The following is a 461,373-nucleotide window of genomic DNA, read 5'->3' on the forward strand; positions in this document are numbered from 1 at the left end:
ATCAAAAAGGGCATAGGAAGAGGTCTTTGCAACCACAGCCCTTGTCTTGGTGACAAAGGCTGGCATGGAGAAATAGGTGCTGTAACGGGTTCCGCCTGCATGGGCGGCAAGGTCGCAGGCAAGCTTGACTGCATTCGGTCCCCTACCCAGGCCCTGTTCCTGTACCCAGATGGGAATTTTCCGGTTTTTCAGGTCTACAAAGGAATACTGCTCCCCGCAACCATATATCGGTTCCTCTGCATTACAGCGGAAGCGGATAGAGAATCTGTTTATCTCATATTGTGTATCAGCTGTAAAAACTATGTTCACTGTACCCTTCTCGGCAGTGAGCACAAGCTTTCCATACCCTGCATACCGAAGGGTAATCTGCGTTTCTTCGATGTGTTCCACCACGGGGTCGCCCAAATCATACCAGAGCAATCCCTGTTCCCGTATGGTATAAGAACCATGATGGCCTGTAAACTCGCCATTTGCTTTTCCAAGCCGGAGCAAAGGTTTCTTCTCTTGGTTGGCTATGATGCAGGTTCCCCTGAAATATATCTCAAAGCCTTTTTTTGTATTCCTTAGTGCAAACATAGGATGCGATTTCTCCTTGTCCTAATTTACTTTCCTCTTGAAAGTAAACACTAAATAGTATCCCAAAGCAATACAATATACCTACTTTTCGGTTTCTCCCAATTGAACATGGACTTAGGATTTCCAAAAAAAAATATCGAAATGGGTATTCCCCAGTCCCAAAAGGTTTTCTTTACAACTGTATAGGGAAGGCGTATTATTTTCATTGAGAAAAAATACTACAGGTTATGTGAATAAGGAGAAAATCGGTATGGAAGCAAGGAAAGTAACGACAAAGACGCTTCTGTCCTATGGGTGCGGGGATATCTACGGGGGTGGATCATTCTTGATTATCAGTACCCTTTTTATTTTCTTTCTCTCCAACGTAGTCGGGCTTTCCCCGGCAATTGCCGGTTTCATCGTGTTTGCAGGAAAATTCTGGGATGCGATAAGCGACCCGCTCTTCGGCTGTATCAGCGACAGGACTAAAAGCCGGTTCGGGCGAAGAAGAGTATTCTTTCTCATCGGCATCGTTCCGGTTGCCGTGAGTTTCTTCCTACTCTGGTTGTCGGTCAGATTCGATAGCCAGATTCTGACAGCAGCCTATTATTTCTTTGCCTACCTGCTTTTCTGCACTGTATTTACCATGGTCATGGTGCCCTACAATGCCCTGGTAACAGAGATTACTACTGATTACAAGACGAGAACCAGGCTTTCAGGTGCAAAAATGCTCTTTTCCCAGTTCTCTGCCTTGCTTGCAGGGACAATCCCCGGGTTTATCGTAAACAACCTGTATAAGGATAACCAAGCAAAAGGGTTCTTTTTGGTAGGCCTGTTCTTCGGTATTTTCTATGCCATTCCCTGGATTTTCGTATACAAGGGGACCTGGGAATCTACAGACCTTCCTTTGGCCCATTCAAAGTCACTGGGGGAATCATTCAAGGACCTCTCGTCCTTGATGAAGAACAAAACGTACAAAATCCATATTGGCATGTACCTACTGGCTTATAGTGCCATGGATATCATGTCAGCCTGCTTCATCTATTTCGTCACGTATTATTTCGGACGACCCCAGATTTACATCGTATGCCTGGGCTCCATGCTCCTTTCCCAGATACTTTCCCTGCCACTCTACCTTTTTACCGCAAATAAGATTGGTAAAGGAAGAACCTACACCATAGGGGCAATCATTTTGAGCTTAGCGATGTGTTCATTCCTGTTCATCCCCTCAGATGTCTCCCTTGTCGGGCTAGTCGCGCTTTCCTGTATCATGGGAATAGGGTTCTCCGCAATCATCTCAATGCCCTGGGCAATGCTTCCCGAGTCGTCCGATGTCGATGAACTGCTCAACGGCAATGCGCGTTCTGGCGCAGTAGCGGGTATGTTCACCTTGATCCGCAAGTTGGTGCAGGCTTTCATACTCTGGCTGTTCGGGTCTTTGCTCTCGCTTATCGGCTTCAGTGCCGCCTTGAAGGCCCAGTCCCCCCAGACAATAGAGGGGATCAGGTTGATATTCTGCATCGTACCTTTGATCTGTATGTTCTTTGCAGTTTTGGTCTCCTTCAAATACCCGGTCAATCCCCATACCTTCAAGGTAGTCAGAAAGGAATTGGATAGGTTGCACGATGGGGGCAAGAAAGAAGATGCCGATGAAAAGACCAAGGCAGTCTGCGAGAAGATGACCGGGCATGCCTATAGATAGATTGATACTCTTTGCAACATATATAAATAAACTCCCGTATGGGAGTTTTTTATAGGGGGCAACAATACTGTATTTTCATCGTTGCCTTTGGAGCTTCCGCTTGATTTACCAGAATCTTAGGTATTCCTAAAAGAACTGCGAGGGGTCCAAAAAGATCCCCGATTGCTCGATGCTGAAGAACAACGTCGGCTTGTCGTAGTCGGTGCCACTGGTCCCGATACTGCCTATCGTCTCGCCTTTCGCTACCTTGGTGCCTATTTTAACCTCGACATTCTCCATGTGCGTATAAGTGGTACGATAGCCCCCTTCATGGCTTATGACAACGAAACGCCCTTTTCCTTTTGCCTCATAGCCCGCATCGACGACGTTTCCCGCAGCCGCTGCCACTACCGCAGTCCCTGGCTTTCCGCTTATAAGGATTCCCAGGGAGGACTCCATATTACCGTTAGCAGGATTCTGATAAGGTTGGCCAAACAAAAGCGTCACCACCCCGTTGGCTGGGCTCTGGAACTGGATGGTTGCCACATCGGCCATCTGCGAAAGAGCGGGAGTAGACACATCGGGAATGAAAATCTTTTGCCCGACAATAATATTCTCGCTGGAAAGCCCATTGAGTTCCTGAAGGGTTTTCCACCCCAGACCTGGGTTGTATTTGCGTGCAATGGTAGAGAGCATATCACCTTCGCGCACCGTATAGAGTTGGCCGTCGCGGTCAGGAACTCTCAATACCGTACCCTCTATGACTGCCTGGACGTTCCTAATCTGGTTTACGCTGATGAGCGTCTGGGTCTTCAGACTGTACAGGTCGGCAATGGAATTCAGGTCTTCGCCGGCACCGACGACATGTTCTTCGTATTGTACCGTCTTTGTATTTGCAATTTTCTTCTCAATGTCACCAAAGGCCTTCGCCTGGTTGTCGAGGACAATCGAATCAGGCGAACTTGGACCTACCGAGGTAGGGGTAATCACAGGTGCCAGGGACGTAGGCACATCTATGGCGGGAGCATCGGCGATTACCTCTACCTGGGTCTCCGTTGAAAACACATTCTCAGTTTGGACAGGGGGTGCAGATACCGTTACATCGTTTGGGAAAATCCTGTACCAAAGCACAATAACCACGACACAGATAGCTATACCCAAAGCTACGGTCCAAAGAATCCCTTTCGAGGGTTTACCGTCTGAATTTTCACTTCTCGACCTTTTTGAAGGTCGATCCGTCATATCATCATAGTTGTCTTTTACCATAACTCGACATTACCTTTCCTACATAGTATTATAAAACAATCATGCCTACCAGTCCAAATCGATCATACTACAAACTCTTCACAGGTGCCACTATTTTGGTCTTTGTACTTTTATTGGTACGCATCGCCTTTATTATACTCGGCGATGGGGCTTCCCTAAAAGTATATAACAACCCGGAAGTGGCAAAAACTGTAGTCCGAGGGACAATTTATGACCGCAATGGGAAAATATTGGCAATTCAGACTCCTTACTACGGACTCTATTTTCATCTTACCCAGATCAAGGATATACAGAAAGCCGCCGAGGTTGTCGCTCCCTATGTAGGCATGAATCCCGACCAGATCAGGCTGCAGGCTGCAAACTATACTACGTACGCCCAGATAAAGAAGCACATTGACGAAGACAAGGTGGAACCCCTTCGCAAAGCAATCGAGAAAGCAGGCATGTCTAGAGAGCTTTCCATTGAAAAAAGCCTGGGAAGGACCTATCCTGCACTATTTCATGCAGCGCAGACAATAGGGTTCACCAACACGGAAAACAAAGGGCTGGAGGGACTGGAATATTCACTGGAACGCTATCTCTCCCCTTACCCTGAAGTCGGGGAAAAAGAGGTAACCTATGGACAGGATATTACCCTTACCCTCGATATCGACATCCAATATCTTCTCGACTTGCAGATGCAAAGCATTGCAGACGTCCATAACCCCGACTATGCCATGGGAATCATTATGGATGCAAAAAACGGTGATATTTTGGCAATGTCCAGTTATCCCTGGTATAACACAAATGCAGTAAACCGCTCGAACGAAGAGGAGCGGCTCAACCATGCTGTCAATTATCTCTATGAGCCGGGTTCCGTTTTCAAGATTTTCAGCCTGGCAGCTGTCATGCAGGCAGGCCAGGCCGACCTGCTCACACCCTTTGAGTGTGATGGGTCGTACACTTTTGACAGCGGGAACGGAAATATGGTCACTATCAACTGCACGGAGAGCCATGGGACAGTCAATCCCAGGTCGATGATACAGAAATCCTGCAACGGTGCAATCTCAAGCTGGGCACGACAGACTAACAGCCTCGATTTCTTTACCCTACTCTGCAAATTCGGGTTCAACGGGAGTTATGATATCGACCTTCCCTCCAAATCGGAAGGAACCATCGCAGAACCTTCAAAATGGTCAGGGCGTTCCCAGGCTACCATTTCTTTCGGACAGGAACTCTCCACCACCGCACTGCACCTTGTCACTGCGGCAACTGCCTTTACCAACGGAGGTGACCTGCTTGTCCCCAACCTCATCCTTTCCAGAAGCGAGGGAAACCCCACAGGAGAGAAAGGAATGGTGCTCTACAAACGGGAACGGACTGTCCAGGATCATATCCTCGATGCATCCGTGGCCTCGGATATCCTCTCCTACATGCAAAGCGCTACAGAAAAAGGATCGACTGCTGTCAATGCCGCCCTGGAGGGTGTAGAGGTGGGAGCCAAGACTGGGACTGCACAGATTCTCAACAGCAAGACGAACAGCTATGCGGATGGGACTGTGCTTGCATCCACAATGGCCATCGTGCCGGTAGATGATCCTAAATACATTATTTATATTGCTGCCGGCAACCCCAAGGGAAACACCATCTGGGGAAGTAACATTGCGGCCCCTGCAATCGGGCAGATAATAAAAGCCCTGGTAAGCCAGGGCAAATTACTGAGCACAAAATCCATTCAATGGTAACATCACTGCATTGAGGTACTCTGAGGGGTCCCCATTGTCCTGAAATCGAGGGAAAAACCATCGAGGAAACTCAAGATCAATTCGTTGGAGGCCTTATGTAAATCTTGGGGAACCTTCTGCCCGTCGGTCATGAACAGCAAGGGAAGATTGTGGCTTTTACTGAAACTCAGGATATTGCCTACATTCTCTGTCTCATCTGTCTTGGTCACAACTATACTTGAGAGCGTATAGGATCCAAGGAGTTGAAAATAGCGGTCCATGTCACGCTGCTTGTGGGACGCACTCACCGCCAGGTAATAGGCAGTATCCTTTTTCGGCAACACAGAGAGCATTGTCTTGAGCTTGAGGGCGAGCTCCCCGTCTTTGGGGCTCTTACCCATGGTATCGACCAGAACAAGATCATAGGAATCGAGTTGCCCCAGCAGAAGGGAAAGGTCCCCTTCCCCGGCACAACGGAACAAGTCGATATGCAAATCGTTGCAAAAGGTCTCAATCTGTGCGAAGGCCCCTGCCCTGAAGGAATCAAGGGAGAGCACGGCAACCTTCAACTGGCATTCGGCAGGTACAATCTGGCTATAGAGCATGGCTATCTTCACCAAGGTGGTGGTTTTTCCCACCCCGGTAGGCCCCAAAAGTACGAAATATTTCGGAGGATGGGCAAAGGAGGCGTGGTCGATACTGATTGAGTCGATTATATATTCGAGAATTTTCATCTCGAAATCATCTTTGGAAAACAACGTATCCGTACTGAGGACAGCGCTCGCAGCCTCCTCGATGTAGGCATCTCCAAAATCATTTCCCTTGAGCAGATCCTCCAGAAGTGCCTTGCTTTGTGAGGGGACCACCATCTGGGGTAAAAAACCTGTCATTTCATGCAGGACCTTGCCCTGTGACGAAGAAACAAGAACAGGTTCCTCTTTCCCTTTGGGTTCCTCTACGCAAGGGTTTTCTTCGGTTTTCGGCTCTACCAGATAGAAAGAAATCTCACAGGCGCTCTTTTTCGTGAAGGAGGTACCCGTGAAAAAATCCTTTCTTGTCTGGATACGGACAGCAGGCCCGTATTCACTGCGGGCCTGCTTGAGAGCCGAATCATAATCACTTGCAACGATAGTAATGAAATCCACTGGTTTCCCTTTAGAGTATGAACTTGGAAAGATCCTGGTCCTGGATTACATCACTGAGCCGTTCATCGACATAATGGTCGGTAATGGTAATCTGCTGCCCCGAAAGCTCATCGGCACTGAAGGAAAGTTCCTCGAGCAACTTTTCCATAACCGTAAAGAGCCGCCTTGCCCCAATGTTATCATTGGTATTGTTCACCTCGTAGGCAATCTCGCTTATGCGTTTGATCGCCTCATCGCTAAATACGATATCAACTCCTTCGGTCTTTAGCAACTCCCTGTACTGCATCGTAATGGCATTTGCAGGCTCGGTGAGGATCCTGTAGAAGTCATCCGCTGTCAGTTCGTCAAGTTCTACACGGAGAGGGAAACGCCCCTGGAGCTCAGGGATCAGGTCGCTGGGCTTGGCAACATGGAAAGCCCCACTGGCAATAAAGAGGATATGGGTAGTATCGATGACACCCCATTTTGTATTCACGTTTGTTCCCTCGACAATAGGCAGGATATCCCTCTGGACCCCTTCGCGGGAAACATCGGGACCATTTCCCCCACCGCCTCCGGCACTTGCGACTTTGTCAATCTCATCAAGGAATACAATACCCATCTGTTCGACCCGTTCCTTTGCCTCATCGATGGCACGGTCGTTGTCTACAGCCTTCTCGGTCTCTTCCTCGGTGAAAATCTCACGGGCCCGTTTTACCGTCAACTTACGGTTATGGCCTTTGCTGTTGCCAAAGATGGAACCTAGGCTCTGCATTGCATCCTGCAGGTCATCCATATTGGCCTGCCCGAGCACTTCGATCCCAACCTGCTTGCGGCTCTGTACGTTGACTTCCACTTCCCTATCGTCAAATTTACCGTCGCGCAACATCTGGCGGAATTTTTCCCTGGTTGCATTCTCACTGTCGGTAAACGAGGTACCGGCAGGAATCACCGTTGTCGATTCTTCCTTCCTGACAGAAGGAAGCAACAGATCAAGCAGACGTTCCTCCACCCGTGCAGAGACAGCCTCGGTCTGGTTTTCGGCAAGCTCTGCCTTGACCTGCTGGACTGCGATGCTCATCAAATCACGTATAATCGATTCTACATCACGCCCGACATACCCGACCTCGGTGTATTTGGTAGCCTCGACCTTGATGAACGGGGCATTGGAAAGCTTGGCGATACGCCTTGCAATCTCAGTCTTGCCAACCCCGGTTGGTCCGATCATGATGATATTCTTTGGCGATACCTCGTCACGGATATCATCAGGCAGGCGCTTGCGTCTGGTCCTGTTCCTGATTGCAACGGCAATTGTCCGTTTGGCCTTGTTCTGGCCTATGATATACTTATCGAGTTCCTTCACAATCTGGGAGGGTTTCATCTCGTCAAGTTTTTTTGTGCTGATATATTCCATTTTTCTTAGAGTTCCTCAACGATGATCGAGTCATCGGTATATATGCAGAGCGTAGAAGCAATTAAAACACTCTTGACAGCTATCTCCTTTGCACTGAGCTCCGGAGCCGAATCCAAATAGGCAAGGGCACCGGCCAAGGCAAAATTACCGCCGCTCCCGATGCCGATAGCATCCCGTTCGGGATCCACGACATCCCCGGCCCCGTTGATAAGGAAAATCTTCTTGCCATCGCTGACAAGCATCATTGCCTCAAGCTGCCTGAGCTGTTTGTCGGTTCTCCACTGCTTGGCAAGTTCGACAGCCGAACGGGTAAGGTCCCCACCGTACTGTTTCAGTTTTTGCTCAAATAATTCAAACAAGGTGAAGGCATCGGCAGTCGTACCTGCAAAACCTGTTATGACCTTGCCATCGTACAGGGTTCTGACCTTGTGGGCATTACCCTTGAGGATCGTATCACCGGCGGTCACCTGACCATCTCCGGCTATGGCAACATGGCCATTCTTTCGGACTGCGACAATTGTCGTTCCCTTGAAACTACTCATTCTCTTTCCTTCCATGCGGATGGCAGGATACATAGACCCCAGCCAGCCTTTTTTGTGTTACATGTGCATAAATCTGAGTCGTGGAAATGCTCGAGTGACCAAGCAGTTCCTGGACCAGACGTATATCGGCACCGTTGTCCAGCATATGGGTGGCATAGCTATGCCGCAGGACATGCGGTGTAAAATCTTTCTGCCAACCAAGCTTTCGCTTATATGTATGAAAAATACTACCAACTGTGCTCATCGGCAACTGTTTTCCTGCATCGGAGCAGAACAGAATAGCCCTTTGTCTTGCATCAGTGACCTGTTGCCTATCCTGGCGCTCATGTTTGAGCGAAAGATAATAGGAGAGCAAGCGGGCCGTACGAGGGGTAAAGAACACATACCTCACCTTGTTACCTTTCCCTACAATGGGGATGCGCTGCCTCTGATAGTCAATATCCGCTTCGTTGATGGATAGGGCTTCGCTGATTCGGCATCCCGTGTCATACAGCAGCGTAAACAGCAGCTGGTTCCTCGTAGAGGTAAAGTCATCATATTCGAGGGAAAGCAACTGGACTACCTCCCCTACGGTCAGAACGGAAGGAAGATGATTCTGTGCCTTTCTCAAGGAGATGAGCCCAAAGGGATTTACCATGCATATCCTTGACTTCACTGCATGGGCGAAAAAGGAACGGGTTGCACTGATAATGCGATTGACCGTGGCTTCGCTGTAATCCTTGCCGATCAGAAAACGGACGAATTGCCTGGCATCGGGTTCTGCCATCTGAATGGGGGTAATACCAAGTCCCTTGCAGAAGGAACCCAACAAGGCCAAGTCCCCGCGATACGAGACCTGGGTATGGACACTGGCCATCTGCACATTGGTCAAAAAGTCAAGAAATCGTAGGATTTCAGGGTCTTCGATTTCATTCTGTTTCATGTTTGAGACTATAGCATGTGTTACCGTAGCGGTACAGCGCATTGCTTTCCTTGCAGGGAACCAGCGACCGATCTTGGCCAAATCCCATTTCCTTGGCAACGTCTGGATACCCCCCGATCGGGGGGCAACCTTCATTGGCAAGGCGAAGCGTTCCCTCGTTTACCTCAACTTTCCTCAATCCTGTCTCATGGACAAAGACCTCCCGCCCGATATCCAGGGCAAGGGAGGAACAGGCAAGGGCCCCACTCTTAGCGGGAGCCTGGAAGACAACCAGCGCAGGCGAGAAAGCACAGGTGAGGTAATTGCGGCTCAGGCAGCGCCAGCGGGAGGCCGTATCATCCGGTTCAAAGGGTGAGATGAGGTTGCAGCCTGCAAGGAGCCTGTTTTCCGTTATCCTTCTCGTCGAGAGACCACAGTCACAGCAGACATAGGCTGGTAAGCCGGATTCCCGCGCCCCATAAAGCGCTGCCTTGTCGATTCCCCTGCTATGGCTGGTAACCACATGGGTCATGTTAAGGCCTGCCTCCAAAGAGAAGGCGTAACTTGCCTCGGTTCCCAGAGTATCGGGGTACCGCGTCCCGCAGACCGAAACCAGGTTCTCCCCCTCGTTTGGCAGAAATCCTTGGTAACAGAGCCTGAAAGGCGGGTTGTCTTCCCCGCCCGGAAGCGAAGGATAGCCATCCATCCCTAAAAAAACAACTTTGGTATCGGAATGCGCAAGGAAAAGGCGGAACCTATCCACCCTGGAACGGAGGTTGAGGTTGGGATATTTGCTCTGCAAATCATTGAAATCGGGCCCCTGATAGGCCAATGCCAGCATTTCCCTGCTTTGCAGGGGAAGCATCGAAAGGGCAAGCAATACGGAAAGTTTCATATACAAGAGAAAGGCAAAGGAAGTGATCGTTCGCTTCAACCAATGCCGAGCATGCCAAAAACAACCTTCAGGAGCAGGAGGAAGAGAACGAACAGCATCACCGGCTTAACGACTTTCGCACCGCCTTTCAAGGCGAGGCCACTGCCGATATATCCTCCGATTATGGAACTGAGGGCACAAGGGATGGCAATTGCATAGTTGATATTCCCCCGTATGATAAAGGTAGCAAGGGCTGCGATATTGGAGGCAAGGTTCACTACCTTTGCCGTCCCACAGGACTTGAGCAGGTCAAGCCCAATGACCGAAGTGAAGATGAGTGTGAGGAACATCCCGGTCCCAGGCCCGAAAAACCCGTCATAGGTGCCGATGACCAGGCCACTGATCCCGCTGAGAATCAAGGCTACCTTGGCATTTCTCATCTTGGCCTGACCGAAATTGGGCTTTATCATCATGAATACCGCAATGGCAGGGACAAGGAAGACCAAAAGGTATTGCAGATATCTGTCTGCATAGAGGGCTGCAAGGTTTGATCCCAAAAATGAACCGGCCATGGACATTACCACGGCAAGCGTCCCCACTTTCCAGTCCACTTGATTCCCGCGGATATAGCGTATGCAGGCTATGGTGGTCCCGCTGGTAGAAGCAAACTTGTTGTTTCCCAACGCAATCTGGGGAGGCAACCCCACCGCGACATAGGCAGTTAGGGTTATCAGGCCACCACCCCCGGCTATAGAATCAATAATGGCTCCGATTGCAATAATCGGGCAAAGGATCCAGAGCACACTCATTCGGTTTCCTCTTTTGGATTCCCATGGAAGGTATCATATGCCTTCTTGAGATCATCTGTGTGTACATGTGTATAGATTTGTGTTGTCTTGATATCACTATGGCCAAGCAACTCTTGGACCGAACGGAGATCAGCCCCACCTTCCAGCAGATGCGTGGCAAAACTATGCCGTAACGTATGGACCTTGGCAACCAGGCCAATTGCGTCACAATACATCTCGAATCGTTTGAATACGGCCTGCCGGGTGAGTTTATGCCCATTTCTACCGACAAACAAGGCCTTTTCGCTGAGGTTTCCCTTCACCAGGGCCGGTCGGATATCGGCAAGGTAACAGTTTACATAGTCCTGGGCTATCTCGCCTACCGGGACGAGGCGCATCTTGTTCCGCTTGCCCAGGACCCGTAGCGAACGGATTGCATAATCGCCTACCGACAGGTCGCAGGCCTCGCTGACCCGTAGCCCACAGGAATAGATAAGCTCGAACAGGGTACGGTCACGGTATCCGAGATTGTTCGAACTATCGATGCTGTCCAAAAGACGGTCAACCTCAGAGACGGTTGCTACAGCAGGAAAACGGGTTCCGATTTTAGGGCTTCCCAGATGCAGGACCGGATTGTCTTTCCTGATTTTCCCTATCTGCAGGAATATGAAAAAAGAACGAAGGGAAGAAAGGTTTCTTGCCAGCGTCCTTGCTGACAGGTCCCTGTCTTGCCTGGAATGGGACAGGTACTTCTCGATTTCCAGTACAGGGACCGTTTCGACATCCAGTGAGGAGGCACGCAGATAGGCCAGAAAAAAGCCTATCTCCTGTGAGTAGACTGCAACGGTTGCCCGAGAGAGCCTCCGCTGCAACATAAGGTAATCACAGTAATCCTCTACCAGTTGGCTGTCAGCCTCGATAGACATGGCTATTTTTCTTCCGGGTTCCGCGAATATCGGAGAACGGCAGGAATGGTATAGTCGCTAGGTGTTCCCACAGGGGCTTTGCCGATCTGCTTTTGCAAATCCTGCCACCTGTTCACCTGGATTGAACCTACGTCGCTTTCACCCTCGCTCTTTCTCGATTTCTCACTCTCGTTAGCCTCGGGTCTCTCACTTGCGGAATTCGCATACCGTCTTCTTGCAGTACTGCTATCGGCCAGCTCGGCCCCGATGACCTCTTCCTTCCGGTCAAAACCCGTCGCCACGACCGTTACCTTTATCCTGTCCCCCAGCTCGGGGTTGAAAGCCTGCCCTGCAATGATAAGGGCATCCTCGGCACAGTTCTCGGTGATGATCTCGACTACATCCTGGTATTCCTGCAAGGTAAGGTTGTCGCTTCCAGAAAGGTTTACCAGTACGCTCTTGGCACCCTCGATGGTAGCATTCTCCAGAAGCGGGTTGCTGATGGCCTGGCGGGCTGCATCGACCGCCCTGTTGGCTCCCTCACCAAAGCCGATGCCCATCAAGGCATCGCCCTTGCCCTTCATGACAGTGCGTACGTCTGCAAAGTCGATATTTATCTCGCCGGGTTCGGTAATAAGCTCACTGACTCCCTGCACTCCCATGTACAGCACTTCGTCGGCCATGAGGAAAGCCTGCTTGATCGGGGTATTGTTCTCCACGACCTTCAACAGGTACTGGTTGGGAATGATGATGAGCGTATCGACCTGTTTGCGGAGTTTCTCGATACCTGCCTGGGCAAGCATCAGTTTCTTTTTCCCCTCAAAGGCGAACGGGGTGGTAACCACTGCCACGGTAAGCGCGTTGCAACTCTTTGCAATCTCGGCCACGACCGGGGCTGCCCCGGTACCGGTACCGCCGCCCATTCCTGCGGTGATGAATACCATATCGGCGTTTTCCAGCTCCCTGCGGATGTCGTCCTTGCTCTCCTGGGCGGCCTTCTCACCGACCTCGGGTACACCCCCTGCACCAAGACCACTGGTTAGTTCCTTGCCGATAGGAATCCTGATCTGGGCGTTGGAGCGTTGCAAAGCCTGCATATCCGTGTTCATTGCCACGAACTGGACTTTTTTCAGACCGCTTGCAATCATCCGGTTTACTGCATTTCCCCCGGCACCGCCCACGCCGAGGACTTTGATGACAGTTGCAGTCGCCTGCTCGTCCTGAACCATATCTTCTACTTCAAACATTCCGAAATCCATATCAAAATCCTTTGCCACCAGGCTTCAATTAAAACAAAGTCCTAAAAAATCGCTTTACCTTGGAAACCGGTCCATTTTCTTGCCTCCGGGGATTATCCCGGTGGGTTTTGCTGGAGGTTCCCCCTTCTTTCACTTTCCTCGCCTCACTTTTAAGCAAGCCAAGGACTGTCGTATAACAAGGGCTGATATAATTCCTGTCAAGTCCGCCGATAGCCTCGGGAAAACCCAATCGGGCCGGAAGACGGAAAATCTCGCTTGCCAATTCAGTCACCCCGCTAAGCAGAGCCCCTCCACCGACAAGGACGACCCCTCCCCCATACGATCCCTGCACATTGGCTTTTTCCAGATCATTCTGCAAACGGGAAAATATCTCAGCCATCCGCGGCTCGATAACCTTGCTCAGTTCCTTCTTGGGCATTCTGATCGAGGGCAACCCCCCGACCTGAGGAATGGTTACCATATCATCGCTTGATACAGAAGGTACATAACTGTGGCCTGATTCACATTTAATCTGTTCTGCCACTGCCCTGGTCTTGTTGAGAATATAGGCAATATCGGCAGTAACTGCCTCTCCCCCGAAATTGACACCGCTGGTAAATACCGGCGCTCCATGGGAATAGGCAATCATATTGGAAACGCCACTGCCGATATTGATCAGGATAGTTCCCATTTCCTTTTCCTCTGGACTGAGAACAACCTCGGAATCTGCAAGGCTCTGGAGTACCATACGCTGTACGGTAAGCCCTGAACGCTGGATACATTTGCGCTCGTTCTGGCAGATGGAGGAGCTTGCCGTAACAATGAGGACTCGGCTCTCGAGCCGGTGCCCAAGCATATCGATCGGGTCTTTTATCCCGACCTGTCCGTCAATCTGGAAATCCTGGACAAGCGTATGCAAAATCTCACGATCCTGGGGCAATTCGAAGGCCCTGGCTACCTCAAGGGAACGAAAAATATCCTCGCGCTTGATTTCCTGGTCCTTGCTGTTGATCCCAACCACACCCGTGCTGGGAATCCCTACGATGTTCTCACCCCCGATCCCGATAATAACTTCCGAGATTTCGGCCCCTGCCTGCAACTCCGCTTCATTTATCACCGATTGGATGGTTTTCAAAGTTTGCTCAATATTGACGATTGAACCGGCTCTGACACCTTCACTCGGACGTTCACAAATGCTATCGACCATCAACAGGCCTTCCCGGCTCACTGAACCGATCACGCATCGGGTCCGGCTTGTGCCAATATCAAGCCCCATCAACATTTTATCACCAGCCATTACAGCAACCTCCTCGCTGTTCGGTCTCAAAATCTACGCACCATTGCCCTCTCATACAGGTCATAGCGTAGAGGGCCTGTGCTGAGGAAGGAAAGAGAATTCGCCTGTTCTCCGATTACCAGGGAAACCGCTGAAGCGACACGCTCCGTGCTTACAGGTTCCCTTACCCAAATCTGGGCATTCAGGGATGAGAATTCCAACACCATCTTTCCAAAGCTGTTACTGCTATTATTATCGTATTTTATACGAGTTATCAAGGAGGAATCTGCATCGATGGAGGAAGCAAGTTCCATCACCTTCAAAAATGTCTCATCGGTTCCGTATTCCTGCAACATACTAGCATATCCTGAGGGAACTTCAACACATACCGGCCCATTTTTATACAAGGACCAGTCTTCCCGGTCCAAAGGAAGCAGAACGCCGTTTTTCACAAGGAACAAACCATCCTGGACTCCATTTTCATCAGTGGAACTGACAAGGGCCGTTGGCTGAGCCACCGAAAGATGTACGACAAGACTGGAGGGCAACACCCTTTTTATCGATATCTTTTTTACTACGGCAAGGGAGGCAAGTCTCTTTTCAAGCGAATACAGGTTAACGGCAAAGATACTCAGGCCACGAAGGGAAACCAGCTCCTTTTCCACTGCATGAGGAATTTTCTCCCCACCTTCCCCCACGGTTACCTTTACCGAGGAGATTTCAAAAGCAGGGATAGCCCTGAGGGAAAAGTAAAAGATTGCAGACAGGGAGCAAAGCAACAGGATACTAAGCTTAGCCCTCAAGGAAATCCTTTTCATGACAATTCCTTCCCCTGTGGAAAAACGAACTGCTGTTTTTGTTTCCTGCTTGACTTGCTTTTCTCTATCGGTTGCCTTCCACTGCTTATCAGAAGCACCCGGTAGAGCAAGGCACAGCTGCAAAGTATTACAAACAGGTTTGTCCCCCCCTGGCTGAAGAACGGAAGCGGGATACCGGTCGGGGGAAGGACCCCTGTCACGACAGAAATATTGACAATGGCCTGCAATACGACAAGAGTCGTGGTGCCAAAGGCAAGATAACTGAGAAAAAGATTTCGGGAACGCATCCTTGCATAGGCCTTGAAACCCAGGATGGCAAACATGATAAAAAGTATCACGATCAGGCAGGCTCCCAGAAACCCTGTCTCCTCACAGATAGAGGCAAAGATAAAATCACTCTGGACCTCGGGAATCAAGCCGAGCTTATATTGCCCGTTGCCAAGCCCCACCCCGAAAAGCCCCCCCTGCTGTATCGCCTTGAGCGAATTGGTAACCTGGTAGTTTATACCGTTCGGGTCGATATTCGAAAAGAGAAAGGAAGCTACCCGTTTCACCCGGTAGGGCTCCAGCAGCATGACACAGGTTCCCCCTGTCCCTAAAAAGGCAAGAAGCAGTAGCAGATGCGATACTTTCATCCCAGAGGCAATGAACATGGCAATACAAACCCCCAAAAAGAGGATGGTGGTCGAATAGTCCTTCTGGGCCAAGATCAAAAAAGCAAACAGGAACGTAATGAAAAGGGGAATGACCATTCTCAAAAATAGATTTTTCTTTGTCTTCTCACTGGCAAAATAGGCTGAAAGAAACAGGATCATGCACACTTTCACCAACTCCGAAGGCTGCAAAGAAGGCAATGGACCGATTTCAAGCCACCTACGGGACCCGAGCCTTTCCTGTCCAAAGGGGGAGAACAGCGTCATAAGCATGAGGACCAGGGAAATGGCAAGCAGAGGGTAGGATACGGTGCGGATCCACGAAACGGGAATAAACCGGATAATCAGGGAACAGACAAACGCCAACACCACGAACAGCAGCTGGCGCTTGAAATAATAGTCATTGGGAAGGTTATGTATGAGTGCCTCATTGTAGGAAGCACTATAGAGCATGGTCAGTCCCAGGGTAGTGAGAAAAACCAGGATGCACAGAAACGTAAAGGAACTGCCAGAGCCCCCCTCATCGAGAAGATTCTCAGCGTTCGGTTTCAGATTTTCACCCCAATCGTCGAATTGACTTCGTGTATCCATTTTCCCTACCTACCGCAGAGTAAACTGAAACAACAGGAAAGCCATTAAAGTACAAAGCCAGGAAGCTATGCAGTAACGGCCAACTATTGTTTTCTCAGCCATTCCTTTCAATTCAAATACATGATGCAAAGGTGCTATCAGAAACACCTTTTTTCCCCTACCCCGAATAGAAACAATCTGTATGAGGCTCGTGGCAAATTCCACCAGGAAAATCCCACTCGATACCAAGACGAACAACTCCACCTTGGAAAGCAATGCAGATACGGCAATAACCGATCCGATTGCCTGGCTTCCGCAGTCTCCCATGAAATATTTTGCAGGTTTGACATTGTACCATAAAAAAGCAAGCAAAGATCCGAGGAAGGCTGCCAGAAACAATGAAATCCCCCTGGCCAGACCACCTAGGAAAACAATTGACAGGACCAGAACCACCAAGGGAAGCGAAGAGCCGGCGGCAAGGCCATCCAAGCCATCGGAAATATTTACTGCATTGGAAAAAAACATAATATAGACAAATGCACAGACCGGATAGAAAATTCCCCAGTCAGTGGTTATCCCCACAACAGGAAGGAACACTTCCCCAGAGAGAAGCCCAAAAAAGTGCATGCACAGAAGCACAAGGGCCGAACATACCATCTGCAGGACAACCTTTAGCCTCGAACTAATCCCATCTCCGACAGGGCTTCGGGTTTTTGTGATATCGTCAAAAAACCCAATCAGGGCAAACAGAAACAGTGTCACCATCAGAACGATGGAATAGGAGTCGCCACCTTTCCACTGCAGACAGGCAATTGCCACGACTGTACCAAAGCAAAAGGCAAGGCCTCCCACAGTGGGTGTTCCCGTTTTACCGGCTTGGGTTTTTTCCAGTTCCGGTTTTATCGCGACATGCATTACCTGTTTTCCAAAAATCAGAAAACGTGAGAATACAAAAGTCACGACAAACCCGATTGAACCGGCCAATATTGGGATAACCATGCAGTACTGCCCCTACCGACCATCTCGGATAGATGGAATAATCCGTTCCATCGCAACGCTCCGGGAGGCTTTGACAAGATAGAGGTCACCGCTACGGGTATCTTTGGCAACCCTGTTTTCCAGTTCCGAAAAATCATCGGTGAAAAACACACCCCTGCCATAGCCTGATTTTTTCAGTAGGTCATAGGCGCCTTTCATCTCAGACCCATATAAAAAAGTACTGTCCAGGTGCGTTTTCATAAGATGCCTGGCAATGAGGCTGTGGGCCTGGACGCTTTTCGTACCAAGTTCTTTCATTGGGCCAAGCACTGCTTTCTTATACCCCTTCCACTGCAAGGACTGCAGATAATCGAGGATGGAGTTGGTTGAGTCAAGGCTGGCATTGTAATAATCCTCTATGATGGTGACATCACCGTTGATAATGGAACTTCTTCCTTTCATGGAGACGAACCCTTCAAGCCCTTGCGCTATCTGGGAAGGGTTTGCCCCGAGGGACTTCGCCACCTTGATCGCCCCGATTATGTCCAGCAGCAAATGTTTGCCAACACATTTTACGAAAAAAGTCTGCCCCTCATAATGGATTGCCCAGCCATCCAGCCCGAGATCAGTAAACGACAGGTCCTCATAGCCGAAATAGCGCATCTTACGCGGGGCCTTTTTTTCAAGGAAAGAACAATACCTGCAGGATTTGTTAAGAAAGCCTTCTTTGAGATCGGGGTGGAAGATTTTTCCTTTTTCGTCTGCGATTGTTTCCTGGGTACCGAATTTCTCAAGATGGGAGATACCGATATTGGTCAACAGGGCAAAGTCCGGTTTGACCATATCCACCATCCTGTCCATCTCCCCGACATGGTCGATCCCCATTTCGAAAATTCCATACTCGGTATCCTTGTTCACCTGTAAAAGGCTTAAGGGCAGACCGATCTCACTATTAAAGTTTCCAGGTGTCTTTACCGTTGGGCCCATTATCGTAGTGATGGCAGCCAGAGCTTCCTTTGTAGTGGTTTTCCCGCAGCTGCCGGTGATTCCCACATAGGAAACCCTCGGAAACTGGGAAATATAGTTTTTTGCAAGGAGCTGCAAAGAGCGCAGGGGATTTGCAACGGCGATAACGGCACACGGGGAAGAAGAGAGTCTCTGTTTAGCCTCATTTGCATTCGCAAGGGAAACGATAACGGCACTGCACCCTTTTGAGGCAGCGTCGCCGATGAAGGAAAAACCATCTTCCTTTTCTCCTGGGAGTGCAAAAAAAACCGTTCCCCTGGAACAGAGGCGGGAGTCAAATTGGACATCTTCGGCATCGAGGGCACCGTTTTTTACCAAGGTCCCCCCACAGAGGGAAGCTACCTGCCCAACCCTGTAATGCTGGGTGGAGAAACCATTACGTTGTTCCATCAGTTCCCCCTTGCGACCATCACCAGATGATCTGCTTCGATCTGTTTGAATGAGACATTCTTTTTCCAGGCTTCATCGACAAGCGATTCTGGCATGGAGAGAGATGCTATCTGGGAACGCAGGGTCCTGTGCTGTTCTTCCATTGCCTGCAATTGGGCACTTTCTGCTTCCAATTCAACGGCCAGAGACCTGTTTACAGCACTTTGCCAGACCGGGACAAACAGACTTGCCATCACGGCAAGAAGCATTGCCAGCACCCCGGCGTGTCTCAGCAATACAAGTTTTTGATTCTTTGGATTTGGAACTTGTTGAAGATCAGAGGTATACCAGTCACTTCCCATTTTCTTTCTCCTTAGAGCTTCTCTACAACCCTCAGCTTTGCACTACGGCTTGGAGGATTTTCGCTGCTTTCATTCTCTGTAGGGATAAGGGGTTTCTTTGTAAGTATCTTGATACTTGGGTTATCCCCTTCCCCGAGGCTCTTGAACAGCCATTTCACTTGCCTGTCTTCAAGTGAATGGAAACTTATGACAGCTACGCGACCGCCGGGGCGCAAAGCAGCAAGTGCACCCTTGATAGCTGGTTCGATTCTATCCAGTTCCCTGTTTACTTCGATCCTGATTGCCTGGAAGGAACGGGTTGCCGGATGGATACGCCCGTACCGATAGGCAGAGGGAACCGATTTGTAGATTATTGAAGCCAGTTCATCACTCTGGGTAATTCTGCCAAGCTTCCGCTTCTCGACAATCGCACGGGCAATCCTGCGCGAATAGCGTTCCTCGCCATATTTGTATATGACATCGGCCAGTCGTTCCTCTTGGTACCCGTTCACTACATCCTGGGCACTGATGGGAGCCGATTTGTCCAGCCTCATATCAAGTTCTTCACCCTTTTTGAAGGAAAAACCCCGTTCCGACTCCTCAAAGTGATAGGAGGAAATCCCAAGGTCAAACAGCACTAGGTCCAAGGCCGGCCCTTCATAGTCCTTAAAATATTCATCAAACCAAGTAAGGACCGGAGTGAACCGGTCTTTGAATTCAGCCATCCTGTTGATGGCTTTCTGTTGGATGCCGCTGTCCCGGTCCAAACCAGTCACATGGAGATTGGGGTATTTGGAGAGGAACATATAGGTATGCCCCCCTTCCCCACAGGTGCAGTCGACCATATACGCCGGCCTATCAGTCGGTGGCACCAGATACTGGAGCACCTCTTCTTTCATTACCGAATAGTGGACATATTCCATCAATGGTCCTCTCTTATCAAATCGCTCAATGACTGGGCCGCATCCTGGAATTCGCCCATTATTGCCTGCATGTAAGCTTCGTAGTCAGTTTTATTCCACAGTTCCAGATAATTTCCGGTACCTAGCAAGACTGATTCACCTTTCATGTCAAGATGAATGCTCTCTCGAAGGGACTGGGGTATGTGTATTCTCCCAACTTTATCAATCTCGCAAAGCTGGGCTGGTGCAAGCATACCCCGCTGGAGAATTCGCATTTTTCTGTCAAACATAGCACCGGGTCCGTTTACGATGGTATTCTTGAGTTTCTCAAAGTCGGTTGGGAGCATAAGCCACAGACACGTTTCCAATCCCTTGGTAACATACAGGGCTTCACCGTCAAGTGCGCTCCGGATGCGAGAAGGAATCAGAATTCGGCCTTTGTCGTCAATGGTGTTAAAGAACTCACCTGTCAACATGCCCAATCTCCTTTGGAAAATTGCAGACAAACTGGGAATTTTTCCCACTTTGCTCCATAAATGTACACTTCCTCCCACGAGAACACAAGGAAGATTAGCCATCAAAAAGTACCCCAGCTACAATAAAAGCCAAGCTACTACTTAACAGGCGTAGGTAAAAACCTGAAATAAGCACAAAAAAACCCCCTCGCACAAATCAGGAGGGGGTGAAAATCAGAGGAAAAGGAACTTATCGCTCTGGATTGAAAATATTATAGTCTATATCGGAAAAAATGATGTCACGCTTCTCGGCTTTCACCAGCCATTCGGTATTGACGGCGTTTTTGCACATATTGCCATAGACTACATTGAAATTCCGCAGATGGTCGCGCAAACGCTTCTCGGCATACTCGGTACTACTCTTGTTAAACAGGATGAAAGGCCAGTCGCTCGCCATGGAAAGCAACACTTCCCTTGCAGCCTGGTTGAGGAATCGTTGCTTCAAGCTGATCTGGTCCGGAAACCGGAGGGAAAGCTCTTCCATCCGTTCAATGGCTTTCTGTATATGACGATACGTCCAGGCATTTGACCCATCGAGCCATACGGAGCTGTATCCGCCTTGGCCCCAGGAAGAGAATGCCGGTCGTACTGTCTGCAAATTCTTCTCCTTGGCCAGGTAAGACGAAGGGGTGACCAGCTTTACCTCACTGGCGTCCCTAGAAGAAAGCCTGATAACCTGCTCTAGCCAGTCGATACCTTCAAACCACCAGTGCCCGAACAGCTCAGCATCGAAACCGAGGGTATAGAGAGGTTCCTTACCCATGGCATCAGAGAGGCTGGCTCCCTTCTTCTTGATGTTATACAGGAAATTGGCAGCATGTTCTGAGATTTTCTTCTTTGCCAGGGATGGGTTGTAAGGTACTTTCTGGTCGGTATTACCGGTGATAGCCCAATATTTGTACCCGGTGAATACCCTAACCTCAGGTTCATGTATATATTCCCTGATATAATCCAAAGGAAGGTCAAATCCGATATCCCGATAGAATTCACGGTACAGCTTATCACAGGGATAACCGGTACTGTTGGACCAGACCAAGCTTGTCGCCTCATAATCGCGGGGAAAGGCAGCCACGCCATTAGGGCAATCGACAGGTCGATAATCGCCACATTCAACCTTATCGGGTGAGAGCAGCATACTTTGGCTGGCTACCTGGAACCATGAAATACCATGGTACCGCAACGTATCCTCAAGACCTGGGTAATACCCACATTCAGGAAGCCAGAACCCCTTGGGCATATGGCCGAAATTCGAAAGGAATGACTGGACCCCCAACTCAACCTGTGCATTGATGGCAGTCGGATAGTCTTTATACAAGGGAAGATAGGCATGGGTAGCGGCAGTGGTGATCAGTTCAAGGTGGCCGCTTGCCTCAAGGTTGCGAAAACCTTCAAGGATGTTCCCATGGTAGACATCGTTAAAATCAAGAAGGTTCCGGTTGGCTTGGTCCAGGTAATGCCGGGCCATCTCCAAAAATTCCGGTTGTTCCAGCTGACAGCGTATCACCTCTTTCTCGCCAAGGCTTTTATTCAGCTCAAGGTAGTTGTTGTAACGGTTCTGAAGACTTGCATCGGTAAGCATGCAACAGAGCGTAGGGGAAAGGCTGATCGTAAATTTGAACGGGACCTTTTCGCTTTTGAGTTTGCTGAACATTCTCAGCAGGGGCAGATAGCTTTCTGAAATTGATTCGAAAAGCCAGTCCTCTTCAAGGAAGCGGGGATATTCCAGGTGCCGAACATACGGGAGATGCGCATTGAGGATAAATGCTATGGAATTCTGGGACATTAAAGCACCCCCTTGCTTAAGGTCTGTGCAATCTCATGCAGGATAGCATTATCCGCTACCTCGCCTTCCTTTGTTACGACCGAGGAAAAATGAATATTGAAGAGCCGCCTGTCCATGGCTATCTCGTCATAATGGTCAGCCCAGTAGGGGAAGAAAGTCTCTACGCTTTTGCTTTCGGCAAGGGAAGTGATTACACCCTTGCGGTCTTTGAAACAAAGCGCTACAGAATAGCTACAGCCCATGTCAGAAAGATTTATGTTCCATTGGCAATCGTCGATACTGATCCCGATATCAAAGGTTTTGGTTTCATTGCAGTTACAACGCGTTTTGGAAACCCTGAGAAAAAGCTCACCCTTCTGCGACTCATCCTCTCCAAAGAGAAGGGCCCTGTTGACAGGGGAGATCGACCAATAGGCATACGCCCATTCCGGGTCACGCAACAATAAATGGATGGAAGTCTCTGCATAGTTGTCAGGGAGGTCCTCCACACCGGGGAGACCACTCACATTCTGCTGGTTACCTCGATAATCAGTCAGGGCATTGCAGAAACGTTTGCGTACAACAGAGGCTTTGACCCCCGAGGCAAGGTGGTCATCTACTTGTTCGTCATAGGCATCTTCCAGTTCCTCGATAAGTTCAGAGCGGTCGAGGGACTGCCAGTTTTCAAACCCTTCTTGCTTGGCAATGTACTGCAGTTCGGTAGTAGACAAGGAATCAATATTGATGAGAATCATGCTTGCTCCCAGAAACGCATTCTACGCGATTTACTTCCCAATCATGGTAAAAGAAACACAAAAGTTAGTCAACAGCGTGCTAGCCGGTACAAAAAGTACTGGCATCACGCTTTGGGTAGGAAATTTGTATGTTCATTAGTCGAAAAAGGTCTCCAAGGCAAGGGTGACCATTTCATCGAAGGCAACCTGTCTTTCAAGCGGCGGAACCTGCTCCAGGGTCAGCAGAGAATCGCTTACGGTCAACAGGGACAGGGCCTTGACCTTCTTCAACGCGGCTAAGGTATAGAGCTCACAGGTTTCCATTTCAACGGCCAAGGCTCCCAGCGACTTCGCGATGGCGACTTTTTCCTCGATTTTCCCATCATAGAATTGGTCCGAGGTAAAGACATTCCCCACCACTGCGTCAAGTTTTTTTTCCATGGCAAGGTCCCAGGCCCTTTGCAACAGGGAGAAGGAGGCACAGGGGGCAAAACTATAGGAATCGAAGCGGGAACGATTCATCCCGCTGTCAGTATCGGCTGCCTGCGCGATGACAATCGACCTGAGCTTTGCACGTTCGCAAATAGTGCCGCAGGTACCTACCCTTATGAGTTTCTTGACCCCATAGCCTTCTATCAACTCATGGGCATAGATGGAGAAAGAGGGCATCCCCATCCCAGTCCCTTGGACGGAAACCCTATGGCCATTCCAGTACCCAGTATACCCATACATTCCCCTTATTTCGTTATAGCAGAAAGAATCGGAAAAGTATGTCTGTGCGATATGCTTGGCTCTCAGGGGATCACCGCTGAGCAGTACACATTCGGCGATGCTGCCATCTTTCGCTTCTATATGAATACCCATTATCCACCTCCTACCCTATCTTCATTCAGGTTACCTATTCTTGCAAGGATAAAAGCTGGTGATTAGCCAAAACTCTATCTACAGAAGCTTCGAATATGCTATACTTTCTTCCATATTATGAATACAGCGACAATTAAAAAAACAGATATCATTTTGCACGGACATTTTTACCAGCCACCGAGGGAGAATCCCCGAACCGGCATTATCGGCAAACAGCTTACCGCAAAACCCTACGAGAACTGGAATGAACGTGTATATGCGGATTGTTATAGTGCAAATGTGAATTCACGGTACCTCTCCGGTGTCAGAAGGATACTCTCAGTCACCAACAATTTCGAATATATCAGTTTCAACTTCGGAGCGACCCTTTTAAGTTGGATCCAAGAAAAACATCCTGACATGCTCGAACGTATTATCGACGCCGATAAAAAGAGTATGCTTCGCCTGGGCCATGGAAATGCCATTGCCCAGGGATTCAACCACTCGATCCTTCCCCTCTGTACCAGAGAGGATGCAAAGATCCAGATTGCCTGGGGCCTGGAGGACTTCAAACTGCGCTTCGGCCGTGATTCCGAGGGGCTTTGGCTCCCCGAGGCAGCAATCAACCCGATGGTAATCGACCTTCTCAGTGAGTTTGGCATCAAATTCGTAATTCTCTCCCCCTGGCAGTGCAAAGGCATTGAAAACCCCAACGGGAAAATACTCGACCTGAATGGCACTGCACCCCCTTACGGGAAACCCTTCATCCTCACCGGGGAAAAGGGAGGGACGGTCAGTGCATTCTTTTACAATCCTTCATTGGCCGAAGGGATAAGTTTCGGACACCTGCTCAGGGATGCAGACAACCTTTACCAGCAATTGCTCGGTATCAAGAAAAACGAACAGCAATCGCTTATACAAACGGCAACCGACGGGGAAATCTACGGTCATCACGAACCCTTCGGCGACATGGCCCTTGCGGCCCTCATCAGGAAGGTGAACGAACGGGATGATTTCTCCTTTACCAATTATGCATCATTTCTGGAGGCAAACCCTGCGATATTGCATGCGGAACTCCATGAGGGAGAAGGGAAAAAAGGCACAAGCTGGTCCTGTTCCCATGGGGTATCGAGGTGGTACCGCGACTGTGGCTGCCACACTGGCGGGGAAGAGGGATGGAACCAGAAATGGAGAACCCCGCTCAAAGATGGTCTCGACCATTTGGCACAAAACATTGACAGTATTTTCGCCCATGAGGTCGATAGGATTTTTGCAGGTTCCCTCTCAGCTGAGACATTGCTGATCAAATACGGGAAAGTGGTTTCCGAACCATCGAAGACTGGCGCTTTCCTTGACGAGCTGAAAATTGAGTATCCCTTTGCCCAGGAAGAACGTGAAAACCTTGCAAAACTCCTTGCCGGTATGAAAAACAAACACTTTTCATTCACGAGCTGCGGGTGGTTTTTCAATGATATCGGGGGGCTTGAACCCAGACAGAACATCACATACGCCTTGCGCGCTATCGATCTGTTCCAGGGATTCACCCAAACCGATCTCAGCACTCCGTTTCTATCAGAACTGGATAAGGCCAAGAGCAATAGGAAACAGGATGGCACAGGGAAAACAATTGCCCTTTCTGAATCCAGGGAACTCCCCGGAGAAGTCGAGGCTTCCCTGTTTTTCTTCCTCAACAGGAAAGTTGCCCTCAAACAGGACTATTGTAATACGTACGGATGGTACTTACTGGACAATGTCATCCAAGCCGACTATATGGCTTCATCGATGGAGATCTCAAATTCAGCATCCCTTTGCTCCTATCAGTGTTCGGTTGTAGAGGTGCCGCAGGATTCTGTCAAGATACCCCATGACTTCACGGTTACAATCTTGGAGACAAATACAGGAATACATAACGTATATTCGGTCAGTACTTCCAATATACCTGCCAAAATGCTCGACGAACTCTTCATGGAGATAGATAGGAGTATCTGTATCCTTTCCGAGCAGCAGATTGAAAAAATTATCCTGAATATCAAAAACTATTCGATCCTTGCCAAGACGAGTCCATATTTGCCCATGGGTACACTCTATCTGGAAACCATGGGTTCCTGTCTGAGTGTCATCAAATACCTTTTTAACTATGGAACCATGGAAATATGGGACAAATACAAACAGTCCTTTGCCCAGATGCTCGACTTCATGGTTAAACATGGGAAAACCCCGGAAATGGATCTGATCAGGTCTATCACCGAAAAGAAAATTGATATTGTCGCTGAAAAGATCAACAAAGAAGGACTGAGTGAAGAAGCCGTGCGATTTATCACGGAATTCTTGGAAATGATCCGAAATTTCAAATTCCAGCCAAATCTGACCAAAATCCAGAATGCATTATATCCGTACCTTGCCCACCACAAGCAACCCAAGGAAAAGACTGATATTACTATGGTAAATGCTTTGTCAAAGGTTTTGAATTTCGATCTCTCTCTCTAGGCTTCAATGTCCCCCCAAGAGCTCTTTGGCATGTACGAGGCTTACCTGGCTTTCGGCATCGCCACTGAGCATCCTGGCAATTTCGCCAACCCTTTCCTCATTTTCTACTGACACAATGTTGGTAAAACTCATCCCGCTCTCCACACGCTTGGAAACTACGAGCTGGGTATCGGCCTGCGAGGCAATCGAAGCAAGGTGGGTAATGGCAATCACCTGGTGGCTTTCACTGAGTTTCTTCAGCTGTTTTGCAACCGACACGGCTACACTCCCCCCGATTCCTGCATCGACTTCATCAAAGATCAAGGTTCCCACACTATCGTGCAACGAAAGTACAGTCTTGAGTGCCAGCATCACACGGGAGAGCTCCCCTCCGCTCGCAACCTCGCGTATACTTCTGCTATCGAGACCGGGGTTCGCACAGATCATGAAGGAAATGTCATCGGATCCGCTGGGATTAGGGGAAACTGGCCTGACTTCAATCAAGAAGGTTGCCTGGGGCATCCCAAGGGAACGAAGGGTCTGTTCAATCTCTTTTTGGAGTCGCAAGGCTCCTTTCTTTCGGTTCTGGGACAACAAAGAGGCTTTTTGCAGAAGCAACTGTTTTTCCCTGGCAAGCTTTTTCTCAAGGTCATTTAGCAATTCTTCGCCATTCTCACTCTGCATGAGTTTCGATTGGCATTCCTCCTTGAAAGCAAGCATATTTTCTATGGAATGGCCATATTTCTTCTTCAGCCGCTGCAGAAGGGCCTGACGTGCCTGCAACTCATCAAGTTGCTGCTCAGAGTAGGACATCCCGGCAAGGTAATCACGGATACTTTCAAAAATATCCTCGCATTCTATGCTAGCAGTCTCCATCCTGATACGAAACGGGTCAATCGAGACATCTCCCCGGGCGGCAAGGGCAAGCTGAGCTGCCGCCTGGTGTAGCGACCCAAGCACACTTGGACCATTCTCAGTGCCATGGAGCAACTCACCTGCAAGGGCAAGGGCATCGTGGATTTGCTCAAAAGCCCCTATGGTCTTTACTTGTTCGGAGATCCGTTCGTCTTCCCCTGGTTTCGGGTCAGCCTTCGTTATCTCGTCAACGGCAAATTTAAGGAACTCCGATTCCCGTGAGGAATTTTGGATAGCCAATGAAAGCTTTTCAATTTCGTTCTGCAGGTCCCCGCATATTGCAAATTGTTTCTGATATTCAATTTTATCTAGGAGACAGGAACCGAAGGCGTCAAGAACATCCCTCTGATGCGAAGGGGACAAAAGGCTCTGGTGGTCTCTCTGGGCGCTGATATCTATCAACTCTTCACTGATCGAGGCCAAGTCGGAACGGGTCATGACCCGCCCTTGGATGGAAATAGTCGAACGGCCATTGCTCTTGATGGTCCGGCTCAATACCAGCGTCCCTTCGTCAAGGTCCAAGTCTCTTTCAGCGAGCAGGGTGGAAAGCGAAGGGGAAACAGCAGCACCCAGAAAGAAACTGGCGCTTACTGTGGCACTCTCACATCCACTTCTGATCGATTGCACGTCTGTCTTCTCCCCCAGCAAGAGGGAGAGGGCCCCGAGGATAATCGATTTTCCGGCACCGGTTTCACCGGTAATGACAGTAAATCCTTCACAGAGATTGATGGTTACATCCTCTATCAAGGCATAATGGTGAATCTCAAGCCGTTCAAGCATGGAAGCCTCCTCCAGACCAGTTGAGTTTATCACGGATTACTTCTATATAGTTACGTCTTTCGCTTGTAACAAGAAGAGCTTTGCTCCTTGATTTCTCTACGATTACGCTATCTTCCTCACAAAGCTCGAAATTCTGTTGGCCATCGACAGACAGCATCAGTCCGGTTCGTTGCTTTTTCAGTACATGAACCGTTACCTTAGTCTCCCCGCTGATGACCAGAGGCCTGTTCGATAGGGTAAACGGACAGATGGGGGTTACGATCAGGCTCGAGAGGTCGACATCCAAAATGGGTCCCCCGGCAGCAAGACTATATCCGGTCGAACCGGTCGGAGTTGCGATAATCATGCCATCGGCACGAAAAAACCCTGCATCGGTCTGTCCTATGGAAAGCCCCAGGTTGACTACTTTACTGATTCCTGAGGAAGAGACTACCATTTCATTCAGGCCATGGCCGGTAAACACCTTTTCTCCGTCACGAAGCACTACGACCCTAATCATTAGGCGACGGCTTATACTATTAAGCCCTGCCAGGTAATGGTCGATCGATTCCTGCCATTCGTTTACCGATATCTCAGTGATATAGCCAAAGGTACCGAGGTTTATCGCAAGTATCGGGATTCCCAGATCCTGCAGGTATCTTGCACAGTACAAAACAGTGCCATCACCACCGAGACAGATTACCAAATCAATGCCTTTTTCGACAGATAATTCAGTGTTTTCAGCATTGGTCTTGAACACAGTGGAATCGATTCCCCGGTGACTCAGGTATTGCTGGATTTCACCAGACAACGTATGGGCGACTTCTTTTCTCCAGTTGGCAATTATCAGAACCTTTCGGACTATTCTTTTTTCCATGGATTCTCCTTACGGAAGGTGGGAAACAACTTTCATCAGCATTTCAATATCGCCCTGCTTCAAGAAAGGATACGTAGGGAACGACAGAGCGCGGAGCAAGGGTGCTATTGCATTGGGATAGAGGTCATACCTGTCTGAAAGCTTGCCTCCGACGCATTCCGAAAAGGTTTTTTCAGCAGGCACCTGATATTTGTTGGCAAATTTTATTGCATCTTCGGCTTTCGAGTCCAGTACAACACAAAACCCATACCCGTTCGGCTCAAAATCGATATTTCCAATTCCAAACGGTTTATGCGGTGTCTTGAGAAGGGACTTTCTCAAAAGAGCATAGATTTCCCTTCGTTTGGCGAGGTGATCATTGACTGTAGCTATCTGCATGGTTCCCAAAGCTGCGTTCATATCCGGCATCTCTTCAAACGGGCGGACCTGTCTGTATAGATTTTTTAGCGGTGTCAGGTATTGCTCCGAAAAAAAGGCAATTGCAGCCCCGCCCCCGGTAGAGACGATACCATCTTCTTCAAAGGAGCAGACAACGATATCGCCATACTGCCCTGCCATTTCTTCACCATACTGACTTCCAAGGCTTTGGCTTATGTCTTCGATTACCCGCATTCCCAGGCCTTTAAAGTCGCAGAGGTAGGGAATCTGACACATTGGCTCATGCAGCAACAGGACCTCGACACCCTCTTGCGCCATTCTTTTTGCTTCATCAAGGGAAAGGCAACCGGTATTTGCATCAATATCCCCAAGGATAAATCGGGAACCAAGGCTTTCCAGAGCGTAGGCATATATCGATGGGGAAAGGACACTCAGACCGACGACACTTCCTTCTTTTACCGAACAGAGTTTCAAGGCCGAAGTCAGGGCATCGACATAGCTTCTGAGGACTATGCCATGTTTTACGCCGATGAGATTACAGAATTGTTTGAGAAATTCGTTTTTCCGTTCGCCTGGCCCGATTTTTTCATCAACCATAGTCTGCAAAACAGCATCCATGTCTTTTCGGCGTAGCGTTGGTTTATAGAATCGGATCAGTGCCACATCATCCCCCTGAAGCAAGTATACTCGTAATCAAGATGCGTTTCCACAGATTTTAGGGAAATGGAATAAAGAAGGCATTGCCCAGAAACGACAAAAGCGCACCGAAGTGCGCTCCTGCAATATATGGACCTCACCCCACAGGGGGGAAAAGGGCAAAAAAAAGGCCCGGCGGCTACCTACTCTCCCACGGGCGAACCGCAGTACCATCGGCGTGAGAGTGCTTGACTTCCGTGTTCGGGATGGGAACGGGTATATCCACTCTGCTATGGCCACCGGGCCGGCCAACGCCTGGTAGCCTGAGCGGGGGGCTCGGGCGACCGGCCTTGGCGGTCCGAAAGGGACAAGGGACATATGCCGGGGGCGCAAACGCGCCCGGCAAAAGGGCAAAGAAAAGGCCCGGCGGCTACCTACTCTCCCACGGACGAACCGTAGTACCATCGGCGTGAGAGTGCTTGACTTCCGTGTTCGGGATGGGAACGGGTATATCCACTCTGCTATGGCCACCGGGCCGGCCAACGCCTGGTAGCCTGAGCATGGAGCTCGGGCGACCGGCCTTGGCGGTCCCGCGGGGGACTGGAACGATGATATGGTCAAGCCTCACGGATGATTAGTACCGGTCGGCTGAACGCATTGCTGCGCTTACACCTCCGGCCTATCGAACAGGTCATCTCCCTGTTTCCTTCAGCCCGCATCGAGTGCGGGGGGGATGTCTCATCTTGGGGAGGGCTTCCCGCTTAGATGCTTTCAGCGGTTATCCCTTCCGAACGTGGCTACCCAGCGGATGCCGTTGGCACGACAACTGGTACACCAGAGGTTCGTCCACTTCGGTCCTCTCGTACTAAAAGCAGAACCCCTCAGACATCCAACGCCCATGGCAGATAGGGACCGAACTGTCTCACGACGTTCTGAACCCAGCTCGCGTACCGCTTTAATTGGCGAACAGCCAAACCCTTGGGACCTGCTCCAGCCCCAGGATGCGATGAGCCGACATCGAGGTGCCAAACCTTGCCGTCGATATGAACTCTTGGGCAAGATCAGCCTGTTATCCCCGGAGTACCTTTTATCCGTTAAGTGACGGCGCTTCCACGCGCTACCGCCAGATCACTAAGACCTACTTTCGTACCTGCTCGGCTTGTTTGCCTCGCAGTCAAGCCACCTTGTGCCTTTACACTTGCCGGATGATTCCCAACCATCCTAAGGTGACCGTCGCGCGCCTCCGTTACTCTTTGGGAGGCGACCGCCCCAGTCAAACTTCCCGCCTGGCACTGTCCCCGGCCCGGATTACGGGTCGGGTTAGAAAATTGGAAAGGGAAGGGTGGTATTTCACCAGCGGCTCCGCACAGCCTGACGGCCATGCCTCGCGGCCTCCCACCTATCCTACACATCCCTGTCCAAGTCTCCATGCCAAGTTGAAGTAAAGGTTCACGGGGTCTTTCCGTCTAACCACGGGTACCAGGCATCTTCACCTGGACTTCAATTTCACCGGATTTCGCGTTGAGACAGCGCCCATATCGTTACACCATTCGTGCGGGTCGGAACTTACCCGACAAGGAATTTCGCTACCTTAGGACCGTTATAGTTACGGCCGCCGTTTACTGGGGCTTGGATTCGCTGCTTCGATCGCTCTGACAACTCCTCTTGACCTTCCAGCACCGGGCAGGTGTCAGTCCATATACTTCCCATTGCTGGTTCGCATGGACCTGTGTTTTTGGTAAACAGTCGCATGGGCCGTTTCACTGCAACCCCCTTACGGGGGCCATACTTATCCCGAAGTTACGTATGCATTTTGCCGAGTTCCTTAACGCGAATTCTTCCGTGCGCCTGCGCATTCTCAGCTCGCCCACCTGTGTCGGTTTATAGTACGGGCCCCCAGAGCCTAACCTTAGGGACTGTTTCTCGGCACGACGACTACGCGCACTTCGGCCTGCCTAGACAGGCCTCGCTCACGGCTCGCCTCGGCACCCGGATTTGCCTGGGTGCCTCGACGGCTCGCCGCTTCGACAGGGACTACCGTCGCCCTGCTGCGTTTCGCCCTATGCGTCGTCCCAATCGGAACTCTGGGAGGTGCTGGGATGTTGACCAGCTTCCCATCGACTACGGCTCTCGCCCTCGCCTTAGGGGCCGACTAACCCTTGGGTAGATTACCTTTACCCTGGAAACCTTAGGCTTTCGGCGGACGGGGATCTCACCCGTCTTTTCGTTACTCATGCCTGCATTCTCACTTCCGTCCCGTCCACGGGGGCTTCCGCCCCCGCTTCTTCCGTACACGGAATGCTCTCCTACCGACAGCATCTAGTGCTGTCCCGCGGCTTCGGTGGCGTGCTTAGCCCCGTTACATTATCGGCGCATGACTACTCGACCAGTGAGCTATTACGCACTCTTTGAAGGGGTTGCTGCTTCTGAGCCAACCTCCTGGCTGTCTGTGCAATCATACTTCCTTTCCCACTTGGCACGCCTTTGGGACCTTAGCCGGCGGTCTGGGCTGTTTCCCTCTTGACGACGGCCCTTATCAGTCGCCGTCTGACTGCTGCATATTGTATCGCGGTATTCGGAGTTTGGTTAAGCTCGGTACCCAGTGACGGGCCCTCACCTATCCAGTGCTCTACCTCCGCGACAGTCCGTGCAACGCTAGCCCTAAAGCTATTTCGGAGAGTACCAGCTATTTCCAAGTTTGTTTAGTCTTTCGCTCCGAGCCACAGCTCATCCCAACCCTTTTCAGCGGATTTAGGTTCGGCCCTCCACAGGATTTCACTCCTGCTTCAGCCTGGCCATGGCTAGATCACTTGGCTTCGGGTCTACCGCACGCGACTGAACGCCCTGTTCAGACTCGGTTTCCCTGCGGCTCCGGGACTCCTATCCCTTAACCTTGCCGCATACGGTAACTCGCAGGCTCATTCTACAAAAGGCACGCCATCACCCTTCCGGGCTTTGACCGCTTGTAGGTCCACGGTTTCAGGTTCTCTTTCACTCCCCTCCCGGGGTCCTTTTCACCTTTCCCTCACGGTACTATGCGCTATCGGTAGCTGCCGAGTATTTAGCCTTGGAGGGTGGTCCCCCCAGATTCCGGCAGGATTTCTCGTGTCCCGCCGTACTCAGGTTGCGCGGCCATGCAGCCGGAGGCGTTTCGCGTACGGGGCTTTCACCCGCTCTGGCCGGCCTTCCCAGGACCGTTCCGCTACGCTTCCGGTTTCTTACTGCACGGGGCAAAGCCCCCGCCGCACCCCTACAACCCCGCGCACCCGAAGGCACGCGGTTTGGGCTCCTCCCCGTTCGCTCGCCGCTACTGGGGGAATCTCGTTTGATTTCTACTCCCGCTGGTACTTAGATGGTTCACTCCCCAGCGTATACCGCGGACACGCTATTTTGTTCACGTGCCCGCGAATGTCATCAGGACATTCGGGTTACCCCATTCGGAAATCCGCGGATCAAAGGGTATTGGCCCCTCCCCGCGGCTTATCGCAGCTTATCGCGTCCTTCCTCGCCTGGCAGCTCCTAGGCATCCTCCGTGGACCCTAATTTCACTTGACCATATCATTCTTCCAATCCCTACGCTCAAACTGTCAATAATCGCTGTAAAACTCTCTGGAGGCAAGGGGATTCGAACCCCTGACCCTCGGCTTGCAAAGCCGATGCTCTAGCCAGCTGAGCTATGCCCCCGACGCACTTGGACAAAAGAGGGAGGGAAGGATTCGAAGATTTCGGCATGCGCACCCAAATGGGCGTCTTGTTCGCAGGATTTTCGCCTGCTGGCCAACGGCCTTGGATTGCGGTCCGCGGCTGTGAGGGCCTCGGACCTGCCTTTCTTTGCAGAAAGGAGGTGATCCAGCCGCACCTTCCGGTACGGCTACCTTGTTACGACTTCACCCCCCTCACCAGGCGTACCTTCGGAACCGCCCCCCCTTGCGGGTTGGGCTGGCGACTTCGGGTACCCCCGACTCGGATGGTGTGACGGGCGGTGTGTACAAGGCCCGGGAACGTATTCACCGCGCCATGCTGATGCGCGATTACTAGCGATTCCAACTTCATGGAGTCGAGTTGCAGACTCCAATCCGTACTGGGACCGGCTTTAAGCGATTCGCTCCGCCTCGCGGCCTCGCTGCGCTCTGTACCGGCCATTGTAGCACGTGTGTGGCCCAGGGCATAAGGGCCATGATGACTTGACGTCGTCCCCACCTTCCTCCGGTTTGTCACCGGCAGTTCCGCCTGAGTCCCCACCTTTACGTGGTGGTAACAGGCAGCAGGGGTTGCGCTCGTTGCGGGACTTAACCCAACACTTCACAGCACGAGCTGACGACAGCCATGCAGCACCTGTATACCGGCTGCAAGCAGCTATGCACTTTCAGGCATATTCCGGTATATGTCAAGCCCTGGTAAGGTTTCTCGCGTACCATCGAATTAAACCACATGCTCCACCGCTTGTGCGGGCCCCCGTCAATTCCTTTGAGTTTCACCCTTGCGAGCATACTCCCCAGGCGGTACACTTAATGCGTTAGCTTCGGTACCGAGGGTCAACCCCCCGCCACCTGGTGTACATCGTTTACTGTGCGGACTACCAGGGTATCTAAACCTGTTTGCTCCCCGCACCTTCGCGTCTCAGCGTCAATACATGGCCAGATGCCTGCCTTCGCCATTGGTGTTCTTCCAGATATCTACAGATTTCACCCCTACACCTGGAATTCCGGCATCCCCTCCTGTATTCAAGCCCTGCAGTTTCCAGCGCGTCTCCCCGGTTGAGCCGGGGCCTTTCACGCCAGACTGGCAGGGCCGCCTGCACGCCCTTTACGCCCAATGATTCCGAACAACGCTCGCCCCCTACGTGTTACCGCGGCTGCTGGCACGTAGTTAGCCGGGGCTTATTCCGGGATTCACGTCATCCCGCGGCCATTACCTGCCACGGTTATTCCCCCTCCCGAAAAGAACTTTACAACCTCACGGCCTTCATCGTTCACGCGGCGTCGCTCCGTCAGGCTTTCGCCCATTGCGGAAGATCCTTAGCTGCTGCCTCCCGTAGGAGTCTGGACCGTGTCTCAGTTCCAATGTGGCCGATCACCCTCTCAGGCCGGCTACCCATCGTCGCCACGGTGGGCCTTTACCCCGCCGTCTAGCTAATGGGCCGCGGACTCATCCCCCGGCGGCGCCGAAGCGCCTTTCCCCGGGGCCCCCTGCGGGGCCCCGCTCGTATCCGGTATTATCCCAGGTTTCCCAAGGCTATCCCGGACCGGGGGGCAGATTGTCCACGTGTTACTCACCCGTCCGCCGCTCTAGGGGCCCGAAGGCCCTTGCCGCTCGACTTGCATGCTTAAAACGCGCCGCCAGCGTTCGTTCTGAGCCAGGATCAAACTCTCCGTCATAGGAATACGGGGCCGAAGCCCCGCAGCTATTACTTCGATAGTCTGCCCTGTCTTTCCTCGCAAACGAACGTAGCTTCTTTCATCTACTGTTCATCATTTCGAATTGACTGGGAAGCCCACTTGTGGTGCTTCCGCTTCTATCTTCGTTTCCTTCCCTTCGCTCGTTGTTTCATAAATCGTTAGCATGCCCGGCTTTACCGGTGCCTCTTGCTGTGCCCCATCGCTGAGGCGCTCGGTTAACATACCAGATTTCCCACTTCCCAGTCAAGCCTTCCCAGGCTTTTTCTTTTCCGTGTTCCAACCGTTCCGTCTACCGCACAAGAAGGCACTATATACGGCATGGCACATCCTGTCCAGTGGGTTTGGTAATATTTTGAAACAAAATGAAAATTATCATTTCATATTGTTAAAACAGAGGGCCTTCGCTAGGATATGCCCCGGGGAGATCATCCATGGAACACGACATGAGCAGGGGAAACCCTGCCAAACTTATATTCTTTTTTATGCTTCCGATCCTTGCAGGAAACCTATTCCAGCAATTCTATAGTATGGTAGACACCTTTGTCGTAGGTAGGTTTGACGGAGTCCAGTCCTTGGCCGCAGTCGGGGCTACCGGGGGAATGGTTTTTCTCATACTCGGATTCGTCGGTGGGCTTACCGCAGGCTTCAGCGTAATAGTCAGCCAGAAATTCGGTGCAAAGGATATCTCCGGTATGAAAAAGGCAGTTGCAATGAGCTGCCTAGCTGCAGGAGTGCTTGCAATACTGGTTTCCTTCATAGCCATCCTCACAAGCAAACCCCTCTTGATACTGCTCAAAACCCCACAAAACATCATCGAGGCAGCCAATGCCTATATTACCATTATATATATAGGCATATTCGCAACCATTTACTATAACCTGCTCGCCTCTGTGTTGAGGGCCCTCGGGGACAGTAAGTCCCCCCTCTATTTTCTCATCATTGCCTCGGTTCTCAACGTAATCGGCGATTTCATCACCGTTGTGTACCTGCACCTGTCCGTACGGGGCGTTGCCTATGCAACGGTTGCCAGCCAGAGCATCTCTGCCTTGTGTTGCCTACTCTATATAATAAAGAAGTACCCCTCCCTCCATCTTAGCAAAAAAGACTGGAAGATCGACCTCCCGCTGATCACAAGACTGTTACGGATCGGGCTACCCAGTGCCCTGCAGTTTTCCGTCTGTGCCATAGGGGTGCTCATCGTACAGGCCAGCATCAACCAGATGGGGAGCAATACCGTAGCCGCCTATTCCGTAGGTGTGAAAATCGAACAGCTGGTAACCCAACCCTTGGTTACCCTTGGCATGGCAATGGCCACCTTTGCCGGACAAAACCTAGGGGCAGGACGATTGGACAGGGTTCAAAAAGGGGTAAAAAACGGAGTCTTGCTGACCATTGCCTTCAGCCTCATATCCTATGGCCTCCTGCTCGTCTTCGGAAAATTCCTTGCCAGACTGTTCATCGAAGGAGACCAAACCCAGGTAATCGAACAAGTGGTACTCTACCTGCAAGTCGTGGCAATCTTTTTTATTCCCCTTGGGTTGATCTTCATCTACCGTAATACCTGCCAAGGCCTCGGGTCCGGCTTGATACCGATGCTTTCGAGTATACAGGAACTCGTATTTCGCATATTAGTCGTACTCACCCTGCCTCGGTACTTCGGCTATCTAGGCATATGCCTTTCCAGCCCCATCGCCTGGCTTGCAGCAGCAATCCTGTTAGTCATTGCCTACCATAGAAAACTCAGGAATCTGGAGAAAGGTTTTCTATTGCACGCAATACGCAATAAGGAAAGCATAGCCATACCCATCGGGACAGATCCTTCAAGAGCGTGACAATCCCCCAACAGATTACCGGCAAAGTCCTTGGCCTAAGCTATAGGGTCCATCCATATTTCCCTTTGAGTTCCACGAAAACCACATCCCCGATTGACTCGCTATGCACCAAACCCTCTGCATCCCGGGTAATCAGTGTCAATTGCTGCCAGCCACTTGGGCCGATAGGCACAAGCATAACACCCCCAACCTTCAATTGGTCTACCAGATCAAGGGGAACCCTGCCTGCAGCCGCTGTTACAAGAATCCTGTCAAATGGTGCATATTCCTTCCATCCAAGGCTACCGTCACCGATTCGATAGAAAATATTAGAATAGCCTAATTCCCCAAGCCTTTCTCGGGCCTTTTTGGCAAGTTCAGGAATCCTCTCGATGGTGTATACCTCTTTGGAAAACTCCGCAAGAAATGCAGTCTGATACCCTGAGCCGGTACCGATTTCCAACACGCGGCAAGTCTTATCAAGTTCGAGACGCTCAGTCATCATATACACCAGACTGGGTTGCGAGATTGTCTGGCCATAACCTATAGGGAAGGCTGCATCAAGTGAGGCATAATCCCTACATGCATTGTCCATGAAGAAAGAACGGTCCAATGAGTTGAAAAAGTCTGCCAACTTCTGTTCCATACTGCTCCTCCAAAACCTGGCTGATACTTGCATCTTGCCAGTAGGATGAAACACAATCTGCCTATATATATGGTACAGGGGTATGCTTCTCCTGTACATAACACACACCTGTAAAAGGGAACCCAACCTGTCCCCTAACAAAATCTCAAGCAATGGGTCCTACTATGCTCCTTAAGGGTTATGAACATATTCGGCTATTACCAGAATGGTTTCCAAGGGGAAGCCATCCGCATACTCGTATCCCCTTGCCACACTTCCTTTGATATCCTTGGTCAAGGATCCTTGCAAACCAGGCAATTCAAGGAGAAGCTTGGCATCCTCTTGAAACAAATGGACCAAGGAAAACCTTCAGGGATCATACAATTGGAAAAGAAAGTCCCCCCGCAGGAAATTGAACTTGCAATTATCCTTTCCCTTCTCTTACAAAGAAACCACCTTCTCTCAAACTACGAAACCGACCTGCTTGTTATGGGAAAGGTTAATCTGGATGGAACGCTCACAGGGGAAGGGAGTCTGCTCGATGCCCCAGGCGTTGCAAAAACGAAAGGTTGTTCCCTGTTGATCGCCGCCGGGGCTCGCCATAGCAACATTCCTTCTTTGGCAATCGAGGCTCCCACAACCCTCGCCGAAGCATTCGCCCTGGCCTGCAGGTTTCTGCTACGGCATCAGGGGATGGGACCTACCCTACCACAGGAAAACCGTTCTTTGATGAGATCACCCTATGAAGTCGACCCATTCTGGGGGATAGTCGGAATGGAGGCGACAAGAAAAGCAATGGTTCTTTCTGCTGCCGGGCACCTCAATATCCTGCTCTTCGGTCCTCCAGGAGGTGGCAAAAGCATGATGCTCCACCGCCTTCCCTACTTGGTCCCCCCGCTCTGTGAAAGCGAACTACGGGAGACTGAGCGAATCGCCAGAACAGCGATACGCAAAATCCCTTCAATCGAGATTACTCCTGATATGGGAGAGAAAGACCTTATCCAAGGCGAACCTCCACTGGTAAGCCTTGCCCACAACGGAATACTGACCTTAGATGAAATAGCCTATCAGAAGCCCAATACCCTTGTATCCCTAAGGACTCTCATAGACCGCAGACAATGCAAAGGATTCCCCTGCAATTTTCTCGTTGCAGCAGCAATGAATGCCTGCCCCTGTGGAAATCTGGGACTGAGCGACGGTATATGCAGGTGTAACGAAAGGCAAATTGCAGCTTTCTGGAATAAAGTCGGTTCCCCCCTTCTCGACCGGTTCGACCTGATAGTTCCCGTGAAAAACGAAAACCTCATGGTCAGTAATCTTACGTCCAAAACAGAGGGCTTACAGCACACTATTGCAGAAGTCCGCAAACAGCATCTTGGTAGGGACGAGGAGGATTACCGAAAGTTACTTCCCCTATTAAATCGGTGCCGCCACTCAGAAAATTTAAGCCTCCGCTCTGCAATTTCTGTCTGTAGGACCGCTTACCTCATTGCAAATCTAAGAGGTAAAGATATTGTAATGAAAGAAGATATGTATGAATCCCTGCTCTACAAGACCTACAGTTTGGATAATCCGTACTGGTATCCACGGTGAAGGACCAACTTTTTTTACGCAAGTAGTTGACAGTCCTTATTCCTTCCTGTTATAGTCCATTACGTTGCACGGGCCGCTAGCTCAGTTGGTAGAGCAACGCCCTTTTAAGGCGTGGGTCACAGGTCCGAATCCTGTGCGGCTCAAAGTGTATATCAGGTTCTGATATGCGTGTAATGTCTCCTTCGTCTAGTGGTTAGGACAACGGGTTTTCATCCCGTCAACAGGGGTTCAATTCCCCTAGGAGATGTTTCTTTTAGAAAGGCTGTTACAGCAATGTGACAGCCTTTCTTCTATATCTGCCTTATTTTAATTGCTTTGTGTCTTCTTTTCGCTTCCAGGGGGCCATAACATGGACGCAAACCTTGCCGGTTTCCAGGACAAACCCGTTCTTGAAAATATTCGATATCGGCATCTTGACTTCTTGTAATTTCCATTATACAAATAAGATACAAGATGGTTTTCTGATAGCGTCATATCTCCCAATAGCTACCTACCATCTTGGTGATTTACCCTTCTTCCGGGCTGCAATCCGTTTGCCTTGTACCCACACCCGCAAGCCTTTGGATTGCAGCTCCTAGTATGCAAAGGTCCCTCTTTGCTTTTCTGTACTGTCAAACCAAAGGATCATGAAATCAAACTTTTCGCTCAAGGATCATGTAAGGAATTCTACAGAAAGACCCTATAAGCTTGCCTTGCAAAGAAAATAGGCCATATTTTCGTTATCTACCTCTTTCTATATAAAAATATCCCCAACTATTCTGTTTACCAGCGAAATTACCTGAAAATTAGGGTAAACCTATCAGAGACTAAGGCGTAGGGAATGGTAAATACTCTTTTAGTTTCTTTTGACAAAACTGTTTTAGAAATGCAATACTTGAGGTATTGTTTTTTGGGGGGAGTGGAACTATGAACGAAATCCAATTATGCTTGGCTGAACAGCGAGCTTTTTTCTTGTCAGGTGCGACTCAGGATATATCCTGGAGAAAGCAACAGCTGCATACACTCAGAAAAGCATTAGATGAAAATAGGGACAAGTTGCTTAACGCACTTTTTCTCGATCTCGGTAAAACCGAATTCGAAGGGTTTGCCACTGAGCTGGGAGGAATCTATTCCGAGATCAACCATCTGCTCAAAAACCTGGATTCCTGGAGCAAACCGCACCGGGTCAAAACCTCATTTCTGAATTTCCCTTCTCGCTCCTTCACCTTTTCGCAGCCTTTGGGCGTAGTATTGGTCATGAGCCCCTGGAATTATCCACTGCTACTTACCCTTTCTCCACTTGCTGGTGCAATGGCAGCAGGCAACTGCGTCATGGTAAAACCCTCACGTTACAGCGAGAACACTTCACGCCTGCTAGAATCCATCCTTGGAAAATACTTCCCTTCAAATTATATCGCCACCTTTCAGGGTGGCTCAGAAACCAACCAGGAATTATTGGCAAACCGGTTCGATCATATCTTTTTTACCGGAAGCACCACAGTGGGCAGGATAGTCATGCAGGCGGCATCACGCAATCTCACCCCGATTACCCTGGAGATGGGAGGGAAAAGCCCCGCGATAGTCGATGAGACAGCAAATATTAAACTTGCCGCAAAGCGAATCGCCTGGGGTAAATGTATCAATGCAGGACAAACCTGTGTTGCCCCCGACTATGTACTGGTAAAAAGGGAATTCCAATGTGAATTCATTGAAGCTTTGAAATCGGCAATGCAGGAAATGTATGGGACGGAACCGCTCTTCAACAAAGACCTGCCAAAAATCATAAACCAGAGGCACTTCACCAGACTTCTCGAGCTTTTGAGCCAAGGCACCCTGGCCTATGGCGGCCAGATTGACCCTGAATCGCAGAAGATTGCCCCAAGCATCCTCATAGACCCAAAAATGGACTCTACTTTGATGCAGGAGGAAATCTTTGGCCCAATCCTCCCGGTTATCGGCTTCGATTCCTTCGAGCAAGCCACAGCCTTTGTACAACAGAGGGAACACCCCCTTGCCCTCTACCTGTTCAGCAACGATAAGGCCAGGCAGAAGTGGGTGGTGCGCAACCTCATCTATGGGGGCGGCTGTATAAACGATACCGTGGCTCACCTTGCAAATCCGGATATGCCTTTCGGAGGTGTTGGATCGAGCGGGATGGGAAGCTACCATGCAAAGGAAAGCTTTACGACTTTCAGCCACACAAAGAGCATACTTAACAAGAGTACTTGGATCGATACCAGTATCAGGTATGCCCCCTACAAAGGAAAACTGTCACTTGCCCAACGATTGATGCGCTAAACCAAAACCAAGGAGCCCGTATGAAAGCCAAGTCAAGAATTACTTTTCTGCTCATTCTAGCAGGTATCGTTACCTCGGTGTTCGCTTCCGGTGACATCGCCCTTGCTGACTCTCTCTATGATTCCGAACAATTCGAGCAATGCAAGTCAGAACTGGTTTCCCAGCTGCAGGGGGAAACGGAGAGCTTACAGCAGGCGCAGATTCTCTGGAGACTTTCCCGCGTACAGGTTGCCTTGGGTGACGACCTAGACAAAGAGGATAAGGCAAAACGTTTCGAAGCCTATGAGCTGGGTGAGGAATATGCCAACCAATCCATCGAGAAACAGCCTTTGCCGCTGGCATTCCTTTGGCGATCCTCAAACCTCGGGCGCTGGGGACAGACCAAGGGCCCGCTCAATTCACTCTCGAAGGCAAAAGGCATGCTCGCCGACCTTACCCAAGTGGTGAACACTTTCAATACCCTCGATTCCTCCGAGACCTGGTATGTATTGTCAAGCCTCTACGACGAACTGCCAGGAGGACCGATATCGTTCGGTAATGGTATCTGGGCCGTTAGTTATATGCGCAAGGCCTTGGATACTATCCCTTCGAACCTCCTCTACCCTGGTCATTACAAGAAACTGGCAGAGGAACTGTACAGCCGAAACTGGGACAGCTCAAAAAGAAAGAAAGAAATTATAAAAATGCAGGCAAATTGGGAAAAGGATGCCACCAACCTTGAGAAATTCCGTTACTACGAAGGAAAAGACGGGAAAGCGGGCAAACCTTTCTACTCTTCCGTCACCCTTGAAAAAATGAGCGACCGGCAAGAAGCCGTTATGATCCTCAGGTATGCCCTTGCCAAATACAAGGTATTCTCCACACCAAAAACGAGTGACGAGAAAGACATCCGGGAAATTACCGCTCTGCTGGGAGAATGGACCTAGGGACTTTCACGTTTCCCTTGCAAACAAAGAAAAACATGCAGTTGCTTGTAAAAGGCAGCCGCATGTTTTTTATCCAGCATCCAAAGACACACCCTACAGTATATATCTCTTGTCTCTTTTTGCAGGTGCTTGCTTAGTCCTGGAAGGGATTCTCCCCCACATATGGCAGGTTTTTTCCCTGGTTATAGGAGATATCTTCAATCCCGAGATATCGGAAAAAGGAAAACAGATCCTTCCCGCAATGGCAAAAAGCGATAGCCGCATGATGCGGATACTGCTTCTCGATAAGTACATGCCGGTAGAACCTGCCCATCTCGGTAATAGCAAAAACCCCAATGCTCCCGAAACTCTCGGTAGGGACATCGAGCACTTCGCCCTGGGCAATATAGGCAACCAGTTTTCCTTTGGCAGTTGACTGAAGGCGGTATACGGTGACCGCCCCTGCCTTGATATCACCTTCCATCGTACCACGGGTAATATCGGGCTCGGGTAAATCAGGTTCAAGTCCCCGTTTCATAATCAGCTGGTATCCCATATGGGGATTGCTGAGCAAAGAACAAGCTGTATTGCCACAATGGAAACCCATGAAGGTATCACTCAGCAGATAGTCAGTCTTATCCTGTACATGCTTTTCAAACATCGAACGGGGAACCGTGTTGTTGATATCGAGCAAGGTAACTGGTTTTTCACTGATACAAAGCCCAATATATTCGCTCAAGGCACCATAGATATCCACTTCACAGGAAACGGGAATACCCCTTGCAGTCAGGCGGCTGTTCACATAACAGGGGACAAATTTGAACTCTTTCTCGAAGGCTGGCCAGCATTTGTTTGCAAACGCAACATACTTTCGCCCTCCCCTATGGCTCTCGGCCCAATCGAGCAAAGTTACTTCATACTGGGCAAGCCTTGGGAGAATTCCCTCATAGGGACTCGACCCTATCTCATTTGCCATATCGGCAACGACAGCATCAATGCGGGCATCCCCTGCATGTGCATTGAAAGAAGAAAGCAGGTCCAATTCACTGTTCTCCTCAATTTCAACGCCCAAATCGAACAAACCCTGGATGGGGGCATTGCAGGCAAGGAAATCTGACGGTCTCGGACCAAAGGAAATGATTTTCAATTCCCTGAGAGACAGATAGGCGCGGGCGACAGGAAGGAACGAACGAATCTGGGAGGCAACCTCCCCAGCCGTACCGATCGGATAGTCACTGATATAGGCTTTGACCGAACGAAGCCTTAGGTTATAGGAACAGTTGAGCATGCCGCAGAAGGCATCCCCCCTGCCATCGTACAGATCACCATCCCCCTCAGCGGCTGCAACGTACATCACAGGACCGGGAAAATACTTACCCAATAACGTCTCTGGCGTCTCGGGTCCGAAATTCCCCAGAAACACCACCAGGGCATTGACCCCATGGACCTGCAAGTCAGACAGGGCCATTGCAACATCGCTTTCCGACTCTACTGTTACCGGACATGCGTAGAGACCCTGGCCATAGGCCTCAACCACAGCTTCCCGCCGCCTTTTTGAAAGCCCGATGGGAAAACAATCCCTACTTACGGCAACAATACCAACATTCACTTGTGCAATATTTTCCATATAAATTCTCCAGTGAGTTTTTCGCAATACTAAGATTTTTGTCCGTAATAGGCATTCTTTCCATGCTTGCGCAGATAATGCTTATCCAGCAAAGCAGGTTGCATCGGATCGATACCCTCCTTGCAGAGTACCATGCCATGCCAGGCCATCATGGCAACTTCTTCAAGGACCACAGCGTTGTGCACCGCATCCAAAGGATCCTTCCCCCAGGCAAAGGGGCCATGGCTATGTACCAATACCGCGGGAACCTGTTGAGGATCACGAGAATGGAAGGTTTCAACGATAACCGTCCCTGTTTCCTTCTCATAGTCGCCGCCGATCTCTTCGTCGGTCATCATACGGGTGCAGGGGATGGTCCCATAGAAATAGTCGCCATGGGTAGTCCCCAAGGCAGGGATAGATTTACCCGTCTGGGCAAATATGGTCGCCCAGCGGCTATGCGTGTGCACGATGCCGCCAATGGAAGGGAAATTACGGTAAAGTTCCAAGTGTGTAGGGGTATCCGAGGAACTCTTAAGCGTTCCCTCGACGGTACGCCCTGAAACAAGATCTACAACTACCATATCCTCATAGCTCATCTGCTCATAGGAAACCCCGGAGGGTTTAATAACCACAAGGTTTTGCTCCCTGTCGATTCCTGATACATTTCCCCAGGTAAAAGTCACAAGGTTATACTTTGGCAATGCAAGGTTTGCCTCAAATACGGTTTTTTTCAAGGATTCCAACATAGGTTCCAACTCCTTATGAGTAGGGTGCGTTAACGTACACTCATATTTTACAACCTATTCTTTCATTGTAGAGTGGAGTTGTCAAGCAAAAGAACGAAGATTATATATCTGCCAAGGGAAAAACCCTGTATGAGCCTTCCTTTAAAAACATCCTCCCCATTGATGGATTGCCATCTTTGGGGAGGATGTTTTACTATCACCTGGTCCAATTTTCTAGGAGAGTCTCGATTTCTCCATGGTAAATCTGACGATACGCTTGATTGTAATGATGCCCAGGTTCTTATTTCCATCCTGGACAACAAGGATATCAGACTTACCCTTCTCCATTACCTCAAGGGCATCGGAGAGATTCGATTTACTCGGAATCGTGATCGGATGCCTAAAGACATAAGGACCGATAGTATCCGTGTCGGCCGCCTTCGCCTTGTAGAGTTCCTTATAGCTTATCGTGCCAAGAACGTTTTGTTCTGCGTCGATAACAGGGAGAACCCCGAGTTCATGTGTGTACATAACGGACAGGGTATCTTTGACAGTATCGCTTGGCTGGCAGGAAACAATACCCTTTTTCAAAATATCTGCAACACTGAGACCCTTGAACGTAGAGATTCTCTTGTCAAGCTGGATCTGTACACCCCGTCTGGTCAATTTCTTGGTATACATGGTATCGGAATACAAGAGCTTGGCAATAAAATGTGCAATAACCGCGGCAAGCATCACCGGAAGCATGATCTCATAGTTCCTGGTCATCTCGAAAAGCATGATAATCGAGGTAAGCACACCCCCTGTAACACCGGAGACCACAGCGGCCATCCCTACCATCGCATACGCGGCTACCGACCCGGTCGAACCGGGAAACGCTGCATTCACTACAATCCCGACAGCCCCACCAAGGGCTGCCCCCAAGAACAGCGAGGGGGCAAAGATACCCCCAGATCCACCGGAACCAAGGGTCAAAGTATTGGCCAAAACCTTCAACCCTATCAGCAGGAGCAACATGAAAAAGGAAGTGGCTTGGTTGGCAAGGACAAAATCCATGAACTCATACCCTACCCCAAAGATGTAGTACGCACCAAAAAAGGTAAGTGACAGATATCCTATGACTCCGATCAAAGTACCCCCTACCAAAGATTTCACCAAAGAGGGGACTTTGATTTTATCGATAGCGTCTTCGACCCTATACACTGCCTTGATAAATCCTACAGAAAGCAATCCAGCCAACAATCCAAGGAAAATATGGAAAATGAGCTCATAAGGGGAAACCATCGAGTACTGGGGAATTATGAAAGCAGGACTTGTCCCCAGAAAAATTGCCGCAAGATAGGTTGCTACAGTCGAAGAGACTACCAATGGCATAATGGTCATAATGCTGTATTCAGGAAGAATAAGCTCGAGGGCAAACATAACACCCCCGATCGGGGCATTGAAGGTCGCACTGATACCACCGGCTGCCCCTGCACCCACCAAAATGATGGTTTCACGCGAAGACAACTTGAACATCTGCCCCAGCGTTGAGCCGAAGCTGGAACCAATCTGGACGATAGGACCTTCACGGCCTACCGAACCTCCTGAACCTATAGTGATAGCTGAGGCAAAAGTCTTTACCAGGGCAACCACCGGCCTGATCTTTCCCTGATTCAAGGCAACGGCTGCCATAACCTCGGGAACCCCGTGCCCTTTCGCTTCCGGCGCCCATTTCTCCGTGATGAAATTAGCCAATGCAATACCGAACGCAGGTACCAAAATTACATATTTCCCCCACCTTGAAATGGCAGCGGTTGCATCCTTCCCTTCAAAGGAAAGGATGCCATGGAAGAACAAGTTGTAGAAAAAATCTATTAGATAGCGAAACCCAACGGCTCCGAATCCTGCTATGATCCCAACAAAGACACAAAGCAGGCTGATAAACATTGTTCTTTTGATTTGATTGTCTTGCGTTAAACGCACCTGTTCATACGAACTGGAACCGTGGTTATCTACGGTTTTTGGCATTGCTCATTTCTCCTTTTAAACCCTCACATCAGTACAGCACCAGAGTCAGAAGACAATGACACAAAACAATAACTATACAAGGGATACTCAATTGATTAATTCGGGTTTTGTCAGTGTAAATCAAATCATAGGCAATGTCCATGCGAGAAAAACCTTTCAACGCAAGGCATAATGCAATTACCCAGGGATAAAAATTCCTTCCCGAATTAATTTTTTTTATCAATGTGCTGCAAACGGGCTATACCCGATATACGAGGCTTTGAAAATTACCTATCATATCCCCATGAAAATTCCTGTTCCTGTAAAATCCGGAAGCATATTCCCTTGGATTATCCGTTCCCTGCTTTTGGGTTGTACCGTGGGGCCTGTCATCGCCCTCCTCACAAAAACGGTGGAGGCTGCTACGTTTTTGCGTATGGCCAACCCAAAGCTCCTTTTTGCCATACCCCTTGGAGCAATCACAACGGCTTTTCTGTATCAGAAGGTTGGCCCCTACCTCAAAGATGGCAGCAACCAGGTCATGTCGATGATCAACCAAGGGATTGTCGATATTGCCCACCCTACAAGCATCGCTTACCAGGGAGACTATGAGAACCATTCGAATAAAATCTCGACGAAGATGGCACCGCTGCTCCTGCTCAATACATTCATTACCCACCTTGTCGGCGCTTCCGGGGGAAAAGAAGGGGTGGGGGTACAACTGGGTGCCTCCCTCGGCAGTTACCTGGATTCGTTGGAAAACCTGCTGTTTCCCCAGAATAACACACAGCTGAAAACCAACAAGAAAGGGGTCTGGCTTATCAGTGGTGCCGGTTCTGCATTCGCAGCCTTGTTCAATGCACCGATCGCAGGAACCCTGTTCGGCCTCCAATTCTCCTCACCAAGGGTAAACCGTACCGATGCAATCTTACCTTGTTTCCTGTCATCCTGTACCGCTTGCTTCGTAAGCCAGGCATTGCATATCCATACTCTGACGCCCATCCAGGCAGAAAGTTTCCCTACCACCGTGAGGTCACTTGCCTGCCTTACCGTTTTATCCATAGCTGTGGGGCTTACCAGCAGGCTATTCTGTTTTTTGGTACACTTGGTCAAACAAGCCTTGAAAGCAATTTCGCCGAACCCAATCCTGCAGGCATTGATCTGTGGCACTCTTTTACTGTGCGCTTCGATAGGTATCTACCTGGCTACAGGCTCGGTTGCCTATAACGGTTTATCCTCCTCCCTGCTAACCGAGGCCTCCCTTGGGACCAGCAGCAAGGCAGCGCCATTACTCAAATTGCTTCTCACAACTCTAACGATCGGCAGCGGCTTTGTCGGCGGAGAAGTAATCCCCATCATGGTCATAGGTTCGACCACCGGTTCTCTCTTCGCCCATTACCTTTCCCTTCCCTTCTCTGCAATGGCTATGTTCGGGGCGATGGGGATGCTCAGCGGCGCAACGAAACTTCCCTTCGCCTGTTTCGTCCTTGGGCTCGAGTTGTTTGGATACGGTGATCCCTTGACCCTGTTTTTTGTGTGCTGTGTTGCGTACATAGCTTCAGGCAAACCTGGAATCTACGAAAACCAGATAGCGCCGGTATCTATCGATGAGTCGTGGGAAGTGTAGGGATTCCTTGACATAAATGACTGTTTTCTTTATATATGAATATATGCTCATATATTGATTAATATACAGGAGAGATTTCCATGCCCATCACGAAAACCTGGACCATCGATAATTTAGATTGCGCAGCCTGTGGTGCTAAAGTAGAAGACAGAATCGCAAAAGAAACAGGGGTGCAGGAAGCCCATCTCAATTTTATGGCGAAAAAACTCACAGTAACCTCAAAGACGGAGCAGGACGACCTGTTCTGGCAAGGTATAGAACAAACGGCGCGTTCTCAGCAACAGGATATTATCCTTCGCCCAGTACAGATTGCATCCACTTGCCAGAATCGGAAGTGGAAGCTCAAAGGCCTCGATTGTGCCGACTGTGCAGCAAACATTGAAAAAGCTGTCTCGCGCTTGGATTCCGTACAGAGTGCAAATCTCGACTTCATGCAGATGAAGCTTTCCGTTGAGACGCAAACCACCGTTGATGAACAGTTCTGGGACGAGGTCGAGCAGGTGGCCAAAAACATTGAAACCGGGCTTGAGATGAAAGTGATCCAGACAAATGCAGCCTGCCCCTACTGTGGCAAAGAACGCTGCGAATGCGACTCCATCAAGGGGAAAACAAACCTCTGGTTCAATATAAGCCTAATACAGATCATTATTTCGTTATCCCTATTCCTTGGAGGTTCGCTATTCCTCGATGGCATCCCCTCCTATCTGCTCATCCTATCAAGTTATCTAGTCTCGGGTTATAAGGTTCTCTTCAAGGCTGCACGGAATATCCTCAAAGGAAAAGTCTTTGATGAAAATTTCCTTATGGCTATAGCTTCCCTCGGGGCAATGGCAATCGGGCAATTCTCTGAAAGCGCGGCAGTCATGCTCTTTTACCAGGTAGGGGAATATTTCCAGGATGCAGCGGTAAACAGCAGCCGTCGTTCCATTGCCCGCGCCATGGATCTGAAAAGCGAATTCGCTCATGTCGTCAAGGGTAATGAAACCATTGACGTCGCCGTAGAAGAGGTACCGGCAGGTTCGATAATCCGAGTTAAGAACGGAGAAAAAATACCCTTGGATGGCATAGTGGTATCAGGCTCCTCTGCACTCGACACCAAGGCTCTCACCGGGGAATCCACACCTACGTTTGTACATCCCAATTCCCTGGTAAACAGCGGTTCATTCAATGAATCCTCAGTTTTGGACATCCAGGTAACAAAAGTCTATGCAGACAGTACAGTGAAGAAAATCATGACCCTGGTAGAGGGGGCCTCTGCGAACAAGGCTCCGAGCGAACAGTTTATAACCCGTTTTGCACGGTTGTATACCCCATTTGTTGTCATCGTCGCCCTCTTGCTTACCGTCATTCCTTCCCTGGTTTTTGGCAACTTCTCAACCTGGCTTTACCGGTCGCTTGTCTTTTTGGTAATCAGTTGCCCCTGTGCCTTGGTCATCTCGGTTCCCCTCTCCTTTTTTGCCGGCATAGGAAGAAGCGCCCGGATGGGAATCCTGGTTAAAGGGGGCAACTATCTGCAGACCCTCAGTGAAATCGATACCATGGTGTTTGATAAGACAGGGACCCTGACCAAGGGTACGTTTGCCCTGAGGTCGGTCAAAGTGGCTGAAGGCACGTCCTGGACTGAAAAGCAGATACGAGGCTTTGCCTCTGCCCTTGAGTCAAACAGCTCCCATCCGATTGCCAGAGCCTTTGATCTCTTTGCCGAAGGGCAACACAAGGTATCCTCGGTAACGGAAACCCCGGGGCAAGGCATGAGCGGTTTTGTAGACGGACACCAAGTTTTGGCCGGAAGCAGTTCGTTTTTATATCAGAAAGGTATTCTCGCGCCCTTAGGTGAAAGCGAAGACCTTACCCATGTGCAGATAGCTATAGACGGCAGGTATGCAGGAACTGCAGAAATTGAAGACGAGACGAAAGACCTGGCCAAAGGAAATCTCGACAGGCTCAGGAAACTCGGGATCAAGCATATCGTTATGCTCAGCGGTGACAATGAGGCTGTCGCCTTGCGTGTCGGGTCCAACCTCGGTATAGACGAAATCCATGGGGGTCTGCTTCCCCAGCAGAAAGTGGAAATCTTCCAATCACTGAAAAAAAAGGGTGGTAAAGTAGCCTTCGTAGGGGACGGGATCAACGATGCACCTGTGCTGGCTCTCTCCGATGTAGGGCTTGCCATGGGAGGTCTGGGAAGTGATGCCGCTATTGCGGCAGCCGATATTGTCATCCTCGATGACGACCTTGCAAAGATTGGGACAGTCGTTGCAATTGCAAGGAAAACAAGCAGGATTGTAAAGCAAAACATCACCTTTGCCCTTGTAATCAAAGCAGTTACGCTTTTACTAGGAGCAGTCGGTATCGCTACCATGTGGTGGGCTGTATTCGCTGATGTTGGGGTTGCTATGCTCGTTATCCTCAATTCCTTGAGACTATTAGCCTATAAAGCTTATCGTTGATTAATCGCTTGGTTGTGTGATACATTTACGCAGAAAGTAAGGAATTGAAAATGAATGAGAAACTGACACGAAATATCGGGATAATGGCACACATCGATGCGGGAAAGACTACTACTACTGAACGCATTTTGTTTTATACTGGGGAGAATCATCGTATCGGGGAAGTCGACAACGGTGAAGCAACCATGGATTTCATGGAACAGGAGCAGAACAGGGGCATAACCATTGCCAGCGCAGCAACTACCTGTTCCTGGAAAGGCCACCAGATCAATATAATCGATACCCCGGGACATGTTGATTTCACCGCTGAGGTTGAACGATCTTTGCGGGTTCTTGACGGGGCTGTGGTAGTGGTGTGCGCCGTAGGCGGCGTTGAGCCCCAGACTGAAACGGTGTGGAGACAGGCCGATACCTATAAAGTTCCCCGCATAGCCTTTGTCAATAAAATGGACCGGCTCGGTGCAAACTTCGAGGAAGCCATCGAGGAGATCCGCCTTAAACTGAATACAAACCCGATTCCCATCTTCATCCCTGTCGGAAGGGAGAATGACTTTAGTGGCATTATCAACCTTTTGACCATGAAATATTATACCTATGACAGTTCAGACCAGGGGAAAACCGTAATCGAGAATGAGATCCCTGCTGATTTACAGGACCTTGCAGATACCTGGCATGAAAAACTCATCGACAGTGCCTCCTCATTCAGCGATGAGATCACAGAGCTGTATTTCGATGGTGAAGAGATTCCAAACGAACTCATTATTGCAACATTGAAAAAGGCCACTATCGAGCGTATGGCCCTCCCTGTCTTTGTAGGCTCTTCCCTCAAAGATATCGGAGTCCAAGCGCTCCTAGACGGTGTCATAGACTTTTTGCCCTCCCCTAGCGAAGTTCCGGCCCTTACCGGGCTCAATTTGAAAACAGAGAAAGAAGTCTCGGTATCCTATGATGCAAACAAGCCCCCGCTCGCCTTGATTTTCAAAATCCAGGTTGACAGGGAAGCCGGCCCCATGTGTTTTGTCCGTGTCTACCAGGGTAAACTGAAAAAAGGTACGGCCATCATGAATATTTCCAAGAAAAAGCGTGAACGCATAAACAGGATTTTGCGTATGCACGCTGACCGCCCGGAAGATTTGACTGAGCTTGAGGCTGGCGATATCGGGGTAATCGTAGGATTCAAGGATGCCCGCACAGGCGACACCATCGGCAGCGAAGGCGTGCAAGTACTCTTGGAGAAAATGCATTTCCCAATCCCCGTTATTTCGGTCGCGATCGAGCCAAACACCCTCAGTGACCAGGACAAGCTTCGCTCTGCACTGGGTATCCTTGCACAGGAAGACCCGACCTTTACCTATCGCGATGACGAGGAAACCGGCCAGCTGGTAATCAGCGGGATGGGGGAACTCCACCTTGATGTCCTGGTAACCCGACTTACCCAGGAAATGAAAATCCAGGCCAGGGTCGGAAAACCCCAGGTAACCTACAGGGAATCGATCACGAAGGAAGCTTCCGGTGTTGAGAGTTTCTCAAAAATATTGGCAGGGAAGGAAAATGCAGCATCGATTGCCCTTACTGTCAGGCCGTTAAGCATCGGTGGCGGTACCAAATATCGCTGTACAGCAAAAACGAAAGGCATACCCGAGGAAATCCTGGAAGCCGTCGAACGGGGAATTACCAATTCCTTCAAGGGTGGAATTAAATTCGGCTATGATACGTGTGATATGGAAGCTGAGGTTACCGCAATTACTTACAATGAATTGACTGCCTCCCCTTTTGCATTTGAGGCGTGTTCCTCCATCTGTTTCGATAAAGTTGCCCAAATGGCAGCCCCGGTTTTGATGGAACCCATCATGAAGGTCACTGTTGCTGTACCTGCCCAGTTCGTCGGGGAAGCAATCTCCAGTCTCACGAGCCGCAATGGTTTAGTAAACAGCATTGAGAGCAGACCAAGTGCCGAATATATCCACGCTCAGGCTCCTCTAGCCCAACTATTTGGATATTCCACAATTTTACGCTCTGCAACACAGGGAAGAGGCACTTTTTCGATGGAATTTAACCATTATTCACAGAAGTTGCGTTAACAATGGGAGAATTCAAATAACTCTACAGAAATTCACGAAGCAAACCCTTGCATAATATCTGTTTCCATGCCTAAAATATGAGAGGATAGGAGTGCGATTATGATGCTATTGGTGGGTATCTAAACTTGTTTAGGTGCCTATTGAATAATTGAGAATTAGAGAAACTTCGGTTTCGTTATAGAGGAGTACAACATGGCTAGAACTTACAACTTGCAAGACATTTTTGCGCGGAACTTGAAAGAAAGAAGAAGGAAACTGGGACTTACACAGGCTCAGCTTGCCGAAAAGATTGGCGTTTCCACTTCTTTTGTTACTGAGATAGAGACCTCCCGAAAAGCTCCATCCTTTGCTACCATTGAAAAAATCAGCGCTGCTCTCGATGTACCTTGCTGGACCTTCTTCTGTGAAGATGGTGACAAATTGCCCAATGACGTTTCGGCCATGGACCAGTTTGCCTACAAGCTCAAGCAGGACATCAATCACTTGATTGATATCAATGTAAGCATGACAAAATAACTTTTAGTGTACAATTTTGCATAGCTGTTCCAGGTTCTGCCTTCACAAGGCAGGACCTGTTTTTTTCATCCCTTTGATTGGCTACGGCTCGAGATTCCTTGGATGCTATACAAGTGTCTGCATCATCTGCAGAAAATAATTCTTTTGACATATAGGGTTATGGGGATTACCATTGACACATGCGTTCTAGGACGTCGGAAATATACCATCCGACGACCAAAGGAGGAACTATGAGCGTTGTCAGCACAGACCTGAGGAATGTCGCAATCGTTGGCCACAACGATACCGGGAAAACCACTTTGCTTGAACAGATGTTGTTTTATGCAAATGTAATTTCCCGGGCCGAAACTGTTGCAAGCGGCAAGACTACCAGTGACTTCACAGAAGAGGAAATCGCCCACAAGATTTCTGTCCACGCCTCCCTGGCTACCATGCAGTGGGAAGGCAAAACCCTGAACATCCTTGATACTCCGGGAACAGCCGGATTCATCGGGGAGACAATTTGTGGATTTCGCTCATGCGAATCTGCATTGATGGTAATAGACGCCCGAGACGGTGCTCAGATCGAGACAATCAAACTTTGGCGCCACCTTGACGAAAGAAATAAACCGCGTGCGGTTTTCCTGAACAAAATGGACCGCGACCGCGCTGACTATACAAAGATTATCGATAGCCTGAAAGAGACATTCAAAGCTACTTTTGTACCGGTTTCTATCCCTATAGGGTCTGGAAAAGACTTCAAGGGTATTATCAACCTCATTGAGAACAAGGCGTACATGGTTACCGAAGGGGGCAAAGAGGTCGTTGCAGAGATTCCCGAGGAACTGAAGGAATATGAGGACAAATACCGTCTCGAGTTGATCGAGAATGCCGCCGAAGGCGCAGATGAACTCATCGAGAAGTATTTTGCCGATGGGACTCTCGATAGCGATGATATTCGCCGGGGGCTTCGTGAAGGCCTTGACCAGAACAGGGTCATACCCGTTTTCTGTGGTGCTGCCCAGCTTGGATCGGGAATCACCACCCTACTGAATTTTATCAGATATAATTTCCCCAAACCTATTGGAAAATTCGAACAGGTGATTGATGAAAAGGGAAATTCCGTTCCATTCCCGATCAAATCCGAAGGACCGGTAAGTGCCGTTGTCTTCAAGACGACCCTCGACCAGTTCAACGGAAAGTTAAGTTTCCTCAAAATCGTAACGGGTACGCTTAATCCAGACTCGGAACTCTTCAACCCAGAGATCGGGAAAAAGGAAAAACCCGGAAAACTGTATAGAATGATCGGTAAAAAGCTTATTGAGACGGACAGTCTTGCAGCCGGGGATATCGGACTTATTGCAAAAAGCAATATTGCGATGACCAATTCAACCTTGCTTGGCAGTTCGGACATGAAAATAAAATTCAAACCCCTCGCCTTCCCTAATCCGATCTATATGCTTGCCATCAATGCCGAGGACAAAAAAAGCGAGGTCAAGATGAACGAGGCCCTCCACAAGGTAACGGAAGAGGACCTTACCTTCAGGACCCGGTTCAACGAAGAGACAAAAGAAAGCATCGTAGCAGGAATGGGCGAACTGCATATCAACATGATTCTTGATAAAATCAGGGATAAGCAGAAAATCGTCATCAATACAAAGCTCCCGAGGGTAGCCTACCGTGAAACTATTACCAAAAAGAGCGGTATCGCAGAATATTCGCATAAAAAACAAAGCGGCGGACATGGACAGTATGCAAAGGTCCTCATAGAGATTGCGCCCATCGAACGGGGAGAATATTATTCGTTTACCAATGCAATCAAAGGTGGTTCGGTAAGCAAAGGTTATATTCCCGGCATCGAGAAAGGGCTGCATGAGCAGATGGAAGACGGATACCTTGCAGGCTACCCGATGGTAGATATCGGTATTACCCTGATTGACGGTAAGGAACACCCCGTCGACTCCAGTGAGATGGCCTTCAAACTAGCAGCCAAGGGAGCCTTGAAGGTAGCTTTGGAAAAAGCCGGCGTTGTCCTGCTTGAACCGATCGAGAAACTCTGGGTCTATATCGAGAATGAGTATCTTGGAGATATTCTCTCGGATTTATCCTCAAAACGGGGACGCGTTTTGGGTCAGGAGGATATCGGCAACCTACAGTTGGTAAAAGCTTTGGTACCCCAGTCTGAAATGTTGAACTATGCCATTGACCTGAAATCCATGACTAGTGGGACCGGAAGTTTTGAAATGGAATTCGACCATTATGAACCTCTGAACGGCAAACTCGCCGATGAGGTCATAAAACACTACCACGAAACCAGAAAAGAAGAGGAAGAGTAGGTTTCGGGGAACAATCAGAACTAATGCTTCGTATTCTGATTGCTTGAGAGTAAGTTTGTAATTGATTTTGGAAGGGAACATGCGGCGGCAGGTTCCCTTCCCCTTTTATTACGGCTATCCAGCTTATCTACCGGTTTTCTCTACCCAGACCTCATTGATGGGGTTGTCCTGGGCCAGACCCTTTTGCTCGAACTTCGTGGTAGGTCTCCATTTTCTAGGTGGGGCAAACCCTGCATAGGGGTTTACCAGTTCCTCTACCTGCGAAAAAACCTCAAGCATCTGGTAGGCATATTCCTCCCAGTCGGTGACACAGTAGATATAGCCGCCCTTCTGGAGTTTCTGTGCCATCAGGCGGGCAAGGGGAACTTGGATAAGCCGACGTTTCTGCTGGCGTTTCTTTGGCCAGGGGTCAGGGAAAAATACATGGAAGCCGGCGACTGACCCGTCTTCAATCATGCTGTTGAGCACTTGTACTGCATCGAAACGCATGAGCCGTACATTCTCAAGGCCCTGTTTTCCTACGCTATCCATAAGTTTGGAAAAGCCGGACAGGAAAACCTCGATACCCAGGTAGTTGTATTCGCTGCGTTCCCGGGCTATACGCTCTGTTGAGGTTCCCATCCCAAAGCCAATCTCGATGATTACCGGTTTGTCATTTCCGAAAACTTCTCTGAAAGAGATTTTTTTATCTTGGAAAGGCAACCCATAGGTATGGTAGTACTTCCTGATTGCTTCCAACTGAAAAGTCCTCAGATAGGAGGATCTCAACACATAGCTCTTTATTTCCCGCGGAGAACCTTCGGCCCTGTTTTCAACCCACTTGAGTTCGGGGATATCTGTAAAAATCGTATCTTGGTTTTCCTGCATTACAACTCCTATAGCAGCCGTTGCAGTTTTTCCATCAGGAACAGAGACTTATCCTTGAGGGAAACTGCATCGGTTTTCAAATACATGACATTCATTCGTTTCATATCGAGCCAGACTGTCTTACCGCTCTGGCCAATGAGAGCCATCACCTTGTTGACATTCAGGGCGGCTACCTTTCCAAACTCAACCGAAACGGTTCCTTTTCGTTCTGACAGATGGATGATGGACAATTTCCTGCAGATAATCTTGATCTCTGCAATATAAAGGAGGTTTGCCACCTCTTCGGGCAAAGGCCCGAACCGGTCGGCAAGTTCGGAGGACAAAGACTGCAATTGCTCTTCATTCGATATGGAGGATATCTTGCGGTAGATATCGAATTTTACCGATGGAGCGGTAATGTAGTTGTCAGGAATGAATCCTGTGTAGTCCAATTCCAAAAACACTTCTTTCTCGCGGTCGGCTTCCCCGGTTTGCTGCAGGTCGGAGATAGCCTCATCCAGGATGCGGATATACATATCCAGGCCGACAGAGGAGAGCTGGCCGCTCTGTTCGCGCCCGAGCAGATTGCCTGTGCCCCGGATTTCCATATCCTTCATGGCAACCTTGAACCCCGAGCCCAATTCTGTATGTTCGCTGATAATCTTGAGCCTTTTGACAGCAATCTCACTGAGGGCGCTGCCCTGGGGATAGAACAGATAGGCATAGGCCTGCCGGTCGTTTCTGCCTACCCTTCCGCGTAACTGGTAAAGCTGGCTCAACCCATAGCGGTCTGCCCTGTCGATAATGATGGTATTCACATTGGGGATATCGATGCCGTTCTCAATGATGGTCGTTGAGACCAGAACCTGGATGCCCTCATGCACAAACCTGCGCATGGTGTCTTCCAATGCACTACTATCCATCTGGCCATGGGCACTTTCTATGATGAGATCGGGAAGCCGGTTTGACAACTGCATGACGACTTCGTCAAGGCTTTCGATACGGTTATGGAGAAAGAAAACCTGGCCGCCACGGTCGACCTCGGCCCTGATTGCGCGAACTATCAGATTTTCGTCGTACTCACCGATATTCGTCTCGATAGGACGGCGTGCGATAGGAGGGGTTTTCAAAAGGGACATGTCCCTGATTTTCAGCAAGGACATATAAAGGGTTCTTGGTATGGGGGTTGCGCTGAGAGAAAGCGAATCGATGCTGGTACGCATAGTCTTTATCTTTTCCTTGTCCTTGACACCGAAACGCTGTTCCTCATCAACGACCAAGAGACCAAGATCCCGGTATAGCAGATCTTTCTGCAATATCCGGTGGGTACCGAACACAATGTCGATTTTTCCCTCTGCAAGCGAAAGCAGGATTTGTTTCTGTTCTTTCTTGGGAACAACGCGGGAAAGCTGGGCACACCTGACAGGGAAATCGGCGACACGCTTGATGAAGTTCTCATAATGCTGCTCGGCAAGGATGGTGGTAGGAGCCAAAAAAGCAACCTGTTTGCCTCCCATCACTGCCTTGAAGGCAGCACGGAAAGCAATTTCGGTCTTTCCGTACCCGACATCCCCACAGACAAGGCGGTCCATGACTATCGGCTTCTCCATGTCTTCCTTGATATCTTCGATACAGGTAAGCTGGTCCACCGTCTCGTCAAAGGGAAAGGCGGCTTCGAACTGCAATTGCCAGTCCGTATCCTTGGGAAAGGCAAAACCAATGCTATTCTGGCGTTTTGCATACAGGGCAATGAGGTGCTTGGCCAAGTCCTCAGCGTTCTTCCGCGCTTTCGCTTTCTTGTTTTCCCAGCCCTGGCCGCCAAGCTTATCCTTACGGGGTGTTCCCTGTTCACTTCCGATGTAGCGCTGAACCAGGTTGGCCTGTTCGATGGGCACATAAAGCATTTCCCCGTCTGCATAGGCTATCTTGATAAAGTCACGTTCCCGGTCAAAGCTCTTTACGCGGTCAATTTTGACAAACTGGCCTACCCCGTAGTTCACATGCACGACATAATCGCCTTCATTCAGGTCAACAAAGGAATCGAGCGGGGTTGACTGCGTATGCTGCAGGGTTTTCACGACCTGGCGGCGGCGTCCAAAAATTTCATGCTCACACAAGGCTATCGTCTTACAGGAAGGAATGGAGAAGCCACCGGAAATCTCCTGGTTTTCCCACTGGAGCGTGTTGAATGCACTGAGCATCTGCATGAGCCGTTGTTTCTGGAGGGGATTGTCGGTAAATACCGTCACTGCCCAACCCTCTTTTTCCAACACCTTCAGCTCATCACGCAGCAACGTAAAATTGCCAAAATAGGAACGGGGACCATCTATATCGAAAGAAAATGCCCCCTCCTTCTGGTTTGAAATATCCAAGACCGTAAGGCTACGGGGACACGATTCTTTGAAAGAAGGGAAATCAAAGAGAAGCTGATCGGGTTTCAGGCAGTTGCGGTCCTGTAAAAAAGCTTCCCGGTAAAGGGATTTTGCTTCCAGCTGGAGACTATGGAAACTGGTTGAGAGCCTCTGGTCCCCGATGAAGCAGAAAAAGTCATCTTTTTCGAAATATTGGTCCATTGTCGTAGTTCCCAGCGCGGAGCCGACTGTATCGACAAGGGAGATGGACAATCTGTCCACATTCTGGGACGACTCTTGGGTAATAGGATTGTATTCCCTGATTTTCCCGATCTTATCCCAGTCTGCATAGATGCGGTAAGGAATCTCGCTCTCATAGGGGAAGATATCCATGACTTCGCCGCGGACAGTGAATTCACCAGGTGTGGAGGTAGAGACCGTCCGGTCATAGCCAGCTTTGGCCAATTCTTCTGAAAGGGCTGCAGAATCGAAAGCACCCCCTACCCTCAACAGGACATTTGCATCCTGTAGTGTCTTGGGGGATACAACCTGGCTTACAAAGGGTCTCAGATGGGTGATGATTATCCCTTTTTTTCTCTCCAGGATAGAATTAAGTCGTTCCAGCTGGCTATATTCGATACTGTCCCCGGTAAAAGGTGTGTATAGTTTTCGGCCATGGCTTGGAAGATAGATGATGGAGACCTCCTCCTTACTAAGAGGTGTCTGCATAACTGATTTTGCACCGACAAGGAAACCGCAGTCCTTGAGCAACTGCAGGGCACTGTCCTCGGTAGGGCAGACTACCCAGAGACGTCCTCTCTCACGCCTGCTGAGCAACCTCAGCAAGACAGATAGAGGGTATCCTTCGATACCCTGAACATTCAGTGGGGAGACTCCCTGCACGTACGCCTTGTACGCAGGACTGCTTTTGATATACGATTGAACGGAAGTGGCGATTGGCATCTGCATAAGCGCCATTACCCTATCACGAGAGAGAAGGTTATGCAAGAGAATGGATTTGCAACTTGACCGAGAAAAACTTGACATCCTGGCAAATGAGGTTCGATCAGCAGGACAATATGCAAAGCAGCAGCAATCGTTGATACACCGGGATTATAAAAAAGACGGTACGGTAATTACCGAAACCGATCTGGCAATATCAAAAAGGATCCTTGCACTCGTCGGGAATCTTTTCCCAGAGGCAAATATCATCAGTGAGGAAACACTTACCCCGTTCGACGACAATGCCCCTTGTACCTTCGTACTCGACCCGATCGACGGGACGGATATGTATTCGCAGGGATTCCCGTCCTGGGCCGTGGCCCTCGCAATCCTGGACAAGGAAAGGAAACCCGTAGGAGCCTATATCAGTGCCCCGCGGTGGGGTATCGGCAAGGAAGAGTTGTTTGTAAGGCTTGACCCGTACGGACCGCTTCTGGTAAACGACGAAATCTTCACCGCCAGAGCAGCAAAGGACTTCCCCTACCAGATTACCATGGGTTCGAGTGGCCAGCGTCTGATGGATTTCTCCCATTTCCAGGGGAAAGTAAGGATTTACGGGAGCAGTATCATCCATATGCTCTGCCCTGTGCTCTATGACCACATCGAAGGCTGCGTAAACCAAAGCTGCTATATCTGGGATATTGCGGCAAGCCACGCGGTGATGCTCCACGAAGGAATGGATATCGAGTATATCAATGGGGCAAAGTTCATCTACGACGATGAATTCACCATACAGAGAAAACCATTTCCGCTTTCCCTGTATGGGGGGAACAAAGCCTGCATCGAGAACCTTAAAAAGGTGCTGCCCCCTAGAGGCTAGTATCGGAAATCTTACCTGCTTCAACCCAATGGCGGGCAAGGTAGATGAACGGCGTATCAAAAAGTGCAACCACCCACTTGAGCACATAGGTGCTTATCATAATCTGGATAAGCACTTCTTTGGGGAAAACCCCCCAGAAAGCAATAAGGGTGAAAAGCAACGTATCGATAGCCTGGCTGACGAACGTACTGAGATTGTTTCTGAGCCATAGGGTGTTGCGACCAGGTTTTTTCTCCTTCCAAAAGGAGAAAGCCCATATATCATGATAGTTGCTTATCACATAGGCAATCAGGGAACCGGCTGCGATGCGGGGCATCAAACCGAAAACCGTAGAGAGGGCCCCCTGGGCAATATCCGCGGGAGACGGTTCGAACAACAACGCCACCTGCATGAGAATGGTCATTGCAAGAAGGGAGAAGAACCCAATCCCCACGGCTTTTTTGGAAGCTTTCTTACCAAAGAATTCACTGAGGATATCGGTAGCCAAGAAACTGGTGGCGTAGACAATATTGCCAAGGGTAGCCTCGAGACCGAACAGCGAAATGGTCTTTGTTACCTGTATATTGGCAACTATTACACTGATAGGAATCCAGATATAGAGGCCAAGCTTACCCCACAGACGAAAAGCGACCATGATGGCCATAAAATTCAAAACAAGCAACAAAACCCAATATAGTTCATTCATTCCAAACAATTTATAGTTCCTTCCTCATGTAGGGATTTCCATTCTTGACACCGTACTAGCTCTATCATCGCATCGGTGAGTCCATATCGTTGCAGGATCTGGGGTAAAAACTGTGTTCTCACAGTAACAAGTACCACAAGGTCAGGGGTATCCAGAGCTAAGCGAAATGCCCTATCGAACCCAGACCCTGCAAGTTCAAAACGCCCGAGTTCATCGAAAACAACAAGATTCGCAGTCCCCAGATGCTTTTCGATGGTCTGGTTCGCCCAGAAAAACACTTCATCGTCAACAAAAAAACGACCCCAGCGACGTGCAGAGGGCAATTCCTTTTCACTCAGGGCTATTCGCTCATCCCCGCTCGACAAGTCTCTCAGTCTATAGCAGGTTTTTTCATTATTTGCAAGGGATATATATCCACAGATTTCACTGGCAAGACAAGAGGAACGGTATTTTGCAAGATAGGAGAGCAAGGTGGTTGTCTTGCCCCCGTTTATGTCACCGGTTATGACAATTACCTTACTTGCCACCGAGGAAACTCTGCAGTACATCAAAAGATTTCATGGAATCTTCACGCTTGATTACAAAGGTAAGCTCATTCATGGTCGAAACCAGTTCGATGACATTGATCTGTTCCCAGGCCAAGCGCCGGACTGCTTCATATACAATGCCCGGGGTCTGGAGAAAATCACCGGTAAAGACCAAAGAAAGGGCAACCAGGTCGTCCATCTGGTTAAGCACTTCCTCGTCCTTTGCCAATTCGCTGACAAGGGAACGGTACTTCTCGCTCACCGAGAGAGAAACCTCATGGCTACCGAGGGTTATATTGAGAAAATCACCTTTCTCCGTGGAAATCTGATCATAAAGGACTCCGAGCTTCGCAATGAAACTATCACGCCGGACAAGATTGAGGTCGAAAATATTGGTCTTCATCACAATCCCATACTCGACGTTGTTTGCCTTGCACCGTATATCACGGCTTTTCAGTTCCTCACCGTAACGTCTCAAAGCCATTACGATGGCAGAGCTCTTCACTTCCTTGCCATAGACTTTCTGGACTTCCGCCTGGATGGAATCTGCATAATTGCTGAATGACAGAATACCATTGATCAGCATATCGTGGATGAATGGAGATTTATCCACTACCCGCTTCACGCAACTGCTTACAGAATCTGCCATTTGATGCTCCTTTTTTCGCTGTGTTATAATAAACACATTTCAAGTTTTTTTGCAACATTTTTACTACATATATACAAAATTAACTACAAATTGCATATTTTTTACACAGAATGGTATCATGTAGAGATTTTCAACAGAAACCTATATTTAGTGTAAAACAACACAAAATTATTGCTAATATCAAAGATACTAACACTAGACACATTGTAAGGGGAATCATTTCGCAGTATTCTCTCCTACAAGAGGTGCGAAAATGCATTGTCCACACTGCGGAAATATGGATGACAAGGTACTGGAATCGAGGCAGAATGCCAGTGGCAGTTCGATTCGAAGAAGAAGGGAATGCCTCTCCTGCGGATATCGCTTCACCAGCTACGAACGAATCGAAGACAAACCCCTGATGGTAATAAAAAGGGACGGCAGGAGAGAACCCTTCGATATAAAGAAACTGGGAAGAGGCATCAGAAGCTGTACCGAAAAGCTGAAAATCAGTGAAAGCACGATAGAATCGCTGCTGCAACATATCGAGGATGAGATAATGCTCAAAGCCGGTTCGAAACGAGAAATCGCCTCCTCCGATATCGGGGATGCTGCACTTCAGGAGCTAAGTCATGTCGATATGGTTGCCTATGTTCGGTTTGCGGCAGTGTACAAGGCCTTCGATGGCCTAGGCCAGTTCATCCAGGAAATCGAGAAGCTTGGCAAGGAACAGCACTAACGGGCATCAAACCATTTTCCGGTCAGTGATTGCTCTATACTGTCATTGAGATGTTCAGGCTTGAGTATCTCATTTGCGCAGTCAAGGCAGAAATTGTCGCTCATCCCTGCCACATAGTCGTAGATCAACCGATTGAGAGAACCATCATGGTCGACATAGGGTTGTCTCATATCCACCAGGTGGTGGTAAAACCCCATCGCCAGCATATTTTTCTCCGAAGCATACCCCTTTTCGTCAAACCCATTGACCTCAAGGAGCATCTTCAGATAGTCGATGATCAGACGCAACAGGCGGGAGAAATACCGCTCATACCCCTCAAGCATCGGACTTTTATAAATATGCTCATAATTGAACCTGATCATAGCCTGCACTGAGGGGAACAGCTCATCACTGAAACTTATGCCCTTTTCGAAACTGGAATGGTCGATGACATCGTTTACCAGTGCATCGATTATCCCGGCATTGGAAAATCCCAGTTTCTCATTCACGATAGGGGGAAGCTGTTCGCTGCGCACAATATTAAGACGGGAGGCATCTTCGAAATCGCGGCCAAGGTAGGCAATGGAATCACTGAACCTGACAACCACCCCCTCGAAGGTGGAAGGGACCAAACCCTTCCGCTGTTTTAAAGCAGCAAGGTCCTTTACCTTGAATTCCGGTTTGAGGGTTTTCACCAAAGACTCCCCGTTATGGCACGCTATCCCATCGCGTACCGCATAGGTCAAATTCAACCCTTTTCCATGCTCACAGAGAAAATCGACTACCCGGAGACTATTAATTTCATGTTCAAAGGGGGCAAAACCATCCTCGACCATAAAGCCGGATAGGATTTTTTCTCCTGTATGCCCGAAAGGAGTATGCCCGAGGTCATGTCCCATACCAATGGCCCAGGCCAATTCGGTATCGAGTCCCAACCCCCGGCAAATGGTAGAGGCAATCGAGGCAACATGGAGACAGTGTTCCATCCTGGTACAGATATGGTCATTGCTCGGGGCAAAAAAGACCTGTGTCTTGTGCTTGAGCCTTCGAAATGGTGATGAGTGGATAATGGCAGTGGTATCGCGGTAATAAGCACCCCGAACATCGCTTTTGCGTTCCTGCAACCGTGATTTTAATTCCAAATCGGAGAGTTCATTTTGCATTTCCATGGTTATTCCCCAAATAGTGTACCTATGGTATCATAGGAAGAGATAGTTTGGATAGCGGAGGCGTCATGATAGAAAAATACGGGCTGGCTCTCCTTTGCCTGCTCCTCAATTTCCTTGCTTTTACGGCATGTCTGCGGTTTCTATTCTCCCGCCAGGGATTCTATTGGGTAGTACCGTTGCTGGTCACCCTCTTTTTGATCTGGCCAAATGCACAGACTCTTTATGCTATTGCCTCCCAGCCAAAGGGAATTGCCACTACCTTTAATCTAAAGGAATTCCAACCGGTTATGCTATCCCTGTTCTGGTACACGATGATAGTGACCTTTCATTATGCCCTCAAGAAAACCGTTACCAGCAATTACCACCGCGAACAGGTCAAAAAAAATCTCCATGAGGCCCGCTACCAGCAGAAAGTCGAAACAGCGACCTATGAGCGGAGAATCGCCCGCCAGAAAAACTACTACAGCAAGGCACCTGCCAGGGTTCCTGTAACAAATACGTACAGCCAGTACTGGACAGACCTGTTCGACCAATTCTGATGATGAAAGAATACCTCTTCTTCTGTGGAATAAAACATTGCGGCAAAACAACACTGGGAAAAATCATTGCAGACATGATGGGATGCAAATGCATAGACAATGACGACCTTGCCTATGCCCTCATGGAAGGCTATCCATCCATCCGTACATTTTTCCGGGAACAGGGAAAACAGGCTTTCATGGAGAAGGAAGTGGAAGGTTTGCGTTTGTTCCTCCAAGAAAACAAGGAACCTTGCATCGTCAGTCTCGGCGGGGGTGCCTGTGACAACGAACCTTTGATGGAGCTGATCAAATACTATGGCAAGAGCGTATACTTGAAGGTCAGTGAACAAGTCCTGTTGAAACGCATTCTCGTAGACGGGGTTCCTCCCTTCCTTGATGTTTCCGATCCGAAAGGTTCCTTCTCCCGCCTGTATGCCATTCGAAATGAATGCTATGGCAAAAAATGTGACATTGTGGTAAACTTGCCTGATTATCCTGATGTTCAGGACACGGCAAGGTACCTCTTTGCCAGATTATAGGTAGGAGTTTTTATGGGCCACAACAGTTTTGGTTCGGCACTCACTGTCACCACGTTCGGGGAATCCCATGGCGAAGGGCTCGGGGTGGTGATTGATGGCATTGAGGCGGGGATCAAGTTGGATTGCGGTGCAATCCAGACAGAAATGGATCGCCGGAGGCCCGGCTCAAACCCGCTTGGCACGAAACGTAATGAGAAAGATACCGTCACTATACTCTCTGGTCTTTACCAGGGATTGACTACAGGAACACCGCTTACCCTTGTATTATTTAACAATGACCAGCATTCCTCAGACTACGTTGAACTGGAAAAGGTTTACAGGCCTGGCCATGCAGATTGGACGTTCGAACAAAAATTCGGCATTCGTGACGTACGGGGCGGAGGCCGTTCCTCTGGCCGGGAAACAAGCGCCAGGGTTGCTGCTGGGGCAGTTGCCAGACAAGTACTGGAAAGCAAGGGGATTAAAATCTTTGCCGGAACCGTTCAAGTGGGTTCTGTAGTTGCTGAGCAGAGAAACTGGGAGGAATCCGACAATTTCCTTCGTTGCCCCGACCGTTCGGCTGCTGTGAAAATGGAAGCTCTGATAGAACAGGTCAGAAGTGAACAGGATAGCATCGGCGGGATTATCGAGTGTCGTGCACAAGGAGTACCTGCAGGACTAGGCGAACCTGTGTTTGATAAACTGGACGCCCTGCTTGCCCATGCGCTCATGAGTATAGGGGCGGTAAAAGGAGTTCAAATCGGAGACGGTTTTTCCTGCGCCTCAATGCGAGGAAGCCAGTGCAACGACCAGCGCGATCGCAATGGGTTTTTATCAAACCATGCCGGAGGAATCCTTGGCGGCATCTCCAGCGGGCAGGAAATCATCCTGCAGGCTGCAGTAAAACCCACCCCGTCGATTTCCCTCAAACAGAAAACAGTCGATACCGATAATTGCGAACGCATATTGGAGATAAAGGGCCGCCATGACCCCTGCATCTGCCCAAGGGCCGTGGTAGTCGTTGAATCTATGGTTGCCCTTACGCTTCTCGACCTATTCTATTGCGCATTCGGAAGGCAAAAATGAACGATAAACCACTCATAGTCCAAAGTGACAAAACAATGCTTTTGGACGTTCATCACAGTGAGGCTGAAGCCTGTAGGGCCGATTTGGTACGATTCTGTGAACTTATAAAAAGCCCGGAGCATGTCCACACCTATGCCTTGAGCGCCATTTCCCTCTGGAATGCTGCATCTAGCGGGGTAACAAGCGAGGAAATCTGCGAAAAACTCACGTTCTGGTCGCGATTCCCTATCAGTGAAAGCGTACTGTTCTATATCAATGACATAGCCTCCCGTTTTGGAAAGGTAGTACTTACCGAGAGCGAAGACCCTCAGTATTACCAGCTCGAGGTAAAAACCGAGAGAATCCGTAGCGAGATTATGGCCAGAAAAGCAATCGCGAAACTCATGATTGTAAAAAGCAACCGTTCTTTCCTCATTGAGAAATACAATCGGGGTGAGGTCAAACTCCAACTGATCAAGATGGGATATCCCGTTGACGACAGGATTGTCCTTGAGAAGGGAATCCCTGTTGAAATGGCAATGTGCGAAAAGACAAAGGGGGGAAAAACCTTCAGTGTTCGTCCATACCAGACCCAGGCAGCCCAGGCTCTGCTCGGGGACCAAGGGCCAGGTTGTGGCTATGGCACAATCGTCCTCCCCTGTGGTTCAGGGAAAACAGTAGTCGGCATGACCATCATGAGCCAGCTCAAGACCCGTACCCTCATTGTTACGACCAACGTTGCGGCTGTCCACCAGTGGATTTCTGAAATCCTCGACAAGATGACTTTGACACAACAACAGATCGGAGAATACACCGGGGAAAAGAAAGACCCCAGGGAAGTAACTGTCTGTACCTACCAGGTACTCACCTATCGCCCGGATAAGGATGGACCGTTCCCGCACCTCGAGCTTTTGACAAAAGGCCAATGGGGCCTGATTATCTACGACGAAGTACATATGCTCCCTGCCCCGGTATTCAAGATTACCGCGGAATTGCAGGCAGTGTACCGTGTCGGCCTAACAGCTACCCTTGTCCGTGAAGATGGCCGGGAAGACGAGGTATTCTCTCTGGTAGGGCCAAAACGATTTGATGTTCCCTGGAATGAATTGCAGCAGCAGGGTTTCATCGCAACAGCCTATTGCAGCGAGATCCGCCTGGATCTACCCACCGATATGGAAATCCCCTATGCAATAGCAAACAAACGGGAAAAATATCGCATTGCCAGCGAGAACCCCTTGAAACTGGATGTGGTAAAAGGATTGGTTGCACGGCATCCCGATGACTACATCCTGATTATCGGGCAATATATCAAGCAATTGGAAAGCATTGCCGCTGAGTTCAAGCTCCCCATTATTACCGGAAGCACTCCAAATGCAAAAAGGGAGGAACTGTACAGGGCTTTTAAAGAAGGGGAATCCCACATCCTGGTGGTAAGCAAGGTGGCGAACTTCGCCATTGACCTTCCTGACGCCTCCGTTGCCATTCAGGTTTCAGGGACCTTCGGATCCCGATCAGAGGAAGCCCAGCGCCTGGGGAGAATCCTCAGGCCTAAAAACCGTTCGAGTTTCTTCTACTCGGTAGTTACCCGCTATTCCACGGAAGAGGAATTTGCGGCAAATCGTCAAAAATTCCTTGCAGAGCAAGGCTATTCCTATGATATAGAGGTATGGGAAAATTGACAGACGTAGAAAAAGAATTATTTAAAAAGATTATCAGCAGGTATTCGGAAGATAACTATTTCTATCTTGCAAAGAATTATCTCGGCCTTATCCCTACCCCGTTCCATAAGCCGGCCTTGACCACGAAACTGTGCAATTTCTTTTCCCAGGCAGCCATACAGGACAAGATAATCGACTTGCTTGATGAACTTGATTGTTTTATCCTGAGCTACATCAAACTCGCCGGACCGGTCAAAGCCGAACAGGTCACCACGCTTCTCAAAGCAAAAGGAAGCTATGGCACCCTGCTGAGACGGGTAGCAAACCTGCAGGAGCGGATGATTCTGCTCAATGAAAACGGCAAATTGATTTTCAATCCCCTGCTTGAATCCAGACTGAACGAATTCTCCAGCCTCAAACCTCTTTTGGGAAATGTAAAGGGCAAAGCCCACAATGGGCCCTATTGCTCAGGTGAGTTTCTCCGGGCCTATCTTTCTTTGGTCGACAAAGAGGCCAAGGTTGGGTTCAAAGACGAATACGGGTCTTTTTTTCCAGCCTATAACCAAGAACAGCTGAAACAGATTTTTTCCCGTCTCGGGGAACTCTTTCTTGCTATGGGTGTCTTGGAAACAGGAAAAGAGAAAAGAATATCGATAGATTTTGAAAAAGCAGACAGACTGCTTGCTCTCAATGACCGGCAGCTCTTGTGCTTCCTCCTTGCCTGGGAATTGCCGGATAAGGCAAAAAGCAACGCAGTAGGTTTTGCAAACAACCTGATAGAAGTAATTTCCAGCATCGGCTCCTTTGATACCAGTTCATTGAAACTGCTGGTAAAGACCATGGCCCTCAAATATGGCATTGAATATGAATCATCCATCCTTGACTGTCTCAGCACCTGGGGAATCGTAACCCTGGATGGAGTCTGGCACGCCAATACCATAGCAGAGGAATTCGAGCGATCAACATTGGTAATGGATAGTGACCATACCGTTAGCTATAACGGTACCTGCCCCCCTGAAGACATTCTCTATCGCTTTTCAGACCTGTGTATCCTCGACCGGCAGACAAGTTATAAGGTATCGCCCCAGAGTTTCTGCCGTGCCTTGGATAATGGGCTTCCCTTCGATGCTATCAAAAACTACCTGTTGCAGAACAGTTATCCTTCCATGAGCCAATCGTTGGTGAAAATCCTCGAAATAACGTTCGAACGCTATAGTCAGGTTTCGATTTATGATGGCATTGTGCTGTGTACCTCAGGAAGGGTCGAGCGATTGATCGAGAGTCTGGAAAGCCTGCAGGAACATTGCCTGAAAAAACTTTCCGATGGCGTTTTTCTTATGAAGCGCTCAAGCGAGAACACCTGGAGGCAGATTCTGGTCTCATCAGGATCACTCGTTCCCGCAACCATTGCCAAAGAGCAGGTGGAATTAATCCAAAAGGAAGACCATCCCCTGTTCAACGAACTGATACAGCTCAGCCATATCGGCAAAGAAAAACTCACCATGCAGGTAGAGCGGCAGGAAAAACAGATGGATAGCGATACCTCAATCCGTGAGGTTATCGAAAACGCAAACCTTACCCCTTCCCAGCGGCAGGATCTTCTCCAAAGATATGACGCGAGGATGATCCTCAGCACAACGCAGATTATTGGCCAGATTGTAAATGGAGTCATAGAGGCCGGAGGATTCGACTACCAGGGAAAGGTCAGCCTGTGCAGGCAAGCTGCAGGAAAAGACAATATAGCACTCCAGTTGCAGCTGACAGACCAGGAATTGGTAGTTCAGGCTCTGGAAGTTGCCTATACCCCCCAAAAAGAAGCCCTGTTGAAAGCTGCAGTCATGCCTACCATGGAAGTGAAAATAATTCCGGTAAGCAAGATTTTCATGGTAAGGCAACTTCGCTACTATTTGTGCTGAGCCTATAGTTCGGGATGTATCCAATGGGGATAATGATACCCGGTAAAAGCCTCAAACTGCAGTTTCCCTTGTTCCATGAGCATGTCTCTCCCTTGGACAACAGTGCAACCTGCAGCGATTGCCCGCTTGAGAAATACGGTTTCACGGGGATGGTAAATGAGTTCATATACGAGTTCATTCCCTAAAAACCGCAAGGCTGGTACAGGGTCCTCTGTATCGTTGGGGGTCATGCCTACGCTGGTCGTCTGCACCACCAGGTCAACCTTACCGCTGTAACGCGAACAATTCTCCAAGGAATCATAGGAGCTCATCGTCTCGGAAGCGATTGATTTCGCATGGTCAAGGCTCCTGTTTATGACAGTCACTTTGACACCATGGTTGTGAAGGGCCCAGATTACCGCCCTGCTTGCCCCGCCAGCCCCGATAACCAGGGCGCTGTGGATGGTTCCCTTTGAGACTTCTTCTGCAATGGGGGCAAGAAACCCATAATAATCGGTATTGGTTCCCTTCCACATATTCTGGATTCTCGTAACTGTATTGCAGGCCCCTATCTGTTTCACCTCGCGTGTTATCCTCCCTAGATAGGGCTGTACATCACGCTTATGGGGAACGGTTACCGAAAACCCATGGATCTGGAGCATTTCGGCAAGTTTAAAGAATGCGCGCACGGAATCTACCAGAAACGGCACGTACACTGCATTGTAATGGATTGCCAAAAACCCAGGATTATGAATAAGGGGAGAAGACGTATGATATACCGGATTACCGATAATGCCATAGATATGCGTCCTGTCGTCAAGTTTATCGCTACGGTACAGCTCACTCATTGTCTGGGCGCTCAACTGACCGGGTGCAGGCACTTTTTCTGAACTGTCGGTACAGAAAGTCAGCATCGACCCGCATTTCTTATAAAGAATGCGGGTAGGAATCCCAAAATCCCCCATCCCGATGATGATTTTATCCTTGATCCCCTGCAGTTCCTGCTGGACCCTGAACAAAGATATTACATCAATCATACTTTTCGGGGTAACCGCAATCTTGGGGATATCCCCTTTTGCAGCGAGTTTGGAGATGTGCCCGTAGATATCGGCAGGCACTTTCTCGAAATCATGGTAAGACCTGATAATCTTGATATTTCTCATCCTGAGCGAGGACTCAAGGTCGACTTTGATTTCCGTTCCGCTTTCCTTGAATTTCAAATCACATTTTTTGATATCTTCTTCAATATCTACATAGGCAAAATCACCTTTTGCCGTATTGTAGAGCAACTGGAGGCGTTGCTTTTCACCAAGGGTACAGCGCCCCCCGTCACTTACCCGCCTGAGCGTGAGAATGACTGGAATGTCCACCATATTGGGAAAAACCGCGGCTTCCTCTTGTTCTTCAGGATTTAGGTAGTCCAAGCGCAATTCCGCAAGGGATATCCACTTTCGGTTTTTTACGACCAGGGCCCGGTCTTCTTCTAGGGTAGAACCGGTTAGCGTTAGGCAAAGCATCGTGGACCTCCTGAACTTGGGTGGATTGTCACCGAACACATGCATGTGTTAAAGTTATAATAACGTCAAATAACGGGCATATCAACACCCGTTTACATCAAAGGGGTCGTACAATGGCAACGTTGCAGGTACAGAACGTGCACCTGGCATTCGCAGATAGGGATATCCTCGATGATATTTCATTTACGCTTACCGAAAAAAGTAGAAGTGCCCTCTGCGGAGGAAACGGAAGCGGGAAAAGTACGCTTCTGAAAGTTATAGCCGGGCTCATGCAAGCCGATAGCATCTCCATCAGTTCTACGAAAGATCTGAGGATTGCGTATCTCCCACAGAGCGACATCGTTTTCGATGCCGGTACCGTATATAGTGAAGTTGAAAAAGGGTTTTCCCGTTTTTCCTTGTTGCTGGAAGAAAAAAGTGAATTGGAAAATCGTCTTGCCCTCTGCACCGAGGATGAAAATACCCAAAGGCTCTTGTTCAGGCTCCATGAAATAGATGAGGCATTGCTTGACGGGGGATTCTACGGGAGAAAGGAACAGATTGAACAAATCCTCGCAGGACTGGGATTCCCTTCTTCCGACTTTTCCCGACAGTGCCTTGAGTTTTCGGGTGGGTGGCAGATGCGCATTGCTCTTGCAAAAGTGTTGGTGGAACATCCAACAGTCATGTTCCTCGACGAACCAACCAACTATCTCGATATCGAGGCCCGGTACTGGTTGAAAAATTATCTCAAAGTGTACGATGGCGGGGTGATGATTGTATCGCATGACCAGAATTTCCTTGATGAGACCATCAATGAGGTTTTTGAGCTCTTTAACGGCAAACTTACCCGCTATAGCGGGAACTATAGCCAGTACCTGGTTCAGAGGGAGCAGGAGATAGCTCAATTAGAGGCTACCTTTCGCCAGCAACAGGAACAAATGGAAAAAACCGAGCAGTTTGTCGAACGGTTCCGGTACAAGGCCACCAAGAGCAAGCAGGTGCAGAGCAGGATCAAGCAAATGGAGAAAATCAAGGTTGTCGAGGTTCCCTCGCACCTCAAACAACTTTCCTTCTCCTTCCCCCCCTCCCCCCATAGTGGCAACGATGTCGTGATAGTAGAAAACCTGAACAAGCATTACGGGGAACAGACTATATTCAAAGATTTCTCGATGTTGGTCAAAAAAGGTGAAAGACTTGCAGTAACGGGACGAAACGGAGCAGGAAAAAGCACCCTTTTGCGAATGCTCTGCAATGCTGACAACCAATATGAAGGGGTCATCCGCCTTGGTAGCGGGGTATGTACCGGGTATTTTGCACAGGACACCGAAAAAACCCTCAATCCAGAACTCTCGGTTCTCGACGAAGTTTCCTCAATCGCGGCTACTGCCGATTTGCCCAAAATGCGCAACTACCTGGGTTCTTTCCTTTTCTCCGGGGATGATGTCTTCAAAAGCGTCTCGGTACTAAGCGGAGGGGAAAGGAGCCGCCTTGCCCTGCTGAAAATCCTGTTGCACCCAGCCAACCTCTTGATACTCGACGAACCGACAAACCATCTTGATATCAATGCCAAACAAATGTTGCTCGAGGCACTGAAAAAATATGATGGAACCATGATCTTTGTCAGTCACGATGCCTATTTCATCGAGCATATCGCTACAAGGATCCTCTATTTGACAAACGACAACCCGCCTGAGTTTTTTGATGGTGACTACTCATATTTTTCCTACAAGCTGGAACAAAAGGAAGCAGTCGAGGTAAAAAATCAGTCCTTTGGCAATACGACGGAAGAAATGGCTACGTCTGCCCTTTCTTACAAGGAAACCAATAAAAAACGGAACAGGCTCACGTCCCTGAAACGCCAGAGCGAGCAGATCCTGCTGGAAAATGAAAAAATAGAAGCTGTAATCGAACAACTTTCCGAACAAATGGGAATGATAGAGAATTACAGCGATGCAAAGAAAATAACCAGCCTCATCGAGAAAAAACAGGCACGACAGGAAGAACTGGAAGAAAGCGAGGAACGTTGGTTCCTCCTCTGCGATGAGATTGAGCTTTTGGAGGCTGAACTTGCCTGAACTTACAAAACTGCTCCCAAAAATTATTCTGGCATCACAATCCCCGGCCAGGAAGCGCCTGCTTGAAGACCTGGGAATCGCTGTAACCGTCATCCCTACCGATTGCGATGAAAGCTATGAAGAAAATTCCCCAGACAAGGTAGTAGCCATGCTAGCCTTGCGAAAGCTGGAAACCTTCCGGAAAAGACATCCCCGGTATACAGATCCTGTACTTTGCTGTGACACGATGGTCTTTTGCGGGGGAAAACTGATTGGCAAAGCCGAAAACAGGGAAGAGGCCTTTGCCCAGCTGGCTTCTTTCAGTGGAAAGACCCAGTCAGTCCATTCGGGATGGGCTCTCTGGTACAACGACCAGGTGCTTTCTGCCTCTGACACGGCCTATGTCACCTTCAAAGAACTCACTAGTGAAACCATTGAGTCCTACCTTTCCTGCAGGGAATGGGTCGGTGCAGCGGGCTCCTACAGGATACAAGAGCAGGGAAGCTCGCTTGTACGTAAGGTAGAGGGAGATTTTGCTACTGTTATAGGCTTGCCACTTTCCCAGATTTCTGAAATACTACTGCTGACTGTGCCCGTTAGTGATGGCGCAGAATTTCCGCCCCCGCGGGGGTGAGTAACAGATGAAGGGTGACGTCAACATATCTGCACAATGTGTGTGTGGGATTTGTCGTCAGACAGGAGGATTATGTCCGTAGTAACCATGAAAAGCCTGCTCGAATCAGGCGTGCATTTCGGCCACCAGACAAAAAGGTGGAATCCAAAAATGGCTCGTTTTATCTTCAGCCAGAGAAATGGTATCCATATCATTGACTTGCAGAAGACTTCCGCATGTATCGTAGAAGCTTATGATGCTGTTCGTGCTGTTGTAAAGCAGGGCAAATCCGTCCTCTTTGTCGGCACAAAGAAACAGGCACAACAGGCTATCGAGAACGAAGCAAAACGTTGTGGGATGCCCTATGTCAACAATCGTTGGCTCGGTGGTATGCTCACCAACTTCTCAACAATAAAGAAATCCGTCGCCACACTCAAGAAGATTGAGAAAATGGAAATCGACGGTACTTTCGAATCCCTTACAAAGAAAGAAGTCTCCCTGCTCACCAAGCAGAAGACCAAACTCGAGAAAAACCTTGGCGGTATCAAGGATATGAAGGACCTCCCCGGAGCTCTGTTCATCATCGATACCAAGAAGGAAGCAATTGCGGTTGAAGAAGCCAAGCGCCTCGGAATCCCTGTTATTGCTGTTGTCGATACGAACTGTGACCCCACTGACATCACCTACCCCATCCCTGGCAATGATGACGCTATCCGCGCTATCAGCCTGTTTGTCGAAATCATCGCCAACGCTGTCGTTGACGCCGATAACGAAGCAGGAATCCAGATCATCGAGACCCTCGGAAACGAAGAAGAGACTGCTGAAGAAGCAGCAGCTCCTGCAGTAGTTGAAGAAGCTGAGGAAGCTATTGTTTTCTCCACCGATGAATCCGCTGATTTTTCCAAGTTTGAAGAAACCAAGGAAGAAGCAGCAACCCCCGAAGAGGTTGTAACCGAGAAAAAAGGTATAGTCGTAGACGAAGAGACACTGTACAAGGACTAAGGAGTTTAAGCATGGCAATTACAGCTGAAGACGTAAAAAGACTGCGCGAGGTTACTGGCGCAGGCATGATGGACTGCAAGAAAGCGTTGATCAAGGCAGATGGCGATTTTGATGCAGCAGATAAGATTCTCAAGGAAATGGGTTTGGCAGCCGTTGCAAAGCGTGTAGACCGTGCAACGAACAATGGCCGCATTTTCGTCAAAGTCACCGCTGATAAGGCTGTTTTGGTTGAACTCTCCTGCGAGACTGACTTTGTTTCTGGCAATGAGGAATTCGCAAAACTCGGGAATAACATCTGTGACGTTATCGTAGAGAAAGGTTATACCGAAATCAATGACGAACTCGTTGCAATGGTTAATGAGCTGATTTCGATCATCAAGGAAAACATGGCTATTAAAAGAGTCTTGGTTCTTCCCCTTGATGCAAACAGCTTTGCTTCCAGCTATATCCATGGAGAAGGTTCTTTGGGTGTCATCGTGGTATTCAAATCAGACAAGCCTGAGATGTTTGCTACCGATGCAGTGAAGGAATTTGCAAACGACTGTGCCCTGCACGTCGCTGCTTTCACTCCTTCCTACCTCAAGGCTTCTTCTGTTGATGCATCTTACATTGAAGAACAGTCTGAGATTTTCAAGGCCCAGGCCGCTAACCTTGATAAGCCCGCAAAGGTTATCGAAGGGATCGTGAAAGGAAAGCTCAACAAGCACCTTAGCGAAATTTGTTTCCTGCAACAGCCGTTTGTCAAGGATGACTCGATGAGTGTCGAGAAGAAACTTGAACAGGTCGGTAAGGAAGCAGGTGGTAAACTTGAAATCGTAAGTTACACTTTCTTCAGGGCAGGCGCAGCTTCCTGTGCCAATTAAGGTAAATCGATTCTTATTCACCGCTCACAGTTTTGTGAGCGGTGGTTTTATTGGAGATTTTTATGCAACAGGTACTTGATAATTGTGAAAACAAGATGATGAAAAGCCTGGAGAGTCTTTCCAAGGATTTCTCCTCTTTGCGCACCGGACGTGCTTCCGCTTCGCTGCTCGACAAGATTCGGGTCGATTACTATGGTGACGAGACCCCGATCAATCAGGTAGCTACTATCAGTGTTCCCGAAGCCAGGATGATTGTAATTCAGCCCTGGGATAAAAGCCTGCTTCCTGCCATTGAGAAAGCAATTCTCAAGAGCGATCTGGGCTTACCCCCCAACAACGATGGAAAACTCCTTCGCTTGAACTTCCCCCCATTGAATGAAGACCGCCGCAAACAGTTGGTCAAATCTGCCAAAGCCAATGCAGAACAGGCCAGGGTTGCCATTCGCAATGTTCGCCGTGAGGCTATGGATGAGCTGAAAAAAATGCAGAAAAGCAGTGATATCAGCGAAGATGAGCAGAAGGAAGGTGAAGCTAAAATCCAGAAAATGACTGATTCCTATATCGCACAGGTGAGTTCCCTTGCCGACGAAAAGGAAAAGGAAATTATGGAGATTTAACATGGAAGAGAAACCCGTTGTCCCTACTCACCTTGGTATTATAATGGATGGAAATGGCAGGTGGGCACAAAAACGTTCACTCCCCAGGACCGCAGGACATTTACAAGGGCTTAAAGCCTTGAAAAAAGTTATCAAGGAAGCATCGGTACAAGGTATAGGGTTTGTCACCTTCTATGTTTTCTCTACTGAGAATTGGAAACGAAGCAACCAAGAGGTTTCTTACCTTATGGGGTTGCTCGTTTCCAAGCTCCATGGAGAACTATCCTTTTACAATCAATATAATATACGCATCTTGGTCAGAGGCGAACTGTCGAAACTGCCGCCTGATGTATCCAAGGTTATCCAAGACACTATTTTCGCCACTTCCGCCAACACGGGGATAACATGCATCCTTGCAATAAACTATGGCGGACAAGATGAAATTTGCCGGGCCGTAAACCGACTCCTTTCCGAAGGCACGGAAAAAACCATTACCTGTACTGACATTCGCAATCATTTGGACTTGCCCGAAATACCACCGGTCGATATGATAGTACGCAGTGCGAACGAGAGACGGCTGAGCAATTTCCTTCTTTGGGACAGTGCCTATGCCGAACTGGGATTTTACGAAAAACTTTGGCCTGACTGGGATAGTGAAGACGTGCAGAGAATTTGTGCTGATTTTTCTGCTAGGGTTAGGAAATTCGGGGGTGTGCAATGAGTTCATTTGGAAAGCGGGTTTTAACAACAGTAGTTGCTGTCCCGACGATTTTTTGCATCATTTTCTTTCTTCCCCAGAAGTCTTACCTTGCCTTGACTCTGCTGGTTATGGGAGCAGCAGTCATCAGTGCACGAGAATTGAAACAACTCTATACGAAAGCGGAAAATGCCGATCTTCATATCCATACCTGGATGGTAGCACTCCTACCGCTTGCAAAATGGTTGGAAATCGCCTATTTCCAGCAGTTTCCCCTTCTTGACCTTACGATCGTAGTGCTTGCAATCTTTGTGTATGCAACGGAATTATTTACCGGTCCCAATGATTCATTTTCAAAAACACTTTCCCGTATCGGCGGTTCAAGTCTCTTGATCATCTATCCTGGTCTTTTGATGACGTTCCTCATCCGCATAGCAGCATTTCCGCATGCGTCAGCTTATCTTATCCTGTTTTTTCTGTTGGTCTTTGGCAACGATGTATTTGCTTTTATCTTTGGTATGAGCTTTGGAAAAAACAATAAGGGGATTTTCAAGGTCAGTCCCAATAAAAGCATCGCAGGGTTTCTCGGCGGATTGGCCATGACAATAGTACTTTCCGTTATCTACTGCTATTTTATACCAGGGGTACGAGAAGAAATTTCCCTTTTGGAGGCAATCCTTCTTGGATTGGCTACCAATACCAGTGCCAATATCGGAGACCTTATAGAAAGTGCATTCAAGCGCGCTGCAAAGGTAAAAGACAGTGGCACCATCATCCCCGGACGCGGTGGTCTTCTCGACTCCATCGATTCAATCCTTGCAAGCGCACCGGTTTTCTGGGTGCTGCTCAGATTCTTCTGATATGAAACGGGCAATTCTCCTCGGATGTACCGGAAGTATAGGCACTACGGCCATTACTGCAATCCGCGATAAAAACCTTGACATTCAGGTGGTCGCGCTATCTGCACATACAAATGCCCCTAAGCTTTTTTCTCTGGCTGAAAGCCTATCTGTTGAAGCCGTTTGCCTGACAGGAGGGAATTGTCCTCCCTCTTCGCATTTTAAAACCTATAGTCACACAGAAGGCCTGAAGCAAATGCTTCGTACTTTTGAAGCAGATATAATTCTCAATGCCATCGCCGGTTTTGATGGGTTGGAGGCAACTATTGCCTGCATAGAATGCGGGAGAGACGTCGCTTTGGCCAATAAGGAAAGTGTCGTTTGCGGAGGGTCTTTCCTTTTTGACCTGGCAAAACAACATGGCGTGAACATCATTCCTGTCGATAGCGAACATAGTGCCTTATATGAATTGATGAAACATCGATCAAAGGATGACATAGAGAGCCTCATCATTACAGCGAGCGGAGGACCCTTCAGAGACTTGCCCTATGATGAATTCGATACCATAACCGTCGAACAGGCACTCAGACACCCTACTTGGAATATGGGCAGGAAGATTACCATCGACAGTGCAACCTTGGCTAACAAAGCCCTCGAAGTTATCGAGGCTTCCTATCTCTTTGGATTCCCTTCCGAAAAAATCGAAGTAGTCATCCACCCACAGAGTATTGTCCATTCTATGGTCAGACTCAAGGATGGGGCTGTCTATGCACAGCTCGGGACCCCTGATATGACCTTGCCAATCGTAAATGCACTCATAGATGGGTCAGAAAGGTTGGTAAAACCACTCTCCTTTTCCCATCTGCAACTTACCTTCGATGAGCCAGATTTCAAGAGATTTCCCCTTCTGTCCGAAGCTTTCTCCATCTTGAAACGAAGGGGTTCGACACCGATTGCTTTCAATGCAGCAGATGAAGTTGCCGTGCATGCTTTTCTAAACAAGCAATGCAGTTATGCAAAAATGGTTTCCTGCGTATTGAAAACAATGGATAACGACTGGGACCTGCATGTTTCCAATTTTGCAGAGACAGTCGAAATTGATAGAAAAGCGAGGGCCCTCGCAAGAAGTTTCCTATGACTGCCATCGTGAGCCTTGCCGGTAAATACCTGATTGGTTTGATCGGTATCGGCTTTGTTGTAATCATCCATGAACTAGGCCATCTAACCGTAGCACGGCTGAGCGGAATTTCTGTGGAAATTTTCTCTTTTGGTCTCGGTCCCCGCATATGGGGGATACAGTTCCATGCAACGGAGTTCAGGATAAGCCTGCTTCCTTTTGGCGGATATTGCCGTATGAAGGGGGCAGACGACCTTACCCGAGCCCTCGACCGGAATACAAAAACCTTCGAGCACACGGAAATCGGCTCCTTGTTTTCCGTACATCCCATCAAACGGTTTATCACCTATGCCGCAGGTCCCCTTACCAATATCCTTTTTGCCATCCTGCTGTACGCTATGCTTGCATCGGTCCCCTATTCGGTGCTCTCCACAAAAGCTGTCATAGCCACGGTAAACGACTATCCTGCCCTGTTTGGAGCAGTCTCAAGCCCAGGCTATGATGCGGGATTGCGCACAGGTGACCAAATACTCGAATATGACGGGCAACTGATAAGAGACTGGGAAGAATTGGAACTGCTGCTAGCCAATGGAAAACCAGGGCAACATACTTTCCTTTTGGAACGTGACAAAGAACGGCTTTTGTTCACTATCACACCCGAGAAATCCGATACTGGTATCCGCTTCGGCCTATCACGCAGCCAATTGCCGATCGTTGGTAGCGTAAGGCCCAACACTCCCGAAAAGAAAGCTGGACTGATGGCCGGGGACCTAATAGTCGCTTGCAATGGTCTGACTATCACAAATGACTTGGACCTAATGGTCGCGCTCTCATCAACCGGAGAAAAAACCTCATTGACGGTCCTTCGCAACGGGATCAAGCAGGAAATAAAATTCAAACCGAATACCGATGAGTCAGGAAACGGCGACTGGGCATTTTCACTCCATGCAGACACCAGACGAGTCGAAGGAAGCCCTTTCAGTCTCATGACAGGTATAAAAACCACCTATTGGATGACTTTCAATACGATTAAGGCACTTGCTATGATTCTTACTGGAAAGGCTGAAGATGTACGTCAAGAATTTACAGGGATGGTTAGGGCTGCACTGATGATCGGGGATATTACCTCACTGGGGCTCGAAAGCAACGTTTTCAGTGGGTTGCGTGCCCTACTCTATCTGCTCGGTATAGTCAGTATTTCCTTGGCTATTGGGAATATGATCCCCCTACCTGCTTTTGACGGGGGGCAGATGCTTATAGGGCTCTATGAAACGATCAGCAGAAAACGGGTACGTCCCCAACATTATTGGGTACTGCAATTAATCGGTTTCTTTGCAGTTATCCTGATTTTTGGCTTTATGACGTACGTGGACCTGCACCATCTCTACCTAATCAGGCATTAGGGTTGCTTCCGGCCACATATTTCCTGCTCAATTCCATTTCCTCGAACCGAACAATATTGCTGATAAACGCAAGGGAGAACACCCCTGTCTCACCGTTTCGGTTCTTAGCCATGATGACTTTTGTTTCCTGCACGTTATTCTTTTCCCGTTCCGCATCATCATCAGTCCGGTTCTTGCCTACATCACGATGCAAAAGTATAACTACGTCGGCATCCTGCTCGATAGATCCGCTGTCCCGGAGGTCTGCAAGTTTCGGTTCAACACCATCTGCTTGCCTGCCTACCTGGCTAAGGCAGATAACAGGAAGATCGAGCTCACGGGCAAGTTGTTTCAACGACCGTGAAATAATGGAAATCTGTTCATGACGGGGAATTCTGGCATCTGCCTCAGCATCAATAAGCCCGATATAGTCGATAAAAATAATCTGGATATCGTGCTCAAGCTTCATTCTCCTTGCCTGGGCACGCAACTCCATCAACTTCATATTCGGAGTATCCTGGATATAGAGTTCTGCATCATACAAAGCGCCAGAGGCATCGATAATAGAGTTCATCTCACTGTTTTTAAGCGTGGCCTTCCTTATATGGGAAAAGTCTACATGGCTTTGGCCGGTTATAAGGCGTTCCATCAAAGAGGAGGCACTCATTTCCAGTGAAAAGAATCCTACACGGTACTTCTTCTTAACGATCATATTCAAGGTAACGGAAAGGGCAAAAGCAGTCTTACCAATGGAGGGCCTTGCCCCAACAATGATAAACTCCTGTTTTTTAAAACCACCTGTGATAGAATCTAGGGGAGCATAGCAACTGTCAAAGCCGCTTTTCAACCCAGAGGTACTGCGTTCCTCGATTTCCGAGATTGTAGTGGTAATCAGGTCTTTGATACTGTAATAGTTATCGCTTCCTGCAGCTTCGTTATTGAGTTTGGAAAGGCTTTGTTCACCCTCATCAATGACTTTCTGGATATCCTGGGACTCATCGAATGCCGCATCCTTTATCTTTGATGAAAAAGTAAGCAGTTTTCTTCTCTGGGCAAGTGCCTTGAGAATCTTTGCATAATAGGCTGCATTCGTTGTAGTGGGGACATCACTTGTGAGGGTTGAAATATAGGAAAGACCACCACACTTGTCGACCAAGTCTTTCTTTTTGAGAAAGGAGCTTAAGGTGATTAGGTCGAGGGTTTCGGTACTATCCTGGCGAAATTGGATGATGGCATCGAATAGTTCTTGGTGTCCGACTTTATAAAAATCATCCTTGCTCAAAAAATCGGTTACTTCTACAAGAACCTTGTCATTGAGCAGGATTGCACCGAGAACAGCGCGCTCCGCCTCCTCATTATGGGGCGGAACACGACCGAGCATACTATTCGACGCCATTATTACTACTCTGTCTTTGCTTCAGCTTTTGCAGCAGCTTCAGCTTTTGCAGCTTCAGCTTTGGCAACAGCCTCTGCCTTGGCAGCAGCTTTTGCAGCTTCAGCAGCAGCTTTAGCGGCTTCAGCCTGACGAGCCTTGACCATGGAATCACTTTCAACAACAAGCTTTACTTCAGAACTCTCGTCTTCATAGAGACGGATTCTGACCGTGTAGGTTCCAACCATCTTGATAGTATGGGTTGCAACTTCAATTCGCTTGCGTTCGATTTCGATGCCTTTCTGGGCAAGTGCATCCTGAATCATGGAGGAAGTTACTGAACCAAACAATTTCCCGCTTTCACCGGCTGATACAACCAAGGTGATTACAGTGGCGTCGAGCTTTTCCTTCAAGGAAGCAGCAAGTGCACGCTTCTCGATCTTGCGCTTTTCAATGGCAGCCGTACGTGAAGCAAACAATGACATGTTTGCCTTGGAATACAATACAGCGGTACCGGTTGGCAACAAGTAGTTACGGGCATACCCGTCCTTTACAATTACAACGTCTCCCTCTTCTCCGAGGTTGGCGACATCCTGATTGAGAATGATTTTCATATGGAAAACTCCTTACTCGTTCTTTCTATACACAATCCAAGTCTCCGTGACTCCCAAAAGGGGTAACACGAAAACAACCAATATGTTCAGACCCGGAAGCAAAATCGCTATCAGAAACAAGAGCGAGAGCAACCTACCAAGGTTGACTGTCGGACTTTTACGGCGCATAAAATGCACCACAATTGCAATTCCCTGAATAGCATAGAGTACAGAACTTCCCAAAGCAATGTTCAAAGACAAAGCCCTAGGCAAATAGCCGGTCTTAAGCAAAACTGTCAGGAGGACCACTGTCCAGGAACCAAGAAACACCCATAGGGTAAGCTCTGGAACCCGCCACAGGGAAATACGCTTCCCAAAGGTACCTTCCCGTTTCAACATAATGCCCAAGGAAGCAAATGAAGCAAATCCACTCAGTCCCATACAAAAGGGAACAAGCACAGCCCCACTCAACTTCACAACCATCCGGTACAACCATTCGGTATCCTTTGAGGAGATAACCGCAGGGCTGAGCGAACTCTCTATGCCACTATTTTCCAATTGGCCAAAAAGTACCTGAAATGTCTTCAACATAGTTGCATCGACATCCAGGATGGTTTCTGAACCCATCGAAAACCAAATCACAAGAATCAAAGAAGCAACCACCCCAAACGAAGTAGAAGCCAGATAGCGAACCAATAACCGTTCCCTCTCCAAAAGAATCCAAATGGAACAGGAAACCAACAAAACAACCGGGATGAACAACCCAATGAGGAGAAGTGTCCTTCCGACTGGATTGCCAAGCGCTTCACGCGACTTGAACAATTCGGAAGCCAACAGTAGAAAAGCGACTGCACCGACAGGTACCAGGGCTTTTTCTCCTTTGGAAAACTTTGGAGCAAGAACCAAAAGGGGAACTGTAAATATAAAATTGCTGAATACCATCTGGGAAAGAAAGAAACTTATCCCTACAATAATAGCAGAATTTCTTAAAAATACCGTTTCACTCTGATTCATAACGCTCCCGAAAGGTTATTTCTTCTCGAAGGGCAGATATGCCAAAACACGAGCCCTCTTGATTTCTGCAGTCACAGCTCTCTGGTGTTTTGCACAGCAGCCAGTGATACGTGCAGGAAGGATCTTGCCGCGTTCTGTTATATAACGGCGAAGCAATTCGGGGTTTTTATAATCGGGGGTAGCGTTCTGCGTACAGAATTTGCAAACTTTTTTTCTGAAGCTAGGCTTACGTCCGCCCATTCTTCTTTCGCGTCCACCTTTGTTGTCATCATTGTTCATGGAATCATTATCGTCATCACGCATGAATTTTTCTCCTTACATCATCTTCTGCATAAAGCAGGTTTTAGAACGGGATCTGGTCATCATCAAATTGTTCCGGTCCACCCATGTCCATTGAAGGGGGGGCGTTTACCGGCGCACTTGAAGTCTGCCTTGGTGCATACGATCCCTGGTTTCTTGTTCCCGCGTCATTTCGACGGCTTTCGGAACGTTCACCATTCGGGCTGGAAAGGAGCTGTAACGAATTGACAGCAATCTCTACACGGGTGCGGGCCTGTCCATCCTGTTCCCAACGGCTCTGCCTCAATTCGCCCAAGATCGATACCTGCCTGCCTTTCTCCAGATACTGGTTGAGGGACTCGGCACTTTTACCGAACATTGTGCAATCGAAGAAGTTGGCCTCATCTTCCCACTTGTTGTCTCCCGTCCTCTTCCTACGGTTAACAGCGATGGAAAAACGACAGATAGCCATACCGCCGCTCGAGTAGCGAAGTTCGCTTTCCCGAGTCAAACGGCCCACCAGCGCGACCACATTCAAGTCATTTGCCATTCTTGTGCTCCAATACTCTTATTATTTTCTAGGGTTATTTTTCCGTGTTGACAAACAGGAACTTCAAAATCTGTCCAGAAAGCAAAAAGGTCTTCTCAAATCCAAGGATTGAGGTAGGATCTGCTTTCATTTCAAAATAGAAATAATGTCCTTTTTCCTGTTTCTTGATGTCATAGGCGAGGTATTTGACGCCCATATCGTCCTGCTTGGTGATTTCTACACCGGCAGCGGTGAATGCGCTGGTTACAATTTCGAGACCAGCTTGTGTTTTCTCTTCGTTTGCATCGAAGATGATGGTGAACTCATAATTTCTCATGGTTCCTCCTTACGGACTAGATGATCCGCCAAAAAAGCGGATAAAGAGGTTCCCATTACATTACCACAACTAAGGGAAGACAGTCAACAAAGGCCATGCCCATATCCTAAAATGCATTACTTTCTTGCAAGCAAAAGAGAAAAGAAAATGAGCAACTCAAAATAATCAGTCAAAAACACAATTACAGGGATGCTGCCAGCAGTTTTCCTTTTTCGCAGGAATGCCAAAGATATAGAAAACCGCCGGAGCGACCGGCGGTTTCTGCATTTGTGAACTGCATGTAGCAGTAAGATAAAATTGCAACAAAGAAGACTATTTCTTCTTATGCCTATTCATCCTGAGTTTTTTCTTTCTCTTATGAGTAGCAATTTTATGCTTTTTTCTTTTTCTTCCACAAGGCACTATAGAGCTCCTTATCAACCGGCTAAGTTATCAGCGCGTGCTGATTCCGATTGATTTTTGTAATTACCGTATCATTATGCAAAGTTGCACTGCAAGCGTCAAGTAGCTGATGAAAGAAATACGTGCGCCTTCAGGCCTGCAATAAAGGAAATAGTCGAAAATCGTAGTTTTTTTTCTGATGATTTATGTAACTCCGTATTGCCCCGATTGTCTAATCTTCACTACTATATTTCCTATATCACGGAGGGAAGGATGAAGGTTTTAATCTTCGGGCTTGGAATGCATGGGGGTGGTTTTTCAGCCGCTTCCTATTTCCTGGACCATGGAGACGAGGTCAGGGTAACAGATCTCAAAGGTGATTCTCAGCTTGGATCGGAAGTACAGACCCTTACCGAAAGAGGTGCCGTATGCATTACCGGAAACCACAGGGCCCAGGATTTTAGCTGGGCTGACATCGTCATCAAAAATCCTGCGATTCCTCCTGACAATCCCCTTCTGGCATCAGCCAGGATGGTGGTCAATGATTTTGCCTGGCTTTTCTCCTCTCCTTGGTGCGAACAGACAAAGATCATTGCAATCACGGGTACAAAAGGTAAAACCACAACCTCCGCGGCTGTTGCCCATGTCCTGGAAAAAATGGGATTCGAGGCTATGCAGTGTGGGAATATGGGAATCAGCGCTTTTTCTGTTCTGAAAGATTGGGAAACCAGGGTTGCCCAAGGGAAAAAGATGCCTGACTACCTTGTCTGTGAGTTCTCTTCCTGGTTAATCAGGGACACGTTCACGGCAATGCACGGGTTGCTCCCCCCTATGGAAATCTGTGCCCTTACCAATTTTTACCCAGACCACCTGAATGCCTACAAGTCAACAGACCAATACCTGGCAGAGAAACTGGAACTCTTCGGTCCACATACCAAAAAAGCCGTAGTACCCGATGCCCTGATAAAGGAAATACAAAAACTTACCGGTTTGGACCGTAAACATGTCAGTGGCATCGATAGATCCTGTGCAAAGGTGCTGGAAGAAATGCCCCACCTAAAGAGCGCCTATGCAATCCTTCTTGCTTTGGGATTCAAATGGAAGACAATCCTCAAAGCACTGCAGAGTTTCAGCGGGGTTCCCCATCGAATTGAGCAGGTTGGCAGGATCGGCAACATTATGCTGGTAAATGACAGCGCGGCGACCATACCCGAAGCGGTTCATTTTACGTGTGCAAAATTCCGTCTGATGCCAATACACCTCATCTGTGGGGGAACGGACAAGAACCTTGTGGCAGAATCGATGCTTGAGGAATTGCAAAATGCATCCAGTCTTTCCCTGCTTGATGGTTCCTTTACGAGAAACAAACTCATTCCCCTTATGAAGAGTAAAAACATACCGTATACAGGTCCTTATTCCAGTATGGAGAAGGCCCTGGGAAATGCCTGTAGCAAAGCGTTTGAAAAAGCAAAAAACCTACCGGAGCTTCCCCAGGTTGTCCTACTCTCCCCGGGGGCTGCCTCGTTTGAGTTGTTCGTCAATGAATATGACCGGGGGGACCAATTCAGGAACTTGGCAAATACCCTTCTTGATTCCAAGCCTGACGATTGAGCCTATAGCGGATATTTTCTGTAATCGAATAGATTTTCCAGACTACCAACCTAATGACATAATCGGTAGTGGGAGTCCTGTAGTAGGGTTGCCCACCAAAAGAAAGCTTGAATAATTCAAGCCCTTTCAAATGAAGCCCCCGTCCCATCGGCCCGGGAATCCCAAAGAAATCGTAATATTTACATCCATTCTCACAGGCAAGCGAAATAGCAAAATCCTGCAAAACGTGGGAACAGGTAATGTTATCCAGTCTGAGCGAGGCACCGAAAAGATAGACAGCCTCAGAAAAACCCATAAGGATTATGCATCCACCGATTATAATCCCTTCCCGCCAGGCAAGGATGAGCTTGCATTTCACATCACCGGCTACCTTGCCATCAAGGGCTAGCAGTGCTTTGAGATACTTGCTTGATCGGGCCGAAAACCCATCCCGTCGGGCTGTCTCGAGATATACGTTATACCAACGCTTGAAATCGTTGGTGTCGCCATTCCAAAGAGACACATCAACGACTTGGGAACTCTTTCTAAGCGCACGTTTGGCACGGTCCCTATATCCATAGGTTACCGCTTCATAGCCCCACTGCAAATCTAAGCGCACTGTACCATCCGGCTGAACGCTTTCCTTTGCGGTCCTAAATCTTTTTCCTTCAAGCTTCATCACATTGGGATCATTTACTTCATCCCAGGGAAGATCATACCTGATCGCAAACACGCTTTTGGGAAGCTGTCGCCTCAACTCCCTGGACAATTCTTTGATAAATTCGGAAATTCCAAGGGTGGGACAATTGAATACATCCGGGCCAAAGGGGATATACGCCAGGGAACAAAGAGGGAATAATTTCTTTACAAGGACTAGGACCTGGGAATGCCATCCTTCCACCTCTAGGGAAAAAGCATGGGCATTCCAACCCGAGGCATGCTTGATCGCACCCCAGAAACTACTTTGGAAAGGTGACCCCTGGCAAGGGAATTTTTTATAGTCTATTTTTGTAAGTACAACCACCTTTTTCCATCCTGATAAACAATATGCTATGACAAAGGGAGCCTGTTCGGCTCCCTTTTCCGATCCGCTACAAATTGGGAGATATTAACCGACAGGTCCGTTCAGGTATTTTTTGGAGGTAAGGAATACACCTTCAGATTGCAAGGCCTTTCCATCTACCTTTACTATTCCATTTTCTGCATATATTGGCATAGCAAAGAAATGATCTGCCTTCACATAGGTCATTACTCCCTCAGGCTGTGTAAATCCTTCTGGCTCCAAGACTGTCCCTGTCTCAAATTGAGGTGCAAACAGAACCTCACAGGTACTGTGCTCCTCGGCATCAGGGTCACTGGCAGCCAAAAGCATCCCATAGCTCTTCACTCCCCTGAAATTTGCTGGTTTGAGGTTGCTCACCAAGACGATATTCTGTCCCAGCAGCTCCTCTGCGGTATAATAGGGAACGATTGAACTGACAATCGTCCGGCTTTCCTCTTCCTTGCAATCAAGGGTAAGGATATAGAGTTTATCCCCTGCCGGGTGTTTTTCGACCTGGGTTATGGTAGCAACCTTAAGGAGTACCTTCCGGTTGAATTGTTCTGCGATTGTTTCCTCTGTAACTGTTTTGTTCTGATCCATTATATTCTCCGGTCCTTTCTTTACTTCTTTCGGGGAAGCTTTTTTCTGTTCTTTCTCTGCACGCTCTTCCTGCGACCCGGCAAAACGCTCCCGTAGATCGACAATCAGGTCGTCATCCAGTTTTGCAAAAAGCAACTCGGTCTCCCCTATCCCGGATATTCCAGAATAGTCTCCCAGAGATGACCAACGGGCATCGGTGCTGTTCAAGAACGAGAGCAATTTCTCACTGGTTGTAGGCATGAACGGTTCAATCATGATTCCAAGGTCCCTGATAAGGTAAACCAAGGTCCTGAGCAAGGAAGCCGCTTTTTTTGGATTCTCGTTACGCATCTTCCAAGGTTCGCCATCCTGGAACGCTTTGTTTCCGATGGAAGAGAGCGCAAGTATTCTCCTCAGGCTTTCCCGTTCCTCCGCACGCTCCATCAAAGAATCGATTTCCTTTTCTTTTTCCATGATTGCCGCGTACAGATCCATGTCAAGGTCGCCCTCGGGGATTTTCCCATCATAGAAACGACGCACGAAGGTAAGGGTCCGGTTCACAAGATTTGACAGATTCCCTATCAACTCACCGTTAACCTTCTCCTGGAAATCAGCCCAAGTAAACGTAACATCACTCTTTTCGGGCCTATTGTAATACATATAAAAACGCCATACATCCGCGGGAATCCCGGTCTGTTGCACATCATTGCCAAAAATCCCGACACCCAGGCTCTTACTGAATTTACCACCCTCGTAATTCAAATACTCGGTGCTGCTCATATGATGAAGCATCGTCCAGTTTTCACCCGAGGCGAGCTGGCAGGAAGGGAAAATAACCGTATGGAACGGGATGTTGTCTTTTCCGATAAACTGGAACAATTCCGTATTATCCGGGTCATGCCACCATTTCTCCCAGTCTTCGGTTGCATTGGCACTGATGGAAACATATCCGATAGGGGCATCGAACCAGACATAGAAGACTTTGCCTTCATACCCTTCTTTCGGTACAGGAATCCCCCATTTCAAGTCACGGGTGATACACCGTTCCTTCAAACCGTCACGAATCCAGGATTTTGTCACTTGAATCGCATTGTTTGCCCAAAAACCATCCACACTGGCTTTTTGCATCCAGGACTCAAGCAGGGGAAGAGCCTTGGGAAGGTCTATATAAAGATGTTTCGTCTTTTTGGGGATAGGTTTCGTACCACAGACACCGCACTTTGGCTCGATCAATTCAGTCGGGTCAAGCAGAGTCTGGCAGGAGTCACACTGGTCTCCCCTCGCACCGGTAGAACCGCAATGGGGACAGGTGCCCTCAACGAAACGGTCGGCAAGGAATCGCTCGCACTGGGGACAATACAGCTGTTCAAGTTCGTGCTCGCTGATATATCCTGCGGCATCGACCTCCTTGAAAATTTTCTGTACTATCTGCGTCTGTTCAGGGGTACTCGTTCTGCCGAAATAATCGAATGAAATAGAAAACCACGTATATATATCGCGATGGATTGCATGGTAGCGGTCGCAAAGTTCACGAGGGGAAACCCCTTCTTTCAATGCTCTCGTCTCAGTAGCTGTTCCATATTCGTCGGTACCGCAGACATACAGGGTCTCATACCCCTTGGAGCGGCAGAACCTGGCGAAAACGTCAGCAGAAAGCACCTGGGTCAAATTGCCTAGATGTGGAATATTGTTTACATAGGGTAATGCAGAGGTAACCAGTCTTTTTTTCATAGAGGTTATAATAGACCGCCTCCTTGTTAATTTCAATGGGAAACCGGGATTTGTGGGTGACTTTTCTTTTATTGACAAGCTTGACGATACGACAGGGAGAAAGTACATTGAAGATGTGCCTTCCTGGCACATTAAGGAGAGACCATGGATACCATGCAGCAGCCACCAAGGCCTGCGCGTAAGACGAACAGCATCAGCCCCAAACTGGTTGTCTGGATTATCGTCGCTATCGTGCTCGTCATGTTGGTTCTCAGCAGTTTCTTTGTGGTAGACCAGACCGAACAGTCCGTTGTATTGCGCTTAGGCAAATACAACCGTACCGTCGGGCCTGGACTTCAGACAAAAATCCCGTTGGGCATCGAATCAAGTTACAACGTTCCGACTCAAGTAGTGCAGACTATGACCTTCGGATATCGTGCAAATGCATCCAATACCCCATTATTCGGCAGTTCCGACTATCCGAATGAATCTTTGATGCTTACAGGTGATCTGAACATCATCGATGTAGAATGGATTGTACAGTACAAAATCGAAGACCCTGTAAAATGGATGTTTAATGTTGAATCGAGGGAAACCACAATCCGGGATATCAGCCAGAGTGTCATGAACCAGCTAGTCGGAGACCTTCCGATTCTTTCTGTCATGACAAGCGAGAGAACAAGTATCGAAGTAATCGCCCAGGAAAAAACCCAGACGATTTTCGACAACTACAATCTGGGCGTACGGGTAGTAACTGTAAAACTGCAGAACATCGTTCCCCCGGTCGGAGAAGTCCAGGATGCCTTTGAGGATGTAAACAAGGCAATACAGGACATGAACCGGCTTATCAACGAAGGGAAGCAGAATTACAACAAAGTAATTCCTTCGGCTACCGGTGAAGCCAACAAGCTTATCCAGATTGCCCAAGGATATGCTGCCGAACGTGTCAACCAAGCCTCCGGTGACGTAGCCCGTTTCAACAGTGTCCGCGAAGTCTATGAACAGAGCAAGGACATTACCCGAACACGACTCTACATCGAGGCTATGGAAGCAATCGTCAATCCAACGGAAGGCGGATCTGTCACCTTGGTTGATAAGAACTTGAAAAACTACCTGCCTTTGCAGATGCTGGGGGGTAATACGAAATGAGAAATGCAACCAATACAAAAAAACTAGTGACTACACTGGTAGTTATAGCGGTCATCCTGATTATATTCCTTCTGCTCGGACCCTTTTACATCCTGTATGAAGGCCAGCAGGCGGTTATCACCAGATTCGGTAAAATTGTTAACACGGAATCTGATGCAGGGCTTAAACTGAAAATGCCTTTGGTTGACAATGTAGTGATTTACCCAAAGAAAATTATTTCTTGGGACGGGGACGCCCAGCGTATACCGACCAAGGAAAACCAGTTTATCTGGGTTGACACCACTGCCCGTTGGGTAATCGAAGATGCTGCAAAGTTCTATGAAACCGTCAATACGGTTAATAATGGTCTTTCCAGGCTCAACGATGTCCTCGACTCCTCGATCAGGACCATCATCAGTGAGAACTACCTGAATGAAGCAGTAAGGAACACCAACCAGATCAATGACATCAAGGTTATTGAGCAGGTCCAGAATGTAGAGAGCAACGAAGATGCCGAGACATTGAGAAACCTGACCAAGACCCAGGCAAAGCAGGAAACGATCAGTATCGGTCGTGACGGGCTGAGCCAGATGATGTTCAATCAGGCAAAGAAGTTCACCGATGCCTACGGTATCAAGATGATCGACATTGTCGTAAGGCAGATCCGCTACAGCGATGACCTTACCGAGAGTGTCTACCAGAGGATGATCAAAGAACGTAACCAGATTGCAGAAGCCTACAGGTCCTATGGACGTGGCCAGGCTGCCCAGTGGCAAGGCAAGACGGAAAACGAAGAGAAGGTAATCCTCTCCGAGGCATATGCTAAGAGTGAGACGATCAAGGGTATCGCCGATGCCAAGGCAGCTACGATTTATTCTGAAGCCTATCAGGCAGACCCTGAGTTCTTCGAATTCTGGCGTACCTTGGAGTCGTACAAGAAAACGGTTCCATCCTTGAACAAGGTGTTGAGCACTGACATGCAGTATTTCAACATGCTTTATGGGATTAATAAGCAGAAATAGTTCATAACAGACTTGTTTTTCCGGGAAGGGATTATTCGTAATCCCTTCCTTTTTTTTATGTTGCAAGCTACACTCTGCCCATGGAAAAAGACACCCTTATCGCCTTCGACTTCGATGGTACGCTCTACCCTATCGATCCCTATGACAGTGAACAGTTGCTTATGCTTGCCTGTTCCGCCAAAAAGGGAACCTTGAACCGTAAACGGACAAAATTGGCTGTCAGGCAGGATCAAAAAGGAAATATGGACTGGGCCGCCTTTACTGCTTCCTATCGTCTCCATACTAAATCATGTAATGAAGACCTGATACAATCTGTCACAAAGGCTTTACTGGGAAAAGTACACCCAGCCGATTTTGAGGCGCTCAGGCAACTCTCGTCCCGATCAGACTTCGCCATTATCAGTTGCGGGACTGAAAACCTTGTAGAGGCATTTTTACAGGCACTGGGAATTTCCGATCTTTTTATCGGAATATGGGGGAAAAGGCTTCATTTCTCCGAGGACAGAAAAACCTCCATGGAAATCCATGTAAAGGGTCCCCAGGACAAAGCAAGGGTTCTTGATGCTTTGGGTAAGGATTATGCACGGACGATTGCAATCGGGGACGGTCCCACTGACATCCCCATGTTGCAATCTGCCGACCTCGGACTCATTGTTGACTGGAAGGGAAAAGGCAACAGCTACCCGTTTGAAACCTTCTCCTCCCTGGATGACGCCTGCAGGAAGGCAAATTTGTTTATCAACGGGGCTTAAGCGCCTCAGAGGCCTTCTTGATACTGAATTTTAGAGAAAGGGAAGCAAAGATACCGATGGCAAACAGGGCAAGGACAATGCCAAGGCCTTCTTTGAATCCCAAATAAAGCGGGGCTACCAGAAAAAGCGCTTCCAGGACAATAACCACCAGCGAAAAAACCATTGCGAACAACCCGTTCAGGTTGCTCTTCACGGCCTGGCGGGCAATCGTCCAGTCCAGCAGGGGATGCCCATAATCGAGGCCAAGCCCGAACGCTGCACAACAGAGGATGATTCCCAGCGAAAGAGGTGTCATCCACAGCAGGTTGAACATCGGCAAATCAAAATAGGCAAGCGAAACGATAAGGTATAAGATATTGGTACAAAAAACCAAGACCAAATGCAACAGGAGCTTTGATCGCACAATCTGACTCGCCTCTATAGGGTATGTCCGATCCATCTCAAACATTGCCCCTTGTCTGCTGACGCTTGTCGAAGACAGCATGCTTATATTGGAAAACAAGGAAATAATAAGAAAGAGAATATAGCGAAAATAAGGGGAAGATGAAAGTTGTACTGAAAGACTCTCCATTTCAGAGAGCACCCCGGATAAAGCATAGACCCCAAGCAGGATAACGGGAATAAACAACTCCCCGGCCAATTCAAAGGTGAAAGCGGAGGAGGAAAAAATACATTCCAGTTCCCTTCTCATCAGGGAAGCGGTAAGGCCTGTACTTTTTACGGGTTTCTGGGAAATTCTTTGCCGGTGCCGTATCTGGTTTCCCTGGGCAAAGGAAAAACACCGGTTGAACCCCTTTGCCACAAATATGACCAAGAGGCCGCCAATTGCAAGGCTTCCCAGAAGTATGGGGGCAATATATACAGGTTGGAATACCACCCTGCCCTGCCAGGCAAACAAAGGAAGTGCCTGGTAGATGCGTCTGAGGATCTCGGCTGAATTGGCAAGCATAGACTGGTAATCGATTGCAAAGGTGTCACCAGGAGAAAGATTGCGCGAAAAGCTCCCGGTCATTGCAAGCATCAAAGCTACAACCAGGGTGAGGGAAACAATCTGCTCGAAAAGCATATGCCGCTTTCCCCGGGTTATCCTGAGGGTGATACTGGAGATGAATATGCCCAGCGAAAGGGGAAGCAAGGGACCGGTTATCAGTAACAGGATCCCTCCCCCGACCAAGGCAGGAGTCACCCCTTTGACCAAAGAGGAAGCAACCAAGGCAGGGAAAATTACGAATGCATACGTTGCCACATTACCCAGGTAGGCAATAGCCAGCCTGCTGGCAACCATCTCCTTCTCCGTCACCGGAAAGGAAATAACCATAGGCTCATCCTTACCCCGGTATAAAATAGAGGTTACACTGGAAAAACTGAATACCATCAGAAACATAAAACCGGTAAAGCAGGCTACAAACATGCCGAGATCAGGGATATCGATCATCATCCCCATTACCTGATAGCTATAGAAATTAACGGCGAACATGCCTTCGAAAACCAAAAAACTGAACCCTAGCAGCAACATCAGGAAAATCTGGAGGATTTTTCCCCCAAGGTTGTCCCGCTTGTTCACAATCCTGGAGATATAGGTTGCTACCGGTTTCGTTCCCTGGAAAAACGCTTGGACCAGTGTCCAGACAATTGACCATCTCATAGGGAGGACGCTCCTTCGGTAAGTTCAAGGAACAGATGTTCCAAGGTTTTGTCCTGGTCACCCCGTTTTCCCTGCAGCTCCTTCACTGTTCCAAAAAAGAGCAGGGACCCCTGGGCTATGATTCCGATATTGTCGCACAGTTCCTGGGCAACCTCCATGACATGCGTGGAGAAGAAAACCATATTCCCCTCCCTGCAGTAGTCTCTCATGGTTTCCTTGAGCAGGAAGGAGGCTTTCGGGTCAAGCCCGACCATTGGCTCATCGAGAATCAGGATTTTTGGTCGATGGATCAAGGCAGCGATTACCCCAAGCTTTTGTTTCATACCATGCGAATAGGAAGATATTTCATCATCCAGGGCCTTCACCAGGCTGAACCGTGTTGCAAGGTCTGTAAGCCTTTCATCGCGTTCGCTATCCGAAACCCCATAGATATCACAAATAAATTGGATATGCCTTCGTCCCGTCATCTTTTCATAGAACCGGGGTTCATCGGGTACATACCCGATCATCCTCTTTGCCGCCAGACTCTCAGAGACAATATCCAGTTTGTCGAAAGTGATGGACCCTTGGTCGGGGGCAAGGATTCCTACCAGCATCTTGATCGTGGTGCTCTTTCCGGCCCCGTTTGGACCGAGAAAGCCGAAGATCTTCCCATCAGGTATAGTAAGCGTCAAATCCTGAACCGCAGGCTTGGTTCCCTTTGTGTAGGTTTTTGTAACATTCGTTATTTCTATCATGCGTTTCTCCGCTAGCAGTATACGGCAAAGAATCATAATCAGCAAGAACTATTTCGAATTCTATCTAACTAGAAATTATTTATCTTTTATGCATAAAAATTACTTAATAACAAACAATTTGCTAATATCAGCCTTTTTTAAGAATATTTATGCATAAATACTTGAATATTATTTATAGTTTATTTACACTCCATCCATACAACAAAAGCAAATACCCTGGAGGATTGAAGATATGGAAAAAGAGAAAGTTATTCTTGCATACAGTGGTGGCCTGGATACTTCGGTAATCCTTAAATGGCTTAGCAACAAAGGTTTTGATGTCATCGCCTATGTTGCAAACGTAGGCCAGAATGAAGACTTTGCGGCTATCGAGAAAAAGGCTTTTGCCACCGGTGCCTCCAAAGTGTATATCGAAGACCTTCGCAAAGAACTTGTCACTGATTATGTATTCCCTGCCATGAAGGCCAATACCATATATGAAGGGACCTACATGCTTGGCACTTCCCTTGCCCGCCCTATCATCGCCAAGAGGCAGATTGAGATAGCGAAAAAGGAAGGCACGGTCTATGTAGCACACGGGGCAACCGGCAAGGGCAATGACCAGGTCAGGTTTGAGTTCGGTTACTATATGAACATGCCTGAGGTCAAAATCATTTCCCCCTGGAAGGATCCTGAGTGGCTCAGCCAGTTCGAAGGCCGCTCTGACATGATTGCCTATGCTGAGAAATATGGCATTCCCATAAAAGCCTCAACCAAGAAACCCTATAGCGAAGATGAGAATCTGATCCATATCAGCCATGAGGCCGGTATCCTGGAAAACCCTGCCAACAGGTGCCCTGAGGATGTCTACAGCCTCACAGTCAGCCCCAAGAACGCTCCTGACGAAGAGACTTTGCTCACCTTTACCTTTAAAGATGGCATTCCCCTCTCGGTCAAGAACGAGAATGACGGGACTGAAGTCACCGATCCGCTGGAAATGATCCTCTACCTCAACAAAGTAGGGCATGACAATGCTATCGGACGGGTCGATATGGTTGAGAACCGGTTCATCGGCATCAAGAGCCGCGGTGTATACGAGACCCCGGGTTGCGAGATCCTCTGGAAAGCCCACCATAACCTGGAAGGCATCACCATGGACAAGGAGGTAATGCATCTTCGTGATGGCCTTACCCCCAAGTATGCAGAGCTGATCTATAACGGGTATTGGTTTGCCCCTGAGTTCAACATGCTCACCGCTGCCTTTGAGCAGAGCCAGAAACAGGTAACAGGAACCTCCAAAGTAGTATTGTACAAAGGCAACGTAACCTTTGCAGGGGTAACCAGCCCTTGTTCCCTCTACAATGAGGAACTCGGCTCCATGGATAAGGCCGGGGGCTATCAGCCAGTCGACTGTAAAGGATTCATCAATATCAATGCTATTCGCCTGATGGCTAGTTCCAGCCGGAACTAACCCCCTAGGGAATTGTCTGGGAACTGCCTTGGAAACGAGGCAGTTTTTCTTTGTCAATTCACAAAGGACCCATCTTATGGTAGTCTTAAAAATTGGGGGAAAACCTATGAAAACGAAAGAATTATTGATGAAAGCCGTAGAAACGGCAATGCAAACCATGGAACAGAATATCGGAGGACCCTTCGGGGCAGCGTTGGTAGACGGTGAAGGAAAAGTATACCTTGCATCCAACAGCGTCCTAGGCGGGCATGACCCCACTGCCCATGCGGAGATCAATGTCATCCGCAAAGCCTGCCAGGACAAACAAACCCATGACCTGACAGGATGTGTCGTCTACACGACCTGTTACCCTTGCCCCATGTGCCTTTCTGCATGCATCTGGGCAAATATCAAGGAAGTCTATTATGGCTGTACCCCCAAGGATGCCGCAGCTATAGGATTCAGGGACGATTTTATCTATTCCTTCATCAATGGAGGTTGCACCGATGCCTCGGTACTGCCAATACATGCAGCAGAACGAGAGATATGCCTGCCCCTTTTCGAGGCATATGCTAAAATGGACAAAGAAATCTATTGAACAATCCCTGATTTCCGGCTGTGATGCCTTACCCGCATCCGCTGGATTTTTTTTCTGAGCCCAGAATACCAGACAGGGGGATTCCAGAAAAGGCGGCTTGCCATTGAGACACCAGAAGGAAAGAGCTTTTTCGAACCTCCTTTGAGGTTTTTTCTGAACTGCTTCCAGTCAAGCAATCCGCTTTCCGTCCACAGGGCCTCTGAACCAGCAACCAAACGGGGGAACATATGTTTGTCCCGTTGTTTCCGGGTATAGACTTTTTCAGTCCAGAGCAGGAATTCCGACCCTGGAACCGTATATTTTTTCCCGGCTAGATTTTGGATCGAATGCCCATATTGGTAGGCATCATGGACAGTTACCATGGAATGGGGCAGATCCAAATAGGTATGGAAATAATCCGACATGATACATATACGACCTGCAAGGACCCCCTGACGGCCAAAATCGAGCGGAGACCAGATCTGGCAGGCTATTGACGGATCATAGGATTCCTGCACGGAATCATTCCACACAATCACCCGTTTGCCTTTTTCCCGGGCAGATACCGCCATCTGGTTGGTAAACCAGGATAACAAGCCCTCTTCTTGCTGCAATTGCAGTTCTTTGATTCTTTTCTGGCACTTGGGACAGGTTTTCCACCGGGTAAGGGGAATTTCATCTCCCCCTAGGTGGATATACGGCCCAGGAAACAAATCACATATTTCAGCGATTACCGTGCGGGCAAAGACAAGTGCCTCGTCATTACCCATACACAGCAATTCCGAAAAAATTCCGCCTCCCTTAGGTACTGAGAAAGGACCGCCCGTGCAGCTGAACTGGGGATACCCAACCAAGGCAGCCATGAAATGGCCAGGCATATCAATCTCCGGAACAATGGTAATATTCCTTTGGGAAGCATATGCCACTACCTGTTTAATCTGTTTTTTCGTATAGAAAGGAGCATCACTACTTGTCAGAAGCGGATAGGCACCTATAGCAATACGCCATCCCTGGTCATCGCTGAGGTGCCAATGGAACACGTTCAACTTCAAACGGGAAAGCAAATCCATCAGACGCAACAGCTCCGGGACCGGGCAAAAACTCCTGGTTGCATCGAGCATAAAGCCTCTCCAGAAAAAGGCAGGGTAATCATCGATCTCACAGCAGGGGAAAGAATGCGATGGACAATCTGCAAGTTGACGCAAGGTCTGGATTGCATAAAAGGCACCCCCAGGTGTCTTACAGGTAATCGAGCACCCACCTGGAAAAACCCTAAGGTGATAGGAATCAGTGGTTTGGGCATCATCTGAGACAATAAACTGGATTGCCGCGTTTTTTTTCCCAGTCCCTACCGAGCAAACGGTACCAAACGAAGAGCGAAGCAATGTAGCCAGTTGCGTGGCGGCAAAAAAATACTGCATTGACGGAATGAGAATATCCAGTTTGTCCGGTAACAAAAAAGTACCGTTGGTCAGAGAAACAGAGCCATTGGGTCGGGGAATGATCGAAAGAGTTTTTTTCATGGGGAGTAATACTTATTCCTTTGTAGATCCGGCAGCAAAGCCCTGTGCGATTTTGTCCCTGAAAATCAGGTAGAAGACCACCATGGGGACAGTGCCTATTGCGAGGGCAGAGAATTGGAGCCCGTAATCACGGGACATCCCCCCTGCAAAACTGTTTATTCCTACCGGTAACGACCGTATCGCAATATCACTGGTAAGCGTCTGCACCAGGATGAATTCATTCCAGTTACCCAAAAAGGTATAGATGAACATTGTCGATATAATTGGCGTCGAAACGGGAATGATTATCTTAAAGAAGACCTGGAGGAACGACGCACCTTCGATGATCGCCGACTCCTGCATTGCATCGGGAATACCCCTGATATAGGTCGTTGACAAAAAAATCTGAAAAGGGAGACCGAAGGCGATATACGGGAGGATTACCCCAAGCCGCGTATTGGCTATCCCCATCCTGGTCTCCATGATAAACAATGGCACGATGACAGAATGGACGGTAATCAGCAACCCAAGCGTATAGAACATCATGAGCACCTTGTTGAAACCATATCTGAATTTCGAGAAGGCGTACCCACTGCCCATTGCAAACACTACGGTAAAAAGCGTAGCTATCAAGGAATAGAGAAGGCTGTTGTAGAAGTAGACACCCAGATGTCCCTGGACCCAGGACAACACATAGTTCTGCAGGTACAGAAACATTGGGGGCAACAGGGGGTTTCGCACAATCAGGGCATGGGGTTTGAAGGAATTAAGTAACATCCAGACAAGGGGGACGACAGTCAACAATGTAAAAACTATCATGATAAGGTAGGCAATACCTTTCCAGAACGGCCTATGTTTCTTCATGGCTTTCTCCTTATTCGTATTTTTGCTCTATGCGGTTGCTCACCGCCTGCAAAACCAAGATCAAACCAACGCTGAGCAATACGATGATAATGGAGACAGCACTCCCAAACCCATATTTGTAATATTTGAACGTATTGGTATACATATAGAGAGCTATGACCTCGGTGAAATGGGCTGGTCCACCACCTGTCATTGCAAAAATCAGGTCAAAGGCTTTCAAGCTGCCTGAAATCGCAAAGATTGCGGTAGTCGCGATGGCCCCCACCATGCTGGGAAGAATAATCCTGGAGAACATCTGGCCTTCCGAAGCCCCATCGATCTGCGCCGCTTCCAAAATAGAGGGTGAAATTTTCTGGAGGTTTGCAAGGTAGATGATCATATAGGTTCCGGTATACATCCAAAGCAAAACGAACAGGATGGGAACTATGGCAAGGCTCCTGTTCTCAAAAATTTTCATCACGTACTGGGTGTTGCCTGTAATATTCCGAACGAGAGCTGTCAGCAAACCGGAAGAAGAGAAAATCTGGTTCCAGAGCAGTGCAACAACGACAGGCGATATCGTTATGGGAAGGAATATCATGGTTTGAAAAAACTGAGTTCCCTTCACCATTTTCCGATGCAACATAAAAGCCAGCAGAAAACCTAAAGGAATCTGGCCGAATACTGAAATTACAACAATGAGCAGATTGTTTCTGAGACCATGGAGAAAAACAGGGTCAACAAAAATGGTCCGGTAGTTCTCCAGGCCAGAAAATGCCGGGATTCCGTAGCCATTCCACTTAGTAAAGCTCAAAGAAAAACTGAACAGGACAGGAAACACGATAATTGCAGCAAAAAGGATTAATCCTGGCGCTACCAGAACCCAATAGCTTGCCATTTTTTGTTGTTTGAACGTCATTGGTATCTTACCTTCCAAAGGGTTGCTTCCGTTTTGAAACAGAAGCAACCCTGATTACAAAACTCGTTTATTTGTTTCCACGGTCGATTTTATCAACCATCGTTTCCAGGCTTTGACCAACCTGCAAGGGAGTCATGGTTCCAAACATCATGTTCTGCAAATTGACATTGAAGGTTCCGATCGGCTCTGCACCAAGGACAGAGTCCATGACGTAGCCCATGGGCACTTTCCCTGCATAGGCAATCAGTTTCTTTACCATAGGATCTGCATCGGAAGGCTCTGCCAGTTTATATGCGGGCAATCTTCCGAATCTCTGCCTGATGGCAGAACCTTCAGGACCCGAATAGAACCAGATCCATTTCCAGGCAGCCTCTGCCTGTTTGTCGGTAAGCTTTGCATTCATACCAAACCCTTGCCCTGCAGTGGCAGAGGTAGACTGGCTCTTGCCTATCTGGTTGGGAACATCGGGGAAAGACTCCAGCGTCATGTAAGTCTTCTGCTCGTCGGTAAGTTCTCCAACAAGGCTATTTACGGTCCAACCGCCATCAATGAAGTAAACAGCTCTTTCGTTTACAAAATCATCGAGACCCTGGCCATAGGCCAATTGGTTCGTACCAGGCGAAAGCATCTGCTTATCAGACAGTTGCTTGATGATATCCATGGCTGCAACGAACTGCGGGTCATCGAATTTTGCACCGGTACCTGCAATGGCACTGTCGAACCAAGGAAGGCCACAGGTTCTTTCAACGAGCATTCCTGCAACGCAGGACTGCATCGGCCAAGCATCCTTATTGGCAATGGAGATAGGTATCAAGCCAGCGGCTCTGATGGCAGGCCCCTGGGCGATCAATTCGTCAAGGGTTTTGGGCATCGTCAGGTTTAGTTCCTTGAGCAAACGGGTATTGGTATACATAATCGAGCAAATGCTGATATCCTCAGGCAGCTCCCAGATTTCACCATTATTCCCCTGCCCCTGCATTGCCATATCCGCAAACTCTGCCTCATGTCCTTTCAGCCACGGCCGAAGGTCCTTGACCAAACCGGCATTGGTTACCTGGGAGGTTCGTTTACCTGGGTAAAGCAGAATAATATCAGGTAACTGGCCGGATACGGCAAGAGTCTGCAGCTTGTCATGGAAAGACTCGCCGAAGCCATATTCAAATTGCAATTTGATGTCGGGATTTTCGCTTTCAAACTGTTTTACCAAAAAGGCAAAGTTCGGGGCCGTAGTTTTATCCGTCTGATCAAGATAATGGTAGACAGAGAGGGTTGTCACCCCATTGGCATCGGTCTTGTTCGGAGTCATTTCCTTTGTCCCTGCCGAAAAAAGCAATGGGGGGAACAGAAGGAGAGACACGAATAGCGTCAAGAGCATGTGTTTCGATTTCATCATTAGCCTCCAGAAATATATGTGAGATCCTAGAACCTAGGAGAGAGCTTTTCACGTATTTACAAAAAAAAGCGGAAAATGGGGAGAAAGTGCAGCATCCTCGAGAGGTTCCAGGTTCATCAAGACTTTATCCAGAACCAAGGCTGCCGCACCAAAGGAGACCGCCTGGTACCCGAGCGAAGAAAATTGAATCTGACAGCCATTGTCGTCCCCATCCAGAGAGTTCTGCATGAGTGCCAGCTTCAACATTTCCGGCATAAAGGAACGGAATTTTTCTATATCCCCACCGATAAAAACATTCCCAATATCGAGTGTGTTAACAAGAAAAGCGATGTTACCGCATACTTCCCTTATATAATCCTGTAGTGCATCAAGGTCATCGGCGAGCTGATAATTGGGACTTGTCCCTTTTTTCAGAACTATCTGGTGTTTATCCTGGGATTCACGGTTGAAAACACTTTTGAATTCTCCCGCCATCGAGTGGTTTCCCCGGTAGATTTTCCCATCGAATCCAAAGCCAATACCAACTGTCGGTTGCGCTGAGCCATCTATGTCGGAATAACATTTCCAGAATTCAATCAGTACGAACAAGAAATTTTTCAATCGCCGTTTTCTCTGGAAAACAACTTCTCCCCAGGCGCCGCAATTGGCATCGTTTTCCAAGATGACAGGAAAATCAAACCGGGAAGCCAGTTGTTTTGCAAAATCAAACGGTTGGGTAAAATCCAAGGATACAGAACGCGTGATTGTCTGGCTGTCACCATCGACAATGCCCGAAAACCCGATCCCGACACCCAAAAGAGGGCGTTCAAGCCATTTGAGCCTACCTACCAACCCATCAAGCAAGGCAGTAATATCCTCACAGAAGGATTTTGCAACAAATCCTTTTGGAAGGGTCTCCGAAAAGAGGATAGCCCCTTCAAGATCAACAGCAAGGGCAGTATAGGAATCTGAACGGATTTCAATGCCCAATACAAAGAAATGGTCTTTATTCAGTTGCAAGCCAGTAGCTTTCCGGCCGCCTTTCGGGCCTACCTGCTTTTCATCGCATTCGAGCAGGACCTGCTGTTCTATCAGGTCATTGACAATGCTTGACATCGACGACTTATTCAAGCCAAGCCGTTTTGCCAGCTCTGCCCTGCTAAGCTCTTCCTCGATCCAAAGCTGTCTGATAACCCGGGAGGAATTTATAATCCTTGTTCTTCTGGGAAGGGACATTTTCAGGCTCCTTCGGCTAGTTAGTATGTTTTTGTACTAACTAAAAGTAAACCCTTTCTTCTATTTTTGTCAAGAAAAATTTTTTTTATCTTCTTTATTGAATTGCAAATAAGAACATTTTCCCTTATTGCCAAGAGCAAAACTACTAATCAAACCCAGGCTTATACTAGGTAGGTTGGTTCATAACCATTCCAACAAGGACATAGCAGGGGCACCCTATATTATATATAGGGTGCCCCTGCTATATAGATCCAAGTTGGTTGGGTTTTCTATCTCAATTTGTAAACAACTCACTTTCCCTTCGATTTTGACAATTTGTTTCCAAACGCTGCACGGTACCTAAAAACCGTTCATCGACAAACGTTCTTGCCTGACGCGAACAGCTCTTCACACACGCACAACAATGGATGCAAAGAGCAGGATCCTTGGTTTTCAAAGCATCGGTGGGACATACAGCCAGGCAACGGTTACAATGGATACAGCAATCATTGGCTACGCTCATATAAGGAGGGTCTGGACAAACGATTCCCGTGCGATAGGGTCTGTTTCCCTTTAGAAGGACTTTTTCACTTAGATTGGGAGCCAAGGCAGCAAGCTTGTCGAGCACGTGGAAATCCTCGATATCAGGTCGCTTGAAGCCGACTTTATCAGTGAAGCTATGTTGGGTAACGATTGTTGCTGCCCCTAGCAGGGGAACGTCCTTGCCTGCGAGAATATCCTCGATTTCAACAAGTGCATCATCATAATCACGGTTACCGTAGGTTGCAATAGCCAAAGCCGAACAGTTCTGGCACGTAAGATGGCTTACAAGGTAGGATGCAAACAGAGCAGGTACCCTTCCTGCATATACGGGAAAGGCAATTATCAAGAGCGTTTCTTTGAAAACGAGAAAATCCTTCCGGTCTTTTACAAGGGTGACATCAAATAGGTCAAAGCCTTTTTTCATTGATTGTGCCACAGCAAGGGCACAGGTTTTACTATGGCCAGTAGGACTGAAACAGATACATGCAATGTTCAAAACAATTCCTCGTAGTGTTCCATACCCAATGCCAAAATGCTATGGATATGTTCATCATTGAGTCGATAGACTACGTTACGCCCCTCTTTTCGGAATCGGACCAAACGTCTTGCCCTCAACAATTTCAGTTGCTGGCTGATGGTACTCTGTTGCATCCCCAGGGACTCTGATATGGTATTTACCCCCAGCTCGCCTTTTTCAAGGAGAAACAATATCTTTAGACGGGTAGGATCCCCGAAAACCTTGAAAAACTCTGCAATATCGACAATTTCTTCCTCTAAAGGAATTAATAACTCTTGCATGGCTACCTCCCTTTTTCGAGTATACAGACACTGTAAGGAAAAGACCAGCATATCTAATTTTGGGAAATACAATCGGTACAAGATATATTCTCATTTTCTGTAAAATACAGTACAGTGATAGCATATAAATCTGGAGCATACATGGGCAAACCCTTAATTGGATGGATTGGCACTGGTGTAATGGGCCGTGGATGGCCCATCAAATCCTTGTTGTCAGCCACTGGGTAACCGTATATGACAGGACGCCATCGAAAACCGAACCTTTGCCCAAGAAAGTTGCAGCCTAGGCATCGAGCCAACGGAAGCAGAAAAAAAGGATATACTTTTTTCGATGGGAACGCACCCAAAGATGTCGGAGAGACCTCGGATGATCGAGACGATTGGCAAGGGCTCAGCGGATTGCTGGACTTTGGCAATCTCGCTCCAAAGATATTGAATGGTAATTTTCAACCAAGCCTCGCTGTCGACCATTTTGCCAGAGACAGTGGAATAGCTCTGGAAGAATCAGAAAACAGGGGATTATGCCTCCCTACCCTTGCATTGGCCTTGTAGCTTTTTATCGTTCCACAAGGCTCAGGAGAAGGAAAATCAGGCATATAAGCATTAGTATCGGCACTGGACAGATTGAGCCAGTCACATTGTTATACCAACCAGGAGGTTTGAGGTGAACATTCACAAAGAAGCTGCAAAACTTGTCCTAGAGGGCAAGGAAGTAAACCTTCCCGTAATTACTGACAATATGGGGGGCAAATCACTCGACATAACGAAACTACGCAAAGATACCGGTTACATAACCTATGACCCTGGTTTTGTAAACACAGGATCCTGCATGAGCTCCATATGTTATGTTGACGGAGAAAACGGAATCCTCCGTTACCGTGGATATGATATCGAGGACCTTGTAGAAACCTGTGACTTCGTTGAAGTCGCCTATCTCTTGATCAAAGGCGAATTGCCTGACCTGCCACAGCGGCATACCTATGCAGAGTTGCTAAACAAGCATTCACTCCTGCATGTCGATATGAGGAATTTCTTCCGTGACTACCCACAGGAAGCCCATCCCATGTCAATCCTTTCGGCAATGGTTGCTTCCCTTTCCGCCTTCTATCCGGAATTGGAAGACGTCGATCCAGAAGAGAATGTTGACTTGACCGTCACGCGTCTGCTTTCCAAAATGAGAACCATTGCAGCTTTCAGCTATCGACAGATGAACGGGCTCGATTTTGTGGAACCCACCTACAAATACTCCTATTGTGAAAACTTCTTGAACATGATGTTCAAGACCCCTGTCAACGCCTATGTACCAGATCCAGTGCATGTAAAGGCTCTCAACGAACTGTTGATCCTCCATGCCGACCATGAACAGAACTGTTCGACAAGTGCTGTCCGTCTGGTAGGAAGCAGTGAAGCCAACCTCTATGCCTCTGTTGCTGCAGGGTGCTGTGCACTGTGGGGAAGCAAACACGGGGGAGCAAACCAGGCCGTTCTGGAAATGCTGACAAAGATTTATAACGATGGCATGAGCATCGAGGAAGTAGTCAGCAAAGCCAAGGACAAGGATGATCCCTTCAGGCTCTCAGGATTCGGTCACCGGGTATACAAGACCTATGATCCAAGGGCGAAGATAGCGAAGAAAATCTGCACTGAGGTACTGGGTGTCGAAAGCCAGAATGATCCATTGCTCCAGATTGCCCTCGAGCTTGAAAAAGTTGCCCTCAGCGATCCTTATTTCATCGAAAGGAATCTCTACCCGAACGTAGACTTCTATACCGGTATAATTTTCCACTCGATGGGTATTCCCGAATCGATGTTTACGGTTCTGTTTGCACTCGGACGACTTCCCGGCTGGATTTCCCACTGGTTGGAATGGAGACATGACCCGTATCAGAAAATCGGTCGCCCACGTCAAGTCTATTCAGGCCCACAGGTCAGGAAGGTTGTTCCGCTTGAAGACCGGTAAAGCACTGATTTTCGATTTCAATGGCACGCTCTTCTGGGATACTTCCTATAACAGGGAAGCCTGGGGGGCGATTGCCAAAAAATATCGGAACAAACCATTTACTGACGAGGAAATGCACCTGCTCAACGGAAGGACAAACTACCAGACGGTAGCATACCTTCTAGGTTATAGTTGTGACCAAAAGACTGCCGATTCGATAGCCAGGGAAAAGGAAGCTCTGTACATACAGATATGCGAGGACCATCACCCCCTACACCTTGCGCCCGGAGCGGAATCCTTGCTGAAAAAAGCCAAACTGCTTGGCATCCCTATGGCTATTGCAACTAGTGCAGGAAAGGAAAACATGGACCACTACAAACAGTGGTTCTCCCTTGGCAGGTACTTTGACGAGCATCTCATTATTACCGATGACGGGAAACGCAGGGGGAAACCGGAACCTGACATCTACCTCGAGGCCTGCAAGGCACTTGGTTACTCCCCGTCTTCCTGTATCGTGTTTGAGGATACGAAAAGCGGTATCCAAAGCGCAATCAATGCGGGAATAACGGAAATCTACGCGATTGCAAGCAACGGGGCAGACATTGAGACAATAAAGGCCATGGAACATGTCCATGGCCTTCTCAGCGATTTCAATCAATTCAACCTATAGGTTTTCTATCAGAGTATCCCCGAATTCCTTTGTCCCCAACAGCACAGAAGGCATTTTTTCATTCTGGAGCAACCGGAAAAAGTCCTGCGTTACGTTACCGCTTGCAATGCTGCGTGCAACTGACGACCGTATCAGATCGGCAGCGGCATCCCATTGCAGGTACCGAAGCATCATTTCAGACGACAGTACCAGCGAGAGAGGATTAACCATGTTTTTTCCGGCTATATCGGGTGCTGTCCCGTGGGTTGCCTCGAAGATTGCAGCGCCGCTGTCATAGTTGATATTCGCACCAGGGGCAATCCCGATCCCCCCGACCTCGGCAGCCAGGGCATCGGAAACATAGTCCCCGTTGAGATTCATGGTGGCAATGACATCGTAGGCTTCAGGCTTCAATAAAATATTCTGAAGGAAGGCATCACAGATGCAGTCCTTGATCTCCAAGTCGGCAAGGCCTTCGCGTTTGATAAAATAGCGCCCGCTCTCGTCCCTGATGGCACCGAATTCCTTCTCGGCCAACTCATAACCCCACTTACGGAAGCCGCCTTCGGTAAATTTCATGATATTACCCTTATGGACAAGGGTAACATTCCTGCGTTTCTTTTCCAGCGCATAGAGGATAGCGGACCGTACCAGGCGCTGGGTCCCTTCCTTCGAAACAGGTTTGATGCCAATTGCGCTGGTTTGGGGAAACCGTATGGCACTCACCCCCATTTCATCACTCAAAAAAGCGATTACTTTCTGTACTGCCTCAGACCCTGCTTCCCATTCGATACCTGCATAGATATCTTCGGTGTTTTCCCTGAATACGACCATATCTACTTTCTCGGGGTGTCTAACTGGTGAAGGAACACCTGTAAAATATTCGACAGGGCGAAGGCATACGAACAGATCAAGTTTCTGGCGCAAGGTGACATTCAAGGAACGCATGCCTTTGCCGACAGGAGTGGTAAGCGGTCCCTTGATAGCAACCTTGTACGTAGAGATAGCCTCAAGGGTTTCATCGGGAAGGAAAGTTCCGACAGTGTCCAGGGCTTTTTGCCCGGCAAGGATTTCTTTCCATTCGATCTTTCGCTCATTGCCATAGGCTTTCATAACGGCGGCATCTACTACCGACTTCATAACAGATGTTATTTCTTTGCCTACTCCATCCCCTTCGATAAAGGGGATGACCGGATGGGAGGGAACGATGATTTTACCGTTTTCCATACTGATGTGTGTTTGCATTATTTCTCTCCCTTGAGGACATTGAGCAACCCACCGGCAAGCAGCATTTCCTTCTGGTCCTCGGTACAATGACAATCAAGCGAGAAGGCAAGGTTGGCGGTTTTATCAGTGAGCACGACCGTACCGGTCGAGATCTGGCTGACAATATCATCGATTACCAGCTCATCCCCTTCAGAAATCCTCAGATAGTCTTTTTCATCCTTGAAAGTCAAAGGTACAATGCCAAAGTTGCAGAGATTATTCTGGTGGATACGTTCGATGGAAATGGCAACAACAGCTTTTACGCCCAGAAACATCGGGCAAATGGCAGCATGCTCCCGGCTTGAACCCTGTCCATACGAAGCGCCTGCAACGATAACGTTGCCAACACCCGCATCCCTGTTCTTCGCCGCCCTCGCAGGAAAGAGCGGGTCGACAGGTTCAAAAACATATTTCGAATATTCGGGAATGTTCGAGCGATATTTCAGCCTGGCTCCGGCAGGCATAATATGGTCGGTGGTTATCTTGTCTCCCACCTTTATTGCCACTACCCCTTTGAGATTTTTTGCCAGCGGGGTGTTTATTGGCGGGTTGCCGATATTCGGTCCCCTGACAATTTCCACCTGAGACCCATCAAGGGGTGGGAATATGAACATACGGTCATCGATTATGAATTTTTCGGGCATCGAAACCTGCGGATAGGCTATCCCATGATTGCCAAGGGGGTCGACAAAGGTTCCCGCAATGGCACTGAGGGCTGCGCTTTCCGGGCTTACCAGATAGAGCTGACCGCTCTTCGTACCGCTCCTGCCTTCAAAATTACGGTTGCTGGTTCGCAGCGAAATCCCATTTGTATTGGGACTCTGGTGATTCCCGATGCAAAAACCACAGGCACTTTCGAGAATCCTGGCTCCGCTGGCAATCATCTTTGCAAGCGATCCGTCACTGGCAAGCATCAGCAAGACTTCCCTGCTTCCCGGCGCAATGCCAAGGCTTACATGCTCGCTGACAGTATGCCCGTCAAGAATATCGGCTACCTTTTTCATATCGGTATAGCTACTATTGGTACAGGACCCGATGAGCACCTGATCGATTTTTTTGCCTGCAAAGTCTTTCATCCTGGCGATGTTTCCAGGAGAATGGGGACAAGCGCAAAGTGGTTCCAACACCGAAAGATCCAATTCAAACAACTGGTCATACACGGCATCGCTGTCTGCCAAGAGAGGTACGTAATCCTGGGCTCTCCCTTGTGCCTGCAAGAAGGCAAGGGTATTCTCGTCAGAAGGAAACAAACTGGTGGTTACACCACATTCTGCACCCATATTGCAAATGGTTGCACGGTCTGTCACCTGAAGGGTCTTCACGCCCTCCCCTGTATATTCAAATACACAGTTCACGTTTCCCTTTACGGTAAAATGTTCGAGGACAGCAAGAATGACGTCCTTTGCAGACACCCAGGGACGAAGTTTGCCACTGAGGCGAATTTCAACCACCTTGGGGCTGATGATATGAAAAGGTCCCCCGGCCATGGCTACTGCGACATCGAGACCGCCTGCCCCTATGGCTATCATTGCCAGCCCACCACCGGTAGGTGTATGGCTGTCGCTGCCAAGGAGGGTTTTCCCTGGGGCTCCGAACCGTTCGAGGTGTACCTGGTGGCAAATCCCGTTTCCGGCACGGGAAAATACAATACCTTTGCTTGCTGCAACGCTCTGCAGGTAGCGATGGTCGTCTGCATTTTCAAAACCTACCTGTACGGTGTTATGGTCGACATAGCTGACTGCCAGTTCATTCTTGATTCGATCCAACCCCATTGATTCAAACTGCAGGTAGGCCATTGTACCGGTTGCATCCTGGGTCAAGGTCTGGTCGATATGGATCCCGATCGGTTTCCCCGCTTCAATACAGCCTTCCTCAAGATGGGACGAGAGGATTTTTTCGGTGAGTGTCTTACCCATAGGTGCTCCTGATATATGATTATCTTTCTATTGTATACGATTATATCGTTTTTTGCAAAACCCTGGTTTTAGGCTTGTTCAACACTTTGTTTTCGTTGCAAGACCAAGGCCACTGCCATTTCAAGGAACACCACAGAACCTGCGATTACCCCAAAGAGAAGCAGCACTGTCTGGAATGAGAACCGCTCATATATATAACCACCGAAAACGGCACCAAAGATAGTTCCTACGGTAAGCAGGACCTCGTGGACAATCATCCTCTCTGATCGATTGAGACATCCGCTTACCCCATGGAACATGCTCTGGTCATAGCCTGCCGCAAATACGATGCCAAAGAGAAAGAAGAAAACGGCATACCCACTGATAGATTCGATTTTGACTGCCGCCAGGCAAAGGATTGAAAAGAGAATCTGGGTCAGGAAAATATACCGTTTATGGAACTGCCAGAAACCGGTGAGTCCCAAAGCCATAAAACTGAAACACGTCGTAACCCCGCGAATGAGCAGCAGAAGGCCAGTCGTACTTTCGCTGATTTTCAGGACTTCCTTGGCATAGAGCGGAAATATGGTTAGGATGAGACTCATCCCTGAATATACTATTATCAAGCCGATCCAACAGTAGTACCGCAGAATCGTGCTGTTGTCCTTCAGTTGGCTCTGTTGCCTTTCGGTTTTCTCGCTTGCAACCGAGCGTATACCGGGAACCAGTACACTGCTGAGATAGATTACCAGAAACACGAAACCGAACAGGACAAGGGCTGTGTAGAACGGAAGTGTCGTGGAACGCTCAACCAGGATTCCTGCGACAAATGAAGAAAAGCCAACCCCGAACGACCAGGAAAAATTGAAAGCATTGGTAACATGATTCAGTTCCCTGCCTTCCTTTCCCCGAGAAAACCACCCCTCGATCTGGGGCCACAGAAGACTCATGAAGGCACCATAGAAGGCAAGGCTCACATAGGCAACGGCAAGGTTGGTAGCTGAGACGAAAACCGCTACCGAGACAGCCATCCCGGCAAGGGATATTTCAACGAGGTTCCTTGGCCGGAAATTGGTACAGTAAGAGGCCCCTGCGATACAGAATACCAGATAGGTAGCTGTACTGATCGACGTGGCAATACCGATTTTATCGGCGGTCAAACCGAAAAAAGCCTTCAGATGGTATACCATAGCCAAATTGACCATCGCAATGGTCAACTGGGCGATAAAGGATGAAATATTCAATACCCAAAACTGTATGGATGCAGTCTTTTCTTTTGTGAATTCCATGAAACTCTCCCGGTAGCAAAGGTATAGCAACTTTATACCCACTTGAGCAAGAAGTATCCTTGCGCAAGGGAAAAAAAGTAGGTAGTGTAAGATCATGAACAACGATATCCTGCATAACATACCTTTTATTGCGGCTGCCTTGGCCGTTATTATCGCACAGGCTTCGAAACCCTTCATAAACGCAATCGTTGACCACCGATTTGACTGGTCACTGCTCCATAGTACCGGCAGCATGCCTTCAAGCCATACAGCGGGAGTCATTGCCCTTTTGACCGGTATAGGAATGACCGAAGGGATCGGGACTGTAGATTTTGCCATTTCCATGACCTTTGCCGCGATTGTCATCCACGATGCCATGGGAGTGCGTAGGGAAGCTGGAAAACAGGCAGAGGTCATCAATGAATGGAGCCGCATCCTCAGTGATCTCCACAGGGAAGGCCAATTCACCCCGGAAAACCTCAAGACTATGCTGGGTCACTCATTCAGCCAGGTTGTCGGGGGGATTGTCGTAGGCCTTGTCGTAGGGTTCTCGATAACAGGATACATTCTCGCCCACTAAAGGTTTTCTTGACTTTTTGGCTAGGGAAAGGCATTATCCAGAAGGTTGCAGGAATTTACATAATTTCAGGAAGGAAGAAATAGCATGAAAAAAGCAGGTATGTTTTTGGCCATTGCATTGGTCAGTATTGGATGTTTGTTCGCAGGCGGGACAAAAGAAGCAAAGAATGGGTATGTTTTCGCCGCCGATGCCACCTGGCCTCCCCTCGAATTCGTCGACAATGGCACTCTGACCGGTTTTGAAGTTGAATTGATGCCTCTCATCGGCGAGAAAGTCGGTGTTCCCATGACCGTGAAAAACATCCCCTGGGATACTATTTTCGCAGGTCTTGCCAATGGGGCCTATGACGGAGTCTCTTCAGGCGTAACGGTTACCGAGGAACGCAAGAATTCCATGGACTTCTCTACCCCAATCCTCCAGGCAGGTCAGGTGGTAATCATCCGCACAACTGACAAATCGACAGTCAAGGGCATTGAAAACCTTACCGGGAAAAAGATCGGTGTCCAGATCGGAACTACCGGTGATTTTGCTTTGGAAAACTACCAGGTCACCAAGAAAGTCTATGATGACATCGGACTGGCCATCGAAGACCTGTTGAACGGCAATCTCGATGCTGCTGTATGTGATTCCCTCATTGCCAGTGATTTCGTGCTTGCCAATGCCAACTATAGCAGCAAACTGACGGTAGCCGGCGAACCCTTCACCCAGGAAGATATCGCCATTGCAGTGAAGAAAGGAAATACAGAATTGCTCAATCTGGTCAACAAAGGCCTGCAGATGATGAAAGACGATGGGTCTTTCGATGCCTTGAAGCAGAAATGGAATCTTCTGTAAGCCTTTCGCTACATCTTTTCCAGGGGGACTTCGGTCCCCTTTTTCTTTGCTGCAGGGCAGAAACAATATGAATTTTTATGCATATTTATTCCTATATACTTGACATATAATGTATGATTATGCAATATTTCGTATATCTCAAGGAGAAAACCAATATGAAAAAAATTGCAATTGTATTACTTGCTTTGTTGCTTTGCTGTACCTCAGTCGTATTTGCCCAAGGCCAGAAAGAGACCGGCGAGCAGAATTCCTATGTATTTGCTGCCAACTGTGCTTGGCCTCCCCTTGAATTCGTTGACGAGAACGGGGATGTCGTAGGATTTGAAATCGACCTGGTCAACGAAATTGCCAAGCTTACCGGCAAAACCATCACGATCAGAAACGTTGCCTGGGACGGCATATTTGCCGGGCTGGCCAACGGTGCCTATAATGCAGTTGCCTCAGGGGTATCCGTCACTGAGGAAAGAAAGCCTTCCATGGACTTCTCCACCCCGATCATGACCATCACCCAGGCTATCATTGCACCAAAGTCGGTTAATGACCTCATCGATGTCACCTCTTTGCATGGCAAAACCGTCGGCGTACAGCTTGGAACCACCGGCCATATCTACTTCGAGGATTACCTTAAGGCAAACCCGAAGGCAAATATCAACGTAATGGCCTATGATGAAATCGGATTCGGCGTAGAAGATCTTCTCAATGGCAATCTCGACTGTGTAGTTACGGACTCTGTCATCGCAAGTGACTATGTCCTTGCCAATGCAAACTATTCAGGCAAACTCCATGTCACGGGAACTGCCAGCAACGTTGGCGAACCGATTGCGATTGCAATCAAGAAAGGTGATGCAGCCCTCTTGAAACTGGTAAATGACAGTCTCGTAACCTTGGAAAAGAACGGGACCATGCAGAGTTTGAGAACCAAGTGGAATATTCTCTAGGCCAAACCCTGTTATTACACCACAGAAAGCCGCCTTCGGGCGGTTTTTATTTGTTACGAGTCAAATAATACAAAAAAGATTCTCTATCTGGAATCATCATATCCAATCATATATACTCTCACCCATGGAAACGAACACCCTCTGGCTTACCGATACAGGCTTTCAGGCACAAGGCACCGATACCTGGGAAACACAATTTTTGGACAATCCCATGGAAACACTGTTTTCCTACTGTGCAAAGGAAACTCCGGATATTCCCAGTCTCCGCTATCTTATCCAGATTGCAAACATCTTTTTGGAAACAGCCTCCAGCCAGAGCGACATTGAACTTACCAGGGCAAAGAAGGCAATCCCCCTGGACAATGCCGCACAGGAATCCCTGCTAGCTTCAGTTCCCTTGTGCGAAGGAACCGAACAGGTTACACCACAATGGCTTTCTTTGATGTGGGATGCCTGCAATGGGTATCTACGCAGCAAGCTGGAGAAGGAAGACTGTAGCGTTGAGGCTTGCATTGCACGATACCGTCCCGATCTCCATATTGCGGGAAGATTGTATTTTCACTTGGTTGAAAATCCCGAAACACCCTACCCTTTCGCATTTCTCTGTACCTACGCAACCAAGCTTGGCACCGAGATCCGCCACATGCCCCTCAAATATGCACTTGAGGAGTTCAAGGGAGACAATGAACGACTGCTCCACCTGATGGGATCACTATTCAAGGCATCCGGAGAAAGCAGTTTCATCTCTTCCCTCATGGAAAGCGGGGAACTCTTCAGCCCAATCAAGCTAACCAATGGAGAAGCCTATACCTTTCTCAAGGAAACCCCTATGTACCGGGAATGCGGCATAGGGTGCAGGATTCCCCAATGGTGGAAAAACAGGCATTTCACCAGCAAGACAAACCTCACCATAGGGACGAAGGCAAAATCCCTTCTCGGGCTCGACAGCCTCCTATCGTATGAGGTATCCCTACAACTCAATGGACAGGATATTTCGATAGAGGAATTGCAGCAATTGCTTTTAGAGCAGGATGGACTGCGTCTTTTCAAAGGGAAGTGGGTGGAAGTCGACCATGGGCAACTTGAGAAAACCCTCTTTCAGTATCTTGAATTGCAGTCGCGCCTCGGCGAAGGAATTACGCTCCGCCAATGGATGCAAATGCAACAAGGCAATGCAGAGGATGCCTTTCTCAAAAAAGTATTGGCCGAGGAATCGCTCGGGATCGAGATGGGCACCTGGCTGGATCAATTCGCCTCCCATTCCCTTGTCAATGCAGGCTCCATAGCCGTTGGCGAAGATTTCAAGGCAACCTTGCGCCCCTACCAGGGACAAGGACTAAGCTGGATACATTCCATGCTTTCCATGGGTTTCGGGGCTTGTCTGGCTGATGATATGGGACTGGGTAAGACAATCCAGGTGCTTGCGCTTCTCCAGCACGCCCTGAAACAGGGAACTTTAAAAAATGTTTTGCTGGTTGTACCTGCTTCACTAGTCGGCAACTGGCAGAAAGAAGCGGCCAAGTTTGCCCCTGAACTCAAGGTGATTACCCTGCATGCCTGTGAGGAAAAACTGGCAAGCACCGATTGCACGAAAGAAGCCCTGTATATCACCACCTACGCAATGGTTTCCAGTCGCAAAGCGATCAGTGACACATTCTGGGACATTCTGATACTCGACGAAGCCCAGGCAATCAAGAACCCCGGCACAAAACAGACAAAGGCCATCAAGGCCCTACCGTGCAGGAACCGCATTGCATTGACAGGCACCCCTGTTGAAAACAGCCTCTCAGACCTTTGGTCGCTGTTCGACTTCCTCAATCCGGGACTGCTTGGCACCAAAAAGCAATTTTCCATGATCAGCGACCGTTTGAAGGACCATCCACAACGGTATGCTTTGCTTCGATCAGCCATTGCCCCTTTCATTCTCCGCCGATGCAAGACTGACAGGAAAATCATAGCAGACCTTCCGCAAAAGATTGAGAGCGAAGTTTCAGTCCACCTTGCAGCCAGACAGATAGTCCTCTACAAGGATGTCATTGCAAATCTGGAAAAAGCCATTGCCGAGGTTGAGGGGATCAAGAAAAAAGGGTTGGTATTATCTACGATCCTCAAATGCAAACAGATTTGCAACCACCCCTCGCAATTTCTCGGGATTCCCGATTTCAAGGAGAATGCCAGCGGGAAATTCAATGTACTGAGACAGATTTCAGAGACTGTGGCCTCTCGACATGAAAAAATGCTGGTATTTACCCAGTTCCAGGAAATGACAGCCCCCCTGGCCGCATTTCTCGAAACGATCTTCAAAGTCCCCGGTGGAATAATCGACGGGAAGGTAGACCCAAAGAAACGGGGTGACCTGGTAGAGCAATTCAACAGTGAGCGTTACATCCCCTTCATGGTACTCTCCATCAAAGCGGGGGGAACCGGATTGAACCTGACAGGGGCAAACCATGTCATACATTTCGACCGCTGGTGGAACCCCGCGGTAGAGAACCAAGCGACAGACAGGGCTTTCAGGATCGGACAAAGAAAAAACGTCAATGTCTATAAATTTACCAGCCAGGGTACCGTCGAGGAAAAAATCTCAGCCTTGATCGAGAGCAAGAAGGCTCTTCAGGAAGAGGTGATCGGTTCCTCGGACGGAGAGAGCTGGATGGCCAAGCTGGATGACAGGGCAATCCTGGATTTATTCCGTCTAGAAAAGGAGCAGTACTGATGGGCAACTACCCCTATGACAATTCTTTTCCTTCCTACCACAGCACCTCAGCTGCCGAGGTCAAGGCAAATGCGAGAAAAACCCTTGCCAAGAGCAAGAAAACCCTTCATCCGGTAATCTTGGAAGGCCGCACAATAGCAAAGACCTGGTGGGGGAAAGCCTGGTGTAACAACCTTGAGCGATACAGCGATTATGCAAACCGCATAGGAAGGGGCCGGTCGTATGTCCGTAGCGGGGCTGTCTTGGATTTGCAGATGGAAAAAGGACTGATAAAGGCATTGGTGCAAGGTTCGCGTTCAAAACCCTACTCGGTAACGATAGGCATCGACGCGCTTTCCCCCATACGTTGGGACGCTATTACAAAAGCTTGCTCCCATCGCATTGCATCCATGGATGCCTTGCTGGAGGGGCAATTTCCCCATGAACTGGAAATGCTATTTACCGACCTATCCTATGGCCTTTTCCCGGCCCCCAAGGAAATCCATATCGACTGCAACTGCCCAGACTGGGCAATTCTCTGCAAGCATGCCGCAGCGGTGCTCTATGCGGTAGGAAGCCGTCTTGACGAGGATCCCTTACATTTTTTCACGCTCCGTTCCATGGATTTCTCTGTTTTGCTACAAAGGACCGTTGAAGAAAAAAGTTCTCTCATGTTGCAGAATGCAGGTAAACCAAGCGCTCGAACGCTTCCTGAGGAGGTTGCAAGGAACCTGTTTGGCATGTAAGGATACACTCGTTCCATCATGAATAAATATACATCCAACCTTGACAAAACATGTATAATTATGTAGTAATTGAAGTTGAATTTATTATTTTTACAGTGGGTTATAATGGACAGACAAACAGACGATTTAGCCGATGCAAAACGAGAAGTTGCCAAAAAACGGGTGGTCTCGATAGACCCTACGGCAGTTAAGAAAAAAAACTTTACCATCCAGATGACCGATGGTGTGCTTATACCACGCAAAGATGACGGCCATGTGCTCAATTCCTGGAGAATTACATTCTTCAGTGCTTTATTATTGCTTGCAGGCTTGGTTATTTTCAAACCAGATCCCTACCGTGATATTTTCATGGTCACTATCAAGGGGGCTCCGGTTACCTTTGAAGCTACGATCTTTGCAATATTAGGGGCAATTGTCATTGGAACCCTTACTGGGTTGGGCTCGGTCAGCAAACACCGTTGGGTCAATATGGTCAGCGGAGTGTACGTTGAACTTATCAGGGGAATCCCGCTACTGGTCCAATTGATATTCATCTACTATGCGATGGGAAGATTCTTCCACGTTGAAGGCATGGTTGCGGCAGTCATTGCCCTTTCGATTTGTTTCGGGGCCTATATGGGCGAAATTATCAGAGCCGGTATCCAGGCAATCCCAAAAGGACAGATGGAAGCGGCCATTGCCCTGGGCCTTACCCGAGGCCAGGCATTCCGGTATGTCATTCTTCCCCAGACGGTTAAAGTCGTCCTGCCTGCAATCGGAAACGAATTCATCTCCATGTTGAAAGACTCTTCGCTGGTATCGACGATTGCACTGAGTGATATTCTCCGCAAAGGCCGGGAATATATTTCCCGGACCTTCCTATCATTGGAGACCATGTTGATCGTTGCCTTGATCTATCTGGTAATTACCCTCTTACTTTCCCGCCTCGTAGGTCTGCTCGAGGAAAGGTTGCACAAGAATGGCTAGAATACGAATAGAAAACCTTACAAAAGACTATATGACAGAAAATGAGCCGGTACGGGCTGTAAAGGATGCTAACCTGCTGGTAGAAAACGGCGAGGTCGTCGTTATTATCGGACCTTCGGGAAGCGGGAAAAGCACGCTCCTCAGGACGGTGAACAAACTGGAAATCCCTACAAGCGGACATATTTTTATCGATGATGACGATGTCACAGACCCTGCGGTCGATTTAAGAAAGATCAGGGAAGAAGTCGGAATGGTATTCCAATCCTTCAATCTTTTTCCTCATCTCACTGCCTTGGAAAACATCACCCTTGCTCCGATCAAAGTCAAGAAAATCGGTAAAGCAGAGGCTGAGAAACAAGGAAGGGAATTACTCAAACTGGTTGGATTGGAAGAAAAGGCCGATGTATATCCAAACCAGCTGTCAGGAGGACAGCAACAGAGAGTTGCCATAGCCCGTTCCCTTGCCATGAAACCCAAGGTAATGCTTTTTGACGAACCCACCAGTGCCTTGGACCCTGAAATGATTAAGGAAGTCTTGGATGTCATGCTCAAACTGGCAAAGACCGGGATGACCATGCTTCTGGTCACCCATGAGATGGGGTTTGCAAGAGCTGCCGCGGACAAGGTGATTTTCATGGACGAAGGGGAAATCATTGAGTCAGGGACACCTGAGCAGATGTTCTCCAATCCAAAAAGCGAACGTACAAAACTCTTTCTCGATCATATTCTCTAGAAAACAAACCACAGGGCTTCGGCCCTGTTTTTTATTATTCCTTGCAACCAAAATCCTTATTTCCTTGGTAAAAACCTACTAGTTGAAATTATTTGCAAATACCTGTTGTCTTTAATCCCCAAGGGACTGTAAGGTTTTCCCTAAGGAGCACCCTAATGAAAACTGAAGAAAAATCATGGCTTGAACGCCATATTACCTTACATTCCTATGATGATGCGAAAGCTGAAAGAGCAAATGCAATGACTCACTTCGTTGGCACCCTTCTGGCGCTTGCCGCTTTGGTCATCATTTTTATAAGGTCTTCCCAGTTGCCAACGACTGCACTGAAAGCTGGCATGGTCATCTGGGGCCTCACCATGTTGTTGCTCTATAGTGCTTCAGCACTGTACCATTATCTTCCCCATGGGGATGCGAAACGCTTCTGCCGCATTCTCGACCACAGCAACATATATTTTCTGATAGCGGGTACCTACACCCCTATGATGATGTATATCGGTAGCCCAACTGCCTATAGGCTTCTTGCCTTGGTCTGGGGTATAGCTGTTTTGGGCATCATCTTCACCTTGGTTTTCTGGGGAAGACTCAGCGCCCTGCATGTAATGCTCTACCTGGCAATGGGCTGGCTTATCGTATTCTTCTGGAAAGATATCGCCCCTTTCATCCCTGAAGGTTTGATAACCTGGATTTTTGCCGCTGGTATCACCTACTCATTGGGGGTAATTTTCTACGCAAACAAGAAAATCCCCCATTACCATGCAATATGGCATCTTTTCTGCATCGGGGGCAGTGCCATTTTCTTCATTGGATATATGCTTCTACTCTATTAGGGAAGGATAGCCTCGATACTTTTGATCAAGACCTCTTCGCTCACCAACCCCAGATGACCGCTTACCACTGTCCCATCACTGGCAAAAAACACAGTGGTGGGAAGAGAGGTTGTCTGGAACATGTAGGCAAATATGCCGTCATCAAAATATACAGGGCCAGTGAAGGGGAAATCTTTGACAAAAGCTTTGATTGTGGCTTCTGTTTCCCTGCTTCCATCGAGGCTGTCAATAAAAATGAATGCAACCTGGTCCTTATATTTTTCATAGGCTTTCAAGAAATACGGCAACTCCTGCTTACAGGGTGGACACCAGGATGCAAAATAGTTGATAACTACAGGCTTTCCCTGGCGAACCGCGTCAAAAGAGGTTTTCGTCCCATCAAGACGAGTCAAAGGGATATCGGGCATCTTTGGCTCGGGGGCCGGCTCCGCCTGAGGTTCTGCTATATCCTGATCTGGGGCAGGCGCTGCAGCTGATACAGTCACCGCCTGAGGTTCAGGCGCAGGCACTGCTGGCAACTCGGGGACAGTTTCTGTCGTTTCGATTGTTACAGGAACTTTGAGCTCCGGTTTGTAGGCCACTTCTGCATTTCTATCCTTCAAACTATTGTAGGCAAGGGAAGCTGCAAGGATAAGGATGATAAATGCCAAAACGGAAATTATCAGATTGCGGATATTTTTTTTCATATTCTATTACTCCTATAAAAAAAGGGCGGCAGGGTTGAAACCCAAGACGAGTACTATTCCAAAAGCTAGTAAAAGCAGGCCGCTTACCAGGGAAATCACTTTCGAATGCTTCTTAATTGCCTGGAATACACCTTCAAGCTGCTCAAGAAGCAATGCTGCAAACAAAAACGGAACCCCAAGGCCAAGAGCATAGCAAAGCAGGGTTGCCATTCCTTTCCACAGAAGCGATGCATTGGCAGCCATCATCAAGGCAGAGCCAAGAAGCGGGCCTACACAGGGAGTCCAACCTACCGCAAAGACTATCCCAAAGAGAATCGACTTGCCCACCGTCATGTTTTTCATGCTCTTGAGCTGGAATTTATGGGTATCGTTGAAAGCAGGAATAAAAAACACCCCGAGGTTATTCAAGGCAAAGAGTATTACCAGAACCCCTCCGATTCTATTCAAGAGGGAGAGATGTTCGCTTAAAAATTGCCCGACAGCTGTGGAAGCCGCCCCGAGGGCTACGAACAACAGGGTAAAACCGGCCACAAAGGCCAGACTATTGCGAATCAAGACCCCCTTATGCTCTCCATCGGATACACCTCCTGCCAGATAGGAGAAATACAGGGGGAGAATTGGGAGAATGCAAGGGCTGATAAAACTGATGATTCCTTCCAAAAATGCTGTTAGGTATGCCATTGCTGAAGCATAGCATTTCAGTAAGTAGTTCACAAGGGCAATGAAATCAAGTACAGTGTTCCCATGGGAAAAAAACAAAAGGATAAGGGGGGTGATATCCTCTTTGAGTCCTATTACCGGCAAATATTTGAAGATCGTTGGCCTGCTTTGAAAGAAGCCCTCTTGGTTGACAGAAAACCGATAGCATACAAGGATGGCCTGGAAGCGGAATACTATCTTGATGAGGCCTCGGTAATTGCGGCTAAACTCCTTGATGTCCAGAGCAAGGATTCAGTGTTGGATATGTGTGCGGCTCCCGGGGGAAAGACCCTTGTCCTGGCATCCCTGCTCAAGGGCACAGGGTCCCTTACGGCAAACGACCGTTCCTCAGCCAGACGCTCGAGGCTTCGCAATGTTATCGATTCCCATGTCCCAGAGGTTTGGAAAGCTTCTATTTCCGTTACCGGCCACGATGCGTCCAAATGGGGTCTCTACGAGCAGGAAATGTATGACAGAATCCTCCTTGACGCTCCCTGCTCGAGTGAAAGGCATGTGCTTTGCGACCCTGCTGCGTTGAAGCAGTGGACCCCTTCCAGGCCGAAGCACCTAGCCATCCAGCAGTTTGCCATGCTGGCCGCTGCCCTTGAGGCGGTTAAAATCGGGGGATACATCCTCTACAGTACCTGTGCCCTCATCCCTTTGGAAGACGAACTGGTCATCGAAAAGCTCTTTTCAAAACGGGAAGGCCGGTTCGAGCTGGTTCCCATCGAAGCACCGTTCAGTGAAAAACGGACCTACGGGTCCATTATCCTTCCCGATACCTCCGGGGGCAAAGGGCCCCTCTATTTTTGTCTGATAAGGAGAATTGCATGAGTACTGTTTCCATTGTCAAATGTGATAGCTATGACCAGGATATTCTTGATGAGAAGGTAAAGGAAGCCTGTATTTCTGCATCCATGCCTAACGCATCAGGAAAAACGGTTCTCCTTAAACCCAATATTCTCTCCGATGCCAAGCAAGACAAATGCATCACCACGAACCCTGCAGTTGTAAGGGCAATGATCCATCTTCTCAAAGAACAAGGGGCAAAGGAAATCCTCGTTGGCGATTCCCCGGGTTTGCAGGGTCCTTCATTTTCTGCTAAAAACTGCGGGATAGCACAGCTTTGCAAAGACGAGCAGGTCAGATGGGTGGACTTCACCAAAAACCCCCAGACTCATATCATTCCCTTTACCCACGGAAGAAAGCTGCAACTGGCCTCAGTGCTGGAAACTGTCGATCTGGTTATCAGCCTTCCGAAATTCAAGACGCACCAGCTTATGTATACCACCGGGGCCACCAAGAACCTGTTCGGTCTGGTACCAGGCCTTTATAAAAGTCCCTGCCATGTACTCTACCCCACCCGGGAATCGTTTGCCTCGCTTATCGTGGGGATTCTCGCCACAGTCAAACCGGCATTTGCCCTCATGGATGGGATAATGGGAATGGAGGGGGCCGGGCCTGCCAACGGTATTCAGCGAAAGGTAGGGTATCTGTTGGCTTCAAAAGACCTCATCGCACTCGACTACAGCCAGGCCCAGATTATGGGCTATGACCCCATGACCATTCCCATCGTAAAGGAAGGGATAAAACGGGACTTGGGGAATTGCCCCCCTACCTATCCGCTTCTAGATGCCTCTGATCTGGTAATCAAGGATTTTTTAAGACTGGAACAACAAGAGAAGACCAAGTTCTTCGGTTCTTTGGTAGCCCCTTTCCTTCCGCGGAAATTCAAGAAGCAACAGGCTGTGCGGGACCGTCAGGCCCCTACGTTCCTACCCGATCCTTGTATTCAGTGCAAACGATGTGTAGAGATCTGCCCGGTAGAGGCTCTTTCGCTTGTTGATAAGCATATTGAGATAGACACTTCTTTGTGTGTACGTTGCTATTGCTGCCATGAAATCTGCCCTGCCAATGCAATTTCCATCGAACATGCCAAATAAACCGGAACCACAAAGGGATAAGGGAAAAATATAATGGATGCAAAGCACCTGCTCATCAGTATCTTGCTCTCGATTCTGCCTATCAGCGAATTGAGGGGAGGTATACCCTATGCCTTTTTCAATGGATTCAATCTGGCATATCTCGCTCCCCTGTGCATTTTTTTCAATGCGCTTGTTGCACCGATCTGCTATACCTTCCTTGCAACGTTCCATAAGATTTTCTATGCCCATTGGCCATGGTATATATCTTTCTTCGACCATTTCATTGCCAAGGCCCAGCACAAGATAGCCCCCAAGGTGGAGAAATACGGCTATTGGGGAATTATGCTGTTCGTTGCCATTCCCCTCCCGGTTACGGGGGCTTGGACAGGGACCCTCGGATCATGGATTCTAGGACTTGACAAGCGAAAGACCATGATGGCAGTATTCGGCGGTGTCATCGTGTCGGGTCTTATCGTAACTTCACTGGTTGCCCTGGGAGTTGGGCTGGACTCGGTTTTTATAAAGAAAATCTGAGGTAATATGCATTTCAATCTAGAAAAGGAACTCAATAAAGAGCAGTGCAAAGCTGCTTCGACCCTCTCTGGGCCGCTTTTAGTCATCGCGGGGGCAGGCAGTGGAAAAACACGCATGCTCACGTTTCGTATTGCCCATATGCTGGAAAGCGGAATAGACGAAAGCAATATCCTTGCCTTGACCTTTACAAACAAGGCTGCCAAGGAAATGGGGGAAAGAATCAAATCCTTGACTGGCCTTCCCCTTAAAAAAATGACTACCACTACGTTCCATTCCTTTGGCATGGGCATTCTCAAACAATATATTCAACACCTTGGGTTCAAGAACAATTTTACCGTCTATGATAGCAACGACCGGATGGCTTTGCTCAAGGAAGTCATTATCAACCTGGATTATGTCCCCGATACCTTCGATCTCTATGAGCTTTCCAACCTATTTTCCGATTTGAAGACAAAACGATCTGTTTTTGCTGCCGGGGCCTCTGATAAGATCAGGAACCTCTACAGCGAGTATGAGAAACACCTGAAAGCCTACAATGCCGTTGACTTCGACGACCTGATCATGAAGCCTTTGGATCTTTTCGAAAAAAAGCCTGAGGTCCTTGCGGCCCTGAGAAACAGGTATACCCATATCCTGGTGGATGAATTTCAGGATACTTCCCTTTCCCAATACCGTATTGTAGAGCTTTTAGCCCAGGAAAGCCGAAATCTCTGTGTGGTCGGCGACGATGACCAGAGCATCTATAGCTGGAGAGGGGCAAACTACGAGAACCTTGTGATGTTCGAGCGTGACTTCCCCGAAAGGCTGGAAATCAAACTGGAGCGGAACTACCGCTCCACCGGGACTATCCTTGAGGCTGCCAACAAGCTCATCGTACACAATCAACAACGAAAAGAGAAGAAACTCTGGACTGACAGCGGTAAGGGAAGTTCCATCAGTCTCATCCACCCCGCAAACGAGGACGATGAGTCCGCGGTCATTGCCGAACAGATTCTGATGGCCCATCGTAAGGAGAACCGCCCGTTCTCTGATTTCGGGGTACTTGTCCGTACCAATTCCCTTGTCCCTACGCTTGAGACACGTTTTATGGAAAAGGAAATCCCCACCCAGGTATCGGGTGGACAAAGTTTTTTCGACCGAAAGGAAATCCGTGATATTGTCAGCTATCTTAAAGTCCTGGCAAACCAAGATGATGACATCAATCTACTCAGGGTCATCAACACCCCAAGAAGAGGCATAGGCCGGGTAACGCTCGAAAAGATGCGCAAGGTAGCCGACGACCACAAGTGTTCGCTTTACTCTGCCCTCTCTTTGATGGCAATAGCTACAGATGGCCAGATCAAGGAAGGGATGCAGAAGACAATTAAGCGGTTTGTCACCATGATCGATGATTACCAGCAGCAGCTTTTTGAGGCGAAATCAAATAAGAATATGATTCTCAGAAGTCTGATCCACGAAATCGGTTACAAGGATTTCCTCGCTGAGGAACACCCGGACAATGAGAATATCGTCAATTTCAAAATGAAGGGAATCGGAATCCTCTGTGATATGTTTGCACGGTGGGAACGCAATCCTGACAACTATAATTCTTCAATATTCGATTACATAAACAGGATAAGCATCGCAGGTAAGGAAGACAGCGAAGGTGACAGGAAGGGAAAGGTTGCCCTGATGACTATGCATGCTTCCAAGGGGTTGGAATTCGATACGGTATTCCTTGCCGGTATCGAAGACCAATATGTTCCCCATGCCAGGGCGATTGAAGACAATCCGGCAAACATCGATGAGGAGCGAAGACTCTTCTATGTGGCCATCACCCGCGCCAGGAGGGTGCTGGTAATATCATCGTGTGAACGCAGGAAGCGTGGCCATGATGAGATTTTGAGTGTCCCCTCGCGCTTCCTTGAGGAAATACCGAAGGAACTTTTCGATGAGGAAGATCCAAGCAGGGAGCTCTCTGCAAATGAGGTAACGGACAAACTCCGGTTGTTCAGGGAGAAACTGGAGGCAAGGAAAAAATGATGTTGTCATCCAGGCATACTCAGTAGTGCCCTATACAGATTGACTTGCATGTTTAGGTTTTCACCAAAGAAACTATAATCTTGCCTAAAGTACATTTTTTTCTTTTACTTGTTTTCTAAGAATGGTATAAAAAAGGACAAGAGAGGGACAACATGCAAAAAAACCATACATCTAATTATTTTTCCAAGAGATTTATTGTTATATGTATGGTATCTCTTGTCACTATCCCTGTGTTTGCCCAGTTGGTCTATTCGACGGAATCTTCGATTGACATTAGCTATGGTTATGGTTATTACAGCTATTATAGTGGTTATGGCTCTCTCGGTTCATTGGTGGGGACTCTTAGCTACGATGGTAATGGCACAGAACCCAGTTCCCTCAATTTTTCAGGCTCTGCTCTAAACAACAACGGGGTAACATTTACCTTTCTCAAGAACGATGGTACTACCTACACACGTACGATCGATGCAGTATGCTATGTTACCTATACCAGAGACTTTGGGTCGCAACAAATTATTATGGCTTCCAGTTCGAGAACCTACAACTTGACAAGAATTAACTGGAATTACCCGGTAAAATTCTATCTTTTTTTCAACAATTCGGATTTAGAGAGAATATTCTACAATGCTCCTGGTAAGCTAGTATATGTTTCGACAAACACCTTTTTCAATCCACAGGAATACTATTCTCCTATTGAGACTATATCGAACCTTGGAACCACGACGCAACCGATTCCCTTGCTTGGAGGCGGTCTGCTGGGAGCAGGAGGCATAAATTCTCTACCAGCGACAGATCTTTACTACGATTTCTCAAGCACTGCTATTCCCGAATATTCCATCAGTTTCACCGCCAATGATGTTTCGATCAATGATCTTACCGATGCAATCGACAATCCGATCCATATTACGGACTTGAAACTGGAAATCCTCAATTATGATGACGTATATATGGGACAAACGAATATCCAGGTCAAGTTCTTCCAGAGTGGGCATGCATCTTTTGAGTTTATCAACAATGCAGGGAAGACCATACCGTTTACGTTATTGGCAAACGGAATCACCATTATTCCTAATATAAAATTCTTTCCCTGGGTAAAGCCCCTTATCGAGAATAACCTTGCAGCGATAGGTTTCTCTGTCACTCAAGCAGACTATGACCAGGCGGAAATGGGAGACTACAACGCTACCATTACCGTCGAACTGATTACCGGCGTATAATCCAGTACCTTTAAAATACATATTTTCTTTACTTATAACTATATAAAAACCTTGCACTCTCAGCTATTTATATCTATTCTAAGAATATGAAGAGACTTCCTGTTTTTTTCTTTATTCTTCTCATTATCTCATTTTCTTCTGCTTTCCTGGGGGCAGATATTACTGCGACCTATGAACCCGATCCTCATTTGGTTTTCACGACGGGAAACAGTCCATTCGATTCCTCTGATTTCATTGCACATCTGGGAACTTTAACGTTTCAATCGTCTGAGAATACATTTTTCTCCCCTTATCTGATTGACTTGAATATGAATAACCATTTTACAGTTATCGGCCCTACAACTTGGAATCCAGATAAGGAAGACCAGGATACCAGTGGGTGTATTGTTGCAGTCATTCAATATAACGGGATAAAGCAAATCACAAACATCTGGGGAAACGGCGGAAGGGATTACCAACCTTTACTGGAAACCAATGGAAACCTAAAGACGTCGAGGATTGTTTCAGATTTCTATTTGCTCAGTGATCAGCCTGCTTCAGTTTTCATACAAGGATCAAGCTACAGGCTCATTTCAGGCTCCTTGGGAACCTTTAATGCAGGAGCTACTACGAATAATGGCCAAAATATTACGAAATCCCTGTTTTACATCAAAATCAACTCACAGACGCTCCCCTCAAACGGAAGCGCACCCTATCCTGCCATACCGATAAATACCAACATCGCTGCACCCATTCCCTATCCGGGCAAGCCCGATCCAGTGGGCTACTTGTTTAGCATCATCAGCGAAGAATATTTCGACGTGGAAAATGCAATCGGTTTAAATCCCACCAAAGTCGGCACTGCTCGGTTGGTACTTTGCAATCCCTGCGCGAGTACCTCCTATGGGGTGGATGTCAAATTCACAGACAGTAACAACGGCACAGACTTCAGCCTTGGCCTGGATGGCAGTAAATCTGTCTATACCATTGGATATTCACTCAGATTCCAATCATCCGATGTTAAAGTAACAAACCCCATACCCTGGGATAATCTTCATGAAGGTATCAATGACCAGAATATCTATGTTACGGGAATCGATGCAACTAAGGCAGAACTGGCCCCTTCAGGAGACTATTCTGATACCATTACCGTTACGATAACCCCTAAGGATACGCATTGAATCCAATGCCTGGCATATACACTTCTTCTGGACAATAAATCGACTGACTGTACAAAAATAAGAGTATCGTTAATCCGGTTGCAGGTACGTATGCTGCCCTATCCATTCTTTCAAATCCTCCCTCCCCTCAATCTTGCGCTTTGCACAGAATATACTTATTATTGGTCTATGAGAAAAAAAAATCCTTTTTCCTTCATACTTTTACTCCTGTCAGTAACAATAGTTCCCCTAGGGGCAAGCATAACCGCGACCTATATACCTGATACCAATCTCTATTTCACCATCGGATCGTCCCCTTTCGCCCCCTCCGATTTTATTGCACACCTGGGAACACTGACATTTTACATTCCCGACAACCAGTTGTTCGCACCTTCACTTGTCGATATGACAGCTACGAATAATTTCAGTTTTACCGGTCCGGTGACTGAGTACAACGACTGGCAGACAGGACTTCCTGTCTACACAACCCAGACAAAGACAGGTAGAATCTGTGCGGTAACCACAGTCAAAGGGAAGACCACGTACAAGGAAATCTGGGGACAAGCGGGAACCCAACCGCTCACCGATACGAGTGGCAATATAAACACCTCAGTCTTCGTTGCAGAAATTTATCTGGTCGGTTATCAGACGGCAAGCCATTTCAAGCCAGGAGCCATATACTCCATTACGGGAGGAACCTTTGGGTCTTTCAATGTGGCAGTGGCGCAAAACAGCAATGGTATCTATAATAGCAAGGAATACATCTCAGTAAACGGGCAGGCAATCCCCTCAAACGGATCGCAACCGGCACCTCTGCAGCTAATCTCCAATGATGCGGTCCCCTTGCCCTACGTCGATCCAGACCATCCCTATTCCACAGTGGATTACTTATTCGGTATCATTGAGGAAGCAACATTCAACGTTGACAATGCAATCGGGACAAAGGCCACACTGGCAGCCAAAGCCCAGCTAACGCTTTCCAATTCTGATCCGGAAAAATCCTATGGGGTTGCTATCAAATTCGAAGACGGAAACCATGACGAAACATTCAGCCTTGGCCTCGATGGAAGCAAATCCATCTATACTATTGGGTATACACTCAGATTCCTTTCACAGAATGTCCTGGGAGGAGTTCCCATATCTTGGAATGGACTGAAGGAAGGAATAAACGAGCAAAATATCCTGATTACCGGCATCAATGCCACCGAGGCAGCACTGGCACCTTCAGGCGATTATTCCGATACCATTATCGTTTCGGTAACCCCCAAGGACACCTTGTAAGGTATCCGTTCCCCAGCTCACAGGCATACTAATTTACCAGTAATAAATCGTTTTGGCCTATCCAACCTTTTTTGCGCATGACATACCCAAAGGCAATGGTAAGGAGAGAGGGAAGGGTAAAATGCATGAGGGCTATCAAAGGCAGAGAGGAAGGCCCCATGACAGCGAGCGTATTCAACTGCCCGACCAACCCACTTGTACCCATACCTGCGCCTGCACTATTGTTCTGCATTTTAAAAACAAGGGTACTTACCGGCCCCAAAATTGCTGAGGAAAGGATCGGTGGAATCCAGATTTTCCAGTTCCTGCAGATATTGGGTATCTGCAGCATGCTTGTTCCCAAGCCCTGACTCATAAGCCCCCCTACCCTGTTCTCAGGAAAAGACATAACGGCAAAGCCCACCATCTGGCAACAGCAACCTACCGTTGCGGCACCTGCTGCCAAACCATTAATCCCGAGGCTTATGCAAATTGCCGCGCTGCTGATCGGAAGCGTCAAAACCATTCCCATTACCGTAGATACAAGGATGCCCATGGGCAAAGGATAGAGTTCTGTAAGGCTATTGATAAATGCACCGAGTGCAGTCATAAAAGCACTCATCGCAGGTGCGACAAAATGTCCGGCAAGGCCCCCTGCGATTATGGTAGAGATTGGGATCAAAAGAATGTCAATCTTGGTTTTTCCTGCAATTTTCTTTGCAATCTCTGCCCCGGCCAAAGAAGCAAGCATGGCTCCAACCGGTTCGCCAAACGCGAGTCTGACAATACCAAGGTTATCAGAAAGCACAAAAGTCCCTGCACCGATAGCTCCGGTTACTGCACTGCAGAGGATTCCCAGCGGGGGGGCCCCAACAGAGACAGCAACCCCTACCCCGATGGCAGGACCTGTCAGATACTGGGCAATCTGTCCAAATTGCTCGAGAAGTACCAGATGTGAATAATGTCCGATCTGTTTGATAATGAGACCAACGATCAAGGAAGCAAACAAGCCTTGGGCCATGCCATTGAGTACACGGATACTGTATGCACCCACCTGTTTGCCACGTGTTGAAGGAATAACTTCAGCCATAGTAGCTCCTGAGAAATGATTTGGGTGGATGACATGGCAGGTGCAGGGTCCATCGCCCGGCACAAGGCCTCCGTTAGCAGTCAATATACCAAGCCGAAAAAAGTATGTACAGCCCTTTTATGCTTGCACGGGAATTTTTCCTTCACAGAGAAACAGGGTTCCCTGGTAGGGTTTGAGAGAAAATTTTCCATCCCCTGAAGACAGAGAAGAGGTTGCAATTTGCGTTGAAAAGAGACTGGAATATTGGATAGTAGCATCCGGTTCTTCGAGCAATGTGACAGATTGGTTTTTCGAGGAAAAATTCAAAAGCACCAAGCGTTTTTCTTTTCCAAGCGTTCTCGTATAGGCAAGGATCTTTTGGTTGTCAGTCTTGCAAAACGTACAGAGCCCCTCTTGCAGAACATTATCTTGGGCGCGCAATCTGATCAGGTCTTTGTAAAACGCAAGCATGGAAAAGGGTTCGTTTTTCTGTTCCTCCACAGATAGCCCTTCACACTGACGGGCAAATGGCATCCAAGGCTTTCCGGTGGTAAACCCATGCTTCTCGCTCGCATCCCAGAGCATAGGGCCTCTCTCGCCATCACGGCCGACTTTGACCGGCCAGTACCTGAGCCCTACGGGATCATTCATTTCCTTGTGGCTTACTACAGAATTTAAAAGCCCTAATTCTTCGCCATAATAAAGAAAAACAGTCCCTCTCTGGGTAAGAAGAAAAAAGGTTGCAAGCTTTGCCTTCGCCGTATTGTTCCCATAGCGGGTGATCGACCGTTTGACATCATGGTTATTCAGAACCCAGGTAGGCCATCTTTGACGGCCGACTGCTTCATACCACCGCTGCGCAGCAGTCTGCCATTTCCTGGCATCAAAAGGAAGCTCGATGAGAGAAAAGTCGAAGGTAAGATTCAGCTCGTCTTTATTTTTCCCGAGATAGCTTGCTGCCATCTCTGGTTCGCCTGGCCGCTCAACCATGATTTCCCCGACAAGCATACGTTCGTCGTACGTATCGATACATTTTCTGAATTTGCGGAGTTTTTGATGACTTTCTGGCCTATTTCTGTCGAATATATGCCGTTGCATGTCATAGGGACGTAACCGAGACCCGACCATTGGCGGATTACTGCGGAAAGAATCATCTTTTATGATGCAATTGATAACATCGAGGCGGAATCCATCGACCCCTTCTTCCAACCAGAACCCTACCTCATCGAAGATTGCGAGCACTGTTTCCTCATTTCTCCAATTCAAATCAGGCTGTTCACGCAAAAAAGAATGAAAATAATACTGCCCTCGCACCGAATCGAAGGACCACCCTTTCCCTCCAAAGGCAGAATACCAATTGTTGGGGATGGTATCACTCCAGATATAGTAATCTTTCTTTTTGGAATCCTTGGAAGCCCTGCTTTCCTGAAACCAGGCATGCTGGTCAGAAGTGTGGTTCAATACCATATCGAAAAGCACTTTCAATCCCATTCTATGAGCTGTGGCAATTAATTCGCGAACATCTGCCAGTGTGCCGAAAATGGGGTCTATGCCCCGGTAATCAGAAATATCGTAGCCGAAATCTGCCATGGGAGAAGTAAAAATTGGGCTCAGCCATATTGCACCGACGCCCAGGTCCTGTATGTATTGAAGCCGGTTGATAATCCCACGGATGTCCCCAATACCATCGCCATTGCTATCTTGGAAGCTTCTCGGATAAATCTGATAAATGACAGTCTCTTCCCACCATGGATTCATCCGCTCACCCTCCAAAGCAAAGCATTTTACAAAACAACAGGACTATCAATAGCCAGGGGGTCTCTGATTTTTTCTTGAAATAGAAAGCATTCCCCTGGTACAACGCCAATGCATTATAGTTTTTACTATATGTTTTTAAAATCGTTTCTATTTGTTCTTATATACATTTAATATTTTTTTTATATCGTTCCCATTTTCTTCAATATGTTTCTTGATCTTTATTCCTCTCTGTTTTTATTAGTTTCTCATCATTTTTCATTGGATTATAGGTAGAAATAGTATAGCTAGGGTTAATCATCCAGAAAAGTATCGATAAAACATTCGAATAGAAATGACACGAAGAAATAGCGGAAACTTAATCCTCTGTATGTTTTTTAGAAAATTCCTTGAGCGAAAACCTGATTCCGGCGGCCCATCCCAACCCCATACTAGAAAAGAGTTCTTCAAGTTCACGCTTAAATGAGGGTTCGATTGAAAAGGTTGTAAGAATTTTCTTTTCCTTTTTCGGGGCAGAGGAAATTTCCTTTGAAAACAATTGCTTTGCTTTTTGCCCACTGAGGCTTTCATTCAATACTTCTGTCTCTGATTCCGAATTTCTCTTTAATGCCATACTTTATCTCCAAATTGCTAAATCCAATGCGGTAAATGATTCAATGGTGCTTGCTTTCAAACCTTTTCCATATTTTTTAAAAACCTGAGGGGCCATACCAGCTTCTTGGGCTTTGCGAAACAATGGGTCCACAGGAATCTTGAAAACTGAGAAAACTCCGGTACAGGCGGCAGAATATATATCTCGGTGTTGCTTTATCCTATTGTCAAAGGAATTAATAACAATCTTAGTATGTTTCACGTTGGAACGCAAATTCTTTTTTATCTTATCGAGTTCATCTATGAATATTTCCAACCCGTCCAAACTAAATACTTCCGGTGTCATCGGTGTTATTACTTCATCGCTGGCAATAAGCGCAGCGCGTTCAAGACGTCCCAACCCAGGTGACATATCCAAAATGATCCTATCATAGGCTCCGGACAATTCCGCGATTAAATCCTGAATGACAAAAGGTTCTTCTGCAAGCTTTGTCTCAGAGTAGTTTTTCAAATTACCGCCAATACCAAAGGTCGGCAATAAAAAAAGGTTTGGAATCTGCGGTATCTCTACAACAGCATCATTCCAAAAACATTTACCTTGTATTACATCAACGAGTTCGTATTTTGTAGCATTTTTCAGAAACCAGGAAGAAGCATTTCCCTGTGGATCGACATCTACTAACAATGTCTTAAAACCAGCCAAAGCTGATTGGCATGCAAGAGTTCCAGAGATAGTAGTCTTACCAACACCTCCTTTCTGAAGGTGAAATGCAACAGTTTTTATCATCCCTTATAACCTTAATGCATAGTATATACCCTGTCATTCCATAGTACAAGTATTATTGTGAAGTTTATCTAAACCACATTATTTACATATTATTTTTATATTGTTTCTATATTTATATTACTTAATATTTCGTTTTTTATATGTTTTCTTACATTTCCTATAGCGTTATAACATTATTATAATCTATTACTATATCTTTTCCATTTTTTTTCGATATAACTTTTTATTCATAAACTAGGACAAATTTTTTATAATCCTATCATCATTAAAAAATTTTTATCTACCTTAAAACGTCCTTTGAACTAACTTGATTCTCTTTAGCACGTATTTTATTTCTTTGCTGCTACTACGTATTGAATCGTTTTTAATGACTTACTTGGAAATATTTTGAGGAAAAACGATTGTTACGGCTGAACCTGCTTTTCCCTGTTTGGCTACCCCCACCCCAACAGTCTGGAGAACCTGGCAGTAAAGTAATAAATAGTATATTTTTATATATTTTACCTATCAGTATGATATTTTATCAATTTATTTTAATATTATTTTTTATTTATTTTATATTTTATCTTATGTTTACTATATAATTTTTATGTTTTTTTTATATTGTTATTATTGTTTTTTATAGCTTTGTTATAGGCTTTCAAATACTTTTGATAGCGTATCTTTTTATTTCTTACGCTTTACATATAACTTTACTAATTTTTTATATATAAGAGATTTTTTTCTTGTTTATTTTAATATAACTTTAATATCTGTGTCATACTTTTTCTTATATCTTTCAAAGCAATAGGTTATAGGAAATAGAAATAGACAAGGCTATTCGGCAATGAAAATGGGAATAGCCTTATTTGACATACACGTTAGAATTCGCAATATCCTGCGATAACATCCCTCATCAAGTAGGCGCTATCCTTGGGAATTCGTTGTTGGCTCGCATAATCGTCATAGACAATACCGAATCTTTTCGAATAGCCCCAGGCCCATTCGAAATTATCTATAAAAGACCATACAAAATAACCCTTGAGATTCACGCTTTCATCGATTGCCTGTTTGCATATCGCCAAATGTTTGTTGAGATATTGGCACCTGAACAGATCATGGACTCTTCCATTTTCAACCACATCATCCGAGGCACAGCCATTTTCAGTAATATACAACGCCATTCCGTTTGACACAGTATCGAAATAATGCAGGATCCTAAGCAACCCATAGGGGGTAACCGGCCATTCCATGTTCGTCACAGGCTGCCAAACCGGCTCGTTTTTATACTTCCTATCTGCAGTGTCATCATAGGACACCGCGCTTTCCTGGTAATAGTTTATCCCAAAAAAATCAATTTCTTGAGCGATGCAATCCATATCACCGTCAACAACAGGATAGGAAATACCCAGGTCTTTTGTTACCAGAGACGGGTATCCCTTGCCCAGTAAGGGTAGAAGAAACACATCAGTCTCAAAAGCCCTTGCATATTCACTTGCTTTTCGATCTTCGTCCCGTCTTGTAGCGGGTCTGGGAAGAATGGGATTCAAAGTGATACCGATTGGTTGCGACAGTCCTATTTTACGATATTCCGCAACAGCCAACCCATGGGCAAGATTCAGATGGTGAACTGCCTTGTTTGCCTGACCCAGGTCCTTGATGCCAGGCGCGTGAATTCCCTGCAGGTACCCAAGATAGGCGCTGCAATACGGTTCATTGAGCGTTATCCATTGGTCGACATATTCTCCGAGATAGGTGAAACAAGTCTTGGCATAGGCAGCAAACGCATAGGAGGTATCCCTATTTGCCCAACCGCCCTTGTCTTGCAGGCTCTGGGGCAAATCCCAGTGATAAAGGGTCGCCACGACCTTGATATTATTTAGTTTGAGTTCCTTACTAAGTTCGATATAGTACTGCAGGCCTGGAATATTGACTTCGCCTACTCCATCGGGGATAACCCGCGGCCAGGATATCGAAAACCTGTAGGCCTGAAATCCCAGTTTGGACATAAGTTTGACATCTTGTTTATACAGATGGTATTGGTCAGCTGCTACAGCCCCATCATCCCCGTTCAGTACGGCGCCCTCCTGTTTGGAGAAGGTATCCCAGATACTGGGCTTCCGGCCGTCCTCTTTGATTGCCCCTTCCACCTGATAACTTGCAGTAGCGCAACCCCAGAGAAAATCATCACAAAACGCAACCTGTTGCATAGTACTATCCTATTTATTTTATTTATCTACCGGGCAAGAAGAAAATCCAGTTCAGAAGGACCGCTTACAAACATTTTCAACCAAGAAGACGAGGCCTGGCTTGTATTCAATACCCTCCCGCCCCATGCAAGTTGACCATGTTTGCCAAGGAATCTCAAAATACCTGGTAAGATAGCAAATAGTAACACACTCCATTCCAGGCAAACAAGGTTATGATTTTTTTTTAACAAAGATAGCAAATCCTACCCCTGCTATAGTATTTTTTAATTTATCCAATACTTTTTCTTACGATTTCAACATTCTTTTTATAGTATTCCTATATCGTTTAAATGCTGTCGCAAGGCCACACTACCTGTAAAGACAAACGTCTCAACACCAAGGGCCTTTGCACTCGCGCAATTAAGAGGGCAGTCATCGGTAAAAAAAGCTTCTGAAGCAGGAACCTGTTCGGAAGAAAGTATTTTTTCAAAGAACTCTTTGTCAGGTTTTGCCTCATGGAGATCAACTGAGGAATAGACCTTATTAAAAACAGAATAGTCACCCCGGTTCTTATGAAACGCATAGTGCGCTGGTTCTGTATTGGTCGCACACACTACCCGTAATCCTTTCTCTTTCAATTCACGTATCAGCAAAAGCATTGCTGTATCCAGCTGGGGATGAAAAAACTTGCCCCATAGGCTTTCCTGGTAAAAAGGTACCTCTATCTTGGTAATATCGGTAAATTCCTTCCATAGCTCCTGTTCGGTACTATTCCCCTTACTGTGCTTCAGCATGACTGCCTCAAGTCTGGCGTCAATATCGAACAGGCGGTCATATCCTGTAATGCCCAGCTCTGAAAGTATTTCTTTTTCGATCAAGGAATCGGAATGCCTTGCAACGACTCCACCCATATCAAATAAACATATAGATATTTTTGTTTTCATAGAAATTGAGCATATCATAGGTATCTGATTGAAAACTAGTACTTTTATTAGTCGAAAAAATACGGTATCCTTAAAAAAACCCAAGGAGAAGATACACAATATGCCTTCATTCTTTCCCAAAGATTACCATCCTGCGATGGACAAGAAACAAACAGAAAAAGCAATCAAGTATGTCAAAGATACCTTTGAACGAGAACTGTCCGGGGAGTTGAAACTCAGCAGAGTCACTAGCCCACTCTTTGTGCCCAAAGGGTCAGGAATCAATGATGACCTGAACGGTATCGAACGGCCAGTCCGTTTCGAAATCGGGAACCTGGGAAACAAGGAAATGGAGATTGTCCAGTCGCTAGCCAAATGGAAACGTATGGCGCTTGCAGACCTCGACTTCCAAGCCGGTACTGGACTCTATACCGACATGAATGCTATCAGGCCTGATGATGATATCGATGCAATCCACTCGCTGTATGTAGACCAGTGGGACTGGGAACTGGTTATGGGTGAAAACTGCAGAAACCTTGATTTCCTCAAACAGACCGTAATGAAAATCTATTCGGCCATACGAAGAAGCGAATTTTTGGTCGGTGAAATGTTTGCGTCCTGTACACCGACACTTCCTGAGAACATCACGTTCATCCATGCAGAAGATGCCCAGAAAAGATATCCTGACCTTACACCACCCCAAAGGGAAAAGGTCCTAGCCAAGGAATATGGCGCAATTTTCCTTATCGGGATCGGTAGTCCGTTGGCAGATGGAGTCAGCCAAGGCGGACGCGCACCTGACTATGATGACTGGTCCACTGCAACAGATAAAGGACATGTAGGGCTGAACGGCGATATAATCGTATGGGATACTGTCAGGGAAGATTCCCTTGAACTTTCTTCCATGGGCATCCGCGTAGACAGGGAAACACTCCTTAGGCAGCTTGATATCAGATCCTGTCCTGAGCGCGCCGACCTGTACTGGCACAAAAGGCTTCTCAACGGGGAACTGCCCCAGACCATTGGTGGTGGTATCGGACAGAGTCGTCTCTGCATGTTCCTCCTCCACAAAGCACATATCGGGGAAGTACAGGCTTCAGTATGGCCCGAGGAAGTACTTTTGGAAGCAAAGAAAGAATCGATCTACCTAATGTAGGGGAACTGCCTGTGAAACTGATTAGCTGGAATGTGAATGGACTGAGGGCATGCCAGAAAAAAGGCTTTGAAGAATACCTTTCCCGTGCAGATGCCGATATTTTCTGCCTGCAGGAGACAAAACTTCAGGAAGACCAGATAGCTCTGGACAAACTTTCGTACCATACCTTTTGGAGCTTCGCGGAGAAAAAGGGTTACTCTGGTACTGCCTTGTTTTCAAAAATCCAACCCATTTCGGTTTCTCGGGAAATCGGGCACCCGCTTGACTCGGAAGGGCGTACGGTCACAGCAGAATTCGAAGATTATTTTGTTATCTGCTGCTATACGCCCAACAGTCAGGAAAAACTTGCACGCATTGAGCTTCGAATGGACTGGGACGCGGCATTCAGGAAGTATGTCTCTGATCTGGACAAAAAAAAGCCTGTGCTTATCTGTGGGGACCTTAACGTGGCCCATAATCCCATCGATTTGAAAAACCCAAAGCAAAACGAACAGAACGCAGGGTATTCAATCCAGGAAAGGCAGGGTTTCTCGACCCTGCTTGCATCTGGCTTTACCGACTCCTTCCGCTATCTATACCCGGATAAAACCGATGCCTATTCGTGGTGGTCCTATCGGTTCCATGCCCGGGAAAAAAATATCGGGTGGCGTATCGATTACTGGCTGGCAAGCAAACGATTCGAACAACACATCAAAGACAGCATCATAGAAGACCAAGTGCTTGGCAGCGACCATGCCCCGGTGGTTCTCGTACTGGAATAACTATTCCTTATCAACAGACTGACAACAAAAGCAACCCTAGGGTTGCTTTTGTTATCGGGAACTTCTCCTTACCAAGTCAGTAAAGGATTGTCTTGTTTTCTATTTGAGCAGGTAGGTAGGAATCTCCCCTCTGCTTTCAAAAATCTTCCTTTGCTGTCCATCAAGAATTTTCTTACACATTCTCACAGACTTAGGTGTTACCTCTACCAATTCATCATCCTTGATAAACTGGATAGCCTGTTCAAGCGAAAGCTTGGAAATAGGAGTGAGGGTAACTGCCTCGTCATGTCCTGACGAACGGAGGTTTGTCAGCTTCTTGGTCCTTGTAGGGTTCAAACAAAGATCTATCTCCCTGTTACGTTCGCCCACAATCTGACCTTCATAGACAGGATCGCCAGGAACCAAAAACAATTTACCTCGGTCCTCAAGCTGCCAAAGCGCAAATGCGACAGCCTCACCTGCACGGTCACAGATCAAGGAGCCACTGAAACGATCAGGGAAATCACCTTTATACGGTTCATAGCCTTTCAGGTAGCTGTTCATGATACCCAGACCCCTGGTGTCCGTAAGGAACTCATCATGGTAACCGATCAGACCGCGGGCAGGGATCTCGAACTTCATCTTGACCCTTCCGGTTCCTGTATAGGTTATATCACTCATCATTGCCTTACGCTTGGCAAGTTTGTCCATAACCGATCCACTCGATTCCTCTGGGCAGTCTACCATGAGATATTCTACGGGTTCAGTTTTTCTGCCCTGTTCGTCGGTATGATAAATCGTCCGGGGACGCCCGACACACAGCTCAAAACCTTCACGACGCATCTGTTCAACGATAATGGCCATCTGGAATTCACCACGACCTTTTACAGTAAACGTATCATCGGAGTTTTTCTCTACCCTGATGGAAACATTGCGAAGCGTTTCTTTCTGCAGTCTCTCCCAGATTTTAGCAGCAGCAACGATTTTACCTTCTTTTCCGGAAAGTGGGCTGATATTCTTGCTGAACAACATGGCTACCGTTGGTTCGTCTACGAAAATACGGGGAAGTGCCTTCGGATTGGCAGAAGTACAGATGGTGTCACCGATGGATACATTGTCAACACCGGCGAGAACGATGATATCACCGCTTTCTACGTCGACTGCATCATGGAAAGTCGGGCCATCGTACGATTGGAGTTTGGTTACCCTGAGCGGACGGCGGACATCGCCATCCTCGACACAGACCAACGAGTCATACATATTCGCCCTACCATTGATAATTCTCCCGATTGCCAGACGACCGAGGAAGTCGCTGTAGGACAGGTCGCTTACCAACATCTGGAAAGGTTCTGCATCGTCGAACTGGGGAGCAGGGATGAAATCCAGGATACAATCCATCAATTCATGGAGATTGTCATCCAGTTTATCAGGCCTTTTACCACACATGCCAGTCTTCCCTATTGCATAGAATACAGGGACTTCAAGCATCGTTTCATCATTGCTCAGTTCAAGCAACAGGTCATACACTTCATCCAGGACTTCCTCACTGCGGGCATCCTGACGGTCGACTTTATTAATTACGATAATCGGTGCCAGATGGAGTTTCAACGCTTTTTCCAAAACAAACCGTGTCTGGGGAAGCGGTCCTTCTGCGGCATCGACAAGTAAGACGACACCATCGACCATGGACAGGCCACGTTCAACCTCTCCACCGAAATCGGCATGTCCCGGGGTATCTATGATATTTATCTTTACACCATGCCATGTAATCGCACAGTTCTTTGCACTGATCGTGATTCCCCGTTCTCGTTCAAGGGCTCCGCTATCCATTATGCGGTCCTGTGTATCACGGGAGACAAGTCCACTCTGCTTGAACAAGGCATCTACGAGAGTAGTCTTACCATGGTCAACGTGTGCAATGATTGCGATGTTCCTAATATGTTCGTTCTTTTTTATCATCATCTTTCCTTATGGGTTACTGTATCATATATGGGAAAAGTACTTAAGCCGCCTGTACTACCTTGTCAGCCCTTCTTGATTGTACAAATTTCAATACAATCAGGGTCAACATGCAGCACAGTGAAATACTTATGGTGGCCAAGCCACCTGCAATGCCAGATCTATGGGCAACAAGGCCTACGATGATCGGCATTGCTATGGCCCCGAGCGTTGCAACTGCAATGCAAGTACCCGTAGCCAAGGTAGAACTATTGAATCTCCTGTCCATGGTAGACAACGTAGTGGGATACGTTCCACTCATTGCCAGACCAAAACCGAAGATACACAGATAGATCAGTACAACCGAATGAACACTGATCATCAAAATAAAGAAAATCACCTGGAAGGTTCCAAGGATTACCAATAGCAAATTCCTATCAACTCTCGTTGCAAGAGAAGCACAGAGCAGACGACCTGCAAGGATGCATAGCCAGAGAGCAGAGGAAGTCATCTGGGCCATGGCTGTATTCAATATTCCCGTATCGTTGAAATAGGTAACCAGCCAACCGATCACCGAGGCTTCTGAGCAAAGGTAAAAGAACAGGATGAAGGTATTCAACCAGTAGGAACCGCTTTTTGCAAAGCCAGCACCACAGTCGTTCTTCTTCTCCACTGGCTTCCCCGACAATGAGGAAAAACCTATTGCAAACAGGGCAACAATCTCAAAAGCAACCAGTATCCAGGCACTTAAGCGCCAGTGAACCCCGAACACAGTTGTACTCAGGATTGCCAGAAATGGGGCAACAAAGGCCCCCACGGCAAAAAAGGCATGTAGCAGATTCAAGGCAGAAGTCTTGTTTTCCGAAACCTCGCTAATCACCACATTGGTAATGTTGCTCAGCGAACCACGGCCAATTCCCGTAAAGGCAAAGGCTAGGAGCAACAGAACAGGGTTTGCTGTCAGGGTTGCCAGCATAAAACCGATCGCAATACCCATCGAGAGGACGAGTGTGCTTTTCTTTCGGCCTATCAGGGAGGGAAGAAACCCAGCAATCAGCAATGCACAGAAATTCCCAACCTGGTGTGCGGAGATGACAGCTCCGCTCAGTACATACCCCATTGCGTATTCGGTTTTCATAAATGGAAGCAATGCCCCGATAAGGGTACTCATCATCCCACTGGTAAAAAAGGCAAAATACATGGTATTCATCAGCGGGACATTTTCTTCTTTGACCCGTACTATGTTCGCTATCGATGGCATGGAAAAACTCCCCGATGGTATAACCAAAGAAAGACCGACCTGATATACCAGGCCGGTACTCCTATGTAATACCGTTATTTGCCAAGAATGTCCACTAGCTAGAGGCAAGTGCAAGAATTACCGTATCACAGCACCTGTATTTTGTCCTGAAACCTATACAGTAGCATCTGTTTCGTTTCTTCTCTTTTCCATCAGGAAGGTATCTTTCCAATTCCCATTTCGGTCACGGGCAATTTTCTCACGGCGGCCCACAAGACGAAAACCGCAACGGTCATGCAAGGCAATACTGGCTTTGTTCTCTGAGAGGATACTGGACTGTAAAGTCCAGATACCCTGCTTTTCCGATTCCTCGACCAGCAAGTGCAAAAGGGCCTTCCCCACTCCCCTGTTTCGCTCTTTTTCATCAATATAGACACTCACCTCAGCAACACCACGATATACATATCGAGAGGATATCGGGGACAGCACAGCCCAACCCACCACCGTTTGCTTTGATTCCGCTACAAACCGGCAGAAGGGAAGATGGGCTTTGTCAAACTCATCAAATGTCGGGCATACAGTCTGGAAGGTTGCCAGGTTGGTATCTATGCCTTGTTGGTAGATTCTTGAAACGGCAGCCCAGTCTTCTTTCACCATAGTACGATAGAGTATTTTCGATTCCATTGAAACATCCCTAGAGAATGATTCCGCCTTGCTCAATCCGTTGGGCAAGGGCAAGAATATTCTTTTCAATAGTAGCTATAATCTTCTGAAACTCAGCATCACTCTTACCACTGGGATCGTCTAAACCCCAGTCTTCACGGAAATGCGAGGGAAGCGTAGGACATTGCACGTTGCAGCCCATGGTAATGACAACATCAACTGCAGGTATGTCAGAGATAAGCTTTGAATGTTGGGTCTCTTCCATATCTATACCATACAGTTCCTTTATCAACCGAACGGCATCCTTGTTTATCCGTGGCTTCGTTTCAGTCCCCGCCGAATAACTGGCAAACACATCAGAAGCAAAATGCTTTCCCAATGCCTCTGCAATTTGGCTACGGCATGAATTGTGCACGCAAATAAATGCGACTTTCGGTTTTTGGACCATAGATTGCCTCCCCGTGAAATCCTTATTATTGCCTAGCTTTTTTGAGAAGCTCGACTACTTCACCCTTTGTCAGGACTTTTCCCATAGAAAGAACCTTTCCATCGACTACCAAAGCAGGGGTAGTCATCACTCCGAAAGAGGCAATCTTTGTAAAGTCCGTAACATGTTCGATGGTAGTATCCATTCCAAGTTCTTGCAACCCTTCCTTCACACTCTGTTCCAAGGAATTGCACTTTGCACAGCCTGAGCCCAAAACTTTGATTGCAGATTCAACTTCAACGGTTTCGTTTTTTTTGTCACTGTTACAAGAGCCTCCACAGCTGCAGGCCTCTTCCTTTTTCTTTTTTCCAAATCCAAAAATTCCCATAACATTTTCCTCCAAAAAACCAATAGAATTAATTTGGCACTAGGCCAAAATCAAACAAACAGATACCCGAAGGCATTGAAAGCATACCCGATAATAATAATTCCGACCGTAACAATACTTGCAAAGACAACCAGCAACCTAGGTTTCACCGCTTTTCGCAACATAACCATAGAAGGCAGGGACAAGGCAGTCACCCCCATCATAAAGGAGAGTATAGTCCCTACACCTACCCCCTTGGCAAACAAAGCCTCTGCTATGGGAATGGTTCCGAAGATATCCGCATACATTGGCACACCGACGAAGGTGGCGATCAACACCGAGAACGGGTTGTTCTCCCCGAGTACAGTGAGAATGACATTCGTCGGGATCCAGTTGTGGATTAATGCCCCGATACCTACCCCTACTATCACATACCAGAAAACTTTACTGACTGTAGATTTTACTTGGGTCTGCGCATAAGATACCCGTTCTCCTCTGGTCATTTTCACTTCTTCCTGCATTTCCACAGGCTTTATGTTTTTCACAAAGTCCTCTACATAACGCTCCATTCCAAGTTTTTCAATCAGGGTACCACCGATTACGGCCAGAACCAGACCGACTACTACATAGACAAGGGCAATCTTGACCCCGAAAATACTGGTCAATAATACCAAAGACCCCAAGTCTACCAGCGGAGAGGAAATCAAGAACGAGAAAGTCACGCCAACTGGCAGCCCAGCGCTGGAAAAACCGATAAACAGAGGAATCGAGGAACAGGAACAAAATGGTGTAATGGTACCTAGCAATGCAGCAAGGCTATTGGCTCCCAAGCCATGGAACCTTCCGAGAATTCTCTTTGTCCTTTCAGGAGGGAAATAACTCTGGATATAGGATATGATGAAGATCAAAACTGACAGAAGGATAAAAATCTTGATTACGTCATAGAAGAAAAACTGCAGGCTTCCCCCGAGTCTTTTGGAAAGATCCATACCGATCGCTTGCAACAAATTCCCAATCAATACATTGAGCCATTTCATGGACAGAATCTGGTTCTGTATGAACGACGTGATTACAGACATATGCCTTCTCCCTTATCTTCTACGTTGGCAATACTTCCAACAAATTGAACAAATGTATGAAACATTTCATGGTCAAGTGAATAATGTGACCACTTACCCGCTTTCCGCACGGAAACCAAACCACATGCAGTAAGGATCCTCATATGGTGGGATAACGTTGGTTGAGTGATCGAAAACTGCTCCAAAAGATTACAGGCGCACTCCTCGCCGGCAGAGAGCAATTTGACTATTGCCACCCGGTGAGGATCACCCAAGGCTTTGCAGATCGAGACAAAAGAATCGGTATTCATAAGAACAACCTCATATAGAGAGATGTCGATATAATGCCATTATATATAGATAAACGTCAATATGTTTTGGTAAAAAATTCCATTTTCCACCGATTTCTTTAAAAAAGAAGCATTCCCGGCCATTTCACAATCAAGACATGATGAAGAATAAATGCACTTTTTATTTTTTTTATCTCTCTTTATTTCATTTCTTTCATTCAATTCTATCCTGGCAAAACAGGGGATTATCAAGAATTTTCAAGACTGACTGGACTTGATCCACTTTTTCAAGATTCCATTCCGTACTGCAACTCTGATGCAAGAAGGCAACATCATGACTGACGCATATATAGGCTCCCTGATATCCTTTCAAGGCTTGTTCCAGGGCAAGTCTTGAAGGTAAATCAAGATGATTGGTCGGTTCATCCATTACCAGGAGGTTTGTCTCACTTTCCATAGCCAGTGCAAGCATGAGTTTTTTCATTTCCCCTGGACTGGAAATCCCTGAAGAAAGAAAGAGCCTGGAATCGCTGCCCAACTGAACTATTCGAGAAATCACCCTTCCCTTGGCAGTCTCATCCAGTTGAAGCATCCTTTCCATTGTTGCCTTGGATTCTTCCATCGAAATCTCTTGAGGAAGATAGGCAACCTGGACAGGAGTTTCCCCAAGAAGATTGATCATGTATTTCAGCAAAGTTGTCTTGCCTAATCCATTGTCCCCTGTAATACCTATGTGATCACTCGATTGTATTTCCAAGGGAGGAAAGCTCAAATACCGCAGAGGACCAAGAGAAAGGAAAGAGGCGGCACAACGGAACACCGTTACAGAATGATAACACGAACCTGATAGAGTAATTCCGGCTACCGGAGAATTCAAATCCAGAAGCCGTGCTTGATGCAACGCATCATATTGCTTGACATCACGCGATTGTGAACGCTCATATCGTTTTTCGAGTTGTTTCTTGAGTCTGCCAGCTTTTCCATCTGATCCTGAAATTCGAACTCCATCAATCTTGGCCTTTCTATCATGATCTTTAGGATCCAAGTTCCTTTTGGAACATAGCGAATCCTGTCGAGAAGCTTTTCTGCTTCGTTGTATGAGTTCACTTCTGAGCTTTCTAAGTTTGTCAGAACTGTCTTGGTAATTCTTGCTTGCTGCAGAATATTGCATATTCGACTGCTTGATAGCCTCTTCATAAGAACAATCGAAGGATTGTATATAAGGCGCATGCACTAAAACGGTTCGTCTTGCGAGCGCTTGCAAAAACGATCTGTCATGGCTGACCAATATCCCAATACCCTTATATTCCGATAAAGAATGAAGAATAAATGTCATGGCCTGTCTATCTAGATGGTTTGTCGGTTCATCGATGGCAAGCATTTCGCTTTCCTGCCATAGCGAATACGCAATCTGGGCGCGTTTCCGCTCGCCCTGGCTCAAAGCTTCCCAACGATACAACCAATCCCTTTCCAAAGCCAGTTTTCCAATAAGTCGACAGGCTGTACGGTCATATGAGGCAATGAATTCCTCGAATCCTGCAGGAATGACTTCTGTCTGTTGGGGAACATACAGGCAACGCCCTGAATGGAGTATGGTTCCTGAATCGGGGATCAGTACCCCTGAGGCAAGTTTCAACAAGGTAGTCTTGCCTCCTCCATTCGGACCGACACAAGCAGTCCAGCCAGGACCAAAGGTAAGATTTACTCCTTCAAACAAGGAAATTGACTGTTCTGGATATTGAAAAGAGACTGAATCGAATTCCATTGATTGCACCATATGGCACCTCCCTGCAGGGATAGCATCAAATCTGGGCAACCATAAGGATAGGAACATATAAAGCTATGATAATATTGGAGCCTAATTCCCGATAACCTGAAGACCTGATGACATATCCGGTATGATACTAGTATTCCGAATAAATTCTCTTGGGTTCTGGTCATCAATTCTTCATCGGCTGGAGGACTCCTTATAGATACCTAGTATCTACCATACAGGGACAAGGTTAGTCAATATCAGAACTTGATTCTTCGCGATACAGCAAGTACCGAGACATTCACGCAGTAATATAGCAAAGCTACAATTAGATAAAGGACTATTACCTGACTCGAATATTTGAATTTCCCCATTATAATTGTTGCATTCATCATAAGTTCGGAAATGCCAACCACTTGGCAAAACGACGTGTCCTTGAGACAGGTGACAAATTGGCCCATCATTGGAACAAGGATTTTTTTAATCGCCTGAGGAAGAATTATATGAACCATCGTCTGTGTGAAACCAAACCCTTGGCTTGCAGCGGCCTCCCACTGGCCCTTTGGAATGCTATTGAGTCCTCCTCTGAGAATTTCCGCTACCATGGCACTGGTGAAGACTGTCATTGCAAGGATTGCAGAAACCACAGGCTTGAAAGCAATTTTCATTCCGAACACATACGAGGGCAAAATCAAGCGAAAGCTAAGGATGAAGAGCAATAACGGAATGTTCCTCACTGAATCAATATAGATTGCAGCCAGTTTTCCGATGAGTTTTTTACTGGAAAATCTGGCAATTCCAAGCAAAGATCCGAAGAAGAAGCTCAAAATAATAGAAACCAAAGCGATCAGAAGGGTCATACCAAGACCCTTGGCAAGGAAAAGCAACACTTCCCCAGTTGAAAATGGAGTAAAAAAATCTATCATGGTTACCTCGCTTTCCTTTCCATTTTCTGGACAGTCTTGCTCAACGGAAGACAGATTGAAAGATAAAGCAGCCCGGTGACAATGAAGGTTGGACCATAGACTGACGTATCGCTTGACCAAGAGTCCGCCCGGTACATTAATTCACCTCCAGCGATCAAAGCCATTACAGAGGAGTTCTTGATCAAGTTGACTGCTTGGTTGGCCATAGGTGGCAACGCTATTTTCATGGCCTGCGGCAAAACGACAAGGACCATTGTCTGCAGATATCCGAATCCTTGGCTCAAGGAAGCTTCGGTCTGTTCATGGGGCACTGCCTTGATGGCTGCCTCGATGATAGCTGCCCCGAAGGCCCCGGTATAGAGTGACAAACCGATACATCCGACTTCAAAGGGATTGAGTACAAGATTGAAACGGGGAAGCACGTTGTACAGGAAAAAAATCTGGACGACCAAGGGGGTATTTTGGAAACCACTCATATAGCCTTTCGCAACTTTGCGTAAAGCTTTGTTATGGAAGCAGCGAACAAGCCCAACGGCAAAACTGATTACCAAGGTCAAAGCGAGGGCAATTAAGGAAACTCCTAATGTTATCCCAAAACCTTGTAGAAAAACAGGAAAATCAGCAAACAACTGTTTCCACATCCATACTTTGAACATCTACGCCCCTTTTACCAGACAGATAGCCCCTCCCCGGAATACCGGGGAAGAGCGCAAATCATCGTTTCTTATTTCAAGCCCCACTTCACGAGGAGGGAATCCAATTCACCACTTTTCGACAGTTCGTCAATCGTTCCGTTTACGGCATCAAGCAATGCAGTATTACCCTTCTTCACGGCCATACCATAATCTTGTTTCGCAAAACGCTCGTCCAAAAGCTTACATGAATCCTCGAGATATCCATTGAGGATTGCGAAATCAACACTAAAGGCGTCTACACGTCCACTATCGAGGGCAACCTTGATTTCAGGATACGTGGCATATTCACTATACTTGAGTGAAATTCCCGCTTCCTTTGCACCTGCATCCAAACTTTTCTTTGTTGTTGCACTCTGTGCTACCCCGATTGTTTTCCCATCAAGGGCTTTGAAAAGTGTAAAAGGGGAATCTTTCTTTACCATAATTGCAACAGCATCCACATAATAAATGGTCGAAAAATCCCAACTGTTCTTTCGCTCCTCGGTAACGGTAAACGTTGCAGCTACAAGGTCAAGCTCACCCGTATCGAGCAAGGGACCACGGGTCTTTGCAGTAACAGCAGTGAATTCAATAGCATTCTCATCGCCAAATATATGCTTTGCGACAGCCTTTGCAAGGTCGATTTCAAATCCTTCGATTTCCCCTGTGTTGATATTTTTATATCCGAAAGAAGGGACATCGACCTTACACCCTACACTAAGCTTTCCCTTGGCTTTCAATTTCGCCAATGGGTCATCCGAGTTTTCCTTTGAGCCATTTGCAAACAGAACAGCAACAGAACAGGCCAAAATCAAAGCCAAACCGGTAATTCTTTTCATTGAGCACTTCTTCATACGTATATCTCCCCTATTTCCCATCTCTGGGCAGTCTACAAGTCAACCTACATTGACTTAGAAATGCAATTCCATTTTCAAGCGCTCTTGAGAATCTTCGACAAGAACTGGCGGGTACGCTCATTCTTTGGAGAATTGAATACTTGCTGGGGTGTACCATCCTCGGTGATGTGGCCTGCATCGAGGAAAAGTACCCTGTCCGCAATGCTACTTGCAAATCCCATTTCATGGGTCACAACTACCATAGTTATACCTTCCTGATGAGCCACTTTCTGCATAATATCCAACACCTCGCTAATCATCTCAGGATCGAGGGCACTCGTTGGTTCATCAAATAGCAACACTTTCGGATTCATACAGAGCGCCCTGGCAATAGCCACCCTCTGCTGTTGCCCACCTGATAACTGTGAGGGATAACTGGTTGCTTTCTCACTCAACCCAACCTGGGACAGGTGCATCATTGCTAGTTTTTCTACATCTTTTCGCTTCTCTTTTTTTAAGTTAACCGGGGCAAGACAAAGATTATCCAAGACTGTCATATGTGGATAGAGATTAAATTGTTGGAATACCATTCCAATACCTTGGCGAATTTTACAAAGTTCCCTACGACTTTTCCCGGTCAGTTGCTGACCATCCACAAAGACAGTACCTTTCTGTGGCGTTTCGAATAAATTAATACATCTCAACAAAGTGCTTTTACCGCCCCCTGAAGGTCCGATGATGACAGTCTTTGAGCCTTCCGCCAGCGATAGATCGATGTGTTCGAGCACTTGTAAATCCCCAAAGCTCATGCATACATCCGTAAGTCTGATAATTGGCTCTGCCATATTCTATTCCCTCCAAAAATAAAAAACGGAGTCGAAGCAACGCATTTTGCGCTACTGACTCCGTTGTCATTATTTGATTCTTATACATAATATTGCAATTTTATGCAATAGGATTGCATAATCCCTAGATTATATTCCCAGTAGAATGTAGTAAAAGAGAATAAATCTCTGTCATATCGGCTCATCTGGTCATCAGGCTGTTACCTTTTCACACTATCTTTGAAAAATGTAACGATGCTTGGAAACCGAGATGAATACTTACACGTTAACCTGGGATCTGGTGTTACACGCTTGCGAGTAAACCTCCTACCATCATGTACATCCAATACAGCAGAGAGACAGAAAACAAGAAAATGAGGCATCGCATACCCAGATACCATGACAAGGAAAAAGTGACTGCCTTTTAACTTCGGTACGAATATTCATGCAAAGCAATATTTTCTGTATCGCTTTGCTGTCATACAAGAACCAGATGAAAGGGAAACTTAACAGAAACAGCCCTTTACAACAGGGGCCAACATTACTGTTATTGTGCATACCATTCATACTTTTTCAGGTTTTTCCTGGAATACGTGCTTTATCTGCCGGGAACCAATTATTTCTTTTTGAGTTCCTACTCAAAAAATATGCTCTCATCTAGAAAACCACCAGATGAGAGATAAAATTAGTTTTCCTTGTTATATGGGGTGCCGAGTTTTGCGGGTACATTGAACGATTTTCTACTTACTGTAAGGAATATTGTCAAAATATACGGAAGGGCAATAAACAACTCATTGGGCAAAAAGGTTCCACTGCTCGACTGCATATATATTGCCACAGCCTCAGCAAGACCAAATACCAAGGTTCCGACAAATGCTCCGATCGGGTTCCAGTTCCCCAAGAAACAGATTGCAAAGGCAATCCAACCACGTCCTCCAATAATGGAAGTAGTAAACATCCCAAGGTACCCTATCGAATAGAATGAGCCTGCAATGCCTCCCATGGCCCCAGAAAACAATACTGCCAAAAAACGAACCCTATTCACGTTTATACCAGCAACATCAACAGCCTCAGGATTCTCTCCGGCTGACCGTAACGTCAACCCCAAAGAAGTCCTATATAGCACAAAGAAAGAAAAAGGTACTATCAGGTACATCAGATATGTCAGAATATTCTGGGAGAAAAAGACAGGCCCAAGCACTGGAATCTTCGAGAGTAAGGGGAGTTTGATAATCTGGAGAGGCTGAACTGTAAGGGGAGTCAGCGGAACACCAAAGATAACCCTCTGCAGGAAAGAACACAGTCCAAGCACAAGAATATTGATAGCCGTACCGGTTACTATCTGGTGTTGTTTCAGTGTAACGGTAATCCAGCCGTATACGGCCGAGACCAATATCCCAGCTGCCATGGCCGCCAATAGTCCGAGAAAAAGACTCTTTGTAAGGAAGGCACAGACAAAACCTGCCCAAGCACCCATGAGAAAGATTCCTTCAATTGCCGTCACCATCATGCCTGTTCGTTCCGCGAACACCTCAGAGAGGGAACCATACAAAAGAGGTGTACTCATCATCAAAGCTCTGGCTAAAAGATTTATCATTGCTCACCCCCTTTCTGTAGCAAGCGTTTCTCACGCCGGATCTCCATCTCATTGCGCACAAAGAATGCAATGATTACAAAAACCATCACAAATCCCTGCATCAAGTTAATGATGCTCGAGGGAATGCCGGATCTCTGGCCCATTATGGTGCCGCCAACTTCAAGTGCGCCGAAAAGCACAGAGGCAAAAATAATACCTATCGGATTTGCATTTGCCAGGATAGCAATACCTATACCTACCGAGCCTATATCAGGATTGAACCCCTGCAAGAGCATATGTTGAACCCCGTTCACTTCAGTAAACCCAGCCAGAGCAGCCAAGGCTCCACTGATAAAGAAAGCAACAACATACAGCCTGTCGGGCTTTATACCGCTCATTCTGGCAGCTTCCGAATTGAACCCTACTACCCTGATCCTATAACCGAGTTCGGTTTTGTATAATAAAACCCAAATAGCAATGGCGACCAAAACAGCGAAAACAAAACCTGCATGAAGCCGGGTACCCTTCACAAGGACGGGAAGCCAAACAGCCTTTGCCAAAGAGTCAGTCTGAGGATATTCACCTTTGGCTTCTTTTAAAACAGTACGGAGCAAATAATTCATAATAGCAAGAGCTACATACGTAGACATCATACTTACCAAGAACTCATTTGCTTTTCTTTTGGCTTTTACCAGACCGATCAAGGAACCCCAAAGACCTCCTGCCAAAAATACGGCAAGGGCAACAACGGGAAGAGCCATTTTGGAAGGAAGGGCCAGAGATAACGCAACTGACACAATTGCACCGATATAGAATTGGCCCTGTGCCCCGATATTGAAAAGGTTCGCTTTATAGGTAAACGCGAAGGCAAGTGCCGTGAAAATAAGCGGGGTAGCCTTTACAAAAATGTCCCCGATCGTATAACGGTCCCGAAACATCGAGGTAAATAAAACCTGAAAGGCCGAAATAGGATTCTTTCCCAGCAGGAGTATCATAAAGGCGCTTGCTATGAGGCCGAATACAATTGCAAGCAAATTGGTAACGAGCAAATCTCGCAGTTTTGCATTCATTTTGTACCCTCCCCTATCGAATATCCTGCCATAAGGAATCCAATATCATGCGTCGTCAATTCGTTCCGCTTGTAAATTCCTTGGATTTTTCCTTTATATAAGACAGCTATCCTATCGGAAAGGGCAAAAATCTCAGATAATTCGGTAGAAATAAGCAAAATACCTTTCCCCTTTGCACGTTCTTTCATAATTGTCCTATGGACATGATTTATTGCGCCTAGGTCAAGTCCCCTGGTCGGTTGATCATAGATTACAAGTCTGCTCCCATTGTAAACCTCCCTTGCCACAATAACTTTCTGCTGGTTCCCGCCTGAAAGACTCTTGGCAAGGGCTTCTGGACCTGGAGCTTTTACAGCATACTCCTCTATCATTGCAGCGGTATATTGCTGCAATTTCTTTGAATCCAGGAACCCGTGGCGGCGCCATTTTTTATCATAGCTATCTTTGAGCATCATGTTTTCGGCTAAGGTCATATCCATGACCATACCGAATCTCTGGCGGTCGGAGGGTACATAGCCAATGCCCAGGTTGATCCTAGAACGGATATCCAAGTGCGTAATTTCCTCATCTCCCAGAAAAACGGCACCCGAATTCGGTATCTGGGTACCACATATCGATTCACAGAGCTCTTGCTGTCCATTACCGCTAACGCCGGCAATTCCGAGCACTTCCCCCTCACTCAACGTGAAGGAAATATCTTGAAGGCTCGCTACCTCGCCTTTTTTCTGCAATGTCAGGTGATCTATTCGAAGGCATACCTTGGAAGTCTCTGTTGGTGCATCCAAGGGAACTTCAGGTGCCACAATTTCCTTATCCATCATCAGATAGGACAGTTCCCGCTCATTAGTATCTGATTTTTTCAAATCACCTAACACTTTCCCTTCCCGCATGACAATGATACGGTCGGCAACCTCCATCACTTCTTTCAATTTATGGGTGATAAAGATGACTGAATTCCCTGCTTTGATGAAAGTCCTGACAAAAACCATCAGATTTTCTACTTCCTGGGGGGTAAGTACTGCAGTGGGCTCATCCATGATAAGAAGATTGGCCTGTAGGTACAACGCTTTGATTATCTCAACTTTTTGTTGTTCGCCTACTGAAATGTCCCTGATAAGAGCTTTTGGATTGATGGCAAACCCGTATTTGGCTGCCAAATCAGCGACCATCTCTTCTTGTTCTTTCCAGCGTATCTTTCCATGGATACTACCAAGGATGATATTCTCGGTAACTGTATGGGCGGGGACCAAGGAAAAGTGTTGCTGGATCATCGATATGTTCAGAGCCATGGCATCCTTGGGAGATGCTATATGCTGTTCGATACCCTCTTTCAGGATTTGTCCCTCATCGGCCTTGTAGAGTCCATAGAGGATTTTCATACAAGTACTTTTTCCTGCGCCATTCTCTCCCAGCAACGCAAGGACTTCCCCTTTGTTGATAGTGAAGGAAACCTCTTTGTTTGCAATGACCTTGGAGAAATACTTGGTTATATCACGTAATTCGAAGAAGGGTGTTTCCATTGCCTTACCTTTTTTCGTTCTCAAAAGAACTTGATCAATACACGATGGATAGAAAGAAGACCAAAATCAGGCAGGGGTTTTACGCCCTGCCTGGATTGGTTTTTCTCCGACATTATTTGGATGCAAACATGGAAGCGAAATCGACTTCACCGTTTTTAGCTTTCTCAATACCGGCAGCGACACGTTTCTGGATATCGGCACTTACATTTTTAGTGTATACAGGGTAGAAGATTCCTTCTGCAATACCTGCCATATGTACTTTATTACCTTCAAGGGTTCCAGCCATATACTGCTTGATAGCCCATGAATAGAAGGTCTCGAAATCAAATACAATCGAGGCTACTACCGTATCAGGGGCAATGGTGGTCTGGTCGCCTGAGAAACCGATGTAGGTAATTCCTTTTTCACGGGAAGCCTGGATTGATCCAAGGCCTACTTGGTTGGCATAAACAAACATGACATCAGCGCCATTATCAATCATTGTTTCAGCCATCTGCTTGCCCAAAGCGACATCATCCCAGGAATTGGCATAGGCACGGGTTGCCTTGGCACCTGTGATTCCGCGGTCCTTTGCAAGCTGTACAGCTACTTTTTCATAGACATCGAGAAGCTTTTCCATTGCATCATTTGGAAAACCTCCAATCGTGGCAAACTGGCCTTTCTTGGTCACTTCACCTGCAATGAGGGAGGCTATATAACTTGCTTCATATTCTTTTGGAAAAATCGGAGCTACATTTGCTCCCTTTGCCATCATTCCGTTTACAACACAGAAAGTTGTATTGGGATAACTTGCAGCTACTTTGTTCGCGGCATCATCGAACTGGGTTCCAGCAGCCATGATCAAGTCATAACCACGTTCGGCATAGTTACGGAAGGTAGACTCATAATCAGGAGCCTGTACATTCTCGACATATTCCATATTAGTCCCCAAAGTCGTATTACTCTTGACCAGGCCTGCATAGTTGGTTGCATTCCAACTTTGGTCATTGATAGGTCCAGGAAGAACAAGAACCATCTTGTAATCTGCAGGGCCTTTCACTTTATTGCCCGCACTTGCCTCTGTCTCTTTCGCTCCACCTGCGAATACACTTGTTGCAACCAATACAGAAATCAGCAGAACACTCAGTACTTTCTTCATGAATTTCTCCTTATGACCAAGGTTTATACAAACCACGGTTTTTTGTATGAATAAACAGTACCTTACATGAGTTGACAGGTCAAGAATATACATTATCATGCAAAATTTTAGTGCTTTCTGCATTTTTTTTGACATCATTTGCGTGTATACGCATTACAATAATTGTCAATTAAAATTCTCACCAACCAGTATATTTCCTAATTCCTTTTAATTTATATCTTTATTTTTTTTCTTAATATTTTTATGATTCATAGTCATCCAAAAAACAAAAACTGTGTTTGTATCTAGTATTTATTTTTTAAAAGTTTTTTTTAAAACATCACCTTGGGTACAGTAATACATGTAACGATATGCGATTTGCAATTTTTCCTTGTAAACATTTTTTAACTATGCAAAAACAATGCCTTTTTTTTACCGGAAAGCTAAACCATCTCCCCTATCACAATCCAGAGACCTGACGCTCCGACAAAAAGGTATACGATTTTCTTGAGCATGGCTTCCGGTATTTTGTTGAATGACTTCAACCCCAGTACTGTACCAACGAGAATGGCCATCCATCCAAGGAATATGAGAGGAACATCAGTAAGGACCAAAGCCCCGTTGAGTACCCTTATTATGATACTTTCCAGATTGCAAAAGAAAAAATATGCCTGGATGGTGGCAAGATACTGCGTCTTATCCTGTACGGATGGCAACAGATAGAGCGCAACGGGTGGCCCCCCAATGCCAAACAAGCCATTTCCAAAACCGGCAAGGGTACCCATGAGCAATCCGTTGCGAACCCTGCTCTCGATTACTATCTTTTTCGAGAATACTGCGAAGAACAGGGAGATTGCAACTAACGTCAACCCAAGGATTATTTTCAGGTTGCCTGGTTCTACCTGAAGGCTGAATACCGTAACAAAGCCTGCTATCAAAATAGAGGGTATCAAGAGGGGAAATAACGTCTTCCATTGGATTTGCTTCCAATAGAGTACTGTCAGGTACCCAGTACTGGCCATTGCAATGATCTGGCAAAGGGTAACCGCAGTTGAGAAAGGAAAAAAAGAAGGAAGGAAAACCATGACGATAATAGGAAATCCAAATCCAATATTTGCTTGTAAAAAAGCACCGGCAAAAATTATGAGAAATAAATAAATGGCAATATTCATACAACCTCGATTTTGGACATTGTATCATGGTTTGCCTTTGTACAAGGAATCAAAACTGCCCAGAAACGACAAAAGCGCACCGAAGTGCGCTCCTGCAATATATGGACCTCACCCCACAGGGGGGAAAAGGGCAAAAAAAAGGCCCGGCGGCTACCTACTCTCCCACGGGCGAACCGCAGTACCATCGGCGTGAGAGCGCTTGACTTCCGTGTTCGGGATGGGAACGGGTATAACCACTCTGCTATGGCCACCGGGCCGGCCAACGCCTGGTAGCCTGAGCGGGGGGCTCGGGCGACCGGCCTTGGCGGTCCGAAAGGGACAAGGGACATATGCCGGGGGCGCAAACGCGCCCGGCAAAAGGGCAAAGAAAAGGCCCGGCGGCTACCTACTCTCCCACGGACGAACCGTAGTACCATCGGCGTGAGAGTGCTTGACTTCCGTGTTCGGGATGGGAACGGGTATATCCACTCTGCTATGGCCACCGGGCCGGCCAACGCCTGGTAGCCTGAGCATGGAGCTCGGGCGACCGGCCTTGGCGGTCCCGCGGGGGACTGGAACGATGATATGGTCAAGCCTCACGGATGATTAGTACCGGTCGGCTGAACGCATTGCTGCGCTTACACCTCCGGCCTATCGAACAGGTCATCTCCCTGTTTCCTTCAGCCCGCATCGAGTGCGGGGGGGATGTCTCATCTTGGGGAGGGCTTCCCGCTTAGATGCTTTCAGCGGTTATCCCTTCCGAACGTGGCTACCCAGCGGATGCCGTTGGCACGACAACTGGTACACCAGAGGTTCGTCCACTTCGGTCCTCTCGTACTAAAAGCAGAACCCCTCAGACATCCAACGCCCATGGCAGATAGGGACCGAACTGTCTCACGACGTTCTGAACCCAGCTCGCGTACCGCTTTAATTGGCGAACAGCCAAACCCTTGGGACCTGCTCCAGCCCCAGGATGCGATGAGCCGACATCGAGGTGCCAAACCTTGCCGTCGATATGAACTCTTGGGCAAGATCAGCCTGTTATCCCCGGAGTACCTTTTATCCGTTAAGTGACGGCGCTTCCACGCGCTACCGCCAGATCACTAAGACCTACTTTCGTACCTGCTCGGCTTGTTTGCCTCGCAGTCAAGCCACCTTGTGCCTTTACACTTGCCGGATGATTCCCAACCATCCTAAGGTGACCGTCGCGCGCCTCCGTTACTCTTTGGGAGGCGACCGCCCCAGTCAAACTTCCCGCCTGGCACTGTCCCCGGCCCGGATTACGGGTCGGGTTAGAAAATTGGAAAGGGAAGGGTGGTATTTCACCAGCGGCTCCGCACAGCCTGACGGCCATGCCTCGCGGCCTCCCACCTATCCTACACATCCCTGTCCAAGTCTCCATGCCAAGTTGAAGTAAAGGTTCACGGGGTCTTTCCGTCTAACCACGGGTACCAGGCATCTTCACCTGGACTTCAATTTCACCGGATTTCGCGTTGAGACAGCGCCCATATCGTTACACCATTCGTGCGGGTCGGAACTTACCCGACAAGGAATTTCGCTACCTTAGGACCGTTATAGTTACGGCCGCCGTTTACTGGGGCTTGGATTCGCTGCTTCGATCGCTCTGACAACTCCTCTTGACCTTCCAGCACCGGGCAGGTGTCAGTCCATATACTTCCCATTGCTGGTTCGCATGGACCTGTGTTTTTGGTAAACAGTCGCATGGGCCGTTTCACTGCAACCCCCTTACGGGGGCCATACTTATCCCGAAGTTACGTATGCATTTTGCCGAGTTCCTTAACGCGAATTCTTCCGTGCGCCTGCGCATTCTCAGCTCGCCCACCTGTGTCGGTTTATAGTACGGGCCCCCAGAGCCTAACCTTAGGGACTGTTTCTCGGCACGACGACTACGCGCACTTCGGCCTGCCTAGACAGGCCTCGCTCACGGCTCGCCTCGGCACCCGGATTTGCCTGGGTGCCTCGACGGCTCGCCGCTTCGACAGGGACTACCGTCGCCCTGCTGCGTTTCGCCCTATGCGTCGTCCCAATCGGAACTCTGGGAGGTGCTGGGATGTTGACCAGCTTCCCATCGACTACGGCTCTCGCCCTCGCCTTAGGGGCCGACTAACCCTTGGGTAGATTACCTTTACCCTGGAAACCTTAGGCTTTCGGCGGACGGGGATCTCACCCGTCTTTTCGTTACTCATGCCTGCATTCTCACTTCCGTCCCGTCCACGGGGGCTTCCGCCCCCGCTTCTTCCGTACACGGAATGCTCTCCTACCGACAGCATCTAGTGCTGTCCCGCGGCTTCGGTGGCGTGCTTAGCCCCGTTACATTATCGGCGCATGACTACTCGACCAGTGAGCTATTACGCACTCTTTGAAGGGGTTGCTGCTTCTGAGCCAACCTCCTGGCTGTCTGTGCAATCATACTTCCTTTCCCACTTGGCACGCCTTTGGGACCTTAGCCGGCGGTCTGGGCTGTTTCCCTCTTGACGACGGCCCTTATCAGTCGCCGTCTGACTGCTGCATATTGTATCGCGGTATTCGGAGTTTGGTTAAGCTCGGTACCCAGTGACGGGCCCTCACCTATCCAGTGCTCTACCTCCGCGACAGTCCCTGCAACGCTAGCCCTAAAGCTATTTCGGAGAGTACCAGCTATTTCCAAGTTTGTTTAGTCTTTCGCTCCGAGCCACAGCTCATCCCAACCCTTTTCAGCGGATTTAGGTTCGGCCCTCCACAGGATTTCACTCCTGCTTCAGCCTGGCCATGGCTAGATCACTTGGCTTCGGGTCTACCGCACGCGACTGAACGCCCTGTTCAGACTCGGTTTCCCTGCGGCTCCGGGACTCCTATCCCTTAACCTTGCCGCATACGGTAACTCGCAGGCTCATTCTACAAAAGGCACGCCATCACCCTTCCGGGCTTTGACCGCTTGTAGGTCCACGGTTTCAGGTTCTCTTTCACTCCCCTCCCGGGGTCCTTTTCACCTTTCCCTCACGGTACTATGCGCTATCGGTAGCTGCCGAGTATTTAGCCTTGGAGGGTGGTCCCCCCAGATTCCGGCAGGATTTCTCGTGTCCCGCCGTACTCAGGTTGCGCGGCCATGCAGCCGGAGGCGTTTCGCGTACGGGGCTTTCACCCGCTCTGGCCGGCCTTCCCAGGACCGTTCCGCTACGCTTCCGGTTTCTTACTGCACGGGGCAAAGCCCCCGCCGCACCCCTACAACCCCGCGCACCCGAAGGCACGCGGTTTGGGCTCCTCCCCGTTCGCTCGCCGCTACTGGGGGAATCTCGTTTGATTTCTACTCCCGCTGGTACTTAGATGGTTCACTCCCCAGCGTATACCGCGGACACGCTATTTTGTTCACGTGCCCGCGAATGTCATCAGGACATTCGGGTTACCCCATTCGGAAATCCGCGGATCAAAGGGTATTGGCCCCTCCCCGCGGCTTATCGCAGCTTATCGCGTCCTTCCTCGCCTGGCAGCTCCTAGGCATCCTCCGTGGACCCTAATTTCACTTGACCATATCATTCTTCCAATCCCTACGCTCAAACTGTCAATAATCGCTGTAAAACTCTCTGGAGGCAAGGGGATTCGAACCCCTGACCCTCGGCTTGCAAAGCCGATGCTCTAGCCAGCTGAGCTATGCCCCCGACGCACTTGGACAAAAGAGGGAGGGAAGGATTCGAAGATTTCGGCATGCGCACCCAAATGGGCGTCTTGTTCGCAGGATTTTCGCCTGCTGGCCAACGGCCTTGGATTGCGGTCCGCGGCTGTGAGGGCCTCGGACCTGCCTTTCTTTGTAGAAAGGAGGTGATCCAGCCGCACCTTCCGGTACGGCTACCTTGTTACGACTTCACCCCCCTCACCAGGCGTACCTTCGGAACCGCCCCCCCTTGCGGGTTGGGCTGGCGACTTCGGGTACCCCCGACTCGGATGGTGTGACGGGCGGTGTGTACAAGGCCCGGGAACGTATTCACCGCGCCATGCTGATGCGCGATTACTAGCGATTCCAACTTCATGGAGTCGAGTTGCAGACTCCAATCCGTACTGGGACCGGCTTTAAGCGATTCGCTCCGCCTCGCGGCCTCGCTGCGCTCTGTACCGGCCATTGTAGCACGTGTGTGGCCCAGGGCATAAGGGCCATGATGACTTGACGTCGTCCCCACCTTCCTCCGGTTTGTCACCGGCAGTTCCGCCTGAGTCCCCACCTTTACGTGGTGGTAACAGGCAGCAGGGGTTGCGCTCGTTGCGGGACTTAACCCAACACTTCACAGCACGAGCTGACGACAGCCATGCAGCACCTGTATACCGGCTGCAAGCAGCTATGCCCTTTCAGGCATATTCCGGTATATGTCAAGCCCTGGTAAGGTTTCTCGCGTACCATCGAATTAAACCACATGCTCCACCGCTTGTGCGGGCCCCCGTCAATTCCTTTGAGTTTCACCCTTGCGAGCATACTCCCCAGGCGGTACACTTAATGCGTTAGCTTCGGTACCGAGGGTCAACCCCCCGCCACCTGGTGTACATCGTTTACTGTGCGGACTACCAGGGTATCTAAACCTGTTTGCTCCCCGCACCTTCGCGTCTCAGCGTCAATACATGGCCAGATGCCTGCCTTCGCCATTGGTGTTCTTCCAGATATCTACAGATTTCACCCCTACACCTGGAATTCCGGCATCCCCTCCTGTATTCAAGCCCTGCAGTTTCCAGCGCGTCTCCCCGGTTGAGCCGGGGCCTTTCACGCCAGACTGGCAGGGCCGCCTGCACGCCCTTTACGCCCAATGATTCCGAACAACGCTCGCCCCCTACGTGTTACCGCGGCTGCTGGCACGTAGTTAGCCGGGGCTTATTCCGGGATTCACGTCATCCCGCGGCCATTACCTGCCACGGTTATTCCCCCTCCCGAAAAGAACTTTACAACCTCACGGCCTTCATCGTTCACGCGGCGTCGCTCCGTCAGGCTTTCGCCCATTGCGGAAGATCCTTAGCTGCTGCCTCCCGTAGGAGTCTGGACCGTGTCTCAGTTCCAATGTGGCCGATCACCCTCTCAGGCCGGCTACCCATCGTCGCCACGGTGGGCCTTTACCCCGCCGTCTAGCTAATGGGCCGCGGACTCATCCCCCGGCGGCGCCGAAGCGCCTTTCCCCGGGGCCCCCTGCGGGGCCCCGCTCGTATCCGGTATTATCCCAGGTTTCCCAAGGCTATCCCGGACCGGGGGGCAGATTGTCCACGTGTTACTCACCCGTCCGCCGCTCTAGGGGCCCGAAGGCCCTTGCCGCTCGACTTGCATGCTTAAAACGCGCCGCCAGCGTTCGTTCTGAGCCAGGATCAAACTCTCCGTCATAGGAATACGGGGCCGAAGCCCCGCAGCTATTACTTCGATAGTCTGCCCTGTCTTTTCTCGCAAACGAACGTAGCTTCTTTCATCTACTGTTCATCATTTCGAATTGACTGGGAAGCCCACTTGTGGTGCTTCCGCTTCTATCTTCGTTTCCTTCCCTTCGCTCGTTGTTTCATAAATCGTTAGCATGCCCGGCTTTACCGGTGCCTCTTGCTGTGCCTCATCCCTGAGGCGCTCGACCATCTTACGCGATTCCAGCCATTTTAGTCAAGTCCCTTTTGGAACTTTCCATATTTAGTCGGTTTCTAGTAGTGTTGGCCAACGAGAAGGAAGTCTACACCCAAAGTTAAATTCTGTCCAGCACTTTTTATAAAAAAGTGCAAATCAGAAGCCCAGAACGCATTTTAAAAAATCTTTCTCTATATATGAGAAAAAGATAAAAAATAATTTTTCTATAACTTCTCGTTGTGAAACCATTCCTTCAGCGTTATTCTTAAAGCACACGCAGGAGCCCAAACAATGGAACATATACGAAAGGCAAACAATCAAGATTTACCCTATCTGTATGAGATAAGTCTTAAAACAGCCTTATCAGGTCTCGATGGCACAGATTTCTTTTTTGATCCATTTTGCGTTGGGCATTATTATGCTGCTCCCTATCTCTTCTTTGAGCCTGATTTATGCTTTGTCGCTTTGAATCAAATTGAACAACCCTGTGGTTATATTGTAGGGACAAGCAACACCGAAGCCTTTAACAAATGGATGCAGGAAACCTGGCTGCCCCCATTGAGGGCCCAATATAAAAACAGGACTCAGTTCAAATGCAAATCAGAGGAACAGATAATAAGCTTGATCTGCAAGGGTCCCGGGGAAGGAATCTGGGAACATGTCGGATACCCTGCCCACATGCATATCAACCTATTGCCAGACCTGCAGGGAAAGGGACTTGGAAAAGGCCTGATGCTTACCTTCTTTGATGTATTGAAAGAAAAGGGTGTCAGCGGGGTCCACCTGGGAGTGGACGGCCGCAACACCCATGCTATCGGATTCTATGAAAAAATGGGGATGACTATATTGAAAAACCTACAATGGGGAACCATTTTTGGCAAGCATCTCGACTAGTCTGCATCCGGCCCCCATTTGCTTCCCAGAAATTCCAAATCACTTGCAAGCCGCACAATGGCATTAGTCAACCGCAGAGCCTGTTTCTGTGTAATATCTTTCTTTGCACCTTCTTTCTTAAGCCGTTCGATAACACTCTGCAGCAGTTCCTCATTATGTTTGAGCAAAGCAACAGCTTCGCTAAGTTCACGCATACAAGGAAGAACAGAATCATCAACTGCAACGCAGGAAGGAAAAGTCTGCTCTGCAAGCAAATCAAAACGCTCCATAGGTTCAGGTGCATATGCTTTCAGCCCGAGCGTCCTTGTAATGAACTGCGCAAACCAGGGAGCAACCGCTTTGTCCCCATGATTGATAAAGGACATACGGGGCTCTTTCTTGAATGCGGTCAGCCATTTCACCAACCCTTCCTGGTCCGCATGGCCACTGATACCCTGCAACTCACAAATTTCGCATCTCACATCAATCTGCTCACCAAAAATGGTGACATGCCTCGCCCCATCCAGGATGTTCCTTCCCAATGTCCCCCCTGCCTGGTACCCACTGAAGAGAACAGTGCATTCAGACCTCCACAGATTATGCTTGAGATGGTGCTTGATACGGCCTGCTTCACACATTCCACTGGAACTGATGATTACGCAGCTTTCCTTTCTAAAGTTCAATGCTTTGGAATCTTCTGCATCGGTAATGGTTACGAGGGAGGGGAACACAATCGGGTTGACTCCCTTGTGCACCAATTCCATGGCTTCAGAATCCATATATCCGAAAATATTTCCTGAAAAAACATTGGTCGCCTTCACAGAAAGGGGACTATCGACAAAAACAGGGATTTTTTTACAAGATGGGCAGAGATTCTTCTCAATGACAACACGAAGCAAATAGAGTATTTCCTGTGTTCGGCCCACAGCAAAGGAAGGTATTATTACATTTCCCCCACGGTTGAATGTCCGTTCGATAATATCGGCAAGTTCCTGTGCACGAACGCTGGTAGGAACTGAATTCCCCATCGCATTCAACGGTTTTTTATGCATGCGATTACCGTAGGTAGATTCCATCACTACAAAGTCAGCACTGTCGATATATACAGGATCCTTTATCAAAGGCTGGTCGAAATTTCCGATATCCCCTGAAAATACAATTTTTCGTAGCTCTTTTCCTTCTGAAAGCCATACCTCGAGGGAAGAAGATCCCAGCAGATGTCCGGCATCGATGAATCGAACCTTACAGCCGCGCCCAAGGTCGATAATCTTTTCGTAATCGCACCCCTGGAACAGCATCATGGCTTTCTGTGCATCTTTGACCGTATAGAGCGGTTCTACCCCGGCTTGTCCTGCGCGTCTTTGCTTTCGGCTCTTCCACTCAGCCTCCATTTCCTGGATATGTCCGCTATCAGCAAGCATAATCTCACAGAGGTCAATCGTAGCAGGGGTCGTAAAAATCTTCCCCCTGAAACCATTCTTCACAAGCAACGGTATCCTTCCGCTATGATCTATATGCGCATGGGTAAGAAGCACGTAGTCAATCGATTCAGGGTTAAAAGGCAAATCCATTCCAGATTCCCTTTCGTCATTGCCTTGTGGAAGACCACAGTCAACGAGTATTTTCAAGCCGGCACTTTCGAGTAGCGTACAGCTTCCGGTAACCTGTTGTGCAGCACCAAGGAATGTAATATCCATAGTATCTCCTCTCTTCTAAAAATACATTCAAAACACGGCCCTTGCAACTTATATTAGAAATCCAATATTGCAGAGGTATTATCTGATAGGGTATCCTTATGGCAATGGAGAAAAATCAATGGACGCAAACAAACGCAAAAACAGGGAACAGCAGGTAGGCCGGACGCTCAAAGCGCTTGCATTGAACAATATCAAGGCAGCCTTTCTGCCTTCAATCAATGAAGTCATACCGATGGTTACTTCACTGATAGAAAAAGGTGAATCTGTTGCAGTCGGCGGATCGGTGACATTACAGGAAACGGGTATCCTTGAACTACTGAGAAACGGTGACTACATTTTTCATGACCGGTATAAAAAAGGGCTTACCCCCGAGCAAATACGGCAGGTTTTCCTTGAAAGCTTCAGTGTCGACACCTATCTTGCAAGTGCGAATGCAATTACCGAGCATGGTGAAATCTATTGTGTAGACGGAACGTCAAACCGGATTGCAGCGATGCTCTACGGGCCAAAACAAGTGGTGCTCATCGTGTCCTGGGATAAGATTGTCCCGGACCTTGCAAGCGCGATTGTGCGGGTTAAGGAAACTGCAGCCCCTGCAAATGCAGTGCGGCTCGACATCGACACCTATTGCAACAAGAAGGGAAAGTGTATCAATCCTACCTGCAATACCAACAATTTGATGGCACTCACAGCAGGTGCTTGTGAAAACACCATATGTTCCAATTACGCTGTCTTCTCACGCCAGCATTTCCCCGATAGAATCAAGGTTTTAATCGTAGGCGAGAGTCTGGGCTATTAGCAACAAACATGCAATACTGGCAAAATTAACATTGACCGTGTAAATATTTTATAGGAGTATCCGATGACAACAGATTTTACGTATTACACACCTACAAAGGTAATTTTCGGTAAAGGTGCAGAGCGACAAGTGGGTTCCCTCATCAAAGAGTTACATTGCAAAAAAGTGCTTGTGCATTACGGGTCTTCAAGTGCAAAGAAATCAGGGCTCCTCGACCGAATAACAGAATCACTTGCTGAAGCTGGGCTGGAATACGTAACCCTCGGGGGGGTAGTTCCAAATCCACGGCTCTCACTCGTTCATGAAGGCATCAGCCTTTGCAAGCGAGAAGGTGTAGATTTTCTGCTCGCCGTTGGCGGTGGTTCGGTTATCGATTCCTGCAAGGCAATCGGGTTCGGACTTTACCATGAAGGTGAAGTATGGGACTTTTATGACGAAAAACGAAAGATCAAGGGCTGTTACCCTATCGGTTCAGTATTGACTTTGGCAGCTGCCGGCAGTGAAATGAGCAGTTCCTCGGTTATAACCAATGAAGATGGCAATTTGAAACGTGGCATCAATTCTGATTCCAGCCGCTGTCGTTTTTCGATCATGAATCCAGAGCTTACCTACACGCTTCCCAGCTACCAGACCATGTGTGGGGCCGTAGACATCATGATGCACACCATGGAACGATACTTCCTCAAAGGCAACACCATGGACTTGACCGATGAACTTGCAGAAGCCCTATTGGTTACCGTGAAGAACAATGCATATGTCTTGAAGGACAACCCCCATGATTATGACGGGAGAGCAAACATGATGTGGGCCAGTAGCCTTTCGCACAATGGCCTTACCGGGGCCGGAAACAGTTCCCCTGGCGATTGGGCTCCCCATCAGCTGGAACACGAAATGGGAGGCATGTTCGATGTTGCCCATGGGGCAGGACTTGCCGCCATTTGGACTAGCTGGGCTCTGTATGTCTATAAGGAAAATCCCTCAAGATTCGCACGGTTTGGTAAAAACGTCTTCTCTCTGGAGCAGTCAGGAGATAGCGAAAAAGATGCCCTTGCCGCCATCAAGGCAACAACTGATTTCTTTTCAAGCATAGAGATGCCCACCAATTTCAAGGAACTGGGAATCGACCCAAGTCCGGCGCAAATCGAGGAGATGGCAGAAAAATGTACATTCTTCGGGAAACGCACGCTTGGGAATTTCATGAACCTTGAAAAAGAAGACCTCATTGCAATCTATAAGATGGCAGCAAAATAAACAAATCGCTTTAATCCAGGGAAGGGCCGCAGCCACTGTGTTGCGGCCCTTCCCTTTCAATAGCAGCAGTTCTTCACTATATGCTTTTACGCTTAGCCCCCTTTTTAACGATTACCTGCCCTATTACCTTTCTCAACCATATAACCGGTACTCTGGCCATAGCGACAAAGAGGTGTATCATTAACATGCAGGGAAATGGAAAATCCTCCAACCCATCGCATGGATTCATTTTCGGCCATTTCTTTGCAGATACTGCTTATAAAGCAATAAGGAGAGGAAGCATATGAAAAAAACAGTGGCATTTTTGGCTTGCATCCTGCTTCTCTGCATAGTACCGCTCGGTGCCGAAGTAATCGACTACACGCAGTCAACCCAATTGATTGTCCAGAAAATAATGGACAACCAAGGGGTAAGCACAATCAAGCAGATCGACCCCGACAAGGTTTCCGACGCACAGCTCGAACGTCTCGGAGATGCTGTTATGGGAATCCTTATCCCGGATGAACAGCAACATGCCTGGATGGACCAGATGATGGGAGGGGAAGGATCATTGCAATTGGCAGCCAAGCATAAATGGATTGCCTACTCCTATCTAAAAAATGACGGGAATTTGACTTCAGCCGGCTGGGGATCAGAAATGCTGGGGAGCGGTATGATGATGAGTGGATGGAACAACGCTTGGTATGGTATCAATGGGATGAGAGGATGGCCGCTTTGGAGCGGAATTCTTGTTTTTCTGCTTGTTGCAGGGATAATTTTTTTGGCAATAGTATTGTCGATCAGGTTTTTTACCCCTGGGGGATTTAGCAAAAGGGGGAAAAAAGCTTCAGAGACAGAAACACCGCTTTCCATACTAAAACAACGGTATGCAAAGGGTGAAATAACCAAAGAAGAATTTTTGGAGATGAAAGAGACCCTACTCAAATAATAGACGGGACAAAAACACATATTGTCCAACTCGAAAGAATTAATCCCAATAGGTTTTAACGTACCTTAACGGCACCAGACGCAACTTTGGGGGCATCGCTTCCGATCCCCCAGTACTGGCAATAAGTTTTTTCTATTCCATGAAAAGACGAACAACTTCGTCCCTGTTCTTCGATTGTTCCAACATCCTGCGGAAAATCTGGGATGTACAGGTACGTGCAATGGAAGCCAGCAACTCAACATGGGCTGAGGCTTCTTTTGAAGGGGCAAGCACCAAAAAGAAAATCTTGCTTTTCACCTCATCAGGGGATGAGAAATCAACAGGAATCCTGCTGATCCCAACAACCATGCTGACATGATCGACTGCATCTGTCTTTGCATGGGGAATTGCAATCCCATTGCCAATCCCGGTTGATCCAAGACTTTCCCGGGAGAGGACAGCATTCAAGATATCGTCATGCTGCTGGGAAGAATATCCTTTTGCCTTGGTAACTACATCGACTAATTCGCCGATGATTCCAAGCTTATCAATTGCGTTGAGAGGAACCTTAACCAGGTCCTTATCCAAAACATCCAGTAAATTCATGCAAAGCTCCTCACGATTCAAACTCAAACCAGATATCATCATCATCACGTACAACCAAAACAGGACAGGGGGATGTTCGCATCAACCTATCGGTATCACTTGCAAGTTCTTCTCGCCTGGAACGAATATCGGTAATTCCCCCAAGGACCAAAAGATCTGCATTTTTTTCTTTAAGCAAAGCCCGGACAACCACATGAACAGTCCCTTCAAGTTTGACCGTGTCTATTTCCACTTCTTTCTGTTGGGCAAGCTTCGATGCATGGCGCAGGTACCGGTCAGCATCGCTTTGCAGGTCCCTCTGATATTCATCTCGCTCAATTGCAACGAAAATACCAGCTTTGACAAGCTCTCCGAGAGCTTTCGTATTCACAACGTACACTGCGGTCAGCTTGGCATTGTTCTCCTTTGCCAATTTTATCGCATACATCGTTGCCGTCAACGAACTTTCCGAACCGTCCAGATAAACGACAATATCCTTAAACGGTACTCCCATGAGAACCTCCTTTTTTCATCGTATCATCAACGACAGTCGCAGTCATCACCTTGGCAGGGGAATCTTTCAACTCTTTTGCCCGTTCCATGCGGTCTTTGACCACTTTCAGAAGTATGAAATTTTCACGCTCCTGTTCCTCGATACGACCTCGCATCCAATCAATTGTCTGTTGGTTGTTGGGGATGACAATCTTTTCCAAGGCATTAACCTTTCGGATAGTCTTCTTTACTTCCCTGGCCAGACGCATAATCGAAACTTTCAATTCAGCAAGCCTACCCATCAGTTCAAGGGTCTCCCGGTATCTGTCAATCGAAAGCTCAGCAAGGATACTTGTCCCTTCACTGCTAAAATACGGGCTATGGTTGGTGAAGGTAGTATCTACTTTTGGCAGAGCCACCCCCATTACGCGTCTGGTTCCTACTTGTACTCCATACTCAATATTTACAGCCCCGCTGAGGTTGGCTACTTTCAGTCGCCCCATATGCATTATGGAATCGCTAAGGGTGGATTCAGCCTCAATGAGAGAATGGTCTACCCTACTCTGGTAGTCAACAGCCTGGTCAACCAAAGTCAAAAGCTCAGTAACGAGAATCGAACGTTTTTGATCGAGCAGATCATAACCCAGCTGGGAGAATTTCAAGTCATCTATCAATTTCAACAGGTTGCTCCTGGTGGGAGCTAGCGTAGTGTCCACTGAATTCTCCTACTACTTACCGTAGTGTTCGGCGATTTCCTCGTCGGTCAGTCGCTGCAATTCCTCACTCGGGAGTTTACTCAAGGCTTCCCATGCAAGATCAAGTGTCTGTTCGATACTTCGATCTTCATTATACCCTTGGTTGACAAATTTCTTCTCAAAGAAATCACCAAATTCTAGATATTGGTGGTCAAGCGGCGTCAATTCCTCTTCACCGATAACCGATGCCAAATTCTGGACGTCCTTGACATGGCTATAACAGGCGAACAACTGGTTTGAAAGATGCGGATGGTCATCCCTGGTCATCCCTTCCCCAATGCCGTCTTTCATCAGACGGGACAAGGAAGGAAGACAATTGATCGGCGGATATATGCCCCTGGCCTGCATTCCCCTGTCAAACACAATCTGCCCTTCTGTAATGTAGCCTGTCAAATCCGGGACAGGATTGCTGATATCATCGTTCGGCATAGAGAGAATTGGCAGTTGGGTAATCGACCCCTTCCTTCCGATAATTTTTCCCGAACGTTCATAGAGTTCGGCAAGACTGGAATACATGTATCCAGGATAGCCTTTTCGGGAAGGGATTTCTCCCCGCATTGTCCCGATCTCCCGCAAGGATTCACAGTAGTTGGTCATATCGGTCATGATTACCAGAACCTGTTTGCCTTTGTCAAAGGCAAGATACTCTGCCAAGGTCAAGGCTGTCTTAGGGGTAATGGTCCGTTCGATGGAGGGGTCGTCTGCAAGGGAGAAAAACAATGCAACGTTATCCAAAACCCCCGACTGCTCAAAACTGTCAGTAAAGAATCTGGCTACGTCGTGCTTGACCCCCATGGCTGCAAACACAATACAGAAATCACTTTCGGCCCCCCGCACCTTTGCCTGACGGGCAATCTGTGCGGCAAGCTCATTATGATTCAAGCCGTTCCCGCTGAATATAGGAAGTTTCTGCCCCTGGATCAAGGTGGTCATGCCATCGATAACCGAAATACCTGTCTGGATAAAATCCCTGGGATATTCACGGGCTGTCGGGTTGATAGGAATGCCATTGACATCACGTTCAAAGGCTCCGGGAGGCAGAGGTACCCCGTCACGGCTTTTGCCCAGTCCATTCATTACCCGCCCAAGCATCTGCTCAGAAACCGGCAGCGTAAGAGGTTCTCCCATGAAACGCATACCGGTCCCGGGAAGTGTCAATCCATCAGTACCCTCAAACACCTGTACCACAACCACTTCATCAGAAGTATCGAGAACTTGTCCTGCACGGCGTGTTCCATCGGGAACCGTAACTTCGACAAGCTCCCCATAGCCAACGGGATGGGTATTGCGCATATAAAGCAGGGGTCCGTCAATTCTGGAGGCTCCCCGGTATTCACGTCCACTAAGCAGATGGCGGTCAGTCTGCGCAAGCAATGATTCTTTAGTTTTCATAGATTCCCCCCAGCTGGTCTATAGACCGTTCGAGGCCCAGCTGTAGCTTATCCAAGGCTTGCAGGTCCTCATTGTTAACCGAGAACCTCATCCTGGCCATATCCTGGACAGAACGTAGCCTTCTCAGTTTTACCATGGGAACTCCCTTGGCAATTGCCTCAGAACCCTTTTTGTAATATTCCAATATGATGGCAAGCATTTTCACTTGTTTCTCGATAGAGCAATACCTGTCAATCTCGTCGAAAGCATTCTGTTGCAGAAATGCGGTTTTGAACAGCGAGCATACTTCCAGAATGAAATTCTGGCTATCGGGAAGTGCATCGGGACCAACAAGTTTGACAATCTGCTGGAGCCTGATTTCCTTCTGTAGCAATTCCATGATCTGGTTGCGGTTGTCATACCAAGTGCCCTCGCTATGGTCATTCCACCACTGCCGGACGTCACCAAGATATTCACTGTACGAATCAATCCAACTGATAGCAGGATAGTGGCGACTACTTGCAAGCGCACGGTCGAGACCCCAGAAACAACGGACAAACCGCTTGGTAGCCTGGGTTACCGGCTCGGAAAAGTCACCTCCCGGAGGACTGACAGCACCAATGATCGATACAGAGCCATCCTCATCGTTGAGTGCCCTCATATACCCTGCACGTTCATAAAACTGGGCAATACGGGTAGGGAGATAGGCAGGGAATCCTTCCTCGGCCGGCATCTCTTCCATTCGGCCGCTGAGTTCCCTCAAAGCCTCTGCCCATCGGCTGGTAGAGTCGGCCATGATTGCTACATGATATCCCTGGTCCCGATAATATTCAGCCATGGAAATGCCTGTATAGATACTTGCCTCACGGGCAGATACCGGCATATTGGAGGTGTTGGCAATCAATATCGTGCGTTCCATCAAGGATTGGCCGGTACGGGGATCAACCAACTGGGGAAACTCCCGCAGAACATCGGTCATCTCATTCCCACGCTCACCGCATCCTATATAGACGATGATATCGGCATCACACCACTGGGCGATAGAATGCTGGGTCATTGTCTTTCCCGTACCAAATCCTCCGGGAATTGCGACAGTTCCACCCTTGGCAAGGGGGAACAGCGTGTCAATTACACGCAGACCGGTAACCAAAGGCTGCTTGAGCACCAAACGGTTCTTTACCGGTCGGGGAACCCTGATCGGCCAGTGTTGGGCCATCTGCAGTTTTTCCTGTCTGCCGCTTGCAAGGACCACCGTCACGATGTCTTGCATAACCGTATAGTCACCTTCTTTCACAACTGAAGAGACGGTAACCGTTTCATAGAGAGGGGGAACAAGGATGCGCTGGAGAATGCGTTCCGTTTCCTGGACAGTACCGATTACCATACCCTTGGAAAGAGTGTCGCCTTCTTTGACTGCCGGCACAAAATGCCATAATTTTTCATGATCGAGGGCTGGAAAGGATAAACCCCTGGAAATAAAGGTACCGGACACCTCCATCAGTTTTTCCAGTGGACGCTGGATACCATCGTAAATGGTACCGATGAGCCCAGGGCCAAGTTCAACACTGAGGCTCATATCACTTCCGTATACGTTTTCACCCGGGCACAAACTTGTAGCGTCCTCATATACCTGTACGGTGGCTTGTCCATTATACAGTTTAACGACCTCTCCAATGAGTTGTTGCTCGCCGATCCGGACCATTTCCATCATCTTAGCGTCGGTTACATCTTTAACCGTGATGACAGGACCGTTAACCCGTTTGATTTTTCCTACTATTCTGCCTTCCATGTATATTCCTGTACCAAAGTCCTGATTTCGCGGTCGAACCTCCGAAGACGGATATCAACCTGATTGTTGTATGATACTTTATCATCCAACGAAGAGAGCACAACCCCAAGGGACCGGATAGGCTTGGAATCAAGGCTCAAATGAATATCAGAACCAGTTATGTTCTTAACCAGTTCCGTTGCCTGCGTAAGAGTCTCTTCTGTTACCGGGCATAAAGGATTGAAAGCTACCTTTGCCTCTTTCAAATCAAGGCCAATGGCTGCTTCTGCAATCCATTCGGCGAGAAAAGGGACGAATTCCTTGGAACGTGCAAAACTGTTCATCCTCAGGTTCACTCTGCGCATGACCTCTTGGTAACTGGCATCAATCTTTTTCAGGCTTGCTCTTCTCTTTGCGCTGCCGAGATTGGCCTGCAGCCTGAGATCAACCTGTTTCATCCTTTGTTCATGGAGGTGATTCTCCAGCTCAATTTCATGGTCCGCACGTTTCTGTGCATCAACGAGAATCTGCTCACATTGTCTGCTTGCATCGGCTTTAATTTTTTCTGCCTGATTCTGTGCTTCGGTAATGATGCCATTGAGCAAGAGATTGTCCGACTTTTCCATATGAAACCTCCCTACAGCGAAACACCGATTGCTTGGTTTACCAGTGCCCGCAAATCCTTCTGCTTGCCATCACTATGGGCAGGCGGAATCTCAACGACAAGGGGAAATGACTCCGAGAACAGATATCGGTCAACAACAGGCCTGATCATATCCGCCACATCCTCGGTAATGATAATGATCCCATTTTCAGGATCCTCCAACGCCTTGTCCCAAGCCCTCTGCGCCTGCTCGACATTTGTCGCCTGCATACCAAAGACACCGACAAGGGAGAACCCCAGTACGGTATCTTCGTCACCGATGACAAAATACTGCATGGTTTAGGCCTTCCCGAGAATCATCAAGGCAGTGATGAACCCAAAGATTACCAGACCTTCAGCCAAAGCAATGAAAATCAAAGCCTGGGAAGCAATCTCTGGACGTTCGCTGATAGCACCCATTGCCGCACTACCAATCTTTCCTATTGAAATGCCTGCAGCAAGCGCGCCCATACCAAAGGCGAGAGCAGCACTGAAACAAACCAGAGACAGATTTAAATCAAATCCGGTAGCGGCTGCAGCGGTTGTTGCGGCATAGGCGCCTGGTGCAAACACAAAGCCTGAGGCAAACAACATAAAAGCAGTTGCCAGCAGTGTTAGAGAAATTTTCTTTTTGAATGCAATACTGGTCATTTTGACCCTCCTAAACAATGCACTATTTTATTTGTTTACAGAAAACGGGGAACGAAGGCCCACTGGCTCATACGCGACACCTTTCCCGGTAAAATACTTGCTAAAGAACTCATAATAGTTAAGCCTCAAAGCCTGGATGCCTGAACTCAACCCTTCCAATGCGATAACGAGAAGGTTCCCGAAAATAAATATCAGGATACCCCAGAATCCACCGGCATTCCCTGCCAGTTCCTTGAATGCTGTCATGAGGCTGACATGGGCAATCCCTAATCCGGCTACCCGCATGAAAGAGAGGGTATTCGAGAGATAGCCTATGAAAATCTCAAGGACATTGATAAACCATTCCATAAAAGCATCCATGGTCACTGCAACGATCGAATGTTTTTTGCCACCCTTCTTGACCGAGATACGGTATTCGATAAAACCCGGAAACAGTAACAGTACTATCGGAATGACTATGGCAGGCGTAAGCCAGGAAGCCGAAGGGAACTGCTTGTACCCTGTCGCTACATACCCAAACCCCATGTACAGGCCAACAGCGAAAAGCCAGCCGCCGACAAGACCGTTCTTATCAAGGGTAAGTTTAAGCCAGGCCTTTTTTCTGAAAAGGTTTACCCAGTTGATTAGCAATCCAAGGTAGATGATGACAATTCCGAACTTGACGGTAATCCCAAGGATGGAATAGACATCCTTTATAACCCCACCTGTCGCCTCTCCATTGACCACACGGTCGAAATTGAACCAGACGGCAGGAAACAGGGAAAACCCAAAATAGGAACCGAAAAGCACGCCACCGACCATGGAGGCTGAACCTAGGTAGAGCAGAAGGTTGCAGAGATTCCTGCTGATCATACCATCTGCTTTCAAAGGATTCTTCTTATAATCAAAACGTCCGACCAAACCGATGAGAAGCAATACCAAACCTTGCCCCACATCAGCGAACATCAAGGCAAACATGACCAAATAGGCTACCATGACGAAAATAGTGGGGTTAACCGAACCGTATTCAGGTGTGTTGTAATTATCTACCATTTTCTGGAAGGGACTGAAGGCTTTCGGGGTATGTATGGAAACTGGGATTTCTTCCCTCGGCATTTCCTCGGCACCTGTCCACTCAATCACACACTGCCCTTCGCTGGCCTGGGTTATGGCCTCAGAGACAGAATCACACTGGTCTACAGGTACCCAACCTGAAAAAAGGGTTGTATTTCTTGTATAGGAAAAATAAGACCTGATCTGGTTGCAAAGCTCATTGAGCCGAAGGTTGCACCACATCGAATCCAACTGCATTTGCTGCTTCTTGATTATCTCGTCTACCTCAAGCTCAGTCTGTTTGAGATGGGCAGCTGCCTCTAGGTATTCTTTGTCAATCCGGGAGGAAATCTCTATAAAGGCATGTTTCTGGAGCTCAGCATTGCTGGTCTCCGTCCATTCGAATTTGTCAAGCAGGGGGGATACCTGGGCACTGTCCCTGCGCAAGGCCAGAGCTATGTAGGAATTGCCTTCCTCTGTCTTATGGAGAAGGCCTCCTAGGGAAATCAGCTTCTCACTGAGGTCCTCTGGACTGCCATGCCCGACAACACCAACCCTCAAATCAAGATATTCGAGTTTTTCATCCCCAATATACCTTTTGAGTTCCTGCAAACCCAATAACTGTTGGTTAAAGTTCTTCTGCTTGTCCTTGAGCGTTGCCAATTGCTTTCCCAAATTGTCAAGCATGTTCCTATAGGATTCCAGATCAGGCTTTTCCAGGTTCTTGACATCAAGCATGTCACTGGAAGGAAGAAGGCAATGCCCTTGACGCAACACAGCCTCTACCCGGTGTCGCATATCCTCGAGGGCGGCCTTGCTTATCGAGATCGGTCTCGAACTGAGCTTCTCCATTTGCCGGGGATCGATTTTCTTGATACTTACAAAATCCATCACCCCTAACTCAAGCAAAGCCTTGATAACTGTATCGCTCATCTGCTCCAACACAACTGCGGTAAGCAGTTTCATTGGCCTGGTAAACAGGTTCATGCCAGCACCCCCCTGATGTATTCCTCGCTATAACCGTAATATTTCCCATTCAAGATTGCCTTGATCATCGAATCCTCACTTGTATAGAGAAAAAAGTAGGCAAGGGCAATCCCGATGGTAAAAGGGTCACCAGCCAAGATATAATGATATTCCTTGCTACGCTTCTGCTGAAGGTAATGTTCAATCTTGAGCGTTGCCTTGGCAAGCAACTCATCACTGTGGGCACCTTCTTTGCTCTCGGTTGACACCTTCTGAATTGATTCCACAAGATCAGGATAATATTGCTGAAGCAAGACTACAGGGTCACGATCACCCGGGGACATCGCCAGAAAGGTTTTCACATTGTTGCTTCTATAGATTCGCCCCCAAGGAAATAAGAGGCTCTGCAGATGCTCCTTGTCCAATTTATGATACCAACCGAAGCGAATCAGCATGAGGATGTTATTCAGGTCGATTTCAACCTTAAAGACTTCCTGAACGATTTTTCTATCGACTGGGGACAGCTGCTCTGATTTTTCAAGAATCTGTCTGTACCATTCGCAATCGAGGGCTGATTCCAGGTAAAAGACACCCTGTTGCTGGATATCCTCCTGGGAAAAATTCCGGAGAACCGCTGCATAGGGACTTTTCCCTAATGAAGAAACTACCCCATCCCAGGAAACTGCATTGATCAGACCTGTCCAGTTAATATCGGAGACAATTTTTTCCTTGAACAGGTATTCGCTACGGTACCGTATCGAATGCAGACGGATTACGCTGCTGAACCAAAGGCGAATTGCGTTTTTCAGGTTCTCTACTTCTATTTTGCCCAGAAGGGTACGTACAAAATCAGAGGTGGAACCCCTTAAAAGCTTTGCAATGCCATGGTACATTTCGATTTCTTTTTTCAAAAGTACCAGTTCCATTTGCTGGAGGTCACCAGTCTCGTCATACGCCTTTGCAACATCCTTATAAGAACCATCACGCAAAGAATGCACAGCTTCAACTACTGAATTGGCTTTCATCAAGTCATCGATAAGATGGGATTCACGCATCAGACCGATACGTGCACGAAGCTTTGCATTGATAAACTCATATTGGGAGGTTGAGCTATAAGCCATGGTTATTATGCTTCTCCAAACAGATTCGTCTTGGAAACCAAAGAGACGATTCTGTCGGCAATATCATCGAGACGTTTATCATTCAACTCAATGGAGCTATCAAGATTTGACTCCGTCTCTTCCAAAAGCCTTGCAGCTTCTTCTTCTGCCTTGGAAAGTTCGATCTTATGCAGGTCGCGTACAGTTTTCAAAGAGTCTTTAACCAGAGCATTGGCTTTCGACTGGGCCTCGATAAGCATTTCCCTGCTTATGGTGTTTGCATCATTGATGATTTTCTGGGCCCGATCCTCTACGGTGAGGACTTCGTTGATAATTTCGCTACGCATCTTGATGCTCCCTCTTTGGAATTCAATTGCGAGTTTAATACTCTAACTTTTAGGTTTTACTGTCAAGTGACGAAAATGGATTTAATCTTTTGGCCCGTTCAAAGACAATCAAGGAGCCACGTTAAGGACTGGTTTCACCACAGCAGCCTCTTCCTCGACGGGTTGGCTTTCCTCAAAAGACGGGAATACTTCCGACCAGAACGTATCATCATCAAGCTGTCTTTGTGTATTCAATGTTATGGAAGCATCATATCCAGTTGCCAGAGAGGTCCCGAAAACATCCTCGGTAGCATCTACCTGCTTCCCGGTTTGATCACGTACTATCAGCCGTTGTTGAATCTGAGGATCGGAAACCCAGAAGTCTTCCAGCTCAAAAACCCTCTTCTTTTCAACTTTGCCTTCCTCAGGTTCAGGAATACTGAAACGGACGGCATACCACAGTCCATCAACATCCAAGTCAAACAGGTAGTTTCCTGGATTAACGTCAGAGAGAATATAACGGCCATCAATGTCGGTAAAGAGATATAGTTCTTCATCAGGTGTTATCACCTCTATTCCATCCGGTCCTATAGTTACATCATAGACAGGAGAGGAATACTGGACATACGGGGTATGGTCGGCCTGGTATAAGATTCCACTGACCGTGTAGGTTGCTGCAATATCAATGGTAGCTACAAAAGCTTGTCTGCTTCTTGGATTTATTTCATATACCGAAGATGTTCCCGCGCCAAACATAGAAGAGCTGGTACCAAAGACAACGATGCTGTTTCGGGTATTGGTAGTGATGTTGTTATAGAGGGCACTTCCCAATGGTCTCTTCAGATACACGGGAGACGAGTCCAGACTCCGTGCTATCGAAATCTCTGCACTGCGTAATTCACCCACAGGTTTGACCAGCAGAAATGCCTCATTCACCGTTTTCCCTAAGCCAAAAGCACCATCGGCATAGGCAACATAGGTGTTTGCAGAGATCATAGTCGACATTTTATTATAGGATTCATAGGCCTGTTGCTTGAAGGTAAAGGAAGCATACTCTCCGGAATGTGTCCAGGTAGCCTGCAAAGACTGGTCTTCTGTAGTCTTGAAGTCCACTCCACTGAGAGAAAGGGACACACTGTCAGTATCCGAAGGACGATAGGAAAGTCCAAAGGAAGATATTATTGACAAAGGATTAAAAGAAGCGGAAGAGGCTGCACTTGAACTGAGCTTATCATTAAATGAGTAAGAACCAGAAATCTGGGCGGTTACGATGGGGTTCCAAACATCCAAAGCTGAGGCAGAAGCAGTGACTGACCCACTTATGGAGAAATTGTCAAAGGGAGAAAAACCTGACGAGAACGTCAACGACCAAGAGGGGGCAGTAAAGGCTGAATCCTTTGTCAGGGAACCGGTCACAGAATAATTGAAGCCTTTTGCAAAGCTCCCTGAATAGGAAATATTGGAAGTCATATAACGTGTTGCAGCATCCGTTGAGGTCAAAAGTACAGAGGACCTTGAAAAACTGAATCCCAGGCTCAGCGATCCAAAATTGCTATCATAGGGAACACTGAAACGGTGGCTTATCGAAGCAGAGAGATCTGGTTCTTTATTGCTTACATCGAGTCCAAGGGTCATCTGCAGCTGGGTCGTGCCAATTGTCGAGGCAAAGACACCACTGACAGTTCCTCTAAAAATACCGGGAGTTATGGAAATATCAGAGGAAAGCGTGAATGCATTAGTCATCCCTGTCTGCTGCCAATAGGTTGCCGTCCAATTTCCAAGGAAATAGGAAAGATACTTGTCATTAAGCCAAGGTAGGCTGATAGTTCCCATTTTAGTACTTTCGACGACCCGTGGAACACTGAAACTGAACCCGTAGACACTATCACCTTTCCCCAAAAGCCGATAGTCATAACCAAGATCGAAATATTGGACTGTCGTATCATTTGGCCTGGCATCAGGGGTAATGGTAACCTTTGCCATATTGACGCCTTGGGTAAACACAAAGTCCTTAAGCCGATAGGTACCTGCACTGAAATCCCGGTTATAGATTTCTTTGCCGTTTATCTCAATCGTAACATTCGAGTCTTCAACCAATACAATGCTGTACTCAAATTGGTTTCCCTTTGCAGCATCCGTTCCATAGGAATAATCCTTATCGAAAACAACGCCTACACTGGTCACCGTTCCATAGTCATTGGAGGAAGAATTGATTTCGCTTAGGTTCGAACCTACATTTCCGAAAGTCAGGCGTTGGCTGGTTTCAACAAAATCATAGAACCCCTGCCAAGACCCAAAACCGAATAAGGGGCTGTTGGAAGACAAAGAATAGGAAACATCAAAGCCAAGATTCCAGAAAGCCAGCTTATGGGAGACCGAAAGACTTAAAAGCTTGCTATCCAAAGCAGAGAAATCAGAGGGATATTCGAAATTGGAGTAGAAGCCAAGGGATGTTACGACAGAAAATTTTGCAGGGTCCAGAACTATTGCACCACTCAAGGAATAAGCATCCCTGCGGTTCAACGTACCTCCATTTATGCTAATCGTCTTGACTGGCATCTCTTCGACATCAAAAGTCATGTCAACGGAAAAATCGGTGCTGTCAAAGACTGTCTCGACTCCCCTGTTGTTCAGCTCCTCGATCGAAATAAAGGGAAGCGCATCAGAAAAAAGAAGTTCATAGGTTTTGTCAGTTATGTAATCACCAATAAACAGTGACAAATCAGACGTATTCAGACTTTGGACACCATCATTAAATTCAGCCTCAATATCCCCGACATATTCTTTATTTACAAATAAGCCCAAGAAATACAGGCCATTGTCAAATGCTATGGTCGAATCCTCACCGCTGACAAAGAAGTCTGCAAAGGGGTCTTCTTCCTCAGGGGCTGCTTCCAACATCACAGGGGCAACGAATGAGTCATAATCATCGAGGGTATACACCGAAGGCTCAAAAAAGGTAGGGGGAGGAGGAACGAGCAACGTGGTATGGACACTACCGAAAACAGGCAGACCAGGTATCTTAATCGGGTCCACAATCTGTATGCTCTGCTCAGGTGGTTCCTCAACCTCTGGTATAATTTCTTTTACGGGTGGTTGTTCAGGCTGGAAAAGATGGTTGGGCTCAGGTAAAGCTCCGACAGTTGCAACCTCCTCAGGCAAAACCTTGCTTTCAACAGAGGCGGTAACTTGCTGAACCTCATCAATCGTAGAGGCTATCGTAGGCTGATAGTTGACTGGAGGCTCAATTTCTACTGTATATACAGGGATGATTTGAGGACCCGTGGCAATAGGCTGGGCTTCTGGTTCAGACTCGATTACCGGTCTCACAGTAAAGCAGGTAATAAAAAAAGAGGACAAAAAAAGGACCGTTAGCACAGTAGAAACAAGTAAAAAAACACTTTGTGCGGTCCTTTTAATTTTCATGCAACAACTATTCCTTTTCAAGAAATATCAAATATATTCCCCGTTAATTGCTAGTATATGTAAGTTTGGACTTATAGGTAACCCCAGGTTCCCGGGAAAGTACTGCCGGCCAAGGAACTTGTTTCGTTACTGTCTTTTTTGCGAGCACATTCATGCCATCGAATCCCGAAAGCGCTTCTGTCCCTTCCAGGGTAACGGAATTACCTTTACTATCGGTTATCTCCAGGATGCTGGCAACAAGCAACTGGTGTACGTTGCCTAGATTGGAAACAGTAATGGCCATTGTCTCTGCACCATCATCTGCCACAGTAGGAACGATAGACCTTACCATTATATTCTCAATTGCTTTTGAAGGAGAAACATAGAGACTGGTTGTGTATATGTACAAAAAGTTGAACATGCCCTTTTCAGTACTGTCCTTTCCTTTTGAGTAGGGAATCTGCTCAGCCTTCAATCTGAACGCCAATTCATTGGTTACTGTTTTAGGGCCACGATATTGCACCCTGACAATCTGGCTGCTCTGGGGCTTAACGATTACCTTGTTGGGAACGATAGAAAAATACGCCGTTGCCGGAGTATTGATTTCAGCACCAAGCTCATCCTGATCCCTAAACATTGCTGAGATTTCTATTGCAATAGAATCATCGCCATCGTTGAGTATAGTATAGGTCTTGGTGCTTTCAGCCCCTGTAGGTCCAAAGACTTGTTCCAAAGGAGAGAACTGATAAGCAAAAAGATTACCTACCGTCAACATAAAAGTTAATGACATCAGTACAAAAATTCGTTGCCTACTTGTTTTTCTAACGTTCATTATGCGCTCACTTTTGTTATAAACTGTATGCGATAGTGTACGCCATAGAAATCAATTCATCAAGTATGGAAATGTCTCACCCAAAAAAAAATATGTCTCAATGCGACATTGCCATCCTTTTTAATGCTGAATCGAAGGTTCCACTGAGTATTGGATGAAAGCGAGATACAATATCTTCGATATCACCGGCCATCCCATCCTGAACCCAATCCAAGGTTATCCCCACAAAGGCATGCTTATAAAAATTTGCCAGCAACCTGCAATTCTCATCAGAAACCCCTAAGGCATCGCCTTTGACTTTTATGCTCTGATAGAGCAGTTTATACGCTTCACGACAAAGATATCTATCAAGCCTCTCTCGCCCAAGGCTATGATATACATTAATGGTTACCTCGCGGTGGTCTTTGAGACTCTTACAGATGGCTATCATAGTATTCTGTCCATCATCATCAATATCAATCCGGGGATATTTACGGGCAAACTCTTCCCCATCATGGGCAAACATCCAATCGAGCAAATCATATATATCCTTGAAATGATAATAAAAAGTCTGTCGGTTTACACCACACCGCGCTACCACTTCCTTTACTGTAATTTTATCAAGGGTCCTTTCACTCATTAACTGTCTAAGTGATTGGGATAACGCCAATTTTGTCATCTGTGCCATTCATTTTCTCCTAGTCTTCAGACTATAAAGTATAGATTTTTTCACTAGTCGACTATATCCTAACAGGAAATTGTATAAATCCGGTTCTTTTTTTTTACTGTTTTCGTTCTTTATTGACACAATACTGTAACTATGCTATGTTTCCTTCCTGTCGGATAGCCGATATATATTCCGGGTTGTAGCGCAGGGGTTTAGCGTACTAGTCTGGGGGACTAGGGGTCGACGGTTCAAATCCGTCCAGCCCGAATTTAAACAGAAGGGAGCTGATTTCAGCTCCCTTTTTTGTATGCCTGCAGTTTCAAGGAATTGGCTCAGGGCAAGTCCTTTTCCCATGAATACAGTACAGATCCATCGCTTTTACGAAAAGAAACCGAAACTTGGGAATCTTTGAGAAGCACATCTGCATATCCATGGTGGGCAAAATCCCTGAAAAGCGACCCAGCCGAAAGGTAGGTAGGCTCATCGTCAAACTCCCCGCCTAAAGCACCAACAATAAAATAGTCGACCCCATCCTGTGAAATATGTTCCATCTGGTGATCGTGGCCGGAGAATACCAAATCTACACCATGGTCGATAAAGAGTTGGTGGAACGTATCGATCATCTCCTTGTTATCATACCAGGGAACCCCTTGGTACTCGGTACTCGAAGCAAAGAAATATGCATGGTCCATTACCACAATCACATCATCGGGATCGAGGGAATCGAGCTGTGCAGTGAACCACTTTTTTTGGTCGGCCATATAGGATTCGACACCCCACTCAAGGTCAAGGCTAAACACATGGATGGAATCGGAGAGATCAAACCTATGATAGAGCTGTTTGTCGCCTCTCAGAACCTCAGGATAGTAAAACTTTCTCCAGAGCGCATGGCCACCAAACCAACCATCATGGTTTCCCAAAACCTGTATAAGGGGAATCGAGGTAGTAAAGGGAGAGAAAAAAGCAATCTGCTCTGAGATTTGTGTATCACTGTTCCCCATCTCTACAACGTCTCCGAGGTTGCAAAACACGGAATACCTATTGGAAGAATCCGTCACTCCCGCAAGGATATCCCTGGTAGCTTCCAGATTATTGGTACCAGCCCCCACATGGGCATCAGAACTTACAGATAGGCGAATTCCACCCTCAAACTCAGGAAAATACGAAAAAGAGTGAATCTCGGTGTCGGCTTCCGTCGCATAATAGTACGTTTCGCCTCTTTGCAGGCCGGTCATTGCCAAAGCATGGGTTTTCCCCTCTTTCTCTTCGGCCACTGTCGTATCCAATCTATCAGGGGCAATCCCATAGGAAAGCTTCCCTCTACCCGGCTTTTCAGAATACCAGACAAGCCCTACATCCGGAGATTGCCTTGAGCTATTTACATCAAGCAACATCAACTGGGGTTTCTTATCCGCAGACTTGGAAAAACTACCCTCAAAGGCAGGGAATCCAATGGCAATGACAAGTCCAAGGAGAACTACGCAATAGGATAGAACCCCTATAGAACGGGGCTTGCCCTTTTTCTTGTTCCTTTTTCTGTCGAGGAAAACCAAGAAGGGAATGCACAAGGACAGGACAACCAAACCAATGAATAGATTCCCATACATAGGATTCCAGGCAAACAATGCAAGGTTTCTCCTCTGTAAGGCAATCCAGATTACCAAAACAATCATGGCAAAGCTAAGCAACATAACAATTCTATCGGTGATTCCAGAGTGAGGTTTGTCCTTGTTTTGTTTCATTTTCTCCCCTTATTGCAACTTATACAGTATCTCCTGACCGTACGTTTGGCAACAAATACTTGATTTGTATTCGTTGTATTCGTTGTTTGTGTTCGTTGTTTCGTTGTTTGCATTCATTCCTCTAACCAGAACTTTTTCACTGCATTTTGAACAAATTTTCAAAAAAATCACTTTCTGAAATGGCTTGACCGAGGATGAAGGGCGGACGTATCCTGTCTTTAGGACTTTGTATTGGAGAAATCGCGAAGCAGCCTGATACTTTTTCACTATCGTAGCTGTCCAAAGTTTCGCCATCTCTCACCGTCCTTTTCGAGCAGGAACAGAATTGACCTTAGCCAGCGGTGAAAACCCATCCAATTGATAAGGAGTATTACCTGCACAATCAGTACGACCAAACCATTTGCAAACGTGTAGGCATCGAAAACAAGTATGGAAAAACAATCTTTTGCAGTAAGGCTGCAAGGTGCAATATTCTATAAGTCATTGGTCCTGATGAGAAAAACCTGGAAGGTAGAAATTGAGGGACAAGAGATTCTTGACCGGCTCTATGCCGAGAACAAGCATTGCCTCCTCTGTTTCTGGCATGGCAAATACATTCCCATCTTCCCTCTTTTAAAAGGATATGATGCCTGTGTCATTACAAACCAATCGGAAAGAGGGAATGTGATTACCGAAATCTGTAGGAAATTTGGTTTTTACAATGCACAGATTCCAGATGAGCCAAATCGTAATTCGTATAACCTTATGAGAGAGGCAATGTCTGCAAAGAACATGTGCGGAACAGCATCTGACGGACCACTCGGACCTGCCTGCCAGGTAAAAAGCGGAGTAGTGAGAATCGCATCAGCCCTCGGCTATTCACTTTTACCTGTTTCTGTCGGTATACGAGGCAAGATAGTCCTCAAAGGAAGGTGGGATTTAAGGGAAATACCCTTACCTTTTGCAAAAGTCTGTATGATCTTTGGGGAACCGATAGACCTGCCACCCAACCTCAGGGGAGGTCAAGTCAAAGTCTGGGAAGAACGTGCCACCAAGGAAATCTCGGCACTCAGCATTCAGGCGGAAACAAAAGTTGAAAAAAACAAAAGGAGGAAGGTCAATGCCACCATCAAAGGACAAGTTTCCTGACACAAAAGGTAAAATCTTTGGATATGTCGGCCTTATTCTCCTATTCTTTGCGCTATCGCTTGGTACGATGTATTTTCTTCATCGCCATTTTTCACAGGGAAAATTGCACATTCCTTCCCAATTGTTCTCATTACCTGTAATTACAACCGTTGTCTTTTTATTGCTCGGTTATTATCTCGCTGACGCTTTGCGTCTCTACAGTGTGATAAAGGCAATGGGAAATACTCTTTCATTCCTTTATATCATAAAGCTCGTCTTTATCAACATCTTCATTTCGAACGTTACCCCCCTTGCTACAGGAGGCGGTTTTATCCAAGTGTATTTCATGGCCAAAAAGGGTATATCACTAGGGGAAGCAACGGCAGCTACCTCGATCCGTACCATCCTCTCTGCTATGATTCTGTTCACCCTCACGCCCCTCATTATCTGGCTCGAACCAAACGAATTCAAAGCGTTTATGCATAGGCATGTGCTTGTTGCAATCTCAGCAGTTTCCTGCGCGGTCGTACTCTTCCTTCTTCTCATAACCTTCTGGCCAAACATGATAAAAAAGGGAGTCAAGGCAATCCTGTATTTGTTGAAAAGAATGAGGTTGCTCTCTGTTGCCCATATGGAAACAATGTATGAGAAAATAGAAAAAGAAATCGACAGCTTCTCCCAGGGATTCGCTCATTTCTTCAAAAAAGGAGGAATCTGGGCTGCCAGTTCGGTTTTATGGACCGTAATTTTCCTTCTGTTCCTTTTTTCCTTCTCGATTGTACTCATTTCTGCCCTGGGTTATAAAATCCCCATGCTTACCGTTCTGGCCGTACAGGTAGTGGTAACATTTTTCATGTACTTCGCCCCTACCCCTGGAGCTACAGGAATCGAAGAAGGAGGATATGGCTTGCTCTTTTCCCAGCTTGTCCGAAGCCAAGACATAATGGCCTTGACGATCTCTTGGCGTTTTTTGACCATCTATATTGGCGTAATCGTAGGGATATTCATATTTGCCTATGAGTTTTTCAGGAAAAGGAAGGTCCTGGGCAAATGAGTAAACGACAAAAACTGCACATATATTTTATCCTGGTAACCATTTTCCTCTCAATTTTGATAGGGTATCGAATTTATCTTTCCATTTATGAAAAGGACTACCAGTCACTGAACGCAGTGAATATCGAAACCATCGAGACAAAGCTCATAGGTCAGACAACCTTTTCCTTTGCTGTAGTGGGAAATATTGACAATTCCATGAGAATCTTTAGTGACCGCATCGTTCCTTTGATGCAGGATGAGAACGTAGATTTCCTGATATCGGTCGGGAATGCAGTATTCGATGGGGCAGAAGGAAAATATAGATTACTCCACCGCGGCCTGACCAAGCTGGACATTCCCTATATTTTGGTCCCTGGGAACAATGAGGTAGCTGACTTTGGATCAAATAATTTCTACCAGCATTTCGGTCCCTATTTTTATTCCTACCATCTTGATAACGCGTACTTCATTTTTCTGGATTCAACAGGGATAACCTCTTGGAAATGGCAGCTGCATTGGCTGAACCAAGAATTGGAAACGGCAAAAAACTACCCTTACCGGTTTGTATTCCTTGGACATTCTTTGCTCCCGCAGGAAAAAGTAGCCAGTGAGAATTCCTCAAAATATACAGTAGACGCCAAAACGAGCAAGACATTGCAGCAGCTCTTTTCCCAATATGAGGTAACCTCGGTATTCTCTACCGGCTACCACACAAACAGCCAGCAATCCGTCGGTGGCGTTCGTTACGTTGTATCGAGTGGAGGTGGTGGTTTATTACTGGATAACGAACAACCCTACCAGTTTGTCAAAGTCATGGTAAACCCGCAAGGTTTCTCATGCACAAACATTACCGCTCCCAATCGGTTCAGTCCCATAAGGGAAAAAGTAGAAACCCTCAAACTCTATCTGCACTCACTTTTTTACATGAGTATTTTCAACATCCTGGTGATCATCGGGATTTTCACCCTTTTTTCCCTGCTGTTCTATTCGAAGGTTCTCAAGCAACAACACCTTTATCGGGATTTCAATATTGATGAGGAAGCATCATTCGGTACCCCCTTACGCATTGCCATGTTTACCAACAACTACCTCCCCTTCATCGGAGGAGTACCCCTTTCCATCGACAGACTGCACAAAGGCCTGCTTGCAAGGGGTAACACTGTGTTGATCTTCGCACCCAGCTACCTGCAGAACTGGGACGACCCCAGCGATGGTTCCGTGTACAGGTGCCCAGTCCTTTTCTATACAAAAAGAGGAGAATTCCCAGCAGTCAATATTTTCAACAGGGAGATAGGCAAGGTCTTTAGGAAATTCAAGGCAGATATCATCCATGTACATCATCCGTTTATGCTTGGATGGACTGCCCTCTTGTATGCAAAAAGAGCGAAATTACCGGTGGTCATGACCTACCACACCCGACTTGAGCGCTATACCCAATATCTTTTCGGGCCAGGAATGATGGTTAAGAATTTTTTGATACACCTGATGATAAAACATTTTGCCAACCGGTGTGATGCAATCATAGCCCCCTCCTCCTCCACCGAAGAATATCTGAGGAATCTAGGAGTCAGTGCAATCATCGAAACCATCCCGACTGGGATCAATATCGAGGCCTACGGGCAATGGACAGCTGAGCAGATCGAACAAACAAGAGCAGCGTATGTACGTCCAGGCGAAAACCTTCTTATCAGTGTTTCGAGAATTGCGGAAGAGAAAAACCTTGATTTCCTGGTAGTTGCCCTTGAGAAACTCAAAGCAACGTCCTCAAAGAAATTTACCTGCATTTTGATCGGTGATGGACCAGAAAGAAAACGCCTTGAAGCAAAAGTCAAGGCAATGGGGATGCAAGACACCATTCTGTTTCTGGGAAAACTTGCCCCTTCTGAAGTTGTCAGATGCTATCTGGCCGCAGATCTGTTTGTTTTTGCCTCGACCTCGGAAACCCAAGGGATGGTTTTACTCGAGGCAATGGCCGGAGGCTGTCCCGTTGTAGCTATTCGCTCCAGTGGAGTCTATGATGTTGTGCATGACGGGGTAAACGGATTCAAAGTCCCGGAAAGTACGAATATATGGGCGGAAACCGTAAAAAAAATCCTCGAGGATGCAGAACTCCTTTCGGAAATGTCAGGTAATAGCAGGGAATTTGCAAAGCAATATTCGGTTGAAAGTATCACCGAAAGGGTTTTGGCGCTGTACAGGAGGGTAATTTTGCTCAATGCTTCGAAACGAAGCGAATCTTGAAAAATGAATTTACACTATTGAATAATACTGTAGTAGAATACATACAAACGAAGGAGAGCGATAGTGAAAATCATCCGGCCCTTGTCAATCGGCCTCCATATATTTTTAGGTGTGGGAGCTATGTCAGGGGGATTCGCTTGCCTAATTGATACCCAAACTCCCCTGGGAACCTCTGTGGAGATGCTGCAAAACTCTCCATTCACCAGTTTCTTAATCCCAGGCCTACTGTTATTCTTTGTAATCGGGGTAGGAAATATCATCGGTTCGATCCTGGTTAAACGAAGCTGGGAGTATTGGGGATATTCCAGCGGAATCCTGGGTGGCGCCCTTGTCATATGGATAATCGTCCAGTGCCTGATGCTCAATGCTGTGGTATTTTTGCATGTCTTATTCTTTTTTCTGGGAATTTTCCAAGTAAGTCTGGCAATGGGCAGACTCTACGAGCAAAACCAGTTTCCCGGCAATCTGCTTACTGTTTTCTTGCAGAAGAAATCGAAGAACTCACATATTTGACTTCTAGACAAACAACCGAATCATTAGTGTTGAATTTGAAGAGGGGGGGGTTGTATTACATTAGATTACTTCTCCATCAATGTGATGGTTATACTTAACCAGTTCATCTTTTCCGTTGTTATGCTGACAATCTGGAGCAATCTCAGAAACAGGGTACCAGGACTCGGTTACTGGACTAAAAACATATGGGCCCAAACTGTCTCTCTGGTTTTTGTTTGTTTTGCAAGCCTGTACGATTTACCTTTTTTGGTAAATATCTTTATATTTTTATCCACCCTAGGCTCTGTCCTCTTTCTCTTTGGCTTATCGCAGTCTATTGGGTACCATGTACAAAAAACCCCTTATTATGCGTATACAGGGATAGTTACATCCTTGGCTCTTGCCGTAACCATCCTAGGACTCCCGAAAGCGTATAACACTTTGCTTTTCAGCCTCGCCTGCATGTTCATTTCCTATGCCTATATTTCCCTTCTGGCAAAAGGCTGGAAAGCCCTCCCTTGGCTCCGAAGAACGTTCAGCATGATGATTGCAATCTATATTCTATTCGCTGCTTTCAATTTGATACGCTTTTTGGCAACACTCCCTCTCAAAGACCCCATCATTCTTCTTCCCGAGGGAAATCAGAGCCTGTCTCAAATCATTACGATGATCCTGCTTACAGGTATAAACTTCTGTATCCTGATAGTAATATACAAAAAACTTTTACATGACCTTTTTCTGGATGCTGAGGAAAAGGAAACAATGCTTGCCTATTTAAAAATCCTTGCCGAAAACGATGGGATGACAGGCATTTTCAACAGGACAACCATCGAAAAACAATTGGACACACTCCTTGTTTCCAAAGACTTGGACAGGGGGAACCTTCTTTTGCTCATCGACATCGATTCCTTCAAGGCTATCAATGATGAGACAGGCCATGAAAATGGTGACAACGTACTTATTGCCCTAGCAGGTCTTTTCAAAAACTTCTTTACCGATGGGGGGTTTACCGGACGTTGGGGGGGTGATGAATTCCTTATCGTAGTAACTGATATTCCTAAAGATGGTATAGGAAAGTGCCTGCAGTCCTTGATGGAAGCAGTACATCAACATCCATGGGATTCAATCTTCACACATACCCCACACCCTGTGGTTTCCATCAGTTGCGGCTATGTGTTTTTCGAAGAAATGGTTACTAAACAGGAATTATTGAGAATTGCAGACAACCATCTATACCAGGCAAAGAAACAAGGAGGAGACTGTGCAGTGGGTACCTAGCTTTTCTTCGCTTCATTTTTATTGCAGGAAATCTCACTGTTGGATATAGTAATCCCTATGAAAAAGCCAAAAACAACTGTCTTGCTTTTTTTTACCATTATGCTTGGGACCTTTGTTGCCATTCTGACAGCATACCCGGTAAAAACCACCAATCCACTCATGATTATCACAACGCTCACCTGTATAAATGCCTCTGTAAGCTTTTTATTCGGCCTTTTAACAGAGGATTACTCCTGGACTGACCGTCTTTGGAGCACCGTCCCTGTAGGCTTTGCGTGGATTTATGCATCCAACGCATCCTTTTCCCCTTCTGTTACCGTGGCAGCAATGCTTATCACGCTCTGGGGAATCAGGCTGACGGCAAACTTTGCGCGCAGGGGTGGGTATGCAGATACAGAGGATTACCGTTGGTCCATTCTCAGAAAACGCATTCCAAACCGTTTTCTCTGGCAGGTTTTCAATCTTTTGTTTATAGCCTTTTACCAGCAATTGCTGTTTGTCTGCTTTACCCTCCCCCTCTATTTTCTTACAGTAACACTTGAAAAGACCTTATCTGCAGGCATACTTGTTTCTTCTGTGGCTATGCTCGCCTTCCTTACCCTTGAAACCTTTGCAGACCAGCAGCAATACACCTTCCAGCAGGCAAAATATGGATTGTTGCCAAAACAAAAAGAACTTGAGGAGGAGTATAAGAAAGGATTCAGGACAAGCGGTCTCTTTTTACGGTCCCGCCACCCCAACTACCTTGGGGAACTGGGATTCTGGTGGAGTCTTTTTGCTTTCTGTGCAGCGGGAACAAAGACCTTGTTCAGCCCTGCACTATTGGGCCCGTTGATGCTCACCCTCCTCTTTATCGGGTCTACGGTGTTCACCGAGCAGATTACTACAAGCAAGTATCCGCAATACAAAGAATATAAGAAACAAACCTGGCCCATCCTGTTCCGGCCCTGGTAGGGTTACCGTATGTATGATTTCTTTGCTATATTGAGTGATAGATAGGAAAACAGGAGGAATCATATGGGGAAATTCATCATTTTGCTCTTGATTCTCATTATCATCGCCTTGAGCATAGGCATCATTGTTACCCAGCGTGAAAGAAATCAAGTACCAAAAGGAGATAGTAATATGGCCCAGCAGACAGATAATCGCTTCACCTTTCAACCGATCGCACAGGATTTGTTACATCCGCTCAATCTTGCAGAGGCAAGGATCATCCTGGACAAAGGAACAGAAAGAGCCTTTAGCGGAGAATATACAGACACCACAGATGAAGGTACCTATTACTGCAGGCAGTGCAATGATCCGCTGTATGCATCAAAGGACAAGTTCCAATCAGACTGCGGCTGGCCAGCCTTTGACCTGGAAATTCCGTTTGCTGTCGAAAGGCACAGCGACCCCGATGGAATGAGAACCGAAATTACCTGTGCAACCTGCCAGGCCCACCTCGGGCATGTCTTTATCGGGGAAAAACTCACCGACAAGGATACGCGCCATTGCGTGAACTCAATTTCATTGGTTTTGAAAAGCGGTTCCCCAGTTGCCAGGGCAGTGTTTGCCGGTGGTTGTTTCTGGGGTGTCGAATATTATCTTGAGAAACTCAATGGAGTCTATTCGGTTGTTTCCGGGTATACCGGGGGCACAAAGGAAAATCCCACCTATCAGGATGTACTGACGCACAAGACAGGGCACCTTGAAGCGGTCGAAGTGTTGTATGACCCGCTCAAGATTTCTTACGAGGAACTTGCAAAATATTTTCTGGAAATCCACGACCCGACCCAGACTAACGGACAAGGTCCCGATATCGGCAACCAGTATCTCTCGGCAATCTTCTATAGAAACAGACATGAGTTCGACACCGCAGTCAAACTCATCAAAATCCTTGAGGAAAAAGGAATGAAGATTGCGACCACCGTCAGGCCTGCCGCAAAATTCTGGCCTGCTGAGGACTATCATCAGGATTATTACGAGCATAAGGGAACACTTCCCTACTGTCATGCCTATACCAAGCGATTCTAGTCCCAAAGAAATACGAACCGCTTTACCAGTGTCCTTCAACTTCCTGCCCCCAGAGCCGATCGACGACCTGGGGGTGCAGTAACCTGAAACGGTTATAGAGATGAGAGCAAACCTGTCTGAAAGCTCTTTCTGGAGTGCTTGCAACGCACTCCTTCTAAGTCTGTGCCAAAACTGGCTTGGTTGCCATAGGACCGTTAGGGATATTGCATTCTATCCTGTCAACAAACGTCCTAACCCCTATTGTGAAAGTACATCGGCACTTATGATACAGCTAGCAACCACATACGAACCTTTCTTCAAATCCCGGATGAGCTGCTTGGCAGAAAAGACCAAATCCAAATGCCCCATCTCGGTACGTATGGTGGCAACCAGGCAAGAGGAATCTTTTTCCCCATGTTCCCTTTTTTCTACGGCAAGGACAGGGCCGCAGACCAGCATCAGTTTTTCCTGGGCCTCATATTGGTCACGCTGCTTCTGCTCAAGGCTTTCATCGCGGGCCATGATATAGTTGAAAGGAAGCAGTTTCCCCTCGTCCAGGAGTGCTGTCCCGGCGGCGGCTTCTTCATAGGCCTGCCTGCTGTCATAGACATCCATTGCCCTTGGAAATGCACAGACTTGCAAAGACAGGGAAGTATCTTCATCAATTTTATCGATGGTAGCCGCATGGATGAGGTCGGCGACAAACGCACAGTTCTCATCTGCATTGGTCATCAAAAGGGAGACAAGTAAGGGTTCTCCGATCCCAACAGTCGAAAGCGGCTTTGCATTCCAGACACAACGGCCACTCATATGCATATCGACCCCTGCAATCTGAATATCATCACCCTGGTTTACGGTCCTGAAAACAATTTCCAACCCGCTGTCAAACAATTTGCTATAGTAAGCCCCCTGAACAGCTTCAATGCGCTTTGATTCTTTGAACCATTGCAATAAAAGCTCTTGGTCGAGCGAACCATCCTTCGCGAGGAATTCAGTACCCGTATTCTCTAGATAAACAGCCATAAAAAATCTCCCTTACGCTCAGTGTATCATAAACATCCCTTGCAGGAAAGGTTCCAAAAAAGGTACTATCATTAACCATGGCAACAGAAAAATTCCAAGAAAGCCTGAGCACCAGAACAGGCATAAAAGACGGGATTCCTATATGTATAGGCTATTTCCCTACCGCTATGGCCTTCGCGATAATCTGCAGGAACGTAGGTCTCAACCTTTGGGAATCCGTATTGTTTTCCATGACGAATTTTGCAGGGAGCGGGCAATTCCTTGCAGTAAACCTCCTTGCCTCCGGAGCCTTGATTTTTGAGATGTTTATCGGGGTTCTTCTGATAAACCTACGGTATTCATTCATGGGGGCAGCACTCAACCAAAAACTGGAAGGGGGCATACGGGGAGTCAGGAGGATATTAATCGCCCATGGGACCACCGACGAGGTATTCTCGGTAGCAGTTCTCCATAACGGATTACTCTCCTCAAATTACCTGCTTGCCCTTGAGCTGACAGCCTACCTTGGCTGGGTAAGCGGGACAGCAGTAGGCTTTCTGGTAGGAATGGTGCTTCCCCGTGCACTACAACTTGCAGTAGGGGTTACCCTCTATGCCATGTTCAGCTCCCTTTTTGCTCAAGAATTACGCCAAAAAGGATTTCTGGTTCTCGCAATCGCTGCTGTCTCGGCCTTGCTCAACAGCCTGTTTGTCTGCTATTTCCATCTGGGAGCAGGATGGTCCTTCGTCCTAGCAATGCTCCTTGCCTCTATTTTCGGCGCCTTCCTAACCCCAGACCTCGAGAAGGAACAGCAGATATGAGAAACGGAATTCCCCTATGTATATATATTCTGGTAACCGCTTTGGCAACCTTCCTTGTAAGGGCGCTCCCCTATTATGCCAATTTCCTCGACCGCCTGCCAAAATTTCTGGCAAAATGCCTACGCCTGCTTCCGATTGCCGCGCTGGGGGCTTTGATATTCCCCGGGGTAATCACTGATTTCCAAGGCAGATGGTATGCAGGTCTTTTAGGAATCGGTATTGCATTTTTGCTGTCCTACTTCAAACGCGGTATGATTTTCCCCATACTATTCAGTGTCCTGATAACCTATCTGGCACTGGTTCTCTAGCTTGACTCATTGCAAACGTGAACTTAGGATACAGACATGTTTGACGCACACAGGCATCTCAGCAAAACAGACAATTCCAGTGATGCCCTCTATTGCACTTCATACAGCAGTGAATGGCAATCACTTGAGCTACTTACCTATCCGGCCATTGGAGGGGTAGGAGCTCTGGCTAACAGGCCTCTGCCTTCACTTGAAGCCTTGCATGACTATCTGCTTGCCCATCCTCTATTGCAGGTCGGGGAGATTGGACTGGATAAGCGATTTCCCGACCGTGAAAAACAGGAAGTTTTCCTTGCCTCTGCACTGGACCTTGCCTATGAGCTCAACCGAAGTGTGACGCTGCATATCGTACGGTCGGATGAAAAAGCACTTACCCTGCTCAAGCGAGCAGGCGCTCGTAGGCCTATCCTGCTCTGGCATGGTTTTACCGGTAGCCTGGAAACGGCAAAAGAAGCTTCGCGATTGGGTTGCATCCTTTCTCTAGGTCCTTCCATTACTAAAACAAAGACAGGAAAAAACCTTTCGGCACTCAGCTCTCTCCCCGTTGCCGTTGAAACAGATTACCAAGGCAACGACAGCATTGCCTATTCCCTCTTGCTGGAAAACCATTACAGGACCCTTGCCTGCCTGCTTGACATGGACAGGGATGCTTTGATAAGGAAAGGCTATGAATGCAGATCAATTCTTACGGATAACAAGACTCCTCGGTGAGGATGTAGTAGAGAGTCTCCACCAGAAAACCGTGACTGTCGTGGGACTTGGGGCAGTTGGCGGTACATGCCTGGAGTCCTTGGTTCGAAGCGGTATAGGGCACGTACGCCTCGTCGATTTCGACACGGTGGGGATAACAAACCTCAACAGGCAGATCTTGGCCACCTATGACACGTTGGGGCAACAGAAAACCGAGGTAGCCAAGGCCAGGATGCATGCGATCAATCCAGATTGCGAGGTAGAGATCCTGTCTCTCTTTGTGCAGGATGAGACGCTCAATTTGGTGCTTGACCCAAAGACAGACCTAGTTGTAGATGCCATCGATTCATTAGGGCCGAAATGTGCGCTTCTGCAAGCTGCCTATGAACGAAACCTTCCAATTGTCAGCAGCATGGGGGCTGCCTTGAGAAGGGACCCCTCACTTATCAGGACGGCCGACCTCATGGATACATTTGGTTGCCCCTTGGCCAGGCAAGTCAGGTCAAATTTGCGCAAAAGAGGCGTGAAAGAGGGAATCAAGGCTGTATTTTCCCCTGAACGGGTCAGGTTTACCTATTTGGACCCCCAAGACGATTTTGACCCCGATGCAAAGGATCAGGTACAAAACCTTGGCCGAAAACGCAATATTCTGGGAAGTCTTCCCACCATTACCTCGATATTCGGCCAAACCCTTGCCCATATTGCCCTGGAACGCCTCATCGGGGGAGATGTATTCAAGGGAGAACCTGTCTGCTCGGTTACTCCAAAACGATAGGAACAAAGAACGAAGGGGTATGGAAATCAGGTTTCAAGGTCCCAATAGGTCCATAGGACAGGTAATGGGGTTGTTTCAGGCCATCGCCGCATTTGTAGAAGTTTCCCCTCAACTGTAAAGAACTGAAATCTTGCCCTTCGTCACAAAGGCCGAACAAGGATAGGTCGAGAGAAGCATCCAGCTTCCAGAAACTTTGCTCCAAGGTGTTTTCCAGTATGGCCACGGTCACGGGAATCTGTTCTATGAAGGATAGGGGAAACAGAGTCCGACCGTGTCTGCCAGTCCCTCGCCCTACAAGGACCTTGCCGCTGGCACTGAATTCAAAATTGACATATTCAGCCTCCCCTTGCTTCTGGAGGAATACCTCCACACAACTATCCGTAAAGACCGGGTCGTTATGGTTCGTACACATTCTTCTCAGCTGTTTTTCCACAACAGAGAAATGTACCGTAAGATACTTGCTATCATGATTGAGACGCAATGAAACCTGGACTCCCTCAGCCTCATCCCAGCTTGGACTGAGTAACAGGGGAACACCACACGAAACTTCATTCGCTACAACACGGACTACCATCTGTTCTTCCATACCATCCTCCCGGCGCAGTATAGCTGACAAAAGAGATTTTTTCCAACTGGCTTTGAAGCAAATCAAGGTTTTCTCTCCCTTAGGAAGAAAAATCCCAAGGAGTTCACCCGCATGAGAAAAACCATCTACACTCTGATCATCCCCTTATTGGCACTTGCCCTGCTCACAGGTTGCGAGGACCACGTCTTTCAGACCGGAAACCTTGTACTCAGGTTATCCTGTGACAAATTCACCCAGGTCCAACGGAATCTGGTCCCTTCTGCCGAGGCCATGGCTATCGATACCTACCACATAACAGGCACAGGGCCAAAGGGGGGGACTGTTGATATCAATGCGACAGACACAACAATTACCTTGGGCAACCTTGCCATCGGGAAATGGACCTTGCATGCAGAAGCCCTCAATAGCGAGGGAGCAATCCTGGCAAAGGGAACTACCTCGACCATTCTATCCAAGGCTACTGCTACAGCTGTCCTCAACCTTGATGAACTAAGTGGAAACGGCAGTCTATCGGTAGGTTTTATCTGGCCGATCGACCAAGTAGCCGATGATGTCTCTATTGACATCAGTCTCGTTGACCAAGGGGGAAACGAAGTAAGTATATCGCCGGCCGTCATAGACAAGGAACACGGGACAGCTGTCTTGACAGCAGAAACCCTACCGGCAGGTTCCTATATGCTCCATGCAAAACTGTATAGCCAAGGTGTTCTGGTCAGTGGTGCTGCAGAAGCTGTCAGAATCATTGAAAACACAGAGACTGCCGGTTCAATGATGCTGATCATCGGCGACCTCTCAACTACGTTCAGCATCACGATCATCAACGATACCATGATGCCATTGAAGGGAACGATTGCCTGCACACCCCAAGAACCTGTTGCAGGACAGGAAGTATGCATGACCTTTACCCCCGAAAGTCTTCCAGAAGGGGTTTCTCAGGATACGATAACCGCTTTATGGTACTGTGAGGGTGACTTTGTGTCTTCAGAAGGGTTCAGCTACACCTGCATACCCGCCGCAGGTTCCCATCGCTATGATATCATCGTAGAAGGTGAGAGCCTGGGTAGCATAGGAAGTGCTTCAATTTTGGTTTCCATGCCTATCAAATAGAGAAAGTGTAGCAATAGTGCTATTGCTTTACAAATCGGTAAACAAAATGCCAAGGGGGGGGCCTTCCTGGGAAGGAACCCCCTTGGTTATCAATAAAAAACACTGCAAAGGGCCTATAAGGCCTCGAATGCCGGGACAAGCCAGGGTGGCAGGGCAACCGGGCGAAGTGTCTTGAGATTAATCGAGGCAACCTTGACCTTAAGGGTACACAAAGTTTCTTCCCCGCGTTTCACAATCTGCAAAAACGTAAGGGAAAAATGCTTTGCCTCGATAACCGAGGTTTCGACGACAAGCAGGTCGTCAAGTTTTCCCGGTTTCGCATAGTCGATGTTGATCGATTTGACTACGAAAGCAAGGTTTTCAGTTTCCATCAGACGGCTCTGGGAGCCATCCTCTGCAGAGGAAGCAACCACCCGGAGCAATTCGGTCCTTGCATGTTCTGCAAAATCAAGATACCGGCCGTGGTAGACAATACCCCCACAGTCAGTATCGCTGTAATAGACTCGTATCTGGTGACAAAACATCAGATTGCCACCGGGGCACCCTCAAACCTGAGGGAAGAAACGTAATCATCGTAGGTTTGCCTCCTACGGATCATGACAAGCGAACCATCAGTGCGAAGCAGGTATTCTGCCGGACGGAGTTTCGCATTATAATTGAATCCCATCGAATGGCCATGGGCCCCGGCATCGTGCAACACCAAAAGATCGCCTTTCTCGATTTTGGGAAGCATTCTGTCAATTGCAAACTTGTCATTGTTCTCACAGAGCGAACCGGTCACATCATACGTGTGATCCAGGCTCTGGTCCTGTTTTCCCACTACCGTGATATGATGGTAGGCTCCGTAGAGTGCAGGCCGCATCAGATCGGCCATTGAGGCATCAAGCCCTACATAATGCTTGTACTTCCTAGTGACATGGAGCACCCTGCTTACCAGATAGCCGTACGGCCCGGTTATGCAACGTCCACACTCAAATACTATTTTCAAGGGATCCAGACCGGCAGGGACTACTATCTGTTCGTACAGCTTTTTCATTTCAGCACTGACATGGTTGAGGTCCATTGCCTTTTGTTCCGGTCTGTAGGGGATTCCGATACCGCCTCCCATATCGATGAATTCGATACGGATTCCTGTTTCCCTGTAAATACGGACACAAAGTTCGAAAAGCATTCTCGCTGTCTCGATGATGTAGGTTCCGTCCAGTTCATTGGAGGCAACCATGGTATGGAGACCGAACCGTTTAACGCCTTTTTTCTGCATAATTCGGTAGCAATCGACAATCTGGTCGGACGTGACACCGTATTTTGCCTCTACGGGGTTACCGATAATTGCATTTCCGGTCCTTTCCGGCCCCGGGTTATACCGAAAACATATCACCGGAGGTACTTTTTTCACGGCATGGTCAAGTGCCTCGATATGAGTGATGTCATCGAGGTTGATAATGGCTCCCAGCTCGAAGGCTTCGACAAACTCTTGATCAGGGGTATCGTTGCTGGTAAACATAATGCGTTCACCCACGATGCCGCTCGCTTTGCTGAGCAGCAATTCTGGAAGGGAAGAACAATCGGTTCCAAATCCCTCTGCGCCCAAAATCGAGAGGATTGTCGGATTGGGACAGGCCTTCACTGCATAGTAATTGCAAAAGCCAGGAGCCCAGCTGAACAGCTCTTTGAAATGACGGGCATTTTCCACGATTGCCTTTTCATCATAGAGATAAAAGGGAGTCTGTAAAGTGGAAGCCAGCTCAAGCAACCTCTCATCGGGAAGCGGCAGTTTCTTTTCGCTCATACGTGTAAATTCTCCTCTATCGATTGCATCGCCTTTTCTACGTTTTCCCGGTGCCCGTAGGAAGAAACCCTGATGTAGTGTTCCCCGGAAGGACCAAATCCGCTACCGGGGGTTACTACCACATGGCAGGAATCCAAAAGCAGGTCGAAAAAATCCCAGCTTGGCATGTCGTTGGGTGTCTTTGCCCAGATATAGGGGCTGTTGATACCGCCGTATACGGTCAAACCGGCGCGTGTAAGCCCTTCCCTGATTAACCGTGCATTTTCCATATAGTAGGCGACCAAGGCCCTGCTTTCGCGAAGACCTTCGCCACTGAGGGCGGCATACCCTCCTGCCTGGGCGATATTGCTTGCCCCGTTGAAAAACGTGCACTGCCTGCGGTTCCACATCTTGTTGAGCACACCAGAGCTGGCATCCTCACACTCAAGTTCCTTCGGAACGATTGTCCAGCCAAGGCGAACCCCGGTAAAACCTGAGAATTTGGAGAAACTGTTTATCTCTATCGCACACTTCTTTGCATTTTCAATTTCATAAATGGAATGAGGATATCCTTCTTCGGTGATGTATTCGCTGTAGGCACTGTCAAATAGTATCACAGCCTTGTTTTCAAGGGCATAGTCGACAAAGGCTTTCAGTTGCTGAGTAGTGGCAACAGCTCCAGTCGGGTTATTGGGGCTGCACAGATAGATCAAATCGACCTTCTGCTTGGGAGGATCGGGGACAAACCCGTTTTCCTCATTGCTGGCAAGATAGACAAACCCTTCGTAGCGGAGCGTATCGGGATTGAACCTCCCGGTTCTTCCCCCTACTACATTGCTATCGACATACACAGGATAGGCAGGGTCCTGGATTGCAACCACATTGTCCTTGGAAAATATCTCCTGGATATTGGCTGCATCGCTCTTTGCCCCGTCGCTTACAAAAAATTCTGTCGGATCCAGATCGACCCCGTATTGGTGGTAATACGATACAAGCTGTTCCCTCAGATAGGTATCCCCCTGTTCATCCCCATACCCGCTATAGGTTTCACGATGGGAAAGCAGGTCAACCTTGTCATGCAGGGCCTTGCAAACCGCCGGACTCAAGGCCTCGGTTGTGTTTCCGATACCAAGTCTCAAAACAGAGGCCTCAGGATGCTGTTTCTGCCAGAGGGCAGTACGACGGGCAATCTCAGGAAACAGATAGCCGCTTGCCAGTTTTGAGAAATTCTCGTTTATCGTGGCCATCCTACCGCCTCCTGATTGCGCCCAAGCTGTCCAGCTTGTCAAGTTCTGCATAGAGGATCCTGCGATTTTCCTCATGTTCAAAGGTACACATCGGAAGCCTGAAAGATTCCTCACACCAATGATACCGTGCCATGGCAGTTTTTATTGGGATTGGGTTTGTCTCAAGGAAACAGGCCTTGAAAAACCCTGCAAGGTCTTTTTCCATATTCCTTGCCGCAGCCATATCACCTGCAAGGGCAAGGTGAACCATGGTAGAAATATAACCAGGGCAAATATTGGAGGCAACCGAGACTACTCCGTCACCACCGGCTTGGATGAGATCGAGAGAAAGGTTGTCATCACCGCTGAGGACGGAAAAACCAGGGTGTGCTTTTGCAATGACAGACTTGATCTGCTCGATGCTTCCGCTGGCTTCCTTCACCCCGAGAATATTGGGACAAGCCTCGCTGAGGGCAATGAGGGTATCGGTCTCGATATTCACCCCTGTCCTCCCCTTGATGTTATAGAGGATGCAGGGAATATCAACACTGTCGGCAATCGCCTTGAAATGCAAAAACAAACCCTTCTGGGTAGGTTTGTTATAATAGGGATTGACCAGAAGCACGGCATTGGCCCCTACTTCCTGGGCATGGCGGGAAAGCCTGACTGCCTCTGTAGTTGCATTCGAACCGGTTCCGGCCATCACAGGGACCCTTCCATCTGCAAATTCAACGGTCAAGGCGATGGTACGGTCATGCTCATCATGGCTCAAGGTAGGACTTTCACCCGTAGTACCACAAGGGACCAACCCGTCGACGCCACTATGTATCTGTGCTTCGATAATCTGGCGAAGGGCCTCTTCGTCCAGGTTATCCTTCTTGGTAAACGGAGTGACCATTGCCGTATACACCCCACGAAAAAGTTTTTCTGCCATTATGCTTTCTCCACATTCATAAATACGTCATCAAGCATATCCGAAAGGGTGAAAAAGCCCTTCCTGCCATCTGCTATCCAATTCGCCGCTTTGATTGCACCAACAGCAAATCCCTGGCGGGACCTGGCCCGATGGGTCAATTCTATCGTATCCTCAGGACTATCGAAATAGACAGTATGCGTGCCGGGAACAGAGCCTCCGCGCACCGAACCTATCTGTATCTCATCGTCTTCCCGTTTGCGATGCAGTGTATCTGAGACAATGGAGTGTTTTGAGGTACTGTTTTCCAGGACAATGTCAGCAAGCATGGAGGCAGTACCGGAAGGGCTGTCTGCCTTCTGGGCATGGTGGATTTCCTGGATAAAGGAATCATAGCCGCCGACCTTGTCGAACAACTGGGCCGCGCGCTTTACCACCTGAAGAAAAACAGCCACCCCCAAAGAATAATTCCCACTATAGATAATCGAGCAATCGAGATCTTCAACCGTCTCTCTCACTTCCTCCAGGCGGTCATACCACCCAGTAGTGCCGATGACTGCAGGAATGCCAAGGCGGGCATAGAGAATGATGTCATCCACGATAGTTGCTGGATGGGTAAAATCGATAGCGACATCACATCCTGCAAGCGACAAGGCGTCGAGACTCAAAGCTGTAATCTCAGGAGCTGGTGACCAGGGGTCTATTACGGCAACGACCTCATGGCCACTGGAAAGTGCTTCCTGCCTGATTAACTTCCCCATTTTTCCGTATCCGACAATTGCGATTCTCATATACTCCTCCAAGTTCGAAAGCAGAGTAGCAGAAAAGCGACAACAATGTCTATAAGATAACAGAATGTTTTTATTATAACATATTTGTAATATTTATTACTTACTTACGTTTTTTCCCGTCATTGCGCTTATTCCGCTCTTTGCTTGCTTTCAAAAAATCTGCAAAAGTACCCCCACCTTGCGAGGCGTTATCCGCTTCAAAGGCAGTTTTTCCTGTATTTCCCCAAGGCCTGTCCTCTTGTGCCTTACTATGCACCCTTTCTTCCCTGACTGGAGCACCCCGATAGGCAAGCTTGCTTGGCCTGACTACCTCGGTAACCGTCTCCCAGGTATAGGAACGTGCCATGTTGACTTCCTTGTCATCGGCAAGGCTGAAGGACGTAAGCGGTGCAGCCTTCGGCAGTGCCTTTTTCATTACCAGCACTTTTTTCTTTCCTGTCGCATCGACAACCGGCTTGGCCTTGGCGACAACCTTTACGACTGCTTTCGGTTTCTCTTCTTTGGGTGCCGTTTCCGATACAGCCTTAACGACAGGGACCCGTTTCTTCACTTCCATCTCTTCATAGGAGCAGGAAAGCCGCTGGCAGATATAATGGTCCTGACCAATCTCATCCACAACCTTCATCATGGGCCCCTTGCAGAAGGGACAGGATTTGGAGTTGGTGAATTTAGGCGCAAAGGTCTCGCCACTCTGTACTACCTGATTCACGAGTTCCTGGGCATTTTTTTTGATATCTGCAATGAAAGGGCCACTTGCTTCCTTTCCCTCCGCAATTTTTGCAAGACGGTCTTCCCACTGCCCGGTAAGTTCGGGGGAACGGAGTTGCAGCGGGGCCAGACGGACGACCTCCCTGCCCTTCGGAGTCGGGACAAGTTCCTTGCCTTTACGTTCGACATAGTTGTTCTGGATGAGCTTTTCGATCATATCGGCGCGCGTGGCAGGGGTACCCAACCCATTTGTCAACCGCTTCTTCAAGTTCGCATCATCGACGAACCGACCGGCATGCTCCATTGCCGACAGCAAAGTTGCTTCGGTATAGCGCTCAGGGGCACTGGTGGAAAGTTTGCGGAGTTTGACTGAAGCAATCTGTACGGGACTCCCTTCGGTCAGCGAAGTAAGTGAGGAATTGAAATCAACATCGTCAACCATGAGCGAAGCTGCACTCCGCCTGCCGATAATCCGTGCGACATCCCGCCACCCCTGACTGACAGGGATGGTCAACCTGGTCTGGAACTTCTGGTTTTCAACGTTGGCCACCAAGGTCGTGGTCCTATATTCATAATCGGGGGAAAGTACTTCCAGGAAACGAATTACTATCAGTTCCCATAGGGAGCGTTCCTCATTGGAAAGCCGGGCGAGGTCGACTCTTTGCTCAGTCGGGATAATTGCATGGTGATCGGTAACCTGCAGGTCCTGCACGAAACGTTGTTCATCTATACGGAACCCGTTGTTCGCAAAAGAAGTGGCATAGGAACCGAAGGGGGTAGTGCCCAGGGCCCGCAACCGCTGGGGAATCGTCGCTACGATATCATGGGTTATATAACGGCTATCGGTGCGTGGGTAGGTAACGATTTTATACTGTTCATACAGGCGTTGCAGGACATCGAGAGTCTGCTTCGCGCTGAAATCGAGATACATGTTTGCATCGCGCTGCAATTCGGTAAGGTCGTAGGCAAGGGGTGGCTGTTCGTTTTTATCGGCTGTTTCCAAACTGGTTATTACACCTTCCTTCCCTACCAGATTTGCTTCCAGCTCGGTTGCCTGCTTCTCTGTGGAAATCCTTATGGTATCCTCGCTGCTATACCAGGAAGCACTGAATGTCCCAAAATCTGCTTTCAAAGTCCAATAAAACTGACCGGCAAAAGATTCAATCTCATCTTCCCTGTTGGTCATAAGTGCCAGCGTCGGGGTCTGGACCCTACCTGCAGACAATTTTGCATCGTAATGACAGGTCAGGGCACGGGTAACATTCATGCCGACATACCAGTCGGCCGCAGCGCGGCTCTCGGCTGCATGGAACAAGTTGTCATACAATGAGGCGTCCTTGAGCTTCTCAAAACCCTCTTTAATGGCAGAATCGGTCTGGCTGCTGATCCAAAGACGCTGGGCAGGTCCCGTATAGTTGCTGAGTTTCATGATCCAACGGGCAACAAGTTCCCCTTCTCGGCCAGCATCGGTTGCAATGATCAGACTTTCGATATCTGCACGGTTGAGCAAGGTTTTCACTACTTGAAACTGTTCCTGGCTCTGGTCGATCACTTCCTGCTGCAAAACATCGGGTAGCATGGGAAGGTCACGCAACGACCAGCGCCTATAGCGTTCACTGTAGGCTGCAGGTTGGGCTAACTCCACCAAGTGCCCAAGGGCCCAGGTGACAACATACCCTTCTCCTTCCGAATATCCCTTTTCACGAATACGGCATCCCAGAACGCGGGCAAGTTCCCTTCCTACACTCGGCTTCTCAGCAAGAACAAGTTTCTTCAATTGGCAATCCCCCTACCGCAAAACTATACCCCCAACCCCCTATGCGGGGCAAGATGAAACAGAAAAACAAAGATTTCCTGCTCTGGTTTTATGGAAAGGCAACCCAGGTTTTTGATTTAATTGCTAGTAGCAAGTATTTGACTTATTATTCTTTTTTTTGTATGGTATGGATGTTCCCACCAAGGGAATGCGAATCTAAAACCATTTGCCTACCTATATATATGTAGCAATCCAGGAGTAATGTATGCCATTTGATTTTTCACGGTTTTTCGGAAAAAAAGCCAAAGACGATTCTGATTCGGGGATAAAAACCCTTGTAGTAAAAAGCCATAAATGTCCTCAGAGTCACCGTTGCCCTGCAGTACGTGTTTGTCCGACCGGCGCACTGACACAGAAAGGGAATGCCGCCCCAACTGTCAACTACAGCAAATGCACCAGCTGCGGAAAATGTACCCGCTACTGTGCCTTCAAAGTCTTGACCATGGAGAAAAAGTGAATTGCAGACAAACACTAGTGCCAGGCGGGGACTTCTCCCCGCTCTTTTTATAATTCCTTTGCTATTCTTCGGCCTTGGTTTCATATCTATTCTCTCAGCTTTGTCAGCATTTGTATGCATGGCCTTGCCCTTTATCCTGCTCGCAAAGAACAAGAGAAAAACTTGGTGCCACACGTATTGTCCCAGGGCCTCGCTTTTACAGCAGACCGGTAAAAAGGGAAATAAGATGAAACAGGCGCCAAGGCAATTTACCGATGGAAGCCTACGAAAAATCCTGCTTTGGTATTTTGGTTTGAATCTGTTGTTTATTACCGGATCCACAGTCAGGATTGCTTTGGGTCAGATGGAAAGCATGGCTTTTATCAGGCTCTTCATTTTCCTACCGCTCTTTCCACTCCCCCAGCTTTTGGATATTGCAGCCCCGCCTTTCTTGATCCATCTTTCGTATCGCCTCTACTCCATGATGCTCAGTTCCACCATCCTGGGTGTTGCCTTTGCCCTGATCTGGAGAAACAGACTCTGGTGTGCTGTTTGTCCTGTAGGAAATCTTTCGAACAAGATTTTGGGCATCAAAAACTAAAGAATCACAGGGCCAAGCAAGAAAAGTACCGAATAAAGGAAAGTTCTTCAGGGAAACGGTTGCCAGGCCTCATATTGCTGAGGCTTTGCAATCTGTTTATGACGTATACTGTTTTCCAATTCCTCTCAATAGTGCTATAGTTTTCAGTAACCTGAGTGGTAAGATTCTAAGGATTCACCATTACAAGGTAGAGGCAAGTAATTTATTTCTGCGACTTACCTGGCAAAAGGTGATCCTTTTCCAAAGAAAGCGCTGCACAAAGAGAGGGCAACCAATGGCTACATCCCAAAACACAGCTCCGTTCTGCAGAAGAAGGAACACGAACTCCCGGTTTATCCTCGGATTGTTTTTGTTTCTTTCATTCAGTTTCCTTGCTTCTTTCCCGATCTTGGCAGAGCCAATCGAAATTGCAGACCCCAGCCCCTCAGTTTTTGGCAATACCTTCCAACTTGACTTGAAAACAGACAGCCTGCTGTTATCAGGAGGACTGAGCCTGATCGGAGGATCCTATCTTATCGATCATTTCATGTTGGAAGAGATTTCAACTGTCGATGCAAACACTCTGGACATACACGATGTAAACTGGTTCGACCGATGGGCGATGCAGCCATATGACCAAACGATGGATAAGGTATCGGATGTGCTCGATGGCATTTCATTGCTGCTTCCGGGACTCCTGATGCTTTCCCCCGAGACAGGTTTTTTTACCGTCGGTGTCATGTATACAGAAGCAATCGTGCTTTCCTACGGTTTAAAAGAAGTGGGGAAGACTTTGTTGCACAGAACCCGCCCCTATATGTATTTTGATCTCTTCCCGGAAGACAAGGTCGCCGATGGTGACTGGAACCGTTCCTTTCCCTCCGGCCATACGACCATGGCATTCACCAGCGCCGCCTTTACCAGTTATGTATTTTCCAGCTATTTCCCTGATTCAAAGTGGAAAACCCCTGTCATACTGGGTTCCTTCGCAATTGCAACGGCCACTGCAGTTTTGCGGGTAACAAGCGGGAACCATTTTCCCACGGACGTGCTGGGTGGGGCGGTCATCGGGACCCTTTCAGGATTTTTGGTTCCCTATCTGCACAGAACCCGTCCTACAAACAAATTGCTTGCAAGCATGAACCTGATTCCCAACGGGTTGTCCTTCACCTTTAGGGTATAAGCTTTTTTGCTCTTTGCAAAAGGGTAAAAGAAAGCTCTCCACCAGGGAGAGCCTTGGCTACTCGGAAAAACCGCAGTTTTTCCTTTCTTCACCGGTATAAGTATAGTACGCCCTAGAAGTTTATTTGTCAATATTTTTTTTCTTTATTCGTTTCTATATATAACTTTAAGAAATTTTTACAGACCGCCTTCAGCGCTAAGGAACCTGATTGTACCTGCAATAGCCAAAAAATCATACTGAAAGAAAGGCTACCTCTATACAGATGATGGAAAATGGGACATTTTTTTGCAACAACGTACAAGAAAACACGATATACTACAACAAAATATCTGCTATGGAACATGAAATACCGACATTTTGTACAATACAAGCGTCTTTCTTGACTCGAAAGCACTCTCGGTATATAGTCTAAGGCAACGAAAATGAAGTAAGGAGTCAATAGTATGGCTTACAAAATCACTGATGCTTGCGTTGCTTGTGGAACTTGCCTTCCAGAATGCCCCTCCGGAGCTATTTCCGAAGGAGATATCTATGTAATCGACCCAGCTGCCTGTGTTGATTGTGGCACTTGTGCCGATGTCTGTCCGACCGGTGCTATCATCCAGGAGTAAGACAACCGCATAGGTTGAGAGACAGCCATCGTTGCTGTCTCTTTTTTTTTCCCAAAACGAAGAGGCCCCATGCATACAGATTTACCGACTCTAGGCGCCCCTGTAATGATCGGGGGATTGGCAATAGGTTTATTCCTCTGCTTCTATGGCTCAAAAGCCAGGAAGTTCCTCATGCCTTTGAGAAGTGTTTTTTCCGGTGCACTCATCAGCCTTACCCTTGCCCTTCTGGCTATAAACGGGAAGGCGGTTCTCTCTGCCCTAGCCATGGCCGATCCTTTTTCGGCTATGTACGACCTACTCTGGGATGCCAAGGATTACACCCATCCACTCATATATCTCATAAGCTTCTCCACTGGGGGACTTCTCATGTTTTTCCTTTCAAGGAAACAGCAGGACAGTATAGGTTTTTTACTAAAGATTCTCACTGGCCTGAGTATGGGACTGGCAATATTTTTGCTCCTCCGCTCTCTGGTCAACTTACCGGTCAGCCTGCTTTTCTCTTCAATAATCCTTTTCTTCATACTCTATCTTTGCCTGCGCGGGTTTGACTATTACGTTGCATTGGAGAACGCCTTGGCAGGAGCCCTTCTGGTCAGTTATATGGTTACGCGGTTCTGGTATCTTGATATCTGGCTGTTCTTTGTCTGGGCAACGCTACTGACTGTCCTCGGAATGTTCTCCCAGGTCCGGTCCCTCAAGAAAGAAAAGGAAAAACCTACAAACAATGAATAATGAGAATTTGCTTTTCCAGGGAGAATTGACAGTATCTGATCTCACCAACCTCATCAAGACAACGCTTGAGGAAGGCTTTTACGGCCTGCAGGTTACCGGGGAAATTTCCAATTTCCGTCCTTCCTCAACCGGCCATTGGTTCTTTACCCTCAAGGACAGCCAATGTGCAATCTCAGCTGTAATGTTCAAGGGAAACACCTGGAAAGTCGGATTCACCCCAACCGAAGGGGATAAGGTTACCGTAAAGGGGTCCTTGGACGTCTATGGGGCCAGGGGTACCTACCAGATAAAATGTGAAACCATGCAACTTTCTGGCAGCGGTGATATTCTGGCAATGCTCGAAGAGAGGAAACAGTATTACGCCTCCCTCGCTTATTTTGCGGCCGATAAAAAAATCCCGTTGCCCAGAACTCCAAAAAGAGTGGGCGTAGTGACAAGCCCGACAGGGGCTGCCCTGCAGGATATTCTGCAGATTCTCCAAAGACGGGCCCCTGCACTTGATGTATTGGTGTTACCGGCAACCGTCCAAGGAGAAAATGCCGGGAAAACCATTGCGATGCGCATTGAACAGGCTAACGCCCTTCTCCTGTGCGACGTGCTCATCGTGGGCCGGGGCGGAGGTTCCCTGGAAGACCTGTTACCGTTCAGCGAACCTTGCGTCATACAGGCGATCCATGATTCGGAAATCCCGGTAATCAGCGCAGTCGGGCATGAGATCGACTGGGCACTTAGCGACTATGTAGCAGATATGCGGTCCCCGACCCCATCTGCCGCCGCCGAACTTGTCAGCCAGGGTTTCTTGGACAATGCAGCATCGGTACGCCTTCTCAAACAGAATATCTGCACTGCAATGGAACACCGCTTGCACCTAGCCACACAAAAATTGTCCGCAGTGAAGACCAGCAGCCTGACAAGGGGACTGTCTTTGCAGCTGGAACGCCGGGAGTACCGATTGGCAAATGCCAGCGACGGCCTTGTCACCGCGGAACATTTCCTTATCAAATCAAATGAGCAACGGCTACAATTGGCCGAAGGAAGGTTGCAAGCCCTTTCCCCGCTTGCTATACTTGCCCGGGGCTATACACTCGTTACGGATAAAAAGGGCAACCTCATCCGCACGAAAGAAGCAGCAAAAGTCAAGGATATACTTACTGTATCCTTCGTTGACGGAAAACGTACCGTGCTCGTACAGGAGTAAACCATGAGTTTTGAATCAGACGTATCCAGGGTGGAAGAGATCGTAAGCAAGCTCAATGCACTTGAAACGACCCTCGAAGAAAGCCTAGCCTTATTTGAAGAAGGGATGGAACTTTCCAAAAAACTGGAGAAATCCCTTTCTGAAGCTAAACGAAAAGTTGAAATCGTGCTTGGGGAAAACCCGGACAACGCCGAAATTACTGAATTCTAACAGAGGAAGACAATGGCATCCATTCAGAAAAAAATCATTTTCCTTATACAATGTGAGGACCGAAAAGGAATTTTGGCCGCTACGGCTACCTGGTTCTACAGCCGTTCTTACAACATCCTGCACTGCCAGCAACATACCGACAACAATGAAGGCCGGTATTTCATGCGTATAGAACTGGATATGAAAGATTTGCAAACAACCCGAAAGGAACTCGAGGATGATTTCTCGCTGTTCGCCGAAGAGTACAAACTGCAATGGAAATGCCGGTACAGCGACTACAAGTCCAGGGTTGCCATAATGGTCAGCAAAACGAGCCATTGTCTCTATGATTTGATCGCTCGCAACAATGAAGGCGATCTCAACTGCGAGATTTCCCTTATCATCTCAAACCATCCGGACCTTGAACTCATTGCCAACCAGTTCAGGATTCCGTTCTATTACCTGCCGATAACCCCCGAGACCAAGCAAAGCCAGGAAGAGAAAGTCCGTTCCCTTCTTACCCGTTTTGATATCGATTTGGTGGTGCTTGCCAGGTACATGCAGATTCTTTCCTCCGATTTCACCAGGGCCTGGCAGGGAAAAATAATCAATATCCACCATGGGTTCCTACCTGCCTTCCAAGGGGCGAATCCGTATCTGAAAGCATACCAGAGGGGGGTCAAGATGATCGGGGCTACTGCCCACTATGCCAGCGAAGACCTCGACCAGGGACCAATCATCGAGCAGGACGTAGTACGCGTAAATCATGAGTTGACCCCCAACGGCCTGAGGGATGTAGGAAAAGATGTTGAGCGAAGGGTACTTGCACGTGCAGTGCAGGCCCATCTGGAAAGCAGGATCATAATCTGGAAAAACAGAACCATCGTTTTCGACGTCGAAGGCTAGTGCTACCAGATACGCTTAAAAAAGCCATTGCCGGTCAGGCGATGGCTCTTTTTTGTTTTCCCGCAATGTCTTTTCATTAGGTTTCACCATGTTGCTTCGCATCCTTCCCTTGCTTAAAGAACGTAAGGCCGTGCCGGAAATTATTTTTACCGTAAGGAAAAGACCCCTTTCGGGGCCTTTTCACAGAACAGCAGTTTGCTTTCAACCTTGCCTATTCGGCAACAACTTCATCTTGCAGGGCGTCATAGCCTTCCTCTCCGGTTCTGACCTTGATAACATTTTCGACATCGAAAACAAAGATTTTCCCATCTCCTATATGTCCTGTGTAGAGAGCTTTCTTGGCTGCCTCTATTACAGTACGTACAGGGACCTTGCTTACGACTGTCTCAACCTGCATCTTGGGAAGCAACGTCATATCGACTGGAACACCACGGTAATACTCGCTACGTCCTTTCTGCATCCCGCAGCCCATTACATGGGTTACGGTAATACCGGTAACACCGATCTCGTTCAGTGCTTTCTTCAAGTCGGTAAACTTACTCTGGCGGCTGACAATGACGATCTTTGTCATTTTCACCCCACCCTTTTTGGCTGCACCGGTACCGGTGGAGACTGTTTTGACCGGAACGGCCTGCTCAACGGGGGTTGCCCCGGTTACCTGAGGGACGACCAAAGCAGAACTTTCTTCTGCTACAAACCCATTTACCACTGGCATGAAGTCCGCATAGGAAGAAACAAGTCCGTGCTCCTCGATATCCAAGCCTGCAATCTCCTCTGCGGCAGTGACACGCAGGCCAACAGTTTTTTTGATTAGGTAGAACACAATGGTAATGGTAACCGATACCCACAGGATTACTGCCCCTACGCCAATAGCCTGGACAGTAAGCAACGAGAGCCCGCCACCGTAGAATAAGCCACCGTCAACGGCAAAGAGACCGGTGAGTAAGGTTCCAAGGGCTCCACAGACGCCGTGAACGGAAATAGCCCCGACAGGATCATCGATTTTCAGTACTTTCTCAAAGAATTCAACGGAGAAGACGACTACCACCCCGGCGATGATTCCGATAATTGCCGCCCCTGCGGGAGAGACTGCATCACAACCGGCTGTGATGGCAACAAGCCCTGCCAACGAACCGTTGAGTGTCATCGAGACATCGGGTTTCTTATAGCGGAACCAGGTCAATATCATAGTGGCTATTGAGGCGAAGGCCGCGGCAAGGTTCGTTGTCACGAAGATTTTTGAAGCTGAAAGGATTGTGTCATCCCCTGTCATGGAGACTGTAGAGCCACCGTTGAACCCGAACCAGCAGAACCAAAGGATGAACACACCCAAGGCGCCTAGCGTCAGGCTGTGGCCGGGAATGGCACGGGGTTTTCCGTCAGGACCGAATTTTCCGATACGAGGCCCGAGGAATTTTGCCCCGATCAAAGCAGCTACGCCACCTACCATATGCACTGCAGTAGATCCTGCAAAGTCATGGAACCCAAGGTTGGACAACCAGCCGCCACCCCATATCCAGTGACCGCTGATGGGATAGATCAAAGCGCTGATAATTACGCTATAGATACAGTAGGAAATGAATTTCGTTCTTTCAGCCATTGCTCCGCTGACAATCGTTGCCGCAGTTGCACAGAACACTGTCTGGAAAATCAAAAAGGCAAAGGTTGGGTAGGAACCACTGTAGTCTCCCTGGACCATGAAATCGGGAACCCCGATAAACGGCAAGGAAATCCCCTTGGAGGTAAGGCCAAACATCAAGCCAAAACCCAAGAGCCAGAAGGCTGCGGTTCCCAGGCTGAAATCCATAAGGTTCTTCATAATGATGTTTCCGGCATTCTTTGCACGGGTGAACCCTGTTTCTACCATCGCGAAGCCAGCTTGCATGAAGAACACCAGCACGGCACCAAGCAGGACCCAAATCGTGTCTACGGATGAATACATATTTCTCCCTCCCAGGTGAAAAAATGCGAAAAGGCGCACGGATGGGGAATACCCAACACCGCACGCCTTCGTACGCCAAGCCATACAAGCTTGGAAAAACAACAAAGGCGATGTGAACAGCAGTCCACATCGCCTTTGACGTATGCACAGTTTATATCTGCAAACCGGGCATTTTGTCAATCAGAAAAAACAAAATATGCAAAAATATGCAGAATTCATACACAAGAATTTTTCAAGTCATTTCATATTAATAGTTTAATACATCTATAAAAATACAAAACCTGTTCCTTACGCAAAACATGCTATCTGATTCTTTCCCAAGATCTTTGCCTTATAGAGATTCCTGTCCCCATGGACAATATACTCCGTAAGATTTTCCCCTTGGTATTCGCAGATGCCTACACTCATTGACACATGGTTGTTTTCCCCGACAGGAACCTGTCTGACCAGGGCCAGGATTTTCTCAAATAGAGTACAGGCAAGTGCAATATCGGCATTCTTGAGGATTACCAAAAATTCATCTCCCCCATATCTTCCTACCGTATCGCAGTCCCTTGTATTCTCAACAAGTATCCTGGCTATCGAGACAAGGACGCTGTCGCCAGCAAGATGCCCATAGATATCGTTTATGCTCTTGAAATCATCAAGGTCAAGGAGTGCGATGGAAAGAGGCGTTCCCAGCTCTTGGGATTCTATCCGTTCCACATCCAATTGCTCGAACAGGGCCCTATGATTCACTAAACCGGTCAAACCGTCTGTCTTGGACAACTTCTCCAACATCCGGTTCGACGATTCCAAAGATTCCAGCATTTTTTTCTTTTCGGTAATGTCAAAGACAATCCCTGCAAGGAACAAGGGTTTGCCCGACTCTTCATACCGGGTTATTTTCCCCCGGTCATACTACCATTTATAGGACCCATCCTTTGCCTGTATCCTATATTCGACTTCATAGACAGGACTGGTCCCTTTCAAATGGTCAATCATCGACTGCATTACCTTGTGGTAATCGTCAGGGTGCAGTTTATCGGTAAAAAAAGAAAACCCGACATCCTTGGGCAATTCTTCCAGCGAATAGCCAAGGGTGGTTGCCTTAAGTGGGTTGAAAGTAACCGTATCGGTCTTTATGTTCCAATACCAGGTACCGAGGTTTCCGCTCCAGGCGTAATCGAGTCTGGTCTCCTGTTCCCTTTCCAAGAGAAGCTGGGAGACCAATAGCTGTTTTTCCTCAAGCTTGCCGATAAGCTCTTCCTTAGTGAGCAGGCTATAATCCAGGTTCACACTCCAGACAGTTTTTACCTCTTCTCCAAGATTCAATTTCCGTCAGTAAAATTCAGGCACTGCAGTTGCGGATGGACAAACACCCCGTCTTTTCTAACAAGCTCATTGTCGAACCACATCTCCCCTCCGCCATACTCCTTCCTCTGTATCTGCACCAGATCCCAATGCACCGATGATTTGTTGCCGTTGTCGCAGTCATCATAGGCATTGCCTGGAGTAAAATGGATCGAGCCGGAGATCTTCTCGTCAAAGAGTGTGTTATCCATCGGATGGAGTACTTGTGGATTGCATCCCAGGGCGAACTCACCGATATACCTGGCACCCTCATCCAAATCGAGGACTTGGTTGAGAAGCACATCGTCATCACTATGGGCCTCTATGATTTTTCCGTCCTTGAACTGGAAGGAAATGTCACTGAAACAATGCCCATGATAGGTGCTGTTACAGTTGTACCGGATCTTTCCGTTAACTGAATCCTTTATAGGGCAGGAATAAATCTCACCGTCGGGTATGTTCATCTTACCGGCACAGGGAATGAACCCCATGCCTTTGACGGAGAACGTAAGGTCGGTACCCGGGGCCACAATATGGACTTTATCGACAGAATCGAGATAGGTCTTTGCCTTTTCCATGGCCTCTGCCATCTTCTTATAGTCGACATCACAACAGACCCGATAGAAATATTCTTCAAATTCCACCGTGCCCTGGGAGGCCTGCATTGCCATCGTCTCGGTAGGATAGCGCAAAACCACCCATCTTGTATGGGGGAGCCTGGTTTTCATATGCACCGGCGTATTGTAATAGGTACTTACCAGGTTGGCTTTCTCACCCACGGTTGCCAATTCACGGACATTGGCAATGCCGCGGATCCCGATAAAGGCATCCATCTTTTTCATCCGGTAGGTATCGACCCCGGCCCAGACATCCAGCGATTCCTTGGTAGCTCCCTCGGTCATGGCCCGCTCGAGCCTCTGGCTCCAGACGTTCACCACAGGATAGCCACCTGCTGCATAGACTTCCCGGATCAAGGCCTCTGCCATGCTAACAGGGACATCGACTGCATTTATAAGGCAGGATTCGCCTTTCTTCAGATCCACTGAATACGTTACCAGAAGCCTGGCTAGTTTTTGTTCTCTTTGATCGGACATGCTTACATACTTCCTTTCCAGTATTATTGTACGCGAATTTCTATCTGTTCTTGGGTAACAGGATGCAAGAATCTTACAGCTACTGCCCTAAGAGCAAGGTTTGGAGCCTGTTTGCCATGATAGACAGTATCCCCGTCCAAAGGCCACCCGCTCCAAGCCATATGCACCCGCACTTGATGGCGGAACCCTGAGGAAAGCCTACAGGTAAATTGATTGGCCCCTGACTCTGTCTTCCCGCTGTAACAGACTTTGGTAATATACCATGTACCCGAGGTCTTGTCCAAAAGTTGTTTTGAACTATCCATGGATACCGGCCTTACCTCCCTGCGGTTTTCGCCATAGCGTCTGAAAAGGCTTCCGATCGCAATCTCTTTGCCACCGCCTAAGACGGGGTCTCCATAAGGGTATGGGGGAAACCCTGGCCTGGGCACATCGGTATGAAGGCTGGAAAGGGCTACATATTCTTTCCAGAAAAGGTCAGCTTTCTGGATGTGTTTCAACGAATGGTAGGCTTCTTGGGTTCTGGCGATTACAACAAGGCCACTGGTCGCGGTATCGAGACGATGCAGGACCCCGCCTTCCCAGGCATTCTGGCCACAAGCCAGAAGCACTTCAGGATATTGTTTGCTCACCAAGGAAAGAAGTGTAATTTTCTCTGGGGGATCTTCCTTTAAAGGAACCGTAGGCAAGCATGCCTGCTTATCCACAACAAGGAAAGCGGGGTCTTCGTGTACCACTGATAGGGTAAAATCTGTTTCCATATAGTACCAATATAGCAAATAATGCCGGCAGGTTCACTACAAATCGAGTACAGTTCCAGGAAATCCCAAAACAGGTGACAAGTTTTCTTCCCAAGAAATGCAAGCTACTGTATACTTGCCCTATGCAAGAAATACCCATAAACACCTATACGTCACCCAATGTAATTTTGGAACTCATTTACCGTCTGAAAGTAAAAGATGTAATGACGAAAAACCTTGAAACCGCTACCAAAGAAACCCCTTTGCGGAAAATCCAACACATCATGCGGGAAAAACAGGTTACAGGTCTTCCCATCGTGCAAGGAAAACGGCTTATAGGAATCGTGAGCATGGATGATATCATCCAGGCCCTCGACAAGGGGTACATAGAGGAAAAAGCCCAGGACCATATGACCAGGAACCTCATTGTACTCGAGGATGATATGCCTATTTCGTTTGCAATCAGTTACTTTGACCGGTTCTCTTACCATAGGTTTCCTGTATTGAACAAACACAAAGAGCTGGTCGGAATGATTACCAGCAGGGATATAACCAGTACCTTGCTAGTGGAGATCAACCGGGAAATCGAGGAGTTGGAGAAAAGGACAAGCACCTCGAGCCTCAGCGATGAAATGAACGGGGAAATCCATACCTACTCCATTCTGAAAAACGATTTTGAGAATGCAGGGTATGCAAGCACCGAAATCAAAAAAAGACTGAAAAAAGCAGGAATCCTGCCCCATATAATCAGGCGTGCTGCAATAGCTTCGTATGAACTGGAAATGAATCTGGTAGTACATAGCGACGGGGGGGAATTGATTGCCGAATACACACCCCAGTCAGTGCAGATAACAGCCAGGGACAGTGGACCGGGAATTCCTGACTTGAACAATGCAATGACGCCCGGCTGGTCGACTGCCACCGAATGGATCCGGTCTCTCGGTTTCGGTGCAGGAATGGGGTTGCCCAACGTAAAATCTGTTTCAGATGCGTTTTCCATCGAAAGTGATATGAATGGAACAACCGTTATTTCTACGATTATACTGCATCCAAAAGAGGAGATAGAAAATGCAAGCAAATGACCTTTCGACACTTCAGGGGTATGTAGACCTGACCTCATGTAATGGTGACAATGAAATCACCGATGCCTATACGGGAGACCTTCTCAGCGATGTCATGGGAAACGCTCCCTCAGACAGCGTTTTGATTACAATCCAGGCTCATAAGAATACCGTAGCTGTCGCCTCACTGGCCGGCATCAAGGCAATCGTGATTTGCAATGGGAGAACTGCCCCCCAGGACATGGTTAATGCAGCAAAAGAAGAGGACGTCTGTATTTTTGCTACCAATGATACCCAGTTTGCCGCAAGCTGCAAGATTGCCGTCCTCCTTGGGAAGGTCGATGCTTGTAAAAATTGATCTCCACAACCATTCCTGCCTATCCCCCTGTGGGAGCGATGACCTTACCCCTGCACTGCTGAGTGTCGAAGCGATGGAACAAGGGATACAGATTCTCGCTCTCACCGACCATAACTGTACGCGCAACCTCCCCGCCTTCGCAGAGGCCTGCGAGCTCTGCAACCTCATGGGCCTGTACGGGATTGAAGTCAACACCGTCGAGGATGTCCATGTGCTCGTCCTGTTTGAAAAACTGCAGGATGCCATGGAATTCGGTTCATTCATCGAGTTTCTACTCCCCCCGATCTATAATAAACCGAACTTGTTCGGCATGCAGAATATCGTGAACCTGGAAGGGGAAATTATTGGCACAGTAGACAAATTGCTCATCTCGACAAGCGGGATCAGCTTCAATGATGTCATAGAAGAAGGCCTGAGTCGGGACGCACTCGTCATCCCGGCACATATTGACAGGAACGCCAACAGCGCACTTGCCAACCTGGGGTTCCTTCCCGACCTTCCCTACAGTGCAGTTGAGGCAATCAGAGTCCCCGTCGCTGCCGATATCCATGGAAAAACCCTTCTTACCGGTTCCGATGCCCATTACCTGCAGCATGTAGGACGCAGAGCCTGTTATCTTGAAATCCCAACCCTTACGTTTGCAGGCCTGAAACAGGGACTTGCCTCAGGAAAGGTTTCCTACACCCACCCGTAACCATTTCCACGCAATATTTCTTTCATTTCCCTCCCAACTTATTACATGGCATATGCAGCAGAACCTAAGACAGAACTGTCACAATAGAGCTACAGTGTCTCTTGTCACATCAGAAGATATGCCATATCACAAAAACCCACTGCTTTGCCGAAAGGGCTCTTCCTTTGGGCTTTCTTTGTGTCATATGTGCACTATATCAAAAAAAACAGTGGTAAAAACTTAGGGTATAGCTTTGTTTTATGTAATATGTTTTTGCAAACTTCTTTTCACATATGACATTTCGTAACTTTATATAATATAATAATTTATATATTTTTTTTATTGACAACCTCTAACACATAGACTATTGTTTGGATGTAATAAGAAAGAAGAAGGAGGGAGAAGATGAAAAAGATAGTACTCATTTCAACAGTGCTCTTACTGGCAATCACCACCTCCCCTTTGTTCGCCCTTACAAAAAATACTGCAACCCTTACCCTGGTTGCGGTGATACCTCCGACAGCGACTTTCCATGCTATCGGTAACGACATTTCGGTTGTATCAAACAATGCAAATTTCACCTATTCAGTCAGTGGCACTGAATATGGGAAAACGCTTTTCGTAGTAGCAAAATAATAAAATTCATAGCGGGTCCGGACAGACAAGCTTGCAGATTCAGGAACCAGTGATCAGGGAAAGTTCACTGGTTCCTTCCTTTTGGTTCGCCAAGGACAAAAAAAAGGATGCCAGCTTGCATGGCTGACATCCCAACTGTTTATAAACCAGGAAATTATCTGTTGTTTGACCGTCCGAAAATACGGAGCAGATACAAAAACAAGTTCAAGAAATCCAGATAGAGGGTCAGTGCGCCGAGTATGCTCACCTTCGTAAACTCCTCCTCGTCCATGGAAGATCCATACTGGTTGTTCATCTCAATAATCTTTCGCGTATCGAATGCGGTAAGGCCAAGGAAGATAGCCACACCAACGAAACTCAGCAGGTAGTCAAAACCAGCAGAACGGAAGAACATATTCATCATTGAGGCAATGATCAAGCCCCACAGGCCCATTCGTAAATAATAGCCGAGGCCGGACAGATCCCGTTTGGTTGTCATTGCATAGATACTCATCCCTGCAAACATCAACGCAGTGGTCAAGAATGTCTTATAGATTACGACCCCTGCATACGCAACGAATATGGTGCTGAGCAAAACCCCGGTCAACACCGAATAAGCCAGAAAGGCCGCGATGGCACTGGTCTGGCTCATTTTGTTCAGGCGTGCACTCAGGTAAAAGACTAGGGCGAACTCACCTACGACCAGAAGGATGAACCCCATGCTATTTCCGATAAGCGCCTTCATCAAAGAGGGGTTGCTGGCAACAAAAAAGGCCACTATCCCTGTGATGCCTAAACCTGCAGTCATCCAGAGATATACATTCTTTACGATACTTCGTTCCCGTACAAATACATTTTCAAGCATTGAAGCTTTCTTTTCAGTCATAGCGACCTCCGGTATATAGTAGTAATGTCTCTATTTTTTTATGAATAGTCAACTGGTATCAAACCCTATGCTGGGTCCATTCGCCCTTGCGGTAATAGATATACATCCCCACACATTCGATAAAGTCACCGATAAAGTAGGCAACCCACAGATAGGTGACCGGAAGATGGAGTACAAGTGTCACAAACAGTGCATAGGGAACCTGGAAGCACCATTGGGAGATCAAGGATGCATACAGGATGGGATGGGTTTTCCCGGAACCAAAGAAGGCTGCGCCCAGGCCGCTCATCAAAGAGAGGACCATCAGGGACAACCCATAGACATACATAAGGCCTATGCCGTCAAACAGGTTGATATCTCCTTTTCCAAGGAAGAGGGAAAGAAGTTGCCGGGGAAAGATGAAAAACGCCACGGACGACAGGAGGGAAAAAACCAAACCGTTTGCTGAGGTCAAAAACACGATATGCCTTGACTTCAACACCTCTTCCGACCCCAAAGCCTGCCCCACCAATATCCCAGAGCCCATTCCAAGTCCGCTAGAAGGCATCGCCCCGAACTGGTATATGCGGTTGGCAATACCCAGAACCGCTATAGCCCCTGTTCCGTAATAAGAGACCAGTTTCAATATTACAAACGTAACTACATTCCTGAGCAACAGGTTAAGCCCGCTGGGAAGCCCTATGGTGAGCAACTTACGGTCTACCGCCCAGTCAAGATGGAAAATTCCCTTGCTCCTTATCTTGATAGGGGCCCTTCCTGTTACGAGCAGGAAAAAACCTACTGTGAAACTGAAGGTAACAGAGATAACTGTTGCAACTGCTGCCCCTACCATGCCCCACCCCAAGCCATGGATTGAGGTTCCCGGGATCACATCAAACATCAACAAGGGGTCGAGCAAGAGATTCAGCAAAGAGGAAATGATAAGCAACCGCATGGGGGTCTTGGCATCTCCGGTACACCTGAAAATCGTATTGACCGTGAAGGAGGAAAAGAACACTGGCAAAAATACAATCCTGATATATCCGTAGCGCAACCCATAGGTAATTACTTTCGGGTCGCTGCTGTACAAATGGAAGAAGGGGGGAAGGAGGATCATCATGATTATTGCCCCGATGACGCCTAGCAAGGCCTTGAACACAAACGTCTGTTCACTTGCATCACGGGTTTTTTCCAAGTCACCTGACCCATAGTATTGGCTCAGCATGGATATGCTGCTTGTCCCTACGACTTCATTGAGGATCTCTATCACCCAGAACAAGGTAACAAAGATTGTTGCAGCTGCCACAGCCTGGGTATTAATCATGCCTATCCAGACCATATCGACAATATCATAGAAGGCCTGGAACAATGAGCCTGACATAGTAGGCAAACTCAATTTGAATATCTCTTTGTTGATTTGCCTCGCTTCTTGTGAAAGTGGGAATTTCATCAAACATAATTGTATCCCTTTTAGAGAATGCTAGGCAAGCATGTCTACCGATGCTATAGTAGGATACATGAAGCGTTGCATGGTCATCGTGTTGTCTATAGTTGTACTGGTCGGCTGCAAAAGTACTTCGACACAAACCGAAAACAAAACCCAACAGTTACAGAACGCCTTGCTTACAGCTGTAACGGAAGCAAGCGAGTCAGTGCCGGCCACTCTGCACGCCTCCCTCCAGACAAAGGACTTGTTACCGCCAGAATCATTGGTTCTCCTTGAACAAAAACAGATACCCCGGCTTGACGAATATCTTAAAGTCTGGCAACAACAGGTCATACTTGCCTTCAGGAAAACCACCATCAAAATCCCCGATCTTTTGAAACCTTATATAGAGCAGTTACAGATCAACAACCCCCAGCAACTTTTACGGTCTTCCAACAGTAGTGTATCTGCTCTCCTTAACGCTCAGTTTGGCATCCAGATTATCGGGTCTGTGCAGTTGTTGCTTGCAAACGAACTTACAGAAAGCCAGAAAACCTATGAAGCCATCTATGACCGGTATTCGATTTGGTCAAAGGGAAAAGGACTGCTGGGAGAGGAAGCGCTTCCCCAGATTGCTAAATTCCCAACAGCCCACCTTGCAACAATCTTCGTAGAGTTGTACCTCAAACAGCTCTCCCAGGAAGAGTCGGACATACGGACAACCCCTGTCCCCCAGGGGACCGGCTCGGTCTACGAAATCTTTCAACAGGAATTGCAGCCATGAATCTCTTCGAATCTGCTACGGCAGAAACCGGTGAAAAAAACCAACCGCTTGCCTACCGCATGCGGCCCCGTTCGCTTGAAGAATATATCGGCCAGGAACATATCATTGGCAAGGGCCGATTGCTCAGAAGGGCCATCCAGGCAGACCAGCTTTCCTCCGTTATCTTCTATGGGCCTCCAGGAACAGGGAAAACTACCTTGGCCCGTGTCATAGCAAACACTACAAAGCGTCATTTCAGCACGCTCAATGCTGTGTTGTCCGGGGTCAAAGAATTACGTTATGAAATTGAAGAGGCGAAAAGCAGGTTGGACCACTACAATCAGAGGACCATCCTCTTTGTAGATGAAGTGCATCGCTGGAACAAAAGCCAACAAGATGCCCTTTTGCCCTGGGTCGAGAACGGAACCATCATTTTAATCGGGGCTACGACCGAAAATCCTTATTTCGAAGTTAATGCCGCCTTGGTAAGCAGGTCGAGAATTTTCCAGCTCAAAAGCCTTACAGACAAGGATTTGCACAATATCGTCGAACAAACCATCAATGACAAGGAACGGGGATACGGCGCGTATAGGGTTTCTTTCGAGCAAGGCGCAAAAGAGCACCTGGTGGAGGTTGCCAACGGTGACGCGCGGAGTCTGCTCAACGCCTTGCAATTGGCTGTCGAAACCTCGGTGGAAGTTTTTCCTCCTCCTTTGGGTACAGCAATTTTCATAAGCAAGGAAGCAGCAGAGGAGAGTATCCAGCAAAAGGCCGTCCTCTATGACAAGGAAGGGGACTACCATTTCGATGTCATCAGCGCCTTTATAAAGAGTGTTAGGGGTAGCGACCCCGATGCTTCCCTCTACTGGCTTGCCAAAATGGTTTCGGCAGGGGAAGACCCCAAGTTTATTTTCCGCCGCATGCTGATCAGTGCCTGCGAGGATGTTGGTCTTGCAGACCCTCAGGCAATAGTTGTCGTCGAGGCCGATGCACAGGCATTCGAGAGAATTGGATTCCCCGAGGGTAGGTTTCACCTTACCCATGCGGCCCTCTATCTTGCTACAGCACCAAAAAGCAACTCTACCCTTGGTTTCTTCGACGCCCTCAAGGGGGTCGAGCAAGAGGCACGCGCCGAGGTACCGAACCATTTGAGAGACGGAAACAGGGATGCCAAGGGGTTCGGCCACGGGGAAGGTTACCTGTACCCCCACGCCTACCAGGATCACTGGGTAGCCCAGCAGTACCTGCCTTCATCGCTTCAAGGCAAGGTTTTCTACCAACCTGGGAAACTGGGATATGAAAAACAGATCCATGACCAGGTACTGGAGCGTCGTGAGGAACAGCTGGAAAGCAGCGCACCAGATGCCTTTGTGGAAAACCTGACCTACTCCCCGGGAGACAAAGAACGGCAACAGTGGCTGAGCAGGACGACGAGTGAACGGGGCGCCATGCTCCAGAAGATCCGTAATGAACTTTTCTCCTCCCTTCATTTCAAAAGAAGCGACCGGGTGCTGGTTGTAAACGCCGGACACGGCCTGCTTCTTTGGGAAGCCTACAGGAGAACCCCTGAGGGGTTTGTCGTAGCCCAGGTCAACAGGGACGAGCAGTTTGAACATATCAACCACTATGCAAAAGGGCTTGATGCAGTAGAGCAACCGATGGTGGTAAAAAAGCCTATCGCCGAAGTACTTGCCTCTCTCGAGCCGGGATTGAAGTTTGAGAAGATCATGGGGCGCAACCTGCTCTCCCATCTGGTAGATGACAAAGGATTGCTCGGTATGCTGTCAGAGCGAATCAGTGAAGAGGGAATACTGAGTATTGCAGAGACCATCCCCTCCCAAGGGTCCAGGCTTTCACAACTTGTCCCACCCTCCTCGCCTATCAAGCAGAAACTGGCCGAGGCTGAGGCACGTATCTATGGCAAGCAAGGCTCCTCTTTGGCAAACTGGTCAACAGAAGACCTAGCTCCTGCCTTCCAAGAATTTGGCTGGTTCTCCGATATACAGGAGTATGATCTGTTTGAAAACCGTTTCATTACCCAAAATGATATCAGTCGCTGGATTGGGTCCTCCTACAGTAAGGCCTGGGATGAACTGGGGACCAAGGTTTCCCTTGCAGAATGCCTTGCCGAGTTGAATGCCTTGCTTGCCCAAAAGAGCTTCCGATGGAAGCATCACACAGCCATCATTCGCTCTGCCAGGACCCTTGGGGTTCTTGGATTCCAGAAAGACGATGCAACGGCCTTACAAAAGGGAGTACAAGCCTGGAAGGAAACAGAGGCGAAAAGCCACTTTTTCAAATAGCTACTACAAAAGGGGTTAAAAGAACTATTGTAAAAAAGTGAAAAATTCCTACAAGGGTTGTTGACAAAGAAAAGGGTTTAAGGCATAGTATGCAACGTTGAAACGCACTGGTGATGAACCACTGCTTCAGCTACCAATGGTGGAAGTAGTTCAATGGTAGAGCATCAGGTTGTGGTCCTGACTGTTGCGGGTTCGAGCCCCGTCTTCCACCCTCCACTAGGGTTGAGAAACGCGCTCGTAGCTCAGCTGGATAGAGCGCCGGACTTCGAATCCGTAGGTCGAAGGTTCGAATCCTTCCGGGCGCATGGTTTGGGTTTGTGTGTTTTGTGTTTTGGTTTTTGTTAGTTTAGTATGTCATGGGCCGCTAGCTCAGCTGGTAGAGCAGCAGACTCTTAATCTGCGGGTCAAAGGTTCGATCCCTTTGCGGCTCAAAACATGGCGGATCCTTAACGGGGCACGACATGCACCGCGAGAGTGGTGAAATTGGCAGACACGCCAGACTTAGGATCTGGTACCTTACGGTATAGGGGTTCAAGTCCCCTCTCTCGCATCGTACTTACTATTCTGACTGATTGCTGATTGGTTTTTTGCGAAAGTAGCTCAGTGGTAGAGCTCCACCTTGCCAAGGTGGATGTCGCGGGTTCAAGTCCCGTCTTTCGCTCTCAGACTCCTTACATTGAAAAGTGTAAGGAGTCTTTTTATTTGCCATAAGCACCCCTTGCATTTCCTCCAGCATTCAGCTGTGGTGTCTGCACTCCAGAAATACACTCTGGCCATTGGCATTCTCTTCTCCATTTTCCAAAACGAATTCCCATGGCTTCACAAGACTTCAATTATTTGGTAAATTCAAATTCCAGAGACGACTTACCGACACAACCATTGCCCCTAGGGGATTCTTTTCTTGATTACAGGGGAAATTCTCGGCAAAGGTACGCAAAGAAACGTTTGGAAAGGACCTTTCTTAGGCTCTAGCGTGTCTAAGAGATTTCGAAGTGCTCATTTTTATGAGTTTTTTTTGGAACAACTTGCTTAAACGGTGGTTGATATATGACATTTGTTGTATATTGATACTGATTATGATGGTTATTATTGTGCAACTATCCCGGCTATGCCTGGAATGTTGCCTAGGATATATAGGTCCACAATGGGCCGAAAGGATGAGGATAGCATGATCGCTGACAAAAGTATCAAAGAACTGGAGAATTCCTCCGTCGCGCTGACGGTCACTGTGACCGCTGACACTATTGAAGAGGGCTACAAAGCCGCTTTGGGCAAGTATGCAAAAGATGTCCAGCTCAAGGGTTTTCGAAAAGGTAAGGCACCGATTTCCGTACTCGAAGGGAAATTTGGCACTGCCATCCGTGAAGAAAGCACATTCAATACCATAGAGGAAGCACTTAAAGAAGCTCTCGAGGCAACTGAAGACAAGTATAAACCCCTTTCTTACAGTACTCCTGAACTTCAGGATGAGGAAACGCTTATGCCTTTCAAGGCGAATAGCGATATCACCTTTACGGTCCATTATGACGTAATGCCTACCTTTGCATTGCCAACCTATACTGGTTTGACTGTCTCCGTTCCCAAGGTTTCCGTCTCTGATGAGGACGTAACCAAGGAAATCGACAAGTTGCGTGACCAGAATGCAATGGTAATTGACAAAGACGGTGCTGCTGAAGAAGGGGATATCGTTACCCTCGACTATGTGGAACTTGATGCCGACCAGAATGAAGTTGCCGGTTCAGAACGCAAGGATTTCGTATTCACCATCGGAAGTGGCTACAACTTCTACCAGATTGACAAAGACATCGTCGGGATGAAAGCCGATGAAGAGAAAACCTTTGAAAAGACCTATGGTGAAGATGCAACGGTTGAAGGGTATGCTGGAAAGACCATTACCTTGAAAGTTGCAATGAAGGCCGTCAAAACCCGTGAAGTCCCCGCTCTTGATGACGAGTTTGCACAAGATGTAAAGGAAGAGTACAAGACTGTCGAGGACCTCGTAAAGGCAACCAGGGAAAAGCTTGAGGCTTCTCTCCAGGCAAAGCTTGAGGAAGTCAAACTCAACTCACTCTCTGATGAACTGTTGAAGAATGTTTCCATTGCAGTTCCCAAGAGCATGATTGACATGGAAGTTGAGCAGAGCTGGAAGCGTTATGTCCGTCAGACCGGACTTACCGAAGACCAGATCATGAAATTCCTCGATTACCAGCACAAGACCAAGGAAGAACTCACTGAACCCTGGAGATCATCAGCTGAGAAATCTCTCCGCATCCAGTTGATCATGGAACAGATCAAGGAAAAGGAAAACTTTGCCCTTGATGAGGAAGAACTCAACAAAGCCTGTGAAGAGCAGTTGAAAGACATCACCGACGAAGAGCAGAGAACCTACTACCGTTCGATGATCGAAGATGACATGAAATTCCAGAAAATCGGACCCTTCCTCCAGGAAAAAAATACATTCGTTGATGGAGACGTTGTTTCATACAGCGACTTCATGGACGAAAGCTATGGCGCCTAATCTAGTTTTCAGAGATTGACGTATGTTAGAGAAAAGGCGGTTCCGTCAGGTTCCGCCTTTTCAATCCCAAGAACGAGAGGGGGCCTTTGACATGAATTTAGACCACGAAAAGATGCAATCATCAATACCGATGGTAGTCGAACAGTCTGGCGTCGGGGAACGGGCCTACGATATTTTCAGCAGGTTGCTGAAAGACAGAATCATATTTCTCGATGGGGAGATCAATGACGGAACGGCAGACCTTGTTGTTGCCCAGTTGCTTTTCCTTGAGGCCGAAGATCCCAAAAAAGATATCAGCCTCTACATCAACAGCCCAGGAGGCAGTGTAACTGCCGGCTTGGCAATTTACGATACCATGCAATATCTAAGAAGCGATGTACAGACAATCTGTATGGGACAGGCTGCAAGCATGGCCGCCCTTTTGCTTGCCGGTGGCAAGGAAGGGAAACGCTACATCCTTCCCTCTGCCCGTGTCATGATTCACCAGCCCTGGGGCGGGGTTGAAGGACAATCGACAGATATCAGTATCCATGCAAAAGAAATTGGAAGACTCAAGAAACTTACCATCGATATTTTTGTTGAGCATACCCATAAAAGCCCTGAACAGGTTTCCAAGGATGTGGAACGCGATTTCTTCCTCAGTGCCGACGATGCAGTAACCTACGGTATCGTCGACAACGTAATGAGAAGGAGCAAATAATGGCAAGAAACTCGAAAGTCTGTTCTTTTTGTGGAAAAAGCCAAGAGGAAGTCAAACGCCTGATCAATGGACCAGGCGTTGCCATCTGCGACGAATGTATCAAAGTTTGTAATGATATGCTCAGTGGTGATCCAGGGATGCAAGAAGAGGTGGTAGGTTTGCCAGAAACAATCCCTACTCCCCAAGAACTCAAAGACTACATGGACGAATATGTCATCGGGCAGGAAGATGCAAAGCGTGTCCTGGCTGTAGCTGTCTACAACCACTATAAACGGGTCAAATTCCAAAAACAGATTTCCGAACAGGGAGTTGAGCTCGATAAATCAAATATACTCATGGTAGGCCCTACAGGGACTGGAAAGACGCTCCTTGCGAGCACTTTGGCCAAGAAACTGCAGGTTCCGTTTGCAATTGCAGACGCTACGACCCTCACCGAAGCCGGGTATGTTGGTGAAGATGTTGAAAACATTCTTCTCAAATTGATCCAGAATGCCAACGACAATATCAAGGCAGCAGAATATGGAATCATTTTCATCGATGAAATCGATAAGATTGCAAAGAAAGGCGAAAACCCTTCCATAACCCGTGATGTAAGCGGTGAAGGCGTCCAGCAGGCTTTGCTCAAGATCATCGAAGGAACTGAAGCCTCCGTACCTCCTCAAGGTGGAAGGAAGCACCCCAATCAAGAAATGCTGAAGATCAACACCAAGAATATCCTGTTTATCTGCGGTGGTGCTTTCGTAGGTTTGGACAAGGTAATCGAAAAGAGGGTTTCTTCCCATGCCATGGGTTTTGGTGCCTCCATTGTCGGTACAGCAGACAAGGACCTCCATGCCCTGTACAGCGAGATTATGCCAGACGACCTGGTAAAATTCGGGTTGATCCCGGAATTTATCGGACGCCTTCCTATTCACGTTGCCTTGGATAACCTTTCCCAGAAAGACCTCATGCGCATTATCGTTGAGCCGAAAAACTCAATTATTCGCCAGTATGCGGCCTCTTTCAAACTTGATGGCATTGATTTGGTTTTCCAAAAGGAAGCAGTCGAGGCAGTTGCCAAGAAGGCTTATGAACAGAAAACCGGCGCCAGAGGGCTTCGTTCGATTGTTGAGAACATTATGATGGAAATCATGTATGAAATTCCTTCCCTGACTGGGGTCACCAAGGTTGTAGTCAACCAAGACTGTGTCGAGAAAGGGACTGAACCTGAAATAATCCGTGGAGCCTAATATGTTTACCTACCCAGCCATCGGGACAGAGATTATCAATCTTATTACCTATTCAAAGGAATTTATTGTCGTCGGGCACGTAAGCCCCGACGGCGATTGCCTTTCCAGCGAAATATCGATGAAGGAACTGCTTCTAAAAATGGGCAAAACGGTCCATATGGCGAATGCAGGCCCTTTTGACAGATCTGAAATCACTTCCCTGAGGTCAGATTTTCTACCCCATATTGATGCAGAGCTTGTCAGTAGAAAACCAGTGGTTATCGTTGTCGATTGTTCCTCATCTGACAGGTTAGGGACAATTGCCGATGAGATAACTGGTTTGACAACGATTATTTTCGACCATCATAGCAGCGGTGAACAGTTCGGCGACTTTAGATATATCGTACCGAATTCGGTTTCCACCACTATGATTATCATGAAGCTCTACCAAGCGCTCGGTGTGGAAATCTCCAAAGAGATTGCAGATCATCTCTTTTTTGGTTTTGCTACCGATACCGGTTTTTTCCGCTTCATCAACGCCCATCGCGGGGAAACCCTCAGGATGGTTGCCGACTTGGTTGATATCGGGGTATCCCCCAATATGATGAGCGACAAGATGACTGGTGGAAAAAGCCTGGGGTATGTCAAATATCTTGGCAAGCTTATTGACAGGAGCGAGAGCCATATTGGCGGTAAGCTCATGATCAGCAGCAGTTATTTGAGTGACAGCAAGGAATACATCACAACCGATAAGCCCAGCGATACATTGTATTCGATGTTGCTCTCGATTAAAGGGGTTCAGGTCGTTTTGTTTTTCAAAGAAGTATCGGAAAACGTAACCGAAGTAGGATTCCGCGCGAGCCACCCGAGCAAAGTCGATGTAGGCGCCCTTGCAGAGAGTTTTGGCGGCGGCGGACACAAAAAAGCTGCCGGGGTAACAGTCCCCAAAAACATTGCCTTGGTCAAAGAAGAACTACTCAAAGCGGTTAAAAATCTGCTTTAAGAAATAATTGGCACGTACATTGCATGCTTTTGTGTAGATTACACAAAGGAGATTCCCATGCAATGTCCCTGTTTTTCCGATAGACAAAGCACAAAATTGACTTCAGATGTCCTCGCCTTTCACAACAAACGTTCGGATGAGGCCCTTCACACTTCTATCCATCTCTCTACGCAAAGATTACTCTATTCCCTCCCCTCTTATTTGAGAATCCTCCCTGAGGAAGACTGTTGTGAATTCCTTTTCTACTGCTATGACACGATTGACCATTACATCGATTCCTATCGTGCAGGCAACCTATCCTATCTTGGATACATTGCCCAGGTAGTACGAAAACGAAGCAGATATTTCGTAACCCTCCGACGCTCAAAAAAAGCGAAGGAACAGGTAATCCTTGACTGTGAACACGCCCAGCAAGTAGAGACCGAGAGCATGTGTGTCGGGGAAAAAGCAGAGTATCTTTGCCACTACAATAGGCCGCTCTTTACGCAAATCAACCTGGTAAGCGAGGAGTCGATGCCTCACCACTTCCAGACCCTTGTAGACAATCCTACAAAAAGCGAATACCCCTCGATTACCTTGAATCCGATACAAAGGGCATTGAAGGAAAAACTGGGGAACAAGGTGAACCGGAAACGGTTTATCATAATGCTTGCAATTTCTCCGCATCTCATGAACCAACATCTGCTCATAGAGATTGCCTGCATCCTCGAGGTTGATCTGAAACTCCTGGACGAATATCTGTCAACTGCGGAGCAAACCCTCGATGCCAAGAAAAAAACAAAAGAACTGCTTGAGCAGACTTCCCGTAGGCATTTTAGACGGTTGATGGAAATCCAAGCTTCCCTCCAAGCCACGACTGACCAGATGGAACGCAAAAGACTCGAGGGGCTGCAAGCTTGGACAGAGAAAGCCTTTGCCTCGAAAATCCAAAAAATACGGGAACTTGAATTTCATCTGAGTCATTCACAGATAAGCACATTGCTCTCCATTCCCAAGGGAACGGTTGCCTCTTCTATGCATTATGTTAAGATCATGCTGCAAGAATGTCTGGACGAATCCTAGTTCAAAGAAGTATCTTCTACCTATGAATATTGTACTTGCAACGTCAAACAACCACAAAAGGGAAGAATTCTCAAGGATTCTCACGGGTCATAAGCTCTTTCTTCCCTCTGAACTCGGCCTTACTTTCGATTTTGAGGAGACTGCCGAAACCTTTACAGAAAATTCCCTTGGAAAGGCATTGAGCCTGGCAAAACTGGTCCCGAAAGGATATGCCGTCCTCGCTGATGATTCCGGGCTTTGCGTCGATGCCCTTGGGGGACAACCAGGGGTAAGGACTGCACGGTATGGGATGGAAACATTCAACCGCCTTCTAGAGGCAGGGGAACGAAATGAATATCTGCTCAGCAACCTGAAGCATATCGTGCAGGAAGAAGACCGTTCGGCTTCTTTTGTATGTGCCCTAAGCCTGGTAGTATCACCCTATCGTATCTTCACGTTCTGTGAATCGGTAGAAGGTCATATTGCATATGAGCAATACGGAAAGGGAGGATTCGGCTATGATCCTGTTTTTGTCGTAAATGCGGTAGGCAAAACCATGGCAGAACTTACTGCTGCAGAAAAAGACCTTTACAGCCACCGTGGTAGGGCGACACGTCATCTTATTACTTTGTTAGGAGAATTATCATGCATATAGCAACACGTTCAGAAGTCAACGAGACCGATACCTGGGACCTTTCCGCCTTGTTTCCCTCTGCAAAGGAATGGGAAAAAGGCATGGAAGAATTGAAAAACAGGATTGAAGAAGCCCCTCTTTTCAAGGGCCAGCTCATCGCAGGCAAAGAATCCTTTCTCAAAGTCCTTTCCTGGTACAAAGAAACCGGAATTCTCGCCGAATCCCTTGCAAACTGGGCTTTCCTCAATTATTCTGCCGATGCTTCTGACAATATGAATGTCCAACGCTACTCCATGGTAACCCAGGAACTTGCCAGACTCGGTACGAATATGGCGTATTTCGACCCCGAATTGCTTTTGATTGAAGAAAGTGTAATCAACACTTACCTTGATGATCCGGATTTCTCCCAGTACAAGGTGTATTTGAAAAAGTCCAGAAGGTTCAAACAATATATCCTGAGCGAGAAAGAAGAGCGCCTTATGGCCTTGGAAAGCGAAGTAGGTGCGACAGCAAAGACTACGTTCCAGGACCTTACCAATGTGGATTTCGATTTCGGCATGATCGAGACAAAGGAAGGCTTGAAGCCTTTGACCCAGAGTACCTTCAGTTCCTTTATGATGCAGGAAGACAGGGAGCTTCGCAAGAAGGTCTATCTGCAGTTCTACAAGAACTATGAAAGCCATAAAATGACAATAGCACGCTTATATGAAGGCCAAGTAAAACAGGATATGTTCCGTTGCAAGGCCCGGGGATATGATTCTTGCCGGCAAAAAGCATTGTTTCCGGACAATGTTCCCCAAAAAGTATATGACAACCTGATTTCATGCGTCCATGAGGCCTTGCCTTCATTACATCGCTACTATGCACTGAGGGCGAAACTGATGGGACTTGAAAGCCTTGCCCATTACGATGTGTATGTTCCCCTGGTTTCCGGTGTACAGACTAAAACAAGCTATGACGAGGCAGTAGACATCGTCTGCAAGGCCCTTGCCCCTCTCGGGGAAGAATATGTCACGGTTATCGAGAATGGACTCACCTCAGAGCGCTGGGTCGACCGCTATGAGAACAAAGGGAAGCGGAGCGGAGCCTTTTCAAGCGGTTGCTATTCAGGCAAACCCTATATTCTGCTCAATTATAAGGAAGATGTACTGAGAGACCTCTTTACAATTGCCCATGAGGGTGGTCATTCGATGCATAGTTTCTACAGCGTACGGAACAATCCCTATTTCCAATACGACTACACTATCTTCGAAGCCGAGGTTGCCTCAACCTTCAATGAGCAACTGGTAGCTAACTATTTGCTCGAAACAGCCAAGGATACGAAAACCAAGGCGTTCATCCTCAGCAAGCAACTGGATGATATCGTGGCAACCCTCTACAGGCAAACCATGTTTGCAGAATATGAAGACACTACCCACAGACTTGCAGAAGGGGGAACTCCCTTGACCGTAGAGACCCTCCGTTCGGAATATGGCAAGCTTCTCAAAGCTTATTTCGGGCCAATGGTGACTTTTGAAGAACAAAGCGATCTGGAGGGTTTGCGAATACCCCATTTCTATTCTTCCTTCTATGTCTACAAGTATGCAACAGGGATCAGTGCTGCGATTGCCCTGAGCCAGAAAGTACTGAACGGTGGGGAAAAAGAACGGCAGGATTACCTTGCCTTCCTGAAGAGCGGGGGAAGCGAGTTTCCTATCGATTCTTTGAAAAAAGCCGGAGTTGACATGGAACAGGCTGAACCAATACGTTCGGCACTCAAGTATTTTGCCTCGTTGCTCGATGAGTTCGAGAAATTATTGTAAAGTTTTTTTCACAAGTTCCCAATTCTTAAAAAGAGGGGTTGACGCAATGCCACTCAATATTGTATTGTAGCCAACGTCAGTTAAACAAATTGACAACAAACCTCTTAATGCGGTAGTGGTGGAATTTGGTAGACACGCTAGCTTGAGGTGCTAGTGGTCGAAAGGCTATGCTGGTTCAAGTCCAGTCTACCGCATGCTAACAACCTTCTTTTGAGCAAGCAATTGCTACTGAGAAGGTTGTTTTTTTTATACACAGGCCTGGGCCTTAGAAGTTGTTCAGAATACATTCATCTAAGCATCTGATCAGCACATCGCCGCTAGGTGCTTGGTTCGCAATCTCGCTTGATTGGCGATTCTAGGCCCCCAAAACTCACTTGAGTGCAAGCAGCCTACTAACCTGCAGCCAGACTCCAAAAGCCTCTCCTTGCCCTCATAGCCCTTTGTTCCAGGCAAGAGGAGAAGAAGTGATTGGAGATTATCAGGGTGCGCCTCTTTATAAAAATAGGGCAAAGCTCATGCCTGCCCTATCCAGATTTGGTATCCTAGCGCTACTATCAGGATCTATTTTCTTATGGTAGTTCAACTAGTGCATCGGTTCAGGGCACTGAGTGAATTCGGGGAGAAGGGAACTTTAGTGTCTCCTCTCCCCACATCTAGGAGACCGCAAGTTGCCTCGTTTTAAGATACTCTGAAAACATCGAGGCAATGAGCAGATGCCCTTGGTAATTGGGATGGATACCATCCTCGCAAATCAAGGAAGCACAGTCAAATCGCTGCAAGAAGCCACTGCGGATATCGATAAGTGTGGTTCCTGTCTCGCTTGCAACGGTGTTTATTCGAAGCGAATAGAGTTCCTGGAACCGTTCAATACTGTTTACGTCGTTCTTCAACCAGCCGAGGATTGCTTTTTTGTCCAGTCCACCCTTCTCGCAGAAATAATTGAAATACCGATTTGCATTGATCGGGGGCAGTGTCATCAGGATGGGAGTGATCCGCTGTTTACGCAGGGAAGTAATCATGGACTTCAAGGTTGTTGCATAGGTTTCCAAAGGAGTATTGGGAGCGTATGTACCCTCTGGGTCAGCTGCGATTGCAGCCCAGTTGAAATCACAGTCATTCCCGCCATACTCCAGGATTGCAGTATCACAATCGAGACCTTTCTCTATGGCACGCTGAAGCATTACTTGGCCTTTACCCACGGTGCAACCAAACAGTGAGTTGTTATGGATAGAAAGTTTGAAATCCTCACTCACCTGGTCTATAGGTGGATGTTCCATTGAAACATATCGATTGCTTTCTTTATCATAGATAATTCCCTTCAAAATGGAATCGCCGAATATCCTGACTTTCTGAATGGTATTTGCCATATCTGTCTTCTCCTTGCCAATCCACTATCACAAGTATTGGATCATGCACCTGTTTCAATAGTACGAACAACAATACGGGCCGACAATGAAACAAATTGACCAATTCCCACTCCAGATAGAGTCTAGATTCACTAGTAGAGAATAACCAATAAGAGTAAACCCTTGTAGACAAACAAACAAAAATTCCTCAAGCGATTGACGATAGGTAATTTGGCAACTACTGTATATGCAAGGAGATTCTTATTATGAAAACAAAAAAGGCTTCTTTTACACTATTGTACCTAATCATAGCATCCCTGATATTCAGTTCTTTACCCCTCTTTGCCGCTGTTGAATTCAAACCCTTCGTCGAGACAGAGCAAGGGGCAATCGCAATATTGGCCCATACCTATCAGAATGGAACAAGCGGAACAGATTTTGATTTCGTCAACCAAGGCGGCCAGGAAAACCTCTACCCCTTCGAACGCTATGCAGTAGGCGCTACCATCGCCAATCGCCACAGAGTCTGGTTTACCTACCAGCCCTTGGAACTGGTGACCAACGTGAAATTCGAGGCCCCCGTTACGATAGGCAGTGAAGCTTTCGCAGATGGAGATGCCATGGAACTCACCTACAGTTTCCCCTTCTATCGCCTCACCTATACCTATGACCTTCTGGGCAACCGGGACAATGCCATCTTTGGGGTCGGGCTTGCCCTGCAGATTCGCAATGCCTCAATCGTATTCAAGGCAATCGACCGTACCGATAATGTACCGGCCCTCTATGTTTCCCAGAATGTAGGAATCGTCCCTGCCCTGGCCATCTATAGTGAATACCGCTTCCCCTCCGGCTTGAAATTCAGTGCCGATATCGCAGGCTCGTATGCCAGCTCAAAGTTCTTCAATGGGGCAGACTTCGATTTCACCGGCTCCATCCTCGATGCCTCTTTGCGGATGGGATATGAATTTAAACCGGGAATGGAATTGTTCGGTACAGCAAGATTCTTCGGGGGTACCGCCGATGGGACCAGTTCCTTTATAAACTCTTCCTGGACCGTATCCGATGAACCGTATACCAAGAACAATATTGCTACAGTAACCTTCTCTGCCGGGGCCTCCTGGTCCCTCTAGAAAACGTTTCAAAAGGATTCTTGCTTTGTGTCTCCCAAGGTAGGAATCCTCTTGAACCTTAGGGCAACTCCTTCTACAGTGTTATAGTGTTTTCGCAAGTGCTACGAATAGTTCCAACTCACGCCAAAACAGGAGTGTTTGAAAAATCCCATGATACCATCAGTTAAAATCGATATCTTTTTCATTCTCCCACTGATATTTACCATTCTCCTGGCAAAGCGGCATGTAAAGGAAAACCAAGACTATAAGTTCTTCATATTCGGATCATTGCTGACAATTTGCCTGCTTTTGCTCGATATCGCTTCCATAGAAATCCTCAGGGAAACAGGGCAGTTCGCCATTCACTGCAACAAGGCTATCAACGTGCTCGGGTTTGCCCTCGGCCCATCGGTACCCTATGTCATTTTCTACTTCATCACTTCCGATACCTTGAGAAAAAAACATCGGCTTTTAATAATCATCCCTTTGGTAGCCAATGTGTTGTTGAGCATTTTCAGCTACCAAACAGGCTGGTTGTTCTCGGTAAATGACCAAAACCTGTATAGCAGGGGGCCACTTTTTCTCCTCAATCCTTCCATATGCCTTTTCTACTTCTTCATCGATATCTATGCTTCACTACAGTACCGGGGCCACAACCAAAAGAGCCCATCTTTCTACTTGGTGCTTATCTATTGCCTCCCGGTAGCGGCAGTTGCCTTACAATACATTTTCCCGGATGTACTGGTTATCTGGGGTAGCGTATCGTTAGTCCTGCTGATGTATTACGTCTACACACTGGAGAAACACTTCAGTTACGATGCCCTTACCAATATAGAGAACAGGGAATCCTTTGAAATGGAAATGTATTCCTTACAAAGAAACCATAAGAAAGAAGCAACCCTGATTATCTTTGACTTGAACAACCTAAAACGAACAAATGACACCTATGGGCATACAGCCGGTGATGAAATGCTCCGCTCCACTGCCAGATTGCTTGCAACCTGTTTTGCGAAAGTCGGAAATATCTACAGAATCGGGGGAGATGAATTCTGTGTCATTTGCAAAGCTCTGCCAGCTGCAGAAGCCAAAAGATTGCTTCTAAACCTACAAGAGAAACTGGACCGACAGAACAAAGAAAATAAGGAATGCCCGCTGGTACTTGCCTACGGTTATGCTACAAGCAACAAAAATTTCGGGTTGGGGATTGATGAAACCTTATCGAAGGCAGACAATTTGATGTACGAGCACAAATCCCTGATAAAAATGAAACAACAGCAACAAAACTGAAGCCCCAGCTTGTACAGTGGCATTCCATCGCCTATCCTATGAATCAGAGATACATAGGAGGCAATCAATGAAAAAACACGTAGTGTATGTTGGCATGATTATTCTCTGCTTTCTCACTCTCACGGGGTGCATGGCCACGCACAAGACAATGTCCAAGGGAATCGTAGATAGTACGTTTTCCGTACCTAACGGAGACCATACTATCCCGGTTACCCTCACCATGCCCATCGGGGAAGGAGAAGTTCCCGTTGTAGTGATGATGCATGGAACAGGCAGCAATAAGGATGAAGCAGGCAATGCCTACCTCATGCTGGCACCAAAGATGGCAAAGGCAGGAATAGCAGCTGCACGCTTCGATTTCCCGGGTAGCGGAGACAGTACTGCAAGCTATGAACTTTACTCCAACACGGAAGCCATACGTGACTGTGAGGCTGTCGCTGCCTTTGTGTCAGGGATGGCAGGCATTGATAAAAACAGGATCGGCGTGATGGGATGGAGCCAAGGCGGTACAGACGCCTTGCTCGCAGCAGGGTCTAGCAATACCTTTTCAAGCGTACTTACCTGGGCAGGGGCCTTGGAATTAGGGGATATGGCAACACCCGAGATGCGGAGTGAAGCAGAAAAACAAGGGTATACGTTCATGGAATTCGAATGGCGCGAACCTCTGAAACTAAGCAAGAAATGGATAGACGAAGTCGATACCATGGATGTGCTTTCCTACGCCGCAAAAATAAAAGCGCCCATTGCCTCAATCCATGGTACCGTTGATACAACTGTCCCGTTCACCGATAGCGAGAAAGTCCAGGCGGTATCGAGAAACCCGAAGAGCAAACTCATCCCTATCGAAGGGGCAGATCATCTCTACGGGGTTTTCTCAGGCGACCTTACCCTCTTCGAGGAACTCTCTGCCAAAACAATCGAATGGTTCAAGTCCACCCTATAGGTCTTGCATTCCAAGCAGATTGTCCAATTCCAGGGAAAGCAACTCCAGTTCACGCAGACTCTGCAAAACAGTAAAGGCTGAGGCATAGGTAAGATTTTCCCGTATCTCGATACTGCTTGCGCTGCCAAGGCCCATAGTGGTGCGAATCCTCTCTACTTCTACGTCATTAGCCTTGATCTGATAATCAGACAAGGCAAGACGAAGAGAGAGGATCTGCTGATTGAGACGTCTCTGGAAGTCTTCCAGGTTTGAAGTCACCCCCTGCATAGCTTCCGTGACCTGGATAATTGCCTGGGAAAGGCTTTCGCCTGCAATTTCCTTGGTCATGGAGGTTGTTCTCATGGCCAAATCTGATGCCGAGAAGTTTACAGAAACCGATACTACCGGTTTCCCATTCGAAAACAATTCCCCGATTGAGCCAAAAAACCCATTACCCTGGGAGGTGTCATAATAAGGGGAAAGCTGCATGCCAAGAGAGAACATCGGGCTGTCTGCAAGATTATTGAACATGGAATCTATCTGCGCTATACGTTTCTTCCTCAGAGCCTCTTTGTAGGTGGCATCATTTTTCAACACCTTTTCAAACAGGGCTGAGTCATCTAACAAAGCAGTGCCCCTATAAGAAAACAAACGCTCCACATTTTCCAAGGAAACGGACACCCTGTAGGGGACAGAGGAAAACAGAGGGCCATAGAGAGTGCCAAGCGAATCTTCCACCGAATCTATCTGATCTGAAAGGCTGGAAATTTGGAGAAGCAATTGTTCCCTCGCATAGGTCTTCCGCTCCAAGTCATTCTTGCTTACCCGACCGGCTATATAATCACTATCGGTATCACTCAGTTCTTCTTCAACAAGTTTCTGCTGCCTTTGCAACAGATAGCGGCTTTCCATTAGATTCTGACGCAAGACAAACAGACTGCTCCCCTGGAGTACCAAGGCTGACTGGGTCGAGGCAATAGCATCCATTGCACCCGTTTGTTCCAAAGTCTTACGCTCAAGTATCTTACTTGCATATGACGTATCAATGAGCCCTTCACCAAGTCCTAGCGGTTGTTGGAATGTAAAACCAACGGAGGGTTTATGGGTCCACCTCCAATCTGTTTCCAAGTCATTGAGAGAAAGCGTTGAGCCTTCCTTTACCGTCAAAGAAACACTCCCGGCAGAAGGAAGCTGCTGGGTCATCGAGGCCCCGATACCCAGCTTGTGAGATTCCGTGGTCGTTGTGATACCCCCTGTAGTATTTACAGTAACCAGACTGTACGAATACAAGGGATTGGAAGCATCGGAAAACAACGCGAAAACAGGCTTTGCCTGGTCTTTGAGATTGGCCAGTTGCCTGCTCTGTATCTGATACACCGAACGCAACTGCTGTAAAGTGGCATTCCGTACAGATAGGTTCGCAGCCAAGGCTTTCGAAAAAGCTCCAAGGGAAATAGCCTGATCGGTTTCTTCTCCCTGCCATTGGGTCAAGAAAGCCTGCACCTGTGATATGTCCAGGCTTTCGTAAGAAGGCTTGGAGCCTGGATTTGGCTGTACAAGGTCAGGATAGGACTGGGCCGGCAGCAAAAAGGAAGACGAACCAAGGACTGTGCCCACCAGAAGAATGGTCCGTATATAGTTTCGAATATGGGTCATAGGGCGCTCCGCTTAGTTACTTTTTCTTTCCGGTCATAAATCATCCCATAAAACATCGGAATGATGAACAAAGCCGTCAACGTAGAGAACAAGAGACCGAAAATTATCGTACTTGCCATAGGGGACCAGACAACAGAATATCCACTAAAACCGATTGCAGTCGGAAGAAGACCGACAATGGTAGTCAAGGAAGTGAGAAGAATCGGGCGAATCCTGGTGAGCGTAGCTTCCTGGATGGACTCTGACACCCCCTTTCCAGTGGCACGCAACTCGTTGATAAAACTGATCAACACGATTGCATCGTTTACAGCGATTCCTGCCAAGGCAACCCCGCTATAGATAACCGTTGTCGAAAGGGGGGTTCCAGAGAAGAATAGATAGAGCACGACTCCGATAAAAGCGAACGGTATGGAGATAAGAATCAAGAGAGGTTGGCTGTAACTGTTGAACTGGGCACCCAAAATAAGGTAAATCAAGAAAATACCCAGCAAAAACACCCTCAGGATATCCAGCAGGAGGTTCCTGAAATCACTGAACTCACCTCCGACTGAAAAAGTAACGTCAGGATAGTCAGCCTGGAGGCTGGAATCCCAAAGTTCCTGGATGTTTGCATTCACTGCAGTCAAGTCGACTGAATCCTCGGCCTCCGCGGTGACGGTAATCTCCCGTTTGCCCGATACCCTGCGTATAGATCCCAGCGAATTTCCGGTTTCTATCGTCGCAATGCTTGAAAGGGGAATCAAACGCCCGTCATCGGTAGGAACCATGAGTTGCTCCAGACTATCAAATTTCTGGGCATTCCCGCTGTCGAAGCGCAAAGAAATATCAATCTGCTCATTGTTCTGGAAAAAAGTCCCTACGGTTATGCTGTCAAACCGTGCCCTGAGAAAGGTTCCCACAGTCGATACACTAACGCCCAAGGCGTTGGCACGGTCCTGATTCAAACGGATCTTCAATTCAGGGCTGCCTGATGTAAAATCATCCTCTACATTCGAGACTCCATTGGTTTTCAACAAAAGGTTCTGGATGGCCTGGGAAGAATCGATAATCTGATTGTAGGAATCCCCTGAGAGCCGGAAGCTCAACGGTGCAGTTATCGGTGGTCCTGTCTGCGCTTTTCTAAAGAGGACCTGCTCGGCACCTGTAATATAATATGTCTCATTTTCGACCTCTTGTATTATCTCGTCGATACCCCGTGTCCTGGCATCCCCCTGTTCGGCAAGGTCAACCGTTATCTGGGCAACGGTCGAGCTGGCTTTTGAGCTGTCACTACCCGTCTGACTCCCAATACGCGAACTGATGGAAAGAATCTCTCCCTTGCCTACTTTGGGAAGAAGCACTTTCTCATACTCCCCGACAATCTTGTTGGTTTCAGCAAAAGGAGTTCCCCTGGGAGTATTGATATCGATAGAGAAATAGCTGTAATCCTCGGCCGAGAACAAATCCTGCTTGAGAAATCCAATGAGACTGAATACTCCTATGCTGACCAACAGTGCAAGCACAAGTACAAGAGCCTTGTGTCGATACCATGAGGCAAATATGTTACCATAGCCCCTCTTTACCGACTCAAACCACCAACCGGCTTCCTTTTTCGGTTTGCGCCTTTTTTTGTCTTCTTTTCCCCAATCTGCAAAATGGCTGGGAAGGAAAAACAAAGCCTCACCAGTACTGGCAATCAAGGCAATGGAAACAGTCAGCGGTATAACCCTGAGGAACTTTCCAATAGTACCCGGGATGATCATCAGCGGGAGGAAAGCAGCAACGGTAGTTCCAGTTGCGGCAATAATGGGCCAGACCACCTGGTTGGTGCCCTGTATGGCTGCCTCATGGCGACGCAACCCAAGCTGTTGCAAGCGGAAAGAGTTTTCAATGATCACGATTGCATGGTCTACGATCAATCCAAGCACAAGGACTAAACCGAACAGAGTATTCGTATTGATAGTCTGCCCAAGCAGGTCAAGGGCAATGAAGGTTACGGCAAAAGTCACCGGAATACCCAAGGCTGTCATCAAGGCATTGCGGAACCCTACGAACAACCATAGGATAAAGACCAGAAGGAACAACCCCATGACGGCATTTCCTGTCAACACCGAAAGGCTGGAGGCAATCTGTACCGTAGAGTCGTTGAACAACGTAAGGTTCGCGGCAAACGAAGTATCTTGCTTTGCCTGGTCAACGATAGCACGGGTTCCCTTGACTACAGATACTGAACTTCCCCGCAGTACTTTGGTGACACGGAGGCTTATCGCAGGCTTGCCATTGAACCTGGCAAGGGAGGAATCAGGGTCGAAGCCAAAGGCTACATTGGCAACGTCACCGACGGTTACAACCCCGTCACCGGTGCTCGAGCGCTTTATGATTACCTTCGCCACATCATCAACACTCTGGATTGATCCAAGGGTGCGCAAAAGGTATTCCCTTGAACCTGTACTGAGAGTTCCGCTTGGAATAATACTGTTTTGGTTCTGAATGGCCCTGAGTACCTCATTGACTGACAAACCAAGCGAGCTAAGGCGACCAGGGTCAAGGTCTACCAAAATCTGTCGGTCTGGCAGCCCGATGATGTCAACGTCTGCCACATCATTTACCGTAAGAATTTTATTCTTGAGGGAAAAGGCCTCTTGCCGGAGCTCTTCATAGGGAAGATCCCCGCTGAGAACCACCTCAATGACTGGAAGAAAATCTGACGAGGAAAAATCGTCAACCAGCGGCGAAAGCACCCCAGAGGGGAGATCAACTTGACTGAAACGGGTCTGGGCATCCTGAAACAGCGTCTGGAACTCTGCATTCGAGATGCCATCGTCGAATTCTACCCGCACAACCGAAAGACCCTCACTGGTAGTGGAACTGACTTTCTTGAGCCTGTTCATTCCCTGGAAGGCATTCTCTACCGGTATGGTCACCGTCGACTCTACATCCTGGGCACTGGTCCCCGGATAGGGGACGATGACATTGACCCAAAAGAACGGCACTTCTGCAAATTGTTCCTGGGGAAGACGAAGGATACTGAAAACCCCAAGGGCAAGCAACGTAATCATAAGTATATTTACAAGGACCGGTTTCGTTACGGAAAAACGCCCTACACTGAATCCGGGGCGTTCAAGCCGATCCTCTCTTTCCTGCTGAGAATCCATATATATCTCCTAATTTGGATATATCGTAATCAAGACATCAGTACTGGGTTACGACAGGGTCTCCATCGAGAATCCTGGTCAAACCACTGACCAGAACACGCCTACCGACCAAATCCAGGGAAGGGTCAACGCTTTCCACTGCGGTATTGTCGCCATATTGGTCAACAACCTGTACCTCAATTTTTTTTGCATTCGTACCATCTACCAAATAGATAAAGGTACTGTTATCACGATAGACCATTGCTGAATTGGGAACCAGGTTGTAAAGAGGAGCCTTTTCATTGAGTATCGTGACATTTGCAGACAATCCTGCACGAATAAGCTCAGGCCTTGGATTATCAAAATCTATCAAAACCGCCCAGCTGCCTGTCTGGGTATTGCTTGCCGCACTTATTGCGGAGACAACACCTTCTGCCTCGATTGTCTCGGTAGGGGTCTTAATCGTTATAAAAGCCTTTGCCCCTTCATGTACAAGAAACAGCTGGGACTGCCCAACTGCAAGGGTAATGCGCAGATGGTCAAGATTTACAATCCGTGCAATCTGTTGCCCGGTCTGTAAAAAATCACCCACTACAAGTTGGGGGTTCCTTTCGGCAACACTTCCAGCAAGCGGTGTAAAAACCTTGGTATACCCCAAAGAGTCAGAGGCCTTCTGAAGCTGGGCTTTGATTCCATCGTAATTAGCCTTTGCCCCTTCAAGCTGAACCAGGGAAATCGCCCCGCGGTCATAGAGTTTCTGGTTTGCCTGCAACTCTTTCAGGCTGTTTTCATATTGCTTGGTCAATTGGCTCAAGCTAAGGGAAGCAATGGTATCATCCAAGGTCAACAACACCTGTCCCTTTTCCAATTTCATCCCGAGCGTAAAATCAATTGTCTTGATAACCCCACTACCCAGAGCCTTTACCACCGCCTCTTCGCGAGCTTGGATGGTCCCACTCCCTACTACCCGGTCCCTCAGCGGAGATCGTACAATCTCCACAGCTTTTGAAACCACTTGGGTGTAATCCGTAGCGGCCGCTATTTCATCATAAGAGACCTGAGAGGATTCTTCCTTGGTACAGGAAATTCCCAGTAATAACAAACCGGCTAACACAATCAACAAAGTCCATGTATGAATTGCTCTCATATATTCTCCGTATATCGATACCAATGGTATTCATTAATACATATTCTTACACTAAAAGACAAACTTTTTCAGAAGAAGATGCTATAACCTTACTATAAATAAGTGTAATCGTACGGATATGAAAAGGGCAAGGAGAAATAGAATGATTGTGTAATAATAAAGAATTACGTAGCGATTTGATGAGTATAGATGGTTTTTCAATGTGAAAAACCACCCAATTGGGAAAATCACCATTACATCGATGCGAAAAATCCTTGCACAGAATTTCCTGGTTGTCACCTACGGGCAAAGATTATTTCATCGTCTGTAAAAACAGTCGATACGCTTGGACTGGCAGGGGTTTTGAGTAAAGATACCCCTGTATCTGGTTACATCCGATCGATTGGAAAAAATCAGCCTGTGCTTTGTTTTCCACCCCTTCTGCAATCATCCCTACGCCAAGGTTTTTTGCCATTGTCACAATATTCTGCAATGCAGTCTCCACCCTTGAAGAAGTTCCTATCTGCTGGGTGAATTCCATATCGATTTTCAGAATATCTATAGGAGAACTCGTCAGTAAACGCAAAGAGGAATACCCGGAACCATAATCATCAAGCAGAAGAATGAAGCCTTGAGCCCTGAGCAATTCCAGAGTCTTCAATAATTGTTTCGGATCATCCATAGAGGTGCTTTCGGTAATTTCAAAGCAAATAAGCTCATGTGAAAGAAAATGGTTGTCCACTATTGTAAGGATGGTCTCAAAAAGCGTGCTGTCATAGAAATCAAGCTGTGAAAGATTGACCGAAATAGGCAACGGTTCGATTCCCGATTCTACCAAAGACTGTTGCAAGACACAGACAGATTCCAGAATACTAAGATCAAGTTCCAGTATCATTTTCCTTTTTTCGAAGAGGGGAATAAATACCTTCGGACTAAGCAAACCTAGCGTAGGATGATTCCAACGGGCCAAAGCCTCTGCTGAAACAAACTTCTGTTCCTTTAGGTTGAATACCGGTTGCAGATGCATACCGATCTGAAGCGTTTTAAGCGCCGAGGGTATTTCTTCTGACAATCGTTGGTTCCGTAAGCTTTCCTCCCCTTTTTTTATTTCAAAAAATGCAAAATTTTGTTCGGAATGTCCATTTGTCGCACTATACAACGCAAGTTTTGCCATCTTATTGATACGGTCAAGGGGTATTGAATCATCACTGACTCTAGCTATGCCCAAGGCAGTAGGCAAATCAAGATACTGATTTGAAAATCCCAAGGCCCTATTCGACTCCTGAAGGAATACCGCAGGGTCAAAATCCTTTTCACTGAGGACAAAGGCGAAATGGTCGGAATACAGATGTCCAAATGTACCTATTTTTGCAAGCCATTGATCTAAAAACATTGCACAGTGGAGAAGCAGATGCTCTCCTTTCACCCGTCCGTAGTGCTCGATATACTGTTGAAATTGAAGGATTTGCCAACGGACATATAAGAAATGGCTTTCCTTTTCCTTGAAAAGCAAGGCCCTCGCATTGTCATAAAACGCTTCCCTATTGGGAATAGCGAAGCGTCCCCTTGCATTGCTACTATGCCGGATAGGTGTTTTCCATTGGAAGACAGTACATTCCATCAAATATTCGGTACCCGAGGGAGATGGATAAGGCATGGGGGTAAAAGCCAACTGCAGTTGTGCAAAACCTGGAATATCTGGTTTATGAACCATAAAACTGAACAAAACTTTTTTTTGCAGGATTTTGGCCTTTGCAAGGGAAGCCTCAAAATAAACACAGGCCTTTTCATTCAGCAGGTGCAAAAAATTTGGGAGGCTGCTTTGCAATTCCTGTACCGAGGAAGCCTGCAAAAACGAGAGAAGTCCACTCTGAGCCGAAAGGAGGCGAAGACTATGGGGGAAATAGGTAAAGAGGGCAGAAAATACATGGCATTCAGAGGTTGCTACTGTTTTTTCCAGCAACAAACCCACATTTCCATACGTTTTCTGTTGTTGACTATCCCAACGAACCAAATCTTTTGTAAGAGAATTGCAGGCAAGTCCCTTTCCAGCCGAATCTTCCGGTAGCAGTGACCTATCGCTGAAACGTGTTTCATTAGGTTCACTCACGACTACCAGGATATAACGGGCATCCATTGGTAGCGCTAACGTTTGATACCCCGTGGGAGAAAGCAAATCAGCCAGGAATACTGATAGATATCCTCGCCCACTTTTCAATACCGTTTCGTCACGGGTAGAAGTTACAACAATACCGTAGAAGTCTGAAAGCTTATCAACAAAAACTTTCTGCTTAGTATCCGGTTCGTCAACTATGAGGAGAATTGCCGGTGCAACGGCTTTTCGATTCATCTTTGAAGCCCTCTTTTGTGTAAAATTGATCTAGACCTGCAAGAGATTTCGTTTCCCTCCGAAATGACCTACATTACTAGTCTTTTAGCATAATACATGCATATGTCCAAGATAATTCAAAAAAATATATGAAATCATGGAATTTCACCTGAAATACTGCATATTTTCAAATATGTTGTGCATACTACGTCTCTTAAAGCAGTGAATTTATGATAAGGCGCTACAGGGAAACGAGCTCTGTTCCGGTGATGGTTGTCTTACAGCCATTTCTATGGTATAATCGGACTAAATCACAATGCATTTTGTCACCGAAAGTGCCTTTTGCACTTCACCGTCTCAAGACGGAAGACAGGGAGAAGCCATCTTATTCTCCCCTATTGGGAAGCTATTCCCACTGCATTCTAAGACAGGATATGAGTAAAAAAAATACAGAACTGACACTTTTACGGGTGACTACCATAATTTGCCTGGCCTTTGGCATTTTGGGTATTGTCGCAGCACATAGGGCACATTCGAAATCAATGTTTTTCGATGGCATGTATTCTTTGGTACAAAGCCTCTTCATCTTGACCTCAGGCATTATTGTTACCCTTTTGTTTCGGAAAGACGATGAGCGCTTTCAATTCGGGTATAGCGCCTTTGAGCCTTTTTTTATTGTCATCCGCTCAGTTGTGCTTTTGACTATGAATTTTTCCCTCGCCTTCGGGGCCCTGGGCTCCGCTCTCAAGGAAGGCTACCTAATCGATACCTCCTTAGCCCTCTCTTTCTCGCTTGTTTCTTTGGTAGTTTGCCTTATTGTGTGGCAGATTCTCTCCCGTTTTGCAAAGAACCTGCATTCCCCGGTTTTAAAAGCAGAGGCCCGCTCCTGGTTTCTGGACTCTGCAATCAGCTCAGCTTCCGTTCTGGCCATTATCGGCATAGGCGTTGCACAGAGGACCGGTCATCTATCACTCGCCTACTATATTGACCCGATTATAACCATAGTCTTCGTCCTTGCGCTCTCACCGGTACTCAGCAGTCAATTGAGAGATAACACCCGCGAGTTACTCGGAGGTGCACCCCCTGAGAAAATCCAAAAGAATCTCAAAAAAATCGTCAGTAAGCATGTCAAGAAAAATGATTTCCTCAAGAATGAAATCTTTGCTGCAAAACAAGGAAGGAATCTTTCCATCACAGCCTATATCTTTTTGAAAAAAGAGATGCCTTTGAAGCAACTGGACATGATCAGGAAAGATATCCTCTCAGATTTACAACACTATTGCTCCTGGAGCGAAGCCGATATTGTCTTCACCATCGATTCAAGCTGGATTCCCCTTTCCTTGCCTTCTGCTATCTCAGGACGTACTTCTTGAAGGTTTTTGCCGAAAAACCATTCTTGACTCTTCCATCTGTGATAGTATCTCCCTAAAGAATTACTTTTCAGGGAGATAAAAAATGGGACAGGAACTCGGAGGCTTTTTCGGATTTCTTATCATCGTATTGTATGGTTTGACCGTGCTGAATTATATTGTCAAATGGGTAAACAAACGGTATGGCGCTAGCATGAAAACCCATGAAAAAGGCTACTCGGTTTTCAAGAAATGCATGAAAATTGTCATACGGAACCATAAACTCTTTGGTCTTCTGACAGTTGTATTCCTTTTGACCCATTTCTTTATCCAGTTCAACCAGTATGGTATCAGCATGACAGGTGTTGTAGCTGCAGGGGTCATGGTGCTTCAAGTCCTTTTGGGCCTCTACGGGTTTTTGACAAAGAACAAGGGGAAAGGCTGGTTGCTGATCCACCGTTCCATCGCTGTCATCCTGCTTCTCTCAATACTCAGCCACCTTATACTGGCTTTCTGATTTATCAAGAGGATTCTCTGTCCCTCAGATGCATCCAGGGACAGAGATGTCTGTCCAAAAAGGAAAACAGGGCGAAGAACCCAGTTGCCAAGAGGCTCAGGCATACCATGCCTGCATACATATCCAGATAGTCCATCCTTGCCCAGCTGTCCATAATATACCACCCCAATCCAGTTGTCGTTGCAAAGGTTTCGGCCAAGAATAAAACGGCTGTTGCAGTACCGGTAGAAACCCTCAGTGCAGTAAACAGCGAAGGTAACACGGAAGGAAGTATGACATGTACCAAAATGGCAAACCGGGAAGCACCAAGGCTGCGTACAGAATCGACATAACGCTCATCTACGGCCTGAGCTGCATCCCTTATGACAAAATACAGCTGGAAAAATATTATCAAACCAATGAGAAATACCTTGGATAGGTTTCCAAGCCCCAAAAACAACATGATTACCGGCAATAAAGCAACCTTTGGTATCGGGTAGAGGATATAGGCAAAAGGCGTAAGCATTTTGTCGGTTTTTCGGCTCCTGCCAGCTGCGAGGCCCAGCCAGGTTGCCAGAACAGTTGCTGTAATGAGTGCAATGAAAATCCTGTAGGTCGATATTCCCAGATGTCTTACCAAAGACCCCTGTAAAAGCGCAAGCACCGTATGAGAAGCCACGGCATGGGGATAGGGAAGAAAGGGCTTCCCTGCCAAAAAGGCCAGGGCATACCACGATGCTATAAGCAAGAATCCTGCCTTCTTCATTGGGCATTCCCCCTTTCAAGCAATTTCCGAAGCTGGACACAAGTCTCAAAATAGGAGGGGCTCTTACGGTAGTCATCCCTTTTCTGGTGATTGTTTTCGATTGTCGGAAGGAATACCGAGGAACCTTGTTTATCCCGTTCCATTACATGGATGGAATCACTGAGATACACAGCCTCTTCAATGCTATGGGTTACCATAATGCACGTCATCCCGTGACGTCTCTGGATTTTGAGCAACAATTCCTGCATATTTTCCCTATTCATGGCATCAAGAGCAGAAAAGGGTTCATCCATCAAGAGGAGGTCAGGTTCCGTAACCACTGCACGGGCGATGGCACACCGTTGCTTCTCTCCTCCTGACAGTTGCGTAGGAAAGGAACGTGACAACGATGCTATGCCAATCTCTCCCATTATCCGCATCACTTTTTCTGCAATCAGTTCCTGCGGTACTTGTTTCAAGCGGAGGCCGAGGGCAATATTGTCATATACCCGTTTCCAGGGAAGCAATCCAAAGTCCTGGAGGATGATTGCCCTGTTACTTTGCCTATCCAATAGGTCGTTGCCATCAAAAGACAACGAGCCCGCCTCAGGCTGTAACAAACCCGAAAGCAGATAGAGCAATGTGGTCTTGCCACAACCGGAATGGCCGATTATGGCATGGACCTGCCCTTTTTCAAAGGTATGGGTGCAAGAGGAAAATAAGTTGACTGAGCTCTTCCCCTGGCGATAGGAAAAGGATACGTCCCTGATTTCAACCATTTACAAAGCCTGTACAACAAGCGGGTCGACCAGATCCCCATAGGAGGGTTCTGCATCTAAAAGCTGCCTACCATGCATCCAGTCGACAACTTTCTGTACCTGTGAGGGTGTAGGAACACGGGGCTTTTCATAGGTAACAAAGGAAAAAACCGGTCCGACTGGTTGGGGAAAACCTGCCTGCTCCACCAAAAAAGTACGATATCCATCGGGGTTCGCATTGATAAGCTGGCCTGCTTCCCAATAGGCTTTGAAAACCTTTGTCAGGGTGCTACGGTTTTTATCGGAAAACGACGAGGCAAAAATCATCACCCCCGGGGCATCGGGCAACGAGGTACTGTCACCCAATGCTTTTGCACCTTTTGTAACTACCAATGTATAGAGAGGCTCCGGAAGGCAGGCTGCAGGAATCTGCCCATTGAGCAACAACTCCATCCGCACTGGGATTTTGGGAACTGCAATAAGTTTCAAATCTGCTTCAGCGACCCCGGTCGAAAGAACCAGGGAATCAGCCAGATATTCGATAATCGTGTTGCTACTGACTGCTATTTCCTTTCCAGCAAGCTCGTTGAGACTGGTAATAGCCCCATTTGGGGAGGCTGCTATACCATAACGGCCATTGGTTACAGAGAGTATTGAAATGTCAAACCCAGCCTGCTCAAGAAACAAAGCACCGAGGGTATCGCCCACCATTCCGTCTATCTTTCCTGCCTGGAACGCGGCATCACGTTCGACAGGGCTCTGAAATTTGACCAGTTCAACAGACACCCCCTGTTTCTCGAACAGGTTCTGCCAGGAAGCGAGCATAAAGGGAAGGGAATCGACATCGGGCATGATTCCAATCCGTATTGTTTGTATTTCTGCATTTGGCTGGGCAAACAGACTGCATGCGACAACCAGCAGAAAAACCATAAGCAAACTACTCTTTTTCCCTTTCATCTTCAACTCCATCGTTTGGTATTCGTATCGGCAAGATGCAGGGAATCCAATACCCTGTCAACTGTAGAATCTATAATGTCATCCACCGTTTTTGGGTGGCAATAAAACGTAGGGACAGGGGGAAGTATCATCGCCCCTGCATTGCTCAAGGTCAACATGTTCTGCAGATGGATGGAAGACAAAGGGGTTTCCCTTGCAACCAGGACAAGGGGTCGCTTTTCCTTCAGGGCTACACTGGCGGCTCGCTCGATCAGGTTTGAGGAAAGACCGCAGGCAAGGGAACCAAGCGTACCCATCGTGCAGGGAATAACGACCATTGCATCGATAGGGAACGAACCGCTTGCAAGGGGAGAAGCCAAGTCCCCATGGTTATGCAATCTGATCCTGTCCCCTGGCAGAAAGGCAAGCCATTCTGCTAGTGTCTTACCGGTTTCCTCAACCATTACCCTTTCACCCCAAAGAGATACTACCAGATGCACAAACACCTCTTGGTTCTGCCCTAGCCTCTGTAACAGATGCAAAGCATATACGGAACCGGTGGCCCCGGTAATAGCGACAACAATCTGTTTCATGGCAGGTATACCTCCAAAGCTACGAATGTAAGAAACAATACACTGACAATTTCATTGATATGGTAAGCTGCAGTAGTCACATGTTTCAATGTACCTGGGGCAACCAAGGCATTTTCTACAAACAACAGGCTGCCCACTGCCAGGCATCCACCATAATACCAAAAACCTACCTGGTAGAAAGACCCCCAGAGCACTAAGAGGACAAATGAAACCAGATGGGAAAAAGCAGCAATATACAATGCTTTTTTCGCACCAAACCTTGCAGGGATCGAATGCAAGCCCTGCTCACGGTCAAAGTCTATATCCTGCGTGGCATAGATGATGTCAAATCCTGCAACCCAAGTGGCAACCGCCGCAGACACGATAAAATACCTGAAGGCAAACGCTCCGTTTAACGCCAACAACGTCCCCATGGGGGCGATGGCAACCGTGGCCCCGAGAAAATAATGACAAAGATAGGTAAACCGCTTGGTATAGGAATAGGTAAAAACCATTGCCAGGGCTACCGGTAGCAAAGCGACACACAACCAGTTGAGCATACAGGTCGAACCGACCAAAAGCAGGATACAGGCAAGGGCAAAGACCCAAAGGTCAAAGCGTGTAAGACGACTTGAAGGAAGGTGCCTTCCCGCAGTCCTTGGATTTTTGGCATCGAGAGAATGGTCCACCAACCTATTGAGGGCATTGGCACCGTTTCTTGCCCCGATGATCGCAAGGAAAATCCACAACAATTTCTGGCTTGGGATTACCCCTCCGGTTTCCAGCAACAGTGCAGAGGCAGCAAAGGGAAGCGAGAACAAGGTATGCTGGATCATAACTGCCTGGGCAATCTTCAAAGGTTTTATACTATCCTTTTTCAATCTTTATACCTCGATCCCCAGTTGATCCCAGATTTCGTCGACATGGCGGACTACTGCACTATCCATGACGATATCATCAGGCCAAAGCCGGGTATGTCCATCGAGGGGGGTCTTCTTGGTTGCATCGATCCCCAATCTGGTTCCTTGCAGGGGAAGAGGCGAAGCATGGTCAAGGGCATCAAGGGGACCTTCCGAGAACACGACATCACGCTTCCCATCGATATTGTTGAAGACTTTCCACATTACCGTTGAGAGGTCATGGACATCGACATCAGCGTCTACGACAATGATCATTTTGGTATACATCATTTGTCCTAGCCCCCAGAGGGCGTACATCACTTTCTTGACCTGGCCAGGGAATCGCTTTTTGATCGAAACAATCGCACAGTTGTGGAATACCCCGGAAAGCGGCAATTCAAGGTCTACAATCTCAGGGATTACCAATTGAAGGAGCGGAAGGAACAACCGTTCAGTGGCCTTTGCCATAAAACAATCCTCCATCGGCGGTTTACCAACCACCGTTGCAGGATAGATAGGTTTCTTCTTATGGGTAATACATTGGACATGGAACACAGGATATTCCCCTTGCAGCGAGTAATAGCCTGTATGATCACCAAAGGGACCTTCTGTATGCAGTTTTTCCTGAGGATCAACATATCCTTCGAGCACAAACTCGGCATCTGCAGGCACTTGTAGGAGGATGGTGACACAATCGACCATATCTACCGGTTTTCCCCGTAAAAAACCTGCAAAGAGAATCTCATAGATTCCCTCGGGAAGAGGGGCTGTTGCAGCATAGGTTATGGCAGGGTCGCAACCAAGCGCCACCGCAACTGGCATCATTTCGTTTCGCTCTTTATACTTCTGATAAAAATGGGATCCGTCCTTATGGATATGCCAATGCATCCCGGTGGTGTTTTTATCAAACACTTGCATCCGGTACATACCCAAATTGGAAACACCTGTTTCTGGGTCGCGGGTGAAGACCAGAGGCAAGGTAAAGAAAGGTCCCCCATCCTGGGGCCAGCAGGTCAGCACAGGCAGTTTTGAAAGATCGGGATTGTGATCAATCACTTCCTGGCACGCAGCTTTTCTGACTTTTTTGGGAAAGAAAGATCGGAATATCGATAATTTGGGGATAATCGAGGCAATATCAATACTCTTTGCCTGACTGAATCCCCATTTGATCAAATCATCAATTTCCTTTTGCTTCTCTTCAAGGTTTCCAACCCCCAATGCCATGGCCATACGTTTATACGACCCCATGGCATTCATCAAAACCGGGTACTCTGATCCTTTTACCCGTTCGAATAGCAAAGCAGGTCCCCCTGCCTTACTGACACGGTCAGTAATTTCCGTTATTTCAAGATAGGGGTCGACCTCCTGTGTAATTCTGCACAGTTCCCCTTCTGCTTCCAGTCTCTGTATAAAATCCTGTATGTCTTTGTATGCCATAATCAATAAGTACCACAATTCAAAAAAAATGTCTTGGATAGCAAGTTGGCCACCCAAGACATTTTTACTATCATTTAGAGGTTATTTCTTTACTACACCAGCAGCAAGAGCCTTGTTAACAAGGGTGAAGAAGCTTGAAACATGAATTGAGGCACCACCGATATCATCGGTATGGCCTTCACTGTCCTTGTAGGAAATCTTTGCAGGATCCTGGGTGGACAGTAGATAATTCTCGACAGCAGCTGCCTGGACATGCCATTCAGCGCTTGCCTTGCCAATTGCAACCATGCCATAAGAACCATCGGCAGAATAGGCTTTCTTGTCATCACCATTCTCGTTTACTCCACTCCAGTTAACATTGACAATTCTGCCATTGCTCACAAACAGGGATACAGTCTCTTTCCAGCCGGTTGAGCCAAAAGCGTCCTCACTGGCAAAGTAGGTTCCATCGGCGTAGGAACCGATGGCAACAGGACCGGCTGCGAGGGCTTTCCCGACAAGGTTGGCAAACCCGCCTACATGCACGGACACCCCTGCAATGTCATCGGTATGACCTTCATTGTCAGAATAGGAAAGCTTGGCAAAATCCTGGTTTGCAATGAGATAGGCTTCGGCTTTCTCGGCCTGAACGTACCAGTCAGCCTGGGCTCCACCGAATTTGACCATGTTATAGTTTCCGGCTTTATCGAAAGCCTTCTTATCCTGGTTGGCCATGTTCACACCACTCCAATCGGCACCGGCTATGCGGCCATTGATAACAGTGAGTGAAACATAGTCTTTCCAGCCTGAGGAAGCATATGCTTCATCGATTGCAAAATAAACTCCGTCGGCCAGGGGCCCACGGCCGACAGGACCTGCACTGAGAGCTTTCGCGGCAAGGTTGAAAAATGCACTTACATGCACAGAAACCCCGGCAATGTCGTCGGTATGGCCTTCATTGTCCTTGTAGGTAATCTTGGCAGGGTCCTGGGTGGAAACCAAATAGGCCTCGGCTTTGGCAGCCTGTACAGACCAGTCAGCCTGGGCATTGCCAAACTTGACCATATTGTATTTTCCAGCCTTGTCAAACGTCTTTTTATCGGCACCACCGTTACTATTGACCCCGTTCCAATCTGCGGAGACAATTTTCCCGCCCTGTACGGTAACAGTAGCGGTTTCCTTCCACCCTGAAGAGGCAAAAGCGTCATCCATTGCGAAATATATACCATCGGCATATTTGGCAGGTTCTGCCTGCTTGGCAGGCACAGGGGCTGCAACAACTTGTTTAACTACGGTCTCAGCGGCTTCCGTTTCTGACTTAACAGCTTCCTTCGAACAGCCTGTGACCAGCAAAGCAACGGAAGAAAGCAAGACCAAACAGGTAAGCAAAGAATTCCTTTTCATAATTCTAATCACTCCTAAAATATCGGTAACTTAGCCTCAGTATAAACGCAAGTTTTGTTCCGGTACAATATGCAAGTCGCAAGTTATTCGGGAAACCGGCAACAAACAAATCTCGAATCAGGTGTTCCATATCCCTTCGATTCCCCCACCCTTGCTGTATCAATATTTGGGAAATTCGCTCCAAGAAACATATTCTTCTGAAAAAATAACTTTTTATCGATAACTCAGAACATTCGAATTGTATTATTTCCTAGTTTTATGCTAGACTAATTTTCGGACATTGGTTGCAGGTGTGTTTCAGGCACTTTGTAAGATTTTTATAGAACAACGAATAAATATCTTTTTGCCTCACTTTCAAAGGGATACCAAGGTATAGTCATACCAAAGACTTCCCTCAGGCACGATATAAAGGAAAAGGATTATGGAAAAAAAGCGTATTGTGATACTGGGCGGAGGTTATGCTGGGGTCCATGCAGCAAAAAAACTTCACAAAGCCTTCAAGAAAATGCAGGACAAAGTAGAAATCATCCTCATTGACAGAAACAGACATCATATACTGATGACTGAATTGCATGAAGTTGCAGGAAACCGCGTCGATGAAGAATCTGTCAAGATCTCCTATGAACGGATTTTTGCAGGGAAGATGGTAACGGTTGTCCAGGATGAAATTGAATCCATAGACTTCGAAGGCCAAAAGCTCAAGGGAAAACGCAATGTCTATGCTTATGACCAGCTGATTATTTCCACCGGAGCCGAAGCTACAGACTTCAGAATCCCCGGCGTCAAAGACCATGCCTTTTACCTGTGGAGCCTTGAAGACGCTTTGAGGATCCGCACTCATGTTGAGCAGATGGTCAAGGAAGCATCCTTCGAACCTAACAAGGAAAAGCGAGCCCAGCTGTTGACCTTCGTGGTTGCCGGCGGTGGATTTACCGGTGTTGAACTTGTCGGGGAACTGATTGAATGGTTACCCTTGCTCTGCAAAAAATACGGTGTGGACTATTCTGAGGTAAACCTCATCAACGCAGAGGCCTTGGGAAGTATTTTGAACATGTTGCCCGAGAAACCCAGGGCAAAAGCCGTCAAATATATGCAGAAAAAGGGTGTCAAAATCCTCCTCAATTCTTTGATTGTCAATGTCGATGCCGATGGTTTCACCACCAAAGACGGTACGGTGTTCAAGACCAAGACCTTAATCTGGACCTGTGGTATCAAGGGTTCTGATTTCTGTGCGAACCTCCCTATTACGGAAGGCAAGCGTGGAAGAATGCAGGTTTCCGCTTTCATGCAGTGTCCAGACCATAAAAATGTCTACCTTGCAGGTGACGGACTCTGGTACCTTGAAGACAATAACCCCGTTCCTCAGATTGTCGAGGCTGCCGAACAGACAGCTGCTACCGCTGCCGAAGGCATTATCCATACAATATATGAAGAATTGGGCCTGAAGACAAAACCCGTAAAGCCGTTCAAATCGAATTTCCATGGATTCATGGTTTCCCTTGGTGGCAAATATGCAGTTTCCCATACAGGTGGATTTTCCATGTCCGGGTTCTTCGCCCAGATGATCAAACACTTGGTCAACATGTACTACCAGGCAGGCGTCTGTGGTATAAACGGGGCTTGGACTTACTTCAAGCATGAAATCCTCCAGATTAAAAACAAGCGGTCTCTCATCGGTGGCATGGCTGCCTACAGGGTCCCTTCCTATTGGGTAGTGTTTTTGCGCATGTACCTCGGTGTCATGTGGCTTATCGAAGGAATCGGGAAAATCAAAGACGGTTGGCTTACCGATACTACTGGCGGTAAAGTCTATTGGGATACCGCAGCCACTGTATGGGAAGCAGGTGCCGATGCCGTCGGTGCTGCCTCAGAGCAGGTTGCAGAGGTCGCCACTGCCGCAGTCGACGGGGTCACCCAGACAGTTGCCCAGTTTGCTCCTCCTCTCATCGCCCAGCCTTTGGCCCTGTATACCTGGATCAACACGACGTTTGTTGCCCAATTCCCCTACTTCTTCCAGCTCATGATCGTATTGGCTGAGGTTGGAATCGGATTGTGTTTCATCGGAGGTCTTTTCACCTTCCCTGCAGCAATCGTTTCCCTTGGCTTGTCTATCATGTTCCTTATCGGGGCTATGGCAGGAAAGGAAATCCTCTGGTATATGGCAGTGTCCATTGTTATGCTTGGTGGTGCTGGTCGTGCATTCGGCCTCGATTACTGGGTAATGCCTTATTTGAAAAAGGTTTGGAACAAGACTCCTCTTGCCAAGAAAACCTATCTGTTCATGGATGAACCCGAGTTCACCAAAAAGCAGATGGCAAAACGGATGGCAAAACAGAAGGATCTTATTTAAGCCATATGAATGATTTCTGGAATGATGAAAAAGATATCCAAACAGAATTGGAACTTGTACATGATTTGATTATCAGCACCGTGGATAAAGCCCAGGGCTTTATCCGACCGGTGCTGCATTCACATGTAAAAACACAAGGAAAACTACTTCGGCCTGCTTTGGTTCTCATTACCTCCAACCTAAGCGGAGAGACAGACCGAAACCAAGCTGTTCGTATAGCAAGTGTACTTGAATTCATACACCTAGCTTCACTTGTCCATGACGATATAATCGACTCTGCCCAGAAACGGAGGGGGAACCTTACTGTTTTTGCACAGGTCGGGGCAAAACAAGCAGTGCTTGCAGGGGATTACCTGCTTGCCTGCGCCATGTCGTTGCTCACAGGTAAAGAAGCGGATATGGACAATGTAGTCGTTTCCAATGCTTTGGTAAGATTGTGTGAAAGCGAGTTGAACCAAGATGCCGGCCAAGGCAATTTTTTCATCTCTGAAAGGGAATATTTCAAGCGCATCGCTGGAAAGACAGCCTCGCTATTCGCCTTGAGCTGTTATGCCGGTTCCTCGACTGCAAAACTCCCAAGGGAACTGAGAAAAAGATGCCATCGCATAGGATATTCTTTGGGAATGGCCTTCCAGATCCAAGATGACATTCTTGACTTTACCGGAAGCGAGTCAAAACTCGGGAAAACCATCGGCAATGACCTGAGGTGTGGGATCCCCACCCTTCCTTTGATTCTTGCCCTGAAGACGGAGAACGAAAAAAGCACTCTGGAGCGTCCTCTCCATGATTTGCTTGCAAAAAACAAATCTCTTTCGGCTTCTGCGACCAAAAAGGCCGTTTCCCTGGTACTGAGTCTCGGTGGCGTAGAGCAGGCAAAAGTTGTAGCAGACAGGTATGGAAACAGAGCGCTAAATGACATACAATCGTTACAACACGAGAAGGTAGAAAAACAACTTTCTTCCCTTTTCGAAAAATTATCCATACGATCGAGATAGGAATTACCATAATGCAAGATACAACGGAACCTACTATCGAAGAGGTAGTCTTCCATGAATCATTTGAAACTACGCTACAATTTTTACAGCATAGGGCAGAGAAAGACCATTTGACCCTCACCGATATTGAGGGGGAACTCCACCACCTCACTATCTATGAAGGCCAAGACTGGGGAGGCAGAGGGGAAATAAAAAACTCCGAAATCCAAGGCCAGGTATATGCCTATATTGAATTCATCCAACGAATGAAAAAAAGCATGGAAGCAAAACCCTCTATCTAGAGGGTTTTTTCACCTTCCAGGTTTCTCAACGAAGATATTTCCTCAGTCACTTCAAGGACTCCCAGGTACTCTTTTTCTGCGTTTCTCACTGCAAAGTAACGGATAAGGACAAACTTCCCTCCCCTTTGCAACCAGAAAGATTCAGCGTCTTTTTTCCCTTCCTTGAATTCCTGAATCAGTTTTTCGACTACCTTGAGACTCTTTGGGGGGTGACAGTTTGCAACCTCTCTGCCAATAATGCTGCGTGTGCGGGGAAACACCCGCTCCTTTCCCTCTGAGAAATAGCTAACCTTGTCATCCTTGCCTACAAAGGTAATATCACAAGGAAGGGAATTGAGCACGCATTCCAGTTCTTCTGTGGCAAAGGATCCACTGGGCAAACCTATCTGCCCTCTTTCTGTCACTTCCTCTGGTTCCCCACCAAGGCTTGCATTCCAACGATACCAGGCAACTGCATCCGAGGGGGAAGCCCCTTCGATGCCTCCGTTGAAACAGAAACCAATCTCAGGGCTGTCCTTTGCGACGGTCACCCAAGCCTTTTCGTCAAGCTTTTCCATAAGGAGCGGCATCAGGATGGTATTTTCTTTGGTCACCATGCTCTGTATCTTTGCAATTAGTTCATCGAGTACCGAAAGTTCGTCAATGCCGCCTTGGGAAAATCCAATCATCAGCTTTTTCCAAAGTCCCCTGATTTCATCATCGACCCCCCACATTACCTTAGGAGGGGCTGTCACCCCCGCAGCCTCAAGATAGGGGAACAACAGGTTTTCCTTTCTCAGGTAGTGTACATGCAACTTCGTCAGTTCCTTGACGGCTTCCACGAGTCTTTCCTTGCTGGCACTATCTGGGTGTTCGCTATATGCCATTTTTGCAGGAAAGACTTGTTTCTCCAAAAACTGCAACAGACCTTCATTTTCTTTGATGAACACAAAGGCAGGATGGCCTTTTACGGTAGAAACATCCTTTTTTGTTTGGTTTTTTTCAACGGAACCCTCAAAAACAGAGGCATGTACGTCGCACAGTTTCTGGATCTCCTCGACTTTCAAGCCCTTTTCGATCAGTTGACGTTCAGCTTCTGCGATTTCTTCCGCAGCAACCCCGGAAAAGTGTTCCAAAAACAGTTTTCTGGCTTCCTCGACAGACACTCCTGCATGCAACTGCCTAATGATGTCTTTGAGCACTCTCATTTTTTCAGCGTTCACTGTGTACGCTCCTTTCAAAGGCCTAGGGCTTCGGCAAAAGCCTTGGCCTTTTCAAAATCCGACAACCGAGGATTCCAGTTGCATTTTATTTCCGGTTCGACGACCGAAAACCCCGCTTTTTCAAGTTTTTCCCGTAACACCTTGTTCCCTTCGCCCGACCAGCCATAACAACCAAAAACCCCTGCTTTTTTGTTTTTAAATTGCAACTCTTCCAAGAAACAAATCCAGCCACCGACCGAGGAAAGTACATTGCCTCCCACCGTGGGGGACCCCAGCGCTATAGCCTTGGAACGAAACACCTCAGTCATGATCTCATTTTTATCTGACTTGGAGATATTATATAGTTTGACTGTAAGGGAGGGGTCTGTATGTTGGAGTGCATCGGCGATTGCATGGGCCAAGGCCATCGTCCCATTCCACATAGTGTCATAGATTACGGTAACCTGGTTTTCCTGGTAAGCGTCAGACCATCTCTGGTATTTTTCGACAATCTGCAAAGGATTTTCTCTCCAGATTGCTCCATGGCTCGGGGCAATGATATCGATGGGGAGGTTGAGCGAGAGTATTTCCACCAGCTTCCTTTTGGCAAAGGCGGCAAAGGGCGTAAGGATGTTTGCATAATATTTCATGGCTTCATGATCGAGAAGACAGGTATCGGCCTTGTCATTGAAAAGGCCTTCCACTGCATAATGTTGCCCAAAGGCATCATTGGAGAAGAGTATGTTGTCGCCTGTAAGGTATGTGGCCATGCTATCCGGCCAATGCAACATCTTCATTTCGACGAAAACCAGCTTCTTGTTGTTTCCGATGTCTAAAGAATCTCCGGTTTTAACTACATGGAAGTTCCAATCTTCCCTATGATACTGGCCTGTAAGTGATTTGACTGCATTAGCGGTACAATAGATGGGGGTATTTGGAATTTCCTTGAGCAACGCGGGGAGAGAACCGCTGTGATCGACTTCGCCGTGGTTTGCCACGATGCAATCAATGGAAGAAAGATCAATTTCCTTTTTCAGATTATCGATGAACTCAGTACTATGAGGTTCCCATACAGTATCGATGAGTACAGTCTTTTCCTCTTGGATCAGATAGGCATTCTGGCTGGATCCATTCTTGATCGAGTAATCGGAACCGTGAAAAGACTCAAGCTCCCAGTCTAATTTTCCTACCCAAGTAACATTGTTTTTAACATTCGTCCCCATGCTCTAATCCTCCATGTTCTTTACATAAGAATACTAAGATGAAAGGACTTGAAATCAGGATTGCCATTGATACAAGACCTTCAACCAAGGGGCCTCCCTTGGTTGAATTACTCTGTACCTGCCCGCCCTGTGTTAATAGGGGTTGGTAATAAAGTGTTCCAGTTGATCTATCTGGAAATCCCTTTCCTCGAGGGCTGCCTTGACCACATCGCCGATGGAAATCATGCCTACGACCTTGTCGTCTTCCATGACGGGAAGGTGGCGAAACCTTCCGGCAGTCATGAGCTGAAGGCAATCTTCCAGACTCTGGTGCGGCTTCACATAGGTTACCCCTTTTGTCATGACCTCGGAAATTTTAATGGCCGCCGTATTTAGATGTTCGGTCTTCCTGGAAAAATGTTTGACAATATCGCGTTCAGACAGAATTCCCTTGATTGCTCCCCTTTCATCAAGCACGAGCAGGGCACCGATTTTGTGTTCGGTCAATTGCAAAAGTGCATGAGATAGTGTGTCATCGGGTTTTATACTGAAAACTTTACTTCCCTTCTGGTCAAGAATCGATTGTACATTTGCCATAAAATTCCTCCTATGATTGGAAAACAACCTGTATCCTATAAAAAGGGTAGCTCACAGCGTGCGAATTCGCAAGGAAATAATCGGAATTTACGCCAGATAGGGGGATGAGCTCAATGAATTTGCAAGGACCTAAAAGCCTGGCCCGATCTCTTGAAAAAAATTGGGCCGGCCAAAAGGGCGTATCATGCACGCTTTTATGCAGGAAAACGGTTTTTTGTCTTGTTTGCAATTCTCACGAGGGTGAGCATAACGGGGACTTCGACCAATACCCCAACCACGGTAGCTACCGCTGCGCCAGAATTGACTCCAAATACTGAAATTGCGACTGCCACTGCCAGTTCAAAGAAATTCGAAGCCCCAATCAACGCAGCGGGGGCTGCTACAGCATGGGGAAGTTTCCAAACCTTTGCCCAGTTGTAGGCGATGATAAAAATCAGAAAGGTCTGCAGTATCAGGGGAAGCGCAATAAGGAGGATATGCAAAGGATTATCAATGATAGTCTGTCCCTGGAAGGAAAAGATAATCACCAAGGTAAGCAAAAGCCCAGCGACGGTGATGTTGCTGAATTTAGGGATAAACGTATTTTCAAAATAGGCCAGACCGTGGCGCCGGGTAACATAGCTTCGCGTTAGCCAACCGGCAAGAAGGGGAATAACCACAAACAGCACGACTGACAAAAATAGGGTTGCCCAGGGGATTGCAATCCCGCTGATACCGAGTAACAAACCCACTATCGGGACAAAGGCAACCAGTATAATAAGGTCATTGGTAGCAACCTGGACAAGCGTATAGGCGGCATTCCCCTTGGTAAGGTAACTCCATACGAACACCATGGCAGTACAGGGTGCGGCACCGAGCAGTACAGCACCGGCAAGATATTGCCTGGCAAGCTCGGCACCTATCAAATTCCGAAACACTACAAAGAAGAAGAAATAGGCAATCGCATACATCGTAAACGGTTTAACCAGCCAGTTTACTACCCAGGTGATCACCAATCCTTTGGGATTTTCCCCTACTTTCTTTACACTGGAAAAATCGACTTTGAGCATCATAGGGTAAATCATAAGCCAAATGAGAATTGCAATTGGCATCGAAACATTTTCATATTCGAACCGACCAAGGAAAGAGGGAATCTGGGGGACAAACACCCCGATCATGACACCTGCAGTCATGCATAGCAGAACCCAGACGGAGAGGAACCGTTCAAAGAACCCTATCCCACTTTTTGCAGTACCGGCTTTCGCTTTTTCGTTTTTTTCCATTCTTTTATTCCTTGACGCAAGGATTTTTACAAGAGTTGGCAGTATTTGTGCCGAGTTCTTTACAGATACAGTTTTCTTTGTCTTTCCAAATGAGCTTCAGGAAAGCCTCCAAGTTCTCGAACATCTCGCTATTCAGCGAATAGGTCATCCAAGTCCCCTTGCGTTCTGATTTTACAAGCTTGCAAGACGTCAAAAGGTTCATATGGTAACTGAGGGTCGGCTGGGTTATCGAGAAAGATTCAAGGATATCACAGGCACAAAGGGGACCACAGGAGAGCATATCGACGATCTGCAATCGTGTTTCATCCGAAAGGGCTTTGAACAACGGGATATACGAGGCATAGCCTGGCTGCATGGGCGACTCCTTATATAGAATAGTATCAATATCATTGAATATCATCAATATAACAAGGTACCGAAAAGGACGAATACTTTTATAAAAAAAAGTATATTTTCGTTTGTTCCCAGAGGGAAGTGTTTTACATTCAAACACAGTTTAAATGCATTTCTAATTTTTATTTGATTATATCATCATTTATAATATAGTATTTTATTTTTTAATATTCTTTCTCTTATTATTTAATGTATTTTTTTTTTTTTATATCTTGTTTAGTACTTTTCTATTCACAATTACCTTATTGACAAAACAAGCTAGGAGAGCCTATCATCCTCTTCGAATCGATATACCAATACAACAAAAGCAAGGCAGGCATGCAAATGGCACGAACAAAACTCTTCCGCGCTCCTCTCAAATATGTACAGGGAAAAGACGCCCTTCTTTCCTTCTATGAGGAAACCAAGGACCTAGGAACCTCATATCTCTTCATTTGCAGCAACAGCGGATATAAGAGTTGTCAGGAAAACCTGAAAAAAAGTTTCGAGAATTCTGCGTGCACCCTACGCTTTGAGATTTTCGGTGGGATCAGCTCCAACGGAGAAATCAACAAGATGCGCGAAATCGTACAGGCTGACAATATCGAAGTGGTGGTAGGAATCGGCGGGGGATCTGCAATCGACACTGCCAAGGCAACCGCTTTCTATGAAAAACGCCCTGTTGTCATCATTCCTACTGTCTGTGCAACCGATGCACCCTGTACCGGGCTTTCGGTTATTTACAACGACGACGGGTCGTTCGATACCTATCTTTTCTACCCACGCAACCCCGAGGCAGTCATTGTCGATACCCGCATCATCGCCAATGCACCTGCAAAATTCCTCGTTGCCGGTATGGGCGATGCCTTGGGAACCTATTTCGAAGCACGGGCCTGCGTTCGCACCGATGCCCCGAGCCTTGAAAACGGCGGGATAACCCTTTCTGCGATGGCCTTGTGCGAGCTGTGCTACAAAACCTTGCTCAAATGCGGATCCCAGGCAAAACAAGCCTGTGAAAACCATCTGGTAACCCCGGCTTTTGAAGCTATCGTCGAGGCAAATACCTACCTCAGCGGCGTTGGGGCTGACAATGGCGGACTGGCAGTTGCCCACTCGGTATACAACGGTTTTACCGCTTTGAGCGAATGCGAAAAGACTATGCACGGTTCATTGGTTGCCTTTGGAACCATCACTCAGCTGGTCATTGAGAATGCCCCGAAGGAAGAGATCAAGGAAGTCATGGACTTCTGCCATAGTGTGGGACTTCCCCTCACGTTGGAAGAAGTCGGGGTCACCGATGTTTCACGTGTGCGCATTGCAGCCGAGAAAGCCTGCATTCCAGGCGAAACAATCCATAATATGGTTGGCGATGTTACTCCTGAACAACTCTATGACGCCCTGCTTGCAGCAGACCTGCTTGGGAGACAATACCTCGCCCTGTAGATGTAAGCGTAAGGATATTGAAGGCGGAACCGAAAAATCTTCGGATCCGCTTTTTTTTGTACCTTCAAGCGGGAAAGATGACACGTCTCTTGATTTTCCCCAATGAAACTGGCTATACAGAACCGTAGCAAACCCTTCAAAAGCGAGTTATTTGATAATGAACAGTATCCTCTATATCGTGACAGCCTTGTTGCTTGGCCTTTCCTTTTTCAAAGACAAGCAAAAAACAAAAAAGGCCTTGAAAAAAGCCTGGAAATCCTTTGAAAACATTCTTCCCCAGTTTCTGGTGGTCGTACTTTTTGTCAGCCTGTTGCTCTCTGTCATGAATCCCCAGACAATCTTAAAAATCATCGGTTCAGAGTCAGGGTGGTGGGGAGTAATCCTCTCTGCCATTGTAGGTTCACTCACCCTCATCCCGGGTTTTGTGGCCTTCCCTACCGCTGCAATGTTGTTGCAAGGAGGGGCCGGGTATATGCAGATCGCCGCCTTCGTATCGACGCTCATGATGGTCGGCATCGTAACCCTTCCTGTTGAGATCCGGTATTTCGGGAAGCGTCTGGCAATCTACAGGAACACCCTGGCCTTTGCTTTCTCGTTTCTGGTTGCCTACCTCATAGGCTATGTGGAGGCCTTGGTATGAAAAAAATCTTGAAAAAATACCAGGCTTTTCTTTTGGTTTCCCTGACAATAATCGCGTATTCATTTTTCAACAGGGAACTGGGGGAAAAAGTATTTGACACCACGTTGTTCCAATTGAAGGAAATGCTGTTGGTAATCCCACCGATTTTTATCCTTTTGGGTCTGCTGGATGTGTGGGTGCCCAAGGAAACCATGGTAAAGTACATGGGGGAAAAGTCTGGGGTGAAAGGGATTTTGCTTGCGCTTTTCATAGGGTCTGCAGCGGCAGGTCCGCTCTACGGGGCATTCCCGGTAGCTGCAGTCTTTATGAAAAAAGGAGTGAAATTCTCTAACATCTTGATTTTCCTCGGTGCCTGGTCAACGACAAAAATCCCTATGTTCCTCTTTGAAGCTGCCTCCTTGGGGACCAGGTTTGCAGTAACACGATTGCTAATCGACATTCCCGGTATTATACTGATTGCTTACGTGCTCAATGCCTTGATTCCCAAACAAGAAGTACAAAAAATATATGAAAAAACTGAATAAAGAATTGTTCCCAAACCAAGTTTTCGGAGGATGAACAGGAAAATGCAAAACACAAAAGCCTTGCACAGACTCGTATTGCTTGTACTTATTTTTTGCATTGCCGCAAGCTCGGTCGGCTTGTTCTCAAAAACAGGCGGCACCTCGTATACGGTAACCAACCAATATGGTGATTTCATCAGGATGTACGGCGACGGCCTCTACAGCCATGACTCCTACTTCAAAGCCCCCATTTTTCGAGCCTCCGATGCCACTATGCTGTTTCTGGCAGTTCCCCTGCTTGCCATGGGTCTTCTCTATGACAAGAAACGCCACTGTCTGAAAAGCAGGATCGCCTTGGCTTCCGGACTTTTTTCTTTCACCTATTACAGCGCAGGCCTTTGTTTTGGAGTTAGCTATAATTACCTGCTGCTCCTCTACATAGCCTTATTCTCAGCAAGTCTGTTTTCGCTAGGCCTCTCTTTGGTGAGCATCGATTACCCTGAGCTTCACGCAAGTATAACAGGGCCACTCCCCTACAGGGGTATCTACACGTTCCTCCTGCTTACCTGCATCGCCTTGATCCTGGCCTGGCTTCCCGATATTCTCAGTGCCCTTGCCACCGGTCGCCCCTTAGCCTTGCTTGAAGTCTACACGACGGAAATCACATATGTTCTGGATATGGGAATTATCAGCCCCTTGGCAATACTTTGCCTCATACTAGTGAGAAAAAGACTCCCCCTCGGCTATGTCGTACTCGCTTTGTTACTTACCCTCTGTACGCTCATAGGCATAATGGTGCCGGTCCAGACTCTTTTCCAGATGGCAAAGGGAATCCAGCTCACTCCACCTGAGTTTATCACCAAGGTTGCAAGCTTCATCGCCCTGGCTCTTTTTTCCCTGTACCTTGCGATTCGCCTTTTCAAGTCTATACGATGAAGCCGATTCAATCGGTAAGTACCGAGAGCTCCTGCAGTCCATCGAGGTCGACAAGCCTAACCGTCCTTGGCCCAAGGTTCTCGATAAGCCCCGCTTCTTCCAGCTGGACCATCTTCCTGCTCAGCGTTTCCCGGGCAAGGCCCAAATAATTGGCCAGGCCTTCCCTGCTGAGCGGAAGGGTAATGACAACCCCTTCAGAATCATCTTTTCCATAGGTATCCTTGAACTCAAGAAGCATCGAGGCTATTCTCAACTCGGCATTTCGCCCACCCATGCTCTGCATCACGGTTTCGAGCCGACTCATCCTGTTTGCCATTGCCCCAATGATCTGCATCGCGATGGTGCTTTGCTCTGCCAATAATTTCTTGAACCGTTCCTTGGAAAGAATGCATACCTTGCAATCCTCCAGGGCCTCCACCGAATAGGGGACTTTCTCCTCGGTAAACAAAAATCTTGCCCCAAAATAGTCGTTTTTCGGGAAGATATACAGGATTTGCTCCCTTCCATCAGCAGATGTCCTGAAGGCCTTGGCACTCCCCTCCCTGATAACGGTGAACCCAAGCGGTTCGTCACCCTCGTTTGCAAGGTGCTCGCCCTTCTGATACGTCCTATGGGTCATTTCCTCTGTCAAAGTCTGTATGGCGTCGTGACTGAGTGACACAAAAAGGGGCACTTTGCCGAGGCACATTTCATTTTTGCAAATCTTGCACTGGATTGTCGTATCAGTATCCATATAAAGACTCCCAGACAGTATTCAATGTGATTTGAATCACAGAGTTAAAAAACTATTTGCACTAGAGTCAAGCCATCAGGTGAATGGTGACATTCCCTGTACACAATATAACAGAGGTAAACCATGAGTGCTACCAAAGAAAACGGACTTACAAAAGAAATTACCATCGATACACGCAATTTCATCGTGAATACCTATACCCCCTATGACGGGGACCAGTCCTTTCTCACCGAACCTACAGAAAGGACGAAAAACCTGTGGAAAAAGCTTTCACGCTATCTCGACATCGAACGGGAACGGGGAGGAATGTACGGCATCGATGAACATACCATTTCAACCATCACCAGCCATAAGAACGGCTATATTGACCAGGAAAACGAGGTAATCGTCGGCTTACAGACCGATGAGCCACTGAAGCGCGCAATCATGCCTTTCGGTGGAATTCGGCTGGTACAGACAGAGCTTGAAGCCTACGGCAAAGAGTTCCCCAAAGACGTACAGCAGGTATTCGATTACCGCAAGACCCACAATGACGGGGTTTTCGATGCCTATACCGACGCCATGAAGCAGGTCCGCCATACCGGAATCATTACAGGTCTTCCCGATGCCTATGGCAGGGGCAGGATCATCGGGGACTACCGCAGGGTAGCTCTCTATGGGACCGAGGCTTTGCTCGAGGCGAAAAAACAAGCAAAGACCAACTGCGTTAGCGATAGTATGGACAGCGATACCATCCGCGACAGGGAAGAACTGAGCGAACAGATTCGCTCAATCAAAGAACTTACTGCGATGGCAGCCTCCTACGGCTTTGACATTTCAAAACCTGCCCTCGATACGAAACAGGCAATCCAGTGGCTGTATTTTGGGTACCTTGCCGCGATAAAGGAACAGAACGGGGCGGCAATGAGCCTTGGCAGAGTCTCCACTTTCCTGGATATCTATGCAGAGAAAGACCTTGCAGCTGGCACCTATAGCGAATCAGAAATCCAGGAAATGGTAGACCACTTTATCATGAAGCTGAGAATAGTACGGTTTTTGAGAACCCCTGCCTATGACGAGCTGTTCAGTGGCGACCCAACCTGGGTAACCGAGTCCCTCGGGGGAATGTGCCTCGATGGCAGGCATATGGTAACGAAAATGAGCTACCGGTTCCTCCATAGCCTCACCAATCTGGGACCCGCTCCTGAACCAAACCTTACGGTCCTCTGGAGCGAAAGGCTTCCCTCTACGTTCAAAAACTACTGTGCAAAGCTTTCCATTGAAACCTCCTCGATCCAATACGAGAACGATGATCTGATGAGTGCCACCTATGGCGATGACTATGGCATTGCCTGTTGTGTTTCTGCCATGCGCATTGGAAAGCAGATGCAGTTCTTCGGGGCGCGGGTCAACCTGGCAAAAGCCCTGCTGTATGCGATCAACGGCGGCAAGGATGAAAAGAGCGGGGAGCAGGTAGGGCCTGAGCTTGCCTCGATGTCTGGTGAATACCTCGACTTCGACGAAGTAATGAGAAAATTCGAAGTGACTACCGAATGGCTGGCAAAACTCTATATCGACACGCTCAATGTCATCCACTATATGCACGACAAATATAGTTATGAACGCATCGAGATGGCGTTGCATGACGAAAACATTGTCAGGACCATGGCCGGGGGTATCGCAGGGTTGAGCGTGGTAGCAGACAGCCTGTCAGCTATCAAGTATGCAAAAGTGAAGCCAGTCTATGATGAGCGGAACATTGCCGTCGATTTCATCATCGAAGGTGATTTCCCAAAATACGGGAATGACAACCCGCTCGTTGATGAAATCGCAGTCAAACTGGTCAAGGATTTCATCACGAAGATGCGCAAACACCATACGTACCGCAAAAGCATCCCTACCCTCTCGGTCCTTACCATTACCTCAAATGTAGTGTACGGCAAGAAGACGGGATCTACCCCGGACGGAAGGCATAAGGGAGAGCCTTTTGCCCCAGGGGCCAACCCGATGCATGGTCGCGATGCGAATGGCTGTGTGGCAAGTATGAAAAGTGTGGCAAAGATTCCCTATGACTATGCCCAGGACGGTATCTCCTACACGTTCAGTGTAATCCCGGGGACACTGGGCAAAACAGAAGAACAACAGATAGAGAATCTTTCCGCTCTGCTTGATGGGTACTTCCATGAGCAAGGACACCACATAAACGTGAATGTCTTCGATAAGAGCACCTTGCTCGATGCCATGGAACGCCCTGAGCTCTATCCCCAGTTGACTATCAGAGTCAGCGGCTATGCAGTCAATTTCATCAAGCTCACCCGTGAACAACAACTTGATGTCATCAACAGAACCTTTCACGACCACCTATAAGGAGGAACACCATGGGCATACAGGGAACCATCCATTCCATTGAGACTTTCGGAACGCTGGACGGACCGGGCATCAGGTATGTCCTGTTCCTCCAGGGTTGTTCGCTCAGGTGCCGGTTCTGCCACAACCCAGATACCTGGGCAATGGGAGGCAAACCGACCTCCGATTCAGATGAGGTAGTTAAGGGAATTCTTTCCTACCGCTCCTTCATCAAAAAAGGAGGGGTTACCCTCAGTGGCGGAGAACCCCTGAGACAACCGGAATTCGCCTTGGATATCATCAACAAATGCAAAAAAGCTGGGTTGCACACTGCCCTCGATACGGCAGGATCTGTCCCCCTTGAACGTTCGAGAGCAGTCCTGGATGCAGTCGACCTGGTCCTGCTCGATATCAAGAGCCTGGACGACCGACAGTGTTTCAGCCTCACCGGCCAAGGAAATGCTAACACCCTTGCCACCTTGGAGTATTGCCAGGCCATCGGCAAACCAGTCTGGTTGCGCCATGTGCTCGTTCCCCAATGGACCCTGGACAGGCAAAGGCTTGAAAAACTTGCCCTGTTTCTCAAAGGCTATAGTTGCATCGAGAAAGTTGAATTGCTTCCCTATCATGCCATGGGGCAATACAAATGGGAGCAACTGAACCTCGATTACAGCCTTAAAGATGTCCCTGAGCCAACTGAAAAGGAACTTGGTATGGCAAAGAAACTATTCGAGGAGCAGGGATTGGAAGTTTTGATGACTAGTTTTGCAACAAAGGAAAAAACAGCCAAGGTCGGTTGAATACCGCTATCGAATAGGAACAAGGCCACAGGGAATGTATCTCTGTGGCCTTGGTATCTTTTCTTATACAATTTGAATAGAAAGCCTTAATCCCTTTCCTTCTGGGGTACATAGTACAGAAGGGAGACATCATAGCCAGCTTCAGTGGCAAGATGTTTCATTGTATCAAGCAACTGGTCTGAGATTTCAGGTTTTCTGCTTAAAAACCAGAGATATCGTCGCGAATCATCCCCGACCAAAGCCCACTGATAGGCTTCCCCATCCAAGGCAAACACCAGGTAGTCTGCGCTGAAAAGGCCGAAGAATTTTACCTTCAACCTTCCGGGAGCCATATCATCAGGCCTTTGGGCAACGGCTTTGACCTGGGTATACTTCCCATCGAGGGTTTTTTTGAAAGCGCTGTTCACTACACTTACCTTCCCATCGATTCGGAGGGTGTAATCGGCAACGGCGCCTACCAGGTTTTTCTCAAAGCCATGGTCATACCGTGCTATCTCATACCACCTTCCCATATATTGGGGGATCGAAAGGCTGGGGACTGTCTTCAAGGGTTCATAACCTCCATTGGCTGTAGTGCAGGAAACAGTCGACACCAACAAGACTGTGGCAAGGATCATCAAGGTTTTCCTTCTTTCCATCGAGAAATCTCCTTCTGCCTTTTCAGTGTACGGCAAATCAGAGGGAAAGCAACCGTTCAATATCTTGTTTGAGTTGTTCCGGCTCTACGTTGGGAGCAAACCGTTTTACGGTTACCCCGTCGCTGGCAACCAGGAATTTTGTAAAATTCCATTTTATAGTAGAGCCCATAACCCCGGGAGCTTGCTTTTTAAGCCATCTGTACAGGGGAACGGTTTCTTTCCCGTTCACTGCAATCTTAGCCATAAGGGGAAACGTTACCCCGTGGTTCAACTGGCAGAATTGGGCAATCTCAGTGTCACTGAGTGGTTCCTGGTGGGCAAACTGGTCACAGGGAAAACCGATTACAACCAATCCTTTCTCGGCATACTGCTTGTAGAGAGCCTCCAACCCAGTATATTGGGGAGTAAACCCACATTTGCTTGCCGTATTTACAATCAAGACGGTTTTTCCTTTCAATGCAGAAAACAAGAACGGCTTGCCATCATTTGCGATAACTGAAAAATCATATAAAGATTCAGGAGCATGTGTATCCATTGGGTACCTTCCTTTATGTTGTGTAAAATATAATTGTTAACAATGTATATTGTCAAGAGACTCACACCCCAAGCATAAAAAGACAACCCATCACAGGGAAATGCTTTGAATTTGCAACTTTTCAGGATAGACTGTCAGAAAAAGGAAGGGCCCAGATGGCTATCGGGTACGCCTGCCAAACTTTGGCAGTCCCAAAGACAGACTTGAAACACTGCCTGCTGAAAAATGCAGACGAATCAACGTTGCTACAAGTGGGTGCGTATAACCTTGAACATCTTAAAAATGCCATTACCTATGCTATTTCCCAAGGAATCCAAATTTTCAGGATCAGTTCCGATATTATTCCTTTCGCGTCGAAAAGCGAAATCAAATTCCCTTGGGAAAGCAGGTTTTCTGAAAAACTGAACCTAATCGGGAAGCTGATAAACAGCGGTGGACTCCGTGTCTCCATGCATCCAGGACAATATACTGTGCTGAATTCACCCCACCCCGCTGTAGTGGAGAACAGCATTGCGGACCTGGCCTACCATACGAAATTCCTCGATAGCCTCTCGCTTGGTAGCAACCATAAGGTAATTCTCCATATCGGGGGAATCTATGGGGATAAAAGCGAAGCTACAAAGCGTTTTTGCCAGCAATACAGACAGCTCGACCAGACTATCAAGAACCGGCTTGTCTTGGAAAACGATGACAAAAACTACACGATTGCACAAGTATTGGACATTGCCAAGGAAACCGGGGCTCCGGTGGTGTTTGACAACCTGCACCATGAGCTCAACCCCTCCCCCTTACTACGAACTGATGCCCAATGGATAGCTGAATGCAAAAAAACCTGGAAATCGCAGGATGGCAGGCAGAAAATCCATTATTCGCAACAGGATAGCGAAAAGAAAAAAGGGTCCCATTCTGCTACTATTTCCCTGGATCCCTTTCTTGACTATGTTTCGAAACTGGAAATCCAAGACCTCGATATCATGCTTGAGGTCAAAGACAAAAACATCTCTGCACTCAAATGTATGTATTGCCTTTACCCGCCCCAGGACAAATCCATACTCTGGAGAGAATGGGAACGGTATCGCTACCTGGTTTCTGAGCGAAACCTCTTTTCCATCTTTGAGATACAGGACCTTCTTGGTGTCCAGGATAACACGACCTCCGTTACGTTTTACCGGATGCTGGAAAATATCCTTAGGCAGGAACCCGAACGGGAACAGAGCATCACAACGGCAAAGGAACTGTTCAACCTTTTTGCAGACCAGACAACAGCGCAGGAAAAAACCCGTTTCCAGCGGGCGTTACACCGGTACAGGGAAGCTGAGATTTCACTTCCTTCACTCAAAAAGCAGATTAAGAACCTCTGCGAAAAATATTCTGTAGAGGAAGTAACCACTTCCTACTATTTTCAATGAAAAGGAGATCGATCGTATGGCAAACAATCAAAAAGCAAGAGGTATGATCTTGGCTGTCCTCGTCTCATACATCATCATGATCACAGTGAACGCACTGGCAAACATTTTGCCTTTCAATGGAATCACTACCGGGGACATCTCCAATGCCTTTGGCAATTTATTTGCACCAGCTGGCATAACCTTTTCTATCTGGGGGGTAATCTATACATTACTTGCACTCTATGTCCTCTATCAGATGGGAGTTTTCCGTAAGGATACTTCCAAATTCATGAATGAATTGCTTGATAAAGTTGCCCCGCTTTTTGTTTTTTCTTCCCTTGCGAATGCAACCTGGATGTTTGCATGGCATTATAAGGCTTTCCCCCTTTCCCTGATTTTGATGGTCATTATCTTGATCTGTCTTTATTTCATCCTGCAGATTCTGAAGGTACAAGACCTGAGAAAAGCAAGCTATTTTTTCTTGAGGCTACCGTTTAGCATATATTTTGGGTGGATTACCGTTGCAACGATTGCCAACGCAACCACGTTGCTAGTCAGCCTAGGCTGGAAAGGCTTTGGCCTTTCAGAGGTCATCTGGACAATCCTTATCCTCATCGTGGGCACGGCAATCGGCATTGCAACCGCTTTGGTACACAAGGACATTCCCTATAACCTGGTCATCGTGTGGGCTTATCTTGGAATCTTGATCAAACACAGAAGCGAAACGGGATTTGCAAAGGACTACCCTTCAATCATCATTACGGTATATATCTGCCTGGGACTGCTTCTGGCGTCTGTTCTCTTCCTGGCCTTGAAGAAGAACAGGCAAAAAAGAACCACTGCGTAAAACATTTGCAACGGAGCGCCTACATGGAAAACCAAACAACGCACAAGAAAGGATGGGAGACGATTGCAATCAGAACCATCCTATGGACGTACATCGTCATGTGCCTGGTCATCGCCGGCTTGAACTGGGGGTACCTCCCAAGGGCCTCAGCAAAGACAGCGGCGTTGATTACCAGAATCTGGCAAATCTATGAGAACTGGGTAAAAGCAGCCTTCATTTTTGCCTGTGGCTTTTTGACCTTGCGCATACGCTCAAAGAAGCAAAGGATTACCATGCGCAGAATGAACATTATAGGTCTTTCCCTAACAGCCCTTGCCCTGCACATAATTCTTCCCTTCCTCTTGAAAAACCCTGATCTCTACTTCTTCGCTATGCCCCTACCCTGGAACACAACGCCGCTACAAGCTGGAATCGAACAGTCTGCATTCTACAAAACCCATGTGCTCTCTCTCGGAGCTACTATGATACGCTGGGCGCTGTTGTTTTTCTGGGTTTACAGTGCCTGTATTTTGCTGGGAACCCTCATCTTCGGCAGACGCCTGCAATGTTCCTCGCTTTGTCTCTTCAATGGATTTGCCGCAGAGGTATTCGATCCGGCAATCCCCCTCATTGGCAAAAAAGGAAAAGGGAAACCAGCTCCCTTGGCAAAGAAAACCCTCGCTCGATTTGCTTTTCTGAGATGGCTGTTCTTTGCCCTCTCTCTGGTATTTTCCCTTTACTGGATCCTCTTGCAAGGCGGGATACCCTGGACAACCTGGATGAATCTGATGCAGAAGATAGAGGTGTATAAGTATCTGGTAACCGAATTGCTGATGGCGATGTTTTTCTGGGTGGCCTTTATCGGTAGAGGCTATTGCCTTTACTGTCCCCTTGGCACAACCCTGGCTTTGGTTTCCAAGGTTGCAGGGCAAAAAATCAAAACCGATAACAAAGAGTGTATCCAATGCGGGCGTTGCTCAAAGGCTTGTCCGGTATCAATCGATGTACAATCGTTTGCCAAAGAAAAAAAGGCAGTACAGGATATCCGATGCGTAGGATGTGCACACTGCGTGGATGCATGCCCGACAGAAACCCTTTCCTATGAAACCCATTGCATTTCGCTCGTGAAGAAATACAAGAAATCAAACGTATAGTATTTTTGGCAAGATACTCAATTGACAGGTAAACTTAACCTTTATTAGATTGGTACCATTAGCAAAGAGGATGCCCTCGATGCTATCGGTACCAAGTATTCTTTTCTTTCCAGATTGTGAGATTTGGGTATCGGTCCCATTAAATTTGACAAACAATTCGTTGACACCTTAGCGAAACCGGGGCCTTTTGGTATTGCAGAAGATATTATTTCGATGGTACATCATCTAAAGAAAGATAGAACTGCAAAAGAGGATGCGATGGAACAAAAAAACCAAGGGGGAAACCTGGGGTGTAACTCGATACAGGAATATCTTTTCAGCAAACCTGTTTTGCAAGAAATCGCTTTGCAAATGCCTAGAAACCAAAGAAGAAACAACCATTGAACAACAACAAGACCCTGCTAGCTCTCCGTATATGTGTTCCTATGCTCCTGATGACAACCTTCATAGGAGGCCTTGGCGCCGAAAGTCTAATCCCAGAACAGGTTTTGCCGCATATCCTGTTCGTTGTCGAAGAACCTTCGCTGACAATCCTTGAGGCAAACGAAGAGGCTATCCGGTTTTATGGGTATCGCAAAGACACCTTGGAGTCAATGACAGTCTCCCAACTCGATTATGGTAAGAATGGCCTCGATTTCAAGGTTACAGACCAGAAAGACCTAGTGGTCCTGCAGAAAACGGCAAAGGGGGAAACCAAGCTTGTTCTTGTGAATACAGAGCCTCTGGAAAGGGGAACTGCCTCACTCTATGCGGTAGAAATCGAGGATATCACTGGATCGTTACTCATAAAAGGAAAAGCAAAATATAGTACTTTGCTGGTAATTCTGGGAACTTTTACCATTCTCGTTTTCCTACTTCTCCTGATCATCCATCATGTCAAACACTATATCCTGCTGAACTATAAAAGCCAGCGGTTGCTTACTATCAACAAAATGCTCCAGGCTTTCCTCGATACCGATTCCCGGCTAGGTTTTGTCAAAGACGGGGACCTCAGGTACCGGTACATCAATAAAGCAGTTGAGGAATTCTACCAAAAAGATGCCTCCGAAATTGTTGGATTTACAGACGACCAACTGGCAATCCCCCAATGGAGGGAGCAACGGAACCTTACAGACGAGCAGGTCCTCAGGGAAAACCGCCTTATCGAGTCAGAAATATCCTGGAATGACCGATTTTACAAGAGTATCAAGTTCCCTGTAGAACTATCCAACGGGAAAAAAGGTATCGGTGCCTATATCGAGGATATAACCGGAGAGAAAAAACGCGGTGAAAATGACCAAAAAAGCCTTTTGCGCATGGCTATGCTTGTCGACTTTCTCAGTATTTCCTTCGAATCGCCCCAGAGCCAATTGGACGATGTGTTGGAAAAAGCTGTGACTCTTACAGAAAGTGTCTATGGGTTTCTCTACCTCTACGATGAGGTCACTGAGAAGTTTTCAAAAACCACCTTTTCGGGAGACGCACTCGCCTACCATAACATATCATCGGCACAGGCTTCCCATACGTTCAAGCATTCAGAGCTCTGGCAAAAAATAATGCATGAGAAGAAACCACTTGCATGCAACTCACCTGCCGAAATGGAACAGCTGGCAAAAAATTGTCCACCCGAGCATTTGAAACTGACTTCGTTTCTGGCTTTCCCTGTACTCATCCATGAAAAAATCGTTGCCATGGTTGGTCTTGCCAACAAAAAGGGAGGCTATAGGGAAAACGATATCTACCAGATTTCCCTCTTGATGACTGGTGTATGGAATGCCAAAGAGAAGAATGAACGAGACAGGGAACTGCAGGCAAGCAGGGAAAACCTGCAGCTTATTCTCGATTCCACGGCAGAAGGAATTTTCGGTATCGACAGAGAAGGGAAATGCACTTTCTGCAATGCGAGCAGCCTTCGTCTTTTAGGCTATTCGAAACAGGAACAATTACTGGGCAAAGAGATCCTTGCCATCATAATCCCTTCCAAAACAGGAGAAATTGCGACAGGGCTCCGGGCAAACGACATGGTCTCCCCTCTCGTAACAGGCAATGGGATATCTCTCGAAGACCAGGTTTTCTCAAGGCCTGACGGTACCTCATTCGATGTTCTCATCTATGCGTATCCGCAATGGAAAAATAACCAAGTGGTTGGGTCTGTCATTACCTTTACCAATAATACGGAACGAAAGCAGAATATTGAGAAGATCCAATTCCTCAGCAGTCATGACGAATTGACAGGGGTTTACAATCGCTCTTTTTTCGAACAGGAGAAAGCGCGCATAGACAAGGACGAATACCTTCCGATTTCCTTAATTGTAGGCGATGTAAACGGTCTAAAGCTCTCAAATGATATCTTTGGGCACATTGAAGGAGATTTCCTACTTAAAAACATTTGCTCGGCTATGCAAAATGTCTGCAAACACAACGGTTCGATTTCCCGGACAGGGGGAGATGAGTTTGTGGTTCTCTTACCCCACACTGGCAGTTCCGAGGCAAAGGAATTGTTGGAGAGGATAAAAACAGAACTCGACGAGCAATTTCCACCGATGGGGAAAGACAGTATTTCCCTCGGCTATGCAACAAAAACGAATGCAGGGGAAAACTTACAAGAAGTCTTCAGAAATGCGGAAAATAGTATGTATATGGAAAAAACTCTCTGCCATGGGGCTATCCAAGAGAAACAGCTCAAGCAATTGGAACTACAACTCTATGATAAAATACCTGAAGAAAAATTGCATTCAAAGTGCATCGCCCAACTTTGTGGCAGGATGGCTGAGTTGCTGCAGCTTGAAGAGATTGCAAACAAGCAGCTCATCAGGGCCGGTTATCTTCATGATATAGGCAAAGTAGTCAAGAAAAAGGGGAATCTGAGTGAAACAGCCATTGATGCACAGGGTATGCACAGAATCTATGATCATACGGTTGTAGGCTTCAGGATACTTAAAAACTTTGACGAAACGGCAGAGCTGGCCGAAATCATTCTCTACCACCATGAACACTGGGATGGCACCGGGTATCCCAAGCAACTCAAAGGAAAGCAGATACCGTTGGCCTCAAGAATCTTACGTTTCTGCGAAACCTATGAAATGCTTTCCCAGAATAAGGAAAGAGATGAAAAAGCAATGAAAGAATCCCTTTCATCGTTAGCGGGGACTGTCCTGGATCCAAACCTGGTGGACCTCTACATCGAAAGTGGGCAGCCTTTGCAAGTAGGTCTATAAAGACAGCAAGTGTGTTCTTTTTTCCCAACGGTTCCTAAAAACCATACAGGATAGATTGGCAAGGCCCAGGGTTTCCCCCGGGCCCAGAACTACTGCGTATTATTTATTTACTTGGTTCACGGGTTTTTCCCCGGCAAGGAAGACCCGCACATTTTCCACGGCGATGTTGAGCAACCGCAATCGAGACTCTTTAGGGGCCCAGGCAATATGGGGGGTGACGATACAATGGGGGTGTTTGACCAAGGCACTGACCTCAGTGGGAGGTTCAACGGTCAAGACGTCCATGGCACAGCCATAGACTTTCCCTGACTGCAGGGCGGCCAGCAAATCATCCTCATTGATGAGGGGACCACGGGAAGTATTTATTAGCATTACCCCATCCTTCATCTTTGCAAGGGTTTCCTTATTTACTAGGTTTTCTGTTTCTTTGGTAAGGGGGCAATGGAGACTGATTACATCGCTGACACCTAGCAGTTCATCAAAGGTAACATAGGATATCCCCTCTGCAACCCATGCAGGGTTCTGGTAAGAGTCAAAGGCTACGACCTTCATGCCAAAAGCCTGGGCAATGACTGCAGTGGTGTGTCCGATTCTTCCCAGACCCACGATACCCATGGTTTTTCCGGCAAGCTCTATCAAAGGGTAGTCAGTGAAGCAGAAATCGGGACAAGTAACCCAGGCACCGTCTGCAACCCGCTGAGCATGATGTCCAACCCTATGGCAGAGTTCAAGCAAGAGGGCAAAGACATATTGCGCCACGGCCGTAGTTCCATAGGTAGGGATATTGGTTACCACGATGCCAGCCTCTTTGGCTGCAACCACATCTACGACATTGAAACCGGTTGCAAGGACCCCGATGTACTGTATACTTGGACATGCAGCGAACTCAACTTCGCCCAGGGGTGTCTTATTTGTCAATACGACCTCAGCATCACCGATTCTTTTGACAATCTGCTCTTTTTTGGTACGGTCGTATACGGTGACTTCTCCAAGCGCTCGAAGTCCGTCCCAGGACAAATCGCCTGGGTTTAGGGTAAATCCATCAAGTACGACTATTTTCATATCTTTTCCTCTCTCATTGATAGGGTATTCGCAATGGTTGCTTTTTTCCATACGGTAGGCCGGGGTTTCTCAAGATTGGCAAACACTTTGTCTGGTCCTTGGAGAATTTTACATATTGCTGGTACCTTGTGTATCTGCCTTGGCATAGGAAGTTACAGACATAGATTTTCCTTGCATCCCAGTGGCAACAGGTAATGCGGCTTTGCTTCTCACGTATTAGGGATTCGAAGAAGTGCTTGCCTGTTCATCAGGGACCACTTTTTCTTTTACAGATTTCGCTTTGCCCGACCCACATAAAGAACCCCATCGGTAAGGATGAGGTTTTTTATGTTACTGTACTGGTTCCTTGAAGGCAATGAAACCACCGCCCCGCTTGGTGGTATCGTACCACTGTCCCAAATCAATATCCCATTTTTTGCTTGCATCATAGATAGTTGCATAATAGCAACCAGAGTTCTCCTCATAGCGAATACCGACAAGGGTTACCCAATGCCATTCATCAAGGTTTTTCAAAGACCCCCGCGACAGATTGAGAAAAGCAATTGGCGAATCGTTTTTTAGACCTTCAACGATAAACTCTACGATAGAATCGAAGGAAGGACGAAGTTCTTTTTCCTTGGGTATTTCCAGATAACTAGAATCAAGACTCCCTTTGATGCTCTGCATATACCCTTCAACCCCTTGGTAAAACTGACTGAGCAGATGGACCCCCTGGTATCGAGGGGTCACAAATTGCCACAGTAGTTCCATCAAGGCTGTAAAGGTTTTTTTGTCATGCACGGCAATCTTGGTAGGGATGCTTCCCTTGTTCTGGAAATAAAGCATCAGATTTGTTGCGGTGCTGGGACCGCAGCCTGACAGCCTCTGCCAGTAGGAATGATACCAGAGTTGGTCACAGCCATATATGGTTGCTCCAACGGGATCTTGTAGTTGGAGCAACATAGGGTTCTGTATCATGATAGCAAAAGACTCTTTTGACACAAACGTATCCTGCAATTATTTCACTGTCCCATACGACCAGGTATTCAAGCCACCGAAATCATAGACTTGGGTATACCCCATTGCCACCAGCTTCTTGGCTGTCTGGGCACTTCGGTTGCCACTTCTGCAGTATACGAGAATTTTTGCATCAAGGTCTGGTAATCCCTCGGGCTTATCTGAACCAATTGTTTCATTTGCAATATTGAGAGCCTTGCTGATATGCCCTTCGGCAAACTCGGCAGGAGTCCTTACATCGAGCACAATGGCTGACGGATCCTTGTCCATCATCTCTTTGGCTTCCTGTGGGGAAATCTTCTTATATACTGCCTTTGAGACAGTCATTGCAGGTTCGCTGCTCGTTCCCTTCTTAAGGTTGGTAACCAAGAAGGCAACCAATCCCAACAAAACCAACAGTATTAAGGCTACTATGAGTATTTTATTCATAAATTATTTGCTCCTAACAACAATATGCAGAAATACAGGGCACATCGTCAACTGTAAAAGGTTCATACTGTCAGAAAGAAGAAATACCGTTCCGTCCCCAAAATAACCCGGCCCCTACGCTTGTAGAGGCAAGGCATTTTCTCCCCAAAGCAAATATGAGAACCTCCCTATAAACACTTTCTACGAGGTCTTTCAGTCTTTCGCTTCGCTCTCGAGTTGCGACTCCAGATAGGAAATGAGGACATCAGCCTGGATGAGCTTAGCCTCAGCTTCAAGGGCGGTGGCATTCGCTTGTTCCAAGGCAAGCTTTCGCTCCAATTCCTGGGCCTGAAGTTTGTAGGCATCTTTCAGGTTCTTGATCGGGTAGGAGCAAAGCACCCAGACAGTCCCCTCAGGAGAAGTATAGCGTTCCACCGTAGACACTCCCCTCAAGGCAATGTTTACGGTCTGCACACTCAGGTTCTGCAGAACCGAGAGCACCTGTTGGGTCTTCAAGGTTTCACCGGCTTCTTCCACGAAGGTCACCAAAGAGTTGTCCACGGTTGTGGAGGCCCATCTCCCAATGGCATCCTTTGCAGCGGACTCTGCGCGTAGCAGGCTCAGTTGCGGGGTCGATTGCTTGGCCATCCCTACTTCGTAATGCAGGCTCTTTGTCGCATTAGGTGTCATGGTTGTCCAATAGGGAGAACCGTCCGGGTTTGTTTTCGCCGTTGTCGCACATCCAAATAACATGACCAGTGCAAACATGCAGATAATCGAGAGAATGCTGTTTCTTTTCATGGCTCTATCCTCATAGTTGTATGGAGGCTAAGCTCCAGTACGTATCAGTCTCTTTGTCATAGTACCGTGAAACAATGGAGAATCCCTGCAGTAGGGCACGGGAATTCTGGTATAGGGTACGGTCCAGATCTTCATTATGGACATCCACTACCGATTTTGAAAACGTATAATCGCTTTGCAAGTCCAAGAGATTCTGGGCAGCGGAGAAATCGGCGGCCTCCAACGAATCGTTGAGGAAGTAGTAGGGACGGGAGGAGCCTACCCCGAAAAGATAGCCGCCAACCTCTGGGTAGGTTTTGAGCCACGTGGGTTTCCCATCGTCACCATAGCTACTCTGATAAGGACGTTTTCCACCCTTCTTTTCAGGGTCACGGGCGACGACTATCGCCCCTGCCTCCTGATCGTACGTAACCGAAATGAGTACAAGGCGCCCAATGGTATTTGCCAGCTGGGCATCATCATAATAGGCATGGTCGTCAGAAGCAAAAAACTGTTTGTTTTTTCCAGTCCCCCACTGGCTTACGACACGACTATCAAGGGCAATGGCATCTGCAATAAGGATGTTTTTCGCACAATTGACTATCGCCTGCTCCACCATTTCCTTCTCGGTGGAATAAGGACCGCTCAGTCCTACATACACATTCTGTGCATACGAGCTGACATCAAGCGAGTCAAGCGGGTTTTTTTGCACAGAAGGTCTGTAAGTCGTACATCCGGTGACCAGAATAAAAAATAGGAATAGGTAGCAAATGCCAACAATCCGTTTTTCCATATCTGTTTATTTAGTTTTCAGTAGGTTGGCAAAGGCGTCTTTCATTTTTGCATTTGCCGCAGCTGCTGCATCGCTTTCAGCGAAAGCCTCTGCAACGGCCTCTGCTGCCGGTTCAAAGCTCTTTTGGATATTGGCAAGGGGAATTGAACAGAGAACCCATACTCCGCCTTCGGCATCGACCCACATCTGTTCGGTAGTAACCCCTGCAAGTGTAGCCTCGGCTACCTGCTGGCTTATGCTTTCCATGGCATCCATTGCCTGGCGGTCATTCCCGCTTCCTGCATCGTTGACATAGGTGATCACGACTTCCTTGACGGTGGTGCTTACCCATTCGGCAATCTTGTTCTTGGCCTCTACGGTGGCACGCTTGATCGAAATCTGCTTGTCACTCATCTTGCCATAGCCTGATTCATAGTGCATATCCTGTTTCGATACTGTCTTATACACCCAGTCTGGCTGAGGGATGCCATCGGCCCCGATGATCTGGGGGACTTTTACTGAAGCCTCAGGAGAAGCCTTGCGGGAAGTAGTACAGCCACTTAAAGCCAGGACCATGAGAATCGAGGCAAACAACACAATACCTTTTTTCATTTTAAAAACCTCCAAAGTTTTAATTCTGTATTTTGGGAAACATAGAAATACACTTAATCCTCTACACTACCGAATTCCTGTTCCATTTGGTTTACAAAGCCTTGTACCGAATCCCCGCTAGCCTGTCTCAAGGCCTTTGCAAGGGCATCTTTGCTAGACAAGGCTGCCTGCCTGTCTGATTTGTGGTAGGAAAGGAGGAGCCTATCGTGCTCTTTCAGCTGGGCTGTCAGTTCATAGCGGGCATACTCGTAGGGGCTTCCCGCAAGGTTTACTGGTTCCAAGGTATACAGGATGTCCAAACTCGCTGTTGCCAGTTTTTCATCGGAAACCACCTTGAAGCCCAGGGACTGCAGGCTCTGGGCAAAGGCTGAACGCAGGGATTCTGCTGCAGTAACCTTCATGGGTTCTACGCTTGACAATACGGTTACCTTGACCCCGACTTGTATCGAGGAAGCCAACGTGGTGAGCTGTCGTTCAAGGGATGGCAATGCTGCGGTTTGCTTTTTCTTGCTGAGTACCTCGACTTGGTCTATAAGAGCCTGTTGCCGCTGGGCAAGGCCATAGGCTTTTCGAAGTATAAAATAGGCTGAAAGAGGATCAGCAGAGGTCTGTGACTGCAGTTTCAGTTGGTTGATCGAAGAGGAAAGCTCCCCTATTTCGTTCTTGTAGAGATCAGCAGTCCGGCTCCGATGGAGGGCAACCCGCACATAGATCCTCGCATTCTCATCGATATAGGTATTCACCACCTCTGCACCGATAATTTTATCGGTGGAAGAGGAAACAGTACCTTGGTCAAGCATCTGGGAGGAATCGGTGAAGGTTACGCTGCCAAACGCATCGGTAGCTGCAGTGGAGAGCGAGGATACGGTTGTTACCGACCTTACTTTTGAGTTGAAAACCTGCGAGAGCGAGGAAAAGGCTGCATCAACTGCTTTTTCCCTCGAGGAACCTGAGCCTACTGCACAAAGATAGGTATCTTCGTTGTACTTCCGGTCGTACAACTGGTTAATCCAGGACGGTTCCCTCCCTGTCTCTTGCATCGAAGTACAACCACTCATACTGCAAACTGTTGCCACACATATACAGAGAATCAGTAGTTTCCCTGAAAGATTCTGTTTTTTCATGCATCCTCCAAAAGGAACTAGAACTTGTATTTGCTCTGCTGAATCAGTTTTTTGACGGTTTCTTCGCCAACCCAGACCTTCCTGTTCGTTTCGATGTCAATCAACTCGGCAGAGACATAGTAGGTACGCACCGATTTGCCTGAAATCTGGTCGAGGTTGGTCCTGACTGAGCCCTGCAGCAGATAGTCTGCGCCGATTTCCTTGCCAAGTGCCTTGGCTGTCTCTTCGCTTGCAAAGTATTGCTGTTCTTCGCGTTCGTCACGAACGGTGGCACGGAAGGCTATGTCTGCAACCATGTCGACTTTTCCGGTGTTGATGAGTTCGATCTCGAACCGTTTGGCAATGATCGAAGTGTCGATGTGTTCGCTGCTGCGGTTTATGATTGATCCGACTATTACAACCGGGTTCTTCCCGTTTTTCATGCGGAACTGGTTTATCCAGGGCGAGCGGAGGCTATCAGAGACAAGGGCCTCTGCAACAATGCGGATATCAGTATCGTTCCATCCACCGCTGAGATCGATGTTGGTATCTGAGGATAAACGGTCGACAGAGACGGTCGATTGGCAGGAAACCAGCAGGGCCAAAAGCACCAGGATGATGAGGCAAGGTTTTGTAAAATGTTTCATGTAAATCCCCCTACATTTCGTAATGGTTCTATTCTCTTATATAGCTGCAAGTCCCAAAAGGTAACAGAAAAACTTACAGGAGTACAAAAAGGCAACAAGCAAATTCCAAAAAGCAGTTCCACGTGAAGTATCTGCAAGAAAACAACAACAATTCATAATAAACCGAAGACAGAAACAGCACAACTGAAAGTTTTATTATGACACGATAAGTACAGCTTTTTACCCTATTAGGGTAACCTGTTTCGATTTTTGATTGCAAGGCGCCTCCATTAATGATACATTTTTTTCATACCGTAGCAATATAAAGGCAGAGGAAAGTTACTACCCATGAAAAAACTATTATGTGCTTGTTTCTGTATCCTCTCATTGATCCTGGTCAGTTGCTCCTCGGTTATTGATTTATCAAGCACCCAGCGGTTGTACAGGGAGGGTGATTTCAGCAATGCCTACCACAGCCTGATGGCGAAACAGGATATAATCTTGAGCCAGCAGGGTGCCCTGATTTTGAATCTCGATGGTGGTATGCTTTCCCACATGGATGGCAACTGGGAGCTCTCGAATTCGATGCTTTCTGTTTCGGAGCGAGAAATCCAGGACAAATATACCCAGAGCATTACGGCAAACATTGCTTCGTTTATCGTAAACGACAACACCAAGGAATATCCGGGGGAAGATTACGAGGATATCTATATCAATGTCTTCAAAGCCTTGAATTATAATCAGATGGGCAAGGATGAGGATGCTCTGGTCGAGCTGAGGCGCTCGATTGAGAAGCAGGCTTTGCTGAAATCGAAGTATGAAGTGCAGGCAAGAAGAGTTTCCAGCTATGCAAACGAACAAGGCATCGATTCTGTAGGGTCAGACACCTATTCCACGAGTTTTTCTTCCTCTGCACTGGCCAATTACCTTGCTATGGTAATTGCGCGGGGAAACAAGGACACAAATACCTTCGACTATTCTCTGGGCCAAGTCACCAAATCGTTCCAGACACAGCGTGAACTCTATCCCTTTCCACTCCCTTCTTCCCTCAGCGAGGAAGATAAAGATATTGAGAAAGGCAAGGCTCGACTGAACCTTGTCGCTTTCAATGGGCTTGCGCCCGAGAAGAAGGAGTTCGTAGAATCGATTTATGTTTCCAGGTACAACTATGCGAAGATTGCCTATCCAGTATTGGTTGCCCGCCGCTCCGATGTCAAAGCTATCAAGGTAACGCTCAATGACCAAACTTCTTTTCGCCTGGAAAAGATCGAGAGTATCAATGCAATTGCCATCGAGACGTTCAAGGCAAAATCCGCAGTTACCCGTCTGAAGGCAATTACCCGCTCGATGATCAAATCCCTCGGGATTGCAGTGTACGACAGTGCTACCGAGGAGGCTGCCCGGCAATCAAACACGCAAAAAAGCATTGCAAGTGAGCTTTTGGGGTTGGTTTTCAAGATTGCCCGCGATATTTCAGAGACTGCAGACGTACGTTCCTCGCACTTCCTCCCTTCCACTGCCTGGGCAGGGGGAATAACAATAGATCCGGGAACCTATACTATCAAGGTCGAGTTCCTGAACAATATCGGGAAAACGCTTTATTCCCAAGTAATCCCCAATTTCCTTGTTTCAGATACCAAGACAAACCTCGCAGAGGCTGTGTGCCCCCTGTAAGGTATATCAGTCGTCATCAAGGGAGTCTTGGAACTTGTCATCGATCGCTTCTGGATATTTGGGACGTTTCTCTTCCGGTTTATGGTTATGAGGAACCGTATCCCGCTTCCTCCAATCAGGGTCTTCTTCATAATCGTAGGATTTTCTGATAGTTTCACGAATGTCTTTTTTCATTGCTCGCTCCTTCCTGTCAAAAAAGACAGGGACTATATTGATTGGATGAGGTAAAAAAGCTGTTTTGGATTTTCTTTAGGCATGAGTCGCCCTCAGGTAGTTGATTTCTGAACAAACCAGTATGTATGACACGTTTAAAAACAGTATTCGCCATTACTTTGTCCATACCCATACATTCATACCAAGAAGGCAAATCGTCAAGAGGTTTCCCTGTAAATAATTTTGGGCAGGATTATGCTAACTACAAAATTCTGCTATCTGGGGGGACGGGGAAATACTTCCATCGCAAAGGTAGTCATATAATGCATCGGATACACGCTGCTTCATTGCAAAGCGCATTGCGACAACACTCAGTGTTTGGCCCTTCTTATTGTGTTTTATTGTCTCAAAGTTGGAGAGGAAATCCATTTCCCCCAGGTAATAGAAGGCAGTCCCCTCATCATCGCTCTTTTTGACAAACAACAGGGACTTGAAGGGACCAGCAGGGTCTTCCCCTCGAATTGCCTTCGGTTCCTTGGAATCAAGATGGACCTGATTGCGGGTCTCCCAGGCAAACTCAGACGGGGAAATGAACTTATCCTGATAATCAATACCGGGATCAATGGATTCACTGTCCTTGTCATAGGTAACGAAAATCGGGCAAGTCATGGTCGGGTAATGCAATTTATAGCCATAGATAGTTGAGCTTTCATCCTTCTCCCATCCAAGGAGGCGACAGACATCCTGTCTGGTATATTTGTTGTAAGGTACCAGATCGTTGGAATCCCTGTTCACCGGATTGGAATGCAGGTACTCATAGTCTCCGAGCAACAGTATATCTTCCAGTTCTTTTTTGTAGTCATTATCGTGTAACAGATTGAGAAAGGTCTCGGTTGGTCGTACACATTCGCCTGAGACAGAACAATACGCTATTTGGCCAAATCCGTTTCTTGTAGCTTCCTGGAAGAATCCATTCCCCAATACCGAAAGAGCAGAGAGAAGCTTTGCTGTATTTGGTTTAAACCCATAGTTTTTCTCCACCTCTTGGGTAATCAAAGCAAGGGTAATTTCACTATTGCCCTTGAGGAACAGTGAAATCACGATTGACTCATAAGGACGGAGCCCAGGGCATATGACTTTCGAGAAAAAAGTGAGGCTTTGCACATGCAACGTCGAAAGCTGAGGCTTCCAATCAGATTCGACTTTCATTTTGAAAACTGCATAGTTCTTGCAGTTTTCTATAAACAGAAGCGGCGAAATGGAATCGAGGCGGACAAAATCCACCAAAGAGGGAACAACACCAAGTTTCGCCCTGACTTTACAATATTCTTCTTTCAGAAATTTCAGTGAGGAGAACGATGCTCCGTTGATAGCGTGGTAAATCCTCTCCTTTGCTATACGGTCGAAACTGACAGTGGAAACCCCACTTAAAGGAAGACTTCCACTACCCATTACTTTGCGCAGGGAATCTTTTTTATAGGAGGAATCGCCATAGAGGGCGATGGGTATCATATAGTTATTGGTATAGTTGCCGATGATGTCGATGATGGTCAGAAATTCCTTGCCCTTGCATTTGCGCAGTCCACGCCCGATCTGTTGGACGAAGATAATTGCAGACTCGGTCGGACGAAGCAGAATTACTTGATTCAAGGAAGGAATATCAATGCCTTCATTGAATATATCCACCGCAATAAGGTATTCGAGGCTTTCAGGCCCATCTTCGATTTCCAGTCTCCTGAAAGCATCATTCCTGCTTTCAATATCGTCCTTTCCACTGAGTGCAAGGGTTCTGAACCCCAAAATATTGAGTTTTTCAGAAAGGATGACAGCATCATCGTTTCGACTACAGAAGATCAACCCCCGTCGTCGTTTCAAACCTATACTGTATCTGTCGATAGTCTGCTGGACTCTTTTTACCCATTCATCCATCTCAAGACGGGAGAAAGTCGAGAAGTCTTCGAAGGGTTTCCCCTCTATGGTAAGGTCTGAGATACCGAAATAATGAAACGGACAGAGCAGATCAGCCTCAAGTGCTTGGTTCAACCTGATCTCATAGGCAATGGTGTTGTCAAACAAAGCATAAATGTCAAAGCCATCGGTGCGTTCAGGGGTTGCCGTCATGCCAAGCAGGAATTTGGGTTTAAAATAATCGAGGACCTTCTGGTAAGACTGGCCACCGGAACGATGCACTTCGTCGACCACAATATAGTCAAACCAACCTGGAGGAAACGAGTGCAAGACTTCATCTTTACTGAGCGTCTGGATCATGGAAAAGACATAATGGCAGTCCCTCTCACTCTCCCCTCCTCCCAAAAAGCCATAAGACGCATCGGTTCCAACTATCTGCTTGAAACTCTTCATCGATTCACTGGCTATCTGCTCCCTGTGGACGATATAGAGGAATCGACCGGGGCGATAGGCTTTGACATCAAAGGCACAGAGAAAGGTTTTGCCGGTGCCGGTGGCAGAGATGAGCAGGGCCTTGGTTTTTCCTTTCGCCCGGAGTGAAGCAAGCGACTTCAAGGCTTCACTCTGCATTGAATTGGGGGTAATACCGTTGATATCGGCTTCTTCACCAGGAAGAAAATCATCTGCAAAAACAGGAACATAGGGAGTGTGCACATGTACATTTTTATACAGTTTTTCATAGTGCGTGAGCCACGCCTCGCTTACTGGTACGGATAAACTCCAGGCATTATTGAATTCCTCCTGGGTTTTTACCAGCAAATCCCCTTGTTGCAGGGAAACCAGGCGAACATTCCATTCCCGATTGGTCGCCAATGCTTCCTGGGTAAGGTTGGAACTTCCGATAACCATAGAAGCATACTCTTCCTCTCCATGGTAGAAAAGATATCCCTTCGTGTGGAAGGGTTTGCCCGAATAGACTCTGACTTCGATATTCGGAAATTTCTTCCACAAGTCACGTATCGCCTTAGGATCTGTAAAATTAAGATAATCAGAAGTAAGGATTTTTCCCTTCACTCCTCTTTTCTGGGCATCACACAAAGATTGGAAAATCATGGCAAGGCCACCTGAGGTGATGAAGGCAACGGAGAAAACAAAACTGGTACATTGGTCGAGTTCTTGCAAGAGGGTGGCAAGCACTTTAGTGCGGGGAGGATCGTTGAGAACCAGATGTGGCCCGTAGTTGCCCGAACTAGGGACTGAGGCATCGATAAAACCCGAATGAAGATTTTGGGGAAGTTGTTTTCGTACTTGGTTGGTTTCCATATCCTACACCAACATCCCTTCTATTGCCTGAACGAGGGGGATATCGGCATCGGCCCAGGGAACAGAGTACAATTCATCTTTGCCAAGCCACTTTGCGCAAAGGTGTTCGGACAGGACTAAATCGCCTGCAAGGATTTCACAAAGGTAGCCGCTCATCGTGATGGAAAATGTTTTATATTGGTACTCGACCGTAGACAGGTATTTGATTACCCTGATATCGGTATCGAGTTCTTCCTTAATTTCCCTTACTATTGCTGCTTCGCCTGACTCCCCTTCTTCCAGCTTGCCACCGGGGAATTCCCAACGTTTGGCCATTTCCCCGAAATCCTTGCGCTGGGCAGAAAAGACTTTCCCATCCTTGATCAAGATGGCAGCAGCGACCGTAACATGTTTCATGGCAATACAACCCCTTGCAGATCATCGTAGCAGCAGTGATGAAATTGGTCCAGGAGAAAACAAAGTTACTTTCCAGTTGCTTTCCTGTCAGGTTTCCATTAGCCCAATGTGTTTTCCGCTATCATTTGGATTGAGAAAACCCCTATTACACAATTACTGATTACAGGTACCTGTAACAAATCAGCCCAAAATGGTCGCTTTAATAAAAAGTTTACTATTTTCATTAATTATTACGGTGATTCTAACCATAATAGTTTATAAACAATGTTGATTCTAGTGGAAATATATACTATTAGCCGATATTATTCAAAACATGGCTAAGCAATACGGGCTCCTCATAAAATGGGCTTTAGACAGAAATAATTTGATAAAAACCCCTGATACTGCAGAAAGGGGTGAACATTATCGATGTCCTCTTTGCAAAGAATCGGTTATTTTCAGGAAAGGAAAAATTAGGGTTCCGCATTTTGCACATAAAAAAAATGTACAGTGTACACTTGAGAGGATCAGGAAAATAGTTGCACAGTATAAGATGGTTGAGGTATTTTCTGACTGGAAAAACTCTACAGGGGAAAAACCGCAATTCCTACGGCGGTGTGGGATATGTCAGAAATGGTCTTTCCAAAACCTTTCTGACAAGGTAGATGCGATTGATTCTGATTTCCCCCTGTCTGATGGAGCTTCTGCAGATTTAGTTCTAAAGTCCAAGGACATTCCAGTAGCATTGATCTTTATTGATTTTAACCCAAATCCTTCGAAATTAAAAAATCTGCCAATAAATTTGCCTTACATTGTGGTGGACCCAAATGAAATTGTAAAAAATCCTTATATCTGGCAACCAATAAATGATCATTTCAATAAAAACATATGTACTTCCTGTATAAAGACGAAATCTATTCTTGCCAAACAAACATATGGGATAGAGTTAAAGAAAAACAACTTTCAATTTCGAACTATTCGTTGTTGGAATTGCAATCATACTATCTTGGTGTTCTTATGGCCGATCCGGCAAAAAGAAGGGTTGGCTGCCTCTCAGAATTGTATTTCACGACCTTCAACGTTAGTTGAAAAGTATTCAGACTTTACTGGCTCCAGCTACCTTGCAAATACGTGTCCACATTGTCATTCTGTTCAAATAGAACATTATCAACAAGAGCCACGAGAATTTAATTTCTAATGGGAGTTGTGCACTGTTTATTACCTTGAAAAGGGCCTCATAATAAAACCACTATCCAACAGTCTGATTATAGTAACTTATAATCCAGAAACAAATAAATCATGTGTATAATAGTTGAAGTTCTGTAAAATTTATCCCGCATATGCTCTGCTTGGTTCTACCAGCTCTAAAAATTCTTTTCTCCCCAACTTGATCCCTGAGTCATTGAGCCTGTCTTGCCTGCACTCAAAGATATGCTCAAGCACCTTTTTCTTTTCATCTTTCAGACCGAAATGCAGAAACCGGTGGCAGGTGGGACAAAGGGCTAGGATATTGGCGTAGACATCCAGACTAGTATCAATTTCATTCTGGACTGCAAGCGGAATGAGATGATGCCCCTCAACATATTGCCTATGTAATGACTGGGAAATGAATGTTTGATGTCCTCCATCTATCTCACAATGATAATCCGAGGCCTGGAATACCTGCCTGACCATAATCCTGTCCCTGCTTTGCAAAACCGTTTGTTTAGCTATCGTTGGCTGTTTGACAGGACAGGGGCAATCGATGAGTGAAAGCGAAGAGGGATGAATCAAGAAATCCTTTCCCTCGGCAAATTCCATATAACTAACAAAACCCGAACTATACATTCTGTGGCCCTTATCATTTAGGGTAACAAATATAGGGTTTTCGGTTAAAGCCTGCTTGATTTCCAACAACTGCGAATAGGAGTCGATATCGTACAGGCTCTCGATCTGTGGATACCCCATATCTCTCAAGATTGCTGTTATTTTACGCAGGGATCGAAAGTAATGATCAATCGTAGCTTCACTTACTTTTTTAACATTCTTCAAATACAACCCAAAGTATTCCTGTTGCATACCATATCCCTCAATCTTTACCAGAAAATGCTAAACCTACCACTTCCTCAACACCGCATTGATCCACTTCTCCCCTGCCCTGTCTGGTCTCTGGTCAGTAGTCTGCAGGATTTCCAGCAGCTTGAACTGACCTTGTTCGCTGATAAAGGCTTGGAAGGAATCAGGGGTATAACAGGTAAAGGTCCTGCCGTCTTTGGTAAAATCCTCTTCCCTTTCCTTGAAAGAACAATATAGGATTCCTTCGTCTTTCAAAGCTTTGGAAAGACGGCCAAAAACATCTTTCATGTCTTCTCGCCGAACATGTAAAAGCGAAGCGCTTGCCCAGATGCCATCGAAACGTTCTTCGTAATCAAGCGATTCAAAACCCATTTGCCGTACAGGAATCGAAACCAATTCCCTTGTTGCTTCCACCATGGACTGCGATAGGTCAAAAGCCTCGACCTGGTATCCCATTTGCTTGAAAGCAAGACTGTCACGACCACTGCCGCACCCGGCATCAAGAATGCTCGCCATCCGAGGCAGATGGGAAAGGAACAAGCGATATTGGTCTTTCATATCGACGGCAACCGTCGACTGTATGAACTGTTCTTTGTTTTTATCATAGTAGGAAACAGAGTCACCCATGGCATTTTCCTCCAAGGCATGCAGTATAACACTGATTGCAAGAGACAGGGCAACTAAAAACCTTCCCTAGGAATTGGGCACCAAATCATACAATACTTGTTTTTAGGGGGGTCACGTAAAACAGTAGCCATGCAATGCTGAAATAGCTACCTTTAGAACAGAAGGTACCAAATGAAAGAAACAATAGATCATGCTACGCTCCAAACCTTTGAAGAAAGCTTTGGCGCAGACAAAAAAAACAGGGTGGCAATGCATGCCACACTAGCCAATGGAATCCTTGAAAGTTGCAAGACAGTAGAGGCAGTGGTTGAAAACCGCCACTCCTTCTCGATTACCATAGAAGCCGGAGATATCACCGACCAGAAAAAGTCGGGTCGGTGCTGGATGTTCGCAGCGCTCAATGTAATGCGCCTCGAAGTCATGGAAAAGCTCAACCTCAAAAACATGGAACTTTCCCAGGCCTATCCCTTGTTCTGGGACAAGCTGGAAAAGTCGAACCATTTTCTTGAGAACATCATCGAAACCTTGGATGAACCGCTGGAAGGCAGGGTCGTGAGTTACTTACTCAAAGACCCCCTTGGCGATGGCGGCCAGTGGGATATGTTCTCCAACCTGATACGCAAATATGGGGTGGTTCCCAAGGAAATGATGCCAGAGAGCAAAGCATCCTCAGAAACCAAGACAATGGACAAACTCCTTACGTTGAAACTTCGCCAATTCGCCTGTGCCCTGAGAGAGGGCAACAAAGAGGGGAAAAGCCTTGAGAATCTTCGGGCATTGAAAGAAACACAGCTAACCTCCATCTACGACATGCTTTGCATCTCGATTGGCATTTCACCCAAGAAATTTACCTATGAAACACGAGACAAGGATGGCAAGTTCATCCGAATCTCAGATATCACTCCCCAGGATTTCTATAGGGACTATGTTTCTATGGACCTCGATCACTATGTAAGTCTGATCAATGCACCTACTGATGACAAACCCTATGGGAAAACCTATACCGTGCAATATCTTGGCAATGTACGTGGGGGAAAACCGGTTTGTTATCTAAATCTTCCCATCGAAGAATTGAAGAAGGCGGCAATAGCGCAGATGCAGGACGGCAAAGCCGTCTGGTTCGGTAGCGATGTGGGACAGAGCTCGGACGGGAAAAGCGGGATGATGGCCCTGAACACCTATGATCTGGAAGGACTGTTCTCCACTTCCTTCTTGATGGATAAGGCCCAGCGTCTCGATTATGGTGAGAGTCTGATGACCCATGCCATGGTCCTCACCGGCGTGAATCTCGACGATTCAGGCAAGCCGAACCGTTGGCGAGTCGAGAATAGCTGGGGCGATGAACATGGGGAAAAAGGATTCTTTGTCATGAGCGATGACTGGTTCAATGAATTCACCTACCAGATCGTTGTAGACATCAAATACCTGAACGAAGAACAACGGGCCCTGTTGAAACAGAAACCCATTGTTCTCAAGCCCTGGGACCCCATGGGCAGCCTCGCACTGTAAGAATAGAAATCATAAAAAATATGCAAAGCTCCTGCCTTCCTTCTGGAAACAGGAGCTTTTTCTTGACTGGGAAAAGAAATTAAAAACCTTTCGGTTCGAGCCCCCCTTTCCCTGCATCGCAAAGCCCCCCAAACGAAGTGCAGCAATGCAAGTATAATTCATGTCTGGGGGGATACCTTATCAATTTCTAGATACTAGGGAAATCAAAACACAATACCCTTTGGTTACATTTTCTCTTGTCCCTGTATGGATTGTAGCAATCTTGCAAGTATTTTTATGAAGTAATCCTTAATAGGCAAGCATTTCTTCAGGCCAACTCACCCGCCGCCTTGATCTTCACCCTGCTGGTATTTCCAGGGTAGTAAGCAAGAGGAACATCCTCCACATCGATAATCTCAACAGTCTCTTTTTGTGCCCCACTTGCTACGGCCAAGGCAATTGCCTCGTTCTTTGCAAGTTCCAAGGCCTGGGCGCGGGGAATCTTGTCAAAGGAAACAAGCTTCTCATAGGTACCGCTGACTTTGGAAATGGCAGACCCGATTGCATTGGCAGTCCCGAAATGATTGGGAGTCTGCACGCTCTTGGCTCCTACCAGGTCCTTCGGGATGATAATAGAACCACCACCGACAAGGATGACATCCATCGGCTCTGACGAAATCTTGATTGCATCCAGATTGTCCTCGACCATTGCCTGAATGGTTTCCATACCCTTTCGGACCAACTCTGCACTCAAATGGGCTACCTTGGAAGGATCGCCAAGGGTAACCATCTTGGCAGCAACTGCCAAATCGGTAGCGGTGAGCACATCGCCACCAAAGATCAGGGCTTTTTCTGCTATTTGGTATCCTACGCTGTCTGGACCTACTGTCACACTGCCATCTTCGTACTGCCGTACAATAGAACCTCCGCCAAGACCGATGGAAATGACATCAGGCATACGGAAATTGGTCCGCACTCCCCCGATGGAAACAGCCACCCCGCTCTCCCGGGGAAATCCATTCTGGATAACCCCGATATCGGTGGTGGTGCCACCGACGTCGATTACCACCGATTCCTTGATTGAACACAGGTAGTCTGCTCCCCTGATACTGTTCGTCGGGCCACAGGCAATCGTAAGGATCGGGTAACGGCGTGCATGTTCCACTGTCATAAGAGTACCGTCGTTCTGTGACAGGTAGAGCTCTGCATTCACCAGCCCCTCTTGCTTCAGAGAGGCATCGAATCCCTCGGTAAAGGTCTTTGCAACCTTGTGCAAAGCTGCATTGAGAATGGTAGCGTTTTCCCGCTCGACAAGACCCATCGAACCGATCTCGCTGGAGATGGATACATGGATATCATCGCCCATTACCTCATGGCAAAGCAGAGCTGCCTCTTTTTCCTGTTCATTGCGTACACAACCAAAAACACAGCTTATCGCTACTGCCTCAACCTTTCCTTTGAGACTGGCAAAAAAAGACCGTGCACCTTCTTTGTCAAACGGGGCAATCTCCTTGCCATCATACTCATAGCCACCACCAACGATGGCCGTTGCCAGAGAGACTTCCTGCAAAGCCTCTGCCCAGTCAATCATCGGAGGAATGGCAACAGAGGCAGGGGCCCCGATTCTCAGTATTCCTATCTTTGAGAGATGCTTGCGCTCGACAATGGCATTGGTACATTGGGTGGTTCCCAACATTGCTTTTGTTATGAGCGTCCTGTCAATCTTGGAGACAGAGAGAATTGCACGCAAAGCCTCAAGGATTCCGCTGGAGATATCAGCGCTCGTAGGTTGCTTGATATCGGCAACCACCTTGAGGTTTTCGTCAATCAAGACTGCGTCGGTATTTGTTCCCCCGACATCGATTCCCAGACGATAGTGCATTACTTCACCTCCTGGCAGCGCTCTTCAAGCGGAATATAGTCAGTGTCGCAACCAAAGTACCGGGGGCCTACCAATTCCAAGCCCTTTTCACTGCGCCACATTTCAAAACAGGGAAGCCCTACAACCAGAACCCGTTTGCCATACTTAAGGGCATCGGTGGTAACCGGCAAGAAGGTCTCGGTATCGACAAGACAGATAAGGTCGGGAACGGTTGCCACAATAGTGTTTTCTACCGTACAGGTCAGGTTTTCGTTCTGGAACTCTACCTTGGCCTGTTTGCCCTTGCAGTCAGCAATTCCATCGAGCACCACGGTTCCAAAATTGAAAGCACCCCGGGTCTCACGAAGCACATCGCTGATCTTTCCCTTGAACAGGCGATAGCCACCGGTAAACTCCAAGAAGCTTTGCTCAGGGGTCTTATCACCACTTTCCTTGACATTGCGGATAGCTTTCCCCAAGGTCTCTGACCTGCTTACAATATTCTTTACCCCATATGCTTTGACTGTCTTGCCATCCATAGGATAGAGGGCAACTGCAACCGAACCACCACAGCTCATGGTAACGGAGCGGGCCAGTTCCTCTGTCCATTTGTTGGAAACGGTCTCGAAAATTACAGCGTTTCCCTTCTCGTCAGTAAGGGCCATGGGGGAAGCACTGACCCCGCCGATGGTAAAGGTGACCATTTGCAACTCGGGAAACGCACGCCCCATGCCGTCGACATCGACCAAGGGAAGGCCAAGTGACGCCGCACAGACAATGGGGAACATACTGTTGAAGCCGCCGGCTTCCATTGGCATGAAGGCGTAGACCTCCTTGCCAAAATATTTGCTTACCAAATCATATAGGGCTTTTGCCTCCCTACCATTGGCCGCTTTCTCAGCCAAAACAGTAGGGGCCCCCATCATTGCCATGGGGACGATAAGGGCGTCATCCGGTATTTCCTCAGGATCGAGTAAGGTTACCGGTCCAAATTCCTTGATGGCACCCATGGCCATGAGTTTTCCAATATAGGGATCGCCGCCACCCCCGGCACCTAGCAACGAGGCGCCGAGAGCGATGTCTTCGATTTCTTTCAATCCGATCGTTCTCATTATTTTTCCTTCTTCTTTTCGAATATCCTGTGGAGGATGATATAACTGACCATGGAAACTACGATGCCATTGATAGGCCCGATGAAAAACACGGCAATATTGCCGGTGATGTAGGCAACGACAGCACCAAGAACAAACGAGATGATCCCATCAAGGGCAAAGCCTTTTTTGATTACCACGTTCTCTTTCTTCCCTTTGCCGAGGATCCAATAGGAAGCAATGATGACGCCGGCGATAGGGGGGATAAAAGCGGTGAGAATGCTCAAAAAGGCTTGGAATTTACTCATGAGGCCAATAGCTGCAAGCAGTGTCCCAAGTCCCCCTGCAATTGCAGTGGCAATCTTGAATTTCTTTTCCCCTACCCCAAAGAGATTGGACACTGCAATCCCGCCGCTGTAGGCATTGGTTACGTTTGTTGTCCAGGTAGCCAGTACCAAAGCGATCAGGCCAAAGGCAGGAACCCCGACTGAAGCAAGTACTGCCGAGATGTCATACTGACCGGTTACAATGGAAAGCACTGCACCGATAAGGATCATGAGAAGGCCAACGGGCAAAACGCCAAGGACAGAGGATTTGATTACGTCTTTGCGGTTCTTGGCAAACCGTGAGTAGTCGCCGCTGATAACCCCGCCAAGGGCGAAGGTAGCAACGGTGAGGCTGATTCCGGTAACCAAGCTCATTGGGGCTGCAGGCTGATAATTTGCAATGATGGCACTTCCGTCATTTTTGGTAAAAGCGGCAAACACGCCATAGGCCATAACCAAAAGCAAGGCGGGAACTGCAATATAGTTGAGGTATTTTAAGGCCTTATAGCCATACATAGCGGTAAGAAGCATCAGAATCCCCCAGACAAAGGAGCTAAGCCAAACAGGAATGGATACTCCAGTCATGGAAGCGACCATTGAGGAGAAGGACGATCCGCAGACAGCACTCTGAATCCCAAACCACCCGATACAGGCTATGGCAAGCATCAAGCTGATAATGTACTGGGCACCTTTTTCCCCCAGGACAGAGCCTGCCATCGAAACGGTAGGGAGGCCGGTATCACAACCTTCCATACCCATGAAACACATGTAGGTACAGACAATCCCATACCCTAGCAGGACACAAAGGACAACCCCACCAAGGGTAAACCCCATCCCGAGGAAGCCTCCGATCATAAGACAAGGGACGCAGATCATGCTGCCGATCCAGATCATGGCCAGACTGCCCCAGCTCTGGCGCTGTGAGGCGGAAACTTCAAAACCATTGTTGATTTCACTCATATGCTCTCTCCTTGCAAGTAATTGTGTATTGCAAGGATAGTAAAAAATGAGAGCGATTACGTCATTGGTTGTACATCCCAAAATCAGGGACACTTTTTGTCTAAAAGGACAAAATCATGAACCTAGGACTCTTTGGACAGCCATGGCAAAGGCAAGGAAAGCATTCAGGGGAAAAGCTGAAACCTCGGAACCGAACTGTGCATTGAGCTTTTGCACCCGATATTTTACCGAATTTATATGCAGATTGAGATGCTGGGCAGTCTTTGCAACATTCCCTTGGCAATCGAGCAGCAAAATTGCGAGCGTTCTCTGACTTTCGCTGTCTTGTTGGATTGGACGAAGACAATGGGTATGCTGCTCGATGGAGAGCTGGCCCTTCTCGATGCAGTGCAGGCAGTTCTTTGCAAAGGTAATATCTTCGGCAGTATAGAACAGCTTACAGGGAAATATGGAACGACAAGCTTCCTTGGTTTCCTGGATGGTAAGATAGGCCTGCCTCACCTCTGTGGTGGTAAGGGTATGTTGAATTGAAAATAGCTTGCATCGTAACACACCCAGTTCCTGGGCAATGGATTCTCTCTCCCCCAGACATTTCCCATCAGTGAAGGCTACTGTGTGCTTTTCGTAGTTGTCACAGACACAGATTGCATAGTTTTCCTTCAGGATGCGGGAAAGTGAATCCTTGTAGGTCGCATTGTTTTCTTCTTCTTTGTCCGGTATGAGTACCCACATCTCCTGCAAAGCGGCGACATCGATGTGGAACAGTTCGCCAAGACGACGCATCTTGATAGGTTCGTCACGCAAGATAGTCCGTATCATTTCCTCTGATATGAACTGGTTATGCTGGGGATTCCAGATGTTGACGAACAACTGTACCACCTCGACAATCTGCCTGAGAATTTCCTCGGAGAGTACCTTCCCTTCGGTGTTGATGGTATGCAGATACATTGCAGGTCCTTTGCCTGCAGTAATCCGGCTTTGGTTTTTCCACCAAAGCGATGGAAACCGATGGGCTTCCATCGCATGGGTAAGCGCAGATTCCGCGGCCAGCGGATAGGCAACGGCATTGAGCAACTTGTTGTTCTGGTCAGTCAGGATGAAACTGGTATGCAATCGGTCGCGGAGCATCGAAAGCAGGGTATCCATGGTCCTCAGATGCTCGGGAAGGCGGGTCACCTGGTTCAACAAGTCGCCGGAGAACAGGGTCTGTTCGGTCCTGTCCTTGATAACTGCTTCCATGACGGAGGTAATCACTTCGCTGTAGCGGTAGTTGATACTGCCCTCGGGCATCACGATAAGGGCGATTCCGTACGCATTGGCGACATCGAGAACCCTTTGGTCGAGTTCCTTGACGATAATACCCAGGTAATACAGGATGACCCCCACTTCCCCGTAGGAGGCAAGGTCCTTGAGAATATTACACTGGGCATCGACATCGTGGCGGATGTTATACCAGCAAGTCAGGGCAAGCTCGCTGCCGATGAACCGGTTCTTCTCAAAGAACTCATCGAGCAAAGCCGTAGGCTGGGCATATTCCAAGACAGACACGGAAGTAACCGGACGGTCTAAGGCACTCTTTCCTGCAACTACCGTGGCATCCTTGAGGCAGGGCAATTCCAATAACTGGGATAGATTTACACTCATGTTGCTACGCTAGTCAATGTTGTATTATTTGTAAAGAGTAAAGGAATCGGTTTACTAATAACAGGAACCAGATACAGGGCAAATCGTTAAAGAACGACCTTCTTCATCAAAGCGAACGCTGTCAGATAGCAGACCCCAATAGCACGCGGGTTTCATTTCCCTTAAAAGAAAATGACCGGAATTCAAAACAATGATACGATGTAAACACTATTCTTCTTTGAAAAATTGAATAGGTACATCAAAACAAACGAAAGGGATTTTGCACGTTATGGACTACAAGAACCAAGCTGAAGGTCTTGAAAAGCTGAAAGAACTGGTTGAAAACAGTAAAAACACATCGGTCTACACTGCTTTCGAAGTTTCCAGGCTCAGCGGGGTGCCTGACTATCGTCTTCCCCATGGGAATGAGACTTCCCCCTGGCAAGGGATACAGATGGACAGGTTATTGAGTTGGGATTATTTCATCTCGCGTCCGGAAGTCGTCTATGCATGGGCAAGGGACATGTGGTTCTCCATGGAGGACTATGAACCGAATAGAATTCACACCCTTCTTTCTGAAGGCATGCAATCGGGACGAATCAAGAATGTCATTACGGAAAACATAGACATGCTCCTGCAGAGGGCAGGTATCGGAAATCCTTTAGAACTCAAGGGTAGTCCCTATCTTTCCTACTGTATGAAATGCGGAAAACCTTTCCTTTATACCAAGGTGGCCCCAGTGGTCAAAGAAGGTGAAATTCCCTACTGTGACCTTTGCGGAACCATCGTAAGACCCTCCATTCTCTTTATAGATGAGCCTATGAACAAACCTATAATGAAAAAAGCCATCCCAGCATTTTCATTCTGCAACCTCTGCATTGTCATCGGTTCTCCCACTCCCCGAAAAGAAATTATAGACCTTTTCAAGACTGTTCGCAAAGACAAGCTTGTAGTCCTCAGTCCAAGGGAAACCTGTATCGATGATCTTGCTTTTATCAAACTCAACGATATTGAAGGGGTAATGCGGGAACTCGAGACTAGTTTTCGCAAACCCCAACCTGTATAACCAGGGGAATATCCCGTATAAATGGTAAAATCACAGAACAGGGCCTTGATTCCGAAAATAATGGTGATTATATAAAAGAGGTCTCCATACCTCTACCAGCTCGAGACGCTTCCCGAACTTTACTCTGGTTTCGGTTTTGTGCTTCCAAAACAACTGGCAAACAACTTCTGTACAAGGCAACGAGAGAACTCTATCAGCATTTTCAACTGGTATAGTCGCCTCTTTTTTGTGTGTGAAGGAAAATTTTTTCAGTCCTCAGATTCCTATCTCGCGCATAATTTCCATGATCTTATCAACCCTGCTTTCTTCTTCTCTCCCGTAATACCCAAAGAGTTTCAATTCTTTTACGATCTTCCCATCTGACATAAACAGTATGCGTTCGGAGCGCGAAGCTATCTTTGCATCGTGAGTTACCATCACGATGGCAGTCCCGACTTTGTTAATCTCACCAAATACATCCATGATTTCCCCTGCGGTCTTGGAATTGAGAGCCCCGGTCGGTTCATCACAAAACAGAATCTTGGGGTTGTTCATAAGGGAGCGGCAGATCCCCGCACGTTGCAATTGACCACCGGAGACCTGTGAGACTTCCCGCTGTCCAAGCGATGCTATGCCTGCCATCTCCATAAGATCGATAGCCTTCTTTGTAATGGCTTTTCTGTTCTTGGGGTCTGAACGTACCGCAATTAGGATGATATTATCCAGAATATTCAGATTCCTGAGCAAACTCGGCTGTTGGAAGACAAACCCCATAGCATTTCTGCGGGTATCGGCAAGTTCCTTATCCTTCATCTTCGACAGGTCTTTGCCATCAAAGAGAATGGTTCCTCCATTTACCGTATCCATGCCGCTCAATGCATACATAAGGGTCGATTTTCCAGACCCTGAAGGTCCCATGACCGAAACGAACTCGCCATTCTTTACTGACAGGGAAACTCTGTCAAGGACGTTGTGCTCTTCCTGTCCAAATGATTTTACAAGGTTTTCGCAGGTCAATAGATTCTGTACGGTAGTAGCCATGGCATTACTCCTTAATAGTATCAGAAATAGACAGGTTCCCAGAACTGGAAGTAGTGAGAAACGTTGCAAGTATCACACAAGAGAGCAGCAACAAAGGCGAGATTAGATAGGCAGACAAAGGTCGTACGACAAAGGAGAATACTGTCGCCCCAAGGGATGCAATGATGGAACCTGCCAAAAACTCCCCGAGGGTGTTGGCAAGGACAGTGCCCAGTACGATGGCAAAAAACAGGACGAAGACTGAGCGGGAAATATATTGGATGCTGATATCCTCATTGGTAAACCCAAGGGCCTTCATCACGGCTATGGGATAGCGGTCCTTTGCAATGAGCATCTTGATGAACAAAGAGGCTATAAGCGCTGAAACGAGTAGGGAAACGATCATTGCCGCAACCGAAGCTTTTTTTATCGACCCCATGGTAGAACCGAAAGTCTGTTCTATGTATTGCCCAACTCCCGATACTTTGGCATACGTAAACCGATTGCTATAGGTTTTTGCTACCAATAGGACAATGCCAGGGTCTTGCAGTCTCGCTGCGATGACACCCCATAGCACAGAATCGAGACTACTGGAAAAAGTTGCCTTGGCTGTCTTCCCCCCATTGGTGATATCGGAATATATGCCACAGACTGTAAGGGACCGTTCTTTTCCGTCATCCTTTAAAACGAGGGTATCGCCAATAGTCTTGTCCAGTTCGACAGCGTTGATCGAGGAGAGTGCAATTTCCCCTGGATTTGCCGGGGCGTTTCCCTTTGCATAGGTAACAGGAAATACGCTATGGTCCCCGAGTTCCACGTTGAGGTTCTCAACCGTCCCGTCTGCCATCGGCACTTCAAAGCGTTTGGTAAACAGCACCACAAAGGAATCGATTGTTTCGTCCGTTTCCATTGCCTTTGCAATTTCCCCGGCTTTGCGAGGAATATCAGACACCTGCTGAAGATCGAGGCGCAAGTCACAGCTGCCCATCCCCATATAGGTTATGAAACTCTTGGAGGAAATGGTTGTATAAAGGTTCTGGGGCACGAGCATGATGAACGTTGCCAGGACAAGAACTATGAACATGGTGGCATACAAATGTTTTCTTGCAAGTACATCCTTGAGACCGAGAAATACGTTGGCACCAAGGATTCTTCCCTTGCCCAGCGTAAAGCCCCTTGCCCCAGTTTTACAGCTTGGCTCCCCGCGATACCGTAAGGCATCTGCTGCCGATAGGTGTTTGAACCGCCTGAGCACATGGTTTACATAGGTTGTAATGGCAGTAAATACCACTGCTATGCCGAAAACCGATACCAAGGGGGCGATGGCTGCGTTCTGGCTTTCCCCCAAGAACAACCGTATGTTTCTCAACATGAAATCTTGCAATGGCAAGGAGAGGACATAGCCGAGGATACAGGACAATGCCGCAATCGCGGCATACTTTGCAAAGTACAGCCCCCTGATATCGGAAACCCGCAGACCGATTGCTTTCATGACCCCGATCTCACGGTAGTCGTCCTCGATCTTGGCCAGTAGGGTGAGTCGTATGCACAAAAAAGCTATGGCAAGGATGAGCACGCTTACCAGCAGGATGATCGCTACCATGAGTCCGTCTGATATCACATTTATCAATTTGAAAAGCGGATAGGTAATCGTCGGACCATTTGCCTCAAGCCCTGCAGCTGTATAGGTATTCTCAAAGGAACCAAGCTGGGAAAGGTCAAAAAGGCGAAACTCAATGAGGTATTCAACATTGCCGGAAGATGCCAATTGGGCATAATCGCTGCTGCTGACCAGAAATCTCTTGGACGAAGAAAGCAGGGAATTCATCTGTGAGTCACGCAAAAATCCTGCAACCACAAAGGGTTTACCCGCTACCGTTACCATATCACCAACTTGGGCAAGCTTATCTTTCATACAATAGATGGGCAGATAGATAAAACCATCTGTAACCTGTATGACGTTACCGTCAAAATCCATGAGGTAATCGAACTTGTCGTTCTGCATCGAGAACCCATTGTCCTGGACGCTGTCGACAAGCGATTTTCCGTTTATGACAATCTGTGAACCTTCGATGTTAAGAAATTTGGCTACCTGGTATTCCTCGACCAAGGTATTCTGTTTTGCAAAATCATCAAGGCGAAGCATATCAATAGGTCCGGAATGCATCTGCATGAAATGCGGGGTTTTCGCCTGTACCATGAGTGCATCTACGGCCCCACTCAGGTTGACACTGAGCATCACGGTAAGGGATACAAGTACGGCAGCTGAGGTGATGATCAAAAAGATGGCGGCGGTCATGAGTTTGCTGCTTTTGATGTCGTTTCTGATGATTCTGCTAAACATTGGCGTTCTCCAGTCTTTTCACCGCTGGGCTCCTAGCTAAAAGAAGTGAAGTTAAAAGAACAAAGAATCCGGACACTAGGATGAGCAACCCTATTCCCCTGCCCTCGCCTGTTCCGGTGAGTTTTCCGATGCTTGAGGCAAGCAACCCGCCAGGCAGGAGCATGGGGGTAAAGAGGTAATCGGCAAGGATTCCGGCAAGGGCAAAGGCCACTACATAACCAAGCTGTGAAATTACTCCGATTAGGCCCCAGGCTCTTCCCTGCACACTGTTTTCCAGGTTTTTCCGGATGAGTACGTCGATGCTTGTATTTGCAAACGGAAGGGTTGCAAAGAACAGGAAACCTGCAGTGCAAATCAAGAAGACATTCTCCCGCAATCCAAAGAGAGCCATGAAAATACCGGTACAGAAAAGGGAGACCGAAAGTATGTTTACATACCCTCCCCGAATGGAGAAGACTCCGATTAGTATGCTGGAAACAAGCATTCCGCTGGCACAGATGGTTTCAATGGTTCCCAGCGTTGCAGTGTTGGAAAAAGCAAGGATCATGGGAGTGGAGAGAATTTGGATAAAGCCCAAAAAGAAAGTGATTACGGAAGTAAGGAGGACGAGGATGAAGATGCCCCGGTTTCCATGGATTACCTTCCAGCCTTCCTTGAATTCTCCGATGAAGGAATCTCGATTTTCAGATGCATTGGAAACCAATCCTTTTCGCACAATCGAAGTAACTGAGACGGTAAAAAAGAAGGTGCAGATATCAATGATGAGCAATAGCTTGATGTCCCAAATGGAGAGCAAAAACCCTGCCAAAATCGGGGAAATGAGGAACTTCGAGGAACCTGCAATCTGCACAAGGCCACTTGCTTTGGAATATTGTTCTTTGGTCAACAAATCTGAAACCGTGGCCTTGTAGGCAGGTTCCAATAGTGACGAGAAAATTGAACTGATGGTTACCCCAACGTAGATCTGCCAGAGCTGTACATTACCGAGAAGCATGCAGCCAAGGATGAATATGAGGCCGAGAGCTGATAAGCTGTCGCCCAGGATCATGAGAATGCGTCTGTCATAGCGGTCTGCAAGCACCCCTGCTGCGGGGCTTAACAGCAGTGCAGGCACAAAGGCCAAGAGAGTTAGCATTGCCATCAAAGTGGCGCTACCTGTCAGCCGGAAAACATAGACAGCAAGCCCAAATGAGGTCAGGCCGCTTCCTATTGCAGAAACGAGTTCCCCAGACCAGAGAAAGAGAAATTTCCCAAACGATGTATTCGAGTTCCCCATTCGTGTCACTTCCTAATTGAATAATTGGCGCATGTAGTCAAAGCTGCCTGTTTCGGCTCCAAGGATTCGCTCCATGTTACAGATAAAGGCCGATACCTTTCGGACTGCCTCTTCTTCAGAATTGAATGAGGGATGGTCAAAGGCAATCTGGGAATAGATGATGAGCATCTCTGCACTCTCATAGGGAAATGGAGTAGTGAACAACCCTTGTAAAACACCTTCTTCCACGATGGTGGAGAGTATGGGGGTTACACCCTGGACCAAAGCTTCAAGTTGCTTTTGGTGCATGAGTGCATTCTGGGGATTATGGATGTGTTCCAGTATCTCCTTGCCTTGTGATTCATCAAGATGCAGGGAACTAATCACCTGCAACAATTTATCGTGTACTGAAAGCGAGCTATCAATGGCAACAGCCCCTGCTTTTTCCATCATCCCAGCAAGTATTCGCACTATGACAGCATTCATAATGTCTTCTTTGCCCTTGAAATAGTAATAGAGTGTCCCTTTGGCTATCCCTGTTTTTTCAAGGATATCCAGCACACTGGTGCTGTCATACCCTTTCGAGGAAAAGAGCTCATAGGCAACATCGAGTATTTCGTTTCTTCTTTCTTCTGGTTCTTTGAGCGTGCGCATTGGTCAGTCCTTTATAAAGTATAGACCGACCGTCGGTCTATAGATAACAAGAAAATATCCCTTATATTAAAAACAGTCAAGAGAGAATCCACTCGTCAGCTTTTACTCCGCAAGGAAACTTAGGCTCGACAATGATATTATGTGGAAATGCTAAAAATAATGATGTAGATAAATGAAATCTTTCTTCCTGCCGAATATTTCGCTGTTATATTCATCATGTACATTCTAAAAATTGGGAATAATCCTTCTAATTCTTTTTAATTCACTGATTGACAACCATTTTTTTAGTCACAACAACAAAACATGATTGTAGATTTAAAGGTGCAATAAGTATTTTCCAAATGAATAGTTCACTATATAAAAAATTGTTGAGTAAAGCTCTTCCCGATCTATGGATTCGTTGAGCTCAGGAATAAAGGATGCTGCTTTCACCTCTATCATAGAGGTCCATTTATTGGAATCTGGTTGAAATTTATAGGGTCTTTTTTGTACAATTCTTGCTTCTTCTCTTGCATACTCCAAAAGCCACTGCTTTAAGTCCTCCACTGAAGGCTTCTGATAACAAGGTTGTTTCTGACAAAGGATTCCTTTTTCTGGGACATCCCTAAGGTTATCGAAATCTGGAGACTCATAGTAGCCAATATAAAATGGGCATTTTTTGCATTCTTCTTTTAATGCGAAGAAACTATTTTTAGAGTAATGAATTTTTCTTGGGCAATCAGCTATCTTGGTTACATTACCATCAGTTGTAATATTTGGCTTGAATATGATGTTTCCATCAATTTCCTGTCCGTTTTTAAATACATTCTTGTAAGTGTAGATAACAAATTTGTCATTACCAGTATTTCTGTTCCAAAGATCCATTTTGCTTGCAAGCAAATCCTTTTTTCGGTTATATAACCATATCTTATGCTCCGTTGAATCACATAGTAGTTTTTTCAAATCATCTTCTGAGAGAATTTTTTGCTTGCTGAGATCAATCTCTATGATGGATATTTTCTGGCTTTGGTAGTTAGCAACTTTTTCTGCTGAAACCTTGTGTGTAACAAAAATCTCTACTATCAATCTTTGGCCCTTGTAGTCAATAACGATATCGGGAATCATGTCAAAAAGCTTACATTCCGTTACTACGGATGCATCAGATAAATCTAAGGTTTTTGCTAAAGGTAGAGAAAGCAGTACTTTTCTATTTGAAACAAAAACCGTGAAGCAACCATCTACTGCATATTTTTCTGACAAATCAGGTAACCTAAATCTTTTCTCTCGTAAAATGAGTTCCTTCGCAAGCAGGTGCATAGCAGTCTGATACCCTGTAGTGCAAGTTACTCCTGCTTTGTGGGCAAAATGAGCTATTCTCTTTTCTCCCTTTTTCACAATAACTTCACTATAGCAACCTGGGCAAACATATCCTTTTTCATGTGGTTTTGCCCTTTCGATTGGAATAACTATGCCGTTTTTAAGAGCACATGGGAGTTTGAGATTGTTTCTAGTCATACTAAAATCCAATAATAAACAATTTTCAGGTTCATTTCCATAAGATTTACCAAAGGTAACGCTACCTCCAATCAGTTACGAGAAATGCTTCACTTCTACCAACTTCGGTAAAAACATCATACAGTGTACATATTCTAAGAAAAGGGATTCTAGTCAAGATTTTTTATAAGAGGAATACACTTCACCATTCAAATCTGTGAAAAAAATTGTTCATCAATTTCATATGACACTACTGGCTTCAACCCAATCTGAAATTTTGCCAACAACTCAACAAGTTCTTTTCCATCGACAAGATCAATCTGTGCAGCTCCAGGCTTTGAAGCTTCTTCCTTCGCTTCTCTCGTAAATGTGCTTGTTGTGTAAATAATACCTTTTTCATATTCAGAAGACAGGGATCCGCGAAAATCACGCACAACAGGAGACCCTACGGGAGATTTATATCGTTTGCATTGAAAAGCTACGGAAAAACGTAGCATCCCTATCTGCATTTTGCCCTTGCCATCGATACCACCGTCTCCACTTTTCTTTGTTACCTGCACTTGGACAAAACCACTTTCCCTCAGCAAACGCTGAATCAAATGCTCAAAGCCATAGGGATCCATTGCAAGGAGAATTTTGATAAGCTGGTCTTGCCAAGCATCAAAATGATTGTCTTCATCAATCTGAGTTATCGAAATCGCATCATTGTCTTTTTGGTTTTGAATATAGGATAAAAGCTCGGAGGCATGCGCAAAAGAGTTACCTGAAAATGTAGGACAAAAACTCCAGATTGAACGCTTTGAATTTGTAATGATACCAGCCTTTTTAAGTCTTGTTTTTGCCCATTCCATCCGGTATACGAGTTCTGTCTTAGTAATACTATTTAAATGGGGAAAGGTCCTGACCTCTTCGGGGACAGAAAGAAAAGCTGTAAAAGCATCGGCAATTTCTTCATTGTTGCCAGAACCACCTAGGGCATCAAGCACTTTCAACAAAGGAAAAAGTAATTCACTAATTTTAGGCATATCCTTTGGAATTGAAACAATGCTTCTTCGTGCCATGAGAGCCCTCTCTTGAAAAAACGTATATGCTACAGATTGTAGGCCTCAGATTTCCCAAGATCAAGATCAGAATGAATATTGGTTACTAAAATTCTCAAAGCTGAAAATTCCCCTATGAAAAGAAAATAAGAGTTTGTCAATCTCTGCCAAAGCAAAGTAAGTATTTTTCCTACATAGAAGCTTTTTTCAAATTATTTCCTTACCAAATCTATTTTTATGATACATTGAATGAACCAGGAGATTTGAAATGAATAAAGATATGCAGGATGCAATAGTGGATCATGTAAGGATGATCCTCCAGCAAAAAAACATTTCCCAGAAAGATCTGGCTAGTGAAATCTCCATAACAGAAGCGACGTTAAGTAATATTTTACATAAACACAGGGCAATTACCACCGACGAAGTTGATAAAATTGCCAAGGTTCTCGATGTCCCAGTCCCTATGCTCTACAACCCGATTCCTTTTGGCTGCAAAGAAGCCTTCCCTCTCTTGGCGCAAGCAAAGACAAAGGAAGTAGAAGAAACAATCCAGAAGCTTTCGATACTTGCCCAGAGAACATTGTTCTATAAGAACCTCCGGGAAACTGCCGAAAAACAAATGGAAATTATCCGATAACTAAGGAATTGAAAACACCTTGCTGTCATGCTCTTTTTCACAGCCAGAAAAGCACTGTAGCATGACAGCGACCTCCCCAAATGAGAGCATTACTCTTTGCTCTTCTTTGGTTTCCTGGTTTTATAATCACGGTCGATGCGATCTTTCCAATTGGCATTGAAAGGCTTGCATGCTCGAATGTCACAGATAACCTCGTTAAGCACCCTGTAATTCAACTGTGTCCCCTCGCTATCGGCACGATAGTTTGCAGCACGGTTGGCATCTATGCCAAAACGACCTGCAACCTCAACCGCATCAATGTTTGCACCTAAGAAAACAAACTCCCAACCATAGGTTCCTTTCTGTCGCTCTATCATCATCTTTACCTGGTCAGTGCAATAGAAGTGACTTGCATTTTCTTGGCCATCGGTGGTAATTATAAAAATTGTTTTTTCAGGTCGGTCTTCCTCACGGGCATATTTATGGATGTTCCCAATATGCTGGATAGCCCCGCCAACCGCGTCAAGAAGAGCGGTGCAACCACGGACAAAGTATTCCTTATCTGACATTGGCACTACTTTGGTAATGTCGAGACGGTCATGCAGAACTTCACACCGGTCATCAAACAGGACCGTTGACACGAGTGCTTGCCCTGAAGCGGCTTTCTGCTTTTCAAGCATGCCATTGAAGCCTCCGATCGTATCGCTTTCCAGCCCACTCATCGACCCGCTTCTGTCTAGGATAAAGACAATTTCCGTTAGTTCTTTTTTCATAGTGTTGACTCCTGTAATCAATATTCTGACTACAGCATAGCGAGCATGCTCACCGGTATGGTCGCATGGCAAGCGACATAATCAAACACCTAAAAGAATTTGATCAAAAGCAAACAAGACCTCATTTATTTCAAACACATTGTAGTTTTTCTGTTCAATGAAATATTCAATGATAACATCGAACTTGTTGCTACGGGTGAGGGAAAACCCAGCCCGTCCTATCAGATCTTTCGTTTCATCGAGGTTGAGTTCCAAGGCAAGGGCAAACGCAATCGCGGTTACCTTGCTAGGCCGGTAATCCTTGTTGCTACGGATTTTAGAGAACAATTTACGATCAACGTTCGCTTTCTTGTACACCTCCACATCCGTTTTTCCTTTTTCATCAATGATACGGAGAAGCGATTGCGAGAAGCTTTCTTCCAATTCTGCCATAAGGGTATCCAGGCTTCTCTCTGACATACGAGAATATAATCTAAGTTCAAACCCTTCTACTGTCTCGATATCACGATGATGAACGTTTATATTTTCCTTAAAGAGACTGGGCTTATAGTTCTTTGAGCGCTCTTCAACGTAGTACTCATCGATGAACGCTACAACTTCTTTGAACAATTTCCCCGACAAGGAATAGGATTCCCTGTCATACACAACCAAGTACACCTCCATATCAGAAAGCAATAGGAATTCACTAATAACAGACAGGGCAATCTGCAAGGCTTCTGCCTTGGGAAAGCCATACGTACCGGTAGAAATCAAGGGAAAGGCAACGGATTTGCATTCCTTTGCAAGCGCCAATTGCAGGGCACTTCTATAGCAATCCAGCACACGCTCAATTTCATGCTCCGTCCCTCCTTTCCAAAGAGGCCCGACGGTGTGGATTACATACGTTGCATCCAAGTTAAAAGCAGGAGTAGCAACAGCAGAGCCAACGGGGATATCACCCAGTACCTTTCTTGCTTCAAAAAGCTCGGGACCTGCAGCTGCATGGATAGCACTGTCAACGCCTCTACCGATAGCTACGTGGGGATTGGCGGAATTCACGATAGCGTCCACCTTCATCTTCGTTATATCATTCCGTACAATCATAAAAGGCATATCCACACCTCCAATTTCAAACCTATCACCTGAAGAATAGTGTATGAAACTTCAGAATTCAAAAGGCTGCGTTCTTTCTTTTTTGCATACCTAGTAAAGACATGGCACAAAAGGCTGGGGCAGCATTGCAAACAACGTTTACTGCCAATTAAGTCACTATTTACTGGTCTAACCCCTAATACCTACAGCATACACTCCAAACAAGGGGGCCGAAGGTATTTTTTTGTTTGAAATCCTCAGATAGAGGGTTCGTGAATCATTTTTCTCAATTCAGATTCACTCAACCATTGGTTGGATGACTGTTTATTGGATGAACTTTGACCAAAAAACCTTCTTTCCGATGGCCCAATGCATGAATAAAGTCAATATTATTGTAGAAGGGCCAAGCGAACGATGTTTCATCACCAATGTCCTGGCCCCTTACCTTGCTGAACAGGAATGTTATGCAAAGGCTTGAGTGATAGGCACTCCTGGGCACAAAGGGGGAACAGTAAAACCCGAGAGGTTATACAACGATATAGAGAAGGCTTTGTCCCAACGGACAGACATCCGGATATTTTCTATGATCGATTACTTTTACCTTGCTTCAAAATGGTAAAGGCTATCTGTTCCCTAATAGGAAAGTCCCTTTGTCACCCTGCCAGCTTTCTCTAGGTAATCAAGAGCAGTCATCTACTCTACCACTCCATCCAGATATCTCTCCACCACCATTCTATCTTCGCTGCCTATGGTAAAAGCAGGGTCTGAAGCATAGAGCTTACCCAGGATGTCTTGCTTGGAATAGGGAATCTCATTGGTGGCAAACTGATGTTCATACAGCCAGTCAGAGAGGATTTGCCTGCTTTCGTCATTGAAACGTTTGATTCTCCCTTGCTCAATCTCTTTTAGCAAATCCTTTCCGTCCATTGCATGGTCTGTTACCACATCCACCAGCTGTTGCCAATACTGGGACTTCCGGTTCAAAGGAAGGTCTTCAGCATCTAGGTCGCTTTTGGTCAATTGGCGGCAACGACCTTCTGTTGCCAGAACCTGAGCCTTGGCCAATAGTTCATAACGGTGATTGAGCACAGGATCCTTACTTCCTAACGTGGCAATGACCTGGCCGATGTAATTCTGGCCACCTGCAAGATGGACTCTCAGTTTTTCGCTGTCTGTCTCAAGGTACCAACTGTGAAGCTTCTCTATCGGTTCCCAAAGACTGGGACCCGAAACCATACACCGTTCACCAAATAGGTTGTAGTCTGGGGAAAATTCAGGGATAGCGGGTTTGCTGAAGGTAAAAGCTGGCCTTGGATTCCTGTCTACAGCATACCCTCTCTGTAAGTCGAAGAGCGCGATTTCCTGGAAATTGGCCACATTGAGGGAGCGGAGTTTCTCTACCTCATCGCGCTGGGCGGTGAAGTAGAACACCTGGCGGTCTTTTGCAATCTCTTCGATTGCCTGGGCAATTGCCATTGCCCGATCATCGTCGCTGTTAGCCAATAGCTCATCGAGGAAAATAGGGAAATGGACTCCACTGGACAACTCCTGGGACTCAATGAAGGCCATACGGACAGAGAATAAAAGCTGGACTCTCGTCCCGCTGGAAAGCTCGTCGAGTTTGAAATTGGCATTCTGCACGGTATCGTGGGCAAAGAACCCCTCGTCGTTTACCGACAGCATATAGCGCCCCTGGGTAATACGCTTCATCCATTCGCTCGCCTTGAGCAATACTTTGGGCTGGCAGTCCTGCTGGGCAAGGGCGGAGAGCTTGTCGGCAAGCAACCCGATTACATTGGAGAGCACCTCCTGCTGCCGTAGGGTTTCCAGAGCCTCCTCAGCCTGTTTTTTCCTAAGCATGGCAGTAGCAAGTGCAGAACCATTGATAAGATTCTTATACTCGTTTTCCAGGCCACCCAATTCCTTTTGCTTGTCTCCTAAATCACGCAACCTCTGCTCTAGGAATGCAATTTGAGAATCGACCTCTTCCCTAGATTTTTCAGAGGCGCCCCTTTCCGATTCAGGATCCTTTGCCAATAAAGCAGCTTCCTGCTTTTTCTGCAATGCAAGCTCCATTTGCAATTCTTGCCAGTTGGAAACCAAGGAAGCAACCTCTTGCAGAGTCCTCTCATCCTCATAGTCAATTCCCAGTTTTTCCCAGAAAAGCTCATACTCACGTCTCTTTTCCTGCAAATCTTGCTGCAAATTGGAAACTTTTGTTATTTGGCTATCGATCGAAATTTGCAATTCATGCGCCCTATTGATCCGCTTTTCCAGACTCTTTGCAGTACCTTCCAAGGTTGCACTATCGCACTCCTCAGTCGACAAGATTGACTGTAATTGCTTCAGTGCTTTTTGGTACAAATTGTTGGCTCGCTGAAGTGTTTCGCCACCAATGGCCTCGTTTTCCACCAAATCAACCCACCTTTTCAATTGCTCGGAGAAGTGGAAGAATTCGGCACCCTCCAGCGTAGGGTTGTCAATGGAAAATCCCAAATCATCACAGGCAGATTTCCACATCAGTTGCCAGGCACCCAACTTCTCTCTTGAGTCTTGCAACGTATCGGAGGCAACACGACGGCCTTTATTCCTTTCCCTGACATTTTGATTCTCCTGCAGTTTCGCTGCAAGCGTGCGCTGGAGCAAAAGACATGACTCAACGGACCAGTCGGCAAGCGAAATGCCAGGAACCTTTTTCATCTCCTGCTCGATTTGCTCCTGCAACTGGGCTAAAGCCTGAGTCTTTTGTTCCTTCTCCCCTGTACCCTCAGATTTCGGAATCATCCTCCAGAGAAGAAAAACCAAGGCCAACGATCCTGGGACTGTGGCAAGGGGATGCAAAAAAGACAGTAAGCCAACGACCAAAGCTCCCAAAAGAGCAACCAAGACAACCCTTCTTCTCAAGGTTTTTGGGATCAGCGTCCCTTCGGGGGTAGCCTGCAAAGCCGCAAAGGCTCGCATCCAATCCCCTAACCGTGTGGACAGAGAAGCCAAAGAAACATCGTTTTCACTCTCCTGTTCCCGGTTTCCGAGCGAGGAAAGATACTGTTGACCGCTAATTACCGTGCACCGCAGAGGCTCGCATTGGTTAGCCAGCTTCTTCAAGACAGACACCTTGTTACCCAGATTTTGGTTCTCAGGTGCCTTGTCCATAATCCAGGCATGCTGCTCTTCCCATGTTTTCAAGGCAGCAGCCTGCTGGTCATACGTCTTTTGAGTCTCCTCAAGATCTTTTCTCGCCTCTTGAAAACGGGCAAGAGAGGCCTCAATCTTCTCAGGCAAGGAACTATCATCGAATTGGCTCTTGGTTATCTCACACTGGCTAAACAACTCTTGCAGTCTCTGCAATTCACGCTTGGCTTCCTCAAAATCCTGTTCTTTCTCGAGAAGGCCTTTCCTCAATTCCTTCAAACGTTCAGGTGATTTTTCGTTCACCAGCGAAATCTGGGGAGGGAAAGTATCACTCTTTGCCTCAAGGTCCCCGATGTTACTTCGGAACTGCAATAGCTGACGCTCTTGTTCGCAAAAAGCTTTCTGCTTTTGCAGGATGCTGGTGGAATCGACAGCATCCTGCAAAGCTGCAATCCGCTCGTGGATATCCTTCTGGCTTTCCTGTTGGGCTTTGATCCTTTTATAATTCGCCTCAGCTTCTTTGAGGTTTCTGACATCGTTGTTGTTGGAGGTAGTCCAGGTTCTCTTGCCTCCCACCTGAAGGCAAGCCCCTTTGAGGTCGACATCCCCCTGCATCTCTTTTTGCACACGATACAGGAAGGTCTTTCCCGTTTCCTCTGCCTGTAACAACACATGGAGAGGAAACCAGTAACTATCGCTAAGGTCGTCGACCCGTCCTGGAAGAGAAGTGTCCTGGTTGTCACGAAGGCGTGTCTGTTTCAAGGTACCCTGAAAAAGATTGAGATGCCACTGCCCGTCGGGAGTCTCCAACGTTCCCTCTGCCTCAACAGAAGAAGCGGCCTGTTTGTCCCAGAGAAGGGAGCAGAGCCCTCTGGAAAGACTCGATTTCCCTACCCCGTTCGGGCCCCATACTACATTCAACCCCTCAGAGAAATCCCGTATCGGGGGAAACGTACCTACACCGAAACCAGGGGTTCGATGCAAAACAGCTTCTTTGATCCACAACTTTTTGCTCATACACTCCCCCTTTGGCTCAACATTGACCGAATCAAGGAAAAGCCAGATTTGCGTATCAACTCTTTCACCTGTGCCTCATCTTGGATATCCGCTGTACTCATCAAGGACTGGAAAGCAGGGACATTATGACTTTTCTGGCTGATATCTTTAACTTCCTCCAGCAAGCCAGGCAATGTATCCATATCGAGAAGTTGCTTTGCCAACAGGGCAATCGGGCCAACCCCTGCAGAAAGGCTTTCCAGATCGACGGCAAGCACCGTGTTGTCTACAAAAGAAGGCTGCACATGTACCGAGTAGCCCTGTTCAAGGGGAATCTCAAGATTCTGCAAATCAGTCAGGGGCAAAGCCCTTGCAAGATCAAATGCCGTGGGGACAGTCCCGACAAAAACCAACCTGCAATAGAGGTCACCAAAAAATCCCGAGGTACTTGTTTTTGTAGCTGTAGTTCTAAGTGCCTTACCGATATAGTTCAGCAAGTCATCGGATGAAACGATTCCCTCAAGGTCTACCTCGCAGTCACAGAACAGCCAGGGTGACAAGGGGATGAACTCAGGGTCCTTCCACGATTGCTCTCCTACTGTCTCCAGCAACCAGATTCCATGTTCGCCTGTCTCTGAACTGTCGAGGGCGAACGGGGAACCACAATAAAAACCGGTATTGTCAGCTAATTGCCGTTTTGCATGGATATGGCCCAGAACCCACAGGGGAACGCCGGTAGCCGAAAACTGAGTTGAGGAAACAGGGGCATAGGTGCTTGTCATAAGCGAACCATCGACATCGCAATGCAAAAGACCAAGGATCGGCCCGTCAAAGTCGGCAAAGCCTCTCTCAAAGGAATCAAGGGGGTTGGCCGTACAGGCGCTGTCCTTAAAAGACCATCCGACAAACCGGACGCCTTTATATACAACCTGCTCCCATGTCCCATTAAGTCCCAACATATGGATATGCTCCCCTTCCTTCGCAAGCCGGGGAAACACCTTTGCATCATGGTTGCCAGCAACCGCAAACACCTCGATATCTGAGGTGTGAAGCGTTTCCAACCCTTTTGCCAGAGGTCCATAGGCTTCAAACCAAGCATTATCCTTCTCAACGACATCGCCGGCCAATACCACAGCATCGACTTTCAAGGCCACAGCCTTTTCCACAATTGCGTCCCAGGCAGAATGACTGGTAAGCCCAGGATGGGCGTTGACTGAAGGTATCCGTCCCAGATGAATGTCTGAACATGCAATGATTCTCATCTTACCTCTCCTTGCAGGGTGCCAATCTGGACCTGTTGTTTCTAAATATAGCTACCTGTACTAGCCTACCATACCATATTACCCACATTTTTGTTATTTCTTCCTTGATTTGGAGAAAAAATAGTAAAATTTTCGAGATTTTGAAAAACCAGAATCTTTTCGGTGAAGCCCATTTAAAAATAGTTCTATTAGGGAAAACCTCAAAATATTGATTGTTTTTACAGTATTAATACCAAAAAGCAAAATTGCACATAAAAACTTCAAAAAAATCATCAGATTTTCGTACGCATTAATCAATTGACAATTAGTACTGCCTATGTTACCGTTCAATTGCTTTAATTTTTTGAGTTGCAGCTAGTCCGTTACCCTATCTCATGAATGATCGTATTCGTTACTGAATCCCTTTCGCAGACAGGTTAAAATGTTCAAGACTGCGCCAAATGAAGCAATAATTTTTTGTACAGGCAATATAGCCTGTGAAGGATGCTTTTAATGGCAAAGAAAATCTATGTTCGTAACATGAGTTACAACACCTCCGAAGAAGAACTTCGGGACCTGTTCGCACAGTACGGCACCGTACTCAGTGCAAATATCATCATTGACCGCGAGACCCGTCGCCCCAAGGGCTTTGGTTTCGTAGAGATGGAAGAGGATTCAGCTGCTGAAGCTGCTATCTCCCAGCTCGATGGCAAGGATTTGGATGGCCGTAACCTCAGCGTTAACGAAGCTATTGCAAAACCCCGTCCGTCATACAACAACAACCGTTACTAGTTCTCGGTTGGAGTACGTCCGGAATTTTATGATTCAGTAACGTAGCGGAGCCAGCAATGGCTCCGTTTATTTTTGTATCTGCATCTTGTCTGTGATTTTGCTCTTCGTTCTGTTTTGCTACAGGGAACGCTTTCCGGCTTCCTCAAAGAAAGGCTGGGCAGCAAGGAAAAACTCATCCCGTAGCTGAGAAAGAGAAACGCCAGTCAGTTTATGGTCACGGACAACCCATTTCCCATTTACAAATACATGCATGACATTCTGCACCCCACTGCTATAGACCACCACCGAATAGGGATCATGGCAGGGAACCATATTGGGCTGGTCGAGACCAAGAACCAGAATATCAGCTTTCTTGCCTACTTCCAGGCTTCCTATCGTATGGTCCGCTTTCAACACCTTTGCAGCTTCACTTGTGCAAAGCGGCACAACCGACTTTGCCGGTATTGCCGTCCGGTCGTGCAACCCATTCTTGTGCAGGATGGCATAGAGCTTCATCTGGGTAAACAAGTCCAACGTATTCCCGCTTGCAGGGCCATCGGTTCCCAATCCAACCAAGATGCCTTCTTCACGCATCTTTGGGCACCGGGCCAAACCCTTGGCACTCTTGAAATTCGCCCCGGGACAATGGATTACCCTGGTGCCAGACTTTGCAAGAAGAGCAATATCCTCATCACTGGTATGGATGCAATGGGCAGCCAGCAGGGAAGAGTCGAGCAAGCCCTGCCGGGCAAGAAAGGCAATGGGAGATAAACCATACTCGTTTTGGTACTTCTCCATCTCAAAGTCCATCTCGCTGAGATGCATTGTCCATAATAGGTCATGTTCCTTTGCCAAAGCCTGTGCCTTTTTCAAGACCTCAACGGTGTTGCTATAGGGCGCATGGGGGGCAATGATAGGGGTTACAAGGGAATTGCCACGAGATTGTGCAATCAAAGCTTCTGTTTTTTCCAAACCCTGTTGCCCGTCTTGGGCATCGCAATGAGGATCTTCCATCAAGGTTTCGCCTGCATAAAGCCTAAACCCCATCTCATTTGCCGCTGCGGCAACCACATCTTCGAAAAAATACATATCGACGGCACAGGAAGTTCCGCTGAGCAGCATTTCTGCCATGGCAAGGCGCGAGGAAGCATAGGCAAGCTCTTGTGTCATGCAAACGTTTTCCAAGGGAATGAGAAACCGACGCAACCGGTCAGGACAATCGTCTCCCAGGCTTCTGAACGCTATCATCCCCATATGGGTATGACCGTTTATCAGAGCCGGCATGACAATTGTGTCACAAAGGTCCAGCTCTTGGTCACAGGTTGCAGGCAATGAAGGGGGAAGAGCGCTATCCTTCCCTACATAGATAATGGTATCACCCTCAATGACAAGGGACCCGTCAGAGAGAACCGTTTCCTCTGTATCCATAGTGAGGATAGTTGCATGACGCAGCACATATTTCATTTGCTTTTATTCCCATCACTGTAATACGTCCGCCAGTCGAGAACACGCTTTTGCACTACATCGACCAAGCCTTTGTCGCTGATCTTCAACTCAGGGGAGACAGGAAGGGAAAGCACTGCAAAGTTCATGACCTCTTCTCTCGCCTCATACCCATGGTCTTTCAGCCATTTGCGCACCCCTTTTATTTGCTTTGCCAGTTTTGGCATAGGCTCAAGGGACACAATACCGCCATAGGCAAGGGGAACAAACGACTCTTTCTGTTCATCGACTAAGGCGATACCGCCCTGGTTCTCTATAACAAGGTTCACTGCCCTGACTGCCAATTCCACGCTGGTTGCAAGCACCAGCAGGTTGTGGCTGTCATGCGCCCAGGAACTGCAGATGGCTCCACTCTTTTTCAAACCATTTTTCAAGAAGGCCGGTTTGATAGGTGACTCATGGCCATACCGCTCAACACTGGCAATGACATTCAGGCCAGCAGCGAAATAGTCGAAGGTGTTGTCAACCACATCGACTGTCTGTCGTCCTTTTTTGGTGAAAGTCGTAGCAGTATCCTTCTCGATGACCAGAATATCACGATTGCCATCGGGGCAGGAAAGATCGAAATCTTTTTCCGAAATCTTCTTTCTTTGTATTGAGTTGAGATATTTTTTATCGAGGTTTGGAAGTTTTGTCGGGGTAACCAGGCCGTTGGAGGAATCGTAAACCATGGCCCCGTTCTTGAAAATCGCCTTGATATGCAAGGTTTCCAAGTCATCGATAACCAACAAGTCGGCTAGCTTGCCCGGGGCTATCTGTCCACGGTCGAAAAGACGCATGCGCATGGCAGGGGCATAGGTAGCAGCATAGATAGCCTCGGTTATGGGCATTCCATAAAATATTGCTTGTTTGACCACCGCATCAAGATGCCCTTTTTCCTGCAGGACATCGCTCATGACATCATCGGTGCAAAAACAAAACGTTCCGGCAAGGTATTCATCACAGAGGGCTTTTATAGTCTCTTTTTTGACACTTTTTTGCTGGATTTCCAAAAACATCCCTGCTGAAACCTTTTCCATGATTGATTGTGCAGTTTGTTCGGTGTGGTCGGAATCGACCCCGCTGGCAATGAATTTGCTTAACTGCTCGCCGCTGATTTTCGGGCAATGGCCTTCGATGGGAGAATCTGGCCTACAGGTTTTAAAAGCCTTGATGATACGCTTGGTCCTATTGTCCTCTTCACTGAACAGATCATTTGCGTTCATGATCTCCCCGAGGGCCAGGATGTCATCCCGCTTGCAAAGCTGCTCAACTTCACTTGCGTCTATTTGCCCACCGCTTGTTTCAAGCTCTTTTGAGGTTGAGGGCACACTGCTGGGTATTGCATAGAACACATCAAGAAGCGAGGGAAGGTCCATATAGGCCTCGAGTCCCTCAACTCCAAAGACATTGGCCACCTCATGGCAATCGGCAACGACTGTTGTCGTGCCATGGGGCAAGACCGCATTCGAGAATTCCGACGGACTTGTCATGGAAGACTCGATGTGCATGTGAATATCGATGAATCCCGGGATTACAACCAACCCACCATGCGATTCCTCATCAAAGTTGCGTTCGACATGCCTGATGGTTTTATCGAAGGCAATAGATCCGAAATCGAAGGAACGGTAAGCAGAGTTGTAAATCCAGACATTCTTAAGGTAGGTCACGACTAGTTATTCATCAGGCGGTTGAAAAGGTCTACCCATTCAGCCATCAAAGGATTGACGAAGGAGAAGTCTACCATCTTGGCCTTGGCTGCCACTTCACCTACTGTCTTGTTCTCGGCAAGGGCGGGAGTAAGGACAACCTTTTTGTTGACAGGAGCCTCGTTGAGGGCCTTTGCAGTCCTCAGTTCGGTCTCTGCATTGAGCCTGTAGTTGATATAGGCAAGGGCGAGGTCCTTGTTCTTGGAATTCTTGCTGATGTTGATAACATTGAAGTTTGCATAGGTACCCGAAGAAGGAACCATATACACGGCCTCAGGATCAGCTTTGGCAATTACCGGCACACCATAGTCACCGACGATAGCAACTGCAATCTCACCATTCTTGAAGAGACTTGCGACATCTGAAGTCTTGGCATACGTGCGCAGTACGTTGGGTTTGAGTTCCTCCAGAGCCTTGAATGCAGTAGCTCCCTTATCGGTTGTAAAATCAACACCCTTGACATCACTGGCCATGGCAAGCAGGGCAGGTCCGAACGTCGTTGTAATGGCAGGAATGGAAATCTTTCCCTTCAAGGCAGGATTCCACAAATCGTCCCAGGAATCGATTACGATGCCGGCGGCTTTCGGATTATATATGATCCCGATACTGTTGATGGTATAGGGAGCTCCCGAACCTGACTTGATCATAGCCTGGGCTCCACCGATCAAATCATTGAAAGAGGTGATATCACTGACTGCAATCGGGGCAAACAACCCAGCGGTTACGCCATCTGCTGTATTCTTCTGGGCCAATTCGATTACATCGACCTTGGAATTGGGATCGCTTGCAAGTTTGGTATAGCGTTCCTGGGCATTACCCGTGTCGAGGATGACCTTGACATTGTACTGCTTTTCAAAGGGTTCATAGACTTCTGCCCATAGGGAATCTTCTGAAAGCCCCCAGGTGGAAATAATGAGCTCGCGCGGTGCGCTTGTGCTTTCCTTTGTACCCTGTGCCCCGATCTGGGCTACAGGAAACAACAAGACCAAAAGTGCGGCCATCATAGTTGCTGCATGTAATTTTCTCATAGTCCTCTCCATTTTTCTCTGCCGTCCGGCAGGAATACCATCTTTTATTGTGAGTCTCTCACCTAGACTCCCAAACGATTACCGGTGCAAAAATACCAATTTCTCCTGGGGGAATTTGACTGAAACAGCAGATCCCACAGGAAAGGCAGGTTCTTGGCTGCTTGCTATCGTAACTAGCCCAAGATCTGTCTTCACCTCATACTGATAGCCTTTGCCAAGATACGTCCGTACTTCAATCGAACCTGACAGAAAGGATTCGTCCTTTGCAAGGCTAAGCTGAACATCCTCCGGCCTGATACAGAAGAGCGTGGCTTTATCCTTATCGGCGGGAATGGAAACCTGAGCCACTTTTGCTTTGTCTATCGCAAACAGGTTCTTGAAACCGACAAAACGGGCGATCATCTCGGTTGCAGGATTGGAATAGATTTTCTCCGGGCTGTCGCACTGCTCAATCTTCCCCTTCTGCATGATCGCTACCCTATCAGAAATAGAGAAACACTCTTCCTGGTCATGGGTGACGAATACTGTCGTAATCCCCAGTTCTTGCTGGATTCTCTTGATAGAAGAGCGCATCTGCAGCCTAAGCTGGGCATCGAGGTTGGAAAGCGGTTCATCAAGCAGCAACAGCTTCGGTTCGATTACCAAAGCCCTGGCCAAGGCTACCCTCTGGCGCTGACCTCCCGAAAGTTGCTTGGGAAACCGCTGCTCAAGGCCGGTAATACCACAGATATCAACCATTTTGGCAACTTGCGTTGCAATAGTGGCAGAGTCAATCTTGCGTAGCTTCAAACCAAAGGCGATATTCTCGAAAACAGTCAGGTGGGGAAAGAGCGCATAGCTCTGGAATACAATGCCAAAATCACGCTTATGCACAGGGACATGGGTCATGTCCTTGCCCTCAAGCAGGAACGTACCGCCAGTAGCTTCTATCAACCCGGCAATCACACGCAATGTTGTGGTTTTTCCGCACCCTGAAGGCCCGAGCAGGGAAAGCAATTCCCCCTGGTGGATATCAAGGTTGAGATCCTCGAGAATCAGGTTCTTTTTATCGTAGGAGACATCGATATGCCGCAATTCACCGAAACTCATAAAATCCTCCCAGGATGCAGGCTATCTGCCTATTCTCCGCTCGCTAGTTTGGTTTTCATCCGTTGGGCACTCATCGTCCTATCCATGATATACATGAACAGAAGGGTCATTGCCATAAGCATTACCGACAAAGCGCTTACCGTTGGGTCGTAGTTGTATTCGATATAATTCATCATCGAGTAAGGCAACGTATTCATACCCGGTCCCTTCAGATACATGGACACCGGGATGTTATTGAACGAATTGATAAAGGAAAGCATGAAAGCCGAAAGGATAGCGGGCTTCAGATTGGGCAGTACGACTTTCAAAAAAGCCTTCACCGGTGTACAGCCAAGTGACCTCGCAGCCTCTTCCATGCTCTCGTCCACATCCTTGAGGCTGGCGCTGATAATCCTCACACAATAAGGCATGACTACCAATAGGTGTCCAAGTATCAAGGCGAGATTCAAAGGCATTGCCAAAATCACGACCAAAAACCTGAACAGGACATAGCCGATGACAATACCCGGTATCAAGGAAGGGGAAAGAAAAATGGAAAGCAACAGGTTGCTTAGTTTCCCCGGTCTCTTAACCAGGGCCACCGAGCTGGCCAACCCGAAAGCTATACCGATAATAGAGGCTAAAAGGGCCAGGATAAGGCTGTTTTTGAAACTGCTAACCAAAGATCTCGACTGGAATACCTTGCCAAACCACTGTAGGCTGAACCCTTCCAAGGGAATGGTTATGGAATCGGCACTGTTAAACGAGGTAATGACAATCAGCAGCAGTGGCAAAAAGATGAAGGCAAAGACTATCCAGGCAACAATAGCAACAAACCGGTGTTTATACATTGCTTGACCCCCTCTTGTCGAGCTTGGAGGCGACAATATTGAAAATCTTCATCACCCCAAGGCTTACCAGGATCATGATAAAGGCTATTACTGCGGAATTCGTCCAGTTCGAGAGTGTGTTCGACTGCTGGTAGAGCAACGTTGCAAGCATCATATTCTGGTTACCACCGAGCAAAGTGGGGGTTGTATAGGCACTGATAGTCCCTGCAAACACCATAACCCCGGCGACCAGGACTCCCGAGAAGGAAAGCGGGACAATTATCTTAAAGAAAGTTTTCATCGGGGGGGCCCCGAGGCTGTAGGCAGCCTCGATTACATCATCGCCGATATTCTCCATTACCGAGGCCAAAGTTGAAATCATCACAGGCAGGAAGAGGTACACCGAACCGACCACGATGGCAAAGTCGGTATAGAGCATTTTCAAGGGTTCCTGGATGATGCCCACAGACATAAGCAACTGGTTTATCATCCCGTTCTTTCCCAAAATACTGATCCAGGCGAATCCCCTTACCACTGCATTGGTAAGCAAGGGGAACAGGATCAAAGAAAGGATAATCCTCCGGCGGTTTTCTTTCAAAAGGCTGATATAGTAGGAGGTAGGTAACCCGACTGCCACGCAGATAAGCGTGGTAATGACCGAGAGCCGCAATGAACGGAAGAAAATGCCCCTGGAAAAAGAATCGGCAAAGAAGCCTGTGTAATAGGAAACGCTGAAACCTGGGGTAAAGAAACTGGGCAGAATCGTAAAGAGAAGCGGAACCAGCAGGCAGACAACTGCCAGCAGGATAAACGGCAGGATTGATATCAGGAAACTGCTTTTCTTCATGAAGTTTTTCTCCAAGCAGATACTACTGCGTTGTAAGATGCTCAAGCCGGAAACAGTCAAAACCGATGCTATTGTAAAAAACGGTTTGCCCATTCTTTATACTATTTATCCAGTATGTATAGCGAAAAGAAACTGGCCCTGTCAACTGTTTTTGACAGATTATGAATTAAAGTAATGCATAAACAGAGCCAACCTGAAAATTCATAACCCAAAGTAATACTTCAAGAAAAATACAGGACATACTGGTAAAAACTCTTTACCCAACAGATATATCTTTTTCCATAAAGGTAAATTATGCAAGGCCAGGAGATTGTTTCCTTGTATTTTTGCAGTACAACTCCAGGGCCTTGCAAGCAAACTGACATCTCGATCAAAGGTGCTCCAATGAGGGGAAAACTACAGATAAAAGGAAAAAGTTGTGTTGTCCTCTTGATTCTATTTATAGAAACATGTACCCTCTTTACCAACCGGAGGCAAGGATGAAAAACGGACGATTCGGCCAGTTCGGTGGCCAATACATACCTGAAACCTTGATGCATGCAGTCATCGAACTAGACACTGCCTATAACCATTTCAAGGATGACCCAGAATTCCAGGCGGAACTGTCTCTCCTCTACAGCGAATATGCAGGAAGACCTTCCTTGCTTACCTATGCCGAGCATATGACCAAAGATTTGGGCGGAGCCAAGATCTACTTGAAACGGGAAGACCTCAACCACACCGGCTCCCATAAGATCAACAACGTATTGGGCCAGTGCCTGCTGGCCAAGAAAATGGGCAAGCGGAGGGTAATCGCCGAGACTGGGGCCGGGCAACATGGCGTGGCAACCGCTACCGTGGCAGCGCTCATGGGCCTTGCGTGTGAAGTCTTCATGGGCAAGGTTGATTGTGACCGTCAGGCTTTGAACGTATACCGCATGGAATTGCTTGGAGCTACTGTCCATCCGGTAACCAGCGGAACGATGACGCTCAAAGACGCTGTAAATGAAACCATGAAAGAATGGACACGGCGCATCGAGGACACCCACTATGTGTTAGGCTCGGTAATGGGACCCCATCCCTTCCCCACCATGGTTCGCGACTTCCAGAAAATCATCGGAAAGGAAGTTCGCTCCCAATTGCTTAAAAAGGAAGGAAAACTCCCCGACTATCTGCTCGCCTGCGTGGGTGGCGGATCGAACGCCATGGGATTGTTCTATGATTTCATCGAGGAACCGACGGTACAACTCATCGGATGCGAGGCAGCGGGAAAAGGTATCGATACGAGGCTGCATGCAGCAACGATAGCAAAGGGTACACTGGGAATCTTCCATGGAATGAAAAGCTATTTCTGCCAGGATTCCTACGGCCAGATAGATGAGGTGTATTCGATCAGCGCAGGGCTCGACTACCCGGGTATCGGACCGGAACATGCAGATCTGTATGAGAAGGGAAGAGCCAGTTATGTACCGGTAACCGATGACCAAGCGGTCGAAGCCTTCGAGTACCTTTCGCGGATGGAAGGAATAATCCCTGCAATCGAAAGTGCCCATGCCGTTGCCTATGCAAAGATACTTGCCCCCACCTTGGGAAAAGACAAGGTACTGGTCATCAATCTCAGCGGTCGCGGAGACAAAGATGTGGCTGCGATTGCCCGTTACAAAGGAGAAGCGCTGTATGAGTAGGATAGCAAACGCCTTTCTCAAGGGGAAAGCCTTCATCCCCTTCATTACCTGTGGAGACCCCGACCTGGAGACGACAAAAGCCTTGGTCCTTGCCATGGAGAAAAGTGGTGCCGACCTCATAGAACTGGGCATTCCCTTCTCAGACCCCATTGCAGAGGGTCCTGTTATCCAAAAAGCGGATAAACGAGCTTTGCAATCGGGGACAACTGCTGACAGGATTTTCTCCCTGGTTGCAGAGATTCGCCTCGAAACTGACATTCCCTTGGTGTTCATGACCTATATAAACCCAATATTCACCTACGGTAAAGCCCGCTTTTTAACGCGTTGCAAAGAAGTGGGAATCGACGGGATCATAGTGCCAGACCTACCCTATGAGGAACAGGATGAACTCAAAGGTTTCTGCTCTGAGTCTGGCGTCACCCTCATCAGTATGATCGCCCCTACCAGCAGAGAGCGGATACAGATGGTAGCCAAAGAAGCTGAGGGTTTTCTCTACTGCGTATCGTCTCTAGGGGTTACCGGAGAGCGTTCAGCCATAGGTGATGCTGCAATGATGATGGTAGAAGAGGCAAAGAAGGCTACTACGATCCCCTGTTGTATCGGCTTTGGTATTTCCAATGCAGAGCAAGCCAAGGCCATGGCTTCCTTTGCCGATGGGGTAATCGTCGGTTCAGCTATCGTACGGCTGATAGCAGAGAACGGAAAAGACAGCATCCAACCGGTTTCCAAATTTGTCAGTGCAATGAAGACGGCAATAGCAACGACTGCATAGAGATGACACACGCTTGATTTCTTCCTTGAAGCAAGGGAGAACTCGAACGCAGATGTTTCTATGTATAGTATTTAACAGGAGAAGCCATGTATAGCCTTACTTTGAAACAAGCCCGTGCCTTGGCTGCAGAGAACGAGGGAGACCTTATCCCTATTTCCACTGAACTGTTCAGCGACCGATACACTCCCATCACAGTGCTTGAGACGCTCAAGGAAACAAGCAGCCATTGCTATCTCCTTGAAAGCGTGGATGACCGGCAAAAATGGGGACGGTATTCCTTTCTTGGATTGAACCCCAGCATGGAAATCACGTGTAGTGACCATTGCCTCACCATAACCGATGAAAACGGGATTACGAATCTCAAGGACAACCCAAGCAAGGTCATCCGATCCATTCTCGCAACACATAAAAGCATAGCCGTCCCTTCCCTTCCCCCGTTCACCGGCGGACTGGTAGGATACTTTTCCTATGACTACTTCAAATATGCGGAACCGAGTTTGCAACTCGATGCAGAGGACAACGAACAATTCAAGGATGTCGATTTGATGCTATTTGACAAGGTAATCTGCTTCGACAATTACCGTCAGAAACTCATCCTGATCGCAAATATTGCAACCAAGAATCTCGAGACCAGTTACCAGAAAGCCATTTTGCAACTGGAGTCCTTGAAAAACCTTATTGTAAACAAACCGGCACTCACCCATCAGAGCGGGAAACTGCTAGGACCCATGGAAAGCCTGTTCAGCGAAGACCAATTCTGTTCTATGGTCGAACAGGCAAAGCGCCATATTTTTGAAGGCGATATCTTTCAGGTAGTGCTCTCAAACCGCCTGAGCGCACTCTTTGAGGGAAGCCTGCTCGATACCTACCGATACCTGCGCACCTCAAATCCTTCGCCCTACATGTTCTACTTCAGCGGTTGCGACGTGGAAATCGCCGGGGCTTCCCCCGAAACCCTGGTCAATTTACAGGAAGGAAATCTCCATACTTTCCCCCTGGCAGGGACAAGGAAGCGGGGAAAGAATGAGGAGGAAGACCGACAGAACGAGAGGGAACTGCTCTCTGATGAAAAGGAGCTTGCAGAACATAACATGCTCGTCGACCTTGGGCGGAACGACCTGGGCAAAATCAGCGAGTTTGGTTCGGTTGTTGTCGAGAAATATCTTTCGGTAGAGCATTTCAGCCATGTGATGCATATAGGATCAACAGTCAAAGGTACGTTGAAAAACGGATACGATGCGCTTGATGCAATCGAGGCGGTGCTTCCAGCGGGAACGCTCAGCGGGGCACCCAAACTGAGAGCCTGTGAGATTATCAACAAGCTGGAAAACAACAAGCGGGGTATCTACGGGGGAGCCATCGGTTATATTGCCTTCAGTGGCAATATGGATACCTGCATTGCCATACGCATAGCCTACAAGAAAAACGGCAAGGTCTTTGTACGGAGCGGGGCGGGAATCGTGGCAGACAGCAACCCCTACAACGAATATCAGGAATGTATCAACAAGGCCAAGGCGGTCACTGAGGCCATCGAGTCAGTCTCGGGAGGTTTACTATGATCTTATTGATAGACAATTACGATAGTTTTTCCTACAACCTCTATCAGCTGATAGGGTCCATGCATCCCGATATCATGGTGATACGCAACGATGTTTTATCAGTGTCTGAGATAGCAGCCCTGCAAATCGAACGCATCATCCTCTCCCCGGGACCAGGCATTTGCCAAGATGCAGGGGTCTGCATCGAAGTAATCCAAAAACTTGGCCCAGATATCCCGATTTTGGGAGTCTGTCTCGGCCATCAGGCTATCTGTGTTGCCTTTGGCGCCACCGTCAGCCATGCAAAACAGTTGATGCACGGCAAACAGTCAAACGTGACCATAGACAAAAAAAGTGCAATGTTCAAGGAATTAGGACCAACAATGCTGGTAGGTCGATATCATTCACTCAGCGCAGTAGCTGAAACCATGCCGTCCTGCCTGAAGGTTACCGCTACCAGTGATGATGGCCAGATTATGGCAGTCGAACATCGAGATTATCCTATCTACGGTCTGCAATTTCACCCTGAATCGATTTTGACTCCCCGGGGAAACACCCTACTGGAGAATTTTTTGCGAATCGGAGTAACACTATGATTAAAGAAGCAATCAAGGAATTGAGTTTGAAACATGATCTGAGCTACGCAGAGGCAAGGCAGGTCATGGATGAAATCATGGACGGAAAGGCAAGCCCGGTTCAGATGAGCAGTTTTCTTACTGCTCTCTCGCTCAAAGGTGAGACAATCGAGGAAATAACAGGAAGTGCAGAGGCAATGCGACAGCATTGCATCCGGCTGCTCCATAACCTTTCTGTGCTGGAAATCGTAGGTACAGGGGGAGACAAATCGAATTCCTTTAACATATCCACTACGAGCAGTATCGTTATCAGTGCCTGCGGAGTCCCGGTTGCAAAACATGGAAACCGTGCCGCCTCTTCAAAATGCGGGTCAGCCGACGTACTGGAGGCCTTGGGAGTCAATATAGCCGTCAGTCCTGCAAAAAGCAAAGAGTTGCTTGACACAATCGGCATCTGCTTCCTGTTTGCCCAAAACTACCATATTGCCATGAAATATGTTGCCCCGGTTCGCAAAGAACTGGGCATCAGGACAGTATTCAATATCCTAGGCCCGCTGGCAAACCCAGCAGGGGCTTCGATGCAACTAATGGGCGTCTTCGATGAAAATCTGGTAAAACCCCTTGCCCAGGTCATGGCTAACCTTGGGGTGACTGACGGCATGGTGGTATATGGACAGGATGGGTTGGATGAAATCAGTATATCCGGTCCCACTACAGTCTGTGAGGTGCGAAACCATACGTTTACCCAGTACGAGATAACACCCGAGCAGTTTGGCATGAAGCGCTGCTGTAAGGAAGATCTTCTCGGAGGGGATGCAAGCGAAAATGCAATTATTTCCCAGAAAATACTCAGCGGAGAGCAGAAAGGGCCCAAACGGGATGTGGTAGTACTCAATACTGCCTGTGCCCTCTACATTGCAAAGAAGGTTCCCAGCATCGAGGCTGGAATTGCCTTGGCAAGCGAAGCCATTGACAGCGGTAAGGCCAAAGAGAAACTCGAGGCATTCATTTGCCTATCTAACGAGGTATAGGATGAATATTCTCCAGCAATTGGCTCAATCGACCAAAAACAGATACAAGGGAAAAGAGGTCAACAGGCCCCTTGCCCTACTCAAAGAACAAGCAGAGCTCTGTACTCCCCTTTCCCCTGCGTTCCCATTTGCAAGGGCGTTACGTAAGGAAGGTCTCTCGGTTATCTGCGAGATAAAAAAAGCTTCTCCTTCCAAGGGGATTATCAGCTCCGACTTCCCGTATCTGGAGATTGCCAAAGAGTATGCAATAGGGGGAGGTGACGCTATCAGCGTATTGACAGAACCTTCCTTGTTTCTTGGAAAAGACCGGTATCTTTCAGAAATTGCCCCTCTTGTTTCCCTTCCGCTTCTCAGGAAGGACTTTACGGTTTGCCCGTATCAGATATATGAGGCAAAACTACTGGGTGCCTCATCAGTTTTGCTTATTTGCGCCCTGCTCAGTGACGCGGATATTGAAAGCTACCTGCAGCTTTGCGAGGATCTTGGACTTGACGCCCTGGTGGAAGCACACGACAAGCAAGAAACAGAACGGGCCATTGCGCTGGGTGCAAAGATTATCGGGGTGAACAACCGTGATTTAAAAACTTTTAAGGTCGATCTAGAAACCAGTATCAGGCTCAGGAACCTCGTGCCGCCTTCTATCATTTTTGTGAGCGAGAGCGGGATTGAGACAAAGCAAGACACAAGGATTTTGAGATCCCATGGAATCGATGCCGTACTGGTAGGGGAATGCCTTATGCGTTCTTTTGATAAAGCGGGCATGATCAAAGGATTCAAGGGATGACCAAAATCAAACTCTGTGGCTTGAGGGGATTACAAGACATTGCCTATGCTAACAAGGTAAACCCCGACTTTGTGGGCTTTGTGTTTGCAAAAAGCAAGCGACAGATATCGCCACAACTAGCAATGGGCATGCGACTTGCTTTGCATAAAGAGATTGTTTCGGTAGGGGTGTTCGTCAACGAGCAAATAGCGACCATCTGTGCATTGGTCGAAAGCGGAACCATTGCTATGGTGCAACTCCACGGAGATGAAAACGAACAGTATATCCATGCCTTGAAACGAGAACTTTCGGTCCCGGTTATCAAGGTAGTGAGCATTACTTGCAAGGAATCCCTTCTCCCCTACCTATCCTCTCCTGCCGATTACCTTCTCCTTGATGCAGGGAAAGGTGGTACAGGAATGAGCTTTGACTGGAGCCTTGCACAGATTTGTACCCGCCCATTTTTCTTGGCTGGGGGCTTGAACAGTGAGAATCTGCAAAAAGCAATTGCTACAACCCACCCCTTCGCCGTCGATTTAAGCAGTGGCCTGGAAAAAGGCGGGAGAAAAGATTTTTCCCTGATGCAACAAGCTGTCAGCATAGCCCACCGGTGCAATTACCTATCACCTAGCTAACAGTATGGCTACTTGCTTCGCTGTCTAGATATAACGCAATGAATGCAGATTCCTCAACTGCCTTGGAGAAAAGAAACCCTTGGTACTGGCAACAATTGATCGATTTGAGGAATTGTAATTGTTCTTCTGTCTCAACACCCTCGCTCAGAACCGTAATGCCTATTTCCTTTGCCAGGAGTACGATTGCCTTAATAATGGTAATAGTATCGGGATCGGGATAATTATTGATAAAAGACCTATCAATCTTAAGTGTATCAACCGAAAGATCAAGCAGATAGGAGAGAGAAGAAAATCCAGTACCAAAGTCGTCGATTGCGATAGAAACACCCATTTTTTGCAACTTCTGCAGGTTGCTGTCTACATTCAAGAAATTCTTTACGGCAATTTGCTCTGTCAGTTCAATTGAAAGCCTTGAAGGGGCAATAGTATATTGCCTTAGACTAGCTCTTATTGTTTCAATCGTAGAATTTCTGGAAATATCCTCTGCTGTCAGGTTAATGGAAATGGTAAAGGAATCCTGCAAAGAGGGAACAGTAGTCTCAAGTCTCACCAAGAAATTGATTGCATCGTGAATTACCAGTTGGGAGAGTTTTTCCATTAGCTTACTTTGTTCCATCAGGGGAATGAATTCTTCGGGGCTGACAGATCCAAGTTCCGGACTATTCCATCTGATGAGAGCTTCAGCCCCAACAATCCTATTTGTCGCTATGGCAAGCTGGGGTTGGTAATATAATTCCAATTCACCTTGTTCAAAAGCCTTTGGGAGGGATTCAAGAATCATCTTTGCCCGCAGAAACCGTGCATGGATGGCTTGGTTATAGAGTAAAAACCCCTTTCCTTTTTGATCATTAAGGACACTTCTGGCAATACAGGTTTTCCTCACCAACGCATCCTCAGTAGTGTTTGTATCGTCGCACAGGGCAACACCACAATGAAAAACAGGGGTAAAGGTCTTATCCAAGACAGTGATTGGTTTCGATACGTCAGAAAGCAGCTTGGTTACAATCTCTGCTACCTTGGCATCCTCGGTACAATCGGGAACCAGAAAGAAATAGCTTTTTGCAGAGAAAATCGCAATAGGGTCCGTATTCCTTACCGAATTATGAATTCTGGAGGGAAGCAATGCCGCAAATACATGCGCTTCCTTGTTATTGAAAACGGAATTGAATTCTGCTTCATTGGAAAGTTGCAACATGATGCAATAAAAAGGAATACCAAGTTGAATTCTAGCAGAAATATAAGGAAAATCACATGCTCTGGATTCACTGCCCAAATGATCACACATTGACCAGTTCGATAGCATAAAGAGATCGACAAAATATTCCTTTTTTCCTTTGTGATCCAAAATTACCGTTTTTAGCTTTTTGCTTTGGAAATAATTCCCCTCTTTGTTTTTTGTCCAGACCAACCGACTGGCAGTGTCACTAGCCTCTTGCCTGAGATTTTCACACTCAGTTTGAAAAAGTGAAGTCTTTTTGCCCATGAGGTCACTTTGACTAAATCCTGTCATATTCTCAAAGACTGTATTACAGAAGGTAATATGATGATCCTTATCAGATACCAGAATCCCATCATTTACATAGCTTGAAATAAGAGAGCTTACCTTCATCCTCTGTAAATCTGAATGCCTTTGAAAATAGATAATCACTGCTGTAGACCCCAAAAGCAACAGGGCCATAGCTATGATCCATTCTATCTGGGGATGGCTTAACAAAAAATTTCTGTCAAGCGTGGGCAATTGCCCGGTATCGAAATAACTTACCACAGTCCAGAGTCTGTCCCCGCCGGGATACCATTGGACTCCTTTCTGGGTAATTGGCTTGATTACACGGAAAGAATATATATGGTTACCGATTTCTTTCGATAATGCCTGTTCAGAATCAGCAAGGATTTTCAAGAGGTCAGGCTCTTGGATATACAGGTTATTGGCTTCTGTAGTATCAAACTTGAAGCCAAATACATACTCATTGTTTTTTACTATCCAGGACCCGTTCCTGTCGATAAGGCCAAAAGAAATATTCTTCAGCAAGGATGACTGATACGCTGTAAAAAAGGAGAGTATATGATAGGCATCAAAGTTGATTACCAGCATCCCAATCCGCTCTGCATCCTTGAATACTGGTAAACCCATCCGTAAAACAGGTTCAACGGGAACTACTATTTCACCATTTTCAATGTTCAAATCCATATCTGAGATATATACAAATTCAGGGGGAGCAGAACTGAGAATCGAAACATAATCACGACTGCTTTTATCTTGGAGATTTTCCGCCCTTACGGCAACAGGCACCCCATGGTAATTGTTTACACGGACGGTTTCCTTTCCCAAAGAATCGATAAACCGAATTTGCAGAATATATTCCTTTCTGCTTGCGATACGGGAAAAGAGCTGTTCCAGTTCGATACGGTTGGCCTCATCCTGATGTTGGCGGAATCTGGTACATTCATCGGAATTGTAAACGACTTGCAGGTCGGACAGATATTGGGAAAAAGTACTTTCCAGCAGGTTGGAAATAATGATGGTACCTTTTTCTTGCTCTGAGACAAGTCGGATAACAGACTGTTGACGCGTACTGTCTACGAAAAACGAATAGACCCACAGGAAAATGCATACGAAAGGAAGCACAAAAAGGCAGATGCGTGAGATAATCCAACGAACATCCCTGCTCTTGAGTGTCATCCTGTTTTCTCCCTTTGGGTCCAGATAGAAAGATACCCGCCTACCTACAACAAGTATATGTGTAACCTTAGTATAATTGTCCTTGCTGAGGGAATAGGATGTCAAGGGAAAAACGATGGCCAGGTCTGATCAAGCCACGATTTTCATTGAACTTGACTAAACCCAGCAACAAAATCACATAACAATCTCCATCTCAATTTTCTCCAGTCCCGATAGGCTTATAGGCCCTAGGTGAAAACAGAACCCAATCACCAAGAGGGAGAATCGAAGCAGGGGTTTTCAGGCTTTTTGTTTTGTAGTCAAAGCAAGAACCCAGCCAATTGCCAGTCCCGTTGCCATAGGGACCACCCAACCCATTCCCAGGTTGAAAAAAGGTACATAGCGCTGGTACCCAGAGAGAATGACTGCAATGATTCCATTGCCCTTGAATGCGGCCGGCAGTGCATTGAATAAGTCGCCAAAACTCTCCAGGAAGGTAAAAGCGGTGGTCAAGGCAAATACAATCTGGCGGTTATGGAACAAAGGCGAAAGCAGGCCAAGGATTATCAAGGAAATAGCCAGTGGATAGAGGAACATCAAAACAGGTATGGAAAGGGAGATGATCTTTGTCAGGCCAACGTTTGCAATGAGTGCAGAAACCAAGGTAAAAAGGATAACGAAAGCCTTATAACTCAGTCTTTTGGGAAACAAGCCACGAAAGGTTTCACTGCAAGCAGTGATAAGGCCGATGGCCGTCTTCAGGCAGGCGAAGGTTACGATCAAGGCAAGCAGTACGCTTCCCCAGGAACCGAAGAAATACCGGGCCACTTGGGCCAAGGCTATGCCCCCGTTCGCAGACAGGGGAAATTGGCTGAGACTTGTCGCACCGAGGTAGGCCAGACAGGCATAGATAAGACCCATGAGAAGAACACTTACAGCTCCCGACTTGATTGTCCCGAGAGCAATGCCTTTCGGGCTTTTCACCCCTAAATCCTTCAAAGCCTGGACAATGATAATGCCAAAAGCCAGGGAAGCTAGTGCATCCATGGTGTTATACCCTTCCAAAAAACCTTTGAAAAACGGTGAAGTTGCATAGGAAGCCTGCACTGCCGCAGCAGAGACAGAACCCATGGGTCTGATAAAACTGGCTACGACTAGAAATGAGAGAAAGAGCAAGAACAAGGGGTTCAGGATTTTGCCTACCCAATTCAGGATCTGGCTTGGCCGCAAGGCAAAGAACAGGGCTGAGAGGAAAAACAACAGTGTAAAAACCAATAACCCTATGCCTTGATACCCTTCAGGAATAAACGGGGCAAATCCGATTTCATAGGAAACCGTACAGGTCCTGGGAATGGCAAAGAAGGGCCCGATAGTCAAATAGAGAAGGATTGTCAGCAGGTAGCCATATCCTGTATGTACCCGGCTTGCCAGATCAAAGAGCCCCGTGCTACGGGAAAGCCCAATGGCTACAACCCCCAGAAAAGGAAGTCCTATGGCGGTTATCAAAAACCCCAGGGTTGCGATTCCTACCGACGATCCAGCCTCCTGGCCCATATGAACGGGGAAAATCAAATTCCCGGCACCAAAGAAAAGGCCGAAAAGCAAGGAACCAACCAACGCATATGATGACCAAGAAAGACGTTTTTCCATATAAACCACCCCTATTGTTGAAAAGCAACCAGTCTTTCGTACAACTTAGGGAACCAAAAATCAAGGGGATAAAAACCTAAAACTGTTATATTGATAACATTTTTATCTGAGGATGCCCCTTATCATTCAATTTTCGCTCAATTACCTTATCTTTTTCCAGTTTTGTCAGCAGGGTGCTCAAAGTCTTATACTTACTTCGCTCGATGATACGGCTTTTATCCATCTGGTGGAATTTAATTCCGACATAACTGACCAAGTGCCAGCTATCAGGATCCATAGCCTCAAGGACTTTGAGGATAAGCTCTTCAACAAATTTATCGTTTTTCTCAGGAGAAGTAGTGTTCGGGCTTTCAGCTGATTTCGATACAGTGGCTTTTGTTTCCTCTACCTTACTTTTAGGCAGATATTCTTCGATAATGAGTATTTCATCACAGCAGTTGTTGAATATCGGTTTATTGCTCACTGATTCTTTGGTTACCAGATACACTTCCTTTCCATACTTGCGAAGGGTTTCCATGATGACCGAAAAATCAGAATCGGAAGTGATGAAGATATACCGTTCTATAGCGGGATTATTTATGATTATGGTCTCAAGGGCATCGAGGGAGATAATAAGGTCGGCCCTGTTCTTGTAGGTAGTGGTAATAGCTGGGGTATCGCGGATGGAAAAATTGTACTCTGCAAGTTTGCTCTCGATTTTCTTGATAGAGGCAGCGTTTCCGCAGGCCATCTTGATTACAAAGATATTCTCTTCGTTCTCATCAGCATTGTGTTTCAAAGTCAATTCATCGAATAAGCTTTTCAAATCAAGATTTCCCGGGATATTCTCCAAATCAATATAGATTGCATTGTTTTTCCGCTTCATGGAAGCCTCCTATGGTCTTCTTCCGACTCTATCATACCTACTGCCTAAACGATACAGACAGGAGCCCCTACTAATGGAACAATAATCCATACAGGGCGACAACACTCAAAAGGCTAAACAAAGTCCCTACCAAAAAATATTCGCAAAACTCTGGTGATTCGGAAATCTGCCTGCTCCTGGCAAACGCCTTGGCTGCAATAACCCAACCTATCGCCCCTAATTGCCCCATGAGAAATAAGGAGGCAAGGAGCAGTCGTTCCAAATACCCAATGATCTTCCCTGCACCACTTTTACCCGAAGGCAGGTTTCCAGGTTTCAGATATCCTAATACCTGCAGAAACAAAACCGAGACTGGCTTGACGGCCGCAAGCAACAGGACAAACGCACGCACCTGCATTGCATAGGTATCAACAAAAGCGATGGAAGCAGGAAAAACGGCCACGACAAAAAGCAAACAAAGCAGATGCAACAACTGGTCAAAGACAAAAGCAACTCCATTGCTCCCTAAGGTCCTCTCAACCACAAACTTCAGGGCATCTAGCAAAACATGGGAAACAACCAAGACAAAAAAGGCGACGATATTACCGAAAGCAAACACCAACAAAAAGGGCAAAGCATAGATCAGGCCGTGTACTATGACCATCGAAAAGGCTGTGCGCTTTTTCTCTGCCATTGTATCGGACTGGAAATAGAAATCCCCGAGCAGATGAAGGCCTAGGTAGAAAACCAGGGTTGTGTTCATAATCATTGGCTTGCCTCAATTTCCCGCAACAAAAGGGTTTGCGTCCGGCTTTTGGCATCAAGATAAGCAATGAGTCCCATTGCCTTGATCATAGTGAACATTTGTTGCGGGGAGATTTTCATTTCACTGGCAAGTTGCACCTGCGGTACTTTTTCAAACCCATGCTGCAGAATCTGGAAAGTTGCAAGTTCCAACTGCCTTTTTTTCCATCCGTGTACAAGCTGGTCGCCAAGTAAAAAGGATTGGTTTACCAACTCTTGGGTAAGGTCCCCCCGCTTTGCAGGAAAAATAATTTTAGCAGTCAGTGTCTGGTAGTAGTTTTCATCATACAGGGAATCCAAGGCTTCCCGTGCATTCCAGAAGGCAGGGCCATCGCAAAGGATGCTCGACTTAGGATCGATTGCGGTTGTGATCTCGCCCAATCCCAGACCAAGACGGACGGTACAATAGGCAGAGAGCGAAAACCGTAAGACATCGCATATCTGAAGAAGCGGGGCGTGTGAACCGAAAATTCCCTGGAAGGAATCTCCTGAATTTACCATGAGGGAGGAAACAAGAGAATCCTTGAAACGCTTGTTGACAAAATCCATCGTCTCAATGAAATGTGTCTGGAATTTTGCCCTGTCTGGAATGTCTCTCGATTTGACGACATCACCAAGTATTACAAAGTACTGCATGCAATAAAGATACCACAGGTATTTGGTTTTATCAATTATTTAGCATTGATTTTTCTTTAATAAACTATTTTTAGTTTATTTTTCAATTATCAATAGAGTATTGATGATATACTTATTCCATTTTTTTTACCGATTTCTTGACAAAGCGTACCACCTACATCTATATTAACCGAACGGTTAGTTAATAAAGGATTACGTATGCAAAACAAACCAGAAACAGAGGCAAAGGACCGGATTCTTGCAACCTCCATCAAACTTTTCTCCCAGAAAGGCTTTGATGGCACCAGTGTGAATCTGATAGCCCAGGAGGCTAAGGTCAATAAGGCCCTCATTTACTACTATTTCAAAAGCAAGGAAGAAATCCTCGACAGGATGATACAGTCGCTCTTTGATGGTATGACCGAGCTTACGCTCTCTTTCGTCCATGAGACCATGGTTGAAATGATCAGTTTAAAACAGCTGGACATCCTGTCTGACCGACTTCGCTTTGCAGACAAAAAAAGTCTTGATACCTTCATCGCAAAGCTGGATGCCTACTACCATTCATTGCTGGACTATGCCATAGACAACAAGGCTGTTTTGCGCATCTTGATGCTGGAATCTTTAAAAAATGACAGTAAATATAGCAACGGTCTCTTTAGGTTTCTTGAAATGACTAAAGCAGATGAGAGCAACCCTGTCTATAAGACAATCTGGGAAGCTGACCAGGATTTTACCTACACCAGTGAGATGACTTTGTACCGCTTCTTTTTCAACATCATCCCTATCGTAAACTTTGCTGCTTACTTCGACGACTATAAAACAATAAGTAAGATAGAGGGGACACTCCTCATCGACAGTTTCATGCGCTCATGCCACACTACCACTATGGCATTTGTATCAGGAACCGACTTGCATTTACATACCATAGACAACTAAACCTTCTGGAGGTACTTTTGTGCTAGCACATTTCGAAACACTTTCCGATGTAATCAAGACATTGGGTACAAATGCCAAGTCAGGGCTATCTGAATCCGAGGCAAAAGCACGCCTTGCCCAATATGGGCAAAACAAGCTCAAAGAAAAGAAACGAAAATCGAATCTGCAACGGTTTTTGATCCAGTTCAAGGACGTCATGATCATTATCCTCATCATTGCAGCAATCATATCCTTTGGAATTGCTTTCTATGAGGGAGAGGGATTCTTTGAACCGCTTTTGATCATGCTCATTGTCATTTTGAATGCAGTAATGGGTGTCATGCAGGAAAACAAGGCTGAGAAGGCCCTCGACGCCTTGAAAAAGCTTTCATCGCCCCACTCCAGGGTCCTTCGCGACGGCAAGGAAAGCATTGTCGAGGCAGCATATCTGGTTCCTGGTGATATAGTCATCCTGGAAGCCGGGGATATAACCCCTGCAGATGTACGGCTTATTGCTTCCTCGAACCTAAAGTCCGATGAATCAGCGCTTACCGGGGAATCGGTAGCAGCCGAAAAAGACAGCGATGCCATAGTCGCTTCCGATGCTCCTTTGGGCGACCGCTTCAACATGCTTTTTTCAGGTTGCAGCATTACCTATGGTTCTGCAAAAGCTGTGGTAACAGGCACCGGCATGCAAACAGAAATGGGCAAAATTGCCGATTTGCTGCAAAGTGCCGAGGACAACCAGACTACTCCTTTGCAAGTCAAGCTTGCAGAACTCGGCAAGTACCTGGGAATAGCGGCACTGGTTGCCTGTGGGGTAATATTCGGTATCGGGATACTGGACAAGATGGATATCCTGGACATGTTCATGATCTCAGTCTCCCTTGCAGTTTCGGCAATTCCCGAAGGCTTGCCGGCAATCGTAACGGTTGTTCTGGCTATTGGGGTGCAGCGTATGGCCAAGCGCAATGCCATTGTCCGAAGGCTCCCTGCAGTAGAGACCTTGGGAAGCGCTTCGGTTATCTGCTCTGACAAGACCGGTACCTTAACCCAGAACAAAATGACCCTTACCAAAGCCTATGCTAGTGAAAGCGATACCCTTGAAGATATTTCATCAAGCAACTCAGAGGCGATCAGGACCTTGCTTTCCTATGCTACGCTTTGCTGCGACGGAAAGGTAGAGTTTGTCGAGGGAAAAGAAAAACATATGGGCGATCCGACAGAGACTTCAATCATCGTCGGAGCCTTTAAAAACGGCATAGACCAGGCAGAACTTACTGCGCGATGCCCCCGTCTTGCATCCCTACCTTTCGATTCGGAAAGAAAGCTTATGACTACGGTCAACGTCATCGACGGAAAGAATATCGTCATTGTAAAAGGTGCTTTTGACATGCTTGAGAAGCGATGCAGTTCAGGCGATACAGAAACCGCCCGCTCGTTGGTTGAAAAGCTCAGTGCAGATGCCCTGCGTCTCCTTGCTGTCGCATACAAGGAAATTGGGACTGTACCAGAGAAACCCACAAGCGAAGAACTGGAGTCTAACCTGACCTTTATGGGCCTGGTCGGTATGATCGACCCCCCACGCAAAGAAGCAGGCGAAGCGGTCGCACTTTGCAAGAAAGCAGGTATCAAGGTTGTCATGATAACCGGAGACCATGTCATTACAGCGGGTGCCATTGCCAAGGAGTTGGGAATCCTCAATCCTGGGGAGATGTCAATTACCGGCAAAGAACTTGAACAGATGAGCGATGAGGAACTCAAGGCCAAGGTCCGTTCCATCAGCGTATATGCCCGGGTCACGCCGTCAGATAAAATCAAGATTGTCCGTGCCTGGCAAGACAGCGGCGAGGTTGTGGCCATGACCGGGGATGGCGTCAATGATGCCCCTGCCCTCAAGGCTGCAGATATTGGGTGTGCCATGGGCATCACGGGAACAGAAGTTGCCAAAGGGGCTGCGGCAATGACACTCTCTGATGACAATTTTGCCACTATCGTAGAGGCAGTAAGGGAAGGTCGTGGAATCTATGACAACATCAAAAAAGTGGTCAGCTACCTGCTCTCCACCAATATCGGGGAAGTACTGACTGTCTTCTTTGCGATGCTATTCTGGAGACAGACCCCGTTACTCTCCATGCAGTTGCTTTGGATCAACCTTATTACCGACAGCCTTCCGGCTATTGCACTGGGGATGGAACCTATCGGAAGCAAGGTAATGGAGCGAAAACCGAAAAGCAAGGACGAAGGACTGTTTGCCGGCGGATTGACCCTCCAGGTAATTTTGCAGGGAACTATGTTTGCCGTGTTGACGCTGCTTGCCTTCTCCATCGGCTGGAAGGAAAATGGAAACCTAAGCGAAGGCAGAACCATGGCTTTCATGGTCCTTTCCTCCATGCAGTTGTTTCATTCCTTCAACATGCGATCGGCTTTCTCCTTGTTCAAGATCGGGATCTTCACAAACAAGAGTTTGAACAAAGCAGTACTCACCTCAGCTTTGATGCTCCTTTTGGTGTTGTTCATTCCCCCGATTACTTCAATCTTCGCCCTTACGATGCTGAGCGGCAAACTCTATGCCATTGCAATCCTCTTTGCTTTGCTACCTATCCCAATCCTTGAACTGGCAAAGAAAGCAGGGATCATCAGATATATGGATTAGAAAAACCTGCTCAGATGCATACGATCCAAAACAAAAGTAACACATAAAGAAAGAAAAACAGAGACAGAGGCTGGGACATTTCCAGCCTCTTGTCTTTGCCCTGTGATAACGAGAATGGTTGTTTGCTTCGAGCAAGGTTATACGTTACAAGACCTTTAGCCTGGAAGTTACACTCCTGCCTCAATGCAAAAAATGATTGCAGAATATGTTAATAACGTTGGAATTCCAACAAATGCCTAACCAATACATATACGGTTGTAGACGATTCTTCTGTAGCCGGGGAGCAATGATCTAGTCTGTTATATATTTTCTCAGCCCTCTCGATTGCAAGCTGGACACGGTCTTTGTTGGTTATCGGATTTTTGCCTAAACTACAATCAAAGAAAGGGTGTTACACCCTTCTCCTACAGCTTCAACAGTAGCTGATTTGAATTTAAAGGCATTGAAGTATGAAGGTTCGGTATTCTTTCCTTCACACACAATCAATAGTGTTGGATTAACAGTAAGGTGGGGTACTCTTCTTGATAATTTGTGCTTTTCCTGCCTTCGTTTTCGTTCTATCTCTCTGGAGGCCATGGTTTTTCCTCTTCGCATGCTTCATCATTGAAATGATTGAGCGTATTCAAATAGGGAATTGCACCATATTTTGCCTTTAGTTTGAAAGAAATCTTTGACCGACTCTTGCACCTTGGATATCTACTTGGTTTCTCGTTCGAAGAACCTTTTACTACCTAAGATTTCAAAGAGGAACCCTTATCTCTACTTGAAGCAAGACAACCTGGCAATGTTCGTATCATTGTATCTTACAAACCTGAAAACCCACTACAGGTGAAAGCCAAAGAAAATTCCCTACTCCATTGCATGGAATCTGATACGTTCCTAAGCTAAAAGGTTTGCGTTGGGGCTTGTCCTCCTATATCATTATATTGAATGGAAAAGGAGGACTCCTCATGATTTCATTGACAGTCAACGGTACGGTTGTTTCGTGTAGGCAGGATAAGAATATGATCCTGTTTCTCCGTGACGACCTGCGCATAACCTCCGTAAAAAATGGCTGTGGCGAAGGTGTATGTGGTTCCTGTACCATTCTTGCCGATGGCAGGAAAGTAAAATGTTGCACGCAGAAAGTGTCAGCCTTTGTTGGGAAAACGATTGTTACCGTAGAGGGCCTGTCCCAGCGAGAAAAGGATGTCTATACCCACTGTTTTTCTGAAGCTGGGGCGGTACAATGTGGTTTCTGTATCCCTGGCATGGTGCTTTCGGCGAAAAGCCTATTGGACAATAACCTTGAGCCTACACTTTCTGACGTACAACAGGCTATCAAGGGCAACATATGCCGTTGTACCGGCTATAAAAAAATTGAAGAAGCCATTCTCCTTTCTGCCCGCTTCTTCAAGGAAAATCTGGAAATTCCCCTACCAGAGACAGATGGCTCTCTGAACCAACGGTTCAAACGAGTCGATGCAAAGGAGAAAATTCTCGGCACCGGGCTATTCAGTGATGATATCGTGGTTCCCGATATGGTCTACGCAAAGGCACTGAGAAGCAAATATCCTAGGGCTATCGTAAACAAGATCGATATCTCAAAGGCTTTGCAGCACAGTGACTGTGTCAAAATCCTGTTGGCCAAGGATGTTCCCAATAATAAGACAGGGCATATCATCCAGGACTGGGATGTCCTTCTTGCCCAAGGAGAGACCACCCGCTATATCGGCGATGCCCTCGCCTTGGTAGCCACCAACCACAAAGAAACCCTCGATGAGGTCATCTCGCTCATCGAAGTCGATTATACAGTTCTCGATCCGATAACCTCCCCTTCCCAGGCTTTGAAAAGCGATGCCCCCTCTATCCATCCAGGTGGCAACATCCTTAGCAAGGAGGTCTTGAAACGCGGGGACAGCGAAACAGCCATCAAGAATTCCAAATATGTGGTGACCCGCCATTATTCTACACCTTTCAATGACCATGCCTTCATGGAAAGTGAGTGTGCCATAGCTCAGATGGAAGGCGAAGACGGATTGTTACTCTACACCGGGGGCCAATCGGTATACGACGAGCAACGCGAGATTTCCCACATGCTAGGCATTGCCAAGGAAAAAGTCCATTGCCATTCCATGCTGGTAGGTGGAGGCTTTGGCGGGAAAGAGGACATGAGCGTACAACACCATGCAGCATTGATGGCCTGGGTGTTGAAACGAGCAGTGAAAGTGCAGTTTTCCCGTCAGGAAAGTTTGCTCTACCACACCAAACGACATGCGATGGAGATGGATTTCACCACTGCCTGTGACGAAAACGGTCATCTTACTGGCATGAAAGCAACCATTATCGCAGACACCGGGGCCTATGCTTCATTAGGAGGTCCTGTTTTACAGCGGGCCTGCACCCATGCCGCCGGTCCCTACAACTACCAGAATGTCGATATTCTGGGAATGTCAGTCTATACCAATAACGTTGTAGGCGGTGCCTACAGGGGGTTCGGGGTTACCCAAAGTTGTTTTGCCACCGAGGGAAACATCAATCTCCTTGCAGAAATGGTTGGCATCTCCCCATGGGAATTCAGATTCCGCAACGCAATAGAACCTGGACAAGTGCTCCCGAACGGACAGATTGCTGACCAGAACTGTGCAATGAAGGAATGTCTGCTCGCTGTCAAGAAGTCATATGAGTCAAGTCCGTATGCAGGACTTGCCTGTGCATTCAAAAACAGCGGGACCGGTGTCGGGCTCAAAGATATTGGCAGGTGCATCCTATCCATAGAGAAAGGAATCGTCCATATCAGGACTTCTGCCGCCTGTATGGGACAAGGCATTGCCACCATGGCCACCCAGATGTTTTGCCAGCAGACTGGGTTGTCACCGACTGTAATCATCCATGAACGGGCAGACACCGTACGCACCCCAAACAGCGGTACCAGCACTGCAAGCCGGCAGACCGTGGTGACTGGGGAAGCGGTCAGAAGAGCGGCCGAGAAACTGTTTATAGAGCTGCAACAAGGAAAAACCCTTGCAGAGCTTGAAGGAAGGGAATTCTATGGGGAATTCTCGGCAAAAACCGACCCCATGGGCTCGACAAAGGAAAACCCGGTCAGCCATGTAAGCTATAGCTATGCTGCCCAGGTTGTCATCTTGGACAAGGAAGGAAAACTCCAGGGCATCGTTGCAGCCTATGACGTTGGGACACCGGTCAATATCCAAAGCGTTGAGGGTCAGATCGAAGGGGGTATCGTGATGGGTCTCGGCTTTGCCCTGACTGAAGAGTACCCCATAGAAGGGGGGTATCCGAATATACGGTATGGAAGGCTTGGATTGTTGCATGCCCCGCAGGTTCCCCCAATAGAAGTCAAGCTCATACAGCCAGAACGGGAGAAACTCCCCTATGCCTTCGGCGCAAAAGGAGTCGGGGAACTTTGCCTCATTCCCACATCCCCGGCATGCAGCCATGCCTATTACCGCCTTGATGGCAAAGAAAGAAACACGCTCCCTTTGCAGAATACCTACTACAAGAAGGCAAAAAATGCATAAACCACCGCTCATCAAGGGAATCATTCTGGCTGCAGGGCTCTCCTCGCGAATGGGTGAATGCAAACCTTTGATGCCGGTGCGTGGAAAAACGATGATCGAGAACAGTATAGACTCGATGCTCGAAAGCGGGGTTGATTCCGTAATTGTGGTTCTGGGGTATCAAGGAAAAAAAATCGAAAGAATGTTGGAAAAGCGGTATCAATCATCGGTTGCCATTGTCTATAACAACGATTTCAAAACAACCGATATGCTGCATTCCATTCAGATCGGAGTACAATCGCTCGGCGACTGCGACGCCTTCTTCGTACTCCCTGCGGACATGCCCGATATACACAGCAGCACGTTTCAATCGCTCATGGAATGTTGGGTTGCAACAAGCTGCCTTGTCGCCTTTCCCTGTCTGGACAAGAAAAGAAAGCATCCTCCGCTCATCGATATACGATGCAGGGACACTATTCTCTTTTTCAAAGGGCAGGGAGGTCTGCGTTCCGTTTGGCACTATTTTGAAGATAACATTGCAACAGTTTCGGTTGAAGACATGGGTTGTGACACCGATTTGGATACCAGAAAGGATTATTGCTCATATATTGAGAAATACACCCCTGGCAAACCGGCAAAACAGGAGGTAGGTACATATGGATATCAGTAATTCGGTCAGGAAAAAAGATCACGGGCCCAAGATGGACGGTTCGGCCCTATATGTAGCCGATTACCCCACCGAGGGAATGGTATTCGGGAAGCTGGTCCGATCGTCGAAAGCAAAAGCCAAGATTTTGGATATCAAAATCCCTCCCCTTGAGAAGGGGTACCTCATTGTCGACTACAAGGATGTACCAGGAGTTAACAGGGTACACATCGTCAAGGACGACACCCCTGTTTTCAGCGAGGGAAATGTCGAGTATATCGGCGACCCGATCCTTATGGTGGTAGGTCCCGATGAGCAGAAAGTTGCCCAACTGGCAAATGAGATTACCATTACGTACCAGGAACTCACCCCTATTATCAAACTGGAAGATTCTGACACGGTTTTCTTTGACTATACCATTGAGAAAGGCAACGTAAAAAAAGCATTTGAGGAGGCTGACAAGGTATACATAGAAACCTTCAGGACAGGGATCCAGGAACAGGCATACATGGAAGGCCAAGGGATGATCGGCATTGCTCATGAAAACCGCATAACCATCCATGGGTCCATGCAATGTCCCTATTACATCCATGGAGCGGTTGCCAAGGCGATGGGCTATGAAGCAAGCCAAGTCCAGATCAAGGCCGATGTCACCGGAGGAGGCTTCGGGGGAAAAGAAGACTACCCTTCCATCCTAGCCTGTGAGATAGCAGTAGCCGCTTACAAGGCAAAGAAACCGGTAAGGGTCATCTTCGACAGAAGGGAAGACATGGAATTCACTCCAAAGCGACACCCCTCCATTTCCAAATACAAAGTTGCCGTGAAAGACGGCAAAGTCACGGCAATGGATATAGATGTCAAGATTAACGGAGGGGCCTATACAACCCTTTCGGCCGTTGTCCTGCAAAGGGCTGTTATCTCAGCTTTGGGGGTATATAAAGTCGACAACCTCCATATCAAAGGCTGGGCGATGAAAACAAATATAGTACCATCCGGGGCTTTCCGTGGCTTCGGAGCCCCCCAGACTTTCTTTGCTGTCGAGTTGATCATGGACCATATCGGCAGGGATCTGGGTATGGACCCCTTAGCGTTCAAACTTGCAAACCTGGCAGCACAAGGTGATGAAACCTCGACAAGCGGCAAATATCATTTCCCTGTCCCCTTGAAAGAAATGGTAGAGGAAATCGAAACCTATTCCTTCTACTCGGAAAAACAGGCGCTCTACAAGAACCAGAAAGGAAGGTATCGCAGGGGCATGGGACTATCCCTTATCTTCCATGGGGCCGGCTTCACAGGGTCAGGGGAACGGGACCATATCAAGGCAGTGGCAAAACTCCGTAAATATGCCGACGGAAAGGTTGAAATCCTTGCCTCCAATACCGAGATAGGCCAAGGGATCAAGACCACTTTTTCCAAGATTGTAGCCAATGAGCTGAATGTTCCTTTGGACAGAATCATTGCAGCTGACCCCGATACTGACAGGGTTCCCGATTCAGGTCCTACAGTTGCCTCCAGGTCCCTGATGATCGTAGGGGAATTACTGCGCAGGGCCTCCATCAAATTGCTGGGCATCTGGAAAGACGGGGAAGAGCAAGAAGTTGAGGAACACTTCAAAGAACCCGATTTTGTAATTCCTTTCGACCTGGAAACCTTCAAGGGAGACGCCTACCCCACCTATGCCTGGGCAGTTACGGTATTGGAGATTGAAGTAGACACGCTCACCGGAGAGTCCAAGATTATCGGTGTGTACGGAAACTATGATGTAGGGACCCCAATCGATACGAATGTTGTCATTGGCCAAATGGAAGGGGGTTTGATGCAGGGACTTGGCTATGCCTTCATGGAACATATGGATACTGACAAGACAGGGAGAATAAGAAACAACAGTTTCACTGACTATATCATCCCCACATCTGTCGATGTACCCCTCATGGTGGCAAAACTGCACATAGAGAAATATCCACTGGGCCCCTACGGCGCAAAGGGTGCCGGGGAATTACCGCTCATTGGGGCAGCCCCGGCCTATGTGGGAGCGCTTGAACAAGCCTTGGGCTGTTCACTCTTCCATATTCCATATACCACAGAGGACACCATGACTGTGCTGGCAAAGGAGAACGCATGATGGAAAAAGCCATTACATTCATCTTGAACGGGAAAAAGGTCACCTATGCAGGGAGTGCAACCGACCGCCTGCTCGATGTATTGAGAGACCATTTTCACCTTACCGGTGTAAAATGCGGATGCAAGGAAGGAGAGTGCGGATCCTGTTCTATCATAATGGATTCGCTTCTGGTCAATTCCTGCATGGTTGCCATGGGCAGGGTTGATGGTTGTAACGTCGTGACCATAGAGGGTTACAGCAAAACAGAACGATTCAAGGTCATCGACAAGGCCTATGCATCAGTGGGCGCCGCCCAATGCGGGTTCTGCATTCCCGGCATGGTATTGGCAAGCGAATGCCTTTTAGATACAAACCCCAATCCCACAGAGGAAGAAATCCGCGATGGTATTTCAGGGAACCTGTGCAGGTGCACCGGATATAACGCCATTGTCAAAGCAATCGCGATTGCAGCAGAGGAGGGCAAAGGATTATGGTAAACGGATTTGTCGCAACTTCGCTCACAGAAGCCTTGACTGCCATGGCAACAGGCTCTTTTACCCCCTATATCGGGGGCACCGATCTCATGGTAGAGCAAAAACAAGGTGCGAACTATCTCTTTTTGCACCGGGTACCTCAAATGAAGCAGATCATCGAGGACGAACAATACTTACGCTTGGGTGCCTCCTGCACTTTTACCGAGGTCCTGCAGAATACAAAGACGCATCCCTTGCTCAAACAATCGATACGGGAACTCGCAGCCCCTGCGATCAGGAATCTGGGAACGCTCGGGGGCAATATCGGAAATGGGTCGGCCAAAGCCGATACAGTACTCATCTTCTTTGTGACTGACTCGCATCTGCGCATAGCCAGTGTCAGGGGAGAAAGAATTGTTCCTATCAAAAAATTCTACAAAGGCAGGAAGATGCTGGATCTGGCACCCGATGAATTAATCGTCGAAGTCCTCATGCCAAAGGACCTTCCTTCTTCGTGGTATTACAAAAAGATCGGGGCCCGTAAAGCCCTGGCCATCTCAAGGATAGCCTTTGCTGCCATGATGGATATCGAAGGAGGCATTATCAAATCCTGTGCAACGGGATTCGGTGCTGTCAGTGCTATGGTTATCCGCCGTCCCGATTTCGATGCCATGCTCGAGGGAAAAACCATTGAGGAGGCAAAGGAAGCAAAGAATGCCTACCTTGATGCCTACAGGTCTATCCTGAATCCCATCGAGGGAAGGGTCTCTGCAGAATACCGCAAAACAGTATGTATGAACCTGTTATCCGACTTTTTGGATCAGAACGGGATTTGAATTGAACAGTAAAAACTCTCTCCTCCAAAGGCTCTGAAGCCTTTGGAAAAGAGAGAGATATTGGGGAAAAATGTTATAAGGCTGGTTGCACAACTGTATTGCCATCCAGGGCAATTAATGTCTGGGCCAACAACCTTCCGTTGATAGACGCTCCCGTATCCATGGTGATGCCGGATTGTGAAAGAATGATTCCCTCGAAGTGAGAGGTGGTCCCAAGAGAGACTGCTCCGGCCGTTTGCCAGAAAATATTCTTTGCCAGAGCTCCTCCTTCCAAGATTACATTTGTGGCACTGGCAACGGTAATGCCTCCCCCGATCTGAAAGATCCAGACATCATTAGGTCCTCCGCTTAGGGTAACATCAGTAGAGATGGAAACACCGGTTCCCCATTTATAGAGGCCAGGAGCAAGAGTCCTTCCCCCGATTTCCCCTGATCCCAATTCCGTGTAGTCAGGGACAAGCCTTCCTGCCGCATCAGAATAGGCAAGCTGCATATCACTGATTGCTGAAGTGAGGTTGGAAGGTGTGGGAACTGCATAATCAGAAGCATACAGTTTTCCTGTAACCTGCGTGGAAGTGGAGAATACATTGGTGCCATCCGCAATGAGGTCGAAGCCTGTAAGCCCTGTTGCACTCATTGGACTGGTTCCAATATCACCGGTTATTGCTGAAGCTGGTACATTACTGACGCCTGTTTTGCTCAAGATTACAAAATCTGCTGAAGTCCCCAACACAACAGCCTTGGGACCTTCACCAGAAGGATTCGTTATCTGTACATTCGGGGTATCCGAACATCCAAGCAGGGTCACTGCAAAAATAAGGGAAAGCAAAGATAAGAGAAAAGTGATTTTTTTCATGGATTACTACTCCTGTAGTGGCAACCTGACATCCCGGGTCTACGCCTTCGTGTCATGTGTTGCATAGAAAGAAAGGAATTGCACGTGCGTATGGATCCTTACAATCCGGCAAGCTAGCTACATATACTATTTTTATCCTGGCAAAAAAGTTGCCATAGAACTGGTTAGGAGACCGTGCTGCCATCAAATGTCACTTCTGTTTGAGCAAACAATCGGTATTTTAGAGAGTGAAAGGTCACCTAGGGCAGGTATCTAACCTTCGAATTGCATAGTCAATTCATGGTTAATCCCCAATTGTGAGAACCTAAAAGCATACAGACACCAAATTTGATTTCTTGTAAGGAAGCTGTATCATTGTCGAGGTAAGGATGTCAGAACAACGCTTGAGAAAGCCCTGTTTCGGAAAGAAGATTCATCAGCTAGACGATTAGGAGAATCTATTACTATCCCAGTATACAGCATTTTCAATGCAATGTATAGCATATATATAAAAATATATACTATATATTGATTATTTACAAAATTTTTAACTATTTTTTTGAGGAATCCATAAATAAATTCCCATCAATTTGAATATATCCCACCACTGCCATTACGGCATTTGCAATTGATCTTTATCCTGAAAGGCATCTTCTTTCCTGCCTTGTTTTTTTCACCAAAAAAGCCCCTGTCCAGTCAGTCCAAGTTCTTTGTCCCTGCTCGTTCACGCATTCCAGGCAAGCAGGGCCTGACCACCAAAGAGAAAACAAACCCCCTGCAATGTTCTGGTCTCCTAGGAAACAGAAGAATTACAGGGGGTCGAAATAGAGATCATGATACTATCGCACTTCATTCATCCGGATGGAAAAAACCAAATACCTATGCTATATGCGGATTTTGAAAAAGGCTCTCACTAGTATAGTTTGAAAAGCATTCCTGCCGAGGCATCATCGATGAACAGTTGCCAACAAGGATGTCCCTTCATGATAGTAGCCGGCACATTCGGATTCACACTCTGTGTCAACGTGTCAAAGATGGCCTTGGCCTTAACCTGGTGGGGAACTGCTGTCACAATGTGCCTGCATGCCATAATCTGTTTTACACACATGGTAATTGCCTGGGAAGGGACATCGGACAGAGTAGGAAACCACCCTTCCCCAACTTGCTGCAACTTACATCTCTCGTCCAAATTGACAACCTTATAGGCTTGTTCTGTGTCAAAATCTGCAGGAGGATCATTGAAGGCAATATGTCCGTTTTCCCCAATTCCTATAACCCCGACATCAATGGGAGATTTCCTGAGTTCTTTGGTCAACGCTTCAATGTTTTTCGAAACATCTCCCTCACCGTTTACAAAATGGGCAGCTTTGAGGGAAATCTTGCTGACAAAACGTTCCTTGAGATATTTTCGGAAACTTGCCTTATGAGACTCGCTCAGACCGACATATTCATCAAGATGGAACATCTCTACCTTGTCCCAGGGAATATCCATTTCCACGAGCGCCGAAATGGTCTCAAACTGGGAAGCCCCTGTCGAAAGGATTATCCTTGCAGTCCCATGATCCTTGATAGCCTCACGTAACAGAATTGCAATCGCTTCTGCCGCGTTGTGCCCCAAGGTCTTTGGATCCGGGGCAATGTTAATATTCACGTTCATCGTATTTCCTCCTGAAAGAAATAACACATAGATTAAAGGGTCAAAGTCAGAATGACTGGCACTTCCCGCCTACGAAAACAGCTGACACCTGTATATTCTCATCAAATACGACCAAGTCGGCATCCTTTCCTATTTCCAGCGAACCTTTAACAGAATCATAATGTAGGAACCGTGCCGGGTTGAGACTCATCATACTCACCGCTTCGCAGATATCGAGCCCGACATCCTTGACCATCACGCGCACCAGACGGTCGGCTGTGGCAACACTACCTGCAAAACTTTGCCTATCTGGCATTATGGCAATCCCATCCTCGATAAATACTTCCTGCCCATTTTTAAGGGACCCCAGAATTGACGGGCCATCTTTCATTCCTGCACCGCGCATACTGTCAGTGCAAAGGCAAATTTCAGTATGATTTTTACATTTGAGTACCAAGCGTAACAATTCAGGCGGTAGATGCATCCCATCTGCGATAAGCTCGACAGTCATGCCATCAATGAGAAAGGCACTCTCAACAGCCCCCAGAACCCTGAACCCATCCTTTCTGGTTATGGTCGACATCCCCGAATATAAATGGGTAACATGGGTGATCCCATGGTCAAAGCCCTTTTGCATCTCCTCATAGGTTGCATTGGTATGGCCTGCGGCAAGAAGGATCCCCATGCCTGAAAGTCTATCTGCCATTTCAAGGGCACCAGGCAATTCGGGAGCCAAAGACCACCGCTTGATAGTCCCCTCTGCATATTCGATTATGTTCATGTAGTGCTCTACCGAAGGGTTTCTGAGAAACTTCCCGTCTTGGGCCCCTTTCTGGGCAATATTGAAATAGGGGCCTTCCAAATGCAAGCCAAGTAAATTTGGCATGGAATCAGACACCTTCTGGGCTGCCTTGAAATTATCTATGGTCTGGTACAAATCATGGTCATTGCTGGACAGCGTGGTGGGAAAAAGCGAAGTTGTCCCATGGGCAAGGTGTACACGGGCAGGACAGAGGATATCATTGACATTACCGTCCATATAATCACATCCGCCACCGCCGTGATTATGTATATCGATGAACCCGGGAGAAAGATAGGAACCGGCACAGTCAACTACTTCGCCAATGACCTGGTCAAGTTCTTCCATTCTACCGACATCAACTATGATTCCCTTGTCCTCTTTCAGAAAACCTGGGCTGATAATACCACTAGGGCTAATCAGCTTGGCATGGATAAACGTTTTCATAAAAAATTGCTCCCCTCTCTCCCTACCTTTCAGTCAACAGAATCAAACCCCATGATAAATCAATTTCCTCACCAAGGGGTGAAAACTACGATATCACAGGTACAGGCAAAGGTGTCGCTACAACTTTAATTTTTATGTCTTGATTTTGCATTCAAAAGGTGATAATGTCAAGTAATCGATTCCGTTATCAGTTACGTAATCGATAATCTAACAAATTTAAGGTTAAAAGCATATGAGTAGCGAAACCACTTTACAAGATATTGCACTTGCACTAGGAGTCTCAAGGACAACGGTACACAGGGCGATACATAACAAAGAAGGAATCAGCAACGAAGTTAGGCAGACAATCCTTGCAAAGGCCGAAGAACTTGGTTACACAATGAATTATGTAGCCTCGTCTCTCAAACGCCGGACCATGAACCTAGCAGTAGTACTTCCCTCTGAGTTCGGAAGCGGTCAATACTACTACCGCTATTTCTGGGATGCCATTCGTTCCTGCAAAGCGGAAGCCAATGATCTTAATGTACACCTGATCTTTGACACCTTTGAAGAAACATCGGATAGCCAATACAGTGTCCTTGCCCGAATTTTCAACGAAAACAATGGCAACCTTGATGGATTGCTGACTATTCCGGTCAAGCAGGATGAACAGACGAGAAGGATTATCGAACGCTATACCTATAACAACATCCCTGTAGTCCTTATGGACAACGATATTCCTGATTCAGGGAGACTATGTTGCGTTGCACCACACAACACACTCACAGGGCGCCTTGGGGCAGAGGTAATCTCGTATATGGCACCAATGCGTGGAAAAGTATTGATAGCGGGAGGAGCTGAGCTCAACCCATCGCACAGCCACAACTTGACCGGATTCAAGTCCTATCTTGAGGAAAACAAATTGCCTCTTGAATGTCTGGTTATCCACAGTTATGCAGACTATGAGAAAACCTATTCGGAAGCAGTGAAACTTCTCAGGGAACATGATGACATCGTGGCTTTCTATTCTGTAACGGCACGAGAAACCCTCCCCCTGTCACAGGCAGTTATCGACTGTGGTCTGGCAGGAAAAATTCGAGGGGTTGGAAGCGACCTGTATCCGGAAACCGCTCAATTATTAACCGACAATGTACTGCAGGCTCTTATCTATAAAAATGGATATGACAAGGGAATCAGGGGATTCCATCTATTGTTTTCTTATATTATCCAGAAAAGCACACCTGCCTCTGATGCAGTAACGGTACCAATAAGTATCATCATGAAAAACAATCTCCATTTCTTCAAAGACCGTATCTGAAATTACTATCCCAACAGCATGTTTGGCTGATAGGGAGAGAAATTGCCATAGGTTTCATTTTTGGGAGGAAAGAAAAAATGAAAAAGCTTGTATCTTCTCTGCTCGTTCTGTCGTTACTTATCAGTGTGCTTATCGGTTGCAACGCAAAAACAAAAACAGAAACTACCACAAAGGCTGCTGAGCCAACCGTAAAAGCTGAACCTGTTTTAAATTTCAAACTGGCGGAAAATCAATCTGCTGAAAACCCCGTTTCGAAGGGAATGCTGAAATTTGCGGACTTGGTCAAAGAAAAGACTAATGGAACTGTCTCCATTGAAGTGTATCTGGATGCCCAATTAGGCACAGAAAACGAAACCATTGACCAAATCCAAGCCGGAACATTGGATTTTGCCAGAGTCAACAGTTCTGCAATGGTCTCGACTGCCGATGCAGTCGGCGTATTTACACTCCCCTATATCTTCACCAGCATTGACCAGAAGTATAAGGTCCTTGATGGCTCAATCGGAAAATCGGTGAGTGACGGGCTTACAAAATACAACATGATCGGTCTTGAATACTGGGAAGCTGGTTCACGCTGTTTCTATACTACCAAAAAACCAGTAACCAAGGTAGCTGACCTAAAAGGAATGAAAATCCGTGTCCAGCAGTCAGATGTTGCCATCAAAATGGTGGAGCTCCTGGGTGCAGCTGCAACCCCGATGTCCTATGGTGAAGTATATCAAGGCCTCCAAACCGGAGTTATCGACGGTGCAGAAAATGACTTTGTTTCCTATTACACCAGTGGTCACTATGAAGTATCGAAATACTATGCCCTTGACGGACATATGGCTCCTCCCGCAATGTTGCTCATGAGCAAAACTGCTTGGGACAAGATGAGTGCAAGCCAGCAGGTTGCAGTACGTGAAGCAGCAAAGGAAGCAGCAGTCTGGCAAAGACAGGCAATGCAGGACTATCAGGGTGAGGCTCGTGCAAAGGTCGAAGCAGCCGGAAGCAAAATAACCGAAGTCGATACGAAAGAATTCCAGGATGCCGTCTCTGGCATCTATGACAAATATCCCCAATATACAGAAACTATCGCTGCTATCAAAGCTATCAAATAAGAAATCTTACCAGCGTGTGGTGATTCATCATGCAATCTATTGGTTGCATGATGAATCCTGTCCTATCCAATTCACTCAACACTTCCAAAGGATCAGTTTATGCTGAAAATTCGAACCTATCTTACATTGATGAAAAGAGCCATAGATATTCTGATACAAGGGATGCGTTACGTTTGTGCCTTCCTTCTTGTCATCATGATTGCTATCACGTTTGTCCAGGTAGTAATGCGTTTCTGCTTTAACGCCCCCTTTAGTTGGGCAGAAGAAGTAACCCTGATGGTCCTTGTCTGGTTCGGGTATATCTGCATGTCAGTAGATATTTTTACCGACACCCATGCCGCGCTTTATTTTCTGTATAACAAACTTCCTGCTCCATTACGCAAAGGTGCCGATTTGTTCCGTCACGGGATATTAGCTTGGCTTTTCGTCGAGATGGTCCAATATGGATTGGTAATCACCAAGATAAATGCACCAAAACCACAACCGGCAACGCATTTTTCACAAGGTCTGCTTTTCGCCCCTTTGGTTGTATGCGGCACGCTTATGGTGCTGTTTGCCGGCCTGAATTTCCTCCTTGCTTTGGCAACACCTCTCAGTGAATACCGAACAAATCTGGAAAAAACAAAGACTATTGAAGAAATTAACATTGAAAGGGGTGGTGTATGAGCCCAATTGTCTCAGGAACGGCCATTTTATTCGGTACTCTCGTTTTTTTGATGCTTGTAAGGGTTCCTATTTCTTTCAGTTTGGGCATCTCTGCCTTGATAACTGCGATTTATATTGACATACCTTTCATGAATCTATTCCAAAAAATGTCTACAGGCATAACCAGTTTTACCTTTATGTGTGTACCGTTTTTTATAGTTATGGCCCAGATTATGACTGACGGGGGAATTTCCGACCGTTTGACTAAATTCTGCAATGTCTTGGTCGGCAGGATGAAAGGCGGTACAGCGATCGTAAACTGTATTGTATCTATGTTTTTCGGAGGAATCTCCGGTTCCTCAGTTGCCGATGTTTCTTCCATTGGAGCCTTTCTCATCCCCTCGATGATCAAAGAAGGATATGATGCAGATTATAGCATTGCGGTTACCTGCACCAGTTCTGTCGAAGGAGTCATCATTCCCCCCAGCCAGAATATGATTTTCTTCATAGTTGCGGCAGGAAGCGGGCTTTCCATCAGTACTATGTTTATGGCTGGATATATCCCGGGATTGCTACTCACGCTCGCTTTATGCATCTGTTCATATATCATAGCTGTCAAAAAAGGCTATCCGGTTTCTGAAGCAAAATCCTGGAGAGAAAACATCAGGATTGTCAGGGAAGCAATGTTAGGTTTGGTTACCATCCTCATTGTAGCGGTAGGGATTACCTCAGGAGTATTTACAGCAACCGAGGCAGGGGCAATCGCTGCAGTCTATGCTTTGATTATTACTACTTTTGTCTACAGGACAATGACTCTCAGAAAATTTGCCGATTGTCTTTTGAAATCTTTGAGAACCCTCAGTACGATAATGGCAATCATTGCAACGTCCAGTGCATTTAGTTATGTCCTTTCCTACCTGAAAGTACCTGCACGTGTTGCAACTGCGTTCCTGACTGTCTCGGATAATCCTTCTGTCATTATGTTCTTGATGGTCCTAATGATGATTGCCTTGGGTTGTTTCATGGATATGGGAATCCTGATAATCTTGCTTACCCCTATTTTGTACCCAGTTGCCATGTCCTTTGGTTTCAATCCCTACCATTTTGGCTTGATCATGGTCCTTTCCCTCGGTCTTGGGCTTTTGACGCCCCCGGTAGGAACTACCTTATGGGCAGGGTGTGCTATTGCAGGGGTGCCGATAGAAAAAACCATCAAGGGTTTTCTTCCTTTCTATTTCACCTATCTTATTGTCCTGATTCTTATCATTGCACTTCCAAACATTTCTCTCATTCTTCCGAGAGTACTTGGCTATGTAGCCTAGCCAAAGTTTTTGAGCATACTACCCTTCTTTTCGATTTACAAGTTTCTACTTCATAGATTTTTACCGGCAAATCGAAAACCTGGGTTTATATAGTATACAAGGCAAGCAACCGATTGGGACTGCTTGCCTTTTTTCACTGGTACACATACCTGTTTCTTTTCTCAAATCCTAGGGTCTTCCCTCTAGAGCCTCACCCCAGATTCTCGCCTTTTCTTCAAATGCGAGGGTGTAGGCCGGGCTTGTCGAAGGGAGTGCCTTGAACGTGATCCCTTGCGGATAGAAAGCAACATATTTCTTGTAGAAGGCTTCAGCCTGCTTCCCGTTGAACAATATCCGCTCGATCTTTCCATGTTCCTGGATAAAAGTCTTCAGGTCATTGGGTTCTACGATCGAATAGGCACTGTCAAGGGAACCTTTCCTGTCAAACGAAGAGAGGACATCCCATAAAGCAATACCATGGCCTTGCAACAAATACCATTTCTGTTCGTACGTCTCCGATTTGGTTTTAAAAAACCGGTCCATAATCGCCCAGAAGGCATTTCGTTCATGACCATAGTATTGCTGTTTTTGCAAAGAACGGACGCTCGGACCGGTACCGAGAATCAAGATGGTTGCATCTTGACTCTCGATCGGCGGAAAACCGTTTAACATCCAAGATACCTGGCAACGCTCTCGGCACAGTTGATTCCATCAAGGGCAGCACTGACAATTCCGCCTGCATACCCAGCACCTTCACCACAGGGGAACAAGCCCTGCATCTGCACATGCATATTGGTCTCTTTGTCCCGCAAGATTCGTACAGGACTGCTTGTCCTGGTCTCTGCGGCTATGAGCACAGCGTCGTTGGTGAGGAATTTATGCGCTTGTCTGCCAAACACGGAGAAAGCCGTAGCAAGACGTTCGGAAATAAATGAAGGCAATACATGGTGAAGGTCTGCGTTGGCAAGCCCAGGGATATAGGAACTTGCGGGGACATCCTTGGAAACCCGATGGTTTACAAAGTCTACCATGCGCTGGCTTGGGGCGCAGAGGTTGCTGCCACCGGCCTTGAAACACCTTCTCTCCAAAGCTTCCTGGAATTTCATCATCCCCAGTTTCCCACCGAACTGGTCCTGAGGCAAATCCTCTGGATGCAATTCGACAACCATACCACTGTTGGCATATTCACCATGGCGGGAGGACGTACTCATACCGTTTACGACCAACTGGCCTTCTGCAGTAGAAGCGGGGATTACGAACCCACCAGGGCACATACAGAACGAATAGACTCCCCTGTCCTTAACCTGGGTAACAAAAGAATACTCTGCAGGAGGAAGATATTTTCCCCTGCCCTCGGTATTCTTGTACTGGATCCTGTCTATCAGACCCTGGGGATGCTCGAGCCTGACACCGATTGCCAAAGCCTTTGCCTCAATGGCTATGTTGCTCTTGTCCAGGTATTCATACATATCACGGGCGCTGTGCCCGGTGGCAAGGATTACCGGACCCCTGAATTCCATTCCTACATCGGTGACAATCCCGACAAGCTGGTCGCCTTCGGTCAAAAAGCTGACAACCTTGCTGGAAAAGTGCACGACTCCGCCACTGGCGATAATAGTCTTGCGGATCTGTTCAACCACTGAAGGAAGTTTATCCGTACCGATATGGGGATGGGCATCAAAAAGGATATCGGTTGAAGCGCCATGCTGGCAAAACTGGGAAAGTACTTTGTTGACATTCCCTCGTTTTGTCGCCCGGGTATAGAGCTTGCCGTCACTGAAAGCACCGGCTCCACCTTCCCCGAAACTATAGTTGCTCTCTTCGTTGACAACTTTTTCAAGATTAAGCAGCGCAATGTCTTTCTTGCGCTGGTGAACATCCTTGCCGCGTTCTAGGATAATGGGTTTCAAACCCATCTCGATAAGGCGTAACGCGGCAAAGAGGCCGGCAGGGCCTGCTCCTACCACAATTACACTTTTACCGTTCTGTACCTGGGGATATGTGGTCTTTTCAAAGGCACTGTCTTCTTCTTCGTTGCAAAAGAGACGCACCTGCATATCGATGACAGGGGGGTTACGCCGGGCGTCGACACTGCGACGAATGGCTCGCATGGCAGTAATATCTGCTACGCTTACGTTTGCTTGTTTGGAGGCCATTTTTAAAACGGCATCATTATCCATGGCTGTCTCGGGTGACAACCTTAGTGAAACATCTTTTATCATAAAAAACATTGTACATAGGGAGGACCTCTCTGGTCAACGTAAGTGCCGGGCCATTATGCATACTCCGTACCATCGACTCCATATTTACTACATATTCCTTCATATTTCTATTTCTGATTCCTAGGGATAAACACACGGTTAAAATGCTATTTTTGGGTATCAAAACTATTTGGGAGCATTACGCATGCATACACGCAAACCCCTTGTTACCGGCCTTCTTTTGATTGTAACGGCCAGTTTATTTGCATCAAACCTTTCTTTGGAACAAGCATTGAGTACCTCAAGGGCAAACAATGGAGACCTCAAAGTAGCGAACCTTACCTTGAAAAAAACCCTTAGGGAAGGAGAAGAAAACATTTTCCTCCCCTCGATCTCTCTCAATGGGGGACTGACAACCACAGCGAGCATTGCCGACTCTTCCATTTCCACCTCATATTCGGTAGGAAGTGTCAGCTTCACCCTCAGCAGTACCGACAAATATGCCAAAGAACAAATGACTCTTGCCTCTACAATAGGCCAGAACACCTACCAAAGCACCCTCAATACTGTCGAAAGTCTGGTAACAACCGCGTATTGGAACCTTGCCTCACAGCAACTCGTTGTCCAGAACAGCCAGATACAGGTAGAGAAACAGCAGCGCTACCTCCAAGAGGTAGAAAACCAATACGAAAACGGTTTGGCCACTACCATGCAGGTGAACCAGGCAAAACTTGCCCTATACGATTCCCAGCTTGCCCTGCAGACAGCACAACAGGACGTAAAGACGGCAACAGACAGCCTCAACCTACTCATGGGAACCGAGGGCGAATGGGTTCTGGATGCCCTCCCCATAGTCAAAGAGGTCCTACCGCTTGACTCCATGCTTGCGTTATTGGCAAACACTACAGCGGCAAAAAGCCTTGCATTTGCAATAGACGAGGCAGAGCTTATGCTGAAAAACGAGAAAAACACTGCACTCAGTCCAACCGTCAGCTTCCAGGCTTCTACCTCATTGTCAGGTTCCATTTCCTCTTCAGACATCAGTTTGAAAGATTCTACCAAGCTAGCGGTATCGGTATCGGTCCCCCTCGATTCCTATCTCAAGAACTCCGCAGCCCAGATTGACCTAGACAGCAAAGAATATGCTGTTTTGATCGCACAGGCCAAGTATAACACAGGAATCAGCACACTGAATGCCCAGGTAAAAGCCTCCTATGCGGCATTACAGCAAGCCAAAGCGAACCTGGAAAAACTCAACCAACACCAGCAATTGGCAGAAGACCAACTTCAGCTTGTCCAAGCGTCATATGAAGGAGGCCAATCAACATTCAATGAACTGCAGGATAGCATCGCAGAGGTGCAGAGTGCCAACCTTTCCGTCCTTGCCCAGAATTTGGCCTACACCCTGTCCTTGTACAATCTAGCTGCACTACTTGAAGTCGAACCCTCATCACTGATTATCACCAAATAGGAGCCTATCATGGAAAAAAAACCTCTGTTCGATACAATCGTAACACTCATACTGGTTGCCATCTGCATCATCCTGGCAGCAATCATTGCCAATAACCTGCTTGGAAATGGCACTGAATCAAAGCAAATGCCAATGCAACGTACAGAACAACAGCAAAGTTCGGTGAATGTATCAGTGGAACCGGTTAAAACCGGTATGTTTACGAAAACCACCACAATTGGGGCAGAACTGCAAAACAGCAGGGAAACCGTATCGCTCACCAGCTCCCTGGTAGGCGGGAAACTAACCTCCCTCACCATTAAGGAGGGCGATAGCGTACAAGCCGGGGATAGCATAGGGACCGTCGATCCCTCCACCCCTGGAAACCAATACAAGGAAACGTCCATTACCGCACCTGTGGGGGGAATTGTATATTCTGTAGATTCCTATGTAGGGGAACAGATTACCACCAATACAGTGCTTGCAACCCTTGGACAGGGAGGAGACCTCGAAATAATTGCCTACCTGCCCGAACGGTTCCTTTCCACTGTCGAAATAGGAAGCAAGGCAACCTTTACCACGGCGGCCTGGCCTGAAGAATCGGCAGAGGCAACGGTAAAAATGATAAGCCCCAGTATCAATACAAGCAACAGGACCTTCACCGTCACCCTTTCTGTTGACAAGAGCGACCCCCGGTTCAAAGAAGGTATGTATGTCAAGCTGAATCTCATAACCGAGGAAATCGATAATTGCCTTACCATACCTACCGATGCAATCACTACCTACCTTGGCAATCCTGTGGTTTTCATTGCCCAGGACGGGAAGGCGAAACGTATCGATGTAACAACCTCAAGTTCCGATGGCAACAGGAGTGTCGTAACCTCTGGCTTGAACGGGGATGAACAAGTAATTGTTGCAGGGTCTGTCGTTGACGGTTCTTCAATCAAGATTATCGAGGAGCAAGTATGAAACTGAGCGAATTGTCCGTAAGGCGCCCTGTACTCATCACTATGGTATATGTCCTGCTTCTGGTAATTGCTGCGTTATTTGTGACAAACCTGGACATTGCCCTCTACCCAACCGTAGAGAGGCCGGTTCTCTCGGTCATGGTCGATTGCAATGACGCAGGGCCCGAAGAAGTAGAGCTACAAGTTTCCAAAGTATTGGAAAATTCCCTGGGTTCGTTGGAAAACCTCAACACAATCTCCTCGAAGTCTTCTTCTGGAAGGTCACAGATTACGTTGGAGTTCAACTATGGCACTGATCTCGACGAGGCATCTGATTCTATTACTTCCCTGCTGAGTAGAGTTTCCGGAAAACTCCCCGACTGGGCCGACACCCCTGAGATTATGCGTTTCAATTTGTCCTCCTCGTCTTTCATGAAACTGGTTATCAGTGGATCACCAGATGAGGATGCCTTGAAGTCAATTGCTGAAGACACCGTCACCCCATTGCTTTTGCGCGTAAATGGAGTTGCCTCGGTTGATGTTGCCGGTACGGGCACAAAGCAATATACAGTCAAAGTCGACCCTATCAGGCTCGCGTCCTATGACCTTACCCTCAACCAGGTCAAGGCTGCCCTCGCTTCTCGCAACAGCCAGGGGACAGACGGAACCATCACCCAAAACAATATCGACTATTCTGTTTCATTTGATGAACGCTTCCTCTCTGTTTCAGATATCGAGGATACGGTAGTAGCGACCATCGACAATGTTCCCATACAGGTCAAAGACATCGGAAAGCTCCAGATTGACACCTCCACCACGTTCGAGGAACGATACCTTGACGGGTCTTCAGTCGTCACCCTCTCATTAACCGGGGAGAGCGACAGTAATGAGGCTACCGTAGGCAAAGCCGTACGAGCCCAGCTTTCTTCCATTAACAGCGAACTACCTGAAGGCATAAAATTGACTGTCCAGCAGGACACGACGACTATGATTAACAGCACCCTCAACGAGGTCTATAAAAGCGCTCTTGAAGGAGTATTGCTCGCTGCTTTGATTATCTTCCTGTTTTTGAGAAACCTCAAAGCAACCTTGATCATTTCACTTTCCATGCCAATCTCAATTCTCTTTACCCTTATGGCAATGTCATGGTTCGACATCTCAGTCAACAGCATGAGCATGAGCGGACTTATCCTCGGCATAGGTATGATAGTCGATGCATCGATTATCATTTTGGAAAACACCTATACCTACAGGCAGAAAAACCATGGAAGCGCTGCCTCGGCGATTCTTGGCAGTGAAAACATGAGCACGGCAATTGTTGCCTCCACCCTTACTACACTCTGTGTATTCATCCCGCTTTTCATTTTCAAAAACAGACTGGAAATGATCGGTATAATGTTTCAGGACCTAATCATTACCGTTTGCATCGCCATGATTGCTTCCCTGTTCGTCGCCTTGACACTGGTTCCTGCATTATCTGGCAGCATCCTCCGTCTCGACACCAGGGTACAGAAACCGCTTAGGTTCAAACCGTTGAAAGCAATTGATTCCCTGTACCTCCGTTTCGAATCTACCATGGAAAAAGCCTATGCAAGCGCCCTTACCTATTTCTTATCCCACAGGCTGCTTCTGGTCGTGCTGCTGGTCCTCTTACTGGGCTTCAGCCTTATGCATTTCAGCGGTGTCGGTTTAAGCCTTACCCCGTCCATGAATACCGATGACTCAGTATCACTCACCCTTACCCTTCCATCAGGAACAAACAAGAACATGACGCGAAGCGAGCTGTTCTCGTTGCAGGCGGAATTGATAAAGGAACTCCCCCTGGATTCCTACACCCAGATTATGGTCAATGTCGGAAAAACCAATACAGGGACCATGGAAATCAGTTTGCCCGATATTACTGAACAGAAATACAGTGCAACTGAAATCAAGAAACTCGTACAACCATTGCTGAATACCAATCCTTCTGCCGTCTGGACCTTCGGGGCAAGCAGAGGACCTGGAAGCAGCACCCCGATTAATATCAGCATAACCGGAGATGATATTTCTGCCATAACGGAAACAACAAATTCCATAGCCGCCATCATCGGTTCCTTCGTAAGCGAGGCAACCAACGTTTCCACCGACCTTGAAAACGGTTCACCGAAGATCAACGTGCAGATACAAAAGGAAGTGGCAAATGATCTTGGGGTATCGATGGATACCATCAATACAGCCATATCCTATGCACTCTCGGGAACTACTGCCACGACTATCAGCACCTTTTCCAGCGACACCACCTATAGTTTGGTGGTGGCAATGGATCCCGATTCTATGCAGAGCCTCGATGACCTGGGCAATCTTCTTGTTTCCACTTCGAACGGGAAGGTGAGACTTGATAGCCTTGCAACCTTTTCCACAAGCAAGGCCCCCTCTTCCATCACCAGGGAAAACAAACAACGGGTAAACCATGTGACGGCAAGCCTTGCCGATGGTTATTCTGCAAATGAGGTACAGGCCAAGGTCCAGACAGCACTGGATGAAAACCTCTTGATCCCGGAAGGTGTCAGCGTAGACCAAAGCGGGGACATGCAGCAATTCACGAACTTTGGTCCAGCCTTGGTCATGATCATCATCCTTGCCCTGCTACTGGTCTTTGCTGTCATGGCAGCCCAGTTTGAATCCCTGATAGACCCCTTCATCATCTTTGCAACCATTCCTCTTTTGATGATTGGCGTCGTATTCATCCATTTGACCATGGGACAGAATTTCACCTTGTTCTCGATTGTGGGAATTGTAGCGCTCATTGGAGTCGTCGTGAACAATGGCATCGTCCTCGTTGATTCAATCAATCAACTCGTAGCCAAGCATGTGCCTATCAGGGAAGCCTGCCTCAATGCATCCAGGACCAGACTCCGGCCAATCATGATGACTACTTTGACCACCGTTCTTGGCATGATCCCCCTAGCCTTCTTCCCGGGAAGCGGCGCTGAGATGATGCAACCCATTGCCCTGACCTTTATAGGGGGCTTGGTCACCGGCTCTTTCTTGACGCTTTTCCTTTCGCCGGTGCTGTACTCGGTTTTCAACAAACGACGTGAAAACCATTATTATGATCCAAACACCCTGGCTAATCAGCTGGAGTTGTTTGATAAGGAAAGAAGGTAACTCTCCATTACCTTTGCGTGAGTATTATACTCAAACATTCCTGTGGCATGCTTTCCTATGAAGGCATGCCATTTTTCTTGGAAAATACTGTTCTGTTATGTGTAGATATGCTACTGTTTGCCATCATGTATTCAAATCTGATTATCGGCCAGTTCCTCGCGTTGCTTACAGCCGGTTGCTGGGCACAAAATTCGGTGACCTATCGTTATCTCGGAGAAAAGGTCGGTTCCGATGCCGTGGCACATATCCGCATGTGGATTGCCCTCCCGGCAATCTTTTTGCTTGCCTACATGACAGAGGGGACCTTTTTCCCCCTTGGCCTTTCAATGCAGACCTATATAGTCCTTTTGCTCAGCGGGGCAATCGGGTATTTTATCACTGACATGCTGGTTTTCTATGCCTTTGTCTGGCTGGGAGCCAGGGAATCGATGATTATTTTGACCCTCTCCCCGGTTGCAACAGCCATATTCTCCTATTTCCTTTTTGGTGAGACGCTCCTGCCTGTACAAATTTTCGGCATCCTTTTGACCATCAGCGGGGTTATCCTCATGGTTGTCCTTGAGATGAGACACCAGAAAGTCTGTTTTGAAGAAAACTCCAAGGCAAAAGCCAAAGGATTTGCATTTGCCATCCTGGGTTCCGTTTTACAGTCAATTGCCTTGATCCTTGCCAAATATGCCTTGGATTCTACTGGTCCGGTTTCAACCAACCTGGTGAGAAACGTAGGGGGAATCCTTACCTTCATAATCTATAGCTTTCTGATAAAGAAGAATGCAAAACAGCAGTTCAAGGCATTTACGAACCCAAAACTCTTTTCCCTGCTCTTTATTGCCGCACTCATCGGCCCGGTTTTGGGAATGTCCTTACAGATGAAGGCCTTCACCCTTGCACCGGTGGGCATCGTAACCACCATTTCACAGATATCACCGATTATCCTGCTTCCCATCGATAAATTCATTTTCCACAAAAAACTGACCCTTGCCAGCATTATTGGCACTTTCGTCTCGATTGGTGGGGTTGCCCTGCTCTTTTTGGCCGCTTGATATTGCACCGCATGCCAATTTTTCGGTACGCTTACACAATGAATGTTCTCTCATTGGAATCTATCTCTAAAACTTTGAATGACGAACCCTTGTTCGCTGAGGTCTCCTTCGGCCTCGAAGGTGGCGACCATGTAGGGCTTATCGGTCATAACGGATCGGGAAAGTCGACTTTTTTGCGGCTTCTCTGCGGATACCTCCGCCCTGACAGTGGCACAATATCTATGGCCCGCGACACTGATCTGGTTATGCTTGACCAAGGGGTGCAATTCGATGCGGACGATACTGCACGGACGTTTCTCTACAAAGGGCAGGGAAAACGCATTGCCCTTCTGAATGCCTACCACGAACTCATCGCCAAAGAACCGACACAAGGGGTGAAACAACAGCTGATCGAGGTAACCGAGCAGATTGAAACAACCGGAACGTGGAACCTGGAAAACGACTTCATATCCATTCTCGGCGAACTCGGCCTTTACGATACCCTCGACCAGAAGATGGACACGCTCTCGGGGGGTATGCAAAAAAAGGTTGCGATCGCTCGGGTCCTCTGTGCCAAACCGACCATGATTCTTCTCGATGAACCGACCAACCATCTTGATATAGAAACCATCGAGTGGCTTGAAAAATACCTTTCCCAGAATACGGCAACGATGATAATCGTTACCCATGACCGGTATTTCCTCGACTCGGTGTGCAATTCCATCCTTGAGCTCGACCGGGGAAGAATGTACTTCCATCCGGGTTCCTTTGCCCAATACCTCGAGCGAAGGGCTCAGCGCCTCACCCTTATGCAGAAAGAACAAGACCGGCTCACCACCATTTTACGGCGTGAGTTGCAATGGCTCAAGCAGGGGGCAAAGGCAAGGACCGGCAAAGACACGAACAGGAAGGACAGGATCGGGAAAATGCTTGATGCCCAGCACTCGGTTAGCGATGTCGCCCAGTCGAGTTTTACCTCCAGTTCCCGTCGTCTTGGCAAAAAAATCCTGGAAGTGAAGCATATTTCGAAAGCTTTCGATGGAAAACGCATCATCGAAGACTTCTCCTTCAGCTTCACCAAGGGACAAAAAATTGGCGTCGTAGGCCCCAATGGCAGCGGCAAGTCAACCCTGCTTGATATCCTTTGTGGCCATATTCTTCCGGACAGCGGAATCGTCGATGCCGGGGTTAATACCCTTTTCGCCTATTATGACCAGACGGGAAGAAACCTCGACAGCGACAAGACAATCCTTGAGTATGTCGAAGATATCAGCGAACGGATTACCCTCAGTGAGGACCAAATCGTCACAGCCGCCCGCTTTCTGGAAATCTTTTCCTTCCCTGCCTCCATGCACAGGCTCTCCATCGGCACGCTCTCAGGGGGAGAAAAGCGCAGGTTATACCTCGTTTCCCGCCTCATGTCCAATCCCAATTTTTTGATGTTGGATGAACCGACCAATGACCTCGATCTGCAGACCATGGAGAACCTTGAACAATATGTCCAGGATTTTGCAGGTTGCACCTTAGTCGTTTCCCATGACCGTGCTTTCCTCGACTGCACCTGTGACCAGTTGTTTGTGCTTGGCGATGATGAGCAGGGAATCCTTTCCTATCCGGGACCTTTCAGCGAATGGCGATTATCCCTGCAGGAAAAGAAAGAGGAAGAGCAACAAAAGCTGAACCAGCAGAAACGCCAAGGGGCAGCCCCAAGCGAAGAAACCCGGCGGACCGAGAAAAGAAAAGGGCTCAGCTTCAAGGAAAAAAAGGAGTTTGAACAGCTTTCTGCCGATATGGAGTCCCTGCAGTCCCTGCAAGCAAAACTCGAGGCAAGCTTTTCTGACGCCCAGAATACCGAACTAGGAACCCTCGGCCAGAGAACCGAAGCCTATCATGACAATATCACCCGTCTTGAGGAGATGGAAAACAGATGGCTGGAGCTTGCCGAAAAAGAGGAATAAATGAAACGTAGGATCTATTTCCTTCTTATCACTTTTCTATCCTTTTCCAATCTGCTCTTTGCATTTTCCCCCGATAGTCTGATCGTAGGAACCGGAAACGACTGGTATACCCTCGGGCTGGGAGTCAATCTCGATGATGGGCTCTCCTTCGGGGGACAGTTGCAGGCCACTGAGAAAAACCTACAGCTGAACGCCGCAATCTGGGCCATTACCGATAAAGTCGAAAACCTGAAACGCTACGACCTAGGCAAGGCAGATATTTCCTATGCCTTGCACTCGAGCTATCAGGGTTTTCTGGTTTCTGCAAAGCCGAAACTAGGATTTCTTGCCGTTGGCAATTTTGGATTGGCAACCATACAGAACACCTTCCACACTTGGATAGGGCGGGACAGACTCTTTCTCGACTATGAGACTCCTTATTCGTTGCTGTATGCTACCATCGGTTCGGATTTTACCCTTTCACGCCGACTGGGAATAATCGAAACTGGAGTCAAGGGGACCTACGACAAGGTAATAGGCTGGGAAACCAATCGTTCTGCAACATTTTTTATCAGCCTTGGCTCGGTTCTCACCATCCAGGCAGGCTATCTCTCGGTAGTCAACCAATTCACCGGCTGGGAAACCCATAACAAACTCAGCGAAAGCTATACAGGCCCCATTTTGGCCTACCGGTTTGACGGAGGTCTTTTCCAGACTGACTGGATCTACCACGGATCGGGACAGACTTCCTATGGGACGTTAGGCCTTGATGTTATGCAGTTTTTTGCACCGAAGACCTACAAAGAAACCGACTTCACGTTCAGCTCGGGTTTTCTCTATGATACGCTGGGACAACAGAACCGACTGTTTTCCCTCTCTTTTCATGGTGTTGTCTTTGAAATCAAACACATGAACGGTCCGATGTTCAATGCCTTTGACCAACAGGACAAACGCATCACCATCGCCTCCTATATGGTTGGCTATAGCCGGGAATGTACCGATACTGGTTTCGTGAGACCCTATGGGAAATTCTTGGCAGGCATCCAGCGATACAATTTAAATGAAAACTATACAGACACAAAAATCGAAGAGCTACGTCCTACCCTCGGTATCGAAAGCGGATTGCTCATAGCCCCTGAAGGAACCTGGGTGACAGGAAACAATTCCTATCGGCTCAATTTGGTTCTATCCCTGCAGTATGTGTTCAAAACAGAGGCAATCCAAGCAATCGATGCAGATTTCGCAGCCCATGCAGAAAACTGGATCCTTATGGCAGGGTTTGCCCTTGAGATCGACCATGATTTATAGCCTGGAAAAGGAACACAAGGTGCCTTCTGTATGTATAGGTATTTATTAGCAAACCTTCTCGGTTCGCTTGAAAAAAATACCTGCTAATCGTACAATGCATAGTGTATTTACCATAATATACTTCATACAGAGGTTCCCCCGACTGCCCCTCTGGCAGTGCCGAATCCAATCAAGGATTGCATGCATACCAATCATTCAATTGTAATTTTATACAACAAACCGGGACTGAATGCCCCTGAAGACGTTCTCGACATCGTACGGCAGGCCGAATGGATTGCAGAAATCCTTTCAGCAAAGGGCTATGGAGTCAGCCTTCAGCCCTTCTCTTTGCAAGTGCTGGAAGAGCTATCGCAAAAGCATACAGAAACCCCGCTTTTGGTATTCAACCTCGTGGACTCTGCACCCGGTGAGGAAAACCTCGCCTACCTTGTACCGGGAATGCTTGAATATCTGCAGCTGCCCTATACAGGCTGTTCTCTACACTCACTTTATACTACCACAGACAAGATGCTTGCAAAACGCATGTTGCGAAGCCGAGGCATAGCAACCCCCGACTGGGTTGTTTTCGGTGAAACAAACACCTTTGTGCCCTCGCTTCGGATGCAATACCTGGTAAAACCGGTTGCTGAGGATGCCTCGATCGGACTCGGTGAAGATTCCCTCGTACAGGCAGACAGCCTGCATTCGGTAGAAGAAGCTATCAAACAAATAGCAAAGAAGACAAAAAAAGAGTGTTTTGCGGAACAATTCATTGAAGGCAGGGAATTTACCGCCTGCATGTATGGCCCCAAGGACAATCCAGTCATCCTCACCCCTTATGAGTGGGTATTTAAGGATTATGAGGCAAACAACAAAGCCAAGATTATTACCTATGATGCAAAATGGACGGAAAACTCGTTTGGCTATGACCATATCGAGGCCAAATACCATGCCGATGAGAAAGATTTGCCTTTGCTGGATACCCTTTCAGATATTGCCCGCCAATGCTGGGATACCTTTTCCCTCAAAGGCTATGCCCGTGTAGATTTCCGCATCGACGAACACAACAAACCCTGGGTGCTCGAAGTAAACTGCAATCCCAGCTTCTACGGTTTCTATCATCTTGCACTGGAAGGAAAATTCTCCTTCGAGGACCTGGTAGAAACCATTGTTGAGGTAGCCAGTATCTGACCGTTTACAGATATTTGTCGACCCAGACCAGTTTTTCCAGTTCAAACCCATTCGAACGGTAGAGATCCTGAGCCCTTTCATTAGCCGGGTGCGTCACCATTGCAAAATAGACACACCCGTTTTCCTTTGCCCAAGTCTGGACAAACGAAAGGAGTTCGGACCCCAACCCCTGGTTCCTGCATTCAGGGGATACATAGAGTTCATTCAACCAAAGGTAATCCCCGCCATTTTCCATGCCACTGCAGACATTGCCATAGGCAAAGCCTATTGCTGTCTCATCTTCTTCATAGGCGACAAAGAATATGGAGCGGCTTCCGCTTTTCATGGCGTTTCTCATTACAGCAACAATCTCGTCGTTTGTCTTGGTATACCCGATGAATTGCATCTGTTTCTGTATCAGCGTTACCACATGCGGAAAATCGGCAATCTCGAGGGTCTGCCGGTAGGGTAGTATCGAATAATTCATACAGTCTCCTTGTTTCTCAGAGCGCTTTTACATACAGCAGTTTGTTATCGCCAGGGGCATAGTAGTCCTTGAGCTCTGCTTCCAGCATATACCCATTGCGCTCATAAAAGGAACGGGTTGGAACATACAGCGGGGTGGAAGATGTCTCGATATAGACCCGAGTCCCTCCCCTCTTTGCTATCTCACGCTCACTGCAGTTGAGCAATTCCGTACCCAGTCCTTTGCCCCGAAAATCATTGTCAACGGCGATCCAATAGAGGTCGAAACTTGATTGGGTTCCTGGAATCGGGCCGAAACAGGTATATCCCAAGACCTTTCCGTTCTGCTCGGAGAATTGGAAGAAATACCCGCACTCCTCCCCTTTTTCCAGGCGTTCCTCAACCAAAGAAACCCCAACCTGCTGCTCTTGCCCGTTAAAGAATCCGGAGCCCTTTAAAATGGAAGCGACTGCATCTATATCGGAAAAAACGGGTTGCTCCCGGAAACTACTAGTATCCATATATACATCCTTGGATAATCTGTTCGATCATTGCATTGTAGGGAAACCCGGCACGCTCACAGGCAGCAGTAAAACCGCTATCCGATGCTATGCAGGGGTTCATATTGACTTCAAGCACGAAAGGATTACCCTGCGAATCAACTCTGAAATCGACCCGGGCATACCCTTTGGCTCCAAAGAGAGTCCAGCATTGGAGGCTCAATTCCTTGAGCCTGGAAAGGAGGCTTTCATCGGAAAGGGGGAAATCAAAGGTTCTCTTCGTGTGGGTATAGGCAAAGGAATCTTCTTCCCATTTGGCCTCATAGCCGGCAATTTCCGGTTTCCCCTCAGGATAATCCAAAAACACCATCTCAGCTGGAGGCAACACAGTGGGGACCCCGTCGACTGACCAGATGGAGATATTGAATTCCCGTCCTTCAATGAATTGTTCTGCGAAAAAGGGCCCACCTTCTTTCGTTGCAAGAACCTGCAACAAGGCCTTTGGGGAAGAAAAGGTCTGAATTGAGTTATCATTGATCCCTACCGAAGCCTCTTCTGCCACAGGTTTAATAATGAGTGGCATTCCCATTAAATCAGAAATATTGCCAGTATCCTGTACTGCAACCCAGAGGGGAGTGGGAATCGAGGAACGTTCCATTAGTTGCTTGGCCAACAATTTATCAGAGGAAAGGAACATCCCTTTCGGGCCACATCCTGTATAGGGAATGTGCATGGTTTCAAAAAATTCAGGGGCAAGGTGGAGCAAACTGCTCCCTGAGAGAGTCTCCACAAGATTGAAGATTACAGCAGGGAGTTTTGCCTCAAGTTGTTCTTTCATTACCTTGAAATCGAGTGAAAACTCAAGCTGGTCAACCTGATGACCGAGGCAAGACAACGCAAAGGATACCTGCTCGACCTCGAGCAGGGTATCCAATTCGTCTTTCGTTGGGTGATCAAAGAGTTTATCATGGACAACCAATACATTCATCAAGCCGATTCCTTGAGAATCCTAGCCATTGCCGATTCCATTATCCTTTCGATGAGCTGTCTATAATCGACTCCGGAGAGCCTGCAAAGGATGGGTAGGTCGGAATCAACCGGATTCAAGCCCGCAAGCGGATTCACTTCCAGAAAGTTCACCCTTCCCTGCCCATCTGCCTTCAAATCGATTCGCCCGCCATCCCGGCAGCCTAGTGCCCTCCAAGCCCCAAGGGCTACGTTCTCACATTCCCTGGCAAGGTCACCCTCAATCAGATTGTATCTTGCATAATGCAGGTACTCCTGTTTTGTCTTATAGGAATATACACCCTCATCGCTCTGTGGATCGACAACGATTTCCATAACGGCTACGCAACAAGCCTGTTCCCCGGTTCCGGTAATACCAACGGTAAATTCCCGGCCCTCAAGGTACGTCTCTGCCAGAACCGGTTGCCCGAAATCCCGAAGCAGGCGAATCGCTTCCCTTTGCAGGGAAGTGTTGTCACGCACGATGGAACTGGCACTGATTCCCATGCCTGTACCACCGCCAACCGGTTTAAGGAAGAGGGGAAAGGGCAAATGCATTCGTTCGAGGTCTTTCTCCTTTTCGATAACCAAGTATTCGGGAGTCGGTACCCCACTTTTCTGAACAACTGCCTTGGTCATCCCCTTATGGAGGGCAAGGGCCAAAACCAGTGCATCGGAAAACACATGGGGTATAGAATAAGCATCGAGCAACGCAGGGATCTGAGCCTCCCGGCCCAGACCATAGAGCCCCTCGGCTATATTGAAAACAAGGTCACATCGCTTTCCTTCTGCCAGAAACTGTACAAGGTGCTTGATGTTTCCGATCCTGACTGTCTCAAAGCCAAGGCTTCTGAGTGAATCATCGATCGCATCGATGGTCTGCAGGTTGTCAAATTCTGCGACTTTCTCCAGGGCAAAGCCCTGCTGAAGATAGTCATCTTTCAAGTCATAGGTTATTCCAACCAGCATATCAATTCTCTGTGCCCTCTTCGGCACGGTCGGGATAGGCAAAGACCCTTCCCTCATAATTGCGAAGATACAGGTTGCCTGCATCATGGCCTACTTCATACTCAGGGAGAATAGGCACCTTGCCTCCGCCTCCCGGGGTATCGATTACATACTGGGGAATGGCATATCCACTGGTAAAACCCCTGAGGCCATGGATCAATTCCTTGCCTTTGGCTACCGTAGTGCGGAAATGTGCCGATCCTGATATTGGGTCACACTGGAAAAGGTAATAGGGTTTGACGCGCACTTTCAGCAGCTGGTGGTAGAGCTCAGTCAAGGTCTCGACCGAGTCATTCACTCCCTTGAGCAACACGGACTGGCTTCCCATGACTACCCCGGCGTCAGCAAGGTTGTTGAAGGCCTTTGCCGATTCTTCGGTTATCTCATCGGGATGCGTGCAATGCACACTCAAATAAAGCGGTTTGAAACGCTTGAGAATCTTCAGCAACTGAGGCGTTATTCTTTGAGGCAGTACGACAGGGACCTTTGTTCCTATCCTCACCATCTCGATATGTGGGATGGAAAAGATTTCAGTAAGCAGATACTCGATTCGTTCGTCGGATAAGGTAAGGGGGTCTCCTCCGCTGATGACGACATCGCGGATTACCGGGGTATTCCTGATATATTCGATTGCTTCCTTCCAATGCTTTTCCAAAGCCTCGGAATGTCCACCGACAAGTCTGGACCGGGTACAATACCGGCAATAGACCGAGCAAAAGCTTGTAGTCAGGAAAAGCACCCTGTCAGGATACCGGTGAACAATTCCCGGAACCGGACTGGTATTCTCTTCATGGAGGGGATCGTCACTTTCACCCTCACAGGTAAAGGATTCCCTGATAGAAGGTATGACGGTTTTCCGTAATGCGCTGTTTTGGTCTTGGAGGTTGATGAGACTTAAATAGTAGGGAGTTACTGAAAAGGGAAATTGGGTGACTGAAAGTTCAAGGGCTTGCCGTTCTTCCAAAGTCAGGTCAATATATCTTGTAATTTGTTCAAGGGTGGTAATTCTATGGGAAAGTTGCCAGTGCCAATCGTTCCACTCTTGGTTTGTCGCGTCCGGGAAAAAGGCCTTCCTGAACTGTTTGGTTTTGTTCATCGAGGCACTGTTGTGCGACCTCGGAACAACCCGATTCCAACTCGTCTGGAGATCATTCGAAGACGTACTCGAGAGCACGTCCCCCCGTGTAAGCGGAGGCTCCTCTTCATCAATAGCAACTACTTGTCTAGTATTGAATTGATCCACGATACACTTCCTTCGATCGCGGTAACCTGAGTCCTTGTTGTCGTACCGGAACCAGGTCCCGTAAAACATCTCAGTTATCTTTGTCGCGATTGTAACACTATTACAAAAAAACTACACTCAGCTAACCATTCTTTTTGAAAAAAAAGTATAAATTCAGAAAAGAAACCAGACTCCCAGCATAGGCAAACCCAAAACTTGAACAAGGACTGACCAAATGCCCCTGAGCACTTCAAACATCCCGTTTACCAGGGCAAGGCAGGGGTAATTCCTGTCTGGAATAAGCCTGCTATCCCCACAAACCCTTTCATGTCCCCCGTTGCAGTGCTCACGCTCAAACCAATATATGGCATGAATACCGCAGAGGAACCCATTACTATTTCAAAGGAAAGTTTGGCACTGACATACACGTCTTCTTCCCAGCTTACCTCTCCCTCTTGCAAATAGATTGCACTTTGCCCGGCAAACGACAGCCCCATTGCAGTCAATCCGCCATACGGGACCGGTTGGTCGAACAAGCCGAGGGGAATCTGGTAGCGCAAGGACAGCAAGGCCTTTGCCTTTCCGTCTTTCTGCCCATACACAGAACCGTCGAAAGGCAAATAGGAATTGAGGCTCCCGGTATTGGTTGCCAACATGTCGATTGCCAAAGCCACATTCTGGTGCGTCTTAAAAACCTGCAACGCAGAAAAAAAGCCACCAAAGGGGCGGTACAACCATGCATTTTGCGAGGTATCGAAAAGACCAACGATTCCCGCATAGGCAGAAAAAGAAGTAGCCCCAAAGAAATCCTTTGGATCTGAACGTGCACTGATTTGGTAGGAAGTTTGCAAAGCAGAGCCTAGACGTAGGGTATCGGGACGGGATATGAATGAAAATGCCAAGTTGGAGGATACCTGCTGAAAAGTCTTGACCCCGGTTCGCAGCCATACGGGTATGAGGGCATTCACTTCGATCAACTGCTGCCGTTTCTGATCAGTTCCATACAATTGGTTGGCAAACGCATTGCATAAGAGAGAATAGGGACCGGGGGTGTAGCTGTATTCGAAACGCAAGAGGGGTAGCTGGGCATCAAGGCTGTAGCCTGCCTGGGCAATGAGCTGGTGTTTCCTCAACAGGCTGGTAAAATGCGACCAGACTCCCAAGGCCAAGGAGTTTCCATCATTGAGAGGAAGGGGAAGGAACAAGTTGAACCGAAGGTAATCATGATACGATTCCACATTGAAAGCCTGCAGGCCTTCACTAATACGTCCAGTAACACTGCTGTCTATCGAAACAGGGGCAAAGGACAGGGCGGAGAAAGGAAGGGAACAGAGTGCATACCCGTTTGCCGTATAGGTTTCATAGAAAAGCTTGTCGTCTTGCTGTACTGCCCCCAGGATAGAAAGAGAATCGAGAAGGGCCTTCTCTACGGTTTTCGACCCAATCGAAAGTCGGTACAGGCAAAAAGTGCCTGTCTCATCTGAAGAGAAAAGAAGCGTATCTTCATCAAGGAACCGGGGGTTGCGAATTTCTCCCTTGCCATATCCTACGAGAACTGTCTTTTTCCCGTTGCCATCTATTTGGATAAGAGCAGATTTTCCCCGGACAATCTCGATGGCAACCACCGAAGAGAAGTCAGCCGATAGCTGCGGTGCATAGACGCTCCCCTCTTCTGTCTCATAGAGAACAGTGATAGCACCGGTATGTTGGTCTAATGCAACCAACCGGTATCGATCGGCAACCCGCTCAATAGCTACCAAATGCTGTGCATCTGTACTCAAAGAAGGTTGATACAGTTGTTTCTTGGTAGTAATCCTGTCAAAGGAATCCGATGCCAGAGAATAGCTATAGAGGTCAGCATAACCGACAGGGGTCAAAGACAGGGATGCCGGATGGGTAGGTTCGGTCCAATACATCGAGAAGACTGCCTTCTGGCCATTTTTTGCCAAAGAAACGGCTTGGCTATCGTAAACAGGCAATCGCGTTATAGTGCGGGGACCTTCCTGTCCATAGGAAACAAGGATCCCTCCATCATCGAGAGTCGAGGCAAAACCAAGCAACCCCTTGTCTGTGGGAAACGGAAGGAAATAGTTGCCTGGACTGTCAGGGGATAGCAAAGAATGGGTAGCCTTTTTCAATTGTGTTTCTTTCTCTTTCAGGGCAAAGGAGAAAAGCTCTTTACCGCTGTAGCCGGTCTCTTTTTTCAAGGTGTGGGAAACGCCGAGGAAAGGAAACCAGGCAAATGATGCATTTACCTTGGAGAAGAAGTCCACCCCGTAGGTTCGCATCAAATAGTCGACCATCAGGTACCCGGTCGTGTAGATACGGCCTGAGGGAGGATAGGCCGACTGATAATTTCCTTGGCTCAAACTCCACATGGCATGTTCCTGCAAGGGAGCTTCATAGGTCAGGGCAAACAGGGAGGAATCGCCTCGGCCCCCTTCTGCAAAGGCCGTCTCAGCATAGGTGGTAATTCCTTCAATCCACCAGCCATTCATAAAAGGGGTATTCATCGCCGTGACCGCAGGGCCAAAAATCTTTGCAAGATACTTTGCAGGACCAACGGGCGAAGTCAAGTGAATGTAATGGGTGACTTCATGGACAAACAAACTTTTAAGCCAATCGGAGGAACGAGATCCCAGAAACAGGTCGTCAGGACTGGTTACAAAGAGAAAAACAGCTGAGGGAAATGGACTGTAGTACCCATTTGCCCAAGGGGTTCTCCCCGTAATGACAACGGGTATACGTTTTTGGGGAGTATAGGATAGCAGACCGGTCAATTGTTGATATACGTCATCGGCAAAAGAAGCGACATGCTGAGCCGATTGCAAATCCACTGGTTCGAAAACCAGAACGAAATGCTGTGTCTCGATTTTCTCCCAACCAAGGTAGGGATTGTCCGAAGCATACAGCAATCCCTGTGAGAATATGAGGACCGTAAGACTAAAACACAGCCAGTATCTCATGTTGCTTCGCATTTGGTTCCAAACTCCTCGATGTAACTGTACTACAGGTTGTGCACAAAAAAAACCCTGTCCAACAAAGGGACAGGGCAAGTGAATGTATATTTTCAACTAGACGATGGTATGGATCCAGCCCTCAGGGGCTGGGATTCTTCCCATCTGGATCCCGGTAAGCGTATCATAGAGTTTCTGGATAACAGGACCCATCTTCTCCTCCCCGCTGGGGAACGTAATCTCACCTTTGGCTGTCTTTATGGAATATACCGGGGAGATTACGGCAGCTGTGCCACATAAGCCGCATTCGGCAAACGAGGAAACCTCAGAAAGTGGAACTGCGCGCTCCTCTGTCTCCAGATGAAGATAATCACGGGCAACCTGCATCAAGGAACGTCGGGTTATGGAAGGAAGGATGGTTTTACTTTTGGGAGTTACGACCTTTCCGTCTTTAGTCACAAATATGAAATTTGCACCGCCGGTCTCTTCAACCAGTGTATGGGTGGCAGCATCGAGGAACATATTCTCGGCAAACCCGTTCTTATGGGCAACATGGCCTGCATACAGGCTCATGGCGTAGTTCAACCCCGCCTTGATATGGCCAGTCCCATTCGGGGCAGCTCGGTCATAATCACTGACTTGCAGTCTCAAAGGTTTGACACCTCCTTTGAAATACGGGCCGACAGGGGTACAGAACATCCTGAAGGTATATTCAGGGGAAGGGGCAACCCCGATTACAGGCCCACTACCAAAGAGGAAGGGCCGTATGTACAAGGTTGCACCACTGCCGTAAGGAGGTACATAGGCGGCATTGGCTTTGACTACTTTCTCCAACGCATCGATAAAGCGTTCGTTGGGAAACGAGGGCATGAGCAAACGCTGGGTAGTCTCAGTCATTCGTTGGGCATTCATGTCGGGACGGAAGGTTACGATATGCCCATCCTCGGTTGTGTAGGCTTTGAGGCCTTCAAAGCAGGTCTGGGAATATTGAAGCACGCCGGCACTTTCGCTTATGGTTACATCAGCTTCGCCAATCATGGCTCCATCGTCCCATGATCCATTACGCCAATAAGAAACATATCGGCTATCTGTTTTCATGTAGGCAAAGCCCAGATTACCCCAATCGATGTTTTTCTTTTCCATACTCCTATCCTTTTGGCCAAAAGAAGGCCCAGAAAACTATAATTGGATAAGAGTGTAGCACCAAGCGTTGCAAAAATCTATTTCCTTATGCATAAAATGCAAATTTATTCTATTTTTCTGCCATATATTTCTGTTCAAAACTCCCAATCGAGATTGGTTTGTCATAAAAATAGCCCTGGATCATATCACAACCCATCTGAATGACCATATTTTTCTGGTTTTCTGTCTCAACACCTTCGGCTACCGTGAGAATACCAAGCTTTCGGCATATCGAGACAAAACCGTCGACAAATACCTGGCTGTTCGTACTGGTACAGAGATTGTCTATCAGGCTTTTATCAAGTTTCAGAATTCCTAGCGGGAGTGAGGTCAGCGTACTGAGGTTGCTATATTCGGAACCAAAATCATCGATACAGATGCAGAACCCCGCATCGGAAATTGCCTGGACAACTTTTCTGACAAGGTTTCTCTCCAAGGCCCCGAAACTTTCGGTAATCTCTATTTCTATGTATTTGCTGTCAACTTGATACTCTTCCTTGATTCTCAGCATGGAAGGGACCAGATCTTCATCCAGAAGTGTTACACGGGAGAAATTCAAGGAAATCGGCAACAAGGTAGTCCCCTCATCAATCCAATGCCGGAGAGTCTGACAGACCTGCCTGAACACGAAAAGATCGATAAATTTTACCAACCCATCCTTTTCAAGCTGCGCAATGAACCGCGAGGGGGAGACCAAACCAAGTTTGGGGTCCAGCCTTCTGATCAGTGCCTCTGCCCCGCACACCTTTGAGGAAATCGAATTGACCTTCGGTTGGAGGAATACTACATATTCCCCTCGGTTGATCGCCTCTACCAAAGCATTGATGGCAAAATGGAAATCTGCCTGCTTTGACGAACGGTCGAGCGTATTCTGCTTACGTGCATCCAACACGATATTCGCCTGATTGAACAAAACAGAAATGTGCAAGTCATTTTCAGACCAGGCCTGTCCAAGGGTAAAGGAATTCGGTTTTTCTTTCTCCAGGTCACTGGAAAGCCTTGCGATTTTCTTGTTGAAAGACTCATAGGTAAGGTCTTGGCAGATGATTACGAACTCATCACCTGAAATACGAAACAGTGCACTGTCTGGAAACAATTTTTGGATTTTTGAGGAAACCAGGCTGACCATCTCGTTTCCATATTCTTTCCCATAGTTCTTATTCAAGTCCCTGAGGTTGTTGATATCAACAAGGGCAAGGCCTATGGAAGAAAGTGCATCCTCACGCAACGTGGAAACATATTGGTTATACCCATTAAAGTTCAGCAACCCCGTTATCGGGTCATGGTAGACCAGATACTCCTGCCGGTCGAGCAACCTGCGCTTGGTCATTTCACTCGAAACCAGTTGTACCGAATGGTTCAACACCGAAAGATCGCTCGCATTCGGCCCCACCACAACGATATACCCTTTTTCCATCCCCCAGACTTTCAGCCTTCCGACCAACAGGTCAAATCCGGCAAAGCACGGAGCCTTTATGTTGATTTCAGACCCTTTGAGATGTACCACCTCATGGGCTTTCAAAATAAAATCGAAGGGATCGGTTTCAAACAGACCAAAAGAATGGCTAGCCTGGGCAGGTTCCCAGCTGGCGATAATCTCCAGAATCCCTACCCTTTCTTCGGTAAGCAGGCAAACCCTACGTGCTTTGTAATACATCCCTAACTGGGAGAGCACCAAAGGCAGGGTTGAATCAAGATTATCGGAAGAGAGTGTGGCATCAATGCATCCAAGCAAGACGCCTTGCGCATTTTCATCAAGATTGGTTGCCGGGGTGTAATTCTCCCCTGCAAACACCCCATTCGACCAATCAAAGGAAACAATCTGGTTCCGTCCCCTGTCGTTGGCTTTATCCATGGCAAGGGAGACTTTCTCCAGCAAATCCGTGTAACTTTCATTATTGCAGTAAGAACCAACAAAGAAACCAATGTTACTCCAGAATGTTGGTGGCACAGGAACAAACAGATAGGCGTTGGAAATCATCTGGGAAAGTCTTTCAAGTTTCATCCGAATCTGGGAAACACTATCGACTTGTTCGAAAAACACGAGAAAACGAGAAGTATCGAACCGACCGATGATGCATCTTTCATACAGTCCCAAGCGTAAAAGTTGCGCCAAATGGGGCACAAGGGAGTGCTTGATAGGTGAAGTAACCTGTTTCAAGGCTTTGATATCGATCAAGGCGATGGCATAGGAGGAACTTGTCCCATTGGTATTCTTCAATGCTCCTTCAATCATCATGGCAGACGTATTACGGTTGTAGAATCCACTATCTTTGTCCCGGACGGCTTTCTCAGTCAGGGCAAGCTCAACTTTTTTCTTTTCGGTTATATATCGGGAAAATTCAGCGGCATAGACATCTTCACTCTCACTTTCATACGTGAGAATGACCCGGTTTTCCTGCCACCTGATCACGCCGAATTCATCACGGGTCCTAAACTCCATGGAAACACTCAAGCCCCCTTCGGAAGCTACTTCCAGCAGGGATTTCAGGCTGAATTTTTCTTGGAATATCTGTTTTTCTTCCTCGCTGACAATCGAGTGGATTCGCTGGGAAACCCATTGCGAATAATGATTAGGGGTGGACCCGTGCTTCAAATGCAACCCATATGTATGAATTTTCATCACGAGATCCTTTGTCAGGTCTACCTTGACAAAGGAAAGCAGGTCCGGGGATTTCGCCATGCTGAACTGGTCTTCAAAAAATGTATGCCGATGACGTTCAGGTAAAACCGACACATCTTGGGCCACAGCCAAGGCCCTGTCATGTTCCCTTGTATAGTGCACGTGATAGCAATGGGAATCAGAAGCCAAGGAATTGAGAAACAACGTTGCACAACAGGACATCTCACCGTCTTCCAACCTTTGGTGCAAAGGCTGGAGGACCTCAAGGTCTCTATTTGAGAAGGTATGATCGAGAACACATCGCCGGTCTATAGCGTACTGCCAAACCTGAAACCCGTTTTGCGATAGCGATTGCCTGTACAATTCCAATTCCTGACGCTTTTCAGAATCAAATTCGACACAAAAACCTGTATTCTCACCCAAACTGAACAGAAGCGTGGAGACCCCTCCCTCTTCAAGTTGAATGGGAACAACCTGTAAGGAATCAGGGACAAGCAAACCGGTAAGTGAAGTGAGGTCATTGGAATATTTTTGCAAAAACACTTCTTTGCTACAGCCAATAGAGCGATAAAAAACATCATTTGCAATATCTATCGTATGGTTCCCGGAAAAATGAAAAAGGCCAATATCAAGCATGTTGGCCACAGAAACGATTTGTTCACCTGGTACTTTATCAAGTGACACAGAAAGCCTCTTTCCATGTTTCTCAATAAGGCAGTTAGTTATGTTTCCATCAACGTTAAAAATCTGCAGTTCACCGATCGAGGGTTTCTTTTCACTGGGGAAGGTCTTGAGAAAAGAGTTGAAAAACCGATCCGTAAATTGTTCCTGCGTATAATTGAGGAAAGCTGCCAGTCTCTCGCCGCCCTCGGTAACCGTCCAAAGCTCATCGTCAAGGCAATGAAACCTCACACTTGGAATATTGGTAGTATAAACCATTTGCCAGAACCACTCCCTCTGTAGGAAAATCTTTGGGCTACGTTTGGTTTGTATGAGAAACCATGCTTATAAGATAACATATAGCTTCTCTACATCGCAAGATAAATTATGGGTCCAAGGGCAACTATTATTATATGTAGGTATGCATGCCCTAGTACCGCATCCAGTTGATTTTTTTCTGCGTTCTAAAGTACATAGATAACCATTTGTGAAAAATGCTTCACTGAACCTGACAAAAAAGGGACAGCCAGATTTTTTCAAACCCGTACTGTCCCGGTACCTTTTTCATCCTTTTCGTAGGATCAATCGGTTTTCAGGGCACTGTCAAAGGCAATAGAAGAGGGGGTAAAATTCATCTTCTTCACATACTGGCAGCTTTCCGTTGCCCCGTATTTTCTGTCCATGCCCGAATCTTCCCATTCCACCGAAAGAGGGCCACAATAGCCACAGCGGTTCAATTCCCGGACAATACCATCAAAATCGACATTCCCATGTCCGACTGAAACAAAATCCCATGCCCTGCGGGTATCCCCAAAAGGAAGGAAAGATCCAAGGAGGCCACCTTTTCCGTCGGTATTCATTTTCACGTCCTTCATATGGACATGGTAGATATGGGAACTGAAATTCCGTACAAACCCTACTTCGTCGATACCCTGCCAAAGCAAGTGGCTTGGGTCGAAGTTCAAGCCCAAGGTAGGGCGATGACCAAACAACTCAAGAAGCCGCTCGGTGGTATAATAGTCAAAGGCAATCTCCGTAGGATGGACTTCCAGTGCAAATTTCACCTGATACTCGTCAAAAACATCGAAAATCGGGGTCCAGTTATCATAGACAAGGCGAAACCCTTCATCAATCATCTTGGGGGAAGTCTGAGGATAGGAATACCACCGTGCCCAGATAGGCGACCCGGTAAATCCTGTAACAATATGGATTCCCATCATATGTGCAGCCTTTGCCGTATCCTTCATCTCCTGGATTGCCCAGAGGCGAATGGCCTCCGGTTGCCCGGCCAATGGTGCCGGTGCAAACGTATCCAATCTTTCATCCCATTGGTCACAGACACACTGGCCACTCAAATGGGCACTGAGTGCCAGACATTGCAACCCGTTATCTTTGAGAAGACCAAGCACATAGGGAACATAGGTTGGATCAGAAAGGGCTTTCTGTACATCAAAATGAGCATGGGTAGCCAACTCCAACCCCTCAAATCCCATTTCTTTCGCCAAAGGGCAGAGCGTTTCCAAACTCATATCTCCAAATTGCCCCGAGGCAAGCGTTACAATACGTTTCATTTATTTCTCCTGTTGGATGCGTACGGGTTTGTTGGTTCTGGCCGACTCGTAGATTGCATCGGTAATTTTCATCAGCCGTAATGCCTGGTCAGGGGTATTGAGAGGCTTCGCCCCTTGCGAGACAACCTGGACAAAGTTCATTGCATTGGCAAGACGCCCCATTGTCTCATCCTTTTCGCAAAGGATCTCCCGGTTGACCTGTTTCCCATACTCCTCTGTATACAACGTACACGTATCGATACTTGTCTCGTCATAGCCATCCCGCTCGAACAGTCTTTCTATTTTCCCTCCGGCTTTGCTACCCTGGAATACTACCGATACTACTTCACGCTCGTTCATCTCCGCCCAGGAATTGCGCACCGAAAGACACTGCCCACCTGTAAAAGTAATCATGGCATGGCAGGCAGTCTCGACATCCATTACCCCTGTTCCATCAGCAATACCCCAAGGACCTTTAAATACAGGATTTCCCATAAAATCTGAGAACGTCGAAGCCAGAACATATTCAGGCTCCGGAAAACCCATAAAGTAAAGAGCTAAATCGATCATATGCAAAAGGTCGATCACCGGGCCACCCCCGGCGAACTCCTTATCGGTAAACCAACCGCCGAATCCGGGGATTCCGGCACGCCTGATCCAGGTTGCCTGGGCAGAATTGATGGTTCCAACCTCCCCCTTCCCAATATAGGTCGCCAGCGCCTGGGCCTCTGCCCTGGCCCGGTTATTGAAATCAAACAATAAGGTTTTCCCTGATTTGAGAGCAGCGTCATACATCTCTTGCATCTCACTGGCATTCCTTGCCGGAGGTTTCTCGCAATACACATGCTTCCCGCTATTAAGAGCTTCCAAGGTAAGTTCTTTATGAAATTTATTCGGGGTCACGACAGAAACGGCATCAAGGTCCGGCATAGCTGCCAGCATCTCTTTAAGAGAGCCAAAAGTATTTGCAATATGGTTTTTCTCAGCGAACACCTTTGCTTTCAACGGGTTGTTATCAACAACGGCTACCACAGTTGCCCCAGCCTTTACGAACCCTTGGTAATGATAGGAGGCCATACCCCCTGCACCGATAATCCCAATATTCACACTTGCCTCCTACTTTCCTTTCTTGCTTGATTGGGCAAGGACAGCCACGATGATAATAACACCTGTTACCAACCCATTGAGGAATGGCGGGACATTTGCCATTATCAGTACCGTGTTTATTATACGTAACATTAGCACACCAAGGAAGGTACCGATTATTTTCCCTCGCCCCCCTTCCATGGAGGTTCCCCCAATCGCTACTGCAGCGATGGCATCCATTTCATACCCACTGCCGGCACTGGCAGCCTGAATTGAGGTCAGGCGACTGGCAAGCAGAAAGGCAGCCAACCCGTAGAGAGTTCCGGCATATGTAAAAATCAGGGTTTTTACCCGATCGACATGTATACCCGAAAGCCGTGCAGCCTGTTGGTTGGACCCAACTGCATAGACGTAGGTTCCGAACTTCGTCTTGGACATCAAAAGAGCGGTCACAACCGTAACAATGATGAGAAAAAGCATCAGATTGGGAATACCCAGAGTGCGCCCTGCTGCAATATTGCGGAAAGAAGCATACATAGTCTTGTCAACTGTGAAAGGACCACCTTGACCCAACTGGTTTATGACAGACCTCCAGGCAGACATTGTTGCCAAGGTAACAATGAACGGGGCTATTCGCCCTTTGGTGACCAGCAACCCGTTGATTAAGCCAACGAGCATACCTGCAACAAGACAGAATACCAGGCAAAGCAAGAGGCTATGCTGGCTATTGAGCACATTTACTCCGAGTGCGCTGATCAGTGCAACGGAAGACCCAACGGACAGGTCAATCATTCCAGATGATATAATCAGACTCATTCCCATAGCGCATATGCCAACTACCGCCCCCTGGACGAACTGGTTGGTAATATTATTCCAGGACAGGAAGGAAGGGCTGACTATGACTGCGACTATCATCAAAAGGATGAAACTCAGCCAATGACTATAATTCGTAGTCAAGTTTCTCCATGACGCTTTTCCCAACTTGCCATTCAATGCTAGTGCCTTCACTTGTGCGCCTCCCTATGCGTACCGGTAGAACATGCCATAATCAATTCTTCCGAGAATTCTTCCCTCGTGAGTTGAGCCGATATTTCTCCCTTGTATAACACAAAGCAGCGATCGGCCAATTGGTGGATTTCTGGATATTCACTGGTAAAGAAAAGTACCGATTTACCCTGTTCGGCCAATTCCACTACCAATTTATAGATTGCAAATTTCGCCCCGACGTCGATTCCCTGTGTCGGGTTGTCCATGATATAGACATCGGAGTCGAGTTCAAGCCAACGGCTGAGAATAACCTTCTGCTGGTTGCCACCCGAAAGGGAGGTTATCAAATCAAGGTCGCTGGAAACTTTGATTTCAAGCCGTTTTCGGCTCTTTTCGAACCGTTCGATCTCTTCTTTTCTGTTCACAAACGGCTTGTTATGTTTTGCGGTAAAGAAAGCCAATGAATTATTGTTGCGAATACTCAGATCCGGCAAAATCCCTCTTTCTTTTCGATTCCTGGGAATCATTCCGATACCGCTTCGCATGACATCGCGAATCGAGCGCATGTCCAACAGCCCGTTTTTCGTTTCTACCGTACCGCCGGTCAATCTGCTTGCACCGAACAGGGAAGTAGCCAACTCATCGGTGCCAGAACCCTGCAGACCGGTAAACACAACAATCTCACCTTGGTGTAGGGTGAAAGAAATATCCTTGAAGCTCGCACCACACAGATTCGTTGCCTTGAGTACCATACCAGAAGTTGCAGGCACAGCCCGGGCAGAGCGGATAGTTGCTGCCACGAACCGCTTTCCAATCAATAATTCAGTCGCTCCCTGCTCATTGATATCCTTAAAGAAGCCTGACTGGATAAATTCCCCATCCCTGAGTACCGTATAGCGGTCGCATATGGAAAAGAGTTCAGGCATTTTATGGGAAATATAGATAAAACTGACTGATTTTTCCTTCAATGCAGACATAATCGAGAATAGTTTTTCGATTTCCTTGCTGTTGAGGGCAGTTGTCGGTTCATCCATGATGATGAGTTCTGATTCAAACAGGAGAGCCCTTGCAATTTCAACCAATTGTTTCTGTGCCGTATCGAGCTCTGAAACCACGGTCGATGCATCGATACCGGTGTTCATGGAATCGAGCACCTGCTGGGCATGTATCAGTTCCCGTTCTTTGTCTACTTTCCAGCCATGTTTAGAGTATTCCTCACCGAGGAACATATTCTGATATACTTTCAAATCATTACATAGATTCAATTCCTGATGGATAAACCTTATTTTCAAATCATTGGATTTTTTCGGTGTCATACCGAAAACTTCCTTTCCATCAATTATAATATTGCCTGAATCCTGGGGGAAGGTACCGGCCAACACGTTCATCAACGTTGTCTTGCCTGCCCCGTTTTCCCCTAGCAGCCCATGGATTTCCCCGCTTTGCACATCAAAGGAAACGTCTTTCAATGCCCTTACCGGACCGAAAGACTTCGAGATGTGTTTCATTTCCAATCTCATGAAGTTGTTTCTCCCTACATAAGGCAAGTGCCCGGGTTTCGTCCCAGGCAACTTGCCAACATACTATTACACCCTAGAGGCTGTAACGGGTCTTGTACATATCACTCTGCATGTAAGCCTTGAAATTGGTCTTGTCTATCATCTCCGTAGGAACCTTGTAGTTCTTTTCAAGTGTTTCGCCTTTCATTACCTTGTAACCAAGATCGACGGCATCACGAACCATTGAAGGAGAGAAGGTATAGGTCATGAAATCAATACCCTTCAAGCCGGAATTCTCGAACAGATCCATGAATCCCATCCCTGCTGATACACCGTTGATCAAACGAATGTTAATCTTTGCAGAACCATGGTAATTCTTCAGGGCTTCGACAATGCCAAAGACAATTTCATCGTCATGGGTCCAGATTGCCTTGATGGATTCAATCTCTGCAACACTCTTGGTGTTGAGGAAGTTTTCCATCTGTTCCATAGCAGTCTGCTGGCTCCAGTTGGTTACGAAGGACTGGTCAAGTGTAAAGTTTTTATCTGCAGTTGAAAGAAAACCATTGGTCCTTTCCATAGGTACCGTCGAGCTATCACCCTTGAATTCAAGGTAATTTACCGTTCCCTTGGCAAGATCTGCCTTGAAGAAATCATTGAAATATCGTCCAGCACCTTCACCAATGGCAACATTGTCGCCAGAGATCTCGGCAGTCGGGGTAAGCCCTTCAATGAAACGATCATAGACAATCAAGGGTACTTTCGCTTCCATCACCGACTGGGCTGCACTGCGCAGTTCATCTCCGGTCACCGGCCAAAGAACCATTACCGTCGGTTTCATACCGAGTATGGTTTCGACAGCATTACTCTGCTCCCCAGACTCAGCAGCTGTCATGAACCGGTAGTCAAACCCGTTGGCAGCAGCAAGGGCCTTCACCTGGGCTTCGCAATGACGGATAGACTCAGCGGTAAAGCCATGGTCTGCACTGGGGGTTACCACACCCATCAACTGTTTCTTGGTACTTTTTCCCTGTTCACCTGTTCCTGCAGCAAAAACAAAGCTTGTTGCAACCAGCATAATTGCGAGTCCTACGAGAACTTTCTTCATACTAACCTCCTATCAAACATGGTTAATTCTTCATGTCTGCTTTTTTGCAGTATAAATCTTTCTGAAAATCTGTCAACTTTTTTCGTGTTTTTATGAAATATTAAGGATTTCTTCTGAAAGAATGCGATATTAACAAGGAAAAATTCCATAGTTTATGAAAATTTTCATAAGTTTTCATTTTTTCTTGAAATAATTAGCTGTTCGTTTTATGCTTTGGGGCAAGGAGTGAAAGGATGGTCAAAGAAGCGAACAAGATTACCTACTCAAAAATAGCCGAACTGTCAGGAATTTCCATGGCTACCATTTCACGAGTAATGAACAATTCTACCAACGTGAAGGAAGAGACCCGAAGGACCGTGATGGATGCTATGCGCCAATTAGGGTACGATACCACAGACCTTGAGGCTATTGCGGCAAAATCCAATGATCTCCTCATCTTCAACATCCCTTCACTTGACAACCCGTTTTACAGCCTTATCATCAAAGGGGCAAAAGCCTCTGCAGAGCGAAATGGCTACAATATGCTCATCAATGAAGACCCCATCGATGATCGTTCCATCGATACTTTTATTGCCCTGCTAAAAAAAACCAACGCAGCAGGCATTCTTTCTACAAATTGCATTTCCAAACAAAACCTGATGAAACTCGATGCTATCCTGCCTATCGTACAATGCTGCGAATGCGACCCTTCCCTTGATATTCCGTTTGTAACCATCGACGATGTATCGGCAGCGCGCAATGCAGTGGAATATATACTTTCTCTGGGAAGACGGAGAATTGCGTTTATCAATGGTCCCTTGCAGTACAAATATGCGAGAGACCGCCTTAAAGGGTATCTGGAAGCCCTTGAGGATGCCCATATAGAAAGAGACCCCGATATAATCATCCAACTGCAGGAAATCAATTATGATATGGCAGTATCGGCAGTATTTCAATTGCTGAATTCAGAAAAACGACCTGATGCCTTTTTTGCCAGCAGTGATGTCTATGCAGCGGCCGCTATCAAGGCAACGAAACGTACGGCCTTGAAGGTTCCAAGAGATATTGCAATTGTCGGGTTTGACAATATTGAGCTTTCTTCAATGTGCAGCCCTTCCATTACTACAGTCAATCAACCGAAATTCCAGTTAGGCCTGCTTAGTTGTGAAATGCTCATAAAAAGGATCTGCAAAGAGCAGATCCCTATCAGGAGCATGTATATGGATACGGAATTGATCGTACGGGAAACCACCCAGAAGCAGTCGCCTATCAGTAGGTCCCCGTTGCAATAACCTCTGCCATCCTGTCGGCATCGATCGCAAGGTCCATGGCAAGGAGTGTATGGTCTTGGCAAATAGCCAGCTCGGTTCGATTCATACAATCGAGTATCATTTTGCCGAAGAACTCAAAACCAACCTTGCCTGTTGCCTCAATCTTGTGTTCACCTTCTTTGTCGACAAAATAGACATGGTCTCCTTCACTCGATTGTGCAACATCAATGTATTTACGTATCTCAACGGTTCCCTCGGTCCCTATGACAAAGACCCGGCCATCCCCCCAGGCTTTCAGTCCATCTGGGGTGAACCAGTCAACCCGGAAATAACAGGTTGCACCATTGTCGGCGACCAGGTTTGCATCACCGTAATCAAAAAAAAGAGGGTTTTCCGAATTGTTATAATTAGCTTTGCAACTATGGACAACCGTTGCCGATTTTGCCCCTGCGAAGGAAAGGAATTGCTCTATCTGATGACTTCCGATATCTACCAGGATGCTTCCGTTCTGTTTTGGGTTGAAGAACCAGGAAGGCCTTGAAGGTGCATTAAGCCGATGGGGAGCCAGAATAACAACTGACAGGATTCTTCCCAAAGCCCCTGATTGTATCAGCTTTTCAGTATAGACTGCCCCTTCGACATGAATCCTTTCCCCAAAATAAATAAAATATTTTTGCCCGGTCCTGTTGCAAGCTTGCCTGACTCGCTGGACCTCATCTTTTATAAGCATACCGGGCTTGTCGGCAAAGAAATCCTTACCGGCCTCCATAACCCTCAGACCAAGGTCGCAGCGAAGAGAGGGAAGAATGGCGCTGACAACCAGTTTAACCTCTTTGTCCTGTAGGATGGTTTCTATTGAATCTACACCCTTTGCCTGGGGATACCGTACAAGGAAGTCAGCAACTTTGCTGTCGTTTGAGTCATAGACTGACGTCAATGTAGCGCCGGCTTCCAGCAGTCCGTTGGTCATGGCAAAGACATGCCCATGATCAAGGCCTATTACGGCAAATTTGAATGCCCCCTTTTTGACGACAATATCGACTTTACCTGTAGAAACAGGGGCATAATTCATTCCATCCATCTTCTGCATATGCGTTTACTCCAAAAAAAATCGTTTACCACTTCCGGCAGAGGCATAGGAAGCATATAACACTTTCATAGTATCATAGGCAAGCGGGAACCCAGACTCTGGCTCTTTTCCCGTATCTGCACAGATAAGGAAATCCTCCAATTCACCGACATAGCCACGCATTTCTTCCTCACAAAGAAACACATGTTGCCACCCGGCCTTGGTCTCGACTTTCTCGGTAAAATAGACGTCTTTCAGTTTGGAATCGTCAGTATGGTAACAGATAAATGAATCGTTTGGAGCAATATTTGCCTTGTAGCATCCATTGGAAGTATAGGCCTCAACACTGTTGCGGACACCTCCGACTATCATATCACCGCTGGAGACGACAGCTTTCGTCCCATCGGTAAACGTGATGATAGTCTCAGACCAGTCCTCTACATCCACAGGGTTTGAAAGAACCGACCCTCTCTCATTAGCCGGCAAGGATTCTGTCACTACCGATGCATCGCAGAGAACCGAGCGAACACCAATGGTTTCCCCCCGTTTCTTTGCTTCCGCCTGCTTGAGATACAACAAAGCACTGAGCGGGTGACACCCCTGCCTGATAAGGCACCCTCCCCCGTTCACCGACCAAAGGGCGGCATGCGGGGCGTGGCTTCCGCTATGGGCCTCTTCGCCCTTGAAGAGCAAAACTTTATCGCCGGTAGCTTTCAGAATTTCCTTTATTTTAACAACTGAAGGTGCATAGATATAATTTTCCGCATAGAAAAGTTTGCTCTTCTGATGAGAAAGAAATTCCTTGAAGTCGTCCAACTCTGCACAGACCTGTGTGAACATTGCCTCTTTATTGTCGCTACCTTTCCCAAAATAACCGTTGAAAGGTTTTTCACAGACAACATGCTTGCCTTTTTCCATAGCCTGCTTAACCAGGCTAACATGGTATTTGGGAGGAACAATGACATCTACGATGTCAATCTCCGGGTCATCAAGCAATTCTTCGACAGTGTCATATACTTTGGAAAAGCCGTATCTCTGGGCAAATTCCTGAGACTGCTGTAAATCAGCAGAGCACACTGCATGCATATGTGCATCATATCCAGGGACCCTTCTATATGCATTTACATGCAAGCCTGCAGCAAAACCGCAGCCGATAAAACCTATCTTGAACTGTTTCATACTTTCGCCTTTTTGAATTTTTTCAGAAGCCCTGTCTGTCCAAGGACCATAAATACGATAATCACGAGAAAGAACACACAGATGGGACGACCGAACATAGGAGCAAACGAACCGTCAGAGAGTCTCAGGGCACGCCTGAGATTTGAATCAGCCATGGGTCCGAGAATAACACCGAGCAAGAACGGGGCGACCGGGAAGTCAAAGGATGATAAGGCCAGCCCTACGAGGCCAAACATGAACATTACCTTAATATCGAACATAGTATAGTTGATCAGGTAGGACCCGATTACACACAAGGTAAAGATGATTGGCATAAGGATTTTCTTATTTACTCCCAGGACTTTGACAGTAACCTTCGAGAGTCCCATTGCGATTATCCACATAAACAAGGATGCAGCAATAAGATATATACTTATGTTATAGACAAATGATGGTGATTCTGTCATCAAGAGGGGCCCTGGCCTGTATCCATGCATCAAAAAAGCTGCAAGCAATACGGCAGCAGGAGCCGACCCTGGTACAGCCAGACTCAAGATGGGAATGATAGCTCCCCCTACACAAGCATTGTTACCTGCCTCGGCAGAGATGATACCTTGGTCGTTTCCTTTACCGAAACTCTCGGGATCCTTGCTTTTTGTCTTGCTCGCCCAATAGGAAAGCCAACCGCCTACATCCTCGCCGACCCCCGGGATAATACCGACACAAACCCCGATGACACTCGAGCGGAAAATTGCACCAAAGTTCTTCACTATGCGCTTCAAACCCTCACGGACATGAAACTTGGAAAGCTGTAAAACCTCTTCACCTTCTTGGTTTTTAAAGCCTTTCACGATTTCGGGAAAGCCGAATAATCCAATCATAACAGGGATAAGCTGGATTCCTGACATCAAATTCACGTTCCCATAGCTGAACCGTGCAAAGGTATCGACCGTATCGAGGCCAACCATTGCTACCAGTAAGCCAAGGACGCCGCTGATCCATCCCTTAAGTGCATTACCCTGAGCGGTAATCGCCCCACAGATCAAGATGCCAAAAATGGAAAGCAGGAAGAATTCCCAGCTTGCAAACTTCAGAGCAAGGCTGGTCAACAAAGGGGTAAGGGTCAGCACAAACACAACGCTGATAAGTGTGCCGAGACAACTGGCAGAGGTTGCAAGGAAAATTGCAAGGCCACCTTCACCGCGTTTCGCCATCGGGAACCCATCCAGCGCCGTTGCAGCCGAAGCAGGGGTCCCGGGAATATTCAAAAGGATTGCAGACTGACACCCTCCGGAAATGGAACCTACATATACTCCGATCAGGGCAATCAATGCCGACTGAGTCGGAAAGTTATAGGTCAAACCGGTCAACAAGGCAATTGCCATTGTTGCGCTCAATCCGGGGAGCATGCCCATTACGAGTCCGGAACCAACAGAGAGTACCAAAACCAACATATTCAGGGGTGTCAGGACAATCATCAGTGCCTGACCAAGGTATTGTAATGCCATGGAAAAACCTCCTTTATCTGGGTAATGCCGCGTTGAACCCTACTTGGAACAACAAGACTACGGCACCGATTGAAAGAAAGGAGATCAACAAGATCTTCCAGAATTTCGTTGCCTTGAGATAGGTCATCAGGGAAGCAAGGAAAATGATCGAAGCAATCCAAAACGGCAAGATTGCCATCAATACAAATGTATAGATACCAAGAATGACTGTGCCAAAAAACATAGCCTTTATATCTTGGTTTGTTTTCGCACTTTTAAACGATGACCCTACAATTTTGAGTTGGGTCATGAAATCAGTACCCTTCAGGCTCTTTAAAAAGAGAATGCAACTGAGGAGAACCAAAACAACTCCGAGAATAATCGGGAGAAAGGCAGGGGAAATGGAGAGTGTCTCAATATTATACGGGGGTTTTGAGGCCTTTTTATACATGAGAATCCCTTCCACTGTCACGTAAAACCCTATGAGGATAAGGGACAGGGAGAAAGTGAAATCTTTTTTATTGTTTTCCATCTGAATTGTTCCTGGTTGAATTTCTGTGGGGGAAGAGGAACGATGATTTCTGCTATGGGGAATTACCCCCACAGCAGAAACATACTATTTGTATTAGCGCATTATTCCAAACTTGGCTGGGTCGATAGCAACAGCACCTGCATCATACATCAGGTAACAAGCTTTGCTGGCGAAAGAATCGAGGAAGGCCTGAGATTCTGCACGTCCCTTGGGGATGACAGAGAAACTCTTGACCTTTGCAAAGTCAAGGAAGGCCTGGTCTTTGGAAGCATAGGCAAAAGCTGCGTCAAGTTTTGCAAGGATATCCTCACTAAGCCCCTTGGGAACCAAGATACCGGTCACTTCACCCATTGGTACAAATTTCTTTGCCTCAGGGTAAAAATTAAGGATAGAGGGAACTACTACACCAGGTGCGAGTTCAATATCCTCTGCAGCCAAGGTTGCAAGGCATTTCACATCACCACTGATGATAAGGTCTTTGTACTCTGCAAGCAACTGTGGGCAGAAGGCAACTTCGCCTGCAAGGGTTGCAGTAAGGGCAGGACCACCGCCGGCATACGTGATATGCTTGTAAGGAGCACCTGCAATAGCCTTAACGATTTCGGCACCAAAGTGTCCGCCAGATCCGATACCGGCAGTTCCAGCTGTGATTTTGCCTGGGTTTGCCTGAATGGCCTCGATCAAATCCTGAATAGTATTGTACGGTGAATTCTTGGGAACAATGATTGCATTCGGAGCAAAGGTTGCAATCCAAATATCCCAATCCTTATAGGTCTTGTCAGTAAAACCGTTTACAGGCATGGTTGAGAAAGCAAGCATTCCGTTTGCGAGCAAGGTATATCCGTCAACCTTGGAGTTCAGAACATTGAGGGTTCCTGCACTACCACCGGCTCCGGGGGTATTGACGACATTGATCGTTCCACCGAGGTTTCTTGCCATTGCATTGGCCAAGGCCCTTCCGGTCAAGTCAGTCGTACCACCGGCCCCATAGGGAACCGTCAGGTTGATGGTTTTTGTCGGATAGGTTTCTTCTGTGGTGCCCTGGGCAAAACAGAGTCCGACAGCGAGCAGAAGCACAGAGCATACAGCTAGTGTCTTTTTCATTACATTCTCCTTATTTTCTGATATCACAAACAGAACTACCTTCTACCAAGGTACAGTCCTGAATTATGTGCTGGAAGGGAATCTCATCATCGCTCTGGATTTGGTCGAGCAACAAATTTGCAGCTTTTCTACCAAGTTCAAGGTCATTCATATCGATATGGGTAAAATCATTCTTTCCTGCCATAACCCATTCGGGGCTACCGATGATCATCACCGAAAGATCCTCGGGAATCGAAATATTACGTTCGGTAAGGCATTTGATACCACCGAGGGCTTGGATATTGAACCCATAGAAAACGGCAGTCATATCAGGATGTTGCTCAAGGAGTTTTGCGGTGAGCCGGCAACCTTCTGCAGCTGAAAATTCACCTTCCTCCACGAAAACCTCGGCACCATTTGCCCTGGCCACTTCCAATACAGCTTCGCGTCTTGCCTCGAGATCCGGTATCTTGCTATCCCAACCGATATACCCAATTTTCCTATGGCCCTTTGCCATAAGGTAATGGGCTCCGACATACCCACATCCGTAGTTATTTGTCGCAACCCAGAAAAAGTCCTTCAGACCGACAAGGGGACGGTCGACTACGACCATCTTCATCCCCACCCTTCTCATTAGTTCAGTGTTTTGGGTACCTTCCTTGGTTGGTGTCAAAATAATGCCGTCTACCCGTTGTTGAATCAGTCGATTCAGGATTGCTCGCTCCCTTTCCGGCTTATCTAGAGTGTTGCAGATGACCAGGTCATACCCATGTTTGACAAAAACATCTTCACTGGAAATGATAATCCTGGTAAAAAACTGGTTCTCAAACTGAGGGATCAATATCCCGATGAGCTTCCGTTCCTTTCCTTTGAGTGAAGAAGCCCCATTGCATTTTACATAGTCGAGCTCTTTTGCTGCTTCAAGGACTTTTCTCTTTGTTTCTTCACTTATATAGCGCCCTTTTTTCTCATTGAGCACGTAGGATACCGTAGCGGCAGTGGTGCCAGCCAGTTCAGCTACATCTTTCAAGGTTGCATAGTTTTTCAAGGAAGAACCTCCAGTTCAGGATAGGCAAACGTTTGCTTACAGGGTTAAAAAAATAGGCAAACGTTTGCCTGTTTAGAATCGCATAAGAATTACACTCTGTCAACACATATTTATTCATTTTCGAGAGGTAGCTCCAGAGCCCATTTTGAGCAAACCAAACCGGTAGGAAAGAATTGGTACCTTGCTCGAACCCATTGGGTAAAACCAAGGTTTCTGCCTTAGCTAGACAGTACCTGATGCCCTACCTGTAGTAATGCACATGAAAATTTCCTCATCCGCGCAATACCGTTCGGATTTTGCCCATGTCGGTAATTACAGGCATATTCCTAAATGCAGCAAAACATGATTCGAACTGAACACTACTTCCGAATCGGCGGTAAAAGCTTACTAACGGTATTACCGTGCAGTGAAAACATTGGAGAAAGATCAGTGGATGCATCTGCAAAAACCCCAAGTAGTATCATTTAGTGGAAACTTACGCTTGCTTATGAAAATACTGTGCTTGTTTTTCAAGTTTATTTAAAAATTATTTTTAAATAAAAAAGCTAATTTTATGAAAATTTTTATTGTTTTGTAGAGCAAACCATTTTACACTAACCGGGTAATGCATACACAACTATTAGATACAGAAAAAAGAAACCCCTTGTCCTATCGAATCGATTCCAAGAGCACAAGGGAAATATTGACAATAATCAACAACGAAGACCAGAAAGTCCCGTTTGCCGTAGAGACAGCCATTCCCCAGATCACAACAATCGTAGAAGACGTAGTAGCTTCTTTTAACAATAATGGCAGATTGTTTTATATCGGGGCCGGAACCAGCGGACGGCTGGGGGTATTGGACGCCTCGGAATGCCCCCCGACCTATGGGGTATCCCCGTCAATGGTCCAGGGTATTATAGCCGGAGGGAAAGAAGCACTCACAACTTCAGTGGAATGGGCTGAAGACGATGGGCAAGCCGGAATCGAATCACTGAAAACGGTCAACTTTTCAAAGAATGATGTTCTTATCGGCATTACCGCAAGCGGAGGAGCCGCCTTCGTAATTGAAGCATTGAAATATGCCCGGTCGATTGGAGCAAAAGTAGGAGCCATCAGCTGCAATAAGGATTCTTCTGTTTTTACAATAATTGATGAGGATCACCGGGTATTCATTCCGGTAGGGCCAGAGATTATCACAGGTTCGACCAGGATGAAATCTGGGACAGCCCAGAAACTTGTACTCAATATGATAACCACAACGGCGATGATTCGAATCGGAAAGGTATTTAACAACCTTATGGTTGATTTACGCCCTGTAAATGGAAAACTAATTTTGAGAGCACAAAGACTGATTCAAGAAATAACAGGCTGCGATGAACAGACCTCCGTCGAATTGTTTCGGCAGTCAAAAGGCAATACAAAACTTGCCATAACCATGGGCTTATTCAATGCGGACAAAGAAGAAGCAGAAGAAATGCTGGAAAAAGCAAAAGGGAGCATTTCGAGGGTGCTTGAGCAGAAGGATTCTCCAGTTCGATAGTAGTAAAACAAATTATAGTAGTACTCCTGCTTGCAGGAATAAAAAAAAAGAGGTGAACAAATGAAAAAACTAGGGTTGGGGCTATTTTTGTTGGTTGCATTACTATTGCCGACATTTGCTCAGGGAACTGCAGAGAAAACTGTAGACTTATCGGAGCCTGTAACGCTAACGCTCTGGACACATGAAGATGCAAACAGGGCCGCATTGGAAAAAGGACTCATCGAGGAATTCACCAAACAGAATCCCAATGTTTCGGTTGATTACCAGACCTACCCTTCAGGGAAAATGAGTGAACTGCTTACGGTCGCGTTCAGCGCCAACCAAGGCCCGGATGTTTTCAACCAGAGCCAATCGGTTATCAGGAGATTTGTAGTTGAAGGCCGTACCAGTACACTCAATCCTACCTGGATTGGCGCCAAGAGCACGAAAGAAGTGCTGGACAGGTATATTCCAGGTTCTCTGGAAGCAGTTATGCTCGATGGAGGAATCCATGGACTACCCCTTGAATACACAAACCTTTGTTTGTTTGTGAACAAACAGATTTTCCGTGAAGCAGGACTTGATGCAGAAAAGGATTATCCAAAGACCTGGGAAGAAGTCATGTCCTTGAGTGAGAAACTTGTCCAACGGAATGGTGAAATCATTACGCGCCGAGGCTTTGACTTCCGCTATCCTTCCTATACCCAGCAATTTTTGCCAATGGTTGAACAATTGGGAGGAAAGCTCATCAGTGATGATGGTAAAAAAGCCGTTATCGGAGATGCTGCCTGGATTCAGTTCTTCGACTACATGAAAGCGTGGGGACCCAAAGGCAAAAACCTTGGAGGCCCTACCTATACTGCAGCAAGGAAAGCTTTTGACCTGAACGACAACCAGATTGCCATGAGTGAAAGCGGACTCTACCAGGAAGCAAGAATCCAGACTGCCAATCCTGAATTCTACAATAGCGGAGATTGGATGGTAGTCCCGTACCCACAATGGGAAAACGCAATCCAACATGTCGCCGGAAAAGTAAGTTGCCATTACTACCTCGTCAATGGACAAAGCTCAGAAGCAAAGCAAATCTGGTCGTGGAGACTTGTCGATTTCATGCTGAGCCACGGAGAAGACTACCTTGCCAAAGTCAACCTTGTCCAACCAACGTACAAGTTGTTCAAGAGTAAAGCGTTTAGTGAGACTCCTTACTCATCCGTGTTTGAAGATGATATGAACTATGCCAATCTGGTATTCTATGCAGAAAACAGCGGTGCCATCAATGACAAGTTCAAAGCTGCCGTTGAGAGTTCTATGCTCCAGGGAAAAGACTCGAAGGAAGTTCTCGATTCTTTCAGGGCTTCTGTCCAAGATATTTTGAACGAAGAGTAGGACCATCTGTTAATGTGGTTTCTCCCCTGCGGGGAAACCACATTTTTAACCTAGGAGCTTTACCATGAAAACCGCTTATATTGGAATTGAAAAGAAAAAAGCCCGTTGGGGATGGATATTCGTTACACCAGCAGTTCTTCTTTTTCTTTTGTTCTCGCTCTATCCAATGCTCAATGCATTCTTCAACACGTTCTTTACTATGAAATTACTGTCTTTGAGAGCTCCTAAGTTTGTAGGTTTGAAAAACTATGCCTATATCCTACAGTCAAAGGACTTTTGGAACTCTGCTAAGGCCACACTCTTTTTCACCTTCGGGGCCTTTGTTCCTTTGACCATCTTATCAATGGTCCTGGCTCTTGCTATTACCTCAAGGAAAAAATCTGGGCGAGCTATCCAGTTGATCATCTATTCCCCTGCCATTCTTTCCTCGGTAGTGGCAGCGTTGATCTGGATTTTGATATTCGACCCAAGGGGTTTGGGAAATTCAGTGCTTAATTTCCTCATGAGAAGCCCGGGAGTCGACCATCAGTGGCTGACAGACCCTGTAATGCTCAGAATCTGTACCAGCACCATCTATGTCTGGAAGTACGTTGGTTACTTTACTATCATCTTCGTGACAGGTATTGCCAAAATCCCTACTTCCGTACTAGAAGCTGCAACAATTGACGGAGCCCAAAAGCACCAGATAATCCAGCGGATAATATTCCCACTGATAAAACCGACAACAGTGATGGTCTCTATCGTTGCAATGCTCAACTGCTTGAAATCCTTTTCTACCCAGTACCTATTCACCCAAAGGGGTGCGCCTCTGGAGCCGATCAATGTTATTACCCTCAATATCTATAATACGGCAATGCGTGATTTAAATATCAGCAGGGCTTGCGTAATGAGTGTCCTCTTATTCTTGATAATGATGGGGCTTACGCTCATCCGTCTGAAATCTTCCGAAAAAGAAACAGTATCCTACTAGGAGGCTACAATTGAAAACTACAAAAACAGCTCTAGTTGGCAGCCTGGCAGTGAATATATTTCTCATAGTTTGCTGTTTGGTAATACTTGTACCCATTGCCTTTATGCTTACCGCATCATTTATGAGTCCAGCAGAGATATTCTCAATGCCCTATAGGTGGATACCGAAACAATTCCATGCAATAAACTATTTCAATGCCATTGCAGGGAATGACCGTTCCTTCATCTTTATCCGTAATGTTATCAATTCGCTGGTAGTTGCCCTTAGCACAACTATTCTTTCGGTTATCGTTAGTGCCTTTGCTGGATACGGCTTGTCAAAATTTCAGTTCAAGGGAAGAACGACAGTATTCATGATGATCATGGGAAGGATGATGATTCCCTTTGAAGCCATCATGATTCCTATGTATATCACTGCAGTGAAACTGGGGATGCAAAACACCTATTACGGTTTGGTCCTCCCCTTCTTGCTGAATGCTTTCGGGATTTTCCAGATGAGACAGTACCTGATGTCCTTTCCAGACGACTTGTTGGATGCCGGTCGTATCGATGGGCTTGGAGAAATGGGTATTTTCTGGAAATTGGTTTTTGGAAACAGCACCCCGGCGATTGCAACGTGTGCAATCCTTTGTTTCAAAGGACAGTGGGACAACCTCCTTTGGCCGCTTTTGATTGCACAAAAAGAAACGATGAAAACCATTCCAACCTACATAGTCAAATTTACCGAAGAAAAAACCTCTGACGAAGGAGCCATGATGGCAGTAGCTGTCATTGCTTGCATACCAATCGTGATCCTCTTCACAACCATGTCTAAGTACTTTCTTGGCGGAAGTTCTATGTATAGTGCTGGTAAGGAATAAATATGAAATTATGCATTTTTGACATGGGTGGCGTACTGATCAGGAACTTTCATATAGCCCCGAAGCTTCTTCCCTTTCTAGGTCTCAAGACCAGTACCCTGCAAGAATATGACCCAAGACTCGGAACAGCCCTGACACTTCATAGCGAGGGAAAAATCAGTGAGGAAGAATTTTGGAAATACTATAGGGAAATCACCCACAGGGAAGTCCCCCATATCCAAGGTTCCCTATTGGGAAAATTCTTCACCCCGACATTGGACGATCCAACGGTAGCCTTGGTAAAAAGGCTTAAGGAAAAGAATCTCAGGGTTGTTTGTGGAACAAACGTTATTGATGCCCATTTCAAGATTCATCATCAGCTCCACCAATATGATATATTTGATGCTGTATATCCTTCTCATATCCTTGGGATTGCTAAACCTAAACTGGAATTTTTCCAGAGAATCTGTGAGGCTGAGCAGGTACATCCCGAAAAAGCTTTTTTCACCGATGATATGCAGGCAAATGTAGATGCTTCTCTGAAAGCCGGCCTAAAAGGATTTCGCTATGTTGATGCAAAAACCCTCGAATCCCAACTAAAAGGACTCAATTTGCTATGAAATGTTCTTTAATACATCGAAAGATCCCGTTAAAGCATCCATTCAAAACCGCCTTGCGAACAGTATATTCTGTAGATGACCTGGTATTCAAACTTGAAACAGATGGCTTTGTAGGGTACGGAAGCGCATCCCCTACCGTCGCCATTACCGGTGACAGCATAGAAAAAATCTCTGATACGGCACGCTATAAAATCACACCTTCGCTGAGCAAAGGGGTGATGCATCAGAAACCGTCACCCTTGCCTTTCACAGGATGCACAAGTGCAAATTACCTAGTTGAGACAGCCTTGTATGATCTCTGGGGAAAAAGGGAGGGGAAATCAATCGCCTCATTGCTTGGACAGTCTTATGACCATCTGCTTAGTGATATTACAATCAGCATGAATAGTGCTGAGGAAATGGTTAAAGACTCCCAGCAAGCAATTGAAAATGGCTTCTCAATCCTTAAAATCAAAGTAGGCGGAGATCTCGAGGCTGATATGCATAGACTGGAAGCAATTTGTGCAGTGCTGCCAGATACGGTGAAACTTCGTGTTGATGCAAACCAAGGCTGGGATGCACCTACTGCGATCAAAATTATCAGAGAGTACGAAAGGAAAGGCTATCCTATCGATCTGATAGAACAACCGCTTCCTGCAAAGGACCTGAAGGGAATGGCTGCTGTCAGGAATGCCGTTGGACTTCCCATAATGGCAGATGAAAGTATTTTCAATTCCAACGACGTTAAAAAAGTCCTTGATTTGGGTTGCGCAGATATTATCAATATCAAACTTGCGAAATGCGGCGGCCTTACAGAAGCCTTACACATGTGCTCCTTGGCCGAAGAAGCTGGGGTTTCCTGCATGCTAGGTTGCATGATGGAAGGTCCGATAGGTATCTTGGCCGCTTGCCAGGTGGCTGCGAGCCAACCGATAATTACGAGAATAGACCTCGATGGCCCCATGCTTTATGAGAGATTGCCAGGAAGGTATGCTACCCTTTTCAAGGGTCAGGATATATTTATTGGAGCTGCTCCGGGACTTGGCATCCTTGACTGTGCCTTGGAGGAGATCGGAAATGAAACACTATGGACAGTAACGCTCTAAATCTCTATCTGCAGGAAATCCAGGACCAGGCTTCCCCCTGTGTCAGCGCTGTGGTACTCAGTGATTCTTCTGTGCTCTATCGAAAAGACCTCGGATACAGGCAACTTGTCCCACAAGCGCTTCCTCTTACAAAGCATACGCTTTTTGATCTTGCTTCCTTGACCAAGGTTGTCGGAACGTTGATGGCAACCCTTCGCCTCATGGAGAAAAAAGAGCTTTCTTTAGCTATGAACCTGGGTTTTCTGCTCTCTGATGCCGGAAATTACAAAGAAACAACCCTTGGTCAATTGCTCACACACACTGGCGGATTTATCCCAGAAATGCGTTTGGAACTGTATCTGCAAGACTGCGAAGATGCCCTTACCTTCATGCTAAGCCAGCCGGTTCGATACAAACCCGGTACGAAAGTAGAGTATAGTTGCTTTGGCTATATAATCCTTGCCAAAATCCTGGAAAAAATAACCGGAATTCCCTTTGAAAAACTAGTCAAGCAAGAAGTCTCAGACCCTCTGGGAATGCATAAAACTGTCTTCAACCCTCTCTTGAAATTTCCCGAGGCTCAGTATGCAGCAACGGAAAGACTCGAAAACACCAATGAAATTCTCTGTGGAATCGTACATGACGAGAACAGCAGGTTCTTGGGAGGCATTGCAGGCAATGCAGGTTTATTTTCCACTGCAGAAGACCTTACCCGGTTCTGCAGGATGTTCCTCTGTAAGGGACAAAGCGAACAGGGAACGTATCTTAGCACGGAAACAATGAATCTGTTGTTCAATCTCCAGACAGGAAACTGTGAAGGAGAAAAAAGAACGCTTGGTTTTAAAATTGCGGATGCTCGGCTCCTGGGAACAAATGCCAGTGCACAAGCAATAGGCCATACGGGATTTACCGGTACCTCGATTGCAATTGACCCTCTACTCAACAGGGCAGCCATTTTACTCTGTAACAGGGTTCATCCCTCAAGGAAGAATAACGTGCTGCTAGGCATGAGGCAAGGATTCCATACCCTTGCCTTCCAATAAGGCAGCTTAGGTCCCTACCCTTTCACAGCCCCTATCATTACCCCTTTTACAAAGAACCGCTGCAAGAAGGGATACAGGACAATGATTGGAAGCGTGCTGGTAATGATGACTGCGCTCTTGATCGAGATGGCGATGGTTGTCTTGTCCCCGGAGCCGGCAGCGTCGCCGACCATGCTTGTCCCGTTTACGATATTGCGTAAAAAGAGCATAACAGGGAATTGCGAGCTCTTGAGGTAAATCAAACCATTGAACCAGTCATTCCAGAAAAACACTGCCGTGTAGAGTCCTACGGTAGCCAACGCTGCCCCGGAAAGCGGAAGGATTATCCGGCGCAGGATTCCAAAATAGTCCAGGCCATCGATGATGGCAGCCTCCTCGAGGTCCAAAGGAATCGAGCGGAAAAAATTAATCATGAGAATCAGATTGAACTGATTGATAGCAAATGGAAGCAGCATGGCCCACCGGGTATTTATCAGGTGCAACGAGGAAACCAGCAGGTAGTTGGGAATAAGGCCCCCGGAAAAAAACATGGAAAATATGACCAGTTTCATGAAAAAAGCATTGCCCCTGAGCCTCGATTTGCTCAATGGATATGCAAAGAGAATCATCATTGTCAATGAAATAGCAGTTCCTAATACCGTATAGAAAATAGTATTGCCATAGGCATGGAAGAAATTCGGATAAGAAAAAATCTGTCGGTAGGACTCCCAGTTGAATCCTTTGGGTAACAGAAAAACCTCATTGTTTATAATTGCCTTGGGGCTGGAAAAGGAAAGGGCAATCATGTAGATAAACGGCGTCAGGCAAGCAAAAAGGGTGAACACCATCACCAGGTTTACCAAAGCAGTGAATACACTGTTCGAACGTGTCTTGTACTCTCTCATATCAATATATCCCATCGCCGGTAAGGCGCTTGCTCATTGCATTGCTTCCTGCAACCAGAATGATACCGATAATCCCGCTGAACAACCCAATTGCCGTCGCATACGAGTAGTTCTGGTTTGCAAGCCCGGTGCGATACACCAAAGTATCGATGATATCGCTGACCATACTGTTATCCGGCGTATACATAAGCAAGACCTTTTCGAACCCCAACGAAAGCAAACGGCCCACATTGAGTATCAACATGACCATGATAGTCGGCATAATTGAGGGAATCGTTATAAACCAGATCTGCTGGGTCTTGTTTGCCCCATCGATCGTAGCGGCCTCGTACAGGTCGGCAGGGATTCCCGTAATGGCGGCCAGGTAGATAATTGCTGTCCAGCCTGTGTATTGCCAGGTGTCTACCAAGACATAGATCAAGCGGAAATACTTGCTGTCATTCATAAAGTAAATTGCATCCTGTCCAAAGAATTTGACCCTGAGAAGATTGAATATTCCGGTCGAAGGCGAAAGCAATTCACCCAAAATGGCAATTACAACAACCGTGGAAATAAACCGGGGCATATAGGAAACAGTCTGGACCAGTTTCTTGAAGGCGAGGTGATGAACCTCATTGACCAATATGGCAAAGAAAATGGGAATCGGAAAGTTGACGACCAGATTCAGAATGCTTAGCAAAAGCGTATTACGGAAGGCCCTCCAGAAAGCAGGATCCTGCCAGAAACGTTCGAAGTATTTCAAACCGACCCACTCGGTCCCGAATGACCCCATGCCTGGACGATAGCGCCTGAAAGCCAGGACATTGCCAAACATCGGGACATACTTGAAAACTATAAAATAAACCAGAGGAATGACCATCATTGCATAGAGTTGCCAATACCTGGCGAAATACTTTCGGTTGGACATCGTATTGCCACCAAGTTTCTGCTGTTTCATCAAAACCTCCGTTGTTCGGCACTATACAACTCTGCCGGATAGAATCCGGCAGAGTATAGACAAAGTGATGTAAAACCTTACAGGTTAGTGTTATAGAGCTCAGTAAACTTATCGATACCAAGAGTCTTCATTTCCTTGACATAGGAATCCCAGTCTCTGGTAATGTCCTTGTTACCGGTCAAAAAAGCAGAATTCCAGCGCTCGAAAGCATCGAAGAGCGGAGTCTGCAGTGTGCCTGCCTCCTCGGCCTGCATATCATCGAATTTCGGGGTCGGGGGAATAGCCTGGATTACATCACCCATTGCTTCGACTGCAGCGTTGATCTTTGCATAGTTCTCATCATATTTGGTCATCTCACGGGCATTGACCCAGACCATCTGGGTTACATCGCTTCCACAGCCGTATTTGACCTGGAGGCTCTTGTAGATACCCTCGGAGGAGTTGCGAATCTCATCAGAGAAAACAACCTTGCCATTTACCTGGCTATAGGTGGTTCCTTCCACGCCAAGGCACCAGAGTTTGGCATTGTCTGCAGAGAAGAACATCTCGTCGACAGTTCTGACCAACTGCTCGAAATCAGCACGTTTGGAAGTCTTGACCGGGAACATGATACCTGAACCAGTCTTGCTCTTCGGCTGGTGGTGTGCACCATCGGGACCGGCGAGGGCTGGATACATCTGGAGCTTGAACCCAGGGATAGTGCTTGTGGCGGTAACCCCTCCGATCTGGTCATAGTAGGCATAGGAAGCCATTGCCTTGCCGGTTGCCAGTTTCTGGGACCATTTGTCCCCGTCAATCGGTTCAGCCATCTCAGGATCGAGCAGGCCTTCAGCATAAAGCTTATGGAAGAAGGTCACATAGCTCTTGTACTTATCGCTGATTGCCCCCGCAAAATACTGTTTCTTCGTATAGTCCCAACTCAGCGTATTGCTTCCGCTTGCACCATTCTTTCCAAGGGATATGCCCCAGGAAGGCATAGTCATACGATAGAGTACGCGAGGTCCCGCAAGGATGGTAAGGGGATAGGAAGAAGGGTCATTCTGCTTGAAAACCTTCAATACAGTATAGAGGTCATCAAAAGTCTTGGGCACTGCAAGGCCATATTTTTCCAACAGGTCCTGCCTGAGGATCAAACCGCCATCATAGAAAGGAACATCAAACAATGCAGGCATGAAATAACGCTTGCCATCTTTCAGCTTCAAAGCATTGACATCGTCTTCAAGCTTGAACTCTTTCACCCGTTCGTTGAAGTTGGGTGTCCACGCTGAATAGTCACTGATCGGAACCAACGCACCATTAAGTGCAAGGGCAGCGTTCTCTCCCTTGGTCGATTGATACAGGATGACATCCGGGGCATTCGTGCCGGTATTCAGTGCCAAGGAAACCTTGGTCTGGTAATCGGCAATGGGAATGACCTCAAAACTGACATCTGCATTCACCCGTTTCTGGACCTCGGTTACAGTCAACCAATCCTGCTTGAACGGCAAGGTTGCGTTGTCGCTGTAAAACACGGAGAATTTAATCGGGGCGGTACTACCACCCTTTGCTTCCTGAACACCCCCGGCAAACAGGAAAAGCGACGTTGTCAGACAAATCACAAGAGAAACCAACAGGGTTTTCTTCATAGATCCCCTCCTTCAGTATTCGAAAAACCGGAAAACCGGTTTCAGCGTGCATACAAACAAGGAATTTCTAAAAATACAACTCGATACAGTCACCTAGGTAAAGTGCTTCCATCACCATTATAATCACCGAAAGCAAAAGCTATCAACAAACATTTTTACTTTTCACAATTTGCACCATGAAAATTATTTTCATTTAGAGAAGTATTTTACCCATAACCACAGCATGAGAGGCGCCTGTAGCCCCAATCAGGGTATTTGGCCTTCCTGCAATAGCCTCATTGGCTAGAACCGCAAAGGCTACAGCCTCCTTGCTATCGCTATTGAATCCAAGGTCCTCTTGCGTATTGACGGGCATATGGGGCAAAAGCTGCTTCAGTTCATCCATCAAAAAAGAATTGTGAATTCCCCCTCCCCCCACGGTCAACCGGTCGACAGGAACAGGGCAGAAATGCGAGAGGGAATAGGATATGCAAAATGCCGTATAGTAGGTTGCCGAGGCTATGATGTCGAAAGGAGAAAGACCAAGGGCAACTCCCTGGTGCTCAACCAAATCTACAAAGGGTATTCCATACCGTTCTCGCCCAGTTGTCTTGGGAGGGAACCGGGTAAGGTACCCGTCGTTTTCCAGCATCCACTGAACCAAGGAATTCGAAATCTTTCCCTTCCTCCCTAAGTCACCGTTTTTATCATAGCTCTCTACCCCTGAGGAATACCGATAGACCAATTCGTCAATAACCATATTGCCGGGACCCGTATCAAAGGCAAGGATTTGTTCGGGAAGCGCATGTTTTGGAATAACGGTAAGATTCCCGATACCACCAAGATTCTGCAGGGCAACCGTCTCCGTTTCGCTTCTATAGAGAAGATACTCCGTATAGGGAACCAAGGGTGCCCCCTGCCCCCCGGCTGCCATATCACGGACACGGAAGTCACTCACTACAGGACAACCGAAGGCTTCACTCAAAAGCGAGGCTTCCCCTAGCTGCATGGTTGCCGAGACCGGCTTCCCAAAATAATCTTGCGCCTCGGGGATATGATAGAACGTATGGCCGTGCGACCCGATGAGATCAATTTCACTGGTGGAAACCTTTGCTTCTTTACACACAGCCTTGGCTGCTGAAACAAACAACTGGCCCAACGTAAAATTCATCAGGCAGAGTTCCCTGCTCCCACCTTCTTCACCACGTGATAGTGTCAGCAATCTTGCCCTGAACTTTTTTTCATACGGAATGGAAACAAACGCGAGTTCTGTTACTTTCAGCTTCGTTCCACGTCCCTCGATGGCAACCAAGACGGCGTCTATCCCGTCACAACAGGTTCCACTCATCAACCCAATACAAAGTTTTCTTGATTTGGAAGCCAATGGCTGTACGGTGTTCATTCCTTTGCCCCCAGATAATCCTTGTAGATTCCCGGCTTTGAATCTTCGATCAAAGTAGCTGCTACACACTTCTCATAGAATTGTTGCGGCCCGACCCCTCCGATAATGGCATAGGCATACCCCTCGTCATGCAAGGCATGCAAGCTACGGAGCAAAAGTGCTTTGCCAATCTGTTTTCCCTGCTCACTGTCCAAAACCCTTGTAGGACCAAAAAAATCAGGGGCGGTCGCGTTATAGCAGGCATAGCCGACAATTTCTTTGCCCCTGGTGGCTACGAATAGGGAAATGGGAGTATGGGAAAAACAAACATCGGCTTCCCCTGAGGCGGAAAGCGAGGAATGGGTCTTAACCCATTCCACTATACGCGGTTTATCAGGAGCCATTGCCCGTCGGATGGTTATCCCTTGGTTCTCCACTGCAGCAAGAACTGGGGATACGGGCGGAAGTGCATAGAGTTTAACCAACATATCGCTCATCAACGTCTCCTATAGTTGGACCGGAAGACTTCCGGTTGCCTCAATCTCTTTTCTCAATAATCTTGACAGGGCCTCAAAGCAGTCCTGGGTATATTCATAGGCGGCTATCGCAGTCACCCCCTCCCCTACCAAGGCAAGGTCATAGGGGTTTCTCAAAGCAATACAGGTCACAGGGATCTTCCCTTTGACAAAAGCATGTACCAGATCAATCTGTCCAGGGCGCAGATGTGCATTGTACGTTCCGATAATGATGGAGGTTGCATCTTTTCCCGTTGCCTTGATCTTGTCTATTTCCGTCGAATCAGGGTTGTCAGAGCAGACAAAATAATCGCCTCCAAGCAATTCGGCCATAGAGGAGGCAAAAAGCGGCACATTCCGCTCATTGGACACATTGGTTGCCAAAAAACACCTTGGCCCGACAAAATAGGGGTTGGTGCCGAGCGGTAGGATGTTTCCCCTGACCAAGGTCAACGACTTTTCGCGTAGCTTCTGGGCAGTTGCCTTATGTTCTTTTGAACCCACCTCAGAAAAGGGTACATTTTTTTCCAGGGAAAGCATCACCTTGGCCTTGATGATTTTGTCAGTCGAAGCAGTAAATTCACTTTTGTCCAGTCTCCCCGTGGCAAGGGCCTCCTTGACTAACGCTATTGCCTGTATTGCCAATTCCACATGGTGGCTTATACAGACAAGGTCTACCCCTGCTTGCAGGGAAGCCAAAGAACCCGAAGCAGTGCCGTAATAGTTTGCAATCGCCTGCATTTCCATGCAATCACTGAAAACCAGGCCTTTGAAGCCCATTTCTTTTTTCAGAAGGTCCGTAAGGATCGAACGGCTCATCGTTGCAGGCACCTTTTCTTTTTCGAGGGCAGGAAACAGGATGTGGCTGCTCATAATCCCCTGGACACCGGCAAAGGTTGCCAACCTGAAAGGATACAGATGTTCCTCAAGGGCCTGCAGGTCACCTGCTACCCAGGGAAGGTCGAGATGGGAATCCAAATGGGTATCCCCATGACCGGGAAAGTGCTTGGCTACGGACATTACCCCTTCGCTCTGCAACGCTTCGACCATGGCACACCCAAAGGAAGAAACCGTCTTTTCGGAATCGCCGTAACTTCTGACCCCGATAACCGGATTATTTTTGTTGCTGTTTACGTCAAGGCAGGGAGCAAGATCGCAGTTGATACCCAAGGCTCTCAGTTCCCGCCCGGTCAGGGCCCCGGCTTCAAAAACCGAGTTCACCTCGCCTGTGGCCGATAATGCCATTGCCCCAGGGACATTGGTGCAGTCACTGCTCAGGCGGGTGACCATACCTCCTTCCTGGTCTATGCAGATCAAGGCAGGCGTGCCACATTCTTTCTGCACAAGCTCTTGAATATCCTGACAAAGTTGCCTTACCTGCCCTTTGCTCTCGATATTCCTGGCAAAGAGAATGATATTCGCTATCTTATAGGTATGTACCGCTTCCTTGAAGGATTCATCCAAGGAAGTACCAGGGAAACCGCAGACAAAATGCTGTCCTATTTTTTGTGCATCATCCATCACACTTCTCCTAACATAGTGCCACTGACCGGTCATCGATAGAGATGATAGATTTCTTTCTCTTTGGCAAAGACACTGCTCTGCTCAGAGCATTGGTTCAGTAGTATTTCAATATTTGTGGTTACCACATCCTGCGAGGTAAGGCCCATCAGGTTTTCAAAAGGACTTCTCTGCGTAGGGGCCAAAGGGGGCAGGAATGCAAAATCCTCGCTATAGAGACGGGCAATGAGTTGAATCAGGCGCAAAGCACTTTCAACCGGGCGAAAAGCTTCCTTGTCCAGGACATGGGCATACAGCCCCTTGCAGGTTTCACCCTGGTATTTACTCGCAGTAGGGGTGAAGTAAGCGGGGGTGAATACGATTCCTTTGAGGTGGAGCTCATTAGCTGCCCTACAGAGGGGCTCGGCATGGAGAAACGGGGACCCGATTAGTTCGAAAGGACAACTAGTCCCTCTGCCCTCACTTAGGTTCGTACCCTCAAACAAGCACATGCCGGCATACAACAAAGCACTCTCGAAATGCCCGATAGCAGGGCTCGTCATAATCCAAGGCAATCCAAGGCTGTCGAACAAGTCGCTCCTTTTCCATCCGTTCATCGGGATAATGGTCAGCTTGCATCCATATTGCAGTTCAGCGTTAAGGAGAAGTGCCAGCTCGCCAATGGTTAAACCATACCTGACAGGCAGGCTGTACGGTCCTACAAAACTAAAAAATTCCGGGGCGAGCCTATTTCCCTCGACGACCACACCCCCCAGCGGATTGGGCCTATCGAGAACGATGAGGTCCTTGCCAAAGTGGGCACAGTCCTCGATAAGATTTTTTAAGGTAGCGATGTAGGTATAGAAACGCAGGCCAAGATCCTGAATGTCAAAGAGTATGGCATCGATGCCGGAAACCATATGTTCGGTGAGATGCTGGCCATCTTTGCGGTACAGGCTGAAAAGAGGAATGCCATCCACAAATTCTGCATCTTCATCGATGCAGGAACCAGCTCCTATTTCACCGCGGATACCGTGTTCCGCCCCAAAGAGGGCAACCAAATCATATTGTGTCCTGACTACAGAAAAGGACGAGACAAACGAGGTATTCATGGCACTGTTGTTCGTCACCAAGGCAAGTCGCTTATGGTTTAAAAGCGAGGAATAGTCTCCTATCCGGTCCAATCCAAATTGAATCACCGTCTTTACTCCCTCTTGTGTATGGTAGAACAGGTTCCCCTGGACTGCAATACACCTGTACAACCGATGCCATCGACTTTCTCTTTCCTAGCATAGCATAATGTAAAATTTTTTCAATTATTAAAATGATTTTGATGAAAATTTTTGTTGTATCCATAGTTATTTTCTCATACTGCTTTTGCAATATAACAACTAGTGGAATCAGAACAGAAAAATCCTTAGGATTATCAACACAGAGGACAAGAAAATCGCTTTTGCCGTTGAAAGCTTCCCCAACCAGATTGAGACTATTGCAGAAGCTATTGCTTCCTCCTTCAAACAGGAGGCGATGATTGTTTTACATCGATGCAGGGACCAGTGGAAGGCTCAATGTCCTCGGTGCCTCACGGTGCTCCCCGACCTATGGGGTAGATCTTAACAGTCCAGCTTATCATTACAGGCAGAGTACAAGCATTGGCAATCTTACAAAGGCACAAAACCCTTCCTGAGGAAAAAACGGACCAACACTATTTCTTTTGTTTTTCCCCAGGGCTGTTGGCATGGGTGACAGCCTTCCATGTGGCAGTAATAAACTGCCCTGCATCGCCCTTGTTCACGATTAGGCTGCTGTACAGGATATCGACTACTACCAGCTGGTTAAGCCTGGACAACGTAGCCCCTTGTCGATAAAGAGCCTCACTATCAGGTACGGTCAATACAATATCGGCAAGCTTGGAGAGAGAATTCCCCCCTACCCTGGTTACGGCAATGATGATAGCCCCAGCTTTCTTGGCTTGCTGGGCAACCTGGCGCATGGTTTTGGTTTCCCCCGAGTAGGAAAACACAATGCATACACTTTTATTGTTCAATGCACAGGCATTTACGATCTGCAAGTCAGGTTCATTGGGGAAACTTGAATAGATGCCAAGCCTTCCCAGTTTCTGGTACATATCCATTGCAGCAAGCGCCGATGCCCCGATTCCTGCAAGCAATATCTTTTCCGCATTTGCCAAGGCTTCCACGGCCAGTTCAACCTGCCGGGTTGACAACACACTTTTCAGCGAAGTTATGCTTTCACAGACAGTGTCGACCATCATGGAGGTTATCGATCCGGCCCCATCCGTTTTGGAGAGGTCGAACATAAAGGGCCCCTCAGAAGGGGGACTATTTCCATACACTTCCTTAGCAAGGGCAAGTTTCAAATCACTATAGCCGTCGAACTTCAGTCGTTTGCAGAGCCTTACCACTGCTGCGGTACTGCTTCCACTCTCCTGAGCCAGTATGGTAATGCTATGTTGGACTGCATCCTGTGGATTTTCCAAAAGATATTTTGCTACCTTCCTCTCCGAGGGGGACAGATACGACAGAGCTTGTTTTAATAATGTAGTACATCCTTCCATACTGCACAGCATAGCATATTGTATAATTTTTTCAAAAATAATTGAAAAAAATTGTTGCACATTCCCATTAGGTCAATCAATATTAATTGCATGAAAGGTTTATTTTACGGTCTTGATGGCGGAGGGACCCGTTGCCGGCTGGCAATATGGGACGAAAACAAACGGCTGATTTATAAAGATGAGGGCGAAAGTTCAAATGTCTATGCAGTAGGATTCGAGCAAGCCAAATCAAATGTACGCTCTTTGCTCGAAAAAGCTGCAAAAAACCCTTTGGTAGAGGTCAGTAAAATACGAGCCCTCTGCTTTGGTAGTGCCGGCCTTGCCCGGGATACCGAAAGAAGCCGATGGCTCAGCTTCTTTGAAAGTCAATTTCCAGAACCGATTGCCCTGTTGCTCTGCACTGATGCAGAAATTATGCTCGCTGGCTCTCTGAACGAACCAACCGGCATTGGGTTGATCGCAGGGACCGGTTCGATCTGCATAGGAAGAAATGAGGACGGGGTTGTCGTACGTGCAGGGGGCATGGGCACAGCTCTCGGAGATGAGGGCTCGGCCTGGTGGATTGCAAAAGAAGCGGTCAGAAGAACCCTCAGGAGCAAAGAAAACCGAGACCTTCCCACTACTATGGAAACAACGATTCACGCTTTCTTCCACCTTGAATCCCTCTATGACTGCATACCCTTCTTTAATGACAAAAGCCTTACCAAATCTGCTGTGGCTGAGTTTGCACCGTTTGTATCGGTTGCTGCAGAACAAGGAGACCAATTGGCCTTGGCAATTCTCGAAGAGGCAGCCACGGAATTGGCATCGCTGGTCAATTCCGTGGAGTCAAGACTCGGAGGGCAATTTTTGCATCGCATCACCTTGGGTGGCGGGGTCTTGGAACATGACAAGCTTATCAGAAAATTATTCCTGGAAAAACTTACCCCGACCTTGATCGTATGCCCAAGCAGGGGAACTGCCCTCGACGGGGCAGGAATACTTGCATTTTCACTGGTACAATAATCTTTGTTGCATGCAAATCATGGAGGAAATATTGTGGAATCATTATGGCAAAAATGAGTGGCAGGGAGAATGTTCTCCAGTTTCTAAAATTTACCGCCTTTTCTATCAGTGCAGGACTTGTCCAGGTTCTTACCTTCACCCTGTTTGAACAACTTTTCAAGCTTCCCTATTGGCCCAGTTACCTTACCGCCCTGATTGCGAGTGTGGTATTCAATTTTACAGTCAACCGACGTTTCACCTTCAAGAGTACCAACAACATTCCCAAGGCAATGATGCAACTTGCAATCTACTACCTTATCTTCACCCCGCTCTCGACCTGGTGGGGCGATGCTTTGGTCTCAATAGGCTGGAACGACTACCTCGTACTCGGAGGAACCATGGTGATCAACTTCATCACTGAGTTTTTGGTAAACAGATTGGTTATCTATAGGAATTCCATGAATACCCGCGTAGAGGCCGTAGCACATACCAGATAGTACACAGAAGCACTGACAAGCAAAAAGTGTCCCGAAGGACACTTTTTTTATGCTAAGGTATTTTTAGAGCAACGCTTCAATCTTTTTGGTCACGTCCCCGAGGTCATGGGTAGGTTCAAACCGGGTAACGACATTGCCTTCCCTATCAATGAGGAACTTTGTAAAATTCCATTTGATCGAAGGGTCTTTCTCATAATTCGGGTCTGATTTGCTCAATATATCAACAAGGACTGGCCCGATTTTGTGTTTCAGGTCAAAACCTGCGAAACCCTTCTTGCTTTTCAGATATTTGTAAAGGGGATTGGCATTCTCACCGTTGACTTCAAGTTTGCCGAACTGGGGAAACTTGGTCCCATAGTTCAACTGACAGAACTCATGGATTTCCTCATTGGTTCCAGGAGCCTGTTCTTTGAATTGATTGCAAGGAAAATCGAGAATTTCCAAGCCTTTGGAGCTCAATTTCTCATATATTTTTTCCAATTCTTCGTATTGGGGGGTAAATCCGCAACGGGTTGCAGTGTTCACGATAAGCAATACCTTGCCTTTATACGACGAAAGGGAAACTTCCTTACCTGCCCTGTCCTTTACTGTAAAATCATATACACTCATATTAAACTCCTTATATATTGTCCACTATTAAATCAATCACAATCTATATTATGACAATATACCTCCTTCCCTCAGATGTCAAGGGAAGGAAATAAGAAAGCTATAGATAAACCTAAATCATTCCAAACGGAAAATGTGAACCCTCAGGCAAAAAACCTAGTTCATCCAGCTTTCTTTCTCGTCAACAACCGTGTAATTCTTCTTTTCATCCATCGATACTTTCACATTTCCGTCATTGCGAGTCAGGTGATACGCTGCGCCGTATTTCTTATAATTATTATACACTGTCATACTCGATACGTCATCGTGCATGGCAACCACGACGGTAGCTTTCAGATTCTTTATCCACTTCAAGGAATTGGAGGTATCGCCACCATGATGATTTGCCTTGGCAACATCAGACTGCAGGGCCTCACCGTACTTCATCACCAAAACCCTCTCCTGCGGAACATACAAGTCACCGGAAAACCATGCCGTCGATTCCCCGTAGGAGAATTTCAAGGCCAGTGAAGTATTGTTTACAAACTGGGTACTATTGTCCGGATAGTTCGACGGATAGGTAATTTCAAGAGAGGGGTTGAAAACCTCGACGGAAATCTGGTCTCCGAATGAAAAGGCATCACCCTCACTGAGCATTTCAACAGGAATATTTTTTTCACTGATTGCAGAGACAAATCGTCTGTAGATATCAGTAGGATATTCAAGCGCAGTACGATACACCTTTCCGATAGGAAAATTCTCCGCTATTTCGGGAAAACCACCGATGTGGTCTATATGCGGATGGGAAGCAACAAAATAATCAATTTTCTCTATGCCCAACGCGTGCAAGGCATCGACTACCTGCCTTCCACTCTCAGGATGCCCGCAATCGAGGAGCATCACCTTACCATCAGGCGAGATGAGTACAGTAGAGTCCCCGCTCTTGTCCGTTGCCTCAGCGCTTACCTCCAAGTCTAAAAAATACAGGTTGAACTTTCCGGCATCCCGCGTAAAGACATTTTGATTCCCAGCTCCAAAAGCCAACAGGGGAAGCAGTAGCATAATAAGGAGAAAAAATTGGATCTTCAGTGTTTTTTTCATTTTTGTTTTACCCAGGCTGCAACGATGTCAGGGAAATCAGTAATGACCCCATTGACACCCCACAGCGTAACCTGCTCAAGGCTTTTCATATCGTCAACCGTCCATACGTTCAAGCCAATTCCATGTTCCTTGCAGTCTTGGACAGTTTCTTCTGTCAGAGAATTGAAATCCGGATGATAATATTCCATACCGAAGGTCTGTGCATAATATCCGATGTTTCCCATCCCAGCCTTTCCGACCAGAAGACCACAGGCAATTTCAGGTGCGATTTGTTTTGCACGCAGTACCGTGGGGTGGTTGAAAGAAGAAAAAATCACCTTTTCCTCCAAATGGAAATTGCGAACCATTGCAATCAGTTTTTCTTCTATACGCGTATAATAATAAAGGTTTGTCTTTATCTCTACATTCGTGAATATGGGCAAGGGGCTCACCCATTGGCAATACTCCTCGAAACTGGGAATACCAGTAAACCCATAGGTATCACCAAAGACAGAACCTGCATGGATCTGTCTCAGTTCAGACAACGTGTAGTCTCTGACAAATCCTTTCGCATTGGTAGTCCGGTCAAGCATCTCATCATGGATTACCACCAACTGGCCGTCCTTGGATAGATGTACATCAAGTTCAATGCCGTCACATCCTACTTCGTAGGCTTTCTTGAACGACAGCATGGTGTTCTCCGGGTATCGGCCAGAGAACCCCCTATGTCCAACAGTTTTCACGTCTCACCCTTCCCTTGCTTATTTCATTGCGGTTTTTTCATAACCGGTAAGCATATATTTCTGGAAAATAAAGAATAGGACAATAACAGGGAGGACAGCCATCACAGCCCCAGCCATAATCTCATGGTTGTTCATCGTATCCTGGCCTGCAAAGGTATTCCGAAGTTGTACCAAACCAACGGTCAGCACTCTTCTCACTTCATTCTTTGCAATGATTTTAGGCCAGAAGTAGCTATTCCACCCGCTGGTAAAGGTTACGAGGGTAATGGTGATGAGCGTTGACTTACACATCGGCACAAGAACGCGGGAAATGATTCCAAGCCGACCCATTCCATCCATCTTTGCCGCCTCGATATAACTGTCATCGACGGATAGGAAAGCCTGCCTCATCATGAAGATATAATAAGGTGAGACAGCCTCGGGGAGGATCAAGCCAAGGAAGGTATCGGTGAGTTTCCAATGGGCGAACATTACATACAAAGGAATGAACGTAACCTGAAGGGGAATCATCAAGGCTCCCAGAACCAAGACGAACAGAAGGTTTCTGCCCTTGAACTTTCCTTTTGCGAATCCATAGCCAGCAAGGACTCCGGTCACTACCTGGCTCATGACAATTCCAAAGGTCATGACAATGGTATTCAGATAGTACTTACTGAAATTGGCCTTTTGGAACACATTGCGATAGTTCTCAAAATGCCACTCCCTCGGCCAAAAAGTTGGTACGGTCAACAATATTTCTTCCTGTGACTTTACCGATGAGATAACCATCCAATAGATGGGGAACAACATCACCAAGGTGATGCCAACGGCAAGTATGAACTGGAGGACTTTCATGGTTTTCCTTCTGGAAACCGCGCGCTGGTTCAGTAACAGCGCTTTTTCATTTTCGACCGCTGTTGTTGAATCATACATCATAGTTCACGCTCCTATTTGAGACTTTCATTGTTGCAGCAGTGAGGGCCAGGAGAATGACAAAGAAAAAGACAGCTACGGTAGAAGCCCTATCCATCCTGAAATCAACCATGGCATATTTATAAATCATATAGACAATTACCTCTGTCGAACGATAAGGTCCACCGGCTGTAAGAACATCAACTGACTGGAAGACCTTCATTGCTGAGATAAACGTAGTTACAAAGAGAAAAAGGGTTGTAGGGGAAAGCAGGGGGATTGTAATTTTGGAGAACTTTGTCCAGGAAGTAGCCCCATCGATGGAGGCAGCCTCATAATAGGTTTTGCTGATTCCCTGCATGGCTGCAAGGTAAATCATCATTCCATACCCTATTGTCCTCCAACCGGTCAACATCAAAATGGAAAACAGGGCGTTGTTTTTATCCCCGAGCCAATTGACCTTAGTGCCACCTATTTTGGCAAGGAAATAATTTAAAATACCATTATCCTGATTGAGGATCCAAATAAATACAACGGCTGCCGAGGACATGGCTACATATTTTGGAAGAAAGACTACAGCGCGCATAATCGAGAATGATTTAGAAAGACGGTTGAAAACCAAAGCCAGTAACATGCCACCAAAAAGGGTAACAAACAGTTCCCCAAGGGTGTAGAGAAAGGTAACCTTTAGCGAGTTTAGCAAATATTTGGTACCAGACCCCTGGAACAGCCATTTCCAGTTCTTGAACCCGACGTTCTTGAAGTTGTCGTTAATAAGGTTCCAATCGGTAAAACTTATCCTGACAACCTGAACAACCGGATAATAAACAAATATACTCAGGAACATCAGGGCCAAAAAAACAGTCGAAAAGTCTTTGACCTGGGCACTTGCGCGGTGATTTAACAGTGGTTTCATGCTAGGGATTCCTTTGGAAAAGCAATGGAAGAAGCTCGTACGGCACAGAATAAGCCTGTGCCGTACGATATTGAACAAGTTAAGAAACAGGACCTAGAGAGAATCAGACAATACTTCGTTTATCTCTTCGGCCATGAGAGGAAGCTGTGCACTGACATCCCCACCCTCAATCATGAGCTGATCGAGATAGGATTTCCAAATCGTAGCGAGTTGGTTCCAACCTGGATGCTGGATACGGGGATTGATCTCGTCAAGATTATCAAATACACATTTGAAAGCCGGTTTTCTGCTGAGGAAATCCAAACCTTCCTGGGTATTGAGTACGGAGTTTCTGGTAGGAATATATCCAGTACCGTCAGCCCATTTCATGTTGACATCTTTACCGATCATATACTGGAGGAACTGCCAGGATGCATTTTTGGTTTCCTGGTCGTTCTTCGCAGGGATCAAGAGGACACATCCGCCAATCTCTGATTTCTTGGTTGCGGCACCGGGAAGCCATGCCATCCCTACTTCGAAATCCTTGCAAAGTTTTACATAGGTGTTATACAGGGAGCTGGTATGGATTACCGAGAAAGTCTTCCCATCAATGAAGTTCTGCCTCATATTCGAGGAAGCACTCGTACCGGAAGCCCAATACGTATACCCTGAATTCACCCATTTCTGAATGGTCTTGGTCAGATCTTGTGATACTTTTCCATCCAAATCGGTGGACACTCTGTCAGCGTTTACGATTTTGACTCCGGAATTCAGGAACAAAGGTTCAAAATACCATTGGTCCCAACCAGGGAATACGGTTGCCCAACGTTCTGTACTTCCATCAGCAGCGATTTTGGAAGCTGACTTCATGAAAGCATCCATATCGGAAATCTTCGAGGGAATTACAATTCCTTCGGCATCGGCCATGTCCTTGTTGTAATACATCACCTGGGTGGAAATCAGGAAGGGAAGAGAAACCTGTTGGCCTTCAAAGCTGGAAGCGGTAATCATGCCTTCACCAAAGTCATCGATATCATAGCCGGTTGCCTTGATATACGGGTTCAGGTCTTCACAAAGACCACTTTTGCCATATTCCGCTACATAGGGAGTATTGGCGACAACCAAGCCGGGAAGACCTGTTCCTGCAGCCTGTGCAGCTACGAGCGTTTCATTGACTGTTGCGTAGTTCCCGATATATTTGGCCTCTACGGTAACCTTATCCTGTGAGGTATTGAAGCCATTGACAATTTCATCGACCAACGGCCAATACTGCTGCTCAAGGGCATGCCACCATTCAATCGTAATCGGTGCGGTTACTTCGTACGATACAGAAGCCTTTGTACTCTCAGCTTTGGTTTCGGTTGCCCCACCGGCAAAGACGAATCCGCTGATTACACAAAGTACGAGAACGAGAACTAATCCTTTTTTCATGAAAAAAACCTCCAATAGTATTCTTTCCGTTTGCAGTAGTCTAAGGCGGATGTATCCTGCTGTCAAAGAAAATTATACCGATTGGACTCAAAACAATGATTTATTTTGTATATATTGAGAATATTTAACAAAAATTGAATACAAACAATACAAATACGACCATAAAAGTACCGTATCTATTCATTTTTCAACAGATGTACGTATTTCTCATAGAGAAACGAAAGGAAAAACGACGAGAGCATAGCACTGAAGCCAGTACTCACAAAAATAGTAATCGGAACGTAATATAAAAGAACTGCCTGCAAAGCAAAAATAACCAAAAGGGTCACCGAATAGTGCAGGTTTCCCAGACCGAGGATAAACGAGCGCTTTATGGTTTCCATGACAGTCAGATTATATTGTACAAGAAGAGGGAATATATGGACCATCATGACTAATGCGATAAAGGAGAGAGAAAGGAGAGCAAAGAAGATGACATTTCCGAGCAAACTGCCCATTTTTCTGGTAATCCAGATATCGAAGAGAAGAAAAGCGGAAAGGGCCACCATGCAAGCCCAGAGAATCGTAGCTTTCTTGAAGTTCTTTCTGAATGCGGCAAAGAAAGTTTTTCCTACATATCCCTCCTCGCCCTTCACCAGTTGCAGGGTATATTGATAGAGGGCTACCGTAGAGGCACCCATCGTTACCAAAGGGATACTGGTTGCAAACCAGAGAAACCCTGCGTATGCGACATTGAAAAACTTTGTCATGAATCTCCAAAAGGGATTTTCCTGATCGAACATACCATTTGACTGCATAGAGACCTTCCTTCACTTGCATTTTACCACAGGGTTTTCCAAGAAGGAACTCACAAACAAAAAGAACAAGGTATTCTGAGGTTCCCTGCATGCTATTTTTCCATCCACCTCCCCTTTTTTATCAAGAATTGAACATGGTAATCGTCCTACCCACCTTCGAGAATGTCACTCTTTGCTGTATACTTTGTTTATCGATATAGTTACATACAGGAAAGACAGTTTATAGCTGTATGGAAAAAGGAAGGATTGGACATGAAAAAGACCAAAATACTCTTACTATCGTTGGTTTTAGTATCTGTTCTGGGAATTGGAAATCTCTCAGCAAGAGAAAGCACCGTTGCAGTTGGTATTCAAGCGGGCTTTGTGGCAACAGGGGTCGTGCTCGACTTACAATTGGGGAGTCTAGGATTTAGTGCCGGTCTCAATTATCCGATTGGGTATACCTATATCGCTTCACTTGCAGAGGCTTCAGACGAAGATCTCTTTGCCAATGCTGCTACAGTAACCGCCGATATAACCACTGCATTTGACTTGAGCGATTCTTTTTCCCTGAAAGTCGGAATCTGTACTATCGCACTCACAAACTTCGGCCCAACCTTTGGAGGAGTCGCAGGTCCTTGTCTGAAAGGCGAGTACTGGATACCTAACAAAAGAACAGGACTGTTCGTCAATCTCAATGCACCTGTGATGCTCTATGGAGTAGCTGTTTCGGAGTTCGGTGAATCTGATTCCGCAGTTGTATTCAGCCCCTGGCTTCCCCTGGCTGGATTGTTTACTACAACCTTTGGAGTTCTTTACGGGTTCTAAGAAAGGCTTTGCAGTATAGTACCCCAATATATATCCAGTGATACTGGATATATATTTTTTACCATTTTTTTCACAAAATTATTTTCATACAGTCACGAAATATTGACAACCAGCACATTCTGTACAAGGATAGATCATGGTGGGAGATAAAAAATGCCCTTTTTCATTCCGACAAATAGGATTCCCTTTTCTGGTAGAGACCTATTTTTTTATATGCATTTTTTACCCATACAGAGACCCCTACCCTTCAGAGACTAACAACCAATACAGGTTGGAATATACATCCTTCCTCATATAGCAATATTCCCTACTTGGTACGATTTTTTTTTGCATAGGCAAAGAGACTAGGAGAAACAAAAGGCATTTGTAGCAATGGAGGTTTTGTATGGCAAAGAGTTCACCACGTATGTCGTATGCATTTTGCAAAAGAGGATTTGTTGTAGTGGTTATCCTACTTCTTCTCTGCAACCCTGCCTTTGCGAAAGTGAGGAAAGCAACCTCTCGGGTACTTTCCATTCCCTATGATGTAGTGACTACCCGCAAAGCCAACTTCAAGCCCGGCGACATTCTGGGAACCCCTTTGATCAGCATGACTATCAACAATGATGAAACGCCTGCCTTCCTCCTGCTTCAGCTTGACATTGATTTCGGCGGTACGTGGGAGAGTGAATCTGCGAGTGTTGAACTGGTCAAAAAATTTGCATCCAATGAGAATCTCACGTTCTCGAATACCGACCTCCTGGATTATGTAGCGGATATTCGCAGTGGGCAAACAAGCGAAGGGCTTATGGATGCCGTAGGGATTTCAAGCTTTTCCGATGCAGAGACCGTCATCTCAAGTATCACCTCCTTTCCTGAAGGCACCTATACCATTGGCCTGAAGGCCTTTGAAATCACTCTCTCGGACCCAAACAATATAAGATCATCAATCATACAACAAGGCTCTGCGCTCAAATCGGAAGAAGTAACTTTCAACGTCGTCACTATTGGGTCCATCTCCATTCTCAAAACCCCGACCGTCGAGGATCCAAGCCTTACTTTTCAAGTCCCGGAGATTCCCTTTTACAACGATGCTTCCATTGCGACCAATTCAAGCACCAAAGTAACCATAACGGGAGCAGGGGTTTCAGAGACCCTATCCAAGAACCATGGCCGAAGCAGGGCTGCCTTTTCCACGGCAATCAAAGGGTACCCATCGGATCTTCCTGACGGAGAAGTCACCTATGACCTATCCTCAATTCCCTTTAGGGCAGGAGAACGATATACAGTAGCAATAGAGTACAATGATGGATATGGGTATTCCATTACCTCAAAGACCATTGCCCTGACCTCCTTTACAGCTCCAAGGCTGACAACTTCTATTGACACAACCTCACCTTATCAACCGGAATTCGTCTGGAATTTCTCCGGCCTTGACTACACCCCCTGGGTAAAGGAATATAGGATTTACCTCAACGGGAATTACCTTGGGTACACAACGGCAAATAGCTATAGCGTGAGCTCCCCACTTTCCCCAGGTACCGCCTATAGCTGGTATGTCATGCCAATAAACAAAGACGGGACGCCCTTCTTCTCATCCCCCTCAGCCCTGTCAAAAAGTTTTACCACCAAAAACCATGACCAACTGGAAATCCGACTTATCTCCCCGAATTCGAACGCAACGCTTCTTACAGGTGAATCATATACTTTCGAGGGGATTGCAACCTTCTTTGATGAAGCCACGCAAAAAAGTGCAACCTGGAAAATAGGTACTGAAAGTAAAAACGGGACAGCGATCAACTACACACCCACCAAACGCTATACGGCCAACTCACTGGTAGCGCAACTCAACGTGACAGACTCGCTGAATTTGAGCAAGAACTCTGCCAATCTGTATTGCACGGTACTTGACCCTGCAATAGCGATAGAGGGAGGAAGTTTCCGTACCATTAACAAAGAAGTATCCACTTGGTTGTCCATCGACTCGCAGAAAACCAGGGACCTACAAAAGGTCGAATGGTTCGCCAATGGCGAACTCTTGGGGACGGGAAACCAGATCAACCCCTCCTTTTCGGAAAGCAAATCCTATGATATCTATGCAGAAGGAACCAGTATTGCCGATTTTGATGGCAAAACAAAGAGTGTGCAGTCACCCACGATTAAGGTTACCGTTGTAGGGGAAGGTCCCGTAATCTCGATTACCCGTCCGACTTTTGTAGTGGAAGTCCCGGTGGGCAATTCCCTTGAACTGCTTTCTGAAATTTCCCACGAAAATGAATTGAGTTCGGTTACCTGGTCCATGACGGGAACAGAAAACGGAAATCTGGGGACTTCACCCTCCAGGGCAACGTTTACACCAAACAAAGAGGGAGAATATACCATTTCTGTCCAGGCAGTGGATATCCATGGCAAGGATGCCACGGCTTCGATCAAGGTTATGGCCATAGATCCCAAAATAAGTTTGACCAGCCCGACAGCAAACACGGTCTTTGCCCTTAATTCCATATTGACTCCGGTTATACAGGCGCCCAATGCAAAGAGAATCACTTGGTTTGTAAACAACAGGGAAATCCCAGGGACTTCCCTTGCCCTTTCCTCTTTCGGGATAGGCACCTACGAACTGTATGCAAGGGCATCCTGGGATGCCGTCGATTCACAGGGAAACCCAAAGGTTTTCACCAAGGACTCTTCCAAGATTACCTTTACTGTTAAAGATTTGGTGCCACCCTCTGTCACGATACAATTCCCTCGAAACGACATGCAGCTGAAAACAGGGACTACCTATACTTTGCAAGCCTCAGCCCAGAGTTCCTCGCTTCGTCAATCCTGGTGGGAAGTCGAGGGGGTAAGACTCGGCTCAAATACGTTTACCCCTTCCCCTTCTTTGGGAAAAAAGGTCCTGACCCTCACCTACAAGGCGCTGAACAGTGACGGCATTATTGGGTCCAAGAGCGTATCAGTGAAACTTGCAAACCCTGCAGTCTATCTTACAAAACCTGCCTCTTCCTCCTTCCTGGTAGGATCTACCATCCCAATAGGGGCCTCGGTCGTTGATGGGGAACTCTTTTGGGTCGTAGATGACAAAGAAATAGCAGACTGGGATAAAACCATAGGGACAACAGGAAATCACACCATACAGGCAGGATGGTCCCTCAATGCGGTGGATTCCAACGGAAACCAAAAAACCTTCAAGGAATTATCAGAAAAAGCCACTGTGACCGTTTTCAGTGACAAACCGCCCCAGATTATAGCAAAAACCCCAAGTGAAGACATTATCCACCAGCTTTTTGATGTCCCGGTTATCTTTTCAGTGACAGCGTCCAGCGAGAATACCCTGGAACAAACCAAATGGAACATCTACAGCGAGGGAACTTCCATCCGCGAGGTTTCAGCTACCAGCATTTCCCACAGGAGTTGGGCTCCTGGCCTCTACACGGTGAAAGCAGAGGTTTCCGATGCCCAAAACCTTTCTACTTCTCATGAATGGACAGTAAAAATCATCAATCCGAAAGCAATTATCACTTTCCCTGAAAGGGGAATGACGTTCGCAAAGAACCAGGTTCCCGTCCCAGTAGTTTCTACAGAGGATGTGAGTTCTTACACCCTTACGGTGGATGGAAAACCAGCAGGTCCCGATTTCAATTGGAATGGGCTTGCACTCGGAAATCATACCCTTGTGGCAACCGGTTCCTATTCGGTATTGGGCAAATCAGGCTTGCAGCAAACAGCCGGTCATACCGTTTCCTTCTCCATCGAGAACAGGACACCCCCATCCTTCGAAGCTGAGGGTTTCCATGACAACGACAGGATTGTCGCCGGCCTCAGGTACAATTTCCAGGCTTCGGTTTCGAATGGAGAAACCCTACAATGGTTTAAAAACGGTTCTCTTGTCAGCTCCTCGAGACAATATTCCTTTACCCCTATTGCTTCAGAAAAAACCATCGAGCTGAAGCTGAGAGGAAAACTGAACAACCTTACCGTGGACAAGACCTACAACCTGAACGTCATAGACCCCTTTGTCAGCATCACGATTGCGAAAAACCTATCGATAAACAACCTCTATGCCCCGAATACCCCCATCCCTTTGCAATATGAAGGAAGGGATATCGACAGAGTACAATGGAGAGTCGACCTCAGACCCTACACAGGACAGTCGGTCAGCTTTAGCCCGGGAATGCACAGTATTGATTTGGAAGGGTATGCCACCCAGGTCAGGCTCCCAGACGGAACGCTTGGCGATTATATGCCTACAAATACTAACGGCATAACAGGAAAAGACATACAGGTAGCAGAGGTCTTCAGGGCTTGGGACCTTTCATTTGAAAAAAAGGCATACACTGGAGAACCGTTAATGGTGGCAGTCACAACTACCAGTGACGAAAACTTCGGAGAACTTATCGATTCTTTGACCTACCTGGTGGACGGAAAGCTCTACAAAGAAGAGAAAAAACCTTTGCTCAAGAGCATTACGGTCAGTGGATTGGCAGCAGGTCCCCATACTATCGGGGTCATCTCTACCGATATCTTCAACAACCAGTGGAAGATCGAAAAACCGGTCATGCTATACAACCCCCTTACTCTTTCGATCTCCCGCCCGACAGAAGGGGAACGGATTTCTCCCGATACCAATATAGTTGCATCAATGCAGATAGAAAGCGGAAAACCTGAACTTATAACCTGGAGGAACGGTTCCTCAATTCTTGCAAACAGCAACAATGCAACGGTTTCCGTTGGGAAACTACCAGCAGGTAGGCAGACTCTCTCGGTAAGTGCACGGGACCCCTTGGGAAAAATCGTCTCAGCCTCGGTGAGATTTGAGGTACAGAGCGATTTCCAGCTCAATCTCATCCAACCGAATCGTTTTTTGGAAACCTTGGTCGGTAACCCAGTGACGTATCTGGTTGGGGTAGACAAGGTTGCAGGTTCAACAGTGAATCTCAGTGATGCAGCGAAAGACATCCATTGGCTGGTAAATGGACAAGATACCAATCAGACAGGTCTTTCCTATGTCTTTGATGCAGAGCAAGTCGGCCTCTTTACCATCCAGGCCCGGTACTCCTCCAACAATATGGTCAGGACAACGGCCGAACAGAAGATCACAGTAAGGGATATTGCCCAACCTGTGATTACAAAACCTCTCAATGGTGAAATGTTCACGTATCTGCCTATGCAGAGCATTCCTTTGGAAGCACAAGGAGAACAAGGGGCAACGTATACTTGGATGATCGGCGATACTGTCATTGCAATGGGTGCAAAGACCTCCTTCAATCCCGAAGGCCGGACAGGACTTCAGCAAATCCGCCTCGTGAGCACCTCTTTCAACAAGACCAAAGAAAGTCTTGCATCCATACATCTCAAGTTGAACACCGCACCAAATCTCGATCTCAGCGTTCCATCGATTCAGTATACTGGCGATACTCTCGCTTTGACAGCGTCTGCTTTTGACGTTGAGGACAAGGTAACAAACCCGAACATTACCTTTAGCCTGGATGGAATCCTTTTGCAAAACCATACGCAAAGAATCCTCTCCGATGCAGATATCGGGGCCCATACGCTCACCGCAAGTACTACAGATTCTTCTGGCACGACCACCACCAAGCAGGCCGTTTTCAACGTAGAATCGAATCGTATCCCCTTGGCTATCCAATCGCCACGGGAGGGGGAAACCTATTACAAGGAATTCGCGATACCGCTGATTGCCTCGTTAGGGGAAGGAGGAGGCCCCAGTGCAAAGAATGGGACCTTTACCTGGACTGTGCAGTACCTTGACAACCCAGCGGTTGCGAAACAGGTTCTGAGTGGTAATTCGCTCTCCTTCACCGGTAAATCCTTGGGCAATGCAGAGGTTATCCTCTCCTTTGTCGATGGAAAGGGAAAGGAACGGGCACGTCAGAAAGTGTCCTTCCAGATTAAAAGCGAACCGTTGAAACTCAGTATAAACTGGCCCCATGGCTCGGTTGTGAATGCCTCGCAGGCTTTGCATCCCCAACTGTTAGGGTTGCCGGACAACGTAGGGAATGGGACTGTTTTTTGGAACCTGAATGGTATGCCCCTTGCCTCTATCTCGGACCTGAAGGCTCCCGATTTCCCTGGTTTCTATACCCTTTCATCCCAATATGTCACTGAAATCTCCAGCGACAAAGCCTCGATTGGATTCACGGTCAATGGCAAACCCTCAATCACGATAACCAGTCCCCTTGCAAGCGAACCCTATAAAGCCGGGTCCCCTGTGGTTCTCTCGGCCAAGACAGAGGACGACCAGAGCCTTATACCCACCATCGTTTGGACCAAGGAAGACCAGACAATCCTCGGGGAAGGAAATCCTTTGATCCTAGAATCCCCGGAGGCAGGACTAACAAAAATTACAGCTACTGCGACAGATAGCTACGGGGCGAAAGGAATGGCAACGGTTACGATGCAAGTCTACAATCCGATCTCGGATATAACCTGTTTTGTAAACAATGGCCAACCTACCTATCTTGTTGACCAGAATACCCCACCCCTTACCCTGAAGACCCTTTTCAGCGGAGGGATAAATCCCCTGGTGACCTGGCGCCTGCAACAGGATAACAGGTACATGGAGAAAACCGGCAAGGAGGCCTACTTCGTCTTTGGGGAACTTTCCCAGTTTGCGAGGAACCCTGCCATGCTTACGGTCCTGGTCACCGACACCAGTACAGCAGGTGGTACAAGCGGGGAAATCTATAGGAAAGATTTCCCGATACTGCTGACTTCAGAGGCAACTGCCATGATTACGAGCCCCATAGCGGGAGATGTACAGCGTATCGGTACTGATGTACCGCTGCAAATGGCATTGACCGGTTTCAAGGCTCCATTGTTCACGATTATGGTAAATGGCAAGGTGGTGAACACAAAATTTGAGCCCCTTGAGGGGAATCTGCTCTATCAGGGTATCCTGGAGAAGTCCCTGTTCTCTGCAGAGGGGGTCTATGAGATAGTGGTGACTGTAAGCGAAAACGGAATAGTGAAATCCGATGCACTGAGCCTAAACCTCTATGGGATGCGCACCGGAATCTTCGTGGACGATGCCCCGCAAGCTTTTGCCCTATCAGGCGAATCCAAACGTATTGAAGCGGTTGTCTCTAACCTTCCCACCATGGATGCAATCCAGTGGAGAACCGATTTGCAGGCAGAACCTGTGGCAACCGGGCCAATTCTGGATCTCAAGGAGGCAGGTCTAAAACCAGGAAATCGTTCGATTACCGTAGAAGCTCTCTCAGGCGAAGAAGTTTTGTCCTCGTTCACGTTCCCGTTAAAGGTTACCGGTTTGATGTCCATCAAGGTAGAACCCGATGAAAACCTGATGATCCTCATGCGTGGGGCAAAAGTGAAACTTTCCGCTTCGGCGCAGGACACAGAAGGTAATGAACTACCACAGGAAGCAATCACCTGGACTTCCCATCTCGATGGCCTGGTTGCCACGGCAAAGGTACTGGACTTCTCCCTCCTGCCCAATCTGAAAGCAGGGGTGCATGTGTTCACCATAACGGCAACAGGAATCGATGGGTCAACCGTTTCTGTTTTGAAACAGGTTCAAGTCAATGTCGAAGCAGCACAGCCGGTGCAGGACCAAATGCAAGCCAGCGGCAATGGCGGGCAGCCGAACGGAATCCAAATACCGCAGGGGCCTATCCTGAATATGGAGCCACCTCCGGTCATGGATTTTGGGGCGGGAACCCCAATCCAGAATGCTGCTCCCCCGTCATACTTCAGTGACCCCTTCGGTCCCGGACCCGGGGGCAATCCGATACCTAACGATCTTTCTTCCGGCATGTCAAGCTTCTTCAATTCGTATGGGGGTGGCATGGGAGGATTTGGCGGCAACATGGGCGCTTTCGGCGGACCAGGATTCTAAGGAGGAAGAACCATGAAAAAGAAAGTCTTTCTATTGTTAGTGCTTGTGAGTTTTTCGCTCTCCTCCCTCTTTGCCTTCCAAGTGGAGGTTCCCAACGAGGTCCCTGCTTTCCGCAATCTGGAGCTTACCCTTGAACCAGGCCCCAATGACGGGACAGTCGACCAGGCCCGTTTCTACTTCCAGATGGAGGGAAAACGGGAATACCTGTATGTTGAGTTCACGCAAGATAAAGGAAACTGGACTGCCTTGGTTCCCTTTACGTACCTGACAGGGGAAGAGCTGGTCTACTATACTCAGGTGAAGACTACTGAGGGTACGTTTATCCGCGACCCCCAGATTGGTACAAAGAAAGCCCGATTGTTGCAGGATACGACAGCTCCGACACTCAAACTTGTCTCTCCCCAGGCTTTTGAGCTTGCATTGGACAAGAAGCAGCTTGTTGTATTTGAAATCATTGACGAAAGTGCCCTAACCAGCTTTGAAATCTTCCTAGAGGGGGAACCCCTTATGGAAGCGGGGGTATTCCAGCAATATCTTTCCTTCCTGATCCAACCAGCAAAAGCGGAAGATGCAGTTATCAGCATCTCAATGATAGACAAGTACGGCAATGCAAAGCAGGAAGAGTATATCTTCGCCATCACAGGGGAGAAAGCACCCTTCTTCGTTGCCGATGGGAAACTGCTGGGGGAAATGCAGGCAGAATACATCCTGAGCATGGGCGAAGGTACGAATACAACCAAAATCAACGAGGTAGTTTCCGATACCGAGCAACAAGTGAACCTTTCTTTCGAAGTCGGGGGAGAAGCCTATCTCAAGGCTGGTCCCATTGCACTGGAGTTGAAAGCTATCCTGAAAGACTCCCTTTCTGTCTTCGATATCCTTGAAGCCTACCCGAACACCCTTACAGCAGATTTGCAAAATTTTATCAACCTCTGGCATCCATGGAATTTTGCCGAGGAATTCGATTACACAGGGGAGGTCGCCAGAGGGTACGAGAACGACAATACATTCTCGGCCCAGCTGTCCTTTTTCGGTCCTGTCCTGACCTATACCCTTGGGGACCAGAAGGTGAATTTCCAGAAAGAAACGGTAAAAGATCTTTCGCTGCGAGGGACCTCGCTCGCCATCGACCTCCCGTTTCTCGACCTAGTAATCAGCAAGGGACTCACGGATTTCGGATTATATCAGATTGCCTGGCCTCAGAATTTTTTCGGTCTCAAATTTGGTTTAAAGGCAAAAAAATTTTGGTACCTGCAGACAAACCTCTCCTTCATCAGCTCCCTGCAGGGACGATATGAGGATTTAATCGTCGCAGAAAGCACCTCTGCAATCGGAGATCTCTATGGCCTGGACTCGATTCCTCCTGAGGAAAACCTGGTATTCGGCCTGGCAACAGGAACGGAAAACAATTTCTTTACCCTCGATGCCAGTTTTGCCCTTACCCTCTATGTTGATGATGCAGGATCTATCATTGACAAAGACAAACTTGCTTCTGACATAAACGATGGATTTGGCATCGATCTCGCCCCCTATCTGCTCTACGTCGACAAGATAAGCAGTGTTTTTCCCGTACTGGACTACTTCCCCTTCACCCTTGGGCTTGCGGTTGATGCAGTGAACCGTGACCTCTGGGGACTTACCTATGGGGCAGATCTGGCAATCGACTCGATAGGTTTGAAAACCTGGTTCAGGAAGACCGATGCATCCTTCAGGAGCCTGGGTTCGGCTGTGGTCACAGATGTCTGGGATATCGGCGGAACCTGGGAACGGGAAATTGCCGGTTTCAACGTGAATCTCGGGTACGATTGGAAAATGGATACCATTCCCGACATTCTTTTCAACGAAATAATACCGATTGTCAAGCCAAGCCTCGCCCCTAGCGCAGACCCGACAGAGAACGACATCTCCAACATCGTGCATACTGCACAGGCAGGAATTGACACTCCTTCCTCAAATCTCCTGGGAAGTCTCAGTTCAGATTATTCCTTCGAATGGGCTACGACAAACGCGAAAGCATTAGCCGGACAGATTACTTCCGAATCAGTGGCTAGCAATGCCATTTTGAATTCCTCAAGCAACGATACTATTGCCCAGCACACCGGTGATTTCCGGTGGAAGAGCGGCCGTTACAAAATGAGTGACCTCAATCTCTCCCTCGGGGCAAAGACCAAGGACTCCTATATTACAAAGGTGATAACCGATGGAGTTTTTGACGGATCAACCTTCTGGGAATTCTCCTATGGGGTATCGACCTCGTTGAAGTTCCGCTCCTACTCGCTGAGCCTGGAATTCGAGAAGGAATGGAGCACAGAGACAGACAGCCTGACAGCGTATGGATATGACGGAAAATTCTCGATTGCGAATACTTTCTTCGATACCATCTCCTTATCAGGTAGCCTGGACCAGGCATATCAAGGCGTAGCGTTGCAGGCATACAGAATTGCGACAAACCTTGCACTGGAAAAAAGATTCGGGAAACTTTCAACCTCAACCATGGTGGAAATAGGATTCTATGATTCGAAGATTTCAGACATCGATGATGCCCTCACCGGGGCTTTGACGGTAAAAGGGACGTTCTCCAAATAATAGGGTAAAGAAAGCCCCCTCCTGTTGGAAAAATCCAAAGGGAGGGGGCTTTGTCATCTAATGGGTATATTTTCTTACCAAAAGGCTTACTATCTTTTAAAAAAACCTTAATTATTTGCTATAAGCGCAATTTTTTGTATTAAATTTTACTTATAATTCATTTTTTTACACATCTCATTTCTTTTAAATAAATTTCTTGACAGATTTGAAAATCAGTCTGAATATGGGGAGTCTATTTTATTTCCAACTAATCAGGAGAGAGAAAACATGAATGTTACGATTATTGCAATTGTAATTCTGTACATGCTGCTTATGCTTGCAATTGGTTTTTATTCCTCGAAGAAAATCAATTCAAACACCGATTTCATGGTTGCCGGTCGTAGACTTGGCCCCTTGTTGATGGCAGGAACCCTTGCTGCAACAGAGATCGGTGGAGGAAGTTCCCTTGGTGTTGTAGCAAACTCCTATGGCTCTTGGGGAGCCAGTTCTGCTTGGTACATCATCGCAATGGGTATTGCCTTTATCATCTTGATTCCGTTAGCCCCGAAATTCAGGGCCTCGGAAGTAAAGACCGTGCCTGAATATTTCAGACGCAGGTATGATAAATTCTCCGGTGGTTTCAGCGGGATTATCATGCTCATGGCCCTTATCGGCTTGACAGCTGGTCAATTCAAGGCTTCTGCCTCGATTCTCGAGGTTATGCTTGGCATCGACTACACGACTTCCTTAATCATCGTGACTGTGGTCATTACCGTGTATGCAGTCATGGGAGGCCTTTGGTCCGTTACCCTGACCGATTTTATCCAGGTTTTCCTCATCGTAATCGGAATGACTATTGCCATCCCCTTTGCCTTGAAGCTGGCAGGTGGTTGGACTACTGTCAGACAGACCGTGCCTGCAGATCATTTCAGCCTTACCAAAGGCATCGGAGGCTGGGGTCAGATCGCAGGGTATGTAATCATGTATGTGGCGACCTTCTCAGTCGGACAGGAAGCGGTTTCCCGCTACTATGCTGCCCGTGATGGGAAAGCTGCCATCCAGGGATCGATCCTCGCAGCAATCGTAAACTTCGTGTTCGCCTTCATCCCGGTAATCCTCGGGCTGTGTATGCTTAGTCTCTTCAACCAGGGAAGACTCGATGCAAGCGTTATCGACGCCTTGAAAACGAATACTCGATACGCCCTTCCTGCCTTGGCTGTCGTCTCTATGCCTGCCGTGGTAACGGGAATCCTGTTTGCAGGAATCATAAGCGCTACCATGTCCTCTGCAGACTCCGACCTGCTTGGTGCCGGTTCGATTTTCAGCAACGACATCTATCGCGTCTTCCTCCGCAAGGAAGCCACGGACAAGGAAGTCATGCTGGTCACCAAGATTACCATGGTACTGGTAGCTTTATTCTCTCTGGTAACGGCTTTGTATGCCAATAACATACTCACGTTGCTGGCCTTCTCGTTCACCCTGCGGGCAGCAGGAACGTTTATCCCCTATGTAATGGGTCACTTCTGGAAGAAATCTTCCAGCGCTGGTTGTATCTCCTCGGTACTGCTTGGAAGCACCGTGTTTTTCCTGATGGACAAACACCTCATTCCTTCCATTCCCAAGGTAAACAACATTATCCCTGCCCTTGCAATCAGTCTTATATTGTTCGTTGTCTTCTCGCTTTTATTCCCCCCGAAGGAAGAAAGAACTTCGCTGGTACCTGAAAAAGAGTAATCGGTCAGTTTTTTATCCCATAGATAGAGCCGTCGCAATGGTCAATGTTGCGGCGGCTCTTTTGCATTGGACATAAAAAAAGAAGCTACCATCAGATAGCCCCTTTCAATGCAATGCTTTTTCTCTGTTACCTGTTGATCCAGTATTCCTTGGGAACAGGATTTGCCCCTTCCCAGATTACCTGCCTGAAGTGCACAGGGTCGGTATTCCCTTCGGTATTGATGAAAAGAATCTGACTGTTCTCGTCGATGTGGAGCGCCTTTCGGAGACCAGAAAGCCGTTCTTCCTGCATAATCGAAGCAAAAGCCCCTAAGGTAACGGCCCCGCTTTCCCCACTGATAATGAACGGGTCACCTTTCAGGGGGGTAGCATACATTCGCATTCCCTTGGCTGCAATATAGTCGGGAACCTGCACAAAGGCATCGGCATCTTCTTTGAGAATATCCCAGGCCATGGGACTTGGATCCCCACAGGCAAGACCTGCCATAATGGTATCCAGAGCCCCGGTTACAGTATGGGGTTTGCCATCGTTTGCCTTGGCACTTTCAAACAGGCAGGGGGCCTTATCGGGCTCGACAATGATACAGGTAGGGGCATCCTGTCCGAACAGGGCATGATAGAACCCTACGACAGAGGCAGCAAGGGCACCTACCCCGGCCTGTACGAAGACATGGGTCGGCTTCACGATTCCCTGGCCACTGAACTGTTCCTGGGCCTCGGCAAGCAAGGTGAGATATCCCTGCATTATCCAGGTAGGAATCTCGGTATAGTTGTCCCAGCTGGTGTCGCTGATGATGGTCCAGCCATTCTTTTCTGCATCAATGGCTACTTGGCGAACTGCATCGTCATAGTTTCCGTCGACTACCACTACGGTAGCCCCGTTGCTCTTGATCGCATCGATTCGCCTCGAGGTCGTCTCGGAGTGTACATAGATTACACATTTGAACCCAAGCTTCTGGGCAGCCCAGGCGATTCCGCGCCCATGGTTTCCATCGGTTGCGCTTGCAAAGGTAATGTGTCCGACTTTCTCTTTCACTTCATCCGAGGCGAGGTAGGCAAAGGGAGTGTCTTCCCCAAGAATCCCAAGCTTGCTCTGCAAGTACCGGTACAGTGCAAAAGAACCGCCGAGTACCTTGAAGCTGTTTAACTCAAGACGGCTCGATTCGTCCTTGGTCCAGATCCCGCCTACGCCGAACATGGCAGCCAAATGCGGAAGCCCCTGCAATGGGCTCATTTTATATCCGGGGATTTGTTTATGGAATCGCCTTGAGGTCTGCGCATTCTTCATAGAGAAAAGCTTCGAGGCAAGTTCGACGTCCTTGACGTCATGGTTAGTGATAATCCAAGAGATATCTTGTTTAGTATCAGTCATTATACCCTCCAAAGGGAAATTTGTTCATAGTTAATTTTACCCTATTTACTACCTATTTCATTAATTTTTCAAGTACTTATTACCGATATAATGAATTTTTTATAAAATTTTTAAGGAATAGCCAAAGAAAATAAAAATTTAATAAAATGATTGCAAGAACCGCAAAAATGAAAAACAGGCAAAATCAGAGACCACAGGGACAGGCATCCAAACCAATGATAAATCCCGTATAGACTTTTCTCAAGGTTTTCATCGGCTGAGGATTCCATCCTACGACGAACGAAACCCCAAAAGTCGTCTCCAACTCTTGGGGTTCTATACATCATAAAGTATCTATAGGGACAGGTCTCGGTTGACTATCGGCCTGAAACCTGGTCACTAAAACCGGTAGCGCATTCCTACCTGTGCTATAAATTGCAACTGCAACTGCTTGATAAAGGAAGTATCTGCATACTCCCAGAAAGCACCATAACCGAATTCTATAGGCAGGGAAAAATGGTCGAAAAATAAGATTTCCACCCCAAAACCACCACCTACGGCAAGACTAGGTTTGAAGGGCCCCAGTACATCACTGTATTCATCTACTGTTTCGATGGAACCCATATGGTTGATTGCAGTGAATATATAGAGTTGGCCAAGAAACCAATCGTCGTAGCAATCGGAATAGATTGTATGTTGATATTCCACTCCCACCACGTAATCGAGGTAGGAACCCCAGGTCGCATCTCCATTGAACGAAAGGCCAACGGTTGTCTGCAGGGCATCCAAATCAGAGATGCGCTTCTGATAACTGAGACCATAACCGGAAAGCTGACCAATCTGGGCTCCGATACTCGAGGGATACTTGGTAAGGATTTCGTTCCCTGCCGAGAAAAGCGATACGGAAACCAATAAAAGGCATGTGATAGCCAAGGTTATTTTTCTTGTTTTCATGTAGGTACATTACCATGGCTTTCAACCATACAACAAGTACTATTTGTCTGAAAGCGTATATTCTCCATTGGTAATCGAATAAGGAATCTTTCCCTCTTTAATACCTTGGGAAAGAAGGATTTTCTTATCCTTTGTGAAGAAAACAGCTTCAACCTCGGGTATGGCATCTATCATAGCCATCCCCTTCTCATAGCCGAGGGCGTAGACCGAAGTAGAGAGTGCATCGGCAAGAAAAGAACGAGGGGTTATAATACTCACGCTGGTAAACTCAGACTCCACAGGATAGCCTGTCTTGGTATCGAGGATGTGGTGATACACTTTCCCGTCCTGCTCGAAGAACCGCTCGTAGGGTCCGGAGGTAACCAACGACTGGTCGACCAGCGAGAGAATCATGACATAGCCTCCCCTATCCTGGTCAGGATCCTGAATCCCTATCTTCCAGGGAGTTCCGTCCGGTTTGCTACCCATGGTCAATACATTTCCGCCTAGGTTTACAATGGCACTTTTGACGTTATATTTGGAAAGAACCTTTGCAACTTCGTCCGCGGCATACCCTTTGGCAATGCCACCAAGATCGAGAACCATGTTTTTATCTGCTAGGCCTATGGAGTGGGTGGCACTATCCATCAAAACCCGTTCATATCCGATGAGAGGCAGAAGCGAATCGATTTCATCCTGGGGTGGTTTCCTCGGGTTATCTCCCCCGATGTCCCAGGCCTCGACCAAAGGCCCAACGGTAGGATCGAAGGCACCTCCACTCAATTGGGAAATGGCGAGGGCTTCCTCGACTACTGCATAGGTGTCTTGAGAAACCTCCTGCAACCCTTTCCCTGCCTTGGCATTGATCGCCTCCAGTTCGCTGGTTACCTTGTGCAGGCTCATCTTAGCCTCTATTTCGCTTATTCTCGCAAAAGCGGCAGCAAAGGCTTCCTCTGACGGATTGTCATAGATAGTTACCTTGCATACAGTGCCGAGCAATAGTAGCGACTTGGCTTGGGGCTCTACCGGTTTCTTCGTGCAGGAAGCGAGCAACAACAAAAAAGAAAGACATCCGATAGCTAGTATAGTTGGCAATAGTTTTGTTTTATTGTTTTTCATAATTCTTATAGAAAAGCATTATGCGACTATCTGTAGGATAATGCAACCAAGCAAACCAACTGCAGCCAACCATCTGTTGTCTTACCAGCTGAGATGCTAACTCATCGACCCTTGCCTCATCTTACATTTGTAAACAGAGAAAGGCCTTTCAAAAATGCATGCTCAAAATCCAATTTCAGAAACACGCCGATATGCCCAAGATCATAGGTACGCCTCAGATGACACGGGCCGTTCAGAATTTCCTTTGTGCCACTTTCCAGCCAAGAGCCTTGCGGAAGATAGATTTCCCGTTCCCCATCCCCTTGGGTGAGTATGGGAGCAATAAGCAAGGAACGACCGAACAGATACTCATCCTCAATCGCGCAGGCCGTATCATCTTCAGGATAAGAATAGAACAGAGGCCTCATCAGAGGCTCCCCATGAAAAACCGAATAGGCAGCCTCGCTCTCGATATAGGGTAGCAACTCCATTCTCAGGTTGCTGAATTTCCTGCAGATAGCAAGGATTGAATCATCGTTATAATGCTTTGCCATATTCCAGGGGCTCCGGTCGTTGACTGCCTCACTTTGTGTTTGGGAGAACTGTCCTCCCAGAGGCTCAGAATGCCATTGCATGACAGGCCAGAACGTTGCAAGCATAAACGAGCGGAGATAGAGTTCCGCCGAAGGCAAGGGGCCTGCAAACCCCCCGATATCGAATCCCCAGAACGGGATCCCTGAAACCGAGGCATTCAAACCTGCATGCAGGATACAGGGTAGTTCTGGCCAAATCGACAACTGGTCCCCCACCCAGTGCAGAGGGGTAGCTTGGGAACCCACATAGCCTGAACGGGAAAACAGTATCCGGTCCTTTCCTATTGCCTTGGCATACGCTTTCGTGTAGGAAAGCGGATATTCGTTTTGCATGGTAGTACCATCACTACCGTCATGGAAACGAACCTCATCCGTGTAAATGAACTCCCCGCCGTCGGTCTTGAACCCATCGACTCCCATTTCGAGAAGGTATTCCCTTCTTTTAAACCACCACTGGCATAAATGGGGATTCGTAAAGTCCGGGACCATACCACCGGCGAACCATTTTCCTTTGGGAATATGATAGGGAGTACCGTCTGGATTGGTTACCACCAGCGCATTTGCAATCGCCTCCTGGCAATCTGCCTCGTGGATCGAATGTACCTGGCCTGCATCGAGTTTTTTGAGAACCGGTATCTGCCAGAGGATGAGATGGAGTCCCTGACGGTGCAAAACTTCAATCATCTTTTTAGGATCGGGCCACAACCCCTCGTTGAACCTATAGAAGGTCGCCTCGTCGCTCCAAGCCTCGATTACCAGCACTGTTGCGGGTATTGCATACGTAGCAGCTTTTTCAGCCTCTTTAAGCACCGTTTCCTGGTCATTCCATCGATTGGCACTCATCCATGGGCCAAAGGCCCAAGAAGGGGGAAGGACTGCCTTTTCCTGCAAGGATAAAAAACCGGCAAGGATTTTTTGGGGGTTTCCCGAGAAGAAATACACACCATCGTCACAGACAGGAAGGACAATCGTTACCCTTAGCCCATTTTTCGTCCGCCTGGATACAAAGGTGCAGACCAATCTGGTCTGGAGAAAAAAGCCCAAAGAGTCGGTAAGAAAGAAGGGAACCGGCAGATACGTATCCTGCCCCTGTTGGGTAAAATGCTCGACAACCTGGTTTTTTCGCTGCAAACCTTCCTGATTGAAGGCATCAAACCGTTCACCGAACCCCCAGATACCCTTTGCACGGGGGATGGTAAACTGGATTTGCATCTTTCCATCCTTGTTTGTCCAGGAAAAATGGGAAAGCTCTATTTGCCTTGCTATGTATTCCAGATTGACTGGCTCCAGATTCCAATGTATGTTCATCCTTTTATTCCTCCGACCTGCAATCCAGTAGAAAAATAGCGTTGGGAAAAGGCATATACCAAGAGAAGGGGTATCATTGAGATCAGCGAGCCAGCCATCAGCAAATCAAACGAAGTCTTGAACTGACCGCTTAACGAATTGAGAATGATAGGAAGCGTAAAATGGTCCCTGTCTGTCATCAGCACCAACGGGAGCAGATAATCATTCCAGGCATCCATACCCAAAATAATAGCAAGGGTGATCAAACTGGCCTTACACATAGGCAAGACTATCAAGACAAAACTTTTCCATAGCCCTGCCCCGTCAATGGCCGCAGCATCGAGATAAGCATTGCCAATCCCCATCATCTGCTGGCGAAGCATAAAGATGGCAAAGGCTTTGAAGGCACAGGGCACGATGAGGGCAAACAAGGTATTGGTCAGATGCAGTTCATTCATGATCAGATAGAGTGGAATGAATATCACCTGGGAAGGAATCATCATGGAGGCGAGAAACAAAAGAAACAGCATAGAACTTCCCTTGAATTGTATCTTCGAGAACGCAAAGGCCGCCATGGAGGAGCTCACCAATGCAATGAGGACTGAACCTGAAGTGACTAACACAGAGTTCATAATCGAACGAAACATACCATCCAGGGCGAAGAGCTTGCGATAAGCCTGCAAGGTCGGTTCCTTGGGAATCCACTCGATGGGAACTGCCAGCAAAGCCCCACTGCTCTTGAGTGAGGTAGAAATCATCCACAGGAAAGGAACAATGGCAAAAAATGAAAACAGAATTGCAAACATATGATATGAAACAAATTGCCAAATTGATTTTTTACATATCATAATTCACCCACTTCTTCTCCATCGATTTCTGCAGGATGGTAAAACACATGATCACGGCAAACAGAACCCAGGAATAGGCTGCAGCATACCCCATCTTCCCGTAACGGAATGCGTACTTGTAAATTCTTTCCACCATGACTATGGTAGCCCCGTTGGGGCCCCCTTCTCCATCCTTGGTCATTACCATCACCTGCGGGAACAGCTGGAAAGCATTGATCAACGATAACATCACTACATAGAACGTCACAGGAGAAAGCAAAGGAATGGTAATATGCCAGAAGGAAGTCCAACTAGAAGCTCCATCGATTTCTGCAGCCTCATAGTACTGCGGATTTATGGAACGCAGTCCGCCAAGGAATATCATCGAATAGAAGCCAATGTCTTTCCAGAGCGAAGCCAAAACGATGGATGGCATAGCCCAGAGTTCACTCTGCAACCAGAGAGGCCCGGTTATGCCAAAAAGGGAAAGGCCATTGTTGATAGGTCCATAAGTTGGGCTGAGAAGCCATTTCCAGATCAAGGCGCCAGCAACCCAGGAAGTCAAAACAGGGATGTAATATAAAACCCGGTAACTATTTGCTCCATTTCGGGGCGAGTTGATTATTGTGGCTGCCTTAAGCGAGATCAAAAGCATCAAGGGCAGGTATACTATGATGAAATAGGCATTATGACTAAGGGCTTTCCACATTTCCTGATCCCTCAGGATCTGGGAAAAATTCTTCACCCCGTTAAAATGAGACTGCACAAAACCGAAAAACCCATGGGTAAGGCTTACCGGGGACATTCCAGTCCAATCGGTAATGCTGATAAGAGCGGAAACAACAATCGGCAAAAGCGAGAATAAAACCATACCAATCAGGCTTGGCAACAAAAACGGAAGGGCAACCAAAAAACCCGATCTTGAGCGCATCCTCATGGAATACTCCTCTTTCCAGATTTGCCGCCAGGGAAGATTCCCATGACGGCATACTGTTATACGTATCAATATTTACAGGTTGATTTTTGCCTCAAGCTCTGCCTGACAGGCTTTGAGTGCCTTTGCCGCATCCATTTTCCCGTAGGTAATCTGTGAGAGATAGCCACCGATGATTGCACTCATTTCTGCCTGCTGGTTAACAACCGGAGGGGTTACCAGATAGTTGAGACTTTCAAATACCGCTTTGCGGTTTGCAGGGGGTGTAATCGCGAGATAGGCTTCAAGTACATCCGGATAGGTTACCGGGGGTAGTTCCCACGATGCCCCGACCCTAAGATTTGCAGCTTCGCGTGAACCGGCGAGGAAGGCTGCAAGCTTTGCAGCTTCAACGGGGTGCTTGCCCGTCGAACTCACCACATAGGCATTGGAGAAGAAGTGACAAGCCTTCTGTGTGTTACCCGGTTCGATAGTTATATCCCAGGGGAAGGAACAATTCGCGGTAAAATCGCTGAATGCCCAAATGCCGGTGACCAACATTCCGAGTCTTCCGCTCTTAAACAGGTCCCAGTCACCCATGCCACCCATCTGCGCTTCGGTAGGCATAATATTGCTCAGGGTCTGCCAGCTTGCCATCCTTGCCGCGGTTGCAACATTGGCAGGGGTATCGACGGTAAATTTCTTTCCATCGGCAGTCATGAGACTGCTACCATTCTGCTTTGCACCTTTGTAAAACTCATGGAACGTCAACGGACGATAGAAACCATAATAATCTTTCCCGTAGGCGCGGATTTTCGCACCGGCCTGCTCGACTTCATTCCAAGTCCAGTTGTCGGTAGGATAGGCGATCCCGACTTTGTCAAACAGAGCTTTGTTATAGAACAGGACAACGTTGGAGAAAGAGTTTGGAACCCCATATTGCACACCGTTGTAATCAAATGCCTGCAAAGCGGTCTTGTTGAAACCGCTGGTGTCACCCAGTTTTCCCTCAAGGGAGAGAAGAACCCCCTGGCTTGCATAGGAAACAAAGTTCTCATAGTTCAACTCGAACAGGTCGGCTGCATTGCCTCCAACCACTTTACTCTGCAACTGGGTGAAGTAATCGCTGTACCCGATACTCTGCAGATCGACCTTGATCGTAGGGTTCTGTTTCTCGAATTCGGCAATCATTGCTTTCAAGGCAGGTCCCGAGGCATTGCTGTCTGTTCCTGAAAACTGCTCGAGTCTGAGGGTGACAACCTGCGAAGCCTGTTCTTTTGTCCCTTGTGCAAAGAGTGCACACGCACTGACCAAGACCAGAGCCAGCATCATTACAGTTTTTCCAATCGTCCTTTTTTTCATTCCTTTTCCTCCCAAAACATGGTATGGAGGGTATAAGCCCACCAGTTGTACTTGCTGTACAAATCAAAATGAACTCACTATACTTGTTTCGGCATAGTGAACGTTTCCGACAAACACTTTGCAAACCCTCCCGGCATTGGCCTACAATGCCGGGATTTTTCTTATCCGGATGCCTTCCCTCCTCTTATGCTAAAGCTCTCGGACCGAAGAGCGCTCAACCAACGTCACGGGAAGCACAACCTTTTGTTTTTCCCCATAGCTTCCCTTTCTCTCCTCAATTATCAGATGGGCTGCCTTCGCCCCCTTCTGGGAAACATTCTGTCGTATCGTAGTCAGTGCAGGGTCACAGTTCTCTGCAATCCAGCTATCGTCAAACCCGATCACGGAAAAGTCTTCAGGTACTTCCTTGCCTGTCTTTTTCAAGCCTCGTATCAATCCGACCGCCAAAATATCTGCAGAGGCAAAAATTGCAGTGGGAGCATCTCTGTCTTTCCCCAGCTCCTCTCCGAGCTGCAATCCATATTCGTAGCCCACTGTCCCCGAATAGACCAAAGTTGGGTCAAAGGGAACCTCTGCCTGTTCCAAGGCATCGCGGTAGCCAAGGAAGCGCTCGTAGTTGACGCCTTTCTCCTTGATAATCCCTGAGGCAAACCCAATGCGCCGATGGCCTTTCTTCAGTAGATGTTCAGTAGCAAGCCTACCGCCCAGGCGGTCATCGATTGAGACGGTATGGAAAGCCAGGTCCTCGCAATAGCTGTCAACAAGGATGACCGGTATTGCCAGGCGCTTGAGATCTGTATAATAGGCTTCAGGATACATGCCAACGATGATGATCCCATCCAGGCTCCTGGTCTGTGCAACTTCAAGGTAGCTCTGGTCTACATTCGTGCCACTGATAAGCACATGGTAGCCAGCCATTCTGGCTTCATATTCGACACTTGAAAGGAATTCCCCATAGAATGGGTTTGCGAACATGAATTTTTTTCCAGGTTCTGTCTGTGGTATCACAACCCCGAACAAATGAGACCGGTTGGCTACCAGGGCCCTCGCAGAAAGATTGGGAACATAGCCTAGACGCGTTATTGCTTCCTGCACCCTTTCGATGGTTTCCACTGCTATGGACTGGTCTTTCCTTTTGTTGATAATATAGGAGACCGTGGCGACGGAAACCCCTGCCTCCTTGGCGATATCTTTCATATTAATTCTTTTTTCAGCCATAACTTACCCCTGACAACATATACATAACCGATTCTGATTACTTAAACGTTTAAGTAATTGTATATCCACTCCACCCATCCGTCAACAACTATTTCCATCAGCGAGTATCCTTACCTACAAGGGAGACTTCATTCCCGGTTATATCGATGCGATATCGGTGGCCATGTACCTGCACGGTAAAATGCAAGCCCTTCCACCCGAGCGGTAACCGTGCATCCAACGTTACCGCTCCCTTACTGTCAGCCATAAGCTGGGCACAACCCAGTACGATTGCCTGCCACGAGGCACCATAGGAGCCTATATGCAATCCTTCTGAAGCAGTATTGCCCATCAGATCTTCCAAGTCGAGAAACATGCTTTTTGTGAGATATTTTTCGGCTTTTTCCATTTCTCCTATCTGGAAAGCACACAAGGCATGCATCCCCCAGCTAAGAGTCGAATCGTGGGCAGTAATCGGTTCGTACCAGTGCCAGGCTGCTTGCTTTTGTTCCTTGGTAAAAACAGAGGGAAGCATCGTCGAAAGAAGAATGACATCCGGCTGTTTCAGGATCTGATACCGTTGCAACCGGTCGAAGCAAATGGAATGGTAGAGCGGCTCGTCATTGTGCTTGAGATCAGACAAGGCAACAGGTTCAAGCAGAGAGAACGTATCATCCTGGGCAAATGTACCTTTCAACGCATCATAGGGAACCCTTGCTTTCTCGATAATCTGTTTCCAAAGTGATCGTTCTTGCAAAGAAGGATAAGCAGTACCATTTTTGAGCGTAGCCCCCTTCTTTAGAATATCCAATGCCAGTTGCAGGTTATATTTTGCCATGGTCACCGTAAACGTATTGTTCTTGGTCACCCCAGCATATTCATCGGGACCTTTGACAAACAACAGTTCATACCTATCGGTTGCCTTTTCATAGGTAAAGCGGCTTGCCCAGAAACGTGCTGTCTCTATATAGAGCGTAGCCGCTTCTTCTCGTTCCCAAGCCTCCTGACCCTGTACCCTCGCATATTCACCCATTGCCCACGCGATATCGGCAGTTACATGGATTTCACACTTGCCGATATCCCAGGACTCACACTGCTCGCTTCCATCCAAAGAACACATCCAAGGATACCTTGCACCCTCTGCATTGTGTTTCAAGGCATTCTCTTTAGCTGCGCCTAGCGTGTGCAGGCGATAATCCAGCAGGCTCTTTGCTGCCTCAGGATAGCAATACAGATAAAAGGGAAACATAAACACCTCGGTGTCCCAGAAATAGCATCCCTTGTAACGGCCATGGGAAAGCCCCCTCGCCCCGATGGAAACAGAAGCATCCTGGGCACTGCAATTCTGCAATAGTTCAAAGATTGCGAAGCGTATGGCACATTGGTCAGCCTCCGGTCCCTCGATGGATATATCGCAATCGTCCCAGAGGCGAAGGAGAAATTCCTTTGAGCGAGCAAACAAAAAGGAAAAACCCCTTTCAGAATTTTGTATGAAGGTTCTTGCCTGCGCTTCCTTTTCTTTGGCTGAAAAGCAGACAGGCTTGGTCGAAACAGAGACAATGAATTCAAAAGAAACCGTCTTCCCTTTTTCCAGAAGCAGAGAATGGGAAACCTTGACTTTTGCACCTTGTAAAAATTCCTGCTTTGTCGAGGGAACCGAACAATGGTCAGAGGCAAAATACAGGCAATGAAACAGGCCTGTATTGGTTGTTGCCTCCAGTGTTCGAAACGATTGGAAAGCCTGCACCTCCACATTTTTCAGCAAATAGAGCATTTGTTCATTTTTGATTGTCTGGTCATCATGGATGGGAAGGTTTGCAACCGTACCGTCAAGACTATGGGATACACAAAGGGAAACAGGCTTTTCCTGCGCTTCTACAATAATACGCTCTGCGCAGAGACTGGTATCATCGAAGGAGAAAAACCGTTCGACGGTGATGCGCACCCCAAGCTCTTGCCAGGTTCGGCTAACCAATCCTGTTTTGAGGTCAAGGGTCTGCTTGAAATCCTGCAAATCACTTTGGGAAGTGCAAATGTGGCCATCAATTTCGATTGCAACCAATAAGGGGTCGGGAAGGTTTACCAGATCGGTAATCCCGGGTTTTACATAATCGAAGACCCCTGCCTTGAAAAGGCCATGGGTTGCAGGGGTGTAGGAATCCCCACAAAACACCGCGCGTCTCCCCATTGCCCCGTTTCCTTGGAAAAAGATGCTCTCAAAGAAAGATTTGTTTTCCATGGACCAGAAATCGGTTTCAATCGACCATTGGTGATAGTGCAGTTTTCCTCTAGGCATGGAAAGCGTTCTCCTCTAGCAAAACGTACGCTACATATCCGCTGCAGGTAGCAAAGGCTTCCCCTGTAGTGCAAAGCCCGGTCGTCTCATCGATACTCTCACAGGCAATTCCATTGTCCATGGGAGCTGCCAGAAGTTTTTGAAGGGCAGCCTTATCATGGAAGACCCGTATCGAATTGGCCAGGCTCAAGACCCAGGGATGCGGGGCATGGGGGCATCCAATGGAACCAAAAGGATAACCAGCGAAGGAATAGCGGTAGGAAGGGTCGGTAATCGTTGCGACGGATTTCTTGAAATTCGGGTCCTCTAGGCTACAAAACCCAAAAGTAGGAAGCAACATCAGACTCCCTGGGGGTTCATCATAGATGTCATACGCCCCATCTTCAGCAACCGACCAGACAAACTGTCCTTCGCGTATACAATGGTCATAGATGGCATGCTTCACAATCTTTGCCTCTTCTCTCCACAAGCTGGATTTTCCAGCGTAATCCCATTGGGAGAAAAGAGTGAACAGTTTCCAGACCAACACATTGTCATACGTCAGGTAGGGATGCACATGCATATCGTCAGTTGGTTGCAAAAACGTCTCATACAGCTGCAACTTGGAGTTCTTTTTCTTTGACAACAATGCCTCGATCCTGTCAAATAAGTGCTGAGCCCACCCTTCTTGCAGGATTGCACGGTCGCCAGTAGCACGAATATAGGAATCGAAGCCAAGGACAGGGGCACAGAGTTCATCCAACTCGAAGCCAGGTTCCAGCACAGTGCCATCGATATACCTGCTATGGATTCCCACATTCCTGGCCTGACGGGTCGAAACATACTCAAGGATTTCCCGGGCAACAGAGGCATCACCACAGATTATAGAGGGCAGGGCCCAAAGCAAGCTGTCACGATCCCAGTAAGATGCTGAGACATAGTAAAGAGGGCTTCTGGTTGTCACCACAACCCGTTCCTCTGAATCAATTGTCTTTCCGGTGGCAAAGAAAAGCGCATAGAAAAGGTTTCTGTTCAAGACCTCTTCCATCCTTTTGTCTGCAACTCTCTGCAAACACTTCTGCAAATAGGCTCGCGTGTCCTGCAACAGACTCTTTGTCGTCCATCGCTGCATCTCCCTTGCACTGGTAACTGCCGCTACTTCCTCGTAGCCAAAGCCACAGAACCAAGAAATCTCATCAGCTGCCCCTGGGAGCAGGCAACAGGAATATTCGGAAGAAAAGGAAAGGCCATCGGTGCGTTCTTCCCAACTCCACTTGGTTTTCTGTGAGGAAATCGGGGCAAAGGCAAGGAGCGGAAAACCGTGGCGGATATCGAATACCGGTCCATCAGTCCAAGAAGAGGAGTAGGCGTGCAGCGTCCCTTCAAACTGTTTTTCTTCGTTGATGCAATGATAGAGGCTTCCCCAATTTGCCTGTAAGGAGACTGTACAATCAAGGTTCTCCCTTCCGTTGTTTTGCACTAAGATGCCATAGACAAACCCCCTATGGCCCACCGGGGCATAGATGGTTATCGAAATGGAAAACCCATTTCCCAGAGTGAGGCTGGCACTGGGTATCCAATAATCGAGCAATTTCCACTGCAGGGAAGCGAGGTCAAGCAGTGCTCCCCCAATTTTAATGCGAGGGACCATAAAGGGATGATTCTCAGTTCCCCGCAGGTCCAGCAACCCTTTGCTTCCCATGTGGAGAAAGGTTATATCCTTGATTCCTGCATTCCTAGTCTCAATCTGTGGCAAAGAGATATATTCGTTTCCTGTTGGGTACCGTTCTATCTTCATCGGTGGAATCCTTATAGTAGCACTACTTAAACGTTTAAGTAACATGAACATTGTAAGCTTCGATACTAAAATACGTCAAGACTTTTTTCATATACCCTACAGGATTCTCATCTACAATTTTGCTTGACTTTCGAACCCTGCTCAATTACTCTGTAACAAGTATTACATGTAACAGGTATTACATATAAATAAAGGGTACAATACAATGGAAGATCAACAATGGCTCTTGCTCAATTTTACACTCCCTAAAGAACCTTCCCGGGTCCGGGTAAGCGTGTGGAGAAAATTGAAAAAAAAAGGTTCGATTAACATCGGGCAATCCATGTGGATTTTACCGGTCAGTGATCCACATCTTTTGTTTTTCACCGCGATCAGTGAGGAAATCACCCAGAACAAAGGAACAGCCTTTCTGCTTACAGCAACGTTCATCAAGGAAATCAATGCCCCGGACGTGATAGAACTCTTCAATTCCGCCAGAAATGAGGAATATACGGAGTTCTTGGAGAAATGCGAGGATTTCTCCGATGAGATAGAAAAAGAGACAACGATTGAAAATTTTTCCTTTGGGGAACTGGAAGAAAACGAAGAGGAATACAAGAAACTCAGTGAATGGCTCCAGAAAATACTTGAAAGAGATTTCTTCTCCTCTTCGGTAGGCCTCCAAGCAAAACAGCAATTAGGCAAATGCCAGCAACTGCTTGAGGAGTTCAGCTCAAAAGTCTATAGCTCATCCGAAGAAGAAGGGGCGATCTGAAAATGGCAAGGTTACCTATAGCACCAATCAAGGAACCGGGAAAGATACTCAACTACTGGAAAAAAGAAAAACTGATTGTCGCATGCATCGTCTTCTTCGGGCTGACCTTCAACACCTTGACAATCCTAGGGCCCATCTACCAAGGGAAACTCATCGATGCGATTGTCCAAGGTAATAATCTGAAAGCACTGCTTCAGCTTGCGGCAACTTTCATCCTCTTGGTCGTAACCATCCAGCTTTTGCGGTACTACAAACGCTTTTTCATCCGTCGTTTTGCCAACAACACCAGTGCTACCATGCGCCTGATGGTCTACAACAACATCATGCATAAGAGCATGACTGAGTTGGAAAAGGAAAATGCAGGGAATCTCATGACCCGGGCAATTTCAGATGTGGATCTGTGTGTCGAGGGCATGCGCAAGTTCACTACCGAAATCTTCGATACCGGGGTGTTGATGACCGCCTACCTTGTCTCCCTGTTCGTATATGATTACAAGGTAACGTTTTTTTCCTGCCTGTTCATTCCCCTTGCAATGTTCATTGCAGAGAAGCTCAAAACCCTCATGTACAGGTATTCTCTGGCCTACCGGCAAAAAAGCAGTGAAATCGCAAGCCTTACGTATGACTCTCTGGAGAATGTACTTATGTACCGTGCAAATGGCATGGAAGGGGCCAATGCAGTCAGGTATGCTGCAGAACTGGAAGATTTACGCAAGAAAGCAACGAAGGCAAGCATCCTGGAAAATACTATGCAACCTATCTACAACATCATTGCAATGATCGGGGTGGTCACTGTGCTCTACCTTGGCGGTGGCAAAGTCATTAGCGGCGAATGGACCCTTGGGGTATTCGTAACCTATATGACCATGTTTGGAGCCTTGGCGGTAAAGGCAAGCAAAGCTGCCAAGCTGTTCAATTCCGTACAGAAATCACAGATTTCCTGGAAACGGATAAAACCGTTCCTCGGTGAATACCAAACCAAAGAAGCGGTTCAAATCGAAGACACGTTGCAAACGAAACTAGAAGTCCTTGGCCTTGGCTTCACCTACCCCACCGGCAATGATGCCGTGTTACAGAATCTCAGCTTCTGTGCCAGAAGCGGTGAAATTATCGGGATAACAGGGCCAGTTGCCTCAGGGAAATCAACCTTGGGCTTGGCCTTGCTTGGCCTCTACCCCTACTTGGGAACTATCAAGATCGACGGCAAGGAACTGAGAGACTACACGGAGGCCCAGAGAAGCCAGATGATTTCCTATCTGGGGCATCAGAGCCAGCTACTCTCCGATTCCATATACAACAACATCACCATGGGAAGCAAGAAAGACATCTCGCAGGTTTTGCAGGATGTCTGCTTCGAGGAAGACCTTTCCAGCATGCAAGACGGAATCCACACGCTGGTAGGCAGCAACGGCATCCGGCTCAGCGGCGGACAGATGGCAAGAATCGCCCTGGCAAGGGCACTTCTGGATAAAAAGAAACTCATCATTCTTGATGACCCCTTCTCTGCAGTGGATAGGAAAACAGAAGGTACCATCATTGAAAATCTCAAACGACGATATACAGACAGCATCATCCTTATCATTTCGCATCGCCTCGCTTGGTTCAGCTCGTTGGACAGGATCATTCTTATCAAAGGATGCAACAACACAGAATACGGGACACACAGCCAACTGATGGAACGTTCACCATTCTACGCAACCATTTATCAGTTGCAGAATACCCAGGGAGATGAGAGAAATGAAAGCTAGTCTGGTCAAGAATTCCATCATCAACGTCTGTAAAGCCAAAAAAGGAACCTGCCTAGTCCTGGTAATTGCCATCTTCGGAACAGTCTTCGCAAGCCTGGTTCCTCCGCAGGTTTTGAAACTGGTCATCGACAAGAATCTCGTCCCCAAGGTTCCGCAAGGGTTGCTTGCCTTGGCCCTGCTCTACCTGGGTGCCCTGCTTTGCATCGGACTGTTCGATTTCACCAAGGAAGCGGTTATCACGGTTCTGGGACAGACGATAACCAAGGAAATCCGTTCCGAGATGATGGATAAACTGGAAACCATCCCTGCAAGTTATTTCTCGTCCCAGAACGCCGGGGAAATCGTCTCACGGTTTACCAATGATGTGGATTCGATCAATGCCATGTTCTCAAGTGGGATTGTGGGACTGGCAATCGACTGTTTCAAGATTATTGGGATTGTAATTTCCATCTGGTTGTTCAGCAGCCAGCTCGGTCTTATTGTCCTGGTATTGCTACCGGTAATCTTTCTCATCTCGCGCCTCTTCCAGAAAAGCATGCTCAAAGCCCAATTGGAAAATCGCAGGGTAATCGGAAGGGTAAACAACCATATCGGTGAAAGCATCAAGAACATGCTCATGATCAAAAGCAATAGCAAAGAGCGCTATATGGAAGAGACCTATACCAAGTATCTGCAGCAAAACTTCAAGACAATCGAAAAGGTGAATTTCTTCGATTCTGTCTTCCCCCCGATCATCCAGATTACAAGGGCCTTGGTCATAGCACTCATTGTGGTCCTTTCTTCAAAAGAGTTACACTTTTTAGGCATTACCCTGGGAATGGTGGCGGCTTCCATCGACCTGGTATCAAACCTCTTCATTCCGATTGAGAACCTTGGCATGGAGCTGCAGAATATCCAGTCTTCAATCGCAGGCAGCCGACGTGTCGATGAGTTCTACAGGGAAAAGGAAGACGACAGCAAGGATACCACCATAACAGCCAAGGCAATTCTCTCACAGAAAACTACGGCTAACCTTGTATTCGACCATGTCAGTTTCCATTATGACAAGGGCGTTGAAATCCTTAAAGACATTTCTTTGAACATACAGGATCGGGAAAAGGTCACGTTGGTTGGCAGGACCGGAGTCGGAAAATCGACATTGTTCAAGCTGGTTCTGGGTTTGCTCAAACCGACCAAAGGAAGCATAACCATCAACGGGGTAGACGTATATGCAATTCCTAATAGCGAGAAGCGCAAGCTTTTCGGATATGTCGACCAAGGTTTCCAGATCATTGTGGGAACCATTGGGGAACAAATCAGCCTGAAAGACCCTTCCATTACCAAAGAACAGATAGAAAGGGCCCTCGAGGTGGTCGATCTTACAGAATATGTGCACTCGCTGGAAAAAGGAATCGACACCCCGGTTAGTGACAACTCCCTCTTTTCCCAGGGTCAGAAACAGTTGCTTGCGATTGCAAGGGCAATTGTGACCGACCCCCCGATTCTCCTGCTTGACGAGATAACGGCAAACCTTGATTCGGTAACCGAGGCAAAGCTTACTGCCGTACTGCAGAAAACCAGCCAGGAGCACACGGTGCTTTCCATTTCCCATAGGCTTTCCTCCCTAGTCGACTGTGACACCATGGTCATCCTGGAAAAAGGTAAGGTAAAGAACAGCGGCTCGCCTCAAAAGCTCATGGAGGAAGACGACTGGTTCAGAAGCCATAGGGAGCTGGAGAAGCTGACAGGAAGGTAATCCAAAAAAAGAGGTATCCCCTCCTTTCAATCATAGGACAAGAATTCGTCAATCTGCGCGGGCACTTCCTTCGCTTCCTTGGAAGGAAACAACACCCAGTCATGCATCAAACCTTCACCGAGCACCAAGGAGAGTGAGGAATCTTTGGCTTTTCCAACCTTTTCCTGCAAGAGCAGGCAATCGGGAAAGAAAATCTCATGGGTTCCTGCATAGAGCAGGATTTCCCCCAGATTGTCCAGGGTGCCAAAAAGAGGGGAAAGAAAAGGAATCGACAAATCATCCCCTCCGCTGTACAGGCTTGCAGCATACCGCAGGCCCTCGACAGAAAGGACGGGGTCGATCGGATCATAGTCAGCAATCTGTTTATTTTGCAGAGCTAGATCGAGCCAAGGGGAACACAGGACTGTCTTTTTGGGAAATGGCACAATTTTTTCATCTCTGAGTGCCTGTAAAAGAGCCAAGGCCAAACCACCCCCGGCAGAATCACCAAACAGGAAGAACGTATGGTCAGGATACCTACGGACAACCTCCCGGTATGTTTCAAGAACCATGGCTTTGGTTGCTTTCCAGGTACTTTCAGGGGCTAGGGGGTAATCGACGAAAGAAATGGTCAAAGGGTACTTACTGGCCAAGGCCCGGATAAGCCTGCGATGGAAGGCCGAGGCCTCAACTACATACGATCCTCCATGAAAAAATAACAGGTGCCTGCCATCGGGAGCTTTTCCGCTGACCGTCGTAACACATTTTCCCTGGGCTTCAAAGGTATCGAGGGTAAAACCAGATTTAAAATGTCTAGCATCCATCACCCCGTTTCCCCGGGGAGGATTCTTATAAAGCCTGGATGCAAGGTCTTTGCCTTTTATCAGTTTTAAAAAGGACTGGGCTACATCGGTGGTCGCACTCATTTTTCCTATCCCCTATTTTCCTAATCATAGGCATTTGATTTGCTATCGTCTAGGTTTGGCCAAGAATTGACAATCTCTCGGAAAGAAGACTTCGCATGCGTTCTTTGAGCGTTTCGGATGCAAAACTTGTTTCGATGGTTTCTATGAATTCGTTTTCAAGACCAAGGAGACGGTTTATAAGATTTACTGCTACCTTGTCATATAAATGAAAATTCTGAGCCAATTTCAAGAAATCAAGTCGGTTAAGATGTGCTTTTTTTTCCCCTAGGGTAAGCGCTGTTTCTTCCTTGTCAGAGCTCATGATCAGTTGTACGGGCAATAAGTCATAGAAGGGGGAAAGCACATATTTTTCAAAGTCCTCGGCTATCAATGAAAAATTTTTCAAATGCATATCGGAATTTCCTGTCATGAAACAAAATATAAGAAGGTAATATAAATTGGCAAGATCAAGATTCGGACGGTAGGACCACCGGGAAACAATCTTTGCGCATTGCTCATAGGAACCCTTGTATTTATCCTCTGTTAGACGAGATGAGAGTTGACAGAAGTCTTCCATTGGAATCCTGTGTATTTTGCCTTGGATTACCCGCCTGTCTATTCGCTTGGTTATATAGGCTAGACTACCGTCAGAAAGTCGCATCATTGCATGCGGAACAGTTTGTATACCGGCAACATCTGCCATCCGCATAACCAAATCCTCCGCCTGGGGCAGTTCCTTAAAATCTACCGAATTTGGTTTTAGAATGTACCCTGCAGGTACACCTACAAGCGTCAAACGAGAGGGATTGCCTCTTTTGCCATCAAGCAAATGCAGGGAAAGCTTTTTCTGGGCTCCGGGAACAGTGATTCCCATTCCAGTGGATTTCTTTGCAAGATCCTCAATCATGGTTTCTGACAATTCCAACTCAGGGATGTTTTTCGTACCGAAAAATTTATTACTACAGGCACCATGCCACTGGTTTGAGGTATCCACTTCTAAGGGCTTCCCACAATATAGACATCTTTGCATCAGATAGCCTCCACTGAAACCGCCCCGATACTATCCTTACAGGTGGCTAGCAACAATCCCATTCTGTCCCTTGGATTGAGTTTCCAAGTCTCCAATGATATTTCCAAAAGCCACCCCTCGGGAATAAGACCATCGAAGAAAGGGAAAAAGACAGTACTGGTAAACGCTTCTCCCTGCAACGGAAGCGTCAAGCTGACCGGATGTGGAACAGGTCCGGAAAGATAGGAAGCAGCATATGAGAAGGAATAGCCCTTTTCCGTTTCAGCTATAACTCCTGCAAAAATCCCATCAAAGAATACATTTCCCTGTCGAAACGTAGAAATCATAGGCCTTCCCCTTCCTTCGGCATTCTCCCAGGAACAGCCCTACTGCCGAACATAGACAAAGCCTGATTCACCTTGTCCAATCGTACCGTTTCCTTTCCTTGCTCCAGGTCACGGATGAATCTGAGTCCAAGCCCAGAACGCAAGGCAAATTCCTGCTGGGTCAATCCGGCTTTTTTGCGTTCTTCTTTGATATAAGTCCCGATTGGGTTACGACCACTATTTTCCATAGGTAATATTATACCCTTTCGAGTATAATCTGTCTATATATTATATATATTATACCCTAAAGGGTACAATTCTTAAAATACAAGGAGATCTATACCCGATAGGGCATACTTTTATGAACAAATACGCCATTTGGAGAAACAAGTGTTACTGCAAAGCTTCTTTGGTATACCCAAGGTCAAGCATCCGGTACAGGTATCTTGAGGCTACCGAGGCATAGGGATGCCACACGGCACAACGCTGTGTTATAGAGGAAATGGAAAGATCTTCGGTTTTATACAGATACCGATAGGCCTGCAGAAACGCACCGTCCTCATACGGAAGGACATCCATCCGGTCGAGCGCAAAGATCAGGTACATCTTGGCCGTCCAGGGACCGATTCCCTTAAGAGAGGTTAACCGACTTATCACTTCTTTGTCCAAACAGGTAGCGAGCTCCTTAAAGAAGGAAGGATGCTCCTGGCAATAGAGCGCTACATCCTTGATAGTCTGCGCCTTCCTGTTCGAAAGTCCTATAGAACGCATCTGCGCTATCTCGAGGCTGCTTATCGTCTCAGTGGTCAAATTGTAATTGCAAAGCAATTGAAACCGCTTTTCAATTACCTCGGCAACCTTGGAGGAGAGCATCTGAGAGATAACAAGGCCCACAACAAAAGTAAGTCCTTCTTCAGAAGTGGTATAGGAAAGCTTCCCTACCCGTTCGATTCCCTTTGCGAGGATCGGGTCTTTATTGCACAGGTACTGTATTTCCTCAGAGCTTTGATTATATTCGACCATTTTCTTCCCTTTTCCCTATTATTCTTTTACGATTCGCCCGCAGGGAAAATCGAGGGCAAACACATCCAGTTTTCCATCCCCGTCCCAGTCGAGTGTCCCATTGCATTGGTGGCATAGATAGATGGTCTTTAGATATTTCTTTTCCAACAAGGGGGGAACGACATCGCTGAAGGGCTTTGCATCGGGATGCAACTCTTTCATGAAATGGTAGAGGCCCTTGGTCCCCTTGCTGGAATTGCAACTCTTGCAGGCCCAGATCTGATTATGGATTCCCTGTATATGGTCGCATGTCCCACAGGTTTTTTTGATAAGCAGAGACTTTGGGACGATATGGTCCCAGGCCAGGTGATCTGGAGAACCGCAGTATGCGCAAACATGTTCAGTTTCAAGCATCTGCCTGTCTTCGCGCAGGATATCAGACCACTTTTTCTCATCGTCACGCAAAGCGCGAAACGTTTTCTTGATAAACCCGTAGGCTTGTTTCTTTGACTCCGGCCCAAAGGCAGAGCTGGCAATGATCTTTGCATACTGATAGAAAATGAGTTCTTTGATCGTCGTGACTTCCCGATCGGGCATACTGGCCTCCCGTTTCTTATGTAGATTCGAGTATATCCCTAATTTTTGGTTTATGTAGGAATTCTTAGGGACTTTTCTTTCGTTTTAGCAAAATAAATAAGGTAGCATGAGGTTCCTACAAAGAGGCTTGCTTGAGTGCAATTTACTCTAAAAACCTTTCTGGAATTTTTTAGGTGCGTTGAACATCAATTTAGAACAGTGCATCACCCAAATATACGAATAACAATATGTTCAAAAGCAAATTTTTCCTATCTACCCAATGGTTCTCCAAGCATCTTTCCCGCCCTGGCTTTACCCTCAGCAGTACTGCATCTTCTCTGTGTTTCTGTTATACTTACCTTCATGCAAGAACTTATCGAACAGACATTACAGAACTTATCCATAGCGTATCGTCTGGTACATCACCAGGCTGCCTACACCATGGCGGAAATGGAAGCATTGAATCTGAACCTTGGATGTACACACGTAAAGAACCTGTTTTTACGGGACCGAAAAAGCAGAAAATTCTTTTTGTTCTGTGTAAAAGGAGACAAACCGGTCAACCTGCAGCTGCTCTCGATCAAACTAGGGGTAGCAGGTGGGTTGAGCTTTGCAAATCACCAGCAGTTACAAGACAAACTGGGTCTTATGCCAGGTTCGGTAACCCCCTTGGGAATACTCAACGATGAGAAGCGAGAAGTAACAGTGGTGCTGGATTCAGGATTCACCGATACTGAGCTGGTTGGGGTGCATCCCAATGAAAATACAGCTTCGGTACTATTTATGTTTTCAGACTTGGTACGGATCCTTGTCGAGCATAAGACTCCGATACAATATATGGATTTGAAATGAACGCAAAAAAAGAACGGATTTATCAAGACACCTCCTATACCATCGATGCTGTGAAACTCGAGCTGGACAATGGAATGCTGTGTGAATTCCCCCTTATCAACCATCCCGGAGGGGTTGTCATTCTGGCAATGAACGAATACCGCCAGATTGCCCTGGTAAAACAAAATCGTTTTGCCATCGGGGAGGAGACGCTTGAGCTACCGGCAGGAAAGCTGGACAACAAACCGAATGAAACACCTTTAGATGGTGCAAAACGGGAATTGCGGGAAGAAGTGGGGGTTTTGGCCAACGACTGGACGTTTCTCGGCCATGTGTATCCATCACCCGGGATCCTCAATGAAAAACTCTGGTTATATTTTGCCAAAGACATCGTCCTCTCAAAACAAGACCTCGATTTCGACGAAATACTTACAGCAGAATGGATGAGCCTTTCCTCTTTCCGGTCACTGTTGCTCACAGGCAAAATAACCGATGCAAAAACCCTCTGCGCCTATGCCCTGGCAAAGGAAAAGAACTTTCTTTAGCACAACCGGGTTCCCTCCTTTCCAACACCTCCTTCAAGGGGGGCTCTGCTTCCTTCCCTGGGGAAGCAATTGATGACAACCACTTCCACCAGAGGGTAAAAAACTGCTAAGAACTGCAAAAACCCCCTGTTTTCATACGGTTTTTGCATCTTTTCCTTGAGGGAACTCCTAAACAGTGGTATCACAAGTAGTATGAAATTGAAAAACATATTATCGCCTGCCCTCGTCAAAATGCATCTTGAGGGAAAAACCAAGGAAGAGATAATCAGGGAACTGTTGGAAGTTCTGGTCGCAAATGGAAAAATTACCGATGTAGAAACTGTTTTTTCCGGGATTATGGTGAGGGAAAAAGAGATGTCTACAGGAATTCAGCATGGAGTTGCCATTCCCCACGTAAAAACCAAGGCAGTTAAAAACCTGGTAGCTTGCATCGGTTTAAAACCAGAAGGTGCCGATTTCCAAGCCCTCGACGGGGAACCGAGTACCATTTTTATTATGACGGTTTCCCCCATAGACCGCGTAGGACCGCATGTGCAGTTCCTTGCCGAGATCAGTAAAGTCATCAAAACAGCCGATACCCGTAGGCGTTTGCTTGAAACAAAAACGCCGCAAGAAGTCTTGGCAGTATTCGGTCTGTAGGAGAAAAACACTAATGTCTGAAGAAATGATGTTGTTGGTGATGCAACTGGGAGTAATCCTGCTTGCATCAAAATTTATGGGCTGGTTCTTTTCAAAAAAACTGAAACAGTCAAAGGTACTGGGAGAATTGATTGCAGGCATGATCATTGGGCCATTCATGCTAGGAGCCATTCCGCTGGGGAAGCTTGGACCTATGTTCCCCATGGTCTCTGGACCTATTCCGGTATCAGTCGAACTATATGGCTTTGCTACGATCGGCTCAATCTTTTTGCTGTTCGCCTCAGGTCTCGAGACAGACCTCCCTACCTTTATAAGGTTCTCGGGAAAAGCCTCAATCGTTGGGTTCGGCGGAGTAATCGTATCATTTTTCCTGGGAGCGGGAATCACCGTGCTCCTGGTTCCTGCCATTCACTCGATTATGGACCCCGAAGCGTTGTTTTTGGGAACCATCTGTACGGCAACCTCAATAGGGATTACCGCAAGGATCTTGAATGAGAAAAAGAAAATCTCTACCCCGGAAGGAGTAACCATACTTGCAGCCGCGGTGCTGGACGATGTCATCAGCATCATCCTGCTTTCCATTGTAGTCGGAATTGCAACGGTGGAGCAGAACGGGGGAACCATAGCCTGGCATACAATCGGACTCGTGGCAGGAAAGGCCATCGGGTTCTGGGTTCTTTGTATGGTCGTGGGCATTTTCATTGCGCCCCATATCACCCGCTCGCTGAAACGGTTCAATTCGTTGGAACTGATTGCCGAGATAACCTTTGGTCTCGCCCTCTTGCTTGCAGGATTGTCAGAGATGGTCGGTTTGGCAATGATCATCGGAGCTTACATCATGGGCCTGGCCCTTTCCCAGACTGATGTATCCTTTGAGATTTCCGAGCGTATCAATGCGGTAAGCGACTATTTTGTGTCCATGTTCTTTGCAGTGATGGGCATGATGGTGAACTTTGCCATGATCAAGCCGGTTTTGGGTTTTGGGCTTATCTTTGCCATCGTTGCCTTTATCGGGAAACTACTCGGATGCGGGCTCCCTGCCTTGTTCGCGGGTTTCAATATCCGTGGGGCTTTCAGGATCGGGGCAGGCATGCTTCCCCGTGGTGAGGTCACTTTGATCGTTGCAGGTATCGGATTGGCTTCGGGAGCCATCGGCGAAGACATGTTCGGGGTCGCGGTCGTAACCATGCTCCTAGCCTCGGTAGCAGCCCCACCCATGGTCGTCTTTGCCTTCAAGGGAGGCGCCTCAGGGTACCGCAAATCCCTTGAACATGCCGAAGAAGAAGATATCGTCACCATTGAACTTGAATTCCCCACAGAGCGTGCAGCCGATTTCGTCCGTCGCTCGATTACCGAAGGATTCAGGTCCGAAGGGTTTTTCATCAAACGGTTGGAAGGCACCGTCAAGGTATGGCAGATTCGCAAGGAAGCTACCATATTTACCATCAAGAGCCTCGAAACAAAACTGGAAACGAACTGCAAACGGGAGGACGAGGATTTTGTCAGGCTGATGCTCTCAGAGACCTTGGTTGACTTCCAAGGCTTCCTCGACGGCATCAAGTCGATGGAAAGTCCCGATATGATGGGTGCAAACCTCTTGATCGAAATGTTCGCCCAAGAAGATGCAAAACAGGGCAAGCAGGTATAATCGACACGATTGCCTGAGAGCCTATTGTCTCTTTACCCTCTCCCCTTGCCAGTGCAGGGGGATTCTTTTCTAAAAAGAACATCCTATCCTATTCATTTATGAGGAAGTCTTTACGATTATCCCCCTTGACGAATATGAGCCAAAGACTATGATGAGACAAAGCATTAGATGCCAGAAAATACCAAAGGTTATTCATACTAAACCTGCAATTTCGAATCGAAGGGATTGGAATTCTGCAAGCAAACGGGGAAAATAGGGAAAACTGGCATACAAAGCCTTTGTGTATTGGGGAGTTTTGCATGGCAATAGATACAGTTAAGATAGAAGAACATATACGGGGCATTCTACAGGCTTTGGGAGAAAACCCCGACAGGGAAGGCCTTAAGGCAACCCCAAAGCGTGTTGCCCACATGTATGAGGAACTTTTCGAGGGGATTCAGTATTCAAACGACGATATAGCAAAGATGTTTGACAAGACGTTTGAAGAGGATCTCTATATTGCTCAAGGCAACAACGAAATTGTTATGATGAGAGACATCGAACTGTTCAGTTTCTGTGAGCACCATATGGCATTGATGTACAACATGAAAGCCTCTGTTGCCTATATCCCTAATGGAAAGATCCTTGGACTGAGCAAGATTGCAAGGATTGTGGACATGGTAAGCAAACGGTTGCAACTACAAGAGAGGATCGGGTCTGATATTGCCGAAGTCATACAGAAAGTCACAGGTTCCGAGGATGTTGCTGTCATTATCGAAGGACAACATGCGTGTATTACCACCAGGGGAATAAAGAACACAAAATCGGTAACCGCGACGACAACCCTGCGGGGAAGATTCCATACTGACCAGAACTTCATGAACAAGCTTATGCTTCTGTACAGAAAAGAGGTCTAACCCACTAGAGAGAGGCTGATGTATATGGAAACCGTGGAAAAAATCCTTGCCCATCCCCAGTTCTGGGCCTATCTTGAACTGAATGCAGAGGCAGAAAAAGACCGGGTGTATTGCAAGCATGACTATCAGCATGCCCTTGATGTGGCAAGAGTGGCCTACTGCATAGTTCTGGAAAGACATCTATCAATTGACAAAGACCTGCTCTATGCCACGGCATTGCTTCATGATATTGCAAAGTGGAAACAGTATGCACTGGGGAGCGACCATGCAGAAGAGGGAGCTGTTCTAGCCGGACAAATCCTTTCAGATATTGGACTTGATAAGGATACTACCGCTAGCATCCTCTGTGCCATTCGAACGCACCGAGCAAAAGATGGGGAAAAATCCCTGCTCGGTGAGGTGTTGTATGAAAGCGACAAGGCCTGCAGGCCCTGTATTTCATGTAAAAGTCTGAAAGGTTGCAAGAGGTTTCCGGATGGAAAGAAACCTGCGTTGCAATACTGACGCAAGGGCAGCATATTTGAAAAGGATATATATGAACACGAGCATAACGATGGCAGACAAAACATGGGAATGGGGGAAAAGGACCTATATCATGGGCATCTTGAATGTAACTCCTGATTCATTCTCAGACGGAGGCCGCTATTCCAATAGGGAAATTGCGGTGGACCATGCCCTCCAGATGGTGAGTGAGGGAGCAGACATCATCGATATCGGTGGAGAGTCTACCAGGCCGGGGACAACGGTGCCCTTGCCTGAAGATGAAGAGATCGAGAGGATTATCCCTGTAATCGCGCGCTTGTCAAAGCAAAGCACCATCCCGATCTCAGTGGATACCTACAAGGCAAAGACTGCAGAGTATGCTGTCAAAGCCGGAGCCCATATGATCAACGATATATGGGGCTTGAAAAAAGACCCAGAAATGGCCAGCGTTGTCGCTTCCTGTAATGTTCCTATATGCCTCATGCACAACCGCCCCAACACAGATTACGACAACCTTATCAAGGACATTCTCCTTGACCTGGAAGAAAGCATAGAACTCGCCATTCAGGCTGGTGTTCGTGATGAACACATCATCCTCGACCCAGGTATCGGGTTTGGAAAAACCTGGGAACAGAACCTTCAGGTAATGCGAAACCTGGAAATGTTCAAGACCTTGGGGTATCCCATTCTCCTAGGGGCATCTCGTAAAAGTTTTATCGGCAAGATACTGGGTCTGGAAGTCCAAGACAGGCTCGAAGGAACCTTATCAGTTACCTCAATCGGGATTATGAAGGGTGTTGACATCGTACGAGTCCATGATGTGTTGCAGAACGTTAGGGTTGCAACGATGACGGACAGAATAGTAAGGTAGGGTCTATGGATAAAATTATCATCGAGGATTTACAAGTCTATGCCCACCATGGGGTAGCCCAGGAAGAGAAAGCTATCGGTCAGATGTTCATCATATCGATTGAGATTGGCGCAGACCTTGATTTGGCTGCCAAAACAGATGATTTGCATGCAACTATCAGCTATGCTGAGGTCTGTGACGAAGTCCAGAACGTGTTGCAGGCAAAAACCTACAGTCTTATCGAAGCGGCAGCCCTGCAGGTTATCGAGCATCTTTTCAAGACATATCCACTGATTGAGGAAATAAAGGTGCGGTTGAAAAAACCTTGGGCTCCCATGGGCCATCATCTCAAATATGCGGCTGTAGAACTACAACGCAAGAAGGAAGACAAACATGACTGGCTGTAAAATGACAGCCTACCTTGCCTTGGGGTCAAACCTCGGGGACAGGGAAGAACATTTGAGAAACGCCTTAAAAATGCTCTCCCTGACAGAGGGGATCGAGGTTACAACCGTCTCGACTTTTATAAATACAGCACCGGTCGGCTATACCGACCAACCTGATTTCCTCAATGCAGTCGTGGAAATAGAAACTACCTTGGACCCGTATGCCCTGCTTTCCGTGTGCAACGAGATAGAACAGGCGTTGAAACGTAAGCGCATCATCCACTGGGGACCAAGGACAATCGATGTCGATATCCTGTTGTTCGGGGATCTAATCCTGGAAGATGAGAAGCTGACAATCCCCCACCCAAGGATGCTTGAAAGGGAATTCGTCATGAAACCCTTGTGCGAGATCGCTCCAAAAGCCCTGCACCCGGTCAAAAAGAAAACAATCAAAGATCTTCTGTAAAGTAACTATCTTTCGGTTCTCCCAGAAACAGATTATGGATGGGAATAAGAAAAAATCTTGCCGGATTACCTGTTTTCGACCCTTTGGTTGCTATACAGCGAAGTAAAATAGCTCAGTGGAACAACAAAGAAAAGATGCATATCTCAGGGTTTGACACTGAGCGCTTACAAATATACACAGAACATCAGTCCCCCTTACAGTCTTTCTGCAATACCGAGAAAGTCGATTGAACCTAGCATGGGTTTCCAACTCGACATTCAGTTTTCCACAGGTTTGTTAGAACAGGGTACTGCCGATTCGGTTGCTACTATCAGGCTACAGAGCAATCACACAGGAGATGAAGATTATTCAGCAACAACATCGTACTGAAGTTGTTGGCAAAGTGGATTTTAGCCATACTTGGTGGTAAAACTACCCGCATATGGCATTTTAAACCATCCTATGAAATGGATTTTTCTAAATACCTAGTGAGTTTTATCAATTCCTGCCTACATCTCCATACTTGGCAAAGTTCTTGCAGACAAGCAAGGGATGAGTATTCATTTCGAATTTAACAATGTATAGGAAAAACTATGAAAACAGCACAAAAAAGTATTGTCTGTCTCCTGCTCTTGGTTATTGCCCTCTCTAGCGTTAATGCTGCAGTAACCTGGGAGCCCTACCTTGGCTTTAGCAAAGGTGAAGCGAAAATTGATGGAGAAAAAATTCCTTTTTTCGAACTTTCC

General features: G+C 47.2%; 393 protein-coding genes, 11 tRNA genes and 8 rRNA genes (2 of these 412 only partly in view). 178 read left to right on the forward strand and 234 right to left on the reverse strand.

Annotated elements, in window-relative coordinates; genetic code table 11:
* On the reverse strand, positions 1-576 hold the 5' portion of the coding sequence (locus SPIGRAPES_RS02870; protein WP_014269277.1) for an alpha-glucosidase. Its footprint begins 1,422 nt before the window's first position; 576 of the gene's 1,998 nt are visible here — the first part of the coding sequence; its start codon is at positions 574-576; its stop codon lies off the left edge, out of view.
* Between the two features lie 250 nt (positions 577-826).
* Between SPIGRAPES_RS02870 and SPIGRAPES_RS02875 the strand changes: the two genes are divergently transcribed.
* Positions 827-2,257: an MFS transporter gene (locus SPIGRAPES_RS02875; protein WP_014269278.1), complete on the forward strand. Its 1,431-nt coding sequence runs from the start codon at positions 827-829 to the stop codon at positions 2,255-2,257.
* Between the two features lie 126 nt (positions 2,258-2,383).
* On the opposite strand, the gene SPIGRAPES_RS02880 is transcribed toward SPIGRAPES_RS02875, so the two are convergent.
* Positions 2,384-3,502 carry a peptidoglycan DD-metalloendopeptidase family protein gene (locus tag SPIGRAPES_RS02880; RefSeq protein WP_014269279.1) on the reverse strand — a complete coding sequence of 373 codons (1,119 nt, stop codon included), beginning with the start codon at positions 3,500-3,502 and terminating at the stop codon, positions 2,384-2,386.
* Between the two features lie 41 nt (positions 3,503-3,543).
* Here SPIGRAPES_RS02880 and SPIGRAPES_RS02885 point away from each other — a divergent pair, with 41 nt between their 5' ends.
* Complete coding sequence (locus SPIGRAPES_RS02885; RefSeq protein ID WP_014269280.1) at positions 3,544-5,226, forward strand: peptidoglycan D,D-transpeptidase FtsI family protein; 1,683 nt, start codon at positions 3,544-3,546, stop codon at positions 5,224-5,226.
* A 2-nt stretch (positions 5,227-5,228) separates the two neighbouring features.
* Here SPIGRAPES_RS02885 and SPIGRAPES_RS02890 read toward each other — a convergent pair whose 3' ends face one another.
* From SPIGRAPES_RS02890 to deoD, 19 genes are all read right to left on the reverse strand, one after another.
* Positions 5,229-6,350, reverse strand: a complete 1,122-nt coding sequence (locus SPIGRAPES_RS02890) for a flagellar biosynthesis protein FlhF (protein WP_014269281.1) — start codon at positions 6,348-6,350, stop codon at positions 5,229-5,231.
* Between the two features lie 10 nt (positions 6,351-6,360).
* Positions 6,361-7,743, reverse strand: a complete 1,383-nt coding sequence (hslU, locus tag SPIGRAPES_RS02895) for an ATP-dependent protease ATPase subunit HslU (RefSeq protein WP_014269282.1) — start codon at positions 7,741-7,743, stop codon at positions 6,361-6,363.
* 5 nt (positions 7,744-7,748) lie between these two features.
* Positions 7,749-8,285 (reverse strand): ATP-dependent protease subunit HslV, encoded by a 537-nt coding sequence (gene hslV / locus SPIGRAPES_RS02900; protein ID WP_014269283.1) that lies wholly within the window; start codon positions 8,283-8,285, stop codon positions 7,749-7,751.
* Positions 8,278-9,207: a tyrosine-type recombinase/integrase gene (locus SPIGRAPES_RS02905; RefSeq protein ID WP_281047909.1), complete on the reverse strand. Its 930-nt coding sequence runs from the start codon at positions 9,205-9,207 to the stop codon at positions 8,278-8,280. The genes hslV and SPIGRAPES_RS02905 overlap by 8 nt, the downstream gene beginning before the upstream one ends.
* Positions 9,194-10,081, reverse strand: coding sequence for a DNA-processing protein DprA (locus SPIGRAPES_RS02910; protein ID WP_014269285.1), 888 nt, complete (start codon positions 10,079-10,081; stop codon positions 9,194-9,196). The genes SPIGRAPES_RS02905 and SPIGRAPES_RS02910 overlap by 14 nt, the downstream gene beginning before the upstream one ends.
* 35 nt (positions 10,082-10,116) lie before the next feature.
* Positions 10,117-10,869 carry a TSUP family transporter gene (locus SPIGRAPES_RS02915; protein ID WP_014269286.1) on the reverse strand — a complete coding sequence of 251 codons (753 nt, stop codon included), beginning with the start codon at positions 10,867-10,869 and terminating at the stop codon, positions 10,117-10,119.
* A complete protein-coding gene (locus SPIGRAPES_RS02920) occupies positions 10,866-11,774 on the reverse strand; it encodes a tyrosine recombinase (RefSeq protein ID WP_014269287.1) in 909 nt (302 codons plus the stop codon). Before SPIGRAPES_RS02920 ends, SPIGRAPES_RS02915 begins: the two co-directional genes overlap by 4 nt.
* A 2-nt stretch (positions 11,775-11,776) precedes the next feature.
* Complete coding sequence (gene ftsZ, locus SPIGRAPES_RS02925) at positions 11,777-13,012, reverse strand: cell division protein FtsZ (RefSeq protein WP_014269288.1); 1,236 nt, start codon at positions 13,010-13,012, stop codon at positions 11,777-11,779.
* A gap of 28 nt (positions 13,013-13,040) precedes the next feature.
* Positions 13,041-14,288: a cell division protein FtsA gene (ftsA, locus tag SPIGRAPES_RS02930; protein WP_014269289.1), complete on the reverse strand. Its 1,248-nt coding sequence runs from the start codon at positions 14,286-14,288 to the stop codon at positions 13,041-13,043.
* A gap of 26 nt (positions 14,289-14,314) precedes the next feature.
* Positions 14,315-15,085, reverse strand: a complete 771-nt coding sequence (locus SPIGRAPES_RS02935; RefSeq protein ID WP_014269290.1) for a cell division protein FtsQ/DivIB — start codon at positions 15,083-15,085, stop codon at positions 14,315-14,317.
* The gene (locus tag SPIGRAPES_RS02940) at positions 15,082-16,329 is read right to left on the reverse strand and encodes an FtsW/RodA/SpoVE family cell cycle protein (protein ID WP_014269291.1); all 1,248 of its coding nucleotides are present in this window, start codon (positions 16,327-16,329) and stop codon (positions 15,082-15,084) included. The genes SPIGRAPES_RS02935 and SPIGRAPES_RS02940 overlap by 4 nt, the downstream gene beginning before the upstream one ends.
* 9 nt (positions 16,330-16,338) lie before the next feature.
* The gene (locus SPIGRAPES_RS02945) at positions 16,339-17,307 is read right to left on the reverse strand and encodes a phospho-N-acetylmuramoyl-pentapeptide-transferase (protein WP_014269292.1); all 969 of its coding nucleotides are present in this window, start codon (positions 17,305-17,307) and stop codon (positions 16,339-16,341) included.
* A gap of 12 nt (positions 17,308-17,319) precedes the next feature.
* On the reverse strand, positions 17,320-18,702 hold the full coding sequence (locus tag SPIGRAPES_RS02950; protein ID WP_014269293.1) for a UDP-N-acetylmuramoyl-tripeptide--D-alanyl-D-alanine ligase: 1,383 nt from the start codon (positions 18,700-18,702) through the stop codon (positions 17,320-17,322).
* Positions 18,702-19,043 (reverse strand): hypothetical protein, encoded by a 342-nt coding sequence (locus SPIGRAPES_RS02955; RefSeq protein WP_014269294.1) that lies wholly within the window; start codon positions 19,041-19,043, stop codon positions 18,702-18,704. Before SPIGRAPES_RS02955 ends, SPIGRAPES_RS02950 begins: the two co-directional genes overlap by 1 nt.
* An 11-nt stretch (positions 19,044-19,054) precedes the next feature.
* Positions 19,055-19,945, reverse strand: coding sequence for a 16S rRNA (cytosine(1402)-N(4))-methyltransferase RsmH (gene rsmH / locus SPIGRAPES_RS02960; RefSeq protein ID WP_014269295.1), 891 nt, complete (start codon positions 19,943-19,945; stop codon positions 19,055-19,057).
* Positions 19,945-20,400 (reverse strand): division/cell wall cluster transcriptional repressor MraZ, encoded by a 456-nt coding sequence (gene mraZ / locus SPIGRAPES_RS02965; protein ID WP_014269296.1) that lies wholly within the window; start codon positions 20,398-20,400, stop codon positions 19,945-19,947. The genes rsmH and mraZ overlap by 1 nt, the downstream gene beginning before the upstream one ends.
* A 229-nt stretch (positions 20,401-20,629) precedes the next feature.
* Positions 20,630-22,222, reverse strand: coding sequence for a glycoside hydrolase family 57 protein (locus tag SPIGRAPES_RS02970; RefSeq protein ID WP_014269297.1), 1,593 nt, complete (start codon positions 22,220-22,222; stop codon positions 20,630-20,632).
* On the reverse strand, positions 22,222-22,956 hold the full coding sequence (locus SPIGRAPES_RS02975; protein ID WP_014269298.1) for a DUF4912 domain-containing protein: 735 nt from the start codon (positions 22,954-22,956) through the stop codon (positions 22,222-22,224). Before SPIGRAPES_RS02975 ends, SPIGRAPES_RS02970 begins: the two co-directional genes overlap by 1 nt.
* A gap of 135 nt (positions 22,957-23,091) precedes the next feature.
* Positions 23,092-23,799, reverse strand: coding sequence for a purine-nucleoside phosphorylase (gene deoD / locus SPIGRAPES_RS02980; RefSeq protein WP_014269299.1), 708 nt, complete (start codon positions 23,797-23,799; stop codon positions 23,092-23,094).
* 117 nt (positions 23,800-23,916) lie between these two features.
* Between deoD and SPIGRAPES_RS02985 the strand changes: the two genes are divergently transcribed.
* A complete protein-coding gene (locus tag SPIGRAPES_RS02985; protein WP_014269300.1) occupies positions 23,917-26,265 on the forward strand; it encodes a DUF3536 domain-containing protein in 2,349 nt (782 codons plus the stop codon).
* A 3-nt stretch (positions 26,266-26,268) separates the two neighbouring features.
* Here the strand turns inward: SPIGRAPES_RS02985 and recN are convergent, their stop codons facing one another.
* The 8 genes from recN to SPIGRAPES_RS03025 all read right to left on the reverse strand — a co-directional run bounded on the left by recN (position 26,269) and on the right by SPIGRAPES_RS03025 (position 35,187).
* On the reverse strand, positions 26,269-27,939 hold the full coding sequence (gene recN / locus SPIGRAPES_RS02990) for a DNA repair protein RecN (protein WP_014269301.1): 1,671 nt from the start codon (positions 27,937-27,939) through the stop codon (positions 26,269-26,271).
* A complete protein-coding gene (locus SPIGRAPES_RS02995; RefSeq protein WP_014269302.1) occupies positions 27,932-28,795 on the reverse strand; it encodes an NAD(+)/NADH kinase in 864 nt (287 codons plus the stop codon). Before SPIGRAPES_RS02995 ends, recN begins: the two co-directional genes overlap by 8 nt.
* A gap of 9 nt (positions 28,796-28,804) precedes the next feature.
* A complete protein-coding gene (locus SPIGRAPES_RS03000; RefSeq protein WP_014269303.1) occupies positions 28,805-29,836 on the reverse strand; it encodes a DegT/DnrJ/EryC1/StrS family aminotransferase in 1,032 nt (343 codons plus the stop codon).
* Between the two features lie 163 nt (positions 29,837-29,999).
* Positions 30,000-30,113, reverse strand: a 5S ribosomal RNA gene (gene rrf / locus SPIGRAPES_RS03005).
* Positions 30,114-30,230: 117 nt separating this feature from the next.
* Positions 30,231-30,344, reverse strand: a 5S ribosomal RNA gene (gene rrf / locus SPIGRAPES_RS03010).
* Positions 30,345-30,422: 78 nt separating this feature from the next.
* A 23S ribosomal RNA gene (locus SPIGRAPES_RS03015) occupies positions 30,423-33,364 on the reverse strand.
* A gap of 55 nt (positions 33,365-33,419) precedes the next feature.
* Positions 33,420-33,493, reverse strand: a tRNA-Ala gene (locus SPIGRAPES_RS03020).
* 153 nt (positions 33,494-33,646) lie between these two features.
* Positions 33,647-35,187 (reverse strand): 16S ribosomal RNA (locus SPIGRAPES_RS03025).
* The 16S, 23S and 5S rRNA genes sit together here with 1 tRNA gene alongside, the layout of an rRNA operon.
* Before the next feature lie 452 nt (positions 35,188-35,639).
* Here SPIGRAPES_RS03025 and SPIGRAPES_RS03030 point away from each other — a divergent pair.
* On the forward strand, positions 35,640-37,040 hold the full coding sequence (locus SPIGRAPES_RS03030) for an MATE family efflux transporter (RefSeq protein WP_014269305.1): 1,401 nt from the start codon (positions 35,640-35,642) through the stop codon (positions 37,038-37,040).
* Positions 37,041-37,080: 40 nt separating this feature from the next.
* On the opposite strand, the gene SPIGRAPES_RS03035 is transcribed toward SPIGRAPES_RS03030, so the two are convergent.
* The gene (locus SPIGRAPES_RS03035) at positions 37,081-37,665 is read right to left on the reverse strand and encodes a protein-L-isoaspartate(D-aspartate) O-methyltransferase (RefSeq protein WP_014269306.1); all 585 of its coding nucleotides are present in this window, start codon (positions 37,663-37,665) and stop codon (positions 37,081-37,083) included.
* 180 nt (positions 37,666-37,845) lie between these two features.
* Here SPIGRAPES_RS03035 and SPIGRAPES_RS03040 point away from each other — a divergent pair, with 180 nt between their 5' ends.
* From SPIGRAPES_RS03040 to SPIGRAPES_RS03060, 5 genes are all read left to right on the forward strand, one after another.
* Complete coding sequence (locus SPIGRAPES_RS03040; protein ID WP_014269307.1) at positions 37,846-39,237, forward strand: ATP-binding protein; 1,392 nt, start codon at positions 37,846-37,848, stop codon at positions 39,235-39,237.
* Positions 39,238-39,307: 70 nt separating this feature from the next.
* Positions 39,308-39,380 (forward strand) — tRNA-Lys (locus SPIGRAPES_RS03045).
* Positions 39,381-39,412: 32 nt separating this feature from the next.
* Positions 39,413-39,484: transfer RNA gene (locus SPIGRAPES_RS03050), tRNA-Glu, on the forward strand.
* A 659-nt stretch (positions 39,485-40,143) separates the two neighbouring features.
* A complete protein-coding gene (locus SPIGRAPES_RS03055; protein ID WP_014269308.1) occupies positions 40,144-41,514 on the forward strand; it encodes an aldehyde dehydrogenase in 1,371 nt (456 codons plus the stop codon).
* A gap of 20 nt (positions 41,515-41,534) precedes the next feature.
* Positions 41,535-42,440: a hypothetical protein gene (locus tag SPIGRAPES_RS03060; protein ID WP_014269309.1), complete on the forward strand. Its 906-nt coding sequence runs from the start codon at positions 41,535-41,537 to the stop codon at positions 42,438-42,440.
* A 133-nt stretch (positions 42,441-42,573) separates the two neighbouring features.
* Here the strand turns inward: SPIGRAPES_RS03060 and SPIGRAPES_RS03065 are convergent, their stop codons facing one another.
* From SPIGRAPES_RS03065 to SPIGRAPES_RS03075, 3 genes are all read right to left on the reverse strand, one after another.
* Complete coding sequence (locus SPIGRAPES_RS03065) at positions 42,574-44,046, reverse strand: L-fucose/L-arabinose isomerase family protein (protein ID WP_014269310.1); 1,473 nt, start codon at positions 44,044-44,046, stop codon at positions 42,574-42,576.
* A 29-nt stretch (positions 44,047-44,075) separates the two neighbouring features.
* Positions 44,076-44,774, reverse strand: coding sequence for an L-ribulose-5-phosphate 4-epimerase (gene araD / locus SPIGRAPES_RS03070; protein WP_014269311.1), 699 nt, complete (start codon positions 44,772-44,774; stop codon positions 44,076-44,078).
* 213 nt (positions 44,775-44,987) lie between these two features.
* Complete coding sequence (locus SPIGRAPES_RS03075) at positions 44,988-46,763, reverse strand: chloride channel protein (protein ID WP_014269312.1); 1,776 nt, start codon at positions 46,761-46,763, stop codon at positions 44,988-44,990.
* A 283-nt stretch (positions 46,764-47,046) separates the two neighbouring features.
* On the opposite strand from SPIGRAPES_RS03075, the gene SPIGRAPES_RS03080 reads away from it, so the two are divergent.
* The 5 genes from SPIGRAPES_RS03080 to fusA (SPIGRAPES_RS03100) all read left to right on the forward strand — a co-directional run bounded on the left by SPIGRAPES_RS03080 (position 47,047) and on the right by fusA (SPIGRAPES_RS03100) (position 55,731).
* Entirely contained in the window at positions 47,047-48,369 is a 1,323-nt protein-coding gene (locus tag SPIGRAPES_RS03080) for a chloride channel protein (protein ID WP_014269313.1), read from the forward strand.
* A gap of 80 nt (positions 48,370-48,449) precedes the next feature.
* Positions 48,450-50,819 carry a heavy metal translocating P-type ATPase gene (locus tag SPIGRAPES_RS03085; RefSeq protein ID WP_014269314.1) on the forward strand — a complete coding sequence of 790 codons (2,370 nt, stop codon included), beginning with the start codon at positions 48,450-48,452 and terminating at the stop codon, positions 50,817-50,819.
* Between the two features lie 50 nt (positions 50,820-50,869).
* A complete protein-coding gene (fusA, locus tag SPIGRAPES_RS03090) occupies positions 50,870-52,900 on the forward strand; it encodes an elongation factor G (RefSeq protein ID WP_014269315.1) in 2,031 nt (676 codons plus the stop codon).
* A gap of 192 nt (positions 52,901-53,092) precedes the next feature.
* Positions 53,093-53,416, forward strand: coding sequence for a helix-turn-helix domain-containing protein (locus SPIGRAPES_RS03095; protein ID WP_014269316.1), 324 nt, complete (start codon positions 53,093-53,095; stop codon positions 53,414-53,416).
* 230 nt (positions 53,417-53,646) lie between these two features.
* Entirely contained in the window at positions 53,647-55,731 is a 2,085-nt protein-coding gene (fusA, locus tag SPIGRAPES_RS03100; RefSeq protein WP_014269317.1) for an elongation factor G, read from the forward strand.
* Positions 55,732-55,854: 123 nt separating this feature from the next.
* Here the strand turns inward: fusA (SPIGRAPES_RS03100) and trmB are convergent, their stop codons facing one another.
* Entirely contained in the window at positions 55,855-56,598 is a 744-nt protein-coding gene (gene trmB, locus SPIGRAPES_RS03105) for a tRNA (guanosine(46)-N7)-methyltransferase TrmB (protein ID WP_014269318.1), read from the reverse strand.
* Between the two features lie 8 nt (positions 56,599-56,606).
* Positions 56,607-59,906, reverse strand: coding sequence for a transcription-repair coupling factor (gene mfd / locus SPIGRAPES_RS03110; protein WP_245535461.1), 3,300 nt, complete (start codon positions 59,904-59,906; stop codon positions 56,607-56,609).
* Between the two features lie 34 nt (positions 59,907-59,940).
* On the opposite strand from mfd, the gene SPIGRAPES_RS03115 reads away from it, so the two are divergent.
* Positions 59,941-60,750: an inositol monophosphatase family protein gene (locus SPIGRAPES_RS03115; protein ID WP_014269320.1), complete on the forward strand. Its 810-nt coding sequence runs from the start codon at positions 59,941-59,943 to the stop codon at positions 60,748-60,750.
* Here the strand turns inward: SPIGRAPES_RS03115 and SPIGRAPES_RS03120 are convergent.
* Genes SPIGRAPES_RS03120 through SPIGRAPES_RS03130 form a run of 3 tightly spaced genes read right to left on the reverse strand, consistent with a single transcriptional unit; the run spans position 60,740 to position 62,611 of the window.
* Positions 60,740-61,435: a queuosine precursor transporter gene (locus SPIGRAPES_RS03120; RefSeq protein ID WP_014269321.1), complete on the reverse strand. Its 696-nt coding sequence runs from the start codon at positions 61,433-61,435 to the stop codon at positions 60,740-60,742. The two genes, SPIGRAPES_RS03115 and SPIGRAPES_RS03120, sit on opposite strands and share 11 nt — an antisense overlap.
* Complete coding sequence (locus SPIGRAPES_RS03125) at positions 61,432-61,962, reverse strand: nucleoside-triphosphatase (RefSeq protein WP_014269322.1); 531 nt, start codon at positions 61,960-61,962, stop codon at positions 61,432-61,434. Before SPIGRAPES_RS03125 ends, SPIGRAPES_RS03120 begins: the two co-directional genes overlap by 4 nt.
* Positions 61,952-62,611: a hypothetical protein gene (locus tag SPIGRAPES_RS03130; RefSeq protein WP_014269323.1), complete on the reverse strand. Its 660-nt coding sequence runs from the start codon at positions 62,609-62,611 to the stop codon at positions 61,952-61,954. Before SPIGRAPES_RS03130 ends, SPIGRAPES_RS03125 begins: the two co-directional genes overlap by 11 nt.
* Positions 62,612-62,864: 253 nt before the next feature.
* On the opposite strand from SPIGRAPES_RS03130, the gene nrdR reads away from it, so the two are divergent.
* Positions 62,865-63,329, forward strand: a complete 465-nt coding sequence (gene nrdR / locus SPIGRAPES_RS03135) for a transcriptional regulator NrdR (protein ID WP_014269324.1) — start codon at positions 62,865-62,867, stop codon at positions 63,327-63,329.
* Here nrdR and SPIGRAPES_RS03140 read toward each other — a convergent pair.
* The gene (locus SPIGRAPES_RS03140; protein WP_014269325.1) at positions 63,326-64,477 is read right to left on the reverse strand and encodes a deoxyguanosinetriphosphate triphosphohydrolase family protein; all 1,152 of its coding nucleotides are present in this window, start codon (positions 64,475-64,477) and stop codon (positions 63,326-63,328) included. The two genes, nrdR and SPIGRAPES_RS03140, sit on opposite strands and share 4 nt — an antisense overlap.
* A gap of 65 nt (positions 64,478-64,542) precedes the next feature.
* Here SPIGRAPES_RS03140 and SPIGRAPES_RS03145 point away from each other — a divergent pair, with 65 nt between their 5' ends.
* Genes SPIGRAPES_RS03145 through SPIGRAPES_RS03165 form a run of 5 tightly spaced genes read left to right on the forward strand, consistent with a single transcriptional unit; the run spans position 64,543 to position 70,155 of the window.
* The gene (locus SPIGRAPES_RS03145) at positions 64,543-65,016 is read left to right on the forward strand and encodes a hypothetical protein (RefSeq protein WP_014269326.1); all 474 of its coding nucleotides are present in this window, start codon (positions 64,543-64,545) and stop codon (positions 65,014-65,016) included.
* The gene (locus SPIGRAPES_RS03150; protein WP_014269327.1) at positions 65,016-65,537 is read left to right on the forward strand and encodes a shikimate kinase; all 522 of its coding nucleotides are present in this window, start codon (positions 65,016-65,018) and stop codon (positions 65,535-65,537) included. Before SPIGRAPES_RS03145 ends, SPIGRAPES_RS03150 begins: the two co-directional genes overlap by 1 nt.
* Before the next feature lie 12 nt (positions 65,538-65,549).
* A complete protein-coding gene (gene aroC / locus SPIGRAPES_RS03155) occupies positions 65,550-66,602 on the forward strand; it encodes a chorismate synthase (protein ID WP_014269328.1) in 1,053 nt (350 codons plus the stop codon).
* Entirely contained in the window at positions 66,599-68,260 is a 1,662-nt protein-coding gene (locus SPIGRAPES_RS03160; protein WP_014269329.1) for a DNA repair helicase XPB, read from the forward strand. Before aroC ends, SPIGRAPES_RS03160 begins: the two co-directional genes overlap by 4 nt.
* Positions 68,248-70,155 carry a hypothetical protein gene (locus SPIGRAPES_RS03165; RefSeq protein WP_014269330.1) on the forward strand — a complete coding sequence of 636 codons (1,908 nt, stop codon included), beginning with the start codon at positions 68,248-68,250 and terminating at the stop codon, positions 70,153-70,155. The genes SPIGRAPES_RS03160 and SPIGRAPES_RS03165 overlap by 13 nt, the downstream gene beginning before the upstream one ends.
* 2 nt (positions 70,156-70,157) lie before the next feature.
* On the opposite strand, the gene aroE is transcribed toward SPIGRAPES_RS03165, so the two are convergent.
* Entirely contained in the window at positions 70,158-71,651 is a 1,494-nt protein-coding gene (gene aroE / locus SPIGRAPES_RS03170) for a shikimate dehydrogenase (protein WP_014269331.1), read from the reverse strand.
* Between the two features lie 113 nt (positions 71,652-71,764).
* Between aroE and abc-f the strand changes: the two genes are divergently transcribed.
* The 9 genes from abc-f to rseP all read left to right on the forward strand — a co-directional run bounded on the left by abc-f (position 71,765) and on the right by rseP (position 80,817).
* Positions 71,765-73,708, forward strand: a complete 1,944-nt coding sequence (gene abc-f, locus SPIGRAPES_RS03175; protein ID WP_014269332.1) for a ribosomal protection-like ABC-F family protein — start codon at positions 71,765-71,767, stop codon at positions 73,706-73,708.
* Entirely contained in the window at positions 73,701-74,321 is a 621-nt protein-coding gene (locus tag SPIGRAPES_RS03180) for a Maf family protein (protein WP_014269333.1), read from the forward strand. Before abc-f ends, SPIGRAPES_RS03180 begins: the two co-directional genes overlap by 8 nt.
* 72 nt (positions 74,322-74,393) lie before the next feature.
* Entirely contained in the window at positions 74,394-75,302 is a 909-nt protein-coding gene (gene rpsB, locus SPIGRAPES_RS03185) for a 30S ribosomal protein S2 (RefSeq protein ID WP_014269334.1), read from the forward strand.
* Between the two features lie 11 nt (positions 75,303-75,313).
* A complete protein-coding gene (gene tsf / locus SPIGRAPES_RS03190) occupies positions 75,314-76,165 on the forward strand; it encodes a translation elongation factor Ts (protein WP_014269335.1) in 852 nt (283 codons plus the stop codon).
* A 62-nt stretch (positions 76,166-76,227) separates the two neighbouring features.
* The gene (gene frr / locus SPIGRAPES_RS03195) at positions 76,228-76,782 is read left to right on the forward strand and encodes a ribosome recycling factor (RefSeq protein WP_014269336.1); all 555 of its coding nucleotides are present in this window, start codon (positions 76,228-76,230) and stop codon (positions 76,780-76,782) included.
* Position 76,783: 1 nt separating this feature from the next.
* The gene (gene uppS / locus SPIGRAPES_RS03200; protein WP_014269337.1) at positions 76,784-77,482 is read left to right on the forward strand and encodes a polyprenyl diphosphate synthase; all 699 of its coding nucleotides are present in this window, start codon (positions 76,784-76,786) and stop codon (positions 77,480-77,482) included.
* Positions 77,479-78,318, forward strand: coding sequence for a phosphatidate cytidylyltransferase (locus SPIGRAPES_RS03205; protein WP_014269338.1), 840 nt, complete (start codon positions 77,479-77,481; stop codon positions 78,316-78,318). Before uppS ends, SPIGRAPES_RS03205 begins: the two co-directional genes overlap by 4 nt.
* Position 78,319: 1 nt before the next feature.
* Positions 78,320-79,435 (forward strand): 1-deoxy-D-xylulose-5-phosphate reductoisomerase, encoded by a 1,116-nt coding sequence (dxr, locus tag SPIGRAPES_RS03210; RefSeq protein WP_014269339.1) that lies wholly within the window; start codon positions 78,320-78,322, stop codon positions 79,433-79,435.
* Complete coding sequence (rseP, locus tag SPIGRAPES_RS03215; RefSeq protein WP_014269340.1) at positions 79,432-80,817, forward strand: RIP metalloprotease RseP; 1,386 nt, start codon at positions 79,432-79,434, stop codon at positions 80,815-80,817. The genes dxr and rseP overlap by 4 nt, the downstream gene beginning before the upstream one ends.
* Here the strand turns inward: rseP and dnaB are convergent.
* The 6 genes from dnaB to rpsF all read right to left on the reverse strand — a co-directional run bounded on the left by dnaB (position 80,807) and on the right by rpsF (position 84,920).
* Positions 80,807-82,192 carry a replicative DNA helicase gene (gene dnaB / locus SPIGRAPES_RS03220; RefSeq protein WP_014269341.1) on the reverse strand — a complete coding sequence of 462 codons (1,386 nt, stop codon included), beginning with the start codon at positions 82,190-82,192 and terminating at the stop codon, positions 80,807-80,809. The two genes, rseP and dnaB, sit on opposite strands and share 11 nt — an antisense overlap.
* A gap of 5 nt (positions 82,193-82,197) precedes the next feature.
* Positions 82,198-82,782, reverse strand: coding sequence for a 50S ribosomal protein L9 (rplI, locus tag SPIGRAPES_RS03225; protein ID WP_014269342.1), 585 nt, complete (start codon positions 82,780-82,782; stop codon positions 82,198-82,200).
* 12 nt (positions 82,783-82,794) lie between these two features.
* Entirely contained in the window at positions 82,795-83,775 is a 981-nt protein-coding gene (locus SPIGRAPES_RS03230) for a YybS family protein (protein ID WP_014269343.1), read from the reverse strand.
* Positions 83,776-83,790: 15 nt separating this feature from the next.
* The gene (gene rpsR, locus SPIGRAPES_RS03235; protein ID WP_425358213.1) at positions 83,791-84,054 is read right to left on the reverse strand and encodes a 30S ribosomal protein S18; all 264 of its coding nucleotides are present in this window, start codon (positions 84,052-84,054) and stop codon (positions 83,791-83,793) included.
* 64 nt (positions 84,055-84,118) lie between these two features.
* Entirely contained in the window at positions 84,119-84,604 is a 486-nt protein-coding gene (gene ssb, locus SPIGRAPES_RS03240) for a single-stranded DNA-binding protein (RefSeq protein WP_014269345.1), read from the reverse strand.
* A gap of 34 nt (positions 84,605-84,638) precedes the next feature.
* Positions 84,639-84,920, reverse strand: a complete 282-nt coding sequence (gene rpsF, locus SPIGRAPES_RS03245) for a 30S ribosomal protein S6 (RefSeq protein ID WP_014269346.1) — start codon at positions 84,918-84,920, stop codon at positions 84,639-84,641.
* A 654-nt stretch (positions 84,921-85,574) separates the two neighbouring features.
* On the opposite strand from rpsF, the gene murD reads away from it, so the two are divergent.
* Positions 85,575-86,912 (forward strand): UDP-N-acetylmuramoyl-L-alanine--D-glutamate ligase, encoded by a 1,338-nt coding sequence (murD, locus tag SPIGRAPES_RS03250; protein WP_014269348.1) that lies wholly within the window; start codon positions 85,575-85,577, stop codon positions 86,910-86,912.
* Here the strand turns inward: murD and SPIGRAPES_RS03255 are convergent.
* The gene (locus SPIGRAPES_RS03255) at positions 86,866-87,915 is read right to left on the reverse strand and encodes a lipid II:glycine glycyltransferase FemX (protein ID WP_014269349.1); all 1,050 of its coding nucleotides are present in this window, start codon (positions 87,913-87,915) and stop codon (positions 86,866-86,868) included. The two genes, murD and SPIGRAPES_RS03255, sit on opposite strands and share 47 nt — an antisense overlap.
* Before the next feature lie 84 nt (positions 87,916-87,999).
* Positions 88,000-90,243, reverse strand: coding sequence for a methionine--tRNA ligase (metG, locus tag SPIGRAPES_RS03260; protein ID WP_041384411.1), 2,244 nt, complete (start codon positions 90,241-90,243; stop codon positions 88,000-88,002).
* A 144-nt stretch (positions 90,244-90,387) separates the two neighbouring features.
* On the opposite strand from metG, the gene hflK reads away from it, so the two are divergent.
* The 3 genes from hflK to SPIGRAPES_RS03275 all read left to right on the forward strand — a co-directional run bounded on the left by hflK (position 90,388) and on the right by SPIGRAPES_RS03275 (position 93,124).
* On the forward strand, positions 90,388-91,371 hold the full coding sequence (gene hflK / locus SPIGRAPES_RS03265) for an FtsH protease activity modulator HflK (RefSeq protein ID WP_014269351.1): 984 nt from the start codon (positions 90,388-90,390) through the stop codon (positions 91,369-91,371).
* Complete coding sequence (hflC, locus tag SPIGRAPES_RS03270; RefSeq protein ID WP_014269352.1) at positions 91,368-92,372, forward strand: protease modulator HflC; 1,005 nt, start codon at positions 91,368-91,370, stop codon at positions 92,370-92,372. Before hflK ends, hflC begins: the two co-directional genes overlap by 4 nt.
* An 80-nt stretch (positions 92,373-92,452) precedes the next feature.
* The gene (locus tag SPIGRAPES_RS03275) at positions 92,453-93,124 is read left to right on the forward strand and encodes an HAD family hydrolase (RefSeq protein ID WP_014269353.1); all 672 of its coding nucleotides are present in this window, start codon (positions 92,453-92,455) and stop codon (positions 93,122-93,124) included.
* Here SPIGRAPES_RS03275 and SPIGRAPES_RS03280 read toward each other — a convergent pair.
* Together SPIGRAPES_RS03280 and SPIGRAPES_RS03285 are read right to left on the reverse strand one after the other, a co-directional pair.
* Positions 93,111-94,769 (reverse strand): hypothetical protein, encoded by a 1,659-nt coding sequence (locus SPIGRAPES_RS03280; RefSeq protein WP_014269354.1) that lies wholly within the window; start codon positions 94,767-94,769, stop codon positions 93,111-93,113. The genes SPIGRAPES_RS03275 and SPIGRAPES_RS03280 overlap by 14 nt on opposite strands.
* Positions 94,766-95,506 (reverse strand): ABC transporter ATP-binding protein, encoded by a 741-nt coding sequence (locus SPIGRAPES_RS03285; protein WP_014269355.1) that lies wholly within the window; start codon positions 95,504-95,506, stop codon positions 94,766-94,768. The genes SPIGRAPES_RS03280 and SPIGRAPES_RS03285 overlap by 4 nt, the downstream gene beginning before the upstream one ends.
* A 232-nt stretch (positions 95,507-95,738) precedes the next feature.
* On the opposite strand from SPIGRAPES_RS03285, the gene SPIGRAPES_RS03290 reads away from it, so the two are divergent.
* Both SPIGRAPES_RS03290 and SPIGRAPES_RS03295 read left to right on the forward strand, forming a co-directional pair.
* Entirely contained in the window at positions 95,739-96,956 is a 1,218-nt protein-coding gene (locus SPIGRAPES_RS03290; protein WP_014269356.1) for an argininosuccinate synthase, read from the forward strand.
* 106 nt (positions 96,957-97,062) lie between these two features.
* Positions 97,063-97,533: a nucleoside deaminase gene (locus tag SPIGRAPES_RS03295; protein WP_041384916.1), complete on the forward strand. Its 471-nt coding sequence runs from the start codon at positions 97,063-97,065 to the stop codon at positions 97,531-97,533.
* Here the strand turns inward: SPIGRAPES_RS03295 and SPIGRAPES_RS03300 are convergent.
* The 7 genes from SPIGRAPES_RS03300 to SPIGRAPES_RS03330 all read right to left on the reverse strand — a co-directional run bounded on the left by SPIGRAPES_RS03300 (position 97,527) and on the right by SPIGRAPES_RS03330 (position 104,704).
* On the reverse strand, positions 97,527-99,035 hold the full coding sequence (locus SPIGRAPES_RS03300) for a beta-N-acetylhexosaminidase (RefSeq protein ID WP_014269358.1): 1,509 nt from the start codon (positions 99,033-99,035) through the stop codon (positions 97,527-97,529). The two genes, SPIGRAPES_RS03295 and SPIGRAPES_RS03300, sit on opposite strands and share 7 nt — an antisense overlap.
* A 12-nt stretch (positions 99,036-99,047) precedes the next feature.
* Positions 99,048-99,878: a carbohydrate ABC transporter permease gene (locus SPIGRAPES_RS03305; protein WP_014269359.1), complete on the reverse strand. Its 831-nt coding sequence runs from the start codon at positions 99,876-99,878 to the stop codon at positions 99,048-99,050.
* A gap of 10 nt (positions 99,879-99,888) precedes the next feature.
* Positions 99,889-100,776, reverse strand: coding sequence for a carbohydrate ABC transporter permease (locus tag SPIGRAPES_RS03310; RefSeq protein WP_014269360.1), 888 nt, complete (start codon positions 100,774-100,776; stop codon positions 99,889-99,891).
* A 67-nt stretch (positions 100,777-100,843) separates the two neighbouring features.
* On the reverse strand, positions 100,844-102,166 hold the full coding sequence (locus tag SPIGRAPES_RS03315) for an ABC transporter substrate-binding protein (protein WP_014269361.1): 1,323 nt from the start codon (positions 102,164-102,166) through the stop codon (positions 100,844-100,846).
* A gap of 51 nt (positions 102,167-102,217) precedes the next feature.
* Positions 102,218-103,384: an ROK family transcriptional regulator gene (locus SPIGRAPES_RS03320; protein ID WP_014269362.1), complete on the reverse strand. Its 1,167-nt coding sequence runs from the start codon at positions 103,382-103,384 to the stop codon at positions 102,218-102,220.
* Positions 103,385-103,658: 274 nt separating this feature from the next.
* Positions 103,659-104,402 (reverse strand): 4Fe-4S binding protein, encoded by a 744-nt coding sequence (locus tag SPIGRAPES_RS03325; protein WP_014269363.1) that lies wholly within the window; start codon positions 104,400-104,402, stop codon positions 103,659-103,661.
* Positions 104,399-104,704 carry an ArsR/SmtB family transcription factor gene (locus SPIGRAPES_RS03330; RefSeq protein ID WP_041384413.1) on the reverse strand — a complete coding sequence of 102 codons (306 nt, stop codon included), beginning with the start codon at positions 104,702-104,704 and terminating at the stop codon, positions 104,399-104,401. The genes SPIGRAPES_RS03325 and SPIGRAPES_RS03330 overlap by 4 nt, the downstream gene beginning before the upstream one ends.
* Before the next feature lie 234 nt (positions 104,705-104,938).
* Here SPIGRAPES_RS03330 and SPIGRAPES_RS03335 point away from each other — a divergent pair, with 234 nt between their 5' ends.
* The 3 genes from SPIGRAPES_RS03335 (at position 104,939) to SPIGRAPES_RS03345 (ending at position 107,313) form a co-directional block, all read left to right on the forward strand.
* Positions 104,939-105,256 (forward strand): NAD(P)-binding domain-containing protein, encoded by a 318-nt coding sequence (locus tag SPIGRAPES_RS03335; protein ID WP_041384415.1) that lies wholly within the window; start codon positions 104,939-104,941, stop codon positions 105,254-105,256.
* A gap of 112 nt (positions 105,257-105,368) precedes the next feature.
* The gene (locus tag SPIGRAPES_RS03340; protein WP_014269365.1) at positions 105,369-106,664 is read left to right on the forward strand and encodes a citrate synthase; all 1,296 of its coding nucleotides are present in this window, start codon (positions 105,369-105,371) and stop codon (positions 106,662-106,664) included.
* Positions 106,651-107,313: an HAD family hydrolase gene (locus SPIGRAPES_RS03345; RefSeq protein WP_014269366.1), complete on the forward strand. Its 663-nt coding sequence runs from the start codon at positions 106,651-106,653 to the stop codon at positions 107,311-107,313. Before SPIGRAPES_RS03340 ends, SPIGRAPES_RS03345 begins: the two co-directional genes overlap by 14 nt.
* Here SPIGRAPES_RS03345 and icd read toward each other — a convergent pair.
* From icd to SPIGRAPES_RS03360, 3 genes are all read right to left on the reverse strand, one after another.
* On the reverse strand, positions 107,308-108,537 hold the full coding sequence (gene icd, locus SPIGRAPES_RS03350) for an NADP-dependent isocitrate dehydrogenase (RefSeq protein ID WP_014269367.1): 1,230 nt from the start codon (positions 108,535-108,537) through the stop codon (positions 107,308-107,310). The genes SPIGRAPES_RS03345 and icd overlap by 6 nt on opposite strands.
* A complete protein-coding gene (locus tag SPIGRAPES_RS03355) occupies positions 108,537-110,474 on the reverse strand; it encodes an aconitate hydratase (protein WP_014269368.1) in 1,938 nt (645 codons plus the stop codon). Before SPIGRAPES_RS03355 ends, icd begins: the two co-directional genes overlap by 1 nt.
* Before the next feature lie 68 nt (positions 110,475-110,542).
* On the reverse strand, positions 110,543-111,742 hold the full coding sequence (locus SPIGRAPES_RS03360) for an MFS transporter (RefSeq protein WP_014269369.1): 1,200 nt from the start codon (positions 111,740-111,742) through the stop codon (positions 110,543-110,545).
* 94 nt (positions 111,743-111,836) lie between these two features.
* On the opposite strand from SPIGRAPES_RS03360, the gene SPIGRAPES_RS03365 reads away from it, so the two are divergent.
* From SPIGRAPES_RS03365 to trhA, 8 genes are all read left to right on the forward strand, one after another.
* Complete coding sequence (locus SPIGRAPES_RS03365; RefSeq protein ID WP_014269370.1) at positions 111,837-112,301, forward strand: divergent PAP2 family protein; 465 nt, start codon at positions 111,837-111,839, stop codon at positions 112,299-112,301.
* Positions 112,302-112,385: 84 nt separating this feature from the next.
* A complete protein-coding gene (locus tag SPIGRAPES_RS03370) occupies positions 112,386-113,135 on the forward strand; it encodes a basic amino acid ABC transporter substrate-binding protein (RefSeq protein ID WP_014269371.1) in 750 nt (249 codons plus the stop codon).
* 155 nt (positions 113,136-113,290) lie between these two features.
* The gene (locus SPIGRAPES_RS03375; protein WP_014269372.1) at positions 113,291-114,073 is read left to right on the forward strand and encodes a transporter substrate-binding domain-containing protein; all 783 of its coding nucleotides are present in this window, start codon (positions 113,291-113,293) and stop codon (positions 114,071-114,073) included.
* Between the two features lie 124 nt (positions 114,074-114,197).
* A complete protein-coding gene (locus SPIGRAPES_RS03380; RefSeq protein WP_014269373.1) occupies positions 114,198-116,789 on the forward strand; it encodes a DEAD/DEAH box helicase in 2,592 nt (863 codons plus the stop codon).
* Positions 116,789-117,514 (forward strand): SWIM zinc finger family protein, encoded by a 726-nt coding sequence (locus SPIGRAPES_RS03385; protein WP_014269374.1) that lies wholly within the window; start codon positions 116,789-116,791, stop codon positions 117,512-117,514. Before SPIGRAPES_RS03380 ends, SPIGRAPES_RS03385 begins: the two co-directional genes overlap by 1 nt.
* A gap of 105 nt (positions 117,515-117,619) precedes the next feature.
* Positions 117,620-118,480, forward strand: a complete 861-nt coding sequence (locus tag SPIGRAPES_RS03390; RefSeq protein ID WP_014269375.1) for an amino acid ABC transporter permease — start codon at positions 117,620-117,622, stop codon at positions 118,478-118,480.
* Positions 118,473-119,213: an amino acid ABC transporter ATP-binding protein gene (locus SPIGRAPES_RS03395; RefSeq protein WP_014269376.1), complete on the forward strand. Its 741-nt coding sequence runs from the start codon at positions 118,473-118,475 to the stop codon at positions 119,211-119,213. Before SPIGRAPES_RS03390 ends, SPIGRAPES_RS03395 begins: the two co-directional genes overlap by 8 nt.
* A 155-nt stretch (positions 119,214-119,368) precedes the next feature.
* On the forward strand, positions 119,369-120,040 hold the full coding sequence (trhA, locus tag SPIGRAPES_RS03400) for a PAQR family membrane homeostasis protein TrhA (RefSeq protein ID WP_014269377.1): 672 nt from the start codon (positions 119,369-119,371) through the stop codon (positions 120,038-120,040).
* On the opposite strand, the gene SPIGRAPES_RS03405 is transcribed toward trhA, so the two are convergent.
* Positions 120,037-120,726, reverse strand: coding sequence for a TlpA family protein disulfide reductase (locus SPIGRAPES_RS03405; protein ID WP_014269378.1), 690 nt, complete (start codon positions 120,724-120,726; stop codon positions 120,037-120,039). The genes trhA and SPIGRAPES_RS03405 overlap by 4 nt on opposite strands.
* A 12-nt stretch (positions 120,727-120,738) precedes the next feature.
* Positions 120,739-121,407, reverse strand: a complete 669-nt coding sequence (locus SPIGRAPES_RS03410; protein WP_014269379.1) for a cytochrome c biogenesis CcdA family protein — start codon at positions 121,405-121,407, stop codon at positions 120,739-120,741.
* A gap of 63 nt (positions 121,408-121,470) precedes the next feature.
* Here SPIGRAPES_RS03410 and SPIGRAPES_RS03415 point away from each other — a divergent pair, with 63 nt between their 5' ends.
* The 7 genes from SPIGRAPES_RS03415 to SPIGRAPES_RS03445 all read left to right on the forward strand — a co-directional run bounded on the left by SPIGRAPES_RS03415 (position 121,471) and on the right by SPIGRAPES_RS03445 (position 129,543).
* A complete protein-coding gene (locus tag SPIGRAPES_RS03415; protein WP_014269380.1) occupies positions 121,471-122,259 on the forward strand; it encodes an RsmB/NOP family class I SAM-dependent RNA methyltransferase in 789 nt (262 codons plus the stop codon).
* Entirely contained in the window at positions 122,256-123,368 is a 1,113-nt protein-coding gene (locus SPIGRAPES_RS03420; protein ID WP_014269381.1) for a DUF362 domain-containing protein, read from the forward strand. The genes SPIGRAPES_RS03415 and SPIGRAPES_RS03420 overlap by 4 nt, the downstream gene beginning before the upstream one ends.
* 33 nt (positions 123,369-123,401) lie before the next feature.
* Entirely contained in the window at positions 123,402-123,884 is a 483-nt protein-coding gene (locus SPIGRAPES_RS03425; protein ID WP_014269382.1) for a COG2426 family protein, read from the forward strand.
* A gap of 6 nt (positions 123,885-123,890) precedes the next feature.
* A complete protein-coding gene (locus SPIGRAPES_RS03430) occupies positions 123,891-125,906 on the forward strand; it encodes an ATP-dependent helicase (protein ID WP_014269383.1) in 2,016 nt (671 codons plus the stop codon).
* 206 nt (positions 125,907-126,112) lie between these two features.
* Positions 126,113-127,123 (forward strand): hypothetical protein, encoded by a 1,011-nt coding sequence (locus SPIGRAPES_RS03435; RefSeq protein ID WP_155816646.1) that lies wholly within the window; start codon positions 126,113-126,115, stop codon positions 127,121-127,123.
* 86 nt (positions 127,124-127,209) lie between these two features.
* On the forward strand, positions 127,210-128,283 hold the full coding sequence (locus SPIGRAPES_RS03440) for a hypothetical protein (RefSeq protein ID WP_014269385.1): 1,074 nt from the start codon (positions 127,210-127,212) through the stop codon (positions 128,281-128,283).
* Positions 128,284-128,451: 168 nt separating this feature from the next.
* Positions 128,452-129,543: a hypothetical protein gene (locus tag SPIGRAPES_RS03445; RefSeq protein ID WP_155816647.1), complete on the forward strand. Its 1,092-nt coding sequence runs from the start codon at positions 128,452-128,454 to the stop codon at positions 129,541-129,543.
* 28 nt (positions 129,544-129,571) lie between these two features.
* Here SPIGRAPES_RS03445 and SPIGRAPES_RS03450 read toward each other — a convergent pair whose 3' ends face one another.
* The 6 genes from SPIGRAPES_RS03450 to SPIGRAPES_RS16415 form a co-directional block, all read right to left on the reverse strand.
* The gene (locus SPIGRAPES_RS03450) at positions 129,572-130,612 is read right to left on the reverse strand and encodes a PTS sugar transporter subunit IIC (protein WP_014269387.1); all 1,041 of its coding nucleotides are present in this window, start codon (positions 130,610-130,612) and stop codon (positions 129,572-129,574) included.
* Positions 130,613-130,729: 117 nt separating this feature from the next.
* Positions 130,730-132,349, reverse strand: a complete 1,620-nt coding sequence (locus tag SPIGRAPES_RS03455; RefSeq protein WP_014269389.1) for an alpha-amylase family glycosyl hydrolase — start codon at positions 132,347-132,349, stop codon at positions 130,730-130,732.
* A gap of 355 nt (positions 132,350-132,704) precedes the next feature.
* A complete protein-coding gene (locus SPIGRAPES_RS03460) occupies positions 132,705-132,959 on the reverse strand; it encodes a hypothetical protein (RefSeq protein ID WP_014269390.1) in 255 nt (84 codons plus the stop codon).
* 3 nt (positions 132,960-132,962) lie between these two features.
* Positions 132,963-133,724, reverse strand: coding sequence for a ParA family protein (locus SPIGRAPES_RS03465; RefSeq protein ID WP_014269391.1), 762 nt, complete (start codon positions 133,722-133,724; stop codon positions 132,963-132,965).
* A gap of 860 nt (positions 133,725-134,584) precedes the next feature.
* Positions 134,585-135,913: a GH1 family beta-glucosidase gene (locus SPIGRAPES_RS03470; RefSeq protein WP_014269392.1), complete on the reverse strand. Its 1,329-nt coding sequence runs from the start codon at positions 135,911-135,913 to the stop codon at positions 134,585-134,587.
* A 305-nt stretch (positions 135,914-136,218) separates the two neighbouring features.
* Positions 136,219-136,836: an HAD family hydrolase gene (locus tag SPIGRAPES_RS16415; protein WP_172635062.1), complete on the reverse strand. Its 618-nt coding sequence runs from the start codon at positions 136,834-136,836 to the stop codon at positions 136,219-136,221.
* A gap of 100 nt (positions 136,837-136,936) precedes the next feature.
* Here SPIGRAPES_RS16415 and asnA point away from each other — a divergent pair, with 100 nt between their 5' ends.
* Together asnA and SPIGRAPES_RS03485 are read left to right on the forward strand one after the other, a co-directional pair.
* Positions 136,937-137,971 (forward strand): aspartate--ammonia ligase, encoded by a 1,035-nt coding sequence (gene asnA / locus SPIGRAPES_RS03480; RefSeq protein ID WP_014269394.1) that lies wholly within the window; start codon positions 136,937-136,939, stop codon positions 137,969-137,971.
* Positions 137,972-137,982: 11 nt separating this feature from the next.
* A complete protein-coding gene (locus SPIGRAPES_RS03485) occupies positions 137,983-138,732 on the forward strand; it encodes an exodeoxyribonuclease III (protein WP_041384418.1) in 750 nt (249 codons plus the stop codon).
* Between the two features lie 99 nt (positions 138,733-138,831).
* On the opposite strand, the gene typA is transcribed toward SPIGRAPES_RS03485, so the two are convergent.
* The 22 genes from typA to SPIGRAPES_RS03595 form a co-directional block, all read right to left on the reverse strand.
* Positions 138,832-140,673 (reverse strand): translational GTPase TypA, encoded by a 1,842-nt coding sequence (typA, locus tag SPIGRAPES_RS03490; protein ID WP_245535462.1) that lies wholly within the window; start codon positions 140,671-140,673, stop codon positions 138,832-138,834.
* A gap of 40 nt (positions 140,674-140,713) precedes the next feature.
* Positions 140,714-141,910 carry an MFS transporter gene (locus SPIGRAPES_RS03495; protein WP_014269397.1) on the reverse strand — a complete coding sequence of 399 codons (1,197 nt, stop codon included), beginning with the start codon at positions 141,908-141,910 and terminating at the stop codon, positions 140,714-140,716.
* Between the two features lie 153 nt (positions 141,911-142,063).
* Positions 142,064-142,573, reverse strand: coding sequence for a GNAT family N-acetyltransferase (locus SPIGRAPES_RS03500; protein WP_014269398.1), 510 nt, complete (start codon positions 142,571-142,573; stop codon positions 142,064-142,066).
* A 10-nt stretch (positions 142,574-142,583) separates the two neighbouring features.
* Positions 142,584-143,000: an arsenate reductase ArsC gene (locus SPIGRAPES_RS03505; RefSeq protein WP_014269399.1), complete on the reverse strand. Its 417-nt coding sequence runs from the start codon at positions 142,998-143,000 to the stop codon at positions 142,584-142,586.
* Positions 143,001-143,025: 25 nt separating this feature from the next.
* Entirely contained in the window at positions 143,026-143,367 is a 342-nt protein-coding gene (locus SPIGRAPES_RS03510) for a thioredoxin family protein (protein WP_014269400.1), read from the reverse strand.
* A 50-nt stretch (positions 143,368-143,417) separates the two neighbouring features.
* Positions 143,418-144,425, reverse strand: a complete 1,008-nt coding sequence (locus tag SPIGRAPES_RS03515; RefSeq protein ID WP_014269401.1) for a permease — start codon at positions 144,423-144,425, stop codon at positions 143,418-143,420.
* Positions 144,416-144,715, reverse strand: coding sequence for an ArsR/SmtB family transcription factor (locus tag SPIGRAPES_RS03520; protein ID WP_014269402.1), 300 nt, complete (start codon positions 144,713-144,715; stop codon positions 144,416-144,418). Before SPIGRAPES_RS03520 ends, SPIGRAPES_RS03515 begins: the two co-directional genes overlap by 10 nt.
* A gap of 193 nt (positions 144,716-144,908) precedes the next feature.
* A complete protein-coding gene (locus SPIGRAPES_RS03525; protein ID WP_014269403.1) occupies positions 144,909-146,471 on the reverse strand; it encodes an ATP-binding cassette domain-containing protein in 1,563 nt (520 codons plus the stop codon).
* Positions 146,472-146,707: 236 nt separating this feature from the next.
* Positions 146,708-147,373 (reverse strand): amino acid ABC transporter permease, encoded by a 666-nt coding sequence (locus SPIGRAPES_RS03530; RefSeq protein WP_014269404.1) that lies wholly within the window; start codon positions 147,371-147,373, stop codon positions 146,708-146,710.
* A gap of 2 nt (positions 147,374-147,375) precedes the next feature.
* Positions 147,376-148,029 (reverse strand): amino acid ABC transporter permease, encoded by a 654-nt coding sequence (locus SPIGRAPES_RS03535; RefSeq protein ID WP_014269405.1) that lies wholly within the window; start codon positions 148,027-148,029, stop codon positions 147,376-147,378.
* A gap of 68 nt (positions 148,030-148,097) precedes the next feature.
* A complete protein-coding gene (locus SPIGRAPES_RS03540) occupies positions 148,098-148,901 on the reverse strand; it encodes a transporter substrate-binding domain-containing protein (RefSeq protein WP_014269406.1) in 804 nt (267 codons plus the stop codon).
* 77 nt (positions 148,902-148,978) lie between these two features.
* Positions 148,979-149,728 (reverse strand): amino acid ABC transporter ATP-binding protein, encoded by a 750-nt coding sequence (locus SPIGRAPES_RS03545; protein WP_014269407.1) that lies wholly within the window; start codon positions 149,726-149,728, stop codon positions 148,979-148,981.
* Between the two features lie 664 nt (positions 149,729-150,392).
* The gene (locus SPIGRAPES_RS03550) at positions 150,393-151,304 is read right to left on the reverse strand and encodes an ABC transporter permease (RefSeq protein ID WP_014269408.1); all 912 of its coding nucleotides are present in this window, start codon (positions 151,302-151,304) and stop codon (positions 150,393-150,395) included.
* A complete protein-coding gene (locus tag SPIGRAPES_RS03555) occupies positions 151,301-152,353 on the reverse strand; it encodes an ABC transporter permease (RefSeq protein ID WP_014269409.1) in 1,053 nt (350 codons plus the stop codon). The genes SPIGRAPES_RS03550 and SPIGRAPES_RS03555 overlap by 4 nt, the downstream gene beginning before the upstream one ends.
* The gene (locus SPIGRAPES_RS03560) at positions 152,350-153,873 is read right to left on the reverse strand and encodes an ABC transporter ATP-binding protein (protein WP_014269410.1); all 1,524 of its coding nucleotides are present in this window, start codon (positions 153,871-153,873) and stop codon (positions 152,350-152,352) included. The genes SPIGRAPES_RS03555 and SPIGRAPES_RS03560 overlap by 4 nt, the downstream gene beginning before the upstream one ends.
* A gap of 112 nt (positions 153,874-153,985) precedes the next feature.
* Complete coding sequence (locus SPIGRAPES_RS03565; protein ID WP_014269411.1) at positions 153,986-155,011, reverse strand: BMP family protein; 1,026 nt, start codon at positions 155,009-155,011, stop codon at positions 153,986-153,988.
* Between the two features lie 422 nt (positions 155,012-155,433).
* Positions 155,434-156,162: a sulfite exporter TauE/SafE family protein gene (locus SPIGRAPES_RS03570; protein WP_014269412.1), complete on the reverse strand. Its 729-nt coding sequence runs from the start codon at positions 156,160-156,162 to the stop codon at positions 155,434-155,436.
* 141 nt (positions 156,163-156,303) lie between these two features.
* Positions 156,304-156,417 (reverse strand): 5S ribosomal RNA (rrf, locus tag SPIGRAPES_RS03575).
* A gap of 117 nt (positions 156,418-156,534) precedes the next feature.
* Positions 156,535-156,648: ribosomal RNA gene (gene rrf, locus SPIGRAPES_RS03580) — 5S ribosomal RNA — on the reverse strand.
* Positions 156,649-156,726: 78 nt separating this feature from the next.
* Positions 156,727-159,668, reverse strand: a 23S ribosomal RNA gene (locus tag SPIGRAPES_RS03585).
* A 55-nt stretch (positions 159,669-159,723) separates the two neighbouring features.
* Positions 159,724-159,797, reverse strand: a tRNA-Ala gene (locus SPIGRAPES_RS03590).
* A gap of 153 nt (positions 159,798-159,950) precedes the next feature.
* Positions 159,951-161,491: ribosomal RNA gene (locus tag SPIGRAPES_RS03595) — 16S ribosomal RNA — on the reverse strand.
* A 516-nt stretch (positions 161,492-162,007) separates the two neighbouring features.
* Here SPIGRAPES_RS03595 and SPIGRAPES_RS03600 point away from each other — a divergent pair.
* Positions 162,008-162,610, forward strand: a complete 603-nt coding sequence (locus SPIGRAPES_RS03600; protein WP_014269414.1) for a GNAT family N-acetyltransferase — start codon at positions 162,008-162,010, stop codon at positions 162,608-162,610.
* On the opposite strand, the gene SPIGRAPES_RS03605 is transcribed toward SPIGRAPES_RS03600, so the two are convergent.
* Positions 162,607-164,286: an MBL fold metallo-hydrolase RNA specificity domain-containing protein gene (locus SPIGRAPES_RS03605; protein ID WP_014269415.1), complete on the reverse strand. Its 1,680-nt coding sequence runs from the start codon at positions 164,284-164,286 to the stop codon at positions 162,607-162,609. The two genes, SPIGRAPES_RS03600 and SPIGRAPES_RS03605, sit on opposite strands and share 4 nt — an antisense overlap.
* A gap of 118 nt (positions 164,287-164,404) precedes the next feature.
* On the opposite strand from SPIGRAPES_RS03605, the gene SPIGRAPES_RS03610 reads away from it, so the two are divergent.
* From SPIGRAPES_RS03610 to SPIGRAPES_RS16420, 3 genes are all read left to right on the forward strand, one after another.
* A complete protein-coding gene (locus SPIGRAPES_RS03610) occupies positions 164,405-165,085 on the forward strand; it encodes a lactate utilization protein (RefSeq protein WP_014269416.1) in 681 nt (226 codons plus the stop codon).
* A gap of 63 nt (positions 165,086-165,148) precedes the next feature.
* A complete protein-coding gene (locus tag SPIGRAPES_RS03615) occupies positions 165,149-166,336 on the forward strand; it encodes an iron-containing alcohol dehydrogenase (RefSeq protein WP_014269417.1) in 1,188 nt (395 codons plus the stop codon).
* A 283-nt stretch (positions 166,337-166,619) separates the two neighbouring features.
* Complete coding sequence (locus SPIGRAPES_RS16420) at positions 166,620-167,264, forward strand: SHOCT domain-containing protein (RefSeq protein WP_014269418.1); 645 nt, start codon at positions 166,620-166,622, stop codon at positions 167,262-167,264.
* A 132-nt stretch (positions 167,265-167,396) separates the two neighbouring features.
* Here the strand turns inward: SPIGRAPES_RS16420 and SPIGRAPES_RS03625 are convergent, their stop codons facing one another.
* From SPIGRAPES_RS03625 to SPIGRAPES_RS03690, 14 genes are all read right to left on the reverse strand, one after another.
* Complete coding sequence (locus SPIGRAPES_RS03625) at positions 167,397-167,849, reverse strand: PTS sugar transporter subunit IIA (protein WP_014269419.1); 453 nt, start codon at positions 167,847-167,849, stop codon at positions 167,397-167,399.
* 10 nt (positions 167,850-167,859) lie between these two features.
* A complete protein-coding gene (locus SPIGRAPES_RS03630) occupies positions 167,860-168,342 on the reverse strand; it encodes a universal stress protein (RefSeq protein ID WP_014269420.1) in 483 nt (160 codons plus the stop codon).
* Positions 168,326-169,036, reverse strand: a complete 711-nt coding sequence (locus SPIGRAPES_RS03635) for a V-type ATP synthase subunit D (protein ID WP_014269421.1) — start codon at positions 169,034-169,036, stop codon at positions 168,326-168,328. The genes SPIGRAPES_RS03630 and SPIGRAPES_RS03635 overlap by 17 nt, the downstream gene beginning before the upstream one ends.
* 12 nt (positions 169,037-169,048) lie before the next feature.
* The gene (locus SPIGRAPES_RS03640) at positions 169,049-170,467 is read right to left on the reverse strand and encodes a V-type ATP synthase subunit B (protein ID WP_014269422.1); all 1,419 of its coding nucleotides are present in this window, start codon (positions 170,465-170,467) and stop codon (positions 169,049-169,051) included.
* On the reverse strand, positions 170,457-172,235 hold the full coding sequence (locus SPIGRAPES_RS03645) for a V-type ATP synthase subunit A (protein ID WP_014269423.1): 1,779 nt from the start codon (positions 172,233-172,235) through the stop codon (positions 170,457-170,459). Before SPIGRAPES_RS03645 ends, SPIGRAPES_RS03640 begins: the two co-directional genes overlap by 11 nt.
* The gene (locus tag SPIGRAPES_RS03650; RefSeq protein WP_014269424.1) at positions 172,220-172,840 is read right to left on the reverse strand and encodes a V-type ATP synthase subunit E; all 621 of its coding nucleotides are present in this window, start codon (positions 172,838-172,840) and stop codon (positions 172,220-172,222) included. Before SPIGRAPES_RS03650 ends, SPIGRAPES_RS03645 begins: the two co-directional genes overlap by 16 nt.
* An 11-nt stretch (positions 172,841-172,851) precedes the next feature.
* Entirely contained in the window at positions 172,852-173,154 is a 303-nt protein-coding gene (locus tag SPIGRAPES_RS03655) for a V-type ATP synthase subunit F (RefSeq protein ID WP_014269425.1), read from the reverse strand.
* 3 nt (positions 173,155-173,157) lie between these two features.
* The gene (locus SPIGRAPES_RS03660) at positions 173,158-173,508 is read right to left on the reverse strand and encodes an ATP synthase subunit C (RefSeq protein WP_014269426.1); all 351 of its coding nucleotides are present in this window, start codon (positions 173,506-173,508) and stop codon (positions 173,158-173,160) included.
* A gap of 27 nt (positions 173,509-173,535) precedes the next feature.
* Positions 173,536-175,527, reverse strand: a complete 1,992-nt coding sequence (locus SPIGRAPES_RS03665; RefSeq protein WP_014269427.1) for a V-type ATP synthase subunit I — start codon at positions 175,525-175,527, stop codon at positions 173,536-173,538.
* Positions 175,524-176,627: a V-type ATPase subunit gene (locus tag SPIGRAPES_RS03670; protein ID WP_014269428.1), complete on the reverse strand. Its 1,104-nt coding sequence runs from the start codon at positions 176,625-176,627 to the stop codon at positions 175,524-175,526. The genes SPIGRAPES_RS03665 and SPIGRAPES_RS03670 overlap by 4 nt, the downstream gene beginning before the upstream one ends.
* Positions 176,628-176,632: 5 nt before the next feature.
* Positions 176,633-176,953 carry a hypothetical protein gene (locus tag SPIGRAPES_RS03675; protein WP_014269429.1) on the reverse strand — a complete coding sequence of 107 codons (321 nt, stop codon included), beginning with the start codon at positions 176,951-176,953 and terminating at the stop codon, positions 176,633-176,635.
* Positions 176,954-177,061: 108 nt separating this feature from the next.
* Positions 177,062-180,358 carry a fimbria/pilus outer membrane usher protein gene (locus SPIGRAPES_RS03680; protein ID WP_014269430.1) on the reverse strand — a complete coding sequence of 1,099 codons (3,297 nt, stop codon included), beginning with the start codon at positions 180,356-180,358 and terminating at the stop codon, positions 177,062-177,064.
* Positions 180,359-180,401: 43 nt separating this feature from the next.
* Positions 180,402-181,127 (reverse strand): fimbria/pilus periplasmic chaperone, encoded by a 726-nt coding sequence (locus SPIGRAPES_RS03685; protein ID WP_245535464.1) that lies wholly within the window; start codon positions 181,125-181,127, stop codon positions 180,402-180,404.
* 139 nt (positions 181,128-181,266) lie between these two features.
* A complete protein-coding gene (locus tag SPIGRAPES_RS03690) occupies positions 181,267-181,836 on the reverse strand; it encodes a TetR/AcrR family transcriptional regulator (protein ID WP_014269432.1) in 570 nt (189 codons plus the stop codon).
* Positions 181,837-182,008: 172 nt separating this feature from the next.
* Between SPIGRAPES_RS03690 and SPIGRAPES_RS03695 the strand changes: the two genes are divergently transcribed.
* Positions 182,009-182,082: transfer RNA gene (locus tag SPIGRAPES_RS03695), tRNA-Pro, on the forward strand.
* A gap of 65 nt (positions 182,083-182,147) precedes the next feature.
* Here the strand turns inward: SPIGRAPES_RS03695 and SPIGRAPES_RS03700 are convergent.
* The gene (locus SPIGRAPES_RS03700) at positions 182,148-183,557 is read right to left on the reverse strand and encodes a metallophosphoesterase family protein (RefSeq protein WP_014269433.1); all 1,410 of its coding nucleotides are present in this window, start codon (positions 183,555-183,557) and stop codon (positions 182,148-182,150) included.
* Positions 183,558-183,986: 429 nt separating this feature from the next.
* Between SPIGRAPES_RS03700 and SPIGRAPES_RS16425 the strand changes: the two genes are divergently transcribed.
* The 7 genes from SPIGRAPES_RS16425 (at position 183,987) to SPIGRAPES_RS03740 (ending at position 191,726) form a co-directional block, all read left to right on the forward strand.
* Positions 183,987-184,685 carry a lysophospholipid acyltransferase family protein gene (locus tag SPIGRAPES_RS16425; RefSeq protein WP_014269435.1) on the forward strand — a complete coding sequence of 233 codons (699 nt, stop codon included), beginning with the start codon at positions 183,987-183,989 and terminating at the stop codon, positions 184,683-184,685.
* On the forward strand, positions 184,657-185,718 hold the full coding sequence (locus tag SPIGRAPES_RS03715; RefSeq protein ID WP_014269436.1) for a lysylphosphatidylglycerol synthase transmembrane domain-containing protein: 1,062 nt from the start codon (positions 184,657-184,659) through the stop codon (positions 185,716-185,718). The genes SPIGRAPES_RS16425 and SPIGRAPES_RS03715 overlap by 29 nt, the downstream gene beginning before the upstream one ends.
* Complete coding sequence (locus SPIGRAPES_RS03720; RefSeq protein ID WP_014269437.1) at positions 185,715-187,940, forward strand: glycosyltransferase; 2,226 nt, start codon at positions 185,715-185,717, stop codon at positions 187,938-187,940. Before SPIGRAPES_RS03715 ends, SPIGRAPES_RS03720 begins: the two co-directional genes overlap by 4 nt.
* A 63-nt stretch (positions 187,941-188,003) precedes the next feature.
* Positions 188,004-188,453 (forward strand): hypothetical protein, encoded by a 450-nt coding sequence (locus tag SPIGRAPES_RS03725; protein ID WP_014269438.1) that lies wholly within the window; start codon positions 188,004-188,006, stop codon positions 188,451-188,453.
* Positions 188,454-188,537: 84 nt separating this feature from the next.
* On the forward strand, positions 188,538-189,710 hold the full coding sequence (locus SPIGRAPES_RS16430; RefSeq protein ID WP_014269439.1) for a GGDEF domain-containing protein: 1,173 nt from the start codon (positions 188,538-188,540) through the stop codon (positions 189,708-189,710).
* 57 nt (positions 189,711-189,767) lie between these two features.
* A complete protein-coding gene (locus SPIGRAPES_RS03735) occupies positions 189,768-190,664 on the forward strand; it encodes a DUF1295 domain-containing protein (RefSeq protein WP_155816649.1) in 897 nt (298 codons plus the stop codon).
* Between the two features lie 63 nt (positions 190,665-190,727).
* Positions 190,728-191,726, forward strand: a complete 999-nt coding sequence (locus SPIGRAPES_RS03740; protein WP_014269441.1) for a bifunctional methionine sulfoxide reductase B/A protein — start codon at positions 190,728-190,730, stop codon at positions 191,724-191,726.
* 237 nt (positions 191,727-191,963) lie between these two features.
* Here SPIGRAPES_RS03740 and SPIGRAPES_RS03745 read toward each other — a convergent pair whose 3' ends face one another.
* Positions 191,964-192,728: a hypothetical protein gene (locus tag SPIGRAPES_RS03745; protein ID WP_014269442.1), complete on the reverse strand. Its 765-nt coding sequence runs from the start codon at positions 192,726-192,728 to the stop codon at positions 191,964-191,966.
* A gap of 77 nt (positions 192,729-192,805) precedes the next feature.
* Here SPIGRAPES_RS03745 and SPIGRAPES_RS03750 point away from each other — a divergent pair, with 77 nt between their 5' ends.
* Genes SPIGRAPES_RS03750 through SPIGRAPES_RS03765 form a run of 4 tightly spaced genes read left to right on the forward strand, consistent with a single transcriptional unit; the run spans position 192,806 to position 195,301 of the window.
* Positions 192,806-193,528 (forward strand): AzlC family ABC transporter permease, encoded by a 723-nt coding sequence (locus SPIGRAPES_RS03750; RefSeq protein ID WP_014269443.1) that lies wholly within the window; start codon positions 192,806-192,808, stop codon positions 193,526-193,528.
* Positions 193,525-193,836, forward strand: a complete 312-nt coding sequence (locus SPIGRAPES_RS03755) for an AzlD domain-containing protein (protein WP_014269444.1) — start codon at positions 193,525-193,527, stop codon at positions 193,834-193,836. Before SPIGRAPES_RS03750 ends, SPIGRAPES_RS03755 begins: the two co-directional genes overlap by 4 nt.
* A 36-nt stretch (positions 193,837-193,872) precedes the next feature.
* Positions 193,873-194,547, forward strand: coding sequence for a TatD family hydrolase (locus SPIGRAPES_RS16435; RefSeq protein WP_014269445.1), 675 nt, complete (start codon positions 193,873-193,875; stop codon positions 194,545-194,547).
* Positions 194,504-195,301, forward strand: coding sequence for a tRNA threonylcarbamoyladenosine dehydratase (locus SPIGRAPES_RS03765; protein WP_014269446.1), 798 nt, complete (start codon positions 194,504-194,506; stop codon positions 195,299-195,301). Before SPIGRAPES_RS16435 ends, SPIGRAPES_RS03765 begins: the two co-directional genes overlap by 44 nt.
* Here SPIGRAPES_RS03765 and SPIGRAPES_RS03770 read toward each other — a convergent pair.
* Positions 195,285-195,887 carry a carbohydrate-binding family 9-like protein gene (locus tag SPIGRAPES_RS03770; RefSeq protein WP_014269447.1) on the reverse strand — a complete coding sequence of 201 codons (603 nt, stop codon included), beginning with the start codon at positions 195,885-195,887 and terminating at the stop codon, positions 195,285-195,287. The genes SPIGRAPES_RS03765 and SPIGRAPES_RS03770 overlap by 17 nt on opposite strands.
* Before the next feature lie 111 nt (positions 195,888-195,998).
* On the opposite strand from SPIGRAPES_RS03770, the gene SPIGRAPES_RS03775 reads away from it, so the two are divergent.
* Complete coding sequence (locus tag SPIGRAPES_RS03775) at positions 195,999-196,994, forward strand: hypothetical protein (protein ID WP_014269448.1); 996 nt, start codon at positions 195,999-196,001, stop codon at positions 196,992-196,994.
* A gap of 113 nt (positions 196,995-197,107) precedes the next feature.
* Here SPIGRAPES_RS03775 and SPIGRAPES_RS03780 read toward each other — a convergent pair whose 3' ends face one another.
* From SPIGRAPES_RS03780 to SPIGRAPES_RS03805, 6 genes are all read right to left on the reverse strand, one after another.
* Positions 197,108-197,518: a YbgC/FadM family acyl-CoA thioesterase gene (locus tag SPIGRAPES_RS03780; protein ID WP_014269449.1), complete on the reverse strand. Its 411-nt coding sequence runs from the start codon at positions 197,516-197,518 to the stop codon at positions 197,108-197,110.
* Positions 197,518-198,783 (reverse strand): diaminopimelate decarboxylase, encoded by a 1,266-nt coding sequence (gene lysA, locus SPIGRAPES_RS03785; protein WP_014269450.1) that lies wholly within the window; start codon positions 198,781-198,783, stop codon positions 197,518-197,520. Before lysA ends, SPIGRAPES_RS03780 begins: the two co-directional genes overlap by 1 nt.
* Positions 198,780-200,009: an LL-diaminopimelate aminotransferase gene (locus tag SPIGRAPES_RS03790; protein ID WP_014269451.1), complete on the reverse strand. Its 1,230-nt coding sequence runs from the start codon at positions 200,007-200,009 to the stop codon at positions 198,780-198,782. The genes lysA and SPIGRAPES_RS03790 overlap by 4 nt, the downstream gene beginning before the upstream one ends.
* Before the next feature lies 1 nt (position 200,010).
* The gene (gene dapA / locus SPIGRAPES_RS03795) at positions 200,011-200,922 is read right to left on the reverse strand and encodes a 4-hydroxy-tetrahydrodipicolinate synthase (RefSeq protein WP_014269452.1); all 912 of its coding nucleotides are present in this window, start codon (positions 200,920-200,922) and stop codon (positions 200,011-200,013) included.
* A complete protein-coding gene (dapB, locus tag SPIGRAPES_RS03800; protein ID WP_014269453.1) occupies positions 200,922-201,692 on the reverse strand; it encodes a 4-hydroxy-tetrahydrodipicolinate reductase in 771 nt (256 codons plus the stop codon). The genes dapA and dapB overlap by 1 nt, the downstream gene beginning before the upstream one ends.
* 100 nt (positions 201,693-201,792) lie before the next feature.
* Complete coding sequence (locus SPIGRAPES_RS03805; protein WP_014269454.1) at positions 201,793-204,177, reverse strand: DNA topoisomerase 3; 2,385 nt, start codon at positions 204,175-204,177, stop codon at positions 201,793-201,795.
* Positions 204,178-204,421: 244 nt separating this feature from the next.
* On the opposite strand from SPIGRAPES_RS03805, the gene SPIGRAPES_RS03810 reads away from it, so the two are divergent.
* The 8 genes from SPIGRAPES_RS03810 (at position 204,422) to purU (ending at position 210,051) form a co-directional block, all read left to right on the forward strand.
* Positions 204,422-204,673 carry a 4Fe-4S dicluster domain-containing protein gene (locus tag SPIGRAPES_RS03810; protein ID WP_014269455.1) on the forward strand — a complete coding sequence of 84 codons (252 nt, stop codon included), beginning with the start codon at positions 204,422-204,424 and terminating at the stop codon, positions 204,671-204,673.
* Position 204,674: 1 nt separating this feature from the next.
* Positions 204,675-205,253, forward strand: coding sequence for a hypothetical protein (locus tag SPIGRAPES_RS03815; protein WP_014269456.1), 579 nt, complete (start codon positions 204,675-204,677; stop codon positions 205,251-205,253).
* A gap of 274 nt (positions 205,254-205,527) precedes the next feature.
* Entirely contained in the window at positions 205,528-206,415 is an 888-nt protein-coding gene (locus SPIGRAPES_RS03820; RefSeq protein WP_014269457.1) for a phosphatase PAP2 family protein, read from the forward strand.
* A gap of 443 nt (positions 206,416-206,858) precedes the next feature.
* Positions 206,859-207,026, forward strand: a complete 168-nt coding sequence (locus tag SPIGRAPES_RS03825; protein ID WP_014269458.1) for a DUF362 domain-containing protein — start codon at positions 206,859-206,861, stop codon at positions 207,024-207,026.
* 69 nt (positions 207,027-207,095) lie between these two features.
* Positions 207,096-207,758, forward strand: coding sequence for a hypothetical protein (locus tag SPIGRAPES_RS03830; protein WP_014269459.1), 663 nt, complete (start codon positions 207,096-207,098; stop codon positions 207,756-207,758).
* On the forward strand, positions 207,751-208,956 hold the full coding sequence (gene xseA / locus SPIGRAPES_RS03835) for an exodeoxyribonuclease VII large subunit (protein WP_014269460.1): 1,206 nt from the start codon (positions 207,751-207,753) through the stop codon (positions 208,954-208,956). The genes SPIGRAPES_RS03830 and xseA overlap by 8 nt, the downstream gene beginning before the upstream one ends.
* 3 nt (positions 208,957-208,959) lie before the next feature.
* Positions 208,960-209,166, forward strand: coding sequence for an exodeoxyribonuclease VII small subunit (xseB, locus tag SPIGRAPES_RS03840; RefSeq protein ID WP_014269461.1), 207 nt, complete (start codon positions 208,960-208,962; stop codon positions 209,164-209,166).
* Positions 209,167-209,178: 12 nt separating this feature from the next.
* Entirely contained in the window at positions 209,179-210,051 is an 873-nt protein-coding gene (purU, locus tag SPIGRAPES_RS03845; protein ID WP_014269462.1) for a formyltetrahydrofolate deformylase, read from the forward strand.
* A gap of 211 nt (positions 210,052-210,262) precedes the next feature.
* Here purU and SPIGRAPES_RS17425 read toward each other — a convergent pair whose 3' ends face one another.
* From SPIGRAPES_RS17425 to SPIGRAPES_RS03870, 5 genes are all read right to left on the reverse strand, one after another.
* Positions 210,263-211,993, reverse strand: a complete 1,731-nt coding sequence (locus SPIGRAPES_RS17425; RefSeq protein WP_014269463.1) for an ammonium transporter — start codon at positions 211,991-211,993, stop codon at positions 210,263-210,265.
* Positions 211,994-212,281: 288 nt separating this feature from the next.
* Positions 212,282-212,803, reverse strand: coding sequence for a GGDEF domain-containing protein (locus SPIGRAPES_RS03855; protein ID WP_155816650.1), 522 nt, complete (start codon positions 212,801-212,803; stop codon positions 212,282-212,284).
* Positions 212,804-212,893: 90 nt separating this feature from the next.
* Positions 212,894-213,271: a PAS domain-containing protein gene (locus SPIGRAPES_RS03860; protein WP_172635063.1), complete on the reverse strand. Its 378-nt coding sequence runs from the start codon at positions 213,269-213,271 to the stop codon at positions 212,894-212,896.
* 32 nt (positions 213,272-213,303) lie between these two features.
* Entirely contained in the window at positions 213,304-214,419 is a 1,116-nt protein-coding gene (locus SPIGRAPES_RS03865; protein ID WP_014269464.1) for an aminopeptidase, read from the reverse strand.
* 23 nt (positions 214,420-214,442) lie between these two features.
* A complete protein-coding gene (locus SPIGRAPES_RS03870; protein WP_041384426.1) occupies positions 214,443-215,180 on the reverse strand; it encodes a pseudouridine synthase in 738 nt (245 codons plus the stop codon).
* 122 nt (positions 215,181-215,302) lie between these two features.
* Between SPIGRAPES_RS03870 and SPIGRAPES_RS03875 the strand changes: the two genes are divergently transcribed.
* From SPIGRAPES_RS03875 to SPIGRAPES_RS03890, 4 genes are all read left to right on the forward strand, one after another.
* Positions 215,303-216,241 carry a CBS domain-containing protein gene (locus SPIGRAPES_RS03875; protein ID WP_014269466.1) on the forward strand — a complete coding sequence of 313 codons (939 nt, stop codon included), beginning with the start codon at positions 215,303-215,305 and terminating at the stop codon, positions 216,239-216,241.
* Positions 216,228-216,578 carry a hypothetical protein gene (locus SPIGRAPES_RS03880; protein ID WP_014269467.1) on the forward strand — a complete coding sequence of 117 codons (351 nt, stop codon included), beginning with the start codon at positions 216,228-216,230 and terminating at the stop codon, positions 216,576-216,578. The genes SPIGRAPES_RS03875 and SPIGRAPES_RS03880 overlap by 14 nt, the downstream gene beginning before the upstream one ends.
* A complete protein-coding gene (locus tag SPIGRAPES_RS03885) occupies positions 216,562-217,272 on the forward strand; it encodes a PHP domain-containing protein (RefSeq protein WP_014269468.1) in 711 nt (236 codons plus the stop codon). The genes SPIGRAPES_RS03880 and SPIGRAPES_RS03885 overlap by 17 nt, the downstream gene beginning before the upstream one ends.
* Positions 217,273-217,656: 384 nt before the next feature.
* Positions 217,657-217,887, forward strand: a complete 231-nt coding sequence (locus tag SPIGRAPES_RS03890; RefSeq protein WP_014269469.1) for a hypothetical protein — start codon at positions 217,657-217,659, stop codon at positions 217,885-217,887.
* Positions 217,888-218,041: 154 nt separating this feature from the next.
* Here the strand turns inward: SPIGRAPES_RS03890 and SPIGRAPES_RS03895 are convergent, their stop codons facing one another.
* Together SPIGRAPES_RS03895 and SPIGRAPES_RS03900 are read right to left on the reverse strand one after the other, a co-directional pair.
* Entirely contained in the window at positions 218,042-218,752 is a 711-nt protein-coding gene (locus SPIGRAPES_RS03895; protein ID WP_014269470.1) for a Bax inhibitor-1/YccA family protein, read from the reverse strand.
* A gap of 58 nt (positions 218,753-218,810) precedes the next feature.
* Positions 218,811-220,181, reverse strand: a complete 1,371-nt coding sequence (locus tag SPIGRAPES_RS03900; RefSeq protein WP_014269471.1) for an MATE family efflux transporter — start codon at positions 220,179-220,181, stop codon at positions 218,811-218,813.
* Positions 220,182-220,248: 67 nt separating this feature from the next.
* On the opposite strand from SPIGRAPES_RS03900, the gene SPIGRAPES_RS03905 reads away from it, so the two are divergent.
* The 15 genes from SPIGRAPES_RS03905 to SPIGRAPES_RS03975 all read left to right on the forward strand — a co-directional run bounded on the left by SPIGRAPES_RS03905 (position 220,249) and on the right by SPIGRAPES_RS03975 (position 232,323).
* Positions 220,249-220,941 carry a hypothetical protein gene (locus SPIGRAPES_RS03905; RefSeq protein ID WP_155816651.1) on the forward strand — a complete coding sequence of 231 codons (693 nt, stop codon included), beginning with the start codon at positions 220,249-220,251 and terminating at the stop codon, positions 220,939-220,941.
* Positions 220,938-223,223, forward strand: a complete 2,286-nt coding sequence (locus SPIGRAPES_RS03910; protein WP_014269473.1) for an AAA family ATPase — start codon at positions 220,938-220,940, stop codon at positions 223,221-223,223. The genes SPIGRAPES_RS03905 and SPIGRAPES_RS03910 overlap by 4 nt, the downstream gene beginning before the upstream one ends.
* Before the next feature lie 139 nt (positions 223,224-223,362).
* Positions 223,363-223,434 (forward strand) — tRNA-His (locus SPIGRAPES_RS03915).
* Positions 223,435-223,454: 20 nt separating this feature from the next.
* Positions 223,455-223,528 (forward strand) — tRNA-Arg (locus SPIGRAPES_RS03920).
* A 53-nt stretch (positions 223,529-223,581) separates the two neighbouring features.
* Positions 223,582-223,654: transfer RNA gene (locus tag SPIGRAPES_RS03925), tRNA-Lys, on the forward strand.
* Between the two features lie 37 nt (positions 223,655-223,691).
* A tRNA-Leu gene (locus SPIGRAPES_RS03930) sits at positions 223,692-223,773 on the forward strand.
* 39 nt (positions 223,774-223,812) lie between these two features.
* Positions 223,813-223,884 (forward strand) — tRNA-Gly (locus tag SPIGRAPES_RS03935).
* 483 nt (positions 223,885-224,367) lie between these two features.
* Positions 224,368-225,741 (forward strand): trigger factor, encoded by a 1,374-nt coding sequence (gene tig, locus SPIGRAPES_RS03940; RefSeq protein WP_245535465.1) that lies wholly within the window; start codon positions 224,368-224,370, stop codon positions 225,739-225,741.
* A 91-nt stretch (positions 225,742-225,832) separates the two neighbouring features.
* Entirely contained in the window at positions 225,833-226,441 is a 609-nt protein-coding gene (locus tag SPIGRAPES_RS03945) for an ATP-dependent Clp protease proteolytic subunit (RefSeq protein ID WP_014269475.1), read from the forward strand.
* Positions 226,441-227,670 carry an ATP-dependent Clp protease ATP-binding subunit ClpX gene (gene clpX / locus SPIGRAPES_RS03950; protein WP_014269476.1) on the forward strand — a complete coding sequence of 410 codons (1,230 nt, stop codon included), beginning with the start codon at positions 226,441-226,443 and terminating at the stop codon, positions 227,668-227,670. The genes SPIGRAPES_RS03945 and clpX overlap by 1 nt, the downstream gene beginning before the upstream one ends.
* Position 227,671: 1 nt before the next feature.
* Positions 227,672-228,652, forward strand: a complete 981-nt coding sequence (locus tag SPIGRAPES_RS03955; RefSeq protein WP_014269477.1) for a DHH family phosphoesterase — start codon at positions 227,672-227,674, stop codon at positions 228,650-228,652.
* Positions 228,653-228,709: 57 nt separating this feature from the next.
* Entirely contained in the window at positions 228,710-229,714 is a 1,005-nt protein-coding gene (locus SPIGRAPES_RS03960) for a hypothetical protein (RefSeq protein ID WP_014269478.1), read from the forward strand.
* A gap of 22 nt (positions 229,715-229,736) precedes the next feature.
* Positions 229,737-230,348 carry a non-canonical purine NTP pyrophosphatase gene (locus SPIGRAPES_RS03965; RefSeq protein WP_014269479.1) on the forward strand — a complete coding sequence of 204 codons (612 nt, stop codon included), beginning with the start codon at positions 229,737-229,739 and terminating at the stop codon, positions 230,346-230,348.
* Positions 230,339-232,129 (forward strand): oligoendopeptidase F, encoded by a 1,791-nt coding sequence (gene pepF / locus SPIGRAPES_RS03970; RefSeq protein ID WP_014269480.1) that lies wholly within the window; start codon positions 230,339-230,341, stop codon positions 232,127-232,129. The genes SPIGRAPES_RS03965 and pepF overlap by 10 nt, the downstream gene beginning before the upstream one ends.
* 109 nt (positions 232,130-232,238) lie before the next feature.
* Positions 232,239-232,323 (forward strand) — tRNA-Leu (locus SPIGRAPES_RS03975).
* 459 nt (positions 232,324-232,782) lie between these two features.
* On the opposite strand, the gene SPIGRAPES_RS03980 is transcribed toward SPIGRAPES_RS03975, so the two are convergent.
* Positions 232,783-233,496 (reverse strand): SGNH/GDSL hydrolase family protein, encoded by a 714-nt coding sequence (locus tag SPIGRAPES_RS03980; RefSeq protein WP_014269481.1) that lies wholly within the window; start codon positions 233,494-233,496, stop codon positions 232,783-232,785.
* Between the two features lie 245 nt (positions 233,497-233,741).
* Here SPIGRAPES_RS03980 and SPIGRAPES_RS03985 point away from each other — a divergent pair, with 245 nt between their 5' ends.
* From SPIGRAPES_RS03985 to SPIGRAPES_RS03995, 3 genes are all read left to right on the forward strand, one after another.
* Complete coding sequence (locus SPIGRAPES_RS03985; protein ID WP_014269482.1) at positions 233,742-234,605, forward strand: hypothetical protein; 864 nt, start codon at positions 233,742-233,744, stop codon at positions 234,603-234,605.
* Positions 234,606-234,755: 150 nt separating this feature from the next.
* The gene (locus SPIGRAPES_RS03990; RefSeq protein ID WP_014269483.1) at positions 234,756-235,871 is read left to right on the forward strand and encodes a GGDEF domain-containing protein; all 1,116 of its coding nucleotides are present in this window, start codon (positions 234,756-234,758) and stop codon (positions 235,869-235,871) included.
* A 67-nt stretch (positions 235,872-235,938) separates the two neighbouring features.
* The gene (locus SPIGRAPES_RS03995; protein ID WP_014269484.1) at positions 235,939-236,814 is read left to right on the forward strand and encodes an alpha/beta hydrolase family protein; all 876 of its coding nucleotides are present in this window, start codon (positions 235,939-235,941) and stop codon (positions 236,812-236,814) included.
* On the opposite strand, the gene SPIGRAPES_RS04000 is transcribed toward SPIGRAPES_RS03995, so the two are convergent.
* The 4 genes from SPIGRAPES_RS04000 to SPIGRAPES_RS04015 all read right to left on the reverse strand — a co-directional run bounded on the left by SPIGRAPES_RS04000 (position 236,809) and on the right by SPIGRAPES_RS04015 (position 245,038).
* Positions 236,809-238,449: a hypothetical protein gene (locus SPIGRAPES_RS04000; RefSeq protein ID WP_014269485.1), complete on the reverse strand. Its 1,641-nt coding sequence runs from the start codon at positions 238,447-238,449 to the stop codon at positions 236,809-236,811. The two genes, SPIGRAPES_RS03995 and SPIGRAPES_RS04000, sit on opposite strands and share 6 nt — an antisense overlap.
* Positions 238,446-241,583 carry an efflux RND transporter permease subunit gene (locus SPIGRAPES_RS04005; RefSeq protein ID WP_014269486.1) on the reverse strand — a complete coding sequence of 1,046 codons (3,138 nt, stop codon included), beginning with the start codon at positions 241,581-241,583 and terminating at the stop codon, positions 238,446-238,448. The genes SPIGRAPES_RS04000 and SPIGRAPES_RS04005 overlap by 4 nt, the downstream gene beginning before the upstream one ends.
* Before the next feature lie 37 nt (positions 241,584-241,620).
* The gene (locus SPIGRAPES_RS04010) at positions 241,621-242,709 is read right to left on the reverse strand and encodes an efflux RND transporter periplasmic adaptor subunit (protein ID WP_014269487.1); all 1,089 of its coding nucleotides are present in this window, start codon (positions 242,707-242,709) and stop codon (positions 241,621-241,623) included.
* A 292-nt stretch (positions 242,710-243,001) separates the two neighbouring features.
* Complete coding sequence (locus tag SPIGRAPES_RS04015) at positions 243,002-245,038, reverse strand: GGDEF domain-containing phosphodiesterase (RefSeq protein ID WP_014269488.1); 2,037 nt, start codon at positions 245,036-245,038, stop codon at positions 243,002-243,004.
* Positions 245,039-245,451: 413 nt separating this feature from the next.
* Between SPIGRAPES_RS04015 and SPIGRAPES_RS04020 the strand changes: the two genes are divergently transcribed.
* Complete coding sequence (locus tag SPIGRAPES_RS04020) at positions 245,452-246,390, forward strand: cation diffusion facilitator family transporter (RefSeq protein ID WP_014269489.1); 939 nt, start codon at positions 245,452-245,454, stop codon at positions 246,388-246,390.
* 82 nt (positions 246,391-246,472) lie between these two features.
* Positions 246,473-246,883: a hypothetical protein gene (locus SPIGRAPES_RS04025; RefSeq protein ID WP_014269490.1), complete on the forward strand. Its 411-nt coding sequence runs from the start codon at positions 246,473-246,475 to the stop codon at positions 246,881-246,883.
* A 4-nt stretch (positions 246,884-246,887) separates the two neighbouring features.
* On the opposite strand, the gene SPIGRAPES_RS04030 is transcribed toward SPIGRAPES_RS04025, so the two are convergent.
* From SPIGRAPES_RS04030 to SPIGRAPES_RS04060, 7 genes are all read right to left on the reverse strand, one after another.
* Positions 246,888-247,628, reverse strand: coding sequence for an ABC transporter permease (locus SPIGRAPES_RS04030; RefSeq protein WP_014269491.1), 741 nt, complete (start codon positions 247,626-247,628; stop codon positions 246,888-246,890).
* Positions 247,625-248,386 carry an ABC transporter ATP-binding protein gene (locus SPIGRAPES_RS04035; RefSeq protein WP_014269492.1) on the reverse strand — a complete coding sequence of 254 codons (762 nt, stop codon included), beginning with the start codon at positions 248,384-248,386 and terminating at the stop codon, positions 247,625-247,627. The genes SPIGRAPES_RS04030 and SPIGRAPES_RS04035 overlap by 4 nt, the downstream gene beginning before the upstream one ends.
* Entirely contained in the window at positions 248,387-249,322 is a 936-nt protein-coding gene (locus SPIGRAPES_RS04040) for an ABC transporter substrate-binding protein (protein WP_014269493.1), read from the reverse strand. It abuts the gene before it with no gap.
* Positions 249,323-249,324: 2 nt separating this feature from the next.
* Positions 249,325-249,894, reverse strand: coding sequence for a UbiX family flavin prenyltransferase (locus tag SPIGRAPES_RS04045; protein ID WP_014269494.1), 570 nt, complete (start codon positions 249,892-249,894; stop codon positions 249,325-249,327).
* Positions 249,891-250,754: a 4-hydroxybenzoate octaprenyltransferase gene (locus SPIGRAPES_RS04050; RefSeq protein WP_014269495.1), complete on the reverse strand. Its 864-nt coding sequence runs from the start codon at positions 250,752-250,754 to the stop codon at positions 249,891-249,893. Before SPIGRAPES_RS04050 ends, SPIGRAPES_RS04045 begins: the two co-directional genes overlap by 4 nt.
* Before the next feature lie 3 nt (positions 250,755-250,757).
* Positions 250,758-252,209, reverse strand: coding sequence for a menaquinone biosynthesis decarboxylase (locus SPIGRAPES_RS04055; protein WP_014269496.1), 1,452 nt, complete (start codon positions 252,207-252,209; stop codon positions 250,758-250,760).
* 81 nt (positions 252,210-252,290) lie between these two features.
* A complete protein-coding gene (locus tag SPIGRAPES_RS04060) occupies positions 252,291-253,592 on the reverse strand; it encodes a major membrane immunogen, membrane-anchored lipoprotein (protein ID WP_014269497.1) in 1,302 nt (433 codons plus the stop codon).
* A gap of 421 nt (positions 253,593-254,013) precedes the next feature.
* On the opposite strand from SPIGRAPES_RS04060, the gene SPIGRAPES_RS04065 reads away from it, so the two are divergent.
* Genes SPIGRAPES_RS04065 through SPIGRAPES_RS04075 form a run of 3 tightly spaced genes read left to right on the forward strand, consistent with a single transcriptional unit; the run spans position 254,014 to position 257,218 of the window.
* Positions 254,014-255,942 (forward strand): FAD-dependent oxidoreductase, encoded by a 1,929-nt coding sequence (locus SPIGRAPES_RS04065; RefSeq protein WP_014269498.1) that lies wholly within the window; start codon positions 254,014-254,016, stop codon positions 255,940-255,942.
* A gap of 5 nt (positions 255,943-255,947) precedes the next feature.
* The gene (locus tag SPIGRAPES_RS04070; RefSeq protein WP_014269499.1) at positions 255,948-256,937 is read left to right on the forward strand and encodes a polyprenyl synthetase family protein; all 990 of its coding nucleotides are present in this window, start codon (positions 255,948-255,950) and stop codon (positions 256,935-256,937) included.
* An 11-nt stretch (positions 256,938-256,948) separates the two neighbouring features.
* Positions 256,949-257,218 carry a hypothetical protein gene (locus tag SPIGRAPES_RS04075; protein WP_014269500.1) on the forward strand — a complete coding sequence of 90 codons (270 nt, stop codon included), beginning with the start codon at positions 256,949-256,951 and terminating at the stop codon, positions 257,216-257,218.
* Here the strand turns inward: SPIGRAPES_RS04075 and SPIGRAPES_RS04080 are convergent.
* From SPIGRAPES_RS04080 to SPIGRAPES_RS04100, 5 genes are all read right to left on the reverse strand, one after another.
* Positions 257,215-258,420 (reverse strand): DUF438 domain-containing protein, encoded by a 1,206-nt coding sequence (locus SPIGRAPES_RS04080; protein WP_014269501.1) that lies wholly within the window; start codon positions 258,418-258,420, stop codon positions 257,215-257,217. The two genes, SPIGRAPES_RS04075 and SPIGRAPES_RS04080, sit on opposite strands and share 4 nt — an antisense overlap.
* Positions 258,421-258,434: 14 nt before the next feature.
* Positions 258,435-259,622, reverse strand: a complete 1,188-nt coding sequence (locus SPIGRAPES_RS04085; protein ID WP_014269502.1) for an oxygen-binding di-iron domain-containing protein — start codon at positions 259,620-259,622, stop codon at positions 258,435-258,437.
* Between the two features lie 132 nt (positions 259,623-259,754).
* Positions 259,755-260,198, reverse strand: a complete 444-nt coding sequence (locus tag SPIGRAPES_RS04090) for a CBS domain-containing protein (protein WP_014269503.1) — start codon at positions 260,196-260,198, stop codon at positions 259,755-259,757.
* Between the two features lie 194 nt (positions 260,199-260,392).
* The gene (gene arsB / locus SPIGRAPES_RS04095; RefSeq protein WP_014269504.1) at positions 260,393-261,460 is read right to left on the reverse strand and encodes an ACR3 family arsenite efflux transporter; all 1,068 of its coding nucleotides are present in this window, start codon (positions 261,458-261,460) and stop codon (positions 260,393-260,395) included.
* Positions 261,461-261,464: 4 nt separating this feature from the next.
* A complete protein-coding gene (locus tag SPIGRAPES_RS04100) occupies positions 261,465-261,815 on the reverse strand; it encodes an ArsR/SmtB family transcription factor (protein ID WP_014269505.1) in 351 nt (116 codons plus the stop codon).
* Between the two features lie 362 nt (positions 261,816-262,177).
* Here SPIGRAPES_RS04100 and SPIGRAPES_RS04105 point away from each other — a divergent pair, with 362 nt between their 5' ends.
* The 4 genes from SPIGRAPES_RS04105 to SPIGRAPES_RS04120 all read left to right on the forward strand — a co-directional run bounded on the left by SPIGRAPES_RS04105 (position 262,178) and on the right by SPIGRAPES_RS04120 (position 265,354).
* Positions 262,178-263,275, forward strand: coding sequence for a glycerol dehydrogenase (locus SPIGRAPES_RS04105; protein WP_014269506.1), 1,098 nt, complete (start codon positions 262,178-262,180; stop codon positions 263,273-263,275).
* A gap of 157 nt (positions 263,276-263,432) precedes the next feature.
* On the forward strand, positions 263,433-263,915 hold the full coding sequence (locus SPIGRAPES_RS04110) for a permease (RefSeq protein WP_014269507.1): 483 nt from the start codon (positions 263,433-263,435) through the stop codon (positions 263,913-263,915).
* Positions 263,912-264,439 (forward strand): permease, encoded by a 528-nt coding sequence (locus tag SPIGRAPES_RS04115; protein ID WP_014269508.1) that lies wholly within the window; start codon positions 263,912-263,914, stop codon positions 264,437-264,439. The genes SPIGRAPES_RS04110 and SPIGRAPES_RS04115 overlap by 4 nt, the downstream gene beginning before the upstream one ends.
* 42 nt (positions 264,440-264,481) lie before the next feature.
* A complete protein-coding gene (locus tag SPIGRAPES_RS04120; protein ID WP_014269509.1) occupies positions 264,482-265,354 on the forward strand; it encodes a hypothetical protein in 873 nt (290 codons plus the stop codon).
* Between the two features lie 7 nt (positions 265,355-265,361).
* Here SPIGRAPES_RS04120 and SPIGRAPES_RS04125 read toward each other — a convergent pair whose 3' ends face one another.
* Positions 265,362-266,087, reverse strand: coding sequence for a Crp/Fnr family transcriptional regulator (locus tag SPIGRAPES_RS04125; RefSeq protein WP_014269510.1), 726 nt, complete (start codon positions 266,085-266,087; stop codon positions 265,362-265,364).
* Positions 266,088-266,210: 123 nt separating this feature from the next.
* On the opposite strand from SPIGRAPES_RS04125, the gene pflB reads away from it, so the two are divergent.
* Positions 266,211-268,433, forward strand: a complete 2,223-nt coding sequence (pflB, locus tag SPIGRAPES_RS04130) for a formate C-acetyltransferase (protein WP_014269511.1) — start codon at positions 266,211-266,213, stop codon at positions 268,431-268,433.
* Positions 268,434-268,444: 11 nt separating this feature from the next.
* Positions 268,445-269,212, forward strand: coding sequence for a pyruvate formate-lyase-activating protein (pflA, locus tag SPIGRAPES_RS04135; RefSeq protein ID WP_014269512.1), 768 nt, complete (start codon positions 268,445-268,447; stop codon positions 269,210-269,212).
* Positions 269,213-269,298: 86 nt separating this feature from the next.
* Here pflA and SPIGRAPES_RS04140 read toward each other — a convergent pair whose 3' ends face one another.
* Together SPIGRAPES_RS04140 and SPIGRAPES_RS04145 are read right to left on the reverse strand one after the other, a co-directional pair.
* Positions 269,299-269,850 carry a lipocalin family protein gene (locus tag SPIGRAPES_RS04140; RefSeq protein WP_014269513.1) on the reverse strand — a complete coding sequence of 184 codons (552 nt, stop codon included), beginning with the start codon at positions 269,848-269,850 and terminating at the stop codon, positions 269,299-269,301.
* 37 nt (positions 269,851-269,887) lie between these two features.
* Positions 269,888-270,385 (reverse strand): glutathione peroxidase, encoded by a 498-nt coding sequence (locus tag SPIGRAPES_RS04145; RefSeq protein ID WP_014269514.1) that lies wholly within the window; start codon positions 270,383-270,385, stop codon positions 269,888-269,890.
* A 155-nt stretch (positions 270,386-270,540) separates the two neighbouring features.
* Here SPIGRAPES_RS04145 and uvsE point away from each other — a divergent pair, with 155 nt between their 5' ends.
* From uvsE to SPIGRAPES_RS16440, 4 genes are all read left to right on the forward strand, one after another.
* Entirely contained in the window at positions 270,541-271,794 is a 1,254-nt protein-coding gene (gene uvsE / locus SPIGRAPES_RS04150) for a UV DNA damage repair endonuclease UvsE (RefSeq protein WP_014269515.1), read from the forward strand.
* 16 nt (positions 271,795-271,810) lie between these two features.
* On the forward strand, positions 271,811-272,620 hold the full coding sequence (locus tag SPIGRAPES_RS04155) for a tryptophan-rich sensory protein (protein WP_014269516.1): 810 nt from the start codon (positions 271,811-271,813) through the stop codon (positions 272,618-272,620).
* A 23-nt stretch (positions 272,621-272,643) separates the two neighbouring features.
* Positions 272,644-273,753 (forward strand): 4Fe-4S binding protein, encoded by a 1,110-nt coding sequence (locus SPIGRAPES_RS04160; RefSeq protein ID WP_014269517.1) that lies wholly within the window; start codon positions 272,644-272,646, stop codon positions 273,751-273,753.
* A 380-nt stretch (positions 273,754-274,133) separates the two neighbouring features.
* Positions 274,134-276,950 carry a diguanylate cyclase domain-containing protein gene (locus SPIGRAPES_RS16440; RefSeq protein WP_050805750.1) on the forward strand — a complete coding sequence of 939 codons (2,817 nt, stop codon included), beginning with the start codon at positions 274,134-274,136 and terminating at the stop codon, positions 276,948-276,950.
* A 99-nt stretch (positions 276,951-277,049) separates the two neighbouring features.
* Here the strand turns inward: SPIGRAPES_RS16440 and SPIGRAPES_RS04170 are convergent, their stop codons facing one another.
* The 8 genes from SPIGRAPES_RS04170 to SPIGRAPES_RS04205 all read right to left on the reverse strand — a co-directional run bounded on the left by SPIGRAPES_RS04170 (position 277,050) and on the right by SPIGRAPES_RS04205 (position 283,330).
* A complete protein-coding gene (locus tag SPIGRAPES_RS04170) occupies positions 277,050-278,012 on the reverse strand; it encodes a D-2-hydroxyacid dehydrogenase (RefSeq protein ID WP_014269519.1) in 963 nt (320 codons plus the stop codon).
* Between the two features lie 330 nt (positions 278,013-278,342).
* The gene (locus tag SPIGRAPES_RS04175; RefSeq protein WP_014269520.1) at positions 278,343-278,993 is read right to left on the reverse strand and encodes a hypothetical protein; all 651 of its coding nucleotides are present in this window, start codon (positions 278,991-278,993) and stop codon (positions 278,343-278,345) included.
* 15 nt (positions 278,994-279,008) lie between these two features.
* Positions 279,009-279,437 carry a rhodanese-like domain-containing protein gene (locus SPIGRAPES_RS04180; protein WP_014269521.1) on the reverse strand — a complete coding sequence of 143 codons (429 nt, stop codon included), beginning with the start codon at positions 279,435-279,437 and terminating at the stop codon, positions 279,009-279,011.
* Between the two features lie 192 nt (positions 279,438-279,629).
* A complete protein-coding gene (locus SPIGRAPES_RS04185; protein ID WP_014269522.1) occupies positions 279,630-280,217 on the reverse strand; it encodes a hypothetical protein in 588 nt (195 codons plus the stop codon).
* Between the two features lie 10 nt (positions 280,218-280,227).
* Positions 280,228-280,989 carry a hypothetical protein gene (locus SPIGRAPES_RS04190; RefSeq protein WP_014269523.1) on the reverse strand — a complete coding sequence of 254 codons (762 nt, stop codon included), beginning with the start codon at positions 280,987-280,989 and terminating at the stop codon, positions 280,228-280,230.
* Between the two features lie 6 nt (positions 280,990-280,995).
* The gene (locus tag SPIGRAPES_RS04195) at positions 280,996-281,580 is read right to left on the reverse strand and encodes a hypothetical protein (protein WP_014269524.1); all 585 of its coding nucleotides are present in this window, start codon (positions 281,578-281,580) and stop codon (positions 280,996-280,998) included.
* Positions 281,581-281,633: 53 nt separating this feature from the next.
* On the reverse strand, positions 281,634-282,704 hold the full coding sequence (locus SPIGRAPES_RS04200; RefSeq protein ID WP_014269525.1) for an LPP20 family lipoprotein: 1,071 nt from the start codon (positions 282,702-282,704) through the stop codon (positions 281,634-281,636).
* Between the two features lie 17 nt (positions 282,705-282,721).
* Entirely contained in the window at positions 282,722-283,330 is a 609-nt protein-coding gene (locus SPIGRAPES_RS04205) for a penicillin-binding protein activator LpoB (RefSeq protein ID WP_014269526.1), read from the reverse strand.
* Between the two features lie 327 nt (positions 283,331-283,657).
* Here SPIGRAPES_RS04205 and SPIGRAPES_RS04210 point away from each other — a divergent pair, with 327 nt between their 5' ends.
* A complete protein-coding gene (locus SPIGRAPES_RS04210) occupies positions 283,658-284,983 on the forward strand; it encodes a COG3014 family protein (RefSeq protein WP_014269527.1) in 1,326 nt (441 codons plus the stop codon).
* A 6-nt stretch (positions 284,984-284,989) separates the two neighbouring features.
* On the opposite strand, the gene SPIGRAPES_RS16950 is transcribed toward SPIGRAPES_RS04210, so the two are convergent.
* The 3 genes from SPIGRAPES_RS16950 to SPIGRAPES_RS04220 form a co-directional block, all read right to left on the reverse strand.
* On the reverse strand, positions 284,990-285,157 hold the full coding sequence (locus SPIGRAPES_RS16950; protein ID WP_014269528.1) for a hypothetical protein: 168 nt from the start codon (positions 285,155-285,157) through the stop codon (positions 284,990-284,992).
* 237 nt (positions 285,158-285,394) lie between these two features.
* Complete coding sequence (locus tag SPIGRAPES_RS04215) at positions 285,395-288,367, reverse strand: DEAD/DEAH box helicase (protein WP_014269529.1); 2,973 nt, start codon at positions 288,365-288,367, stop codon at positions 285,395-285,397.
* Positions 288,368-288,370: 3 nt separating this feature from the next.
* Positions 288,371-288,763 (reverse strand): (deoxy)nucleoside triphosphate pyrophosphohydrolase, encoded by a 393-nt coding sequence (locus SPIGRAPES_RS04220; RefSeq protein WP_014269530.1) that lies wholly within the window; start codon positions 288,761-288,763, stop codon positions 288,371-288,373.
* A gap of 313 nt (positions 288,764-289,076) precedes the next feature.
* Between SPIGRAPES_RS04220 and SPIGRAPES_RS04225 the strand changes: the two genes are divergently transcribed.
* Positions 289,077-289,940 carry a competence protein CoiA family protein gene (locus SPIGRAPES_RS04225; RefSeq protein WP_014269531.1) on the forward strand — a complete coding sequence of 288 codons (864 nt, stop codon included), beginning with the start codon at positions 289,077-289,079 and terminating at the stop codon, positions 289,938-289,940.
* A 131-nt stretch (positions 289,941-290,071) separates the two neighbouring features.
* Here the strand turns inward: SPIGRAPES_RS04225 and SPIGRAPES_RS16445 are convergent, their stop codons facing one another.
* Entirely contained in the window at positions 290,072-290,800 is a 729-nt protein-coding gene (locus SPIGRAPES_RS16445) for an HNH endonuclease (protein WP_014269532.1), read from the reverse strand.
* A gap of 36 nt (positions 290,801-290,836) precedes the next feature.
* Positions 290,837-291,424 carry a class I SAM-dependent methyltransferase gene (locus SPIGRAPES_RS04235; protein WP_014269533.1) on the reverse strand — a complete coding sequence of 196 codons (588 nt, stop codon included), beginning with the start codon at positions 291,422-291,424 and terminating at the stop codon, positions 290,837-290,839.
* Between the two features lie 171 nt (positions 291,425-291,595).
* On the opposite strand from SPIGRAPES_RS04235, the gene SPIGRAPES_RS04240 reads away from it, so the two are divergent.
* Positions 291,596-292,933, forward strand: a complete 1,338-nt coding sequence (locus tag SPIGRAPES_RS04240) for a C1 family peptidase (protein WP_014269534.1) — start codon at positions 291,596-291,598, stop codon at positions 292,931-292,933.
* 307 nt (positions 292,934-293,240) lie between these two features.
* Here the strand turns inward: SPIGRAPES_RS04240 and SPIGRAPES_RS04245 are convergent, their stop codons facing one another.
* From SPIGRAPES_RS04245 to SPIGRAPES_RS04260, 4 genes are all read right to left on the reverse strand, one after another.
* Positions 293,241-294,794 (reverse strand): hydantoinase/oxoprolinase N-terminal domain-containing protein, encoded by a 1,554-nt coding sequence (locus SPIGRAPES_RS04245; protein ID WP_014269535.1) that lies wholly within the window; start codon positions 294,792-294,794, stop codon positions 293,241-293,243.
* Complete coding sequence (locus tag SPIGRAPES_RS04250) at positions 294,794-295,885, reverse strand: S-methyl thiohydantoin desulfurase family protein (RefSeq protein ID WP_014269536.1); 1,092 nt, start codon at positions 295,883-295,885, stop codon at positions 294,794-294,796. The genes SPIGRAPES_RS04245 and SPIGRAPES_RS04250 overlap by 1 nt, the downstream gene beginning before the upstream one ends.
* Entirely contained in the window at positions 295,885-297,150 is a 1,266-nt protein-coding gene (locus tag SPIGRAPES_RS04255; protein WP_014269537.1) for a cytosine permease, read from the reverse strand. Before SPIGRAPES_RS04255 ends, SPIGRAPES_RS04250 begins: the two co-directional genes overlap by 1 nt.
* Before the next feature lie 114 nt (positions 297,151-297,264).
* The gene (locus SPIGRAPES_RS04260) at positions 297,265-298,794 is read right to left on the reverse strand and encodes a PucR family transcriptional regulator (protein WP_014269538.1); all 1,530 of its coding nucleotides are present in this window, start codon (positions 298,792-298,794) and stop codon (positions 297,265-297,267) included.
* 268 nt (positions 298,795-299,062) lie between these two features.
* Between SPIGRAPES_RS04260 and SPIGRAPES_RS04265 the strand changes: the two genes are divergently transcribed.
* On the forward strand, positions 299,063-299,839 hold the full coding sequence (locus tag SPIGRAPES_RS04265) for an SIR2 family NAD-dependent protein deacylase (RefSeq protein WP_014269539.1): 777 nt from the start codon (positions 299,063-299,065) through the stop codon (positions 299,837-299,839).
* A gap of 255 nt (positions 299,840-300,094) precedes the next feature.
* On the opposite strand, the gene SPIGRAPES_RS04270 is transcribed toward SPIGRAPES_RS04265, so the two are convergent.
* The 6 genes from SPIGRAPES_RS04270 to SPIGRAPES_RS04295 all read right to left on the reverse strand — a co-directional run bounded on the left by SPIGRAPES_RS04270 (position 300,095) and on the right by SPIGRAPES_RS04295 (position 307,625).
* Positions 300,095-300,859, reverse strand: a complete 765-nt coding sequence (locus SPIGRAPES_RS04270) for an ABC transporter ATP-binding protein (RefSeq protein WP_014269540.1) — start codon at positions 300,857-300,859, stop codon at positions 300,095-300,097.
* Between the two features lie 4 nt (positions 300,860-300,863).
* Positions 300,864-303,182, reverse strand: coding sequence for an ABC transporter permease (locus SPIGRAPES_RS04275; RefSeq protein ID WP_014269541.1), 2,319 nt, complete (start codon positions 303,180-303,182; stop codon positions 300,864-300,866).
* Entirely contained in the window at positions 303,175-304,458 is a 1,284-nt protein-coding gene (locus SPIGRAPES_RS04280; RefSeq protein ID WP_014269542.1) for an MFS transporter, read from the reverse strand. Before SPIGRAPES_RS04280 ends, SPIGRAPES_RS04275 begins: the two co-directional genes overlap by 8 nt.
* A 12-nt stretch (positions 304,459-304,470) precedes the next feature.
* Complete coding sequence (locus tag SPIGRAPES_RS04285) at positions 304,471-305,091, reverse strand: TetR/AcrR family transcriptional regulator (protein ID WP_014269543.1); 621 nt, start codon at positions 305,089-305,091, stop codon at positions 304,471-304,473.
* 315 nt (positions 305,092-305,406) lie between these two features.
* A complete protein-coding gene (locus tag SPIGRAPES_RS04290; RefSeq protein ID WP_014269544.1) occupies positions 305,407-306,585 on the reverse strand; it encodes a competence protein CoiA family protein in 1,179 nt (392 codons plus the stop codon).
* A 188-nt stretch (positions 306,586-306,773) separates the two neighbouring features.
* Positions 306,774-307,625 (reverse strand): restriction endonuclease, encoded by an 852-nt coding sequence (locus SPIGRAPES_RS04295; RefSeq protein ID WP_014269545.1) that lies wholly within the window; start codon positions 307,623-307,625, stop codon positions 306,774-306,776.
* 247 nt (positions 307,626-307,872) lie between these two features.
* On the opposite strand from SPIGRAPES_RS04295, the gene SPIGRAPES_RS04300 reads away from it, so the two are divergent.
* On the forward strand, positions 307,873-308,241 hold the full coding sequence (locus SPIGRAPES_RS04300) for a helix-turn-helix domain-containing protein (protein ID WP_014269546.1): 369 nt from the start codon (positions 307,873-307,875) through the stop codon (positions 308,239-308,241).
* Between the two features lie 89 nt (positions 308,242-308,330).
* Here the strand turns inward: SPIGRAPES_RS04300 and SPIGRAPES_RS04305 are convergent, their stop codons facing one another.
* Positions 308,331-308,993, reverse strand: coding sequence for a vWA domain-containing protein (locus SPIGRAPES_RS04305; RefSeq protein ID WP_014269547.1), 663 nt, complete (start codon positions 308,991-308,993; stop codon positions 308,331-308,333).
* Positions 308,994-309,074: 81 nt separating this feature from the next.
* Positions 309,075-310,085, reverse strand: coding sequence for a macro domain-containing protein (locus SPIGRAPES_RS04310; protein ID WP_014269548.1), 1,011 nt, complete (start codon positions 310,083-310,085; stop codon positions 309,075-309,077).
* A 352-nt stretch (positions 310,086-310,437) separates the two neighbouring features.
* On the opposite strand from SPIGRAPES_RS04310, the gene SPIGRAPES_RS17215 reads away from it, so the two are divergent.
* Entirely contained in the window at positions 310,438-310,542 is a 105-nt protein-coding gene (locus SPIGRAPES_RS17215; protein ID WP_215904767.1) for a DUF4276 family protein, read from the forward strand.
* A gap of 215 nt (positions 310,543-310,757) precedes the next feature.
* Here SPIGRAPES_RS17215 and SPIGRAPES_RS04315 read toward each other — a convergent pair whose 3' ends face one another.
* Complete coding sequence (locus tag SPIGRAPES_RS04315) at positions 310,758-314,213, reverse strand: AAA family ATPase (RefSeq protein WP_014269549.1); 3,456 nt, start codon at positions 314,211-314,213, stop codon at positions 310,758-310,760.
* Positions 314,210-315,454: a metallophosphoesterase family protein gene (locus SPIGRAPES_RS04320; protein WP_014269550.1), complete on the reverse strand. Its 1,245-nt coding sequence runs from the start codon at positions 315,452-315,454 to the stop codon at positions 314,210-314,212. The genes SPIGRAPES_RS04315 and SPIGRAPES_RS04320 overlap by 4 nt, the downstream gene beginning before the upstream one ends.
* A 492-nt stretch (positions 315,455-315,946) precedes the next feature.
* On the opposite strand from SPIGRAPES_RS04320, the gene SPIGRAPES_RS04325 reads away from it, so the two are divergent.
* Positions 315,947-316,225 carry an RNA recognition motif domain-containing protein gene (locus tag SPIGRAPES_RS04325; protein ID WP_014269551.1) on the forward strand — a complete coding sequence of 93 codons (279 nt, stop codon included), beginning with the start codon at positions 315,947-315,949 and terminating at the stop codon, positions 316,223-316,225.
* Positions 316,226-316,342: 117 nt separating this feature from the next.
* On the opposite strand, the gene SPIGRAPES_RS04330 is transcribed toward SPIGRAPES_RS04325, so the two are convergent.
* From SPIGRAPES_RS04330 to SPIGRAPES_RS04355, 6 genes are all read right to left on the reverse strand, one after another.
* Positions 316,343-317,668 carry an amidohydrolase gene (locus SPIGRAPES_RS04330; protein WP_014269552.1) on the reverse strand — a complete coding sequence of 442 codons (1,326 nt, stop codon included), beginning with the start codon at positions 317,666-317,668 and terminating at the stop codon, positions 316,343-316,345.
* Positions 317,665-319,356, reverse strand: a complete 1,692-nt coding sequence (locus SPIGRAPES_RS04335; RefSeq protein WP_014269553.1) for an adenine deaminase C-terminal domain-containing protein — start codon at positions 319,354-319,356, stop codon at positions 317,665-317,667. Before SPIGRAPES_RS04335 ends, SPIGRAPES_RS04330 begins: the two co-directional genes overlap by 4 nt.
* 2 nt (positions 319,357-319,358) lie before the next feature.
* Positions 319,359-320,423 carry an ABC transporter substrate-binding protein gene (locus tag SPIGRAPES_RS04340; RefSeq protein ID WP_014269554.1) on the reverse strand — a complete coding sequence of 355 codons (1,065 nt, stop codon included), beginning with the start codon at positions 320,421-320,423 and terminating at the stop codon, positions 319,359-319,361.
* Positions 320,424-320,501: 78 nt separating this feature from the next.
* On the reverse strand, positions 320,502-321,512 hold the full coding sequence (locus SPIGRAPES_RS04345; protein WP_014269555.1) for an ABC transporter ATP-binding protein: 1,011 nt from the start codon (positions 321,510-321,512) through the stop codon (positions 320,502-320,504).
* Positions 321,513-321,541: 29 nt separating this feature from the next.
* Complete coding sequence (locus SPIGRAPES_RS04350; protein ID WP_014269556.1) at positions 321,542-322,342, reverse strand: ABC transporter permease; 801 nt, start codon at positions 322,340-322,342, stop codon at positions 321,542-321,544.
* Positions 322,335-323,168: an ABC transporter permease gene (locus SPIGRAPES_RS04355; protein WP_014269557.1), complete on the reverse strand. Its 834-nt coding sequence runs from the start codon at positions 323,166-323,168 to the stop codon at positions 322,335-322,337. Before SPIGRAPES_RS04355 ends, SPIGRAPES_RS04350 begins: the two co-directional genes overlap by 8 nt.
* A gap of 479 nt (positions 323,169-323,647) precedes the next feature.
* Between SPIGRAPES_RS04355 and trpB the strand changes: the two genes are divergently transcribed.
* The 7 genes from trpB (at position 323,648) to SPIGRAPES_RS04395 (ending at position 330,146) form a co-directional block, all read left to right on the forward strand.
* Positions 323,648-324,832 (forward strand): tryptophan synthase subunit beta, encoded by a 1,185-nt coding sequence (gene trpB / locus SPIGRAPES_RS04365; protein ID WP_014269558.1) that lies wholly within the window; start codon positions 323,648-323,650, stop codon positions 324,830-324,832.
* Positions 324,825-325,604 (forward strand): tryptophan synthase subunit alpha, encoded by a 780-nt coding sequence (trpA, locus tag SPIGRAPES_RS04370; RefSeq protein WP_014269559.1) that lies wholly within the window; start codon positions 324,825-324,827, stop codon positions 325,602-325,604. Before trpB ends, trpA begins: the two co-directional genes overlap by 8 nt.
* An 86-nt stretch (positions 325,605-325,690) precedes the next feature.
* Positions 325,691-327,163: an anthranilate synthase component I gene (gene trpE, locus SPIGRAPES_RS04375; protein WP_014269560.1), complete on the forward strand. Its 1,473-nt coding sequence runs from the start codon at positions 325,691-325,693 to the stop codon at positions 327,161-327,163.
* Complete coding sequence (locus tag SPIGRAPES_RS04380; RefSeq protein WP_014269561.1) at positions 327,160-327,738, forward strand: anthranilate synthase component II; 579 nt, start codon at positions 327,160-327,162, stop codon at positions 327,736-327,738. The genes trpE and SPIGRAPES_RS04380 overlap by 4 nt, the downstream gene beginning before the upstream one ends.
* Complete coding sequence (gene trpD, locus SPIGRAPES_RS04385) at positions 327,735-328,748, forward strand: anthranilate phosphoribosyltransferase (RefSeq protein WP_014269562.1); 1,014 nt, start codon at positions 327,735-327,737, stop codon at positions 328,746-328,748. The genes SPIGRAPES_RS04380 and trpD overlap by 4 nt, the downstream gene beginning before the upstream one ends.
* A gap of 1 nt (position 328,749) precedes the next feature.
* Entirely contained in the window at positions 328,750-329,532 is a 783-nt protein-coding gene (trpC, locus tag SPIGRAPES_RS04390; RefSeq protein WP_014269563.1) for an indole-3-glycerol phosphate synthase TrpC, read from the forward strand.
* The gene (locus SPIGRAPES_RS04395; RefSeq protein ID WP_014269564.1) at positions 329,529-330,146 is read left to right on the forward strand and encodes a phosphoribosylanthranilate isomerase; all 618 of its coding nucleotides are present in this window, start codon (positions 329,529-329,531) and stop codon (positions 330,144-330,146) included. The genes trpC and SPIGRAPES_RS04395 overlap by 4 nt, the downstream gene beginning before the upstream one ends.
* On the opposite strand, the gene SPIGRAPES_RS16450 is transcribed toward SPIGRAPES_RS04395, so the two are convergent.
* The 5 genes from SPIGRAPES_RS16450 to SPIGRAPES_RS16455 all read right to left on the reverse strand — a co-directional run bounded on the left by SPIGRAPES_RS16450 (position 330,139) and on the right by SPIGRAPES_RS16455 (position 336,739).
* Complete coding sequence (locus SPIGRAPES_RS16450; RefSeq protein WP_014269565.1) at positions 330,139-332,826, reverse strand: EAL domain-containing protein; 2,688 nt, start codon at positions 332,824-332,826, stop codon at positions 330,139-330,141. The genes SPIGRAPES_RS04395 and SPIGRAPES_RS16450 overlap by 8 nt on opposite strands.
* 279 nt (positions 332,827-333,105) lie before the next feature.
* Positions 333,106-334,455: a branched-chain amino acid transport system II carrier protein gene (brnQ, locus tag SPIGRAPES_RS04405; RefSeq protein ID WP_014269566.1), complete on the reverse strand. Its 1,350-nt coding sequence runs from the start codon at positions 334,453-334,455 to the stop codon at positions 333,106-333,108.
* An 85-nt stretch (positions 334,456-334,540) separates the two neighbouring features.
* Positions 334,541-335,320 carry an NYN domain-containing protein gene (locus tag SPIGRAPES_RS04410; RefSeq protein ID WP_014269567.1) on the reverse strand — a complete coding sequence of 260 codons (780 nt, stop codon included), beginning with the start codon at positions 335,318-335,320 and terminating at the stop codon, positions 334,541-334,543.
* A gap of 70 nt (positions 335,321-335,390) precedes the next feature.
* The gene (locus SPIGRAPES_RS04415; protein ID WP_014269568.1) at positions 335,391-336,068 is read right to left on the reverse strand and encodes a DUF3307 domain-containing protein; all 678 of its coding nucleotides are present in this window, start codon (positions 336,066-336,068) and stop codon (positions 335,391-335,393) included.
* A complete protein-coding gene (locus SPIGRAPES_RS16455; RefSeq protein ID WP_014269569.1) occupies positions 336,065-336,739 on the reverse strand; it encodes a SatD family protein in 675 nt (224 codons plus the stop codon). Before SPIGRAPES_RS16455 ends, SPIGRAPES_RS04415 begins: the two co-directional genes overlap by 4 nt.
* Before the next feature lie 198 nt (positions 336,740-336,937).
* On the opposite strand from SPIGRAPES_RS16455, the gene SPIGRAPES_RS16460 reads away from it, so the two are divergent.
* The 7 genes from SPIGRAPES_RS16460 to SPIGRAPES_RS04460 all read left to right on the forward strand — a co-directional run bounded on the left by SPIGRAPES_RS16460 (position 336,938) and on the right by SPIGRAPES_RS04460 (position 347,848).
* On the forward strand, positions 336,938-337,657 hold the full coding sequence (locus tag SPIGRAPES_RS16460) for a TetR/AcrR family transcriptional regulator (RefSeq protein ID WP_014269570.1): 720 nt from the start codon (positions 336,938-336,940) through the stop codon (positions 337,655-337,657).
* A gap of 19 nt (positions 337,658-337,676) precedes the next feature.
* Positions 337,677-340,292 (forward strand): cation-translocating P-type ATPase, encoded by a 2,616-nt coding sequence (locus SPIGRAPES_RS04430; RefSeq protein ID WP_014269571.1) that lies wholly within the window; start codon positions 337,677-337,679, stop codon positions 340,290-340,292.
* A 950-nt stretch (positions 340,293-341,242) separates the two neighbouring features.
* Complete coding sequence (gene xdh, locus SPIGRAPES_RS04440; protein WP_014269573.1) at positions 341,243-343,813, forward strand: selenium-dependent xanthine dehydrogenase; 2,571 nt, start codon at positions 341,243-341,245, stop codon at positions 343,811-343,813.
* Positions 343,806-344,462, forward strand: a complete 657-nt coding sequence (locus SPIGRAPES_RS04445; RefSeq protein WP_014269574.1) for a nucleotidyltransferase family protein — start codon at positions 343,806-343,808, stop codon at positions 344,460-344,462. The genes xdh and SPIGRAPES_RS04445 overlap by 8 nt, the downstream gene beginning before the upstream one ends.
* A complete protein-coding gene (locus SPIGRAPES_RS04450) occupies positions 344,449-346,560 on the forward strand; it encodes a xanthine dehydrogenase family protein molybdopterin-binding subunit (RefSeq protein WP_014269575.1) in 2,112 nt (703 codons plus the stop codon). Before SPIGRAPES_RS04445 ends, SPIGRAPES_RS04450 begins: the two co-directional genes overlap by 14 nt.
* Entirely contained in the window at positions 346,557-347,036 is a 480-nt protein-coding gene (locus SPIGRAPES_RS04455) for a (2Fe-2S)-binding protein (protein WP_014269576.1), read from the forward strand. Before SPIGRAPES_RS04450 ends, SPIGRAPES_RS04455 begins: the two co-directional genes overlap by 4 nt.
* Complete coding sequence (locus tag SPIGRAPES_RS04460; protein ID WP_014269577.1) at positions 347,030-347,848, forward strand: FAD binding domain-containing protein; 819 nt, start codon at positions 347,030-347,032, stop codon at positions 347,846-347,848. Before SPIGRAPES_RS04455 ends, SPIGRAPES_RS04460 begins: the two co-directional genes overlap by 7 nt.
* 73 nt (positions 347,849-347,921) lie before the next feature.
* Here SPIGRAPES_RS04460 and SPIGRAPES_RS04465 read toward each other — a convergent pair whose 3' ends face one another.
* The 3 genes from SPIGRAPES_RS04465 to nagA form a co-directional block, all read right to left on the reverse strand.
* A complete protein-coding gene (locus SPIGRAPES_RS04465; protein WP_014269578.1) occupies positions 347,922-348,704 on the reverse strand; it encodes an ice-binding family protein in 783 nt (260 codons plus the stop codon).
* 892 nt (positions 348,705-349,596) lie between these two features.
* On the reverse strand, positions 349,597-350,340 hold the full coding sequence (locus SPIGRAPES_RS04470) for a 6-phosphogluconolactonase (RefSeq protein ID WP_014269579.1): 744 nt from the start codon (positions 350,338-350,340) through the stop codon (positions 349,597-349,599).
* Positions 350,341-350,386: 46 nt separating this feature from the next.
* On the reverse strand, positions 350,387-351,565 hold the full coding sequence (gene nagA / locus SPIGRAPES_RS04475) for an N-acetylglucosamine-6-phosphate deacetylase (RefSeq protein WP_014269580.1): 1,179 nt from the start codon (positions 351,563-351,565) through the stop codon (positions 350,387-350,389).
* Between the two features lie 232 nt (positions 351,566-351,797).
* On the opposite strand from nagA, the gene SPIGRAPES_RS04480 reads away from it, so the two are divergent.
* The 4 genes from SPIGRAPES_RS04480 to SPIGRAPES_RS04495 all read left to right on the forward strand — a co-directional run bounded on the left by SPIGRAPES_RS04480 (position 351,798) and on the right by SPIGRAPES_RS04495 (position 355,929).
* Entirely contained in the window at positions 351,798-352,862 is a 1,065-nt protein-coding gene (locus SPIGRAPES_RS04480) for a LacI family DNA-binding transcriptional regulator (protein ID WP_014269581.1), read from the forward strand.
* 77 nt (positions 352,863-352,939) lie between these two features.
* Positions 352,940-353,962, forward strand: a complete 1,023-nt coding sequence (locus SPIGRAPES_RS04485) for a TRAP transporter substrate-binding protein (RefSeq protein ID WP_014269582.1) — start codon at positions 352,940-352,942, stop codon at positions 353,960-353,962.
* A 99-nt stretch (positions 353,963-354,061) separates the two neighbouring features.
* A complete protein-coding gene (locus SPIGRAPES_RS04490; protein ID WP_014269583.1) occupies positions 354,062-354,628 on the forward strand; it encodes a TRAP transporter small permease in 567 nt (188 codons plus the stop codon).
* Positions 354,625-355,929 carry a TRAP transporter large permease gene (locus SPIGRAPES_RS04495; RefSeq protein ID WP_014269584.1) on the forward strand — a complete coding sequence of 435 codons (1,305 nt, stop codon included), beginning with the start codon at positions 354,625-354,627 and terminating at the stop codon, positions 355,927-355,929. Before SPIGRAPES_RS04490 ends, SPIGRAPES_RS04495 begins: the two co-directional genes overlap by 4 nt.
* 168 nt (positions 355,930-356,097) lie before the next feature.
* On the opposite strand, the gene SPIGRAPES_RS04500 is transcribed toward SPIGRAPES_RS04495, so the two are convergent.
* Both SPIGRAPES_RS04500 and SPIGRAPES_RS04505 read right to left on the reverse strand, forming a co-directional pair.
* Positions 356,098-356,580, reverse strand: coding sequence for a DNA-deoxyinosine glycosylase (locus SPIGRAPES_RS04500; protein WP_014269585.1), 483 nt, complete (start codon positions 356,578-356,580; stop codon positions 356,098-356,100).
* Positions 356,574-358,130: an NAD(P)/FAD-dependent oxidoreductase gene (locus tag SPIGRAPES_RS04505; RefSeq protein WP_014269586.1), complete on the reverse strand. Its 1,557-nt coding sequence runs from the start codon at positions 358,128-358,130 to the stop codon at positions 356,574-356,576. Before SPIGRAPES_RS04505 ends, SPIGRAPES_RS04500 begins: the two co-directional genes overlap by 7 nt.
* Positions 358,131-358,314: 184 nt before the next feature.
* Here SPIGRAPES_RS04505 and SPIGRAPES_RS04510 point away from each other — a divergent pair, with 184 nt between their 5' ends.
* From SPIGRAPES_RS04510 to SPIGRAPES_RS04540, 7 genes are all read left to right on the forward strand, one after another.
* Entirely contained in the window at positions 358,315-359,580 is a 1,266-nt protein-coding gene (locus SPIGRAPES_RS04510; RefSeq protein ID WP_014269587.1) for a TolC family protein, read from the forward strand.
* A gap of 9 nt (positions 359,581-359,589) precedes the next feature.
* Complete coding sequence (locus tag SPIGRAPES_RS04515; RefSeq protein ID WP_014269588.1) at positions 359,590-360,528, forward strand: efflux RND transporter periplasmic adaptor subunit; 939 nt, start codon at positions 359,590-359,592, stop codon at positions 360,526-360,528.
* Entirely contained in the window at positions 360,525-363,653 is a 3,129-nt protein-coding gene (locus SPIGRAPES_RS04520) for an efflux RND transporter permease subunit (protein WP_014269589.1), read from the forward strand. Before SPIGRAPES_RS04515 ends, SPIGRAPES_RS04520 begins: the two co-directional genes overlap by 4 nt.
* Positions 363,654-363,670: 17 nt before the next feature.
* Entirely contained in the window at positions 363,671-364,696 is a 1,026-nt protein-coding gene (locus SPIGRAPES_RS04525) for a DMT family transporter (RefSeq protein ID WP_245535466.1), read from the forward strand.
* A gap of 38 nt (positions 364,697-364,734) precedes the next feature.
* Positions 364,735-366,633, forward strand: a complete 1,899-nt coding sequence (locus SPIGRAPES_RS04530) for an ABC-F family ATP-binding cassette domain-containing protein (RefSeq protein ID WP_014269591.1) — start codon at positions 364,735-364,737, stop codon at positions 366,631-366,633.
* A complete protein-coding gene (locus tag SPIGRAPES_RS04535) occupies positions 366,634-367,920 on the forward strand; it encodes a hypothetical protein (RefSeq protein ID WP_014269592.1) in 1,287 nt (428 codons plus the stop codon).
* A gap of 180 nt (positions 367,921-368,100) precedes the next feature.
* Complete coding sequence (locus SPIGRAPES_RS04540) at positions 368,101-369,090, forward strand: D-alanine--D-alanine ligase family protein (RefSeq protein WP_014269593.1); 990 nt, start codon at positions 368,101-368,103, stop codon at positions 369,088-369,090.
* A gap of 4 nt (positions 369,091-369,094) precedes the next feature.
* Here SPIGRAPES_RS04540 and SPIGRAPES_RS04545 read toward each other — a convergent pair whose 3' ends face one another.
* The 13 genes from SPIGRAPES_RS04545 to SPIGRAPES_RS04605 form a co-directional block, all read right to left on the reverse strand.
* Complete coding sequence (locus SPIGRAPES_RS04545; RefSeq protein ID WP_014269594.1) at positions 369,095-369,556, reverse strand: GNAT family N-acetyltransferase; 462 nt, start codon at positions 369,554-369,556, stop codon at positions 369,095-369,097.
* 16 nt (positions 369,557-369,572) lie between these two features.
* Positions 369,573-370,055 carry a GNAT family N-acetyltransferase gene (locus SPIGRAPES_RS04550; RefSeq protein ID WP_014269595.1) on the reverse strand — a complete coding sequence of 161 codons (483 nt, stop codon included), beginning with the start codon at positions 370,053-370,055 and terminating at the stop codon, positions 369,573-369,575.
* Positions 370,045-371,022 carry a D-alanine--D-alanine ligase family protein gene (locus SPIGRAPES_RS04555; protein WP_014269596.1) on the reverse strand — a complete coding sequence of 326 codons (978 nt, stop codon included), beginning with the start codon at positions 371,020-371,022 and terminating at the stop codon, positions 370,045-370,047. Before SPIGRAPES_RS04555 ends, SPIGRAPES_RS04550 begins: the two co-directional genes overlap by 11 nt.
* Positions 371,022-372,008 (reverse strand): D-alanine--D-alanine ligase family protein, encoded by a 987-nt coding sequence (locus SPIGRAPES_RS04560; RefSeq protein WP_041384436.1) that lies wholly within the window; start codon positions 372,006-372,008, stop codon positions 371,022-371,024. Before SPIGRAPES_RS04560 ends, SPIGRAPES_RS04555 begins: the two co-directional genes overlap by 1 nt.
* A gap of 1 nt (position 372,009) precedes the next feature.
* The gene (locus SPIGRAPES_RS04565) at positions 372,010-373,290 is read right to left on the reverse strand and encodes a KamA family radical SAM protein (protein WP_041384438.1); all 1,281 of its coding nucleotides are present in this window, start codon (positions 373,288-373,290) and stop codon (positions 372,010-372,012) included.
* Between the two features lie 242 nt (positions 373,291-373,532).
* Positions 373,533-376,247, reverse strand: coding sequence for a hypothetical protein (locus tag SPIGRAPES_RS04570; protein WP_014269599.1), 2,715 nt, complete (start codon positions 376,245-376,247; stop codon positions 373,533-373,535).
* Positions 376,248-376,343: 96 nt separating this feature from the next.
* Positions 376,344-377,369 (reverse strand): branched-chain amino acid aminotransferase, encoded by a 1,026-nt coding sequence (locus SPIGRAPES_RS04575; RefSeq protein ID WP_014269600.1) that lies wholly within the window; start codon positions 377,367-377,369, stop codon positions 376,344-376,346.
* 109 nt (positions 377,370-377,478) lie between these two features.
* Positions 377,479-380,970 carry a bifunctional diguanylate cyclase/phosphodiesterase gene (locus tag SPIGRAPES_RS04580; protein ID WP_014269601.1) on the reverse strand — a complete coding sequence of 1,164 codons (3,492 nt, stop codon included), beginning with the start codon at positions 380,968-380,970 and terminating at the stop codon, positions 377,479-377,481.
* A 302-nt stretch (positions 380,971-381,272) separates the two neighbouring features.
* The gene (locus SPIGRAPES_RS04585; protein WP_014269602.1) at positions 381,273-382,262 is read right to left on the reverse strand and encodes a sugar phosphate isomerase/epimerase family protein; all 990 of its coding nucleotides are present in this window, start codon (positions 382,260-382,262) and stop codon (positions 381,273-381,275) included.
* On the reverse strand, positions 382,263-383,348 hold the full coding sequence (locus tag SPIGRAPES_RS04590) for a Gfo/Idh/MocA family protein (protein ID WP_014269603.1): 1,086 nt from the start codon (positions 383,346-383,348) through the stop codon (positions 382,263-382,265).
* A gap of 9 nt (positions 383,349-383,357) precedes the next feature.
* Positions 383,358-384,335: an ABC transporter permease gene (locus SPIGRAPES_RS04595; RefSeq protein WP_014269604.1), complete on the reverse strand. Its 978-nt coding sequence runs from the start codon at positions 384,333-384,335 to the stop codon at positions 383,358-383,360.
* The gene (locus tag SPIGRAPES_RS04600; protein WP_014269605.1) at positions 384,332-385,834 is read right to left on the reverse strand and encodes a sugar ABC transporter ATP-binding protein; all 1,503 of its coding nucleotides are present in this window, start codon (positions 385,832-385,834) and stop codon (positions 384,332-384,334) included. The genes SPIGRAPES_RS04595 and SPIGRAPES_RS04600 overlap by 4 nt, the downstream gene beginning before the upstream one ends.
* Before the next feature lie 73 nt (positions 385,835-385,907).
* Positions 385,908-386,921, reverse strand: coding sequence for a substrate-binding domain-containing protein (locus SPIGRAPES_RS04605; RefSeq protein ID WP_014269606.1), 1,014 nt, complete (start codon positions 386,919-386,921; stop codon positions 385,908-385,910).
* A 233-nt stretch (positions 386,922-387,154) separates the two neighbouring features.
* Between SPIGRAPES_RS04605 and SPIGRAPES_RS04610 the strand changes: the two genes are divergently transcribed.
* On the forward strand, positions 387,155-388,192 hold the full coding sequence (locus tag SPIGRAPES_RS04610; RefSeq protein WP_014269607.1) for a LacI family DNA-binding transcriptional regulator: 1,038 nt from the start codon (positions 387,155-387,157) through the stop codon (positions 388,190-388,192).
* On the opposite strand, the gene SPIGRAPES_RS04615 is transcribed toward SPIGRAPES_RS04610, so the two are convergent.
* The 6 genes from SPIGRAPES_RS04615 to SPIGRAPES_RS04640 all read right to left on the reverse strand — a co-directional run bounded on the left by SPIGRAPES_RS04615 (position 388,170) and on the right by SPIGRAPES_RS04640 (position 394,548).
* Positions 388,170-389,261 carry a Gfo/Idh/MocA family protein gene (locus SPIGRAPES_RS04615; RefSeq protein ID WP_014269608.1) on the reverse strand — a complete coding sequence of 364 codons (1,092 nt, stop codon included), beginning with the start codon at positions 389,259-389,261 and terminating at the stop codon, positions 388,170-388,172. The genes SPIGRAPES_RS04610 and SPIGRAPES_RS04615 overlap by 23 nt on opposite strands.
* A 6-nt stretch (positions 389,262-389,267) precedes the next feature.
* A complete protein-coding gene (locus SPIGRAPES_RS04620; RefSeq protein ID WP_014269609.1) occupies positions 389,268-390,419 on the reverse strand; it encodes a Gfo/Idh/MocA family protein in 1,152 nt (383 codons plus the stop codon).
* A complete protein-coding gene (locus SPIGRAPES_RS04625; RefSeq protein ID WP_014269610.1) occupies positions 390,416-391,906 on the reverse strand; it encodes a tripartite tricarboxylate transporter permease in 1,491 nt (496 codons plus the stop codon). The genes SPIGRAPES_RS04620 and SPIGRAPES_RS04625 overlap by 4 nt, the downstream gene beginning before the upstream one ends.
* Positions 391,907-391,919: 13 nt before the next feature.
* Positions 391,920-392,417 carry a tripartite tricarboxylate transporter TctB family protein gene (locus SPIGRAPES_RS04630; RefSeq protein WP_014269611.1) on the reverse strand — a complete coding sequence of 166 codons (498 nt, stop codon included), beginning with the start codon at positions 392,415-392,417 and terminating at the stop codon, positions 391,920-391,922.
* Positions 392,418-392,510: 93 nt separating this feature from the next.
* Positions 392,511-393,521: a Bug family tripartite tricarboxylate transporter substrate binding protein gene (locus SPIGRAPES_RS04635; protein WP_014269612.1), complete on the reverse strand. Its 1,011-nt coding sequence runs from the start codon at positions 393,519-393,521 to the stop codon at positions 392,511-392,513.
* Between the two features lie 10 nt (positions 393,522-393,531).
* Complete coding sequence (locus SPIGRAPES_RS04640; protein ID WP_014269613.1) at positions 393,532-394,548, reverse strand: LacI family DNA-binding transcriptional regulator; 1,017 nt, start codon at positions 394,546-394,548, stop codon at positions 393,532-393,534.
* A gap of 604 nt (positions 394,549-395,152) precedes the next feature.
* Between SPIGRAPES_RS04640 and murQ the strand changes: the two genes are divergently transcribed.
* The 7 genes from murQ (at position 395,153) to SPIGRAPES_RS04675 (ending at position 401,970) form a co-directional block, all read left to right on the forward strand.
* Entirely contained in the window at positions 395,153-396,070 is a 918-nt protein-coding gene (gene murQ / locus SPIGRAPES_RS04645) for an N-acetylmuramic acid 6-phosphate etherase (protein ID WP_014269614.1), read from the forward strand.
* A gap of 60 nt (positions 396,071-396,130) precedes the next feature.
* Positions 396,131-397,435, forward strand: coding sequence for an ABC transporter substrate-binding protein (locus SPIGRAPES_RS04650; protein ID WP_014269615.1), 1,305 nt, complete (start codon positions 396,131-396,133; stop codon positions 397,433-397,435).
* A 64-nt stretch (positions 397,436-397,499) separates the two neighbouring features.
* Complete coding sequence (locus SPIGRAPES_RS04655; protein WP_014269616.1) at positions 397,500-398,405, forward strand: carbohydrate ABC transporter permease; 906 nt, start codon at positions 397,500-397,502, stop codon at positions 398,403-398,405.
* Positions 398,406-398,415: 10 nt separating this feature from the next.
* Complete coding sequence (locus tag SPIGRAPES_RS04660; protein ID WP_014269617.1) at positions 398,416-399,264, forward strand: carbohydrate ABC transporter permease; 849 nt, start codon at positions 398,416-398,418, stop codon at positions 399,262-399,264.
* A gap of 2 nt (positions 399,265-399,266) precedes the next feature.
* Complete coding sequence (locus SPIGRAPES_RS04665; protein ID WP_014269618.1) at positions 399,267-399,863, forward strand: HAD family hydrolase; 597 nt, start codon at positions 399,267-399,269, stop codon at positions 399,861-399,863.
* Positions 399,860-400,948, forward strand: a complete 1,089-nt coding sequence (locus SPIGRAPES_RS04670; RefSeq protein ID WP_014269619.1) for a dipeptide epimerase — start codon at positions 399,860-399,862, stop codon at positions 400,946-400,948. Before SPIGRAPES_RS04665 ends, SPIGRAPES_RS04670 begins: the two co-directional genes overlap by 4 nt.
* Positions 400,930-401,970: a serine hydrolase domain-containing protein gene (locus SPIGRAPES_RS04675; protein WP_014269620.1), complete on the forward strand. Its 1,041-nt coding sequence runs from the start codon at positions 400,930-400,932 to the stop codon at positions 401,968-401,970. The genes SPIGRAPES_RS04670 and SPIGRAPES_RS04675 overlap by 19 nt, the downstream gene beginning before the upstream one ends.
* A 14-nt stretch (positions 401,971-401,984) precedes the next feature.
* On the opposite strand, the gene SPIGRAPES_RS04680 is transcribed toward SPIGRAPES_RS04675, so the two are convergent.
* The 7 genes from SPIGRAPES_RS04680 to SPIGRAPES_RS04710 form a co-directional block, all read right to left on the reverse strand.
* The gene (locus SPIGRAPES_RS04680; protein WP_014269621.1) at positions 401,985-402,854 is read right to left on the reverse strand and encodes a carbohydrate ABC transporter permease; all 870 of its coding nucleotides are present in this window, start codon (positions 402,852-402,854) and stop codon (positions 401,985-401,987) included.
* A gap of 1 nt (position 402,855) precedes the next feature.
* Complete coding sequence (locus tag SPIGRAPES_RS04685; protein WP_014269622.1) at positions 402,856-403,791, reverse strand: ABC transporter permease; 936 nt, start codon at positions 403,789-403,791, stop codon at positions 402,856-402,858.
* A 77-nt stretch (positions 403,792-403,868) separates the two neighbouring features.
* Positions 403,869-405,416: an extracellular solute-binding protein gene (locus SPIGRAPES_RS04690; RefSeq protein ID WP_014269623.1), complete on the reverse strand. Its 1,548-nt coding sequence runs from the start codon at positions 405,414-405,416 to the stop codon at positions 403,869-403,871.
* Between the two features lie 193 nt (positions 405,417-405,609).
* Positions 405,610-406,797, reverse strand: coding sequence for an anhydro-N-acetylmuramic acid kinase (locus SPIGRAPES_RS04695; protein ID WP_014269624.1), 1,188 nt, complete (start codon positions 406,795-406,797; stop codon positions 405,610-405,612).
* The gene (locus SPIGRAPES_RS04700; protein ID WP_014269625.1) at positions 406,794-407,273 is read right to left on the reverse strand and encodes a GNAT family N-acetyltransferase; all 480 of its coding nucleotides are present in this window, start codon (positions 407,271-407,273) and stop codon (positions 406,794-406,796) included. Before SPIGRAPES_RS04700 ends, SPIGRAPES_RS04695 begins: the two co-directional genes overlap by 4 nt.
* A gap of 9 nt (positions 407,274-407,282) precedes the next feature.
* Positions 407,283-408,812: a glycoside hydrolase family 3 protein gene (locus SPIGRAPES_RS04705; RefSeq protein WP_014269626.1), complete on the reverse strand. Its 1,530-nt coding sequence runs from the start codon at positions 408,810-408,812 to the stop codon at positions 407,283-407,285.
* A 32-nt stretch (positions 408,813-408,844) separates the two neighbouring features.
* A complete protein-coding gene (locus SPIGRAPES_RS04710; RefSeq protein WP_014269627.1) occupies positions 408,845-409,990 on the reverse strand; it encodes a DUF1343 domain-containing protein in 1,146 nt (381 codons plus the stop codon).
* Positions 409,991-410,322: 332 nt separating this feature from the next.
* Here SPIGRAPES_RS04710 and SPIGRAPES_RS16955 point away from each other — a divergent pair, with 332 nt between their 5' ends.
* Positions 410,323-410,478, forward strand: a complete 156-nt coding sequence (locus SPIGRAPES_RS16955; RefSeq protein WP_155816652.1) for a hypothetical protein — start codon at positions 410,323-410,325, stop codon at positions 410,476-410,478.
* 18 nt (positions 410,479-410,496) lie between these two features.
* On the opposite strand, the gene SPIGRAPES_RS04715 is transcribed toward SPIGRAPES_RS16955, so the two are convergent.
* The gene (locus SPIGRAPES_RS04715) at positions 410,497-411,369 is read right to left on the reverse strand and encodes a MurR/RpiR family transcriptional regulator (protein ID WP_172635064.1); all 873 of its coding nucleotides are present in this window, start codon (positions 411,367-411,369) and stop codon (positions 410,497-410,499) included.
* Positions 411,370-411,459: 90 nt separating this feature from the next.
* On the opposite strand from SPIGRAPES_RS04715, the gene SPIGRAPES_RS04720 reads away from it, so the two are divergent.
* Both SPIGRAPES_RS04720 and SPIGRAPES_RS04725 read left to right on the forward strand, forming a co-directional pair.
* Positions 411,460-412,374: an N-acetylglucosamine kinase gene (locus tag SPIGRAPES_RS04720; RefSeq protein ID WP_014269629.1), complete on the forward strand. Its 915-nt coding sequence runs from the start codon at positions 411,460-411,462 to the stop codon at positions 412,372-412,374.
* Positions 412,375-412,418: 44 nt separating this feature from the next.
* The gene (locus tag SPIGRAPES_RS04725) at positions 412,419-412,850 is read left to right on the forward strand and encodes a GtrA family protein (protein WP_014269630.1); all 432 of its coding nucleotides are present in this window, start codon (positions 412,419-412,421) and stop codon (positions 412,848-412,850) included.
* 63 nt (positions 412,851-412,913) lie between these two features.
* Here SPIGRAPES_RS04725 and SPIGRAPES_RS04730 read toward each other — a convergent pair whose 3' ends face one another.
* The 7 genes from SPIGRAPES_RS04730 to SPIGRAPES_RS04760 form a co-directional block, all read right to left on the reverse strand.
* Positions 412,914-413,459: a glutathione peroxidase gene (locus SPIGRAPES_RS04730; protein ID WP_014269631.1), complete on the reverse strand. Its 546-nt coding sequence runs from the start codon at positions 413,457-413,459 to the stop codon at positions 412,914-412,916.
* A gap of 156 nt (positions 413,460-413,615) precedes the next feature.
* Positions 413,616-414,539, reverse strand: coding sequence for a ComEC/Rec2 family competence protein (locus SPIGRAPES_RS04735; protein WP_014269632.1), 924 nt, complete (start codon positions 414,537-414,539; stop codon positions 413,616-413,618).
* Complete coding sequence (locus SPIGRAPES_RS04740; RefSeq protein WP_014269633.1) at positions 414,536-415,261, reverse strand: glycerophosphodiester phosphodiesterase; 726 nt, start codon at positions 415,259-415,261, stop codon at positions 414,536-414,538. The genes SPIGRAPES_RS04735 and SPIGRAPES_RS04740 overlap by 4 nt, the downstream gene beginning before the upstream one ends.
* A gap of 18 nt (positions 415,262-415,279) precedes the next feature.
* Complete coding sequence (locus SPIGRAPES_RS04745; protein ID WP_014269634.1) at positions 415,280-416,176, reverse strand: carbohydrate ABC transporter permease; 897 nt, start codon at positions 416,174-416,176, stop codon at positions 415,280-415,282.
* Entirely contained in the window at positions 416,166-417,068 is a 903-nt protein-coding gene (locus tag SPIGRAPES_RS04750) for a carbohydrate ABC transporter permease (protein WP_014269635.1), read from the reverse strand. The genes SPIGRAPES_RS04745 and SPIGRAPES_RS04750 overlap by 11 nt, the downstream gene beginning before the upstream one ends.
* A gap of 93 nt (positions 417,069-417,161) precedes the next feature.
* Complete coding sequence (locus SPIGRAPES_RS04755; RefSeq protein WP_014269636.1) at positions 417,162-418,478, reverse strand: extracellular solute-binding protein; 1,317 nt, start codon at positions 418,476-418,478, stop codon at positions 417,162-417,164.
* Between the two features lie 176 nt (positions 418,479-418,654).
* A complete protein-coding gene (locus SPIGRAPES_RS04760; RefSeq protein ID WP_014269637.1) occupies positions 418,655-419,275 on the reverse strand; it encodes a YesL family protein in 621 nt (206 codons plus the stop codon).
* Between the two features lie 252 nt (positions 419,276-419,527).
* Here SPIGRAPES_RS04760 and SPIGRAPES_RS04765 point away from each other — a divergent pair, with 252 nt between their 5' ends.
* The 4 genes from SPIGRAPES_RS04765 (at position 419,528) to SPIGRAPES_RS04780 (ending at position 432,236) form a co-directional block, all read left to right on the forward strand.
* A complete protein-coding gene (locus tag SPIGRAPES_RS04765) occupies positions 419,528-420,082 on the forward strand; it encodes a hypothetical protein (protein WP_014269638.1) in 555 nt (184 codons plus the stop codon).
* A gap of 385 nt (positions 420,083-420,467) precedes the next feature.
* Positions 420,468-427,937 (forward strand): hypothetical protein, encoded by a 7,470-nt coding sequence (locus tag SPIGRAPES_RS04770; RefSeq protein WP_014269639.1) that lies wholly within the window; start codon positions 420,468-420,470, stop codon positions 427,935-427,937.
* Between the two features lie 12 nt (positions 427,938-427,949).
* Positions 427,950-430,523, forward strand: a complete 2,574-nt coding sequence (locus SPIGRAPES_RS04775) for a hypothetical protein (RefSeq protein ID WP_014269640.1) — start codon at positions 427,950-427,952, stop codon at positions 430,521-430,523.
* A 267-nt stretch (positions 430,524-430,790) separates the two neighbouring features.
* Complete coding sequence (locus tag SPIGRAPES_RS04780) at positions 430,791-432,236, forward strand: sodium:solute symporter family protein (RefSeq protein WP_014269641.1); 1,446 nt, start codon at positions 430,791-430,793, stop codon at positions 432,234-432,236.
* A 127-nt stretch (positions 432,237-432,363) separates the two neighbouring features.
* Here SPIGRAPES_RS04780 and SPIGRAPES_RS04785 read toward each other — a convergent pair whose 3' ends face one another.
* The 10 genes from SPIGRAPES_RS04785 to SPIGRAPES_RS04830 all read right to left on the reverse strand — a co-directional run bounded on the left by SPIGRAPES_RS04785 (position 432,364) and on the right by SPIGRAPES_RS04830 (position 445,870).
* Positions 432,364-433,608: a diaminopropionate ammonia-lyase gene (locus tag SPIGRAPES_RS04785; RefSeq protein ID WP_014269642.1), complete on the reverse strand. Its 1,245-nt coding sequence runs from the start codon at positions 433,606-433,608 to the stop codon at positions 432,364-432,366.
* A 378-nt stretch (positions 433,609-433,986) separates the two neighbouring features.
* Positions 433,987-434,541: a hypothetical protein gene (locus SPIGRAPES_RS04790; RefSeq protein ID WP_014269643.1), complete on the reverse strand. Its 555-nt coding sequence runs from the start codon at positions 434,539-434,541 to the stop codon at positions 433,987-433,989.
* A gap of 39 nt (positions 434,542-434,580) precedes the next feature.
* On the reverse strand, positions 434,581-435,639 hold the full coding sequence (locus SPIGRAPES_RS04795) for an FAD:protein FMN transferase (protein WP_014269644.1): 1,059 nt from the start codon (positions 435,637-435,639) through the stop codon (positions 434,581-434,583).
* Positions 435,640-435,755: 116 nt separating this feature from the next.
* Positions 435,756-437,519 (reverse strand): glycoside hydrolase family 31 protein, encoded by a 1,764-nt coding sequence (locus tag SPIGRAPES_RS04800; protein ID WP_014269645.1) that lies wholly within the window; start codon positions 437,517-437,519, stop codon positions 435,756-435,758.
* Complete coding sequence (locus tag SPIGRAPES_RS04805) at positions 437,516-438,304, reverse strand: carbohydrate ABC transporter permease (protein WP_014269646.1); 789 nt, start codon at positions 438,302-438,304, stop codon at positions 437,516-437,518. The genes SPIGRAPES_RS04800 and SPIGRAPES_RS04805 overlap by 4 nt, the downstream gene beginning before the upstream one ends.
* Before the next feature lie 31 nt (positions 438,305-438,335).
* Entirely contained in the window at positions 438,336-439,262 is a 927-nt protein-coding gene (locus SPIGRAPES_RS04810) for a carbohydrate ABC transporter permease (RefSeq protein WP_014269647.1), read from the reverse strand.
* Between the two features lie 72 nt (positions 439,263-439,334).
* On the reverse strand, positions 439,335-440,600 hold the full coding sequence (locus SPIGRAPES_RS04815; RefSeq protein ID WP_014269648.1) for an ABC transporter substrate-binding protein: 1,266 nt from the start codon (positions 440,598-440,600) through the stop codon (positions 439,335-439,337).
* A 189-nt stretch (positions 440,601-440,789) separates the two neighbouring features.
* Positions 440,790-441,818 (reverse strand): LacI family DNA-binding transcriptional regulator, encoded by a 1,029-nt coding sequence (locus SPIGRAPES_RS04820; RefSeq protein ID WP_014269649.1) that lies wholly within the window; start codon positions 441,816-441,818, stop codon positions 440,790-440,792.
* Between the two features lie 97 nt (positions 441,819-441,915).
* A complete protein-coding gene (locus SPIGRAPES_RS04825; RefSeq protein ID WP_014269650.1) occupies positions 441,916-444,093 on the reverse strand; it encodes a glycoside hydrolase family 65 protein in 2,178 nt (725 codons plus the stop codon).
* The gene (locus SPIGRAPES_RS04830; RefSeq protein ID WP_014269651.1) at positions 444,086-445,870 is read right to left on the reverse strand and encodes a glycoside hydrolase family 125 protein; all 1,785 of its coding nucleotides are present in this window, start codon (positions 445,868-445,870) and stop codon (positions 444,086-444,088) included. The genes SPIGRAPES_RS04825 and SPIGRAPES_RS04830 overlap by 8 nt, the downstream gene beginning before the upstream one ends.
* A gap of 205 nt (positions 445,871-446,075) precedes the next feature.
* Between SPIGRAPES_RS04830 and SPIGRAPES_RS04835 the strand changes: the two genes are divergently transcribed.
* From SPIGRAPES_RS04835 to SPIGRAPES_RS04845, 3 genes are read left to right on the forward strand one after another with little or no spacing between them, the layout of a single operon-like run.
* The gene (locus SPIGRAPES_RS04835; protein ID WP_014269652.1) at positions 446,076-446,624 is read left to right on the forward strand and encodes a Chromate resistance protein ChrB; all 549 of its coding nucleotides are present in this window, start codon (positions 446,076-446,078) and stop codon (positions 446,622-446,624) included.
* 2 nt (positions 446,625-446,626) lie between these two features.
* The gene (locus SPIGRAPES_RS04840) at positions 446,627-448,372 is read left to right on the forward strand and encodes an ABC transporter ATP-binding protein (protein WP_014269653.1); all 1,746 of its coding nucleotides are present in this window, start codon (positions 446,627-446,629) and stop codon (positions 448,370-448,372) included.
* A complete protein-coding gene (locus tag SPIGRAPES_RS04845; protein ID WP_014269654.1) occupies positions 448,362-450,107 on the forward strand; it encodes an ABC transporter ATP-binding protein in 1,746 nt (581 codons plus the stop codon). The genes SPIGRAPES_RS04840 and SPIGRAPES_RS04845 overlap by 11 nt, the downstream gene beginning before the upstream one ends.
* A 26-nt stretch (positions 450,108-450,133) precedes the next feature.
* Here the strand turns inward: SPIGRAPES_RS04845 and SPIGRAPES_RS04850 are convergent, their stop codons facing one another.
* From SPIGRAPES_RS04850 to SPIGRAPES_RS04875, 6 genes are all read right to left on the reverse strand, one after another.
* On the reverse strand, positions 450,134-451,012 hold the full coding sequence (locus SPIGRAPES_RS04850) for an alpha/beta hydrolase fold domain-containing protein (RefSeq protein WP_014269655.1): 879 nt from the start codon (positions 451,010-451,012) through the stop codon (positions 450,134-450,136).
* Positions 451,013-451,061: 49 nt separating this feature from the next.
* Positions 451,062-452,021, reverse strand: coding sequence for a HipA domain-containing protein (locus SPIGRAPES_RS04855; protein ID WP_014269656.1), 960 nt, complete (start codon positions 452,019-452,021; stop codon positions 451,062-451,064).
* Positions 452,021-452,347: a HipA N-terminal domain-containing protein gene (locus SPIGRAPES_RS04860; protein ID WP_014269657.1), complete on the reverse strand. Its 327-nt coding sequence runs from the start codon at positions 452,345-452,347 to the stop codon at positions 452,021-452,023. Before SPIGRAPES_RS04860 ends, SPIGRAPES_RS04855 begins: the two co-directional genes overlap by 1 nt.
* Positions 452,344-452,574, reverse strand: a complete 231-nt coding sequence (locus tag SPIGRAPES_RS04865) for a helix-turn-helix transcriptional regulator (protein WP_014269658.1) — start codon at positions 452,572-452,574, stop codon at positions 452,344-452,346. Before SPIGRAPES_RS04865 ends, SPIGRAPES_RS04860 begins: the two co-directional genes overlap by 4 nt.
* A 145-nt stretch (positions 452,575-452,719) precedes the next feature.
* Positions 452,720-453,349 (reverse strand): DNA-3-methyladenine glycosylase family protein, encoded by a 630-nt coding sequence (locus SPIGRAPES_RS04870; protein WP_014269659.1) that lies wholly within the window; start codon positions 453,347-453,349, stop codon positions 452,720-452,722.
* Between the two features lie 18 nt (positions 453,350-453,367).
* Positions 453,368-453,925 (reverse strand): HNH endonuclease signature motif containing protein, encoded by a 558-nt coding sequence (locus SPIGRAPES_RS04875; RefSeq protein WP_014269660.1) that lies wholly within the window; start codon positions 453,923-453,925, stop codon positions 453,368-453,370.
* Between the two features lie 342 nt (positions 453,926-454,267).
* On the opposite strand from SPIGRAPES_RS04875, the gene SPIGRAPES_RS04880 reads away from it, so the two are divergent.
* From SPIGRAPES_RS04880 to SPIGRAPES_RS04935, 10 genes are all read left to right on the forward strand, one after another.
* Positions 454,268-454,756 (forward strand): prolyl-tRNA synthetase associated domain-containing protein, encoded by a 489-nt coding sequence (locus SPIGRAPES_RS04880; protein ID WP_041385008.1) that lies wholly within the window; start codon positions 454,268-454,270, stop codon positions 454,754-454,756.
* Positions 454,753-455,280, forward strand: coding sequence for an NUDIX hydrolase (locus tag SPIGRAPES_RS04885; RefSeq protein ID WP_014269662.1), 528 nt, complete (start codon positions 454,753-454,755; stop codon positions 455,278-455,280). The genes SPIGRAPES_RS04880 and SPIGRAPES_RS04885 overlap by 4 nt, the downstream gene beginning before the upstream one ends.
* A 192-nt stretch (positions 455,281-455,472) precedes the next feature.
* On the forward strand, positions 455,473-455,919 hold the full coding sequence (locus tag SPIGRAPES_RS04895) for a PTS sugar transporter subunit IIA (protein WP_014269663.1): 447 nt from the start codon (positions 455,473-455,475) through the stop codon (positions 455,917-455,919).
* 13 nt (positions 455,920-455,932) lie between these two features.
* Positions 455,933-457,567, forward strand: a complete 1,635-nt coding sequence (locus SPIGRAPES_RS04900) for a cation:proton antiporter (RefSeq protein WP_014269664.1) — start codon at positions 455,933-455,935, stop codon at positions 457,565-457,567.
* Between the two features lie 299 nt (positions 457,568-457,866).
* Positions 457,867-458,463 carry a GTP cyclohydrolase I FolE gene (gene folE / locus SPIGRAPES_RS04905; protein WP_014269665.1) on the forward strand — a complete coding sequence of 199 codons (597 nt, stop codon included), beginning with the start codon at positions 457,867-457,869 and terminating at the stop codon, positions 458,461-458,463.
* Between the two features lie 24 nt (positions 458,464-458,487).
* Positions 458,488-458,967, forward strand: a complete 480-nt coding sequence (locus SPIGRAPES_RS04910; protein ID WP_014269666.1) for an HD domain-containing protein — start codon at positions 458,488-458,490, stop codon at positions 458,965-458,967.
* 31 nt (positions 458,968-458,998) lie between these two features.
* Positions 458,999-459,817: a dihydropteroate synthase gene (folP, locus tag SPIGRAPES_RS04915; protein WP_041385010.1), complete on the forward strand. Its 819-nt coding sequence runs from the start codon at positions 458,999-459,001 to the stop codon at positions 459,815-459,817.
* Positions 459,818-459,822: 5 nt separating this feature from the next.
* Complete coding sequence (gene folB, locus SPIGRAPES_RS04920) at positions 459,823-460,203, forward strand: dihydroneopterin aldolase (RefSeq protein ID WP_014269668.1); 381 nt, start codon at positions 459,823-459,825, stop codon at positions 460,201-460,203.
* Complete coding sequence (gene folK / locus SPIGRAPES_RS04925) at positions 460,190-460,648, forward strand: 2-amino-4-hydroxy-6-hydroxymethyldihydropteridine diphosphokinase (RefSeq protein WP_014269669.1); 459 nt, start codon at positions 460,190-460,192, stop codon at positions 460,646-460,648. Before folB ends, folK begins: the two co-directional genes overlap by 14 nt.
* 572 nt (positions 460,649-461,220) lie before the next feature.
* Positions 461,221-461,373, forward strand: partial view of a hypothetical protein gene (locus SPIGRAPES_RS04935; protein ID WP_014269670.1) — the start only. Its footprint extends 423 nt past the window's final position; only the first 153 of its 576 coding nucleotides appear in the window; the start codon lies at positions 461,221-461,223; the stop codon falls past the right edge of the window.

It is taken from the genome of Sphaerochaeta pleomorpha str. Grapes (assembly GCF_000236685.1).
Classification (GTDB): domain Bacteria; phylum Spirochaetota; class Spirochaetia; order Sphaerochaetales; family Sphaerochaetaceae; genus Sphaerochaeta; species Sphaerochaeta pleomorpha.

What these genes read in the sequence shown, in the direction of transcription:
- SPIGRAPES_RS02875 (WP_014269278.1), top strand. Translation starts at nt 827, where the DNA reads ATGGAAGCAAGGAAAGTAACGACAAAGACGCTTCTGTCCTATGGGTGC.
- SPIGRAPES_RS02880 (WP_014269279.1), bottom strand. Translation starts at nt 3,502, where the DNA reads ATGGTAAAAGACAACTATGATGATATGACGGATCGACCTTCAAAAAGG.
- SPIGRAPES_RS02885 (WP_014269280.1), top strand. Translation starts at nt 3,544, where the DNA reads ATGCCTACCAGTCCAAATCGATCATACTACAAACTCTTCACAGGTGCC.
- hslU (WP_014269282.1), bottom strand. Translation starts at nt 7,743, where the DNA reads ATGGAATATATCAGCACAAAAAAACTTGACGAGATGAAACCCTCCCAG.
- hslV (WP_014269283.1), bottom strand. Translation starts at nt 8,285, where the DNA reads ATGAGTAGTTTCAAGGGAACGACAATTGTCGCAGTCCGAAAGAATGGC.
- SPIGRAPES_RS02905 (WP_281047909.1), bottom strand. Translation starts at nt 9,207, where the DNA reads ATGAAACAGAATGAAATCGAAGACCCTGAAATCCTACGATTTCTTGAC.
- SPIGRAPES_RS02910 (WP_014269285.1), bottom strand. Translation starts at nt 10,081, where the DNA reads ATGAAACTTTCCGTATTGCTTGCCCTTTCGATGCTTCCCCTGCAAAGC.
- SPIGRAPES_RS02915 (WP_014269286.1), bottom strand. Translation starts at nt 10,869, where the DNA reads ATGAGTGTGCTCTGGATCCTTTGCCCGATTATTGCAATCGGAGCCATT.
- SPIGRAPES_RS02920 (WP_014269287.1), bottom strand. Translation starts at nt 11,774, where the DNA reads ATGTCTATCGAGGCTGACAGCCAACTGGTAGAGGATTACTGTGATTAC.
- ftsZ (WP_014269288.1), bottom strand. Translation starts at nt 13,012, where the DNA reads ATGGATTTCGGAATGTTTGAAGTAGAAGATATGGTTCAGGACGAGCAG.
- ftsA (WP_014269289.1), bottom strand. Translation starts at nt 14,288, where the DNA reads ATGGCTGGTGATAAAATGTTGATGGGGCTTGATATTGGCACAAGCCGG.
- SPIGRAPES_RS02935 (WP_014269290.1), bottom strand. Translation starts at nt 15,085, where the DNA reads ATGAAAAGGATTTCCTTGAGGGCTAAGCTTAGTATCCTGTTGCTTTGC.
- SPIGRAPES_RS02940 (WP_014269291.1), bottom strand. Translation starts at nt 16,329, where the DNA reads ATGGATACACGAAGTCAATTCGACGATTGGGGTGAAAATCTGAAACCG.
- SPIGRAPES_RS02945 (WP_014269292.1), bottom strand. Translation starts at nt 17,307, where the DNA reads ATGGTTATCCCAATATTGGCCGGTTCAATCGGGTTTGTCGTGACTTTT.
- SPIGRAPES_RS02950 (WP_014269293.1), bottom strand. Translation starts at nt 18,702, where the DNA reads ATGGAACAACGTAATGGTTTCTCCACCCAGCATTACAGGGTTGGGCAG.
- SPIGRAPES_RS02955 (WP_014269294.1), bottom strand. Translation starts at nt 19,043, where the DNA reads ATGGGAAGTGACTGGTATACCTCTGATCTTCAACAAGTTCCAAATCCA.
- rsmH (WP_014269295.1), bottom strand. Translation starts at nt 19,945, where the DNA reads ATGGAATATGTCCACTATTCGGTAATGAAAGAAGAGGTGCTCCAGTAT.
- mraZ (WP_014269296.1), bottom strand. Translation starts at nt 20,400, where the DNA reads ATGTTGACAGGTGAGTTCTTTAACACCATTGACGACAAAGGCCGAATT.
- SPIGRAPES_RS02970 (WP_014269297.1), bottom strand. Translation starts at nt 22,222, where the DNA reads ATGTCCCAGAATTCCATAGCATTTATCCTCAATGCGCATCTCCCGTAT.
- SPIGRAPES_RS02975 (WP_014269298.1), bottom strand. Translation starts at nt 22,956, where the DNA reads ATGATTCTCATCAATATTGATTCCTTGTCTACTACCGAACTGCAGTAC.
- deoD (WP_014269299.1), bottom strand. Translation starts at nt 23,799, where the DNA reads ATGGGTATTCATATAGAAGCGAAAGATGGCAGCATCGCCGAATGTGTA.
- SPIGRAPES_RS02985 (WP_014269300.1), top strand. Translation starts at nt 23,917, where the DNA reads ATGAATACAGCGACAATTAAAAAAACAGATATCATTTTGCACGGACAT.
- recN (WP_014269301.1), bottom strand. Translation starts at nt 27,939, where the DNA reads ATGCTTGAACGGCTTGAGATTCACCATTATGCCTTGATAGAGGATGTA.
- SPIGRAPES_RS02995 (WP_014269302.1), bottom strand. Translation starts at nt 28,795, where the DNA reads ATGGAAAAAAGAATAGTCCGAAAGGTTCTGATAATTGCCAACTGGAGA.
- SPIGRAPES_RS03030 (WP_014269305.1), top strand. Translation starts at nt 35,640, where the DNA reads ATGGAACACGACATGAGCAGGGGAAACCCTGCCAAACTTATATTCTTT.
- SPIGRAPES_RS03035 (WP_014269306.1), bottom strand. Translation starts at nt 37,665, where the DNA reads ATGGAACAGAAGTTGGCAGACTTTTTCAACTCATTGGACCGTTCTTTC.
- SPIGRAPES_RS03040 (WP_014269307.1), top strand. Translation starts at nt 37,846, where the DNA reads ATGAACATATTCGGCTATTACCAGAATGGTTTCCAAGGGGAAGCCATC.
- SPIGRAPES_RS03055 (WP_014269308.1), top strand. Translation starts at nt 40,144, where the DNA reads ATGAACGAAATCCAATTATGCTTGGCTGAACAGCGAGCTTTTTTCTTG.
- SPIGRAPES_RS03060 (WP_014269309.1), top strand. Translation starts at nt 41,535, where the DNA reads ATGAAAGCCAAGTCAAGAATTACTTTTCTGCTCATTCTAGCAGGTATC.
- SPIGRAPES_RS03065 (WP_014269310.1), bottom strand. Translation starts at nt 44,046, where the DNA reads ATGGAAAATATTGCACAAGTGAATGTTGGTATTGTTGCCGTAAGTAGG.
- araD (WP_014269311.1), bottom strand. Translation starts at nt 44,774, where the DNA reads ATGTTGGAATCCTTGAAAAAAACCGTATTTGAGGCAAACCTTGCATTG.
- SPIGRAPES_RS03075 (WP_014269312.1), bottom strand. Translation starts at nt 46,763, where the DNA reads ATGCCAAAAACCGTAGATAACCACGGTTCCAGTTCGTATGAACAGGTG.
- SPIGRAPES_RS03080 (WP_014269313.1), top strand. Translation starts at nt 47,047, where the DNA reads ATGAAAATTCCTGTTCCTGTAAAATCCGGAAGCATATTCCCTTGGATT.
- SPIGRAPES_RS03085 (WP_014269314.1), top strand. Translation starts at nt 48,450, where the DNA reads ATGCCCATCACGAAAACCTGGACCATCGATAATTTAGATTGCGCAGCC.
- fusA (WP_014269315.1), top strand. Translation starts at nt 50,870, where the DNA reads ATGAATGAGAAACTGACACGAAATATCGGGATAATGGCACACATCGAT.
- SPIGRAPES_RS03095 (WP_014269316.1), top strand. Translation starts at nt 53,093, where the DNA reads ATGGCTAGAACTTACAACTTGCAAGACATTTTTGCGCGGAACTTGAAA.
- fusA (WP_014269317.1), top strand. Translation starts at nt 53,647, where the DNA reads ATGAGCGTTGTCAGCACAGACCTGAGGAATGTCGCAATCGTTGGCCAC.
- trmB (WP_014269318.1), bottom strand. Translation starts at nt 56,598, where the DNA reads ATGCAGGAAAACCAAGATACGATTTTTACAGATATCCCCGAACTCAAG.
- mfd (WP_245535461.1), bottom strand. Translation starts at nt 59,906, where the DNA reads ATGGCGCTTATGCAGATGCCAATCGCCACTTCCGTTCAATCGTATATC.
- SPIGRAPES_RS03115 (WP_014269320.1), top strand. Translation starts at nt 59,941, where the DNA reads ATGGATTTGCAACTTGACCGAGAAAAACTTGACATCCTGGCAAATGAG.
- SPIGRAPES_RS03120 (WP_014269321.1), bottom strand. Translation starts at nt 61,435, where the DNA reads ATGAATGAACTATATTGGGTTTTGTTGCTTGTTTTGAATTTTATGGCC.
- SPIGRAPES_RS03130 (WP_014269323.1), bottom strand. Translation starts at nt 62,611, where the DNA reads ATGGCAGATTCTGTAAGCAGTTGCGTGAAGCGGGTAGTGGATAAATCT.
- nrdR (WP_014269324.1), top strand. Translation starts at nt 62,865, where the DNA reads ATGCATTGTCCACACTGCGGAAATATGGATGACAAGGTACTGGAATCG.
- SPIGRAPES_RS03140 (WP_014269325.1), bottom strand. Translation starts at nt 64,477, where the DNA reads ATGGAAATGCAAAATGAACTCTCCGATTTGGAATTAAAATCACGGTTG.
- SPIGRAPES_RS03145 (WP_014269326.1), top strand. Translation starts at nt 64,543, where the DNA reads ATGATAGAAAAATACGGGCTGGCTCTCCTTTGCCTGCTCCTCAATTTC.
- SPIGRAPES_RS03150 (WP_014269327.1), top strand. Translation starts at nt 65,016, where the DNA reads ATGATGAAAGAATACCTCTTCTTCTGTGGAATAAAACATTGCGGCAAA.
- aroC (WP_014269328.1), top strand. Translation starts at nt 65,550, where the DNA reads ATGGGCCACAACAGTTTTGGTTCGGCACTCACTGTCACCACGTTCGGG.
- SPIGRAPES_RS03160 (WP_014269329.1), top strand. Translation starts at nt 66,599, where the DNA reads ATGAACGATAAACCACTCATAGTCCAAAGTGACAAAACAATGCTTTTG.
- SPIGRAPES_RS03165 (WP_014269330.1), top strand. Translation starts at nt 68,248, where the DNA reads ATGGGAAAATTGACAGACGTAGAAAAAGAATTATTTAAAAAGATTATC.
- aroE (WP_014269331.1), bottom strand. Translation starts at nt 71,651, where the DNA reads ATGCTTTGCCTAACGCTAACCGGTTCTACCCTAGAAGAAGACCGGGCC.
- abc-f (WP_014269332.1), top strand. Translation starts at nt 71,765, where the DNA reads ATGGCAACGTTGCAGGTACAGAACGTGCACCTGGCATTCGCAGATAGG.
- rpsB (WP_014269334.1), top strand. Translation starts at nt 74,394, where the DNA reads ATGTCCGTAGTAACCATGAAAAGCCTGCTCGAATCAGGCGTGCATTTC.
- tsf (WP_014269335.1), top strand. Translation starts at nt 75,314, where the DNA reads ATGGCAATTACAGCTGAAGACGTAAAAAGACTGCGCGAGGTTACTGGC.
- frr (WP_014269336.1), top strand. Translation starts at nt 76,228, where the DNA reads ATGCAACAGGTACTTGATAATTGTGAAAACAAGATGATGAAAAGCCTG.
- uppS (WP_014269337.1), top strand. Translation starts at nt 76,784, where the DNA reads ATGGAAGAGAAACCCGTTGTCCCTACTCACCTTGGTATTATAATGGAT.
- SPIGRAPES_RS03205 (WP_014269338.1), top strand. Translation starts at nt 77,479, where the DNA reads ATGAGTTCATTTGGAAAGCGGGTTTTAACAACAGTAGTTGCTGTCCCG.
- dxr (WP_014269339.1), top strand. Translation starts at nt 78,320, where the DNA reads ATGAAACGGGCAATTCTCCTCGGATGTACCGGAAGTATAGGCACTACG.
- rseP (WP_014269340.1), top strand. Translation starts at nt 79,432, where the DNA reads ATGACTGCCATCGTGAGCCTTGCCGGTAAATACCTGATTGGTTTGATC.
- dnaB (WP_014269341.1), bottom strand. Translation starts at nt 82,192, where the DNA reads ATGGCGTCGAATAGTATGCTCGGTCGTGTTCCGCCCCATAATGAGGAG.
- rplI (WP_014269342.1), bottom strand. Translation starts at nt 82,782, where the DNA reads ATGAAAATCATTCTCAATCAGGATGTCGCCAACCTCGGAGAAGAGGGA.
- SPIGRAPES_RS03230 (WP_014269343.1), bottom strand. Translation starts at nt 83,775, where the DNA reads ATGAATCAGAGTGAAACGGTATTTTTAAGAAATTCTGCTATTATTGTA.
- rpsR (WP_425358213.1), bottom strand. Translation starts at nt 84,054, where the DNA reads ATGAACAATGATGACAACAAAGGTGGACGCGAAAGAAGAATGGGCGGA.
- ssb (WP_014269345.1), bottom strand. Translation starts at nt 84,604, where the DNA reads ATGGCAAATGACTTGAATGTGGTCGCGCTGGTGGGCCGTTTGACTCGG.
- rpsF (WP_014269346.1), bottom strand. Translation starts at nt 84,920, where the DNA reads ATGAGAAATTATGAGTTCACCATCATCTTCGATGCAAACGAAGAGAAA.
- murD (WP_014269348.1), top strand. Translation starts at nt 85,575, where the DNA reads ATGAAGGTTTTAATCTTCGGGCTTGGAATGCATGGGGGTGGTTTTTCA.
- metG (WP_041384411.1), bottom strand. Translation starts at nt 90,243, where the DNA reads ATGAAAAAAAGACTGGTTACCTCTGCATTACCCTATGTAAACAATATT.
- hflK (WP_014269351.1), top strand. Translation starts at nt 90,388, where the DNA reads ATGGATACCATGCAGCAGCCACCAAGGCCTGCGCGTAAGACGAACAGC.
- hflC (WP_014269352.1), top strand. Translation starts at nt 91,368, where the DNA reads ATGAGAAATGCAACCAATACAAAAAAACTAGTGACTACACTGGTAGTT.
- SPIGRAPES_RS03275 (WP_014269353.1), top strand. Translation starts at nt 92,453, where the DNA reads ATGGAAAAAGACACCCTTATCGCCTTCGACTTCGATGGTACGCTCTAC.
- SPIGRAPES_RS03280 (WP_014269354.1), bottom strand. Translation starts at nt 94,769, where the DNA reads ATGAGATGGTCAATTGTCTGGACACTGGTCCAAGCGTTTTTCCAGGGA.
- SPIGRAPES_RS03285 (WP_014269355.1), bottom strand. Translation starts at nt 95,506, where the DNA reads ATGATAGAAATAACGAATGTTACAAAAACCTACACAAAGGGAACCAAG.
- SPIGRAPES_RS03290 (WP_014269356.1), top strand. Translation starts at nt 95,739, where the DNA reads ATGGAAAAAGAGAAAGTTATTCTTGCATACAGTGGTGGCCTGGATACT.
- SPIGRAPES_RS03295 (WP_041384916.1), top strand. Translation starts at nt 97,063, where the DNA reads ATGAAAACGAAAGAATTATTGATGAAAGCCGTAGAAACGGCAATGCAA.
- SPIGRAPES_RS03300 (WP_014269358.1), bottom strand. Translation starts at nt 99,035, where the DNA reads ATGAAAAAAACTCTTTCGATCATTCCCCGACCCAATGGCTCTGTTTCT.
- SPIGRAPES_RS03305 (WP_014269359.1), bottom strand. Translation starts at nt 99,878, where the DNA reads ATGAAGAAACATAGGCCGTTCTGGAAAGGTATTGCCTACCTTATCATG.
- SPIGRAPES_RS03310 (WP_014269360.1), bottom strand. Translation starts at nt 100,776, where the DNA reads ATGACGTTCAAACAACAAAAAATGGCAAGCTATTGGGTTCTGGTAGCG.
- SPIGRAPES_RS03315 (WP_014269361.1), bottom strand. Translation starts at nt 102,166, where the DNA reads ATGAAATCGAAACACATGCTCTTGACGCTATTCGTGTCTCTCCTTCTG.
- SPIGRAPES_RS03320 (WP_014269362.1), bottom strand. Translation starts at nt 103,384, where the DNA reads ATGTCCCTTCCCAGAAGAACAAGGATTATAAATTCCTCCCGGGTTATC.
- SPIGRAPES_RS03330 (WP_041384413.1), bottom strand. Translation starts at nt 104,704, where the DNA reads ATGCAAGAGTTATTAATTCCTTTAGAGGAAGAAATTGTCGATATTGCA.
- SPIGRAPES_RS03335 (WP_041384415.1), top strand. Translation starts at nt 104,939, where the DNA reads ATGACAGGACGCCATCGAAAACCGAACCTTTGCCCAAGAAAGTTGCAG.
- icd (WP_014269367.1), bottom strand. Translation starts at nt 108,537, where the DNA reads ATGCAAACACACATCAGTATGGAAAACGGTAAAATCATCGTTCCCTCC.
- SPIGRAPES_RS03355 (WP_014269368.1), bottom strand. Translation starts at nt 110,474, where the DNA reads ATGGGTAAGACACTCACCGAAAAAATCCTCTCGTCCCATCTTGAGGAA.
- SPIGRAPES_RS03360 (WP_014269369.1), bottom strand. Translation starts at nt 111,742, where the DNA reads ATGGAATTCACAAAAGAAAAGACTGCATCCATACAGTTTTGGGTATTG.
- SPIGRAPES_RS03365 (WP_014269370.1), top strand. Translation starts at nt 111,837, where the DNA reads ATGAACAACGATATCCTGCATAACATACCTTTTATTGCGGCTGCCTTG.
- SPIGRAPES_RS03370 (WP_014269371.1), top strand. Translation starts at nt 112,386, where the DNA reads ATGAAAAAAGCAGGTATGTTTTTGGCCATTGCATTGGTCAGTATTGGA.
- SPIGRAPES_RS03375 (WP_014269372.1), top strand. Translation starts at nt 113,291, where the DNA reads ATGAAAAAAATTGCAATTGTATTACTTGCTTTGTTGCTTTGCTGTACC.
- SPIGRAPES_RS03380 (WP_014269373.1), top strand. Translation starts at nt 114,198, where the DNA reads ATGGAAACGAACACCCTCTGGCTTACCGATACAGGCTTTCAGGCACAA.
- SPIGRAPES_RS03385 (WP_014269374.1), top strand. Translation starts at nt 116,789, where the DNA reads ATGGGCAACTACCCCTATGACAATTCTTTTCCTTCCTACCACAGCACC.
- SPIGRAPES_RS03390 (WP_014269375.1), top strand. Translation starts at nt 117,620, where the DNA reads ATGGACAGACAAACAGACGATTTAGCCGATGCAAAACGAGAAGTTGCC.
- SPIGRAPES_RS03395 (WP_014269376.1), top strand. Translation starts at nt 118,473, where the DNA reads ATGGCTAGAATACGAATAGAAAACCTTACAAAAGACTATATGACAGAA.
- trhA (WP_014269377.1), top strand. Translation starts at nt 119,369, where the DNA reads ATGAAAACTGAAGAAAAATCATGGCTTGAACGCCATATTACCTTACAT.
- SPIGRAPES_RS03405 (WP_014269378.1), bottom strand. Translation starts at nt 120,726, where the DNA reads ATGAAAAAAAATATCCGCAATCTGATAATTTCCGTTTTGGCATTTATC.
- SPIGRAPES_RS03410 (WP_014269379.1), bottom strand. Translation starts at nt 121,407, where the DNA reads ATGGCATACCTAACAGCATTTTTGGAAGGAATCATCAGTTTTATCAGC.
- SPIGRAPES_RS03415 (WP_014269380.1), top strand. Translation starts at nt 121,471, where the DNA reads ATGGGAAAAAAACAAAAGGATAAGGGGGGTGATATCCTCTTTGAGTCC.
- SPIGRAPES_RS03420 (WP_014269381.1), top strand. Translation starts at nt 122,256, where the DNA reads ATGAGTACTGTTTCCATTGTCAAATGTGATAGCTATGACCAGGATATT.
- SPIGRAPES_RS03425 (WP_014269382.1), top strand. Translation starts at nt 123,402, where the DNA reads ATGGATGCAAAGCACCTGCTCATCAGTATCTTGCTCTCGATTCTGCCT.
- SPIGRAPES_RS03430 (WP_014269383.1), top strand. Translation starts at nt 123,891, where the DNA reads ATGCATTTCAATCTAGAAAAGGAACTCAATAAAGAGCAGTGCAAAGCT.
- SPIGRAPES_RS03435 (WP_155816646.1), top strand. Translation starts at nt 126,113, where the DNA reads ATGGTATCTCTTGTCACTATCCCTGTGTTTGCCCAGTTGGTCTATTCG.
- SPIGRAPES_RS03440 (WP_014269385.1), top strand. Translation starts at nt 127,210, where the DNA reads ATGAAGAGACTTCCTGTTTTTTTCTTTATTCTTCTCATTATCTCATTT.
- SPIGRAPES_RS03445 (WP_155816647.1), top strand. Translation starts at nt 128,452, where the DNA reads ATGAGAAAAAAAAATCCTTTTTCCTTCATACTTTTACTCCTGTCAGTA.
- SPIGRAPES_RS03450 (WP_014269387.1), bottom strand. Translation starts at nt 130,612, where the DNA reads ATGGCTGAAGTTATTCCTTCAACACGTGGCAAACAGGTGGGTGCATAC.
- SPIGRAPES_RS03455 (WP_014269389.1), bottom strand. Translation starts at nt 132,349, where the DNA reads ATGAATCCATGGTGGGAAGAGACTGTCATTTATCAGATTTATCCGAGA.
- SPIGRAPES_RS03460 (WP_014269390.1), bottom strand. Translation starts at nt 132,959, where the DNA reads ATGGCATTAAAGAGAAATTCGGAATCAGAGACAGAAGTATTGAATGAA.
- SPIGRAPES_RS03465 (WP_014269391.1), bottom strand. Translation starts at nt 133,724, where the DNA reads ATGATAAAAACTGTTGCATTTCACCTTCAGAAAGGAGGTGTTGGTAAG.
- SPIGRAPES_RS03470 (WP_014269392.1), bottom strand. Translation starts at nt 135,913, where the DNA reads ATGCAACAGGTTGCGTTTTGTGATGATTTTCTCTGGGGTTGCGCTACT.
- SPIGRAPES_RS16415 (WP_172635062.1), bottom strand. Translation starts at nt 136,836, where the DNA reads ATGAAAACAAAAATATCTATATGTTTATTTGATATGGGTGGAGTCGTT.
- asnA (WP_014269394.1), top strand. Translation starts at nt 136,937, where the DNA reads ATGCCTTCATTCTTTCCCAAAGATTACCATCCTGCGATGGACAAGAAA.
- typA (WP_245535462.1), bottom strand. Translation starts at nt 140,673, where the DNA reads ATGATGATAAAAAAGAACGAACATATTAGGAACATCGCAATCATTGCA.
- SPIGRAPES_RS03495 (WP_014269397.1), bottom strand. Translation starts at nt 141,910, where the DNA reads ATGCCATCGATAGCGAACATAGTACGGGTCAAAGAAGAAAATGTCCCG.
- SPIGRAPES_RS03500 (WP_014269398.1), bottom strand. Translation starts at nt 142,573, where the DNA reads ATGGAATCGAAAATACTCTATCGTACTATGGTGAAAGAAGACTGGGCT.
- SPIGRAPES_RS03505 (WP_014269399.1), bottom strand. Translation starts at nt 143,000, where the DNA reads ATGGTCCAAAAACCGAAAGTCGCATTTATTTGCGTGCACAATTCATGC.
- SPIGRAPES_RS03510 (WP_014269400.1), bottom strand. Translation starts at nt 143,367, where the DNA reads ATGGGAATTTTTGGATTTGGAAAAAAGAAAAAGGAAGAGGCCTGCAGC.
- SPIGRAPES_RS03515 (WP_014269401.1), bottom strand. Translation starts at nt 144,425, where the DNA reads ATGTCTGTAATCACGTCGTTCATACAGAACCAGATTCTGTCCATGAAA.
- SPIGRAPES_RS03520 (WP_014269402.1), bottom strand. Translation starts at nt 144,715, where the DNA reads ATGAATACCGATTCTTTTGTCTCGATCTGCAAAGCCTTGGGTGATCCT.
- SPIGRAPES_RS03525 (WP_014269403.1), bottom strand. Translation starts at nt 146,471, where the DNA reads ATGGTGCAATCAATGGAATTCGATTCAGTCTCTTTTCAATATCCAGAA.
- SPIGRAPES_RS03530 (WP_014269404.1), bottom strand. Translation starts at nt 147,373, where the DNA reads ATGATAGATTTTTTTACTCCATTTTCAACTGGGGAAGTGTTGCTTTTC.
- SPIGRAPES_RS03535 (WP_014269405.1), bottom strand. Translation starts at nt 148,029, where the DNA reads ATGTTCAAAGTATGGATGTGGAAACAGTTGTTTGCTGATTTTCCTGTT.
- SPIGRAPES_RS03540 (WP_014269406.1), bottom strand. Translation starts at nt 148,901, where the DNA reads ATGAAGAAGTGCTCAATGAAAAGAATTACCGGTTTGGCTTTGATTTTG.
- SPIGRAPES_RS03545 (WP_014269407.1), bottom strand. Translation starts at nt 149,728, where the DNA reads ATGGCAGAGCCAATTATCAGACTTACGGATGTATGCATGAGCTTTGGG.
- SPIGRAPES_RS03550 (WP_014269408.1), bottom strand. Translation starts at nt 151,304, where the DNA reads ATGATAAATCTTTTAGCCAGAGCTTTGATGATGAGTACACCTCTTTTG.
- SPIGRAPES_RS03555 (WP_014269409.1), bottom strand. Translation starts at nt 152,353, where the DNA reads ATGAATGCAAAACTGCGAGATTTGCTCGTTACCAATTTGCTTGCAATT.
- SPIGRAPES_RS03560 (WP_014269410.1), bottom strand. Translation starts at nt 153,873, where the DNA reads ATGGAAACACCCTTCTTCGAATTACGTGATATAACCAAGTATTTCTCC.
- SPIGRAPES_RS03565 (WP_014269411.1), bottom strand. Translation starts at nt 155,011, where the DNA reads ATGAAGAAAGTACTGAGTGTTCTGCTGATTTCTGTATTGGTTGCAACA.
- SPIGRAPES_RS03570 (WP_014269412.1), bottom strand. Translation starts at nt 156,162, where the DNA reads ATGAATATTGCCATTTATTTATTTCTCATAATTTTTGCCGGTGCTTTT.
- SPIGRAPES_RS03600 (WP_014269414.1), top strand. Translation starts at nt 162,008, where the DNA reads ATGGAACATATACGAAAGGCAAACAATCAAGATTTACCCTATCTGTAT.
- SPIGRAPES_RS03605 (WP_014269415.1), bottom strand. Translation starts at nt 164,286, where the DNA reads ATGGATATTACATTCCTTGGTGCTGCACAACAGGTTACCGGAAGCTGT.
- SPIGRAPES_RS03610 (WP_014269416.1), top strand. Translation starts at nt 164,405, where the DNA reads ATGGACGCAAACAAACGCAAAAACAGGGAACAGCAGGTAGGCCGGACG.
- SPIGRAPES_RS03615 (WP_014269417.1), top strand. Translation starts at nt 165,149, where the DNA reads ATGACAACAGATTTTACGTATTACACACCTACAAAGGTAATTTTCGGT.
- SPIGRAPES_RS16420 (WP_014269418.1), top strand. Translation starts at nt 166,620, where the DNA reads ATGAAAAAAACAGTGGCATTTTTGGCTTGCATCCTGCTTCTCTGCATA.
- SPIGRAPES_RS03625 (WP_014269419.1), bottom strand. Translation starts at nt 167,849, where the DNA reads ATGAATTTACTGGATGTTTTGGATAAGGACCTGGTTAAGGTTCCTCTC.
- SPIGRAPES_RS03630 (WP_014269420.1), bottom strand. Translation starts at nt 168,342, where the DNA reads ATGGGAGTACCGTTTAAGGATATTGTCGTTTATCTGGACGGTTCGGAA.
- SPIGRAPES_RS03640 (WP_014269422.1), bottom strand. Translation starts at nt 170,467, where the DNA reads ATGAAAACTAAAGAATCATTGCTTGCGCAGACTGACCGCCATCTGCTT.
- SPIGRAPES_RS03645 (WP_014269423.1), bottom strand. Translation starts at nt 172,235, where the DNA reads ATGGAAGGCAGAATAGTAGGAAAAATCAAACGGGTTAACGGTCCTGTC.
- SPIGRAPES_RS03650 (WP_014269424.1), bottom strand. Translation starts at nt 172,840, where the DNA reads ATGGAAAAGTCGGACAATCTCTTGCTCAATGGCATCATTACCGAAGCA.
- SPIGRAPES_RS03655 (WP_014269425.1), bottom strand. Translation starts at nt 173,154, where the DNA reads ATGCAGTATTTTGTCATCGGTGACGAAGATACCGTACTGGGGTTCTCC.
- SPIGRAPES_RS03660 (WP_014269426.1), bottom strand. Translation starts at nt 173,508, where the DNA reads ATGACCAGTATTGCATTCAAAAAGAAAATTTCTCTAACACTGCTGGCA.
- SPIGRAPES_RS03665 (WP_014269427.1), bottom strand. Translation starts at nt 175,527, where the DNA reads ATGAACCTGTTTACCAGGCCAATGAAACTGCTTACCGCAGTTGTGTTG.
- SPIGRAPES_RS03670 (WP_014269428.1), bottom strand. Translation starts at nt 176,627, where the DNA reads ATGGCTTATAGCTCAACCTCCCAATATGAGTTTATCAATGCAAAGCTT.
- SPIGRAPES_RS03675 (WP_014269429.1), bottom strand. Translation starts at nt 176,953, where the DNA reads ATGCGTAGCGAAATTATCAACGAAGTCCTCACCGTAGAGGATCGGGCC.
- SPIGRAPES_RS03680 (WP_014269430.1), bottom strand. Translation starts at nt 180,358, where the DNA reads ATGAAAATTAAAAGGACCGCACAAAGTGTTTTTTTACTTGTTTCTACT.
- SPIGRAPES_RS03685 (WP_245535464.1), bottom strand. Translation starts at nt 181,127, where the DNA reads ATGTCATTAACTTTTATGTTGACGGTAGGTAATCTTTTTGCTTATCAG.
- SPIGRAPES_RS03690 (WP_014269432.1), bottom strand. Translation starts at nt 181,836, where the DNA reads ATGGCACAGATGACAAAATTGGCGTTATCCCAATCACTTAGACAGTTA.
- SPIGRAPES_RS03700 (WP_014269433.1), bottom strand. Translation starts at nt 183,557, where the DNA reads ATGAAACAAAACAAGGACAAACCTCACTCTGGAATCACCGATAGAATT.
- SPIGRAPES_RS16425 (WP_014269435.1), top strand. Translation starts at nt 183,987, where the DNA reads ATGGAAAAACAATCTTTTGCAGTAAGGCTGCAAGGTGCAATATTCTAT.
- SPIGRAPES_RS03715 (WP_014269436.1), top strand. Translation starts at nt 184,657, where the DNA reads ATGCCACCATCAAAGGACAAGTTTCCTGACACAAAAGGTAAAATCTTT.
- SPIGRAPES_RS03720 (WP_014269437.1), top strand. Translation starts at nt 185,715, where the DNA reads ATGAGTAAACGACAAAAACTGCACATATATTTTATCCTGGTAACCATT.
- SPIGRAPES_RS16430 (WP_014269439.1), top strand. Translation starts at nt 188,538, where the DNA reads ATGGTTATACTTAACCAGTTCATCTTTTCCGTTGTTATGCTGACAATC.
- SPIGRAPES_RS03735 (WP_155816649.1), top strand. Translation starts at nt 189,768, where the DNA reads ATGAAAAAGCCAAAAACAACTGTCTTGCTTTTTTTTACCATTATGCTT.
- SPIGRAPES_RS03740 (WP_014269441.1), top strand. Translation starts at nt 190,728, where the DNA reads ATGGGGAAATTCATCATTTTGCTCTTGATTCTCATTATCATCGCCTTG.
- SPIGRAPES_RS03745 (WP_014269442.1), bottom strand. Translation starts at nt 192,728, where the DNA reads ATGGCTGTTTATCTAGAGAATACGGGTACTGAATTCCTCGCGAAGGAT.
- SPIGRAPES_RS03750 (WP_014269443.1), top strand. Translation starts at nt 192,806, where the DNA reads ATGGCAACAGAAAAATTCCAAGAAAGCCTGAGCACCAGAACAGGCATA.
- SPIGRAPES_RS03755 (WP_014269444.1), top strand. Translation starts at nt 193,525, where the DNA reads ATGAGAAACGGAATTCCCCTATGTATATATATTCTGGTAACCGCTTTG.
- SPIGRAPES_RS16435 (WP_014269445.1), top strand. Translation starts at nt 193,873, where the DNA reads ATGTTTGACGCACACAGGCATCTCAGCAAAACAGACAATTCCAGTGAT.
- SPIGRAPES_RS03765 (WP_014269446.1), top strand. Translation starts at nt 194,504, where the DNA reads ATGAATGCAGATCAATTCTTACGGATAACAAGACTCCTCGGTGAGGAT.
- SPIGRAPES_RS03770 (WP_014269447.1), bottom strand. Translation starts at nt 195,887, where the DNA reads ATGGAAGAACAGATGGTAGTCCGTGTTGTAGCGAATGAAGTTTCGTGT.
- SPIGRAPES_RS03775 (WP_014269448.1), top strand. Translation starts at nt 195,999, where the DNA reads ATGAGAAAAACCATCTACACTCTGATCATCCCCTTATTGGCACTTGCC.
- SPIGRAPES_RS03780 (WP_014269449.1), bottom strand. Translation starts at nt 197,518, where the DNA reads ATGTTTTGTCACCAGATACGAGTCTATTACAGCGATACTGACTGTGGG.
- lysA (WP_014269450.1), bottom strand. Translation starts at nt 198,783, where the DNA reads ATGAGCGAAAAGAAACTGCCGCTTCCCGATGAGAGGTTGCTTGAGCTG.
- SPIGRAPES_RS03790 (WP_014269451.1), bottom strand. Translation starts at nt 200,009, where the DNA reads ATGGCCACGATAAACGAGAATTTCTCAAAACTGGCAAGCGGCTATCTG.
- dapA (WP_014269452.1), bottom strand. Translation starts at nt 200,922, where the DNA reads ATGGCAGAAAAACTTTTTCGTGGGGTGTATACGGCAATGGTCACTCCG.
- dapB (WP_014269453.1), bottom strand. Translation starts at nt 201,692, where the DNA reads ATGAGAATCGCAATTGTCGGATACGGAAAAATGGGGAAGTTAATCAGG.
- SPIGRAPES_RS03810 (WP_014269455.1), top strand. Translation starts at nt 204,422, where the DNA reads ATGCCATTTGATTTTTCACGGTTTTTCGGAAAAAAAGCCAAAGACGAT.
- SPIGRAPES_RS03820 (WP_014269457.1), top strand. Translation starts at nt 205,528, where the DNA reads ATGGCTACATCCCAAAACACAGCTCCGTTCTGCAGAAGAAGGAACACG.
- SPIGRAPES_RS03825 (WP_014269458.1), top strand. Translation starts at nt 206,859, where the DNA reads ATGGCTTACAAAATCACTGATGCTTGCGTTGCTTGTGGAACTTGCCTT.
- SPIGRAPES_RS03830 (WP_014269459.1), top strand. Translation starts at nt 207,096, where the DNA reads ATGCATACAGATTTACCGACTCTAGGCGCCCCTGTAATGATCGGGGGA.
- xseA (WP_014269460.1), top strand. Translation starts at nt 207,751, where the DNA reads ATGAATAATGAGAATTTGCTTTTCCAGGGAGAATTGACAGTATCTGAT.
- xseB (WP_014269461.1), top strand. Translation starts at nt 208,960, where the DNA reads ATGAGTTTTGAATCAGACGTATCCAGGGTGGAAGAGATCGTAAGCAAG.
- purU (WP_014269462.1), top strand. Translation starts at nt 209,179, where the DNA reads ATGGCATCCATTCAGAAAAAAATCATTTTCCTTATACAATGTGAGGAC.
- SPIGRAPES_RS17425 (WP_014269463.1), bottom strand. Translation starts at nt 211,993, where the DNA reads ATGTATTCATCCGTAGACACGATTTGGGTCCTGCTTGGTGCCGTGCTG.
- SPIGRAPES_RS03855 (WP_155816650.1), bottom strand. Translation starts at nt 212,803, where the DNA reads ATGCTGGAATCTTTGGAATCGTCGAACCGGATGTTGGAGAAGTTGTCC.
- SPIGRAPES_RS03865 (WP_014269464.1), bottom strand. Translation starts at nt 214,419, where the DNA reads ATGTCCGATCAAAGAGAACAAAAACTAGCCAGGCTTCTGGTAACGTAT.
- SPIGRAPES_RS03870 (WP_041384426.1), bottom strand. Translation starts at nt 215,180, where the DNA reads ATGGAAACAGATTTTACCCTATCAGTGGTACACGAAGACCCCGCTTTC.
- SPIGRAPES_RS03875 (WP_014269466.1), top strand. Translation starts at nt 215,303, where the DNA reads ATGCAAGAAATACCCATAAACACCTATACGTCACCCAATGTAATTTTG.
- SPIGRAPES_RS03880 (WP_014269467.1), top strand. Translation starts at nt 216,228, where the DNA reads ATGCAAGCAAATGACCTTTCGACACTTCAGGGGTATGTAGACCTGACC.
- SPIGRAPES_RS03885 (WP_014269468.1), top strand. Translation starts at nt 216,562, where the DNA reads ATGCTTGTAAAAATTGATCTCCACAACCATTCCTGCCTATCCCCCTGT.
- SPIGRAPES_RS03890 (WP_014269469.1), top strand. Translation starts at nt 217,657, where the DNA reads ATGAAAAAGATAGTACTCATTTCAACAGTGCTCTTACTGGCAATCACC.
- SPIGRAPES_RS03895 (WP_014269470.1), bottom strand. Translation starts at nt 218,752, where the DNA reads ATGACTGAAAAGAAAGCTTCAATGCTTGAAAATGTATTTGTACGGGAA.
- SPIGRAPES_RS03900 (WP_014269471.1), bottom strand. Translation starts at nt 220,181, where the DNA reads ATGAAATTCCCACTTTCACAAGAAGCGAGGCAAATCAACAAAGAGATA.
- SPIGRAPES_RS03905 (WP_155816651.1), top strand. Translation starts at nt 220,249, where the DNA reads ATGAAGCGTTGCATGGTCATCGTGTTGTCTATAGTTGTACTGGTCGGC.
- SPIGRAPES_RS03910 (WP_014269473.1), top strand. Translation starts at nt 220,938, where the DNA reads ATGAATCTCTTCGAATCTGCTACGGCAGAAACCGGTGAAAAAAACCAA.
- tig (WP_245535465.1), top strand. Translation starts at nt 224,368, where the DNA reads ATGGGCCGAAAGGATGAGGATAGCATGATCGCTGACAAAAGTATCAAA.
- SPIGRAPES_RS03945 (WP_014269475.1), top strand. Translation starts at nt 225,833, where the DNA reads ATGAATTTAGACCACGAAAAGATGCAATCATCAATACCGATGGTAGTC.
- clpX (WP_014269476.1), top strand. Translation starts at nt 226,441, where the DNA reads ATGGCAAGAAACTCGAAAGTCTGTTCTTTTTGTGGAAAAAGCCAAGAG.
- SPIGRAPES_RS03955 (WP_014269477.1), top strand. Translation starts at nt 227,672, where the DNA reads ATGTTTACCTACCCAGCCATCGGGACAGAGATTATCAATCTTATTACC.
- SPIGRAPES_RS03960 (WP_014269478.1), top strand. Translation starts at nt 228,710, where the DNA reads ATGCAATGTCCCTGTTTTTCCGATAGACAAAGCACAAAATTGACTTCA.
- SPIGRAPES_RS03965 (WP_014269479.1), top strand. Translation starts at nt 229,737, where the DNA reads ATGAATATTGTACTTGCAACGTCAAACAACCACAAAAGGGAAGAATTC.
- pepF (WP_014269480.1), top strand. Translation starts at nt 230,339, where the DNA reads ATGCATATAGCAACACGTTCAGAAGTCAACGAGACCGATACCTGGGAC.
- SPIGRAPES_RS03980 (WP_014269481.1), bottom strand. Translation starts at nt 233,496, where the DNA reads ATGGCAAATACCATTCAGAAAGTCAGGATATTCGGCGATTCCATTTTG.
- SPIGRAPES_RS03985 (WP_014269482.1), top strand. Translation starts at nt 233,742, where the DNA reads ATGAAAACAAAAAAGGCTTCTTTTACACTATTGTACCTAATCATAGCA.
- SPIGRAPES_RS03990 (WP_014269483.1), top strand. Translation starts at nt 234,756, where the DNA reads ATGATACCATCAGTTAAAATCGATATCTTTTTCATTCTCCCACTGATA.
- SPIGRAPES_RS03995 (WP_014269484.1), top strand. Translation starts at nt 235,939, where the DNA reads ATGAAAAAACACGTAGTGTATGTTGGCATGATTATTCTCTGCTTTCTC.
- SPIGRAPES_RS04000 (WP_014269485.1), bottom strand. Translation starts at nt 238,449, where the DNA reads ATGACCCATATTCGAAACTATATACGGACCATTCTTCTGGTGGGCACA.
- SPIGRAPES_RS04005 (WP_014269486.1), bottom strand. Translation starts at nt 241,583, where the DNA reads ATGGATTCTCAGCAGGAAAGAGAGGATCGGCTTGAACGCCCCGGATTC.
- SPIGRAPES_RS04010 (WP_014269487.1), bottom strand. Translation starts at nt 242,709, where the DNA reads ATGAGAGCAATTCATACATGGACTTTGTTGATTGTGTTAGCCGGTTTG.
- SPIGRAPES_RS04015 (WP_014269488.1), bottom strand. Translation starts at nt 245,038, where the DNA reads ATGAATCGAAAAGCCGTTGCACCGGCAATTCTCCTCATAGTTGACGAA.
- SPIGRAPES_RS04020 (WP_014269489.1), top strand. Translation starts at nt 245,452, where the DNA reads ATGAGTAAAAAAAATACAGAACTGACACTTTTACGGGTGACTACCATA.
- SPIGRAPES_RS04025 (WP_014269490.1), top strand. Translation starts at nt 246,473, where the DNA reads ATGGGACAGGAACTCGGAGGCTTTTTCGGATTTCTTATCATCGTATTG.
- SPIGRAPES_RS04030 (WP_014269491.1), bottom strand. Translation starts at nt 247,628, where the DNA reads ATGAAGAAGGCAGGATTCTTGCTTATAGCATCGTGGTATGCCCTGGCC.
- SPIGRAPES_RS04035 (WP_014269492.1), bottom strand. Translation starts at nt 248,386, where the DNA reads ATGGTTGAAATCAGGGACGTATCCTTTTCCTATCGCCAGGGGAAGAGC.
- SPIGRAPES_RS04040 (WP_014269493.1), bottom strand. Translation starts at nt 249,322, where the DNA reads ATGAAAGGGAAAAAGAGTAGTTTGCTTATGGTTTTTCTGCTGGTTGTC.
- SPIGRAPES_RS04045 (WP_014269494.1), bottom strand. Translation starts at nt 249,894, where the DNA reads ATGAAACAGATTGTTGTCGCTATTACCGGGGCCACCGGTTCCGTATAT.
- SPIGRAPES_RS04055 (WP_014269496.1), bottom strand. Translation starts at nt 252,209, where the DNA reads ATGGCATACAAAGACATACAGGATTTTATACAGAGACTGGAAGCAGAA.
- SPIGRAPES_RS04060 (WP_014269497.1), bottom strand. Translation starts at nt 253,592, where the DNA reads ATGAAAAGGAATTCTTTGCTTACCTGTTTGGTCTTGCTTTCTTCCGTT.
- SPIGRAPES_RS04065 (WP_014269498.1), top strand. Translation starts at nt 254,014, where the DNA reads ATGGAAAAAAAGCGTATTGTGATACTGGGCGGAGGTTATGCTGGGGTC.
- SPIGRAPES_RS04070 (WP_014269499.1), top strand. Translation starts at nt 255,948, where the DNA reads ATGAATGATTTCTGGAATGATGAAAAAGATATCCAAACAGAATTGGAA.
- SPIGRAPES_RS04075 (WP_014269500.1), top strand. Translation starts at nt 256,949, where the DNA reads ATGCAAGATACAACGGAACCTACTATCGAAGAGGTAGTCTTCCATGAA.
- SPIGRAPES_RS04085 (WP_014269502.1), bottom strand. Translation starts at nt 259,622, where the DNA reads ATGGGGACGAATGTTAAAAACAATGTTACTTGGGTAGGAAAATTAGAC.
- SPIGRAPES_RS04090 (WP_014269503.1), bottom strand. Translation starts at nt 260,198, where the DNA reads ATGGCAAATGTACAATCGATTCTTGACCAGAAGGGAAGTAAAGTTTTC.
- arsB (WP_014269504.1), bottom strand. Translation starts at nt 261,460, where the DNA reads ATGGAAAAAAACGAAAAAGCGAAAGCCGGTACTGCAAAAAGTGGGATA.
- SPIGRAPES_RS04100 (WP_014269505.1), bottom strand. Translation starts at nt 261,815, where the DNA reads ATGCAGCCAGGCTATGCCTCGTATATCCCGTTGTTCAAAGCCCTTTCG.
- SPIGRAPES_RS04105 (WP_014269506.1), top strand. Translation starts at nt 262,178, where the DNA reads ATGGCACGAACAAAACTCTTCCGCGCTCCTCTCAAATATGTACAGGGA.
- SPIGRAPES_RS04110 (WP_014269507.1), top strand. Translation starts at nt 263,433, where the DNA reads ATGAACAGTATCCTCTATATCGTGACAGCCTTGTTGCTTGGCCTTTCC.
- SPIGRAPES_RS04115 (WP_014269508.1), top strand. Translation starts at nt 263,912, where the DNA reads ATGAAAAAAATCTTGAAAAAATACCAGGCTTTTCTTTTGGTTTCCCTG.
- SPIGRAPES_RS04120 (WP_014269509.1), top strand. Translation starts at nt 264,482, where the DNA reads ATGCAAAACACAAAAGCCTTGCACAGACTCGTATTGCTTGTACTTATT.
- SPIGRAPES_RS04125 (WP_014269510.1), bottom strand. Translation starts at nt 266,087, where the DNA reads ATGGATACTGATACGACAATCCAGTGCAAGATTTGCAAAAATGAAATG.
- pflB (WP_014269511.1), top strand. Translation starts at nt 266,211, where the DNA reads ATGAGTGCTACCAAAGAAAACGGACTTACAAAAGAAATTACCATCGAT.
- pflA (WP_014269512.1), top strand. Translation starts at nt 268,445, where the DNA reads ATGGGCATACAGGGAACCATCCATTCCATTGAGACTTTCGGAACGCTG.
- SPIGRAPES_RS04140 (WP_014269513.1), bottom strand. Translation starts at nt 269,850, where the DNA reads ATGGAAAGAAGGAAAACCTTGATGATCCTTGCCACAGTCTTGTTGGTG.
- SPIGRAPES_RS04145 (WP_014269514.1), bottom strand. Translation starts at nt 270,385, where the DNA reads ATGGATACACATGCTCCTGAATCTTTATATGATTTTTCAGTTATCGCA.
- uvsE (WP_014269515.1), top strand. Translation starts at nt 270,541, where the DNA reads ATGGCTATCGGGTACGCCTGCCAAACTTTGGCAGTCCCAAAGACAGAC.
- SPIGRAPES_RS04155 (WP_014269516.1), top strand. Translation starts at nt 271,811, where the DNA reads ATGGCAAACAATCAAAAAGCAAGAGGTATGATCTTGGCTGTCCTCGTC.
- SPIGRAPES_RS04160 (WP_014269517.1), top strand. Translation starts at nt 272,644, where the DNA reads ATGGAAAACCAAACAACGCACAAGAAAGGATGGGAGACGATTGCAATC.
- SPIGRAPES_RS04170 (WP_014269519.1), bottom strand. Translation starts at nt 278,012, where the DNA reads ATGAAAATAGTCGTACTTGATGGATTTACCCTAAACCCAGGCGATTTG.
- SPIGRAPES_RS04180 (WP_014269521.1), bottom strand. Translation starts at nt 279,437, where the DNA reads ATGAATAAAATACTCATAGTAGCCTTAATACTGTTGGTTTTGTTGGGA.
- SPIGRAPES_RS04185 (WP_014269522.1), bottom strand. Translation starts at nt 280,217, where the DNA reads ATGAAAAGAAACAGCATTCTCTCGATTATCTGCATGTTTGCACTGGTC.
- SPIGRAPES_RS04190 (WP_014269523.1), bottom strand. Translation starts at nt 280,989, where the DNA reads ATGGAAAAACGGATTGTTGGCATTTGCTACCTATTCCTATTTTTTATT.
- SPIGRAPES_RS04195 (WP_014269524.1), bottom strand. Translation starts at nt 281,580, where the DNA reads ATGAAAAAAGGTATTGTGTTGTTTGCCTCGATTCTCATGGTCCTGGCT.
- SPIGRAPES_RS04200 (WP_014269525.1), bottom strand. Translation starts at nt 282,704, where the DNA reads ATGAAAAAACAGAATCTTTCAGGGAAACTACTGATTCTCTGTATATGT.
- SPIGRAPES_RS04205 (WP_014269526.1), bottom strand. Translation starts at nt 283,330, where the DNA reads ATGAAACATTTTACAAAACCTTGCCTCATCATCCTGGTGCTTTTGGCC.
- SPIGRAPES_RS04210 (WP_014269527.1), top strand. Translation starts at nt 283,658, where the DNA reads ATGAAAAAACTATTATGTGCTTGTTTCTGTATCCTCTCATTGATCCTG.
- SPIGRAPES_RS16950 (WP_014269528.1), bottom strand. Translation starts at nt 285,157, where the DNA reads ATGAAAAAAGACATTCGTGAAACTATCAGAAAATCCTACGATTATGAA.
- SPIGRAPES_RS04215 (WP_014269529.1), bottom strand. Translation starts at nt 288,367, where the DNA reads ATGGAAACCAACCAAGTACGAAAACAACTTCCCCAAAATCTTCATTCG.
- SPIGRAPES_RS04220 (WP_014269530.1), bottom strand. Translation starts at nt 288,763, where the DNA reads ATGAAACATGTTACGGTCGCTGCTGCCATCTTGATCAAGGATGGGAAA.
- SPIGRAPES_RS04225 (WP_014269531.1), top strand. Translation starts at nt 289,077, where the DNA reads ATGGCTAAGCAATACGGGCTCCTCATAAAATGGGCTTTAGACAGAAAT.
- SPIGRAPES_RS16445 (WP_014269532.1), bottom strand. Translation starts at nt 290,800, where the DNA reads ATGCAACAGGAATACTTTGGGTTGTATTTGAAGAATGTTAAAAAAGTA.
- SPIGRAPES_RS04235 (WP_014269533.1), bottom strand. Translation starts at nt 291,424, where the DNA reads ATGGGTGACTCTGTTTCCTACTATGATAAAAACAAAGAACAGTTCATA.
- SPIGRAPES_RS04240 (WP_014269534.1), top strand. Translation starts at nt 291,596, where the DNA reads ATGAAAGAAACAATAGATCATGCTACGCTCCAAACCTTTGAAGAAAGC.
- SPIGRAPES_RS04245 (WP_014269535.1), bottom strand. Translation starts at nt 294,794, where the DNA reads ATGCACTATCGTCTGGGAATCGATGTCGGGGGAACAAATACCGACGCA.
- SPIGRAPES_RS04250 (WP_014269536.1), bottom strand. Translation starts at nt 295,885, where the DNA reads ATGAGAACGATCGGATTGAAAGAAATCGAAGACATCGCTCTCGGCGCC.
- SPIGRAPES_RS04255 (WP_014269537.1), bottom strand. Translation starts at nt 297,150, where the DNA reads ATGAGTGAAATCAACAATGGTTTTGAAGTTTCCGCCTCACAGCGCCAG.
- SPIGRAPES_RS04260 (WP_014269538.1), bottom strand. Translation starts at nt 298,794, where the DNA reads ATGAGTGTAAATCTATCCCAGTTATTGGAATTGCCCTGCCTCAAGGAT.
- SPIGRAPES_RS04265 (WP_014269539.1), top strand. Translation starts at nt 299,063, where the DNA reads ATGGACTACAAGAACCAAGCTGAAGGTCTTGAAAAGCTGAAAGAACTG.
- SPIGRAPES_RS04270 (WP_014269540.1), bottom strand. Translation starts at nt 300,859, where the DNA reads ATGGCTACTACCGTACAGAATCTATTGACCTGCGAAAACCTTGTAAAA.
- SPIGRAPES_RS04275 (WP_014269541.1), bottom strand. Translation starts at nt 303,182, where the DNA reads ATGTTTAGCAGAATCATCAGAAACGACATCAAAAGCAGCAAACTCATG.
- SPIGRAPES_RS04280 (WP_014269542.1), bottom strand. Translation starts at nt 304,458, where the DNA reads ATGGGGAACTCGAATACATCGTTTGGGAAATTTCTCTTTCTCTGGTCT.
- SPIGRAPES_RS04285 (WP_014269543.1), bottom strand. Translation starts at nt 305,091, where the DNA reads ATGCGCACGCTCAAAGAACCAGAAGAAAGAAGAAACGAAATACTCGAT.
- SPIGRAPES_RS04290 (WP_014269544.1), bottom strand. Translation starts at nt 306,585, where the DNA reads ATGACTAGAAACAATCTCAAACTCCCATGTGCTCTTAAAAACGGCATA.
- SPIGRAPES_RS04295 (WP_014269545.1), bottom strand. Translation starts at nt 307,625, where the DNA reads ATGGCACGAAGAAGCATTGTTTCAATTCCAAAGGATATGCCTAAAATT.
- SPIGRAPES_RS04300 (WP_014269546.1), top strand. Translation starts at nt 307,873, where the DNA reads ATGAATAAAGATATGCAGGATGCAATAGTGGATCATGTAAGGATGATC.
- SPIGRAPES_RS04305 (WP_014269547.1), bottom strand. Translation starts at nt 308,993, where the DNA reads ATGAAAAAAGAACTAACGGAAATTGTCTTTATCCTAGACAGAAGCGGG.
- SPIGRAPES_RS04310 (WP_014269548.1), bottom strand. Translation starts at nt 310,085, where the DNA reads ATGCCTTTTATGATTGTACGGAATGATATAACGAAGATGAAGGTGGAC.
- SPIGRAPES_RS17215 (WP_215904767.1), top strand. Translation starts at nt 310,438, where the DNA reads ATGAATAAAGTCAATATTATTGTAGAAGGGCCAAGCGAACGATGTTTC.
- SPIGRAPES_RS04315 (WP_014269549.1), bottom strand. Translation starts at nt 314,213, where the DNA reads ATGAGCAAAAAGTTGTGGATCAAAGAAGCTGTTTTGCATCGAACCCCT.
- SPIGRAPES_RS04320 (WP_014269550.1), bottom strand. Translation starts at nt 315,454, where the DNA reads ATGAGAATCATTGCATGTTCAGACATTCATCTGGGACGGATACCTTCA.
- SPIGRAPES_RS04325 (WP_014269551.1), top strand. Translation starts at nt 315,947, where the DNA reads ATGGCAAAGAAAATCTATGTTCGTAACATGAGTTACAACACCTCCGAA.
- SPIGRAPES_RS04330 (WP_014269552.1), bottom strand. Translation starts at nt 317,668, where the DNA reads ATGAAATATGTGCTGCGTCATGCAACTATCCTCACTATGGATACAGAG.
- SPIGRAPES_RS04340 (WP_014269554.1), bottom strand. Translation starts at nt 320,423, where the DNA reads ATGAGAAAATTACATGCAGCAACTATGATGGCCGCACTTTTGGTCTTG.
- SPIGRAPES_RS04345 (WP_014269555.1), bottom strand. Translation starts at nt 321,512, where the DNA reads ATGAGTTTCGGTGAATTGCGGCATATCGATGTCTCCTACGATAAAAAG.
- SPIGRAPES_RS04350 (WP_014269556.1), bottom strand. Translation starts at nt 322,342, where the DNA reads ATGTATAAACACCGGTTTGTTGCTATTGTTGCCTGGATAGTCTTTGCC.
- SPIGRAPES_RS04355 (WP_014269557.1), bottom strand. Translation starts at nt 323,168, where the DNA reads ATGAAGAAAAGCAGTTTCCTGATATCAATCCTGCCGTTTATCCTGCTG.
- trpB (WP_014269558.1), top strand. Translation starts at nt 323,648, where the DNA reads ATGAAAAACGGACGATTCGGCCAGTTCGGTGGCCAATACATACCTGAA.
- trpA (WP_014269559.1), top strand. Translation starts at nt 324,825, where the DNA reads ATGAGTAGGATAGCAAACGCCTTTCTCAAGGGGAAAGCCTTCATCCCC.
- trpE (WP_014269560.1), top strand. Translation starts at nt 325,691, where the DNA reads ATGTATAGCCTTACTTTGAAACAAGCCCGTGCCTTGGCTGCAGAGAAC.
- SPIGRAPES_RS04380 (WP_014269561.1), top strand. Translation starts at nt 327,160, where the DNA reads ATGATCTTATTGATAGACAATTACGATAGTTTTTCCTACAACCTCTAT.
- trpD (WP_014269562.1), top strand. Translation starts at nt 327,735, where the DNA reads ATGATTAAAGAAGCAATCAAGGAATTGAGTTTGAAACATGATCTGAGC.
- trpC (WP_014269563.1), top strand. Translation starts at nt 328,750, where the DNA reads ATGAATATTCTCCAGCAATTGGCTCAATCGACCAAAAACAGATACAAG.
- SPIGRAPES_RS04395 (WP_014269564.1), top strand. Translation starts at nt 329,529, where the DNA reads ATGACCAAAATCAAACTCTGTGGCTTGAGGGGATTACAAGACATTGCC.
- SPIGRAPES_RS16450 (WP_014269565.1), bottom strand. Translation starts at nt 332,826, where the DNA reads ATGACACTCAAGAGCAGGGATGTTCGTTGGATTATCTCACGCATCTGC.
- brnQ (WP_014269566.1), bottom strand. Translation starts at nt 334,455, where the DNA reads ATGGAAAAACGTCTTTCTTGGTCATCATATGCGTTGGTTGGTTCCTTG.
- SPIGRAPES_RS04410 (WP_014269567.1), bottom strand. Translation starts at nt 335,320, where the DNA reads ATGAAGCGGAAAAACAATGCAATCTATATTGATTTGGAGAATATCCCG.
- SPIGRAPES_RS04415 (WP_014269568.1), bottom strand. Translation starts at nt 336,068, where the DNA reads ATGATTATGAACACAACCCTGGTTTTCTACCTAGGCCTTCATCTGCTC.
- SPIGRAPES_RS16455 (WP_014269569.1), bottom strand. Translation starts at nt 336,739, where the DNA reads ATGCAGTACTTTGTAATACTTGGTGATGTCGTCAAATCGAGAGACATT.
- SPIGRAPES_RS16460 (WP_014269570.1), top strand. Translation starts at nt 336,938, where the DNA reads ATGCAAAACAAACCAGAAACAGAGGCAAAGGACCGGATTCTTGCAACC.
- xdh (WP_014269573.1), top strand. Translation starts at nt 341,243, where the DNA reads ATGATTTCATTGACAGTCAACGGTACGGTTGTTTCGTGTAGGCAGGAT.
- SPIGRAPES_RS04445 (WP_014269574.1), top strand. Translation starts at nt 343,806, where the DNA reads ATGCATAAACCACCGCTCATCAAGGGAATCATTCTGGCTGCAGGGCTC.
- SPIGRAPES_RS04450 (WP_014269575.1), top strand. Translation starts at nt 344,449, where the DNA reads ATGGATATCAGTAATTCGGTCAGGAAAAAAGATCACGGGCCCAAGATG.
- SPIGRAPES_RS04455 (WP_014269576.1), top strand. Translation starts at nt 346,557, where the DNA reads ATGATGGAAAAAGCCATTACATTCATCTTGAACGGGAAAAAGGTCACC.
- SPIGRAPES_RS04460 (WP_014269577.1), top strand. Translation starts at nt 347,030, where the DNA reads ATGGTAAACGGATTTGTCGCAACTTCGCTCACAGAAGCCTTGACTGCC.
- SPIGRAPES_RS04465 (WP_014269578.1), bottom strand. Translation starts at nt 348,704, where the DNA reads ATGAAAAAAATCACTTTTCTCTTATCTTTGCTTTCCCTTATTTTTGCA.
- SPIGRAPES_RS04470 (WP_014269579.1), bottom strand. Translation starts at nt 350,340, where the DNA reads ATGAACGTGAATATTAACATTGCCCCGGATCCAAAGACCTTGGGGCAC.
- nagA (WP_014269580.1), bottom strand. Translation starts at nt 351,565, where the DNA reads ATGAAAACGTTTATCCATGCCAAGCTGATTAGCCCTAGTGGTATTATC.
- SPIGRAPES_RS04480 (WP_014269581.1), top strand. Translation starts at nt 351,798, where the DNA reads ATGAGTAGCGAAACCACTTTACAAGATATTGCACTTGCACTAGGAGTC.
- SPIGRAPES_RS04485 (WP_014269582.1), top strand. Translation starts at nt 352,940, where the DNA reads ATGAAAAAGCTTGTATCTTCTCTGCTCGTTCTGTCGTTACTTATCAGT.
- SPIGRAPES_RS04490 (WP_014269583.1), top strand. Translation starts at nt 354,062, where the DNA reads ATGCTGAAAATTCGAACCTATCTTACATTGATGAAAAGAGCCATAGAT.
- SPIGRAPES_RS04495 (WP_014269584.1), top strand. Translation starts at nt 354,625, where the DNA reads ATGAGCCCAATTGTCTCAGGAACGGCCATTTTATTCGGTACTCTCGTT.
- SPIGRAPES_RS04500 (WP_014269585.1), bottom strand. Translation starts at nt 356,580, where the DNA reads ATGTTAAACGGTTTTCCGCCGATCGAGAGTCAAGATGCAACCATCTTG.
- SPIGRAPES_RS04505 (WP_014269586.1), bottom strand. Translation starts at nt 358,130, where the DNA reads ATGATAAAAGATGTTTCACTAAGGTTGTCACCCGAGACAGCCATGGAT.
- SPIGRAPES_RS04510 (WP_014269587.1), top strand. Translation starts at nt 358,315, where the DNA reads ATGCATACACGCAAACCCCTTGTTACCGGCCTTCTTTTGATTGTAACG.
- SPIGRAPES_RS04515 (WP_014269588.1), top strand. Translation starts at nt 359,590, where the DNA reads ATGGAAAAAAAACCTCTGTTCGATACAATCGTAACACTCATACTGGTT.
- SPIGRAPES_RS04520 (WP_014269589.1), top strand. Translation starts at nt 360,525, where the DNA reads ATGAAACTGAGCGAATTGTCCGTAAGGCGCCCTGTACTCATCACTATG.
- SPIGRAPES_RS04530 (WP_014269591.1), top strand. Translation starts at nt 364,735, where the DNA reads ATGAATGTTCTCTCATTGGAATCTATCTCTAAAACTTTGAATGACGAA.
- SPIGRAPES_RS04535 (WP_014269592.1), top strand. Translation starts at nt 366,634, where the DNA reads ATGAAACGTAGGATCTATTTCCTTCTTATCACTTTTCTATCCTTTTCC.
- SPIGRAPES_RS04540 (WP_014269593.1), top strand. Translation starts at nt 368,101, where the DNA reads ATGCATACCAATCATTCAATTGTAATTTTATACAACAAACCGGGACTG.
- SPIGRAPES_RS04545 (WP_014269594.1), bottom strand. Translation starts at nt 369,556, where the DNA reads ATGAATTATTCGATACTACCCTACCGGCAGACCCTCGAGATTGCCGAT.
- SPIGRAPES_RS04550 (WP_014269595.1), bottom strand. Translation starts at nt 370,055, where the DNA reads ATGGATACTAGTAGTTTCCGGGAGCAACCCGTTTTTTCCGATATAGAT.
- SPIGRAPES_RS04555 (WP_014269596.1), bottom strand. Translation starts at nt 371,022, where the DNA reads ATGAATGTATTGGTTGTCCATGATAAACTCTTTGATCACCCAACGAAA.
- SPIGRAPES_RS04560 (WP_041384436.1), bottom strand. Translation starts at nt 372,008, where the DNA reads ATGCTGGTTGGAATAACCTATGACTTGAAAGATGACTATCTTCAGCAG.
- SPIGRAPES_RS04570 (WP_014269599.1), bottom strand. Translation starts at nt 376,247, where the DNA reads ATGCGAAGCAACATGAGATACTGGCTGTGTTTTAGTCTTACGGTCCTC.
- SPIGRAPES_RS04575 (WP_014269600.1), bottom strand. Translation starts at nt 377,369, where the DNA reads ATGGAAAAGAAAAACATCGATTGGGGTAATCTGGGCTTTGCCTACATG.
- SPIGRAPES_RS04580 (WP_014269601.1), bottom strand. Translation starts at nt 380,970, where the DNA reads ATGGTTTATACTACCAATATTCCAAGTGTGAGGTTTCATTGCCTTGAC.
- SPIGRAPES_RS04585 (WP_014269602.1), bottom strand. Translation starts at nt 382,262, where the DNA reads ATGAAACGTATTGTAACGCTTGCCTCGGGGCAATTTGGAGATATGAGT.
- SPIGRAPES_RS04600 (WP_014269605.1), bottom strand. Translation starts at nt 385,834, where the DNA reads ATGAGATTGGAAATGAAACACATCTCGAAGTCTTTCGGTCCGGTAAGG.
- SPIGRAPES_RS04605 (WP_014269606.1), bottom strand. Translation starts at nt 386,921, where the DNA reads ATGAAGAAAGTTCTCGTAGGACTCGCAATTATGCTGGTTGCAACAAGC.
- SPIGRAPES_RS04610 (WP_014269607.1), top strand. Translation starts at nt 387,155, where the DNA reads ATGGTCAAAGAAGCGAACAAGATTACCTACTCAAAAATAGCCGAACTG.
- SPIGRAPES_RS04615 (WP_014269608.1), bottom strand. Translation starts at nt 389,261, where the DNA reads ATGCAGAAGATGGATGGAATGAATTATGCCCCTGTTTCTACAGGTAAA.
- SPIGRAPES_RS04620 (WP_014269609.1), bottom strand. Translation starts at nt 390,419, where the DNA reads ATGAAACAGTTCAAGATAGGTTTTATCGGCTGCGGTTTTGCTGCAGGC.
- SPIGRAPES_RS04625 (WP_014269610.1), bottom strand. Translation starts at nt 391,906, where the DNA reads ATGGCATTACAATACCTTGGTCAGGCACTGATGATTGTCCTGACACCC.
- SPIGRAPES_RS04630 (WP_014269611.1), bottom strand. Translation starts at nt 392,417, where the DNA reads ATGGAAAACAATAAAAAAGATTTCACTTTCTCCCTGTCCCTTATCCTC.
- SPIGRAPES_RS04635 (WP_014269612.1), bottom strand. Translation starts at nt 393,521, where the DNA reads ATGAAAAAGACACTAGCTGTATGCTCTGTGCTTCTGCTCGCTGTCGGA.
- murQ (WP_014269614.1), top strand. Translation starts at nt 395,153, where the DNA reads ATGCATACACAACTATTAGATACAGAAAAAAGAAACCCCTTGTCCTAT.
- SPIGRAPES_RS04650 (WP_014269615.1), top strand. Translation starts at nt 396,131, where the DNA reads ATGAAAAAACTAGGGTTGGGGCTATTTTTGTTGGTTGCATTACTATTG.
- SPIGRAPES_RS04655 (WP_014269616.1), top strand. Translation starts at nt 397,500, where the DNA reads ATGAAAACCGCTTATATTGGAATTGAAAAGAAAAAAGCCCGTTGGGGA.
- SPIGRAPES_RS04665 (WP_014269618.1), top strand. Translation starts at nt 399,267, where the DNA reads ATGAAATTATGCATTTTTGACATGGGTGGCGTACTGATCAGGAACTTT.
- SPIGRAPES_RS04670 (WP_014269619.1), top strand. Translation starts at nt 399,860, where the DNA reads ATGAAATGTTCTTTAATACATCGAAAGATCCCGTTAAAGCATCCATTC.
- SPIGRAPES_RS04675 (WP_014269620.1), top strand. Translation starts at nt 400,930, where the DNA reads ATGGACAGTAACGCTCTAAATCTCTATCTGCAGGAAATCCAGGACCAG.
- SPIGRAPES_RS04680 (WP_014269621.1), bottom strand. Translation starts at nt 402,854, where the DNA reads ATGAGAGAGTACAAGACACGTTCGAACAGTGTATTCACTGCTTTGGTA.
- SPIGRAPES_RS04685 (WP_014269622.1), bottom strand. Translation starts at nt 403,791, where the DNA reads ATGAAACAGCAGAAACTTGGTGGCAATACGATGTCCAACCGAAAGTAT.
- SPIGRAPES_RS04690 (WP_014269623.1), bottom strand. Translation starts at nt 405,416, where the DNA reads ATGAAGAAAACCCTGTTGGTTTCTCTTGTGATTTGTCTGACAACGTCG.
- SPIGRAPES_RS04695 (WP_014269624.1), bottom strand. Translation starts at nt 406,797, where the DNA reads ATGAACACCGTACAGCCATTGGCTTCCAAATCAAGAAAACTTTGTATT.
- SPIGRAPES_RS04700 (WP_014269625.1), bottom strand. Translation starts at nt 407,273, where the DNA reads ATGAGCGATATGTTGGTTAAACTCTATGCACTTCCGCCCGTATCCCCA.
- SPIGRAPES_RS04705 (WP_014269626.1), bottom strand. Translation starts at nt 408,812, where the DNA reads ATGGATGATGCACAAAAAATAGGACAGCATTTTGTCTGCGGTTTCCCT.
- SPIGRAPES_RS04715 (WP_172635064.1), bottom strand. Translation starts at nt 411,369, where the DNA reads ATGGAAGGATGTACTACATTATTAAAACAAGCTCTGTCGTATCTGTCC.
- SPIGRAPES_RS04720 (WP_014269629.1), top strand. Translation starts at nt 411,460, where the DNA reads ATGAAAGGTTTATTTTACGGTCTTGATGGCGGAGGGACCCGTTGCCGG.
- SPIGRAPES_RS04725 (WP_014269630.1), top strand. Translation starts at nt 412,419, where the DNA reads ATGGCAAAAATGAGTGGCAGGGAGAATGTTCTCCAGTTTCTAAAATTT.
- SPIGRAPES_RS04730 (WP_014269631.1), bottom strand. Translation starts at nt 413,459, where the DNA reads ATGAGTGTATATGATTTTACAGTAAAGGACAGGGCAGGTAAGGAAGTT.
- SPIGRAPES_RS04735 (WP_014269632.1), bottom strand. Translation starts at nt 414,539, where the DNA reads ATGAAAAAAACACTGAAGATCCAATTTTTTCTCCTTATTATGCTACTG.
- SPIGRAPES_RS04745 (WP_014269634.1), bottom strand. Translation starts at nt 416,176, where the DNA reads ATGATGTATGATTCAACAACAGCGGTCGAAAATGAAAAAGCGCTGTTA.
- SPIGRAPES_RS04750 (WP_014269635.1), bottom strand. Translation starts at nt 417,068, where the DNA reads ATGAAACCACTGTTAAATCACCGCGCAAGTGCCCAGGTCAAAGACTTT.
- SPIGRAPES_RS04755 (WP_014269636.1), bottom strand. Translation starts at nt 418,478, where the DNA reads ATGAAAAAAGGATTAGTTCTCGTTCTCGTACTTTGTGTAATCAGCGGA.
- SPIGRAPES_RS04760 (WP_014269637.1), bottom strand. Translation starts at nt 419,275, where the DNA reads ATGCAGTCAAATGGTATGTTCGATCAGGAAAATCCCTTTTGGAGATTC.
- SPIGRAPES_RS04765 (WP_014269638.1), top strand. Translation starts at nt 419,528, where the DNA reads ATGAAAAAGACCAAAATACTCTTACTATCGTTGGTTTTAGTATCTGTT.
- SPIGRAPES_RS04770 (WP_014269639.1), top strand. Translation starts at nt 420,468, where the DNA reads ATGGCAAAGAGTTCACCACGTATGTCGTATGCATTTTGCAAAAGAGGA.
- SPIGRAPES_RS04775 (WP_014269640.1), top strand. Translation starts at nt 427,950, where the DNA reads ATGAAAAAGAAAGTCTTTCTATTGTTAGTGCTTGTGAGTTTTTCGCTC.
- SPIGRAPES_RS04780 (WP_014269641.1), top strand. Translation starts at nt 430,791, where the DNA reads ATGAATGTTACGATTATTGCAATTGTAATTCTGTACATGCTGCTTATG.
- SPIGRAPES_RS04785 (WP_014269642.1), bottom strand. Translation starts at nt 433,608, where the DNA reads ATGACTGATACTAAACAAGATATCTCTTGGATTATCACTAACCATGAC.
- SPIGRAPES_RS04790 (WP_014269643.1), bottom strand. Translation starts at nt 434,541, where the DNA reads ATGAAAACAAGAAAAATAACCTTGGCTATCACATGCCTTTTATTGGTT.
- SPIGRAPES_RS04795 (WP_014269644.1), bottom strand. Translation starts at nt 435,639, where the DNA reads ATGAAAAACAATAAAACAAAACTATTGCCAACTATACTAGCTATCGGA.
- SPIGRAPES_RS04800 (WP_014269645.1), bottom strand. Translation starts at nt 437,519, where the DNA reads ATGAACATACATTGGAATCTGGAGCCAGTCAATCTGGAATACATAGCA.
- SPIGRAPES_RS04805 (WP_014269646.1), bottom strand. Translation starts at nt 438,304, where the DNA reads ATGTTTGCAATTCTGTTTTCATTTTTTGCCATTGTTCCTTTCCTGTGG.
- SPIGRAPES_RS04810 (WP_014269647.1), bottom strand. Translation starts at nt 439,262, where the DNA reads ATGAGGATGCGCTCAAGATCGGGTTTTTTGGTTGCCCTTCCGTTTTTG.
- SPIGRAPES_RS04815 (WP_014269648.1), bottom strand. Translation starts at nt 440,600, where the DNA reads ATGAAAAAAAGGACGATTGGAAAAACTGTAATGATGCTGGCTCTGGTC.
- SPIGRAPES_RS04820 (WP_014269649.1), bottom strand. Translation starts at nt 441,818, where the DNA reads ATGGCTGAAAAAAGAATTAATATGAAAGATATCGCCAAGGAGGCAGGG.
- SPIGRAPES_RS04825 (WP_014269650.1), bottom strand. Translation starts at nt 444,093, where the DNA reads ATGCCTAGAGGAAAACTGCACTATCACCAATGGTCGATTGAAACCGAT.
- SPIGRAPES_RS04830 (WP_014269651.1), bottom strand. Translation starts at nt 445,870, where the DNA reads ATGAAGATAGAACGGTACCCAACAGGAAACGAATATATCTCTTTGCCA.
- SPIGRAPES_RS04835 (WP_014269652.1), top strand. Translation starts at nt 446,076, where the DNA reads ATGGAAGATCAACAATGGCTCTTGCTCAATTTTACACTCCCTAAAGAA.
- SPIGRAPES_RS04840 (WP_014269653.1), top strand. Translation starts at nt 446,627, where the DNA reads ATGGCAAGGTTACCTATAGCACCAATCAAGGAACCGGGAAAGATACTC.
- SPIGRAPES_RS04845 (WP_014269654.1), top strand. Translation starts at nt 448,362, where the DNA reads ATGAAAGCTAGTCTGGTCAAGAATTCCATCATCAACGTCTGTAAAGCC.
- SPIGRAPES_RS04850 (WP_014269655.1), bottom strand. Translation starts at nt 451,012, where the DNA reads ATGAGTGCGACCACCGATGTAGCCCAGTCCTTTTTAAAACTGATAAAA.
- SPIGRAPES_RS04855 (WP_014269656.1), bottom strand. Translation starts at nt 452,021, where the DNA reads ATGCAAAGATGTCTATATTGTGGGAAGCCCTTAGAAGTGGATACCTCA.
- SPIGRAPES_RS04860 (WP_014269657.1), bottom strand. Translation starts at nt 452,347, where the DNA reads ATGATTTCTACGTTTCGACAGGGAAATGTATTCTTTGATGGGATTTTT.
- SPIGRAPES_RS04865 (WP_014269658.1), bottom strand. Translation starts at nt 452,574, where the DNA reads ATGGAAAATAGTGGTCGTAACCCAATCGGGACTTATATCAAAGAAGAA.
- SPIGRAPES_RS04870 (WP_014269659.1), bottom strand. Translation starts at nt 453,349, where the DNA reads ATGGTCGAATATAATCAAAGCTCTGAGGAAATACAGTACCTGTGCAAT.
- SPIGRAPES_RS04875 (WP_014269660.1), bottom strand. Translation starts at nt 453,925, where the DNA reads ATGCCCGATCGGGAAGTCACGACGATCAAAGAACTCATTTTCTATCAG.
- SPIGRAPES_RS04880 (WP_041385008.1), top strand. Translation starts at nt 454,268, where the DNA reads ATGCAAGAACTTATCGAACAGACATTACAGAACTTATCCATAGCGTAT.
- SPIGRAPES_RS04885 (WP_014269662.1), top strand. Translation starts at nt 454,753, where the DNA reads ATGAACGCAAAAAAAGAACGGATTTATCAAGACACCTCCTATACCATC.
- SPIGRAPES_RS04895 (WP_014269663.1), top strand. Translation starts at nt 455,473, where the DNA reads ATGAAATTGAAAAACATATTATCGCCTGCCCTCGTCAAAATGCATCTT.
- SPIGRAPES_RS04900 (WP_014269664.1), top strand. Translation starts at nt 455,933, where the DNA reads ATGTCTGAAGAAATGATGTTGTTGGTGATGCAACTGGGAGTAATCCTG.
- folE (WP_014269665.1), top strand. Translation starts at nt 457,867, where the DNA reads ATGGCAATAGATACAGTTAAGATAGAAGAACATATACGGGGCATTCTA.
- SPIGRAPES_RS04910 (WP_014269666.1), top strand. Translation starts at nt 458,488, where the DNA reads ATGGAAACCGTGGAAAAAATCCTTGCCCATCCCCAGTTCTGGGCCTAT.
- folP (WP_041385010.1), top strand. Translation starts at nt 458,999, where the DNA reads ATGAACACGAGCATAACGATGGCAGACAAAACATGGGAATGGGGGAAA.
- folB (WP_014269668.1), top strand. Translation starts at nt 459,823, where the DNA reads ATGGATAAAATTATCATCGAGGATTTACAAGTCTATGCCCACCATGGG.
- folK (WP_014269669.1), top strand. Translation starts at nt 460,190, where the DNA reads ATGACTGGCTGTAAAATGACAGCCTACCTTGCCTTGGGGTCAAACCTC.